At 63.1% G+C, this 459,029-nt stretch carries 408 protein-coding genes, 1 tRNA gene and 24 pseudogenes (1 of these 433 cut by a window edge); 236 read left to right on the top strand and 197 right to left on the bottom strand.

All coding sequences use genetic code 11. From position 1 onward, the window contains the following. Positions 1-1,431 carry the 5' portion of a phosphocholine-specific phospholipase C gene (locus OKW29_RS17160; protein ID WP_429291877.1) on the bottom strand. 726 nt of this gene lie to the left of the window's left edge, so the window shows 1,431 of its 2,157 coding nt (coding positions 1-1,431); it begins with the start codon at positions 1,429-1,431; the stop codon falls past the left edge of the window. Positions 1,432-1,530: 99 nt separating this feature from the next. Then, on the bottom strand, positions 1,531-1,881 hold the full coding sequence (locus OKW29_RS17155; RefSeq protein ID WP_429291876.1) for a hypothetical protein: 351 nt from the start codon (positions 1,879-1,881) through the stop codon (positions 1,531-1,533). A 200-nt stretch (positions 1,882-2,081) separates the two neighbouring features. Here OKW29_RS17155 and OKW29_RS17150 point away from each other — a divergent pair, with 200 nt between their 5' ends. The 4 genes from OKW29_RS17150 to OKW29_RS17135 all read left to right on the top strand — a co-directional run bounded on the left by OKW29_RS17150 (position 2,082) and on the right by OKW29_RS17135 (position 9,532). Further along, positions 2,082-4,052 (top strand): amylo-alpha-1,6-glucosidase, encoded by a 1,971-nt coding sequence (locus tag OKW29_RS17150; RefSeq protein ID WP_429291875.1) that lies wholly within the window; start codon positions 2,082-2,084, stop codon positions 4,050-4,052. A gap of 51 nt (positions 4,053-4,103) precedes the next feature. After that, the gene (locus tag OKW29_RS17145; RefSeq protein ID WP_429291874.1) at positions 4,104-6,914 is read left to right on the top strand and encodes an MGH1-like glycoside hydrolase domain-containing protein; all 2,811 of its coding nucleotides are present in this window, start codon (positions 4,104-4,106) and stop codon (positions 6,912-6,914) included. A gap of 110 nt (positions 6,915-7,024) precedes the next feature. Continuing rightward, on the top strand, positions 7,025-8,644 hold the full coding sequence (gene zwf / locus OKW29_RS17140; protein WP_429291873.1) for a glucose-6-phosphate dehydrogenase: 1,620 nt from the start codon (positions 7,025-7,027) through the stop codon (positions 8,642-8,644). A gap of 63 nt (positions 8,645-8,707) precedes the next feature. After that, positions 8,708-9,532, top strand: a complete 825-nt coding sequence (locus tag OKW29_RS17135) for an ROK family protein (protein WP_184057872.1) — start codon at positions 8,708-8,710, stop codon at positions 9,530-9,532. Between the two features lie 137 nt (positions 9,533-9,669). Here OKW29_RS17135 and OKW29_RS17130 read toward each other — a convergent pair whose 3' ends face one another. Next, on the bottom strand, positions 9,670-10,080 hold the full coding sequence (locus OKW29_RS17130; protein WP_429292522.1) for a type VI secretion system amidase immunity protein Tai4: 411 nt from the start codon (positions 10,078-10,080) through the stop codon (positions 9,670-9,672). Positions 10,081-10,420: 340 nt separating this feature from the next. Continuing rightward, a complete protein-coding gene (locus OKW29_RS17125; RefSeq protein WP_429291872.1) occupies positions 10,421-10,990 on the bottom strand; it encodes a hypothetical protein in 570 nt (189 codons plus the stop codon). A gap of 78 nt (positions 10,991-11,068) precedes the next feature. Here OKW29_RS17125 and OKW29_RS17120 point away from each other — a divergent pair, with 78 nt between their 5' ends. Then, a complete protein-coding gene (locus OKW29_RS17120; RefSeq protein WP_184070457.1) occupies positions 11,069-11,635 on the top strand; it encodes a YbhB/YbcL family Raf kinase inhibitor-like protein in 567 nt (188 codons plus the stop codon). Positions 11,636-11,682: 47 nt separating this feature from the next. On the opposite strand, the gene OKW29_RS17115 is transcribed toward OKW29_RS17120, so the two are convergent. After that, positions 11,683-12,678: an aldo/keto reductase gene (locus OKW29_RS17115; RefSeq protein WP_429291871.1), complete on the bottom strand. Its 996-nt coding sequence runs from the start codon at positions 12,676-12,678 to the stop codon at positions 11,683-11,685. A gap of 280 nt (positions 12,679-12,958) precedes the next feature. Between OKW29_RS17115 and OKW29_RS17110 the strand changes: the two genes are divergently transcribed. The 5 genes from OKW29_RS17110 (at position 12,959) to OKW29_RS17090 (ending at position 17,773) form a co-directional block, all read left to right on the top strand. After that, a complete protein-coding gene (locus OKW29_RS17110) occupies positions 12,959-15,139 on the top strand; it encodes a TonB-dependent receptor (RefSeq protein WP_429291870.1) in 2,181 nt (726 codons plus the stop codon). 80 nt (positions 15,140-15,219) lie between these two features. Then, positions 15,220-15,903: a Fe2+-dependent dioxygenase gene (locus OKW29_RS17105; protein ID WP_184030542.1), complete on the top strand. Its 684-nt coding sequence runs from the start codon at positions 15,220-15,222 to the stop codon at positions 15,901-15,903. Further along, on the top strand, positions 15,900-16,622 hold the full coding sequence (locus tag OKW29_RS17100) for a PepSY-associated TM helix domain-containing protein (protein ID WP_429291869.1): 723 nt from the start codon (positions 15,900-15,902) through the stop codon (positions 16,620-16,622). The genes OKW29_RS17105 and OKW29_RS17100 overlap by 4 nt, the downstream gene beginning before the upstream one ends. A 110-nt stretch (positions 16,623-16,732) precedes the next feature. After that, on the top strand, positions 16,733-17,422 hold the full coding sequence (locus OKW29_RS17095) for a nitroreductase (RefSeq protein ID WP_429291868.1): 690 nt from the start codon (positions 16,733-16,735) through the stop codon (positions 17,420-17,422). 36 nt (positions 17,423-17,458) lie between these two features. After that, positions 17,459-17,773, top strand: a complete 315-nt coding sequence (locus OKW29_RS17090) for a high-potential iron-sulfur protein (RefSeq protein ID WP_187616160.1) — start codon at positions 17,459-17,461, stop codon at positions 17,771-17,773. A gap of 28 nt (positions 17,774-17,801) precedes the next feature. Here the strand turns inward: OKW29_RS17090 and OKW29_RS17085 are convergent, their stop codons facing one another. After that, the gene (locus OKW29_RS17085; RefSeq protein WP_184005224.1) at positions 17,802-18,152 is read right to left on the bottom strand and encodes a DOPA 4,5-dioxygenase family protein; all 351 of its coding nucleotides are present in this window, start codon (positions 18,150-18,152) and stop codon (positions 17,802-17,804) included. A 30-nt stretch (positions 18,153-18,182) separates the two neighbouring features. Next, positions 18,183-18,686, bottom strand: a complete 504-nt coding sequence (locus OKW29_RS17080) for an N-acetyltransferase family protein (protein WP_429291867.1) — start codon at positions 18,684-18,686, stop codon at positions 18,183-18,185. Between the two features lie 292 nt (positions 18,687-18,978). Here OKW29_RS17080 and OKW29_RS17075 point away from each other — a divergent pair, with 292 nt between their 5' ends. The 6 genes from OKW29_RS17075 (at position 18,979) to OKW29_RS17050 (ending at position 23,310) form a co-directional block, all read left to right on the top strand. Then, positions 18,979-19,251 (top strand): DUF1488 domain-containing protein, encoded by a 273-nt coding sequence (locus OKW29_RS17075; protein ID WP_090807933.1) that lies wholly within the window; start codon positions 18,979-18,981, stop codon positions 19,249-19,251. An 884-nt stretch (positions 19,252-20,135) separates the two neighbouring features. Further along, entirely contained in the window at positions 20,136-20,609 is a 474-nt protein-coding gene (locus OKW29_RS17070) for a hypothetical protein (protein WP_429291866.1), read from the top strand. Continuing rightward, a complete protein-coding gene (locus tag OKW29_RS17065; RefSeq protein WP_429291865.1) occupies positions 20,606-20,731 on the top strand; it encodes a hypothetical protein in 126 nt (41 codons plus the stop codon). Before OKW29_RS17070 ends, OKW29_RS17065 begins: the two co-directional genes overlap by 4 nt. 280 nt (positions 20,732-21,011) lie before the next feature. Next, positions 21,012-21,365 (top strand): YciI family protein, encoded by a 354-nt coding sequence (locus OKW29_RS17060; RefSeq protein ID WP_187616156.1) that lies wholly within the window; start codon positions 21,012-21,014, stop codon positions 21,363-21,365. Between the two features lie 179 nt (positions 21,366-21,544). Beyond that, a complete protein-coding gene (locus tag OKW29_RS17055) occupies positions 21,545-21,958 on the top strand; it encodes a YciI family protein (RefSeq protein ID WP_429291864.1) in 414 nt (137 codons plus the stop codon). 77 nt (positions 21,959-22,035) lie between these two features. Then, entirely contained in the window at positions 22,036-23,310 is a 1,275-nt protein-coding gene (locus tag OKW29_RS17050; RefSeq protein ID WP_429291863.1) for an RNA polymerase sigma factor, read from the top strand. A gap of 39 nt (positions 23,311-23,349) precedes the next feature. Here OKW29_RS17050 and OKW29_RS17045 read toward each other — a convergent pair whose 3' ends face one another. From OKW29_RS17045 to OKW29_RS17015, 7 genes are all read right to left on the bottom strand, one after another. Beyond that, complete coding sequence (locus OKW29_RS17045; RefSeq protein ID WP_429291862.1) at positions 23,350-23,967, bottom strand: LysE family translocator; 618 nt, start codon at positions 23,965-23,967, stop codon at positions 23,350-23,352. A gap of 52 nt (positions 23,968-24,019) precedes the next feature. Beyond that, a complete protein-coding gene (locus tag OKW29_RS17040; protein WP_184030515.1) occupies positions 24,020-24,607 on the bottom strand; it encodes a DUF4337 domain-containing protein in 588 nt (195 codons plus the stop codon). Positions 24,608-24,731: 124 nt separating this feature from the next. Further along, entirely contained in the window at positions 24,732-25,700 is a 969-nt protein-coding gene (locus OKW29_RS17035; protein WP_429291861.1) for a quinone oxidoreductase family protein, read from the bottom strand. A gap of 140 nt (positions 25,701-25,840) precedes the next feature. After that, positions 25,841-28,909: an efflux RND transporter permease subunit gene (locus tag OKW29_RS17030; RefSeq protein WP_429291860.1), complete on the bottom strand. Its 3,069-nt coding sequence runs from the start codon at positions 28,907-28,909 to the stop codon at positions 25,841-25,843. A 16-nt stretch (positions 28,910-28,925) separates the two neighbouring features. After that, positions 28,926-30,077 (bottom strand): efflux RND transporter periplasmic adaptor subunit, encoded by a 1,152-nt coding sequence (locus OKW29_RS17025; protein ID WP_429291859.1) that lies wholly within the window; start codon positions 30,075-30,077, stop codon positions 28,926-28,928. 53 nt (positions 30,078-30,130) lie between these two features. Next, positions 30,131-31,702 (bottom strand): efflux transporter outer membrane subunit, encoded by a 1,572-nt coding sequence (locus OKW29_RS17020; protein WP_429291858.1) that lies wholly within the window; start codon positions 31,700-31,702, stop codon positions 30,131-30,133. A 312-nt stretch (positions 31,703-32,014) separates the two neighbouring features. Further along, positions 32,015-32,749: a GNAT family N-acetyltransferase gene (locus OKW29_RS17015; RefSeq protein ID WP_184030479.1), complete on the bottom strand. Its 735-nt coding sequence runs from the start codon at positions 32,747-32,749 to the stop codon at positions 32,015-32,017. 126 nt (positions 32,750-32,875) lie between these two features. Between OKW29_RS17015 and OKW29_RS17010 the strand changes: the two genes are divergently transcribed. From OKW29_RS17010 to OKW29_RS17000, 3 genes are all read left to right on the top strand, one after another. Then, positions 32,876-34,468 carry a PLP-dependent aminotransferase family protein gene (locus tag OKW29_RS17010; protein ID WP_429291857.1) on the top strand — a complete coding sequence of 531 codons (1,593 nt, stop codon included), beginning with the start codon at positions 32,876-32,878 and terminating at the stop codon, positions 34,466-34,468. Positions 34,469-34,663: 195 nt separating this feature from the next. Beyond that, a complete protein-coding gene (locus tag OKW29_RS17005) occupies positions 34,664-34,996 on the top strand; it encodes a hypothetical protein (protein ID WP_184070427.1) in 333 nt (110 codons plus the stop codon). A gap of 184 nt (positions 34,997-35,180) precedes the next feature. Continuing rightward, positions 35,181-35,762, top strand: a complete 582-nt coding sequence (locus OKW29_RS17000; RefSeq protein WP_018423901.1) for a flavin reductase family protein — start codon at positions 35,181-35,183, stop codon at positions 35,760-35,762. Between the two features lie 6 nt (positions 35,763-35,768). Here the strand turns inward: OKW29_RS17000 and OKW29_RS16995 are convergent, their stop codons facing one another. The 3 genes from OKW29_RS16995 to OKW29_RS16985 form a co-directional block, all read right to left on the bottom strand. Next, complete coding sequence (locus tag OKW29_RS16995; RefSeq protein WP_187616147.1) at positions 35,769-36,266, bottom strand: GNAT family N-acetyltransferase; 498 nt, start codon at positions 36,264-36,266, stop codon at positions 35,769-35,771. Between the two features lie 138 nt (positions 36,267-36,404). Further along, a complete protein-coding gene (locus OKW29_RS16990; RefSeq protein WP_429291856.1) occupies positions 36,405-38,087 on the bottom strand; it encodes a PQQ-binding-like beta-propeller repeat protein in 1,683 nt (560 codons plus the stop codon). Positions 38,088-38,384: 297 nt separating this feature from the next. Then, positions 38,385-38,768, bottom strand: coding sequence for a hypothetical protein (locus OKW29_RS16985; RefSeq protein ID WP_184070421.1), 384 nt, complete (start codon positions 38,766-38,768; stop codon positions 38,385-38,387). A 152-nt stretch (positions 38,769-38,920) separates the two neighbouring features. Between OKW29_RS16985 and OKW29_RS16980 the strand changes: the two genes are divergently transcribed. Together OKW29_RS16980 and OKW29_RS16975 are read left to right on the top strand one after the other, a co-directional pair. Then, the gene (locus tag OKW29_RS16980; protein ID WP_429291855.1) at positions 38,921-39,661 is read left to right on the top strand and encodes an AraC family transcriptional regulator; all 741 of its coding nucleotides are present in this window, start codon (positions 38,921-38,923) and stop codon (positions 39,659-39,661) included. Between the two features lie 314 nt (positions 39,662-39,975). Next, on the top strand, positions 39,976-41,340 hold the full coding sequence (locus OKW29_RS16975; protein ID WP_429291854.1) for an MFS transporter: 1,365 nt from the start codon (positions 39,976-39,978) through the stop codon (positions 41,338-41,340). 61 nt (positions 41,341-41,401) lie between these two features. Here OKW29_RS16975 and OKW29_RS16970 read toward each other — a convergent pair whose 3' ends face one another. Both OKW29_RS16970 and OKW29_RS16965 read right to left on the bottom strand, forming a co-directional pair. Further along, complete coding sequence (locus OKW29_RS16970; RefSeq protein ID WP_429291853.1) at positions 41,402-42,235, bottom strand: AraC family transcriptional regulator; 834 nt, start codon at positions 42,233-42,235, stop codon at positions 41,402-41,404. Between the two features lie 45 nt (positions 42,236-42,280). Next, a complete protein-coding gene (locus OKW29_RS16965) occupies positions 42,281-43,774 on the bottom strand; it encodes a DHA2 family efflux MFS transporter permease subunit (protein ID WP_429291852.1) in 1,494 nt (497 codons plus the stop codon). 121 nt (positions 43,775-43,895) lie between these two features. Here OKW29_RS16965 and OKW29_RS16960 point away from each other — a divergent pair, with 121 nt between their 5' ends. Then, positions 43,896-44,267 (top strand): DUF6402 family protein, encoded by a 372-nt coding sequence (locus OKW29_RS16960; RefSeq protein WP_429291851.1) that lies wholly within the window; start codon positions 43,896-43,898, stop codon positions 44,265-44,267. After that, the gene (locus OKW29_RS16955) at positions 44,264-44,641 is read left to right on the top strand and encodes a hypothetical protein (RefSeq protein ID WP_429291850.1); all 378 of its coding nucleotides are present in this window, start codon (positions 44,264-44,266) and stop codon (positions 44,639-44,641) included. Before OKW29_RS16960 ends, OKW29_RS16955 begins: the two co-directional genes overlap by 4 nt. 101 nt (positions 44,642-44,742) lie before the next feature. Here the strand turns inward: OKW29_RS16955 and OKW29_RS16950 are convergent, their stop codons facing one another. The 9 genes and pseudogenes from OKW29_RS16950 to OKW29_RS16910 form a co-directional block, all read right to left on the bottom strand. Next, positions 44,743-45,954: a dienelactone hydrolase family protein gene (locus OKW29_RS16950; protein WP_429291849.1), complete on the bottom strand. Its 1,212-nt coding sequence runs from the start codon at positions 45,952-45,954 to the stop codon at positions 44,743-44,745. 33 nt (positions 45,955-45,987) lie between these two features. Beyond that, positions 45,988-47,628 (bottom strand): AMP-binding protein, encoded by a 1,641-nt coding sequence (locus OKW29_RS16945; protein ID WP_429292521.1) that lies wholly within the window; start codon positions 47,626-47,628, stop codon positions 45,988-45,990. An 84-nt stretch (positions 47,629-47,712) separates the two neighbouring features. Next, a complete protein-coding gene (locus tag OKW29_RS16940; RefSeq protein WP_429291848.1) occupies positions 47,713-48,108 on the bottom strand; it encodes a RidA family protein in 396 nt (131 codons plus the stop codon). After that, positions 48,105-48,548 carry an acyl-CoA thioesterase gene (locus tag OKW29_RS16935; protein WP_429291847.1) on the bottom strand — a complete coding sequence of 148 codons (444 nt, stop codon included), beginning with the start codon at positions 48,546-48,548 and terminating at the stop codon, positions 48,105-48,107. The genes OKW29_RS16940 and OKW29_RS16935 overlap by 4 nt, the downstream gene beginning before the upstream one ends. Then, complete coding sequence (locus tag OKW29_RS16930) at positions 48,545-49,756, bottom strand: acyl-CoA dehydrogenase family protein (protein WP_429291846.1); 1,212 nt, start codon at positions 49,754-49,756, stop codon at positions 48,545-48,547. The genes OKW29_RS16935 and OKW29_RS16930 overlap by 4 nt, the downstream gene beginning before the upstream one ends. A gap of 1 nt (position 49,757) precedes the next feature. Further along, positions 49,758-50,609: an enoyl-CoA hydratase family protein gene (locus OKW29_RS16925; protein ID WP_429291845.1), complete on the bottom strand. Its 852-nt coding sequence runs from the start codon at positions 50,607-50,609 to the stop codon at positions 49,758-49,760. Positions 50,610-50,628: 19 nt separating this feature from the next. Further along, on the bottom strand, positions 50,629-51,189 hold the full coding sequence (locus OKW29_RS16920) for a MarR family winged helix-turn-helix transcriptional regulator (RefSeq protein WP_184030378.1): 561 nt from the start codon (positions 51,187-51,189) through the stop codon (positions 50,629-50,631). Next, the gene (locus OKW29_RS16915) at positions 51,186-51,959 is read right to left on the bottom strand and encodes an SDR family NAD(P)-dependent oxidoreductase (protein ID WP_429291844.1); all 774 of its coding nucleotides are present in this window, start codon (positions 51,957-51,959) and stop codon (positions 51,186-51,188) included. The genes OKW29_RS16920 and OKW29_RS16915 overlap by 4 nt, the downstream gene beginning before the upstream one ends. Next, positions 51,956-54,341, bottom strand: a pseudogene (locus OKW29_RS16910) (bifunctional salicylyl-CoA 5-hydroxylase/oxidoreductase). Before OKW29_RS16910 ends, OKW29_RS16915 begins: the two are co-directional and overlap by 4 nt. A 149-nt stretch (positions 54,342-54,490) precedes the next feature. Here OKW29_RS16910 and OKW29_RS16905 point away from each other — a divergent pair. From OKW29_RS16905 to OKW29_RS16895, 3 genes are all read left to right on the top strand, one after another. Continuing rightward, complete coding sequence (locus OKW29_RS16905) at positions 54,491-55,297, top strand: transposase (protein WP_429291843.1); 807 nt, start codon at positions 54,491-54,493, stop codon at positions 55,295-55,297. Between the two features lie 123 nt (positions 55,298-55,420). Beyond that, entirely contained in the window at positions 55,421-55,822 is a 402-nt protein-coding gene (locus OKW29_RS16900) for an IS3 family transposase (RefSeq protein WP_429291842.1), read from the top strand. Positions 55,823-55,944: 122 nt separating this feature from the next. Then, positions 55,945-56,217, top strand: coding sequence for an IS3 family transposase (locus tag OKW29_RS16895; protein WP_429291841.1), 273 nt, complete (start codon positions 55,945-55,947; stop codon positions 56,215-56,217). 199 nt (positions 56,218-56,416) lie between these two features. Here OKW29_RS16895 and OKW29_RS16890 read toward each other — a convergent pair whose 3' ends face one another. Next, the gene (locus OKW29_RS16890) at positions 56,417-57,397 is read right to left on the bottom strand and encodes a glycosyltransferase family 2 protein (RefSeq protein WP_429292520.1); all 981 of its coding nucleotides are present in this window, start codon (positions 57,395-57,397) and stop codon (positions 56,417-56,419) included. Between the two features lie 518 nt (positions 57,398-57,915). Further along, the gene (locus OKW29_RS16885) at positions 57,916-58,164 is read right to left on the bottom strand and encodes a hypothetical protein (protein ID WP_429291840.1); all 249 of its coding nucleotides are present in this window, start codon (positions 58,162-58,164) and stop codon (positions 57,916-57,918) included. A gap of 12 nt (positions 58,165-58,176) precedes the next feature. Between OKW29_RS16885 and OKW29_RS16880 the strand changes: the two genes are divergently transcribed. Beyond that, positions 58,177-60,060, top strand: a complete 1,884-nt coding sequence (locus tag OKW29_RS16880) for an FUSC family protein (RefSeq protein ID WP_429291839.1) — start codon at positions 58,177-58,179, stop codon at positions 60,058-60,060. 416 nt (positions 60,061-60,476) lie between these two features. Here OKW29_RS16880 and OKW29_RS16875 read toward each other — a convergent pair whose 3' ends face one another. Next, on the bottom strand, positions 60,477-60,776 hold the full coding sequence (locus tag OKW29_RS16875; protein WP_429291838.1) for a hypothetical protein: 300 nt from the start codon (positions 60,774-60,776) through the stop codon (positions 60,477-60,479). Positions 60,777-60,833: 57 nt separating this feature from the next. Further along, on the bottom strand, positions 60,834-61,430 hold the full coding sequence (locus OKW29_RS16870; RefSeq protein ID WP_429291837.1) for a DJ-1/PfpI family protein: 597 nt from the start codon (positions 61,428-61,430) through the stop codon (positions 60,834-60,836). Positions 61,431-61,520: 90 nt separating this feature from the next. Between OKW29_RS16870 and OKW29_RS16865 the strand changes: the two genes are divergently transcribed. Further along, the gene (locus OKW29_RS16865; protein WP_429291836.1) at positions 61,521-62,852 is read left to right on the top strand and encodes a PLP-dependent aminotransferase family protein; all 1,332 of its coding nucleotides are present in this window, start codon (positions 61,521-61,523) and stop codon (positions 62,850-62,852) included. A gap of 392 nt (positions 62,853-63,244) precedes the next feature. Continuing rightward, a complete protein-coding gene (locus OKW29_RS16860; protein ID WP_429291835.1) occupies positions 63,245-63,730 on the top strand; it encodes a hypothetical protein in 486 nt (161 codons plus the stop codon). 74 nt (positions 63,731-63,804) lie between these two features. Here the strand turns inward: OKW29_RS16860 and OKW29_RS16855 are convergent, their stop codons facing one another. The 6 genes from OKW29_RS16855 to OKW29_RS16830 form a co-directional block, all read right to left on the bottom strand. Next, a complete protein-coding gene (locus tag OKW29_RS16855) occupies positions 63,805-64,539 on the bottom strand; it encodes an immunity 52 family protein (RefSeq protein WP_187627237.1) in 735 nt (244 codons plus the stop codon). Between the two features lie 95 nt (positions 64,540-64,634). Continuing rightward, entirely contained in the window at positions 64,635-65,168 is a 534-nt protein-coding gene (locus OKW29_RS16850; RefSeq protein ID WP_429291834.1) for a Tox-REase-5 domain-containing protein, read from the bottom strand. Next, a complete protein-coding gene (locus OKW29_RS16845) occupies positions 65,168-65,455 on the bottom strand; it encodes a hypothetical protein (protein WP_429291833.1) in 288 nt (95 codons plus the stop codon). The genes OKW29_RS16850 and OKW29_RS16845 overlap by 1 nt, the downstream gene beginning before the upstream one ends. A 43-nt stretch (positions 65,456-65,498) precedes the next feature. Then, the gene (locus OKW29_RS16840) at positions 65,499-65,927 is read right to left on the bottom strand and encodes a DUF4123 domain-containing protein (protein WP_429292519.1); all 429 of its coding nucleotides are present in this window, start codon (positions 65,925-65,927) and stop codon (positions 65,499-65,501) included. Positions 65,928-66,003: 76 nt separating this feature from the next. Then, complete coding sequence (locus OKW29_RS16835) at positions 66,004-66,363, bottom strand: hypothetical protein (RefSeq protein ID WP_429291832.1); 360 nt, start codon at positions 66,361-66,363, stop codon at positions 66,004-66,006. Positions 66,364-66,435: 72 nt separating this feature from the next. Beyond that, entirely contained in the window at positions 66,436-67,458 is a 1,023-nt protein-coding gene (locus OKW29_RS16830) for an IS30 family transposase (RefSeq protein WP_429291831.1), read from the bottom strand. Between the two features lie 293 nt (positions 67,459-67,751). Here OKW29_RS16830 and OKW29_RS16825 point away from each other — a divergent pair. Beyond that, a pseudogene (locus OKW29_RS16825) lies at positions 67,752-68,117 on the top strand (alkene reductase); the annotation flags it as partial. Between the two features lie 586 nt (positions 68,118-68,703). On the opposite strand, the gene OKW29_RS16820 reads toward OKW29_RS16825, so the two are convergent. Continuing rightward, positions 68,704-70,014: an Nramp family divalent metal transporter gene (locus OKW29_RS16820; protein WP_429291830.1), complete on the bottom strand. Its 1,311-nt coding sequence runs from the start codon at positions 70,012-70,014 to the stop codon at positions 68,704-68,706. Positions 70,015-70,331: 317 nt separating this feature from the next. Here OKW29_RS16820 and OKW29_RS16815 point away from each other — a divergent pair, with 317 nt between their 5' ends. The 3 genes from OKW29_RS16815 to OKW29_RS16805 all read left to right on the top strand — a co-directional run bounded on the left by OKW29_RS16815 (position 70,332) and on the right by OKW29_RS16805 (position 74,253). Beyond that, positions 70,332-71,348 carry a YncE family protein gene (locus tag OKW29_RS16815; protein WP_429291829.1) on the top strand — a complete coding sequence of 339 codons (1,017 nt, stop codon included), beginning with the start codon at positions 70,332-70,334 and terminating at the stop codon, positions 71,346-71,348. A gap of 8 nt (positions 71,349-71,356) precedes the next feature. Further along, a complete protein-coding gene (locus OKW29_RS16810; protein ID WP_187616111.1) occupies positions 71,357-72,322 on the top strand; it encodes a sterol desaturase family protein in 966 nt (321 codons plus the stop codon). A 1,055-nt stretch (positions 72,323-73,377) separates the two neighbouring features. Next, the gene (locus OKW29_RS16805; RefSeq protein WP_429291828.1) at positions 73,378-74,253 is read left to right on the top strand and encodes an alpha/beta fold hydrolase; all 876 of its coding nucleotides are present in this window, start codon (positions 73,378-73,380) and stop codon (positions 74,251-74,253) included. 328 nt (positions 74,254-74,581) lie between these two features. Here the strand turns inward: OKW29_RS16805 and OKW29_RS16800 are convergent, their stop codons facing one another. Beyond that, positions 74,582-76,564 carry a phosphatase PAP2 family protein gene (locus OKW29_RS16800; RefSeq protein WP_429291827.1) on the bottom strand — a complete coding sequence of 661 codons (1,983 nt, stop codon included), beginning with the start codon at positions 76,562-76,564 and terminating at the stop codon, positions 74,582-74,584. 516 nt (positions 76,565-77,080) lie between these two features. Further along, a complete protein-coding gene (locus OKW29_RS16795) occupies positions 77,081-77,362 on the bottom strand; it encodes a DUF4148 domain-containing protein (RefSeq protein ID WP_187627232.1) in 282 nt (93 codons plus the stop codon). A gap of 915 nt (positions 77,363-78,277) precedes the next feature. Here OKW29_RS16795 and OKW29_RS16790 point away from each other — a divergent pair. Both OKW29_RS16790 and OKW29_RS16785 read left to right on the top strand, forming a co-directional pair. Continuing rightward, positions 78,278-78,934, top strand: a complete 657-nt coding sequence (locus OKW29_RS16790) for a peroxiredoxin (protein ID WP_429291826.1) — start codon at positions 78,278-78,280, stop codon at positions 78,932-78,934. A 57-nt stretch (positions 78,935-78,991) separates the two neighbouring features. Further along, on the top strand, positions 78,992-80,059 hold the full coding sequence (locus tag OKW29_RS16785) for a rhodanese-like domain-containing protein (protein ID WP_090807797.1): 1,068 nt from the start codon (positions 78,992-78,994) through the stop codon (positions 80,057-80,059). Between the two features lie 196 nt (positions 80,060-80,255). Here OKW29_RS16785 and OKW29_RS16780 read toward each other — a convergent pair. Then, a pseudogene (locus OKW29_RS16780) lies at positions 80,256-80,408 on the bottom strand (EamA/RhaT family transporter); the annotation flags it as partial. A gap of 420 nt (positions 80,409-80,828) precedes the next feature. Between OKW29_RS16780 and OKW29_RS16775 the strand changes: the two are divergent. Continuing rightward, entirely contained in the window at positions 80,829-81,446 is a 618-nt protein-coding gene (locus OKW29_RS16775) for a dihydrofolate reductase family protein (protein ID WP_429291825.1), read from the top strand. Positions 81,447-81,482: 36 nt separating this feature from the next. Here the strand turns inward: OKW29_RS16775 and OKW29_RS16770 are convergent, their stop codons facing one another. Next, entirely contained in the window at positions 81,483-82,427 is a 945-nt protein-coding gene (locus OKW29_RS16770; RefSeq protein WP_429291824.1) for a LysR family transcriptional regulator, read from the bottom strand. Between the two features lie 172 nt (positions 82,428-82,599). On the opposite strand from OKW29_RS16770, the gene OKW29_RS16765 reads away from it, so the two are divergent. Continuing rightward, positions 82,600-83,817 carry an FAD-dependent monooxygenase gene (locus tag OKW29_RS16765; protein ID WP_429291823.1) on the top strand — a complete coding sequence of 406 codons (1,218 nt, stop codon included), beginning with the start codon at positions 82,600-82,602 and terminating at the stop codon, positions 83,815-83,817. A gap of 708 nt (positions 83,818-84,525) precedes the next feature. Here OKW29_RS16765 and OKW29_RS16760 read toward each other — a convergent pair. Further along, on the bottom strand, positions 84,526-84,861 hold the full coding sequence (locus tag OKW29_RS16760; RefSeq protein ID WP_187616104.1) for a hypothetical protein: 336 nt from the start codon (positions 84,859-84,861) through the stop codon (positions 84,526-84,528). A 261-nt stretch (positions 84,862-85,122) separates the two neighbouring features. Here OKW29_RS16760 and OKW29_RS16755 point away from each other — a divergent pair, with 261 nt between their 5' ends. After that, positions 85,123-86,325 carry a TIGR03118 family protein gene (locus tag OKW29_RS16755; RefSeq protein ID WP_429291822.1) on the top strand — a complete coding sequence of 401 codons (1,203 nt, stop codon included), beginning with the start codon at positions 85,123-85,125 and terminating at the stop codon, positions 86,323-86,325. A 150-nt stretch (positions 86,326-86,475) separates the two neighbouring features. Here the strand turns inward: OKW29_RS16755 and OKW29_RS16750 are convergent. Continuing rightward, positions 86,476-86,562: pseudogene (locus OKW29_RS16750) on the bottom strand (VF_A0006 family four-cysteine protein); the annotation flags it as partial. A gap of 46 nt (positions 86,563-86,608) precedes the next feature. Further along, complete coding sequence (locus tag OKW29_RS16745; RefSeq protein WP_429291821.1) at positions 86,609-87,346, bottom strand: transporter substrate-binding domain-containing protein; 738 nt, start codon at positions 87,344-87,346, stop codon at positions 86,609-86,611. A 305-nt stretch (positions 87,347-87,651) separates the two neighbouring features. On the opposite strand from OKW29_RS16745, the gene OKW29_RS16740 reads away from it, so the two are divergent. From OKW29_RS16740 to OKW29_RS16725, 4 genes are all read left to right on the top strand, one after another. After that, a complete protein-coding gene (locus OKW29_RS16740; protein WP_429291820.1) occupies positions 87,652-88,233 on the top strand; it encodes an RNA polymerase sigma factor in 582 nt (193 codons plus the stop codon). A gap of 12 nt (positions 88,234-88,245) precedes the next feature. Next, on the top strand, positions 88,246-88,554 hold the full coding sequence (locus tag OKW29_RS16735) for a hypothetical protein (RefSeq protein WP_184070297.1): 309 nt from the start codon (positions 88,246-88,248) through the stop codon (positions 88,552-88,554). Between the two features lie 2 nt (positions 88,555-88,556). Then, on the top strand, positions 88,557-88,853 hold the full coding sequence (locus OKW29_RS16730) for a 4Fe-4S dicluster domain-containing protein (protein WP_184030156.1): 297 nt from the start codon (positions 88,557-88,559) through the stop codon (positions 88,851-88,853). 74 nt (positions 88,854-88,927) lie between these two features. Further along, entirely contained in the window at positions 88,928-89,644 is a 717-nt protein-coding gene (locus tag OKW29_RS16725) for an O-methyltransferase (RefSeq protein WP_429291819.1), read from the top strand. 249 nt (positions 89,645-89,893) lie between these two features. Here the strand turns inward: OKW29_RS16725 and OKW29_RS16720 are convergent, their stop codons facing one another. Next, the gene (locus OKW29_RS16720) at positions 89,894-90,505 is read right to left on the bottom strand and encodes a TetR family transcriptional regulator (RefSeq protein WP_429291818.1); all 612 of its coding nucleotides are present in this window, start codon (positions 90,503-90,505) and stop codon (positions 89,894-89,896) included. Between the two features lie 335 nt (positions 90,506-90,840). Here OKW29_RS16720 and OKW29_RS16715 point away from each other — a divergent pair, with 335 nt between their 5' ends. Next, on the top strand, positions 90,841-91,545 hold the full coding sequence (locus OKW29_RS16715) for an SDR family oxidoreductase (RefSeq protein ID WP_429291817.1): 705 nt from the start codon (positions 90,841-90,843) through the stop codon (positions 91,543-91,545). Positions 91,546-91,575: 30 nt separating this feature from the next. Beyond that, positions 91,576-91,710, top strand: a pseudogene (locus OKW29_RS16710) (alkene reductase); the annotation flags it as partial. Between the two features lie 257 nt (positions 91,711-91,967). Here the strand turns inward: OKW29_RS16710 and OKW29_RS16705 are convergent. Together OKW29_RS16705 and OKW29_RS16700 are read right to left on the bottom strand one after the other, a co-directional pair. After that, positions 91,968-92,312: a DoxX family protein gene (locus OKW29_RS16705; protein WP_260330441.1), complete on the bottom strand. Its 345-nt coding sequence runs from the start codon at positions 92,310-92,312 to the stop codon at positions 91,968-91,970. Positions 92,313-92,314: 2 nt separating this feature from the next. After that, positions 92,315-93,238, bottom strand: coding sequence for an NAD-dependent epimerase/dehydratase family protein (locus tag OKW29_RS16700; protein WP_429291816.1), 924 nt, complete (start codon positions 93,236-93,238; stop codon positions 92,315-92,317). A gap of 130 nt (positions 93,239-93,368) precedes the next feature. Between OKW29_RS16700 and OKW29_RS16695 the strand changes: the two genes are divergently transcribed. The 5 genes and pseudogenes from OKW29_RS16695 to OKW29_RS16675 form a co-directional block, all read left to right on the top strand. Beyond that, positions 93,369-93,974, top strand: a complete 606-nt coding sequence (locus OKW29_RS16695; protein ID WP_187611643.1) for a TetR/AcrR family transcriptional regulator — start codon at positions 93,369-93,371, stop codon at positions 93,972-93,974. Positions 93,975-94,100: 126 nt separating this feature from the next. Beyond that, on the top strand, positions 94,101-94,238 hold the full coding sequence (locus OKW29_RS16690; protein WP_184061502.1) for a hypothetical protein: 138 nt from the start codon (positions 94,101-94,103) through the stop codon (positions 94,236-94,238). A gap of 110 nt (positions 94,239-94,348) precedes the next feature. Next, positions 94,349-94,666: a hypothetical protein gene (locus OKW29_RS16685; RefSeq protein WP_090807765.1), complete on the top strand. Its 318-nt coding sequence runs from the start codon at positions 94,349-94,351 to the stop codon at positions 94,664-94,666. 69 nt (positions 94,667-94,735) lie between these two features. After that, positions 94,736-94,987: a DUF1488 domain-containing protein gene (locus tag OKW29_RS16680; protein ID WP_018425166.1), complete on the top strand. Its 252-nt coding sequence runs from the start codon at positions 94,736-94,738 to the stop codon at positions 94,985-94,987. Between the two features lie 66 nt (positions 94,988-95,053). Then, positions 95,054-95,134 (top strand): annotated as a pseudogene (locus OKW29_RS16675) (SDR family oxidoreductase); the annotation flags it as partial. 146 nt (positions 95,135-95,280) lie between these two features. On the opposite strand, the gene OKW29_RS16670 reads toward OKW29_RS16675, so the two are convergent. Both OKW29_RS16670 and OKW29_RS16665 read right to left on the bottom strand, forming a co-directional pair. Beyond that, complete coding sequence (locus OKW29_RS16670) at positions 95,281-96,195, bottom strand: diguanylate cyclase (protein ID WP_429291815.1); 915 nt, start codon at positions 96,193-96,195, stop codon at positions 95,281-95,283. Further along, the gene (locus OKW29_RS16665) at positions 96,161-97,117 is read right to left on the bottom strand and encodes a hypothetical protein (RefSeq protein ID WP_429291814.1); all 957 of its coding nucleotides are present in this window, start codon (positions 97,115-97,117) and stop codon (positions 96,161-96,163) included. The genes OKW29_RS16670 and OKW29_RS16665 overlap by 35 nt, the downstream gene beginning before the upstream one ends. Positions 97,118-97,219: 102 nt before the next feature. Here OKW29_RS16665 and OKW29_RS16660 point away from each other — a divergent pair, with 102 nt between their 5' ends. Together OKW29_RS16660 and OKW29_RS16655 are read left to right on the top strand one after the other, a co-directional pair. After that, positions 97,220-98,698, top strand: a complete 1,479-nt coding sequence (locus OKW29_RS16660) for a glycosyltransferase (protein ID WP_429291813.1) — start codon at positions 97,220-97,222, stop codon at positions 98,696-98,698. 111 nt (positions 98,699-98,809) lie between these two features. After that, the gene (locus OKW29_RS16655) at positions 98,810-99,694 is read left to right on the top strand and encodes a hypothetical protein (protein ID WP_429291812.1); all 885 of its coding nucleotides are present in this window, start codon (positions 98,810-98,812) and stop codon (positions 99,692-99,694) included. 217 nt (positions 99,695-99,911) lie between these two features. Here OKW29_RS16655 and OKW29_RS16650 read toward each other — a convergent pair whose 3' ends face one another. After that, the gene (locus tag OKW29_RS16650) at positions 99,912-101,705 is read right to left on the bottom strand and encodes a B12-binding domain-containing radical SAM protein (protein ID WP_429291811.1); all 1,794 of its coding nucleotides are present in this window, start codon (positions 101,703-101,705) and stop codon (positions 99,912-99,914) included. 173 nt (positions 101,706-101,878) lie between these two features. Between OKW29_RS16650 and OKW29_RS16645 the strand changes: the two are divergent. Beyond that, positions 101,879-102,202 (top strand): annotated as a pseudogene (locus OKW29_RS16645) (transposase); the annotation flags it as partial. 496 nt (positions 102,203-102,698) lie between these two features. Here OKW29_RS16645 and OKW29_RS16640 read toward each other — a convergent pair. Then, entirely contained in the window at positions 102,699-103,610 is a 912-nt protein-coding gene (locus OKW29_RS16640) for a CHAD domain-containing protein (RefSeq protein WP_429291810.1), read from the bottom strand. Positions 103,611-103,852: 242 nt separating this feature from the next. On the opposite strand from OKW29_RS16640, the gene OKW29_RS16635 reads away from it, so the two are divergent. Then, positions 103,853-104,221 (top strand): NUDIX hydrolase, encoded by a 369-nt coding sequence (locus OKW29_RS16635; RefSeq protein ID WP_184070277.1) that lies wholly within the window; start codon positions 103,853-103,855, stop codon positions 104,219-104,221. A 103-nt stretch (positions 104,222-104,324) separates the two neighbouring features. On the opposite strand, the gene OKW29_RS16630 is transcribed toward OKW29_RS16635, so the two are convergent. After that, the gene (locus OKW29_RS16630) at positions 104,325-105,566 is read right to left on the bottom strand and encodes a cystathionine gamma-synthase family protein (protein WP_184030122.1); all 1,242 of its coding nucleotides are present in this window, start codon (positions 105,564-105,566) and stop codon (positions 104,325-104,327) included. Positions 105,567-105,768: 202 nt separating this feature from the next. Between OKW29_RS16630 and OKW29_RS16625 the strand changes: the two genes are divergently transcribed. Beyond that, entirely contained in the window at positions 105,769-107,409 is a 1,641-nt protein-coding gene (locus OKW29_RS16625) for a DHA2 family efflux MFS transporter permease subunit (RefSeq protein WP_429291809.1), read from the top strand. A gap of 10 nt (positions 107,410-107,419) precedes the next feature. Here OKW29_RS16625 and OKW29_RS16620 read toward each other — a convergent pair whose 3' ends face one another. Both OKW29_RS16620 and OKW29_RS16615 read right to left on the bottom strand, forming a co-directional pair. Further along, positions 107,420-107,812: a hypothetical protein gene (locus tag OKW29_RS16620; protein WP_187627216.1), complete on the bottom strand. Its 393-nt coding sequence runs from the start codon at positions 107,810-107,812 to the stop codon at positions 107,420-107,422. Positions 107,813-107,905: 93 nt separating this feature from the next. Then, entirely contained in the window at positions 107,906-108,901 is a 996-nt protein-coding gene (locus OKW29_RS16615; RefSeq protein ID WP_429291808.1) for an aldo/keto reductase, read from the bottom strand. A gap of 233 nt (positions 108,902-109,134) precedes the next feature. On the opposite strand from OKW29_RS16615, the gene OKW29_RS16610 reads away from it, so the two are divergent. Beyond that, positions 109,135-109,767, top strand: a complete 633-nt coding sequence (locus OKW29_RS16610) for an isochorismatase family cysteine hydrolase (protein ID WP_429291807.1) — start codon at positions 109,135-109,137, stop codon at positions 109,765-109,767. A gap of 67 nt (positions 109,768-109,834) precedes the next feature. Here the strand turns inward: OKW29_RS16610 and OKW29_RS16605 are convergent, their stop codons facing one another. After that, positions 109,835-111,208 (bottom strand): cytochrome-c peroxidase, encoded by a 1,374-nt coding sequence (locus tag OKW29_RS16605; RefSeq protein WP_429291806.1) that lies wholly within the window; start codon positions 111,206-111,208, stop codon positions 109,835-109,837. Between the two features lie 66 nt (positions 111,209-111,274). Then, entirely contained in the window at positions 111,275-113,782 is a 2,508-nt protein-coding gene (locus tag OKW29_RS16600; RefSeq protein WP_429291805.1) for an alkaline phosphatase family protein, read from the bottom strand. Positions 113,783-114,131: 349 nt separating this feature from the next. Here OKW29_RS16600 and OKW29_RS16595 point away from each other — a divergent pair, with 349 nt between their 5' ends. From OKW29_RS16595 to OKW29_RS16565, 7 genes are all read left to right on the top strand, one after another. Continuing rightward, the gene (locus OKW29_RS16595; protein WP_425199374.1) at positions 114,132-114,644 is read left to right on the top strand and encodes a hypothetical protein; all 513 of its coding nucleotides are present in this window, start codon (positions 114,132-114,134) and stop codon (positions 114,642-114,644) included. A gap of 183 nt (positions 114,645-114,827) precedes the next feature. Continuing rightward, positions 114,828-115,673, top strand: coding sequence for a helix-turn-helix domain-containing protein (locus OKW29_RS16590; RefSeq protein ID WP_429291804.1), 846 nt, complete (start codon positions 114,828-114,830; stop codon positions 115,671-115,673). 44 nt (positions 115,674-115,717) lie between these two features. Then, positions 115,718-116,125, top strand: a complete 408-nt coding sequence (locus OKW29_RS16585; protein ID WP_429291803.1) for a DUF2000 family protein — start codon at positions 115,718-115,720, stop codon at positions 116,123-116,125. Between the two features lie 551 nt (positions 116,126-116,676). Continuing rightward, on the top strand, positions 116,677-118,068 hold the full coding sequence (locus OKW29_RS16580) for a class I SAM-dependent methyltransferase (protein WP_429291802.1): 1,392 nt from the start codon (positions 116,677-116,679) through the stop codon (positions 118,066-118,068). A gap of 22 nt (positions 118,069-118,090) precedes the next feature. Further along, on the top strand, positions 118,091-119,446 hold the full coding sequence (locus tag OKW29_RS16575; RefSeq protein ID WP_429291801.1) for a sensor histidine kinase: 1,356 nt from the start codon (positions 118,091-118,093) through the stop codon (positions 119,444-119,446). A gap of 8 nt (positions 119,447-119,454) precedes the next feature. Beyond that, positions 119,455-120,579, top strand: coding sequence for an ATP-binding protein (locus OKW29_RS16570; RefSeq protein WP_429291800.1), 1,125 nt, complete (start codon positions 119,455-119,457; stop codon positions 120,577-120,579). Continuing rightward, complete coding sequence (locus tag OKW29_RS16565; protein WP_429291799.1) at positions 120,579-121,586, top strand: response regulator; 1,008 nt, start codon at positions 120,579-120,581, stop codon at positions 121,584-121,586. Before OKW29_RS16570 ends, OKW29_RS16565 begins: the two co-directional genes overlap by 1 nt. Positions 121,587-121,774: 188 nt before the next feature. Here OKW29_RS16565 and OKW29_RS16560 read toward each other — a convergent pair whose 3' ends face one another. Then, positions 121,775-122,665, bottom strand: coding sequence for a 2OG-Fe(II) oxygenase (locus tag OKW29_RS16560; protein WP_429291798.1), 891 nt, complete (start codon positions 122,663-122,665; stop codon positions 121,775-121,777). 441 nt (positions 122,666-123,106) lie between these two features. Between OKW29_RS16560 and OKW29_RS16555 the strand changes: the two genes are divergently transcribed. The 6 genes from OKW29_RS16555 to OKW29_RS16530 are packed head-to-tail and all read left to right on the top strand — an operon-like array spanning position 123,107 to position 133,780. Continuing rightward, a complete protein-coding gene (locus tag OKW29_RS16555) occupies positions 123,107-124,453 on the top strand; it encodes an efflux RND transporter periplasmic adaptor subunit (RefSeq protein WP_429291797.1) in 1,347 nt (448 codons plus the stop codon). A 15-nt stretch (positions 124,454-124,468) separates the two neighbouring features. After that, entirely contained in the window at positions 124,469-127,624 is a 3,156-nt protein-coding gene (locus OKW29_RS16550) for an efflux RND transporter permease subunit (protein WP_429291796.1), read from the top strand. Further along, entirely contained in the window at positions 127,621-130,938 is a 3,318-nt protein-coding gene (locus tag OKW29_RS16545; RefSeq protein WP_429291795.1) for an efflux RND transporter permease subunit, read from the top strand. The genes OKW29_RS16550 and OKW29_RS16545 overlap by 4 nt, the downstream gene beginning before the upstream one ends. After that, entirely contained in the window at positions 130,935-132,563 is a 1,629-nt protein-coding gene (locus OKW29_RS16540) for an efflux transporter outer membrane subunit (RefSeq protein ID WP_429291794.1), read from the top strand. The genes OKW29_RS16545 and OKW29_RS16540 overlap by 4 nt, the downstream gene beginning before the upstream one ends. 9 nt (positions 132,564-132,572) lie before the next feature. Further along, on the top strand, positions 132,573-133,199 hold the full coding sequence (locus tag OKW29_RS16535) for a chromate transporter (RefSeq protein ID WP_429291793.1): 627 nt from the start codon (positions 132,573-132,575) through the stop codon (positions 133,197-133,199). Between the two features lie 44 nt (positions 133,200-133,243). After that, positions 133,244-133,780 (top strand): chromate transporter, encoded by a 537-nt coding sequence (locus OKW29_RS16530; protein WP_429291792.1) that lies wholly within the window; start codon positions 133,244-133,246, stop codon positions 133,778-133,780. 88 nt (positions 133,781-133,868) lie between these two features. On the opposite strand, the pseudogene OKW29_RS16525 reads toward OKW29_RS16530, so the two are convergent. From OKW29_RS16525 to OKW29_RS16500, 6 genes and pseudogenes are all read right to left on the bottom strand, one after another. Further along, positions 133,869-134,900: pseudogene (locus OKW29_RS16525) on the bottom strand (cyclic nucleotide-binding domain-containing protein); the annotation flags it as partial. Beyond that, positions 134,819-135,166 carry a glycosyltransferase family 2 protein gene (locus OKW29_RS16520; RefSeq protein ID WP_429292518.1) on the bottom strand — a complete coding sequence of 116 codons (348 nt, stop codon included), beginning with the start codon at positions 135,164-135,166 and terminating at the stop codon, positions 134,819-134,821. The gene OKW29_RS16520 and the pseudogene OKW29_RS16525, both read right to left, overlap by 82 nt. Before the next feature lie 163 nt (positions 135,167-135,329). Next, entirely contained in the window at positions 135,330-135,533 is a 204-nt protein-coding gene (locus tag OKW29_RS16515) for a hypothetical protein (protein ID WP_429291791.1), read from the bottom strand. 431 nt (positions 135,534-135,964) lie between these two features. Continuing rightward, positions 135,965-136,408 carry a hypothetical protein gene (locus tag OKW29_RS16510; protein WP_429291790.1) on the bottom strand — a complete coding sequence of 148 codons (444 nt, stop codon included), beginning with the start codon at positions 136,406-136,408 and terminating at the stop codon, positions 135,965-135,967. After that, complete coding sequence (locus OKW29_RS16505; protein WP_429291789.1) at positions 136,408-137,994, bottom strand: galactose oxidase-like domain-containing protein; 1,587 nt, start codon at positions 137,992-137,994, stop codon at positions 136,408-136,410. The genes OKW29_RS16510 and OKW29_RS16505 overlap by 1 nt, the downstream gene beginning before the upstream one ends. A 79-nt stretch (positions 137,995-138,073) precedes the next feature. Then, the gene (locus OKW29_RS16500) at positions 138,074-138,640 is read right to left on the bottom strand and encodes an SCO family protein (RefSeq protein ID WP_429291788.1); all 567 of its coding nucleotides are present in this window, start codon (positions 138,638-138,640) and stop codon (positions 138,074-138,076) included. Between the two features lie 522 nt (positions 138,641-139,162). On the opposite strand from OKW29_RS16500, the gene OKW29_RS16495 reads away from it, so the two are divergent. The 7 genes from OKW29_RS16495 to OKW29_RS16465 all read left to right on the top strand — a co-directional run bounded on the left by OKW29_RS16495 (position 139,163) and on the right by OKW29_RS16465 (position 147,519). Continuing rightward, the gene (locus OKW29_RS16495; RefSeq protein ID WP_184070244.1) at positions 139,163-140,560 is read left to right on the top strand and encodes a PLP-dependent aminotransferase family protein; all 1,398 of its coding nucleotides are present in this window, start codon (positions 139,163-139,165) and stop codon (positions 140,558-140,560) included. Between the two features lie 183 nt (positions 140,561-140,743). Then, positions 140,744-141,796 (top strand): hydroxyectoine utilization dehydratase EutB, encoded by a 1,053-nt coding sequence (gene eutB / locus OKW29_RS16490; RefSeq protein ID WP_429291787.1) that lies wholly within the window; start codon positions 140,744-140,746, stop codon positions 141,794-141,796. Then, on the top strand, positions 141,793-142,797 hold the full coding sequence (locus tag OKW29_RS16485; protein ID WP_429291786.1) for a cyclodeaminase: 1,005 nt from the start codon (positions 141,793-141,795) through the stop codon (positions 142,795-142,797). The genes eutB and OKW29_RS16485 overlap by 4 nt, the downstream gene beginning before the upstream one ends. 53 nt (positions 142,798-142,850) lie before the next feature. Next, positions 142,851-143,888, top strand: coding sequence for a N(2)-acetyl-L-2,4-diaminobutanoate deacetylase DoeB (doeB, locus tag OKW29_RS16480; protein WP_429291785.1), 1,038 nt, complete (start codon positions 142,851-142,853; stop codon positions 143,886-143,888). 7 nt (positions 143,889-143,895) lie between these two features. Next, a complete protein-coding gene (locus OKW29_RS16475) occupies positions 143,896-144,387 on the top strand; it encodes an Lrp/AsnC family transcriptional regulator (protein WP_429291784.1) in 492 nt (163 codons plus the stop codon). Between the two features lie 166 nt (positions 144,388-144,553). Next, positions 144,554-146,077: an NAD-dependent succinate-semialdehyde dehydrogenase gene (locus OKW29_RS16470; protein ID WP_429291783.1), complete on the top strand. Its 1,524-nt coding sequence runs from the start codon at positions 144,554-144,556 to the stop codon at positions 146,075-146,077. A gap of 44 nt (positions 146,078-146,121) precedes the next feature. Beyond that, positions 146,122-147,519, top strand: coding sequence for an aspartate aminotransferase family protein (locus tag OKW29_RS16465; RefSeq protein ID WP_429291782.1), 1,398 nt, complete (start codon positions 146,122-146,124; stop codon positions 147,517-147,519). Between the two features lie 60 nt (positions 147,520-147,579). On the opposite strand, the pseudogene OKW29_RS16460 reads toward OKW29_RS16465, so the two are convergent. From OKW29_RS16460 to doeA, 5 genes and pseudogenes are all read right to left on the bottom strand, one after another. Next, positions 147,580-147,799, bottom strand: a pseudogene (locus OKW29_RS16460) (hypothetical protein). Continuing rightward, entirely contained in the window at positions 147,800-148,045 is a 246-nt protein-coding gene (locus tag OKW29_RS16455) for a hypothetical protein (protein ID WP_429291781.1), read from the bottom strand. Next, positions 148,045-148,464 (bottom strand): hypothetical protein, encoded by a 420-nt coding sequence (locus OKW29_RS16450; protein ID WP_429292550.1) that lies wholly within the window; start codon positions 148,462-148,464, stop codon positions 148,045-148,047. Before OKW29_RS16450 ends, OKW29_RS16455 begins: the two co-directional genes overlap by 1 nt. Positions 148,465-148,719: 255 nt before the next feature. Further along, complete coding sequence (locus OKW29_RS16445) at positions 148,720-149,811, bottom strand: alcohol dehydrogenase family protein (RefSeq protein ID WP_429291780.1); 1,092 nt, start codon at positions 149,809-149,811, stop codon at positions 148,720-148,722. Between the two features lie 65 nt (positions 149,812-149,876). Then, complete coding sequence (gene doeA / locus OKW29_RS16440; RefSeq protein ID WP_429291779.1) at positions 149,877-151,097, bottom strand: ectoine hydrolase DoeA; 1,221 nt, start codon at positions 151,095-151,097, stop codon at positions 149,877-149,879. Positions 151,098-151,385: 288 nt separating this feature from the next. Here doeA and OKW29_RS16435 point away from each other — a divergent pair, with 288 nt between their 5' ends. Continuing rightward, complete coding sequence (locus OKW29_RS16435) at positions 151,386-151,973, top strand: ATP-binding cassette domain-containing protein (RefSeq protein WP_429291778.1); 588 nt, start codon at positions 151,386-151,388, stop codon at positions 151,971-151,973. Between the two features lie 209 nt (positions 151,974-152,182). Next, the gene (locus OKW29_RS16430) at positions 152,183-153,532 is read left to right on the top strand and encodes an MFS transporter (protein ID WP_429291777.1); all 1,350 of its coding nucleotides are present in this window, start codon (positions 152,183-152,185) and stop codon (positions 153,530-153,532) included. Positions 153,533-153,594: 62 nt separating this feature from the next. On the opposite strand, the gene OKW29_RS16425 is transcribed toward OKW29_RS16430, so the two are convergent. Then, positions 153,595-153,984: a YunG family protein gene (locus OKW29_RS16425; RefSeq protein ID WP_429291776.1), complete on the bottom strand. Its 390-nt coding sequence runs from the start codon at positions 153,982-153,984 to the stop codon at positions 153,595-153,597. Between the two features lie 267 nt (positions 153,985-154,251). Further along, positions 154,252-156,030, bottom strand: a complete 1,779-nt coding sequence (locus tag OKW29_RS16420) for an arabinofuranosidase catalytic domain-containing protein (RefSeq protein WP_429291775.1) — start codon at positions 156,028-156,030, stop codon at positions 154,252-154,254. Between the two features lie 22 nt (positions 156,031-156,052). On the opposite strand from OKW29_RS16420, the gene OKW29_RS16415 reads away from it, so the two are divergent. Beyond that, positions 156,053-156,313: a hypothetical protein gene (locus OKW29_RS16415; protein WP_429291774.1), complete on the top strand. Its 261-nt coding sequence runs from the start codon at positions 156,053-156,055 to the stop codon at positions 156,311-156,313. A 336-nt stretch (positions 156,314-156,649) separates the two neighbouring features. Here the strand turns inward: OKW29_RS16415 and OKW29_RS16410 are convergent, their stop codons facing one another. The 6 genes from OKW29_RS16410 to coxB form a co-directional block, all read right to left on the bottom strand. Beyond that, positions 156,650-157,348 (bottom strand): hypothetical protein, encoded by a 699-nt coding sequence (locus tag OKW29_RS16410; protein WP_429291773.1) that lies wholly within the window; start codon positions 157,346-157,348, stop codon positions 156,650-156,652. A gap of 20 nt (positions 157,349-157,368) precedes the next feature. Beyond that, positions 157,369-158,139, bottom strand: coding sequence for a tetratricopeptide repeat protein (locus OKW29_RS16405; RefSeq protein WP_429291772.1), 771 nt, complete (start codon positions 158,137-158,139; stop codon positions 157,369-157,371). 176 nt (positions 158,140-158,315) lie between these two features. Beyond that, on the bottom strand, positions 158,316-159,641 hold the full coding sequence (locus OKW29_RS16400; RefSeq protein WP_429291771.1) for a ferredoxin reductase family protein: 1,326 nt from the start codon (positions 159,639-159,641) through the stop codon (positions 158,316-158,318). Between the two features lie 51 nt (positions 159,642-159,692). Then, a complete protein-coding gene (locus tag OKW29_RS16395) occupies positions 159,693-160,028 on the bottom strand; it encodes a hypothetical protein (protein ID WP_429291770.1) in 336 nt (111 codons plus the stop codon). Further along, positions 160,025-162,562, bottom strand: coding sequence for a cytochrome c oxidase subunit I (gene ctaD, locus OKW29_RS16390; protein ID WP_429291769.1), 2,538 nt, complete (start codon positions 162,560-162,562; stop codon positions 160,025-160,027). Before ctaD ends, OKW29_RS16395 begins: the two co-directional genes overlap by 4 nt. Further along, on the bottom strand, positions 162,559-163,245 hold the full coding sequence (gene coxB / locus OKW29_RS16385; RefSeq protein WP_429291768.1) for a cytochrome c oxidase subunit II: 687 nt from the start codon (positions 163,243-163,245) through the stop codon (positions 162,559-162,561). The genes ctaD and coxB overlap by 4 nt, the downstream gene beginning before the upstream one ends. 51 nt (positions 163,246-163,296) lie before the next feature. Here coxB and OKW29_RS16380 point away from each other — a divergent pair, with 51 nt between their 5' ends. Further along, on the top strand, positions 163,297-163,809 hold the full coding sequence (locus tag OKW29_RS16380; protein ID WP_429291767.1) for a DUF2231 domain-containing protein: 513 nt from the start codon (positions 163,297-163,299) through the stop codon (positions 163,807-163,809). On the opposite strand, the gene OKW29_RS16375 is transcribed toward OKW29_RS16380, so the two are convergent. From OKW29_RS16375 to OKW29_RS16360, 4 genes are all read right to left on the bottom strand, one after another. After that, positions 163,773-164,285: a CopD family protein gene (locus OKW29_RS16375; RefSeq protein ID WP_429291766.1), complete on the bottom strand. Its 513-nt coding sequence runs from the start codon at positions 164,283-164,285 to the stop codon at positions 163,773-163,775. The two genes, OKW29_RS16380 and OKW29_RS16375, sit on opposite strands and share 37 nt — an antisense overlap. Beyond that, positions 164,282-165,007, bottom strand: coding sequence for a cytochrome c oxidase assembly protein (locus tag OKW29_RS16370; protein WP_026226403.1), 726 nt, complete (start codon positions 165,005-165,007; stop codon positions 164,282-164,284). Before OKW29_RS16370 ends, OKW29_RS16375 begins: the two co-directional genes overlap by 4 nt. A gap of 543 nt (positions 165,008-165,550) precedes the next feature. Next, positions 165,551-166,225, bottom strand: coding sequence for a glutathione transferase (gene yfcF / locus OKW29_RS16365; RefSeq protein WP_429291765.1), 675 nt, complete (start codon positions 166,223-166,225; stop codon positions 165,551-165,553). Between the two features lie 72 nt (positions 166,226-166,297). Then, positions 166,298-166,495 carry a hypothetical protein gene (locus tag OKW29_RS16360; protein WP_162634082.1) on the bottom strand — a complete coding sequence of 66 codons (198 nt, stop codon included), beginning with the start codon at positions 166,493-166,495 and terminating at the stop codon, positions 166,298-166,300. A gap of 265 nt (positions 166,496-166,760) precedes the next feature. Here OKW29_RS16360 and OKW29_RS16355 point away from each other — a divergent pair. Continuing rightward, a tRNA-Leu gene (locus tag OKW29_RS16355) sits at positions 166,761-166,845 on the top strand. A gap of 93 nt (positions 166,846-166,938) precedes the next feature. Here the strand turns inward: OKW29_RS16355 and OKW29_RS16350 are convergent. The 4 genes and pseudogenes from OKW29_RS16350 to OKW29_RS16335 form a co-directional block, all read right to left on the bottom strand. Further along, the gene (locus tag OKW29_RS16350; protein WP_429291764.1) at positions 166,939-167,958 is read right to left on the bottom strand and encodes a D-cysteine desulfhydrase family protein; all 1,020 of its coding nucleotides are present in this window, start codon (positions 167,956-167,958) and stop codon (positions 166,939-166,941) included. 78 nt (positions 167,959-168,036) lie between these two features. Beyond that, the gene (locus tag OKW29_RS16345) at positions 168,037-169,233 is read right to left on the bottom strand and encodes an aminotransferase class V-fold PLP-dependent enzyme (RefSeq protein WP_429291763.1); all 1,197 of its coding nucleotides are present in this window, start codon (positions 169,231-169,233) and stop codon (positions 168,037-168,039) included. A gap of 27 nt (positions 169,234-169,260) precedes the next feature. Further along, positions 169,261-169,518: pseudogene (locus OKW29_RS16340) on the bottom strand (RidA family protein); the annotation flags it as partial. Between the two features lie 15 nt (positions 169,519-169,533). Beyond that, positions 169,534-170,829: an L-fuconate dehydratase gene (locus tag OKW29_RS16335; RefSeq protein ID WP_429291762.1), complete on the bottom strand. Its 1,296-nt coding sequence runs from the start codon at positions 170,827-170,829 to the stop codon at positions 169,534-169,536. 192 nt (positions 170,830-171,021) lie between these two features. Here OKW29_RS16335 and OKW29_RS16330 point away from each other — a divergent pair, with 192 nt between their 5' ends. The 9 genes from OKW29_RS16330 to OKW29_RS16290 all read left to right on the top strand — a co-directional run bounded on the left by OKW29_RS16330 (position 171,022) and on the right by OKW29_RS16290 (position 181,149). After that, positions 171,022-171,783, top strand: a complete 762-nt coding sequence (locus tag OKW29_RS16330; RefSeq protein WP_429291761.1) for a GntR family transcriptional regulator — start codon at positions 171,022-171,024, stop codon at positions 171,781-171,783. A gap of 91 nt (positions 171,784-171,874) precedes the next feature. Further along, a complete protein-coding gene (locus OKW29_RS16325) occupies positions 171,875-173,392 on the top strand; it encodes a sugar ABC transporter ATP-binding protein (protein WP_429291760.1) in 1,518 nt (505 codons plus the stop codon). A gap of 13 nt (positions 173,393-173,405) precedes the next feature. Next, complete coding sequence (locus OKW29_RS16320) at positions 173,406-174,434, top strand: ABC transporter permease (protein WP_429291759.1); 1,029 nt, start codon at positions 173,406-173,408, stop codon at positions 174,432-174,434. Positions 174,435-174,553: 119 nt separating this feature from the next. Then, positions 174,554-175,495: an ABC transporter substrate-binding protein gene (locus tag OKW29_RS16315; protein ID WP_187616048.1), complete on the top strand. Its 942-nt coding sequence runs from the start codon at positions 174,554-174,556 to the stop codon at positions 175,493-175,495. A 331-nt stretch (positions 175,496-175,826) separates the two neighbouring features. Further along, positions 175,827-177,776: a putative bifunctional diguanylate cyclase/phosphodiesterase gene (locus tag OKW29_RS16310; RefSeq protein ID WP_429291758.1), complete on the top strand. Its 1,950-nt coding sequence runs from the start codon at positions 175,827-175,829 to the stop codon at positions 177,774-177,776. Between the two features lie 29 nt (positions 177,777-177,805). Beyond that, positions 177,806-178,228, top strand: a complete 423-nt coding sequence (locus OKW29_RS16305; protein ID WP_429291757.1) for a hypothetical protein — start codon at positions 177,806-177,808, stop codon at positions 178,226-178,228. Positions 178,229-178,343: 115 nt separating this feature from the next. Beyond that, a complete protein-coding gene (locus tag OKW29_RS16300) occupies positions 178,344-178,568 on the top strand; it encodes a hypothetical protein (RefSeq protein WP_429291756.1) in 225 nt (74 codons plus the stop codon). Positions 178,569-178,799: 231 nt separating this feature from the next. Next, a complete protein-coding gene (locus tag OKW29_RS16295; RefSeq protein ID WP_429291755.1) occupies positions 178,800-180,506 on the top strand; it encodes a fibronectin type III domain-containing protein in 1,707 nt (568 codons plus the stop codon). Positions 180,507-180,708: 202 nt separating this feature from the next. Beyond that, positions 180,709-181,149, top strand: a complete 441-nt coding sequence (locus OKW29_RS16290) for a hypothetical protein (RefSeq protein WP_090807646.1) — start codon at positions 180,709-180,711, stop codon at positions 181,147-181,149. Positions 181,150-181,215: 66 nt separating this feature from the next. Here OKW29_RS16290 and OKW29_RS16285 read toward each other — a convergent pair whose 3' ends face one another. Further along, positions 181,216-182,367 carry a peptidyl-alpha-hydroxyglycine alpha-amidating lyase family protein gene (locus OKW29_RS16285; RefSeq protein ID WP_429291754.1) on the bottom strand — a complete coding sequence of 384 codons (1,152 nt, stop codon included), beginning with the start codon at positions 182,365-182,367 and terminating at the stop codon, positions 181,216-181,218. 272 nt (positions 182,368-182,639) lie between these two features. Between OKW29_RS16285 and OKW29_RS16280 the strand changes: the two genes are divergently transcribed. Further along, a complete protein-coding gene (locus OKW29_RS16280; protein ID WP_018423759.1) occupies positions 182,640-182,933 on the top strand; it encodes a DUF1330 domain-containing protein in 294 nt (97 codons plus the stop codon). 47 nt (positions 182,934-182,980) lie between these two features. On the opposite strand, the gene OKW29_RS16275 is transcribed toward OKW29_RS16280, so the two are convergent. From OKW29_RS16275 to OKW29_RS16265, 3 genes are all read right to left on the bottom strand, one after another. Then, positions 182,981-183,832, bottom strand: a complete 852-nt coding sequence (locus OKW29_RS16275) for a carbohydrate ABC transporter permease (protein WP_184072773.1) — start codon at positions 183,830-183,832, stop codon at positions 182,981-182,983. Beyond that, positions 183,829-184,719 carry a carbohydrate ABC transporter permease gene (locus tag OKW29_RS16270; RefSeq protein ID WP_429291753.1) on the bottom strand — a complete coding sequence of 297 codons (891 nt, stop codon included), beginning with the start codon at positions 184,717-184,719 and terminating at the stop codon, positions 183,829-183,831. The genes OKW29_RS16275 and OKW29_RS16270 overlap by 4 nt, the downstream gene beginning before the upstream one ends. 174 nt (positions 184,720-184,893) lie before the next feature. Further along, positions 184,894-186,126: an ABC transporter substrate-binding protein gene (locus OKW29_RS16265; protein WP_187618668.1), complete on the bottom strand. Its 1,233-nt coding sequence runs from the start codon at positions 186,124-186,126 to the stop codon at positions 184,894-184,896. Between the two features lie 318 nt (positions 186,127-186,444). Here OKW29_RS16265 and OKW29_RS16260 point away from each other — a divergent pair, with 318 nt between their 5' ends. From OKW29_RS16260 to OKW29_RS16245, 4 genes are all read left to right on the top strand, one after another. Further along, entirely contained in the window at positions 186,445-187,242 is a 798-nt protein-coding gene (locus OKW29_RS16260) for an SDR family oxidoreductase (RefSeq protein WP_429291752.1), read from the top strand. Between the two features lie 78 nt (positions 187,243-187,320). Further along, on the top strand, positions 187,321-188,403 hold the full coding sequence (locus OKW29_RS16255) for an ABC transporter ATP-binding protein (protein WP_429291751.1): 1,083 nt from the start codon (positions 187,321-187,323) through the stop codon (positions 188,401-188,403). 94 nt (positions 188,404-188,497) lie between these two features. After that, the gene (locus OKW29_RS16250; protein WP_187618666.1) at positions 188,498-189,361 is read left to right on the top strand and encodes a MurR/RpiR family transcriptional regulator; all 864 of its coding nucleotides are present in this window, start codon (positions 188,498-188,500) and stop codon (positions 189,359-189,361) included. A gap of 78 nt (positions 189,362-189,439) precedes the next feature. Beyond that, complete coding sequence (locus tag OKW29_RS16245; RefSeq protein WP_429291750.1) at positions 189,440-190,675, top strand: YbfB/YjiJ family MFS transporter; 1,236 nt, start codon at positions 189,440-189,442, stop codon at positions 190,673-190,675. 23 nt (positions 190,676-190,698) lie between these two features. On the opposite strand, the gene OKW29_RS16240 is transcribed toward OKW29_RS16245, so the two are convergent. Continuing rightward, complete coding sequence (locus OKW29_RS16240; protein ID WP_429291749.1) at positions 190,699-191,073, bottom strand: GtrA family protein; 375 nt, start codon at positions 191,071-191,073, stop codon at positions 190,699-190,701. A 134-nt stretch (positions 191,074-191,207) separates the two neighbouring features. On the opposite strand from OKW29_RS16240, the pseudogene OKW29_RS16235 reads away from it, so the two are divergent. Further along, positions 191,208-191,504 (top strand): annotated as a pseudogene (locus OKW29_RS16235) (type II secretion system F family protein); the annotation flags it as partial. 144 nt (positions 191,505-191,648) lie between these two features. On the opposite strand, the gene OKW29_RS16230 reads toward OKW29_RS16235, so the two are convergent. From OKW29_RS16230 to OKW29_RS16205, 6 genes are all read right to left on the bottom strand, one after another. After that, entirely contained in the window at positions 191,649-192,293 is a 645-nt protein-coding gene (locus OKW29_RS16230; protein ID WP_187618656.1) for a trimeric intracellular cation channel family protein, read from the bottom strand. Further along, positions 192,290-193,558: a M20 family metallopeptidase gene (locus tag OKW29_RS16225; protein ID WP_429291748.1), complete on the bottom strand. Its 1,269-nt coding sequence runs from the start codon at positions 193,556-193,558 to the stop codon at positions 192,290-192,292. The genes OKW29_RS16230 and OKW29_RS16225 overlap by 4 nt, the downstream gene beginning before the upstream one ends. Positions 193,559-193,614: 56 nt before the next feature. Further along, complete coding sequence (locus tag OKW29_RS16220; protein ID WP_429291747.1) at positions 193,615-194,070, bottom strand: MarR family winged helix-turn-helix transcriptional regulator; 456 nt, start codon at positions 194,068-194,070, stop codon at positions 193,615-193,617. 108 nt (positions 194,071-194,178) lie between these two features. Continuing rightward, a complete protein-coding gene (locus OKW29_RS16215) occupies positions 194,179-195,510 on the bottom strand; it encodes an MFS transporter (RefSeq protein WP_429291746.1) in 1,332 nt (443 codons plus the stop codon). Between the two features lie 60 nt (positions 195,511-195,570). Beyond that, complete coding sequence (locus OKW29_RS16210) at positions 195,571-197,055, bottom strand: amidase (RefSeq protein WP_429291745.1); 1,485 nt, start codon at positions 197,053-197,055, stop codon at positions 195,571-195,573. 171 nt (positions 197,056-197,226) lie between these two features. Further along, positions 197,227-197,922 carry a GntR family transcriptional regulator gene (locus OKW29_RS16205; RefSeq protein WP_187610619.1) on the bottom strand — a complete coding sequence of 232 codons (696 nt, stop codon included), beginning with the start codon at positions 197,920-197,922 and terminating at the stop codon, positions 197,227-197,229. Positions 197,923-198,256: 334 nt separating this feature from the next. Between OKW29_RS16205 and OKW29_RS16200 the strand changes: the two genes are divergently transcribed. Beyond that, positions 198,257-199,813, top strand: a complete 1,557-nt coding sequence (locus OKW29_RS16200) for a hypothetical protein (RefSeq protein ID WP_187627153.1) — start codon at positions 198,257-198,259, stop codon at positions 199,811-199,813. A 213-nt stretch (positions 199,814-200,026) separates the two neighbouring features. On the opposite strand, the gene OKW29_RS16195 is transcribed toward OKW29_RS16200, so the two are convergent. From OKW29_RS16195 to OKW29_RS16185, 3 genes are read right to left on the bottom strand one after another with little or no spacing between them, the layout of a single operon-like run. After that, the gene (locus OKW29_RS16195; protein ID WP_187627152.1) at positions 200,027-200,305 is read right to left on the bottom strand and encodes a 2Fe-2S iron-sulfur cluster-binding protein; all 279 of its coding nucleotides are present in this window, start codon (positions 200,303-200,305) and stop codon (positions 200,027-200,029) included. 52 nt (positions 200,306-200,357) lie between these two features. After that, positions 200,358-200,678, bottom strand: coding sequence for a hypothetical protein (locus tag OKW29_RS16190; RefSeq protein WP_187610618.1), 321 nt, complete (start codon positions 200,676-200,678; stop codon positions 200,358-200,360). Beyond that, positions 200,675-200,983 carry a 2Fe-2S iron-sulfur cluster-binding protein gene (locus OKW29_RS16185; RefSeq protein WP_187627150.1) on the bottom strand — a complete coding sequence of 103 codons (309 nt, stop codon included), beginning with the start codon at positions 200,981-200,983 and terminating at the stop codon, positions 200,675-200,677. Before OKW29_RS16185 ends, OKW29_RS16190 begins: the two co-directional genes overlap by 4 nt. A 327-nt stretch (positions 200,984-201,310) precedes the next feature. On the opposite strand from OKW29_RS16185, the gene OKW29_RS16180 reads away from it, so the two are divergent. From OKW29_RS16180 to OKW29_RS16155, 6 genes are all read left to right on the top strand, one after another. Next, positions 201,311-202,042 (top strand): TenA family transcriptional regulator, encoded by a 732-nt coding sequence (locus tag OKW29_RS16180; protein ID WP_090807609.1) that lies wholly within the window; start codon positions 201,311-201,313, stop codon positions 202,040-202,042. 105 nt (positions 202,043-202,147) lie between these two features. Then, complete coding sequence (locus OKW29_RS16175; RefSeq protein WP_429291744.1) at positions 202,148-203,608, top strand: aldehyde dehydrogenase family protein; 1,461 nt, start codon at positions 202,148-202,150, stop codon at positions 203,606-203,608. Positions 203,609-203,664: 56 nt separating this feature from the next. Then, positions 203,665-204,144 (top strand): GlcG/HbpS family heme-binding protein, encoded by a 480-nt coding sequence (locus OKW29_RS16170; RefSeq protein WP_184061585.1) that lies wholly within the window; start codon positions 203,665-203,667, stop codon positions 204,142-204,144. A 66-nt stretch (positions 204,145-204,210) separates the two neighbouring features. Then, positions 204,211-205,227: a 2Fe-2S iron-sulfur cluster-binding protein gene (locus tag OKW29_RS16165; protein WP_429291743.1), complete on the top strand. Its 1,017-nt coding sequence runs from the start codon at positions 204,211-204,213 to the stop codon at positions 205,225-205,227. A 53-nt stretch (positions 205,228-205,280) separates the two neighbouring features. After that, positions 205,281-206,225, top strand: coding sequence for an ornithine cyclodeaminase family protein (locus OKW29_RS16160; RefSeq protein ID WP_429291742.1), 945 nt, complete (start codon positions 205,281-205,283; stop codon positions 206,223-206,225). 6 nt (positions 206,226-206,231) lie between these two features. After that, complete coding sequence (locus tag OKW29_RS16155) at positions 206,232-207,860, top strand: MFS transporter (RefSeq protein ID WP_262421377.1); 1,629 nt, start codon at positions 206,232-206,234, stop codon at positions 207,858-207,860. 13 nt (positions 207,861-207,873) lie between these two features. Here the strand turns inward: OKW29_RS16155 and OKW29_RS16150 are convergent, their stop codons facing one another. After that, positions 207,874-208,404 carry an N-acetyltransferase family protein gene (locus OKW29_RS16150; RefSeq protein WP_429291741.1) on the bottom strand — a complete coding sequence of 177 codons (531 nt, stop codon included), beginning with the start codon at positions 208,402-208,404 and terminating at the stop codon, positions 207,874-207,876. 340 nt (positions 208,405-208,744) lie between these two features. On the opposite strand from OKW29_RS16150, the gene OKW29_RS16145 reads away from it, so the two are divergent. Next, positions 208,745-210,985 (top strand): beta-glucosidase, encoded by a 2,241-nt coding sequence (locus OKW29_RS16145; RefSeq protein ID WP_429291740.1) that lies wholly within the window; start codon positions 208,745-208,747, stop codon positions 210,983-210,985. A gap of 60 nt (positions 210,986-211,045) precedes the next feature. Here the strand turns inward: OKW29_RS16145 and OKW29_RS16140 are convergent, their stop codons facing one another. Continuing rightward, positions 211,046-212,512, bottom strand: a complete 1,467-nt coding sequence (locus tag OKW29_RS16140; protein ID WP_429291739.1) for an amidohydrolase family protein — start codon at positions 212,510-212,512, stop codon at positions 211,046-211,048. Between the two features lie 511 nt (positions 212,513-213,023). On the opposite strand from OKW29_RS16140, the gene OKW29_RS16135 reads away from it, so the two are divergent. Further along, positions 213,024-213,890, top strand: coding sequence for a MipA/OmpV family protein (locus OKW29_RS16135; protein ID WP_429291738.1), 867 nt, complete (start codon positions 213,024-213,026; stop codon positions 213,888-213,890). An 84-nt stretch (positions 213,891-213,974) separates the two neighbouring features. Here the strand turns inward: OKW29_RS16135 and OKW29_RS16130 are convergent, their stop codons facing one another. From OKW29_RS16130 to OKW29_RS16120, 3 genes are all read right to left on the bottom strand, one after another. Further along, entirely contained in the window at positions 213,975-214,514 is a 540-nt protein-coding gene (locus OKW29_RS16130) for a thioredoxin family protein (RefSeq protein WP_184024470.1), read from the bottom strand. Position 214,515: 1 nt separating this feature from the next. Next, a complete protein-coding gene (locus OKW29_RS16125) occupies positions 214,516-215,232 on the bottom strand; it encodes a cytochrome c biogenesis CcdA family protein (protein WP_429291737.1) in 717 nt (238 codons plus the stop codon). A 179-nt stretch (positions 215,233-215,411) separates the two neighbouring features. Next, on the bottom strand, positions 215,412-216,383 hold the full coding sequence (locus OKW29_RS16120; RefSeq protein WP_429291736.1) for a LysR family transcriptional regulator: 972 nt from the start codon (positions 216,381-216,383) through the stop codon (positions 215,412-215,414). A gap of 303 nt (positions 216,384-216,686) precedes the next feature. On the opposite strand from OKW29_RS16120, the gene OKW29_RS16115 reads away from it, so the two are divergent. The 3 genes from OKW29_RS16115 to OKW29_RS16105 all read left to right on the top strand — a co-directional run bounded on the left by OKW29_RS16115 (position 216,687) and on the right by OKW29_RS16105 (position 219,331). Beyond that, a complete protein-coding gene (locus tag OKW29_RS16115) occupies positions 216,687-217,730 on the top strand; it encodes an alpha/beta fold hydrolase (RefSeq protein ID WP_429291735.1) in 1,044 nt (347 codons plus the stop codon). A gap of 376 nt (positions 217,731-218,106) precedes the next feature. Then, positions 218,107-218,454 carry a DUF4148 domain-containing protein gene (locus OKW29_RS16110; protein WP_429291734.1) on the top strand — a complete coding sequence of 116 codons (348 nt, stop codon included), beginning with the start codon at positions 218,107-218,109 and terminating at the stop codon, positions 218,452-218,454. 88 nt (positions 218,455-218,542) lie between these two features. After that, positions 218,543-219,331 carry an alpha/beta fold hydrolase gene (locus OKW29_RS16105; RefSeq protein WP_429291733.1) on the top strand — a complete coding sequence of 263 codons (789 nt, stop codon included), beginning with the start codon at positions 218,543-218,545 and terminating at the stop codon, positions 219,329-219,331. Positions 219,332-219,354: 23 nt separating this feature from the next. Here OKW29_RS16105 and OKW29_RS16100 read toward each other — a convergent pair. From OKW29_RS16100 to OKW29_RS16070, 7 genes and pseudogenes are all read right to left on the bottom strand, one after another. After that, positions 219,355-219,429, bottom strand: a pseudogene (locus OKW29_RS16100) (AsnC family transcriptional regulator); the annotation flags it as partial. Between the two features lie 655 nt (positions 219,430-220,084). Then, positions 220,085-220,177 (bottom strand): annotated as a pseudogene (locus tag OKW29_RS16095) (sugar dehydrogenase); the annotation flags it as partial. Positions 220,178-220,282: 105 nt separating this feature from the next. Next, a complete protein-coding gene (locus tag OKW29_RS16090; RefSeq protein WP_429291732.1) occupies positions 220,283-220,438 on the bottom strand; it encodes a DUF3309 family protein in 156 nt (51 codons plus the stop codon). A gap of 225 nt (positions 220,439-220,663) precedes the next feature. Next, positions 220,664-220,870 carry a hypothetical protein gene (locus OKW29_RS16085; protein ID WP_429291731.1) on the bottom strand — a complete coding sequence of 69 codons (207 nt, stop codon included), beginning with the start codon at positions 220,868-220,870 and terminating at the stop codon, positions 220,664-220,666. Between the two features lie 346 nt (positions 220,871-221,216). Continuing rightward, entirely contained in the window at positions 221,217-221,435 is a 219-nt protein-coding gene (locus OKW29_RS16080; protein WP_184005151.1) for a hypothetical protein, read from the bottom strand. A gap of 195 nt (positions 221,436-221,630) precedes the next feature. Next, positions 221,631-221,933 carry a hypothetical protein gene (locus OKW29_RS16075; RefSeq protein ID WP_184072834.1) on the bottom strand — a complete coding sequence of 101 codons (303 nt, stop codon included), beginning with the start codon at positions 221,931-221,933 and terminating at the stop codon, positions 221,631-221,633. A 91-nt stretch (positions 221,934-222,024) separates the two neighbouring features. After that, positions 222,025-222,291: a hypothetical protein gene (locus OKW29_RS16070; protein ID WP_429291730.1), complete on the bottom strand. Its 267-nt coding sequence runs from the start codon at positions 222,289-222,291 to the stop codon at positions 222,025-222,027. A gap of 424 nt (positions 222,292-222,715) precedes the next feature. Between OKW29_RS16070 and OKW29_RS16065 the strand changes: the two genes are divergently transcribed. Further along, positions 222,716-224,812, top strand: a complete 2,097-nt coding sequence (locus tag OKW29_RS16065) for a protein kinase domain-containing protein (protein ID WP_429291729.1) — start codon at positions 222,716-222,718, stop codon at positions 224,810-224,812. Positions 224,813-224,840: 28 nt separating this feature from the next. On the opposite strand, the gene OKW29_RS16060 is transcribed toward OKW29_RS16065, so the two are convergent. After that, positions 224,841-226,883, bottom strand: a complete 2,043-nt coding sequence (locus OKW29_RS16060; protein ID WP_429291728.1) for an SUMF1/EgtB/PvdO family nonheme iron enzyme — start codon at positions 226,881-226,883, stop codon at positions 224,841-224,843. Between the two features lie 312 nt (positions 226,884-227,195). Here OKW29_RS16060 and OKW29_RS16055 point away from each other — a divergent pair, with 312 nt between their 5' ends. From OKW29_RS16055 to OKW29_RS16015, 9 genes are all read left to right on the top strand, one after another. Next, positions 227,196-227,699: a DUF4399 domain-containing protein gene (locus OKW29_RS16055; RefSeq protein ID WP_429291727.1), complete on the top strand. Its 504-nt coding sequence runs from the start codon at positions 227,196-227,198 to the stop codon at positions 227,697-227,699. Positions 227,700-227,745: 46 nt separating this feature from the next. After that, entirely contained in the window at positions 227,746-228,183 is a 438-nt protein-coding gene (locus OKW29_RS16050; RefSeq protein WP_090807583.1) for a DUF4399 domain-containing protein, read from the top strand. Positions 228,184-228,435: 252 nt separating this feature from the next. Further along, positions 228,436-228,717 (top strand): hypothetical protein, encoded by a 282-nt coding sequence (locus OKW29_RS16045; RefSeq protein ID WP_429291726.1) that lies wholly within the window; start codon positions 228,436-228,438, stop codon positions 228,715-228,717. Positions 228,718-229,030: 313 nt separating this feature from the next. Further along, positions 229,031-230,443, top strand: a complete 1,413-nt coding sequence (locus OKW29_RS16040) for an efflux transporter outer membrane subunit (protein WP_184072878.1) — start codon at positions 229,031-229,033, stop codon at positions 230,441-230,443. 239 nt (positions 230,444-230,682) lie between these two features. Continuing rightward, the gene (locus tag OKW29_RS16035) at positions 230,683-233,295 is read left to right on the top strand and encodes an FHA domain-containing protein (protein WP_429291725.1); all 2,613 of its coding nucleotides are present in this window, start codon (positions 230,683-230,685) and stop codon (positions 233,293-233,295) included. Beyond that, positions 233,273-234,646, top strand: coding sequence for an HlyD family efflux transporter periplasmic adaptor subunit (locus tag OKW29_RS16030; protein WP_429291724.1), 1,374 nt, complete (start codon positions 233,273-233,275; stop codon positions 234,644-234,646). The genes OKW29_RS16035 and OKW29_RS16030 overlap by 23 nt, the downstream gene beginning before the upstream one ends. Positions 234,647-234,683: 37 nt before the next feature. Then, the gene (locus tag OKW29_RS16025) at positions 234,684-235,436 is read left to right on the top strand and encodes a peptidylprolyl isomerase (RefSeq protein ID WP_184024541.1); all 753 of its coding nucleotides are present in this window, start codon (positions 234,684-234,686) and stop codon (positions 235,434-235,436) included. Between the two features lie 39 nt (positions 235,437-235,475). Next, positions 235,476-238,544: a peptidase domain-containing ABC transporter gene (locus OKW29_RS16020; protein WP_429291723.1), complete on the top strand. Its 3,069-nt coding sequence runs from the start codon at positions 235,476-235,478 to the stop codon at positions 238,542-238,544. Further along, on the top strand, positions 238,541-239,896 hold the full coding sequence (locus OKW29_RS16015) for a sigma-54 interaction domain-containing protein (protein ID WP_429291722.1): 1,356 nt from the start codon (positions 238,541-238,543) through the stop codon (positions 239,894-239,896). The genes OKW29_RS16020 and OKW29_RS16015 overlap by 4 nt, the downstream gene beginning before the upstream one ends. Before the next feature lie 45 nt (positions 239,897-239,941). On the opposite strand, the gene OKW29_RS16010 is transcribed toward OKW29_RS16015, so the two are convergent. Together OKW29_RS16010 and OKW29_RS16005 are read right to left on the bottom strand one after the other, a co-directional pair. Then, positions 239,942-240,712 (bottom strand): PP2C family protein-serine/threonine phosphatase, encoded by a 771-nt coding sequence (locus OKW29_RS16010; RefSeq protein ID WP_429291721.1) that lies wholly within the window; start codon positions 240,710-240,712, stop codon positions 239,942-239,944. A gap of 5 nt (positions 240,713-240,717) precedes the next feature. Then, the gene (locus tag OKW29_RS16005) at positions 240,718-241,005 is read right to left on the bottom strand and encodes a hypothetical protein (RefSeq protein ID WP_090807566.1); all 288 of its coding nucleotides are present in this window, start codon (positions 241,003-241,005) and stop codon (positions 240,718-240,720) included. A 449-nt stretch (positions 241,006-241,454) separates the two neighbouring features. On the opposite strand from OKW29_RS16005, the gene OKW29_RS16000 reads away from it, so the two are divergent. Further along, positions 241,455-241,976, top strand: a complete 522-nt coding sequence (locus OKW29_RS16000) for a lecithin retinol acyltransferase family protein (RefSeq protein WP_184072861.1) — start codon at positions 241,455-241,457, stop codon at positions 241,974-241,976. A gap of 40 nt (positions 241,977-242,016) precedes the next feature. Continuing rightward, the gene (locus OKW29_RS15995; protein WP_184024559.1) at positions 242,017-242,268 is read left to right on the top strand and encodes a hypothetical protein; all 252 of its coding nucleotides are present in this window, start codon (positions 242,017-242,019) and stop codon (positions 242,266-242,268) included. A 4-nt stretch (positions 242,269-242,272) separates the two neighbouring features. Here the strand turns inward: OKW29_RS15995 and OKW29_RS15990 are convergent, their stop codons facing one another. Continuing rightward, complete coding sequence (locus tag OKW29_RS15990; protein ID WP_184024562.1) at positions 242,273-243,151, bottom strand: LysR family transcriptional regulator; 879 nt, start codon at positions 243,149-243,151, stop codon at positions 242,273-242,275. A gap of 340 nt (positions 243,152-243,491) precedes the next feature. On the opposite strand from OKW29_RS15990, the gene OKW29_RS15985 reads away from it, so the two are divergent. Then, on the top strand, positions 243,492-243,983 hold the full coding sequence (locus OKW29_RS15985; protein WP_429291720.1) for a DUF4126 domain-containing protein: 492 nt from the start codon (positions 243,492-243,494) through the stop codon (positions 243,981-243,983). Positions 243,984-244,048: 65 nt separating this feature from the next. Here OKW29_RS15985 and tehA read toward each other — a convergent pair whose 3' ends face one another. From tehA to OKW29_RS15970, 3 genes are all read right to left on the bottom strand, one after another. Then, positions 244,049-245,071 (bottom strand): dicarboxylate transporter/tellurite-resistance protein TehA, encoded by a 1,023-nt coding sequence (gene tehA, locus OKW29_RS15980; RefSeq protein WP_429291719.1) that lies wholly within the window; start codon positions 245,069-245,071, stop codon positions 244,049-244,051. A 180-nt stretch (positions 245,072-245,251) separates the two neighbouring features. Beyond that, positions 245,252-245,602 carry a response regulator gene (locus tag OKW29_RS15975; RefSeq protein ID WP_184072869.1) on the bottom strand — a complete coding sequence of 117 codons (351 nt, stop codon included), beginning with the start codon at positions 245,600-245,602 and terminating at the stop codon, positions 245,252-245,254. Between the two features lie 6 nt (positions 245,603-245,608). After that, a complete protein-coding gene (locus OKW29_RS15970; protein WP_429291718.1) occupies positions 245,609-247,144 on the bottom strand; it encodes an RAD55 family ATPase in 1,536 nt (511 codons plus the stop codon). Between the two features lie 519 nt (positions 247,145-247,663). Between OKW29_RS15970 and OKW29_RS15965 the strand changes: the two genes are divergently transcribed. Together OKW29_RS15965 and OKW29_RS15960 are read left to right on the top strand one after the other, a co-directional pair. Next, on the top strand, positions 247,664-248,710 hold the full coding sequence (locus OKW29_RS15965; protein WP_429291717.1) for a squalene/phytoene synthase family protein: 1,047 nt from the start codon (positions 247,664-247,666) through the stop codon (positions 248,708-248,710). 184 nt (positions 248,711-248,894) lie between these two features. Continuing rightward, positions 248,895-249,143, top strand: a complete 249-nt coding sequence (locus OKW29_RS15960) for a hypothetical protein (RefSeq protein WP_129961873.1) — start codon at positions 248,895-248,897, stop codon at positions 249,141-249,143. Positions 249,144-249,417: 274 nt separating this feature from the next. Here OKW29_RS15960 and OKW29_RS15955 read toward each other — a convergent pair whose 3' ends face one another. After that, positions 249,418-249,732 carry a DUF4148 domain-containing protein gene (locus tag OKW29_RS15955; RefSeq protein WP_429291716.1) on the bottom strand — a complete coding sequence of 105 codons (315 nt, stop codon included), beginning with the start codon at positions 249,730-249,732 and terminating at the stop codon, positions 249,418-249,420. 659 nt (positions 249,733-250,391) lie between these two features. Here OKW29_RS15955 and OKW29_RS15950 point away from each other — a divergent pair. From OKW29_RS15950 to OKW29_RS15940, 3 genes are all read left to right on the top strand, one after another. Continuing rightward, positions 250,392-251,627 (top strand): ABC transporter substrate-binding protein, encoded by a 1,236-nt coding sequence (locus tag OKW29_RS15950; protein ID WP_429292517.1) that lies wholly within the window; start codon positions 250,392-250,394, stop codon positions 251,625-251,627. Further along, entirely contained in the window at positions 251,624-254,572 is a 2,949-nt protein-coding gene (locus OKW29_RS15945; RefSeq protein WP_429291715.1) for a bifunctional diguanylate cyclase/phosphodiesterase, read from the top strand. The genes OKW29_RS15950 and OKW29_RS15945 overlap by 4 nt, the downstream gene beginning before the upstream one ends. A gap of 482 nt (positions 254,573-255,054) precedes the next feature. Then, positions 255,055-255,711, top strand: coding sequence for a 2OG-Fe(II) oxygenase (locus OKW29_RS15940; protein ID WP_429291714.1), 657 nt, complete (start codon positions 255,055-255,057; stop codon positions 255,709-255,711). A 243-nt stretch (positions 255,712-255,954) separates the two neighbouring features. On the opposite strand, the gene OKW29_RS15935 is transcribed toward OKW29_RS15940, so the two are convergent. Beyond that, complete coding sequence (locus tag OKW29_RS15935) at positions 255,955-256,599, bottom strand: hypothetical protein (protein WP_429291713.1); 645 nt, start codon at positions 256,597-256,599, stop codon at positions 255,955-255,957. Positions 256,600-257,358: 759 nt separating this feature from the next. Between OKW29_RS15935 and OKW29_RS15930 the strand changes: the two genes are divergently transcribed. Further along, positions 257,359-258,942 (top strand): DUF1254 domain-containing protein, encoded by a 1,584-nt coding sequence (locus OKW29_RS15930; protein WP_429291712.1) that lies wholly within the window; start codon positions 257,359-257,361, stop codon positions 258,940-258,942. 113 nt (positions 258,943-259,055) lie between these two features. Here the strand turns inward: OKW29_RS15930 and OKW29_RS15925 are convergent, their stop codons facing one another. After that, positions 259,056-260,084, bottom strand: coding sequence for a helix-turn-helix domain-containing protein (locus OKW29_RS15925; RefSeq protein WP_429291711.1), 1,029 nt, complete (start codon positions 260,082-260,084; stop codon positions 259,056-259,058). A 194-nt stretch (positions 260,085-260,278) separates the two neighbouring features. On the opposite strand from OKW29_RS15925, the gene OKW29_RS15920 reads away from it, so the two are divergent. The 4 genes from OKW29_RS15920 (at position 260,279) to OKW29_RS15905 (ending at position 264,650) form a co-directional block, all read left to right on the top strand. Next, complete coding sequence (locus tag OKW29_RS15920) at positions 260,279-260,752, top strand: 2,4'-dihydroxyacetophenone dioxygenase family protein (RefSeq protein WP_429291710.1); 474 nt, start codon at positions 260,279-260,281, stop codon at positions 260,750-260,752. An 81-nt stretch (positions 260,753-260,833) separates the two neighbouring features. After that, on the top strand, positions 260,834-261,673 hold the full coding sequence (locus OKW29_RS15915) for an SDR family NAD(P)-dependent oxidoreductase (RefSeq protein WP_429291709.1): 840 nt from the start codon (positions 260,834-260,836) through the stop codon (positions 261,671-261,673). Positions 261,674-261,786: 113 nt separating this feature from the next. Beyond that, positions 261,787-263,427 (top strand): 3-(methylthio)propionyl-CoA ligase, encoded by a 1,641-nt coding sequence (locus OKW29_RS15910; protein WP_429291708.1) that lies wholly within the window; start codon positions 261,787-261,789, stop codon positions 263,425-263,427. A 77-nt stretch (positions 263,428-263,504) separates the two neighbouring features. Further along, complete coding sequence (locus tag OKW29_RS15905) at positions 263,505-264,650, top strand: porin (protein WP_429291707.1); 1,146 nt, start codon at positions 263,505-263,507, stop codon at positions 264,648-264,650. 524 nt (positions 264,651-265,174) lie between these two features. On the opposite strand, the gene OKW29_RS15900 is transcribed toward OKW29_RS15905, so the two are convergent. From OKW29_RS15900 to OKW29_RS15870, 7 genes are all read right to left on the bottom strand, one after another. Beyond that, positions 265,175-266,719, bottom strand: a complete 1,545-nt coding sequence (locus OKW29_RS15900; RefSeq protein ID WP_429291706.1) for an alkaline phosphatase family protein — start codon at positions 266,717-266,719, stop codon at positions 265,175-265,177. A 151-nt stretch (positions 266,720-266,870) separates the two neighbouring features. After that, positions 266,871-267,563, bottom strand: a complete 693-nt coding sequence (locus tag OKW29_RS15895) for a hypothetical protein (protein WP_429292516.1) — start codon at positions 267,561-267,563, stop codon at positions 266,871-266,873. Further along, entirely contained in the window at positions 267,563-268,045 is a 483-nt protein-coding gene (locus OKW29_RS15890; protein WP_429291705.1) for a glycoside hydrolase family 108 protein, read from the bottom strand. The genes OKW29_RS15895 and OKW29_RS15890 overlap by 1 nt, the downstream gene beginning before the upstream one ends. 54 nt (positions 268,046-268,099) lie before the next feature. Then, positions 268,100-269,575 carry a tetratricopeptide repeat protein gene (locus tag OKW29_RS15885; protein ID WP_429291704.1) on the bottom strand — a complete coding sequence of 492 codons (1,476 nt, stop codon included), beginning with the start codon at positions 269,573-269,575 and terminating at the stop codon, positions 268,100-268,102. A gap of 285 nt (positions 269,576-269,860) precedes the next feature. Continuing rightward, positions 269,861-270,724 carry an ABC transporter permease gene (locus OKW29_RS15880; protein WP_184061632.1) on the bottom strand — a complete coding sequence of 288 codons (864 nt, stop codon included), beginning with the start codon at positions 270,722-270,724 and terminating at the stop codon, positions 269,861-269,863. Between the two features lie 16 nt (positions 270,725-270,740). After that, positions 270,741-271,535, bottom strand: coding sequence for an ABC transporter ATP-binding protein (locus tag OKW29_RS15875; protein WP_184024643.1), 795 nt, complete (start codon positions 271,533-271,535; stop codon positions 270,741-270,743). A gap of 39 nt (positions 271,536-271,574) precedes the next feature. Continuing rightward, the gene (locus OKW29_RS15870) at positions 271,575-272,594 is read right to left on the bottom strand and encodes an ABC transporter substrate-binding protein (RefSeq protein ID WP_184024646.1); all 1,020 of its coding nucleotides are present in this window, start codon (positions 272,592-272,594) and stop codon (positions 271,575-271,577) included. Between the two features lie 279 nt (positions 272,595-272,873). Here OKW29_RS15870 and OKW29_RS15865 point away from each other — a divergent pair, with 279 nt between their 5' ends. The 4 genes and pseudogenes from OKW29_RS15865 to OKW29_RS15850 form a co-directional block, all read left to right on the top strand. Next, positions 272,874-273,551, top strand: a complete 678-nt coding sequence (locus OKW29_RS15865; protein ID WP_018423692.1) for a response regulator — start codon at positions 272,874-272,876, stop codon at positions 273,549-273,551. Positions 273,552-273,553: 2 nt separating this feature from the next. Further along, positions 273,554-274,939, top strand: coding sequence for a sensor histidine kinase (locus OKW29_RS15860; RefSeq protein ID WP_187619659.1), 1,386 nt, complete (start codon positions 273,554-273,556; stop codon positions 274,937-274,939). Between the two features lie 127 nt (positions 274,940-275,066). Beyond that, positions 275,067-276,107, top strand: coding sequence for an ABC transporter substrate-binding protein (locus OKW29_RS15855; RefSeq protein WP_429291703.1), 1,041 nt, complete (start codon positions 275,067-275,069; stop codon positions 276,105-276,107). A 26-nt stretch (positions 276,108-276,133) separates the two neighbouring features. Beyond that, positions 276,134-276,250, top strand: a pseudogene (locus OKW29_RS15850) (sensor histidine kinase N-terminal domain-containing protein); the annotation flags it as partial. A gap of 14 nt (positions 276,251-276,264) precedes the next feature. On the opposite strand, the gene OKW29_RS15845 reads toward OKW29_RS15850, so the two are convergent. Beyond that, the gene (locus OKW29_RS15845) at positions 276,265-277,104 is read right to left on the bottom strand and encodes a DNA-binding transcriptional regulator (protein ID WP_429291702.1); all 840 of its coding nucleotides are present in this window, start codon (positions 277,102-277,104) and stop codon (positions 276,265-276,267) included. A gap of 220 nt (positions 277,105-277,324) precedes the next feature. Between OKW29_RS15845 and OKW29_RS15840 the strand changes: the two genes are divergently transcribed. The 10 genes from OKW29_RS15840 (at position 277,325) to OKW29_RS15795 (ending at position 288,806) form a co-directional block, all read left to right on the top strand. Beyond that, complete coding sequence (locus OKW29_RS15840; RefSeq protein WP_429291701.1) at positions 277,325-279,187, top strand: bifunctional 3-(3-hydroxy-phenyl)propionate/3-hydroxycinnamic acid hydroxylase; 1,863 nt, start codon at positions 277,325-277,327, stop codon at positions 279,185-279,187. A 1-nt stretch (position 279,188) separates the two neighbouring features. Beyond that, positions 279,189-280,139, top strand: a complete 951-nt coding sequence (locus OKW29_RS15835) for a 3-carboxyethylcatechol 2,3-dioxygenase (RefSeq protein ID WP_429291700.1) — start codon at positions 279,189-279,191, stop codon at positions 280,137-280,139. A gap of 18 nt (positions 280,140-280,157) precedes the next feature. Further along, positions 280,158-280,967: a 2-keto-4-pentenoate hydratase gene (locus OKW29_RS15830; RefSeq protein WP_429291699.1), complete on the top strand. Its 810-nt coding sequence runs from the start codon at positions 280,158-280,160 to the stop codon at positions 280,965-280,967. 35 nt (positions 280,968-281,002) lie between these two features. Next, on the top strand, positions 281,003-281,953 hold the full coding sequence (locus OKW29_RS15825) for an acetaldehyde dehydrogenase (acetylating) (protein ID WP_184046345.1): 951 nt from the start codon (positions 281,003-281,005) through the stop codon (positions 281,951-281,953). A 13-nt stretch (positions 281,954-281,966) separates the two neighbouring features. Next, complete coding sequence (gene dmpG, locus OKW29_RS15820) at positions 281,967-282,998, top strand: 4-hydroxy-2-oxovalerate aldolase (protein ID WP_429291698.1); 1,032 nt, start codon at positions 281,967-281,969, stop codon at positions 282,996-282,998. Between the two features lie 101 nt (positions 282,999-283,099). Further along, positions 283,100-284,362: a 3-(3-hydroxy-phenyl)propionate transporter MhpT gene (gene mhpT, locus OKW29_RS15815; protein ID WP_429291697.1), complete on the top strand. Its 1,263-nt coding sequence runs from the start codon at positions 283,100-283,102 to the stop codon at positions 284,360-284,362. Positions 284,363-284,443: 81 nt separating this feature from the next. Next, entirely contained in the window at positions 284,444-285,328 is an 885-nt protein-coding gene (locus tag OKW29_RS15810; protein ID WP_187610569.1) for an alpha/beta fold hydrolase, read from the top strand. 190 nt (positions 285,329-285,518) lie between these two features. Next, complete coding sequence (locus OKW29_RS15805) at positions 285,519-285,770, top strand: AbrB/MazE/SpoVT family DNA-binding domain-containing protein (protein ID WP_184073637.1); 252 nt, start codon at positions 285,519-285,521, stop codon at positions 285,768-285,770. Beyond that, positions 285,764-286,111, top strand: a complete 348-nt coding sequence (locus OKW29_RS15800; RefSeq protein WP_429291696.1) for a type II toxin-antitoxin system ChpB family toxin — start codon at positions 285,764-285,766, stop codon at positions 286,109-286,111. The genes OKW29_RS15805 and OKW29_RS15800 overlap by 7 nt, the downstream gene beginning before the upstream one ends. Positions 286,112-286,577: 466 nt before the next feature. Further along, entirely contained in the window at positions 286,578-288,806 is a 2,229-nt protein-coding gene (locus OKW29_RS15795; RefSeq protein ID WP_429291695.1) for an NADP-dependent isocitrate dehydrogenase, read from the top strand. A gap of 143 nt (positions 288,807-288,949) precedes the next feature. Here OKW29_RS15795 and OKW29_RS15790 read toward each other — a convergent pair whose 3' ends face one another. Together OKW29_RS15790 and OKW29_RS15785 are read right to left on the bottom strand one after the other, a co-directional pair. Next, on the bottom strand, positions 288,950-289,177 hold the full coding sequence (locus OKW29_RS15790; protein ID WP_013092475.1) for a hypothetical protein: 228 nt from the start codon (positions 289,175-289,177) through the stop codon (positions 288,950-288,952). Between the two features lie 361 nt (positions 289,178-289,538). Beyond that, a pseudogene (locus OKW29_RS15785) lies at positions 289,539-289,735 on the bottom strand (LysR family transcriptional regulator); the annotation flags it as partial. Here OKW29_RS15785 and OKW29_RS15780 point away from each other — a divergent pair. Beyond that, positions 289,723-290,262, top strand: a pseudogene (locus tag OKW29_RS15780) (acyclic terpene utilization AtuA family protein); the annotation flags it as partial. The pseudogenes OKW29_RS15785 and OKW29_RS15780 overlap by 13 nt on opposite strands. A 1-nt stretch (position 290,263) precedes the next feature. Then, the gene (locus tag OKW29_RS15775; RefSeq protein ID WP_184061648.1) at positions 290,264-290,569 is read left to right on the top strand and encodes an AtuA-related protein; all 306 of its coding nucleotides are present in this window, start codon (positions 290,264-290,266) and stop codon (positions 290,567-290,569) included. A gap of 55 nt (positions 290,570-290,624) precedes the next feature. On the opposite strand, the gene OKW29_RS15770 is transcribed toward OKW29_RS15775, so the two are convergent. Then, positions 290,625-291,335 carry a FadR/GntR family transcriptional regulator gene (locus OKW29_RS15770; RefSeq protein WP_184024710.1) on the bottom strand — a complete coding sequence of 237 codons (711 nt, stop codon included), beginning with the start codon at positions 291,333-291,335 and terminating at the stop codon, positions 290,625-290,627. A 391-nt stretch (positions 291,336-291,726) separates the two neighbouring features. Here OKW29_RS15770 and OKW29_RS15765 point away from each other — a divergent pair, with 391 nt between their 5' ends. After that, on the top strand, positions 291,727-293,058 hold the full coding sequence (locus OKW29_RS15765) for an MFS transporter (protein ID WP_429291694.1): 1,332 nt from the start codon (positions 291,727-291,729) through the stop codon (positions 293,056-293,058). Positions 293,059-293,188: 130 nt separating this feature from the next. Continuing rightward, positions 293,189-294,538, top strand: coding sequence for a glucarate dehydratase (gene gudD, locus OKW29_RS15760; protein ID WP_429291693.1), 1,350 nt, complete (start codon positions 293,189-293,191; stop codon positions 294,536-294,538). A gap of 136 nt (positions 294,539-294,674) precedes the next feature. On the opposite strand, the gene OKW29_RS15755 is transcribed toward gudD, so the two are convergent. Beyond that, positions 294,675-296,183: an MFS transporter gene (locus tag OKW29_RS15755; protein WP_429292515.1), complete on the bottom strand. Its 1,509-nt coding sequence runs from the start codon at positions 296,181-296,183 to the stop codon at positions 294,675-294,677. 373 nt (positions 296,184-296,556) lie between these two features. On the opposite strand from OKW29_RS15755, the gene OKW29_RS15750 reads away from it, so the two are divergent. The 3 genes from OKW29_RS15750 (at position 296,557) to OKW29_RS15740 (ending at position 300,207) form a co-directional block, all read left to right on the top strand. Continuing rightward, positions 296,557-297,729 carry a porin gene (locus OKW29_RS15750; protein WP_429292514.1) on the top strand — a complete coding sequence of 391 codons (1,173 nt, stop codon included), beginning with the start codon at positions 296,557-296,559 and terminating at the stop codon, positions 297,727-297,729. A 324-nt stretch (positions 297,730-298,053) separates the two neighbouring features. Next, complete coding sequence (locus OKW29_RS15745; RefSeq protein ID WP_429291692.1) at positions 298,054-298,761, top strand: dienelactone hydrolase family protein; 708 nt, start codon at positions 298,054-298,056, stop codon at positions 298,759-298,761. A gap of 303 nt (positions 298,762-299,064) precedes the next feature. Beyond that, entirely contained in the window at positions 299,065-300,207 is a 1,143-nt protein-coding gene (locus tag OKW29_RS15740; protein ID WP_429291691.1) for an AlbA family DNA-binding domain-containing protein, read from the top strand. Between the two features lie 17 nt (positions 300,208-300,224). On the opposite strand, the gene OKW29_RS15735 is transcribed toward OKW29_RS15740, so the two are convergent. Continuing rightward, positions 300,225-300,473 carry a hypothetical protein gene (locus OKW29_RS15735; RefSeq protein ID WP_429291690.1) on the bottom strand — a complete coding sequence of 83 codons (249 nt, stop codon included), beginning with the start codon at positions 300,471-300,473 and terminating at the stop codon, positions 300,225-300,227. A 555-nt stretch (positions 300,474-301,028) separates the two neighbouring features. On the opposite strand from OKW29_RS15735, the gene OKW29_RS15730 reads away from it, so the two are divergent. After that, positions 301,029-303,320, top strand: a complete 2,292-nt coding sequence (locus OKW29_RS15730) for a filamentous hemagglutinin N-terminal domain-containing protein (RefSeq protein WP_429292513.1) — start codon at positions 301,029-301,031, stop codon at positions 303,318-303,320. Between the two features lie 437 nt (positions 303,321-303,757). Here the strand turns inward: OKW29_RS15730 and OKW29_RS15725 are convergent, their stop codons facing one another. Together OKW29_RS15725 and OKW29_RS15720 are read right to left on the bottom strand one after the other, a co-directional pair. Then, on the bottom strand, positions 303,758-303,946 hold the full coding sequence (locus tag OKW29_RS15725) for a hypothetical protein (protein ID WP_429292549.1): 189 nt from the start codon (positions 303,944-303,946) through the stop codon (positions 303,758-303,760). 107 nt (positions 303,947-304,053) lie between these two features. Continuing rightward, on the bottom strand, positions 304,054-304,239 hold the full coding sequence (locus OKW29_RS15720; protein ID WP_429291689.1) for a hypothetical protein: 186 nt from the start codon (positions 304,237-304,239) through the stop codon (positions 304,054-304,056). Positions 304,240-304,672: 433 nt separating this feature from the next. Between OKW29_RS15720 and OKW29_RS15715 the strand changes: the two genes are divergently transcribed. Beyond that, complete coding sequence (locus OKW29_RS15715; RefSeq protein WP_429290576.1) at positions 304,673-305,938, top strand: IS256 family transposase; 1,266 nt, start codon at positions 304,673-304,675, stop codon at positions 305,936-305,938. Here the strand turns inward: OKW29_RS15715 and OKW29_RS15710 are convergent. From OKW29_RS15710 to OKW29_RS15675, 8 genes and pseudogenes are all read right to left on the bottom strand, one after another. Beyond that, positions 305,917-306,996: an AAA family ATPase gene (locus tag OKW29_RS15710; protein ID WP_429291688.1), complete on the bottom strand. Its 1,080-nt coding sequence runs from the start codon at positions 306,994-306,996 to the stop codon at positions 305,917-305,919. The genes OKW29_RS15715 and OKW29_RS15710 overlap by 22 nt on opposite strands. After that, positions 306,993-307,232 (bottom strand): hypothetical protein, encoded by a 240-nt coding sequence (locus tag OKW29_RS15705; RefSeq protein ID WP_429291687.1) that lies wholly within the window; start codon positions 307,230-307,232, stop codon positions 306,993-306,995. Before OKW29_RS15705 ends, OKW29_RS15710 begins: the two co-directional genes overlap by 4 nt. Further along, on the bottom strand, positions 307,232-307,420 hold the full coding sequence (locus OKW29_RS15700) for a hypothetical protein (RefSeq protein ID WP_429291686.1): 189 nt from the start codon (positions 307,418-307,420) through the stop codon (positions 307,232-307,234). Before OKW29_RS15700 ends, OKW29_RS15705 begins: the two co-directional genes overlap by 1 nt. A 14-nt stretch (positions 307,421-307,434) precedes the next feature. Next, positions 307,435-307,680 (bottom strand): helix-turn-helix transcriptional regulator, encoded by a 246-nt coding sequence (locus OKW29_RS15695; RefSeq protein ID WP_429291685.1) that lies wholly within the window; start codon positions 307,678-307,680, stop codon positions 307,435-307,437. 122 nt (positions 307,681-307,802) lie between these two features. After that, positions 307,803-308,285 (bottom strand): hypothetical protein, encoded by a 483-nt coding sequence (locus tag OKW29_RS15690; protein ID WP_429291684.1) that lies wholly within the window; start codon positions 308,283-308,285, stop codon positions 307,803-307,805. A gap of 214 nt (positions 308,286-308,499) precedes the next feature. After that, positions 308,500-308,937 (bottom strand): hypothetical protein, encoded by a 438-nt coding sequence (locus OKW29_RS15685; protein WP_429291683.1) that lies wholly within the window; start codon positions 308,935-308,937, stop codon positions 308,500-308,502. A gap of 80 nt (positions 308,938-309,017) precedes the next feature. After that, positions 309,018-310,238 carry a tyrosine-type recombinase/integrase gene (locus tag OKW29_RS15680; protein WP_429291682.1) on the bottom strand — a complete coding sequence of 407 codons (1,221 nt, stop codon included), beginning with the start codon at positions 310,236-310,238 and terminating at the stop codon, positions 309,018-309,020. Positions 310,239-310,532: 294 nt separating this feature from the next. Beyond that, positions 310,533-310,616 (bottom strand): annotated as a pseudogene (locus tag OKW29_RS15675) (oxidoreductase); the annotation flags it as partial. A gap of 136 nt (positions 310,617-310,752) precedes the next feature. Here OKW29_RS15675 and OKW29_RS15670 point away from each other — a divergent pair. Together OKW29_RS15670 and OKW29_RS15665 are read left to right on the top strand one after the other, a co-directional pair. After that, positions 310,753-311,733 carry a helix-turn-helix domain-containing protein gene (locus OKW29_RS15670; RefSeq protein ID WP_429292512.1) on the top strand — a complete coding sequence of 327 codons (981 nt, stop codon included), beginning with the start codon at positions 310,753-310,755 and terminating at the stop codon, positions 311,731-311,733. 4 nt (positions 311,734-311,737) lie between these two features. Then, positions 311,738-312,979: a Zn-dependent hydrolase gene (locus tag OKW29_RS15665; RefSeq protein ID WP_429291681.1), complete on the top strand. Its 1,242-nt coding sequence runs from the start codon at positions 311,738-311,740 to the stop codon at positions 312,977-312,979. Positions 312,980-312,987: 8 nt separating this feature from the next. Here OKW29_RS15665 and OKW29_RS15660 read toward each other — a convergent pair whose 3' ends face one another. Both OKW29_RS15660 and OKW29_RS15655 read right to left on the bottom strand, forming a co-directional pair. Next, positions 312,988-313,293, bottom strand: coding sequence for a panthothenate synthetase (locus tag OKW29_RS15660; RefSeq protein WP_429291680.1), 306 nt, complete (start codon positions 313,291-313,293; stop codon positions 312,988-312,990). Between the two features lie 134 nt (positions 313,294-313,427). Then, positions 313,428-314,051, bottom strand: coding sequence for a methylated-DNA--[protein]-cysteine S-methyltransferase (locus OKW29_RS15655; protein ID WP_429291679.1), 624 nt, complete (start codon positions 314,049-314,051; stop codon positions 313,428-313,430). A gap of 300 nt (positions 314,052-314,351) precedes the next feature. On the opposite strand from OKW29_RS15655, the gene OKW29_RS15650 reads away from it, so the two are divergent. From OKW29_RS15650 to OKW29_RS15630, 5 genes and pseudogenes are all read left to right on the top strand, one after another. After that, complete coding sequence (locus OKW29_RS15650) at positions 314,352-315,716, top strand: leucine-rich repeat-containing protein kinase family protein (protein WP_429291678.1); 1,365 nt, start codon at positions 314,352-314,354, stop codon at positions 315,714-315,716. Continuing rightward, complete coding sequence (locus OKW29_RS15645; protein ID WP_429291677.1) at positions 315,713-316,693, top strand: substrate-binding domain-containing protein; 981 nt, start codon at positions 315,713-315,715, stop codon at positions 316,691-316,693. Before OKW29_RS15650 ends, OKW29_RS15645 begins: the two co-directional genes overlap by 4 nt. A 105-nt stretch (positions 316,694-316,798) precedes the next feature. Beyond that, positions 316,799-317,443 carry a LysE family translocator gene (locus OKW29_RS15640; RefSeq protein WP_429291676.1) on the top strand — a complete coding sequence of 215 codons (645 nt, stop codon included), beginning with the start codon at positions 316,799-316,801 and terminating at the stop codon, positions 317,441-317,443. A 23-nt stretch (positions 317,444-317,466) separates the two neighbouring features. Continuing rightward, a complete protein-coding gene (locus OKW29_RS15635; protein ID WP_090807459.1) occupies positions 317,467-317,898 on the top strand; it encodes an NUDIX hydrolase in 432 nt (143 codons plus the stop codon). Between the two features lie 120 nt (positions 317,899-318,018). Beyond that, positions 318,019-318,115: pseudogene (locus OKW29_RS15630) on the top strand (ABC transporter substrate-binding protein); the annotation flags it as partial. A gap of 102 nt (positions 318,116-318,217) precedes the next feature. On the opposite strand, the gene OKW29_RS15625 reads toward OKW29_RS15630, so the two are convergent. Continuing rightward, positions 318,218-319,609, bottom strand: a complete 1,392-nt coding sequence (locus OKW29_RS15625; protein ID WP_429291675.1) for a short-chain fatty acid transporter — start codon at positions 319,607-319,609, stop codon at positions 318,218-318,220. 479 nt (positions 319,610-320,088) lie between these two features. Between OKW29_RS15625 and ilvD the strand changes: the two genes are divergently transcribed. Both ilvD and OKW29_RS15615 read left to right on the top strand, forming a co-directional pair. Beyond that, on the top strand, positions 320,089-321,951 hold the full coding sequence (ilvD, locus tag OKW29_RS15620; RefSeq protein ID WP_429291674.1) for a dihydroxy-acid dehydratase: 1,863 nt from the start codon (positions 320,089-320,091) through the stop codon (positions 321,949-321,951). A 770-nt stretch (positions 321,952-322,721) separates the two neighbouring features. After that, a complete protein-coding gene (locus OKW29_RS15615; protein ID WP_429291673.1) occupies positions 322,722-323,183 on the top strand; it encodes a CHRD domain-containing protein in 462 nt (153 codons plus the stop codon). Between the two features lie 44 nt (positions 323,184-323,227). Here OKW29_RS15615 and OKW29_RS15610 read toward each other — a convergent pair whose 3' ends face one another. After that, a complete protein-coding gene (locus OKW29_RS15610; protein ID WP_184073664.1) occupies positions 323,228-323,920 on the bottom strand; it encodes a cytochrome b/b6 domain-containing protein in 693 nt (230 codons plus the stop codon). A gap of 168 nt (positions 323,921-324,088) precedes the next feature. Next, entirely contained in the window at positions 324,089-325,264 is a 1,176-nt protein-coding gene (locus tag OKW29_RS15605) for a diguanylate cyclase domain-containing protein (protein ID WP_429291672.1), read from the bottom strand. Positions 325,265-325,614: 350 nt separating this feature from the next. On the opposite strand from OKW29_RS15605, the gene OKW29_RS15600 reads away from it, so the two are divergent. Next, entirely contained in the window at positions 325,615-327,999 is a 2,385-nt protein-coding gene (locus OKW29_RS15600) for a filamentous hemagglutinin N-terminal domain-containing protein (RefSeq protein ID WP_429291671.1), read from the top strand. A gap of 122 nt (positions 328,000-328,121) precedes the next feature. On the opposite strand, the gene OKW29_RS15595 is transcribed toward OKW29_RS15600, so the two are convergent. Continuing rightward, complete coding sequence (locus OKW29_RS15595) at positions 328,122-328,613, bottom strand: aminoacyl-tRNA deacylase (RefSeq protein ID WP_184073667.1); 492 nt, start codon at positions 328,611-328,613, stop codon at positions 328,122-328,124. A gap of 300 nt (positions 328,614-328,913) precedes the next feature. Here OKW29_RS15595 and OKW29_RS15590 point away from each other — a divergent pair, with 300 nt between their 5' ends. Then, positions 328,914-330,785, top strand: coding sequence for a beta-galactosidase (locus tag OKW29_RS15590; RefSeq protein ID WP_429291670.1), 1,872 nt, complete (start codon positions 328,914-328,916; stop codon positions 330,783-330,785). Between the two features lie 309 nt (positions 330,786-331,094). On the opposite strand, the gene OKW29_RS15585 is transcribed toward OKW29_RS15590, so the two are convergent. Both OKW29_RS15585 and OKW29_RS15580 read right to left on the bottom strand, forming a co-directional pair. Then, positions 331,095-333,059 (bottom strand): enterotoxin, encoded by a 1,965-nt coding sequence (locus OKW29_RS15585; protein WP_429291669.1) that lies wholly within the window; start codon positions 333,057-333,059, stop codon positions 331,095-331,097. Positions 333,060-333,114: 55 nt separating this feature from the next. Continuing rightward, positions 333,115-333,240 carry a hypothetical protein gene (locus OKW29_RS15580; protein ID WP_429291668.1) on the bottom strand — a complete coding sequence of 42 codons (126 nt, stop codon included), beginning with the start codon at positions 333,238-333,240 and terminating at the stop codon, positions 333,115-333,117. A gap of 186 nt (positions 333,241-333,426) precedes the next feature. Here OKW29_RS15580 and OKW29_RS15575 point away from each other — a divergent pair, with 186 nt between their 5' ends. The 3 genes and pseudogenes from OKW29_RS15575 to OKW29_RS15565 all read left to right on the top strand — a co-directional run bounded on the left by OKW29_RS15575 (position 333,427) and on the right by OKW29_RS15565 (position 335,794). Continuing rightward, positions 333,427-334,110 carry an ureidoglycolate lyase gene (locus OKW29_RS15575; RefSeq protein WP_429291667.1) on the top strand — a complete coding sequence of 228 codons (684 nt, stop codon included), beginning with the start codon at positions 333,427-333,429 and terminating at the stop codon, positions 334,108-334,110. A 226-nt stretch (positions 334,111-334,336) separates the two neighbouring features. Continuing rightward, positions 334,337-334,591, top strand: coding sequence for a hypothetical protein (locus OKW29_RS15570; protein WP_429291666.1), 255 nt, complete (start codon positions 334,337-334,339; stop codon positions 334,589-334,591). 205 nt (positions 334,592-334,796) lie between these two features. Continuing rightward, positions 334,797-335,794 (top strand): annotated as a pseudogene (locus OKW29_RS15565) (IS481 family transposase). Between the two features lie 329 nt (positions 335,795-336,123). Here OKW29_RS15565 and OKW29_RS15560 read toward each other — a convergent pair. The 4 genes and pseudogenes from OKW29_RS15560 to OKW29_RS15545 form a co-directional block, all read right to left on the bottom strand. Next, on the bottom strand, positions 336,124-338,256 hold the full coding sequence (locus OKW29_RS15560) for a filamentous hemagglutinin N-terminal domain-containing protein (RefSeq protein WP_429291665.1): 2,133 nt from the start codon (positions 338,254-338,256) through the stop codon (positions 336,124-336,126). Between the two features lie 444 nt (positions 338,257-338,700). Next, the gene (locus OKW29_RS15555; RefSeq protein WP_429291664.1) at positions 338,701-339,507 is read right to left on the bottom strand and encodes an FkbM family methyltransferase; all 807 of its coding nucleotides are present in this window, start codon (positions 339,505-339,507) and stop codon (positions 338,701-338,703) included. Between the two features lie 520 nt (positions 339,508-340,027). After that, positions 340,028-341,458, bottom strand: a pseudogene (locus tag OKW29_RS15550) (IS1182 family transposase). Positions 341,459-341,712: 254 nt separating this feature from the next. Continuing rightward, positions 341,713-342,678, bottom strand: a complete 966-nt coding sequence (locus OKW29_RS15545; protein ID WP_429291663.1) for a diguanylate cyclase domain-containing protein — start codon at positions 342,676-342,678, stop codon at positions 341,713-341,715. A 614-nt stretch (positions 342,679-343,292) separates the two neighbouring features. On the opposite strand from OKW29_RS15545, the gene OKW29_RS15540 reads away from it, so the two are divergent. The 4 genes from OKW29_RS15540 (at position 343,293) to OKW29_RS15525 (ending at position 349,848) form a co-directional block, all read left to right on the top strand. Beyond that, positions 343,293-345,629, top strand: coding sequence for a filamentous hemagglutinin N-terminal domain-containing protein (locus OKW29_RS15540; RefSeq protein WP_429292511.1), 2,337 nt, complete (start codon positions 343,293-343,295; stop codon positions 345,627-345,629). Positions 345,630-346,160: 531 nt separating this feature from the next. Then, the gene (locus OKW29_RS15535; RefSeq protein WP_184046427.1) at positions 346,161-346,703 is read left to right on the top strand and encodes a (2Fe-2S)-binding protein; all 543 of its coding nucleotides are present in this window, start codon (positions 346,161-346,163) and stop codon (positions 346,701-346,703) included. Beyond that, positions 346,700-347,710, top strand: coding sequence for an FAD binding domain-containing protein (locus OKW29_RS15530; protein WP_429291662.1), 1,011 nt, complete (start codon positions 346,700-346,702; stop codon positions 347,708-347,710). The genes OKW29_RS15535 and OKW29_RS15530 overlap by 4 nt, the downstream gene beginning before the upstream one ends. Further along, positions 347,707-349,848, top strand: coding sequence for a xanthine dehydrogenase family protein molybdopterin-binding subunit (locus OKW29_RS15525; RefSeq protein ID WP_429291661.1), 2,142 nt, complete (start codon positions 347,707-347,709; stop codon positions 349,846-349,848). The genes OKW29_RS15530 and OKW29_RS15525 overlap by 4 nt, the downstream gene beginning before the upstream one ends. 92 nt (positions 349,849-349,940) lie before the next feature. Here the strand turns inward: OKW29_RS15525 and OKW29_RS15520 are convergent, their stop codons facing one another. From OKW29_RS15520 to OKW29_RS15510, 3 genes are all read right to left on the bottom strand, one after another. Next, positions 349,941-351,254 carry an SUMF1/EgtB/PvdO family nonheme iron enzyme gene (locus tag OKW29_RS15520; protein WP_429291660.1) on the bottom strand — a complete coding sequence of 438 codons (1,314 nt, stop codon included), beginning with the start codon at positions 351,252-351,254 and terminating at the stop codon, positions 349,941-349,943. A gap of 118 nt (positions 351,255-351,372) precedes the next feature. Next, a complete protein-coding gene (locus OKW29_RS15515) occupies positions 351,373-352,140 on the bottom strand; it encodes a helix-turn-helix domain-containing protein (RefSeq protein ID WP_184024790.1) in 768 nt (255 codons plus the stop codon). Between the two features lie 221 nt (positions 352,141-352,361). Continuing rightward, positions 352,362-352,829, bottom strand: a complete 468-nt coding sequence (locus OKW29_RS15510) for a universal stress protein (protein ID WP_429291659.1) — start codon at positions 352,827-352,829, stop codon at positions 352,362-352,364. 281 nt (positions 352,830-353,110) lie between these two features. On the opposite strand from OKW29_RS15510, the gene OKW29_RS15505 reads away from it, so the two are divergent. After that, positions 353,111-353,800 (top strand): FadR/GntR family transcriptional regulator, encoded by a 690-nt coding sequence (locus OKW29_RS15505; RefSeq protein WP_184063300.1) that lies wholly within the window; start codon positions 353,111-353,113, stop codon positions 353,798-353,800. A gap of 55 nt (positions 353,801-353,855) precedes the next feature. Here the strand turns inward: OKW29_RS15505 and OKW29_RS15500 are convergent, their stop codons facing one another. Beyond that, positions 353,856-354,449 carry an acyl-homoserine-lactone synthase gene (locus OKW29_RS15500; protein ID WP_090807325.1) on the bottom strand — a complete coding sequence of 198 codons (594 nt, stop codon included), beginning with the start codon at positions 354,447-354,449 and terminating at the stop codon, positions 353,856-353,858. A 156-nt stretch (positions 354,450-354,605) separates the two neighbouring features. Here OKW29_RS15500 and OKW29_RS15495 point away from each other — a divergent pair, with 156 nt between their 5' ends. Then, positions 354,606-354,923 (top strand): hypothetical protein, encoded by a 318-nt coding sequence (locus tag OKW29_RS15495; protein ID WP_013092374.1) that lies wholly within the window; start codon positions 354,606-354,608, stop codon positions 354,921-354,923. Here OKW29_RS15495 and OKW29_RS15490 read toward each other — a convergent pair. After that, positions 354,907-355,611 (bottom strand): helix-turn-helix transcriptional regulator, encoded by a 705-nt coding sequence (locus OKW29_RS15490; RefSeq protein ID WP_429291658.1) that lies wholly within the window; start codon positions 355,609-355,611, stop codon positions 354,907-354,909. The two genes, OKW29_RS15495 and OKW29_RS15490, sit on opposite strands and share 17 nt — an antisense overlap. A gap of 578 nt (positions 355,612-356,189) precedes the next feature. Here OKW29_RS15490 and OKW29_RS15485 point away from each other — a divergent pair. The 7 genes from OKW29_RS15485 to araD all read left to right on the top strand — a co-directional run bounded on the left by OKW29_RS15485 (position 356,190) and on the right by araD (position 364,384). Further along, the gene (locus tag OKW29_RS15485; protein WP_429291657.1) at positions 356,190-357,179 is read left to right on the top strand and encodes a dihydrodipicolinate synthase family protein; all 990 of its coding nucleotides are present in this window, start codon (positions 356,190-356,192) and stop codon (positions 357,177-357,179) included. After that, a complete protein-coding gene (locus OKW29_RS15480; RefSeq protein ID WP_184063290.1) occupies positions 357,176-358,120 on the top strand; it encodes an SMP-30/gluconolactonase/LRE family protein in 945 nt (314 codons plus the stop codon). Before OKW29_RS15485 ends, OKW29_RS15480 begins: the two co-directional genes overlap by 4 nt. 248 nt (positions 358,121-358,368) lie before the next feature. Beyond that, complete coding sequence (locus OKW29_RS15475) at positions 358,369-359,541, top strand: extracellular solute-binding protein (protein ID WP_429291656.1); 1,173 nt, start codon at positions 358,369-358,371, stop codon at positions 359,539-359,541. 170 nt (positions 359,542-359,711) lie between these two features. Beyond that, complete coding sequence (locus OKW29_RS15470) at positions 359,712-360,791, top strand: ABC transporter ATP-binding protein (protein ID WP_184024807.1); 1,080 nt, start codon at positions 359,712-359,714, stop codon at positions 360,789-360,791. Further along, positions 360,788-361,675: an ABC transporter permease gene (locus OKW29_RS15465; protein ID WP_429291655.1), complete on the top strand. Its 888-nt coding sequence runs from the start codon at positions 360,788-360,790 to the stop codon at positions 361,673-361,675. The genes OKW29_RS15470 and OKW29_RS15465 overlap by 4 nt, the downstream gene beginning before the upstream one ends. Beyond that, complete coding sequence (locus tag OKW29_RS15460; RefSeq protein WP_429291654.1) at positions 361,675-362,616, top strand: ABC transporter permease; 942 nt, start codon at positions 361,675-361,677, stop codon at positions 362,614-362,616. Before OKW29_RS15465 ends, OKW29_RS15460 begins: the two co-directional genes overlap by 1 nt. 31 nt (positions 362,617-362,647) lie before the next feature. Next, positions 362,648-364,384, top strand: a complete 1,737-nt coding sequence (gene araD / locus OKW29_RS15455; RefSeq protein WP_429291653.1) for an L-arabinonate dehydratase — start codon at positions 362,648-362,650, stop codon at positions 364,382-364,384. 3 nt (positions 364,385-364,387) lie between these two features. Here araD and OKW29_RS15450 read toward each other — a convergent pair whose 3' ends face one another. Both OKW29_RS15450 and OKW29_RS15445 read right to left on the bottom strand, forming a co-directional pair. Further along, complete coding sequence (locus OKW29_RS15450) at positions 364,388-364,993, bottom strand: short chain dehydrogenase (protein ID WP_429291652.1); 606 nt, start codon at positions 364,991-364,993, stop codon at positions 364,388-364,390. A 143-nt stretch (positions 364,994-365,136) separates the two neighbouring features. Continuing rightward, positions 365,137-365,589 carry a DUF3005 domain-containing protein gene (locus OKW29_RS15445; RefSeq protein WP_184024819.1) on the bottom strand — a complete coding sequence of 151 codons (453 nt, stop codon included), beginning with the start codon at positions 365,587-365,589 and terminating at the stop codon, positions 365,137-365,139. A 329-nt stretch (positions 365,590-365,918) separates the two neighbouring features. On the opposite strand from OKW29_RS15445, the gene OKW29_RS15440 reads away from it, so the two are divergent. Together OKW29_RS15440 and epsC are read left to right on the top strand one after the other, a co-directional pair. Beyond that, positions 365,919-366,152, top strand: coding sequence for a hypothetical protein (locus OKW29_RS15440; RefSeq protein ID WP_013092363.1), 234 nt, complete (start codon positions 365,919-365,921; stop codon positions 366,150-366,152). Positions 366,153-366,299: 147 nt separating this feature from the next. Then, the gene (gene epsC, locus OKW29_RS15435) at positions 366,300-367,226 is read left to right on the top strand and encodes a serine O-acetyltransferase EpsC (RefSeq protein ID WP_090807303.1); all 927 of its coding nucleotides are present in this window, start codon (positions 366,300-366,302) and stop codon (positions 367,224-367,226) included. 50 nt (positions 367,227-367,276) lie between these two features. On the opposite strand, the gene OKW29_RS15430 is transcribed toward epsC, so the two are convergent. From OKW29_RS15430 to OKW29_RS15420, 3 genes and pseudogenes are all read right to left on the bottom strand, one after another. Then, complete coding sequence (locus tag OKW29_RS15430; RefSeq protein WP_429291651.1) at positions 367,277-367,789, bottom strand: metal-dependent hydrolase; 513 nt, start codon at positions 367,787-367,789, stop codon at positions 367,277-367,279. A gap of 149 nt (positions 367,790-367,938) precedes the next feature. Then, entirely contained in the window at positions 367,939-368,448 is a 510-nt protein-coding gene (locus OKW29_RS15425) for a hypothetical protein (protein WP_429291650.1), read from the bottom strand. Between the two features lie 165 nt (positions 368,449-368,613). Further along, positions 368,614-369,547 (bottom strand): annotated as a pseudogene (locus tag OKW29_RS15420) (porin). A gap of 594 nt (positions 369,548-370,141) precedes the next feature. Here OKW29_RS15420 and OKW29_RS15415 point away from each other — a divergent pair. Then, on the top strand, positions 370,142-370,663 hold the full coding sequence (locus OKW29_RS15415) for a hypothetical protein (protein ID WP_184024828.1): 522 nt from the start codon (positions 370,142-370,144) through the stop codon (positions 370,661-370,663). Between the two features lie 176 nt (positions 370,664-370,839). On the opposite strand, the gene OKW29_RS15410 is transcribed toward OKW29_RS15415, so the two are convergent. Then, positions 370,840-371,271 (bottom strand): hypothetical protein, encoded by a 432-nt coding sequence (locus OKW29_RS15410; protein ID WP_187631301.1) that lies wholly within the window; start codon positions 371,269-371,271, stop codon positions 370,840-370,842. A gap of 240 nt (positions 371,272-371,511) precedes the next feature. On the opposite strand from OKW29_RS15410, the gene OKW29_RS15405 reads away from it, so the two are divergent. From OKW29_RS15405 to ggt, 6 genes are all read left to right on the top strand, one after another. Beyond that, a complete protein-coding gene (locus tag OKW29_RS15405) occupies positions 371,512-372,213 on the top strand; it encodes a CDP-alcohol phosphatidyltransferase family protein (RefSeq protein ID WP_429291649.1) in 702 nt (233 codons plus the stop codon). Next, entirely contained in the window at positions 372,210-373,025 is an 816-nt protein-coding gene (locus tag OKW29_RS15400) for a HalD/BesD family halogenase (RefSeq protein WP_429291648.1), read from the top strand. The genes OKW29_RS15405 and OKW29_RS15400 overlap by 4 nt, the downstream gene beginning before the upstream one ends. Further along, positions 373,022-374,098, top strand: coding sequence for a lysylphosphatidylglycerol synthase domain-containing protein (locus OKW29_RS15395; RefSeq protein WP_429291647.1), 1,077 nt, complete (start codon positions 373,022-373,024; stop codon positions 374,096-374,098). Before OKW29_RS15400 ends, OKW29_RS15395 begins: the two co-directional genes overlap by 4 nt. 28 nt (positions 374,099-374,126) lie before the next feature. Continuing rightward, positions 374,127-374,891, top strand: coding sequence for an NTP transferase domain-containing protein (locus OKW29_RS15390; protein ID WP_429291646.1), 765 nt, complete (start codon positions 374,127-374,129; stop codon positions 374,889-374,891). 136 nt (positions 374,892-375,027) lie between these two features. Further along, positions 375,028-376,431 carry an MFS transporter gene (locus OKW29_RS15385; protein WP_187619625.1) on the top strand — a complete coding sequence of 468 codons (1,404 nt, stop codon included), beginning with the start codon at positions 375,028-375,030 and terminating at the stop codon, positions 376,429-376,431. 38 nt (positions 376,432-376,469) lie between these two features. Then, entirely contained in the window at positions 376,470-378,215 is a 1,746-nt protein-coding gene (ggt, locus tag OKW29_RS15380; protein WP_429291645.1) for a gamma-glutamyltransferase, read from the top strand. A 249-nt stretch (positions 378,216-378,464) separates the two neighbouring features. On the opposite strand, the gene OKW29_RS15375 is transcribed toward ggt, so the two are convergent. Both OKW29_RS15375 and OKW29_RS15370 read right to left on the bottom strand, forming a co-directional pair. Next, entirely contained in the window at positions 378,465-379,667 is a 1,203-nt protein-coding gene (locus OKW29_RS15375; protein WP_090807283.1) for a Fic family protein, read from the bottom strand. Positions 379,668-379,826: 159 nt separating this feature from the next. Then, the gene (locus OKW29_RS15370; RefSeq protein WP_429291644.1) at positions 379,827-380,876 is read right to left on the bottom strand and encodes a S1C family serine protease; all 1,050 of its coding nucleotides are present in this window, start codon (positions 380,874-380,876) and stop codon (positions 379,827-379,829) included. A 178-nt stretch (positions 380,877-381,054) separates the two neighbouring features. Here OKW29_RS15370 and OKW29_RS15365 point away from each other — a divergent pair, with 178 nt between their 5' ends. Then, positions 381,055-381,453 carry a VOC family protein gene (locus OKW29_RS15365; protein ID WP_429291643.1) on the top strand — a complete coding sequence of 133 codons (399 nt, stop codon included), beginning with the start codon at positions 381,055-381,057 and terminating at the stop codon, positions 381,451-381,453. Between the two features lie 162 nt (positions 381,454-381,615). Next, positions 381,616-382,542, top strand: a complete 927-nt coding sequence (gene ppk2, locus OKW29_RS15360; RefSeq protein ID WP_184024931.1) for a polyphosphate kinase 2 — start codon at positions 381,616-381,618, stop codon at positions 382,540-382,542. Between the two features lie 98 nt (positions 382,543-382,640). On the opposite strand, the gene OKW29_RS15355 is transcribed toward ppk2, so the two are convergent. Together OKW29_RS15355 and OKW29_RS15350 are read right to left on the bottom strand one after the other, a co-directional pair. After that, positions 382,641-384,227, bottom strand: a complete 1,587-nt coding sequence (locus OKW29_RS15355) for an inorganic phosphate transporter (protein ID WP_429291642.1) — start codon at positions 384,225-384,227, stop codon at positions 382,641-382,643. A gap of 228 nt (positions 384,228-384,455) precedes the next feature. Beyond that, a complete protein-coding gene (locus OKW29_RS15350; protein ID WP_429291641.1) occupies positions 384,456-385,049 on the bottom strand; it encodes a short chain dehydrogenase in 594 nt (197 codons plus the stop codon). Positions 385,050-385,271: 222 nt separating this feature from the next. Between OKW29_RS15350 and OKW29_RS15345 the strand changes: the two genes are divergently transcribed. Both OKW29_RS15345 and OKW29_RS15340 read left to right on the top strand, forming a co-directional pair. Beyond that, positions 385,272-386,117: a CHAD domain-containing protein gene (locus OKW29_RS15345; RefSeq protein ID WP_429291640.1), complete on the top strand. Its 846-nt coding sequence runs from the start codon at positions 385,272-385,274 to the stop codon at positions 386,115-386,117. Positions 386,118-386,220: 103 nt separating this feature from the next. Continuing rightward, complete coding sequence (locus OKW29_RS15340) at positions 386,221-387,816, top strand: diguanylate cyclase (RefSeq protein WP_429291639.1); 1,596 nt, start codon at positions 386,221-386,223, stop codon at positions 387,814-387,816. A 66-nt stretch (positions 387,817-387,882) separates the two neighbouring features. Here the strand turns inward: OKW29_RS15340 and OKW29_RS15335 are convergent, their stop codons facing one another. The 3 genes from OKW29_RS15335 to OKW29_RS15325 all read right to left on the bottom strand — a co-directional run bounded on the left by OKW29_RS15335 (position 387,883) and on the right by OKW29_RS15325 (position 390,918). After that, positions 387,883-388,995 carry a VTT domain-containing protein gene (locus OKW29_RS15335; RefSeq protein ID WP_429291638.1) on the bottom strand — a complete coding sequence of 371 codons (1,113 nt, stop codon included), beginning with the start codon at positions 388,993-388,995 and terminating at the stop codon, positions 387,883-387,885. Positions 388,996-389,213: 218 nt separating this feature from the next. Next, a complete protein-coding gene (gene folE, locus OKW29_RS15330) occupies positions 389,214-389,852 on the bottom strand; it encodes a GTP cyclohydrolase I FolE (RefSeq protein WP_184063236.1) in 639 nt (212 codons plus the stop codon). A gap of 136 nt (positions 389,853-389,988) precedes the next feature. Beyond that, a complete protein-coding gene (locus OKW29_RS15325; protein WP_184063233.1) occupies positions 389,989-390,918 on the bottom strand; it encodes a LysR family transcriptional regulator in 930 nt (309 codons plus the stop codon). Between the two features lie 419 nt (positions 390,919-391,337). Between OKW29_RS15325 and OKW29_RS15320 the strand changes: the two genes are divergently transcribed. The 5 genes from OKW29_RS15320 (at position 391,338) to pcaC (ending at position 395,577) form a co-directional block, all read left to right on the top strand. Then, on the top strand, positions 391,338-392,045 hold the full coding sequence (locus tag OKW29_RS15320) for a 3-oxoacid CoA-transferase subunit A (protein ID WP_062131411.1): 708 nt from the start codon (positions 391,338-391,340) through the stop codon (positions 392,043-392,045). Between the two features lie 13 nt (positions 392,046-392,058). Then, positions 392,059-392,718 carry a 3-oxoacid CoA-transferase subunit B gene (locus tag OKW29_RS15315; protein WP_429291637.1) on the top strand — a complete coding sequence of 220 codons (660 nt, stop codon included), beginning with the start codon at positions 392,059-392,061 and terminating at the stop codon, positions 392,716-392,718. Positions 392,719-393,002: 284 nt separating this feature from the next. After that, entirely contained in the window at positions 393,003-394,382 is a 1,380-nt protein-coding gene (locus tag OKW29_RS15310) for a 3-carboxy-cis,cis-muconate cycloisomerase (RefSeq protein ID WP_429291636.1), read from the top strand. A 5-nt stretch (positions 394,383-394,387) separates the two neighbouring features. Then, the gene (pcaD, locus tag OKW29_RS15305; RefSeq protein WP_090807263.1) at positions 394,388-395,179 is read left to right on the top strand and encodes a 3-oxoadipate enol-lactonase; all 792 of its coding nucleotides are present in this window, start codon (positions 394,388-394,390) and stop codon (positions 395,177-395,179) included. Beyond that, on the top strand, positions 395,176-395,577 hold the full coding sequence (pcaC, locus tag OKW29_RS15300) for a 4-carboxymuconolactone decarboxylase (protein WP_429291635.1): 402 nt from the start codon (positions 395,176-395,178) through the stop codon (positions 395,575-395,577). Before pcaD ends, pcaC begins: the two co-directional genes overlap by 4 nt. A 148-nt stretch (positions 395,578-395,725) precedes the next feature. Here pcaC and OKW29_RS15295 read toward each other — a convergent pair whose 3' ends face one another. The 4 genes from OKW29_RS15295 to OKW29_RS15280 all read right to left on the bottom strand — a co-directional run bounded on the left by OKW29_RS15295 (position 395,726) and on the right by OKW29_RS15280 (position 397,743). Next, on the bottom strand, positions 395,726-395,929 hold the full coding sequence (locus tag OKW29_RS15295) for a hypothetical protein (protein WP_008922557.1): 204 nt from the start codon (positions 395,927-395,929) through the stop codon (positions 395,726-395,728). A gap of 557 nt (positions 395,930-396,486) precedes the next feature. Continuing rightward, positions 396,487-396,879, bottom strand: a complete 393-nt coding sequence (locus tag OKW29_RS15290) for a hypothetical protein (RefSeq protein ID WP_429291634.1) — start codon at positions 396,877-396,879, stop codon at positions 396,487-396,489. A gap of 13 nt (positions 396,880-396,892) precedes the next feature. Continuing rightward, complete coding sequence (locus tag OKW29_RS15285) at positions 396,893-397,282, bottom strand: hypothetical protein (protein WP_429291633.1); 390 nt, start codon at positions 397,280-397,282, stop codon at positions 396,893-396,895. Then, complete coding sequence (locus OKW29_RS15280; RefSeq protein WP_429291632.1) at positions 397,279-397,743, bottom strand: tlde1 domain-containing protein; 465 nt, start codon at positions 397,741-397,743, stop codon at positions 397,279-397,281. Before OKW29_RS15280 ends, OKW29_RS15285 begins: the two co-directional genes overlap by 4 nt. A gap of 129 nt (positions 397,744-397,872) precedes the next feature. Here OKW29_RS15280 and OKW29_RS15275 point away from each other — a divergent pair, with 129 nt between their 5' ends. Next, positions 397,873-398,133, top strand: a complete 261-nt coding sequence (locus OKW29_RS15275) for a hypothetical protein (protein ID WP_429291631.1) — start codon at positions 397,873-397,875, stop codon at positions 398,131-398,133. On the opposite strand, the gene OKW29_RS15270 is transcribed toward OKW29_RS15275, so the two are convergent. Continuing rightward, positions 398,123-398,815 carry a TetR family transcriptional regulator gene (locus OKW29_RS15270; protein WP_429291630.1) on the bottom strand — a complete coding sequence of 231 codons (693 nt, stop codon included), beginning with the start codon at positions 398,813-398,815 and terminating at the stop codon, positions 398,123-398,125. The genes OKW29_RS15275 and OKW29_RS15270 overlap by 11 nt on opposite strands. Before the next feature lie 289 nt (positions 398,816-399,104). Between OKW29_RS15270 and OKW29_RS15265 the strand changes: the two genes are divergently transcribed. The 11 genes from OKW29_RS15265 to OKW29_RS15215 all read left to right on the top strand — a co-directional run bounded on the left by OKW29_RS15265 (position 399,105) and on the right by OKW29_RS15215 (position 413,228). Next, the gene (locus OKW29_RS15265; protein ID WP_429291629.1) at positions 399,105-400,694 is read left to right on the top strand and encodes a 6-hydroxynicotinate reductase; all 1,590 of its coding nucleotides are present in this window, start codon (positions 399,105-399,107) and stop codon (positions 400,692-400,694) included. Between the two features lie 24 nt (positions 400,695-400,718). Then, positions 400,719-401,657 carry a UPF0280 family protein gene (locus OKW29_RS15260; RefSeq protein ID WP_429291628.1) on the top strand — a complete coding sequence of 313 codons (939 nt, stop codon included), beginning with the start codon at positions 400,719-400,721 and terminating at the stop codon, positions 401,655-401,657. Next, complete coding sequence (locus OKW29_RS15255) at positions 401,633-402,223, top strand: amino acid synthesis family protein (RefSeq protein ID WP_429291627.1); 591 nt, start codon at positions 401,633-401,635, stop codon at positions 402,221-402,223. The genes OKW29_RS15260 and OKW29_RS15255 overlap by 25 nt, the downstream gene beginning before the upstream one ends. A 50-nt stretch (positions 402,224-402,273) precedes the next feature. After that, positions 402,274-402,858 carry an amino acid synthesis family protein gene (locus OKW29_RS15250; protein ID WP_184024981.1) on the top strand — a complete coding sequence of 195 codons (585 nt, stop codon included), beginning with the start codon at positions 402,274-402,276 and terminating at the stop codon, positions 402,856-402,858. A gap of 173 nt (positions 402,859-403,031) precedes the next feature. Then, positions 403,032-404,984: an ABC transporter permease gene (locus OKW29_RS15245; RefSeq protein WP_429291626.1), complete on the top strand. Its 1,953-nt coding sequence runs from the start codon at positions 403,032-403,034 to the stop codon at positions 404,982-404,984. Beyond that, on the top strand, positions 404,981-405,790 hold the full coding sequence (locus OKW29_RS15240; protein WP_429291625.1) for an ABC transporter ATP-binding protein: 810 nt from the start codon (positions 404,981-404,983) through the stop codon (positions 405,788-405,790). The genes OKW29_RS15245 and OKW29_RS15240 overlap by 4 nt, the downstream gene beginning before the upstream one ends. Further along, positions 405,787-406,500, top strand: coding sequence for an ABC transporter ATP-binding protein (locus OKW29_RS15235; protein WP_187618683.1), 714 nt, complete (start codon positions 405,787-405,789; stop codon positions 406,498-406,500). The genes OKW29_RS15240 and OKW29_RS15235 overlap by 4 nt, the downstream gene beginning before the upstream one ends. A gap of 34 nt (positions 406,501-406,534) precedes the next feature. Continuing rightward, positions 406,535-407,734, top strand: a complete 1,200-nt coding sequence (locus OKW29_RS15230) for an amidohydrolase family protein (protein WP_090807235.1) — start codon at positions 406,535-406,537, stop codon at positions 407,732-407,734. Between the two features lie 31 nt (positions 407,735-407,765). Beyond that, a complete protein-coding gene (locus OKW29_RS15225; RefSeq protein ID WP_090807233.1) occupies positions 407,766-408,272 on the top strand; it encodes a (2Fe-2S)-binding protein in 507 nt (168 codons plus the stop codon). Then, positions 408,269-411,916: a molybdopterin cofactor-binding domain-containing protein gene (locus tag OKW29_RS15220; RefSeq protein ID WP_429291624.1), complete on the top strand. Its 3,648-nt coding sequence runs from the start codon at positions 408,269-408,271 to the stop codon at positions 411,914-411,916. The genes OKW29_RS15225 and OKW29_RS15220 overlap by 4 nt, the downstream gene beginning before the upstream one ends. Positions 411,917-412,019: 103 nt before the next feature. Next, the gene (locus OKW29_RS15215; protein WP_090807229.1) at positions 412,020-413,228 is read left to right on the top strand and encodes an ABC transporter substrate-binding protein; all 1,209 of its coding nucleotides are present in this window, start codon (positions 412,020-412,022) and stop codon (positions 413,226-413,228) included. A gap of 128 nt (positions 413,229-413,356) precedes the next feature. Here the strand turns inward: OKW29_RS15215 and OKW29_RS15210 are convergent, their stop codons facing one another. Continuing rightward, positions 413,357-413,608, bottom strand: coding sequence for a hypothetical protein (locus OKW29_RS15210; RefSeq protein ID WP_018423554.1), 252 nt, complete (start codon positions 413,606-413,608; stop codon positions 413,357-413,359). Positions 413,609-413,803: 195 nt separating this feature from the next. Between OKW29_RS15210 and OKW29_RS15205 the strand changes: the two genes are divergently transcribed. Next, positions 413,804-414,328 (top strand): DUF6496 domain-containing protein, encoded by a 525-nt coding sequence (locus OKW29_RS15205; protein WP_429291623.1) that lies wholly within the window; start codon positions 413,804-413,806, stop codon positions 414,326-414,328. Between the two features lie 100 nt (positions 414,329-414,428). Here the strand turns inward: OKW29_RS15205 and OKW29_RS15200 are convergent, their stop codons facing one another. Next, a complete protein-coding gene (locus OKW29_RS15200) occupies positions 414,429-415,757 on the bottom strand; it encodes an aspartate aminotransferase family protein (protein WP_429291622.1) in 1,329 nt (442 codons plus the stop codon). A 185-nt stretch (positions 415,758-415,942) separates the two neighbouring features. On the opposite strand from OKW29_RS15200, the gene OKW29_RS15195 reads away from it, so the two are divergent. Next, positions 415,943-417,358, top strand: coding sequence for a PLP-dependent aminotransferase family protein (locus OKW29_RS15195; RefSeq protein ID WP_429291621.1), 1,416 nt, complete (start codon positions 415,943-415,945; stop codon positions 417,356-417,358). 23 nt (positions 417,359-417,381) lie between these two features. Here OKW29_RS15195 and OKW29_RS15190 read toward each other — a convergent pair whose 3' ends face one another. Continuing rightward, positions 417,382-418,005 (bottom strand): LysE family translocator, encoded by a 624-nt coding sequence (locus OKW29_RS15190; protein WP_429291620.1) that lies wholly within the window; start codon positions 418,003-418,005, stop codon positions 417,382-417,384. Positions 418,006-418,263: 258 nt separating this feature from the next. On the opposite strand from OKW29_RS15190, the gene OKW29_RS15185 reads away from it, so the two are divergent. Further along, entirely contained in the window at positions 418,264-419,166 is a 903-nt protein-coding gene (locus OKW29_RS15185) for a glutamate/aspartate ABC transporter substrate-binding protein (protein ID WP_184063185.1), read from the top strand. Positions 419,167-419,787: 621 nt separating this feature from the next. On the opposite strand, the pseudogene OKW29_RS15180 reads toward OKW29_RS15185, so the two are convergent. From OKW29_RS15180 to OKW29_RS15170, 3 genes and pseudogenes are all read right to left on the bottom strand, one after another. Then, positions 419,788-420,996: pseudogene (locus OKW29_RS15180) on the bottom strand (chloride channel protein); the annotation flags it as partial. Positions 420,997-420,998: 2 nt separating this feature from the next. Beyond that, entirely contained in the window at positions 420,999-421,415 is a 417-nt protein-coding gene (locus OKW29_RS15175) for a MarR family winged helix-turn-helix transcriptional regulator (protein ID WP_090807212.1), read from the bottom strand. A 117-nt stretch (positions 421,416-421,532) separates the two neighbouring features. Next, positions 421,533-422,276, bottom strand: a complete 744-nt coding sequence (locus tag OKW29_RS15170; RefSeq protein ID WP_429291619.1) for an HPP family protein — start codon at positions 422,274-422,276, stop codon at positions 421,533-421,535. A gap of 298 nt (positions 422,277-422,574) precedes the next feature. On the opposite strand from OKW29_RS15170, the gene OKW29_RS15165 reads away from it, so the two are divergent. From OKW29_RS15165 to OKW29_RS15155, 3 genes are all read left to right on the top strand, one after another. Next, positions 422,575-422,892 (top strand): DUF1840 domain-containing protein, encoded by a 318-nt coding sequence (locus tag OKW29_RS15165; RefSeq protein WP_018423542.1) that lies wholly within the window; start codon positions 422,575-422,577, stop codon positions 422,890-422,892. Between the two features lie 552 nt (positions 422,893-423,444). Continuing rightward, positions 423,445-423,942, top strand: a complete 498-nt coding sequence (locus tag OKW29_RS15160) for a universal stress protein (RefSeq protein ID WP_184025075.1) — start codon at positions 423,445-423,447, stop codon at positions 423,940-423,942. Between the two features lie 48 nt (positions 423,943-423,990). Continuing rightward, positions 423,991-424,134, top strand: coding sequence for a hypothetical protein (locus tag OKW29_RS15155; protein ID WP_184063176.1), 144 nt, complete (start codon positions 423,991-423,993; stop codon positions 424,132-424,134). Positions 424,135-424,260: 126 nt separating this feature from the next. Here the strand turns inward: OKW29_RS15155 and OKW29_RS15150 are convergent, their stop codons facing one another. Then, positions 424,261-426,474 (bottom strand): TonB-dependent receptor, encoded by a 2,214-nt coding sequence (locus tag OKW29_RS15150; RefSeq protein ID WP_429292510.1) that lies wholly within the window; start codon positions 426,472-426,474, stop codon positions 424,261-424,263. A gap of 314 nt (positions 426,475-426,788) precedes the next feature. On the opposite strand from OKW29_RS15150, the gene OKW29_RS15145 reads away from it, so the two are divergent. Continuing rightward, positions 426,789-427,220, top strand: coding sequence for a response regulator (locus OKW29_RS15145; protein ID WP_429291618.1), 432 nt, complete (start codon positions 426,789-426,791; stop codon positions 427,218-427,220). A gap of 111 nt (positions 427,221-427,331) precedes the next feature. Here OKW29_RS15145 and OKW29_RS15140 read toward each other — a convergent pair whose 3' ends face one another. Together OKW29_RS15140 and OKW29_RS15135 are read right to left on the bottom strand one after the other, a co-directional pair. After that, positions 427,332-428,123 carry a DUF4410 domain-containing protein gene (locus OKW29_RS15140; RefSeq protein WP_187618695.1) on the bottom strand — a complete coding sequence of 264 codons (792 nt, stop codon included), beginning with the start codon at positions 428,121-428,123 and terminating at the stop codon, positions 427,332-427,334. 585 nt (positions 428,124-428,708) lie between these two features. Beyond that, on the bottom strand, positions 428,709-429,161 hold the full coding sequence (locus OKW29_RS15135) for a hypothetical protein (RefSeq protein ID WP_429291617.1): 453 nt from the start codon (positions 429,159-429,161) through the stop codon (positions 428,709-428,711). A gap of 375 nt (positions 429,162-429,536) precedes the next feature. On the opposite strand from OKW29_RS15135, the gene OKW29_RS15130 reads away from it, so the two are divergent. From OKW29_RS15130 to OKW29_RS15120, 3 genes are all read left to right on the top strand, one after another. Beyond that, the gene (locus OKW29_RS15130; RefSeq protein ID WP_184025089.1) at positions 429,537-429,962 is read left to right on the top strand and encodes a phasin family protein; all 426 of its coding nucleotides are present in this window, start codon (positions 429,537-429,539) and stop codon (positions 429,960-429,962) included. A gap of 520 nt (positions 429,963-430,482) precedes the next feature. Continuing rightward, complete coding sequence (locus tag OKW29_RS15125; RefSeq protein ID WP_429292509.1) at positions 430,483-430,932, top strand: DUF2844 domain-containing protein; 450 nt, start codon at positions 430,483-430,485, stop codon at positions 430,930-430,932. Positions 430,933-430,943: 11 nt separating this feature from the next. Beyond that, positions 430,944-432,248: a DUF3443 domain-containing protein gene (locus tag OKW29_RS15120; RefSeq protein WP_429291616.1), complete on the top strand. Its 1,305-nt coding sequence runs from the start codon at positions 430,944-430,946 to the stop codon at positions 432,246-432,248. A gap of 118 nt (positions 432,249-432,366) precedes the next feature. On the opposite strand, the gene OKW29_RS15115 is transcribed toward OKW29_RS15120, so the two are convergent. Then, positions 432,367-433,467, bottom strand: coding sequence for a zinc-binding metallopeptidase family protein (locus tag OKW29_RS15115; protein ID WP_429291615.1), 1,101 nt, complete (start codon positions 433,465-433,467; stop codon positions 432,367-432,369). Positions 433,468-433,791: 324 nt separating this feature from the next. Here OKW29_RS15115 and OKW29_RS15110 point away from each other — a divergent pair, with 324 nt between their 5' ends. The 5 genes from OKW29_RS15110 (at position 433,792) to OKW29_RS15090 (ending at position 441,936) form a co-directional block, all read left to right on the top strand. After that, positions 433,792-437,277, top strand: coding sequence for a DUF2126 domain-containing protein (locus OKW29_RS15110; RefSeq protein ID WP_429291614.1), 3,486 nt, complete (start codon positions 433,792-433,794; stop codon positions 437,275-437,277). A 68-nt stretch (positions 437,278-437,345) separates the two neighbouring features. Further along, positions 437,346-439,937, top strand: a complete 2,592-nt coding sequence (locus OKW29_RS15105; protein ID WP_429291613.1) for a circularly permuted type 2 ATP-grasp protein — start codon at positions 437,346-437,348, stop codon at positions 439,935-439,937. Continuing rightward, the gene (locus OKW29_RS15100; protein WP_429291612.1) at positions 439,934-440,827 is read left to right on the top strand and encodes a transglutaminase family protein; all 894 of its coding nucleotides are present in this window, start codon (positions 439,934-439,936) and stop codon (positions 440,825-440,827) included. The genes OKW29_RS15105 and OKW29_RS15100 overlap by 4 nt, the downstream gene beginning before the upstream one ends. Before the next feature lie 25 nt (positions 440,828-440,852). Next, the gene (locus tag OKW29_RS15095; RefSeq protein ID WP_429291611.1) at positions 440,853-441,605 is read left to right on the top strand and encodes an AAA family ATPase; all 753 of its coding nucleotides are present in this window, start codon (positions 440,853-440,855) and stop codon (positions 441,603-441,605) included. An 82-nt stretch (positions 441,606-441,687) separates the two neighbouring features. Next, positions 441,688-441,936 carry a hypothetical protein gene (locus OKW29_RS15090; RefSeq protein ID WP_429291610.1) on the top strand — a complete coding sequence of 83 codons (249 nt, stop codon included), beginning with the start codon at positions 441,688-441,690 and terminating at the stop codon, positions 441,934-441,936. Positions 441,937-442,164: 228 nt separating this feature from the next. On the opposite strand, the pseudogene OKW29_RS15085 reads toward OKW29_RS15090, so the two are convergent. Next, positions 442,165-443,062: pseudogene (locus OKW29_RS15085) on the bottom strand (beta-ketoacyl-ACP synthase II); the annotation flags it as partial. Positions 443,063-443,216: 154 nt separating this feature from the next. Between OKW29_RS15085 and OKW29_RS15080 the strand changes: the two are divergent. After that, positions 443,217-443,402: a hypothetical protein gene (locus OKW29_RS15080; RefSeq protein WP_187618715.1), complete on the top strand. Its 186-nt coding sequence runs from the start codon at positions 443,217-443,219 to the stop codon at positions 443,400-443,402. Between the two features lie 181 nt (positions 443,403-443,583). Then, positions 443,584-444,051: a universal stress protein gene (locus OKW29_RS15075; protein ID WP_429291609.1), complete on the top strand. Its 468-nt coding sequence runs from the start codon at positions 443,584-443,586 to the stop codon at positions 444,049-444,051. Positions 444,052-444,166: 115 nt separating this feature from the next. Here OKW29_RS15075 and OKW29_RS15070 read toward each other — a convergent pair whose 3' ends face one another. Beyond that, positions 444,167-445,099 carry a LysR family transcriptional regulator gene (locus tag OKW29_RS15070; RefSeq protein WP_429291608.1) on the bottom strand — a complete coding sequence of 311 codons (933 nt, stop codon included), beginning with the start codon at positions 445,097-445,099 and terminating at the stop codon, positions 444,167-444,169. 87 nt (positions 445,100-445,186) lie between these two features. Between OKW29_RS15070 and OKW29_RS15065 the strand changes: the two genes are divergently transcribed. Beyond that, on the top strand, positions 445,187-445,720 hold the full coding sequence (locus OKW29_RS15065) for a hypothetical protein (RefSeq protein ID WP_184063142.1): 534 nt from the start codon (positions 445,187-445,189) through the stop codon (positions 445,718-445,720). A 273-nt stretch (positions 445,721-445,993) separates the two neighbouring features. Then, positions 445,994-446,806, top strand: a complete 813-nt coding sequence (locus OKW29_RS15060; RefSeq protein WP_429291607.1) for a DUF4377 domain-containing protein — start codon at positions 445,994-445,996, stop codon at positions 446,804-446,806. A gap of 58 nt (positions 446,807-446,864) precedes the next feature. Here the strand turns inward: OKW29_RS15060 and OKW29_RS15055 are convergent, their stop codons facing one another. Beyond that, positions 446,865-447,155 carry a hypothetical protein gene (locus tag OKW29_RS15055; RefSeq protein ID WP_184025141.1) on the bottom strand — a complete coding sequence of 97 codons (291 nt, stop codon included), beginning with the start codon at positions 447,153-447,155 and terminating at the stop codon, positions 446,865-446,867. Between the two features lie 110 nt (positions 447,156-447,265). Here OKW29_RS15055 and OKW29_RS15050 point away from each other — a divergent pair, with 110 nt between their 5' ends. Both OKW29_RS15050 and OKW29_RS15045 read left to right on the top strand, forming a co-directional pair. Further along, positions 447,266-448,231 (top strand): GlxA family transcriptional regulator, encoded by a 966-nt coding sequence (locus OKW29_RS15050; protein WP_429291606.1) that lies wholly within the window; start codon positions 447,266-447,268, stop codon positions 448,229-448,231. Positions 448,232-448,510: 279 nt separating this feature from the next. Then, positions 448,511-449,242: pseudogene (locus OKW29_RS15045) on the top strand (tannase/feruloyl esterase family alpha/beta hydrolase); the annotation flags it as partial. Between the two features lie 7 nt (positions 449,243-449,249). Here OKW29_RS15045 and OKW29_RS15040 read toward each other — a convergent pair. The 4 genes from OKW29_RS15040 to OKW29_RS15025 are packed head-to-tail and all read right to left on the bottom strand — an operon-like array spanning position 449,250 to position 453,374. Then, a complete protein-coding gene (locus tag OKW29_RS15040; protein ID WP_429291605.1) occupies positions 449,250-449,993 on the bottom strand; it encodes an energy transducer TonB in 744 nt (247 codons plus the stop codon). Beyond that, a complete protein-coding gene (locus tag OKW29_RS15035; protein WP_429291604.1) occupies positions 449,986-450,384 on the bottom strand; it encodes an ExbD/TolR family protein in 399 nt (132 codons plus the stop codon). Before OKW29_RS15035 ends, OKW29_RS15040 begins: the two co-directional genes overlap by 8 nt. Then, positions 450,384-451,007 (bottom strand): MotA/TolQ/ExbB proton channel family protein, encoded by a 624-nt coding sequence (locus OKW29_RS15030; protein WP_090807159.1) that lies wholly within the window; start codon positions 451,005-451,007, stop codon positions 450,384-450,386. The genes OKW29_RS15035 and OKW29_RS15030 overlap by 1 nt, the downstream gene beginning before the upstream one ends. A gap of 21 nt (positions 451,008-451,028) precedes the next feature. Then, entirely contained in the window at positions 451,029-453,374 is a 2,346-nt protein-coding gene (locus OKW29_RS15025; protein WP_429291603.1) for a TonB-dependent receptor, read from the bottom strand. Positions 453,375-453,791: 417 nt separating this feature from the next. Here OKW29_RS15025 and OKW29_RS15020 point away from each other — a divergent pair, with 417 nt between their 5' ends. From OKW29_RS15020 to OKW29_RS15000, 5 genes are all read left to right on the top strand, one after another. Continuing rightward, a complete protein-coding gene (locus tag OKW29_RS15020) occupies positions 453,792-454,214 on the top strand; it encodes a MarR family winged helix-turn-helix transcriptional regulator (protein WP_429291602.1) in 423 nt (140 codons plus the stop codon). Between the two features lie 83 nt (positions 454,215-454,297). Continuing rightward, a complete protein-coding gene (locus OKW29_RS15015) occupies positions 454,298-454,720 on the top strand; it encodes a MarR family winged helix-turn-helix transcriptional regulator (RefSeq protein WP_184025155.1) in 423 nt (140 codons plus the stop codon). 82 nt (positions 454,721-454,802) lie between these two features. After that, entirely contained in the window at positions 454,803-455,903 is a 1,101-nt protein-coding gene (locus tag OKW29_RS15010; RefSeq protein WP_429291601.1) for an HlyD family secretion protein, read from the top strand. Between the two features lie 7 nt (positions 455,904-455,910). After that, positions 455,911-457,482 (top strand): DHA2 family efflux MFS transporter permease subunit, encoded by a 1,572-nt coding sequence (locus OKW29_RS15005; RefSeq protein ID WP_184063134.1) that lies wholly within the window; start codon positions 455,911-455,913, stop codon positions 457,480-457,482. Between the two features lie 9 nt (positions 457,483-457,491). Continuing rightward, positions 457,492-458,913, top strand: a complete 1,422-nt coding sequence (locus tag OKW29_RS15000) for an efflux transporter outer membrane subunit (protein WP_184063515.1) — start codon at positions 457,492-457,494, stop codon at positions 458,911-458,913. Positions 458,914-459,029: the final 116 nt, after the last annotated feature.

Here is a 459,029-nt window from a genome sequence, read left to right as displayed (position 1 = left end):
GGCCATGCTGATGTAGTTGCTGGTGTCCGGCAGCGACGGCATCTTCGCATCCGGCGTGCGGAAGTCGAACGCGGTGGTCAGGTCGCCGCACACCGTGCGACGCCATGCCGTGATGTTCGGCTCATGCACGCCGAAGCGCGTTTCGATGAAGCGGATCACGGACGTGTGATCGAACACCTGCGAGCACACGAAGCCACCCTTGGTCCACGGCGACACGATCGTCATCGGCACGCGCGGGCCGAGGCCATACGGATAGCCGTCGGCGGTGTAGCTGCCGCCGCGCAGCGGATTGACGACATTGTGGATCTCGCCGTCGGTCGTCACCGTCGACTTGCCCTGGGTGGAGGTCGTCGGCGGTTGCGGCGGCACGAGGTGATCGAAGAAGCCGTCGTTCTCGTCGTACATGATGAAGAGCACGGTCTTGCTCCACACCTCGGGGTTCGACGTCAGCGCGTCGAGAATCTGCGACGTGTATTCGGCGCCGTACGCGGGCGTGTAGCTCGGATGCTCCGAGTACGCGGCCGGCGGGCACAGCCACGACACCTGCGGCAGCTGGTTCGCGAGCACGTCGGCTTTCAGGTCGTCGATCGTGCGCACGGTTTGCGCGCGCTCGTAGAGCGGCGAACCCGGCTGCGCGTTGATGAAGTTCGTGAAGTTCTGCAGGATGTTGGTGCCGTAGTTGCCGTTCAGCGGATCGGCGCCCGACGTGCCCTGCTGATAGATCTGCCACGAAATGCCCGCGGCCTGCAGACGCTCCGGGTACGTGGTCCACGACAGCAACTGATAGTTCGGCGGACCGTCGCCGTCGACCCAGTCGTTGTTGTCGAGCAGCGGGCCGCCCATCGTGCCGGTCGGGTCGACCATACCGGTCATCAGATACGCGCGGTTCGGGTGCGTCGGTCCCGGCAACGAGCAGAAGTACGCATCGCAGATCGTGAACGCGTCGGCGAGCGCGTAGTGGAACGGGATGTCGCTACGCAGGTGGTAGCCCATCGTCATGTCGGTCTTGTTGGCGGGCCACTGGTCGTAGCGGCCGCCGTCGATCGCATATTGGGTCTTGTACCACGAGTGATCGAGATCGCCGACGCATTGCGCGCTCGTCGTCGCGGTGTCCAGATGGAACGGCAGCACCGGCTTGGTCGGGTCTTCCTTCGACGGCTGATTCCACACCGGCAGGCCGCTCGGCAGCGGAATCGGGAAGCGGTCGTTATAGCCGCGCACGCCGCGCAGATGGCCGAAGTAGTGGTCGAACGAGCGGTTCTCCTGCATGAACACGACGATGTGCTCGACATCGCGAATCGTGCCCGTGCGCGAAAACGCGGGCACGGCGAGCGCGTTGCGGATCGACTCGGGCAATGCGGTCATCGCGGCGGCGGCGCCCGCGGATGAAGCCACGGTTTGCAGGAAACGGCGACGGCTAGTTGATGTCATCGAATATCACCTTCTGCGTAGGGGAAGAATGGCGCGCGTGAGCGTGCCTTGGGGTGTTTCGTGGTCGGTTACGCGTTGCTCTTGCTGATCAGTTGCGAACTAGTTGTTCGCGCTGTCGCCGGGCGCGTAGCGCATGACCGGCGCGACCTCTTGGCTGTCGGCCGCGAGACTGGCCTGCATGTTTTGCGTGATCGCGTCGGTGGTGGCTGCGCCACTTGCCGCCGCGTTGCTCGCCGTGTTGTTCGCCGTGTTGTCCACGAATGGCGCTGAGGCGTTGGGAGTCGCCACTGCCACTGCCGCCATTGCGGGGCGTTGCGCCGCGTCGTTCGGCGCAAGGCTCGTGGTCGTCGCGTTGCTCGTGGAAGACGAGTCGTCCGCGCCGCAACCGTTCAACGCTATCGTGGCAAGCGCCAGCAATGCGGCGCTCGCGATGCAACTGATTTTTCTCATGTCTGCATCCGGTTCGATGAAAGCGGGTGCAGTCTCCATTCCTTTCAAGAAATAATTGTGAAACGTTTGCGCCCGGCATAACTTTCGATAAATCGTCGGTTGATCGAAAGAAAATGGAAAGTATCGGGAAGGTCAATGTTCATGGCGCTGCCATCTGCGCTATGTTTGCTGCTTTATCGTTCGCGCATGGGCACGATTCAATGACTCGCATCGATTCACCCATCGACATCTCGCAACTCGAAGACGAATGGCTCGAAGCCGACGGCTTCGGCGGCTTTGCTTCGGGCACGCTGGGCATGTTGCGCACGCGCCGCTACCATGCGCTGCTGCTAGCCGCGACGCGCGCGCCGGGCGGGCGCCTGGTGCTCGTCAACGGCATCGAGGCGTGGGTCGAGGCGGGCGGCGAGCGCTTCGCGTTGACCATGCAACGCTATGGGCCTGACGTGATCTATCCGGATTTGCGCGGCCGCCTTGCCGGCTTCGACACCGCGCCGTGGCCGACGTGGCGCATTCAACTCGGTGCGCACGCGGCGATGATCGCCGACGTGTTCGTCAGCAAAGCGACGTGCGAAACGGTATTGCGCTGGCGGCTCGAAGGCGGCGAACTCGATGCGCCCGTGCTGAAGATCAGACCGCTGCTGTCGGGCCGTGACTATCATGCGCTGCATCACGAGAATCCGGCCTTCAACTTCGGCGCGCAAGTCAGCGCCGATCAATCTTGCGCGAGCTGGCAACCGTATGGCGGACTGCCGGTCGTGCGAGCGGCGACGAACGGCGCCTATACGCATGCGCCCGACTGGTATCGCAACTTCTGCTACGTGCGCGAGCAGGAACGCGGTCTCGATTGCAGCGAAGATCTCGCGACGCCCGGCGTGTTCAGCTTCGATCTCGCGCAGGGCGACGCGGTGATGATTCTGAGCGCGTCGAGCACGTCCGCCACCGAATGCGCGAACGACAAACCCCAAACCACCGCCCACGCCGCCCAACTCGCCCACACCGAACAACAACGCCGCGCCGCACTCGGCTCACGCCTGCAACGTTCGGCCGACGCCTACGTCGTCACGCGCAACGAAGGCCGCACGATCCTCGCGGGCTTTCCGTGGTTCACCGACTGGGGCCGCGACACGTTCATCGCGATGCGCGGCCTGCTGATCGAGTCGAACCGTCTCGACGATGCCGAAGCGATCCTGCTCGAATGGTCGGGCACGCTGTCCGAAGGCATGCTGCCGAACCGCTTCCCCGACTACGGCGACGCGCCCGAATACAACTCGGTCGACGCGTCGCTATGGTTCATCGTCGCGGTTCACGACTATCTGGCGACGCCGCATGCGGGCGCGCAAACGCGCGCGCATCTGCAGCAGGCCGCCGAAACGATCCTGACCGGCTACACGAACGGCACGCGCTTCAACATCGGCGTGTGCGCGGACGACGGCCTGCTGCGCGCCGGCATCCCCGGCGTGCAACTGACGTGGATGGACGCGAAAGTCGGCGACTGGGTCGTCACACCGCGCATCGGCAAGCCGGTCGAAGTGCAGGCGCTGTGGATCAACGCGCTGCGAATCGCGTCAGCATGGAACCCGCAGTGGCGGCAAGCTGCCGAGCTCGCGACGCTCGCGTTTCGCCGGCGCTTCGTCGATCCGGCCACCCAGGCGCTGTTCGATAACGTCGACGTCGATCATGTGCCGGGCACGGTCGACCGCTCGATCCGGCCGAATCAGATCTTCGCGGTCGGTGGCCTGCCGTTTCCGCTGCTCGAAGGCGCGGCGGCGCGCGCGGTGGTGGGTCAGGTCGAAGCGCAATTGCTGACGCCGCTCGGCCTGCGCACGCTCGCGCCGTCCGCTCCCGCCTATCGCGGCCGCTACGGCGGCGCGCCGCGCGAACGCGACGGCGCCTATCATCAGGGCACCGCGTGGTTGTGGCTGATCGGCCCGTTCGTCGAAGCGTGGCTGCGAGTGAATGGCGCGAGTGCCGATAATCTCGCGCGGGCGAGGGCGCGTTTTCTCGCCCCGCTGTACGCGCATCTCGATCACGCGGGCCTCGATCACCTGTCCGAGATCGCCGCCGGCGACGCGCCGCACGCGCCCGCCGGCACGCCGTTCCAGGCCTGGTCGCTAGGCGAATTGCTGCGCGTCGAAAGTCTGCTTGCCCGGTTCGAGGACAACGGCGCGTAAACCGCGCTACGATGTGGGTCCCACCGCCAGGCCTGTTGCAAGGACGTTTTCATGCCACCGCTGCGCGCTGCCAATCTGCTCGCCACGATCGAAGGTTCCCGACTGCATTCGCCCGAATGCGGCCACTGGCAGCGCTGGGGGCCGTATCTGAGCGAGCGCCAGTGGGGCACGGTGCGCGAGGACTACAGCGCGAACGGCACCGCCTGGGACTCATTTCCGCACGACCATGCGCGCAGCCGCGCCTACCGCTGGGGCGAAGACGGCATCGCCGGTTTCGGCGACGACCGGCTCAGCTGGTGCGTGTCGCTCGCGCTGTGGAACCGCAAGGACCCGATCATCAAGGAGCGCCTGTTCGGCCTGACGAACTCGCAGGGCAATCACGGCGAGGACGTCAAGGAGCTGTACTTCTATCTGGACGGCACGCCCACGCATTCCTACATGCGCATGCTGTACAAGTACCCGCATGCGGCCTACCCCTACCAGGACCTGATCGACGAAAACGCGCGCCGCGGCGGCGATATGCCAGAGTACGAAGTACTCGATACCGGCGTGTTCGACGATCAGCGCTATTTCGACGTCCAGATCGAATACGCGAAGCACACGCCCGACGACATCGTGATGCGCGTGACGATCGAAAATCGCGCGGACGAAGCGGCGTCGCTCGATGTGCTGCCGCAAATCTGGGCGCGCAACTCGTGGTCGTGGAAAGAGAACAAGGACAAGCCGAAGCTCGTCGCCGGTACCGGTCATGACGGCTCGGTGCGTCTGCTTGGCCATCACCATGTGCACGAACCGATCGTCGTGACCGCGTGGTCGAAGGACGCGCCGCAACTCGCGTGGCTGTTCTGCGAGAACGACACCAACGTGAAGCGGCTGTTCGGCATGGACGGCGCGGGCCCGTTCAAGGACGGCTTCAACGACTACCTCGTGCACGGCGACGCGAACGCGATCCGTCACGACGCGGGCACCCGGGCCGCCGCGCATGCGGCGCTCGAGTTCGGGCCGCACGGACGCGCGGTCGTGTATCTGCGCTGGCACCCGCAATCGGCGACCGATGAAGCGCCATTCGATGCCGACGTGTTGATCGCGCGCCGCCGCGCCGAAGCCGACGAATTCTATGGCGCATTGCAACACGAGATCACCGACCCCGATGCGCGTCTCGTGCAACGTCAGGCGCTCGCCGGCATGCTGTGGTCGAAGCAGTACTACCAGTACGACGTGCAGCGCTGGCTCGACGGCGATCCGCTGCAACCGAGCCCGCCCGCCGCGCGCAAGCACGGCCGCAACACCGACTGGCGGCATCTGTGCAACGCGGACATCGTGTCGATGCCGGACAAGTGGGAGTACCCGTGGTACGCGTCGTGGGACCTCGCGTTTCACGCGGCCGCGTTCGCGCTGATCGATCCGGCGTTCGCCAAGAAGCAGTTGCTGCTGCTCGTGAAGGACCGCTATCAGCACCCGAACGGCCAGTTGCCCGCTTACGAATGGGCATTGAGCGACGCGAACCCGCCGGTCCATGCATGGGCCGCGTGGCGCGTGTACGAGATTGACCGCGCGCTGACCGGCAAGGCGGACCGCGATTTTCTGGAGCTCGTGTTTCACAAGCTGCTGCTGAATTTCTCGTGGTGGGTGAATCGCAAGGACGCCGACGGCCACAATATTTTTCAGGGCGGTTTTCTCGGGCTCGACAACGTCGGCATCTTCGACCGCTCGTCGCCGCTGCCCACCGGCGGCCACATCGATCAGGCCGACGGCACCGCGTGGATGGCCGCGTATGCGCTCGACCTGATGCGTATCGCGCTCGAACTCGCCTACGCGAACCATGTGTTCGTCGATATTGGTGTGAAGTTCTTTGAGCACTTCCTGTATATCGCGGAGGCGGTCAGTTGCGACGACGGCTGCGACACGGGCCTGTGGGACAGCGAGGACGAATTCTTCTACGACAAGCTGCGCCTGCCCGACGGCAGCAACTTGCCGATGCGCGTTCGCTCGATCGTCGGACTAATACCGCTGTTCGCCGTGCACGTGCTCGAGGAGCGTCTGCACGGCGGCTTGCCGGGCTTGCGCGAGCGCCTCGTGTGGTTTCTCGAGCATCGGCCCGATCTCGCGAAGCTGGTGTCGCGCTGGAACGAGCCCGGCAAGGGCAACGCGCTTTTGCTGTCGCTGCTGCGCGGGCATCGGATGAAGGCGTTGTTACGGCGTGCGCTCGACGAAAGTGAATTTCTTTCCGATCACGGCGTGCGGGCGTTGTCGCGTTGCCATCGCGATCATCCGTTCGTGTACCAGCACAACGGCAACAGCTTCTGCGTGAAGTATCTGCCGGCCGAATCCGATACCCGCGTGTTCGGCGGCAATTCGAACTGGCGCGGGCCGGTGTGGATGCCGGTCAACTATCTGCTGATCGAATCGCTGTACGAGTTTCATCGCTATTACGGCGATGATTTCCGCGTCGAGTATCCGACCGGGTCGGGCCAGAAGTTCTCGTTGAGCGAAATCGCCGACGAACTCGCGCGCCGCGCGACCACGCTATTCCTGAAGGACAAAAACGGCGAGCGGCCGGTGATGGGTGCGTATCCGCTGCTGCAGGCGGACCCGCGTTCGCAGGATCTGATCCTGTTCCATGAGTATTTTCATGGCGATAACGGTCGTGGCGTCGGGGCTTCGCATCAGACCGGCTGGACCGGGCTCGTCGCGTTGCTGTTGCAGCCGCGCGCGATGGCGGCATCGGGCAACGTGCCGCTGGCGGGGGAACCGGCGCCGGCGCCCGCGCCGATTCCGGTGCCGGCGGCTTCTGCATCCGCGGTAACGCCGGCGGTGGCGAAAGAACCGGTACCGTCGCTCGCGGCCACGACAACGAAGTAAGCACGCCGCGCGCTCACGCGCGAACGCGATTGAACTGTGCGGCAGCGCCCGTGGTCTTTCATGTATCGCCGCGTTCGTTCTACCGGCTTACCGAGGTCCAAGTGAATCCCATGTCGACCACACCGAACCCTTCCGCTTCTCCCGATCAACCCAACGCAACGCCCGCGCTGAGCTGCAAGCTCAGCGCGGACCGGTACGACGCCCTGTCGTCGCCGGCCGGCAAGAAGCCCGCGCCGCCGTGCACGCTCGTGATCTTCGGCGCGGGCGGCGATCTGACCAAACGTCTGTTGATGCCGGCGCTCTACAACCTCGCGGTCGATGGCCTGCTCGACGACAGCATGAAGATCATCGGCGTCAATCACGGCGAGCGCGAAACGCGCGAATGGTGCGACGAACTGCATACCTCGCTGCAGAAGTTCGCCGCCGACAAGGCCAGCACCTTTCACGCCGGCAAGCTCGACGACAACGCGTGGAACTGGGTCGCGCAGCGCCTCGAATACATGGCGGGCGAGTTCGAATCCGACGATACGTTCGCGAAGCTGAAGCAGAAGCTCGATCAGTCGAAAGGCGGTAACGCGATCTTCTACCTCGCGGTCGGCGCGCGTTTTTTCAAACCGATCACCGACCGGCTCGGCAAAGCCGGCCTGCTGAAGGAAGGCGACGGCGCGAACGGCGGCTTTCGGCGTCTCGTGATCGAGAAGCCGTTCGGCACCGATCTCGCATCGGCGCGCGATCTGAACGCGCACATCCTGTCGTATGCGCGGGAGTCGCAGGTGTACCGCATCGATCATTTTCTCGGCAAGGACACCGTGCAGAGCATGCTCGCAGTGCGCTTCGCGAATGCGATGTTCGAGCCGATCTGGCGGCGCGAGTACATCGATTGCGTGCAGATCACGGCGGCGGAAACGATCGGCGTCGAGGGGCGCGGCAGGTTCTACGAGCAGACCGGCGCGTTTCGCGACATGGTGCCGAACCACCTGTTCCAGCTGCTCGGCATCGTCGCGATGGAGCCGCCGAATTCGTTCGACGCCGAAGCCGTGCGAAACAGGAAGGCCGAACTGTTCGACGCAATCCAGCCGCTGACGTCCGCCGACGTCGTCTTCGGCCAGTACGAAAAAGGGCCAGCCGGCGTGGGCTATCGCGAGGAGCCCGACGTCGCGCCCGGCAGCACGACGGAAACCTACGCGGCGGCGCGCGTGTTCGTCGAGAACTGGCGCTGGGCCGGCGTGCCGTTCTATCTGCGTACCGGCAAGCGGCTCGCGGTGCGCCGCACCGAGGTTTCGGTGCAGCTGAAGCCGGTGCCGTTCCGCCTGTTCCGCGATACGCCGGTCAACGCATTGACGCCGAACGTGTTGACCATTCGCATCGATCCCGAGCACGGCTCGAGCTTCGATTTCAACGTGAAGGTGCCGGGGCCGGTGATGCAGGTCGGTCCGGTACAGTCGTCGTTCAACTATGGCGACTTCTTTGCGGAAAGCGCGAACGTCGGCTACGAGACGCTGCTGTACGACTGCATGTTTGGCGACGCGACGTTGTTTCAGCGCGCCGACAGCATCGAGACGAGCTGGTGCGCGGTCGACGACGTGCTGCATCCGAGGAGTGGCGGCGCGGTTGCCGTGCGCGGCTATGCGGCCGGCAGCGACGGGCCGGCCGAAGCCGACGCGCTGCTCGCGCGCGACGGCCACGCGTGGCGCCCGTTGCAGCAGAAAGCGCCCGGTGGCAAGTCGTAGCGGCACCTTTGAACCAACCCGCAGACCCGCATCACAACCGCCTCAATACAATCGGGAGACATCGTGGCAACACGCAACAAGAACGCAGTGAAACGGAATGCGCCAACAAGCGGCAGCGAGCACATCCTCGCGATCGACGTCGGCGGCACCGGCCTGAAGGCCGCGATCATCGACGCCGACGGGCAGATGAAAACCGAGCGCGTGCGCGTTGCGACGCCGCATCCGTGCACGCCGGATCAACTGGTGGACGCGCTCGCGCAACTCGTGGCTCCGCTCATCGAGCAGGTGCGGCCCGTCCGTATCTCGATCGGGTTTCCGGGTGTCGTGCGCAACAACCGCATTCTGACCGCGCCGCACTTCGGCATCGAAGGATGGCACGACATTGCGCTCGCGGATTCGCTCGCGCAGCGCCTGGGCGGACTGCCGGTGCGGATGATCAACGACGCCGAAATGCAAGGTTTCGCGGCGATCGAAGGCCACGGCCTCGAGTTCGTGCTGACGCTCGGCACGGGCGCCGGCACCGCGATGTTTCGCGATGGCGAACTGATGCCGCATCTGGAGCTCGCGCATCATCCGGTCAGCAAGAAGGGCGTGGCGTACGACGAATACATCGGCGAGGCCGCGCGCGAGCAGATCGGCAACAAGCGTTGGAGCCGGCGTGTCGAGAAGGTGATCGGCATTCTCGAGTCACTGGTCAATTACGACAAGCTGTGGATCGGCGGCGGCAACGCGGCGCGCATCAAGTTTTCGCTGCCGGCGAACGTGGCGACCGTATCGAACGACGCGGGGATCGAGGGCGGCGCGAAATTGTGGCATCCGCTTTCGGTGCGCGAGACGCGACAGTATCCGGAGGCGACGCAGAAGACGGGGCGGTTCAAGCCGAAGTGAGACGGTGGATTGCCGCTGCCATCACGTATCCAGCGCCGCGGCTCCACGTCCAAGGGTTCATATCAACCCATCAACGATTGCCAAGGCGATCCGTGTCCGAGCACTGGTCAGCGCTTCGACGCTGGACGTGCTCATAACTACTTCGGCTTTGCTGGCAACGGATTATCTTGCCTGTAAGTGCGCCTGGGGTTAATGACCAAACGCTTGACCTGTGCGTCCAATTCCTTACTGTGATACAGGTCCAGACACTTCAGGAAATCGAAACGGACACCTTCAGTTTCCGATTCAACCAGCGGGTTTTGATAATTTCGCGCCAAATAATTGTCCACCAAGGTTTTGATCGCGTCTGGAGCCTTCTCCAAGTCAAAGTAAGTCCAGTCTCGCAATGCACTGACGCTGCTTCCCGCATCAATAGCAGCATCTTTGTCGTTCCTGTAGGCGTTCGCTATACAAGTAGCCAGAACCATGTCTTTGTAATTCTGTGCATAAGTACGTGCTCCAGCTTGTGGAGTCGCACGTTGATCGCCTTTTGCATAGCAAACAGACATGCCGAAGATGAGTGCAAAACCAGTTAGGATGCCAACCCCGACCTTCTTCACGGCAAACTCCAGAAGTTCGCGCGGTCAGTGCGATACTTCGCCTCAGGTTCGTTGAAATAGTAGTGGTCGTAACAGTAGTATTCGCGCAATCCAGTTGTCCATTCTGATCAAGTAAAGTTTGATACACCTCTCGCCGTAGATGCCCATCCGTCAACGTTCAAGTGGTTCACACGCAAGCGAGTGAACCGAGTCTTGTGCCGAAATCTATTGTCGTCGCATATCTGTGGCTGCCGCAAACTCGGAGGCAGTGCACGGGGTGACGGTCTCGTTCACTGCTTCCGCGGTTTGTCTAACGCCCGACGTTTGTCGTACTCGCGCGCAAGGTAAATGTTTTGCCGTCGAACGCGTAGTAGTAGGTTCCGTGCTCGGCGCTTTCATTGCGGCTTCCATGAGCGATCAGTAAGCAACTGTCTGCGTGATAGGCAAGCGGCTCCGTGATGTCCAGCGGCCAATCGGAAACCGTGAACGGCAGCGAAGTGACGCGGCCCGAGTTCGTATCGATTGCCGCCGCCATCACGCATCCAGCACCGCATCCCCACGTAGCGAGAACGTAGTGGCCCGCGAAGTTAATCGGCTCCTTTGCGGCTTCACGAAGAATGCTGCGGTAATGACGTGCCGTCGCGTCCGTGAATATCATGCGTGGCATCGCAGCGTGCCTGGACTCGACAGTGGCGTGACAATCCTCAAACCTGAGGACCGATTCCGCAAGGGCCAAACCGGATACTGCGCCGAACATTAATGTGGCAATAAGCCAGGACGAAAGACGCATCGTTTCAATACTAGTGGTGTTGTTGCCAGAATCCTCTGGCCATATTGTTTGATTCGCGTAGCCCCATGCGCAATATGCCGCCTCTTCCATCTCAAAACAACATTCTCGTTATAGTTGCTCTCTGAACTGCAAAGCTCTCAACGGCACGTCCAACCCCCGAGACTCCCAATGACTCGCATCCACCTGAACCTCGCGCGGCGCCTGCTCTCCGTCGGCGCGTGCGCGCTGCTCGCTTACGCGAGCGCGCATGCGTATGCGGCACAGGCCTTCGCGGTGTCGTCGCCGGGACTGGCCGATGGCGGCACGCTCAACGCAAGCCACGCGGCGAGCGCGAACAATTGCGGCGGCGGCAACGTGTCGCCGGCGCTGCAATGGCATAACGCGCCGGCCGGCACGAAAAGTTTCGCGGTGACTATCTTCGACCCCGACGGCGCGAAAGGCCTCGGCATCGTGCACTGGATCGTCTATGGCATCGCGCCTACCACGACCGGACTCGCCGAAGGCGAAGCCGCGCCGGCGGGCAGCGTCGCCGGCACGAATCGCACCGGCGGCCCCGGCTATTACGGCCCGTGTCCGCCCGTCGGCGAGGTACCGCATCACTACGTGGCGCAGGTCTATGCGCTCGATCTGCCGCCCGACGCATTGCCGGCCGGCTTGACGCGCGACGCGTTCCACGCCGCGATCAAGGATCACGTGCTCGCCGCGACGAGCACCGTGCTGCGCTATGGACGATGAAGACGCGCGGCCGAACGCCGGGCCGCGCCTGATCTGCCGGCGGGCGCCTAGCGCGCCGCGTCCCCCCAGCGATACTGCACGCTCGCTTCATCGAGCTGGGTTTTGATCGCGGCGTCGAGCGTGAACCCGGCCGCCGCGAGCGTATCGCTCAACTGCTCCGCGCGGCTCGCACCAATGATCGCCGACGTAATCAGCGGATTCGCGAGCACCCACGCAAGCGACACCTTCGTCAGCGATTCGCCGGTCGGCGCGACGATCGCCTTCGGCCTTTCGATCGTGTCGAACTCGCGCTCATGCCAGTAGCGCTCCTGATACATCGCGCCAGCCTTGCCGACGCTTTCTGTGAAGCGCCCTTCGGCGGGCGTCGCGTCGAGCCGGTGCTTGCCACTCAGCAGTCCGCCCGCGAGCGGGTTATACGGCATCACGGCCAGCTGCTCCTCGGCGGCCAGCGGCAGCAGCTCGCGCTCGATCTGGCGAAACAGCAGGTTGTAGCGCGGCTGGACCGACACGAAGCGCGCGACGCGGAGCACGTCCGCGCGCCCCAGTGCGCGCGCGAGCCGGTAGGCGAGAAAGTTCGATACGCCGATATAGCGCGCCTTGCCCGAGCGCACGATCGCATCGAGCGCTTCGAGCGTCTCGTCGAGCGGGGTCTTCGCGTCGTCGGAATGGAGCTGGTACAGGTCGACGTAGTCGGTGCCGAGGCGCTGCAATGACGCGTCGATCGCATCGAGCAGGTGCTTGCGCGACGCGCCCTGGTCCCACGCGGCGGGCCCCATCTTGCCGACCGCCTTGGTCGCGACGATGAAGCGCTCGCGTTTGCCCTTCAGCCAGCGTCCGACGATTTCCTCGGTGCGTCCGGCCAGATTTTCGTCGCCGCCGAGCGGATAGACGTTCGCGGTATCGATGAAATTGACACCGGCGTCCGCGGCCGTGTCGAGGATGCGGTGCGATGCGGCTTCTTCGGTTTGCAGCCCGAAGGTCATGGTGCCGAGACACAGGCGAGAAACGGTCAGGCCGGTGCGGCCGAATTGGCGATATTGCATAAAGTCGACTCCAGAGGGAAGGAAAGCGCTGCCGAAGCGATGAAACTACATCATTGTTGTAAAAAGGATAAACCGAGTCGCGATTCGATGTGCCTGACGCACGCCGGGATTGCTGACTTCCAGCAGATATGAAATGATAGCGATTCTCATTTAAACATAGCCAGCCATCCCGTCATCTCCATCTCTCACAACGGAGAGCGGCAGCCAGCCATTTGCGGCTTTGTCATGAATTCGACGTCAGTGATGCGAATTTGACAAACGCATTTCTGACGGGATTTCCATGCTCAATCACACGCCGCTCGCGACAGCGCTAGCGCTCGCTTTGGCCATTCCTTTGGCGACCCCGGCGCTCGCGCAAAGCGCGCCGCAGAACGCACAAACCAACGCCCGGAACGACACACCCGCCGCCGCGCAGACGCTGCCGACCATCGGCGTGCAGGCTCAGGCCGTTCAGCAGGACTTCCAGGCCGACCGTGCGACCGTCGGCGCGAAGACGCCGACCGCGCTGCGTGACATTCCGCAGACCGTCACCGTGATCAATCGCGACCTGCTCGCCTCACAGGGCGCGACGTCGTTTGCGGACGCGCTGCGCAACGCGCCCGGCGTGACGATCGGCGCGGCCGAAGGCGGCCAGATCGGCAACAACATCAATCTGCGCGGCTTCACCGCGCAGAACGACATCTATCTGGACGGCTTTCGGGACCGCAATCAGTACTACCGCGACACGTTCAATCTTGAATCGCTCGAGGTGCTGTACGGTCCGTCGTCGATGCTGTTCGGCCGCGGCTCGACCGGCGGCGTGATCAACCAGGTCAGCAAGAAGGCGAACCTGACGGACTCGGCGGAAGTCTCCGGCATGATCGGCACCGACGACCGCTACCGCTCCACCGTCGACGTGAACCACAAGCTCACCGACACCTCGGCGATCCGCCTCAATGCATTCGGCCAGAGCCTCGGTTCGACGCGCGACGTGATGAAGAACAAGGACTTCGGCGTCGCGCCGGAACTGCGCTTCGGCATCGGCACGCCGACCGAGATCACGCTGTCGGCGCTGATCCAACGCAACCACGACATGCCCGACTACGGCATCCAGGCGCTGAACGGCCGCCCGTCGCCGGTACCGAAGAACACGTTCTACGGTTTGACCAGCGACCGCACGATCCAGGACGTGCAGATCTTTACTGCGGCGATCAAGCACAAGTTCTCCGAGGACCTGACGCTGACGAACCAGACGCAGATCTCGCACTCCACGACCGACGCGCGCGAAACCGCGCCGCAAGCGGTGCTGACCGGACCGCTGTCGTCCAGCACAGCGTTGACCAACGGCAACTTCACGACGCTGTCGCCGTCGCAACTGTTCATCAAGCTGCAGAGTCATGACCGCGTGATCCAGAATCATGCGATCTACAACGACACGATGCTCGAATACAAATTCGACACCGGACCGATCAGGCACGACCTGATCGCCGGTGTCGAAGTGGGCCACGACAGCTACACGAACCAGGCGTACACGCGCAACAACCTGCCGATCGTGCCGATGCTCAATCCGCCGATCATGGGCACGCCGTCGAACGTGACGACGACGGTCGGCAACTACGCCGATTCGAGCGCAAACGAAATTGCCGCTTACCTGAACGACACGATTACGCTGACGCCGCACTGGAAGCTGATCGGCGGTGTGCGCTGGGATCGTTTCTCGGCGGGAATCCACAATACGATCAGCGCGCCGGCTTATGCGAGCCAGACCAACTACTTCACGAGCGTGCGCGCCGGCGTCATCTATCAGCCGACCGACTGGCAGTCGTACTACGTGTCGTACGGCACGTCGTTCAACCCGTCGCTCGAAAACCTGACGGTCACGAACCTCACTCAGAACCTCGCGCCGGAATCGACGAAGTCGTATGAAATCGGCGGCAAGTGGGATCTGTTCGGCGGCAACATGTCGGTGACCTCGGCGTTGTTCCGCGAGGAAAAGGACAACGCGCGCACGCAGGTGTCACCGACCGAGTACCAGCTGGCCGGCAACATTCGCGTCGACGGCTTCCAGGCGGGCGTGACGGGACACATCACCGACAAGTGGCAGATTTTCGGCGGCTACACGTACATGGACGCGACGATCCTGAAAGCGGCCGACGGCACGCAGGGCCACACGCCGGCCAACACGCCGCGCAACACGCTGACGTTCTGGACCACGTACGCGATCACCCCGCACTGGGAAATCGGCGGCGGTCCGATCTACATGTCGCCACGTTATGCGTCGAATACGAACTACGTGAAGGTGCCGGGCTACACGCGTTGGGACGCGACCGCGGCCTATCACGCGAAGAAGTACGACGTGCGCCTGAACCTGCTGAACCTCACCAACAAGTACTACTACGACGCGTTGATTCCGTCGGACGGCGGACGTTCGGTGCCGGGCATCGGCCGCACGCTGCTCGCGACGTTCAACTACCGCTTTTGATACGCGCTTTTGATACGCACTGAGCGCATGCGCACGGCTTGCCGCTTCTGCAAACGGCAAGCCCACGCGAAGGACACACTATGTTGCTGCACATTCCGAAGGTACTGGACGCCGGGCAGTTGCGCTTCATGCGCGAGCGGCTCGATCGAGCCGGCGACGCGTGGGTCGATGGCCGCGCGACCGCGGGCTATCAGGGCGCGCCGGTCAAGCGCAATCAGCAGATCGCCGAGCACTCGACGCTCGCGCGCGAACTCGGCGATGTGATTCTCGCGGCGATCGAACGCAATCCGCTGTTCATCAGCGCGGTGCTGCCCAACCAGGTCTATCCGCCGCTCTTCAACCGCTACGAGGGCGGCATGCAGTTCGGCAGCCACGTCGATGGCGCGGTGCGCGTGCTGCCGAACGGCGTGAAGCTGCGCACCGACGTGTCGGTGACGTTGTTTCTCAGCGCGCCCGACGAATACGACGGCGGCGAACTCGTGATCGAGGACACCTACGGCGTGCAGCAGGTGAAACTGCCGGCCGGCGACATGATCGTCTATCCGGCGACGAGTCTGCACCAGGTGACGCCAGTCACGCGCGGCGCGCGGGTGGCGAGCTTCTTCTGGGTGCAGAGCCTCGTGCGCAGCGACACGCATCGCGCGCTGCTGTTCGACATGGACACCGCGATTCAACGGCTCAATGCCACCCATGCCGACGAAGCTGCGCGACGCAGCCTCGTCGGTTGTTATCACAATCTGCTGCGCACCTGGAGTGAAACGTGAGCGTCTCGGACACCCTCGACATTCAACCGCCCGCGGCCGGCGAACATGGCGCGCAGGAGCCGCGTCGGCTCGATGACCATGAACTGAAATCGCGCCAGCAGCGCTCGCGTCGCGCGACCTTCATCAAGTGGCTGCGCAAGGTGCATGGGTGGGTTGGACTGTGGGGCGCCGCGCTCGGTCTGCTGTTCGGCACGACGGGCTTCCTTCTGAATCATCGCGGCGGCCCGCTGCGCGTCTCGACCGGCGAGCCGCAGGTCTCGGTGATGCAGGTGCCGCTGCCGCAACCGGCGCCGCAAACGCCGCGCGAGCTCGCGAAGTGGCTCAAGCAGGAGCTGAAGATCGCCGGCAATCCGGGGCGCGTGCAGAAGGAAACCGAGCATCCGGTGGCGTGGGGCGATCGCAGCGTCGTGCAGCCCGAGCACTGGCAACTGAGTTTCGCGTCGCCGAAGGAAAACACGTCGGCCGAATACTGGGTTGGCAACCACACCGTGACGATCAAGCGCAGCGCAAACACCTTTCTCGCGATGCTGACGAACCTGCACAAGGGCGTGGGCTTGAGCGTCGGTTGGGTGCTGCTGATCGATACGCTCGCGGGCAGCCTGATCCTGCTGTCGTTGACGGGCGTGCTGTTGTGGACCGAGTTGAACAAGCGCAAGACGGTGGGGCTCGCGCTCGTGGTCGGATCGATTGCGGCGGCGGTGGTGTTGGGGACGATGTAAGGGCGCAGCGCAACGCTTCGGGCGACGCCTGCGCGCTGGCGGGCAGGCTTTGAGCGCTCCGCGCTAGAATCGTCGCAGACCTACTCCGCAGGCTCTGCCGCCATCCGCCGATGACCTCTTCCGCGAACCCCGTCGACACCGCGCTGACCACGCGGCGCTCGGTGCGCGCCTTTCTGCCGACACCGGTGCAGCGCGCCGACATCGAAGCGATTCTCGAAGCCGCCAGCCACGCACCGTCGGGCACCAACACGCAGCCGTGGAAGGTGTACGTGCTGACGGGCGAATCGCTCGCGCGTCTGTCGCGCGATCTGCTCGCGGCCTACGACGATCCGCAGCGTGACGAGCTGTACCAGGAGGAGTACGCGTACTATCCGCGCCAGTGGCAGTCGCCGTTCATCGACCGGCGTCGCAAGATCGGCTGGGACATGTATAGCCTGCTCGGCATCGAGAAGGGCGACAAGGCGCGCATGCACGAACAGCACTCGCGCAACTTCCGTTTCTTCGACGCACCGGTCGGCCTGCTGTTCACGATCGATCGCAGCCTCGAGCGCGGCAGCTGGCTCGACTACGGCATGTTCCTGCAGGCGATCATGACGGCCGCGCGCGGGCGCGGCCTCGACACCTGTCCGCAGGCCGCGTTCATGCAGTTTCATCGACTGATTGCCGGACATCTCGGCCTGCCCGAAAACGAGCAATTTGTGTGCGGCATGTCGCTCGGTTTCGGCGACCCCAACGCGCCGGTCAATGCGCTGCGCCCCGAGCGCGAACCGGTCGAGCGCTTCGTGCGCTTTCTCGATTGAACGCATCCCTCAGTCCCCAGCCAGAGGCAAACGAAAATGAAAACATCGCGGCGCCATTTCCTGTTGGTCAGCGCGGGCGTCGGCTCGTCGCTCGCGCTGTCTCGGCTCGCGTTCGCCGCGACCGTTCCCAATGCGCTCAGCGAGAGCGATCCGCAGGCGCAGGCGGTCGGCTATACCGAAGATGCGTCGAAGGTCGACAAGGCCAGATTTCCGAACTTCGCGGCCGGGCAATCGTGCGCGAACTGCTCGCTGTTCCAGGGCAAGGCATCGGACGCATACGGCGGCTGCACGCTGTTCGGCACTAAACAGGTCGCGTCGCGCGGCTGGTGCAGCGCGTATACGAATATGTGAGCGCGCCGCCGTAGCGTTCGCCGCGGTGCTATAGCAGCGCCTTCAGCACGAGTTCGTGCGAGTGCCCGATCCACACGGCAGCGTCGCGATGATCGCGCAGCGCGTCGCCGGTGTTCGGATGCAGAAAGACATCGAGGGCGCCGTGATTGAGCGTGAGCCAGCCGACCACGTCGGCGAACTGCGTGTGCGCGAAGGCGAGCTGATACGACCACATCGGATGCGGCCCGACCGGCCGTTCGTGGAAGCGCCCGATCTGCAGTTTGTCGCCCCAATGCGCGTCGATCTGCTCGCGAAACGCCCAGGCGGCATCGCGGCTCGCCGGGTCGAAGTAGATGTGCGCGTGCCAGCTTTGTATCGCTGAAGCATCGCGAAAAGTCATATCAGAGTTCATTGCCAGGCTCGTTCCGTATCAGTCTTTATCCGACATTCGTTCTGCTTCACTTTCCGCCGGCGCGCGCGCTGCAAGGCGCATGTGAAACTGTGTCTGATCCTCGCCGACGATCTCGAAGCCAAGACGATCGTACAGCCGTTTGGCGGGATTGCCCTTGAGCACCTGCAAGCTGACCGGCAACGCTTCGGCCGCGGCGGCGCGCAGGATCGTGCGCAGCGCTTGCTCGCCGATGCCGCGACCCTGTAGCGCCGGCGCGATCTGCAACTGCACGACGAACCATTCGACGTCGTTGCGATGCGCCTTCAACAAGCCCGCGGGCGCGCCGTCGATGCAGACCACCTGCGCCGCGTCGTAGAGATGCAGCAGGCGCGCGCGATGGGCGTCGTCGTCGGTCGGCTCGCCGGCGCGCGCCAGGTGTTCGGTCATCGTCGTCTTGCGCAGTTCGAGCAGGAAGGCTTCGTCGTCGGGTTGCGCGGGGCGCAAGGTCAACCCGGATCGTCGGTCGGGCAGTTGGGCGGACATGTCGGGAAGGTGGTGGCGCGCGATGATCGTGCGAAGCGCGAGTAAGAATTGTCGTCGATTGTCGCGCCGGCTGCGCCTTTTTACCACGCGGCTAGGTTGCAGTCTTCTCACTTTGCGATGCAGGGCGAACGCTCGATGCGGCGAGGCGCCGCCTGCTGCGTTGTGTGGCATGCGCTTTGCTCAAGGTTGATTCGTTTTTCGCGGGCACGGTCGTCGACCCATCGCGGCCGCGCTTATCCGGGGACATTCGCGTTATGCGGCGAACGTCGTAATCAACGTTGCGAGGTGGGCTATGACGATGATCGAGGTGGTACCCAGCGTCTCGGCAGATGGACGCGCGGTGATTTTCCAGCTTTCGTCGCAGGGACGAGACCTTGAATGCGCGGTCACGCGCGAGGCGCTCGAGCAGCACTTCTGGCTGCAACGCGGCGCGGGTGAGGCGCGCGTTCTGAAGACGTTCGCGGATGGGCGCAAACGTATTACGGCGATCGCCGAACGAAAAATGCTCGCGCGTCCCGGTGAGAAGGTCTTGCTGACGATCGACGATTTCTCCACACGCGGTTGACTTGCGTGGCGTGGCGCGGGTCATCGCTCGAAGCTGCACACGCGATGACGCCGGCGCGACAGCACCGGCTCCGCTCGGCCTGAATGCGGCCGGCTTCGCATTTCGCGTTTTTCTCTCAGGCTTTCGCAGCACCGTTTCGGTGCAATCGCTGATTTCACATCGAGCGCTCCGTGGGGCCGCTGTTACATCGATTCGCCAAATTAACCCACCAAAGCGCTTCGGTTCGCTGAATTGCTTTCCCGCGTGCGCGCATACACTCTTTTCCATGGAGCGAGGAATCACCGACCTCCATCGATGCGATCTTCCCCTCGTGTCGGATTTGAACCGTACCGTTGAGAGTAGTCTGCAGTTCGCAGTTTGCAGTGCGTATCTGGCAGTTTGCAGTCCGCAGTTGACGCAATACAAGCGCGCAATGCCTCGAGCACGAGCGCGAAGCAATAGGGGTAGCGGCCAGAAGTAGCAGATAGCGAGGACCGGCCCACATGCAGTCGCAATTGAAGTGGTAGTTTGAATCGGCAGTTTGAAGCTTCCTGTCGAGCGGTAGAAATTGCCGGTGCAGTACACGTAAGCAATAGCTTTGCAGGTTAGGTGGTTATAGGTTGGCAGGCATCCACGCGCCTGCTCGGCCGTTCCATCCTGTCAGCCCTGTTCCTCGCGGAACAGGGCTTTTTTTCGTCGCAACGAAGCGGGCTTCTTGTTTCTGGCGGCTTCGAACCGATATGCGCACATTGCGTTCTTCGATACGTTCGAAGAACGGGCGCGTCGCATGGCGTGCGCATGGGGTGAACTGTTGGGCGCGAAATACGTCGGACGTTTGAGCGCGGCGTTTGCCGCCGTCGCGTGCCGAAGTCCGGGCGCGCTGCCGAAAGAAGGAGGTTGAATCGATGTCCAGCAAGTCGCGAGTTCACAAGCCCGGCCGCACGGCCATGTCCCCGTTGTTGCGTTCTCTGACCCAGAGCCGCACCGCGCACGCGCCGGTCACGCAGACCATGCTGCTGCAGGCCTACGCCGCGCTCGATGCATTCCGCCGCGGCCACGGCGCGCGCATTCTGTACACGACGCTGAGCCGGCATTTGCTGGTGTCGCAGGAACTTGTGCATGCCGGACGGGGCGCCGACGCGCGCGCCGACATCGAAAGCGCGCATGCGGCGATGGTGCGGCTCGATGTGCGCGAGCGCCAGACTGGCCGCTGGTCGCTCGAAGACGACGACTACGCAAGTCTGTGCGCGGCGCTAGCGATTTTCGACGGACAGTTGTCGGCGGCGTCGCTGAGCGAGCTGGCGAGCGCGGAAGCGAAAATGATCGAAGGTTTGATGCGTTCCGCGCGACTGCGGGCGCTGGCGGAAGCGGCGGTTTGAGCGGCACGCATCTGGCGGCGCGCATTTCGAAAGCGTCGCGGCTCACCGGCGATGAGTTCAATGCGCTATCGGCGAGCCCGAGCGAGTGGCTGCCCGCTGCGCTGCGTTCGTCGAACGGCTGATACGACCGTTTCAGCGCGGACGTAAATGGATTACGGACACATTGAAAGCGGCTTCGACGTGTCGCGCGAGGCCGGCTGATGCGCGTGGCGCGGGCTTGTTACGAGTGTCCGTAGAAGTCCCGCCGGGCGCGTTTGCCGCTGCGATTCCCGCTTGCTAGACTGGCTGCGCCTGCTTGCCGCCTACCTGCTTGCGTACCTCCTGCATACCGCCGAGGCCAGGCGTCGCTGGCGTCGTTGCGATGCCGACTCGCGCATACAACCGAGCCCTATCGGAGACATCATGTCCTACATGCTGCTGATCGTCGAACCCACGGACCAACGCGAGGAGCGCGCCGAAGCCGCGGGCCGCGACCTCTACGACCAGATGGTGCGTTTCTCCGAGAACCTGAAAGCGCGCGGCAAGCTGCTCGCGGTCGAGTCACTGACTTCGCAGAAGGACGCCGTGCGCGTGCAGGTCCGCCATGGCGAATCGAAGCTCGTCGACGGGCCGTTCGCCGAGGCGAAGGAGATGATCGGCGGCTTCTTTCTGTTGAACTGCGACAGCCGTGAAGAGGCCGTGGCGATCGCGCAAACCTGCCCGGCGGCGTCGTGGTGCACGGTCGAGGTGCGCAAGCTCGGACCGTGCTTCATCTAGGCACGCGTGACTCCTACTTCACCAGCTTCGGTGTTTTCCCTGGGATGTCGGGACCGCCGCGCGTGTCGATCGGACCGTGCATCGCGCGTCGTGTGAGTAAGGGGCGAGCCGGCGTGGCCCCGCCAGGCGATTCACAAGAATCCACTCACGACCAACCACTAACAACAAGGAGCAACGACATGCGATTCATGATCATCGTCAAAGCCACGGCCGCGAGCGAAGCCGGCGAGATGCCCGAACCGTCGCTGATCGCCGCCATGGGCGCCTACCACGAAGAACTCGCGAAGGCCGGCGTGCTGCTCGACGCGACGGGCCTGCAGCCGAGCTCGAAAGGCTGGCGCGTGCGCTATAGCGGCGGCAAACGGAGCATCGTGGACGGGCCGTTCGTGGAGACCAAGGAGCTGATCGCGGGCTACACGTTGATCCAGGTGCGCTCGCGCGACGAGGCGATGGAATGGGCGCGGCGTTTTCCGGCGCCGTTCGGTGAGCACGCCGATGGCGAAATCGAAGTGCGGCAGCTGTTCGAACTCGACGACTTCGAGCCGGGGCCGGAAGTCGAGCGCTTGCACAAGCTCGAAGAAGCTCGCCGCTGATTTGATGGACTACGTCTGGGAGCCCGCGTACATGGTCCTGAACGCGCAACCGCCGACAGCAGGTGAAGGCTGACGCCGTGACGATACAGGCCACCCATCGTGCGATCGACGCTGTCTGGCGGATCGAATCCGCGAAGGTCATCGCTCACGTCGCGCGGATCGTGCGCGACGTGGGACTCGCCGAGGAACTCGCGCAGGACGCGCTGGTGGCCGCGCTCGAGCATTGGCCGGACGCGGGCGTGCCCGACAACCCCGGAGCGTGGCTGATGACGGCCGCGAAGAACCGCGCGCTCGATCGCCTGCGCCAGGAAGCGCTGCATGCGCGCAAGCGCGAGGAGCTCGGCCACGATCTCGACGCGATCGAAGCGCACGTGGTGCCCGATTTCGTCGACGCGCTAGACGCCGCGCGCGCCGACGACATCGGCGACGATCTGCTGCGGCTCATCTTCACCGCGTGCCATCCGCTGCTGTCGACCGATGCGCGCGTCGCGCTAACGCTGCGCCTGCTCGGCGGCCTCACCACCGACGAAATCGCGCGCGCGTTTCTCGTGCCGGAGCCGACCATCGCGCAGCGGATCGTGCGTGCGAAACGCACGCTGTCGGCGGCGCGCGTGCCGTTCGAGGTGCCGCAGGCGGACGCGCGCGCGGCGCGGCTCGCGTCGGTGCTGCAGGTGATCTACCTGATTTTCAACGAAGGTTATTCGGCCACGGCCGGCGACGACTGGATGCGCCCGACGCTATGCGAGGAGGCGTTGCGGCTTGGGCGCGTGTTGAGCGGACTCGCAGCCGACGAGAGCGAAGTCTACGGTCTCGTCGCGCTGATGGAGATTCAGGCGTCGCGTACGCACGCGCGCACCGACGCCCAGGGGCGTCCGGTACTGCTGCTCGATCAGGATCGCAGCCGCTGGGACCCGCTGCTGATTCGCCGCGGCCTCGCGGCGCTGGACAACGCGCATGCGCTCGGCGGCGAGAGCGGGCCGTATGCGTTGCAGGCGGCGCTCGCCGCGTGCCATGCGCGAGCGCGCCGCGCCGAGGACACCGACTGGGCGCAGATCGTCGCGCTCTACGATGCGTTGACGCAGGTCGCGCCGTCGCCGGTAGTGGAGTTGAATCGCGCGGTCGCGGTGGGGATGGCGTTCGGGCCGGCGGCCGGACTCGAGATCGTCGATGCGCTCGCCGCCGGTTCGGCGCTCGCGAATTATCACTGGCTGCCGAGCGTGCGCGGCGATCTGCTGGTCAAGCTTGGACGCGTCGATGAAGCCCGCGTGGAGTTCGAGCGCGCCGCGGCGATGACGCGCAATACGCGCGAGCGCGAGTTGTTGCTGGAGCGTGCGCGCGGGCTCGCGGATTGAGGCTGGCACATTGGTGCTCACGCACACGTCCGTGCCGCCTCAACGAATCAGCTGCCGCACCCCGAACGCAACGATCAAGCCGCCGCACACACGATCCACCCACATCTTGCCGCGCCGATAAGCCGACGCGATGCGCTGATGCGACAGCGCCAGCGCGACGAACCCATACCAGCTGCTCGCGACGACGAACACCATGCCGAGCATCGCGGCGAACGTGCCGGTACTCACATGCGCTGGCGCCGCCGACGAAAACACCGCGGCAAAAAACGCCATCGACTTCGGATTCGCGATGTTGGTCGCGAAGCCCTGCGCGAACGCCTGCCTGAAGCCGCCCGCCGGTGCCTTGACGAGCACCGCTTGGCGCGCCGCCGAGGCATTGAAGATCAGCCGCCCGCCGAACCACAGCAGGTAACACGCGCCCACGATCCTGACCACGAGCGCGAGCCACGGGAACGCGGCGAACACGATGCCGACGCCAAGAATCGCGCAGCTGGCCCAGAACAGATTGACGAGCACGATGCCGGCGACCATCGCGAGCGCTTCGATGCGCGTCGCCGAAGCCGCCTTGTGCGCGACCGCGACGAAGTTCGGGCCTGGACTCACCACGCCCGCGACATACACGGAAAACACGCCGACCACGGCGGACCCATCGATCACGACACGCTCCCGATTGCAAAGCTCTGGGTGAAAAGTAACGCGAGCATCCCGCTCATAGCCCGAAAAACGCCGCGCCCGCGGTCAAGACGCCCACTCCCGCGACGAGGTACGACAGATTGCGCAGCCAGTTCTTGCGCGTGAGCAGCGTGATCGCGCACAGCGCAATCGCGACCTGAATCAGCAGCGTCGCCTGAGCCCAGCGATGATGGCCGTGCAACAGCGTTTCGCTGCGCGTATCGGCGGCGACGACCTGTTTTTCGATCGCTTCTGCGTTCGCGCGGATCGGCTCCTTCTGCTGCTTGTATTTCTCGACGTCGGCGACGAACTTCGCGTGCGCGTCGCTATTGGGCGCCGACAGCGCCGCGCCGAGTTCCGCGAGGTTTTCCTTTTCGCCCTTCGCCTGGTAGTAGCTCCACTGGTTCGACGCTTCGGTCTTCTTGATCGCGGCTTCGTTCTTGAAGAACAGCGCGAGGTTTTCGGCGTTGCCGCTCTGGTACGCGCACAGCGCGCCGATCGTCGCGAGGATCGCGGTCATCACGGCCATGCGGCTCGCGAACGGATCGGCGTCGTGATGCGCGGCGTGGCCGGCGTGTTCGACGGCATGGTCGTGCGGACCGTGCACTTCATATTCTTCAGACATCAGATTCTCCGAGGCAATGCTTTTGTCGTTCTCGCCGGACGGGGCGGGCGCCCGGCGGCCTCAATCTTAGCGTGTCGCGGAGGCCCGGAGGCCGCAGCTTCAATGCACTGTGTCAGAGGGACGGTTATTGCATGCGAATCACGACGCGCCCGCGCGTGCCGGCGGCGACCGCCTCGTAGGCTTCGCGCGCGCGGGCGAGCGGGAATTCCTGCGCGATCGCCGGGCCGCTCAGCTTGCCGTTGTCGAAGCCCTCGACGAGCGCCGTCATCAGCGGCGCCGATTCCGCGACGCCGAGCTTCGCGCTGTCGACGCCGAGCAATTGCGTCTCGTTGTGATAGAAGTCGATCAGGTCGAACTCGACGCGGCGCTTGCCGGTCCCGCTGATTTCGAGCACGCGGCCGCGCCGCTTCGCGAGACTCAGCGCGGTCTCGAACGCGACACCGCCTACCGCGTCGTACACGACTTCCGCGCCCGCGCCGCCGGTCAGCTCGCGCACGCGTGCGGCCGCGTGTTCGTCGAACGCCACGTAGGCGTCGATCAGGCGGCCCGCGGGCGTGGCGGGATCGAGCGGCCGGCGGTCGACGGCGATCACGCGCGCGCCGCGTGCTTTCGCGATCTGCACGACCGCGCCACCGACACCGCCGCTCGCGCCAAGCACGGCAATGGTCTCGCCGGCCTGCAACTTTGCGTATTCGACGCTGCCGAGCCACGCGACCACGAAGTTCACGCCGATCGCCGCCGCCTCGACGTGGCTCAACGCCACGGGCTTGCGCGACAGCGCCGCGACCGGAATGCCGAGGTACTCGGCGTGCGTGCCGTCGCGCGTGAAGCCGATGTCGCCGCCGGTTCCCCACACCTCGGCGTCGAGCCACGCGGCCGGGCCGTCCACCACCACGCCGCTGAAGTCGCGCCCCGGCGTGCGCGGCAGCACCGTATGTTCGAAATGGCCGGACACGTTCTTCACGTCGCTCGGATTGACCGAGGCCGCCATGACCCGCACGACCGCATGCTCCGCGTCGGCCTGCGGCGTCGGCAGATCGACGTATTCGAGCACTTCGGGGTTGCCAAAAGATTTGAACTGAATCGCTTTCATCGTGCGTGGCTCCGGTTGGTCTTGCGCCGCGTTGCGCAGCGAATGCACCGTAGTCTAAGTGATGCGAGTAAAGGCATCAGGACGACGGCTTTCAGATTTCGGACAACAACCCGCGCGCCGGGTACGCGATCACCCAGGCTCTAACCCGCCTGACCCGCCTCGTCGGCCTTCGGCGCCTGAGCATGCCGCTGGTGTTCGGCGGCCAGAAACATGTACATCGCCGGCACGACGAACAACGTGAACAGCGTGCCGATCGACATCCCGGTGAAGATTACGAGCCCCATTGCGTTGCGGCCCGCCGCGCCCGCGCCCGACGCGATCACGAGCGGCACCACACCGAGCACCATCGCCGCGGTCGTCATCAGGATCGGGCGCAGCCGCACGCCCGCCGCTTCCTCGATCGCTTCGCGCTTCGCGCGGCCCGCGCGCTGCAGTTCGTTGGCGAACTGCACGATCAGAATGCCGTGCTTGCTGACGAGCCCCATCAGCGTGACGAGGCCGACCTGCGTGTAGATGTTCAGCGTCGTCAGGCCGATGTTGATGAAGATCAGCGCGCCGAACAGCGCCATCGGCACCGAGATCAGGATGACGATCGGATCACGGAAACTCTCGAATTGCGCCGCGAGCGCGAGGAACACGATGATCGTCGCGAGCAGCAGTGTGATGACGAAGCCGCCCGACTCCTGCACGAACTGGCGCGACTCTCCCGAGTAATCGGCCGAGTAGCCGGCCGGCGCGACCTGCGCGGTCGCCTTGCGCAGAAAGTCGAGCACCTGGCCTTGCGACACGCCCGGCACGATCACGCCGGAGATCGTCGCCGAGTTCAACTGCTGGAAGTGGTTGATCGATTCGGGCACGACGCTGTGCCGCAGATGCGTGATCGTCGACGCCGGAATCACGCTGCCGTCCGGCGTGCGCAGATAGTAGTCGAGCACCTGCGACGGATTGAGCCGGTCGATCTGCAACACCTGCGGAATCACCTTGTACGAGCGTCCCGCAATCGAGAAGTAGTTGACGTAGCCGCCGCCCAGCGCCGACCCGAGCGCCTGTCCGACGTCGCTTTGCGACAGCCCGAGCGAGGCCACCTTGTCGCGATCGACGACGAGCGTCACTTCCGGCTTGTCGATTTTCAGGTCGTTATCGACGAAGAAGAACATGCCGCTCGCGCGCGCTTTTTCCAGCACTGCTTGCGACACCTCGTTGAGGTTTTCGAACGGCTCGGTCGTGCTGATCACGAACTGCACCGGCAAGCCCTGCGCGCCCGGCAGCGGCGGAAACTGGAACGCCGCGACGCGCGCGCCCGCGATCTGATTCCACTTCTGCTGCAACTCCTGCTGCAGCACGGTCGCATTCTTGCCGCGCTGATCCCAGGTCTTGAACAGCACGCCGCCGATGCCCCGGTTGACAGTCGGGGAGCCCGTGAGCTGGAACATCTGCGAATATTCGGGCAGTGCCTTCGAAGCATCGAACACCTGGTCCGCGTAGGTCTGCATCTGCTGGATCGTCGCGTTGGGCGGCCCGATGATCTGCGAGAGCACGATGCCCTGGTCTTCCTGCGGCGCGAGTTCCGACTTCGAGGTCATGAACAGATACACCGTGCCGCACAGCAGTAGCGCGCCCATGATCACGAACACGGGCCAGGTGTCGATCGTCGCATGCAACAGGCGGCCGTAGCCGAGATGCACACGCTCGAACTGGCGGTCGACGAAACGCGCGAAGCGGCCCGACTCCTGCGCGGCACGGAAGAAGCGCGAGCACATCATCGGCGACAACGTGAGCGCGATTACGCCCGATACCGTCACCGCGCCCGCGAGCGTGAACGCGAATTCGGTGAAGAGCGCACCCGTCAGCCCACCCTGGAAGCCGATCGGCGCGTACACGGCGATCAGCACGACGGTCATCGCGACGATCGGGCCGCCCAGTTCGCGAGCGGCGATCAGCGCGGCGTCGAACGGTGTCCTGCCTTCGTGCTTCATGTGCCGATCGACGTTCTCGACGACGATGATCGCGTCGTCCACGACGAGCCCGATCGCGAGCACGAGTGCGAGCAACGTGAGCAGATTGATCGAATAGCCGAGCACCTGCATCACGAAGAACGTGCCGATCAGCGACAGCGGCATCGCGATCAACGGCACGATCACCGCGCGCAAGCTGCCGAGAAACAGGAAGATCACGACGGTCACGATCACGAGCGCTTCGACGAGCGTTTTGATCACTTCCCTGATCGCGGTGTTGACGAAGTCGGTCGCGTCATAAACGATGTCGCCCGTCATGCCGGTCGGAAACTGCTTCTGCAGATCTGGAAACACGGTTTTCACGCGCTTGGCCACATCGAGAATGTTCGCGTCCGGTGCGACCTTGATGCCGATGAACACCGACCGCTTGCCGCTGAACGCGACGTTGAAGTCGTAGCTGTCGGCGCCGAGCACGACGTTCGCGACATCCTCGAGGCGCACGATCGAGCCGTTCTTCTGCTTGACGACGAGCTGCTTGAAGTCGTCGACGGTATGCAGGTCCGTGCCCGCTTCCAGGTCGACGCTGACCATTTGCCCCTTCGTCGTGCCGAGCGTGGCGAGATAGTTGTTGTTGCCGAGCGCGGTGTACACGTCACTCGCGCTCACGCCGTGCGCGGCGAGCCGCGCCGAGTCGAGCCACGCGCGCATCGCGAACTGCCGGCCGCCGAGCACTTCGGCGGTCTGCACGCCCTGGATCGAATCGAGCTTGGGCTTGACCACGCGCAGCAGGTAATCGGTGACGTTGTTGCTTGGCAGCACGCTGCTGTAGAAGCCCATGTACATCGCGTCGGTGGTCTGCCCGGTCTGCACCGTCAGCACCGGCTGCTGCGCCTGCGGCGGCAACTGGTTGCGCACCGAGCCGATCTGCGTGTTGATCTCGGTCAGCGCGCGGTTCGCATCGTAGTTCAGACGCAGCGTCGCGATGATCGTCGACACGCCCGTGATGCTCGTCGACGACATGTAGTCGATGCCCTGTGCCTGCGCGATCGCCGCTTCGAGCGGCTGCGTGATGAAGCCGGCGATGGTGTCCGAGTTCGCGCCATAGTAGGCCGTCGTGATCGTGACGACCGCGTTCTCGGTCTGCGGGTACTGGCTGACCTTCAGCACCGCGAGCGCGCGCAACCCGAGCACGAGGATCAGCAGGCTCACGACCGAAGCGAGTACCGGCCGGCGAATGAAGATGTCAGTGAACATGATCGGGCGGCCTCGCTTATTGTTCCTGCGGCGTCGGATTCGGACTGTCCGACGGCTGCACGCGGTTGTCGATGATCAGCGGCGTGCCGTTCTTCAGCTTGATCTGGCCGCTCGTCACGACCTGCGTGCCGTCGTCGATGCCCTTGAGAATCGCCACCTGGTCGCCGCGCGTCGGCCCCGGCGTTACGAACACCTGCTGCGCGACGGGCAGCGTCTTGCCCTGCGCGTTGGGCTGCGTGCCGGGCTTCACGACGAACACGGTCGCGCCGTACGGGTTGTAGGTGATCGCCGTTTGCGGCAGGGTCAGGTAGCGCTGTTCGGCGCCCGAGTCGATCTTCACGTTCGCGTACATGCCGGGCAGCAGCTTGCGCTCGCGATTGTCGACGCTCGCCTCGATCTGCACGTTGCGCGTCGCGCTATCGACTTTCGGGCTCACCGACTGGATCTTGCCGGTGAAGGTTTTCCCGCTGTACGCGTTGGTGTCGACGCTGACGGTCGCGCCGATCGCGAGCTGGCCGAGCTGTTGTTGCGGTACCGAGAAGTCGGCGTAGATCGGATCGATGGCTTGCAGCGTGACGATCGCGTCGCCGGGATTCAGGTATTGCCCCGGATTGATCGTCGTGATGCCGAGGCGCCCCGCGAACGGCGCACGAATCGTCTTCTTGTCGACGAGCGCCTGCTGTTGCGCGACCTGCGCCTTCTTGCCCTTGAGGTCGGCCGCATCGGCGTCGAGCTGCGCCTTCGCGATCGCCTTGATGTCGTACTGCGCGCGGTCGCGCTCGTAGACCGTCTGCGCGAGTTGGGCCGCGGCCTGCAACGATTGCAGCAGCGCGACGTCGCTGTCGGCGTTGAGTCGCACGAGGATCTGTCCGGCTTTCGCTTCCTGCCCCGACACGAACGCGACCTCGCGCACGAGGCCGGCGACTTCGGTCGTCACGTCTACGCCGCGCACCGCGCGCAGGCTGCCGACCGCCGCGAGCTGCGGCTGCCACGACTGATAGTGGACCACCACCGCCGAGACCGTGGCGGGCGGCGCGGTGTTGGCCGCCATGAACTTCGCGAACATGTGCGCGCGGAGCAGGTTGAAGCCGACCAGCGCGGCGAGCAGCAGGCCGACGCTGATCAACATGATCACCATCCGCTTTGTCATCGGTTTTCTTTCGGCCATCGTGATGTCCTTGCTCGGCTTGGGGCGAGGGCTGGGGTTGCGTCAGGGCACGGTCAATGTGGCGTTGTGGCGGTTGCCGTCGTTGCCGATGGCGACGACGTGTTCGACGCGCTCGCCGACGCGGCGGCCGGCGCGGCCGCGGACTCGGGCGCGCCGGCATTCCACCAGCCGCCGCCGAGCGCCTGGAACAGCGCCGCCGTGTCGGCGTAACGCGCGGCCTGCGCCTGCGCGAGACTCACGACCGTTTGCTGATACTGGCGTTGCGCGTCGAGCAGCGCGAGGTAGCTGACACCGCCGACGTGATACTGTCCGCGCGTCAGTTCGAGCGAATCGCTCGCGGCGCGCGACGCGTCGGTCTGCGCCTTGAGGCCGGTTGCGTCGTGTTCGAGCGCGCGCAGCGTGTCCGCAACGTTCTGGAACGCGAGCAGCACCGTCTCGCGGTATTGCGCGCCGGCCTGCTCGTAGGCGGCCTCGGCCGCGCGCTTCTGCGCGCTCAGCTGGCCGCCGTGAAAGACCGGTTGCAGCAAGCCCGCGCCGATGCTCCAGAGCGTGCTGCCGGCCCTGAGCACCTGCGCGGGCGTCAACGCTTCGGCGCCGTAGCTCGCCGACAGCGTGATCTGCGGATACATCGCCGCGGTCGCGACGCCGACCTGCGCGCTCGCCTGATGCAGCGTGGCGTCGGCGGCAAGGATGTCGGGGCGCTGGTGCACCAGCGACGACGGCAGGCTCACGGGCAGCGTGTCGGGCAGCGAGAACATGTCGAGCGTGAAGCCGGGCACCGAGGTATCGCTCGGCAGCTTGCCGGCGAGTACCGCAAGCTGATGGCGCGCCTGATCGAGCTGCTGTTGCAGCGGCGGCAGCGTCGCGCGGGTCTGCGCGAGCAGCGTTTCCTGCGCGAGCACGGCCGTGCGGCTCACGCCGCCGAGTGAGAATTGCTGGTCGAGCACGTTCAGCTGCTGCTCTTCCTCGGTAGCGATCCGCTCGGTCGCGTCGATCTGCGCGCGCACCGACGCTTCCTTGACCGCTGCGGTCACGATGTTGGCCGATATCGTGAGATAGGCGGCCTGCAGCTGGAAGCGCTGATAGTCGATCTGCGCATGCAGCGCTTCGAGTTCGCGCCGCGCGCCGCCGAACACGTCCAGCTTGTACGAGACGTTGACCGACGCGTTGTAGAGATTGAATTCCTCGACGAGGCCGGGCTCGCCGAACGCGATGCCGTTGATCTTTTCGCGCGTGGCACTCAGTTGCGCGTCGACGCTCGGCAGCAAGGTGCCGCCGGCTTGCGCGATGTAATTCTCGCGAGCCTGTCGCAACGCCGCCTGCGCGGCGGCCATGTTCGGACTGTTGGCGATCGCCTCGCGGATCAGTGCGTCGAGCGGCTCGCAATGAAACAGCGTCCACCACGCGGCGGGAATGTCCTGGGCCGGCGCGAAACGCTGCGGCAGGCCTGCGGGGCCGGGCGCGGAGGCGGTCTGGTCGGGCAGCGGCGTGGTGGTGAAGGTGTCGGTGGCCGGCGCGGGCGGCGCGTGGTAGTCGGGGCCGACCATGCAGCCGGCCAGCGCGACGCAGCTGCACAGCGCAACGTAGAGGCGCCGCCAGACAATACGCTGACTCACGTCGATCATCGATCTACCTTGTATCGCCAGTGGCGGGTGGACCGGACGAAGATGTTCAGGTCACCCGAACGTTCCTGGAGTTGTCTTGCCGACGCTGGAATTTACCATGCACGGCGCGAACCGCGCTTGGCCTCGCATTCGCTGGCCGACGAGGGTGGATACGAGATCACGTAGGAGGGCGGTGATGGCAGGCGGTGCTACCGCTGTCTGCCACGCCCGGAGCGGCATTCACGACAATTTCACGGATTCGGGCACGCGGTTGGCTCGGCATCGCGCTTGGCGAACTGGTCGAGCTGTTGCCTGGTTATCGATCGTCTGGTTTTACCGGGCCTCGTCCGCCGCTCGGCGCTGCGCGATCAGATCGGCGAGCCGCTCGACCTGCTGCCCTTGCGCATCGAAATTGCCCGCGTCGAGCCACCGCTCATAGCAAGAGCGCAATGCCGGCCACTCGCTGTCGATGATCGAAAACCACGCCGTGTCGCGATTGCGCTCGCGATAGACGATCGCCTGCCGGAAGATCCCCTCGAACGTAAATCCATAGCGCAACGCGGCCTTGCGCGACGGCTCGTTGAGCGAATCGCATTTCCATTCGAAGCGCCGATAACCGAGCTTGTCGAACACTTCGCCTAGCAGCAGGTACATCGCATCGGTCGCGATGCGCGTGCGCTTGAGCCGCGGCGAATACGTGACGTGGCCGACTTCGATCACGCCGTTGGCCGGATCGATCCGCATCAGCGAGAGCGTGCCGACCGGCTTGCCCGTCGCCAGGTCGATGACCGCGTAGTGCAGCGGATCTTTCGATGCCGCCATCTGCGTCAGACGCTCACGATAGGCCGCGAGACTGTCGAACGGGCCGACCGCCAGATAGGTCCAGTCGCGGCCGTCGGTGGCCGAGCCGTACGCATCGAAGAGGTCGGCCGCGTGGCGCTCGACGTCGACCGCTTCGAGCCGGCAATAGCGGCCGCCCAGCGGCTCGCGGCCCGGCGGCTGCGCGCCGTGCCAGCCGGGCAGGGGCGCGCCGATTGGCTGGCCGTAGGCGTTACGTGTGGGTTCCATGTCTGTTCTCCTGTCGATGAATGGGCGATGCCGGAGGATGCCGATGCGTGTCGATGCAGGAACGATACGGCAAACGTGGTATGTTCAAAAGATCCACGAGGTGCTTATTCGATAGGTCCAGCCACCATGATCGAAATCATCGGACCGCTCGTCCATGCGGACGACGCGTTCGCCGCGAGCGGCGCCAGCGGGGCCAAGCGGCCCGCGCCGCTGCAAAAGCAGCTGATCGAACGTCTGCAGCAGGCGATTCTCGCCGGTCGTCTGCCGGCCGGGTCGCTGCTGCCGTCGTCGCGGCTGCTCGCCGCCGAGATGGGCGTGTCGCGCAACACGGTCGTGATCGCTTACGAGCATCTCGCCGCGGTCGGCTACGTGATCGCCGATCGCCAGGGCACGCGCGTGAGCCCGCTGTCGAGCCCCGCCGCGCGCGGCGAGCGGGCGGCGGCGTCGGCGGCGCCGGAGGTCGTATACGCGGCGCGCGTCGAGCAGTTCGCGGCGTCGCACAATCACGCCGACAACGCGTACGCGCTGACCCCCGGCACGCCCGCGCTGGACCGTTTCCCGCTTGCCGCGTGGCGGCGCGCGCTCGAACGTGCGATGGAGCGCGCATTACCACGCGCGCTCGGCTACGGCATGCCGGCCGGCGAGCCCGCGCTGCGCGACGCGATCGCCGCGCATCTGCGGATGGCGCGCGGCGTGCGCTGCGATGGCTCGCAGGTCGTGATCACCGAGGGCGCGCAGGAGGCGCTGAACCTGTGCGTGCGACTGCTGACCAATCCCGGCGATATCGCATGGATCGAGGACCCCGGCTATCGCGGCGCGAAGGCCGCTTTCAACGCGGGCGACTTGCGCACGCTGCCGATTCCCGTCGACGCCGAAGGCATGGCCGTGCCGGCCGACGCGTGGCACACGCATCCGCCGAAACTGATCTACACGTCTCCCGCGCATCAGTATCCGACCGGCGCGGTGCTGTCGGTGGCGCGGCGGCTTGCGCTGATTGCCGAGGCGCGGCGCTGCGGCGCGTGGCTGATCGAGGACGATTACGACGGCGAGGTGCGTCACACCGGCGAGCCGATCGCGAGCATGCAGGGCCTCGTCGACGAGGCGCCCGTGCTGTACGTCGGCTCGTTCAGCAAGACGATGTTTCCGGCGCTGCGCATCGGCTTCGTCGTGCTGCCTCGCGCGATCGCCGCGCACGCCGCTGTTGCGCTGCAAGAGATGCTGCGCGGCGGGCATCGGCTGGAGCAGCTGGCGCTCGCGCATTTCATCGAAAGCGGCGAATTCGGGCGGCATCTCGGGCGGATGCGGCGGCTGTACCGCGAGCGGCAGCAGGCGCTGCGCGACGCGCTGGCCGGGCATTTTCCGGCGGCGAAGATTCTTGGCGGCGATTGCGGCATGCATCTGACGCTGCGGCTGCCGGCATCGCTCGACGATCGCGCGCTCACTGCGCGGGCGCAGGCGTTGGGGTTGAGTCCGCGCGCGCTGTCGGGGTTTTCGATCGGGGCGTCGGAGCAGACGAACGGGCTCGTGATCGGGTATGGCAATACGGAGGCGGAGCGCTTGGGGCCCGCGGTGAAAGCGCTGGCGGAGATGGTGCGGGAGATGCAGGGCGAGGCGCGACCGGCTGCGAAGCGCGCGGCAAAACGGGGCGGAAAAACCGTCGTCCGGCCCCGCAAAAAAACCGCCCCGCCACGCCGTACGCCCGCCACTCCGGGCATGTAAGTTTTACGTTTGTCCGCCTGGCCCATGTCGCGCTATCGTGTCGTATGCGCGGCGACTTCGCAGTTCCGATGTGCTGGTTTGCCCGCATGTGCCGCGGTTGCCCGTCCCGTCGCGCGGCGGGTGTGGCGCCAGCGATGGGCACGAACAATGCGTTCAGTGTGGTTATCGATGACGATCTATCCGACCGGAGAAGACATGAAGGAAATCGAACCGACCCCGTGGTTTGACCTTGCCATCCATACGCCCGTACGCGAAGGCTGGTACGAAGTGCAGTTGGCGAGCGGGGACACGGCGTTTGCGAAATTTGGCGACGGCGTGTGGACCGAAAAGCCGTTGCTCGTATTCACGCACTGGCGCGGCCTGTCCGCCGATCCCTCGAAAGCCGCGGACGGCGCGGCCGAGTCGGTCGGCGCCGAAGCCACCGCGGCGCAAGGCGTGCGCGCCGCCTGGAACGCGTTCTTCCCGGGACTCGGCGACGAGCAGCACAAGCCGCTCAATGCGGTGCCGAACGGCAAGGTGCCACATTGAGGGTCCCTTGAAATTCGCTTGAAGTTCGGTCGGGCGACGGCTTGTGGGCCGCCGCCCGGCAGTTCGATTCGGCCGCCATCCGCGCGTGGTTCGAATCGCTCTCGTATCGCTCGGCCCTACGCCGCACCGCATTTCTCCCGCCCCGCTACAATCAGCGTCATCCTTTCGACGCCATCACGATGCCATGAACGCCACCCGAGAAACCGTGGAATTGTCGCGCGCGACTCAACTGCTCAATCACGGACCCGTCACGCTGATCACGAGCGCACACGATGGTCGATCGAACGTGATGGCCGCGTCATGGGCGATGCCGCTCGACTTCAATCCGCCGAAGGTGGTGGTGGTCGTGGATAGCCGCACACTGACGCGTCGCCTGATCGAAGCGAGCGGCGTGTTCGGGCTGCAGTTGCCGAGCCGCGGTTTCGCCGCGCAAACGCTCGCGGTCGGCACGCACGCGGGCGTCGAACTCGACAAGTTCTCCGCGTTCGATCTCGAGACCTTCCGCGCGCAAAAAATCGACGTGCCGATGCTGGCCGGCTGCATCACCTGGATGGAATGCAAGGTGATTCCGGACGACAGCCAACGGCACGATCTGATCATCGGCGAGGTGGTCGCCGCGTATGCGGATAGCCGCGTGTATTCGCGCAACCGCTGGCATTTCGGCGACGATCCCGACCTGCGCACATGCCATTACGTGGCCGGCGGTACCTTCTTCGCGACGGGCGATGCATTCGAGGTGGCGCCCGTCGCGGCCTCCGCGCAGTGACCGGGCTTAGGTGCTCCGTTCGGTTTCGCCTTCGGCGAATGCTTTGAGCGCGTCGCCGGCGAGACGATAACGTACCCATTCGCTTTGCGGATTCGCGCCGATCGACTTGTAGAAGCCGATGGCCGGCTCGTTCCAGTCGAGCACGCTCCATTCGAATCGACCGCAGCCCGTTTCGCAGGCGATTTGCGCGAGATGGCGCAGCATCTGTTTGCCAGCGCCGCTGCCACGCGATGCGGGCGATACGTACAGGTCTTCCAGATAAAGCCCCTGTTTGCCGAGCCACGTCGAATACGAAAAGAAGTACACGCAAAAACCGACTGGCTCGCCGTTCATTTCGCAGATCAGCGCTTTCGCGGGCGCGCCCTCGGCAAACAGGCTCTTCTCGATGTCTTCGACGCCGGCGACGACTTCGTGCTCGGCTTTTTCGTAGATCGCGAGTTCGGTGATGAAGCGCAGGATCAGGGGGGCGTCGGAAGCGGTGGCGGGGCGGATGTGGATCGTCAAGGTCTAGTGCTCGGTGAGTTCGGTGATGACTGCCGGCCGGCGGGCGGTACGCGCCAAATGCGCCGGCTTCGGAACAGACTCACATCGTAGCAAAGAGCCAAAGGCCCCGCCGCGAACGGACCGGGCCTCGGGCGATTCCTACAGACCGAAGGCGAACAATTTCAGCGGCCCCGGTCCACTCGTCGAGCCAGAGCCCCAGAACACCACGCCGTCCGCAATGGCCGGCCCGGCATTGCATGCACCCCCGCTATTGAATGACCACAGGACTTTTCCGTTGGAAGAATCGAGCGCGTACATCGTGCCATTCGTGTAGTCGAGATTGCATCCGAAGACCACGCCATTGGCGACACTGACGGCTGCCTCCGCGCGGCTTGCGAGCGGGTCCGGCGTGGTCCACGTCACTGCGCCGGAATTCGCATTGAGCGACGCCCAACCGCCAGACGTGGTGGTGCCACCGCCGTTCGCCAATTGCCATACGCCTGGTGTCGTTCCCGCTCCGGTCATTCCGCTATTCGATACCGCAACATAAATGAACTGGCCATCGTTGGCCGATCCCCACTGAAGACCGCCTGTGAGTCCACCAGGGGCGACCTGCGTGGACCAACGCAGAGCGCCTGTGTCTTCATCGAAGGCCCAGAACATCCCGCTCTTCTGCCCCGCGCCGACCAGTCTGCCAGCATTGCCGTTGCCACCGAAGAGCATCGGTCCTTGCGCGAAGTCCCAGTCCGGACCTTTCGGATTGGGACAGTTGGCGTTCGGCGGAAGGGTGAAGACGCCTGGGACGTTGAGGCCGCAGCCGACATTCCACGTGTCGTACGGCAGACCACGCGCGGACCATTTGACTGCGCCCGTGGTCATGTCCAGCGCAAGGATCGAATCGAAGTGATCGTTCGGATCGATGCACGAGGTCGGCGTGCCGCCACTGTTCATGCAGTCGAGTACGGCCTGAGGCACTTCCCAGTTGTTGCCGGAACCCATGAACACCGTATTGCGATCGACGTCGACGGCGCCCGTGCTACCCCAGACGGAGCCGCCGAAATAACCCTTCGGTATCGTGTATGTCTGCCATTTGATTGCGCCGGTCGCGACATCAAGTGCGACGACGCTGCCGCGGAAACTCCACTGCCAGGCAGGCGGAGGGACATAGGCGGCCATCAGTTCTTCGTTCGATGTGGTTCCTACGAAAGCCGTGCCGTTCGCGATGACGGCAGACTGCGTGACCATTGAATAAGTGGTTGAATCGACTTGCGTGTGCCAAAGCCGCAGGCCAGTGTTCTTGTCGACGGCAAAGACCTGGGCCGGTTGCGGACTCGACAGTTTGCCGCTTTGATTGCCGAGTATCAGGACGTTTCCGGAGATGGCGGGCGTTGCGCGCGCGTAGTCGTTGGGGATGTTCGTATAGGACGATACAAGGTTCTTCCAGATCAGCTTGCCGGTCTTCCTGTCGACCTTGTACAGATAGCCCGCGGAATCCGGGAAATAGGCATAGCGGTCATCGAGGGCAGGGGTCGCCGTCACGTTTCCGCTTGTGTCGGCTGCCCAGAGTTTGTGAAGGGAACCTGCTGTCTTCGGACTAATCACCGATTCATTCGCCTGATTTCGGGAGTTCATCAAGCCGTTACCCGAAGTCGTCCAATCGGTCGCATAGGCAATGCTGCTCGTTGTTAAACCAAATAGCAGCGCCCACGCTGAACACAACGTGTCAGTTCTCATGTCGTCTCCTCCGGAATTATTTGGAAAAGCTGCGTTTGCGTTTTGCGAAGCAGGAATACGGATAGTTAGAAGACCAAGTAAACAATTTATAGCGGTGGGGTGGGGCAATCGAAAATATAGTGAACGTCCGATCAGGGCGCATTGGCGGAATGTGCGAAATCGCACAGAGCACGTCATGTCAGGCACAGTGCTTCATCGCTGCTTTCTACATTGCGAAGTTATTTCGAGGAATTCATGCTATTTGCATGAAACGAGTTCGCGCTATGGTTGTGAATCGAATTAATAAGGCGCGATTCGACGAGGAGAGAATCTCATTTCCGGTCTTTAAGCCCGACCGCAATTCGCGTAGTCACCAATGAGCGCGCGCTCGGACCGGAAGAGAGACCGAAACGGCACTGCCGCGCTTCAACCCTCCGGCAACACCGACTTACCGCGCCGCTTTTTCGGCTTAGGCTCGACACCCACTCGGGGGTCCCGCTCCAGCACGAGTGCCGTCAACTGCTCGACAGTGTCTTCAAACGCAGGATCCTCCTGCGGCACGTAAAGCCATTTCCCAAGCACCGGGTGAGGCTGCAACGCAGGCATATCGGTAATCAGAGCAGCATGGCGTTCCCGCGACGTACAGACGAGCAGCCCATTCCACGGCTTATCGCGATCGGCGGCAACCAGGCACAACAGCCCATCGATATACGCAGCGTCGCTACCAAACATCCGCCGACGCATATACGTCGGATCGCGTTCGAACGCGTCGAAGATCCACAGGAGCGAATTGCTGATCGAAGAGGGCATCGGCGGACAATCTCAGGAAGCGCGGATGAACGAAGATAAGTTTACGTAAATTCTCCAGGCTCGGCAGCGAGCCAATTGAAGATCGAGCAAGTCCGGCTAGGTAAGATGTGTCCAACCTCGGCGACCATATCGAAACTCGTACGATCCAGACCATGTTAGCTCACACAGACGCCGCCGGTGCCTACGTGCCCGTCGCACGCTACGTGCAGCTGATGCGCTTGCGTCGCGCGGGCCGCCGCCTCGCGTCGCAGGCGGCGTGCCCGGTTCTCGATGCCGCGCTCGACGCCGGCTTCGACAGTCCCGAAGCCTTCAGCCGTGCGTTCAAGCGTGCGTTCGGCATGGCGCCGAGCGCGTTTCGACGACATCCAACATGGCAATTCTGGAGTGCGAGTTTTGTTGTTCCCTATGTTTCGAGGAAACTGACCATGCAAGTGAAAATCGTCGATTTTGCGGAAACCCGCGTTGCCGCGCTCGAACATTGTGGTTCGCCCGGACTCGTCAACGAGAGTGCGCGCAAGTTCATCGATTTGCGTATTCAAAGCGGACAATCACCGGTGGCGTCTAGCCGGACCTTCGGCGTCCCGCACGGCAATCCAGACACGGTGCCAGCGGATGAATTCCGTTTCGATATCTGCGGAGAGATCGACGAGCCGGTCGCGCCGAATCTCTATGGCGTGCGCGAGCTCGTGATGCAGGGTGGACGGTGCGCGGTGGTTCGGCACACGGGATCGACCGACCACATCGGCGAGACGATCTACCCGGTCTATCGCGACTGGTTGCCTTCGAGTGGGGAAGAGTTGCGGGACCATCCGCTGTTTTTCCACTACCTGAGCGTCTATCCTGAGACGCCGCTGGATCAGTGGCAGACGGATATCTACATTCCGTTGGTGTGATTGGGATGGGTGTGATGAGCATGTGAGATGCCTGCTAGTGCGGAGCAAGTTGCTCCATCGGTATCAATTGCATTGAGCGAGCATTGCCGATTCCTAATTCGGCAAAAAATGCAATTTCGAAATGTCTCTCTGAATAAAGCCCCCGGTCTCTGCGAATAGTGGTTCGGAGCCGGTTTTTATCGACCCGGCCGCCCAGCCATCACAGTAGCCGCAAAGCCGGTTTTCGCTGCACGTACCTCGCGTCCTCACTGGAACCACGCAATACCTCAAATGTCCAAAAAAGATGTCACCCGTCCATTTTGGGGAGATATCAAATGGCTGCCACGCAATCAGGGGCGTTGCCCCTCTCGGATGAGGAGGCTCGGCGCCAGTTGCGCCGCGCTGTCATCGCCAGCACGATTGGTACCACAATCGAATGGTATGACTTCTTCCTGTACAGCATTGTTACGGGTCTTGTATTCGCGAAACTGTTCTTTCCTGAATCGGACCCGCTCGTCGGCACACTGCAAGCTTTTCTGATTTACGCTGTCGGCTTTATCGCGCGGCCGGTGGGCGCGGCGATTTTCGGCCACTATGGAGATCGCATCGGACGTAAAGCCACGTTAATCGTGACGCTGTTGCTGATGGGACTCGCGACGTTTGCCGTGGGCTTTGTTCCAACCTATGCGACGATCGGTATCTGGGGGGCAATCCTGCTCACGGCGCTGCGCTTCATTCAAGGTGTGGGCGTTGGAGGCGAGTGGGGCGGTTCGGTGTTGATGTCGATGGAGTGGGCACGTACCAACAAGCATCGCGGTTTCATCGCGTCCTGGCCGCAGTTTGGCGTGCCGGCGGGATTGTTCGTCGCGAATCTGGTGGTGCTTGCCGTCAGCCAGATCTCCGGCAGCGCATTTCTCACCTGGGGCTGGCGGGTGCCGTTTTTCCTCAGTATCGTGCTGGTCGCGATCGGCCTTTATATCCGCTTGAGTATCCTCGAGACGCCTATCTTCGCGAAGCTGCTCGCTGAGCGCAGGATCGAAAAGGCGCCGATGCGTGAAGTATTGCGCCGGCAGCCGAAAGACATTCTTCTGTCGGCTCTTGCGCGTTTGGCGGAACAGGCGCCGTTCTATATTTTTACGGCCTTTATATTCACCTATGGTGTGATGAGTCTGGGCGTCACACGCGATCTGCTGCTCACGGCAGTGCTGGCCGCTTCGGTGCTGGAATTCTTCACGATTCCGCTGTTTGGCCATGTGTCTGATCTGATCGGACGTCGACGCATGTATGTGATCGGTGCCGCTGCTGTCGGGCTATTCGGCTTCCTGTACTTTTTCATGGTTGGAACCCATAACCCGATATGGATCTTCGCGGCCATCGTACTTTCGCTGGTGCCGCATGCGATGATGTATGGTCCCCAAGCCGCGTTGATCGCCGAATCGTTCACGGGGCGCTTGCGCTACAGCGGTGCGTCGATGGGCTATCAGTTGGCTTCCGTCATCGCTGGCGGTCCGGCACCGTTGATTGCGACGGCGCTTTATGCTTACTTCCATTCGGGATTTGCGGTGGCGTGGTATGTCTTCGCGTGCGCGGTGATTAGCGTGGCCGCCGCCATGCGATTGAGCGATTACACGAATAAGGACATTTCGCGGGAATACGACGACGTGCATGCATTGCATGACAGCAGACATGCCACTCCGTGAACGATCGGGCGGATGGCCGGCCACAACGGCCATCCGCTACGGCCATCCGCCGAATCGACCATCAACTTTTCAGCGGCAACCAGACTTCGACTCCACCCATCCCCGTCACCGGGTCGAACTGCTCGCCATACCGTTCGAAATGCGGTGCATCGGCAGGCACGTGCCCTGACGCGGGCAACCACTGATTCCAGATCGTATTCATCGTGCGACGAATGCCTGAGATGTGTTCGCGATGAGCGAACACCGCATACCGTTGCGCGGCGATGCGCACACGACTCAACTCTGGCGGCAATGCGGAAAAATCGCTGACTTCGACGCCGCACATGTAGTCGAAGTTACCCAGTTCATCGGCGTTATAGCCAACGCCATAAGCCACCTTGCCGACCTGTCCCGGCACCCTGCCGTACCAGGCGCCAAAGCGCTGCCATTGGGATGGGATCGCCTTGCTGCTGTCGCACGTATAGCGCTCGCTCAGTCCAGCGACGAGAAACGCTCGCGCGTCTTCGAAGCGCGGTGGGTCCAGATGGGTGAGAAGGGTTTCGTCCATTTTGATCGGCTCCACGATGGTCAGGTTGTCGAGATGGCCCCGCGCGCGCAGCGCGTCGGGCGTGAGCCCGAACTGTTCGCGAAACGCGCGCGTGAATGCTTCGTGAGAGCCGTAGCCGGCGTCGAGAGCGACCGCGAGGATGTCGGGCGCACCATCGGCCAGACGTCGTGCGGCCTCGCTCAAACGCCGTGCGCGAACGTAGCGCATCACCGGCATCCCGGTGGCCGCTTCGAACGCGCGCGCGAGGTGAAAGCGCGATACGCAGCCACCGCGGGCGATGTCGTCGAGCGTCAACTCGCCGGCGAAGTGGCTTTCGATATACCAGAGCGCTTTTCCAACCGGGTTCATCTCGGCTCTCATGTCAGCATGAAGCCAGCATAGTCAGCGGCGAACTCACGCATTTGATCGCGCTTGCGGTTTTGCGGTCGCGGCGGAGGGCCGAGACGATTCCGCCGCGTCACCATGCACGCCCGCGGCGCCACCCGCCTGCCCCGGCCTCAGCAACAGCCCACCCAGCACGCCGGCCGCCGCCGCAAAAACCGCCCCAAACAGAAACGCGACGTGATACCCGCTGTTCAGCGCAGCCGCCGCACTCGACGACGCCTGCATCGCCTCGCTACGCGCGGCGGCAAGACTCGCGAGCACCGCAAGCCCGAGCGCCCCGCCCATCATGAATGATGTATTGACGATGCCCGACGCGAGGCCCGAATCGGCGGGATCGACGTCGCTCATCGCGGCGAGCAGCAGCGGATTGAACGCGATGCCCGCGCCAAAGCCGAGCAGCAACATGCCGGGCAACACGTCGGGTACGAAGCTGCCGTCGACGGGCGCACGCGCGAACAGCGCAAGCCCGCATGCCGCGATCAGCAGGCCGGCCGCGAGCGGACGACGCAGCCCGAAGCGCATCACCACGCGCGCCGACAATCCCAGCGAAAAGAGTCCCATGATCAGGTTCGCGGGCAGAAACGCGAGCCCCACCTGCAATGGCCGATAGCCGAGCACGCGCTGCAGATACAGCGCCGAAATAAAGAACCACGCGAACATCGCCGCCGCCCACAACACGCCGACCAGGTTCGCGGTCGCGACATTGCGCAAACGCAGCAGAGCGAGCGGCATCAACGGGTGTTCGATTCTCGCCTCGATTGCGAGGAACACGGCAAGCAGCGCGAGCGCGACGAACAGCAGGCCGAGCGTTTGCGCCGAAGTCCAGCCCGCTTCGTTGCCGTTGACGATCGCATAGACCGCCAGCATCAGCGATGCGGTCACGCTGAGCGCCCCGGCCACGTCGAGCCGTTCGCCGTGCGCGTGGCCGCGCGCGGCGGGCAGTAGCGCGAGGCACAGCGCGTACACCGCAATGCCGATCGGCAGATTGACCAGGAAGATCCAGTGCCAGCTCAGCAGGTTGGTGAGCAGTCCGCCGAGCAGCACGCCGATGCTGCCGCCGCCCGCGCAGACAAAGCCATACACGCCCATCGCCTTCGCGCGTTCGCCGGCTTCGGTGAACAGATTCATGATCAGCGACAACGATACCGCCGAGACGATCGCACCGCCCAGGCCCTGCACGGCGCGCGCGGCGACCAGCAGCACCTGCGAATTCGCGAGGCCGCAGGCGAGCGAAGCGAGCGTGAAGAGCGTAATGCCGCTGAGAAACAGCTTGCGGTGTCCGTACAGATCGCCAAGCCGTCCGCCGAGCAGCAGGCAGCCGCCGAACGTCAGCATGTAGGCGTTGACGACCCACACGAGCGAAGTTTCGCTAAAGCCGAGATCGGCTGCGATGGACGGCAGCGCGACGTTCACGATGGTCGTGTCGAGCACGATCATCAGTACGCCGAGGCAGAGCACGATTAGCGCGAGCCAGCGTTGCTTGCCGTGGAGGGAATGGGTCATGCGGACGCCCCTTTACGCGGATTCGGTCGATCACCGACGATGGGTTTTCGAGTCTAGCACTCGCGCATTTAGCGTCCAACTACGAAATCCTGGGCGGCGGCGTTGCGCGAAGCCGCGCGCGGTGGCGGCTTCGAGCGGGAAGGAAGGCAATACCAGGGTTGCAGAAATCTCAGGTATCTACGTTTATATTAAGGATAGTTACGACTTCACCGACAAGCCTGGCGAGGCGTCGCAATATCTTGGCCATTGGAGCAAAAACGGGGTGATCGTTCTGGCGTACAACGGCGCGATGTCATATCTGAACGAACCGCGATTGTATTTTTCCTATCCCGTTGCACTGGGGAACCCGAAGGTCAGGGGCAACGTGTACTACCCGGTTCACAATAAGGACTTTAGAGAGTGGGCAATAAAACACCAGCGAGGAGGTGACTTCGTGATCTATTCGGATCGAAAGCCTGTTCGAATCGACCCACCGATCAAGGTGTATTTATGAAACCGGGGCGATCGATCGGATGGGGCGCTGTAGTCCTCACAGTCGCGTTTGCCGTGCTTCTCGTCGCGACGCACACCGATCACAGGAATGCGAGCGAATGCATCAAAAGCACGTCAAAAAACGGCCGCTACACTGCAGAGCGATGCCTGCTCCAATGGAGAGGCGGCAACGACTCGGCTTATCTCGGTCAGGTCTACGACGCCGCGTCAGGCAAACTGCTAGTGCGCAGAACCTTCAGCACACCGGTTCCTGAATTGATTTGGGTGGACGACGAAGGCGTTTCATTTTCCCGCGGCGGCGACGACGCATCGTTTATAAAGCTGCCGCCGTCATTCTATGACCGCATGATCGTCAGATTTTCGTCGATTGGATGATGAGTTTTTGGGTCTTGCACGCCGCGATTAATACGCGCTGCCGGCGCGAGTCATTCGGATGATGCACAGCGACGGCAGCACCACTTCCTTAAACCTTTGACTTACCCCCCCATCAACCCATTCGACGGCAACGTCTCATCGAGCAACTTCCTCGCACTTTCAATCCCCGCCACCGGCAAGCCCTCCGGATCGAGCAGCCCAACCTGCACGAGCACCGAAGCCTGATCCCAATAGATATGCTCGTTATAAAGCTTGTCACCGCGGAAGCACACGACGGCGAGCATCGGCACCTCGAAGTACTTGCCGGTCGGCGCGACGCCCGGCAGCAGCCAGTCGATTTCGCAGCTATGCGTGCAGCTGAAAATGAATTCATCGACGACGCGATCCGAGCCGATCGTGCGCGAAATCGGAATCAGCTTCGTGTCGGGCGGATTCGAGTTGACGAAATGATGCGTGTAAAAGCGCTTCAGATTGTCATGCCCGACGCCGCCCGTCATCGTCGGCACGTGATTGACGTAGGGCTCGGCGACCATCGTCGGCATCACCGCGTCGACGTCGTGCGTCGCGAACTCGTGATAGCAGTGCGCTTCCCACAGCGCGTTCAGATCGTAGACCGGACCGAGTACCTTGCGCAGCAGCGCGAGCGTGCGCGAGTACGCCATCATCGCGGCGGCCTTGTCGTACTGTTTGCGCTGCGGCGCGGCGAACGCGTGATCGCAGCCGGGGTACACGTATTGCTCGATTTGCGGTCGCGTGCGCAGCGCGGCGCTGATGCGCTCGCGCGTTTCGGGTGGGCAGTGCGCGTCGTTTTCAGGGAAGTGGAACACCATCGGGCAGTTGATTGCCGATACTTCGTCGAGATGCGCTTCGAGGCCCACGCCGTAATAGCTGACCGCGCAATCGACGTCGGTGCGCGTCGCGCTCAGAAACGCGAGCTTGCCGCCGAGGCAGTAGCCGACCACGCCCACCTTGCCGGCCTGCTCGGGCAGTTCGCGCAACGCGGCGACGGTGGCGGCGATGTCCTTGACCGCGACTTCTGCGTCGAACTGACCCAGATAGCCGAGCGCCTCTTTCATGTCGGCGTCGCCGTAGCCAAGCGCAATGCTCGGCTTGATGCGCCAGAACAGATCGGGCACGAGCACGACGTAGCCTTCTTCGGCGTAGCGATCGGCGGTCGCTTTCATCGTGTCGTTGACGCCGAAGATTTCCTGCAGCAGCACGAGCCCTGGGCCCGAGCCTTGCGCGGGCCGCGCGACGTATGCGTTGAAACGGCCGCCATCGTGGGCGACGACTTCGATGAAAGAGCCGGCCATGCAGTCTGCCTCCAGTCTCACGAAAGATAGGGGTTACGTCATCATGCGCAACTCGAAACGTTTGAGCTTGCCGGTTTCGGTGCGCGGCAGCGCGCCGACGAACGTGATGACGCGGGGATATTTATACGGCGCGACGTTATTCTTAACGAAATCCTGCAGCTGCGCGACCAGTTTATCGTCGGCGGTGTAGCCCGGGTTCACCACGACGAAGGCTCGCACGATTTGCCCACGCGTTTCGTCGGGCACGCCGATCACGCCGCATTCGGCCACCGCCTCGTGCTGCATCAGCACGCTTTCCACCTCAGGACCGGAGATGTTGTAGCCGGCCGACACGATCATGTCGTCGGCGCGCGCCTGGTAGAACACGTAGCCGTCCGCGTCGAGATAGACCGAATCGCCCGGCAGGTTCCAGCCGTCGCGCACGAAGCGCGACTGCCGTTCGTCGGCCAGATAGCGGCAGCCGGTGGGGCCGCGCACCGCGAGTTTGCCGATCGTGCCGGGCGGCACGGGTCGCATGTCGTCGTCGACGGCTTGCACGACGTAGCCCGGCACCGCGCGGCCGATCGCGTTCGGCCGGATCTCCGCGCCTTGCGACGAAACGAAGATGTGGATCAGCTCGGTGCCGCCGATACCGTCGATCATGTCGATGCCGGTCGCCTCGCGCCACAGGCGCCGCGTCGAATCGGGCAGCGCCTCGCCGGCCGACACGGTCTTCTGCAGCGACGAAAGGTCATGTTGCGCGACGAGCGGCACCATCTGCCGATAGAACGTCGGCGCGGTGAAGATCACGGTCGCATGAAATCGTTCGACCACCTCGAGCAAGGTCTGCGGCGTCAACTTTTCGACCAACACCGTCGAGGCACCGACGCGCAGCGGAAAGCACAGCAGCCCGCCGAGCCCGAACGTGAACGCGAGCGGCGGTGTGCCGCAGAAGATGTCGTTCGCGCAAGGCTTCAGCACATGACGCGGGAACAGGTCGCACATCGCGATCATGTCGCGATGGAAATGCATGCAGCCTTTCGGCGCACCGGTCGTGCCGCTCGTGAACGCGATCAGGCAGATGTCGTCCGCGGCGGTGTCGCTGGCGGTGAAGTATTCGGGCTTGTTGACGGCGAGCGTGTCGAGCGAATCGGCTGAGTCGTCGTGAAAGCGGCGGGTCTGTTTCAGCACCGCGCAGTAGAACTCGTCCCGCGGATTCGTGCAGCGCTCGAGTTCCGCGCTCAGGCGCGCGTCGCAAAGCGCGGCGCTGACCTGCGCCTTCTCGATGATCTGCTTGAGCTCCTTCGCGCGCAGCAGCGGCATGGTCGGCACGACGACGAGCCCGGCCTTCAGCGCCGCGAGTGTGGCGACGGCCATCTGCAATGTGTTCGGCCCGCGCAGCAGCACGCGGTTGCCGGGGCGCAAGCCCATTTCATCGACGAGCACATGCGCGCTGCGGTTGACCCGCGCGAGCAGTTCGCCGTACGTGGTGGCTTGCGGCTTGCCGTCCACGTCGGACCAGATCGCCGGCCGGTCGCGATGCCCCGCCTCGATGGTCCGCTCCAGCAGTTCGGTCGCGCAGTTCAGCCTCGGCGGATAGGCGACGTCCGGATTGTCGAGCAGTAAGACGGGCCATTGATCCTGCGGCGGAAGATTGTCGCGCGCGAAAGTATCGACGTGTGCTGACGGTTCCATCATGGTCTCCCGAGGCGTTGAGCCGGAAAATGCGCTTCGTTCGGTGTGAAGGGCTTGCCTGTGCGTTCGGTACCTGTACGACGTTCAGTGCGCAATCACCGCGGTGGCTTCGATCTCGACCTTCGCGCGGTCTTCCATCAGCGCGACGACCTGCACCGCGCTCATCGCGATGTCGTAGTCGCCGATCAGCTCGCGAAACGCGCGGCCGATGTCCTTCAGCGATGCGAGATACTCGCGCTTGTCGGTCACGTACCACGTGAGGCGCACGAGGTGTTCGGGCTTGCCGCCCGCTTCGCGCAGCACGGCGAGCAGATTCTTCAGCGCCTGCTCGGACTGCTGCGCGAAGTCATCGGACTGGAACTGCGCCTGTTCGTCCCAGCCGATCTGGCCGGCGATGAACACCTGCGTGCCGCTCGCGGCGACGCCGTTCGCATAGCCGCGCGGCTTGACCCAGCCGGCGGGAAGGAGAGCCTGTTTCATGAGCGATGCGCCTCGATGGAGGGGGCCGATGGAGCGTACGCCGCGAGCGCGCTCGCGACGTCGCCGGGAATATCGATGGATTTGCCGCTGTCGAACGATATGAACACGAGCACCTGTGTAGAGCGGAAACGCGTCTCGCCGTTGCAATGGCCGTGAATCTCGATGCCGATCGAACTGCGGCCGATGGTTCGGACCTTGAGCGTGAGCAGGATCGTTTCGCCCATCTGGCTCGGCCGCGAGAACTCGCAGTCGAGCTTGACGATCGGCAGGCCGATGCGGCGCCGCACGATCATGTGCGCGTAGTCGATGCGCAAGCCCTCGATGAACCAGTCTTCGACGAGCACGTTGGTCATCACGAGGTACTGCGGAAAGAACACGATGCCCGCGGGATCGCAGTGCGAAAAGCGGATGCGTATGGGCCGCTCGAACGAAGTGCTCATTGCGCATTCCCGTTCGCGGCGGCATGCGCCTTCAACAGATCGCGGCCGACGATCAGCTGCTGCACCTCGGTCGCGCCTTCGTAGATGCGCAGCGCGCGGATCTCGCGGTACAGCATCTCGACCGCGCTGCCGCTTTGCACACCCATGCCGCCGTAAAGCTGCACTGCCGCGTCGATCACCTGCTGCGCGCCTTCGCTCGCGTGCCACTTCGCCATCGCGGCTTCGCGCGTGACGCTTTCGCCCTGGTCGCGCAGCCACGCGGCGCGATAGACGAGCAGCGCGCTGCTGTCGATTGTCAACGCCATCTGCGCGAGTTTCGCCTGGGTCAACTGGAAGTCGCCGAGCGTCTGGCCGAACATCTTGCGCGACGCCGCGCGCGCGAGGCCCTCGGCCATCGCATGACGGGCAAAGCCAAGCGATGCGGCCGCCACCGAGGTGCGGAAAATATCGAGCGTGCGCATGGCGATCTTGAAACCTTCACCTGGCGCACCTAGCATCTGGCTCTTCGGCACGCGCGCGTTCGTGAAGCGCAGGCGCGCGAGCGGATGCGGCGCGATGACGTCGATGCGCTCGGCGATATCGAGGCCCGGCGTCTGCGCATCCACGATGAACGCGCTGATGCCGCGCGCGCCCGGCGCTTCGCCAGTGCGCGCGAACACCACGTAGAAGTCCGCGATGCCGCCGTTCGAAATCCACGTCTTTTCGCCGTCGAGCACGTAGTGCTCACCCTCTTCGCGAGCCGCGAGCGCCATCGCGGCGACGTCCGAGCCCGCTTGTGGCTCCGACAGCGCGAACGCGGCGATCGCCGTGCCGCTCGCGACGCGCGGCAGATAACGCGATTTCTGCTCATGCGTGCCCGCGAGCGAGATCGCGCCCGAGCCGAGGCCTTGCATCGCCAGGGCGAAATCGGCGAGGCCCGAATAGCGCGCGAGCGTTTCGCGCAGCAGGCATACGGCGCGCGTGTCGATCGAGTCGCCGTGGCCGCCATAGGCGATGCCGCCGACGCCGTAGTTCAGCCAGCCGGCGTGACCGAGTTCGCGCACCAGCAGACGGCAGGTCGCATCGGTGTCGCCATGCTCGTCATGCGTGAGATGCGCGCGGCACCATGCGTCGATGCCTGCCGCGAGTTCGCGATGACGCGGTTCGAAAAACGGCCACGCGAGCGGGCTGTGCAAATCGATCGGGCTGTTCTGATGGTCGGCGCTCAACTCAGTCTCCTTCGAACACCGGACGCGTCTTCGCCGCGAACGCGTTGTATGCGCGCTCGAAATCGCGCGTGCCCATGCAGATCGCCTGCGCCTGCGCTTCGGATTCGATCGCTTCGTCGATGCTCATACTCCATTCCTGGTGCAGCATCTTCTTCGTCATGCCGTGCGCGAAGCTCGGGCCGGCCGCGAGATCGGCGGCGAGCTTCTGTGTTTCTTCGATGAGCGCGGCCGGGTCGCACAGGCGGTTGTAGAAGCCCCAGGCGTGAGCTTCGTCGCCGCTTGCCGAGCGGCCGGTGAACAGCAGTTCGGCGGCGCGTCCCTGGCCGATGATGCGCGGCAGCATCGCGCACGCGCCCATGTCGCAGCCAGCGAGGCCGACGCGCGTAAACAGGAACGCGAGCTTGCTGCGCGCGGTGCCGAGGCGCAGATCGGAAGCCATCGCGAGGATCGCGCCGGCGCCCGCGCAGACGCCGTCGACGGCTGCGATGATCGGCTGCGGGCAATGGCGCATTGCCTTGACGAGGTCGCCGGTCATGCGCGTGAACAGCAACAACTCGGGCATCGGCAGATCGATCAGCGGCGCGATGATGTCGTGCACGTCGCCGCCCGAGCAGAAGTTTTCGCCCGCGCCGTGCAGCACGACGGCTTTCACGTCGGTCGCGTACGCGAGATCGCGGAACAGGTCGCGCAGCTCCGCATACGATTCGAAGGTCAGCGGGTTCTTGCGCTCGGGACGGTTCAGCGTGATCGTCGCGACCTTGTCGCTCACCGACCAGCCGAAATGCTTCGCCTCGTGGCCTGCCAGGGTCAGGCGGTTGCCGGACAACAGTGCATCGGCGTTGGATCGTGTCATGTGTTCCTCCAGTGCGAAGTCAGCCTCTCAGGCTGTCGAGCAGATGTTGCTTGAGCTTGCCGAGGTCCTGATGCGTCTTCATCTTTTCGTCGAGGCTCAGGCCGCCGAACAGTTCGACGACCCATTGCTCGTGCGCGACGGCCATTTTGTCGAACGCCTTGCGGCCAGCGGGCGTCAGGCACACGCTGATCGAGCGGCGGTCGTTTGGATCGGTGTCGCGCGTGACGAGCCCTTCTTTTTCGAGCTGATCGGTGATGCCAGTGACGTTGCCGCCCGTCACCATCAAACGGCGCGATAGCTCGGTCATCTTCAGGCCATCGGGATGTCGTTCGAGCTGCGCCATCAGATCGAATCGCGGCAGCGTGGTGTCGAATTCGGTGCGCAGACGTTTGCGCAATTCGGCCTGGACGAGGTTGGTGGTGGTCAGCATGCGCAGCCACAAACGCAGGCCCATGTGGCTGTCCGCTCCGGTGCTCATTTCGAGGTCCACGACGTTCTCCGCGGGTTGAGCCACGCCTTTGCGCGACAGCTTCGCATCCGATGCCGCCGCCGACTTTTTTGCTTGGGTTGATTTGCTCACATCACTTCTCCACCCGAAATGGAAATGGATTGCCCCGTGATCGCATCCGAGCCGGGGCGGCACAGCCACAACACCGCGTTCGCGACCTGCTCCGGATTCACGAAGCGGCGCTGCGGATTCGAGCGCAGCAGCGTTTCGCGCGCCTGTGCTTCGGTGCGCGAGGTCTTGCTCGTGATCTGTTCGAGCGAGGCATGCAGCAGCTCGGTTTCGGTGTAGCCGGGGCACACTGCATTGACCGTGATGCCGCGCGTCGCGGTTTCGAGCGCGAGCGAGCGCGTGAGACCGATCACGCCGTGCTTCGCGGCGCAATACGCGGCGACGTACGCATAGCCGATCTGCCCCGCGGTGCTCGCGACGTTGACGATGCGGCCATAGCCACGCTCGAGCATGCCGGGCAGGACGGCGCGCGTGCCGAGAAACACGCCAGTCAGATTCACGTCGAGCATGCGTTGCCACAGCGCGATATCGGTGAGCGTGAACGGCGCGGCCTGCGCCTGGCCCGCGTTGTTCACGAGGATATCGACGGCGCCCGCCTGCTCGAATGCGCGCGCCACCGAATCTTCTTGCGTGACGTCCACGCTGATACACGCGACGTCGCCGAGCGCCGCGCATTGCTCTCGCTGCGTGTCGAGGCGTTGCGCGTTGCGGCCCATCAGCGTGACGCGCGCGCCGGCGCGCAGCAGCGCCTGCGCGATGGCCGCGCCGATGCCGCTGCCGCCGCCGGTGACGACCGCGTGTTGTCCGGCGAGAGGAGTGTCTGAGGTGTTCACACGATTCCTTCGGCGCGTTGCGCGCGTTGTTGCGCCGTGAGCCCGGCGTTGGCGATGGCCTGCGCACGCTCGCGTTCGAGGTTGCGTTCGAGCTGCATTTTCGCGGCGGTATAGGGTTTCGGCCACGCGACGTCGAGATAGCCGATCTTTGCCGCTTCGTTCAACGTCCACGACGGATTCGCGAGATGCGGACGCGCGATCGCGCACAGATCGGCGCGACCCGCCGCGATGATGCTGTTCACGTGGTCGGCTTCCGAAATCGCGCCGACCGCGATCGTCGCGATGCCGGCTTCGTTGCGCACGCGATCGGCGAACGGCGTCTGGAACATGCGGCCAAACACGGGCTTTTCTTCCTTGCTGACCTGGCCCGACGACACGTCGATCATATCCGCGCCGGCCGCCTTGAACGCTTGCGCGATCTTCACGGCGTCGTCGGGCGTGTTGCCGCCATCGACCCAGTCGTGCGCCGAAATCCGCACCGAGATCGGCTTGTCTTGCGGCCACACCGCGCGGATCGCGCTGAATACCTGCAGCGGATAACGCAGACGGTTTTCGAGCGGACCGCCATATGTGTCGGTACGGTGATTCGTGAGCGGCGACAGGAAGCTCGACAGGAAATAGCCATGCGCGCAGTGCAGTTCGAGCCAGTCGAAACCCGCTTCGATCGACATGCGCGTCGCCTCGACGAACTGCTGTTCGATGGCGCGCAGCTCGTCATGCGTGGCTTGGCGCGAATGCTGGCTGATGCCGCGCAGATACTGCTGCGGCGACGCCCGAAACGAGTGGCCAGTTGCCATCGTCGAGCGGCTGATCGATGCCTTCCCACGCGACGCGCGTCGAACCTTTCGCGCCCGAGTGGCCGAGCTGGATGCCGATCTTCGCATCCGATTGCAGATGGACCAGATCGACGATGCGTTTCCACGCGACCAGATGCTCGGGCGCGTACATGCCCGGGCATCCGGGCGTGATACGCGCTTCGGGCGACACGCAGGTCATCTCGGTCATCACGAGCGCGGCGCCGCCCATCGCGCGCGCGCCGAGATGCATCAGGTGATAGTCGCCGGCCACGCCGTTTACCGCCGAGTACTGCGCCATCGGCGACACCATCACGCGATTTTTCAGCTTGACGCCGCGCACCTTCAAGGGGGTGAACATCGGCGGAATCGAATGCCTGTCAGCGGCGCGCTCGACACCCGCGCGCTTCGCGAGCCAGTCCTCGAAATCGGACAGATACTGCGCATCGCGCTCGCGCAGGTTCTCGTGCGAGATGCGCTGCGAGCGCGTGAGCAACGAATACGCGAACTGTTCTGGCTCGAACGACGTATAACGATCGACGTGCTCGAACCATTCGGTCGAATTGCGCGCGGCGTTCTGGATGCGCAGCACGTCGACGCTGCGTACTTCGGTGTAGTGCCTTAATGCGGCGGCCAGATCGTCCAGGTGCGAACCCGGGTGCGCGCTGATGCTGTTCGCGAGTTCGATCGCGTCTTCGAGCGCGAGCTTGGTGCCCGAGCCGATCGAGAAGTGCGCGGTGTGCGCGGCGTCGCCCATCAGCACGATCGGCGTTCGTGTGCCGTTTGCGTTACTGCGCCAATGCACCCATTCCTTGTTGACGACGCGCGGAAAACGGATCCATTGCGACGAGCCGCGCAGATGCGCCGCGTTCGACATCAGCGCGTTGCCGTCGAGGTACTTCGCGAACAGCTTCTCGCAGAACGCGATGCTGTCTTCCTTGCTCATTTCGTCGAGACCGGCGGCGCGCCACACGCGTTCCGGTGTTTCGACGATGAACGTCGAGGTTTGATCGTCGAAGCGGTAGGCGTGTGCCTGGAACCAGCCGAATTCGGTTTGCTCGAACGCGAACGTGAACGCGTCGAACAGCTTCTTCGTACCGAGCCACACGAAGCGGCAGTCGCGCACGTCGATGTCCGGCTGGTAGGTGTCCGCGTATTTCTGGCGCACGAGGCTGTTCAGGCCGTCGCTCGCGATGATGAGGTCCGCGTCGTACGCGCTGTCGTCCACGACCTGGGTTTCGAACACGAGCTTCACGCCGAGTTCTTCGCAGCGCGCTTGCAGGATATTCAGCAGACGTTTGCGACCGATGCCGCAAAAACCGTGGCCCGATGAGCGCACGCTGCGGCCGCGAAAGTGAATCTCGATGTCGTCCCAGTGATTGAACGCGTCGAGAATCGCCTCGGCGCTCGGGGCGTCGGCGGCGCGCAGATTGCCGAGCGTCTGGTCGGAGAACACGACGCCCCAGCCGAAGGTGTCGTAGGGGCGGTTGCGCTCGATTACCATGACTTCATGGCCGGGATTGCGTTGTTTCATCAACAGACCGAAGTACAAACCGGCCGGACCGCCGCCGATACAGACTATGCGCATGCTGGTTCCCCAAAATGAACTCTGCGGTGAGATTAATTTAGGTTTTGATAGTTTAGATGTCAAGTAAATTTCGGGGGCGGGTATCGAGTCGTGTTCTGTTGAATGTACAGTTGCATCACGTCGTTGAGGACATCACAGGCGTCACCGGCATGAAGATCATCCGGGCAATCGTCGCTGGTGAGCGCGATACCGATGTCCTCGCACGGCATCGCGACATGCGCTGCAAGGCCTCCATCGAGACAATCCGGGAAGCACTGGACGGTCATTACCAGCCTGAACACGTGTTCGAGCTCACCCAGGCCGTGGCGCTGTACGACTTCTACCAGACCCAGGTGACGCAATGCGATCAGCGGATAGAAGTCGCGCTCAAGCAGTTGCAGGCTGGCATCGAACCCGTCGCCGCGCCAGTGCCGGCAGCGCGACATCGAGGCAAGCAGTCAAACGACTTCTCATTTGACGTGCGTGCTGCACTGTACGGGATGCTCGGTGTCGACCTGACGCAGATTCACGGCCTGGGACCCTACGTGGCACTCAAGCTCATTGCCGAATGCGGCAACGACATGTCCCGCTGGTCGAGCGTGAAGCACTTCACGTCATGGCTGTGCCTCGCACCTGGCAACAAGATCTCGGGCGGCAAGATCCTGTCTTCGAAAACGCGCCGCTCCTCCAGCAAGGCCGCTGCCGCGCTGAGACTCGCCGCCGTCACGGTCGGCAAGACCGACACAGCTCTGGGCGGATTCTATCGACGCCTGTCAGCCCGTATCGGCAACGCGAAGGCCGTCACCGCCACCGCACGCAAGATCGCGGCGCTGTTCTACAACACGCTGCGCTACGGCATGGAATATGTCGGTCCAGGCGCAGCCTACTATGAGGAACGTTACCGGCAGCGGGTCCTGAACAACCTGACGCGACGGGCCGAGTCCCTGGGCTATGTCCTTCAGGCCAAAGCGACCTGACTCAGAGGAGTTTCTCAGGAAAGCAACGGCCGTCTTTGCCCGGGAACTGAAGTGATTTACCGCGTGGTAACTCACTTGCAACAGGAGGCCGTTTCGGTCAGTCACGCCTGCCGGCTTTTGCAGGTGAGCCGCTCTGGCTACTATGCGCATCGGAGCACCGCGCCGAGCACAAAGAGGTTGCAGGAACAGACGCATGTCAAGGTAGCATTCGCCGCGAGCGGCGCGAGCTATGGTAGCCGCCGCGTGATGCATGCACTGCGGGAGCAAGGGCTACGAATCGGTCGTTACCGGGTGCGTACGCTGATGCGCGAAGCGGGCCTGCGCACGAGCTGGAAGCGCAAGTTCATCTCGACGACCGACAGCAGACATACGCTACCTTTGCCAGAGAACATGCTCGACAGACAGTTTGACGTGGTCGAGCCCAATCGTGCATGGGTTTCGGACATCACATATACCCGCACGGCGCAGGGCTGGCTCTATCTGGCAGTCGTGCTGGACTTGCGCTCGCGCAAGGTGGTGGGCTAATCAATGGCACCCACCATGCCGGCTGGACTGGTCATGTCGGCATTGACGATGGCGCTGCAGCAGCGTCGGCCAGCGACGGGACTGGTTCTGCATTCGGACAGGGGCAGCCAGGGCGCAAGCGATTGAAGCAGCATCACGTGATTTGCAGCATGAGTCGCAAGGGAAATTGTCGGGACGATTCGGTGCTGGAAAGATTCTTCCTGAGCCTCAAAATGGAGCGTGTTTGGCAGCGTCAGTACGCCAACCTTGATGAGGCTCGGCGCGATATCAACGAGTACATCGTCGCTTTCTACAATCCGGTGCGCTTGCACTCCACGCTGGGCTATCTGTCGCCCGCCGCCTACGAGGCGAGACCGACAGCGAAAGAAACTATCTGCCTGTCCGAAATTAGTTGACCACTACGCAGGACTTATTGCGCCCACTCAACAGCGATGAATATGCAAAATTTTAGGCGACACAGTTAACTGCAAGTTCCCAGTACTCTCGGCGTGCCTATTGGGGGAAACAAGAGTACGTTCGGTTCGATCACGCGATCTCGTGCACCTCCAACGCGCTCGGCGCTAAATGATGGGCCGGATGGCGCATTCTGCCGTGTCAGCGGCGGTTGAAGCGTCTTACGACGCAATAAAAGATCCACGGATGGATCTTGAGCATGGTCATGACGATGGAAAGCTTCAGATGCCGATCTGCAAACATACCGAGCAGGTGCTTCACGCGCAGCTTCTCCGATACACTTTGCAGAATGGGGCTCGCGAGGTGGTAGGTCGGCGCGGTGATCGCGGTCTGAAACGCGATCGCGCGGAATGCCCAGCTGTATTTGAGCCGGAAGAAGAGCCGCTTGTAGTCGGTAATCGGGAGGGATGCGGTACTTTTTTCCACGCGGTCTATGATGGCAAAAAGGTCGACGACCTGCGGGTTGAAGCGTCTCGAAATTCCTGATTCACGGACCATGTATGAATAGAGCTTGTCCGGAATGAGGCGCACCACTTTCGAGTTGGCGAGGGTTTGCACCGACACGCAAACGTCTTCGAAGATGAGACCGCACGGATGCTCGGCTGCGACGAAGATGGAGCGGCGCACAAGCTTGTTCCAGCAAAAGGCTGGCAGCTTGAGTTCGAGAATTTTCTGGACGGCTTCCACGCCAGTGATGATGCCGTCGCCGGAATCGATTGGAGCGAATGCGGTGCCATCGGGACTGATGCGCTCGGCGGCGAAAATGACGACATCGGCGTCGTGCTGGTCGGCTTCGCGCAGCACGGTGCGAACGAGATCGCGATGGACATGGTCGTCACTGTCAACGCAGAGCACGTAGTCGCCGCGCGCTTCCGATGCGGCAATTTTTCGCGTTTCAGCGAGCCCTTTGTTGTCGATGTTTCTGACGAGCTTCCAGGGAATGCGATCCTGTTGCGCGAGAACCCGGGCGGCGATTTCGCCGGAGCGATCGGGGCTGCTGTCGTCGACGGCGATGATTTCGAAATCGGTGCAGGATTGTGACAGCAGCGAGTCGAGACAGTCCTCGATATAGTCCTCTACCTTGTAGACAGGCAGCAGAACGCTGATTCTCGGTGCGGACATAGACAATGCTCCTAGAGGCAAACGAGGCTGAACTAACGTTCTATATTGCAAAACCCTTGTTTCGCGAAGAAATTAACTAATCACGAATGATGTTGTGGGAGCAAACCGGGCCGACCTGAAGTGCCGGCCGTCTGGGTCTACCAGGATCGCCAGGAACTGAAATAAGCAGACAATTGTAAAACGGGCCTATGCCGTCGCGGGGCAATCACAGGACAAAGTCCACCCGCATGCGGCCAGGAAACGAGGTAGCCTAAAAAGATTTGTATATGCTTCGCTGTATCAATATTATAGGAGCCGGCACAAATTGGTGAGGCATTGGCGCATTCCACCACTTTGGTAGTGGATCAGGCACGTATGTCAAATAGGAATCTTTTTTAGTGAAAACCGTTTTGCCATGATTAGACGAATATGCCAACAGATATCTATTCAAACCGGTGTGAGAGCGACGTGTCGTCAATTTAGCCGGATAACCTGCGCCCCGCTTTTCCCGGCCGATCAAGTCGCCCGCAATGTTCAAGTCAAATCGTCTTAGGAGAAAAAATATCTGTGTCCGCCCAGATTTCATCCGTTTTGGTAAACATTATGAACCGGAAATAATCTGTGAAATGCGCCATTGAAGGAACGCCATTAACGGGAAAAGCGCTCAGCGAGTCGGCATGACAATAATAGGAAAGCTCGTATCCCTGGTAAGCCGTCGGACCTTGCGGGCTGAAGGTCATGTCTTCGCCATAACGCCCGAGCGCATCGGGATTGCGGAAGGGATACACGCTGCGCTTGCGATGGCGCCGATGCTCTGTGCCGCGGCGATTTTCGGTCGTTCGGATATCGCTTTCGGAGCCGTCGCGGCGTTCTGGAACTGTCTCTGCGATCCGCAAGGGTCCAGGTCACAGCGCCTGAAGGCGATGGCCATCTTCACGGCCATGGGCGTTGTCGTCATGCCGTTGGCGTCCTATGCCGCGCATTGGGGCTATGCCGTCAGCATTGTCACCCTGTTTGTCCTGGTCTTCCTTTGTGGACTGACACGGTCCTACAAGCCCTCGCTCGGGCCTATGCCGGCGCAGGCGGGGTTGATTGCCTCGCTCGCGGTCGTGATCGGAATTGCGTCGCCCGAGCCGCTTGCCGCTGCACTCGCTCACGGTGGCTATTTTCTGCTCGGGTCAGCCTGGACCATGCTGTTTTGCATCTTCCTCTGGCCCGTCCCGTTCCCACAGTCCGCGGGCTTCACGCTCGCGACGATCTTCGGCAGGCTCGAGGACATGGCTGGTTTTTTGGAGTCGCTGGATTCGCGGCCTGGAATGGATGTGCAGGGCTGGACCGAGTTCGATACCGTTTATCGCCGCGGGGTGCGCATGTCGATCGAGCGCGGCAGGGCATTGGCGGCGCATGATGTTCGCAACGGCCCTGATCTCGGGCCGGGTGTCGATGCCGCGGGCAGGGTGTTTTCCACGCTGATCGCAATCGGTCATGCCCGGCGCAACGCAGCGATTGGCGACGACGATGGATCGCGGCAGTTGCTCCAGGGCCTGCGACAGTTGCTGCAAAGCGTGGCCGCGCAGGCACAGCAAGAACTGCACATTCCCGATACGCTGATAGCGCAAGCACACGCATTGTTGCGGCAGACGGCTGAACGGACGAACCAAACGGCAAGCGCCGTTGCCTTTGCGGCAAGGGCCATCGCTCGGCTCGCGGACGGGCGACACGCGCTCGCAATGGACCCCGAGACGCCCGCGCCTGCCGCCGCTCGCGCGGTCAAGGTTGAAAGGCTGGTCTGGGACCATGCGCTGAGGGTGGCTGTCGCATCGGTGCTCGCTTTCATGATCGGCACATCGCTGAGTGTCACGTTTGCATACTGGGGCGTGATCGCTGCAATCGTCGTGACCCAACCGGTTTCTGCCAATACATGGTTGCGCGTGCTGGAGCGTGCATGCGGCAGCTTCATCGGCGGAACGATCGCCGCTGTTCTTCTGACGAGTCTGTCCGGTCCGGTTGCGGTGACATTGGCAATCTTGCCGCTTGCCGCGGTGACCGTCGCATTGAGGTTGGTGAACTACGGTCTGTTCGTTGTCTTCCTGACGCCGATGTTCATGCTGATGTCGGATTTCATCCATCCGGCGGAGGGACTGATTGTCGCTCGTCTTACCAATGAATTCGTCGGTGCCTGCGTAGGCGTGGCTGCGAGCTTTCTTCTCTGGCCGCAGAAGGAGAGTAACGCGCTGAATGCCGTGATCTCAGCCGCGATTTCGGCCAACATGGCATTCGCGTCCGCCGCGCTTCGGATGGCTGGAGGATCGACCGCCACCCTCGATCGCCTCCAACGCGAAGCCGGTCTGGCCAGCTCACGGCTTGAAGTTGCGAGAGAACGTATGCTCCTGGAGGGCCAGCGGCGATCTGCGCGGCTCGAACAACTGCGGAACCTGACCGTCGCGGTGCGGGTGGTTTGCGGCGCCGCCGCAGTGATCGAAGTCCTTCGGAGCGGGGAACCGGACGCACATGACCGGGAAAGGGCCAATCGCTACGATGAGATGACCGCCACACTGCTGGAAGCCCTGACGTCGAGGGAAGCGATGCAACTGAATCAGTCTTTTGAAACGCCGGCAGATGACCTCGAACAGGCGATCCAGCATCTCGTGACCGCATTTGATAGTTACGTGGGAACCGTATAAGAACGCCAGCGAGCCCCTGTTTGACCGCGGCCTTGCGTCGGGGAATTTCTGCGTTTTCGTGACCGTATTCTTTCAAGCGAAATGACGGCAAGTCCGCGCTCGTTAGCATAGTCGCAAGAGCAGATGCTCACAGTTCCACGTGACAATTGACGACCGTGCACTGCAATTGAAAACGATCTATACACCAGCGTCGACCGGCCGGTATTGGCCGGAGCCCCTTACCGCGCGAGCGGTTTCGTTCGTCGACCCGTTTCTGTCGCTCGGTGACGATCGCCATGAAGGGGAACGACGCTAACACTCCGTTCGTTTTGGCCCCGACATAAGCCGCAAAAAGCGTCACACCGACCACGAGCCCTGCGACGAGCAACAAAGAAACAGGCCGGTATGCGGCAGCGCACTCCATTGCAGAACGGCCGCTACGACAGAAAATATCGCGAGGCCCCCGCGAGAGCCGTCGGCCATCCCAAGATCGCCAGCCTGCAATAGGCAATGCAAAAGGCCGCCTGCGCAGCCGTGGCGACAAGCGAGCCGCCCGTAGCCTGCGCGGCAAAGGCGGGTCCATGCTCCAGTGCGGGAAACACTGAGATCGGCCCCGACGTGAGCGGCATTCCCACCAGCAAACCGCCGATCGCATCACCCCAGCGACGACCGGCAAGGCTTGCAGTCAATAGCAACAGCGGCGTAACGAGGAGCTTGAAAACAAGAACGATGACCACAGACTGGACTCCAGCAATGTCGGCTTTGAAGGACGTGCGAAGCGCCTCTGTTTTGCGTCAGATGAATGGCGCGATGTTCGCCATCGCCCGCGTCACGTAGATCTCCCTCTCGCCTACTGGGGCGACATGCTGCATCGCGGCGCGCGCAGCCTCGACGCCCTCCAGACGCGCGATCACCCACACGGCCAGATACTGCGACGCCAGGCACCCGCCTGCCGTCGCGACATTCCCCTTCGCCACGAACGGCTGATTGAGCACCGGCACGCCCGCCTCTTCGACCCACGGTTTGGTAGTCAGATCCGTGCAGGCCGGAACGCCATCCAGCAGGCCCAGTTTCGCGAGTATCAGCGTGCCCGAGCATTGCGCGCCCAGCAGTTGGCGCGTCAGATCGAGCCGCAACTGCGACATCAGCGCGGCATCGGCGGCCACTCCACGTGTCTGTATTCCACTGCCGACCAGCACCGCGTCGGCCTCGCAAGCGTCCTTCAGCGACGCTTGCGCCTCCAGGACCACTCCGTTCATCGAACGGATCTTCGCCGCTGGGCTGGCAATTGATACCTGCCAGCCCGGCTTTCTGACCCGGTTAAGGATATTCAGCGCGATTAGCGAGTCGAGTTCGTTGAAGCCTTCAAAGGTCAGAATGGTGATGTGCATGACGTCCTCGGGCAGATGGAGAGGTTGTGCAAGATCATGGTAGGGCCGATAATCAATACAATCAAATCATTGTCATGGATACATTGAGCCATGCTTGGGGCGCGTTACAAGCAATTGGTTGACCGCTTTGCGGCTGACATCCGCGACGGCCGCCTTTCCCCCGGGGCGCGTCTGCCCACGCACCGCGAACTGGCTGCTCGCGAGGGCCTGGCGCTGGTCACCGCGACGCGTGTCTATGCCGAGCTTCATACGATGGGTCTGGTGAGCGGCGAAGCTGGCCGTGGCACATTCGTCAAGGAACCACTCCCTCGCGGCCAAGGCGTTGACTTGCACGCCTGGAGCGCCATCACGATCGACCTGAGCTTCAACTATCCCTCTGCACCGGGTCAGACAGACCTTCTTCGGGCAGCGCTGCGCCAGCTCGCGGCGGCCGGCGACCTCGAGTCGCTGCTTCGATACCAGCCGCACGGTGGCCGCGAGCACGAGCGCGCTACTGCGGCACGCCACCTGGCGAACCGAGGTCTGGCAGCAACAGCCGGAACGACGTTGCTCGTGAGCGGCGCGCAACACGGACTGACGACGGCCGCTATGGCGCTGCTCGAACCCGGCGACGTAGTTGCCGTGGACGCGCTGACTTACCCGGGATTCAAGCTGGCCGCCGAGGCCGTTCGACTGGAACTCGTGCCGATCCCAGCCGCGGGGCGCGGCCCCGATCTGGACGCGTTGACGGCCCTATGCAAGCGACGACGCGTACGCGCCGTCTATGCAATGCCGACGCTGCACAACCCTCTTGGCTGGGTAATGAGCGTGCGGCGGCGCCGCGAGCTTGTCAGTATCGCTCGACAGCATGGACTGATCCTCATCGAGGACGGGGCCTACGCATACCTCGCAGAAGATGCTCCGCCGCCGTTGGCATCGATTGCTCCGGAGACGACGATCTATGTCTCGAGCTTGTCGAAGAGTGTCGCGACAGGTCTGCGCGTCGGTTTCGTCTGCGCACCACGCGAATGGATTCCCAGGCTTGAACGGGTAATCCGGGCCACGACGTGGAACACTCCCGCAACCATGACGGCAATCGCCTGCAACTGGATAAACGACGGCACGGTGGCCCGGCTCGAAGACGAGAAGCGGCGGGATGCGAAGACGCGCCAAATCCTTGCCGCCGAAGCGCTCGGCAAGCTTAAGACGATGAGCCATCCAGCGTCGTACTTCATCTGGATGCCCCTGACGCAGGAAGTCCGCGCCGACGCGATTGCGATGGCGCTGATGCGTGAGCGCATTTCAGTGTCGACGGCCCTGCCGTTCGCGACATCGACGCATGTACCTCACGCCATCCGCCTCGCGATTGGGTCCGTCGATCTGGCCACGCTGCGCCGGTCGCTGGAAACAGTGGCCCGGGTTATTACCGAACAGAGCTACTGACCGGCAAGCGCGAGGGCGCGGTCTGTCCACCAGGATTGTCCGGCCAGGACCTGTCGTCTCACTACGACGTACTTTCTGTTGCGATGCAATCGTAGAACACGCCGCGACATACCCTTTCCCGACGACATCGCACGAAACGACCCTGGACACGGAATGCGTCGCTTTCGAGTTGCCAGCACAAGCATAAGACCGCTTCGTTCCTGCACAAACCGGTGCAAAACGGAAGGGGGAAATGTGCTGACTGGTGCGCAGCGCCCGCGCACGTCCGCAGCCACCCTGGATGGATAGCATCGCGTTGTAAAGCGTCGAGGTCCCATCCCCGGACTGCGACGTGTGTGGTAGTGCCCGCACCTTCGTGTGCGGGTTTTTTTCTGCCTTTTGGAGGTAGGGAAATGAGGCTGGGTGCAAATGTCTCCAGTGTGTCTGAGTACCTCGGATGGACGCGAACCGAGTTCACGTATCGTTTCGCGCCCGCCACGTTCGACCATAACAACAGGAAGCGCTGCTACGACAATCTTCGTTCGCTCGAAGTGCGAAAGCAGCATTCGTCAGAATTGCTTGCGTGGATGGAACCCGTGCTGAGAATCAGCGCCGCCGTGTTGCAGACCGACGATCTGACCCAACTCACGCATGATGCGATGTCATCGTTGCGTGCCCGGTATGTCGGCCCGCCGATGGATGCGCTTACGGTGCTGGTGAACCGGTGCTGTGATGGTGTCGAGCCGACGCCTGATGAATACCGGGCCGCTATGGAACAGGCGGATAAAGCCGGCAACCGCGAAGAGGTGTTGCAGTTGCTGGAGAAAATCGCAACAGAACGGCGCAAGTGGCATCGTGGTGGATCGCCCCTGAGGCTCAATCGCTGGAATCAGGCGTAACGGCAAAAGGCCCGCGCAGTAGCGGGCCTCTTCGCAGGAAAAGGCCCCGCCGAAGCGGGGATAGCGAGCCGAACTCAGAGATCAACGAAACGCGGCAACAGGTCCTGATCGGCGAGGCGGATTTCGATATCGTTAGCCGCCTTGACGTGCTCCCGGTTGTTCACATCAAAGACTTCATCCGTCACGCTGACGATGATCGTGCCTTGCTGCCTGCCATCGCGCATGACAGGGATTAAGTCGCGCGCTTCCGGCACCTGGGCCGGCGCGAGAGCGTGCGGTAGGTAGAGCATCCAGCTTACGCCTAAGCGGTCATCAAAGACCTGTTGATCCTGATAAGCGCGCGGCCCGAACGTCACATACAGCGAGCGATAAAGCTCAGCCACTTTGGCTACAACTTCGGCCACGGATTTGTAATTGCCTAGCCGCGAAAGACCATTCGCTTTCTCATCCAGAGACAATTCGATGTTATTGGAAATAACTCCCGTGTCGATCATTAAGGACATGATGGCGGTCGCGCCGTCAGTTTGTCTTCCGTTCCATATGCCTATGACTTTCGGTCGATCAATTTTTTTCCCATGTCCATACTCTGCCTTCAAAACATCTATAGCAGCCTTCGACGCTGCTCCATTGGCGAAGACCTCATATTGAAGTGCATCTTGTTGCGTGTCTCCTGCGAGATACCAGTTCCCACCCAAGGTTTCGTCCTTGGTTGCAATAAAGTCGACAATGGCTTTAATGCGTTGAAGATGAAATTCGAATGCGCCTTTTGGTGCGGCAGCTTGATCCCGATGTTGTTCAAGTAAATTCACGATAATCACTCACGGTTGATGGACCGAAGGCACGCCAAACTGGCGAAGTGTGTTCATCATGTAAGCTCGCGTTTGCGGTGTCTCAAAGTACCACATTAATCTGCTCGGCGGATTGCGCGAACAGCTTCTCCTTGAATTGCTATTTGCTCCTGCATTTTTGTGAATCCTTTAAACGGAAATTTCAATTCCATATTTTCTTTGAAAAATTGATCGTAATTTCCCTTGGCTTCCTGCAAGAGACATTGGGAATGCTGAAACCCATCAAAGTCTATGTCAAGCCAGTCCCATTCCATATTCCAGCCTTCGGCGGTCTCACGGCCTTTTCCGTCCGTTGCTATCGCATACTCGAAGCCGGTAATGCGCGCCTGGTATCGTCGCGGCTCAGGGTTCATGCTGTGGTTCTTTCGCACCAGTGCGCCTTTCTCCGGGGGGCACTTGCACGGTCTTTCGCGTTCGCGGCTCCGGTCACGCGGCAGTTCGTCCCATCCGCCGTCTGCACCCGCACCAGTGCCGCTGCTGCCTGCGGGACCAGCAGACGGTGCGGCGGTGGGGACCGGAACAGGCATAGGCATTGCATGCGCCATTGCGTTTGCTGCGCGTGCGAGCGTCGCCGGGAATGGAATACCCATCACCGTTTCTCCTTCATTTCCTGTTGCCTTTTACCCGTTGCCTGCATCAACATTTCGAATCGCTGTTCAGCCGGAACGCCTGATTTGTACAGCCATGCTATGACCGCCGGAATGCTGTAAAACTCCGGCGTCGTTGCTTCCACATACAGGAAATCGACTATCGGCACGTCATGCGTGAAGCGGAGCAACTTTGTTCGCGCGAAGGCCGCATTAAGCCGGTCGCGCAAAGTCGGATCATTGGCCAGCGCGGGATAATCGCGCACGATATGACCACGGATAAAGTCCACATAGTTACGGTCTTCATAGGCTTTCAGAAGCGCCCATTGCCCTTCAGTAAATTCCGTTGTCGTTGATGGTGAGCCGTTGTCGTTCGTTGAGGTAGTGCCACGCGTCGGCAGCCCTGAAAAGCTCGCGCTCGCTCTTGCCGTGGCATACCGCAGTGAGCGCATGCAACACCCTGGGGTCCCAGAAGCGCAGCAGGGCGGCTCGTCCTTTCGGTATGCCGGTATTCAGGTACGGGCGCAGCTTTGCGGCCTGCCTCTCCAGGCTTTCCGAGGTAATCAGCCAGATCACGCCAGGGCGGGCCTGTTCGAGTTCGCCCAGGTCCGCAAGATGGTCGCGCGCCGTCTTCGGATCAACCAGCCACGGCCCCGCGTGTGCGAGTGCCATGTCGTTCGTGCCCGCGAACAGCGAAACCGTCATGTGGTCTTCGGGCGTGAGTTGCTGGCCGGTATGCTGCTCGTACTGGATTCCGTCCACTAGCGCCAGCACGCGGCCGCTGTAGTGCCGTTCCCCAACTACTGTCGAAGCTGTTCATTGACAGAGGCGGGAATCATCAGCGCTCCAGGGTCATCGCGCCTTGCCCGGCAGCATGAATCATGCATTCGAGACAGATGGACGACTGCGGAAGCACCGGCCAGGGCGTTGCGCCGTAGCGCGATAACGGGCCTTTTTTCTGCACGGTATTAGGGGAGCGTCCGCGACAATCGCACGCCCACGCGTAACCCAGGGCTTCGGCCATCTCGTAACCGGTTGCATACGACTTCAGCGTGTCGAACGGAAACCATTCGCCGGTTTCGGCATTCAGCGCCATTGCCGACGGCATTGGCGGGAAGTTCGAGTAGACTGAATAAGTGATACGGCAAAGCCCGCACTCTTCCTTGTCCCCGGTTTCATCCAGTTTCTGTTGTTCCATCTGACCTCCGCTGTTTTCCAGACACATCCGACGAATTAACCATGGCGGTTTCAAGGGTGAAGCGCAACGGGGTTAATGAAACGCAGGCGGAGGCAGTGAAGCGGCTTCGAGCATGCGTGCGAAGACCTCCAGAGGCGAGTGAAATGCGTGCGTAGCACGTGGCCTGCTATTCATGCTGTCAGCGATGGCGTCAAGTTCATCCTGGCTGCACACGGACAGATCCGTACCTTTGGGCAGGTACTGACGCAGCAACCCGTTGGTGTTCTCGCAGGTGCCGCGTTGCCACGGACTGTGCGGGTCGCAGAAGTACACGCGCACGCCGGTGGCGGCAGTGAGTTCGGTATGTCGCGCCATTTCCTTGCCCTGATCGTAGGTCAGGCTCTGGCGCATCGGAGCGGCGATGGAGTTCAGTTTGGCGCTGAAGCCAGCCAGCGCGGAGGCGGCAGTGGCGTCGTTCATCTTCGCCAGCAGCACAAGCCGGCTGGAACGCTCGACCAGCACGCCCACGGCGGAGCGGTTGCCCGCGCCCTTGATGAAGTCGCCCTCCCAATGTCCGGGCATGACGCGATCGTCGACTTCAGGAGGACGCACATGGATGCTCAGCATGCCGGCCAGCTGGCCGCGCCTGTCGTTGCCGCGACTGCGCGGCATACGCGTATTGTGGGTCTGGCGCAGACACGCGATGAGCTGGCGACGCAGCTCGCCGCGCGGCCGCGCGTAGATCGCGTTGTAGATCGTCTCGTGCGAGACATGCATGCTCGGGTCATCAGGCCACATGCGTTTCAGGGTACCGGAGATCTGCTGTGGCGACCACTTCCAATCCAGCAGGCTGAGCACAATGCGCCACAGCGCGCCTTGCGGGTCCAGTTTGTGCGACGGGCGAGCCGCCGCCCGACGGCTCGAACTGATGGCCTGCGCGTGAACCGAAGCGTAGCCACGCACAGCACAGGTATTGCGTGCCAGCTCGCGGCTTACACTCGACGCCGAGCGGCGGAGCGTTCGGGCCATGGCCCGAACGCTCAACCCCTGCTGTTTCATGCTGGCAATAGTGAGACGTTCTTCAGGCTGCAACTGCTGATATGTTCGCGAATTCATGTGCGCACCTTAGCAGGTCCAAGGTGTTGCACTTCACAATTGAGGCCGCCCATCTAAAACGCGACACGGTCAACGACTTTATATTGAGATAAAACTGTTTTGACAGATATTCACAATTGCTATGCCTATCTCATTTTCAGGTGCATTTTTCCAGTGTCACCGTCCAACAAAAAAAGCGGCATTGAGCCGCTTTTTTTCCGTAAGTGATCGACGCCGGTTAGGGAAACACTGATTTATTTGGTGCGACCGTCATCGCAGATGTGGTCGAGGGCGTTGTAGAAGAAATTCACGGCGGTGACGTGAAGTCGATGGGCGATTCGGACCCTGCGGCCACCTTCGGCTATGTCGCAGGCGAGCTCGGCAAACGCCGCATTGCCTTCATCTGCGCGCGTGAAGCGCTGGGAGATGACCGGCTCGGACCCGCACTGAAGGCAGCATTCGGTGGCATCTATATCGCCAACGAAAAGATGACCAAGCACACCGCCGAACGTTTGCTTGCGGTCGGCGACGCCGACGCGGTTGCTTTCGGGCAGATGTTCATCGCCAACCCGGACCTGCCGCGCCGACTTAGATTGGACGCATCGCTCAATGAGCCGCGGCCCGAGATGTTCTATCACCCAGGGGCAGAAGGGTACACGGATTACCCGGCGCTTGCCTGACCGTACAAATAGCCACCCCCGGGCCTCGCACCGGCGAGGCTTTCTTTGGGACGATCAGCCCAGACAACGGAGAAGCCCGCCAGGTCGACGTACGCTTGCACCAGGAGATGCCGCTTCGGACCTCATCCGCATAGCCAGCCAGGTGCCCATGGGTCAACGCCGTTCTTACCGTATGTTTCACAACTCAAGGCGAACATGGAAGCAGCGATCGTCCCTAGGGTCTGTTTACATATGGAACGCACCCCAGTTCTGAATTTCATTCCAGGGGAATGCCCGCTATCGGCCGCATGGCGGCGTAGTGCGTCGCTCACGTGGCGCGGCCACGCAGCGCTCCTTACTCCTTGCCCTGCGCCCCGAAGGAAGTCCCCTTGGGGGACGGCCGATAGCGGGCATTCGCACGTGCGTTCCATATGTAAACAGACCCTAGGCATGCACCGGCATCGCAGACGAAAGCGAACGAATCGACAAGCCGTTTTGGGAGCCGGAGCTCTGGTCCCCCAGCGGTCAGTCGATGGCTAGCGAACAAACTTCGCCGTCCATCGCACCGGGAGCGCGGCCCATCCCGAAAGAGTCCGGGTGGGCTGCATCAGCTTGCAGGCATGCCCGGAATGCTGACGCCGAACGACTGAAGCAATAGCACCGCATTCAGCGCGAGGATGACAACCGTCGCGGCAATCGCCGCAATGTCCGTTAGCCGTCTATTGACGAACTCGCCCATGATGTCTTTGCGGCGGGTGAAGAGCACCAGCGCCACCATTGGGATCGGCAACGCAAATGAAAGAACGACCTGACTGATCACCAGCGCCTGGGTGGCATTCACGCCGAGGCCGACCACCACGAACGCCGGCACCATGGTCACCAGACGTCGCACCCAGACGGGAATCCGGAAACCGACGAAGCCCTGCATGATCATCTGGCCAGCCATGGTGCCGACAACGGAGCTGGAGATACCCGAGCTGATGAGCGAAATCAGGAAAACCGCCGCCGCGCCCGCACCGAGCAACGGCGTGAGCGTATGGTAAGCAGTTTCGATTTCCGCGACGTCGCGGTGGCCGGCATGGAATGCCGCGCTGGCCATGATTACCATGGCCATGTTGACGAGACCTGCGAAGAAAAGCGCAACGATGACTTCCCGGTTCGAAAAACGCAGCAGTGCGCGGTGCTCGCTCGCGTTGCTCGCCGGAGTCCGGTCCTGAGTCAGCCCGGAATGGAGATAGATCGCATGTGGCATCACGGTGGCGCCCACGATACCGACCGAAACGGTCAGCGCTTCCCGGTTCGGCATTGAGGGCAAGATCGAGTGCAATCCGGCCTGTCCCCATGCGACGGGCGCAATGAACAATTCCACCAGGTAACACAGACCGATCACAGCAACGAGCGCGCCGATGATGATCTCCATTGGCCGGTAGCCGCTTTTTTCAAACACCAGGATGCCGTATGTCACCACGGCGGTCACCGCCATGCCGGCCATCAACGGCATTTTGAGCAGCAACGCGAGGCCGATTGCGCCACCGAGGAATTCGGCCAGGTCGGTTGCCATCGCAGCCACTTCGCTGACACACCACATGACGAAGACGGCCTTGCGCGGCAGTTGCTCGCGACACATTTCCGCCAGATTACGGCCCGTCACGATGCCGAGTTTGGCAGAGAGCGCTTGGAACAGCATGGCGATCAGGTTGGCCATCAGTACCACCCACAGCAGCGTGTACCCAAACTGGGAACCGGCCTGGATGTTGGTCGCGAAATTGCCAGGGTCCATGTAGGCGATCGAGGCAATCACTGCGGGTCCGGCGAACAGCAGCGCAGAGCGCAAGCCGCGTCGTTTGCCGGCCAGCACATCGCGAATCGCAACAGTCGTGCGATCTGTGAGCGTATTTTTGCCGGCGGTGCTGTTCATGGACACTTCCCGACTTCTCTGGACGAACGTGGCACTGCTATTACTCCAGGTTCTTTAGCGCGTGATGGCAATATACAACGGCCAAGCTCCGCGGATGATCGGGGCGGGTGCTGCGCAAAGCGCGCCCGGGGCCGCGGGAAGCTCGGTCAAATACGGCGAAATCGCATGCGCATCGTCAGCTTCGCCCGAAATTTGTTAGGCTACTGACAGGAAGCGGTTGAGTATCGCTTCATATCAGCGCCATTCGCAATTCGTCCTTGCGTGACGGTGAATCCATCCAGCAGAATGAGTGGTTAATTCTCTCATGCATGCCCTCCATGAAGCTTTCACGTCGCGAAGTACTTGGCCGTAGTCTGGCCATTCCCCTGAGTCTCGGCCTGTCGCCTTTCCTCGCCCTTCGTTCAGGTATCGCCAGCGCGGCGCCCCCCAATCTCGCTATCGTAATGAATTCCGGCGAAGCCAGCGTTTCGGTCATCGACATGGCGTCGCACAAGATCGTCCGGACCTTGCCGACGTTGCGCGAACCCAGTCACTGGGCGCTTTCGCGCGACAGAAGCAAGCTCTATATTGCCGACGCCAGCGGCAATGCACTGTTCATTGTCGACCCGCACACCGGTTTGGCGCTTGGCCATAAGGTGATCGCCGATCCGTACCAGCTTGGCTTCACGCCGGATTTCCGCTACCTCGTCGTCAATGCACTGCGGCTCAACTATGTCGACATCTACCGCCCCGACGACCTGACGCTCGTCAAGCGCTTCTCGCCCGGCGGCATGCCGAGCCACCTCGACTTCTCGCCGGACTCGCGCTGGAGCTTCAATTCGATGCAGGAGTCCGGCACGCTCGTTTCATTCGACCTGACGAACCTGACGATCCGCTGGAAGTCGAACGTCGGATCGACCCCCGCCGGCGTGCTCTGGCACAACGGCAAGGTACTGGTCTGCGTGATGGGCAGCGACCATGTGGCGGAAGTCGATCCAGTGACGGGTAAGGTGCTGCGGCGGGTGAAAACCGGCGTCGGCCCGCACAATGTCTTTCTTACGCCCGACGGCGCGACGCTCTACGTGAGCAACCGGATCGGCGGCTCGCTGGTGGCGCTCGATCCAACCACCCTCGAGCTTCGCCGTACCTATCCGTTCCACGCTGCGGGGCCAGATGATATTGCTGTTGGCCCCGACGGCAAGCTATGGGTGACGCTGCGTTTCCGGGAGCAGGTCGCCGTACTCGATCCAGCCAGCGGTAACTACGAGACCATTGATGTCGGACGCTCGCCGCACGGCATCTTCCTCACCACCGAAATGAGCCGCCCAGGTCTCGTTACCGCCGAAACGCTCTAACGCCCATCATGCTGATATTTCTCGACAGATTCTTCAATATGCTGGCCGGTGAAATCGACCAGTATCTCGTTCTGCCGTTGCTGTATCACTTCGGCTGGATGCAATGGGAAGAGCTTTCCTTCGACTGGGCGCTGATCTGCGTCTATGGCCTCTTCGCGGTTATCGTCACGTATGCGGTCTGCTGGCCGCTCGAAGCACTCTTTCCGATCGAACGCTGGGATGACCGCAAAGCCGTCGTAACCGACGCGTTCTATACGATCCTCAACCGCGTCGGGGTGTTGCCTGTCGTCAGTTTCCTGCTGTTCTACCAGGTGCAGGTGTGGGTGAACGGCTTCGTGGTCGATCACGGCTACATACCGCCAACGCTTGAGACGTTGATACCGCCGCTTCTCGGACATCCGGTCATTACCTTCATCGCGTACGCGCTGATTCTGGACTGTGCCGATTACTGGCGTCACCGCCTGTCGCACTCATACCGTAGCTGGTACGCACTGCATGCGTTGCATCATGCGCAGCGACAGATGAGTTTCTGGTCGGACGACCGCAACCATCTGCTTGACGACCTGGTCGCCGCAATCTGGTTCGGCATCGTCGGCCTCGCGATCGGTATTCCGCCGCTGCAGTTTCCGCTGCTGTTTCTGTTCATGCGCTTCATCGAAAGCCTGAGCCACGCCAATATCAAGCTTTCGTTCGGTTGGCTCGGGGACCGGTTGATCGTCTCGCCACGCTTTCACCGGTTGCATCATGGCCTGCGCGCGGCCGGCCGCAATTCGTGTAACTACGGCGCCGTCTTCCCGATCTGGGACATCGTGTTTGGTACAGCGGACTTCTCCGCCGAGTACCCGCCTACAGGCGACCGGCGCGCACCGGAATCGATGGCCACGGGCGGCTACATCGCACAGCAACTGGGCGGCTTGCAGTTTTTCCTTGAACAGTGGCGGCAACCGGCAAAGGCTCGCCGCAGTTCCTCCTGAGAACATCCCTGCATTGCGCCAATGCCCAAACGGGCCGGTTCATGTGCGCCTGGATTTGATCCGGACCGGCTGGTGCAAAGACCCTGTCAGCAGACCGTAAAGCATCTGCTCTGTGCCTTTGAACCTGAGGTGCGATAATTGCAGTTGCCGGTTTCAGAATGCCCGGATACCGGCATCTATCCGCTCTATCCAGCTATCCTCAGTTCAAAGAGTTCGAAGTGGTAAAGACTGTCAAGCAAAGATCAGGGCAAATACACGTCGGGATACGGCCTGCGCTCCGGCAACATAGGGGGCTGTCTCTCCCCGACGCGACGCGCCCGTCAAGGCGCCCATGGAGTGAATGATGTTGCGCAGAACCAGTTCCTGGTTTGTGCGTTACACGCCCCGCGCGCGCGTTCGCACGCTCGCGCGTAAAGCGATCGGGCTGGCAATCTTTGTCAGCGGTTCCGCAGTGATTGTCGTGTATCTGCTACGACGCGTCTCCGAAGGCTAAACGTCAAAGACAGGCGTGGCGCATTTGATTTCCAGGCAGTCCCGCGATGCAAACGTCGGGCGTGTGGAGCTACAGAGCAACGCCCTCGCGGCTGGCAGCCCGACGCTTCGACTTCCTTTCCCTGGTGTTCAGGCGCGATCACCGGAGGCACAAGGCAGCCGTAGTGTTAGAACGGGCAGCGCAGGTGACGCAGTGACGTACCTGCTAAATCTGGTTGGCGATGACAGTTACGGTATGGCCGTGAGTGCCGCAATCTCGATGACAACGTCTGTCACTTGAATGGCCGCGTTCGCGGAGTCAGCGGTCGCTCGGGTAATGCCGTTAGACGTCTCAAACTAGCCGACACCCGTCCGACGCGATCGGCCGCGCCCGGACCCGTTTCTGCCACTGCGGTAAGTTTCCCATGATGGACACCTCCTGTTCCAAAGGATAGGTGTCCACGAAAGCGGGTCAACTCCACAGCACGAAAAACGCATCCATACATGGCCGGAGACCGGCCTCTAATTGAACTGGTCATCAATATCTACTGCGTGATTCGTATGAAGGTCAAATTGGAAAGGCAATGACGAAGACGATTCGCTGCCAATGGGACAGTGGAGAGATCGCGCTGGACGTGGATGAGGCCGGTAGCGGCGCTTCGGTCGTCCTCCTGCCGGCCCTGAGTACGATTTCCACGCGCCTGGAGATGCGCCCGCTGCTCGACTTGCTCGCGCCTCAGTTTCACGTGACGACGGTTGATTGGCCGGGGTTCGGCGATCAGGCGCGGCCAAAGGAAGAATGGTCGCCGGAGCTTCTCTCGGAGTTTCTTAACTGGTTTCTAAGCGACATCGTGGCACCACCGCACGCCATTGTGGCGGCCGGACATGCAGCCACCTATGCGCTTTACCAGGCCGTCTCGCGCTCAGATACGGTTGATCGCCTGGTCCTCATCGCACCGACGTGGCGCGGCCCGTTGCCGACGATGATGGGTGGCCAGCGGGCCTGGTTCTCCCGTGTGCGCTCTGCCATTGATCACCCCCTCGCTGGCCCGCTTCTCTACCGGCTCAACGTCAGCCGCCATGTCATCACCATGATGGCGAGAGAACACGTTTACAGCGATCCTGACTGGCTTGGCGGCGATCGTCTCGCGGCCAAACTCGCCGTCACCCGTGCACCCGGAGCCCGGCACAGTTCGGTACGCTTTGTGACCGGTGCGCTAGACCGGGTCGCCAACCGTGCGGCGTTCCTTGATCTTGCGCGCCGAGCCAACATTCCGATCCTCGTGATCTACGGCGATCAGACGCCGCCGAAATCGCGTGTCGAAATGGAGGCGTTAGGACAATTGCCAAATGTTCAGGTTGAATGGGTCATGAAGGGCAAGCTCGCGATTCACGAAGAGTTTCCAGAAATCGTCTCCATTGCCATCAGGCGGTTTTTGACGAAGGAATCGCCGCTTTAGACGATCAACGACACAGACGGTCATAGCCAGACGCTCTGGAATGCTTCCTCTATCAAGTGTCACGCACAGGACGATGCCTGGAACTCCATCGCGCTGCACACATCGCCAGGCATCCCGGAGCGCGTGTCGCCGCTCGCGAAAGTACTTGCAGCCGCAAGTGTGCACGGATCTCTTCGCAGCGCATTTCGAAACCCGCAGGGATGGGGAGCGCGCTGTCGAGCGCGGTGCGCACCTCATGGATGACGCGCATCGCGATCCGGCCGGGCATCAATCATCCGCATTACAGACAGCGGGTTATCCGGGCGACGCATAGCCAAATATGGCCGGACTACGAATCGATGTGCACCGACACGCCGGTCGACGAGTAGACCGGCGTCGCCTTGTGGCCGTCGACCGTGATCGTCGTGAACTGCTTCGTCGCCCCGTTGCCATCGATCAGATCGATGGTGTCGCCGACCTTGGGCGCATAGCCGCTCACGAACTTCACGTGTAGCGTGCCGCCGGCGATGGTCAGCTGATTACCAACGTGCAGTTGGCCGGCGCCTTTACCGTCAATGTCGAGTTCGAGTGTCGTGCCGGCGAGCTGCGTGTACTTGCCGACGATGGACACGGGCGACGCCGCTGCGATGGTGATGCCACCCGCACCCACATACACGTCGCCCGTGCCGAACGCATTCGGAGAATCGGCCTCGAGCACGCCGCCGCTTACCTGGGAGCCGCCCGACCAGGTGTTGTTGCCGCCGAGCTTCAATGTTCCGCTACCCTGCAGCGTCAACTTCCCTGCGCCGGCAATGTCGTTGCGCCACAAATCCGACGCGTTGAATCCGCCCTGGGACGCATCCATCGAAACGATGACGCTGCCATGGAACGCACCATATCCGTCCCCGGCTGCAAACATGTTGAGGCGGCCCCATCCTTCCGCATCGTCCATGACCGGATAGCCGGAAGGAAGCTCGGTCGTTTTGAGCACCACGCGGCGCTGCTCAGCGCTCAGATACGGAAAGCGCGTCTCCAGTAACACCTCCGCACCCTTCGGCACAACGGGAGGCGCATTGGTCGATTCGATCGGAGCAAAGCCGAACGTCATACGGCGAGTGAAGTCCGCTTTGTTCGTCGCGTAGTCGGCGAAGCGGTCCGTCGCTGCCGTGCCGGAGTGGGCGAAAGCGGCGAAGCTCGTCGAAGTGGTATTCGTCGACTGCATCAGGGCCGCGTGCGCCTGGCTAAATGCGGCGCTCTTCAACGTGGCGTTGCTCGGATCGGAAAGATTCGCAGCAGTCGCCGCAAGTGCAAACATTCGACCAGCAATGACGTCGAGCGGCGAGTGCATACCGGCGAAAATGCGGTTTTCGCCAAGTTCGAGGCCGCGGCTCGCCATCTCCTGGAACCGCTCCGGCAGCACGTAGGCCATCGTCATCGCGTCGCGCATGGCCTCCGCCTCGTGACCGCTGATAAATCCGCCATCGGTCGAAGGCGTGGTGCTCTCGGCAGGCACCAGAGTCGGATCTACCACGACACTCGTGCTCCAGCGGTATGGCCGCGCGTATTTGTAGAAGCGCTTGGCCGGCTCGGTGGACGCGTTGTTGCCCATGATGTTGAGCAGGTCGACAACCTGGCCGAAACTGGTGTTGCCGCCACTGCTGCCGACGCCGATGTTGTTGCCGTTGTCGTTGTACAGAACGGTCGTCGCATCCGCCGGAATCGACGTGATGGTCGTTACCTGCTGCGCCGCCGCGCGCCACGCATTGGTGAGCGGTCCCATGCCATCGGTCACGCTATAACCTTTGCCGCGCCGGTCGTCGTAGTAGGCTGCGTCGGCCTGTGCCGGAGTTCGGTTGGTCGTCTCGGCGACCACGAATTGAATGTTTGCGGCATGGACGGCACTGTTCACGACAGCCCCACCCGGCGTACCGTCATTGGGTAGTCCTGTCCACGTGGACTGCACGACAGCCGGAAAGGAACCATTGGCGGGCGCGGAGACACCCGCATCGACGATCTCGGTCAACGGTTGCCAGATGTCGAGGAATCGCGAGACGACACGCACGCCCGCATTCGTGGCGAGCGTCGCATATCGCGCATCGCCGCGCTGGTTAGTCGCAATCGTGTCGACGAACGCGGGTACGTCGGGGATTGCGGCGTTGTCGACAAAACCGGGGTCGGCTGGGGGCGCCGGGATCGAGGCCGTCGCCGTCGTCGACGAAGTGTTCGAGGCGCTCGGCGTAGAAGAATCATTGCTACCACCGCACGCGGCTAGTACCGCCACGCTTGCGAGCACCGTGAGGCGCAGCGGGAGAGGGACGCGAAAATGTGGCATCACGAGACTTTCTTGTGGTTGTTGGTGGCGTCGGATTGTGCGGGTGAATTATTACGGCATTGTTGCGACTGATTACGCGGTATCGGATATCGTGGCGCGATTCGCAGGTATCCCGGAAGACCTGGTGGTGGAAGCTGCACATGCGTCGCAGACGTGTGAACGCAGAACTCCTTAGTATTTGATTGCGGCTCATCCACATTCGCGAAGCATGCGAAAGGTTTCATTCCGCGAGGTATTGGTGCAATGTCGATTCGGAACGGCAACCACAGGGCGATCCTTTAACGGACAACCGTTTCGCGTGAGCCTAAAACCACCCCTTTACCGTCGCCACTCGCCAGACGACAAACATGACGAGGCCCACCGACGCGGCGGTCAACAGAATGAAGTCAATCGAGCGCACTAGCTTTTTCATATCGACGTTGGATCGGACGCGCGACGTCCGCATGAGAACCGGAAGTTAGGCGTGTGGAAGTACCGAAACGCGCTCGTATGGAATGTCGAACGCTCACCAGCACTTCAGTGATGCGAGAAAAGCGCGTTATCTGAGGGCGTTGCGAAGGAAAGGCGATGTCCGGATTGCGAATTCACTACCGGCCCTGAACCGTAGTCGTTATTCGCGTGTGCCTGCCGCGGGCTGCTCTCGTCCGGATAGTGCACTTTCGACTGATGGAGCGTGCCGTTCTGTTCGGCCTGTATGACGTTCGCTTCCACCTCGGAGCGAGTGAGGGGCTGCGCCGACGAGAGCGCTGGAATGGCGATTGTGGTTGCAAGGATCGCATGAGCGATAAGTGCTTTCATAAGTTGGCTCCTTGGTGAATAGGCAAATTTCGATGGATCGAATGGACCACGCTAACTGCATGGAAAGCGAGTCGTTCTTCACGCTGAGGTGGACCGCAAACAGATAGCGTTCGACGGGGTGCCCGGTATTCAGTGCGTGGATATGACGGTACGCCCTGCAACCTTAAAAGCCGCTTATCCCGTTCCCGAAAAATGCGCGGCGTCCGCGAGCCATGTTCCGACCGTTTATCGATAAAGGCGATTTGGCAGTCTCTTTGACGAACCGGGTTCGCCTGACTCGCCAGGCGCTGCGGACTGACCCGCCGCAATCGCGAATATCCGCACTGCGCCGTCAAACCGGGCCATCATGGCGAGCATTCAGCAGATGTGTTTCGAGCGGACGGAGGCTGCGTTTGTTGCAAGCGCTTCAGTACCGCACGCTCCGACGCGCCTCGCGCTTGCTCGCATGGCGTGGACGACGAGACGGCCATGCCGGGCACCACGCATTAGCGCCCGGCATTGGACGACCGAACGGTCTGATCAAATCAGGGTCGGTAAATCTGTGCGCTATCGAACACACGCCGGCGAGTCGAATGCCCATGATTTACCGGTAAACGTCATTCCCCTAAGCCGTTTCGAAGTGGCCAGCCGGACTGACTTCGATGGGTGTCAGCATGGCTTGTGCGTAACGCGCTATATTTGAAACCTCACTGCGCGATGCGGCAATGCTCGTATTCGCCCGACAGGCGACGATCTCGAGCTTCTTCTGCACGGCGACGCCCTACTTGCCGCGCGTGTATGCGCCGCGAAAGCTTCGTCTATCGTTGTGAGCGTTGGTGATTTTCAATCCCCGAGATTAACCGGGCTCGTGTTGGACCGTTGCAGACAGGCCTGGCTCGGGTCTTCCGCTTAACCACGACTTCACAGGACGGCAATATGTCACTTCGTATCAATGACACCGCGCCCAACTTCAGCGCGCGGACCACGCAGGGCACCATCGATTTCCACGACTGGATCGGCGACCAATGGGCGGTCCTGTTCTCTCATCCGAAAGACTTCACGCCGGTTTGCACGACTGAACTGGGCTACATGGCGAAGATCGAGCCGGAGTTCACCAGGCGCAACGCGAAGGTGATCGGGTTGTCGGTCGATCCGGTCGAAGACCACGAAAAATGGGCCGCGGACATCGAGGAAACGCAGGGCGCCGCCGTCAAATACCCGATGATCGGCGACACCGACCTCGCGATCGCCAAGCTGTACAACATGCTGCCGGCCGACGCGGGCGATACCAGCGAGGGCCGCACCGCCGCGACCAACGCGACCGTGCGCTCGGTTTTCATCATCGGTCCCGACAAGAAGATCAAGCTGACGCTGACCTACCCGATGAGCACCGGCCGCAACTTCGACGAAATCCTGCGCGTGCTCGATTCGATCCAACTGACCGCCAAACACAAGGTCGCGACGCCGGTCAACTGGAAGCAGGGCGAAGACGTGATCATCACGTCCGCGGTCAGCAACGAAGAGGCGCAGCAGATTTTCCCTGGTTTCAAGACCATCAAACCGTATCTGCGCACCACCAGGCAACCGGGTTGACAGATGTGGCACGGCGGCCGCGTGCGGCCGCCTCGCCGACCTTCCTGAGGGATACAGATGATTTTTCGTCAGCTGTTCGATCCTGCTTCGTCGACCTACACGTACTTACTCGGCGACAGCGGCGAGGCAGTGCTCATCGACCCCGTCTACGAGCAGGTGCCGCGCGATCAGGCGCTGCTGCGCGAGCTGGGCCTATGGCTGCTCACGACGCTCGATACCCACGTGCACGCTGATCACGTAACCGGCGCATGGCGCATGCGTTTGCGTTGCGGCAGCGAGATCGGGCTTGCCGGGGTCGTCGAGGCGAAAGGCGTCACGCGAGCGCTCGCGCATGGCGATCGGATCGACTTCGGCACGCGTCATCTGACCGTGCGCGCGACGCCTGGCCATACGAACGGCTGCCTGACCTACGTGCTCGACGATCTGAGCATGGCCTTTACCGGCGACAGCCTGCTGATTCGCGGCTGTGGCCGCACCGATTTCCAGCAGGGCAGTCCGCAGCAGTTGTTCGCGTCCGTGCGCGAGCAGATCCTGTCACTGCCGGACGACTGCCTCCTCTATCCCGCGCACGATTATCGCGGCATCACGGTGACGAGCGTGACCGAGGAGCGGCGCTTCAATCCGCGTCTGGGCGGCGACGTCGACGTCGGCGATTTCGCCGGGTACATGAACAACCTGAATTTGCCGCATCCGAAGCAGATGGCGGTCGCGGTGCCCGCAAACATGCGTTGCGGGCAGCCGGAAGGCGGCGCCGAAGTTGCGACCGAAACGCCGGATTGGGCACCGTTGACGCTGCGCTTTAGCGGCGTGTGGGAAATCGAGCCGATGGCGCTGCTCGAGCATGGCGCCGCGTTTCAGATCGTCGATGTGCGCGAGGCGCCCGAGTTCATCGATCGTTTGGGTCATCTGCCGGGCGCGAAGCTGGTGCCGCTGTCGCAATTGACAGGGCGGCTCGATGAACTGGAGCGCGAGCGGCCGGTGGTCGCGGTGTGCCGGTCCGGCGTGCGCTCGGCGCAGGCAAGCGTGCTGCTGACGAAGGCGGGGTTCGGCAAGGTGGCGAATCTTGCCGGTGGGATGCTGCGGTGGAGGACGGAGGGGTTGCCGGTTGCGTCGGATAGTGTTTGAGGGGGAATCGGCGCTTCGGAACCCCCACAAGCTCAGCCTTGGCCTTGGCGACAGCCTCGACCTTGCCCCAAAGCCGCGCCAGCCTTCGAATAGCCAGCGCTCCGTTGCGCCGGCCGCGTGACCAGCCAGATCCCCCGCATACGAGCACCAGGAAATTGAAAACGGTAACTTTGCCAACGTCGTTATATTTCAGCAGAAGACTCCACAAGGTGAAGGCCACTGCGGACAGCAAAGCGAGATAGGCCAGCAATGCCATCGATCCCAGCGTGAACGCGTGCAACGAACCACCGGTCGCATAGCCCGCCGCAAGAAGAGCGGCGCCGCCAAACCCGAGTTGATAACCCGTCATGACCATGACGTCCATGCTGTGCGAAATGTGCTTTCCGGGCGGTTTCAAGGGTGAAGCGCAACGGGGTTAATGAAACGCAGGCGGATGCGGCTGCTTCGCGTCTTGCCACGCGTCGCACGGGCACACCAAATACGGCCGCTGAGACCCATCGGCCATCGAACGAAATGCCACGGGCGACCGGACGTTACGCCGGCTGCTATGTCCGCATCACTGTGTCGGGCGATCTTCCGACCATGCGCTGGCGAGTGGTGCGCACCTTCACACCTGCGGCGCAGGCACCCGTGGGTCCAGTCATTGTGCGCCGACCGCGCGATGCTCGCTCGCGCGGCTTCACCCGGTGCGGACGCCGATTGTCGATCCGCACGCGACTCGTTCGTCGTACAGATGGAACCGATCAGGTTCATCGCCCAGAAGCACATCATGCGCAAGCACATCGTTTCCATGTTCCTCAGTCTGGATGGCGTCGCTCAATCCCCCGGCGCGCCCGAGGAGGATGCCAGTGGTGATTTTCGTTTGGGTGGGTGGATCGTCCCTTACGCCGACGAAGCGGTCGGCGCAAGTGTGCATCATCTGCTCGCGCAGCCGTTCGAGTTGCTGCCAGGGCGTTGCACGTACGACATATTCGCGTCTTATTGGCCATATGTACCGGCCGATTCACGCAACCGCGACATGGCCGACCAGTTCAATCAGGTCCGCAAGCACGTGGCCACGCATCGATCCGATACGCTCGGTTGGCACAACAGTCATGCGCTGAAGGGCGACCTTGCCGACGCGATACGCGCGCTGAAACTTCAGGACGGTGCCGATCTATTGACGTTCGGCAGCGGCGACATGGTGCGCCAACTGCTGGCGGCGGGCCTCGTGGATGAACTCCAACTCCTGATTTATCCCGTCATCCTCGGGCACGGCAAACGCCTGTTCGGCAACGACGCGCAAACGTCCGCCTTCACGCTGGCACACGCGACGAGCACCCCCGGCGGCGTGCTGATCACGCGCTACACCCGCAACGGCGAAGTCCGAACCGGAACGTTCGAGTAAGCGCGAAGCTTCCGATCGACGCTTACAAACGAAGGCCTATTTCTTCCTCACGTCCCGCGCTCGCCTGCCACGCGCCACGGTATCGGCGAACAGGTCGATCACGACCTCGCGCAGCCAGCGATTGCCTTCATCCTGATGGACGCGCTCGTGCCACAACAAATGGATCGGCGCGGCGGGCAGCGTCATCGGCAGCGCGCGCAGGCTGAGCGAGAACGGCGTGGCCAACTCCAGAGCGAGGCGCTCGGGCACCGTGGCGATCAGGTCGGTACGTTGCAGGATGTAGCCGACGCTCATGAAGTGCGGTACCGTCAGTCGCACCTGACGCCGCACGCCGCGCCGTTTCAGCCACTCGTCCACTTGACCGTGGCCGGTGCCGGCCGACACCACCACCAGATGCTCGGCTTCGCGCCACGCGGAAAGCGTGAGCGGCGCGTCTTCGAGTGGGTGAGCGCGCCTGAACAGACAGACGTAGCGCTGATCGAACAGACGCCGCTGATAGAAACCACCCTTCAACTGCGGCAACAGACCGATCGCCAGGTCGACCCGGCCGTCGGCCATTTCGTGGCTCAGATTGACGCTCGTATTGCGCACCGTATTCATCGCGATGCCTGGCGCGACGCGCGACAATCGTTCCAGCAATGCGGGCAAAAACACGACTTCGCCGATGTCGGTCATACCGATCGTCATCGTACGGATCTCGCGCAGCGGATCGAAGCCCGTCACCGGATTGAGCGCGGCGTGCAAGGTGGCGAGCGCCTGCGAGACCGGTTCCGCGAGACGCAGCGCGAACGGGGTAGGCACCACGCCACCCGGCGCCCGCACGAACAGCGGATCACCGAGCAGGCGGCGCAGCTTCGCGAGCGCATTGCTGACGCCCGGCTGGCTCATGTTCATTTGCTCGGCGACGCTCGCCACGCGCCGCTCCTGCATCAGCCGCTGGAACAGCAGCAGCAGGTTGAGATCGAGATCGCTCAGTTCCATGGTCTCGCATGACCTAAGGTCATTCATTTCAGTGATGAAGTAGATTCATTTCATCTTATTGAGCAATGATCGTCTAGTGCTGAAAATACCAACACGGTATCCGCATGCGACGCGCCGGGCGCGCGTTCCAGAGTGGCCCGAATCGATAAACCCGCATATCGGAGACACAATCATGAACCGGATGGATCTGAGCATCGCGATCGTCGGCGCCGGCATCGGCGGCCTTACGCTGGCGCTCGCACTACGCGAACATGGCATCGATGCGCAACTCTACGAGCAGACCGATGAGTTGCGCGAAGTGGGCGCGGCCGTCGCACTGTCGGCCAACGCGACGCGCTTTTACGAGCGCATGGGGCTACGCTCCGCGTTCGAAAACGTGTGCGCCGAAGTACCCGGGCTCATTTATCGTGATGGCCGCAGCGGCAGCGTCATTGGACATCATCGCGGCATGCCCAGCTATCGCGAGCAGTTCGGTGGCTCCTACTGGGGCGTTCATCGCGCCGATCTGCAGGCGGTGCTGTCGAAGGCGGTTGGTCTCGAGCACATCGAGCTCAGCCATCGCCTGGTCGATCTCGTGCAGCATCCCGATCGCGTGAGTCTCGCGTTCGACAACGGTCGGCGCATCGATGCCGATCTCGTGATCGGCGCCGACGGCGCACGCTCGATTACGCGACGCTGGATGCTCGGCTACGACGACGTGCTGTATTCCGGTTGCTCGGGCTTTCGTGGCATCGTGCCGGCCGAGCGCATGGACCTGTTGCCCGATCCGGAGACGATCCAGTTCTGGGTCGGGCCCAGCGGCCATCTGCTGCATTATCCGATCGGCGACAAGGGCGATCAGAACTTCCTGCTGGTCGAGCGTCATCCGTCGCCGTGGCCGTCGCGCGACTGGGTCATGCCGTCGACCGAAGGCGAGCAGCTGCGCCTGTTCAAGGACTGGCATCCGGCCGTCGTGCAGATGATCACGGCCGTGCAGATCAGTCAGCGCTGGGGCCTGTTTCACCGTCCGCCGCTTGGCCGCTGGAGCAAGGGCCGCGTGACGCTGATCGGCGATGCCGCGCATGCGCTCGTGCCGCATCACGGCCAGGGCGCCAACCAGTCGATCGAGGATGCCGTGGTGCTGGCCGCGCAACTCGCCAAGGCGGGCCCGGGTAAGTGGCGGGAAGCGCAGGAAGCCTACGAGCGTCTGCGCCGGGGCCGCACGCGCAAGGTGCAGTACGCGTCGATCAGCACCGCGGACGTGTTGCATCTGCCGGACGGCCCCGCCGCGCAGGAACGCAACGCGCGGCTAGGGGCGCGCGACAGTATGCTGCATCACCTCGACTGGATTCACGATTTCGATGCGCTTGCGCAAGAGCCGAGCGCGCGACAAGGCGGCACGTGGCTTTGAGCCTCTCCATGAGGCTTCAATAGGGAGGCGGTGGGCCGCATGCTCATGCCAGGCGCCTCTCTCCAGCCACTACGCGTCACATGCAACCCATTGACCGAGTGGCGCGTCACTCTGATCACGTTACCTATATTGCCGCTCGTCTACTTTCTTGGCGCATACCTTCCTGAATTGCGCGGTCGTCCGCTGGCAATCGCCTACGCGTTCTGGGAGCCGTTTGTCGCGCGGGGAACGATTTTATTTCTCACAAGCAATTTCCAGCGACGCTTCGACAGACTCGTTAGCGCGTGGCAGCCGCTGTCGCGACGTGCCTACACGATCTACGTTATCCCTCCGCCCGTTCTGGTTGCCGTCGCGTTGGCGTGGAGAAACGTACCCGCAGCTCCTCTGCTGAGGTTCGCGGTCAGGGTAGCGTCGCTTGCGCGTTGTGCTATCTGCTTGCTGGACTTTTGCTTCGATTGCCCAAACTGGCATCGATATTGTGAAAAATGGGTTCGCGTGTGACGGCCATGCGTTGCCTGGAAACCCGGCGCGTAATTCCCGATGGAGAAATGTCGAATAGCGACAGCATGGAACCGCGTAGATCGGTCGTATTAGCTAGCGCCTGATATCCGGGAAACTGCGCGCCGGTGGCAATTGCACCTATGTCGCTGCGATCGCAGCCCTTTGTGCTTGCGCTGATTCACGGCTGACGGTCATTTCTACCAGCTGTCAATGGCCGGTAGCGGCTGGCGACACCACGCTCGGGGTCGCCAGCGTATTGTTGCTCTTGGGAGCGGCGGTGGTGTCAGACGTCGAGCTGCTATTGCTGCTCGGCAGGCCCGAGTTCGGTGCCTTGGCGCCCATGCCGCTGTCCGAGTTGGTGGTGCCTGGCATGCCGTAGCCGCCCGTCGTTGCGCCGTTCATCTGGTTCGACGGACTAGCCGTGCTGCCGGCTGTACCGGTCGAACCGCTGCCACTCTGACCTCCGGCCGCCTGCGCATAAGCGCCGCCCGACAGCGAGAGTGCGGCGACGGCCGCGACTAGTGTGATGGTTGCCTTGCTCATGATCCGCCCTTCCTTAATTGGACTGGAAGATAGACGCAGACGGTTCCCGCCCGCGCTACAGCAATGTCGCAAACAGCGTGCCGCGTGCTTTTGTAGGCAGCGAAGCGATCGGCGGCGCACGAAGTGGCGGTCGTGGGGCGACTCCAGCCATTGGATCGCACGAGATCTGCCGCGAAATAAGCCCCTCTCCGCCGGAATAAACCCCGCGCCGTTCTCGTTCATTGACCGTTAAGTCCTTTGGGCAGAACAAGGAGTGCGGTCATGAAGTCTCTACTCGCTCTATTCGGCGTCGTTGCATGCAGCGCGGCCGTCGCGACTCTGATGTCATGCGGCGGCGGTGGCGGTGGCGGTGGCGGTGGCGGCGGTGGCGCGAGTTCGAGCAGCGCGAGCCCATCCGTCCAGTCGTCATTCGCAGCGACGGCCCTCGTATCCGATGGCGCGGTGCCCGCAGCACACACCGACGCTAATCTGAAAAACCCTTGGGGCGTCGCCTTCAATCCCAAAGGTTTCGTCTGGGTCGCGGACAACGGCACCAACGTCGCGACGCTCTATGACGGCAATGGCATGCCGCAATCGCTGGTCGTCACGATACCCGACGGCAAGAACGGCTCCGCATCGCCCACGGGCATCGTTTTCAATGGAACACAAAGCTTCCCCGTTACGGAAAACGGCAAGTCTGGAGTCGCTGCGTTCATCTTCACGGGCGAAGGCGGCACCATCACCGCGTGGGCGCCCGCCGTAGGGCCGACCAATGCGTTCGTCATGTACGACGACGGTACGGGCGGCGCCGTCTACAAGGGTCTCGCGCTCGCCGCGATGAACAACGGCAACTTCCTTTACGCGACGGACTTCCATAACAACAAGATCGACGTCTTCGATACCTCGTTCACGAAGGTCGCGATGCCCGGCGCCTTCACGGACCCGGCGATTCCAGCCGGCTTCGCGCCGTTCGGCATTCAGGCGATCGGCTCGAATCTGTTCGTCACCTACGCGATGCAAGACGCAGCCAAACACGACGATGTCCCGGGCGCGGGGCTCGGCATGGTCGATGTGTACGACACCGCGGGCAACCTGAAGCAACGCTTCGCGACAGGCGGTCCGTTGAACGCGCCGTGGGGCATTGCGCAAGCGCCCGGTAACTTCGGCTCGATAAGCGGCGCAATTCTGATCGGCAATTTCGGCGATGGCATGATCAGTGCGTTCAACGCGTCGAGCGGTCAGTCGATGGGACAGATCAGTGGACCGAACGGCAGTCCGATCGTCGAGCAGGGCGTGTGGGGCATCGCGTTCGGCAACGATCTCAGCAATCAGCCTTCCAGCACGCTCTTCTTCGCGGCGGGGCCGAATGACGAAGCCAATGGCGTCTACGGAAGAATCGATCTGAATACGACGTCGAGCTCAGGTACGAACACGGGTACGAACACCGGCACAAGCGCGGGCGGCGGGATGAGCATTGGAATGTAGCGCTAAGCGCGCAATTGAGAAGCGCCGCTCTCGATGCGAGAACGGCGGTATTGCTTATGCGGGGCGATGTGTGCTTGAGCAGTGCGTGTGATGATCATCACATCCACGCGTGGTTGAGTACCAGCGATGTCAGGTCCTGACTGCCCTGACTCACATCTGATTCTGACGCCGGCATGCCCGCAATATCTGCTGAACTGCAAATGCCCCTCGCACGCATTGCACATTCTGCAGCGGGCAATCGTAGCATTTTGCGGTTCGGTGCAGCACGTGGCCCACGCCCGTCTTATACTCGACCCGCGAGAGCGGGACCGATCTCGTTGTTTGTCAGGCCGAATTCCGCCATGCGAGCACGATGATCTGGCGAGCCCAGATATGAACGAAGGGCTGTGTTTACCGCCTGGATCAGATCGCTGTTACTTCTATTGAACGAGAATGCCCCGAGCGGAGGCTTCTGCTGCTTGCCCTTCGTTCCCGGTTCGTGCTCGATAGCCTCGAGCATTGAGCCTCCGATCCGGTTCGCAATGATCCGATTCCCCAAGGCCGTGCTCGCATACGCATCGACGGCGCCAGAGAGAACCGCTTCGACAGCGTCGGCCTGATGCTCGAAGACGACTATTTGGTCCTCGCTTACGCCAGACGCTTTCGCTGAGTCGTGCTGCACCTGTCCGGCTATGATGCCAAGGCGCGCATCAGCGCGTTTGGCAAGCGACACGTAGCTGTCGAGCGCTTTCGGGTTTCCAGTCCGAACCAGAAAACCGTCTGCGATCCCCCATACCGGGACGCTGAACGCGACCATATTGGTGCGTTCGCGTGTGACGAACAGCGGAACGTTCATATCCCACCTGCCTGCTTCAACGCCAGGCAGGAGTTCACTAAACGACGTCAGATGATGCTCGATCCGGGCTACGCCGACCGCCCGAAGAACCGCGTCGGCCAGATCGATGTCAGCGCCCGTGGCGGTACCATCTGCTTCCGTCCAACCGAACGGGGGTTCTTCGATGTACGCAATCGTTACCTTCATCGCTGTGTCTCGCCAATTGGGAACGGCCATCAAATGCCGGGCCGAATGTTGACGATTCTACTTACATGCGCGGTTGTCGTTGCGGCGGCTCTCTCTGAAACGAACGCGGTTATGCCTGGATCGGGTGTCGGTCTTATGGACGTTGGTTGGATTGCGCGGCATCGCTACGGAAACGCACCCACGTCTTCCGGTCAATCAATGGTCACAACCCTGTCACGCACTGCCTCAAGCGAACCGGCAGTTGCTCAAGGAAAGATTTTTCGCGCTCACCACAATATTCGCGCTCCTGAAACGTCTTCAGGCGCATGGAACCGCCACCCACCTCGCACCCGATGACCGACCGAGACAGCGACATCACCGCGACCGTGGTGCGTGAGCGCACGAGGCTCGTCAATTTTATCCGGCGTCGAATACGCGACCCGGATGATGCCGAGGACATCCTGCAGGATGTGTTCCACGAATTCGTGCAGGCTTACCGGCTTCCCGCTCCGATCGAACAGGCGAGCGCGTGGCTATTTCGTGCGGCGCGCAATCGCATCATCGATCGTTTTCGCAAGAAGAAGGAGCAACCGCTGACCGATCTGTCGGAGGCCGAGGACGACGCCAGCGGTGAGTATCGCCTCGACCTCACGTTACCGGCGCACGATGCAGGCCCCGAAGCGCTTTACGCTCGCGCTGTATTGCTCAAGGCCTTGCAGGATGCGCTCGACGAGTTGCCGCCGAATCAACGTGAGGTATTTATCGCGCACGAGCTGGAGGGGCGGCCCTTCAAAGACATGGCGGCGGAAAGCGGCGTCGCGCTCAATACGCTGCTCGCGCGCAAACGCTACGCGGTCTTGCATTTGCGCGCCCGACTGCAGGCCATTTATGACGAACTGGATATATAGAGGAGTCGAGGGATGAAGTTTCGAATCAGATGTGTGGGCAAAGCGCTGCTGGTGGTGGTCGCCATAGCCGTGCTCGGATGGGTGGTCATGACGCTATGGAATTGGGTGATTCCGGCGCTATTCGTTGGCGCCCGTGCGATCGACTTCGCGCATGCGTTGGGCTTGCTGGTTTTGAGCCGCATCCTGTTTGGCGGATTCCGCGGACACGGCGGCTGGCGCGAACGGCGTCACTGGCGCAAATGGGAAGCGATGACGCCCGAAGAACGGGAGCATTTCCAGACGGCATGGCGATCGGGCCGCGACCGGCGCGCGGGAGATTGAACATGCGCGAGAAATCAACGTACGACTGCAAACAGAAGCCGGGCGTGATTGCGCCAGTCGTCGACCTGAAACGTTGCGAAGGCAAGGGCGATTGCCTGGAGGTCTGCCCTGAGAATGTGTTTGAGATCCGGCGCATCGATGACGTCGATTATCTCAGCCTCGATTTGATGCACCGCCTCAAGCTACGCGTGCATGGAATGAAAGTCGCCTACACACCGAACGCGTACGCCTGCCGGTCGTGCGGTCTTTGTGTGACGGCGTGCCCTGAACGCGCGATCAAGCTCGCCAGAACGGCATAGCGTTACGCGTTTTAAGAACAGCGCAGGCCGCCTGGCGCAGTGGTCAGTATTATCGATCTCCTCAAGGAGCGCACATGGCTTCATCAACCACGGATCTTCTGCGACAGCTTCACGAACAGAGCCAGACAGAAGTGATAGCCCGCGCACAGGCGCAATTTCAGGGATCGAGCGAGGAGTTTCTGACTCTCGCGGAGGAATACGAAACGCTCGTACCTCGACTCCGTGGACGGTTTCTCGAAACGCTCGGGCTATCGAGCGAAGATTTCGAATCCTCGCAAGGCACTCCTCTATCGTTAGCCGTGTCAGCGGAAACGGGACGGTTCTTACGCAACATGGTGCTTTCGCACAGACCAGCTCGAATCCTCGAGCTCGGCAGTTCCTGCGGCGTGTCCACGCTGTATTTCGCCGAGGCCCTTCGCACGTTAGGCAGTGGGACGGTTGTAGCGACTGAACTCGATGCTGTTAAGTGCGCACAACTTCGGGCCCACGTCAGAACGGCGGGCGTAGACGCTTATGTTGACCTGCGGGAGGGCGACGTCTTCCAGACCGTTTCCGAACTGGACGGCACTTTCGACATGGTGTTTATCGACGTCTGGGCCAACACCTATCTGAATCTGTTCAAGCAGATTGAGCGCCTGCTACGCCCGGGATCTATCGTTCTCGCCGACAACATGTACACCGCCGAGGACGCCGTTCGGCCATACAAGCACTACCTCGACGGCGATCCGCGCTTTTCGACCACGACGCTGGACTTTGAATCAGGGGTCGAATTTACAGTCGTCGTGTCATAGGCTGACGAAGAGTGGACGCCGTCCAGAATCCGGTTCATGTGCCATTCAATCTGGAAGGTTCGGCGATGCGATGTCTTGTCGACCATCCGGGGCGGATGCGCTAAATGTCATAGCAACTCCTCGTTAAGTCCGGACAGCACGATGGCGGAATGGCCTGCGCTGCGCCTGTGGACAGACTGCGCGCAAGTCGTGCTGCCCCCGCCGACCTACGCATTCCCACGCAGGGCCCCCGGGGCCGCAGGCGGCGTATCAGCCATCCGACCTGCTGCGGCGCCCGCTGTCCGGCGTGACCGGGTCGTCGAGCGCGTCGACGAGCGTGCGCCGCCCCGCGTCGAGGAGTTCGTCCGCGAAGGCCGGATCGGCGCCTGCGATCGCACGCGACAGCACGAGCGCCCCGACCATCTGACTGAACGCTGCAATCGCATCGCGACGGGTTTGTTCCGTCGTCGCGCCTTCCGTGGCGATCATGGCTGCAAGCCGGTCGAGATATGCGGCGAGGCCGCGCGCGTAGGACGCACGCGCCGCGTCGGTCATCCGCGGAGCGTCGCCAGCGAAGCCGGACAGCGGGCACCCTGCTTCGACGTTGTCGCGGTGCGAGGCGGACAGGTAGCGTGCCGCCTGCTTCCCCAGGCTGCCGCCGTTTGGCGAATCCGCGTAGTCTTGCATCGCCTTTTCCATGACCGCGCTGACCAGCGCATCCTTCGACTTGAAGTGGTTGTAGAAGCCGCCCTGGCTAAAACCGGCTTCCTTCATCAACTCCGTCAGCCCCACGGCATCGACTCCGCGTACCCGGAACAGCCGCTCGGCGGCCGCGACAATCGCGCTGCGGTTCTCGGCGGCCTGCTGTCGTGACACCCCCATCGATTTCTCCCTTATACAAGCGATCGCGTCGATTAAAAAACACAATGTCGATCATCATTGACATGCCGTAATTACGTCGACACAATGCGCCGTAAGACGATGGTGATCGACATTGTCACGAGTGTAGCCGACTTTCGCGCACAACGCGAAGCAACGCCGGCGTGGCACGGATGGCAGTCCAAGTTCATCGCGGTTCTTTGATGCCGGCGGGCGGTGGACGTTGGCGCCGTTCGGCGGCGCAACGGTTCGGTACGCAAGGGCGGGTTTGTTTTCTCCGGATTTCACGCGCGCTGCGAACCGGCGCCCATGCGATTCATCATGCGAAAGGATGAGATATGAAGATCGAAGGTGCTGTTGTTTTCGTGACGGGTGCGAACCGCGGGCTTGGCCTCGAGTTCGCGAAGCAGGCGCTCGAAAGAGGAGCGCGCAAGGTCTATGCGGGCGCGCGCGAGCCGGCCAGCGTAACGCTGCCGGGCGTCGTGCCCGTGAAGCTTGACGTGACCGATCCGGCGGCCGTGGCCGCTGCCGCCGACGCGGCGGGCGACGTCACGCTTCTGATCAACAACGCGGGCATCGCGCGGCTCGGCAGTCTGACGGACGACGGCGCACTCGACGCGTTACGCGATCACTTCGACACCAACGTGTTCGGGATGCTGTCGATGTCGCAGGCGTTCGCGGGCCACCTTGCCGGCAACGGCGGCGGCGCGATCCTGAACGTTCTGTCTGTTGCGAGCTGGATAAACCGGCCGATTCTCGCGGCTTATGGCGTGTCGAAGTCGGCCGCGTGGGCGGTGACCAACGGCCTGCGTCACTCGCTGCGCGAGCAGCACACGCAGGTGGTCGGGCTGCATGCCGGTTTTATCGATACGGATCTGACGCGCGGGCTGGAAGTGCCGAAGGCGACGCCGGCCGACGTCGTGCGTCAGGCATACGACGCGATCGAGGCAGGGGCGGAGGAAGTGTCCACCGACGAGTTCACGCGGCAGGTGAAGGCCGGGTTGTCGGCAGGCGTCTATCTCGACGCTCCGGCGCCGCACTGAAGGCGCCGGAGCGCCCGCTCGTCGCGCGCGGGCATCTGGACGGAAAAGCAGGTCGCGGGCTGGAAGGAGGTGACCTCTGCGGTTCACGCAGCCGGCGGTCTGATCGTCTCCCAGCTCTGGCACGTCGGGCGAGTCTCCGATCCCATCTTCCACGCCGGGGATATGCGCCACGAATGGCCGGTAGTGGCCGCGCGCTGCCCCATGCATGAGGGACCGTTTCCCGTGGCACGTAAAGCGGCGATCTGCGGCAGGCGACCCGGAGCGCCCAGCCATCGCTACAAAAAGCGGACGCATGACGCACGTGATCAAACTGGAGTTGCTCCAATGCAGCTATCCGTATGCGTATTTCAAGTACCTGCAGCACGGATTGCCCGCACGGCCTGTTAGCGTCCCAGGCTCACTCGCCTGGTGGCAAGGAAGCCTCAACCGCGGACCGCCACAGTTACCACAATGAGAGCCGAGAAGATCAACGCCGGGGCGAGATGCCGGAACGGTTCCCGATTTCGTAGCAACGTGAAGAGCGCACCGATCATGATCGCACCGGCCAGCGTTAGGCCTAAGACTCTGGTTTGTCGTCCAGCAAGAAGTGCCGCACTCAACAACTCGAGAGCGCCACAGAGCCACTGAAACCATGCCGGATAACCCCAGCGCGCGAAGTCGCGCTTCACCGCGCCGGGTCTTGCGAGATTGACCACCCCAGCAACCGCGAACAGAACCGCTACGATCGTCGCGAGGATCGATTCTAAAGACGCACTGTTCCACGCCATCGTCATGCTCCTTTGATTTGCTGAAAGTGTTTTTGTGCAGAGAGGTCCGCAATCAGGCCGGGGCCATGGGGCTCCCACGCGAAAACTCGGCGGGCATGCTGGCCGCTTACTGTCTGGTCGAGCGCCAGTGCGTCAGCGAACAGTCCAAGCGATTTGCGAGCATCGTCGAGCGACCAGAGTTCGACGCGATCGGCGCCGACCGAGGCGCGAATCGCTTCACCCATTTCGGCAACGGCAACGGCATCTTCCGCGACCACGTTGAAGATCTGTCCCGTGACCCGACCGTCCCCGCTTGCCGCCTGCTCCACCGCGCTCAGGTAAGCCGTGGCGAGATCGTCGACATGAACGGCAGGCCAGTGATCGCGACCATCGCCGACGACCCTCACACTGCCGGTCTGACGGACCATCCCGGCAAGCATGCCGAAGACGCCACCGCCGTAGCCGTGCACCATCCCCGGCCTCAGAATCACTGCGGCAATCGAGCGGCTCGCCGCTAGCGCCCGCACATGTTGCTCCACTGCGGGCCGCCAGGCGATGAGTGGTGTCGGGTTCAGCGCCGAAGCTTCAGTCGCGGGCTCCCCCTCCGTATTGCCGTAGACCCAGGTGCCCGACGTATAGACAAACGCCGCGCCCGGCTGCAAATGCGAAAGCATCGCTACAGCCGCAGCCTCATCAACGGCACCGGCGGAAGCATCATTGGTCGACGCCATGTGCACCACGCCCTCGGCGGCCCCGGCGGTCGCAGCGAAAGTCTGTGGCTCACGCAGGTCGCCGGAATGCAGTCTCACGCCGAGATCTGCCAGCGCGTTGGCAGCAGCCGACCTGTCCTGGCGCACCAGCGCCGTCACCTGATGGCCGCGGCTGATCGCCTTGCGCGCGACCGCTTGCCCGATGTAGCCAGTACCACCTGTCATGAACAGTTCCATAGCGCTCTCCTCGATGATTGCCTGCGAAGTTGATAAGTCACACGAACGAGACTTGCCGGTCTCGTTTTGACAAATCTAAACGAGACTGACCAGTCTTGTCAACTACTCGGCGATCTGTTATTTATCTGGGATGAACACACCCTCTCTCCCCGACCTGAGCCCGCTGCAACGCCGTAAGCGGTCCGCCATCCTCGAAGGCGCGAGAACCGTTTTTTTAAGCCAAGGTTTCGGCCTGGCAACAATGGACGATGTCGCCGCGGCCGCTGGCGTCGGCAAACAGACGGTCTACCGCCACTTCAAGTCGAAGGAGGCGCTCTTCGTTGGTCTGGTGAGCTCGATGTGCGCTCAGGTGGGTGGACTTCTTGCCGGGGCTCAGGACGAGCAATCCGATGGATCACCCGAAGTCGAGTTGCACGAGTTGGGGTGGTTGGTGGCACGAAGCCTTATCGTGCCGGATTACCTGCGGCTTTACCGGGCCATCGTCGCTGAGGCCGAGCGTCTTCCGGAACTCGGCCAAGTGTTTTACGAAAATGGCGCAAAGGTCGTGCGTGCCTTCGCGGCAAAAATTCTGCGAAAGCGATTTGACGAATCGACTGCTGTATTGCGGGCAGCGACATTCGTTCAGTTGGTGCTAGGCGACGCGTATCTGGAACTGTCAATTGGCTACACGGTGCCCGATGTTGAAGCGCGCTTTGCGCTGCAGATTGACGAGGCGGTGTCGGCTGCACTTCGCTAAAATGGGCCAACCCTGTCAGTTTTCCGCGTAGCGACACTCCACATCAGTTCATTTTGACGCCGCAACCAGACTAAGCGCGTATGCTGGGAATACCACCTTGTCACGCAACGTACCAGGAGCAACACCATGGCCAAGAGTCAATTGCGCAGCACTCGCGAAGCGAAAAAGCCCAAGCAACCCGCGAAGCCGTCAGTGCCGGCGAAGCCGTTCAGCACGGTTCGTTCGCGGGTTGCGAACGAAGGTGTCGCCAAGAAGAAGACGTAAATCGGTTGGCCGCGGACACGCGGCACAGCGATCCCATGCAACTTGTAACGTTCACCGCAGTAAATTGATATCTCCACATTGAAGGCGCAAACCGCTTCGGGAGGCGCATCATGATCCATCACCACTCGGACCCCACTTTTCGTGGGCTTCCGCTCACGGCCGAGCAAGACTCGGAAATTCGTCACTACCTGAACAGGAAGGCCAAGCTGGGCAAGCCATGGAATACTCCCGAGCTGCGCGGGATGCTTGAGGACATGCTGCTGCCACCAAGTACCGAAGACGACAGCGAGAGCGATATCCCGGGCGACGCGTCGAGCGCCGCTGAGCGCGCAGCCGCGTTCGTCGATCAGGACATGGAACCAATCGAGGCGTATGAGGAATTGCATGCCGCGATGGAAGCCGAAAGCATGAAAGGCGATCCGCACTAGCGGGAGCGCGCCGCGCAGGTAGTGAGCGTGCAACCCGGTCCATCTGAGGCGTAGAACGAAGGACGACACATGGCACTCAGTTTTTCCAACCCCAGCCGCAGCTATGATGGGATCAGGCATGGCGTGTGGTTCTGGGGATACGACAAAGCACGCGAGATTACCTTCTTTGTGGAAGACCGCGTACTGAAGCATTTCGACTCCGCCCTCGGTACTGACGAAGCCGAGGTGCTGGCCTCCTTCGACCGGAATCGCAATGAGATCCTGAAGGTCGCCATGACCCTCTATGCCGAGGGGCCGCAGACTCTCTACACGCTGCACTAAAGAAGCCTGGGCAGGCCGCGAGCGACACACCCGCCGCATCGGGCGCGCAGGCATCCGCCGAGGATCATCACGAAATCCGCTGCGCTCGAGGCCGCATCGGCGCGCGTTCGCGTCAATGCCGTCGCGCCCGGTCCCACCGACACCGGCGACGATCGTCGAGTCGATCTGCGGAGACCCACTGCTGCCGGTCGAGCCGTACGAGGTTCAACGGCAGGTATCAAGGGTTGAGCCGTCGCAGGTTACAACGTACGGAGACAACGTCAGTTTAAGAGCGAATCCGTGGTCTCTGACTATCATGCCGGGGCCTCAGACACATAGATTTGAACGCGGTTTCGACCTTCGGCCTTGGCACTGTATAAGGCGGCATCGGCGCGCTTCTGCGTCAGCACCAGATCGGCTTCGCCCTCCCTGTAGGCCGCGATACCGATACTTACGGTCTGTGAGATTGTCTGACCGGCTTCGAGCAGGATCGGTGTGTTCTGGACAGTGATACGGATGCGCTCGGCGACTGCCTGAGCCTGTTCCAATGGGGAATCCAGTAAGATCGCGGCGAACTCTTCTCCGCCAAGCCGCGCGGCAAGATCAGTCTCGCGCAATACCCCTTCGAATAGCCGCGCTACCACCTGCAGAACCCGATCTCCAGCGGCATGGCCGTAGCTGTCGTTCACCCGCTTGAAAAAGTCCAGATCGAGTGCGAGAACCGTCAGATGACAGCTTTGTTGCCGGGCATGCGCGACAGCTTTTTGCGCAGCCTTCTCGAAAAACCGGCGGTTCGCGAGTCCGGTCAGCACGTCGAAGTCGGCCTCAGTTCGCAATTGCTTGAGCAATTGGTGCTGATGGGTGACATCGACGAGGGTGACCAACAGCGTCCCGGATGCGGTTTCTCTCGCAACACTCTCAAGCTGGGTGCAACGCAGGAGCATGTGCCGCGTTCCGTCACGCGCAAGCATGGGAACGCCCTCATCCATAGGGGTCGTGCACATCTCCGGCCAGTTCGCTGCATCGACAAGGAGTCTGGGAAACGGTTGTCCTGCACCGGCTACTGCGCCGAATTCAGCAAGCAGCGCTTCATTCGCAAGAAGGATCTTTTGTGTGTCAAGGTCCACTACGGCGACCGGCGTCGGCATGTGCTGGACGATGGTCGACACTGTGCCCGCAAACCTCTGGACCCGCTCATGCAGTTGGCGCTCGCGGTTGATAAGCCACATGCCACCCGCCAGCATTATGAGCATGACGGCAGTCGCGCCCCACGTTGATGTAAAGGCTCGTCCAGAGGCTCGCGCGGTAATCGGTCATCCTATAGCCGACAACCAGCGTCCAGTAATCGGGTGTCAGTCCTGTCGCGATCTTGCGGGTCGATACCAGGCGGTCGATGCCGACCCGCGAATGCACATATTCCGTTGTGGCCGTCGGTCCGGCTCGCGCCGTACCTTCATCTGCCACAAACTGCCCAACCGAAACCATTGGGGACTGTCGAGCCCTCACGACAACGCGATTTTCGTGATCCCGTAAAAGCACAGCGGTGCCGGGCGCCAGGTTCACGCCATCGAGCAGAAGTTGTTGGAAGGTGACGACCATGATGATGATCGCATCGAGTTCGGCGTTTCGATTCTGGTGTCCCTTCGCGACCACCAGCGCGCCACGCTCTCCCCAGCCGACGGGGACGAGAAACGCCGCTGACGGGTTAGCACGAACCCGCGCTAAAAACGGGCCCACTCGTGGCACAGCGTTGATGATTCCGGGACTGGAACCGGCGAGCAGGTGCCCATCTGACGCATCGAACACGCCGACTAGCACGCGCCTCAGGGGATTCCCGAAAACGTCGGTCAGGCTAACCAGTGCGGCGTCCGTAAGCGTGCCCGTCTCGAGTAGATTCCCCATTGCGGTCGTCATCGCATTCACGTCACGAAACTGGTCCGCAATACGTCCGGCGATCAGGTCAGTCTGCACATCCAGCCGCTGTGCCGCCAGTGCGTCGCTTGCACGAAAGTCATGCCATGACTGCCACGCGTTCATCACGATATCGAACGCCACCAGCAGTGCCAGGACAGGTAACGCCCGCCGAAGCCATGACTTGTCCGTGACATGGTCGACCGACCAGTGAATTGCCGTGCTAAGTGAACGCTTCATGATTCTCACCCTTCGGCGCGAATCCCATCGTACATAGTAGGACGTCCGGACTTACAGGAGAAGGATTGAAGTCGGTCGCACGCCTTTCGCAATCGATGCCGCGTGACCTATCCTATGAGGAAAGAATTCGGAGTTCCGGGCCATGCGATTGAAAAGTCACCTGTCCGATTTCCCGCTTCTGCTGAGCATGCGTGCGCCAGTCCAGTACAGCCAGTGGAACTAACGGCGGGGCCAACCGTGAAAACTCCCGCACACTCCACGTCCGCCAAAGAGCAATCAAGGTGGTATTTGCCGGTACGAATCAAATTCGCGCTGTCGCTCATTCTCGCGACGATGTGGAGTGTGCTCTCTTTCTATTTGGGTCAGCGCTGGCTGGCAGACATGAGTCACCTCTTTGGCACAGCTTGGGCATACCTGATTCTTTTCGGCATTGCGATTTTGCCCGGTTTCATGAATGCCTTCCTGCTCTCGAGTCTGCTGATGGATCGCCGGCCGGTGTTGCGCGAAGCGAATGAACCGCTACCCGGCATCAGCATGCTCGTCGCAGCGTACAACGAGGAGGCCAGTATCGCGCAAACGATCGAAAGTATCGCGCAGCAGGCATATCCTGGCGAGCTGCAGGTGATTGTGGTCAATGACGGCTCCTCTGACGGCACGGCTGCCGAGCTCGATCGCTTGCCCTATCCGTGGCTCGAAGTTATCCACCTTCCCAGCAATATCGGCAAGGCGGGCGCGCTCAACGAGGGCTTGAAGCAGGTGCGTCACAAGCTGACGATAACGGTGGACGGCGACTCCTACCTGTATCGCCATGCGCTGGAGAACCTCACGCGCCGCTACTTGAGCGATCCGCCGAATACGAAGGCCGTTGCGGGCGCCGTGCTGGTGCGCAATTCGCGGACCAATCTGGTCACGCAGATCCAGGAGTGGGACTACTTCCATGGCATCGCTGCCATCAAGCGGGTGCAGAGTCTCTATCAGGGGACGCTGGTCGCGCAGGGGGCTTTCTCCGTTTACGACACTGAAGTGCTACGTCACGTCGGTGGCTGGCCTCACTCGGTCGGCGAGGACATCGTGCTTACATGGGCGATCCTGAAAGCGGGGTATCGCGTTGGCTTTGCCGAAAACGCCTGCTTGTTCACCAATGCGCCAACCACGATGCGGCAGTTCATCCGTCAGCGTCAGCGGTGGTCACGCGGACTGATCGAGGCGTTCAAGGAACATTGGCAGATGCTGTTCGAGCTGCGCATGACGACGGTGTTCATCTGGTGGAATCTGTTGTTCCCGTACATGGATGTGGTCTACACGCTCGCTTTTGTACCAGGCATGGTGCTGGCGCTGTTTGGCATCTACTGGATCGCGGGGCCGATGACACTGCTCGTTCTCCCAATGGCGCTCATCATCAACGGAATCATGTACCGCATCCAGTCCGGCATGTTCGCCGAGCAGGACCTGAAAGTGCGCCGAAACTGGCTCGGCTTCATCTGCTATAGCCTGTTCTACGGGCTGGTTCTGCAGCCCGCCTGCGTGGTCGGGTATGTGCAGGAGTTCGTGATGCGCACCAAGCGCTGGGGCACGAAATAACCTGAACACGAAAAAAAGAGGAATTTCTTGATGCATGTACCTCGCTGCGCGGACGGCCTCGCGCTCCGGCACGTTCTCGCTATCGCCGGCTCACTCGCGCTCAGCGCGCCCGTGCCCGCGCACGCCCAATCTCATGACGGGCCAGGTAAGTATGGCGCACCGATTGGGGATGTCTTCTACAGCAACGACAGCGACCACTTCGAGGAAGAGCGCGGAAACCTCGGCTATCTGTTCGCCAACGGATGGGGGCTGGGCGCGAGCATCACGCATTACAGCGCGCCCGGTTGGTCAGCCACGGGGAGCGGTGCATATGGTCTGTACTACCAGCATGATGCAAAGCAGACAGTGGATGGGCGGCTTGGCGTGATGGACACAGATGGTCACACGACAGTGACGGGTACATTGGACTACATGCGGCACATCACTGCCGACACAGGGCTGGGCGTGAGCGCGGGGCGGGACGTCGTCGACTCGATACCTGGAATCGAGAAAGGCCTGACCTACAACAGCCTGCTGCTCGTGTTCGATCATCAGTTCACGTCGCGGTTTAACGTCGGAGTCGCGGCTGGTGCGCTGCGGTTCTCAGATGACAATACGCGTCCCATCTTACGCACACGATGGAACTATGAGGTTGCGGCGAACAGCGGGCTTAACGCATACATCAAGACTCGGACCTATTACAACAGCAATCCCGACCAGGGCAACTACTTCTCTCCGCGCTGGCTGAATGAGGCTTCGGGCGGTATCTCGTGGCGGACCGCGATCGGCGACAAGGTCGTCTTTTTCGTGAACGCTGACGCCGGGCGCCAGAATCTCCCGGACGCAGCAAGCAACATCTGGAGTGTACGTGGCGGCCTGCAGAACCACCGCAGCCGGACCGTGCAGTGGCAAGTCGCCGTCGAAACGACCAACAACCGCGCGTCCGGCTTCGCGGTCGGCGGCTCGTCGTATCGCTACACAAGCGTCACGGGCCGCTTGCTGATTCCACTCAACTGAGCGTGCGCAGCGCTGCGGCAAAGCTTGGCCTGACCAGAGGGAGCCAGACCGTAAGCGCGGGCTGGCCTGCAAGCGCTCACCCGCCGCTAACGTGTCGATTATCGACCGGTTGAATCCGCCGATTCAACCAGTCGTTCGTGCTGTTACCGCGACAAGACTGATCTTCTGTTTCGTGTCGCATGTGTACTAGGAAAACTGGATGACATTGTCAACGATATCACGCTGCAGACGGGCCCGATGACCGGATGGCAATACGCCGGTGGTGGACAGCCAGCGCTGCCTCGCCGCCGCTCGTGGAGTGAAAGAGTCCAAGCTGCTCGAACTCCTCTTCCTGCAGCGGCGTGATGGCGATATCCGTGTAGGCGTAACGTTCCGGTGCCTTCACGACTTCCCTGAGGATAGCCTCTGTCCTGAGGTAGAAGCGCAGATATTTTGTCGCCTTGACAGCGGTCTCACTCCAGTAGCGCGGATAGAAGCGAAGCGGCGATTCGAGCGGTAGCCGCCCACGGCGGTCACGGCGGTGTTTCATCCGCAGGGCTCCCCCTTCGAGCGGATGCACACCCTCGTGTTCGATCATCAGTCTGAACCAGGCGATTGTGCGCATGATCGTCTTCGGTCGGCCGTTCGGGATCTGCGCTGCCCGCTTGACGATCGTGCGAATGTGCTCGTACGAGTAGAACGCGCTCCAGGCGCACCGATACGCTTCTTCCCATTCAGCGTCCGACATTTTCGGGTGGTGCGTGACCCGGTGGTTGGTGTCGTATTTGTTGATGTCCGGGTCCATCCATTCACCGTTCCTTATCATCGTCTGATGATCCTCGGAGCCCGGAAGTGGGGTGAGCATGAAGAATTCGAGAATGTCGATTGGCAATTCACGCTTGATGATCTCGATGTCGCGCAGGATCGATTCTTTCGTGTCCGCCGGGAATCCGATGATATAGCCAGCGTAGGTAATCGCGCCGTGGGCGCGCCACTTCTGCAGCATGGCGCGGTATTCGGTGATCTTGTTCTGCCGCTTCTTGGCCGCGATCAGATTCTCCGGATTGATATTCTCAAGCCCGATGAACACGCGACGCACACCCGCGCGCGTTGCCTTCTCGATGAAGTCTGGAATCTTGTGACAGAGCGTGTCGACCTGGATCGTGAAGCCGCAGTGAATGCCTTCCTTTTCCCGAAGTTCGATGACGCGGTCGAGAAGGATCTCCCAGTCGTGGTTGCGAGCGAAATTATCATCCGTGACGAAGAACCGGTCGATGCCCTGCGTTGCGTTCTCGCGGATGATCTTCTCGAGATCGTCGGGGGTGCGAAAGCGACTCTTGTGCCCCTGCACGTTGATGATGGTACAAAACGAGCACTGATACGGGCAACCACGACCGAGGTCAACCGAGGTATAGGTACCTGCCGTGCGTTCGATATGCTTGCGCGGCAAGAAGGGCTGGGGAGCACCTTCGAGCGAGGGTAACGTGTCCATGAAATTATACAAGGGCTTCATTGCACCATTCCACGCGTCGAGAAGGACTTCATCAAGACGCCGTTCCTCGGCCTCCCCAGCGAAGAGCGCCACACCCATTGCTTGTGCTTCCTTAAGTTCAGCGGGCATCTCGGGCAGCATGGAGATGCAGCCAGAAACGTGGAAGCCACCGATCGCAACCGGCAAGCCTGCGGCACGGAACTGGCGGGCGAGGTCGAGTGCGCGCGGGTACTGGTTCGACTGCACACCGACCAGACCAATCATCGATCTCCCGCCTTTTGCATTCAGGTCACGAATGATGCGCTCTGGCCGCACCCGCTGGTTGGTTTCGTCCCATGTTTCGATCTCAAAATGGACGCCAGGGCCCAGCAGCTTTCGCTTTCGCGCGTCATCAGCGAGCGCATACATACAGGCGAGTGTATTGGAAGGCATGACCGAGCGGAGCCACTGGATCGGGTAGCCGTCGTCGTCGTAATGGGTCGGCTTGATGAGGACGAGAGAGAATCGGAAACTGTCAGAAATCGAGTAGATCGTGTCCATGGTCTGCTCTGTAGCCCTGTCTGGAAGTCACAAAACCGTGAAGGTCGTCCGTCTTCAGAAAATCGGAGATGGATCGTGAACTGGCAAGCAGTACAACAACCCGCATCCTACCCGCCTGGCCCCCTGCTGTGTTTACAATGCAGCAGGCGCCAAGTTTCGAGGATTGGGATCCTGTTGGGGCCGACAAGAACTATGACACGGCGGGCTTCGTGGCGAGTTGCCGCGCCAATCGTGTGACGCCGCATGTGGCGCAAAACGACGGCCGCGGAGGTGGCTCAGCGATTGACGGTCGCACGACACGCTGGGCCGGCTACGCCATCAGCCAGCGCAAGCGCAAATGCATCGAGCAGGTCTTCGGCTGGAGCAAGACGGTAGGCCGGATTCGTCAGGCGATGTATCGTGGCCGCGAGCGGGTCGAGCAGTGGTTCCTCCTGACGCAGGCGGCCTACAACCTGACACCACCGACGCCGACCTTGCCGCGCCCGACCTTGAAATGAGGCACACAGGGGCGCAGCCTCTTCCTGGAGCCGGCCGTCAACGTAACGTGCTCCGCAGGGTAGCGGGTTGTCCTGTGCGGCGCGGCCTGATAGGCGGGATGGCCCGGATCGATGCGCTTGTTAGCTGCCATAACTGGAACCTCCTCAGAGGATTCTATGCCGAAGCGGCACGGCGGTTATGCCGCATTCCTGAATATGTGCTGTAGTCAAACCTGCGACCAGGCGGTCAACAAACCGGGCGTGCGCTTGGCGATCGGCCCACCTTACGGCGACATGTTCGATGGCGTTCCTCGGCCAGTAGGTTCGGGCTTCTATCCCTGGTAGCATGAACGCCACCTGGATTGTTGAGGGACAAAGGTCCGCTATCTGATTGGACCTGACGTTGGAGTGTCCGCCTGAGCGCACTGGTGAACGCCCGCTCCTGGCCGAGCGCAGCCGTTTACCAACCGCGCAACAACCCGGTGATACTTCGGCATCCATTCAGTCAGCGCCCGCCTCAGTTAGAGATGCCTCGGACCCGCCGCGATGCCGCCCGCATCCGTTGGGACTTCTGCTTTCCCAACCATTGCAGCGATTCCCGCACGACCTCGGGCGGAACCTCATTGAATGACGCGCTGCGAATCAGCGCCTCGCTTGCGGCAATGTCGTTGAACTGCCCCAGCTTGGTCTGCACGGATGTCAATTCCTTGATGGTGCGACCGTGTCCGCCTTTGATAACGGGTTGAAAAAACTCCAGCAGGTACCTCAGTTTTTTGCCTGCCTTTCGAACGTCGTGAAGATCCTCCTCGTGGGTGTCCTCGCTGCGTGCAGCGCGTCTGCTTCGCTTTTGAAGTGCACGCCGTGCTAGACGGACACGCTTCTCGGCGAACGCCTGAATGGGTAGATTGTCGCAACGCGACAGCAGTGTGGTTTGCGCGCGAAGCAGGACATCGTTCAGAAACGCCTCGACATCGTCGCTTTTGATCATCGTCTGGCTATGCACCACCGCCTGCGCGCGCATCTCGCGCGCCGCGGCCACCAGCGGTTCGATCGAGGCGCCGGACTCCTGGGCGGCTCTCAGCAGATCGCCTGCTATGTCCCAGTCACGGGTTCCGCCTGCCACGGCCGCAAGACGCTTGAATTCTTCGGTGGCTTGCGCGGTCGATTCCTCTCCGAGGTATGGAGAGTACGCCCAGTACAAAGCCCGAAGCTTTCTGAAAGCCACGCGAAGCTGATGAAACCCTTCTGCATCGCTCTGCGTGGATAGCTCTCTTGCCCTTTGCACGGCTTCGGCCACCACTGGCGCCGCCAGCGACGAGAAGGTACTGGCGACGGAACTCGTTTTTGAAAGTGATGAACCGGCCGTCCGGCGGTTGACTTTGAAGAGAGTGTTTGGCCGTGGCAAGGACCAGTCACCATCCATATTCATTGCAGCCTCGAGTCGAATAGAAAATCCATTTGCCGAGACCTTACCATAGCGACCCTCTAGCGCCGAGATTGTGACGCGGTGATGACATGCTTTAAGCTGCCGCGCGTCCGCTGTCCTCGCTTCGAAACATTACCGGCTTCTGCTGTTCTGTATTAGGATGCTCAACTATGTCTGGCAACGCCCGATACGCCGCCGTGTGGTGCGCGTCTTGAGAGTATCTGGGGCATAAGTGGGAGTTCGGTTTGAAAAAACGCGCCACCGTGATCTGTCGCAGAGGTAAGCGAATCCTTCTGGTCGCACGTAGTCAAGCAAAGTGGGCTTTACCGGGCGGGATCCTCAAGCGTGGAGAACATCGCACGGACGCCGCACTTCGGGAACTCAAGGAAGAAACTCAACTATCCGGCAAGTCGGCCAAGCATCTCTTCGACTTCCGTGGCAAGCAGAAGCACCATCACGTGTTTTCCTGCGAAATCCCGAATCGGGCCAAAGCTCGCCCGAGTAACGAAATAGCCAGGTGTCGCTGGGTTCACATGGACGAGATCCGTCGCCTCATGACCAGCGGGCCGACGACCGATATCGTGAAGCTCATGTATCAGCGGCGCAGGAAGTAGCCCAGACCTTCAACTGATACCCCGGCGTCCGATTGCACTGCCAGGAACTAAACAAGCGAGGCCGGCGCACCAGCCTCGCTCAGAATTTCGAAAGCCCGAAAAACTACGCCGCGAACTTGAGCGCCTGTGCGAAATCCGCAATCAGGTCGTCGATATCCTCGATGCCCGCGGACAGCCGCAGCATGCCGTCGGAAATGCCCATCGCCTTGCGCGTTTCCGGCCCGGCTTCGAAAAAGATCGTCGGCGCGACGGGAATGATCAGCGTGCGCGTGTCGCCGAGACCGGTCGCCTTGACCGGCAGCTTGAGCGCGTTGACGACTTCGACCATGCGATCCACGTTGAGTAATTCGAACGACAACAGCCAGGATGCGCCCTTGAACAGCGTCTGTGCGATCTCGTATTGCGGATGGCTCTTCAGGCCAGGATAGAACACGTTGCCGATCGCTTCGTGCCCTTCGAGAAACTGCGCGAGCGCGAGCGCATTGTCGCTGCTTTGCTTCACGCGCAAGGCGAGCGTTTCCGCGCCCATCGCGATCGAGTGCGCCTGCTCGGACGACAATGCCGCGCCCATGTCTCGCAGGCCTTTCTTGCGGATCTGCAGCAGCCCCTGATCCTTCGCCGCCGAACGCCGATAGTCGTCGGCGATGTTCGGATACGCGCTCCAGTCGAACAGACCCGTATCCGTCACCGCGCCGCCGAGGGCCGCGCCATGACCCGCGATAGTCTTCGTCAGCGAGTTGATGACGAGGCTCGCGCCGACCGCCTTTGGCTTGAACAATGCGGGCGAGGTAATCGTGTTATCGACGAAGTACACGATGCCGCGCTCACGGCACACGTCACCGATACCTTGCAGGTCGGGAATCTGCGTGCCCGGATTCGCGATGGTTTCGACGAACACCATGCGCGTATTCGGCCGGATTGCGTTTTTCACGTCGTCGACGTTGCACGCGTCGACGGTCGTGACTTCGATGCCGAGCGCCCGCAACGTGCCGAACAGACTGTTGGTGTTGCCGAACACGTAGCGGCTCGATACGAGATGATCGCCCGCGCGTAGCAGCGTGAGGAACGTCGCGGTGATGCCGGCCATGCCTGTGCTGAAGCAGATGGTGCCGACGCCTTCTTCGAGGCTGGTGATCTTGCGCTCGAGCGCGGCGGTGGTGGGCGTGCCCTGCCGTGCGTAATTGAAGCCGCCTTTCTTCGTGCCCTGGAACACGCCGATCAGGTCCTCGACGCGCTCGAAACCATATTGCACGGACGTATGAACTGGCTGACGCAAGGCACCGTGCTCGGTGCCCGCAATTCTGTCGCCGTGAACGATGCCAGTGGTGAAACCTTGCTTGTCCATTCCTTCTCCGCTTTTATAGATCGATTGCTTCCAACCGATTATCGCCTGTAACCGCTCGCCGGCGAAGTCCTTGGCGTCCCGTCCGGCGGCGCGGGACACCCCGTATGGGCAAAACCCGCTCCGCGATGTTGCGCTGCGGGGTTGGCTAGCCTCGGTGGCACGAACAGGCTCTAAGTCTTCATCGACCAGCACGGGAGCGAACGTGGCCGACCCTGATCATCCTGCTAGCAAACCGAAGACGGCGCACATCATCGCCGCGCAGGCGAGCCCGTGCGACGAGCTCGTCATCCGCACGCAGCCCATCACGACCGGCCGCCCGTGCCAGCGCAAGCGCCTCGCGCTGGCCGCGACGATCGGTGGTTCGAGCATGGCGTTCATCGATGGCTCCGTCGTCAACGTCGCGCTGCCGGCCATTCAGAGCGAACTCGGCGCGAGCGTCGCGGCGATGCAGTGGGTCGTCAACGCGTATCTGCTGTTTCTCGGCTCCCTCGTGCTGGTCGGCGGATCGATGGGCGACAAGCTCGGCCGGCGCACGGTGTTCATCGCGGGCGTCGCGCTTTTCACGCTGGCGTCGGCCGCTTGCGGGTTGGCACCGAATGCGTTTGCGCTGGTCGCCGCGCGCGCGGTTCAAGGCATCGGCGCGTCACTGCTGGTACCCAGCAGTCTTGCGATCATCGGCGCGGTGTTCGACGACGCAGCGCGCGGACGGGCAATCGGCACCTGGGCGGGCGTCGGCGCGATCACGTCGGCCGTGGGGCCGGTGGCGGGCGGCTGGCTCGTCGACGCGTGGTCGTGGCGCGCGATCTTCTTCCTGAACGTCCCGCTCGCGGCGCTGACGATCGCGCTCGCCATATCGGCCGTGCCTAACAGCCACGGGGCCGATGCACCTGGACAGCTCGACTGGCCCGGCGCACTGAGCGCAGCCACGGGGCTCGCCGCGCTGACGTTCGGCCTGACCGAAGCATCGGCGCGTGGCTTCGCGCATCCGCTCGTATTCTGTGCGATTGGCGCCGGCGTGCTGATGCTCGCCGCATTCGTGACCATTGAGGCGCGCAGCCCCAACCCGATGATGCCGCTCGACCTGTTTCGCTCGCGCGACTTCGCCGGCGCCAACCTCGTCACACTGCTGCTTTACTTCGGCCTTGGCGGCACGTTCTTCTTCCTGCCGTTCACGTTGATCCGCGCGCATGGCTACACCGCGACCGAAGCGGGGGCGGCGCTGTTGCCGGTGCCTTTCATCATCGGTTTGCTATCGCGCTTCACTGGCGGTCTGACTAGCCGCTTCGGTTCGCGCGCGCTGCTGACCGTTGGCCCGGGCGTCGCCGGAGTCGGGTTCACGTTGCTGGCGCTGCCGTTCGTGCGCGGCAGCTATTGGGCTGAATTCTTCCCTGCGCTCGTCGTGCTCGGGCTCGGCATGACGATCACCGTCGCGCCGCTTACCACGACCGTGATGGGCGCGGTGCCGAGCGAGCGCACAGGCGTGGCGTCCGGCATCAATAACGCCGTTGCGCGCGTGGCGGGCCTGCTGGCGATTGCGGTGCTCGGCATCGTATTCGTGTGGTCGCACCACGCGGCGCTATCGGCGCGCCTCGACGAACTGCATGTGCCGCAAGATACGCGCCAGATTGGGCAATTGCTGGCGCCGGTCGAGCAAGCGGGAGGGGCGGCGGGCGACTTGCATACGCCGCGCGAGACATCCGTGGCGCGCGCGCAAGCCGATGCGATGACCGACGCGCTGCGGGCCGTCGCGCTCGTCTGCGCCGCGTGTGCGTTCGCCGGAGCGGGGCTTGCGATGGCCACCATCCAGCCGCTGCAACGGCCGGCGGTGGCGCGCCCGGAGTGAGAAACGAAACTCAGTGGTGAACAGGCCGCACCGGGGACCCCGTCGGCCGGATCACCGCGGCCGCTCGCGCCTCGATTCTTGCCGCCGACGAAGTCGGTTGATGTGGCGCGCTGTCGTACCCGTTCATTTGTTCATCGATGATGAAATCCGCGACTCTCATCGCGTCCATCGAGTTGCCGTCCACGTCGTTCCACTCGCGAATCGCGCGATTGACCTTGGTTAGCGCGGTGACAGCAAGCAGTATGGCGTCGGTCTCGGTGATCTTGCCTTCGAGATCATCTACGAGGTAGTCCGCAACACGTAGAGCCGCGCCGATCAGATTGCTGTCGTCGCTCAAGTCCGTCAGTACCGCATGAACCACTGCGAGGCAAGCATCTTTGCGTGCAAGTGCGATGTCTGTCATGAGGTTCTCCAGAGTCCAGGTGCAAACACAATTTATTCCGAGTGCTCCCTGCATGTCGAATGCGCCCACCTCGAAGCCGCCACCGCGTTGCCTTTACCAGCGCTGGTGGACGTGCGGCGCGATATGGCGCTGATACACATCCCGGACCCGTTGCATTATCTCGTCGGACAGCGGCGCGAGGTTCGCGGCCGAGACGTTCGACGCCGCCTGGGCCGCGTTTTTGCTGCCCGGGATGATGACGGAGACGGCATCCTCCATCAGGATCCAGCGCAGAGCCAGCTGCGCCATGGAGGCGTTCACGGGTACCAGGCCGCGCAGTTCGTCGACCGCTTGCAACGCGACGTCGTAGGGCACGCCGGAGAACGTTTCGCCGACGTCGAACGCCTCGCCATGCCGATTGAATGCACGATGGTCGTCTGATGCAAAAGTCGAATCCGCGGACATCTTGCCCGTGAGCATGCCGCTGGCCAGAGGCACTCGCGCGATGACCGCAACGTCTTTCTTTTGCGCTTGCCTGAAGAACAGATCGGATGGACGCTGACGGAACATGTTGTAGATGATCTGCACCGAAGCCACGTTCGGATATTCGATCGCCTTCAGCGCTTCTTCCACCTTTTCGACCGACACGCCGTAGTAGCGGATCTTGCCGGCGGCGACGAAGTCGTCCATTGCGTCGAACACCTCGGGACGGTAGTAAACCTCCGTCGGCGGGCAATGCAGCTGGACCAGGTCGAGCGTGTCGACGCCGAGACTCGAGCGACTCCGGTCGATGAAAGCTTCGAGCTCGTGCTTGTTCAGATAGCCGCTGGTCACATGCGGGTCGAGTCGGCGCCCGAGCTTGGTGGCGACAATCGGACGTTCGCCGCCTCGTTGCCGCAGCACGTCGCGGATGATCCGTTCGGAGCGACCATCACCGTAGACATCGGCCGTGTCGATGAACGTGACACCGTTATCGAGCGCGGCATTTAGCGCGGCCTTGGCGTCATCTTCCGCAACACTGCCCCACGAGCCGCCGATCGCCCATGCCCCAAAACCGATTTCCGACACATTCCAGCCGGTACGACCAAATTTTCTCGTCGAAAGCGTCATTTGGATGCTCATCCTCTGTTTTTTTGCGAAGTTGCGTCGCAGGCGGTTCATGACCCTTGCGGGAGCGCCGGCGACCTTTGTACATAGTGTAGCAAGCGGGCAGGGCCGTTGAAGTGGGGTATGCGGCCGGGCGGAATCGATGATCGCCCGCGCGAAGCGATGAAGTATGATTTCCACGGCATCGAAGCGGCTGCTCCGACAACAGGACGTGGAACCCGGATAGAGGTGGCGTAATGACAACCAACGCAGGTTCTGACGGCATCGCGAACGACGGGCTCGGCATCACGCGCACGAGTGCACGGATTCCGGCCATCGCACCATCGCGAACCGCGCTTGTCGTCATGCACTACCAGACCGACATTCTCGGACTCTTTCCGTCGGTGGCGCCCGCCTTGCTCGCCAATACGCGCAGCTTATGCGACGCGGCCCGGGCCAAAGGCGTCAGCGTCTATTTCGCCAACCTCAGGTTCAGTCCGGGCTATCCGGAAGTCAGCCCGTTGAACAGGAATGGGCAGGGAATCAAAAGTCTTGGCCTCTTCCTCGCAGACCGGACCGCGCCAGAGTTGGGCCAGCAGGCCAACGAACCGCTCGTCATCGCGCATCGTGCGAGCGTGTTCTTCGGCACCGATCTGGAGGCGAAGCTTTCGGAGCAAGGTATCGATTCGCTGATCATGGTCGGCATCGCGTCGACCGGAGTCGTGCTGTCCTCGGTCGCGTACGCCAGCGACGCGGACTTCCGCCTGTATACGGTGAAGGATTGCTGTTACGACCCGGACCAGGTGGTCCACGAGCGTCTGTTTTCTACCGCATTCGATTCACGCACAACGGTGCTGTCACTGGCGGATGCGTTACTGCTGCTCGCGTAGACCAATATCGCCAGCTCGACTACGTCTTTCCCCGGCGTTCCGTTGGTTTCGCTACGAACAAACCCCGCTATCGCACCAGCGCTTTCGGGCCGCCCGGCGTGACCGAATAACCGTCGTTCAACGTCTGCAGGAATGCGATGACGTCGCGAATCTCGGCCTCGTTCAGCGCGGGCTTGCCGCCGAGCTTCCGATCCATCGGCGCATCCGCGAAGTCGACGTTGTTGCGATAGCGGCGCGGCAGATCGTCGAATTTGTCGACCTTGCCGTTGGCCCCCTTCGGATACCACTTCGCCGGATTGGTATCGCGCTCGACATAGAAGCGCATCACGTCCTCAAGCTTATGAAAGCGGCCGTTGTGGAAAAACACCGAGCGCGTCGCAACGTTGCGCAGCGTCGGTGACTTGAACATGCCGCAGAAGCCGGTTTCCTTCGCCAGATCAGAGCGATAGGGGCCGCACAGCCCAAGGTCGAAATACGTCGGATCGCGATTGGCCGGAATGTCCGGGTTACGCGGCACCCCGAGCGCGATGAACGAAAAGTCGGCGAATTGCGCCGGCCGTCCGCCGGGCCCAGGCGCGTCCAGATGGCATTTTGCGCAATTGCCCTTGTCGGGGTTGTTGAACAGCGCGTAGCCGCGCAGTTCCTGCGCCGTGAAGTCCGCATTGCCCGACATCGCCGCATCGAACTTGCTCGTGTACGGATGGAAGCTCACGTCTTCGGTCTGAAACGCTTCGAGTGCTTCGCCGATGTGCGCGAATGCCTTGTCCGTCTGCGAGAAGACCTGGGCGCCGAGGACCTTTCTGAAGGTGTCGGCATAAGCGCTGCGCTGCAGCTTCGCGACGACTTCGGCCGCGCTGCGGTTGGCCATCTCGTTCGGATTGAGTAGCGGCATCGACGCCTGATCGTGCAACGATGCGGCGGCGCCGTCGCGCATGAAGCCGCCCGTCGGTCCTTCGTCCTCGGTATCTTCCGAGGCGGGCGTATAGAAGTGCCGGCTGAACAACGGCGTGAAGCTCAGATAGCGCAGCGACGGCACCGAGCGCGTACCCGGCTGGCGCATGTCGGCGCCGCCCAGTTGCACGGCAAGGCCGTTCGGTGGACCGTAGGCGCGCTCGGGACTATGGCAGCTCGCGCATGACATCTTTCCCGAGGCCGATAGCGACGCGTCGAAGAATATCTGTTTGCCAAGTTCGGCCCGCTGGCTCAACGCGGCAGGGCTCGCGGGGTAGCGAACCCATCTTTGCACCGAGACTTTGGCGGCCGCCTTGGGCACCGCTTCCGATGCCGCGGCAAAGCCGCCCGCGGCGGCCGTCAGTCCATTGCTCGACGGCGCTTGTGCCGTGGCTGAAAAGCTCGCACCCAGCGTGAAGGCGGCGAAGGCGGCAATCGTTGCAGCGCCCAATCCACTCGCCACTTTGAAGCAATCTCGAATCATCTGCATGCGTGCGTCGTTTCAACGGAAGACGGTGGAGCGAAGGCCCCACCGTTTTTTCGATGCTCTCGTCGATCAGAAATTGAACATCGCCATCAGGTCGCCGATCGAAGTCGTGTTGATCGGCAGATACGGGCTTTGCGTCGAGGTGACCGGATTCGGCAGACGGTCGCGGCTACGCGTCGACAGCGGCTGCAGGCGCCAGTTGCGTTCGATGAATTTGAGCACCGACGCATGATCGTAGTACGTGTGGTCGACCATCCCCTTGCGGGCATACGGCGACACCACGAGCATCGGAATGCGCGGACCGTCGCCGAAGAAATCGAGGTTCTGGATCGCGCCGGTGTCGAAGTGGCCGCCGCCTTCGTCGGTGGTGATCAGGATTGCCGTATGCGCCCACAGCGTCGGATTGGCCTGAACGTTGGCGATCACGGTCTTCAGGAACGCCTCATAGGTGGCCGGTGCCGAATAGCCGGGGTGACCGCTGTCGAGGTTCTTCGGCACGACGAACGACACCGCGGGCAGCGTGCTGTTCTTGATGTCGTTGGCGAACGTCGTCAGATCGGTCAGGTTCGCCTTCAGCGCGGGCGTGCCCATCACCTTGCTCGACGCGACCAGCGGGTCGCCGATGACGTTGTACTGCGCCGACTGTGCAAGCGCCGCCGCCTGCGCCGCCGGCAACCCGTCCGCGAGTTCCAGCAGCTGGGTTTCAGCTGCAAGGTCGCTGGTGGTGCGCCCGCCCGTATACCACTTCCACGACACGCCCTTGGCAGCCAGCGCCTCGGCGATGGTGGGCACGGTCTGCGGCGGGTAGTTGTAGTTGTTCGGACCGATCGGCTGGACGTTGCCGTTCAGGTCATAACCGGGGTTGTAGTTGTTGACGAGATAGTACTTGCCCGCGTCGCAATTGCTTGCGACCTTCTTCGCGGCGAGGAAATTGAGAATGGCTGACACGCCGGCCTGGCTCGCATCGGAACAGTTCACGTAGGAGCCGCCTTCGTAGCCGTCCTGCGTGTAGAAGTTCGCCGTGTGCGCCATCGGGTCAGGATTTTCGATCTGGTTGGCCGGCGGCGTTGCGACGGTGCCGGCCGTGTTGAAGTACGGCTCGTCGGCCGTCGCGATCGAGAAGAAGTTCGCGCCGGTGCCGCCCATGATCGACTGGTGATAGTTGTCGCTGACCGCGTAGGTTTGCGCGAGTGACTGGAAATACGGCGCATCGCCGATCGACATGTTCATGAAGCCCATCAGTTCGCCGCCCTGCGACGGATTCTGCGGCGTGATGCCGGTCGTATCGCCACCCTGGCCGACCGTGGTGGCCACCCACGTGAACATGTCGTGCTTGCTGTTGTCGCCGCCGGTTTGCTGCCACATCTGGAAGAAGCGATGGACCGGGTCGCCGGTCATCGCGTAGAGCGTCAGCAAGGGCGCGACGGCCGTGACCTGCTGCGCGTACGGTACGTACCTGGTGATCTGGAACGGGCCGTTAGGCAGCGTGGCCGGGAAGCGCGTGTCGGCCGTGCCGCCGCCGGTCGTGAAGGTCTGGAGGTTTTCGATGCCGATCTGTTCCGGCTGCGGCAGAGTCGCGTACGCCGCGCCGCGCGTCGGGTTGATCGTGTAGGCCGTTTGCGTCGTGCCCTGGTTCTGGGCGGCCTGCGCGAAGTTCGGACCCGGCGTGCCGTCCGCGTTGATGATGCCTTCCGACAGCAGGTTCTTGACCGTCTGGCCGTCCGGCGCGACGTAGCCGCCGAACAGGCCGTCGAAAGTCTGGTTCTCGCCGACCACGACGATGACGTGCTGAATCGGCGTCGTGGTCGCGCTGTTGCTCAACGCGAGCGCCGAGCTCACGGCGGCGACCGGCATCGCGCCGGAGACCGCGCCGGTGGGCGGGATCGAAACCTGCGCGCGGCTGGCGTCGACACCGGCGGCGACCGTGCCGGCGTGCACCGTGAAGCGCGCGATATCGAACAGGTTATCGAGCGGGTTACTCGCATTCGCCTGATAAGGCGTGCCGATCGGGTCCGCGACGGTATTGACCGGCACGTTGAACGCGCTGAACAGTGGCTGCAACGCGCCCGCGACGGCCGCGTCGGCCTGGGCGATGCTGCTCGCGGAGATCTTCGCCGACGCGATCTGCGCGCTGGTCGGCGCGCCATTGGGCACGATCCCCAGCACGCGCTGCGTGAGCAGCGACGTCAGCGGATTCAGATTGGCGACCACGGACACGGCCGCACCCGACGACGCGGGCGCGGGATCGATGACCGCGGACAGGGTGGCCGGCGTGCCGTCCGCATCGTTGAATGGCGCGGTCAGAACGAACGGCGCCTTGCCCGTCATCGACACGGTGAACTTGCCGGTCGCGTCGGTGAGGCTCGACTGCGTGCTCTTCCCGTCGCTGTCCGTCACCGTGACGGTGACGCCGACGATGGGCGCGCCGGCGGCGGCGATGCCCGTCGCGGTGACGCTGGTGCTGGTATTCGCGCTGGCACTCGAGCCGGTGGCGGGCGAGCTGACATTGTCGGGGCCGCAAGCGGCGAGCGAAAGCATGACTCCCAAACCGGCGAGTGTCGAGGCGCTTCTTTTCATGGTCGTTGGGTCGTGGGGGTTGTCGGTCGTCGTTTTTTTCTGTGCCGCAAGACTCAAGACCGCTCGACGTCGCGGGCCTGGATGGCGCCGCGATCTTCCCAACGCCATATGACAAGGCAGTGATGACGTCCCGCGGCTCGATCGACGGTTCTCTCTAATTTGCTACGACGGCGCGGTCGATATGGCTCGACCGACGACGCCCTGCTTGTGCAAGTGGGCCGACTTCCTGCATGCGAGCATGATTCACGCCTCGTGCATGCCGTATTCGGCGATCACGATGAGTTACTCGCCACATCGGCATATGATTTGCTGGCTGATACTGGAAGAGAAACCAACCGGATGACAAAACGTGGCGTCGAAAACAACGGGCATCGCCCCGCTCCAGATGTTCGAAAGCGTCGTCATCCGGTTGTACGACGGCGGCGTCCTGTCGCCGGCCGTGCTCGAACGTGTGATCGGCGCCTTCGCGCAAGCGGATGTCGACTGGCATGACACGGTGGAGGGCCGCTCCGTCGACGGTCGTTCACTGCACGAAATCGTCGCGCTGACGATGCTGCCGGGACAACCTGTCCGGTCGGCATCGGCATCGTTCATGACTGTGATCGAACACATCGCGGGCGTCGCGCCGGATACGGACGAGAAAGCAGCGCAGCCAAAAACCGCGCGACGCAAAAAAACCGCGCCGCCGGTGGATGAAACGGACGCGGAGTCGGAGTCCGAATCGCAAGAACTGCTTGCGCAATTGTCGGGCGACGGACGATCCAGCAAGCGCCGCCGCGCGACCGAACAGGATCGGCCGGCGGGTTCGCGCGGCTATAACCCGTTCGTCAACGCACGGCCGCCGCGTTCGAAAAAGCCGTGACGCCGGTTGCCTTCGTCGACAGGAACGGTCGTTGGCAACGTCGTTCTGGTCGGCGACGAGCGGGGTGAGTTGCACTGACATCGTGAGGACGTCTCGCCGACGGGGGCGTTGGCCCGACCCGGTTCCCCCGCTGCCGTACACTGTCCGCTGGCCGCATCGCCCGCTGCCCGCCAGCTCCAACCCATGCCCACTTCACTCAGTCCCGCCAACTGGCTAATCGCCCGCCGCGATGCCGAAACCGGCATCGAGAGCCTGCGCGCGCATTTCGGCGGCCACGCCTACGATCCGCACGATCACGACGACATGTTGATCGGCTATACGGAGCAGGGCGTGCAACGCTTCCAGTGTCATCGGTCGTTGCACACGAGCGTGCCGGGCCGCGCGATCCTGATCGAGCCCGGCGCGCTGCACGACGGTCACGCGCCAGAGGCGGCCGGCTTCACTTACGCGATGCTGTATCTGCCGCAAGCCTGGGTCGAGCGCGCGGCGCGGCGGCTCGATCTGCCGGGACTGGCCGGCGTCGAGGCGGCGTTCGGCCATACGCTGGTCGACGACCGTGCGCTCATCGATGCGATCGGCCGGGCCTTCGCCGCGATCTACGGCAACGAGGGCCGGCTCGCGCGCGACCAGACGCTCGATCGTCTGCTGCTGCAACTCGGCGCCCAGCTGCGCGATGCGCCGCTGACCGGCGACCCCGCCGCGTCACCTGCGATCACGCGGGTGCGCGATCTGTTGCACGAACACATGGACGGCAATCTGGGGCTCGACGAACTCGCCGAAGTTGCCGGCATCGACCGGTTCAGGTTGACGCGTCTGTTTCAGCGCGCGTTCGGCACCTCGCCGCACGCGTATCTGGTGCGCTTGCGCCTGCGCGCCGCGCGGCGCCTGCTCGCGACCGGCCGCACGCCCGCGCAGGTCGCCGCCGAAGTCGGCTTCGCGGATCAGAGCCATCTCGGCCGCTGGTTTCGTCGGGCGTACCGCATGACGCCGGCGGCGTACCGGCAGATGTGCACAAACGTTCCAGACTGATCGCGCGGCATCGTCGATCATGAGCGGCTCAACGAGGAGTCATCATGTTCGATACCAAAGTGGCGCTGATCGTGCGCAGCGATCTCGCGGTCTGGCAGAAGCTCAATGTGGTCGCGTTTCTCGCGACCGGTGTCGCGGCCGCGGCGCCCGATGCGCTGGGCGAGCCCTACGAGGATGCCGCCGGGCACCGCTACGGCCGGATGCTCGGCCAGCCGATGATGGTGTTCGCCGCCGACCGGTTCGGTCTGCAGGGCGCGCATCGGCAGGCGCTGTCGCGCGAGCTCGGAATCGTGCCGTATGTGCACGCGGTGTTTTCGACGGGGCATGACGCGGCGAATCGCGCAGTCTTTCGCGCCGAGGACGCGGCGAATCTCGATCTCGTCGGTCTCGCACTGCACGGACCGAAGAAAGCCGTCGATAAGGCCGTGAAAGGTTTGGCCTTGCACGAATGAGTCAACGAGTGCGCGAGCCGCTCGATTGTCGACGGTACTCGCGCCGAACTCTAAAAGAAAAACGTTTGCCGCGCCGGACGCGAATTGCGTTAAAACAAAAAAGGCTTATTCGGCGAATGCACGGGGCATATCCAAAGGGCATAGATCAGAAAGGCACAAGTAACGCACCCCCTCAATAGCGGATCGTGCCGCCATCGTGGCAATGCGATTGCAAGTCGTTGTCGAGAAACGAATTGTCGGCGATTGCACCCGCGCGCTCGCCAACTCGTTTCAAATGGTTCTTTGCAAAAACGGCTTTCTACAGCACGGACATGCTCGCAAGAAATCCTTGCATATACGTTTCCTCCTGAATTTGACCTCAGTCAGAATTGAACGTGTTGATGTTACACTGCAAGCCGCTGGAGCCATTCTGGCAAAGGGCTTTGGTGTTTCCAGCTCAAAGTGGTTTGAAACGCGTCCACGACTTGTCGCCGGTGTCGTGCGTGCGGCAGCCATTCACTGGACTTCTCCAACACCCTGCTGCGTTCCCGGATTCCTCAGGTACTAATACCGTGTACTCTCAAACGCAAATCGACCCGGTGATCAGCTTCCGCAACTCGCAGCGCGAGCACGTGCGTGGGACGATCATTAACCTCCAGAGAAAGTCTTTGGTCATGGAGGTCTATAACCCCTATTCCATCGTGCAGGTCAGCGAGGTGTTAAGCGAGCTGAGCGTGCGCATGGGCACCAAGAATGCCTATCTCGGCAAGGCGGTGGTGGTGAGTCTGGTGAACACCGGTCTGACCGCGGTGGTTTCGCTGGCACTCATCGACGAATGGCGCGAGCTTAGCGTTCTGCCCAATGAAGCGAAGTCGGTCGGCCGGGAAGCAGAACTCTTTATCAGCGACTGGGACGCCCGCTTCAATATCCGGCGCGACTATCAGATCGTCGTGAACGAGATGCGCGCATTCCTGTCGGAAGTGTCGCGCTGGGTCGAGCAGGTCGACCTGACCGAGAGCTTGCCGAAGACCGAAGAAGGCAGGCTGCGCGAGGACCTGTTCTACGAGCTCGCCACGCCGATCATGCTCAAGATCAAGTTCTTCCTCGACCGCCTGGAGGAAGAGGCCGAGCGCGTCGACGCCGAGACCGCACCCGTGCATCGCACGTATGCGCAAGCGGCACTGCATCCGTTGCTGCTGCGCGCGCCATTCGTCTACCGCACGTTCACCAAGCCGCTCGGCTATGCCGGCGACTACGAGATGGTCAACCAGATCCTCAGCGATCCGCAGCAGGGACCGACCACATACTTCCAGATCGTCAATACCGCGTTCCTGCACGCGGCGGTCGCGACTGCGCACCGCAACCGCATCACGCTGCTGATCGACTTTCTGACGCGTCAGGCCGAAGCGGCGCGCGCTGCCGGCAGGCCGTTCCGCATCCTCAACGTCGGTTGCGGGCCCGCTTTCGAGATCCAGCGCTTCGTGCGCGAATATCCGCATCCGGAGCTGCTGTCGTTCGAGCTGGTCGACTTCAGCGAGGAAACGCTGGCGTTTACGAAGGACGCGATCGAAAGCTCGGCGAATGCCGCGGGCCATAAAGCCTCGGTGCACATGGTGCATCAGTCGGTGCACGATCTGCTCAAGCGTAAAATTTCAACGGACCCCTCCGCGCGCGAATTCGACGCGGTGTACTGCGCGGGTCTGTTCGACTATCTGTCGGACAAGGTCTGCGCGCGTCTCCTCAGTTACTTCGCCGCTCGCACGCGAGCTGGCGGCCAGTTGCTGGTCACCAACGTCCATTCGGCGAATCCGGAGAAGTACGGGATGGAGCATCTGCTCGAGTGGTATCTGATTTATCGGAACGAAAGCGGCATGAGCTCGCTGCTTCCCGCCAACTCCAATGACCAGAAGCTCTACGTCGACAAGACCGGGGTGAATGTGTTCGCGGAAGCCACGATCCTCTGAAACCGTGTCGACATCCCTGTTCATGACTACCAGTCCCCTGCAGAGCGGCTATCAAACCGAGCTGGCCGACTTTCGCGTCACGTTCAGCCGGGGCGGCGCGTGCACAGCGATTGCGCTCGTGCTGCTCGGCGTGGGGCTGGATTACGCGCAGTATCCGCAGTATCAGACGTCGTTCGCGCTCGCGCGCCTGCTCGTGTCGTTGATGATCGGCGGTATCATCGCCTTGCTCGATACCAGCATGGGGCGGCGGCTTACTCCATGGCTGACGCTGTCCTGGCTGCTGCTGCCGCAGGCGATGATTTCATGGATGATCTGGCGCACCGATGGTGTTCTGTCGCCCTACTACATGGGCCTGAATCTGGCCATCTTTGCGTCCGGCATTGCGTTGCCATTCGGTCTGTGGCAAAACCTCGTGTTCGGCGTGCTGTCCTGCTTTCTGTATCTGCTGGCCTGCCTGTTGCCTCCGCATCACGGCGTGCCGCTCGGCACGATGACCGTCAATGTTCTGCTCCTTCTGTTCGCCGCTGCCGCAAGTGCCGTCTACACGTTTTTCAACGAACGCGTGCGCTTCATGCTGTTTCGACTGAAGGCCGAGGTGTCCGAGAAAAACGCGGAGGTCTCCGCGAAGAACGCCGAACTCGAAGTGATCAATCGGCAGTTGCTCGACATCAAGGGCCAACTACTGCAGCAGGAAAAAATGGCGGCGATCGGTACGCTCGCGGCCGGCCTGCTGCATGAAGTGAACAATCCGGTGAACTTCTGTCTGATGGCAATCGAGGTTGCGCTGGAAGAGCCGATCGCGAAGAAGGAGCCGACGCTGCAGGAATGTCTGGTCGATGCGCGGCAGGGCATGCAGCGGATCCAGCACATCGTGTCGGACCTGAAGACGTTCGCGTATCGCAAGCCCGGCGCCGAGGCGGAGCTGGGCACGCCGTTCCTGTTCGAAAAGGCGCTCGATTCGGCGATCCGGCTCGTCGGCCATGAATTGCGCGGCGTCACCGTCACGCGCGAGCTGCCCGCGGATACGCTGGTGCAGGGCGACGAGGCGGCCATCATCGGCGTGCTGATCAACCTGCTGTCGAATGCGGTGCTGGCGATGCGCAAGGCGGGCACGCCCGCGCCGGCGATTCATGTCAACGTCAGATGGACCGAAGACCGCCTGCATGTGACGGTAAAAGACAATGGGCCGGGCATCGCGCCGGAGCATATCGCGCGCGTGTTCGAGCCATTTTTTACCACCCGCGAAGTGGGACAGGGCCTGGGCCTCGGGCTGTCGATCAGCTATGCGGTGATCGAGCGTCATGGCGGCCTGCTGTTTGCTGAGAGCGAGCAGGGAAGTTGGGCGTCGTTCAGTTTCGATCTGTCGCCCGCACCCTGAGAAACACCATGAATGACATCCGACAGACACAGCCCACTCTTCTCTACGTCGATGACGAAGAGTTGGCCTGCAAATACTTCGCGCGCACCGTAGGTGCCGATTACGAGGTCCTGCTCGCGACGAGCAGCGACGAGGCGATCGCTATCCTCGAGCAGGACAACGCCCGCATCGCGGTGCTGGTCACGGACTTCCGCATGCCGGGGCGTGACGGTGGCGACCTGCTGCGCCAGGTGGCGCTGGAATATCCGCACATCGTGCGGATTCTGGTCACGGCTTATGCAGACGTCGAGATGTTATTGCAGACGGTCAACACGGGCGAGGTGTTCCGCATCCTCGAAAAGCCGCTGAAGCCGGCGGCAGTGCGCGATACGCTGCAACTGGCGTTTGATCGTTACCACGAACGCGCGATGCAGAATCAGCGCCTGATCGCCATCGACGAAACCCTGGCGTTCATCGCGCACGAACTGAACACGCCGCTCGCGGCGATCGCGTTGAACGCGCACAGCATCGAAGACCGCATCGACGCGGAGCGCGATGCGGAAGGGGAAATTCTCGGCGCCGCGCAATCGATGCGCGAGAGCGCGCAGTACTGCATGGCGGTGGTGTCGTCCTTCTGGCGCTCGGTCCACAACGGGCGGCGCCGGCAACTGGAGGGCGACGAGGCGCGCATCGAGAGTACCGCGCATGGGCTGATCTCGGCGTTGCTCGATACGTATCCGTTTACGACCGCGCAGCGCTCGTGGGTGCAGGTCGACGTCGACAGCGACTTTGCCGTGCTCACGCAACCGAATTGCGTGGCGCTCGTGCTGTCGTCGCTGTTGTCCAACGCGTTGCGCGCGCTCGCGGATGTGCCGTCGCCGTCGGTGCGCTTTACCGTGACAACGGAACCCCACCCGAGCATCGGCATCTGCGACAACGGGCCGGGAATTCCGCCCGAAATCAAAGACCGCCTGTTGACGGACCCAATTACAACGCACGCGAAATCCGGGGGGAACGGCTTGGGCCTGATTCTATGCAACCGTGTCATGCAGTCCTGTGGCGGCGGACTCAGGATCGAGTCCACGTCGGAGGGAGGCACCACCGTAGTGCTGGATTTCCCCCATATCAAAGGTCAAACGCACAGGAGTTGTTGATGAACGAAGCAAAAGCCACAGAGGAGTTGGCGCCGGCGATCATCTTCGTCGATGACGAAGCTACCGCCGTAAAGTACTTCCAGCGTGCCATCGGAAGCCTGGCGCCGGTCCTGACTGGCGGCTCGGTGGAAGAGGGCAAGGCGCTGCTCGACGAGCACGGCGACAGGGTGGGGGTGCTGGTCTCCGACCAGCGTATGCCGGGCGAGTTCGGCAACGAGCTGCTGCGCTATGCGAGCGAGCGCTTTCCGCATGTCGTGCGGATTCTGACCACCGCGTATTCGGAAATCGATCAGACCGTCGCGGCCGTCAACCTCGGTCATATCCATCGCTACATCAAGAAGCCTTGGGACATCACGGCGCTGCGCATGGAGCTGAAGCAGGCGCTCGAGCTGGCCGAGCTGCGCAAGGAGCGCGACACGCTGGTGCGCGAGAAGCTGGGCGTGCTGCAAAAGCAGGTGGTCGCCACTCGCATCGGTCTGGTGCGTTCGCTGTCGGCCACGCTGATCGGGCCCGAGCGCTTTCAGCCGGTCGAGACGTATCTCGCCGCAGCGGTACTCGCCGACGTGCCGAACTCCGAGCCGGACTGGCTGCTGCAGGACTACTCCGATCTGATCGCGGCCGAGAGTGCCCGCAGCGGCGCGTTCGGTCATACGGTGGCCGCGCACCTCGCCACGCTGCGTAACCGTCACGGCAGCGCGAGCGTGACTGCGAGCGACGCGCTGACGGCGCTGGCCGGGGTATTTTCCGAGGCAGGCATCAATGTGCGCCGCGAAGGCGATGGTCTCGTGTGCGACCAGCCGGCCACACTCGCGGAGTTTCTCGCGGAGCCGGGCAACAACTCGGTGTCGAGCGGGCACGCGGTATGGCTGGCGAGCCTTCTGTGGCTCGACGGCAATGACGTTGCACTGCAGCCGGCACGAGAAGGCGATGCGGTCGCGTTCCGGCCGGCGCAGCGCGGTAGCGAGTTCGCCGCCGATCGCCTCGCCACGTGGATCGAGCAGTTCTGAGTGCCTTGCTTCGAGGGCGCGGCGTCTGACGCGCCACTATTCGCACTGGCTTCGCGCTGCAACCCGCCTCGGCTAGCAGCGCGAAGCTGACAACGGCTCGCGCGAGTCGTTCGAATGTTTTTCCACGCGCGCGGACAGACAGCACGCTCTTTTCACCTCGACAAGCGTTGCCTGTCAGGCCTGACTTCTCAAGCCTGAACGCGCGGCGCGAAGCGCCGCGTCCGAATCCACTTGGTAGCCACCCACTTGTCGCCCGTGCGCAGCGGCGTGCTCGCGTGCAGCGAGCTCGGATCGCACAGCCCGTAGCGGTTGCCGTATTCGAAGTAGAGCGCGTGCCCGCGCTGCGGCGCGACCGACCAGCCAATCTGCGGAAACACCGTCTCACCGCCTCCTTCGACATCTTTCAGATACATCAGCAGCGTGCCCATGCGCTGGCCGCTGCGCGCGATCGACTCGCGATTCGTTTCGTTGCTCGTCATCAGATAGTCGACGTGTGGTGTTGACTCCGCGCCTTCCTCATAGTGCAGCATTTGCATGCCTTCGCCGTTCTCGACCGGGGTTGCCGTGAGTTCCGCGATGCGCGCCTCGATGCGCGAGATCAACGGCGTCTCGCCCAAACGGAAAAACATCCCGTGACTGCTGCGATGACCGGCGATCACATCGCGGCCGGTCACTGGATCGACGACGGCCGACCGGTCGAGCCGCGGCTGTGCGAGCGCGATCAGCTGCTCGCATTCATCGGCACTCAGGAAATTGGCGATGTGCACGGCGGCCGGTCGTTGCAGCCGCGACAGCACGCGCACCTTGCGCTCGCCGAGTTGGATCAGCGGAGCGTCGGGCACGCGCAGCGGCTCGGGCTGGTAGCTGAGCGGCGCGCTGCCGACTTCGAGCTTGTCGCCGGGCAGCGCCATACCGTACAGGAACGCCGATGCGACCGCATCGACCATCGCCGACGCGAGCTCGGCCGCGTTGTCGCGGCTCACCAGTTCGTTGACGATCGCTTGGGGCGCGACGCCGCGTGAAAGGTTGGCGGCGATCCAGTCGCGGACTTCGGCTGGGAAATTGACGGTGATGGACATCGGGGCGAGGTTGTGGGGTGTCGTGACAGTCGCGGCGCGCGCGACGCTGGCTCGCGATCGTAGCGGACGATTGTGACGACTCTGGACGCACGGCCCGGTTGTCAGTTGGCTGTCGTCTGTTACCGCATATTGCGATGTCCCGCCGGGCCCATAACTCTGCCCATGCGGGTGTCCGCCCCCACGTGCCGCCCGATCGATGCCCCGGACTCTTCCACCGGCCAACATGTTGCACCCCTGTAACTCAAGGCCGGCGCAAGCCGGTTACATTCACGCATGCCCGTATTCAAGCCCTCGCCCCACTTCCTTACGTTTTCATAACAACACGTCCGGAGGCGTTCGACTGATGACAACGCGCGTGAACCATGGCACTTTTGCGCAGTCCCGTCAGCGGACGAGCTTCCAACCGAGTATCAACACCAATATCCGTTCCCGGAGATCAACATGAGCGAAACCGTGTCCCCGCCGCCAAAGCGCTCCCGACGCGGGCTCATCATCTTCGCGGTTGTCGTGCTCATGCTGGTCGCGCTCGTCGTGGTTCATCTGATAACGCGCAAGAAGCCGGTGCGCGAGAACGCGGCGATCGTCGTCACCGTCGCGCAGGCGACGCTCGGTTCGATGCCGGTCACACTGAGCGAGCTCGGCACCGTCACGCCGATCGCAACCGTGACCGTGCTGCCGCAGCTGAGCGGCTATCTGACCGAAGTCGGCTATCACGAAGGCCAGGAGGTGCAAAAAGGCCAGTTCCTCGCGCAGATCGATCCGCGCCAGTATCAGATCAGCAAGCAGCAGGCGGAAGCGACGCTCGCGAAAGACCGCGCGTCGCTCGCGCAGGCGCGCGCCGATCTCGAGCGCTATACGCAGTTGAACGAACGCAAGTCGATCGCGCAGCAAACCTTCGCGGATCAGCAATTCCTCGTGCAGCAGGACGAAGCGGCGGTGAAGGTCGACCTCGCCAACATCGCCCAATTCGATCTCGACCTCGTCTATTGCCGCATCACCGCGCCGATCGCGGGCAAGGTCGGCTTGCGGCTCGTCGATCCGGGCAACTACGTGACCGCGTCGTCGTCGACGGGCATCGTCGTCATCACGACCGAGAAGCCGACCACGGTGCAGTTCACGGTGCCGCAGGATTCGCTCGCGTCGATCGTGCAGCGTCTGGCCACCGGCGCGAAGCTGCCGGTCACCGCGTATTCGAGCGATAACTCGCGCGAGATCGCGACCGGCACGCTGTACGCGGTCAGCAACCAGATGGCCACCGCGACCGGCACCGTCACCTTGCGCGCGAGCTTCGCGAACGAGGACGAAACGCTGTTCCCGAACGAGTTCGTCAACGTGAAGCTGCTCGTCGACACGATGCAGAACGCGGTGCTCGTGCCGACCGCCGCGGTACAGTCCGGCGCGCCGGGCGACTTCGTCTATCTGGTCAATCCGGACAGCACGGTGTCCGTGCACAAGGTCAAGCTCGGACCGGGCGACGGCAAGAACACGGTGATCGTGTCGGGACTCGCGGCCGGCAACCAGGTCGTGACGGACGGCATGGATCGTCTGAACGACGGCGCGAAGATCCAGCCGGCGCATCCGAAGTCCGCCGCCGCGGCGAGCGGCGCGTCCGCGACCGGCACGTCCGCGACCGGCACGTCCGCAACCGGCACGTCCGCAACCGGCACGTCCGCAACCGGCACGTCCGCAACCGGCCCGAAAGCGCCCGCCGCCGCGTCCGAAGCCGCGCCGGCGTCGAGCGCGGCGGCATCGCCTGCGCCGGCCGCGTCCGAAGCCGCCTCGTCGTAACGGACCCCCGCGCCGATGAACATTTCCCGCCTGTTCATTCTTCGCCCGGTCGCGACGCTGCTGCTGATGATCGCGCTCGTGCTCGTCGGTCTGATCGCGATGCGCGTGCTGCCGGTGTCGTCGCTGCCGAACGTCGACTATCCGACGATTCAGGTGCAGACCTTTTATCCGGGCGCGAGCCCGACGGTGATGGCGACCACCGTGACCGCGCCGCTCGAGGTGCAGCTCGGCGAGATTCCGGGCCTGCAGCAGATGACCTCGTACAGTTCGGACGGGGCGTCGGTGATCACGCTGCAGTTCGATCTGTCGCTGAACCTCGACATCGCCGAGCAGAACGTGCAGCAGGCGATCAACGCAGCGAACAGCTATCTGCCGTCTGGCTTGCCGGCGCCGCCGACCTACGCAAAGGTCAATCCCGCCGACCAGCCCATTCTGACGCTCGCGGTCACCTCGAAGTCGATGTCGCTGACGCAACTGGAGGACGTCGCGAACAACCGCCTCGGCACGAAGATCTCGGAAGTGGCGGGCGTCGGCGTCGTGACGACGAGCGGCGGCAACGTGCCCGCGATCCGCGTCGAAGCCGACCCGCACAAGCTCGCCGCCTACGGTCTGAACATCGACGATCTGCGCACGCTGCTGAGCTATGTGAACGTGAGCCAGCCGAAGGGCAATTTCGACGGCCCCGATCTCGACTACACGATCAACGGCAATGATCAGATCACCGATCCGAAAGACTACCTCGACACCGTAATCGCCTACCAGAACGGCTCGCCCGTATTCATGCGCGACGTCGCGCGCGTGAGCCAGGCCGCCCAGGACGTCGAGCGCGGCGCCTGGTACAACGGCTCGCCCGCGATCGTGCTGAACGTGCAGCGCCAGCCGGGCGCGAACGTGATCCAGACGGTCAACCAGATCATGAAGGAGCTGCCGCAGCTCGAATCGACGCTGCCGGCCGGCATGAAAGTGACCGTGGTGTCGGACAGCACCGGCGTGATCCGCGCGTCGGTCGCGGACGCCGCGTTCGAACTGATTCTCGCGATCGTGCTGGTGGTCGCGGTGATCTTCGTGTTCCTGCGCAACGTGCCCGCCACGCTGATTCCGAGCATCTCGGTGCCGGTCTCGCTGATCGGCACGCTCGCGGTGATGTACCAGCTCAACTACTCGATCGACAACCTGTCGCTGATGGCGTTGATCATCGCGACCGGCTTCGTGGTCGACGACTCGATCGTGATGATCGAGAACATCGTGCGCTATCTGGAAGAGGGCATGTCGCCGCTCGAAGCCGCCCTCGAAGGCGCGGGGCAGATCGGCTTCACGATTCTGTCGCTGACTATTTCGCTGATCGCGGTGCTGATTCCGCTGTTGTTCATGGGCGGCGTGATCGGGCGGCTGTTCAGCGAGTTCGCGGTGACGCTCGCGGTCACGATCGTGATTTCGGCGGTCGTGTCGCTGACGGTGGTGCCGATGCTGTGCGCGCGGATGCTGCGCGCGCAGGCCGAGCGCCATCCGAGCCGCTTCGAGCGCATCAGCGAGGGCCTGTTCGACAAGACGCTCGCCGCCTACGAGCGCGGCCTGCGCTGGGTGCTCGATCATCAGACGCTGACGCTGATGGTCGCGATCGCCACCGTGGTGCTGACCGGCATCCTGTATGTGGTGATTCCGAAGGGACTGTTTCCGGTGCAGGACGTCGGCGTGATCCAGGGCATCAGCGTCGCCGACAACTCGGTGTCGTACGCGGCGATGGTGCAGCGCCAGAGCGCGCTCGCCGAGGCGGTCCTGAAGGACCCGGACGTGGTCTCGCTGACGTCGTACGTGGGCATCGACGGCACCAATGCGACGCTGAACAACGGCCGCTTCCTGATCAATCTGCGCGAGCGCGACAAGCGTTCGGACACCGCCCAGGAAATCGCGCGCCGGCTCGCGCAGGAAGTCGCGCACGTGCCCGGCGTGAAGCTGTTCATGCAGCCCGAGCAGGACCTGACGCTCGACACGACCGTGTCGCCGAACCAGTACAGCTTCGTGTTGCGCGGACCGAGCCAGCAGGCGTTCCAGAAGTACGTGCCGGAACTCGTCGCGCGCCTGAAGCAGATTCCGTCGCTGTCGGACGTGCAGAGCGATCTCAATAGCGACGGCCTGAGCGTGAACGTCGAAGTGAACCGGCAACTGGCCGCGCGCTTCGGCATCACGCCCGCGACGATCGACAACGCGTTGTACGATGCGCTCGGCCAGCGCATCGTGTCGACTATCTTCGAGCAGTCGGCCCAGTACCGCGTAATTCTGGTCGCGAAGCCGGAAACGATGCCGACCGTGCAGTCGATCGGCAATCTGTATCTGCCGAGCCAGACCAGCAGCACGGGTCAGGTGCCGCTTTCCGGCATTGCGAAGATCCAGATCGCGAAGGCGCCGCTCGTGATCAGCCATCTCGCGCAGTTTCCGTCGGTGACGGTGTCGTTCAATCTCGCGAAGGGCGCATCGTTGAGCACCGCGGTCAAGGAGATTCACCAGGCCGAGCAGTCGATCGACCTGCCGCCGTCGATCACGTCGTCGCTGCAAGGCGCGACCGCGGCGTTCGAGGATTCGCTCTCCAGCGAGGTCTATCTGCTGATCGCGGCGCTCGTTGCCGTGTATATCGTGCTCGGCGTGCTGTACGAGAGCTTCATCCATCCGGTCACGATCCTGTCGACGCTGCCGTCGGCCGGTATCGGCGCGCTGCTCTCGCTGATGCTCGCGGGTATGGATCTCGACGTGATCGGCATCATCGGCATCGTGCTCCTGATCGGCATCGTCAAGAAGAACGCGATCATGATGGTCGACTTCGCGCTCGATGCCGAACGCAATCATGGCAAGGCGCCGCGCGATGCGATCTTCGAAGCGTCGCTGCTGCGTTTCCGGCCGATCCTGATGACGACGTTCGCCGCGATGCTCGGCGCACTGCCGATGCTGCTCGGCACCGGCACCGGTTCGGAACTGCGCCGGCCGCTCGGTCTCGCGATCATCGGCGGTCTGACGCTGAGCCAGGTGCTGACGCTGTTCACGACGCCGGTGATCTATCTGTTCTTCGACCGTATGGCCACGCGCGTGAACCGCTGGCGCGCCGAGCGCGCCAGGCGCAACGGCGGCGACGAGCCGGGCGGGCGTCCGCCGGAAGGCGGCGCGGAGGGCACGCGGTGAACATCCCGGCGATCTTCATCCGGCGGCCGGTCGCGACGACGCTGCTCGCGATCGCGATCCTGATCTCCGGCACGCTCGCGTATTTCCGCATGCCGGTCGCGCCGCTGCCGAACATCGCGTTTCCGGTGATCGTCGTGCAGGCCAACATGGCCGGCGCGAGCCCGAACATCATGGCGTCGACGGTGGCCGAGCCGCTCGAGCGGCGGCTCGCGACGATCGCCGACGTCGCGGAGCTGACCTCGATCAGCTATGTCGGCTCGTCGTTGATCATCGTCGAGTTCGGCCTGAAGCGCGACATCAACGGCGCCGCGCGCGACGTCGAGGCGGCGATCCAGGCCGCGCGCGCCGATCTGCCCACCACCTTGCGCAGCAATCCGAGCTACCGCCAGTACAACCCGGCCGACGCGCCGATCATGGTGCTGTCGCTGACCTCGGACACGCTGACCAAAGCGCAGCTCTACGACTCCGCCGATTCGGTGATCCAGCAGCAACTGTCGCAGGTGCAGGGCGTCGGCCAGATCACGCTCGGCGGCGGCGCGTTGCCGAGCGTGCGCGTCGAGTTGCAGCCGGGCAAGCTCAATAGCTACGGGATCGGCATGGAAGACGTGCGCGCGGCGATCAGCGCGGCCAATGCCGACAGCGCGAAGGGGCATATCGACGTCGGCGATCAGCGCTACGTGGTCACGTCGAACGATCAGATCACGCACGCGGCGCCGTATCGCGATCTGGTGGTCGCGTATCGCGACGGTGCGCCGGTGCTGTTGCGCGAGGTCGCCCAGGTGCGCGACTCGAACGAAAACATCCGCAACGCGGGGCTCTTCAACGGCAAGTCGGCGATTCTCGTGATCGTCTATCCGATGCCGGGCAGCAATGTGGTCAGCACGGTGCAGCAGATACGCAACGTGCTGCCGGCGATCGAAGCGACGTTGCCGAGCAGTGTGCATGTCGATGTCGCGATCGATCGCTCGCAGTCGGTCACCTCGTCGGTCAGCGATACAGAGCGCACGCTGTTCATCGCGATGCTGCTGGTGGTCGGCGTCGTGTTCATCTTTCTGCAGTCGCCGCGCGCGACGCTCATACCGGCGGTCGCGTTGCCGCTGTCGATCGTCGGCACCTTCGGGCCGATGTATCTGCTCGGCTATAGCATCGACAATCTGTCGCTGATGGCGCTGACCATCGGCACCGGCTTCGTCGTCGACGACGCGGTCGTCGTGCTCGAAAACGTCGTGCGGTACATGGAGCAGGGGTTGGGTCCGAAAGAGGCCGCGCTGAAGGGCGCGGGCGAAGTCGGCTTTACGGTGATCTCGATGAGCCTGTCGCTGATCGCGGTGTTTCTGCCGATCATCCTGTTTCCGGGCATCGTCGGACTGATGTTCCATGAGTTCGCGATCACGCTGTCGATCGCGATCCTGATTTCGCTGGTGATCTCGTTGACGGTCACGCCCGCGATGTGCGCGTACGTGCTGAGCCGCGACAACGCAGGTCATTCGAAAGCGCGTTGGGCACAGTGGATCGAGCGGCAGTTCGATCGCTTCAAGGGCGTCTACGCACGCACGCTGACGGCCGTGCTCGATCATTCGCTGCTGGTGATCCTGCTGCTGTTCGCGCTGCTGGTCGGCAACGTGTTCATGCTGAAGCTGGTGCCGGCCACCTTCTTCCCCGAGCAGGACACCGGCATCGTGATTGGGCAGATCATCGCCGACCAGAGCATTTCGTTCACGGCGATGCAGAAGAAGCTCGCGCAGTTGCAGTCGATCGTGCAAAGGGATCCGGCGGTGCAGTCCGTCGCGGGCTTTACCGGCGGGCGCGCGCTCAACACCGCCAACGTGTTCATCGAGCTGAAGCCGCTGTCGCAGCGGCACGCAACGGCCACCCAGGTCGTCAACCGGCTGCGGCCGAAGCTCGACGAAGTGTCGGGCGCGCGGCTCTTTCTGCAGGCGCAGCAGGATTTGCGCATCGGCGGGCGGCAATCGGCGGCCGAGTACCAGTACACGCTGACGAGCGACGATTCCGCCGCGCTGTTTGCGTGGACGCCGAAGCTTGTCGCCGCGTTGTCGAAGGAGCGCGGGCGGCTGCTCGACGTGAACTCCGACTTGCAGCAGAACGGCCTGCAGACCTACCTGACGATCAATCGCGCGACCGCCGCGCGCTACGGTTTTGCGCCGAATCAGATCGACAACGTGCTGTACGACGCGTTCGGCCAGCGCACCGTGTCGACGATCTACAACCCGCTGAACCAGTACTTCGTCGTGATGGAGGTCGCGCCTGAGTACTGGCAGTATCCAGAGACGCTGAACCGGATCTATCTGAGCACGTCCGCCGGCAATCCGACCGGCACGGCCGCGACACGGATGCCGCGCGGCACGGTGTCGGCGACGACGACTACCGCGACCACGACCGGCCCGTCGTCGAACACGAACTCGCGCAACTCGGACGCGCAGTCGAACGCGACCAACAACAGCATCGCCAACAGCAAGGGCGGCAGTTCGACCGGTAGCGCGGACAGCACGGCTGCCGAAACGATGGTGCCGCTGTCGGTGCTGACCTCGTATAGGAACAGCCATACGTCGACGCAGGTGAACCACCAGAGCGGGCTCGTCGCCGCGACGATCTCGTTCAACCTGCCGGCCGGCGGGTCGCTGAGCCAGGCGGGCGAGGCGATCAACGAAACGATCCGCGAGATCGGCATGCCCGCGAGCATCCACGGCTCGTTCGCAGGCGCGGCGGCGGCCTATTCGCAGTCGATGGGCGTGGTGCCGCTGCTGATTCTCGCGGCGCTCGGCGTCGTCTACATCGTGCTCGGCGTGCTGTACGAGAGCTCGATCCACCCCCTGACGATTCTGTCGACGCTGCCATCCGCGGGCATCGGCGCGACGCTCGCGCTGCTGATCTTCGGCACGCCGTTTTCGGTGATCGCGATGATCGGCATCATCCTGCTGATCGGTATCGTCAAGAAGAACGGCATCATGATGGTCGACGTCGCGATCCAGTTGCAGCGCCAGCAACAGATGCCCGCGCGCGACGCAATCCACGCGGCCGCGCTGATCCGTCTGCGGCCGATCATGATGACGACGTTCGCGGCCGTGCTCGGCGCGGTGCCGCTCGCGGTCGGCATGGGCCAGGGCGGCTCGCTGCGCCAGCCGCTCGGTATCACGGTGATGGGCGGGCTGATCCTGAGCCAGATGTTTACGCTCTATACGACGCCGGTGATTTATCTGTATCTCGACCGTCTGCGTGCACGGCTCGTCAGATGGTCCGCGGGGCTGCGCTGGAACCGCGACGCGAAGCCGGGACAAGCGGATACGAAGGCATGACGATGAAGATTGCGACTGAACGAATGACAGGATCTCGCGCCGGGCTGCCGAGCATCGCGACGCTCGCCGTCGCGCTGCTGGCGCTATTCAACGCCGGCTGCATGGTCGGCCCGGACTATCACCGGCCGCAGGTCAGCGTGCCCGCCACGTACTCGGAACTGCCGGGCTGGACCCAGGCCGAGCCGAACGCGACCGGCCCGAAGGGCACATGGTGGAGCGCGTTCAACGATCCGTTGATCGACGAACTCGAACCGCTCGTCGCGGTGTCGAACCAGACCGTGCGCGTGGACTACGCGAACTACCAGCAAGCGCTCGCCGAAGTGCGCGCCGCGCACGCGGCCCTGTTTCCGACCATCGGCGCTACCGGTTCGGCGACGCGCGAACGCGCGAGCAGTGGTTCGGTCAGTGCATCGGGAAGCTTCGTCAATGGTGCGACGGCGCGCATCGTCAATTCGGGCTCGCTGGAAGGCAACGTGAGCTGGGCGCCGGACCTGTGGGGCCAGGTGCGCCGCACCGTCGAGGAAAACGCCGCGAGCGCGCAGTCGAGCGAAGCGACGCTCGCGAATGCGACGCTCTCCGAGCAGGTCGCGCTCGCGACCGCGATCATCGAGCTGCGCACCAGCGACGCGAACATCGACCTGTTGCAGCAAACGGTCGTCGCGTATCAGCACTATCTCGACGTCGTCACCGAGCAGGATCGCGCGGGCACGATTCCGCCGAGCGACGTGATCACCGCGCGCAGCCAGTTGAATACCGCGAAGTCCGATCTGATCGCGCTCGGCGTCGCGCGCGCGCAGAACGCGCATGCGATCGCGGTGCTGGTCGGCAAGAACCCGGAAGAGCTGTCGATCACGCATAGCACCGCGATGCCGGCGCTGCCGTCGGCGCCGGTCGGCGTGCCGTCGACGCTGCTCGAACGCCGCCCCGACATCGCCGCCGCCGAGCGCAAGATGGCCGCGCAGAATGCGGCGATCGGCGTCGAGGTGGCCGCGTATTACCCGGACATCTCGCTGTCGGCCGTGGCCGGATTCACGCAGTCGCCGCTGTCCGGTCTGCTGAAGGCCGCGAACTACGTGTGGTCGCTCGGTGGCAGCGCGACCGAGACGCTGTTCGACGGCGGCCTGCGCAGCGCGGATGTCGACGCGGCGAAGGCGGCCTACGACGCGGCCGTTGCCAACTATCGCGGCACGGTGCTGGGCGCGTTCCAGAACGTCGAGGACGATCTGTCCGGCCTGCGCATTCTCGCCGAGCAGGCGCTCGTGCTCGAAACCGCGGTGCGCGACGCGGACCGTGGCGCGGAGATCGCGTTCAACGAATACCAGGCGGGCACCGTCGATTACACGACGGTCGCGATTGCGCAAGCGACGCAATTGACGACGCGGCAGACCGCGCTGAACGTGCAGGAATCGCGCTTGCTGCACGCGGCGTCGTTGTTTGGCGATCTGGGCGGCGGGTGGTCGACCGATGAGCTGCATGATCCGCGGCATCCGGCGGCGGCTTCATCCACGGCACCTTCTTCGGCTTCCTCGCCTTCGGCTGCGTCTGCTTCATCGGCTACGTCATCGGCGACGTCTGCGGCTATCATGCCGGGCGCGCGGCAAGTGCGGCACGATCAAAACGACTAAGGACGAGCATTGGCCAAAGGCATCCACGGGCAAGACGTCAGCGACCCGGTATCGACACCCGAAGACAACGCGCCACACCACGCACCGCCGCCGCGCGAAGTGACCTCGCTCGGCCTCTTTCTGATCTTCGCCCGCATCGGTCTGACGAGTTTCGGCGGCGGACTGAGCGGCTGGTTCATGCGCGAGTTCGTGCACGACCGCCACTGGATGAGCGAAGACGAATTTCTCAACGGCCTCGCGTTGTCGCAGGCGCTGCCCGGTGTCAACGTGAAGAATCTGGCGATCTGGATCGGCTACCGGCTGCTCGGCTGGCGCGGCGCTGTTGCGGGATTCTGCGGCATCATTTTTCCGGCGGCCGTCGTGATCATTCTGCTCGGCGCGTTCTTCTCGGCGATCGCATCGTTTCCGCTCACGCATATCGCGCTCGCTGGCGCCGCGGCCGGCGCGATCGGGCTGTCGCTGTCGATGGCGATCACCGCCGCACGCCGGCTGCCGCGTCGCGTGTTTCCGTATCTGGTGCTGCTCGCGACGTTCGCGGCTGCGGCGGTGTTTCGCGTATCGCTGGTGTGGACCGTGCTGATCGCCGGCGCGTTGAGCGTCGGCTATGAATACGTGCGCGAGGCGCGCCAGCCCTGATCGGCTTTTATCGCCGCTAGTCAAACTTCACAAAAGCTTCTGCCGTGTTCAGAACTCTTATCGCCCTGTTTTCGGTGTTCGCGCCGCTGTCGATCGTCACCGTCGGTGGCGGGCAGGGGATCATCCCCGAAGTGCAGCGCCAGGTCGTCGACGTGCATCACTGGATGACCCATGCGCAATTTCTCAGCGACTTCGCGATCGCGCGGCTCGCGCCCGGTCCTGGCTCGCTGCTCGCGACGCTGATTGGCTATCAGGTCGGCGGACTCGGTGGCGCGCTCGTCGCGACCGTCGCGCTATTTGGGCCGACTGCGTTTCTGATGTATGGCGTCGTGCACGTATGGAACCGGCACGAAGGCGCGCGCTGGCTGAATGCGTTGCAGGCCGGGTTGCGGCCGGTGGCTGCCGGGTTGATTCTCGCGGCCGTCTATGTGCTGATCAAGGAGCTCGAAGGTGGCTGGGTCGCGTGGCTTACCGCGGCGGTTGCGACCGTGCTCGTGATGGGGACGCGTATCAATGCGTTGGTGCTGATCGCGGGCGGGGCGATTGTGTTTTTGCTGGTGCATTTTGCGGGGTTGTTATAGGGCGCGGGGCGGGCGGTCTTATCGTGGCGGTACGTCGTCGGTACGCAGAGTGAGTAAGGTACGGAAGCGGCCACGACGCGCAAACCGCTTACAACGCCGCACGCAGTGCCTCGTCGACGACGGCAAGTCGAGCCGCGATGATCTTGACGAGAAACCGATGAAACTGTTGCGCGGCCGCCGGATCCTGTTGTTCGAGTCCTATGAGAGCGGTCGTCGACAAGCGGCGAACCCGCGTCGGCGTCTCGGCGATCACGTCCGCAATGCGCTGTTGCAGCGTGTAGACCGCCATTTCACCGACAACCGTCCCCGGGCCGAACGAGCGCAGCCGGACCGAGCGTCCATCGTCGAGCGGAAACGAGACCTCGACACGTACGCGCTCGATGAAATACAACCCGTCAGCCTGCTCACCGCGAAGAAAGAGCACCTGTCCCGCGAGCAGGTCATGCACTTCCAGGCATGCCAGCAGCGTGCTCAACGCGCTGGCCGTGAAGTGCGGCGCGAGCATCGCGTGAAAGTCGTAGCCGTGTCCTGTCGCACGCGAGTTCACCGTGAGCAACTGGTCTTCGACCCATTCCAGACCCGCGTCGAGCGAGTCGAACTCATGAATCCGGAGATTGAGGGTCCCGGTCTTCGTGAGCAGGTCGCGCGAGCGCGGCGGCAGCGCGGTCGGCACCAGGTCCGCGTTCTTCGCCGCGCATAGCTGCCTTAGCTTGACGAAGCTGATCGAAACCGACGCATCCATGCCCTGAGTCGATGCGAAATCGAGCACGACGAAACGGACCGGCACCGGATGGCTCTCGGCGAGTCGCCCACGCAGGCTGTGCAGAATCGAATTGGCCGTGCCAAAGAACAGGAACCCCTGCAGGCACATGCCGCAGATCTGCGCACCGAGTTCGCGCAAAGACTGGCTCTCGTCGATGCTGCGCTCCACATTGGACGTCCGTGTGCGCAAATCGAATTCCATCCGTATGCAACTGACCCGGCCGTAGAGCAGCTTGAACGTCACACACGCCGCGACGACGCCTACCGCAACGCCGACTACCACGCCGTAGGCGACGATCGTGCCGAGGCTGGCAGGCACGAGCAGGTACTCGTACCAACTGAGCTTCGCATACGCGCCCACCCGCCCCGCGCTTCCGATGCGGCGATTTTTCGCGTTTCAGCGAGCCCTTTATTGTCGGTGTTTCTGATCAACTTCCACGGAATGCGATCCTGCTGTGCGAGAAGGCGGGCGGCGATTTCACCTGAGCGATCGGGGCTGCTGTCGTCGACGGCGATGATTTCGAAATCGGTGAAGGATTGTGAGAGCAGGGAGTCGAGACAGTGCTCGATATAGTCCTCGACCTTGTAGATCGGCAGCAGAACGCTGATTCTCGGTGCGGACATGGACAAGCTCCTGGAAGTTTGAGTTTCACAGGGCAAAACGATGCCCGTCATTCTAATCGTCAGTTTGCTCTGACGAATCGGCTCGGTGATCTCCAACTGGACCGGTCGTTGGGTCTTCTGCTGCGTGACCATTGCCCGGGAGCCGACGTAGTTACGCCCAACCTCAATCTTCGTCACTATCGTTGTCGTGAAGACCGTAACGACGTTTGTCCCGCCAATCCCAGCGGTGATGACCGGGGAGCCCGGTGATCTTGCGGATCCTGAAACCATCGGCGACATACAGGGCTCCGTCACGCCCGAACACGAGCCCCGTTGGATTCGACAGCATGGCCTGAACGGCGAGACCGCCGTCACCGGAATAGCCCATCGCACCGGTCCCAGCGATAGTCCCAATGATGCCGGTCAGACAGCCTGAAACAGCCACGCACGAATGGGACATTTCATCACACACCTCTGGACCTATCCTGATGCAAGTAGTCGACGGGACGATCCGTCAACGCACATTGCGGGCGATCAGACGGAAGACAGAGTTGGAATATAGTCCTTGTCGCGAAGTCATTCAGAGCATTGACCTGAAGCGCTGAAGATCTGTCGCGTTTATTTGAGGTATGCGTCATCCAGTTCAATAAGCTCTTCGGACCGCAAAATGCCCACGATGTCTGTCAGATTCGTGGCTGGTGGGCCAATTTGACTTCGCAAGCGGTATCTCGGACACCTCAGGGGGCTGTGACCGAGCGACGTGAGTACAGGCTCTCTCTCTCATCAATTCATCGGGATCACATGTCAAGCGGAGAAGCCCTATGGGGCCGTGACGAAGCTCCAAAGCGCAGCGCATTCTGTATCGCTAAACGTGTATTGCGGCATCGCCTTTTTCAGGACGATTCCGGTCGGATCAACGCCGACATTCAAGGCCCGGCAGAACGAGCTCAGATCGTAACGGCTCGGCGGGCCGCCGCGTCGGCGTGTATCGCTGAGCAGATACTCGCTTGTCAACGGGGGACCAAAAGACGCTGCGTTGTCCGCGTGACCATGGCAATTGATACACCGGATAGCATTGTCAGGCAGCATGCGGTCGTCATCGCGTAAGTGCGCCGCCAGCGCGTGCTGCCCGCTAAAAATATCACGTCCCAACTCCATGGATTGCGATGAATCCGCGCCATTTGCCGCGGGTGTGACAGCAACCAAAAATACGGCCGCCGTCACGCATAGTGTGAAGGCGGCCCGATTCAAGGCGCGTGTCATCAGTGGATTCGAATAGTGGTTGAGACGCTCGGTACCCCGTTCGCGTCGATAGCGAATAACATGTAATAGCCGGGCACCGCGACTCCAGAATCACCCGGAATTTGCAACACATACTGGTCTGCGCTCTTCGAATGGTCTGCGCTGTTCGCGCTAAAGCTTAACGGAACGCGTCGCTGCTCGTTGTTGAGCGAATGGGTTGCCGACGATAGACGCATCAGCGCGAAGGCGCTAATCGCCCTGTCGGTGCTCACAGAGATCGATGAGCCGAGACTTGCGTTCGCGGGCGCCGACAGAATCGTGGGGCGTGAAGCTGGTTTACCGTCCGCATTGAGAAGATACGGTGGCGTCAGTATCTCGACGTCCGGGTGGTTGGTCGAACATCCGCCGCACAGCCCCCCACCACCGCTTAAAACGCGCCCGTCCGGCAGAAGCAGCGCGATACTGTGATAAGTGCGCGGGATCTTCTGGGCCGCAAGCGGCGTGAAACTTTCAGTCGCGGGGCTCCAGATCTCTGGCGTCAGAACCGCGTTGTCGTCAGAAAAAGGCTGGGCATAGGTTTGACCGCCAACCACGACGACTTCGCCGTCCGGTAATGCAACGCTGTTGGCAAACGCGCGCTGATAGTTCATTGGAGCTATCGTGCGCGTGTTCGCCGCTCTGCTGCTGATATCTATCAATGTCGCGTTCGACGTCGCGTAGTCGTTTTCGTAGTCAGGCGCACCACCGACCGCGAGGATTTTACGGACGTCATACATGACCGCGTTGCCGGTCATCGCGTCATTGTCAGCTCCTCGATTTCCCGACGCCGATATGCTGCCGGTGCCCGCGGTGCTAATCCACTGCATGGCTCGACTCGGTCCAGCGTGGAAAACCATGCCGTTGGAATCCGCGAACAACCACATATGATTGTCCGCACGATATATTCCTGCCGCATCGTCTGTTACGTCAGGGTCGCCCCAGTTGGCAGTTACCGCGGTATTCTTTCGCCAGCCCGATTTACTCCACGTTTCGCCGCTCTTGCCTCCTAGCCCACCGTTCCATGAGCCCCCCAATGCAAACACATCACCATTGCTCAATGTCACGCTGCCTTGATAGGCTCGGGGAATGTTCATCGGTTTCTGGGATGTCCAGTGTCCTGAGTCGGGGTTAAAAGCACTGACCTTGGCGCTACTCGATCCACCCGTCACCAGGATATCACCGTCGGGAAGATTGGCGATTCCAGGACAAAACATGTCGTGGCCGATATTGCTGACTAACACCTGCGTGCTCGTTTCCGCCACCGGATCGAAGATCGCGGTATAGGTGCCCCCGTTGTTCTCGTGCTTGTTCAAATTCACTTCGCCGCCCGTAAAATCCAGCGGACTATCAGCCGACCAGACCAGCACCTTTCCATTCGGCAGATTAGCCGCTGCCACCGGCACTAGTGGCAAAGAAATCGGGGCAGTCCACTGCGACGGCGGCGCGGTCTGCGCTGCTACATCCTCGCACGTCGCAATCAACATCGACCCGAGGACTATCAGGGCCAACGTTTTTTTGTCCGTTACTGACGACTTTGGATAACTTGCTGGAAACAGATTTCCTTTCATCGCGACGCCCCCTTTTCCGGGTTACATGTATTGCTGGTGTGATCGGCAACTTTGGTCAGGCAAATCACTTCGAACGTATTCAAACTCCCAGTACACCGAGAACATCACAAACTTCTTCGACTCGTGGAAGATCAGCGCTGCGCCAGCGCAACAACGCGTCGTGATCGAAGCAATAGACCTGGGTCGAATGATCGGCGACATTGCGTGGCAGCGATGCGCGCCCCGCCAACTCAGTTCGTGTTCGGTCGACGTCATCTGGCGCCAGCGTGACCGCATTCCATCGCGGACCGGCATTGAAACGCAGGAGCCATTCGTGCAACGCGGACGGTACATCGCCAAATGGGTCGATTCCAATCGAGAGCAAGCGGATGGGATAGCGTGTACGGGCTTGCAGCATCCGGTCTTGAACGGCGCTGAATAGCGCTCCCTGTAGGGGGCAAACCGAACTGCAACCCGTGTAAATCGTCTGCACCGCAGTGATGCCTTCACGCAACAACGCTTCGAGCGTTCGGGTCGTGCCAGTCTGGTCGACTACCGGAACATCGGTGAGGCGAACCGGCGGTCTGACCGGCCCCATGTTTCCATGCTGAGCATGAAGTTTCGCCGATACCGCCGCCGCCACGGCTAGAGCGGTTGCGTGCAACATCTCCCGGCGCGTCCACGCGGTCATGTCACCACCCTTGCAGTGCCGTCCTGATGTATCGAAACGCCAGGCATTGCAACGGACCCATGCGCGACGCCGATCGGAACAAAATGCCGTTGCGGGCACTCGACAAGAAAAAGAGTGCAGCTTTTCATTCCGAGTGCGACACGACTCGCTGGCCTTCTCATCGCAACCTCGCGTCTTGCCCATACCTAAACGATAGTGAGGCTTTCTTTCATATTGGCTTCGAAGATGGAGCTTGGCGAATATTCGCGAATGGCGAATGCTCAGGAAATGTAAGTAGGCGTGTTGCGAACGCTGTCTCGACGGTAAGCATGTCAGGCGGGATCGAGTCCGCTCAACGCGGGATGCGGGGAATGACTTCGAAGCACTCCTATCAGCGGAATTTTCCGCAAATTGCTCTAGGACAATATTTTTCCGCCCCGTTTTGGCCTCACTATGGAGATCGAGCAAGACGACGCGACTCCATATGGAGCCAGCACCCGCCACAACGGAGGAGCAGCGGTGATCGAGCAATGGCGCGAGGCCGTGCGCGCGGTGCACGGCGTGGAATCGAAATACAAGCGGCTGGTCAAGGCGATTGCCGGCGACATCGAGAACACGTCGCTGCCGCCGGGCGCGCGCCTGCCGCCGCAACGCGACGTCGCCGCCGAACTCGCGATCAGCGTACAGACCGTGACCAACGCGTACAAGGAACTGGAGCGGCAAGGCCTGATCCGCTGCGAGGTCGGGCGCGGCAGCTTCGTCGCGGCTCGCGTCACCGAAACGATGTCGAGCTACATGCTCGATACGGCCGAGCGTTCGGTGGTCGACTTTTCGATCGCGCGCATCATTCACACGTCCGAGCATGACGCAATGTGGCGCAAGGTCTGCGCGACGCTGTCGACGCTCGACGATCAGCCGTGGATTCGCGCGTTCCGGCCGATCGCGGGCTTCGAGCATCATCGCCAGGCGGGTATTGCATGGCTCGCGTCGCTCGGCATGCCGGCTTCGGCCGATACGCTGCTCGTCACGAACGGGGCCGCCCACGGCATTTTTCTCGCGCTCGCTTCGCTGGTGGGGCCGGGCGACACCGTGCTGTGCGAAAGCCTGACGGATCACGGCGTGATAGGTTCGGCCAACGTGCTCGGCTTCACGCTGAAGGGCCTCGAGATCGATGAGTACGGCATTCACCCCGAGCATTTCGAGGAGATGTGCGACAGCGAGCGCATCTCGGCGCTCGTCTGCACACCGACGCTGAACAATCCGACCGTTGCGTTGATGCCCGATTCGCGGCGTCGCGCGATTGCGAAAATCGCCGAACGCTATGGCGTATACGTGATCGAGGACGACGTGTACGGGCCGTTGCCGGCCAAACATTCCACGCCCATTTCGAGCCTGATTCCGGATCTTTCGTTCTACTGCACGAGTTTTACGAAGTCGGTGATGGCCGGCTTGCGCATCGGTTATATGACGACGCCGCGCCGGCTCGCGCTGCGCGCCGAGAGCGTGCTGCGCGTGAGCAGTTGGATGGCGACGCCGCCGATGGCCGAGATCGCCACGCGCTGGATCGTCGACGGCACGGCCGCGCGGCTCGTCGAAATTCAGCGCGAGCGGCTCGGGCGGCGTCAGTCGCAATTGCAGCAGACGCTCGGTAAATATGTCCTGGGCGCGCATCCGCAGGCGCTATCGGCGTGGCTGCGGGTGCCCGATCACTGGCGCACCGATCGGCTGGTGCGCGAACTGCGCAACCGCGACATCGCAGTCACGTCGCCCGATCCGTTTCTCGTGCGCGACGCCGACCGGCCCAACGCGGTGCGGGTTTGCGTCGGCGCCGAGGTCAGCGAAGACGCCTATAAAGCCGCGCTCGAAACGATGCGCGACGTGTTCGAGCAGTACCCGCAGGTGCACGATTTCACCTGATCGCGCCGGTGCGCGAATTGCGTAACGCGCTGACCGAAATGAACTAGGACAATAAAAATTCTTTTTTAGAACACTAGACTGGGCTGCATGGAAAGCGATGCGGTCGCGAGTCACTGCGGTTATCTGCGATAGCCGTGCCCGCATCGAATAGCGAATCGACCTCTTTGATGCAGGGCCTGGTGCATGTCCGTTCCATCGTTAGCCGTTCCATTGTCAGCCAGTCTTTCGTTAGCCGACATTTACCGCGCGCGCAGCCGTATCGACGCTCGCGTATGCCGTACGCCGCTCGTCGAATCGCCGAGCCTGTCGGCGCACGCGGGCACGCCGGTTTATCTGAAGCTCGAAACCATGCAGCCGACCGGCAGCTTCAAGCTGCGCGGCGCGACCAACGCGCTCGCGCAGTTGGCCGAGCAGGGCTGCACTCGCGTGGTGACCGCATCGACCGGTAATCATGGCCGCGCGCTCGCGCATGCGGCGCGCGCGCTCGGTATGGACGCGACCGTGTGTCTGTCGCGCCTCGTGCCCGCCAACAAGGTCGACGCGGTACGGGCGCTCGGCGCGCACGTGCGCATTACCGGCCAAAGTCAGGACGAGGCCGAGCACGAAGCATTGCGGCTCGCGCGCGAAGAAGGCTATGCGTACGTGCCGCCATTCGACGATCCGCGCGTGATCGCCGGACAGGGGACGATCGGGCTCGAAATCGTCGAGGCCTTGCCCGATGTCGCGAACATCGTGGTGCCGTTGTCGGGCGGCGGGCTGTTTGCCGGCATCGCGCTCGCGGCGAAAAGCACCAATCCCACGATTGGCTTGACAGGCGTCACGATGGCGCGCGGCGCCGCGATGCATGCGAGTCTCGCGGTCGGACGGCCGGTGCTGATCGAGGAAGTCGACACGCTCGCCGATTCGCTCGGCGGTGGCATCGGACTCGAAAACCGCTATACGTATGCGCTGACGCGCGATCTGATCGACGAGACCGTGCTGCTCGACGAGGCGTCGATCGCGCGCGGCATCGCGCATGCGTATCGGCAGGAACGGCTCGTCGTCGAAGGCGCGGCGGCGGTGGGGATTGCCGCGGTGCTCGATCACGCGCTGCCCGCTGAACGCATCGCGCGCGGGCCGCTCGTGCTCGTCGTGACGGGCGCGAACATCGATATGAATCTGCATCGGCGGATCATACACATCGGCAACGAAACCTCGCAAGCCGCGCCGTCACCGAACTCACACGCCCCATCATGACCTCGATCACGCTCCTTGGCGAAGCCGAGCTTCGCAATCTCGTGCCGCTCGATCTCGCGGCCATCGATCAGATCGAAGCCGCCTTTGTCGCGCTCGCGACCGAGGCGGTCGCGATGCCGCCGATCCTGCGGCTCGATCTGCCCGCGCATAACGGCGAAGTCGACGTGAAGACCGCGTGGCTGCCACGCCTCGACAGCTTCGCGATCAAGGTCAGTCCAGGCTTCTTCGACAACCCGTCGCTCGGTCTGCCGAGCCTGAATGGTCTGATGCTGGTGTTGTCGGCGAAGACCGGGCTGACCGAAGCGGTGCTGCTCGACAACGGCTATCTGACCGCGATACGCACGGCGGCCGCCGGCGCGGTCGCGGCGCGCTGGCTCGCGAAAGCGCACACGCCGCAGGTCGCGGTGATCGGCGCGGGCGAGCAGGCGCGTCTGCAACTGCGGGCCTTGATGCTGGTGCGCCGCGTCGAACACGTACGCGTCTGGGCGCGCGACGCGGCGAGCGCGCTGCGTTTCTCCGCGGAAGTGAACGACACGCCCGGCGTGCGATGCGATGTCGCGACCAGCGTTCATGACGCGCTCGCCGAAGCGGACGTCGCGATTACCACCACGCCGAGCCGCACGCCGCTGATCGAAGCCGCCGATCTGCATCCGGGCCTGCACATCACTGCGATGGGTTCGGACGCCGAGCACAAGAACGAAATCGCGCCGGCCGCGCTGGCGGCGGCGCGCTACGTATGCGACCGCGCGCAGCAAACGCGCGTGCTCGGCGAACTGCATCACGCGCTCGCCGCGGGCACGATGCGTGACGATGCGGCGATCGTCGAATTGGGCCAGGTGATCGCGAAACAGGCCGCGGGCCGCACGAGCGACGCCGACGTGACGATCTGCGATCTGACCGGAACCGGCGCGCAGGACACCGCTATCGCCGCGCTCGCATTGCAGCGCGCGCGTGCCGCGAAGGCGGGAACGACATTTGGCAACGACGCGCCGCCTAGATGACGCGCGATGAACGGCAATAGGCCGCGCAAGCGGCTCAAGAAGGAGTAGCACAGATGCGGGCATCCCCGATTCAACCGACGGTCGATTTCAACGCCGACGGCGAACAGCATGGTTTCCTGAAGCTGCCTCATTCGCACGACGTCTCCGCATGGGGCGCGGAGATGATCCCCATCACCGTGATCAGCAACGGCGAGGGACCGACCGCGCTGCTAACGGGCGGCAATCACGGTGATGAATACGAAGGGCCGATTGCGCTGTCGAAGCTCGCCGCCACATTGAAGGCGAGTGATGTACGCGGGCGAGTGATCATCGTGCCGTTCATGAATTTTCCGGCGTTTCGCGCGGGCACGCGCACGTCGCCGATCGATCACGGCAATCTGAATCGCAGCTTTCCGGGCAAGCCGGACGGCACCGTGACCGAGAAGATCGCCGATTATTTTCAGCGCTATCTGCTGCCGCTCGCCGACTATGTGCTCGATCTGCACGCGGGTGGCCGCACGCTCGACTTCGTGCCGTTCGCCGCGATTCACGTGCTGCCCGACGCGACACAGCAGGCGCGCTGCGAGGCAGCGATGCGCGCATTCGGCGCGCCGTACTCGATGCGGATGCTCGAACTCGACAGCGTCGGCCTTTACGACACGGCCGTCGAGGAAGCGGGCAAGGTGTTCGTGTCGACCGAACTCGGGGGCGGTGGCACGGCGACCGTGCAGAGCGTCGCGATTACGGAGCGTGGTGTGCGCGGCTTTCTACAGCATGCTGGAATCATCAGGCAAGACGAAGCAATGGGTCACTCGAGGGCGAGCGCGCCGCGCACGACGACGCTGCTCGATATGCCCGACGGCACCTGCTACACGACGAGCGAGCACGACGGCCTGCTCGAACTGTGCAAGGACCTCGGCGACATGGTCGACGGCGGCGAGGTGATCGCGCGGATTTACGACGCGAAGCGCACCGGCGCCGCGCCGATCGAATATCGCGCGCGACGCGGCGGCATGCTGGCCGCGCGGCATTTTCCGGGGCTCGTGCGGATCGGCGACACGGTTGCGGTGGTCGCCGACGTGCTCGAACGAGGCATACCGGTAACGGTCTGAACGCGCGATGAGATTCGACCGCTACGATCTCGCGATTTTGCGCATTCTCGCACGCGATGGACGCATCACGAAGTCGCGCCTCGCCGAAGAAATCAATCTGTCGATTTCGCCGGCATGGGAGCGCGTGAAGCGCCTCGAAGAAGAGGGCGTGATTCGCGGGTATCGCGCGGATATCGATTGGGTGCGCGCGTTCAAGGGCAGCCGCGTGGTGGTCGAGGTCACGCTCGCGCGTCATACCGCGCCGGACATGCGGCGCTTCGAGGAGCGCATCGCGGCCGCGCCCGAAGTCGTGCAATGCCTCGCGACGGGTGGCGGTGTCGACTATGTGATGCACGTGCTGTCGCGCGATATCGACCACTATCAGCGCTTCATCGATACGTTGCTGACCGACGAATTGGGCATCGAAAAGTACTTCACCTATATCGTCACGAAGGTGGTGAAAAGCGGGGCCGAAGGCTTGCCCGAATGGGCGGAACAATCGATTGGCGAGAACGGCTGAGTGGCGCGCTACTTGCGGTCGACGTACGACGAAAAGCCCCACCCGAAAAAACGATAACCATGTGGCGAATTGCAGAAAGAACGTAGCCTTCGAGAAGCGACAACAAAAAAAACCGCAGTGCCGCCGGACCTACAGTGATAGCAGACATCGCACACAGGAGGTCGTCATGTTGCTGGGTCATCCGGTCTTATTCAAATCGCTGTGCTACGTGGATGGACGCTGGGTTCATAGCGCGAGCGCCGCGAGCGTCGCGGTGCAGAATCCCGCGAATCAGGAAGTGCTCGGCCATGTGCCGATGCTCGACGCGGCGCAGATCACCGCCGCGGTCGATGCCGCGCAGCGCGCGTTCGACACGTGGCGCTGGGTGCCGGTCGCCAAACGTTCGGCGCTGCTGCTGCGCTGGCATGAACTGATTCTGCGTCATCAGCAGGATCTCGCCGCGATTCTGTCGCTCGAACAGGGCAAGCCGCTTGCTGAAGCGCGCGGCGAAATTGCGTATGGCGCGAGCTTCGTCGAATGGTTCGCGCATGAGGTGCGGCGCCTGAATGGGCGCACGATTCCGACGCATATCGATGGCGCTCATCTGGGCACGATCATCGAGCCGGTCGGCGTGGCCGCGCTGATCACGCCGTGGAATTTTCCGTGCGCGATGCTCACCCGCAAGGCCGCCGCCGCGCTCGCCGCCGGTTGCACGGTGGTCGCGAAGCCCGCACACGAGACGCCGTTCTCCGCGCTCGCGCTCGCGCAACTCGCCGAAGAAGCGGGCTTTCCGGCCGGCGTGTTCAACGTCGTGCTCGGCGAGCCGCAAATGGCGATGGAAACGCTGGTTTCAGATAGCCGCGTGCGCTCGGTCAGCTTCACCGGCTCGACGCGTGTCGGCGCGCTAGTGATGCAAACGGCCGCACGGGCAGGCATCAAGAAGACCGCGCTCGAACTGGGCGGCAACGCGCCTTTCATCGTGACCGAAGATGCGGACCTCGAACACGCCGTGAGCGTCTCGGTCGCGGCGAAGTTCCAGACCTCGGGCCAGGACTGCTGCGCGGCGAACCGGATCTTCGTCGCGCGTTCGTTGTATGAAGCGTTCGTCGCGCGATATAGCGATGCCGTGAAGGCGTTGAAAGTGGGCGGCGCATTCGACCCGAACGTGGACGTCGGCCCGCTGATGCACCAGGCCGCGTTCGACACGACCGTGCAGCGCGTCGCCGACGCGCGTGAGAAGGGTGCGCGCGTCACGGTAGGCGGCGCGGCGCACGAGCGCGGCGGCTGGTTCTTCGAGCCGACCGTGGTCGCCGATGCGGCGCCCGGCATGCGCATTTACGACGAAGAAAATTTCGCGCCGATCTCGGCGGTCACGCCGTTCGATTCGCTCGACGAAGTGGTCGAACGCGCGAACGACACTGAGTATGGACTCGCCGCCTACGTGTGCGCGAGAGATCTGAACACCGTGTTTCAACTGATCCGCCGACTCGACTTCGCGATGGTGTCCATCAACGGCGCGAAGTTCACCGGCGCACCGATTCCGTTCGGCGGCATCAAGTCGTCGGGGCTTGGACGCGAAGGCGGCGTCGAAGGCTTCGAGCCGTTCGTCGAGACACGTTATTTCTGCCTTGGCCAGCTTGGCTTGCCGGTCAGCGACAGCGCCCCCGCTCGTGCCCCTGCACATGCGATGGCGACGGACGCAACGGCCTGAACCTACCGATTCATTCATCCAGACATCACACGAAGGAGCGACCCATGACTCAATTCGATCAACTGCTGAGCGCCGATCGCGCGCATTTCATGCATCCGTCGACGCACGCGCACGATCACGCGAGCGGCGCGCTGCCGGGCCGGATCGTGACCGGCGCGAAAGGCATCCGTATCGAAGACCATCAAGGCAAGTCTTTTATCGATGCATTTGCCGGTCTTTACTGCGTGAACATCGGCTATGGCCGAACCGAAGTGGCCGAGGCGATTTACGAGCAGGCGAAGAAGCTCGCGTATTACCACACGTATGTCGGCCACTCGACCGATACGATCATCGAGCTGTCGTCGCGCATCATCGACTGGTCGCCGCAGGGCATGAAGAAGGTGTACTACGGCATGTCCGGTTCGGACGCGAACGAAACGCAGATCAAGCTCGTCTGGTACTACAACAATGTGAAGGGCCGCCCGAACAAGAAGAAGATCATTTCGCGCGAGCGCGGCTATCACGGCTCGGGCATCGTCACCGGCAGTCTCACGGGATTGCCGAGCTTCCACCAGTTCTTCGATCTGCCGATCGAGCGCGTCAAGCATACCGTGTGTCCGCACTGGTATCGTCGCGCGCCGGCCGGTATGAATGAAACGCAGTTCGTCGCGTACTGCGTCGACGAACTCGAAAAACTGATCGCGCGCGAAGGCGCCGACACGATCGCGGCCTTCATCGGCGAACCGGTGATGGGCACGGGCGGCATCGTACCGCCGCCGGCCGGTTACTGGCCCGCGATCCAGCAGGTGCTGAAGAAGCACGACATCCTGTTGATCTGCGACGAAGTGGTGTGCGGTTTCGGCCGGCTCGGCTCGAAGATGGGTGCGCAGCACTACGGCATTCAACCCGATCTGATCACTGTCGCGAAGGGTTTGACGAGTGCTTACGCGCCGCTGTCCGGCGTGATCGTCAGCGAAGGCGTATGGGACGTGATCGATAAGGCATCGCAGGAATCGGGTGCGTTGGGGCATGGCTGGACCTATTCGGGTCATCCGATCTGCGCGGCGGCGGCGCTCGCGAACCTCGATATTCTCGAACGCGAGAACCTCACGCAGAATGCGGCGCAAACCGGCGCTTATCTGCTGGAGCAATTGCATGCGGCGTTCGACTCGCATCCGCTCGTCGGCGAAGTGCGCGGCGTGGGCATGCTGGCCGCGCTGGAGTTCATGGCCTACAAGGATGTCCGCACGCCGTTCGATGCGGCGCTGAAGGTCGGGCCGCGTGTGTCGGCTGCCGCGATGCAGCGTGGACTGATCGCGCGGGCGATGCCGCACGGCGACATTCTCGGCTTTGCGCCGCCGCTGGTGACGTCGCGCGGCGACGTGGACGAGATCGTGAAGCTGACGCGCGAGGCGGTGGATGAGGTGGCGTCGCAGGTGTTTGCGCCGGCTGCTTCGCTTTGATGAAATGAGGTGAACGAGAGCCCCGGCCGCTGCGATGCGGTTCATGGTCGGGGCTTTCATTTACTTCGTGCGGTAGTGCCGCCATAGCTTCATGATGGCCACATAGGCAAGCGCTGCCACGATCAATTCAATAGTCACCCACACTACGAAATATAGAATCCGAAGCACGCCACCATGCGAGCGCCTCGCTTTCCGTCCACGGACAGGTGTATGGGTGGACATAATGGATCGACAGAACGAAAAGGCCGAAAAATAGCGCGACCTGAGATCGCAAGAACAGCTACTTTGGCGCTGAAAGATTCAGTCGCGCGGCCAGATCCGGATGCGCTTCGCCTAGACATCGAAGTGCCAGCGCTCCAAGCTTGCGGGCCGATTCGTCATCCAATGGAGTTTCCGGTGCTTCAGGAATATCGAGGAACATCGCCCGATCCAAGGTTGATTGAATAGCACGACGCGACACGTTGCTCATTTTGAGCGTATTCGTGTCGTCGTCGTAGATAAAGACGATAGCAAGGTCTCGGACCATCAATAGCCTCTGCACTGGTTGTATGTTTCAAAAGCACGTTGCTCGCACGCAAAGCGAGTTCTCAAATCGCCCCCGTATGTTTTTGACAGCATCTTGCACGCGATCATATTGCGCTCATATTCCATCTCGCACTCGATCTCTTGTCGTTCGCTCACACCGCGTGCACCAAGGATCGTCACATCTCCGCCTGTCGAAGTGTCAGAATACTCGAACGGCTGGGCATTGCCCAGATTCTGCGGCACGCGCGGGCTGCTGCCATATTGCGAGCGTGCCATGCTAGCGTCGTCCGCTTGTTGCGCGCGCCCGCGACAATCGCACGCCCATGCGTAACCTAGGGCTTTGGCCATTGCGTAACCGGTCGAATACGACCGAAGCCTATCCTGCGGAAACCATTCGCCGGTTTCGACGTTCAGTGCCATTGCGGATGGCATTGGCGGAGTTGACGATAAGCATTGTCCAACGGCAAATGAACCTGAGGCCCACAGGGTTCGTATCGACGATTCGCCGATAGGCGGCGAGTCCGTCACAGGAGGCGATTATCGACGGATGATCGTCGATTTGAACGAAACCACGATCCGCACCCGACTTGGAAAATTCTGATTGCCACGGCCGAAAAAAAGCCCGCCTTGCTGGGCGGGCTCGCATATTCCTATTGCGCCGAGAGTTACCGAAAGCTAATGCGCGGCTTCGCCGCCATAATGCCGATCCGGAATCACAACGATATTCCCCACAAAGCGCTTCTCCATAAACCGCGTCTGCGCGTCATGAAACTTCGACAGCGGATAAGTCGCCGCGAGAACCGGGCGGATCGTCCCGTTCTGAATATAGTCGAGCACGCGTTTGAACGCACCGCGCGTGCCCTGCGACGATCCATTCAACTGCAACTGCTTCAGATACATCGTGCGCAGATCGAGCTGCACGACCGGCCCCGCGATCGCGCCCGCGGTCGTATATCGTCCCTCAGGCCGCAACACGTTCAACAGCTTGCCGAACAGTGCCCCGCCGACAAGATCGGCGACTACATCGACGGCCCGCCCCTCGGTCATCCGTTCGACGTCCCCGACGAAATCGCCGCTGTCGCGCAGCATCACCCCTTGCGCACCGAGCGCTAGCACGGCTTCTTCCTTGCCCTTGCTGACCACCGCATACGGAATCGCGCCGCGCGCGCGGCATAGCTGGATGATGGCCGAGCCGACACCGCCGGACGCGCCGGTAATCAGCACCGTTTCGCCGCGCTTGACGGCCGCGCGCTCGATCATCTGCTCGCCGGTGTGATAAGCGCACCAGAACGTGGCGAGTTCGGCGTCGGAATAGGTGCAGTCGACCCGATGCGCGTTTTCCGCGGGCACGGCCGTGTATTCGGCGTAGCCGCCGTCGCGGCCGTGGCCGATGTAGTCGATATCGGCGAGGCTGTCGTCGTCGCGGTTGTAGATCGACGCGTCGACGATCACGCGCTCGCCGATACGCGCGTCGCTGACGCCGCGACTCACCGCGACCACGCGTCCGACGATATCCGCGCCCTGAATGTGCGGAAACGTCAGCGTCGAGCGGCCGCGTCGCCACGTCGACACCGCTTGCGGATCGTCGTCGGTGCCGTAGGCGCCCTGGCGTACCCACACGTCGGTATTGTTGAGACCGCATGCGGTGACGTCGATCAGTACCTCGCCAGCCGCGCACGAGGGCACCGGCACGTCGTCGCGATAGACGAGTTTGTCGAGGCCGCCGTGCGCGGTCAGCACGACGGCCTTCATCGTTTTCGGAAGCATGTTTCCCCTTTCGTTGAAACGGGCGTCGTGCTTCGCGAGTTCACGCGGGCACGACGCCCGCGCGATCAAGGTTTGACGAACAGCTTGCGTGGCGTCCTGCAAAAGGGCTCGACGCCGGTCCGCGTAATCAGAATGCTCTCGGTGATTTCGAGGCCCCAGTCGTCGAGCCACAGGCCCGGCATGAAGTGAAACGTCATGCCGGGTTCGAGGACGGTCTTGTCCCCAGGGCGCAGGCTCATCGTGCGCTCGCCCCAGTCCGGCGGATAGCTCGCGCCGATCGGATAGCCGCAGCGGCTGTTCTTCTCGATGCCGTATTTATGCAGCACCGCGAAAAATGCATTGGCGATGTCCTCGCAGGTATTGCCCGGTTTCGCGGCGGCGAGCCCGGCTTCGATCCCTTCGACCACCGCGCGTTCGCCTTCGATGAAATGCTTCGGCGGCTTGCCGAGGTAGACGGTGCGCGACTGCGGGCAGTGATAACGCTTGAAGCAGCCGGCAATTTCGAAGAACGTGCCGGCGTCCTTCGCGAACGGCGTGTCGTCCCAGGTCAAATGCGGGGCGGCCGCGTCGGCGCCGGTCGGCAGCAGCGGCACGATCGCCGGATAGTCGCCGCCATAACCGTCGATGCCGGTAATGCCTGCCGAGTAGATCTCCGCGACGAGGTCATTCTTGCGCATGCCCGGCTCGATTCGCTCGACGATGTGCGCGTGCATCTTCTCGACGATGCGCGCGGCCACGCGCATGTACTCGATCTCGCGCGGCGATTTGACCGCGCGTTGCCAGTTGACGAGGCCGGTTGCGTCCTGCCACTTCGCATCGGCCAAATGCGCGACGAGCGAGCGATAAGCGGCGGCGCTGAAATAGTAGTTGTCCATTTCGACGCCGATCTTCGCGTTGGCCCAGCCGCGCGCCGCGATCACGTCGCGCGCGAGGTAGTCCATCGGATGACGCGCAGTGGATTGCACGAAATGATCCGGATAGCCGACGATCTGATCGTGCTGCATGAAGACGGTGCGCTTGGCACCATTCGCGTCCTGACCGCGGCCGAACCAGACCGGCTCGCCATCCAGCGCAAGCAGCACGCACTGATGCACGTAAAACGACCAGCCGTCATAGCCGGTGAGCCAGGCCATATTGGTCGGGTCCGACACGATCAATAGTTCGATGCCGGCCGCTTGCATGGCCTTGCGCGTCTTGGCAAGACGCGCGGCGTACTCGTCGCGTTCGAACGGCAGGCGCACGACGGGCGCCGCGATTCGCGATTCGTGTTGCGTCGTATCTGACATCTTCCCCTCTCTCTGAGCGTGACGTCGTCGCGGAAAGTGGCGCCCGGTGCAAGTGAACGGGGCGTCCACGGGTATCTCTCGCCGCAGTCTAATGCCGCGAAAAAACACCGCTGAATGTGCTAGTTCAATGTTCGTGACGTTATCGACGGACGGTGGATGTTTGTTGCAGTGCACGCTGCGCCGCCCTTGTCCGCGCGTAAAAAGAATTGTTCTAGAGCAATCTGGATCGCAAATATGGCTGCGTATTCTGGTTCGCACCACACGTACGACGAACGGGATCGAATCGATATGAACACCGCGCGAGTCACCGATCTGTTGAACGCTTCAGGCATCGCCCCGGCAAGTCTTTCCTCCGAGGAGCGCGCGGTCGCCCCCGCAAGCACACCGGCGCGCCGAGACGAAAGCCCGGCGAGCAAGCCATTGATCCGGCTCGACCGGATCACGAAACGATATGGCGCGCTGACCGTGCTCGACGAACTGTCGCTCGACGTGATGCCCGGCGAGAAACTCGCGCTAATCGGTCCGTCGGGATCAGGCAAGACGACGATCCTGCGCATCCTGATGACGCTGGAGACGATCGATGGCGGCCATATCGAAGTGGACGGCGAACAGTTGTTCCATATGCCGCGCGGCGGCCAGATGGTGCCCGCGAACGAACGGCATCTGCAGAAGATGCGCGAGAAGATCGGCATGGTGTTTCAGCACTTCAATCTGTTTCCGCACAAGAGCGTGCTCGACAACGTGACGCTCGCGCCGATGCTGACGAAGGGCGAGAGCCGTGAATCGGCCGAGAGGCGCGCGCTCGACCTTTGCGGCGAGAACGAGGCGAGGCCACAGCAGGGTCATTTGATGACGCTGCCGTTGCTGACGCGCTGAGAGCGCTGCGCGACGCCAATCATGTTGTTTTTCCCGAACGCGCGCGACGCGTCGCCGACGCACGCGTACGGATTACCGCATCCGTTGCAGGCTTTATGGAAAACCCCGATGCCTGCATCGTCCTAGAACATCGTTGCAGGCGCGGGTCGCCGGTATCGTGGATTCGGGCGACATTGCCTGTGTCGCATAGAGACACCCCAGGAGAAGACATGCACTACGTACATTCATGGAACGCGCAGAGCGCGCAACCGCAGGCGCGCAGCTTGCTGCGACGCGCAATCGCGGCGTCGGCACTCGGAAACGCGACCGAGTGGTTCGACTACGGTATTTACGCCTACGGCCTGAGCTATATTTCGGCCGCGTTGTTTCCCGGCAGCACCGCGCAGGCCACGTTGTTCGCGCTCGCGACGTTCGCCATTTCGTTTCTCGTGCGTCCGCTAGGAGGATTGTTCTGGGGGCCGCTCGGCGATCGCCTCGGCCGCAAGCACGTACTCGCGTTGACGATCATCCTGATGTCGGTCGCAACGCTGCTGGTCGGACTCGTGCCGACTTACGCGAGCATCGGCTGGTGGGCACCGGTTATCCTCGTCGTTCTGCGGATGATCCAGGGCTTTTCGACGGGCGGCGAATATGGCGGCGCGGCGACTTTCATGGCCGAATACGCGCCGGACAATAAGCGCGGCTTTTGTGGCAGCTTCCTCGAATTCGCGACGCTGTCGGGCTTCTCGCTCGGTGCGTTTCTGATGCTCGGTTGCTCCGTCGTGCTCGGCAACACGGCAATGCATGCGTGGGGATGGCGTCTGCCGTTTCTGATTGCAGCGCCGCTCGGCCTGATCGGTTTCTATCTGCGCTCCAGGCTCGAAGACACGCCGGTCTTTCGCGAGCTCGAACAAACGATGCACAAGGAGCAGCATAGCTGCGTCACGCTGAAGGCATTGCTGCGCGACTATTGGAAACCGCTGATCCAACTCGGTGGACTCGTGGTTGCTTTGAATGTCGTCAACTACGTGCTGCTCGCCTATATGCCGACTTTCATGCAGAAGCAGCTCGGCATGAGCGACAACATGTCCCTGCTCGTGCCGCTGATCGGCATGCTCGCGATGATGGTGTTTCTGCCGTTCGCGGGCACGTTCTCGGATCGCGTGGGACGCAAGAACGTCTGGTGGTTTTCGCTGATTGGCCTGTTCGTCGCGGCGATTCCGATGTTCCTGCTGATGAAGCTCGGCGTGGTGGGCGCGTTCATCGGCTTTGCGGTGCTCGGGCTGTTGTACGTGCCGCAACTGGCCAGCATCTCGGCGATGTTCCCCGCGATGTTTCCGACCCAGGTCCGTTACGCGGGGATGGCGATTGCGTATAACGTGTCGACGTCGATTTTCGGCGGCACGGCGCCGATGGCGAACGAATGGCTGGTCGCGCATACGGGCAATGCGCTGGTGCCCGCTTATTACATGATGGCCGCGTGCGTCGTGGGGGCGATTGCGTTGATCTACGTGCCTGAAACGCGCGGGTGTTCGTTGCGCGGGCAAGGCATTCCGGGGAAGCAGGAAGTGATCGGTTGAAGTGACATGGCGTGGCCAACCGCGTATCGATGCAGTTCGGCCACGCGCGTTTGATTGAGCGTCTATTTCAGCTGGCTTTGCGCGAGCCTCGACTTCAGCAGTTCGTATTTCTCCCGCGACGTATCCGCGAATGCCGCCTCACGACTCGAACGCGTATCGTCGAATGGAATCGGCTCGGCAAACTGGCTGACCGTCAGATCCCATCTGCTGCCGTCGATCAGGTTGTAGAAGTGCGTGCCCCCCGACGTACGTGTCGTCAGAATCTCGCCACCGAAATAGTCTTGCATGATCAGAGACGTCACGCTGCAATGATTCTGCGCGGGATTCGTCGACGACCACGCGTGCGTGGGGCTCGACGTATCGCCGGCCCATACGCGTGCAAGCACGCGGTATAGATCGATGGGCGTCGCAAAGGGCTTCGATACGGCAGGCGTCTGTGCTTCCTGTGTCATGGCGGCAATCCTTCGTTCGATGAGCGGATAAGGTCGTGGAAAACAAAAAGCCCCGTCGTTGCCGGCGGGGCTTTCTGGCGCATGTCGCTGCGAATGATGTCTAGCGGCGTATGCGTATGCGAGTCCCCACAGGCACTCCCACGCGGGCATGCGCATGATGATGCTTTGCAGTCGGGCGGTACTTGAGGGCTTGCATAGTGAGCGAGTGTGCCTTCGATCGCGCGACGCGTCAACGAATCATCGATAACTGCGTCGCGCTGACCGTGCTTACGACTTCGCGCCGCTCAGGATCGCGAGGCTCGGGCAGTAGTGCGTCGCGCTCAGATACGCGGCCTGCTGCGAGCGCACGCCTGCGCTGCTCGACGTCGGCGGATCGATGAATACCTGCGCGTTGTTCGATCCCGCCGGTGCCGTCAGCGTCATCGTCACTTTCCACCAGTTGCCGGATTTCACCGCGCTTAGCGCCGTCGCTTGCCCCGCGCCCCACGTGCCGCGCACGATCGCGCCGGTGTTGGTGTTCAGCACCCAGCCGAACTCGGTGCCGCTCGGGTCGTCGGTCTGGATCGAGCCGCCGGGGAACACCGTCGCGTTGGTGGTGGCGAGCACGTAGTCGGTGAACGTGTACGACTGGCCGCCCTGCACGCGGATCACTTCGTGAATGTTCGACACGGCCGAACCGTTCGTGCTCGTGACCGTCGCGGCGCCGCGATCGACGCCGGAGATGTCGGTGGCGGGCACAGCGGTGCCGCCGCTCGACTGGAACCACGCATCCGGCGTCGCGAGGCTGAGCGGCGAATTGATCAGGTTGTTCGCATAGCATGCCGACGCGGTCGCGTTGGTCGGCGGCCCGTAGAAGCTCGCGATGCTCGCCTGGATCGCGTTGTCGGTCGTATCGGACGTCGCCTTCGTGATGATCGCGCCTTCGAAAAACTGAATCGGCGCGGCGCTGCCGTCGCCGCCTTCGCCGAGCGACAGACCGCCTTGCCATTGGCCATTGAATGCGTGACCGGCGTCGTTGCCGAAGATCAGCGCTTCAGGTGGCGCCTGATCGTACAGCGACGTCAACACGCTTTGCGAGGCGGAGCCGCCTTTGACCGCGAACAGATTCGACGCGGTGACCGGCGAGTACTTCGACAGCACCGTCACGAACTTCTCCTTCGCCGGCTGCTGCGGACCATACAGATAGACGCCGGCTTCGGCATCGACGCCCGGCCAGTTGGTATCGAGCGCATTGCACACCGGGTCCTTCACGTTGGACGGCTGGATCGAGTCGCCGTCGCAATAGCCGAACACGGCCGCGTTGCCGTTCGAGAACGCGAGCGCGAACATTTCGCCTTCCACTTCGCCGTGAGAATAGGTGCTCGGATTCGCGCTGTTCTCCATGTTGCCGTAGGTGCCGCAGCAGGTCGACGACTGGCTGTAGTGCGCGCCGGCCACCATGTACTCGGCGATTTCGCTATCGCCGATCGACTGGTTCACCGTGCCGAAACGTTTGCGATAGGCCTGGCCGGCCAAGGTGCCGAGAGCAGGAATCTGCACGCCGTTCGTCGTAACGAGAGCGAGTTTGGCCGGCGTACCGGTAAGCGCGGGCAAGTCGTTGCCGATCGTCAGTTGCTGCGTCGGCGCCTGCGCGGTCAAGGCGGTCGGCGGTTGCGCCAACTGAACGGTCAAGGCGCCGGAGGTGCCAGGCAGCGTGATGGTCGCGAAGCCGTTGAGGACCGGTACGGTGGTCGTTTTGCTGCCGTTCTGTACGGTGAGCGATTCCGTGCCGTCCTGGTTCAGCGTCAGCGTCGCGGGGACATTGCCGAACGCGCCGTTTTTCAGCGGCGCGACCAGATCGATCTGATCGTAGATGTAGGTGACCGAGCAGGTGGTGTTGTTACAGAAGGATTGCGTGCTCTGCACATTCGCCGAGCCGACCAGCGAGCGGTCGCCGCCCTTCAGCGTGCTGTTGGTGTACGGATAGACGTCGAGGGTCGTGTTGTCGGACGCGCGTTGAATCTGGAACAGCGGGCCCGTGTAGTTCTTCGTCAGCAGTCGGGTCACGCTGTGCGCGGCGGAGCAGGGCGTGTTGGCCGTGGCGGCGGCGTCGCAGGGCAGTGGAATAGCCGTCGTCGCGTTGTTGTCCGCCGATGCATTCGAATTCGATTGCGATGCATTGCTGATCGGCGCCGGGTTCGAGGTGGCCGCGTTCGCCACCGGCGATGTCGACGCGCCGCTATTGTCGCCATTGCATGCGGCGAGTCCGACGGCCATCGCCAGCCAGACCGCCACTAATCCCATTCTTCTGGACATCATGACCCCTCCTGTTGAACCGCTGATCGGTTGAAAACACTTAGTTGATCTAGATAAAGAATCGAGACAGCCCGTAGGCCGGCGCCGAACGTCCGGCAGGTAATAATATTAGTCAATAATATTGATTTGACGGCATGGGGTAATCCCCCATACGAGCTGGATGAAAATGAAAGAATCCGGACTGCATGCGGCATACGTATTCCGCATAGGCTAGAGTCTTTATTGAATTATTACTAATATTTTGTGCAGCGCGGCATGCTGCATGCCGGTCTGCGCGAGGGTGTGAAGCGAAGGGATAGAAATGAACGTGGCGCGCGTCGAATCAGGCGTTCGACCGCGGATGGCTTGCGCCGATGTGCTTCAACGCAATTCAACCGCCGGACAGAACCGTGTCCTCGACTTCGTAGCGCTCATTGCCAACTGAAATCAGATTGATGCCGGCATGCTTGCGCGTCAGCGTGTCGCCGGGCATCGGCCGATCGCTCGCGGACGCGGCCGTGCCCATCACGCGACCGTCGACGCCAAAGAAAATCGCCCGCGTCGTGCCGTCGGGCCAGTAGACCACGACCGTAGTCGATCGATCGCCGTGATGCACGACGCCGAACTTGCACATCGTTTTGGTCTGTCCGTTGCCGCGCTCGCACGGCAACGTGCCGCTCGCGCTGATAGGCGATTCCTTCACGGGCCCGTGGCCGTTCTGCGAGCCGGCCTGAGCGCTTTCAGTCGAAATCGAAATCAGCGTCACGCCTTCCGCTTCGCCGACCACGCGCGCGTGCCGCTGATGCCCGACGATCGCGCGCACGGCGGCGCCGTCGCGCGAGCCCGGACAGCCGACCAGTATCGCCATATGGTCGAGATAGTTCACGGTCGCGGCCGACTCGCCGAGCCGCCGGCATGCATCGCCCGAGTGCGGATAGCCATCGCCGAGCACGACGAACGACGCGGGCCATTCGAACGGTTTCTCCATGCCAGCGGCCTGCGCGGAAGTCGAAGCGCCGGCGGCACCGAAAGCCATCGCCGCAATCGCCGCGTACGGCGCCGAAGCAAAAGACCGGGTCGTGCGTCGCATCGAAGTTCTCCTCGGCTTGCTCACGTTCGAGCCGCGCCGGCCGCCAACGCGGCCTGCGCCCGTTGCAGCCACTCGCGATTGTGCTCGCGCGCGTGGCGCGGCCAATGTTTGGCGTCCTGCACGATTTCCGCATAGAGCGCGCCGGCGCGGCGGCGGTCCGCATCTTCCGGTTGCGCGGCGAGCCAGTCGGCGAACAGGCAGCGCGGCGCGACGTCGGTCGCGCAGGTCAGCGCCTGTTCGAATGCCGCGCGTGCGCCCGGCGCATGCCGCGCGGCCAGCGTGCGCGCGTACAGCAGCGCCGGCTCGCCCTGGTTGCGTGCCCGCGGATTGACCGAGAACAGATCCGCCAACGTCGCATCCGCGGCCGTGTAGTCGCCGAGCGCGAACTGCGAGCGCGCGAGACCGAGCAGCAGCGCAGGATCGTTTGCAAATGGGCCGTTCGCCGCGGTCTGGAAATGTTCGAGCGCTTCGCGCGGATTGCCGGCCGCGAGCAAGGCCTCGCCGAGCCGCATCCGATGCTGCACGGTCGGCGCGCGGTCGAAATCGGCGCGCGCTTCACGCAGCGCGCGATTCGGATCGACGAATTGCGTGATCGCCTGCGTGGCCACCCGCGCGCCGCGCGAGTGGCGCAGATCCGGCAGATAGATCGCGAAGAAGTACACGACACTGCCGAGCAGCGGAAAAGCAAACAGAATGAATAGCCAGTAGATGCCCTGGTTATTGCGCATCGCGTGGACGGCGAAAAAGATCGCGATGAAAACGTGAAGACCAATTCCAAAAAAGTAGGGCATATCGATTCAACCTTCGAGCATGAGGAAAAGCGCGCCGCGAGCCCGTCTTTGGCGTAACCGGGCCCTAATGCAGCGAACCGACCCGCAGATACGCGAATAGAAGCGACAACGCCACGACGATCACGCCGGTGGCAACGACGAGACGGTTGGCCAACAGTCGGCGCATCGCAAGTCTCCTAGACGAAACTGTAGCGTTCGGAATGGTAGCGGATGCGCGGCACTTTCATTTCGCCGAGCGCCGTTTCGATCGCATCCATCATGGAGTCCGGGCCGCAGATGAAATACTCGTGATCGGCGAACTCGGGCGGTAGATGTCGCCGGAACATCGCGGCGTCGATGCGCCCGACTTCCCCGCTCCAGCCTTCGGGCGGGTCCGACAGCACATAGACGATGCGCAGATCGAGCCGCGCTTTCAGCGCATCGAGCTCCTCGCGGAAAGTCAGCGAGTCCCAAGTCTTGCCGCTGTACAGTAGCACGAGCGGACGTTGGTCGCCGCGATCGGCGAGCGTGCGGATCATGCTCATCATCGGCGTGATGCCGATACCGCCCGCGATCAGCACGTGCATGTCGGTCGGATGCCCGATCGTGAACGCGCCATACGGTCCGTCCAGATACACACGCCGACCTGTTTCGATCGTCTTCACCTGGCTCGTGAAATCGCCGAGATTGCGGATCGTCATCTCGACGCGGCCGTTCGCGGCCTCGGCGCTCGACGAGAACGAAAAAGGATGTCCGGTGATCCTGAACGGGCTGCCCCACACGTTGAGCCAGCCGAACTGGCCGGGCTTGAAGCGAAAGCCAGCGTGGCCGTCGGGCTGCATCACGAGCGTCGTCGTGTCGCCGCGTTCGGCGCGCACTTCCGCGATCCGGTACGGACGCCTGATCATGAAGAGCGGCTTGAACAGACGCACGTACAGCAGCAGCGCTACCCAGAATGCTGTCATGCAGATCCACAGCGTGCGCTTGAACGGATCGGTCAGATAGAAGCCCCAGCCGATCATATGTAGCACGCCGCCGAAGATCGCGACGAGCGCGAGCCCGATATGCGACAGATGCCACAGCTCGTAACGAATCTTCAATTGCTTGCGCCATAACGCGGTGATCACCAGCACGATCACCGAGCCGATCGACAGGAACGCGAACCACGCACCCCACGGTACCTCGAGCAGCGAGTCGGGCATCGCGACCTTGTCCGAGCGGATCGCGAACAGGATCAGCGGATGCACGACGACCAGGCTGACCGCGAGCAGCGACACGCGTCGATGGAAATGATAGATAACGTCCTCGCCCCACGGCTCGGTCACGTGACGAAAGCGCGCGGTGAGGCCGAATTGCAGGCCCATCATCGCGAGTCCGGAATAGCCGAGCGCCACCGAGAATTCGGTGCCGAAGTTGCGCGCGGGCGGGAGCGTGCCGGTCAGCAGCGCAAACAGCGGCGCGAGAATGAACAGTAGATAGATGATCGACCAGACGGCCTTGTGCACGAGATCTCGAGACTGCATCGGTGCTTCTCCATGCCGGGTGCGGTGGTCCCGCTCGCGCTCAGTCCGCGTTCAGACGCAGGTGGTGAGCAGCAGCGCGGGCCCGAACGTGATGACGGTCGCGACCAGCGCCGCGATCAGGGTCCAGACGACGACGGTATGCATGAACGAGCTGATGCGTTCGGGACCAGGGTCGCGGGTCGCGGCGCGATAGCGCCATAGCCAGCCGATCGCGATCAGATGCAGCAGCAGAATGATCGCGAGACTCGCGCGCAGCGGGCCGGTGCGCCACGCGAACGCGCAGCCGATCGCGTGCAGCGCATACAGGATCACGAACGCGAGACACCAGATCGTGAAGCCGACGGCGAGCCACCACAGCCGCCGCGGCGAAAGCGGACGCGCATTCATGGTCTGGCTCCCAGCACGGCGACGAGGCTCGGCAGCGCGAGCACGAGTCCAAGCGCGATGATGCCCGTCGCCAGCGTGTAATCGACCCACAGGCGGGTGAGACGCAGATCGGTCAGGCGTCGCGCGGAAACGAAGCCCGCGCCGACGCGCAGCACGTTGCTGATGAGGAACAACAACCCGACGCCCGCGTGAACTGCGATGTACGTGAGCAGCGCCGCGGCCGTCGCGCCGAGCGCATGCTCGCGCGGATTCGGTGTCACGCCGTTGATCAGCATCATGCAGGCGATGAGTGCGACGATCAGCGCGATCGCGCTCAGCCCGATCGTGCCGTGCGGTTTACGCTCGGCGGCGGCCGCGCGCAACGAGCCACGCGTGGCGGCTGCGGCCACCGCGAGCGCGACGGCCGCGACAAGCGCGAGCACGCGGTTTGGATGCGGCGTCACGGCTGCCGGCCAGTTCGGCGCGGCAATCCACAAATAGAACGTGCCGAAGATCAGCGAGGTGAACAGTGTGCCGTTCGCGACCAGCGCGCAGATCATCGAAAGCCATGACGGCGCACCGGCGACCTCGGTATGCGGCGGCACGCTGACGCCTCGGCCGACCGGCAGCGCGCCGTAATCGCGTGCGTGCCCGGCGCTCTGGCCCGCGTAGATGAAGAGGCCAAACGTCACGAATGCGAATGCGACCGACAGCAGATAGAACCTGAACAGCATCGCGAGCACCGCCGCGGCGGTCACGAGCGCGGTGACGAGCGGCAGATACGTCGAGTTCGGCAGCACGATCAGCTGTTCGGGCTCGCCCGATGTCATATGCACGCCTAGCGTCTCCTGCCAGCCGTTGCGCGTGAAACCGAGGTAACCCTCGCCGCGCGCCAGAGAGGTCGCTAGCTGGCCTGGGGGCACCTTTTCGGTTTCGGCGTCCATGTGCGGGATCGACGCGAACGCGTACGGCACGGGCGGAATCGGCATCGCCCATTCGAGCGTGGTCGAGTCCCACGGATTGCGTCGCACGCGCTGGCCGAAACGCAGCTGCGCGATGATGTCGATCACGACGAGCGCGAAGCCGATCGTCATCACGAAGCTACCCACCGACGATAGCAGATTGAGCCAGTTCCAGCCTTCGTCGCCGCTATAGGTGAAGACGCGCCGCGGCATACCTAGCAGGCCGGTCAGGTGCATCAGGAAGAACGTCATGTTGAAGCCGATGAACACGAGCCAGAACGCCGGCACCGAAAGGTTATGCACGGCGGTGCGCCCGGTCAGCAGCGGCAACCAGTAATAGAACGCCGCGAGCATCGGAAACGCGAGCGCGCCGGCCACCACGTAGTGCATGTGCGCGACGACGAAGTAGGTGTCGTGCGCCTGCCAGTCGAACGGCACGATCGCGAGCATCACGCCGGTCAGCCCGCCGCACGTGAACACGAAGAAGAAGCCGAAGATGTACAGCATCGGCACGTCCCAGCGCGGGCGGCCGTGCGACAGCGTGGCGAGCCACGCGAAGAACTGGATCGCGGTGGGCACCGCGACGATCGCCGAGCCCGCCGAGAAGAACGCGAGCGCCAGATGTGGGATGCCCACCGTAAACATGTGATGCACCCAGATGCCGAAGCTCAGGAACGCGAGCGCGATGATCGCGACGACGATCGTGCGATAGCCGACGAGCTTGCGGCGCGCGAACACGGGGATCATCGTCGACAGCACGCCGGCCATCGGCAGGAAGATGATGTACACGTCCGGGTGGCCGAACAGCCAGAACAGATGCTGCCACAGCAGCGGATCGCCGCCGCGCGTCGGATCGAAGAACGGCAGGTTGAACGCGCGCTCCACCTCGAGCAGCATCGAGGCGAGAATCAGCGGCGGAAACGCGACGATCATCATCATCGCGGTGACGAGGATGTACCACGCGAAGATCGGCATGCGATCCAGCGACATGCCCGGCGCGCGCATCTTCAGGATCGACACGACGATTTCCATCGCGAGCGACAGCGCCGAAATCTCGACGAACGTGACGCCGAGCAGCCACACGTCGGCGTTCAGTCCGGGCGTGTACACGTTGGAGCTGAGCGGCGTGTACATGAACCAGCCGCCGTCGGGCGCGCTGTGCAGAATCAGCGACACCGTCAGGATCGTGCCGCCGAACAGATAGCACCAGTAGCCGTAAGCGGTCAGGCGCGGAAACGCGAAGTCGCGCGCGCCGAGAAACTTCGGCGTCAGATAGACCGCGAAGCTCTCCACCATCGGGATCGCGAACAGGAACAGCATCATCGATCCATGCATCGTGAAGACCTGGTTATAGGTCTCCACATCCATGAAGGCCGCATGCGGCGTCGCGAGCTGCACGCGCGTGAGCATGCCGAGAATCCCGGCGATCGCGAAGAACACGAACGACGTGATCATCATGCGCAAGCCGAGCACCGTATGGTTGACCGCGGCGAGCCTCTGCACGCCTGGCCCGGTGGCCCAGATCGCGGCAAGCTGGCGATGCAGCCGCAGCGCGTTGATGCCCTGTGATGGCGGCTCGACGGGCACACTCATTTCTTCACCTCCCCGTTGGCGGCGGCGTTTTTGACAGCAGCCGGAAAATCTTCCGGACGATCGACGATCACGGTGAAGTGCATCCCCGCGTGACCGATGCCGCAAAACTGGTTGCATTGTCCGGCGTACTGGCCGGGCTGATCGGCCTGGATACGCAGCAGGTTGTGGTGGCCAGGGACCGCGTCGATCTTGCCCGCGAAGCGCGGAATCCAGAATGCGTGCAAGACGTCCATGCTGGTCACGACGATGTCGACCGGCGTGCCCGCGGGCAGGTGCAGCACGTTCCCGGTTTCGACGTTGCCGAGTTCCGGATAGCGGAAGGTCCAGCGCCATTGCTGCGCGATCGCCTCGATGCGCGCGGGCGCATGCGCGCGCAGCGGCAGCAGCAATTCGCCCGCGTACAGCGCGTAGCAGATCAACGGGATCAGGATCACTGCTGGCAGCACGAGACCGCCGAGCACGATCCAGCGCGCGGGCGACACGTGCGAGCCCCAGCCGGGCCGGAAGACCGTCATCAGAAACAGCACGAGCACCATCGCGAACAGGATCGCCGCGCCCGCCAGCATCACCCACCACAGCCCGGCGATCGATGCGGCGGCCGGACCCGATGGCTCGAGCGTCGAGAGCGGCCCGGTGCAGCCGGACAACGCGGCGAGCGATCCGGCTTGGACGGCCAGGCGCAAGCAGCTATGATGGTTTGCACCACCAGGCATCCGATGCGAGGACACACCATCATGGCAAACAAAGGCAATACTGGAAACGAGACGCGAAGCGAAGTGATGCTCGAGCTGTTGCGGCTCGACAAGGGGTCGGTGGTGGCGCTCGTCGGTCATCCGATTCACGTGATGATGGTGCATTTCCCGATCGCGTTCGTCGTCGCGACGTTGGGCGTCGACGTAATCTACTGGTGGACGGGCGACCCGTTCTGGATTCGCGCCGGCTTGTGGGCCGCCGGCTTCGCGTTCTGGAGCGGCGTGGCTGCGAGCGTGGTCGGTACCGCCGAGCTGCTGCTGGTGCGCGGTATCCGCCTGAAGGAAGCGAGCTGGTCGCATGCGGTCGCCGCGATGACGCTCGTCGCGCTCGCGGGTGCGAACTGGGGCGTGCGCCTTTATTACCCCGATGAGATCCTGCCGCATGGGCTCGTGCTGTCGGTGCTCAGCTCGGTGATGACGGGCTTCGCCGGCTGGCATGGGGGCAAGCTCGTGTTCGATCATGGCGTCGGAATTCTCGTTTCGCCGAAGGAGTGATGCAGCCAGCGGCCAAGTCCGCCGGGCTCGAACAGATGCGGGGCCAGCAGGTTCGAGTCGATGTGAGGCTTGGCCAGCACGATCCAGATGATCGCGACGATCACGATCAGATAAGCGATGGTCAGCGCGATCGCCGAGGCACGGCTGAACCCGCCGTCGGGCAGATACAGATCGTGCAGTACGAGACCGGCCAGCACATGCAGCATCGCCATGATGCCGACGAACACCATCTTCGCGGTGAACCATTCGACGAAGGTGGCCTGCAGAAAAATCAGCGCGGTGCCGCTCGCAATCGCGACGAAAGCGGCGGGCGAGGTCAACTCCACGAACACGAGACGCGTGATGCGGTGCAGCCGGTCGAGTTCGGTGCCCGCCGCGAGCCCGCGGCGCTGCCAGAACAGATACGGCAGCACGATCAAACCGCCCGACCAGACGGCGATCGCGGCCAGATGAATGAACTTCAGCAGGGTCGTCACAGCGCGGGCTCTCTGACGCGCAGGCTTGACCAGACGAGCGAAAGTCCTGCCGCGAGATAAGGGATCATCGCCAGTACCCACATCAACAGTCCGGCGAGTTGCTGGTCGGCGAGCGGGGTGAGCCCCCACGCGGCGGTGGTCGCGAAGTGCGCGACGTAGAGCGGCACCGGCGCGAACACGATCAACGCGCCGAGCAATCCCATGTGGCCGATCGTCGCGACGAGCGCCATCAGCGCGGGGCCGGTCGGCAGCGACGGCGAGAAGATGCTGCGCCACATGAGCCATGCACTGCCAAGCAAAGTAATCTGCATCAGCCAGTAGCCGGGTACCGTCGCGAGTCCCCACGCATAAGGCCCAGGCGCATGCCACAGCCAGATGATCACCGCATGAGCGGCGACCACCGGCACGAGGGGCGGATGCGCGAGGCGCGGCAGCGGAAACGCGAGGGCGAGCAATGGAGCTACTGCAGCGATCAAAATGACGTGATGAGTGACGCGTGCGGAGAACAATGCCGAGGATAACGCGCAGAGCGGCGACACGAACACGAGGGCCATCAGTGCGACGGCGCCCCATCCCGCCCGTGCGTTCGCCGAGCGGTTGCTGGCCACGAACCATGCGAGCGCCGCGAGCGCGACGAGCAATGGCGGATCCGTGTTCCAGCGCAGCCACAAGCTTTCAGGGACAGCCGCGGGACCACAGTAGGCGACAGGAAAATATGGCATGGGCGATGTCTTCAACGAGTCCAGGTGCTTCTTTAATACACGCAAGCAAACGCGTGACAGATAACGCCTTCGAATTGTCGGGACGGCTCACGATCCAACTGATCGCTCGTGTACTCTAGCGCAAATAAACTGTTTAGGGACGGCTATCTGAATCCTGTAAGTTTTTGCGTGACAGAATGTTTTCAATTTGTCACTCGAGGCGTTTGCCGGCGGAATAAAAGCCGGTGTAATGGCGGCGGTAAGATTGCAATGGTGCGGCGCAATACTTCAGGCTGACCTGCCCGGCGTACTATGATGAAATCATGTGACGGAGGCCCGCCATGTTTCATGATCCCATCCGAATTCCCGCAATGATCGAATTGACATTGCTTGTGATCGTGCTGATCGTTGTCAGCATCATACGCGCGAGGCAGCAAAGGGAGCGGGCGCGGAATCGCGCCATGGCGGAGCAGCGAAGCTCTGATAAAACGCGAATGTAATATTCGCGTTTACTGCATCTTTTAATACTTCCGTATTCAGCTATTTTGCTGGTCTTTGTTACTTCTATCGATGGCTTTTCGGCGTGGCGGCAGCCACGCCGGTCGACTTTATAGCGGTACGCTCCAGTTGGACCCACTGCTGCACGCTGGCGCGCTGCCATTGTTGCGTGGCGTACTCCTTGAGCTTGTGCGGAACGGGATCGCCATTCAGCACGAGGCGATTGAGCATCAATGCGAGGTCCGTATCGGCGATGCACCACTCGCCGAACAGATTTGGCGAATTGGCCGGGAGCAATGCATCGGCGGCGGCGAAGAGTTTTTGTGCCGCTTCTTGTGCGCTGGCCGAAAGCGGGCCGCCGCGCGATCCGCAGAAAATGACTTCGGTGGAGCGCTCCTGGCGAACCGGCAGCAGATCGCTGCGCAGCCAGGCCTGCAGCTGGCGCGCTCGCGCGCGCAGACGCCGATCTTGAGGATAGACCGGGGTGTCCGGGAAAGTCTCTTCGAGGTACTCGGTGATCGCCGACGACTCGGATAACGCAAAGTCTTCGTGTATCAGGGTCGGCACGCGCCGCGTCAATGAGCGGGCCGCATAGTCGGTGGCGTGATTCGCCTTGTTCGCGAGATCGACGGTCGAAAGGTCGAACGGCAAGCGCTTCTCGCGAAGCGTCACGAAGACGGACATCGCGTAGGGGCTAGCGAATTGGGCGTCGGTGCAGAGGTGGAAGGGCGGGTGTGCCACAGGGGTCCGTTTTCGTTAGTCATCGATGACGAGCTTCGAATACTAGCTGCTCGTCGCGCGCCATGCAGCCTTTCACCAGTGCGGATTGGCCATCTCGCAGGCGAGCAGGCAGCCTAACGCCGACACGGTGCCGACCGCGCCGAGACCAAATCCTACGGCAAGGTTCTCCGCCGTCGTTGCGCAACCCTGCAGCAGCGTTATCGACGTCAGCAGCGACGCGAGAAAAAGACGATACCGAAGTCGCGAAGAAGATGTGCGTCGTGGTGACATGATATGTTCGGCGTGAAGGGCGCTCTTTCAGCGCATCAGCGTACGAGCATAGCGGCCCATCATTTGTCGCATTCACCCGAGTAGCGGGCGACAAGCGTCAGACCTTACGAGCTCTTGCGAGGCGCCGGGCCGCGCTCGAAGCGGTCGCCGGGCAGCGATACGGGGAGAACGCCTCGTCGGTTTTTCGACCGGTATTGCAACTGCAGAACAAAATCACGCGAGGGGCTTCAAAAAAATAATCAGGCTGATACAATGGCGCCCCTCTGCCCAGGTGGCGAAATTGGTAGACGCACTATCTTGAGGGGGTAGCGCCGAAAGGCGTGTGGGTTCAAATCCCGCCCTGGGCACCATTTCGAATCGTCGATTCGAATCTTCAAGCGCTTCGCGCTTTCTTCAGACAACGGCGGCCGTATCAGACCATCGCGTTGTCTCCGCTTCTGCGCTCAGAACTCGTTCCGATAGGCAAATAGCCCCGGAAGACCGCCGCTCATCACGAATAGAATCTTCTGTCCGGCACTGTACTTCCCGTTGCTCACGTTTTCCACAAGACCCGCAAATGCTTTGCCGCTATACACGGGATCGAGCAACAGACCTTCCGTCGATGCCATCAGCCGAACAGCCGCGCGCATGTTATCGGTTGGAATGCCATAGCCGGGTCCGAGCTGCGCTTCGTCGATCGAGATGGCGTCATCACTCACGCTTAGGCCTGGATCGATCAGCCGGACCGTCTGATTCGCCTTATCCAAAGTAACCGTGCGCGCGTGGCCAGCATTCCCATACACCGTGAATGCGGCAACACGCGACGGATCCAGGCCCAGTGCAACAAAACCCGCGACCAGCCCCGCATGCATGCCGCCGCTTCCATTCGGCACCACGACGCGATCGAAGGCCACGTTTTGCGCTTGCGATTGCGCGACGATTTCAGCTGCGCAGTCCGCGTAGCCGAGACAACCGACCGGGCTCGAACCGCCCAACGGACACACATAGACGTTACGGCCCCGCGCTCGCAACTCGTTCGCGCGTTCCTCCGCGAATTGCAATGCGTTGGCCGTGCCGGGAAGATCATGCACGCGCGCATCGAATAGCGCATCGAGCAGCACGTTGCCGTTCTCCATGTAGTCGTGGTCGAAACGTGGCACGGTTCTCGTCAGCACCAGCTCGCATCGAAGTCCGACGCGAGCCGCCGCGGCCGCCGTGAGGCGCGCATGATTCGATTGCCGCGCGCCGACGGTAACGATGGTGTCCGCGCCGCGCGCGAGCGCTTCGCCAATCAGGAATTCGAGCTTGCGCAGCTTGTTGCCGCCGCCACCTAGTCCCGTCAGATCTTCTCTTTTGACGTAGATGTCCGCCCCGCCGAGGCGAGCGCTCAGACGCGCAAGGTGCTGAATTGGCGTCGGGCCTTCGAGAAGCGCACGGCGCGGAAACTTTGATAAATCGAGGCGGTGCGATGAGGCGGAGTTCATGGTCGTGTGCGGGCGATTGAGTTGAAAGAGCCGTTTCCATTCATTTGACTGACGCAAAGTTCTCTTTGACTCGAGTGCTCAATGCGTCAACGTCCGTATCCCGGCCAGTAATTTATCAACTTCGGCGTCGGTGGTCAGATAGCTGACCGATGCGCGCGCGATCTGCGTCAGCCCTCTGCTTGTCATATCGAACGGCGTGTACGCGACGCCATTCGAGCCGATCGTGATGCCCTGTGCCGCCAACGCGCGTCGCACCGACATGGCATCGAGTCCGGCGACGTTGAACGACACCAGACCGGATCGTTCGACACCCTGGTCGAGCACCCGCACGCCCTTCATCGCGGCCAACCGCTCGCGCAATGTTTGCGCGGTCCGATCGATCTGCGCGCGGATGTTGTCGATGCCGATTTCCAGCGCTTCGTCCAATGCATTCGCCAATCCGCAATGCAGTGCAAGCGACGCTTCCGACGATTCGAAACGCACGGCATCGTCGCGCAGTACAGGGTCGCCATTGGCGTCGAGCGGCGCGGAGTACGTGTCGACGAAGGCCGGCGTCAAGCGGGGCAGAAAATCCCGCCGGACGTATAGCAGCCCGGTGCCCCGCGGTCCACGCAGTGCCTTGCGGCCCGCGCCGGCCAGCACATCGCAGCCGACTTCGACGACGTCGATCGGAAGCTGTCCGACGGCCTGCGCCGCATCGATGAAATACGGAATGCCGTGACGGCGTGCTACCCGCCCAATCGCGGCGGCCGGATTGATCAGTCCGCCATTGGCCGGCAGCCACGTCAGCGCAATCAGTCGGACCCGGTCGTCGAGCATCGCTTCGAGCGCGCGAGGATCGACCCTGCCGCTCTCATCGGAAGGAATCGTCTCTATCGATGCGCCCGCGCGCTGCGCCAGAAGACGCATCGTCGCGAGATTGCCGCCCCATTCGTGCCGCGCAACGAGGATGCGTTGCCCCTCGCGCCACGGACCCAATGCCGCGAAAGCAGCGCCCCAGCCCGGCGAGTTGCCAGTCGTCAACGCGATCTCGGCGGGCCGAGCGTTCAGCAGTCGCGCGGCGAGCGTGCGCGCCCGTTCGGTCTGTTCGCGGGCAGCCGCGCCCGCTTCCATGGGTCCCATCGAGGCTTCGCGCAACAGATGCGCGTGAATCGCTTCGAGCGTGGCGGCCGACGGCAGCGACGCGCCCGCATGATTGAAGTGCGTGGTACTGCGCACACCGGGTGTGCGGGCACGTATAGCGTCGATGACAGCGGGCGACAGCGGAGAAGACATTGGCGGCTCCGAGTGTATGAGTTGAATTCAGACGTTCTTCAAGGCGACAACCGCTTCGACTTCGACGGCGACCCCTGCCGGCAGCGACGCAACACCCACCGCGCTGCGCGCGTGACGGCCGGCGTCACCGAAGATCTGCACGATCACGTCCGACGCGCCATTGGCAACCGTGCTTTGAGCACTGAATGCCGGCGTGCTCGCGATGAACACGTTCAGGCGCACGATGCGTGCCACGCGCTCGAGCCGGTCGCCCGTCGCCGCGACGATCTGCGCGACGACACCAACCCTTACCCTCCAGCATCATTCCTGCCACGCTTCTCCTTCCGGATACCAGTACCTGTCCAGCGTCCCTTCCAGCATCTCGATGCTATACCCGGCCCTTTGCGGCGGCATATAGTGCCCGTTGCGGATCACCACGGGATCCACGAAATGCTCGTGCAAATGATCGACGTATTCGAGCACGCGATTCTCGAGCGACGCCGACACGCAGATATAGTCGAACAGCGAAATATGCTGCACGTACTCGCACAAGCCGACACCACCCGCATGCGGGCACACCGGCACACCGAACTTCGCGGCCATCAGCAGTACGGCGATCACTTCGTTGAGTCCGCCGAGCCGGCAACTGTCGATCTGGCAGAAGTCGATGGCTTGCGCCTGCAGCAGTTGCTTGAACATCACGCGATTGTGGCAATGCTCGCCGGTTGCGACGCCAATCGAACCGAGCCGCCGGCGAATCGCCGCATGACCGAGGATGTCGTCGGGACTCGTGGGCTCCTCGATCCACCACGGGTCGAACTCGGCGAGACGGCGCATGTTCGCGATCGCCTCATCGACGTCCCACACCTGGTTCGCGTCCATCATCAGCTTCCGGTTCGCGCCGATCTCTTCGCGCAGAATGCGCGCGCGCCGTACGTCTTCCTCCAGATCGCCGCCGACCTTCTGCTTGAAATGCGTCCATCCCTGCGCGACGCCTTCGCGCGCGAGACGGCGAATCTTGTCGTCGTCGTAACCGAGCCAGCCCGCCGATGTCGTATAGGCCGGATAGCCGTGCGCGAGCATTTCCTTTTCACGCTCGCCCTTGGTCTTCGCATGACGATGCAGCATCGCGAGCGCTTCGTGCGGCGTGATTGCATCAGTCACGTAGCGAAAGTCGAGGCAGCGCACGAGTTCTTCCGGGCTCATGTCGACCAGCAGCTTCCAGACCGGCTTGCCGACGGATTTCGCCCACAGGTCCCACACCGCGTTGACGACCGCCGCGGTGGCAAGATGAATCGCACCTTTGTCCGGGCCGATCCAGCGCAGTTGGCTATCCGAAGTAAATGCGCGCCAGAAAGCGCCCATATTCGCGGCGATATCTTCGAGCTTCTTGCCGACGATCAACGGCGTGAGTGCATTCACGGCAGTCACGCAAATTTCATTGCCGCGGCCAATCGTGAACGTGAGGCCGTGGCCGGTGAGATTCGGCGTGTCGGTTTCGAGCGTGACGTAAGTGGCGGAGTAGTCTGGCGCGGCATTCATCGCGTCGGAGCCGTCCAGCGAACGTGAGGTGGGGAACCGGATGTCCCGAACGGACAGCCTTGTGATCGTTGTCATGTGCGCACCCTCCGGGGCTGTGGCTATCGACTTGTCGTCTGCGGACGCAGACGGATCGGTTTCGTGCGCACGTTCTCTGTGTGCGCCGGTCCTGCTGCGCGTACGGGTAAGCCCGCAGTTGCCAGATACCAGGCATCCCTAGGTATTTCCAGGCATTTGTACGCGTTGACAACACGGCATTCACTTTCTAGCATGCTAGCATGTCTTCTCGAAATCAAGGCCTTCGTGAATTCCTCGACCGAACTTGAGAATGCCGCCGGGGACCCGTATGTCGCACTGCAAAAAGTCGGCGGCGGCGAGCGCGGCAGCTTGACCGACGCGGTCGAGGCGGCGTTGCGGGAAGCGATCGTTACGTTGGCGTTGGAACCCGGCATGATGATCGACAAGATGGCCGTGTGCGAACGCATGGGCGTGTCGCGCTTTCCGGTGTCATCCGCGTTGGCGAGGCTTGCGCATGCGGGTCTCGTCGAGGTTTTGCCGCAACGCGGCACGCGCGTCAAACCGATCGCGCTCGACGACATCCGCCAGCATCTGTTCATCCGCAGCGCACTGGAAGTCGAGACGGTGCGTGGGGTCGCGCTGATGCACGACACGGCGACGCTCGACGCATTGGCACGCAATCTCGATCAGCAGCGCAGTCTGGCTGGAAGTGGCGAACGTCTGGCGTTTCACGCGCTCGATCTGGCTTTCCATGAAATCCTGCTCGACGCGGTGAAGCTGCCGCGCGTGAAGGAGATCGTCGCGGTGTCGCGCAATGCGCTGGACCGCGCGAGACAATTGCTCGCGAGTCCAGAACGGCTCACGTATACGCTGGAAGAGCACGAAAGGATCTTCAAGGCCCTTTGCGCCGGCGACGGCGATGCGGCCGCGAAAGCGATGCACGATCATCTCGACCAGGTCGTCGCCGAATTGCACCGGTCCGCAAAAGAGCGGCCCGACCTGTTCGCGCCTTGAATGAAAGCTGGAATGAAAGCCGTTGTTCAAGCCGTAAAAAGCTCCACCGTAAAAACGTTGGTGATATAGGCAGCCGTCGACAGACCAGCACATGAACCCACTCATTTCCGTCAACAATCTTTGCAAGAGCTTTCCGGGCGTAAGAGCGCTTCATGACGTCCGGTTCGAACTCATGGCCGGCGAGGTCCATGCGCTGATGGGCGAGAACGGCGCGGGCAAGTCGACGCTGATGAAAATTCTCGCTGGCGTCTATACGCGCGATTCCGGCGAAATTCTCTTCGACGGCAAGCCGGTCGATTTTCAAGGTCCACGCGACGCGCAAGCTGTCGGCATCGGCATCATTCATCAGGAACTGCAACTGATGAATCATCTGAGCATCGCGCAGAACATCTTTATCGGCCGTGAGCCGCGCAAGGGTCTGGGTCTGTTCCTCGATGAAGACAAACTGAATGCACAGGCAAACGAGATCCTCGCCCGCATGCACGTGAAACTCGATCCGCGCACGATGGTCGGCACGCTGACCGTCGCGAGTCAGCAGATGGTCGAGATCGCGAAAGCACTGTCTTTCGATTCGCGCGTGCTGATCATGGACGAACCCACGTCCGCGCTCAACGATGCCGAGATCGCCGAGCTGTTCCGGATCATCCGGCAATTAAGAGAGCGCGGCGTCGGCGTCGTCTATATCTCGCACAAGATGGACGAGTTGAAGCAGATCACCGATCGCGTGACCGTGATGCGTGACGGCGAGTATGTGGCCACCGTGCCGACCGAGGGCACCGGCGTCGAGACGATTATCGGCATGATGGTCGGACGCACGCTGGGCGACGTGACGCCGGTCGAGAGCGCGCCGGTGAAAGGCGAACTCGCGCTCGAAGTGAGAAATCTCGTCGCAGGTCCGCTCGTGCGCGACGTCAGTTTCGAATTGCGCAAGGGCGAAATACTCGGTTTCGCAGGCTTGATGGGCGCTGGCCGCACGGAGGTCGCGCGCGCGGTGTTCGGCGCCGATCCGGTCGAATCGGGCGAGATACTCGTGAAAGGCGTGAAGGCGTCGATCAAGAGGCCCAGTGATGCGGTCAAGCGCGGCATCGGCTACCTGTCCGAAGATCGCAAGCGCTTCGGTCTCGCTACGGGAATGGATGTCGAATCGAACATCGTGATGGCCGATCTCGGCAAGTTCCTGTCAATCAATATGTTTCTGCGCCGCGGGCAGATTCGCAAAAGAGCGCAGCACTTCATCAAGCTGCTTGCGATTCGCACGCCTTCGGCGACGCAGCAGGTGCGGCTCCTGTCGGGCGGCAATCAACAGAAGATCGTGATCGCGAAATGGCTCGAGCGCGATTGCGACGTACTGTTCTTCGATGAACCGACGCGCGGCATCGACGTCGGCGCGAAAAGCGAAATCTACAAGCTGCTGCGCTCGCTGGCGGCGCAAGGCAAGGCGATCGTGATGATCTCCTCCGAGCTGCCGGAAGTTCTGCGCATGAGCGACCGCATCGTCGTGATGTGCGAAGGCCGCATTACCGGCGAGCTGTCCGCCAGCGAAGCGACGCAGGAGCGCATCATGCATCTCGCGACGCTGCGCGAACCCCTGAAAACGGTACAAGCCTGAAGAGGTCTACGACATGACATTGCGAACGGATACCGCGGCGCTGGACAACGAAAGGCGCACTTCCGGGCTGAAAGCGCGAATTTTCGCGCCGACCGCCGTGCAAAAGATGCTCGCGTTCGCGAGCCTCATCCTGCTGCTGGTGTTCTTCAGTTTCGCGTCGCCGGCCTTCATGCAGATGGACAACATCCTCGGCATTTTTCAGGCGACAGCTGTGAACGGCGTGCTGGCGATCGCCGCCACGTTCGTGATCATTACGGGCGGCATCGATCTATCGGTCGGTACGTTGATGACATTTACCGCCGTGATTTGCGGAGTGTTTCTCACGTACTGGCATCTGCCGATGTGGATGGGCGTGCTCGCAGCACTCGCGACGGGCGCGGTATGCGGCACGGTATCGGGCACGCTGACCGCCAAAATGAAGATCCCGCCATTCATCGCGACGCTCGGCATGATGATGCTGCTCAAAGGTCTTTCACTCGTCGTGTCGGCGGACAAGCCGATCTATTTCACCGATACCGAGAACTTCTACCGTATTTCCCAGGATTCGCTGATCGGCTATTTCCTGCCGAGCGTGCCGATTCCGAATGCGGTACTGATCCTGTTCGTTCTCGCGATCGTCAGTTCCATTACGCTCAATCGCACCGCGCTCGGCCGCTATACGTTCGCACTCGGCAGCAATGAAGAAGCGGTGCGGCTCTCGGGCGTCAATGTCGATCGCTGGAAGATCGCGATTTACGGCGTGGGCGGCGCTATCTGCGGCATCGCGGGTCTGCTGATCGCGTCGCGGCTCAATTCGGCGCAGCCGGCGCTCGGTCAAGGCTACGAGCTCGATGCGATCGCGGCGGTCGTGATCGGCGGCACGTCGTTGAGCGGCGGTTCGGGAACGATACTCGGCACTATCATCGGCGCTTTCATCATGAGCGTGCTGACCAACGGACTGCGCATCATGTCGGTCGCGCAGGAGTGGCAGATCGTCGTGACCGGTTTGATCATCATTCTGGCGGTGTATGCGGACATCCTGCGGCGCAGCCGGAGAAGTTGACGCAGGAGCAAGGAAGCAGCAAATAAGCAGGGAACGCAGGAGCACGAGAGAGAGGGCACGTGAAGGCTCCCTCGAAAGCTCGATAGCGGCTTGATAGCCCAACCATTGGAGGAGGCCCCATGTTGAAGAGAAGACTGATCGGTATCGTGGTCGGTGTCGGTGCGCTCGTCGGCGGAAGTAGTCTCGCGTATGCGGACGAGCCGTATATTCCGCTTATTTCGAAAGGCTTCCAGCATCAGTTCTGGCAAGCCGTCAAATCGGGCGCCGAGCAGTCCGCGAAAGCGAACAACGTCAGGATCACGTTCGAGGGACCGGAAACGGAAGCGATGGTCGATAAGCAGATCGACATGCTGTCGGCCGCGCTCGCGAAGAAGCCGCAGGCGCTCGGCATCGCGGCGCTCGACAGTAAGGCGGCCATCCCCTTGCTCAAGCGCGCCCAGAACGACAAGATTCCGGTGATTGCATTCGACTCTGGCGTCGACAGCGATATTCCGTTGACGACCTGCTCGACGGACAACGTCGCCGCCGCCGCGCTCGCCGCCGACAAGATGGCCGCGCTGATCGGCAATTCCGGCGAAGTCGGCGTGATCGTGCACGACCAGACGAGCCGCACCGGTGTCGATCGCCGCGACGGTTTCGTCAATCAGATCAAGTCGAAGCATCCGAACATCAAGATCGTGTCCGTGCAATACGGCGCCGGCGATCACCTGAAGTCCGCGGAAATCGCCAAGACCATGATCCAGGCGAATCCGAACCTGAAGGGTATCTTCGGTGCAAACGAAGGTTCGGCGGAAGGCGCGGCGATCGGCGTCAAGGAGTCGGGCAAGAAACTCGTGCTGATCGGCTTCGACTCCGGCAAGGAGCAGAAGGAGAACATCATGTCGGGCTTGATGGCCGGCGCGATTACGCAGAATCCGGTCGGTATCGGCAAATGCACGGTCGACTCGGCGGTCAAGGCGCTGCACGGCGAGAAGCTGCCGAAGAAGATCGACACCGGTTTCTACTGGTACGACAAGACCAACATTAACGATCCGAAGATCGCAGCCGTGCTGTACGACTAAGCGAGGCCGGCGATCGCGACTCGGGAAGCCGAGGCTGCGACAATCATCAAAGAGGGAGAGCCACGATCTTCCTCTTTTTTTATTGCCGTTCCGCAACTTCGGAATCGCGCTATATCGAGCGGTCCGTTGCGCGGCAACAACATGTAATCCAAACGCTCGTACTCCATCGAGCAAGTCGGGATTCGCGCTCATGCAGGGTTTTTGATCCACGGCTGCCGGTCATTTCGCGCCGTTGCATGCATTAATCTGATACTTTATGTTTATGTAATCGCTGCACGAGCCGTCCATTCGCATGCCGATTCGGACCCACCCACCGTCGAATGCGCAGGTCATGGCTTTTACCGAACCAAGGTCTCCATTTTTCAAGTGGGTCGTGTCCTCGGCCCAGAACCTGAGTCCGGACAACCGGCAGATCCTGCTTGCCAACCTGTTCACGCGAACCGCATCGATCGTTTTCGCGTCGATTTGCGAAATCAGCGTTTGCGCAACCGCGTATTATCTTTATCCGATTCCTCTATATGCCGCGTGGGGTATCGCGGTCGTCGCATTGCTGATCGCGCGGCTCACGCTGATCTGGTTATGCCGCACGCGGGCCGCCCTTGGGCTGCCCACGCCGACTTCCGCGTTTATTTTCGCGAGTCTGTTGTGGAGCGCGTTGTTCGGGTTTGGCACATTCCTGTGCAATATCAGCGGAAGTCCCACGCTTTTTCTGCTTGGAAACGTCTGTGCGGTCGGTGTGATCGGCGGATTGTCCGGACGCAATGCGGGCACGCCGCGGCTTGCGTTATTGCAGATCGTTTTTATTCTCGGCTTTCTGAGTGTCGGCGCGGCGATGTCGCCGGGCAATGGCAAGCTCGTGCTGCTATTTCAGGCTCCGTTTTGCGCGGCCGGCTTCTTCACGGTCGCGCTGCGCAGTAATCGCGACACCGTTGCGTTGCTGCTCGCGCGGGAAAACAGTCATCGCCTCGCGCGCCAGGATAGCCTGACCGGTTTGCCGAATCGCGCGCGTATCAACGAGTTGCTGATCGAACGCACCGGCGAGAGTTCGACGCGGCAGGGCGAGGCGTTCGCGGTGCTGCTGATCGACCTCGACGGCTTCAAGGCGATCAACGACAGTCTCGGTCATGCCGCCGGCGACCAGATTCTGCAGGAAGCGGCCTCCCGTTTGCGCGATCTGCTGCCGAGCGGCGACCACGTTGGCCGCCTGGCGGGCGACGAGTTCGTCGCGATTTCGGACGACGCCGGGCAGCTTCGCGACGTGCGCGTGCTGGCCGATCGCATCGTCAGAACGCTGGCGCGGCCGTTCGTGTTGAGCGAAGCGCTCGTGCATATCGGGGCGAGCGTCGGCATCGCGCTCTATCCCGAACATGCGAAAACGGGTCCGCAATTGCTGATCTGCGCGGACCGCGCGTTGTACGGCGTCAAGCGCAGTGGCAAAAGCGCGTTCGCGATTTTCGATGCCGAGAAGCACGTATCGGACGAAAGCCTGAGCCTGCTGCGCAGCGACCTCGAAGGCGCGCTGAAGTCGTTCAATGGTTTGCGCATGGAGTATCAGCCGATCATCGATCTGCATACCGGCGCGGTAGCGGGCCGCGAGGCGCTGATTCGCTGGGCCCATCCGACGCGCGGCGAGTTGTCGCCGTCCGCGTTCATTCCGACCGCCGAGCGCACCGGCCTGATCCTCGCATTGGGTGAATGGGTGCTGCTGCAATCGTGCATGGCGGCGTCGGCGTGGCGCGACAAGGTGATCGTCGCGGTCAATGTATCGCCGGTGCAATTGCGCGAGGAATCGTTCGCATCGACGGTGACGGCAATACTTCGGAAAACGAGGCTGCCGCCGACGCGGCTCAATCTCGAGGTCACGGAAACGGCACTGCTGAACGACGACGAAGTGACTCGCCGCAATATCACCAGATTGCGCGCATTGGGTATCGGGCTGGCGCTCGACGACTTCGGCACCGGCTTTTCGACGATGTCCACGCTCGTGCGCTTCTCGTTCGACAAGCTGAAGATCGACAGTTCGTTCGTCCGCGAGTCCGTGCATCGGCGCGAATCGGCGGCCGTGGTGCGCGGCATCGTCGCGCTGGCGCGCGAGATCGGCATGCCGACCACGGCCGAGGGCATCGAAACCCAGGAGCAGCTCAATTTCGTGCGCGTATGCGGTTGCACGCATGCGCAGGGTTATCTGCTCGGCAAGCCGATGTGCAACGAAGAAATCGAGCAGTGCGAAGCGCTGCTCGACGCGCGTGTCGCCGACAAGGCCGCGCCTGCGGACTTTTGATATCCGTTACCGATGCGATCGAGGTCGTGATGTCGTCTCCCTTGCAATTTCAACTGCGAATCACCGCGTCGATGGAACTCGCCAACTCGCTGCGCGCGGACCCTTCGTGCGCCGCGCATCCAGCGCTACGTGCCATTTTGCAAACGCATCACGCAACGCTCAAATGCCAGTTCGATGCATTCGCCGACTACGTGATCGAAGCGGAGAGAATGGGCATCGAGAACTACCCGCTTTATCAATGGACACGGCAAACCATCGAGAACCCGGAGAAGAAAGCGAAGTACCTGCAGTCGTTCACGCTCCATGTGAATGGCGACGAAGTGTATGACAAGGACGTCGCCGATGCCCTCGAGGCCGGCTTGTCGAAGCTGATCGACGCGAACGGTATTCTTCGCGTGTCACGGTACGACACGAATCCCGGAAACAATCCGCAGCCGCCCGCGCGCGTGTGAGGCAGCCGTTTAAATTTCACTCCGAAAGCTTCATCGTTAAGCGATGTAACATTTGACGACATGCCATAAAGTTCGTGAGACGATGCAGCTTCACTTATTTTTGTGGGAGTGCGATATGGGACTTCTGGACGAAGTGGGCAAGATTGCCGGTGCGGTTGCCGCCGTTGAAGCCGCGGAGAAAGTCGATCCCGAAGCGGGTCTGCTGACCAAAGGCGTGGCCGCTATCGCCGGTTTCGAAGGCGCTGGAAAGCTGGAAGCGCTGGTGGAAAAGAAAGAAGAAGAGAAGCAGGACGACGCCGACAACGCTCAAGCCGCGGACGATACAAGCTCCCAGACCTGAACGGACGTCAAGCGGATTGCCGGTTGCATGCGCGCGATCGAATCACGCGCTGCACCGGCAATCTGTTTTTATAAACCTTTCGATATCGAACCCTCCTTCCGCTATTCGCCCGATGTTTCATCGGGCTGTCATCGCCGTCCGGCTACGATCGTCCGTCACTTTCCGTCCGCGCTCGCCCCGCGGGGCGTTGTTTTGCGCTGGCATTCTTCCACCTGAACAACCATACCGGACATGTCGAACAGAAAAATCGTCAAGACAACGCCTGCCGATGAGCACGGCGCATCGATCGTCTCGCGTCGCGGCTTTCTGAAGTTCGCCGGCGCATCGAGTCTCGCGACGGCGGCGGGCGCGCTCGCATCGACCGCGCGCGGCGCCAATAGCGGCACACCCGATGGCACGCCCGAACAGATCCATCTGACCTGGGGCAGCGACCCGACGAGCGAAATTACCGTGTCGTGGTCGTCGCTCGCGCCCGCGGTCAATCCGCAGGTGCGCATAAGCGGCGCCAATAACGGGGACCACGCGAAACATACGGTGCACGCGGTGCAAAGCACTTACACCGACGGCATCAACGGCGAGGTCGTATTCAACTATCACGCGCGCGTGCGCGAGCTGAAGGCCGACACGAGCTATCAGTACGAAGTGACGGCCGATAACGACGGCAATGCAGCGCAACCCTTCACCGCGAGTTTTCGTACCGCGCCGCGCGGCCGCGCGCCGTTTCGCTGGACGAGCTACGGCGATCTCGCGACGCCGAATACGAAATGGGTGCTGTCGTCGCCGCAAAGCCGCTTCGCGGTGGCGGCCGTCGAGCGCTTTCAGCCGCTCTTCCATCTGCTCAACGGTGACCTCTGCTATGCGAATCTGAATCCGACGCAGCAGCCCGAGGTGTGGCGCGACTTCGGCAACAACGCGCAGACGTCGGCGTCGAACCGGCCGTGGATGCCGTGTCCCGGCAATCACGAGCTCGAATTCAACAACGGCGAGCAGGGCCTTGCGTCGTATCTGTCGCGCTACGTGCTGCCCGATAATCACACGCGTTTTCCGGGCCGCTGGTACAGCTTCCGCGTCGGCTCGGTGCTGTTCATTTCGCTCGATGCGGACGACGTCGTCTATCAGGATGCCGCCGCTTTCGTCGCCGGGCCCGCGCCGCTGACGCCGGTCGCGAGTACCGGCAATCCGCCGATTCCGGCGGGCACGTCGCTGTACGTGCGCGGCTATAGCAATGGCGAGCAGACACGCTGGCTCGAAAAAGTGCTGCAGCATGCGTCGCACGATAACGACGTGGACTGGATCATCGTGCAGATGCATCAGGACGCACTCAGCTCGTCGAAGACTGGCAACGGTTCCGACAAGGGCATTCGCGAAGCGTGGCTGCCGCTGTTCGATCGCTATGGCGTGGACCTCGTGCTGTGCGGTCACGATCACGACTACGAGCGCAGCTATCCGGTGCGCGGTTGCAATCACAACAAGGGCACCGACATCGCGACGGGGCACCCGGTCGATACGTTGCAGCCCAAGCCGATCATGTCGGCGGTATCGGCGGGTGCATCGACGTTCGATACGAGCCACGGCACGATCCACCTGATTCTCGGCGGCGGCGGCACGAGCGCGCCGCTCGACGTGTATGGCGTCGATGCTGGCACAGGCCTGCCGCAGGCGCGCATCTTCACGAAGCCGAATCGCCCGGTGCCGTCGACGACCGCGGGCACGTTCGTGCGCGCGAGCGCCGACGCGGTCGAAGACGCAATCTGGTCCGCCCAACGCGATACCGGCACCGGCTACGGCATCGCGGTGTTCGACTACGATCCGGGGCAGCCCGGCGGCGACACCACGATCACGATGAACTACTACCATGCGCCGGGCGCGGATCAGACGCCGACACCGGAATACGATCTGTTCGAGACGATCGAATTGAAGAAGAAGCGGCGCGGGTAGAAGGATAGATTTGATTCACTGATCGGCATTCAATTTTCAGGGGCCGCTCATCACGAGCGGCCCTTGTTTTTTCACGGTCACCGCAAAAACAACGCCCCATTCATTTTGTTACACGTCTTACCGCCACGTACTGTCGAGGTTACAAAGCCCTTTCCGAAGCCCCGCTATACTCGGCGCCGTCTCACTAAAACAAAGACCCGATATGTCGAAGAAAATCATCCAGATGGTTGCCGTGGCTGCATTGAGCGCCGCCGCGTCGTTGCCGGCACTCGCCGGTGATATGAACAACATGCTCGGCGGCGCGCTCGGTGGCGTCGCTGGCGCGGCAGTCGGCGGCGCGGTGGGCGGCAGCACCGGCGCGGTGATCGGCGGCGCGGTGGGCGGCGGGGCGGGCGGCGCGGTCACGTCGAATCGTCGCGAACGTACCGGCGCGATCATTGGCGGCGCGCTCGGTGGCGGGGCGGGCACCGCGGCCGGCAACGCGATGGGCGGCCGCACCGGCGGCCTGGTCGGCGCCGCGCTCGGCGGCGGCGCGGGTTCGGCGCTCGGCGGCAACATCTCGCGCTCGAACTCGTATGCCAACGACTACTCCCGCGGCCACCAATCGGGCAAGCACCATCACAAGCATCGTCGTTACGACTGAGACGGCTTGACATCGACAGGGCCGGTCCGCGTCCGCATCACGGACGAATGCGGCGGCCCTCGTCCATCACGCATGCAGAACCAGTTTCTGAATACGCCAGTTCAGCAACTCGGCAACGAATAATACGTTTTCCGAAGGACACGCCATCTCGTGAATCCAGCCGAACTGCTTCGGCTGTTTGCCCGCTTTGCCTAGTACGCCGAGCACTTTGCCGTCGAGCGTCATCTTGTAGATGCGGCCCGGAAACGCGTCGGCGCTATAGAGCACCTGATTCGGTCCCGGCGAGATGCAGATCGCCCAGGGCGAGCCCGGCGCGAACGTGCCCGCGGCGAGGTCCGCTTCGCTCGGCATGTTGCCGATCGCGGGGCGCGCGTCCGGCGGCACCGGTACGTCGATCGTGAACTGGCGCAGGAACGTGCCCTCGGTATCGAACACCTGGATGCGCCGGTTGCTGCGATCGGCCACATAAACGTGGTCGTGCGCATCGACCGCGATGCTATGCGGCGTATGGAACTGCCCCGGTCCCGTGCCGCGATCGCCCCATGACTTCAGCCAGTTGCCGTCGCGATCGACCTTCGCGACGCGCGAGTTGATGTATCCGTCGCTGATATAGGTGTTGCCCGCCTTGTCCCACGCGACGTCGGTCACCTGGCGAAAGCGTCCGGGTTCGGAGGGCAGCGGCGGATTCGGATGCTTGAGCGGCGCGGTCTCCTCGTCCGATGCTTCCTGCTTGCGGCCGAACACCATCGCGACGCGTCCTTCCGGCGTGAACTTGATCACCATGTCCGAGCCCTTGTCGGTGACCCAGATGTTGTCGTGCCGGTCCACCTTCACCGTGTGCGCAAACGACCACGCATACAGGTTGTGGCCGATCTCGCGCACGAAGCGTCCATCGGGCGCGAACTCGAGCAATTGCGCGGCGGCCGCGCGATATGCGGGGCCGGTGGTGTTGCCGCGCGACAGCACGAAGATATGGCCATGCGAATTGAGCGCGATGCCCGAGCATTCGCCGAAGTACCTGTCGTTCGGCAAACGTACGGGGTTGGCAATCGAGTCATAAGCAATCGTGGGCACGGCCGGTGTGTCCGCGGCGAACGCGGACGGCATGGCGAGTCCGGCGGCGCTACCCGCAAGCAGGCTCATGAAAGTCCGTCGGCTCATCGCCCGGTGGTCGGGACCGCCGCAGCATGCACAAAACGACTCGTATCGCTCGCTCATTCGTTGTCTCCTTTGGTCCATCGCTTGAAGTGTGCAAAGGCAAGCCTAGTGCACAAAACGTTTAATGGCTAAATCGTTTTGGCGATGCTGAAAGAGACACTTCCCGTTATGCGCGATCACGTGCTGGTGGTGGCAGATGCTGTCCAGGTCGCGGCGCGCGGCGGCGCGGTACCGCTCGGCGTCGCGAGCCAGCCCGCTTTGCTACTATGTAAGACCGCGACTGCTTAGGTCCGCTTTAGTCCCGCGTTGGTCCATCACACAAGGAGATTCGAATGAGCAAAGGTTATTGGGTGTCGTCGTACCGCAAGACGAACGATCCGCAGAAACTGGCCGCGTACGCGCAACTGGCCCCGGCCGCGGTGGCGGCGGCGGGCGGCAAGTTCCTCGTGCGAGGCGTGGCGGACGAGGCGCGCGAGCAGGGCCTCAAGGAGCGCACGGTCGTAATCGAGTTCCCGACGTACGAGGCGGCCGTCGCCGCTTACGAAAGCGAGGAGTACAAGAAGGCGCTGGCCGCATTGGGCGATGGCGTCGAACGCGATCTGCGCATCGTGCGCGGCACCGACTGACGCACGACCCGCAAGCGAACACTGCGCGGCACGCGCCGCGCAGTCACTCACTTCACCGCGCCGAGCGCGAGCCCCTTCACCATATAACGCTGCAACCACGCAAACACGATCGAAACCGGCAACGTCGCGCACAAGGTCGCGGCCATCACCAGATGCCATTCGACCACGTACTTGCCCGCGACCATATCGGTCACCTGCACGGTCAGCGTCTTGTTTTCCGGCGAGCGGATCAGCGTATAGACGATCGCGAACTCGTTCCACGCATTGATGAACGTGAAGATGGCGGTCACGACGATCGCCGGCACCGCGAGCGGCAGAAACACCTTGAACACCGCGCGCGCGCGGCTGCAGCCTTCGAGCCACGCGGATTCCTCGAGATCCTGCGGCACGGTCTGAAAGTACGACGACAGCATCCACACCGCGAACGCGATATTGAACGCCGCGTACGACACGATCACGCCGATCCTCGAATCGACCAGGTTGCCGTCGCCCCACGGAATCATCGCCGCGAGCCGGAACAGGCCGACCACCAGCAGGATCGGCGACAGCATCTGCGTGACGAGCAGGAACTGCCGGTACAGGCCGCGTCCGCGAAACGGGAAGCGCGCGAGCGCGTAAGCGGCGGGCAGGCTCACCGCGAGTGCGAGCGCGGTGGACAGGAAACTGATGATCGTGCTGTTGCGCAGCGCGACGCCGAAGTTGGCCGCGTCCCACATGTCGATGAAATTGCGCCACTGCCACTGCACCGGCAGCCAGCGCGCCGGATAGACGAAGATCTCCGAGGCCGGTTTGACCGCGGTGAAGAACATCACCGCGAACGGAAACAGGATGACGATCACGAGCGGCGTCAGCGCGATCCAGCACCACAGCGAGCGTTTCGTTTTCGCGCTCAGACTCATGATGGCACTCCTTCTTTCGCGCGTTGCAGACGCAGATAAGCGATCGAGAACACGAACAGCATCACGAGCATGATCAGCGAAACGGCGGCCGCTTCGCCGGGACGTCCGAGCCGGAAGCCGAGTTCGTACAGGTAGGTGACGAGGATGTGCGTGCTGTTGTCGGGGCCGCCTTGCGTCATCACCCAGATGATCGGAAACGAGTTGAACACGTAGATCACGTTCAGCAGGATCGCCATGTTGATGAACGGGCGCAGCAGCGGCATCGTCAATTGACGGAACTGCTGCCAGGCGCTCGCGCCGTCGATGCGCGCGGCTTCGTAGATATCGCCTGGGACCGAAGACAGGCCGCCAAGAAAAATCGTCACCGTGAACGGAATCGACACCAGAATGCCGACCGCGATTTCGACGGGGAACGCGAGCTCGGGCGTCGCGAGCCAGTGAATCGGGCCGCCGATCAAGCCGAGCCGCTGCAGCGTGACATTGACCATGCCGTAGTCGTCGTTGAAGGCCCAGCGCCAGACGACGGCGGTCATCGTCAAAGAGACGGACCACGGCAGCATCACGATCGTGCGCGCCACGCCGCGACCGTGAAAATCCTGGTTCAGAATCAGTGCGACAGGTACCGAGATCAGCACCGTGCCGCCCACCACGCACACGGTCCAGATGATCGTGCGGCGTACCGAAGCGAGAAACACCGGGTCCTCAAACACGTTGATGAAGTTCTGCGCGCCGGTGAAGTCGCGGATCGCGCCGAAGCGCGATACCTCATGCAGCGATTGCCACACGATGTTGAAAATCGGATAGCTGATGATGAACAGCGCGAGCACGAGGCTCGGCGCAATCAGCAACCAGGGCGCCTGCGCGCGCGAAGAAACGAAACGGCTCATGCGTGCTCGATCGTAAGAGGCGCCCGCTCTCTGGCGGCGGGCACGACGGAATGGGCCGGAGGGTGCATCGTGCTGCATAGGCTCGAATGTGGGAGTGGCGCGGCGCAACGCGCGGCGCTTGAGCTACGGCGCCGCGCGTCCCCTGTTCGTCTCGTTACTGTCAAAAGCCGCGTATCAGTGACCGAGCGACTTGTTCGCCTGCGCAGCGGCCGCATTCAACGCTTCCGCCGGTTGCGCCTTGTTCAGGTAGATCGCCTGCATCGCGTCGGTCACGGCCTTCGCGGTGTCTTCCCAGCCGGTCACGGTCGGCGCGAAGTGAGCGGTGGGCAGCAACGCAATGAATGCCTTGACGTCCGGATCGTTGAAAGCCGGGTCGGTCGCTTCGGCCTTCGTGGTCGGGAGGAAGCCTTCGGTCGTCGTGAACTCGACACGCGGTTCCTTCGTGAACAGATAGTCGAGGAACTTCCACGCGGTCTTCTTCACCTTCGAGTTCTTGAACATCACGATCGAGTCGGTGACCGCGTAGGTGGCGTGCGTCGTGCCCATCGGCAGCGGATCGATGCCGTACTTCAGGTTCGGCGCTTCCTTCTTGATCTGCTTGGCGAGGAACGGCGCGGAGATCACCATCGCGACGCGGCCCTGCTTGAACAGGTTCTGCACGTCTTCGCGGCTATAGCCGGTGACGCCCGGTTGCGTGAGGCCCTGGTCGATCATCTGCTTGTACATCGTCGCGGCCTTCACGCCCGCCGGCGAATTGAACGCGGCCTTGCCGTCCTTGCCGACCACGTCGCCGCCCATCGTCCACAGCGCGTAGTAAAAGTAGACGTCGGTTTCGATTTCCTTGCCTTGCAGACCGAAGCCGGCGATGCCTTGCGCCTTCAGCTTCTTCGATGCATCGATCACGTCATTCCAGGTCTTCGGGCCGTCGGGGTAGCCGACCTTCGCGAGCAGATCCTTGTTGTAGTACAGCGCGCGCGCGGAAGCGGCGATCGGCAGGCCGTAGGTCTTGCCGTTGATCTGGCCAGGCGCGAGGAACGGACCGATGAAGCGGGCCTTGAAGTTCGCGTCCATATAACCGTCGAGCGGCTCGGCGACGTCGTCCTTCACGAAGTCGAGCAGCCAGCGCGTGCCGACGATCGCGAGGTCCGCGTTGGCGCCGCCGGAGATGTCCGTTTGCAGCTTCTGTTGCAGCGTGTCCCAGTTCACGTCTTCGATCTTGATGGTCGTGCCGGGATTGGCCTTCTCGAAGTTGCGGGCCATTTTCTCGAAGTACGGCGCGGTCGCGTCGCTGTAGTGAGCGACCGTCACGCGGACCGTCTCGGCATGGGCCGAGACGGCGATACCTGCAAACGCGAGCGCCACGGCGACTTTGCCTAGCGCGAGGGAAGCACGGGCATGCAACGACATTTTTCTCTCTCCTGGGGGTGGTTTGCTGCCGTCGCCGGCCGCCTTGGGTAAATTGTTTGAAAAAATCCTACATGACGCAAAATAGCTTGTCACGTAGGGTCTGCGATATTTTTTCTCGGGCTGTTTTGTGCCTAAGATACTGTAAAGCATGGGGTATTCTGCACTGCGCGACGGGATTGGAAACCCACTCTTCGGGATGACAGCAGTCGTCGCGAGCCGGATATGTAGGAAATTTACAGCGTTGCGCGTAGCGCGAGCCGGGTGGCGGACGGCGCCGGCAAGACGGCCGAAACGGCCAGGCCAACGAGCGAGGAACACATGGATCGTGTCGTATTGGTAACGGGCGCATGCGGCGGTATCGGCAGCGTGTTATGCGAGCGCTTCGTCGAGGCGGGTGACACCGTGCTCGCGCTCGACATCGACGCGACCGCGCTCCAATCGTTGAGCGCGCGACTCGGCGCGCAACGGGGCGCGCAACAGGGCGCGGACCAGGTCGTGCCGGTCGCGGTCGATCTCGGCGACGCCGCTGCGGTGCAGCACGTGGTGGCCGCGGCGGTCGCGCAGCGTGGACCGGTTGACGTGCTGGTCGCGAACGCGGGCGCGGCGCTCGGCGCGTCGCTCGCGACCACCGACGCCGCAAGCTGGCAGCGCGACATCCATCTGAATCTGAACGGCACGTATCACACGGTGGAGGCGGTGCGCGCGTCGATGATCGAACGGCAGCGCGGCGCGCTCGTGCTGATCGGCTCGGTGAACGGTCTCGCCGCGCTCGGTCATCCGGCATATAGCGCCGCGAAGGCCGGCCTGATCAGCTATACGAAGGCGCTCGCGATCGAGCTGGGCCGCTTTGGCATTCGCGCGAACATCGTGTGTCCGGGCACCGTGAAGACGCAGGCGTGGCAGGCGCGTGTCGACAAGAATCCGCAGGTGTTCGAGGAACTGAAGAAGTGGTACCCGTTGCGCGACTTCGCGACGCCCGACGACATCGCCGATGCGGTGCTGTTCCTCGCATCGCCGCAAGCGCGCGTGATCACCGGCGTCGCGTTGCCGGTCGACGGCGGCTTGATGGCGGGCAACCGCCTGATGGCGCAGGAGCTGACGCTCGAGTCGTTCTGAGCCGCGCGCGGCGCGTGCACTACGATACCGGCAATACAACATCGGCAATACAACACACAGCAAGACAATGAGGACAGCATGGCAGCAGTGCAACTGAGCGGCATCTTCAAACGCTATGGCGACACCCAGGTCGTGCACGGCATCGATCTCGACATCGACGACGGCGAGTTCGTCGTGCTGGTCGGTCCGTCGGGCTGCGGCAAGAGCACGCTGATGCGGATGGTGGCCGGGCTCGAGGAAATCAGCGGCGGGGATCTGATGATCGGCGGCACGCGCGCGAATACGCTCGCGCCGCAGCAGCGCAACATCTCGATGGTGTTCCAGAGCTACGCGCTGTATCCGCATCTGTCGGTGTATGAAAACATCGCGTTCGGTCCGAGAATCCGCAAGGAATCCTCGGAGAAATACAAGCCGCGCATCGATGCGGCCGCGAAGATGCTGAACCTCAGTGACTATCTGGACCGCTTGCCGCGCGCACTGTCGGGCGGTCAGCGGCAACGCGTGGCGATGGGCCGCGCGGTGGTGCGCGAGCCGTCGCTGTTCCTGTTCGACGAACCGCTGTCGAATCTCGACGCAAAGCTGCGCGTGCAGATGCGCACCGAAATCAAGGCCCTGCATCAGCGCTTGAAGAACACCGTGATCTACGTCACCCACGATCAGATCGAAGCGATGACGATGGCCGATCGCATCGTCGTGATGAACGCGGGACGTATCGAGCAGATCGGCCGTCCGCTCGAACTCTATGACCGGCCGGCGAATCTGTTCGTCGCGAGCTTCCTCGGCTCGCCGTCGATGAATTTCGCCGAGGGCGTGATCGTCAATCGCACGCAGGGTGCGGGCCTCGCGTTGAAGCTCGCGGACGGCAGCGAGGTCGCGCTCGAACGCACGCCTGCGTCGGCCGTGGTCGGTGCGAAGGCCACGCTCGGCGTGCGGCCCGAGCACGTCGAGATCACGACGCAGATACCGGATGCCGCGCTCGACGTCGAAGTGATCGAGCCAACTGGCGCCGAAACGCACCTGTACGGGAAAATAGGCGGCGCTTCGTGGTGCGTGACCACGCGCGAGCGCTCGAAGATCGAGCCCGGTCAGCGTGTCGCGCTGCGTCTGCCGGCCGAACACATCCATCTGTTCGATACGGAGAGTGGACGCAGGCTGGTCTGAACCGCGTGCGGCTTGAACTTTGATCAGGCCGATTGGAGCCGAACAAGCTGCGAGCGACGCGGATCCATATGAAACAGCCCCTAAGGAACACCGGGTGTCCGCACCGAACTTGATTCCCCACATCCGCAACGCACTCGCGAGTCTGCGGCCCGCCGAGCGCAAGGTCGCCGACATGGTGCTCGCCGACGTCGACTTCGCGATGCGCGCGAGCATCACCGAACTCGCGCAGCGCGCCGACGTGTCCGAGCCTTCCGTCACGCGTTTTTGCCGCGCGATCGGTGCGCACGGTCTGCGCGACTTCAAGATGCAGCTCGCGCAGAGCGTCGCGGGCGGCCTGCCGTATGCATCGACCGCGGTCGCGCGCGACGACGACGTGCAGACCTTGATGGACAAGGTCGGCGAAGCGGCGATCGACGGCATCACGCATGCGCGCGGCGCGCTCGATCCTGCCGTGGTCGAAAGCGCGATCGCGGCGCTTTCGAGCGCCCGGCGCGTGTTTTTCTTCGGCGTGGGCTCAGGCTCGGGGCTCGTCGCGCAGGACGCGGCGCTGCGTTTTTTGCGCATCGACATCGCGGCGGCCGCGTTTACCGATGGTCATTTGCAGCGTCTATACGCGGGTCTGATGGAGCCGGGCGACGTCGCGTTTGCGATCTCGCATTCGGGGCGCAGCGTCGAAGTGAATGAAAGCATCCAGATCGCGAAGGAGCGCGGCGCGACGACGATCGCGCTGACCAACGTCGGCTCGCGACTCGCATGGCTCGTCGATATTCCGCTGCTGCTGCGCGTGGCGAGCCCGATCGATCCGAACACGCCGGGCGTGTCGCGGCTCGTGCATCTGTGCATCATGGACGCGCTCGCGATCGGCGTCGCGCTGAAGGCCGGGCCCGAGACGCTGGAAAAGATGCGCCACGCAAAGGCGCGGCTCGCGCCGCATGAGCCGGAAGGGGCGGGCGGGTAAGGCGCGCACATTCCGCGACTTTCGTCGTCGCTCCAGGTAGAATCGGCTCGCAGCGTTCCCGTTTACGTCCGTCCGCCCATGTCCTCCCGTTCCGCCGACACCGCATCGCACGCCCCATCAACGACCACCGCCGAACGTGTGCCGACCCTGCTGCTGGCCGCCGCGCTATCGCTCGGCAGCGCGACAGCGCTCGGCTTCGCGCGCTTCGCGTACGCGCTGCTGTTGCCGTCGATGAAACTCGACCTCGGCTGGAGCTTCGCGCAGGCTGGCGCGATGAACACCGCCAACGCGCTCGGCTATCTGCTCGGCGCGCTCGTGTTTCCGCGCCTCGCGCGCCGCTGGTCGGCCGGCGCGCTGTTCGCGGCCGGTTGCGTGCTGACCGCGCTGCTGATGGCCGGCAGCGGCCTCACCGCCAGCACGGATGCGCTGCTGACGCTGCGCGTGATCACCGGTGCGAGCAGCGCGGCGATCTTCATCGGCGGCGGCGTGCTTGCGGCGCGGCTCGCGTCGGCGCGACCGCGCGACGCGGGACTCGTGCTCGGTCTGTATTACGGCGGTACCGGCTGGGGGATCGTCGCGTCGTCGGTGCTGGTGCCGGTGACGATCCTTGATGCCGCCCACGGCTGGCAATTCGCGTGGTTCGCGCTCGCGGCGGCCTGCGCGCTGTTCGCCGCGGTCGCGATCGGCGCGTCGCGCAGAATCGAGCGCGCGTACTCGAGCGCGTCGGCTGCGGCGCATGCAGTCGGCGCCACCCCCGCCCCGGGCTGGCCGCACTTCGCGGCCGCGCTCGCGGGCTACGGACTGTTCGGCGTCGGCTATATCGGCTATATGACGTTCATCGTCGCGCTGCTGCGCAACGCCGGCATGAGCGCGGCGGTCGTCACCGGTTTCTATCTACTGCTCGGCGCGGCGACCGTGGTGTCGGCGCGGATCTGGTCGACGCTGCTCGATCGCATGCGCGGGGGCCAGGCGCTCGCCCTGCTCAACGCGCTGCTGGCGATCGCGACGCTGCTGCCCGCGCTCTTCACGCAGCCGTGGGTCGCGTTCGTTTCGGGCGCGCTGTTCGGCGCGACGTTCCTGTCGGCGGTCGCGTCGACGACCGCGTTCGTGCGCCACAATCTCCCCGCGAGCCACTGGGCGAAGGGCATCAGCGCCTTCACGATCGTGTTCGCGTTCGGGCAGATCGTCGGGCCGGTCGTGATCGGCTGGGTGTCGGATGGCGCCGGGCTCGCGCGCGGGCTCGTGTATTCGGCGCTGCTGCTGGCGGCCGGCGCGGTACTCGCGGCGTGTCAGAAGGCGTTGCGCGCGACGTGAGTCGCCTTGTGCGTGCTTCGTATTCAGCGATACGTCCAGCACCGATGCGCGACGAACGTGAGCGGCGGCACCACGCACACGACTAGCGCGATACCGAGCGCGGGCGGCCCGCCCGCACGCTGCGTAAGGTGCGATACGAGCGCGGTCGACGTCAGGCCGCCCAGCGACACGACCACGAACCGCCCAGCGTTCATCAACGCAGGCAGCGCAGAAAAACTCCAGAACGTGTTCAACAGATAAGAGGCCGCCGTCGCCCAGGTGAACGCGATCGCGTTGGCCCACGGCGGCGACATGCCGGCGTCCGCGATCAGCGTCAGCGCAATGCATACATGCAGGCCGGTCGCAATGACGCCGCTCGCGCCAAAGCGCATCAGCCTGACCCGTTCGACCAGCATCATCGCGACGCTCCCTTGCGCTTGCGCAGGATCGCGAACAGCGATACGCCATAAGGCAGCGGCGCATGCGCGAGCCAGTGGCGCTCGGCGCTGAAGACGCGGTACAGCGCCGCGTTGAGCAGCCACGGCGGGATCGCGTCGCCGAGCCGATGAGCGGCGAGTTCCGCATCGTGTTCGACGAGATCAGCTACGGCGTGTCGATCAGCGAGGCGCTGACGAATCTCGCGACGCGCGTGCCGATTCGCGATCTGCGTTACTTCGTGATCGCCGTCGTGATCCAGCGCGAGACGGGCGGCAATCTCGCCGAAGTGCTCGACGGCATCACCGCGCTGATCCGCGACCGCTTCAAGCTATTCGACAAGGTTCGCGTGCTCGCCGCCGAAGACAAGATGTCCGCGTGGGTGCTCGGCCTGCTGCCGTTCGGCTGCCGAGCATGGCGGGTGGCACATGACCACGCACTTCGTCGCGAGCGGATCGACATGCGGAATGAACGGAGAGAGCCGGTGGAACCCACGAGACAACGTGGCGCAGCGGCGGTGCTGAGTCCGCAAACCGCGAGCTGAAGCGCGCAGGACCTGTTATGGATTGTCGCGCGTCTCGGCCGTGCGTCTGCCCTGGAAGACCGGCAGCCGCCAGCCGTAGCGCAGCGACGCGAGCCGCACCAACACGCAAGCCAACGTCGCGAACCACGGCGTCCACCAGTCCGTCCAGCCCGCGTACGAAAAACCGACCTGCACCGCCGCGCCGAACAGCGCGGCCGACGCATAGATTTCGCGCTCGAGAATCGCGGGTACGCGCGAGAGCACGACGTCGCGCATCACTCCGCCGCCCACCGCGCTGACGACGCCGAGCAGAATCGCGAGTTCGGCATTGTGGCCGTACGTGAGCGCTTTCTGCGCGCCCGACACCGCGAACAGACCGAGCCCGATCGCGTCGAAGAACAGCACCGGCTGACGCAGCCGGCGCACCTGCGGATACGCGAGAATCGTCACCGCCGACGCGGCGAGCGCGGTGGCCAGATAGCGCCAGTTCGACAGCCCGGCCGGTGGGATCGCGCCGATGCACACGTCGCGCACGATGCCGCCGCCGCACGCGACCATGAAGGCGATCACGACGATGCCGAACAGGTCGAGCCGTCGTTGACGCGCGGCGACCGCGCCGCTGATCGCGAACACGAAGGTGCCGATCAGATCGAGAATGGTATAGACGGCGTGTGAATTCACTGAGTAGTTTCGTGTTGGTCGAGCCACGCACCGGCCGCGCACAACATGGCTTCGAGACCCGTGCGCAGGGTCGGGTCGAGTACCGGTGCGAACTTCGGGGAGTGATTGCTCGGAATCTCGTTGAGTTTTTTCGCGGCGAGCGCTTTGCGGAACACCTCGGGGTCCGTGCCGCCGACGAACCAGAACGAGTACGGCACGTTCCATTCGCGGCCGAACACGCTGAAGTCTTCGCTCGCGGCGGCCGGCGGCGATTCGTACGCGCGCTCGCCGAACTGCGCCTCGAACGCGCTGCGCACACGCTCGGTGGTCGCGGCGTCGTTGATCGTCAGCGGATAGCTCGATAGCGTCGTGAATTCGGGTTCGCGCGGCGCGTTCGACGCCGCGCACTCGGCGCAGCAGATGCGGCGGATCGCGCCGAGCATGTACTCGCGCACGTCTTCGTCGTAGGTGCGCATGTTGAGCTTCAGCGTCGCATCGTCGGGGATGATGTTTTCTTTCGTGCCGGCCTGCAGAGAGCCGATGGTCAGCACGGCGCTGTCGCTCGGCGCGATTTCGCGCGACACGATGGTTTGCAGACGCAAGGTCGTCGAGGCCGCCATGATGACCGGATCAATCGACGTCTGCGGTTGCGAGCCGTGCGCGCCGCGGCCGAACAGCTTCACCTTGATGCTGTCACCGGCCGACAGGATCGTGCCGCTGCGATAGCCGACCGTGCCCGCCGCGCCGACCATGACGTGCTGGCCGAGAATCACGTCGGGCTTCGGGAAGCGCGTGGTCATGCCGTCGTCGAGCATGCTGCGTGCGCCGCGGCCGACTTCCTCGCCGGGCTGGAACACGGCCATCAGCGTGCCGTGCCATGCGTCGCGATGCGCGGCCATCAAACGCGCGACGCCGAGCAGCCACGTGACGTGCATATCGTGACCGCATGAATGCGCGACGCCGACTTCGATGCCGTCTTCGTCTTTGGTCCTGACCGTGCTTGCGTAGGGCAGACCGGTCGCTTCGGCCATCGGCAGCGCGTCCATGTCGGCGCGCAGCATCACGGTGGGACCGTCGCCGTTGCGCAGCAGCGCGACGACGCCTGTCACGCCGACGTTGCGCGTCACGTCGTAACCCAGCTTTTCCACGTAGTCGGCGACGATGCCCGCTGTGCGCACCTCCTGCATCGACAGCTCGGGGTGCGCGTGCAGATCTTTGTAGATCACTTCGAGTTCAGGCAGCAACGCGTCGATCGCGGTCGCCATCGTTTCGATCAGCTTCGACATGGAGGGCTCCTTGTTAGCGTGAGCGCAAGGGAAAGCGGCGCAATGCGGATCGTCCGTCAGGATCTCGCAGGCGGCGCGCTTGCGGACTCGCTTTCGAGCAGGCTGTGCGAAAGCTTGCGGAGCAGACGCTCGAGCGTCTTGCGCTCGTTCTCGCTGAGCGCCTTCGCGAGCTCGACTTCGAGTTCGGTGCCGACCGTTTCGGATGCCTGCGCAACTTCGAGGCCTTGCGCCGTGGCGCGCAACGCGATGCTACGGCGGTCAGACGCATGCATGCCGCGCGCGATCAGTCCGCGCGTTTCAAGCTCGGCGAGGACCTTGGAAAGCAGCGTCTTTTCGATCAGCGCGCGTTGCGAAACGGACTTGGGGGTGATGTCGGGCTCCGCGCAGACGAGGCGCAGCACGCGCAGCGCACGCACGTCGAGATCCCAGCGCTCGCGGTAGACCAGGTTCGCGCGGTTGATCAGCAACGTGCTGGTCAGATCGAGCCTGAAAGTCAGGAAGTCCGAATACAAGAATTTGCTCCGCTGTCCGCGTCATACGCAGTGCAGGCATTATAGGCAAGTAGTTGAAATTTTCAAATACTTGCGCGGACGCCGCCCTGGTGCGAGACAGGGGAAGTGTTAGCGAGCGTCGCGCCCGGAGCCGGATTGGGCCACGCGGGCGGCGACAGCCATCGGTTCGATCGAAGCGCTTGAATCGGTCTGCTCGCCGCCGAGCGAATCGAGGCTGATGCCGTTGGTCTCGGGCAGAATCCACGCGGTGACGATCACGCACAGATAACCGACGCCCGCGACCAGCGGAATCGCGGAGTCGAGCGCCATATGACCGGTGCTGAGCCAGCCCACGCCAAGCGGGAACAGCGAGCCGATGACGCGCCCCAAGTTGTAGGCCACGCCGTAGCCGGTCGCGCGGATTTCGTTCGGGTAGCTCTCCGAGATCGTCGCGGCGATGCCCGAGAACGTTCCCTGCATCAGCACGCCGAGCAGGAAGCCGAGCACGAGCATCGCGCCGTTCGACGCGGGAATCGCCATATAGGCGAGCGCCATGGAAAACGCGCCCGCCGCGAACACGATATACGTGAGGCGTCGGCCGATGCGGTCCGACGAATACGCACCGAGCACGTAGCCCACGAACGAGCCGAGGATCATGATCGCGAGATAGGTGCTCGTGCCGAAGATCGACAGGCCGCGTTCGAGCTTCAGATAGGTCGGCATCCACGTCGCGATCGCATAGTAGCTGCCGAGCATGCCGCCCGACAGCAGACTGCACAGGATCGTCTTGCCGGCGAGCGGCCGCGCGCAGACACGGCGTAGTCCTTCCAACGCGGCGGGCGAGTGCTGTCTTCCGAGCGCGCGCGAGAACGCTTCGGGCTCCTTTAGATCGCGCCGAAGATACACAACCAGCAGCGCCGGCACGATGCCGATAAAAAAGCAGCCGCGCCACGCCCACTCCGCCGGCAGCCACGAAAACAGCACGCTATAGACGATCGCCGCGGCGGCCCAGCCAAACGAATAACTGCTCGCCGCGAAGCCGGAGAATTTGCCGCGATGCGCGGGATTCCTGATGATCTCGGTCACGAGCACCATGCATAGCGACGATTCGCCACCGAAGCCGAGCCCCTGCAGCATGCGAAACAGCGCGAGCTGTAGTGGCGAGTTGGCGAAACCGCACGCGAAACATGCGAGCGCGAATAGCACGATGGTCCAGCGCAGAATGCGCACGCGCCCGAAGCGGTCGGCGAGCAGGCCCGCGCCGATCGCACCGACGAGCGACGCGATCAGCGTGTAGGTGACGATGCTGCCCGCGACGGCCTTGTTCATGTGCCAGGTCGCGGCGAGCACGGGGATCAGGAACGAGTAGATCATGAAGTCGTACACATCGACGGCATGACCCATGAACGCGCCCGCAAAGGCTTTCTTCTCGTTCTTCGACAGCGATTCGAACCAGACCATGATGGAGGACTCCGGGCGAGGATGAGGTGGCGGCTGGCGCCTCGAGAATGCGAGTGGGTGTTATAGCGGTGGCGCGACGAACGACAGTCCCGCCTGCTCGAGCAGCGCGGCCACCCGCAGCGAACGCAGGTCGTGATAGAGCGGCCCGACGATCTGCACGCCGATCGGCAGGCCGTCCGCGGTCGTGCCGGCGCGGGCCACCGTCGATGGCAGGCCGCACAGACCCGAGTGGCCGGCCCAGAACAGCTGGGTCGTCATCGGCTGTGGGCGGCCGTTGACGTCGAGCGTGCGCTGCCACGGCGCCCCGGTTTCGTCGAGCGTGAAGGCGGCGGTCGCGGCGGCGGGGCACAGCAGCACGTCGATCGTGCCGAACAGCTCGCGCCATGCTTCGCAAAACGCGTCGCGCTGCTTTTGCAGTAGCAGCCAGTCGCGGTGACGCAACGCGGTGCCCGCGTATTGCAAGGCGGCGTACGACGACGCGTCGGCGGCCACGGCGGCGCTTGCTGTGAGCGCGGCGGCGAAGGCGTCGTCGTCGAGATAGTGCGAGGTCGACGCGCGCAGCAGCAGCACGTAGGCGCGCATCAGTTGCGCGGCGTCGAGCGCGGGGCGCGCGTCCCAAACCACCGTCGCACCGGCGTTTTCGAGCTGCCGGCCAAGACGCGTGAGGCACGCCTCTACCGGGCCGTCGACGTCGGCGAGCGGATGATTGGCCAGTACGCCGAAGCGGAATTCCCGCAGGTCCGTGCGCTCGCAGGGTGGCAGTGCGAGCCTCAGCGCGCTCGCGGCTTCGCCGGCCGGACCAGCGATCGCGCCGAGCACGAGTTCGAGGTCGCGCGCCGAGCGCGCGAGCGGACCCGCGACGTTGATGTCGGGCTGCGCCATGCCGCCGCCGATGCCATGGCCTTTCAGCGACACGATGCCATGCGTGGTCTTGTGCGAGAAAACGCCGCAGAAATGCGCGGGGTTGCGGATCGATGAGCCGACATCCGAGCCGACGTCGAAGAATGACATGCCCGCGCAGACGGCCGCCGCGCTGCCACCCGACGAACCGCCCGGCGTGCGGGACGGATCGCGCGGATTGCGGGTCGTGCCGTAGAGGTCGTTATAGCTTTGCCAGTCGCGCAGATAGATCGGCACGTTGGTCTTGCCGAGCAGCACCGCGCCCGCGTCGAGCAGGCGTTGCACGACGTCCGCATTGGCACTCGCGATGTTCTCGCGATGCGCGGGGTCGCCAAGGGTCGTCGGCCAGCCGCGGACGTCGAAAGATTCCTTGATCGTAAACGGAATGCCGTGCAAGGGGCCGCGCAGTCGCCCCGCGCGCCGTTCCTCGTCGCGTGCTTCGGCGGTGGCGTAGGCGGCGTCGAAATCGGATATGACGACCGCGTTCAGCAGGCCGTTGTCGGCCTCGAATGCGGCTTCGCACGCGGCGACGAGCGAGGCGGCGTCGATCTCGCCGGCGCGCATGTCGTGCGCGGCCTGCTGGACAGTGGCGTAACGGTAGCGCTCCGCCTGACTGGCGGCGGGTGGGGAGGAGCTTGGTGTCATGAAAGGCCTGGAGAGGGCGATTGATGATCGGTATGTTGTATACCGTCTATCGCCAAATTCAGCCTGTCAAGTGGCTTGCAGCGTAGTCGACGAAATTATCGGGTGGCGTAAGGCGAGCGCGGTGGCGTGTGCCGCGCTTCGCTTCCTATGCCGCGCGTTTCAAAGGCCGTTTCAACGCGCATTGTTCGCCAGATAGTGCTGGGCGGCGCGCATCACATGCCGCTCGGCGAGCAGCGCCGACAGCGTCGCATCGCCCGACTGCACCGCGCGCAGGATCGCGGCGTGTTCGTCCCAGGTCTGGCGGACTTCCGCATCGCTCGCGTTCGTGAACAGCATGCGCGTGCGGTCGCGCAACGAGCGCATCAGGTCGCTCAGAATCGTATTGGCCCCGGCCGCGTAGAGCAGGTCGTGAAAACGCGCGTTGAGTTCGAGCAGGCCGGCCGTCTCGCCGGCGTCGACTTTTGCCTTGCCTTCGGCGAGCACCTGTTCGATCTGGCCGACCAACTCGGGCGTTCGATGTTCGGCGGCGAGCCGGGCGTTGAGTCCCTCGAGCGTCGCGCGGATCTGGATCATTTCGCGTGCCGCCGACGGCTGCAGCGACGCGACCACCGCGCCGTGCCGCGGCCGCACTTCGACGAGGCCTTCCGAGGCGAGCGCGCGCAGCGCTTCGCGTACCGGCACGCGCGAGACGTCGAGCTCCTGGGCGATGCGTCCTTCGACCAGCCGCTCGCCGGGCGCGTACGTGCCCGAGACAATTGCTTCGCGCAGCCGCGCGGTGACGAGATGCGACAGCTGCTGATGCATGATCGGCGCGCTCGATTGCCCCTGTGCGCCGCTTGCCGCGGTCGTGTCCGCTTCGGTCTTCATAAGGATCTCCAACCTGTGTTGCTGATGGCGTGTGATGCAAGCGATTTTACCTCAGTGCACGTCGCGAATACTGTAGACCTTATACGGACATATCCGCCTCGGCCTTGTCTGGCGGGGCATTGAAGCACGCGCCCCGCTTCCTCGTAACTACCGGGAACGGCGGGATTTCTGCTGCCGCTCGATTCTTCTGCTTTGAAATGCCCCGACGAATGCGGGTAAACCTCAAGCAAACAGCCGTTGATCCTGTTTTATTTAGTACATAGTATACCAAGCGATCATCTCAAATCAGCCGCATTCCACCCACGCTCGCAGGTCCGCGCAGTCAGGAGAAGCAATGGAATCTCACGTCGTTCTAACGTCGGCGCACTGGGTTTATCTGTGTGGTGTCGTCTCTATCATCGCGACGCTGGTGTTTCGCGCCAATGTCGTCGCGCCCGCGATTCTCGCGACCTTCGCCACCGTCTTCGCGTTTTCCGGCCAGGTGTCGACCGCGATCGAAGCGGTGTTCTTCGCGCCGCTTACGGCGGCGCGCGAGCTGTTCAATATCTTCCTCGTGATTTCGCTGATGACCGCGTTGCTCAACGCGCTGAAACGGATCAACGCGGATGTGCGCATGGTCCAGCCGTTTCGCGCGGTCATGGTCAACGGGCACGTTGGCTTCTTCGTGCTCGGCTTCGTGAGCTACGTGTTGTCGCTGTTCTTCTGGCCGACGCCGGCCGTGCCGTTGATCGCCGGCATTCTGCTGCCGGCCGCGATTTACGCGGGCGTGCCGCCGCTTGGCGCGGCGTTGTGCATCGGCATCGCGGGACTCGGCACGGCCTTGTCGTCGGATTACGTGATGAAGGTCGCGCCGGGCATCAGCGCGAAAGCGGCCGCGGTCGCGATGCCGGACGTTGCCGACAAGGCGCTGCTGCTGTCGCTGATCACGGGCGGCATCGCGTTCCTGATCGCCTATCTGCGTATCCGCAAGCAGATCCAGGCGCCCGATGCGCGCCATCTCGAACGCTGGGAAGCGACCCAGGTCACGGCGAATGCCGTTGTCACGCCCGCGGCCGGCACGAGTCGCGCGCGCATCCGGCGCGGCAAACCGCAGCATGCGTCGGTCGGCGACGGCGGCCAGGTCAGCGGCGCGAGCGGCTCGCGGGCGTTGTTGTTGTCGTCGCGCGACCTGTTGACGCCGTGGCAGGAGCGCTGGTCCCGCTGCTTCGCGATCGTGATCCCCGTCGCCTTTCTCGCGATCGTCGTCTACATGGTATTGCCGCATCTGATCCCCGGCTTCAAGGGCGCGAGCGGTGCAGCGGCCGCGGCGCTCGTCGGCGGCGTCTCCGCGTTGCTGATGGTGGCGGTAGCCGCTGCGCGCGACTATCGCGCGATGTGCCGCAGCACGGCCGAGCACGTCACCGAGGGCTTAGTGTTTTCGTTTCGCGCGATGAGCTCGGTGCTGCCGATTGCGGGCTTCTTCTTCATCGGCGTGGCCGGCACCGCGGCGCCGATCCTCGGCTTGCCCGCCGGTACCCATGCCCCCGGCCTGCTTGCCGATCTCGTGAAAGCGGGCGAGGTCTACATTCCGCACAACGTGTTCTTCGTCTCGTACGGCATTCTGCTGGCCGGCATGGTGACGGGCATCGACGGCTCGGGCTTCGCCGGTTTGCCGTTGACCGGCGCGCTGGCGGGCGCGCTCGGCCGCACGGTGGGCTTCGACGTGTCGACGCTCGCGGCGATCGGCCAGATGGGTTCGGTGTGGACCGGCAAGACGCTGACCGCATGGTCGGCGCTCGCGGCGGTGGCGAGCTTCGCGCGTGTGCCGGTGTTGCAGGCGGTGCGCTATCTGTTGCTGCCGGTGGTGTCCGGCCTGGTGGTGTCGACGTTGGTGGCGATTCTGATCTGGTGATGGGGGGGCGGGACGCGCGTGTCGTCCGCGCGGTTTTTGCCGGGCCTTGCGCGTTGGTTTGCCGATGCGCAAGGCCTTGGCGGTTTGATCGTCGGCGCGCTTTGCCCGCGAGTTGCGGCCTACGTTTTACGCCTCGCAACGACAAGCAAAAACGCCGGCGTCAGTGCATCGAAGCCGGCGTCCCAGTTTGACTCACTACGTTGTGTTGCTAACTCACCATGACACGCTGACATTGCCATTGACGAAAGTCTGACAGGCCATCCGATAGCCAGCTTTGATTTCGTCTTCGCTCAGATGGCGTTTTTCCTTGTCCTTCACGTTATCGGTATGTTCGATGCCGTGTTCGACCTTGCATTTGCAGGTGCCGCACAAGCCGCCGCCGCATTTGAACGGAATGCCGCCTTTTTCGCGCAGCGAGACGCGCAGCAGATTGCTGTTGGGCGGCGCGCTGACCGACTTGCTGTCGTTGCTGAGGAAAGTGATCTGGATCATTCGGAGGCTTACGTATTGGGTTCGCAGAGGAGGGGATGAAACGGCGCGGCAACTAGCGCGGGGTCAGTTGCGCGGCGCCGTTGCCGTGGCCCGCGAGCTGCCGCAGCGACTCGAGCGCGGCTTCAGGCGTCGCGAATTTTTCGAGGAACCTGGTGGGAACGAGATTGACCGCCGACGGTGTGGCTTCGTCGATCACCCTGATCTTCGTCTCTTTCATGAGCGCGGCGATGACGAACGTGGCGATATGCCGGCCGCCGTAGAGGTAGTCGAAGGTGGCGAGCGGCACGATGCCTTCGGTCGCCTCGGTGCGGTACTGGCCGGGCTTGCTCGTCAGGATCACGTGCGTGCCGGCCGCCACGGAGCGCGTATTCATGCTGCCTGCTCCAGATCGTCCTGCGCGAGTTCGATGTCGTGCTCGATCCATAGTTGGCACGCGAGGCGATAACCCTGCGCAAGCCGCTCGCCGAGCTGTTTTTTTTCCTTCCAGTTGGGCTCGGGCAGATACTGCGCGCCGGACATCACGCGGCACGCGCACTTCGAGCACTTGCCCATGCCGCATTCGTAGCGCAGATGCGGAAACGGGAATTGCTTGATGCCGGCGCGCACGACGAGGTTGGTGTTCTCCTTGACCTCGCCCTGATGGGTCGCGCCATTTTTGTGAAATACCACTGTTGGCATAACGCTCTCCGTGATTCACTCGGATCTAGTGTAGCTGAATAAAAGGATATAGTATACCGTCTACTGCCGGATGGTCCTCGGCTAGGGCCGAAGACAGCGGCAGTTGGCGTGCGTATAGGTCCATTTTTCCTAGGTTTTCCGTGGTCAGGCCGCAATGAAACGGCACGTAGACGGAGCGCTCTTCCCTCGAACGGTTTGCGCAATTCAGCTATTTCGGTATACAGTATTCAACTAAGGCGCTACACTAGCTCAACTGTTCCTTCCGTGCCCGACGGCATTCGGGCTTTCGACAACGCCAACCTTTTACCTACCTGTCAGGAGCTTGAAATGGCTGAATTGATGAACCGTGATGACTTCCGCGCCGCGCTCGAGGACGCCATCAAAGGCAAGAGTGCGAACAAGGCGCCGTTCAGCATCGCATGGGCGAGCGGCAAGCTGAGCCGCGCGCATCTCGCGCGCTGGGCCGAGAACCACTATCACTACGTGGGCCCGTTCGCCGACTATCTGGCTTACATCTATGCGCGCACGCCGGACCGCTTCACCGAGGCTAAGGACTTTCTGCTCGCCAACATGTACGAAGAGGAAATCGGCGGTGACCGTCATACCGATCTGCTGATCCGTTTCGCCGAAGCGTGTGGCACGACGCGCGAGCGCGTGATAGATCCCGACAACATGTCGCCGACCACGCGAGGCCTGCAGGCATGGTGTTATTCGGTGGCGATGCGCGAGGACCCGATCGTCGCGGTCGCGGCGCTCGTCGTGGGTCTGGAATCGCAGGTGCCGTCGATCTATCGCAAGCAGACGCCGACGCTGCGCGACAAATACCAGTTCACCGACGAGGAAGTGGAGTTCTTCGATCTGCACATCGTGTCGGACGAGATTCATGGCGAGCGCGGCTATCAGATCGTGCTCGAACATGCCGACACGCCCGAGTTGCAGCAACGCTGCCTGAAGATCTGCGAGATCGGCGCGCAGATGCGTCTGCTTTATACGACCGCGCTCTATTACGACTACGTCGAGCAGGACCTGGCGCTGCCCGAACTCGAACTCGCGAGTTGAACCCGCGGCGGCGCGCGCAACGCGGCGCCGTCTTCCGTTGGCATCGCCGCGAGCCAGCCGGCCGGCATGGCGCCGGCCATTGCGGCAACAGCACAGGTATCCGTCATGAGCAATCCGGCAACACCAGAGTTCAAGAATCTCATCGCGGGCGAGTGGACCGCCAGCGTGAGCGGCGGCACGTTCGACAACGTGAATCCCGCCGATACGCGCGACATCGTCGGCCGCTTCCAGGCGTCTTCGGCCGAGGACGCGCGCGCCGCGCTGGCCGCGGCGGCTGGCGCGTTCGCCGCGTGGCGGCGCACGCCGGTCGCGCAGCGCGCGGCCGTTCTCAATCGCGCGGCGGCGTGGCTCGAACAGCATGCGGACGGATTCGCGAACGAACTCACGCGCGAAGAAGGCAAGCCGCTCGCGCAGAGCAGGGACGAAATTCTGCGCTCGGCGCAGGTGCTGCGTTTCTATGCGGTGGAAGGTCAGTCGTATTCCGGCGAGACGTTCCCTAGCGACGATCCCGACATGACCGTCCACACCCAGCGCGAACCCCTCGGCGTCGTCGCCGTGATTACACCGTGGAATTTTCCGATCTCGATCCCGGCGCGCAAGATCGCGCCGGCGCTGATCGCCGGCAATACGGTGATCTTCAAACCGTCGTCGGATGCGCCGCTGATCGGCTACCGGCTCGCCGAAGCATTCGCGCAGGCGGGCATTCCATCGGGTGTACTGAATTTCATCACGGGACGCGCGTCGGAAATCGGCTCCGTCATTACCGCGTCGCCGGTCGTCAGGGCCGTGTCGTTCACCGGTTCGACCGCCGCTGGCGAACAGATTCATCGCTCCCTACCGCTGACCACGCGCACGCAGATGGAACTCGGCGGCAAGAACCCGCTGATCGTGATGGACGACGCGGATCTCGACCGCGCCGTCGACCTGACGATCAAGGGCGGCTTCTCGCTGACGGGCCAGGCCTGCACCGGCACGAGCCGCGTGCTGGTGATGCAGAGCGTGCGCGATGCGTTCAGCGAGAAACTGCTCGCTAAAGTGAAGACGCTCAAGATCGGCAGCGGCCTCACGCCCGGCATGGACATCGGTCCGCTCGCGACCCGGACGCAGCTCGACACCGTGCTCGACTACGTGGCCTCCGGCAAGGCACAGGCCACGCATCTGTACGGCGGCGAGCGCCTGAGCGGTCCCGATTACGAGCACGGCTATTACGTCACGCCGGCGATCTTCACCGACGTGACGCAGGACATGCGTATCTGCCGCGAAGAAATCTTTGGGCCGGTGATCGCGATCGTCACCGTGACCAGCTACGAGGACGCGATCGCGAAGGCGAACGACACCGAGTATGGGCTCTCCGCCGCGATCGTCACGTCGAATCCACGCCACATGCATCGCTTCGCGGACGACATCGAGGCGGGCACCGTGAAGATCAACCGCACGACGACGGGCAACGCGATCAACGCGCCGTTCGGGGGGCTCAAGCGTTCGAGCACGTCGACGTTTCGCGAATCGGGGCGTGGCGGTCTCGAGTTCTATACGCAGATCAAGACGGTCTATCGCGGCATCTGAGCGCGGCGAGATCAGCTTTCCGAATCAATGAATCAATCAACAATGAGGGGGTTGCAATGAAACAGATATTTCGCCTGGAACTGGCCGAAGCGCGCGAAATGATCCGCGCGGCCATCGGCCGGGCGCAGCAGATCGACGTGCTCGAATCGGTCTGCATCGTCGACGAGGGCGGCTATCCGCTCGCGCTCGAACGGATGGACGGCGCGCGCATCACTGGGCCGCAGATTGCGTGGAACAAGGCGTTCACGGCAGCCGGCCACAAGCGCTCGACGCATCTGTTCACCCAGCGGCCCAACGGTCCCGCGTTGCCGGGCAACGAAGCGTTCGGCATTCAATGGAGCTTCGAGGGTAAGTTCGCGGCATTCGTCGGCGGCTTTCCTGTTGTCGTCGATGGCCAGGTGGTGGGTGGTGTGGGCCTGAGCGGCGGCAACGGCGAGCAGGACACGCAGTGCGGCCTCGCCGCTTTGCAGGGGCTGCACGATCTGCTCGCGGCGCAGGGGCATAGCGTGCTCGTGGAAGCCGACATCAAGAAATGACGCCACGGGCCGCCTGTGCATGCCGGCGGTCCTGTCGTTCGCATCGCATCGTCATGAGGTGGCGTCATGTCATACCGGATTCAGGTGCTCGAAACAGGAGCGTGCTTCAGCGCCGAGCGCGACGAATCGCTGCTCGCCGCCGCGCTACGCGCGGACGTGCCGCTTGCGCACGATTGTCAGTTCGGCGGTTGCGGCACGTGCCGCGTGAAAGTGCACGAGGGCACGCTCGACTACGAGGAGTTTCCGCTCGGACTCACCGAGGAGGAGGCGCAGGCGGGATTTGCGCTCGCGTGTCAGGCGCGGCCGCGCAGCGACATTGTGATCGGCGCGGGCCACGCCGGTGCGCCGACATCGGAGCCGGCGCGTCATACGGTGCGCGTGGAGGCGGTACGCTTGCTGGCGCACGACGTCACGCACCTCACGCTCGCGCTTCCAGAGGATGCCGAAATGATTTACCGGCCCGGTCAGTACATGAACGTGATGCTCGAAGACGGTAGTCATCGCAGCTTCTCGATGGCATCCGCCGCGCGCGCGGGGGGCCTCGTCGACTTTCATGTGCGGAAGATCGCGGGCGGCCGGTTCACCGATCGTGTGGTGGCGCAGCTCAAACCGGGCGACCGCCTCGACGTGGAGCTGCCGCTCGGCGGATTCCGACTGCACGAAGAGGACTATCGTCCGTTGCTGATGGTCGCGACCGGCACCGGCCTGGCGCCGGTGAAAGCGATGCTCGAATCGCTGATGGACGATCCCAATTGCCCGCCCGTCACGCTGTACTGGGGCGCGAGAACGGCCGACGGCCTGTATCTGCATGACGAAATCGGCCGCTGGGCGGAGCGTCTCTACGAGTTCCGCTATGTGCCGGTGTTGTCGCGCGCGGACACAGCATGGAGCGGGCGGCGCGGCTATGTGCAGCATGCGGTGTGCGAGGACCATGCGGACCTGTCGGAGCACGCGGTCTATCTGTGCGGCTCGCCCGCGATGATCGCAGAGGCGAAGGCCGCCTTCATCGCGAAGGGCGCGAGCGTCGATCATCTGTACTCGGACAGCTTTACGTTCCAGCACGCCGCAGCGGCGCTCGTGTAGCGCGCGGCACGAGCGCCATCCAGTCATCAGATTCGCACAAGGAAGCATTCTCCATGATTCATCTGAACGACGCGCAGATCGATGCGCTCGTGGGTTTCGACGAAGCGATCCCGACGCTCGAGCAGGCGTTTCGCGCACTGTCGCGGGGACGCGCGGCGGTGCAGCGGCGCGTGCGCACCGAAGCGGGCGGCGTGAAGCTATCGACGCTCGGCGCCGTGTTGCCCGAAGCTGGCGTGACCGGCGCGAAGGTGTACACGACGATCAACGGCCGCTTCTCGTTCTCGATCGTGCTGTTTTCGACCGACGACGGCCGCCCGCTCGCCACGCTCGACGCGAACGCGCTCACGCGAATCCGCACGGCCGCGACCACGGTGCTCGCGGTGCGAGCGCTCGCGCGCGAAGATGCGCGCGCCGTCGCGATTTTCGGCACCGGCGTGCAGGGGCACGCGCATGCGCAGGCGCTCGCCGCGCATACCGGTTTGCAGTCGTTCAGAATCGTCGGCCTCGATAACGTGGAGCAGGTCGTCGACGAACTCAACGCGCGTCACCGTGCGCGCGGCGTGAAGGCCACCGCAGGCGAAGCCGCCGAGGCGGTGCGTGATGCCGACGTGATCGTCACCGCGACGCGCGCGACCGGTGCGCTGTTCGATGGCGCGACGCTTGCGCCCGGTGCGATGGTCGCGGCCATCGGGTCGAGCCTGCCCTACACGCGCGAGCTCGACGACACGACGCTCGCGCGCGCGTCGCGCATCGTGGTTGAACTGCATGAACAGGCAAGGGAAGAGGCCGGCGACCTGGTGCAGGCCGCGCCCGGCACGTTCGACTGGCGCAACGTAGTCGAACTCGGCGACGTGCTGGAAGGGCGCGCCAGCGGACGCGTGCGGTCCGAGGACATCGTCGTCTACAAGGCGGTCGGCATCGGCTTGCAGGACGTTGCGCTCGCCGGGCTCGCGTGGCGCAAGCATGTCGCTCGCGAAGCGGCCGCACAGCGCGCCTGAACGCCGATGAGCAACGGCACGCCACCCGGCGCCATACCGCACGGGACATCGCCGCCCAACACGGCCCGCTCGTTCCGTCAGTCGCTCTTTGCGATGCTTGGCTTGTCGAGCGTCGTGATGATGGTCGCGATCGATCAGACCGTGGTCGGCACCGCGTTGCCTACCATCGTCGCCGAGCTGAAGGGTTTTAATCTCTATGCGTGGGTCGCGACTGCGTATCTGCTCGCCTCGGTCATCACGGTGCCGATCTTCGGGCGGCTCGGTGACTGGTTCGGACGCAAGCCGTTGATCGTGATTGCGATCGTCGTGTTCACGGCCGCGTCGGTGCTGTGCGGTGCCGCGCACAGCATGCAGGCGCTGGTGCTGTTTCGCGCGTTGCAAGGGATCGGTGGCGGCATGCTGGTGGGCACCTGCTTCGCGTCGATTCCCGATCTGTTTCCCGATCCCGTCGTGCGTCTGCGCTGGCAGGTGCTGTTTTCGAGCGCGTTCGGCGTCGCGAATGCGGTAGGGCCTTCGCTGGGCGGCTTTCTGAGCGAGCACTACGGCTGGCGCTCCGCGTTTCTCGTCAACCTTCCGGTCGGCGTGCTCAGTCTTTATCTGACTGCCCGACATCTACCGAACATTCGCCATCAACTGCGCGGCAAGCTGAACCCGGACTGGCGCGGCGCATTGTTGATCGCAGCCGGACTCGGTGCGTTGCAACTGCTCGTCGAATCGCTCGCGCAGCAGACGCTGAAGGTCTCGACGATCGCGTTCGGCGTGGTGGCATTGAGCGCGGGCGCGCTGCTCGTGCGCGAGGAACTGCGCGCGGCCGATCCGATTCTGCCGCCGGCGTTGCTGCGCGAGCGGGCCATCATCGCGTTGCTCGCGTTGTCGATGCTGATGGGCTTGGCGATGTTCGCGCTGCTGTTCTATGTGCCGTTGCTGCTGCAAGGCGGCATGGGTCTCAACGCGGATCGCGCCGGCGTGATGGTGACGCCGCTCGTGCTATGCATCACCGTCGGCACGATCGCGAATACGCGCGTCGTCACGCGTCTGCGTAAGCCCAACTTGCTGCTGTACGTCGGCTTCGCGTTGCTGGGCGTGGCGTGTTGGGGCGTCGCGGCCGAACGCATGGAGACCGGTCATGCGTTGATGGCCGCATTGACTGCGGGCGGCGTAGGGATCGGTCTCGTGATGCCGAATCTGACCGTGTTTGCGCAGCAGGTGGCGGGCAAGCGTCAGCTTGGCATTGCGACCGCTATGATCCAGTCGGCGCGGATGGTGGGCGGCATGATTGGAACGGCCGTGGTCGGCACAATCGTGCACGTGCTGTATCGCCAACGCGTGGCCGATGTTTTGCAAGGGCACGGTATCGATACGGACGCGCCGTGGGTTGCGCCCGCCGCGCACAGCCCGCAAGTACTGCTGACGTCTCGCGACGTCGCGACCTTCATTCGCGATGCCCACGCCGCAGGGTTCGACGGCGACGCGCTGATCGCCGCGGCGCGCGTCGCGCTCGTGCAAGCCATCGACCACGCGTTGCTCGCGGTGAGCGCGGCAATGGTGCTCGCATGCCTCGCCGTGTCGCTCGTGCCGCTGATTCGCGTGCAGCGATTGGGACGCGAGGTCGCGTCAGTCGCAGTAAGCGAATGAGCGCTGGTGCGGGTCAAAGTTGCTTGCAATAGAACGTCGTCGCGCACAAGGCCCCGTCGGGCATCAGCGCGTAATTCGGCACGCTGCCGACGCGTTGCCATCCGGCGCGCTGATAAAGCCGTTCGGCATCGCCACCGGTTACGGTGTCGAGCACGAGAACCGATTTCTTCTCTTTCCGCGCGATGCGATCGAGTTCGCTCATCAGAGCGTGCGCGACGCCGCGCCGGCGTGCTTTTCTGTGCACGAGCATCTTCGCTACGTCGGCGCGATGTGGCTGATTTTCGGGTTGCGCGGTAATCAGCTGCACGGTGCCCACGATATCGCCGCTGTGATCTTCGGCGATCAGCAATACGCGCTCGCCACGCGCGACGCTCTCCACGACGTTGCGCCAGAACGCGAGCGCCGTGTTACGCGAGATCGGCGGCATGAAGCTGACCGATGCTCCGCCTTCCACGCAGTCGATCAGCACGTCGGCGAGCGCTTCGACACAGGCCGAAGCTTCGTTCGCGCCCACGCGCCGTATGGTCACACTTTTTGTTGTCAATGCGCAAATGCCCACTCACCAATTTGAATAAAAACCCGCCCAAAATTGCCGACTCTTTATTCGCTTTGATTCGCTAACTTTCAATTAGCCTGTGTCGGAAAAGCCTTACGCCCCATTACGCATAAAATTACACGTATTGGTATAAATACCGATGCTGTAGTCAGACTACATTCCTACATTACTCACCACGAAGAGTCGCTACAGCCCATCCAGTTGCGCCGATTCTTCTTCCCACAGGCAAACGTTTGCAGTCATCGCTGCATGCCTGTTTTCGCGTCCGTTTTCCATCCCCCCGACGCGCTCCGTTGCCCCAGAAAAGCACAATTTCGGAGAGACACCTATGCAGAAGAAACTATGGCCGGCCGTCGCGATTGCGGCGGCCGTGAGCGCCGCTGCGCACGCCGCTGCGCCCGCCGCTGCGCACGCGGACATCCCCACTCCTGGTCTCGACTTCGCGCCCATGTCGACGGTGCTGAACGCGTTCGCGTCGGCCGCGGCGCATCGGCGCGCGGAAACGCTCGTCAACAAGATGACGATCGACGAAAAGCTGCAGTTCATTCACTCGCAGTACGCGATGTCCGCCGTGCCGGGCGGCGGCGCGGGCTACATTCAGGGCGTGCCGCGTCTCGGCATTCCCGACCTGAACATGGTCGACTCGGCCACGGGTTCGGGCAGCACCAACCAGCCATCGACGACCTTCCCGGCGACGCTCGCGGTAGCGGCGAGCTGGGACCGCGCGCTGTCGTGGAACTTCGGCAAGCAGATCGCGATCCAGTTGCGTCAGCAGGGCTTCGGCATGGGGCTCGGCGGTGGCACCAACCTCGCGCGTGAGCCACGCGGTGGCCGGCTCTTCGAGTATCTCGGCGAAGATCCGGTGCTTGCCGGCGAGATGCTCGCCGAGCGCACCGACGGCACGCAAAGCCAGAAGGTCATCGCGACGATCAAGCACTACATGGGCAACGAGCAGGAACATAACCGCGGCGGGGGCAATAGCCAGATCGACGAGCGCACGATGCGCGAGCTCTATCTGCTGCCGTTCGAAATCGCCGCGCGCCGCGCGCAGCCCGGCAGCGTGATGTGCAGCTACAACGAGGTCAACGGCATCCAGGCCTGCGAGAACCCGCACATTCTCAACGACGTGCTGAAGAACGACTGGCACTTCGAAGGTCAGGTGCAGTCGGACTGGGGCGCGACGCATAGCACGGCACCGGCGATCAATGCCGGTCTCGACGAGGAGGAAGACGTCGGTTCGACCGTCTATCTGACGCCCACGCTGGTCAAACAGGCGATCGCGAACGGCTCGGTGTCGACCGCGCGCCTCGACGACATGGTCGAGCGCAAGCTGTATGTGATGATCCGCACGGGCGTGATGGACGATCCGCCGAAGGGTGGCGCGACCATCGACTTCTCGGCCGCGAGAGCCTTCACGCAGTCGGTCGAAGAGCAGTCGATGGTACTGCTGAAGAACGCCAGCAATCAGCTGCCGCTCGCCGCTGGTTCGCTGTCGCGTATCGCGGTGATCGGCGGCCATGCCGACGCGGCGGTGCTGACGGGCGGCGGTTCAGGCAACACCCGCGATCCGGTGACGGGCGCGTTCGCCGGTTGCGGCGGCTTGACGTTCGGCACGGAGACGGGCTGCAGCTGGTGGACCAACCCGTGGCTGAAGCTGAACACGCCGATCGTGTCGGCGATCAAGGCGCTCGCGCCGCAGGCCACCGTGACCTTCGCCGGCAACAGCGATCAGCAGTCGCCGTTTGCCGCCTACACGCAGCAGCAGATCACCCAGGCGGCCACGCTGGCGGCCAACTCCGACGTCGCGATCGTCGTGGTCGCGCAGCCGGCCGGTGAGGATATCGGCGATCTGCCGAGCCTGGGCCTCGCGAATCCGACCAACCAGGATGCACTCGTCGAAGCAGTTGCGGCGGCCAATCCGCACACGATCGTCGTCGTCGAAAGCGGCAACCCGGTGCTGATGCCGTGGAAGGATAGCGTGTCGGCGATTGTCGAAGCATGGTATCCGGGCGAAGGCGGCGGCAATGCGATTGCGAACGTGCTGTTCGGCAAGGTCAATCCTTCCGGCAAGCTGCCCGTCACGTTCCCGGTGCGCGACCAGGATACGCCGACGTGGGGCACGAATGGCGCGTTTGCGGCGAACCCGGTGTACGCCGAGAAGCTCGATATGGGCTATCGCTGGTACGACTCGCAGAACATCACGCCGATGTTCGAGTTCGGCTATGGCCTGTCGTACACGCACTTCGCATACTCGGGTCTGTCGGTTCAGCATCTGCCGGGCGGCCTGATCGACGTGTCGTTCAACGTGCGTAACGATGGTCGCGTCGCCGGTGCGGAAGTGCCGCAGGTGTACCTCGGCGTGCCGTATCAGGGTGAACCGCCGCGGCGTCTCGTCGGCTGGGACAAGGTGGGTCTGAACCCGGGCGAATCGCGTCGTGTGCACGTTGTCGTGACGCAGCGCATGCAGAGCGTGTGGGATACGACGAGCAACCGTTGGCTCTATGTGCCGGGCAGCTCGGTGTACGTCGGCGCATCGTCGCGCGACATCCGTCTGCAGGGGCACGGCTAAATAGTGTGACGGTGTAGCGAATGCGGGCGCGCCAGGTTGCGCGCCCGCCTGTATTGTTGTTTACGCTTTCAGCGTGTTCTTGTAGAACTTTCCATCCTTCATCACGATGCGCAGGTTCTGCTCCGGGTTCGCGATCAGGTCGAGATTCTCGAGCGGATTGCCGTCGACGAGCAGCAGATCGGCGTACGCACCTTCCTCGAGTACACCGAGCTTGCGCGGGTACGGATTGCGGTGCCCGGACAGCGCGAGTAGCTGGCCATTGGTGCCCGTTGCGATGCCCAATGCTTCGGCTGCGCTATACCACGCCTTCATATGCGTGAGCATCGTGCCTTGCCGTGCGGCCACGGCCTGCGAAAAGATCAGGTCCGTGCCGAACGCGACCTTGATGCCATGCTTGCGCGCGAGCTTGAAAACCCTGTCGGTGCCCGCGATCACCTGAAGAAATTTTTCGCGGATCGCTGGGGCGAGCGGACCCGCGTCGTCTTCGTTGACGAACGGCTGCGTGCTCAACCACGTGCCGTTCTTCGCCATCAACGCCGCAGTCCTGTCGTCCATCAGATGACCGTGCTCGATGCACTGCACGCCTGCCGCAACGGAGCGCTGAACCGCTTCGGACGTGTACGCATGCGAGAGGATATAGGTGCCCCAGTCGGCCGCTGTTTCGACGGCCGCGCGCAACTGCTTTTCGGTAAACGTGAGCATGTCGAGCGGGCTGCGCGGCGTCGATACCCCACCGGCTCCGACCAGCTTGATCTGCGTCGCGCCCTGAATGAACTGCTCGCGCACCCGCAAGCGGACTTCGTCTTCGCTGTCGGCGATCGCGAAGCCACCGTCCCGTTCCAGTTGGGTGACCTGGTTGCCGGCGCGCGGCAGATCGCTCAGCGCACGAAAATCGCCGTGACCCCCGGTGGTCGTGATCATCGCGCCGGACGGATAGATTCGCGGCCCGGAAATCATGCCGCTATCGATTGCCTGCTTCAGCGCGAATGACGGGCCGCCCGCGTCGCGTATCGTTGTGAAGCCGCGCAGTAGCGTACGTTCGGCTTCAGCGCTTGCCGCAAGATGGACGAATGCAATGTCGGATTGAAGGATGACCTGAATCGGCACTGCCGCGAGCAGCGCGTGCCAGTGCATGTCGATCATGCCGGGCATCATCACCTTGCCACCGCAATCGACGAGCGTTTTGCCGTCGATCGAAGCCGGTTGACCCCGACCCAACTGGCTGATGCTGTCACCCTCGACAACCATATAGAGGCCGTCACGCAACGTCGACGATCTGCCGTCGAACAAGCGGAAGTTCGTGAACAGCACCGGCTTGTCCGGCGGTGCTGGCGGTTGGGTGGTTTGAGCATTGCCAAGACCGGGCAGAACCAGGCTCAGCATCGAAGCGGCGAGACCGGTGACGAAGCCGCGCCGCGACAGATCGGCACTGATACGGCGGTTGGCATACTGCGCTTGAGACTTGTCACAAAGACATGAAAACGACGGACCGACTCTTTTATCGCCGATGTACTTTCCTGAAGGCATAGCTCACCCGTAACGTAGATCACCGTGCATCGAAAGCCGCCATCTGACTACATTTCACACTTGGCGACGCGAAAGTCAAGCCCGCACAGATTATCGCCTACGAACGAGGATGGCAAATTCCGCGTCGCTTGATACAAGCATTGAAATCGCATCTATTTCTCGATTACGCGGTTGCAGCATGTAATTAGAAAAATATGCTTGCGACGGGTGAAAAGAACGGGCTATGCTCACGCCACGTATTCTGTATGTGAATCCCCCGAAATAAGGCACGATTCCCTACCCTGCTTGGGGGGGAGAGATGTGCCAAACAAACGTCCCAATAAAGCGGATGCATCGGCTATTACAAAAGTATTTTCTATCATCGCGATTATCGAGCGAGGCGATCGGTCATTCTTTTAACGCCGCTGCAATTAGAAACTCAACTATTTCACAATTTCGCCGCCACTCCATGAATGCCGGGATCGGAAAAATCGCATTCAGTCTTTTCTAATTTTTTCACGGAGAAACAGAAATGATCGATGTGTCAAAGCCGCGTATGCTCAAGGTGCTGGCGGGGGCTGGCTTGTCGCTGTTTGCCGTCACGGCGATGGCCGACGATACGCTCGGTCTGTCGGAAAGCCTGTTCTCCATCGGCGCGCCGGAAGTGACGCAGGCGCCTGGCGCGAGCGCGAGCCCGTGGCGCTTTGCGGTTGGCGCAGGGGTCGTGAACATGCCGAAATTTCCGGGCGCGAGTGGCACGAAATGGGAGGTGGTGCCGTCGGTGAGCGTGAATTACGACCGCTTCTTTATCGGCGCGAATCCAGACGCGGGCTCGGTGCTATCGCTGGGCGCATATCTGTATCGTGATAGTAACTGGCGCGTCGGCGCGGCGTTGACCTACGATTTCATCGAACCGCGCAGCGAGTCCGACGACTCGCGGCTGCACGGACTCGGCGACGTCAAACGCACCGCGCACGCGGAGCTGTTCGGTGTTTATACGTGGGATTTCGTCACGGCACGCGCGAGCGTTTTGACCGATATTGCCGGCAACGATCGCGGCACCGTCGCGACTTTCGATCTGTTGGGACGCTATCAACCCATTGCGCAACTGACGCTCAGCGCAGGCCCGGGCCTGACGTGGGGAAGCGACAAGTACAACGAAACCTATTTTGGCGTGAATTCCGAGCAGAGCGCGCGCTCGGGATTGCCGACCTACTCGGCCAGCTCCGGTTTGAACCAGTTGCGCTTCTCAGTCAACGGGGTTTACCGGATCGCAACGCGTTGGAACGTCGGCGCGAGCGTGTCGTTCGCGTGGCTGCGCGGCGACGCGACCGACAGCCCCATCACCGAAAAGACGAGTCAGATTACGTACGGCCTTTTCGCCAATTACCTCTTTTAGTCGTCCGCCAAAAACGAAGGCCCGCTGCACCCGATCGCGTGGGTGCAGCGGGCTTTCCCGTTCTACGAGTCAGCAAGCGCTTCGTCAATTCTTCTGCGCGAGCAGCGCCTGAATCCTGGCTTCGGTCTGCGCATAGGCGCCTTCTCCAAAGTGCGTGTAGACGATATGACCTTGCTTGTCGATCAGATAGAACGCGGGCCAGTACTGATTGTTATAGGCATTCCAGGTCGCGTACTGGTTGTCCTGCGCAACCGGATAGCTGATACCGAACCGTTTCAGCGCGGTCTTCACGTTGCCGGTGTCGCGTTCGAACGGATATTCCGGCGTATGCACGCCGATCACCGTGAGCCCCTGATCCTTGTACTTCTGGTTCCAGCTTTTTACGTAAGGCAGCGTGTTGGCGCAATTGATGCAGCTATAGGTCCAGAAGTCGACGAGTACCACTTTGCCGCGCAATTGCTGCAATTTGAGCGGCTCGCTATTGAGCCATTGCGTGATGCCTGTGAGCTCGGGTGCGGGCGAGCCGCTTTCCTGCGGCGCGGCGATGGCGACCGTACTCGTCGCGATCAACGCGCAGGCGGCAAACGCGGTGGACAGTGCGAAGGTTTTCAAGCGGGTAGTCATGTCAAAGTCCTTTGAGTGAGGGGAAAAGACCGGCGAGCCGCCCGTACAGCAGCACGTCGTACTGCAAATAGATGGCGAGGGCGGTCAGCATCACCAGTACGCCGAATACCTGTTGCAGGCGCTCCGCGTGACGTGAGACCACACGTACATGACGCGTCACGTAATGGCCGCCGTAGATGATCGCGAGCATCGGAATCGCCGCGCCGATCGCATACAGCGTGAGCAGCAGAGCCGACCAACCGAGATCCTGAGCCTTCACGACGAGCACCAGAATCGACGCGAGCACGGGGCCGGCGCAGGGCGTCCATACCGCGCCGAGCGACATGCCGAGCACGAAGCCGCCCGCGTTGCCGCTGCCAGGTTGCGTACCTGGCGCAATGGCCGCGCCGATGCGCTCGAGCGGCCCTTGCAGTTGCGCGACGAGCCAGTCGTAAGGGCGCGGCCAGATACGCAGAAGCCCGGACAGTGCGAGCAACGCAATGCCGGTATTGCGCAGTACCTGTTGCGCGACGTGCACGGTGCTCGACACCGCGCCCAATAGCAGCGCGAAAGACGCGAAAGTCAGAATGAAGCCGGCGACGATAAACAGTGGCCGCGTGCGGCTCGGTCGTTCGACGGAAGTGCCGAGCAGGATCGGCATCACCGGCAGCACGCAGGGAGAGGCAATCGTCAGCAGCCCGGCGAGCAGGGCGAGCGGAGTTTCGAGAGTACTGTGCATGATGGGCGTTCCGTTGGCTGGGATGGCCGTATTGGAACGCCCGCACGTATCTGGTTTATGTCGGGATCAGGCGCGCTTGCAATGTAGTGTGTCTGCGTATGGCGCGGATACATTGCGACACAAATCGGTTGAGGAACCGATGCGCGCGGGGGGCGAGGCGGCGGTAGCCGAACGCTGGCTCAGCGCGCCCTGCGCTTACGCACCGCGGTTCCGGTCGCGGCTGCGACGCTATTTGCGCTGGACGTGGAGAACATCGGCATACGCTCCTCGATCCAGCGCAGCAATTCGAGAGGTCCCGGTGCGAGCGGCCGGCCGGTCTTGACGAGCACACGCGCCTGCGCGCGGGAAAACAGCGGATGCGCGATCGGTATCGTCGTCAATTCGCCGCTCGCGATTTCGCGGTAGGCAGCGAATTCGCCGATCAGCGTCATGAAGTTGTCGACCGTGACGAAGCGCTTCAATGCGCTCAGTGAGTTGGTGGTCAGCGTCGCGGGAATCGACACGTTTTCGGCGAGTTCCGTCATCTTGACGACATGACCGATCCCAAAGGTGGGTGGCATCAACGCGAGCGGCCACGCGCGCAGGTCGTCGAGCGTCGCGGGTCGCTTGCGCTTCGCGAGCGGATGGTCGCTTCTTAGCAACAACACGACCGGCTGCGGCGAACTCGCGCGATGCTCGAGGCGCGCATGAGGCGGCGGATTGTACGCAAGCCCGATATGCGCACGACTTTCGGCGACTTCTTCCTGGATCGCGTCGACCGCGAGCATATCGAGGCCGATTTCGAGTTCTGGATATTGGACGCAGAATGGCGCGAGCACATCGTCGACCAGCGTATCGACGAAGCCTTCGCTGACCGCGAGCCGGATCTGCCCTCGCTGCAGGCCTTTCAACGCATGCAATTGATCTTCGAGCTTCTCCTGCTGCGAACGGTAGCCGCGCCAGAATTCGAGCAGATGCGTGGCCGCTTCGGTCGGCCTGACTCCGCGCGGCTGCCGCTCGAACAGCACCGCGCCGAGTTCGTCCTCGAGCAGCTTGATCTGCCGCGTGATCACGGAGGGCGACGTATTGATGCTTTCGGCGGCGCCGCGGATGGTGCCGTGCGTCAGCACCTCGTTGAAGTAGCGAAGGCGTTGCTGGTTGATCTCGCGCATGTGATTTGTCGATTGCAATTAATGTGTTGCCTACAAGGCAACGATATGTGAACTTAGTTGCTCTTGCTGATGAAGGCTTGCGCTGTCACTATCTATCTCAAGCGTTGCGACAGCGGTAAGCCAGTGATTCAGTCGTCAAGCATCTCCGGTTTCAGATTCGCTCTACCCGTCTCGTTCGATTCGTTTCAGATTGCCATTGAAGTCCGCTCCGCCTGCACGGCGCTCGCATGCGGCTGTGTGATATCGCGCGCGAGCGGACCCGATCAATTCCGTATCAAAGCCTTTGCTTGAAGGAGAACAACCATGTCGGATCAGATCAATAGTCGCCGCCGCCGCTTTCTCGGAACGGCGGTTGCCGGTATCAGCCTGCTCGAATTGGGACTGAGCGGGCTCGCGCATGCGCAATCGGCCGACGCGGCCGGCAATGCGAAAGCGGGCGCGCGCGTGGCGTCGTTCGAGAACATTCGCTCGATCAATGCGGGCACGCTGAACGTCAGCTACGCGGAAGCGGGCCCGCAGAACGGACCGGTGGTCGTTCTGCTGCATGGCTGGCCTTACGACATCTACAGCTTCGCCGAAGTGACGCCATTGCTGACGGCGGCCGGTTATCGCGTGATCGTGCCTTACCTGCGCGGCTACGGCGGCACGCGTTTTCTGTCGGCGGATACGCCGCGCAACGGTCAACAGGCGGTGGTCGCGGTCGACATCATCAACCTGATGGACGCGCTGAAAATCGACAAGGCCGTGCTCGGCGGCTTCGACTGGGGCGCGCGCACGGTGAACATCGTCGCCGCGCTGTGGCCGCAACGCGTGAAGGCGATGGTGTCGGTGAGCGGCTATCTGATCGGCAGCCAGGACGCGAACCGCGCGCCGTTGCCGCCGAAGGCCGAGCTCGCGTGGTGGTATCAGTTCTATTTCGCCACGGAGCGCGGCCGCGCGGGCTATGAAGCGAACCGTCATGACTTCAACAAGCTGATCTGGCATACCGCCTCGCCGAAATGGAATTTCGACGACGCCACGTTCGAGCGCTCCGCCGAATCGTTCAATAACCCGGACCATGTTGCCGTGGTGATTCACAACTATCGCTGGCGTCTGGGACTCGCGCAGGGCGAACCGCAATACGACGAACTCGAAAAGCGCCTCGCCTCCGGACCGACGATCGCGGTGCCGACCATCACACTCGAAGGCGATGCGAACGGCGCCGCGCATCCCGAGCCCGCAGCATACGCGAAGAAGTTTACCGGCAAGTATCAGCACCGCAATATCAGCGGCGGCATCGGCCATAACCTGCCGCAGGAAGCGCCGAAAGCCTTTGCGGATGCGATTCTCGACGTCACCCGCCTTTGATGGAGCCGGCGCGCGCCGGCTTCTTCTGAACGGAACCCCAGCAGTCGAACGTACGGCTGCTGGGGTTTTTTCATGAGCGGGCCATTTGCAACACACCTGCAAATCGCACGACGCATGCGACGCCGGCCCTGCTCGGCATGTTCGGAAGTGGGTCTTTGTATCGCAATGTATCAACGGCATACGCAGACAAACACGCTTGCAGAAATGGGGGGTGACGAAAACATTGCAGATACGTTGGAGCGTTCTAATGTCTTCACGCAAGGTTGATTCACAACGTTGCGTGTGAATCAGGCGGGACGTCACAGTGTATCTGCGTCGATGGCTTCGCGTCCCGCTCAATCCTTATCCCTGATGGTTCGATACCCGGAGAAGACTCATGAAACTCGTTCAATCGCTGATCGTCGCCGCACTCGTCGCCGTTCCCGTCGTTTCGTTCGCGCAATCGCAGCCGCAACAAGCACTCACACGTGCCGAAGTCCGCGCGCAATTGGTCCAGTTGGAAAAGGCCGGCTACAACCCGGCCAGCGACAACACGCAATACCCGCAGAACATCGAAGCGGCCGAGGCGCGCATCAGCGCGGGCCATGACGCGGCCGCCTACGGTGGCGTCGCGAACGGCAGTTCCGCTTCGGGCTCGCACGTGCCGATGAAGCATGCGGCGGCGGATCGCGTGTACGACGGCTCCCACATCGTCGGCCTCGGTTCCATCTACGCGCATTCGTGATCGATGCAAATGAGCAGGCCGTCCGCGTGCATCGGCTCACGTCGACGCGCGGACTCCTTGTTTAACTCAACCTGTCGAGACAAAAACGATGACCACGCTGCTGAAAAAAATTCTGGGTTCCGTTCTGTTGCTGGGCGGACTGTTCGCGTTGCAGGCCACGGAGTCCGCGCAGGCGGCGCCGTCCGATGACCTGAAGGGCAAGAACGTCGTTCTCGTACACGGCGCTTTCGCTGACGGGTCCAGCTGGGACAAAGTGATCCCATTGCTCGAAGCGCGCGGCCTGCACGTGGTGGCCGTGCAGAATCCGCTGAGCTCGCTCGCCGACGACGTGGCGGCAACCCGGCGCGTGATCGCGCAGCAGAACGGGCCTGTGATTCTGGTCGGCCATTCATGGGGCGGCGTGGTGGTCAGCGAGGCCGGCAACGACGACAAGGTGAAGAGCCTCGTGTACGTCGCGGCATTTGCGCCGGACAACAGTCAGTCCATTGCCGACATCACGAAGGACCAACCCGCGCCAGTCTGGGCGAGCGAATTGCGCAAGGACTCGGCGGGTTATCTGACGCTATCGACCCAGGCGGTGCTGGACGACTTCGCGCAGGATCTGCCGCTGCCGCAAAAGCGCCTGATCGCGGCGACCCAGCAGCCTTGGGCCGCTGGCTGTATCGACGACAAGGTGACGAACGCCGCGTGGCATGGCAAGCCGTCGTACTTCGTGGTGTCGGGCCGCGACCGCATGATCGATCCGTCCTTGCAACTGGAGATGGCGAAACACATCGACGCGAAGATCACGCGCGTCGCCACGAGCCACGTCGCGATGCTGAGCCAGCCGCAGGCCGTGGCCGACGCGATCATCGCCGCCTCGCGGGCCGCGCACTGAAGCGCGCGCAGTCTCGTCAATCGGATTGCGATTGACGGAATGCTCTTCATGCAGTGCAGCGCGAACATCGAGCGGCTATGGCGAATGCCTGCGATCTTGTTTTTGCTGATCGAGCAATGCGACATAGCCGCGGATATACCCTTCGTTTTCGAGGCTTCAGACAATGGAGATACGGCACGTTCGCGGCTTCACCGGTTCTGTCCCATCAGTACCTCGTCGAATGAAGCGCCTTGGTCGGCCAATCATCAGTACCTTTTGCTGGGCAGTACTTTTGCGCTGATATTCGCGTTGGGCGTGGCATCGGCGGCAATCTTCCCGCACCGTCTGCGTACGGTTCTACAGCGGCCGACGCGGCTGCGCATCGTGAACCGTCTGATGGGGAGCTTGCTGGTAGGGATGGGCACGCTGATGGCGGCGGTACGCTGACCATGAAACGATCCGCATACCGCCGCCGCGGGAACAACGTCATCCTTATCGTCTGTACCGCGCGATATCAATGGAAAATGAGGTACAGGATGATCAGTACGATCACTGGAACGCCGAGCAGCCAGCCAAGTAGGTAAGGCATGATGTCATCTCCTTTCGTATTGAAGTTCGAATACGCAGGAGTTTCAGCAGGCAGCGTGCCTGGCTCGAAGATGTCGATCTATTCGAGCAATCGAACGACGGCAACCCCGATGGTCCGCGTATCGGGCTTTAGCCATTGTTCGAAAAGCCGAGCGTCATGTCGGCGAATATTCCGTCCTTCTGTAGCCCGGCATTCGCGACCACGATATCGATGCCATAGCCGATTCCCGAACTTGCGCCGGCAATAAGCGCGACCTGATTGGCCAGTAACTTTTCCATCGAGTGCTTCGGCAACGACGAAAAAGCGAAGCCGCCACCTATCGGCACGCGACATCGCGCGGATAGACGGCGGCCCGCCTCATGTTCCAGTCCACTACGCGTGGTCTATATCACACCGGCAACCAGCAGAACGATCACCACGATCAGTACGATGCCGAGTCCACCGGTCGGACCATAGCCCCACGATCGGCTGTGTGGCCACGCTGGAAATGCGCCGATCAGCAGCAGAATCAGCACGATTAGAAGAAGGGTTCCTAGCATGTTATGACCTCCGCCTGGTTGAGAGACCTGCTTTATCTACGTTGGCCACAAGGCCGCAGGGTAATCCCTAGGGAGCAAACCTTGTGCCCAAGGTCGATCCTTTAATCAGATCACCGGGACGGCGCGCGGCGCGTGCGGAGATTCTCGAGCCAATTGAAACGGCACCCCTCGCGCTCAAAACCTGAGCAGGGTGCCGTTTTTCCAATTGCGGACACGTCGCGCGTCCTATAGATAGGTTCCGCTGATGCGGCCTTCGAAGATCGCGGTGTTGATGTCCCACTCGTCGACGGTACCCGTGCCGCCACCGTCCACCTTGACGACTACCGAGCGGCCGCCGCGCAGCGTCTTCATCTGTTCGGCGCTCAGCGTTTTCTCGTCGGATGGCTCGCCCGCGCCGGGCGGCAGGTCTTTGATGATCACAGTGGCTTTCATGGCATTTCTCCTTGACGTGGAAAGGCGAGCACAGTGCGGCGCCCGCATCGATTTCTGCAAGGCCTATGCCAATGTGAGGGAACGTGCGCCGCAACATGGAGCGGGGGCCGCGATGCGAAGCCTGGCAAGGATCCGCGCGATAGCCGCGTTGAATCGCACTGAACCCGATCGCGATTGCGCGTCGATGTGTTTGCGCGGGTCCCACGAGTCACGAGCGAATGGTTGGGGCGCAGCGCAGCGTCGCGCGTGGCGAACTCAGGCGTCCAACACTCAATCGCAAGCGCAAACAGAAACGGCACGCGCCGTATGCGCGTGCCGTGATGGTGAAACGCCCCGGCGAGGAATGCTAGCGGCGCTGGCGTCTACGCGGCGAGGCTGCTTCCGCGATACGCAGATGCGCGGCCGGAAAGCCCGGCGGGTACTCGACGACTCGCATCGCGGCCGGCACCAGCGGCGCGGCGAGACTCGAGCGCGCGCCGACACGGGCGCCGCCGACGATCGCGGCCATCGCCTCGCGGTCCAGTTCGACGCTTTCGGTCAGATCCTTGATGCTCAGCTTGGCCATGATGGCTCCAGAAAGACGCTCCGGCGGCCAGACCCGTTCGGGTGCCGGCCGCCGTGCTCGGAATGTGTTCGGCGTGTCATTCGTTGTATTGAGGTCTCAACGCACTATCAGTATAGGAAATCCATTCGCGGCGCGGATGGCCGTGGTGTTGCCGCGGCAGTGAAGGAACCCCCAGTCCCCCGCTGCTGCCCCGGCTTACACGGCGGAGTAATTGGCGCCCGACAGGATAGGGTCGACTTTCAGCTTCAGCGGCAGCACGACGCCTGGGCCGATCGAACCGATGTCATTGAGCGCTGCGACGTTGACGATTTGCTGCTGATCCAGTTTCTGAGTGACGTTGACGTTGACGTTGACGTTGGCGATGCCGGCAAGGCTGCCGAGACCACCAAGGCCCGAGGGCATGGGCACGTTGCTGCCGGTGCCGCCGGCGATCCCGGACATGGCCCGGCGGTCGAGTTCGCGCGTGCCGGACAGATCGCGAATCATGAGGGATGACATGGCGTTTCTCCAAAGACGTACGGAAAGCGGACATGAATGGCTCGCGGCGAAGCGGCCCGCGGCTGCGGGCGCCTCGCCGCACCACGCACTATTAGTGGTTGCTGTTGCTCGAATCGATATACGGCGAGAAGTCCGACGTGATGCCGCTGGCGAGCGCAACATCGTTGCCGTTGGCGTTCTGGAAGTTCAGTTCGTTACTGATCAGTTGCGTGGTGGTGGTGTTCTTGACGCTGGTCGGCGCATAGACCGGGGCGAAGCTGTAGTACTTGCTCGGGCCGAAGCCGCCGCGTACGGCTTGCATGGCTTTGCTGTCGAGTTGTTCGGTGACGGACAGGTCTTTGATCATCAGCGTTTTCATGGTGAGTCTCCTGAAAGAAGTTTTCGCAGTGTTGCGAGTGGTTTCGAGCAATTCGTTTGCTCGGACATCACTAACGCACAGGCTGTGCCAGTATTAATCAAGGATCCTGAGGAAATCGGCCAAGCCCTGTCGTATAAGGGTTTTGTGCGTGGAGGGACCACCGTGCCGGTCAGCTCGAAACACGCTGACGCGCTCGGAGCGGTGGCCGCCGTCCGACATCGCTGCGGACCCTGTTGGATGGCGCACGACATTGCGCGAGCCAGCACGCGGCGCGGCGCGCGGCTCATGCCTGGTTTGCGAAAGCGCGGACCGGGAGCTAGTATCGAAACGGCACATGTAACTGGATACGACAGGTTTTCTATCGACCCGCGTGGCGTCGGTCGCATGCGACACGGTCCAGCGGCAACGGTGGTGCTTCGCACAAATGGCTAGCCTTGCGCGTGTGATTCTCGACTTCCAGAGCGGCGAGCTGTCGCGTGACGAGTTCGTCGCGCAGCTCGACAGCGCGTTGGTGACCGAGCAACTCGGTCCGACGCGGCTGCTGGAGATGCTGTACGCCGCGCATCATCGGTCGCCGTTGCCCGACGATCTCTACCAGGAAGTGCGGCGGCGCATCGAGCTACTGCGCGTGTCGAACGTCGCGGCGGGTGGCGAGGAAACCGGCATCCAGACCACGGTCGATCTACCGTCGCTGCGTTCGTCGAGCGCTGGGAGTGCGGGCGCCGCGAGTACTGCCGGCAGCGCCGCGCACGAGACCATCAAAGGCATCGGCGATACGCTGAACAACCGCTTCGTGCTCGAGGAGTGCCTCGGCGTGGGCGGCATGGGCACCGTGTACAAGGCGCTCGATCTGCGCAAGCTCGAAGCGTCGGATCGCAAGCCCTATCTCGCGATCAAGGTGCTGAACGTCCAGTTTCGCGGCAATCCGAATTCGCTGGTCGCGCTGCAGCGCGAGGCGCGCAAGGCGCAGGTACTCGCGCATCGCAACATCATCACCGTCTACGACTTCGACCGCGACGGGCCGATCGTCTATCTGACGATGGAGTACCTGAGCGGCAAACCCTTGAGCCAGCTGCTGCGCACGCCGGGCTATCAGGGCATGCCGGTGCGGGCCGCGCTGCCGATCGTGCGCGGCATGTGCGCGGCGCTCGCGTACGCGCACGAGCGCGGCTTCGTCCATTGCGATTTCAAACCCGCGAACGTGTTTTTGACCACGAATGCCGAAGTGAAAGTGATCGACTTCGGCATCGCGCGCGTATTCCAGCGGCCTGAAGAGGAGAGCGACGCGACGGTGTTCGATCCCGGCAGTCTGGGCGCGTTGACGCCGGCCTATGCGAGCCCGGAGATGATCGAGCATCGCGAGCCGGACCCGCGCGACGATATCTACGCGCTTGGCTGCATCACGTACGAGCTGCTGACGGGACATCATCCGTTCGATCGCCTGTCGGCCACGCAGGCGCGCAATGCCGATTTCAAGCCGCAGCGTCCGGCGAATCTCGATGCGCGACAGTGGCGCGCGTTGCGTGCCGCGTTGTCGTTCGATCGCAATACGCGGATACCGAGCGTCGTGCGCTTTATCGCCGAGTTCGACAATGAAGCGCGCGCGGAGAAGTCCGGGACGCTCGCGTGGGTCGGGCTCGCTGGCCTCGCCGTCGTGTGCGCGGTCACCGTGGGCGTGTTCGCTTTTCGCTCGGGGTCCAGCCGGCAGCACGCCGCACAAACCGAGGCGGCGCGATCGCAGGGCGATCAGGTCGATCGGGCGGCTGGGGCGTCCGCTGTCGCGCCTGCAACGAATGTCGCGCAGACAACGCCTCCTCCGGCACCCGCGCCGAAGCCCGCGTTGATGCTCGCCGCGATCACGCCCACGCTTGCCCAGGTGCCCTGTTCGGCTTTATCGGGCGCGGTGCAGGACCACGCACTGACGGTACGCGGTTTCCTGTCGCAGCGATACGGTGCCGCGCATCTGAAGGAGACATTGGCGGCGCTGCCTGGCGTCGATACGGTTTCGCTAGACGTGCGGCCGCTCGCCGACGATAAATGCGACTTCGTCAAAACGCTCGCGCCGTTTCTGGTGCGCAACTGGCAGGCGGGGCGCGTGGCGTCGCTGCAGATGCGTCCGCCAAGCGGTTTTCTGACCGAGAACGACTCGCTGGTGGTGGACCTGAAAGCGCCGCCGTTCGATTCCTTTGCAACCGTCGACTACTACCAGCTAGACGGCCACGTCGTGCACATGGTGCCCAGTCGTCTGTGGCCGGACAATCAGATGCAGGCGAACGGTGGTCCGTACACGATCGGCAGCAATGCGGGCGATTGGACCGTATCGAAGCCGTTCGGCTCGGAAATGGTGGTGCTGGTGGTGACGCCGGTGCCGCTGTTCGACAAGCTGCGCCCGGAAAGCGAAGCGCGCGCCGATTATCTGCGCGCGCTCGAGACCCGGCTCAAGCAGATTGGCGGTCAATACGGGCAGGATCGCCTGTTGGCGGACTTCGCCCCGATTACGACCAAACCCGCGACGCGATGATCCGTCAGGGAGCCAATCGACACGGCTTTTAGTGCAGATCCTTGACGACGCGAAAACCGTTCTGCGATTGGCGCACGCCCGCGCTGTATTTGAAGCGCGTCGCGCTGAGCATGTAGTCGCCGCCTTCGCGCCATGAGCCGCCGCGAATCGCGCGCATCTCGCAGCCGGGCGAGTCCCACGCGTGGCCATCGACGGGCGCGCCCTGATAGGTGTTGTGCCAGCAGTCGGCGGTCCACTCCCAGACGCCGCCGTTCATGTCGTACAGACCCAGCGGATTCGCGGCGAACGTGCCGACGTTTTCCGGGCCTTCCTTGTGCCACGGGTCGCCGCAGTCCTTGCAATTGGCGTTGCCCTTGCGCATCTGCTCGCCCCACCAGTACGCGGTCGTGGTGCCGGCGCGGTCCGCGTATTCCCATTCGGCTTCGGTCGGCAGACGGTACGGTTTGCCGGTCGTTTTGGAGAGCCACTTGACGTACTGCTGCGCGTCGTCCCAACTGAGATCACGCGCGGGTGCGGTCTTGATGCTATTGCTCTGCGGCGTCAGCTTCTGGCAGGCGCCGGCGGCGACGCACGCATTCCATTGCTCGACCGTCACGGGGAATTTACCGATCGCGAAGGGCGCGCCAATGCTCACGTGATGCACGGGCTTTTCCGACGGATCGTCGGTATTGCTGCCCATTGCGAACGAGCCGGCGGGTACCGCGACCATGACCGGACAGGCCGCGCAGTCGCGGATTTCACCGGCCGTCGGTGGATGGGCGACGGTCTTTTCGGCGAATGGCGCCGCGGCGGCCGTGGCGGGCGGCGTTGGCGATGGCGCGGCAGCGGGGCGCGGCGGTGGCGGCGGCGCGGCTGCGCTGGCTTGCGTCGCGGGATGCGTGACGTGGGCAGGCGGTGTGGGTGGCGCGACGTGACCGCTCTGCGTCGCGGGCGCGGCTGGCGGTGCAGCCGGCGCGGCGCTCACCGCGGGAGCCGATGCCGCCGCGCGCAATCGATCGATACGTGCATGCGCGAGCGTGGCGAAGCGGCCATTCGGATAGGCCTTCAGATAAGCCTCGTAATCGGCTGGGTAGTTGCTGTCCTTGATCGAATCCCAGAACGTGATTTCGTATTGTTCGCCGCTTTCCTTGGGCATGATGCCGCGACTGCGCGGCGTGATGGCGCGACGCTCTGACGTATTCGACGACTCGATAGCGCCTTCGCCACTTGTGGGAATGGATGAACGCGCGACAGAGAGCCACGGTTGTTGCGTTCCGCGTGTAGCGACGCGTACTTCGGCGCCGACCTGTCGGAACAGCGCGGCGAGCGATCGAGACGATGCGTCGGCGTCGTTGAGCGCTTGCAGCAAGGCATCGGTATAGACGCCATGGCGCGGACCGTCCGCCGCGAAACCGCCCGGTGCGGTTGCATAGGCAATCACGGTGTTGGCAGCGATCCTCGGTTTATCGATCGCAACCGCGGCGGGGGCAAATGGATTGTCGAGGCACGTATCGAGAATCACGAGATTGAGCCGGCCAGCACGGGCGGATTGCATCGCATGCAAAACGGTATTCAGATCGACGCCGTTATTCAGTAGCGACACCGGCGCGCGGATGGCGGCTCGCGCATCGAGTCCCGCCGGCAAAAGCAGCGTTTGTGCGCCTACCTGCATGCCGTGTCCGGCGAAATAGAACACTCCGATATCGCCTGTTCGCAATCGTCGTTGAAATTCGTCGATGGCCGCGCGCATTTGCGGCGGCGTAGCATTCGTGCGCGTGATGACTTCGAAGCCACGCGCACGGAGCGCAGCGCCGATCGATTCGGCGTCGCGCGGCGCGTTGGCGCGGATCGGGTTAGTGGCGTCACCGTACTCGCCATTTCCGATCACGAGCGCGACACGCCGCGAATGCGTGTCGTCGCGTGACGAAGCAAAGGGTGAAGGGAGCAAAGCGGTGTCCGCTGGCCGCGCCGGATGACTCGCTACCCAAGCCGGGCTCGGCTCGATGCTTTCACGTTGCGTCGCGGCAGCGGCACCGTCCCACTGCGCCTGGATTGCCCCAACCATGCACACCAGCAGGAATCGTCGCCACATCTTTATATCCCGTTTGTACCGGACAGAGTTCAGGCATTCGTGCACCAGGCTCGCGCTGCCCGCGCTCTTTATTAACGATAGCACGCGCTTTGCGTCACAACTGTCCGGGAGTCCTTAACGCGTCATACGGTTAACGAGCATTGCGTATCTTTTTGGCAAGATACGTCCTAAGCTGATTCACAAAGTCACGTCACACGGTCGTTTTAACTAGGTGGCTGCCTGCCGGATTCAACCCGCGACGTGCCGCTCGAACACCCGGAAGGTCATCGATAGCCGGGCCCCAGCCATGACTCCTGTTCGGGAGAGTGCGCTATGCGAAGAACCCGTGTTTCCTTTCTTTCCGGCAGTCGTGATCCGGCGCAAGCGCGTCGCGGCGGATTACGCGCGGCGGTGTGCGCGACGCTCGTCGCGGTCTGCCTTGGTATCGGCACTGGCGGCGTTGCGCGCGCCGAGCAGACGCCGTCTCCGCCGGGGGCCGAGGAGTACATCATCTGGCCGTCGGATGGCGCGGTGATTCACGGCGGAAAGTTGTGGGTGCGCATGGGGCTGCGCAATATGGGCGTGTGTCCGAAGGGCGTCGCGTTTCCGAATACCGGCCACCATCATCTTCTGATCGACACGGATTTGCCCGCGCTCGATCAGGAGATTCCATCGGATCGCCAGCACCTGCATTTCGGCGCGGGCGAAACCGACGCGCGCATCGAGTTGCCGCCCGGCAAGCACACGCTGCAGCTGATTCTCGGCGACCATAATCACGTGCCGCACGTACCGCCCGTGTATTCGAAGAAGATCACCATCACCGTGCTAAAAAACTAACGCGGTCCGTTCGTTCGAACTGGTCAAGCCGGAACGGAGAGTCCTGATGAAGAAGATCATTGCGGCCGCGGCATTCGTCGCAGCGGCGCTGACGGTATCGACCGCGCCGCAGGGCGCGTGGGCAGCGACGCCGTCGCCGCCCGGCGCCTACGCGTATATCGGCTATCCGAACGATGGCCAGGTGGTGCCCGCCAATAAACCGTTTCGCGTGTGGTTCGGTCTGCGTTTCATGGGGGTCGCGCCGAAAGGCGTGAAGTACCCGAACACCGGCCACCATCATCTTCTGATCGATACCGATCTGCCGCCGATGGATCAGGAGATACCCTCGGATCGCCATCATCTGCATTTCGGCGCGGGCGAAACGGAAACGATGATTTCATTGCCGCCAGGCAAGCATACGCTGCAGCTGTTGATGGGCGACGACATGCATATGCCGCACAACCCGCCGGTGTATTCGAAGAAGATCACGGTGATCGCGCGCTGACTGTCATCGAGCAGCCAACAATGTCGCGCGCGCTGTTGGCTGCGATCCACCATTCACTGGTCTCGCTTCCCCGCTCGTCAGCGTCGGGACAGCGGGTGCGATCTTCCAGACCTTTGCTACAAGGCGTTCAGGACGCGAATGACGAAAGCAAGGCACTCCTGGCATAGCCCATGCATCAGTAGCGCCCGAGCAGACCAGTTGCTCGAACCCCGACGCTCGATGATGCGCTTTCCCATTCCCAGGAGATTTGCCATGAACACGCTGATGATCAAGGACCTGTCCAACACCGAACAACTCGACAGCAAGGCGATGAGCGCCGTGCGCGGTGGCAACGGCTACTACCGCCCAATGCCGTCGTACCTCAGCTACGCGCCCGTCTTTGCGCCGAGCAGCATCAAGAACGTCTCCACGACGCAGATGATCAACACGGAAATGAACATCCAGAGCGCGAACGGCAACGACTCGGCGCTGGTCAGCGGTACGACCACCTACATCCAACCGACCATTTACTCGAGCAACGTCAACAACGGGTAGTGAGCGGCGCACACGCGGCCCGGGCGGCCGCGTGTGCGTGCCCCAACAGGCGCATCGCTCAAAAAGACCGCTAATCCAATCGTCCTTTCCACGCATCCTTCGCGTATCCGCCGCTCCCCGCATCGACTTTTCCGCCGCTTCATTGCCGAAGCCGCGCGGAAGCGGCTCGGGCTGAAAAACCGGGCATCTCGCGCGAAACAGGCGGGTGCAACTGGAGACCACCGTGTCAGCATTGCCGGAATCATCGTTCGATTCGTCGTGTGATTCGCTGGACCTTCAGCGGGTTCCTGCTGAAGCCAGGACGCCTCGCCGCATGGCCCGTGTACTGCGCGGGATCTGCGCGGCAACGATGTGCGCTTTGGCAGTGAGCGCGTGCGTCGACGTCAGCATGCCGGCTTATCAACGCCCGGACACGCCGGCCAAGACATCGTGGTCGGATCGCAATGGCGCGCCGGTATCGGCCGCGGAGACGATCGAGCGCGACTGGTGGAAGGGCTTCCAGGACCCGTACCTCGATACGCTGATCGACAAGGCGATCGACGGCAACTTCGATATCAGGGTGCTGGCCGCGCGTATCGAAGTCGCGCACACGCAGATCAGCGAGACAGGCGCGGCCGCATTGCCGACGGTGGACCTCGGTGCCGGCGCCGACTATACGAAGACGACTGGCCAGCCTTTGACGAAGACGTACAACCTCGCGCTGCAGGTGAACTGGGACATCGACATCTGGGGCAAGGTCGAAAAAGGCGTGCAGGCGCAAAAGGCCGAATTCCACGCGAGCGAGGCGGATTGGCGCGCGGGGTATCTCGAACTCGTCGCGAATGTGGCCAGTACCTATTTCCAGATCCTGCAATTCGACGACCAGATCGCACAGCAGCAAAAGACCATCGCCACGAACAAGCAAATCCTGACGATCTACGAAGGCCAGGCGCGCAATGGGCTCGTGCCGCAAACTCAGGTGTTGCGCCAGCAGGCGGAGATCAACCGGCTCACCAACGATCTCTATGATCTGCGCCGATCGCGGGCGGTCTCCGACAACGCGCTATGCACGTTGCTCGGCGTGCCGGCCGGCGAATTCCATGTGCCGCAGGGCCATTTACAGGAGCGCGTGAAATTGCCGGGCGTGCCCGATGGTTTGCCCGCGCAATTGCTGTCGCGCCGCCCCGACGTGGTGGCGGCCGAATTCAGGGTGCTCGAGGCCTATGACCTCGTCGGTCAGTCGAAGCTCGCGCAATTGCCGAGCATCGGCCTCACCGCGCAAGGCGGCACGGCAAGTTACGCGCTTAACCAGCTGCTGAAGTCGTTCACGTTCGGCCTGATGCCGAGCATCAATTTTCCGCTGTTCGATCCGGGCGTGCGCGCACATGTGAAGGTGACCGAGGCGCAATCGAAAGTCGCCGAGCAGCAATATCGCGTGGCCGTGATGGGCGCATTCGAGGAAGTGGAGAACGCGCTCGTCAATCTGAGTGCCCATAAGGCGCAGCACGCGGAATTGCTGCAGCAGGTGTCGCGCCTGCAGATCGTCGCTGATCAGATCCAGTCGCAACTGCGCCTTGGCGTCGTGTCGCAACTCGAAGTATTCGAAGACGAGCGGACCTTGCTGGAGGCGCAACAGGCGTTGCTGGAAAACCACCAATTGATTCTGTCCGACACGGTAACGCTTTATAAGGCGCTCGGCGGCGGATGGCCAGGTGTCGACGTGCAAGCGCAGGTCAAAGAGAAGTAACGAAACATTGAGCTAATCCACGAGTTGGCGTACCGCGCGGGTATTTCGTCGGCTGACGGCTTATCCGCGGTCTTCTCATCCGGCGATATCCAAATTGACACTCTCGATGCGTGACTTACAATCCTTTAGGGGTCAGCGTTTGCGTGGCTCTTCACGACAATATCGTTGCGCCGTTGTTCTTCGTCCAGTTCGCCCCGCGTTCCCGCCGCGGCAGGTAAACGCTTAGCGATCCAGATAAAATGGCCACCGGCGAAGCTCCGATTGCTGAAATGCGCGTGACAGTGGACGCTGCCTTCGACGTGGTGTTGTCACCGGTTGCCTGCGCGCAGCGCCCCGCGCTCGACGCCATTCGCATCGTCGACAACCTGTTCGCCATCGGCCGCAGCGAAGCGCCGTTCAGCGACTATCCCGCACCATGGACCGCCGCTCTCTCGCGCCGACATGCGCGCGTTTTCATCGAGCATGGCGCGATTTATGTTGCCGATCTCGGCAGCAAGAACGGCACGACGGTCAACGGCATCGCGGTGCGACAAACCCCCGCGCGTGTACGCGCCGGCGATGAACTCTGCTTTGGCGGTGAACTGCGCTATCGCGTCGGCATCGAGCCGCGCGCGCGCGTCGTCACCGGTGGAAGCGCTTCTCCCCTCATTCATCTATTGCTGGTGCCGCAGCGCGATGACCTGGGTCTGCAGCCGGTCGACGTGCTGGCTTTTCCATTTCTGGTCAGTAAAACGGACGAGGTTTTCTCGCGCTACAAAGACCGTTATCCGCACCAGGTCAATTACATTTCCCGGCGCCATGCGCACCTGTTTCTGAAGGGCGGCGAGCTCTATGTCGAGGATCTCGGCAGCACCAACGGCACGTTCGTGAATGGACAGCGGATCGGCGAATCGGCGCTTGCACTAGCGGAGGGCGACGTCGTTGCATTTGGCGGCGACCACTTCGTCTACAGGGTGTCGCTACAGAACTCCGCCGACGTCGAACCCACCGTGACCCAGCTCTCTCTTCAGCCCGCTGTCGACAGTGCCGCCGATGCCGACAAGACGACCTTCGTCGGCGCTGCGCATTCGTTTCTCGACATCTTTTGCGTCGATCCGGCGCTGCAACGCGAAGACGAAGTGAATGACGCGGCGCAGCCGGGCTCCGCGCGCGCGAAGCGTGACGGAGTAGGGACGGCAAATGGCGCGCAGGGCGCCAAAGGTGCGCAGGCGGGGCATCCCGCCGATACGAGAGACGGCGCGAACGAAAGAAGCGGCAAAGCTAAAAGCGCGGCAAGAGGTAAGCCGCGTCGCTGGAAGATGGTCGCCGGCGAACTCCACAAGGCGTTAGCGGACGGCGAGCGCACCAATGTGCGGCGCGCGGCGGCATGGGGCGCAGCGGGTATCGCGATCGTGGTTGCGCTTGGCGTGGGCCTTTATCTGCACGGTTCATCGGAACGGGAGTTGAAGAGCCTGCTCGCGAGCGGTGATTACTCGAGCGCCCTCACGATGGCGCGCGGCTATCTGGCCACGCATCCGGCGGACACGAAAATCAGCTCGCTCGCGAGCGAGGCGTTGTTGAAAGCGAACTTGCCGGGCTGGATCGAAGCCGTGCAAGAAGCGCAGTTCGACCAGGCCGACACGCTGCTGAAGAACATGAGGGCGTTGAGCGGAAATGACGCCGATGCCGCGTCGCTGGTCGGCGAATTGCAATGGGTCGGCGATCTCGAACGCTTCGTCGCGGCGCGTGGCGGCGTCGACGCGCCGATCCGCATGTATACGGACGAAGCGACGATCAACGGTCTGCTGCACCGCTGGGACGACGACGCGGCGAGTCACCAGCGCGCGCTCGATCGGATTGCGAGTTACGTGCCGGTCTTCGCGGAGCCTTACGCACACACGCTCAGCCATCTGCGCAAGCTCGAAAGCGACGATTCGGTGTACGTCGCCGCGATCGATCGGCTCAATGGCGTAATTCATACCGAACTTTCGCGCGACAAACCCGAGGCGCTGCCGCCGGTACTCGACGATTACGCGCAGCGTTATCCTCGGCTCGCGGGGCTCGATAGAATGCGCGACGATTTGCGCCAATACACCGGGTTGCTGAATGCCGCGTTGAGCCGTCAATTGACGTCGTTGCTGGCGATGATGAAAACGGTGCGCTTCAGCACGCCGCCTTTTCAGGCGCAATTCCAGCAGCTTGCGTCTACACGCTTGCCGTCGCCGGATATCGTTCAACGGCAGGACGCAGTCGATGCCGCGTGGCAGCGCGGCGACGCGCAGCAGGCGCTGAACGATTTGCAGTCGATGCCGGCGAGCCCGTGGTCCGATGTGCTCGCGGCCGAAGCGACGCACAAGAAGGCGTTGTCCGATCAATACAACGATCTGCGGAAAACGCGTGACGGGAAAGATTACGACCAGCGTCTGCTGTCGTTCTACGCGAGCCTCGATCCGCGGACCGACGCATGGTTCGTGCAGGCGATCCAGAAAGACGTGGCCGCATTGCATGACAAGGCACTCGCGCATGCGCAAGATCTGCTGGTGCGCGCGCAAAGCCTGTGGAAAGAGTACCGCGCGAACGGCCCGATCGGCGGCACGCAGCGGCTCGAAGCCGGCATCTCGCCGGGCTTTCGCAACGAGGCGCGTCTGCTGAGCGAGGCGCAGACGGCGGCACGCCAGGGCATGCGCATCTATACGCAGTTGAAGGCCGATCATCCCGCCGACTTCGATCGCCTGCTCGCGGATATCGAAGCCGAAGCGAGTTTGCAGCGCCGCTCGTTGACCGAGTTGCGCATGGTGCTGGACCCTGGGCTGCTGAAAGCGAAGCTCGCGTTGATTGGAGGCGATCAGAGTGAAACGCGATCCTCACCCTAGACCGTTGTCGGAGGCGCTCGAAGATCATAGCGTCGAAGGCATTGCGATTCTGACGTCCGAGCCGGTGCGGATTGCGCGCGCGCTGATCTGGGCGATGGTCGCGCTCGTCGTGTCGGGTTTGCTGTGGTCGTTCGTCGGCCGCGCGGATGTGATCGTCAGTGCGCCCGGCACGTTGTCGCCGGAATCGGAAGTGCGGCGCATCTATACGCCGATCGACGGCGAACTCGCGGATCTGTATATCGCCGAGGGGCAGCCGGTGTCGAAAGGCGACGTGCTCGCGCGGCTCAATGCGCGCGGCGCAATCGAGGCAGCGAGCAACGCGTTACAGGCACAAGTGAAGCTCGAAGACGCCGAACGCGAATGGAAGCAGTTCCCGGAGAAGAAGGCGTTGATGGAACGCAAGGCCGCGTCGTTGAAGGCGCAACTCGAAGTCGAGGAGCGCTTGCACGAGAATCGCGTTTCAGAAGGCACGACGAAGCTTGCCGAAGGGCAGAAGGCCGAACTCGACGAAGCGCGCAGCTCGCTCGACAACGCGCGCCGCACGCGCGAAGCGGCGAATCAGGAACTCGATCGCTATTCGCGGCTGTTCGCGCAGCCGGGCGGCGGTGGCATTGCCGAATTACAGGTCGAGCAGAAACGCACGGCCGCGCTCGAAGCGGATAACGCTTACCGTGTCGCGCAGTCGAAGCTGGCCGAGCTCGACTTTCGTCTGAGCCATGAATACGCGCAGGCCAATGCGCAACTGGCGACGAGCGGCCAGCAAAGCACCGATCTGCAGCTGCAATACGATCAGGCGGTGCGCGACATCACCGATGCGGAAGACAAACTGCGCGTGCAACTGCAAAGCGCGCGCCTCGAAGCCGATGCCGCCGCGCGGGTGCGTTTCGAGAACATCGATAAAGACAATTTTCTGCTGATTCTCGCGCCGGTTTCAGGCGTGATCACCGACGTCACGTCGACGCAGCGCGGCGACAAGATTCAGGCGAATGCACCGCTCGGCGGCATTGCGCCAAAAGACGCGCGGCCCGTGCTGAAGATCGAAATCTCCGAACACGACCGCGCCTTTCTGCACGTGGGCCTGCCTGTCAAATTGAAGTTCAACGCGTTTCCTTACCAGCGCTACGGGTTGATCAGCGGCACGCTCGCATATATCTCGCCGGCCACGAAGCCATCTGCGCAGGACAAGCAACCGGTCTACGAAGGCCGTGTCACGCTGGACAAGGACTACTACCAGGTGGCCGGCACGCGTTATCCGCTGCGTTACGGCATGACCGCCAATGCGGAAATCGTCGTGCGCGAGCGGCGCCTGATCGACCTCGGTCTCGATCCGTTCAGAGAGGTGGCGGGTTGAGCGCGCGAATCAAACATCCACGAAAGGAGCCGAGCAAATGACCGCGATAGTGCGTATCGATGACGAAGTCGTGGACGTGGACGAGTTCATTCGTCTTCTGAAACTGACCGGCCAGTTCGAGAGCCTGGTCGAGCAGATCGTGCGCGACAAGCTTACCGTCCATGCGGCGAAGAAGCAGGGCGTCGCCGTCAGCGCCGACGAAATCCAGCAGCGCGCGGACCAGTTTCGCCGCGTGCGCGGGCTGCATCGCGCGGCGGACATGAATCATTATCTCGACGCGCTGCACGTGAGCCTCGACGAATTCGAGGCGTTCATTACCGACGGGCTTTATCAGGAGAAGATGCTCGACGACATCGGTAACGACGCGGCGATCCATGATTACTTCGCGCTGAATTCACCGAAGTTCGACGCGATCGAAGTCAGCCATATCGTGCTCGATAGCGAAGGCAAGGCGAAGGAAATGATCTCGTACCTGCACGACGACCCCGACGCCTTCGGCGAGATGGCGCGCGAGCATTCGATTGCCGATACGCGCGAGTCGGGCGGCGTGATCGGCAAGGTACTGCGCGGTTCGCTGAAGCCCGATATCGAGGCGAAGATCTTCAATGCGGCGGTCGGCGATCTGCTTGGGCCGTTTCCGTCGGCCGACCGTTCGTGTTTCGAGATCTTCGCGGTCACGGCCAAATATCCGGCCACGCTCGATGCCGACGTGGCCACCGAAATCCGCCGTTTGCTGCGCGAGAGCTGGCTCATTGCCCGCGCCCAGGAACACGTGATCGAAGCGCGCTAGTGCCCGACTAGCGCCCGATAAAGCGAGGCTCACCGATACATGGACGCCCTCCAGACCGCGCCATCCGCGCCTTCCACCGCCGAATTTCTCGCTTCGGTGGAGATCCTGTCGCCGTTCTCGCGCGACGAAATCGAGCGGCTTGCCGAGTACGCGCAGGCAAGGTTCTATTCGTTTGGCGAAACGGTGTGCTCGGCCGGTGAAGTGGCCGAAGGTCTCTACGTGATCCGCTCGGGCACGGTACGAATCTTCACCGAGGAGCACGGCAAGGAATCCAGCATGGGCGTGCGCAAGTCGGGCGAGATCTTTGCCGACATTGCGATGTTGCGCTCATACGTTCACGAAGCGTCGGTACGTTCGTCGGGCAAGACCGAAGTGCTGTTCATTCCGCGCAGCGCGATCGAACCGGTGATGGCGGGCAACGCCGCCGCGTTGGCGTTCGTCGCCAGCTATGTGGCAATCAATTCGGCCGGGGGCTTCGTCGCGCAATTGTTCGATCTGCGCGGCAAGCTGAACAAGGCGGAACTCGAAGAGTACGTGCGCAGCGTCGGCGCAAAACGGGTCGCTGCCGGCAAGGAGATTCTGAAACAGGACGGCCGCGACGACAGGCGGCTTTATGTGGTGCGGCAAGGCCAGGTGCGCATCGTGCGGCAGGAGGAGGGCCACGACTATACGCTCGCGACGCTCGGCAAAGGGGAGATATTCGGCGAGAAGGCGTGCCTGATGCGCCAGGAACAGATGGCATCGGTCGTTGCAACCACCGACACGCGGCTGCTGGTCATCCCCGAGCGCACCGTTCATTTCATTCTCGAGCGCAATCCGAAACTGCGAGAAGTGCTCGACGAGCGCATCCGCTATGGCGACCGCGAATTACAGCGGCAAAAGCGGCTCGAACAGCGGCGCAAGCTGCCGTTGATGCTCGACCTGCAGAGCAAGCCGGAACTCGGCGAGAAGATCATCCGGCGTTTCGCGCTCGTCGAGCAGGCCGAGGAGATGGATTGCGGCGCCGCGTGTCTCGCGATGATCTGCCGCCATTACGGCATTCCGATGACGCTCGGCAAATTGCGCGAACTCGCGAACGTGACGACGCAGGGTGCGACGCTCGACAGCCTCGCGCGCGCGGGCGAGTCGCTCGGCTTCACGACGCGCGGCGTGCAATGCACGTTCGATTCGCTGCGCGGCTTCGATCTGCCGTTCATCGTGCATTGGGAGGGCTATCACTATGTGGTCGTGTACGGGCTGTCGAAAGACTATGTCTGGGTGGCGGACCCGGCACTCGGTTTCAGAAAGCTGAGCGTCGAAGATTTCGAACGCGGGTGGAGCGGCACCTGCCTATTGTTTACCGGCGGATCGCAACTGCTGCAGATGTCGGCCGAGCGCTCGCCGTGGATTCGCTTTGTCGGCTATCTGAAGCCGTACCGCAAGATACTCGGCTATCTGTTTCTGGCGACCTTCGTGATTCAGGTGCTCGGCGTGATTCCACCGCTGATCATTCAGAACATTCTGGACGGCGTGATCGTGCATCAGAACGTCAGTCTGCTGCATATGCTGATCGGCGGGCTCATCATCTCCAATGTCTTCACGCAGTTGATGTCGACGATTCGCGCGTATCTGGCGAACTTCATGGTTCGCAACATGGACTTCGCGATGATGTCGCAGTTCTTCAAGCATACGTTGTCGCTGCCGTTCTCGTTCTTCGCGAAGCGCAAGACCGGCGATATCTTCGCGCGCTTTCAGGAAAACCAGACGATCCGCGCGTTCCTGACCGAATCCACCGTGACGACCGCGCTGAATCTGCTGATGATCTTCATCTACTTCACGATCATGTTCGTGTACAACGTGAAGATGACGCTGGTGTTGATCGCGTTCGTGATTCCGATCATGGGACTCACGGTGATCGCGACGCCGAAGATCAAGGGCTACGCCCGCGAGGTGTTCACGGCGTCGACCGAGGCTAAGTCGTTCCTGATGGAAGCTCTGGCCGGCGTCGAGACCGTCAAGGGCATGGGCATCGAGCGGCCGGTACGGTTGCGCTGGGAGAAGAAATACGCAAAGGCGCTCGAATTGCAGTATCGCGCTCACGCATTCAATATTCTGGTCGGCTTTGGCAGTCAATTGCTGAATGCGGCAACGACGATTGCGATTCTTTGGGTCGGCGCGAATCTGGTACTCGCGCGTGAATTGACGATCGGTCAGCTGATCGCGTTCAATGCATTCATGGGCAGCGTATTGAGTCCGCTGATGGGTCTCGTCGGCTTGTGGAGCATGCTCAACGATGCGGGTGTCGCTATGGAACGGCTTGGCGATGTGCTCGATATCGAGCCCGAACAGAAGCCGCAGGATTTGCCCTCGCGCGTGATGCTGCCGGAGCTGCAAGGCGAAATCAGCCTGCAAGGCGTGTACTTCCGCTATGGCGAAGAGGATTCCGCTTATGTGCTGGAGAACATCAGCTTCGATATCAAGCCGGGTGAACTGGTCGCGATCGTCGGGCGCAGCGGATCGGGCAAAACCACGCTCGCGAAGCTGCTGGTTGGCTTCTATCAGCCGAGCGAAGGGAAAATGACGATCGACGGCTATGACTCCGGCGTGATCGACAAGACTTATTTCCGCGCGCAAATCGGCTACGTGATGCAAAGCAATCTGCTGTTCTCGGGCACGATCGCCGAGAACATCGCAAGCGGCGACGACGCGCCGGAGCGCCGCCGCATCGAGGAAGTCGCGAAAATGGCCGACGCGCATGGCTTCATCAGCAAGATGCCGCTCGGTTATGAGCAGATCGTCGGCGAGCGCGGCATCGGTTTGTCGGGCGGTCAAATCCAGCGGCTTTGCATTGCGCGTGCGTTGTATCACGATCCGCGTCTGCTCGTGTTCGACGAGGCGACGTCGGCGCTCGACTCGCAATCGGAAAGCAATATTCTCGGCAATATGCACGACATCCTGAAGGGCCGCACGGCGGTGATCATCGCGCATCGGCTCAGCACGATCATGCGCGCGGACAAGATTCTCGTGCTGTATGAAGGGGCGATCGTCGAACAGGGCCGTCACGAGGAGCTGATCCAGCGCGGCGGCATGTACTATCAGCTCGTGCAGAAACAGTTGAGCGCATCATGATGAAGATACTCGACCAGATTGAAGAGGCGAGTCCCGCGATATCGTACGCGGGACTGATCGAGCGGATCGAGATCCTGCGCTCCACGTTGCGCTGGTCGTCGCGGCTCGAACGCGCCGATATCGACAAGCTGCTGAGGCAGGCCACGTCGTTGCGCGACGAAGTGATGCAGCTTTCGCACAAGGAGCGCTTCGTGCAGGCGGCCACCGCGGGCGAGCCGCAGACGAGCGCGGAGCAATCGCGCGGTGCGCGCCGCAAGGCACTACTCGAACGCAGCTTCATTTTCGAGGGCACGTTCGGCGACAACCCGCGTTTGCTCGAATCGCTCGAAATCGCGGAAAAAGCGGCGCCAACCGATTTGCCGGTGTTGATCGATGGAGAAAGCGGCACCGGCAAGGAGCTGATGGCGAAAGTGATTCACGCGAACGGCTCGCGTGCGGACAAGCCGTTCATTTCGGTGAACTGCGGCGCGATTCCGGACAATCTGCTCGAATCCGAACTATTCGGGCATCGCAAGGGCGCATTCACCGGCGCGTCGAACGACCGCAAGGGCAAATTCGAAAGCGCGCATACGGGTACGATCTTTCTCGACGAAATCGGCGAGTTGCCGCTCGCGGGCCAGGTCAAGCTGCTGCGTGTGCTCGAGGCGCACGAGATTCAACGCGTCGGCTCCGACGAAACGATCGCGGTCGATACGCGCATCGTCGCGGCGACCAATCGCAATCTGCGCAAGCTCAGCGAGGAAGGCCGGTTTCGCGAGGATCTGTTCTACCGGCTCAGCGTGATTCACGTGACGTTGCCGCCGCTGCGCGAACGGCGCGACGAAATTCCGTTGCTGATTGCGTGGTTCGGCGACGAAGCGGCGGGCACGCTGAAACGCCGGCCAGTCAGGTTGACTCCGCGTTTGCGGGACTTTCTATTGAGCTACGCGTATCCGGGCAACATCCGCGAATTGCGCAACGTGATGTACCGCATCTCATGTCTGGCTGCAGACATGGCCGACGTCGAGCATTTGCCGCTCGATATGCGACCCGCCGCACCCGGTTCGGCGGCGGCGCAGGCGGAGGGCGGACAGGCGAGCGGCGAGCAGCCGATCAGCGTCGCGAATCTGATGTCGTTGAGCGACGCGAAGCGGGCGGCCAGCGACGACGCCGAGAAAGCGTTCCTCGAACGCGGACTGCGTGAAGTCAGCGGAACCGTCGCCGAACTGGCGCGACGCATCGATATGAATCGCTCGCACTTGCAGATGCTGCTGAAAAAGCACGGCCTGCACTCGAAGGATTTCCGCAATCGCAATGCGCCGTCCACGAAGAACGGCGCGAATGAGCGCGACGAGGAAGACGACGCAGGCTGAGTGAAGGACCACTGAACGCTCGGTGAAACGCGCGCCTGAAGATCATCAAGGCGCCGGGTTCAGCAAGGTCTTGTCCGCCGCATTCGGGTCCTGCGCTTCGACGACCACTGCGGTGATGTTGTCGCGCCCGCCGCGCGCGAGCGCGAGGTCGACGAGTTCGCAACATGCGTTTTCGCGCTCCGCCGTGGTCAGCACGTCGGCGATCTCGTCGTCGCTCAGTTCGTTGCTGAGACCGTCGCTGCACAACAGGAACACGTCGCCGTCGGCGACTTCGATCGCGTCGTCGTCGAGTTCGAGCGAATCCGTTGCCCCGACCGCGCGCGTGATCATGTGCTGCGCGGGATGATGGCGCGCCTCTTCGTCGGTGATGACGCCGAGCGAGCGCAGCTCCTCGACCTGGCTGTGATCGCGCGTCAGTTGCCGCAATTGCCCCGCGCGGTACAGGTAGATGCGGCTGTCGCCGGCCCACACGTAGCCGCAGAAGCGATCGCATGCAAGCAGCACGACCACGGTGCTGCCGATGCGCTGCACCTGGCGGCGCGCGGCTTCGTCGCGCAATTGACGGTTCGCGGTTTGCAGACGCGCGCGTACATCGGCGATCAGCATTCTGAGGCCGTGCGGCGCGGCCAGTTGAGTCAACGCGTCGATCACGGTGCGGCTGGCAACGTCGCCGACCGCGTGACCGCCCATCCCATCGGCGACAGCCCAGCGTCCCGCTTCGGGCTCGTCGAGGCAGGCATCTTCGTTGATTTCGCGGACCCGTCCCGGGTCGGAACGCGCGGACGACGTCCAGCGAAATTGGCTCTCGCATGTCACAACGGCTACACCATATCGTTTCGGTTGCGTGCGTCCGGAGACACGGTGAGGTTTGCGTTCGCGCCGGTGTTGCGTACGTCGACCGACTGGAACTGGTTGATCATCTGGTTAGCATAGAAGTTGTTGGAGACCTCGTACAGATTGACCACCGGCCCAATGCTCGGCGTTTGCGGCACGTACGGCTGAATCCAGCCATAGATCCATGGCGCGCCGCCGCCACCGCGAATCGCCGCCATCGCTTTGCGATCGAGCGCGAGGTTCAGCGAGAGGTCGTTCAATTTGATGCAGGACATGTCGTTCTCCGGTTGGCCGCGTGCGCAATGCGCGCGGCTGAATGGACTCTGCACCAGATGGTGCAAAGGCCATGCCAATCGGGGGCGGATTCGACGCGAAGCCCGCGGCGCATTGACTGGCGCGGCTTGCGCGGCCTTACCACGAACGCGGTCGACGCGATCGGTCGGCTCGCGGCCAACAAGCCCACATTCGAACAGGTGTGAGACCCAACACATTCAGCGGGGTCCCACGGGTTCTCCATTCAGATGAAATCAACCCGCGACACGGCTCGCAAATGAGCGTCGCACACCAACAGATCAGCGCGATTTCTGTTGGTCCCGTCCTGACATCTTCCTCTTCAGAAAACCGCTCGATCGGCCGTCAACCCTGTAAACAGGGGTTTTCCGGCGCCTGGCCCGGATGATGCAAAAGCTGTCGCAACAGTGTTGGAATGCGAACGAGGCCAGCCATGAACACCCAAACGCTCGATACACGCGACGACGACCCGCAATCCGCAGCCGCTTGCGACACCGCGTCATCGACGATCGATCTGCCGATCGGCGCGCATCTGGTCACGCAACGCAACGGCTACGAACATCACGGCATCTATGTCGGCAATGGCCGCGTCGTGCACTACTCGGGCTTTGCGGCCTCCGCGCATCCCGGACCGGTCGAGGAAGTCGAACTCGCGCGCTTCGCCGCCGGCCATTCGCTGTCGGTTCGCGCGACGCCGAGCGCGATCTACGTCGGCGCCGATGCGGTGCGCCGCGCGCGCTCCCGCCTCGGCGAAAACCGCTATCGCCTGCTGACCAACAACTGCGAACACTTCTGCGCGTGGTGTCTGCTCGGCGAAAGCCGCAGCGAACAGGTGCATTGCTGCTTGCGCCATCCGGGCACGGGGATGCGCGCACTGCTGTGCCTCGTGAAGGCGTTTGTCGAGAGCGGGGCGAGGAACGAACACCGCGTGGCGCAACTCGCGCAACTCGCGTGAACGCAGCGCGTCAGGAACGGGACGATTCGAGGAGAACATCATGGTTGCCGCAGAAAAAAGCTTGCACTGGGCCGTCGACAAATGGCTCGCACCCACGCCGTCGATGCCCGCGCGCGTGGTGCGGTTCTGCCATCGCGCGTCGCAACAGCAACGCTATGTATGTGTGCAGGCGTTGAAGCCGGAAGGATTGCTGTCGATTTTCTTCTTCCGCCACGGCGACGGTTCGTGGAATGTGTTCCCGCCGCAAGCCGAGCGGCCCGCGATGAACGGGTATTGCCGCACGGCCGCGTAGGACTTCATGCGTGACCCGCCGTGGCCGCTTCCTTGGCGAGCCACTGACTGAACAGCAACATCGCCGGCGTCATCGGCTTGCCCTTCAGGCAGGTCAGCCAGTAACTGCCCGCCTTGACCTCGACGTCGAACGGGCGCACCAGACGCCCGGTATTGATCTCCCGTTCGAACATCAACGCAGGCACGAGCGCGATGCCCGCGCCCTGTATCGCCGCTTCCACCATCAACCGCGACGAATCGAACACCGGTCCGCGCACCGGCCGCGGCGCGATGCCCGCGGCCGCGAACCAGTTCATCCAGTCGTCCATGCGGTACGAGCGCAGCAGCGTTTCGTTGGCGAGATCGTCGGGCCGTGCGAGGCGCGCGGCGATCTCGGGCGTGCAGAGCAGCGCGAGCGGCGCGTCGAGCAGTTTGGTGGCGAGCGAGCCGGGCCACGTGCCGTCGCCGAAACGGATCGCGAAATCGAGGCCCTCGGTCGCGAGGTCGACGAGGTTGTTATTGGTCAGCAGCCGCAGCTCGACGAACGGATGCGCGTCGCGAAACGACTTCAGGCGCGGCATCAGCCAGCCGACCGCGAACGTGCCGACCACACCGACCGTCAGCACCTCGTGAAAATGCCCGCCGTCGAACTGCTTGAGCACTGCCTCGATACGATCGAACGCGTCGGACAGCACGGGGCGCAGCGCGAGCCCTTCGTCGGTCATCGCGAGGCCGCGCGGCAAACGCTTGAATAGCGCGGTGCCGAGCCGCTCCTCCAGCGAGCGCACCTGCTGGCTGACCGCGGCTTGGGTCACGTTCAGCTCTTGCGCCGCGCGCGTGAAGCTCAGATGCCGCGCGGACGATTCGAACGCGCGCAGCGCGTTCAGCGGAAGATACGGTCTCATGGTGCAGATACAAGATTTTCTTGTGAGTGGGCTAACTTATCACCATCGGCCCACTTCGCCGACTCCCTGTCTGTTATTCGCCAGTCGAATTGTGCGACACTAGGGCCACATCGACGGGGGCCATCGCATGCGCGGCGCCGCGCCAGACGCGCGGTGGCGAGTCGGCAATGAAGAGCCGGCAATTGTGAGCAACGGTGAACGGCCGCCACGGATTGCCTCGATGTAGGTGGTGAGAAGTTGACTGTCCAGATGGAATGCTCGACATGTTCTGCCGACGTTCGTCCAGGTAAGCCGTCGGCTCGTGCAACCTTGCATCATTGCCCTCGATCGGGAGTCCGCTATGTCCGTGTATGTTCTGGCCTTGCTGATTGGCGTCGTCGCCGGCCTTCGCTCGATGATCGCCCCCACCGCCGTCAGCTGGGCCGCGCGTCTGGGATGGCTGCCGCTGCAAGGCACGTCGCTTGCCTTCCTCGGCTTCGCGGCCACGCCGTATATCTTCACCGTGCTGGCGGTCATCGAACTGATCACGGATCAATTGCCCGAAACGCCGAGCCGCAAGGTGCCGCTGCAGTTCGGCGCGCGAATCGTGCTCGGTGCGCTGAGCGGCGCGGCGATTAGCGGCGCGCATGGCGGCCTGGCGGGCGGCATGATCGTCGGGGTGGTAGGCGCGGTGGTCGGCGCGGTAGGCGCGGTGATCGGCACGCTCGGCGGCGCGAAGGTGCGCAGTTCGCTCGCCAGCATGTTCGGGCGCGATGCGCCCGCAGCGTTGATCGAGGACATGGTCGCGATCGTCGCGGCTGCGTTGATCGTCGTGTCGTTGCACGGGTTCTGACACAAACGCGACAACGCGGCGGGACGCTTTGCGCGTCGCCACCGCGTTCGGTCGCTGCCCGCAGCTTATCGAACCCGGGCGATCCGCGCGGCCGTCGTGACTTGCGTGACCGGCGCCGCCGCCGTCGAACTCGCCGCCACGGGCGGCATCAGCTTGCCTTGCACGAGCAGCTGAAGCGTCTTCACGACCAGAATCGCGATGATCGCGTTCGCCACCACGAACAGAACCGGTGCCGCGAATTCGATCGGACCCGTCGCGCCGCGTTCGACGAGACGCAGGGCCATCGTCGGCAACGCCGCTACGCCGAAGCTGAACGCCCAGTAGCCGGGCACGAATGCCTGTTGGCGGATCCACGGCAGCAAACGCAGCAGCATCAGCGCCTGATAGAGACCGTAGCCGAGCAACGCGTAGGCGAACAGATCGGGCGTGCCGCTGGTGAGGCTCAAATACGCGACACCACCGACGACTGGCGGCGCGAGTTGCACGCCGAGGGTCGGGCGCAGCGCTTCGGGCAGCGGTTCATGCACGGCGGCGCGATGCAGGATCATCGATTCGAGCGCGAGCCACGCCAGCATGCCGCCGCCGAAAAACAGCTCGCCCAGTTGATGGAAGCCGAATGCGGCCGAGCTCGCCGCCGCGACGAAGCCCGCTCCGACCGTCGGCAGATAGATCGCCGGCGTGGTCAGTTCGGGCTTGCGGCCGCCTTGCCACAGCTTGCCCTGTAGATAGACGCCGAGCCCAAGTTGCGCGATCGCCGCGATGCCGTACAGCGTCAGCGCGAGGGTATGCGCGTACGGCTGCAGCAGTTGCGCGGCAAGCAGCGTCGAGATCGGCGCGAGCGCGACGAACGAAGACTGCACCGGATGGTCCAGTTCGGCGCGTGCGTCGGCGGTCCGTGCGAACCACTTGTGCGCGTAGGCGGACAGAATGATGACCCAGACGGCGAGCGCCGCGATCGTCACCACGCTGCCGGCGACGGCCGGCAAGTGCCACAGGCGGATTGCGACGCGCCACAGGTTGGCCAGCGCCAACGAGCCCACCGCGATGCCCAGGAAGCTAGCGGGAACCGCACCACGATTGCTGTTCATGACGACCTCCGAAAGTTGCGTCGCGCTGCGGGTTGCTGGCCATGCGCGATCGATGGCCTACTGTAAAAGGCCACGGAGAATCGCAGAACGCTGCAAACGCTCGACAAATGGCGCGAGCGTCTCAAGCTGTGTTTTAGCGGGGGAAAGGGGCAGAGAAGACGGGGGAAGGAAGGGCGACCGTCAACCGCCCATGCGCACCAGCATTGCCAGCAGCCGATCGAACGAAAGCGGCTTGCGCGCGTAGGCAATATGCGGATTCGGCTGCACCGGAATGTCCGATGCGGCACTGCACAGGATGATCGGAATGTCGCGCAGCTCTGGGTCCTCATACAGCGCCGCGCACAACTGGAGGCCCGACATGACCGGCATCATGCAATCGGACACGACGATACCGGGCCGGCTCGAGCGGACCAGTTCGAGCGCGACGGCGCCGTTCGACGCCGTCCGTACCGCATAGCCGTGTCGTTCCAGCAGCAGCCGCCACACCGTGAGGATGTCGAACTCGTCGTCCACCACCAGAATGGTTTTCATGAGCGGCTAGGTTTTTCGCCGCGATTGCAGCGTAACCGACAGGCCCGGCGTCGATTGGATGCCCGCGGCGCCGGGCGAGCCGTCGATCACGTCGAGTCCTTGCGACGAAATCGACAGTTCGCGCAGTGACGTGTCGTGCGCGCTTTCGCGTTGCTTCACCACCGAAATCACGCGCCGCAGTCCGCCTTCGGTCTCGGCGTAGCGCAGCAGCACGAGGTTTTCGGTCAGCGCCGACACGCGCACGGCCCTCGCGTGACCCGGATCGCTGTAGAGCGGCAGCTCCTCCGTGACGAGCGTCGTGATGGCCGCTTCGCGCAACTGATGCAGCAGTGCGTTCAGGAACAGGCCGAAGCGCTCGGTACGCAACGCCGAATCGCGAAAGCCCTCGACGCCGTCGATCACGATGCGCGTCGCGCCGGTCTGCTTGACGGTGGCGAGCGCTTTCGACGCGATTTCATCGACCGCGAGTTCGATCGCCGGCTGCCAAAGCACCATCAGACGACCGTCCTGCCACGCATCGGCAAGCGCGATCGACACCGCTTCGGCCTTGCCGATGAGTCTCTGCGGACCCTCGTAGAAGCCGAGATACACGCAACGCTCGCCGCGTGCGAGACCGGCCGCGAGGAACTGCAGGCACAGCAGCGTCTTGCCGACGCCCGACGGGCCGATCAGCGTGGTCGTCGAGCCTTGCGCGAAGCCGCCGCCGAGCAGGTTGTCCAGATGCGGCAAGCCGAAGCCGAGCCGGGCTTTCAGATCGACGGGGCCCGCTTGCTTCGCGCATTGCGCTTCGAGGCGCGGGAACATCAGCAGGCCGCTGCCGGCGATGCGGAAGAAGTGCTTGCCCATCAGATGATCGCGCGCGCGCATCTTGTGCACTTCGATTTCGCGCGCGCGCCGCATGCCGTCGTGATAGCGGTTCAGCTCGATCAGACCGTCCACCAGCGTGTGCTCGGGATGCGACTCGTTGCCCGACAGCGGCGCGAGCAGCAGTGTCGTGCAGTCCATCGCGGCGACCAGCGCGTTCAGCTCGTGGATGAACTTCGACAGCGACAGCTCGGTTTCGCTGAATTCGCGCGCGCTGCGAAAGCCGTCGATGATCATCAGGCTCGGCCGGTAGTCGTAGATGCTCGACGCGATCAGCTTCAGGAAACCGTCGAGTCCGTCCTGCATCAGCTCGTGATAGCCGGACACGAACAGCATCTGCTGCGCGACCGCGGCTTCGTCGAAAAAGCTCAGGCCTTTCAGGTGACCGAGCAGCTTGTCGTGCGATTCGGCGATCAGCGTCATGTACAGCACTTTCTCGCCTTGCCGCACCCGATGAAAACCGATCTGGCTCGACAGGATCGTCTTGCCGGCGCCGGCCATCCCCTCCAGTAGATAGACGCCACCGCTCACCAGACCGCCGCCGAGGATCTCGTCGAAACCGGGCACGCCGGTTTCGACATTGCGTCGCGCCGCGTCAGGCCGGGCCGCGTCAGGCCGGGCCGCGTTAGGCCGCGCCGCGTCGGACGGGCGAGACGTGTTGGATGCGTCGGTAGTCATTGTCGATGTGTCGTTCAAAGTGCAAGCGACGGCCTGGTCGTAACCGTCCTGTGCTCAACCCCGTTGTGGCAGCAATCCCCATTCCCGATCGCGAGCGACAGTGTCCCGCGGCGTGAAATGCGGGGAGTCTATCCGGCAACGCGTGCCTGGCGAACGGCGTGTGCTCGACAGGGCGGCGTGAGAGGGCGAAAAGGCCGGCGGCGAGGAGCCCGGTGCATGCGGTATGAGTGGGGAGTGAAGTGCGGTGGCCGGTCGAATTTGCAAACCGATGCAATGAAACGGAAAGGCGAGCGCTTCGCTCATACGGCGCCGCAGGCTGCGCTCGAGGCTGCCGATCAGATAGGTCAGGTGCAGGTTCGAACGGCGGCTGCGAACGACGGCTGCGAGCGGCGCCGGCTTCGGCGGACGGCTTCTGATGCTGGTTCATGGTGTACCGGGTGACGCGCCTCGCCGTATACAATTCGGCAGCGCCTGATCCCAGCGGGCTTTCACCCGCCTATTTGCCAACCGATCCAACCCATGCCGAATCCGACCCGGGCCTTTCTTCTCGGCCCGCTCCTGAAAGGCGTTTCACGCTCCTTCTATCTGACGCTGCGCGTGCTGCCCATCGGCATGCGCGATCCGATCGGCCTTGCATATCTGCTCGCGCGCGCGGCCGATACGATTGCGGACACCTCGCTGATCGCGCCGGGCCAACGCCTCGAATTGCTGCTCGCGTTGCGCGCTCAGGTCAATGGCGTGGCCGTCGACAGCGCGCCGTTCCAGCGCATCGCCGCGGAAGTCGCGGGTCAGCAGGCGCAGTCGGATGAAAAGCTGCTGCTCGAATCGTTGAGCCCCGCGCTCGACGTGCTCGCGCAACTGAGCGAGTCCGACCGCCACGCGGTGCGCGCGATCGTCACGACGCTGACCGAGGGCATGGAATTCGATCTGCGCACGTTCCCCGACGAACGCTCCGGCCAGATCGCGGCGCTGCGCGAATACGATGAACTCGATCGCTATACGTATCTGGTCGCGGGCTGCGTCGGCGAGTTCTGGACCACGATGACTTACGCGCACATGCCGGGCACGCTGAAAGAACAGCCCGACACGATGAAGCAGCGTGGCGTGCGTTTCGGCAAGGCATTGCAAATGACCAACGTGCTGCGCGATTGCGGAAAGGACTTGCGCATCGGCCGCTGCTATTTGCCGCAGAGCATGCTCGAGCGCCACGGTCTGAGCGCGCGCGATCTGCTGCAACCGGCCAATTCGATGCGCGCGCGGCCGCTGCTCGTCGAACTGCTGAGCAAGACGCTCGATCATTTCCGCGCGGCGCTCGACTATACGCTCGCGATTCCGGTGAGCGCGGTGCGCTTGCGGCTCGCCTGCCTGTGGCCGATCCTCATCGGCCTCGACACCTTACTGCTGCTCGCGGATAACGACGCGTGGCTCGATCCGGCGAAAGTGTCGAAGGTGACGCGCCATGACGTGTATCGGATCATCGCGTCATCGCTGCTGCTGGTGCCGTCGAATGCGCTGGTGCGCCATGCGATCAATAGCCGCATCGCGCGGATCGAAACTCGGCTGTAGGCGTAAACGCCTACGGTTGCGCGCACAGTCACGCGCATCGAATAAAACTGAATCGCTTCAATGCACTACGAATCGCCCGCAGCAGCCGCGATTTATTCTGGATCATTGAATCTTCAACAATCGGGAAAGCCCCAGGCCACTGCATTCGCGCTTCACGTTAGTCTCTTCGAAAAGGAGACGACCCATGCGACAAGCGTTCAATATTGCGTTGGTGCTTTTGCTTGGCTATCTGATGGCGGATCGGGCGTTGATGCGTGCGCAGGCGGGCGAGGTCGGCACGATTACGTGTCACCAGGGCGCGGCGCTCGTCAAATCGGATGCGTTGAAAAAGGGCTTTGGTGACGCTGGCGCGAGCGCGCAGAGCGAGAGCTTCCTGTCGAGTTGCCTCGTGACCGGGCGCGGCCAGGTCGGCAATCTGATCGCACGCGACTGAGCGCGGGCAACTGAGAATTCATCGCGGCGCACGCAGAGCGTCGCGAAAAAGCGCCCAGACCGTGAAGGCCTGGGCGAAGTCATCGGGAGCCCGATGACGGAGGTAACCACATACGAACTGGCCCGCGCTCGGAGATACCCGAGTCGCGGGCCAGTTCATTTGAATCGGAGTGCGCGTCGCAAGGACGCGCTATTTGGAAGTGCTCGCGGTTCGTTTCGCCGTACGGCTTCGTGGCCACACAGCTGCGCTTGACGAACCGCCTGCCACCTACCGCTTACTGACCGAAGTAGACCGACTTCGGGCCACTCGTCGGAGCCGCATGGCTCGTTTGCGACGTACCGCTCACCACGCCACCGAAGCCGGTAGCGGCTTGACCGACGCCGTTTTGCGCGTCGACGCGGGCTTGCGCAGCCTGGATGTCAGCCGGGTAGTGCGGGTCGGCGTGACCAGGTTGATAGCCTGCCTTTTCCAGTTGGATCAGCTCGGCGCGCACTTGAGCGCGGGTCGCGGGCTGGTTGGCTTGCGCGAACGCGGCGACCGGAGCGGCGACAGCGACGGCGATGACAACGGCTTGAATCAGCGATTTCATGATACTTACCTCCAGTTCAGAGTTTTATCTTGCTGCGAACTTGCTTGTTCGTAGTCAGTGATTGCATTGTAATTTGGCGAACTTGACAGAGTAAGTCGTGAGATAGGTAATGTTTGTTGCGAAAATTGATATAAAGCGACGGAACCTTTAGGGTTAACGCGTAGACGCATGTCCAGTGCCACAGGAAATGAAAACTATGCGAGGTCGGTGACGTCTGAGCCGCTCCCCTCGTATCGGCGACTTCCCGTCATGCCGGCGAGATTCGGGCTCCCTTTAGTTAAAGTATCTGCGTCTGTTGCCGATATGCCGTGTGAGTGCCGACCCGTCAAGAGCTCCAGGCAGCCCTGTTTTATAAACATTCAGGTGCCGATCGATAGGCGTCGTCGATGACAAAAGATCGGCCGGCAGCGAGAAGGATTTGTGATGAAATGCGCAGCGGCATGCCGGGCTTCGTCACAACTTACCGCTGCAGGGACGCCGCCATGGTTACGCAAGTGATTCGACCGCGATGAAAGTTTCACCGGTTTGCCATCGAATGCGCCCATAGCCTCTGCCGAGGGCCGCCCAATCCATGCCGAACCTGAAAAAGTGAACCCCACGTGCGACAAACTGAGTTCCGCTCCTTGCTGTCGGTCTTGGCCTGTTTCATTCTTTTCTCGTTGTGCGGTTGCCATCAGCGAGACCACGATTCTTCGAGCACGAGCGGGCCGGCCAGTACCACCATCACCGCCTTGGTCTGGGCTCCTGACTGGCCGGAAGAAATGCTTCAGATTGCTGCCGAATTCAGCAAGCTGAATCCGGACATACACGTGGATGTGCAGTTCATGATTGGCAATTCGGTGGAAGAAAATATCAAGCCGCGGATCGCCTCCGGCAACTTGCCCGATCTGGTGAGCATCAATCCGAATGCCTACGCGGCCGACCTGGCCGATCAAGGGCTCCTCGCCGACGTTAGCAAGACATCCGCCTGGCACAACATGCTCGATCCTCTCAAAAAGGACTGGACCAGTCGCCAATCCAGGCACTTTGGAATAGCGGGGGGAATGGCTACGACTTTGATCTATTACAACCAGGACATGTTTGCGAAGGCGGGGATCAGGGAGCTGCCGACCAATTTCAACGAATTCCTGGCGGTTTGCGAACAGCTCAAACGTGCGGGCTATACGCCAATAATGTGGAACGGCGGCTTCCCAAATATGCTCGGCAACGGCCCCTTCAGTTCAGGCTTTGCTAACAATGTGGTTGCGCGCGAGCCAGACTGGAAGGACAAAATCAGCGATGGCACGCTGGATTTGAACACCCCCCAGGTAGCGGATATTTTCGCCAGGATCAGGCTGATGCCGGAACGGGGTTTCGTACAGGAATCGTTCATGACAACAGGCTACGATGATGGCATACGGCTATTCAAGGAGGGCAAAGTCGCGATGGCTTTTCACGGTAGCTGGGCAGCCGGTCTGTTGCTGCACGGCAATCCCTTTGAAGTTGGCGTGCTCATCCCGCCTTGGAACGCGCCAGGCGAGCAGGTGGTGCCCGTGATCGGCAGCGAAACCGGGTTTGCGGTGTCGGAAACGCCCAACAAGGCCGCGGCAATGCGTTTTCTCGAGTTTGTCGCTGGGCAGGGGTTTTCCATCCTCCAGACTAAGCGCCAGAACATTTCCCCATTCAAGCAGTTCCCGGGGACGGTGGTGAGCGATCAGAAGATTGTTGACTACACAAACATGGTCAGTCGCTATGCTGTGACCGGCAGCCCGTACTATTCGTTTCTACCCTCCAATTCCATCGAGCGCTTGCATCGATTGATACAGGATGTGCTGTTCAGGAAAATCACGCCAATGCAGGCTGCAAAACTCCTGGACGAGTCTGTTAAGAATGAAGCGAAGATGCACTACAAATGAGCCCACTGATCGCCTGGCTGCGAAGCGCATTCGCCTACTTCTCGTTGGATCTGCTGCGCCGGGTCGAAATTCGCTACCGGCTGATAACCGCGTTTATCCTGCTTTCGCTGATACCGATACTTGTCTCCAGCTACATATCGTATGTGGAGTCAACAGCAGAGTTCAAGCACAAAGCGGAGATATTTTCCAAAGAGGTAGTCAAACAGGTATCCAAAAACATCTCGTTACGGATGGAGCAGATCGAGACGGAGAGCAGCCTTCTGGTGCTCTCCGATCAGGTTCAAGACGCGCTGACCCGCATCGCACACGGCAATGAAAAGGAGCAGAGCGAAGCTCGCCAGGATCTGACGCGACTTCTCCTGGAGCACTACGGCGCGGTTGATTTCATCAACCAGAAATATTTTCTCGACAAGGACAACCGGATCACGGACACCCAGGCGTTCGCGCAATTGACGCGGAGTGTGGTGCATCTGGTCCAGCAGGCTCCCGATCGAAATGGCCGGCCTTACTGGGGCAGCTATGACAACGGGGCCGGTCAGCAAGATCTCGGGATGGTGCGCGCCATCATCGGCAAGAGCGACAATCGGCAGATCGGTAATCTGGTTCTAGTGATTCGCCCCGAGTATTTCTCATCGATTTTCAATGACGTCGCCGTGGGCAGTGGAACGGAGATCTATGTACTTGACGCCAGCAGCGACAAGCTGATTGTTCGTGCCGACGGCTCTTCAATGAGCACCGACGGAAAGGCTGAACCGGGTCTGCTCGAAAGAATCACAAACGCCGATCCGCACGGCGAGCCAAATGGCTTCGTCGACTTCCATGGCAAGAATGGCGACCGATATCTCGCTGCATACACGGGTATCGCCGGCACAAAATGGTATGTGGTCAGTACGATCCCGGAGAAGAAGTTGACGGCGGAGGCACAGTCCGTACGCGATCAGATCATACTGGTGGGCATTTCGGGGTTTCTGCTTTCGATCTTCCTCGCCAACTTCATTTCACACAGCATCTCTGTACCGCTCAAAGATCTGGTGCGAAGGATGGACGACACCGGTAGCGATGCAGGCGCAGAGGCGGAGGCATCGGTGGACCCGCGCAGTGAGATTGGCGTAAAGGATGAATTGGGCAGATTGGCGCACAGGTTCGAACGAATGAGTGCGGCGATCGGGCAGAAGATCCAGAAGATCAACGAGATCAACGCTTCCCTGGAGCAGACGGTCATCGAGCGAACGGCCGAGCTCGTCGCCAAAGAGCAGGAGTCGCGCACGTTGATCGAGAATTCACCTGACACGATCACGCGCTACGACCGGGAGCTGCGCCGCACCTACGCCAATCCGGCTTTCTGTGTCTCGGCGGCCCGCAGCCTTCGCGAATCGCTCGGCAAACGGCCCTCAGAGATACCGGGCGGTGCTAACGCGCTGGCTTACGAGAAGAAGATCAGCGAAACCATTACAACCGGGAAAAGTCGCCAATTCGAACTGAGATGGCTCAGTAAGGACGGACAGGAACAGTGCAGCCATATCAGGCTCACTCCAGAGATCGACGCGTCGGGCGAGGTGAACTCCGTGTTGGCGGTCGGTCGTGATTTGTCGGACCGGATGGCATTCGAGGCAACGATATGGAAACAGGCTAATTACGATGCGCTGACCCATCTCCCGAACCGCCAGATGTTTCATGTCCGTCTCGAGCATGAAGCCGGCGTGTCCCATCGCTCCGGGCGGCCGATGGCCTTGATGCTGATCGATCTCGACCGCTTCAAGGAGGTCAACGACTCGCTCGGACACGATATGGGCGACATCCTGCTGATCGAGGCCGCGAGGCGCATTACCTCGTGTGTGCGTGAATTCGACACGGTCGCTCGACTTGGCGGTGACGAGTTCACGGTGATTCTGCCCGAGTTGGACGACACCGGGAGCATCGAACAGATCGCGAAGACGATCATCGCCACGCTGGCCCAACCCTTCAAGCTTGGTCCGGACGAGGCGTTCATTTCTGCGAGTGTCGGAGTCACGCTTTACCCTGACGACGGGACAGAACTGGATGTTCTCTTCAAGAATGCCGACCAGGCCATGTACGCGGCCAAAGCCGCGGGGCGCAACCGTTTCCACTACTTTACGCCCGAGTTGCAAGTGGCGGCAGAAAAGCGCCGGCGTCTCACGAGCGATCTACGTACCGCCCTGCAAGCCGAACAGTTCCGTGTTTATTACCAGCCTATCGTCAATCTGGCGACTGGCGAAATTTATAAAGCTGAAGCGCTAATTCGCTGGCTGCACCCGGTGCGCGGCACGATCAGTCCATTGGATTTCATCGCATTGGCCGAAGACACGGGGCTCATCGTTCCGATCGGCGATTGGGTGTTCAAACAGGCCGTGCGCCAGGCGCGTCAATGGCGCCGACGATTCCATCCATCGTTTCAGATCAGTGTCAACATTTCGCCGGTGCAGATTCGCCAGGACAATCTGGTGTGTATCCAATGGTCGGAATACCTCATTCGGCAAGGCATGCCTAGACAGAGCGTGGCAATTGAAATAACCGAAGGGCTGTTACTGGACGCCGAATTGAACGAGAAGTTGCTGAGTTTCCGCGAGGCAGGAATCGGGATTTCGATCGACGACTTCGGGACCGGTTACTCGTCCTTAGCCTATCTGAAGCGCTTCGACATCGATTATCTCAAGATCGACCGTTCATTCGTACAGAACCTCGGTTTCGACGGCGGCAATCAGGCGCTCTGCGAAGCAATGGTCATGCTCGCTCACAAGTTGGGATTGCAGGTTATTGCCGAGGGGGTCGAGACGACGGTTCAACGTGATTTTCTCGCCGCCGTGGGTTGTGACTTTGCGCAAGGCTTTTTGTATTCGGAGCCGGTTCCGTCTGATCAATTTGAGGAGCGGGTGTGGCCGACAGCCAGGGAGGCGGCTCACCAGGAGGTGCGCGACGAATCGTGAGCTATCGCCGAACGAGTGTATTCCAGGTATCGAGAAACGAGCCCCGGTCACGGTAGTCTCGAACGGTCGAGAACAGTTCGACCTCAGTCCTCCGAGTTTTCGGGAGCAGCCATTGGACAGGCTGCGATCGGACGGGGCGCCAACGGCCGCAAAGGCCGGCGGATTCAACCGGTCGATGCAATAGTTCGATCGAATCGTTCAGCCGGTGTTTCGTAATCCAGGGTCTTTCGTGGTCGCTCGTTCAGCCTTCGTCCCACTCGTGTAGACTGCGCGGTTGTCCCAACAGATCGACCACCTCGACCCTGCTCTTCCTCCTGGGTCCGGCGTGTGTCAATGCCCGCGTTCGACGCGCCCCCGACAACGCTTGATGGTTTTGACCAGCTGGTAGCAGACCCGAGCGAGTACTCGATCGAGCCGCCAGCGGAAGAACAAATAAAACGGATACATTTCTGGAACACCCCCTGATTGAAGCGGAAATCGAATTGCTGGTTGATTGCCTGATCGGCGACGCCGCGCCGGACGAGGCAATCGATGTCGCGTCGAATTCCCGATCCAGCGAATTCGACATCGCGACACGCGCGCTCGCCGTCGACGGCTGGTGTGTCGTGTCGAACTTTTTGTCGCCGAGCCAGACGCAGGCCTTATCGACCGAATGCATGGCCATGCACGACGCGCAGTTGCTGACACCAGCCCGTGTGGGGGCCAATCGCGCTGCCACACTTTTGCGCGGCGATAGCACGCACTGGTTCCAACCCGACGCGCTGAGCAAGCGGCAGCAGGCGTTCGCCGATCGCATCGACGCGCTACGGAACGCGCTCAACCGCGACCTGTTTCTCGGTCTGGTCGATAGCGAATCACACTACGCGGTATATCCGCCAGGTGCCGGATACGCACGCCACCTCGACTGCCTGCGTAACAGCGACAGCCGCGTGATTTCCGCTGTGTTCTACCTCAACGAAGCGTGGCAGGACGCCGAGGGCGGCGCACTGCGGCTATACTTTGCCGATCAGTCTTATCACGACGTCTTTCCGCGCGCCGGAACGCTGCTCTTGTTTCTCTCGGCGGAGTTTGAACACGAGGTGCTGCCCGCCACGCGCGACCGCATGAGCATTGCATGCTGGATGAGGCAGCGGGTGTAAGCCGAACCGCGTGCGCATCTGTGGTTAACGTCCAGGATCGCGCCCTTTCGGATCAGCTTGACAATCAATTGCCGGATTTCGTTAGTGTCCAGTTCGGCATGGTGCCGATGGCGTACGCGCGAAGCCAACGCCGAGTCACGACAATGTGGCCGAGCTCGGAAGCCCAATCAAGCCGTGAGCCCTCATTGCGCCCCCGTCACCCAGGGTGCAGCAGACGCGGGAACAGAGTCCCCAAAAAATAGCTCAGTGTTGGAGATTTTCCTCGCAATCTTCCCAGTACCGAAGCGGGTCGCGATGTTGTGGATAGTGTAAGTTGAGCCACTCTGACAACCTGGCCCAATCGGGATGGTTGGTACCAGTTTGAGCCGACCAGATCGACGACCTCTCAAGTACTTGACCGTTCACGCGATCACGGACGAGCAAGCTGCCCAGTCCGCTTGAACTGTCCGTCTGTGACTCAACCAGATACCGCGGCAGAATCCTGAGCTCAGCATCCTCGGCCCACCCGTATAAGGCGCGGACCACGCCGGATGGATCTCGCAACTCTATGGGTCCGCTTTCCGGTCGAACGGCTGTCCAACCTTCAGGAAACTCAGTGACAACCTCGTTTTTACCTTCCCTTACCCACTTCGCGCGCCATGCTTTCGCCATCGACTCGCGCATGCGAGATACCGACTCGTAGGCAGCAGGCAACTCGATCGCCATCGGAAGAGTAATGAGGTTGTCTTTCCAGAGTTTGGCTTCGTCGTCGACGCGCTCGACCTCGTCGAACACCCCTGCATCGAATGGGTTCTCTGGCCGGCTCGATACTTTCACGTTCCCATTAGGCAGACCCTCGAAAAGGCGCTCGGCATCATGGCGGGTAAATTTCGTCTTTCCTTTCTTCATTGGGCTCTCTGCAACAAGGTTGTCGCTAACGCGTAGGTTATAACGACCGAAATCGGGCGCCACTTCCTCTCACGCGCGTTTGAAGATGCTCACGATCCTATTCTGCGCTATTCGCATGTTACCGGCTTGCGCGGCGGCAATGGCGCGGCTTATGCCGCCGCTCCTGCCGCCGGACATCAGACGGGTCGATCCTCGCACAGGATCAGAGGATGAGCGGACGGGCGTCTATCGACTTCTCGCGAAGTCTCCTTCTACCACAGCGGTTATCGAATGGAAGGAGGTGGCAGAATCTGGGCAACTGAACTGCCGTACACGACCCTGAAGAGACAATCGACCTCCGACTGCCCGCCTTTCGCTCAGAGGTGTACAGCGGACATTCAGAATATTAGCTCTGGGAGGTGTCCGTCGGCTGCTGCGGCCGACTGGCGTCTTCGCAGCGCTGCGGAAAACTTCTGCTCCATCAACGGGCTTTATCGCCGCCGGAGTCCATTGACCGATCAGCGCCCACATCTTCCGCGCTCATCGGCAACGCAGGTGATCGAGCTTACTAAGCGTGATTCGGACTGTCATGCGTGCTCGAACCCGTAAGACGGGTAACACGATGAAAGTGGCTGCCCAGTTGTCCGAAAATGACAAACGGTTGTCCGGATCTGACCAAGCCACGACCGTCAGCACCGCGTCATCATGCAATGCGCTGGCAGGCGTGCTGACGCGTCCGGTGCAGCAGAGCGACATCTAGGCCGTCCGGGAAGTCCTCGTTTGACGCGCTCCGAAAACGTGTTGCCCGGCGATGATCGTCGGGCGGCTTTCAACTTCTTCGTTACGCTGGGTATTAGAACGATGACTAGTCGACTTAAACTGCGAATTGCGGTGCCGATTGCCTTTGTTGCTTTCGTCGGAATCGTAAGTCTTATAAATTTGCCCTATTGGCTGGCGTTCAAAAACGGGGTGCAAGCTTATCTATACGCGTATCCATTGATCACAATGGACATGACGAAGCGCGTAATGACCGCGCCCGCCCCGATGACCGAGGGTGACGTACAACGCAAACCCGGAGCTGGCCCGGCTAATCAGTTCAGTCATGTCAAGGCATTTCCCGACCATACATTCAAAGACGTTGTCGCTCCCAATGCCGATACGCTGTACAGCATCGCCTGGCTTGATCTGCAGGCGGAGCCAATGGTGCTCAGCATGCCGGACATGCACGATCGATGGGTGCTGATGGAGGTCCTGGACGCCTGGACAAACGCGTTCGCGTCCCTAGGCACCCGCCAATATGGTGCTGAGGCGAAGCAGTACCTGATCTCCGGGCCAGGTTGGAACGGAGCCGTACCAGATGGGATGATCCAGATAAAGTCACCCACTGCCATGAACTGGATCATTGGCCGCACCTATACGCGCGGCCCGGCCGATTTTGCTGCGGTACACCAGGTTCAGGCCCAATACCATTTGGTCCCGCTTTCGAGGTTTCTGCAGCATCAGGAAAATGATGCCGCGACGCCTCGCACTGATCTGTCGATCGATACCCAAACACCCGTTGTGACGCAGGTCGCTCGCCTGAATGCACAGGAATACTTTTCGCGCATGTCCATGCTGATGGGAGACAATCCGCCAAGTCCGGCGGACGCGGCTATGGTGGAGAAACTTCGCCATCTCGGCATTGAACCGGGTAAGCCGCTCGTCTGGAAGCGGATGGACCCGACGACACGTCGTGCTCTCGAAGATTCGGTCTGGTTTGTGCGGGCGTTGTTCGACGCGAGATCGCCGGGAACCCAAGGTCTGACAGATATCAATCCAGTAGAACGTGCGTTGTTCAGAGCGACGACATCGGCAATGGACAAAGTCCTGCTCAATGTCCGCAATGGCTGGCGGATTCCGCTGAACCTGGGGCAATACGAGACACGCTATCCTCTACGGGCCATTGTGAGCCTTGTTGGGTTGGGAGCGAACGGGCCGAAGGATGCGGTCTATCCCATGACCGCGATTGACGCAAAGGGGAATCCGCTAACCGGAGAAATCCGGTACGTTCTGCATTTCGACCGCGACAGGCTACCGCCCGCGAAGGCATTCTGGTCGCTCACGATGTATGACGACAAAATGTTCTTTGTCGATAACTCCATCAGACGGTATGCAATTGGCGATCGCGACGCCTTGCACTTCAATCCCGATGGTTCGCTCGATCTATGGCTTCAACATTCGCGGCCCAGCGACGAAAAAGTGTCGAACTGGCTCCCGGCCCCCCCAGGTCGATTCAAACTCATGCTGCGCCTATACGACCCCAAGGCGGAGGTTCTTGACGGGAAATGGGTTCCCCCGTCCGTTCAGCAGCTGACAAACGGGTAATTTCCGCTGCGGTAGAACAGTGAGTGAACCTCTCGCCGCAGCTGTCAGGACGTGCCGCGCAGCACGACGCCGTGGATGTGGCGTGCGCGGCACCGCGCCCGGTATCTAAGTGATCATTGGGATCGATGCGATTCAGCGTAACCGGTGGGACTGATGCCCTTGTAACGGCGGAACCCCCGGCTGAAATTGGCGATGTCCGTAAAGCCAAGGCGGAAAGCGATTTGTGAAACAGTCAATTCGCCGGCCTCCAGAAGTTCGCATGCACGCTCAAAACGAACACGCTGCGAAACATCGCGAAAACTTAAGCCCTCCCGACTGAGGTAGCGGCTGATCGTACGCGACGTGATATTTAGCGAGCGTGCCACATCCTCAAGCGTGAGTTGCAGATTCTCACTCTCGCGCACCATCATCGTGACGAACTCGCCCCACTCGCCTCGCCGGGGCGATCTGCGAGACAGTGCTTCACACTGGGCCTCTGCCTGTCGTACGACGCGCTCGTCCGCCATGGGTAGCGGCTTGTCCAGCATATCGGTCGAGATTCTGACGGTCACGCCGGGTACCCGCGATTCGCCGAAGTGAAAGCGCGCCGGTCCGTTCCCATGATAACGGTGGGCATGAGGCGGTGCCTCCATCGAGAGATAAATGTCGTAGCCTTCGTTGTCCGTTCCCAGCAGCATCTGGGCTTGCACATGGAACGACATCGCTAGCGCTTCGAGGAAAAACTGCAGCGTGCGGTTGTGCATCACCGCGGAGGGCGTAAATGCGATTTCTGCGTATTTTCCGCGCCGCTCATAGCGCATCGTGAAAATCGGAACGATCAGGTGATAAAAGCGCACCGCGAGCCGCAGAATCTGGTCGACGTTTCGGCTGCTGAGCAGCGCGTAGCCAAGCGGGCCGTGTGAATTGAGGCGAACCTGTCGTCCCAGTTCGTAGCCCAGATCATTACGCCCGGTTATCCGGGATGCGACGTCAATGAGGGCTTCAAGCTCGGGGATCGTGAGCGTGCCCTCCGGGTCCTCGAGACCCTGCACATTGATGTTCGCGTTCGCGAGCAAGCGCTCGTAGTCGGGAGTGTGTGCACGCAGAATCTCTCCAATCACCGCGTAGTAGCGACTGGGAACACGGTCCGCAGTGATGCCCACAATTGGTCTCCGTATCTGGTCTGGTTGCCAAATATTTCGCCTGTCTGAAAGTGACAAGCAGGTGTCTCATTCTGACCAAGCCAGCGATGCTATTCAAGCTCGATCATGTCGTTACGCAAGCACAGCGGGGCACATCGTACGAACAAAGGTGTTCTGCGTGATAGCGCTGATAACCCTGATCTGGAGACTCAAGCATGTTTTATGAAAAAGTGGCCACCGAGTGCATTGATGATGCGTCAATTCCGTGGGTCCCGTTCACGCCGTACTCGACTGATGTCCTCGTGAAGTACTTCAAGCTCGACCCGACACGCGGCGAAACAATCACGCTCCTGAAGGCACCCGCTGGCGCACAGATGCCGAAGCACCATCACACCGGCACGGTCATCGTCTACACGATAAAGGGTCGCTGGAAATATGCCGAGCATGACTGGGTCGCGGGTCCTGGCAGCATCGTTTTCGAAACGGCCGGCTCCAGTCACACGCCGCTGGCATTGCCCGGCGATGACGAGATCATCGCGCTGAACATCGTCCAGGGCGATCTCCTCTACCTGAACGACAACGATCAGGTGATCGCGAAGGAAAACTGGAAGACCGGTATGGAGCGCTATCTCGCGTACTGCGAGGCAAACCGCCTGATCCCCAAGGACCTGACGGCATTCGGTGGTTGACCGCACGCTGGTCGGCGCGCCGCAAATCCTTACGGCCGCCTGCCGACCGGCCGCTCAAGTTCGCTAGTTCATGAGATGCATATGAAAATCAGTATTTTGCGGGGTAAGCGGGTCCTTGTTACGGGTGCGGCGGCGGGCATTGGCTATGCGACCGCGCTGGCGTTCGCGCGGCGAGGCGCAAATCTCGTCATCGCCGATATTGATGAGCGGCGGCTGGACGAGGCGCGCAAGGCGATCGACGAGCTGGGCGTTCACTGCTTTGCCAGGATAGCCGACGTTTCGAACCAGGCCAGCATGCAGGCCTTCGCCGATGCCGTCCACGATCAGGTGGGCGCCGTAGACGTCCTTGTCAACAACGCAGGCATCGGCTATCTGGGGCCGTTTATCGGCAGCCCGCTCGAATCATGGAACCGCACCTTTGGCGTCAACGTGATGGGGGTGGTGCACGGCTGCCACTACTTCCTGCCAAGGATGATCGCGGCGGGTGGTTGTAGGCGGATCGTCAACGTCGCCTCGCTGGCGGCGATTGCGCCGGCACCGAACATGAGCGCGTATGCGGCGACAAAATCCGCCGTTCTGGGATTCTCGGACGTGCTGACGATGGAACTGAAAATCGCCGGAACTTCAGTTGGTGTGACCACCGTGTGCCCGGGGGTTATCAACACCGATATCACCAGTTCGCGTGCCAACGTCGCAGACGCAATCAGCGACTCGCAGTTGACCACGCTTCAGGCCTACTACCGGAAGAACGGGGCAAGTGCCGATCTCGTCGCCGATGCGATCGTCAATGCCGTGATGGTCGGAGAGGCGATCGTGCTGGTCGGGCCATTCGCGCGCCTCATGTACAACGCGAAGCGGCTGTCACGCCGTCTGGTCGAAAAGCTGATGCTCGCCGAGGCAAAAAAGCTCGGCTATTCGTAACACTCGCAATCGGAGGACTCCGCTAACCGGGCGCCGCAAGGACGCACGTCGATGGCCTCGTCCTCGGAGCGCGGTGTCGCCTGCGACTCTGCTTTAGGGAATGGACTGCCGAAATGAACGGCTTGATGCTGCAAAAGCAGTTGCTGATTTCGTCACTGATCGTGCATGCGGATCGCCATCACGGCGATACCGAAATCGTGTCGCGCCGGGTGGAGGGTGACATCCATCGTTATACGTTCCACGATTGTCACCGCCGTGCGCGCCAGGTGGCCAATGCGCTCACCCGCCTGGGTGTCAATGCGTCTGATCGAATCGGCACGCTGGCGTGGAACGGCTATCGACACCTGGAACTGTACTACGGCATATCCGGGATGGGCGCGGTGATGCATACGATCAATCCGCGCCTGCACGCGGACCAGATCGCCTATATCGTTGATCACGCGGAAGACCAGTACCTGTTCTTCGATCTGACCTTCCTGCCGCTGGTCAAGGCCATTGCCGGCAGCTGCAAGTCGGTCAAGGCATTCATCGCGATGACCGACCTCGCGCACTTGCCGCGGGATACTGGCATTGCCAACCTGCTGTGTTATGAAGATTTGCTCGATCGGAGTTCCACCACTTACGCGTGGCCGAGCTTCGACGAGGATACCGCCTGTACGTTGTGCTACACATCGGGGACCACCGGGAATCCGAAGGGCGTGCTGTACTCGCATCGCTCATCGGTGCTGCACACCTATGCAGCTGCGCTGCCGGATGCCCTGAACTGCTCGGCGCGCGACGTGATCCTGCCGGTGGTGCCGATGTTCCATGTCAACGCGTGGGGCCTTCCCTATATCGCATGCATGGTCGGGGCCAAGCTGGTTTTCCCCGGCCCCGGGCTGGACGGCAACTCGCTGTACGAGTTGATGGAGGCTGAGCAGGTCACCTTCGCGGCCGGCGTGCCCACAGTATGGCAAGGCCTGTTGACGCATCTGGAACGAGGCGGCCTGACATTCTCGACCCTGAAGCGCACCGTTGTTGGCGGCGCAGCCTGCCCGCCCGCGATGCATCGCAAGTTCCAGGATGGGTACAGCGTAGAGGTGTTGCACGCGTGGGGCATGACCGAACTGAGTCCGCTCGGGACGGTCGGCGCACTGAAGCGCAAACACCTGGCGATGCACCCGGAAGACCGCTGCGCCGTGCAATCCAAACAGGGTCGCGCCGTGTTTGGCGTCGATATGAAGATTGTCGGCGCGAACGGCCAGGAACTGCCGTGGGACGGCGTGAGCTCGGGTGATCTGCTGGTGCGCGGCCCATGGGTGGTGCGCAACTACTTCCGCAATGAAGGCGGGAACCCTCTTCAAATCGACGCTGAAACTCACGGCTGGTTCCCGACCGGCGATGTCGCGACCATTGACGCCGACGGCTTCATGCAGATCACTGATCGCAGCAAGGACGTGATCAAGTCCGGCGGCGAATGGATCAGCTCGATCGAAATCGAGAACCTCGCAGTCGCGCACCCCGCGATCGCGAGTGCGGCCTGCATTGCGGCAAAGCATCCGAAGTGGGATGAGCGGCCACTGCTGCTCGCTGTGAAGCAGCCCAATGCCCAGGTGACGGCAGAGGATTTGCTCGCGTTCTTCGACGGAAAAATCGCCAAATGGTGGACACCGGACGCTGTTGTGTTTGTCGATGCGGTGCCGCTTGGCGCCACCGGCAAGGTGTTGAAGAACCAGCTGCGCGAAGCGTTTCAGGACTATCTGTTGCCCTCATGAGGGGCAGGCTGTCTTTTTTGTGTTGAGCATGGATGCAGCTCGTTACGGGTTTTCAAAGCAATAAAACTGGAGACGCAATGAAAGTGAAATGGGCAGCGGCGGCCGCGGTGGCTGCAATGGGAAGCACGGCATACGCACAATCGTCGGTGACGCTGTACGGCGTCGTCGATTCGGGGCTGTTATATCAAAGCACCGCGGCGGCCTCGTTCAGTCCGGCGGCGAAGAACCTCGGAGCGGTCTATCGCTTCAAGGATGGCGGTGTCTACTCGAGCATCTGGGGCATGAAGGGTAGCGAGGACATTGGCGGTGGCTACCACGTCAACTTCAAGCTGCAAGGGGCGTTCGACAGCGGTACCGGCAAGCCCGGCCTCGCCGATACGGCCGGCGCGACCGCGATCTTCAACCAGGTGGCGACGGTCGGCGTGTCAGGCCCGTTCGGCTCGGTCAATGCGGGCCGGCAGATCGTGCCGATGGCCTACGCGATGGCGGAAACAGACGTTCGCTCGGCGCAGTATTTCGGCAGCATCCTGACCGCGTGGATCGGCATGAACACCGCGGCAGGCTGGCCGGGCACCAGCACCAACGGGCCGATCGGTGCGCTGTACGACAGCAATGCGATCGTCTACGAGTCACCAAAATTCTACGGCGTGTCGGGCTTGCTCGAATACGCGCCGGGCGGTGTGGCGGGCAGCTTCCAGGGCGGCACGCGCGAATCTGCGGTGCTGAAGTACTCGAACTACGGCCTCAATTTGTCAGCCGTGTATTACGTTGGTCACGACACCAACCCTGGCGCGACGACGGTTGCCACCGGACTTCTTAACAACCGCTACTGGTATTTGGGTGCGAAATATACGACGCTCAACGGCATCTCGATGTCCGCATCGTATAGCAACGGTGCGAACCCCGCGACGAAGAATGCCGCGAATCCGTTCGGTGGCACCAGCCTCGACCTGTATTCGGGTGGTCTGGGCTATCAGGTCTCGTCGGCCGTGAAGCTCACGAGCGGCGTGTATTACCTGAGGGACCGCAACAACTCGAAGAACAAGTCGCTGGTGGTCGCGGGCGGCGCCGAATACAGTCTGTCCAAGACCTCGCTGGTTTATAGCCAGGTCGGTTGGGTGAACAACCATGGTGATATGACCCAGACGATCACCTACGGTCAGCCGGTGGCGCCTGGCATGGGCACAGTGGCGGTCATGGTGGGCCTGCGTCACGCGTTCTGATTGTTCCGGAAAGCGACCAGCGCAACTGTTGCACGCGACACCCGCCGCCTATTCGCTAAAACGCTCGGCTCGTTTTTCACACAAGTGTGGGCTATGAGACTGCCACCTCGGACATGGCGCGCAAAACGATGCAGTGCCTTATAGACTGTACGCTACCAAAAGAGCCTCAGCGGTGGGTTCGGCCGTGGTGGCAGCGCCATGCGAATCCCAGCAGATGTCGCCTTTATGGCGAACTCCGGACGCTCGGAGGCGCAGATCTAGCGATCCTCCAACGGCGGCTAGTGGCCGTTGTCCGCGCGATGGCGCTTGTCGCCGGGAAAATAGCCGGCGGCGCTGCGCTGCGGCGGTCCCGAACCGAAATTCCCGGTTTCTGTGGCACGATTCACCGTCCGCTTCACTGATACCGTCACTGCCAACCGGCCACTGCGTCAAGACGATTGAAATAGTCGAAGAAATCCAAGGTCCGCGATTTCACGAACTCTGGCATCCGGCAACGTTCCGCACTACCACCGCTTTGCGGCGTGCTATTTCTCCGAGACCGGATTGACGGACGAGGCCGTTTCTTCCGCATCGTCTCGCGCGATGCCCGGCGTCGCCTCACGGACCGATTGCCGCAAGCGCGTGAACGCCTGGCTCGTGCGTGCATCGCGTTGGTCGCGTGCGTCGTAGAAGTCCTTGCTGAGCCACTGGCCGAGACTCATCATCAGCGAGCCCAACGCGCTCTTGAAGCGCACCCATGCGTTGCCGGTGCGCGCCAGTTGCGCGGCCGCCTCGACCGCCTCGGCGGCGAGCCGGTCCAGTTCCGCGTGCAGATAGTCGGCGAAATGATGCAGGCCATGCTGATTGCCATTCGACGATTTGCGCTCCAGTTCGACGTGCTGCGCAATCAGCGATTGATTGGGCACGCGAATAAACGGCGGCGTATCGGTGCGCGCGCCGCCGCCACGGCGAATCGCCACACCGAGGTTCGCGGACGCCTCGGTGCGCTTGCCGAGCGGTGGCATTTGCCACTTGTCGCACAGGTACTTCAGCAGGCTGCAATGATCGAATCGTTCGTTGCACACGCCGGCTTCGCACCACGGTGACACCAGGATGGCGGGAACACGCACGCCGAGTCGTTTGAAATCGAAGCTCGCGGTGTGGTCGTCGGGCGCGAGCGCGTCGGCCGGCGGCGATACGTGGTCGTAGAAACCGCCGTGCTCATCGTAGAGGACCACCAGTAACGTGCGCTCCCACAGCGCCTGATTCGAGCGCAGCGCATTGTAGGTATCCGCGATCAGCTTCTCTGCCTTCATGATGTTGTGCGGCGGATGATCGTCGTTCTGCGCTTCGCCGAAGTACTTCGGCTCGACCAGTACGAATTGCGGAAACTGACTGGCGGGTCCCGCTGCGTCCTCGAAGAATTTATCGAAAGAGCGGTAATTCGCGAGGTTTTCCGCGCGTCGCTGGTTCTTCAGCAGCAACGAGGCGGGGAAGTCGTAGAAATAGACGCTCCACGTTTTGCGCGCGGCGTTCAGCCGATCGAAAATCGTGTCCTGATCCTGCTCGGTGTACCAGCGCGGATTGAGCCCGTCGAGTCCCGAAGGCATTCCGATCTCGCCTTTCGACGTACCCGTCAGCGCGAAAAAACGGTTGGGCCACGTCGGCCCCGGCAATGACGAGAACCACCGGTCGCACACGGTGAATTGCGAACCGAGCGTGTGCAGCGCGGGCAGAAAGCCGAGCGGGTAATAGCCCATCACGTCTTGCCGCGCGGCGAGGCTGCTCTTCGGGTAGTCCTTCACGAACGTACGCACGAAACCGCTGTTGTCGGCGGCGATCTGTTCCATCACGGCCTTGTGCTCGTGATTCGGATCGTGCTTCATCTGCCGCTCGCGCGTTTCACGCGGATAGAAGGTGTGGCCTTGACCGTCGGCGTTCGATTTGCCGGCCGCGTTGCGCACGCCGTCCAGTTTGTCGTGCACGGCGTCGAGGCAGCCGAGCATCTGGTCGAACGAGTGATTCTCCATCAACAGTAGCACGACGTGTTCGATCGGATCGTTCTGCGCGTTCTGCTCGACGTCACTCATCTTCTATCGCTCCACTCGGGACGGGATGGACTTCGCGTTGCCAACTTAGCGCAAAACGCGCGCTGGCGAAAGAGCCCTGCTTTGAGGCGGACATGCACGCGACGGTCAATGTACTTCGTCGCGTGCATGATTCGCTTAGCGTAGCTTCGACTCAACTGCCGCCCGAGAAGATCGGACCTTGTCCGCCCGGCGCGAACGATGGGAAGTGGTCGCCGGACGGCGCGGCCGCCGCCGGTGCGTGCGCTCCCGACTGCGACGCCGGTTCGCGCAACGTCAACGCGCTATCGGCCGTGATCGGCACGCTCGGCTTCGCGAGCAGTTCGGTCTTGCGCATCGAGCCGACCGACGTGCCGAAGTAATAGCCGATGATGCTGATCCACGCGGTTCCCAACGCGCCGACGATCACGTTGACGAGATCCTTGTTGGTACCCGGCAAAGGCTGGAACGCCATCAGCAGCAAAATGCCGAAGAAGCCGGTGGTGACGGCCATGGCGAGCACCTTCGGGACCCAGTCGCGATTGGCGACACCCATCGCACGTGCATTCGCGGTGTCGCTCGCGGCGATGCGGGCCATGTCGGCGTCGTGCGCGAGGCTCGACTGCGCGGCCGTCACCATCAACTGCTGCAATTGCAGCGAATTCGCGCTTTCGGCCTGGCGGAGTTTTTCGAGTGCGCCGGGGTCGTTCAACGCGGGTTCCACGAAGGCCGGGTCGCTCGGCGTGCCGAGCGCGTGCGAGATGATCGCGGCGGCAGCGGTCACGCCGAGGCCGACCGGACCACCCACGAGCCCGGCGAGAAGCGGGGCGGTGCTATTGATATTCTTCGCAACTTTAGACCAGTCCATCATGCTGCTCCCAGGAGAAGATTGGCTGCCATGCGTTCGGTCCAGCCGCGGCTGAAATTCGGCCACGAATGCAGGTTCCGCAGGTACCGCAGACGATACGCGGCGAAGCGCATCACGAACTTCATCGGATCGGCGTTCTTGACCGCATCGAGCGTGTCGGGGCCGAACTTGCCGTCTTCCGTGGCGCCGGACGCTTTCTGCATCCACAGCACGACGAGGCCGCCGTTGTAGTTCGCATCGAAAATCTGGAAAGCCACGCGCGGATCGAGTTCGTCGAGATGCAACGGGTCCCAGTACCTGCGCTTGGCGATCTGATGGGCGGTATCGAGCGGCAGGTCTTTCATTGCGCCGTTATAGCCCTCACTGCGCGCGACGCGCGCTGTCACACCCCACATCGTTTCGCCGCCTGGATCGGCCGGATTGAAGCTGTACCCGCCTTCGTTTCCGATCAAGGCTTTGAATGCATCTTCGAAGCTGTCCATCGAACTGTCTCCTGTTCGGCTGTGTTGCCAACTCAAATGGCGAATGCGCGCGGCTCAGGCCGCTCGCATCGCCCGTCCTACGGCGTCGCGTACCGTATCGAGCGATGCCCGAAGCGGGTACGACGTCATGGGATTCGAAACGGGCGTGACGCGCAGGTCAGGCCTCGATGTCCGGGTGTCGGCTTCGTCGGGCGATGCGTCCGTCGAGAGCGCCAGCTCGCGTTCGCGCGCCGACAACGTGCCGGCGTCGAGCTGCAATGCCTGTGCATACTTGCGCGCGGCCTCGCGCAGCGCGCCTTTGTGTTCCAGCGCGTGGCCCCATTCCACATAGGACGGCGCGAGATCGGGACGCAACGCGACGGCGTGCGACAGCTTGTCGATTGCTTCGTCGTCGTGGCCGGTTTTGACGAGCGCCTCGGCCCAGTCGTGCAGCGTGTCGACGGAGTCGGGGTTCATCTTGGCAGCCTGCCTGAATGCTTCGAGTGCTTCGCGATCGTGCTTGTTCGAATGCAACAGCACGTCGCCGAGCAGTCGCAGGTTTTCAGCGGTACGCGACTTTTCCTTCGCGCCGGCCCGCAGTTCCTTTAGCGCATCGTCGATGCGGTTCTGCTGTTCGAGCGCAATGCCGAGACCCGCGCGCAGCACCGCCGAGTGCTTGTATTGGGTCAATGCTTCACGGATCTGCTGCTCGGCCTCTGTGGAGCGCTGCTGACTGTCGAGCAACCACGCCTTGCCCGCCACTGCCCATTGGGCTTGCTCGGATGAGGGCAACGCGAGGACTTCGTCATAGATCCCGACGATCTCGCGATAGTCGCATTGCGCGAGCGAGCATTTGGTCTTTTGCACCTGCGTGAACAGATGACTGGCGAGGATGTTAGGTTCGGCGAGGCGCATCGCCGTGACTGCGATGTCGTGCACGAGCTTTTCGAGGTCGCGCCCTTCGAACGGCACCGTGCTTTCGCGGCCGTTGAACGGTCCGTGTTCTATCTGCACGTGCGCGACGTATGAATCCGCGCTGCTATTCGTCTTCGTGATGCCGATGTGCACGGCGACATCGTCGCGTTGGAGCACGCCCTTGATGAAGCGCACCGTCGTCGCATACGACATTTCCTGACCCGGAATCTGGATGTCCTGCTGCGCGTCGTTGCTGGTCATCGTGTCGTGCGGAATCGATTCGGCATCCTGGCCGATTTCCTTCATCGCCGACATGATCCGCTCGGCGAGAAAGTTCGCCGTATAGCCGCGCTCGGTCAGCGTTTGCGGTGTCTCCACCGGCGGTACCAGCAATTGACGCGTGAGCACGCCGCGCACGACGAGGCAGATGGAACCGATCGTCAGTAGGATGAACAACCAGGGCAAGACATACGGCCAGAGGCGTTTCGGTCCGCGGCCGATCACACCGGCGGTGTGCAAGCCGAACAGCACGAATCCGCTCGAATGATGACGATCGCGGCGATTCGCGGTGTTGGCGCGCATGAACGGGCCGCCGTACCCGTTGGTTGACCGGCGTTGACTCTGTGCACTCGACATGACTCACCTCGCTTCGATCCGCGATCGATGTTGGCAATCGCCTGACTTGCGCGGTGGGTATGCATCGAACGTGCCATAGCGCATGGAACGGACTGGCAGCCGGATGTTGGCTTCTGGCGGGGGATTGAAAGAGAAAAGTGTTGCGAGGTGGCCAACGTATTGCGAAAAACAGTTTGCTGGCGGGAGACAGGATGTGCGTTAGCAAATAAAAATGCCGCTCAGTCCAGAAGACTGAGCGGCATCGGTGAAGCGAACTACTGTTTGTGGACTCTGCGCTGCCGTGGCTTAAACAGAACTCGGCCGCCACTTCAACAATCGACTCTCCACCGCGGTCAGCAGGTAGTCGGCGGCAAGCGCGACCACCGCCAGCACGATCATCGCCGCGAACACGCCGGCCGCATTGAACGCGCCCTGGGCGGTGGAGATCAGCAAACCGATGCCCTGCTTCGAGCCGAGAAACTCGCCGACCACCGCGCCGACCAGCGCGAAGCCGAAGCTCACGTGCAGGCTCGCGAGAATCCAGCTGAGCGCCGACGGAATCACGACCGAGGTCGTCACCTGACGGCGCGACGCGCCGAGAATCTGCGCATTCGCGATCATGTAGCGATCCGCTTCGCGCACGCCCTGGAACGCGTTGGCGAACACGACGAAAAACACCATCACGACCGCGAGCGCGACTTTCGACGCCATGCCGAGCCCGAGCGCGATCACGAACACCGAGCCGAGCACGACGCGCGGGATCGAGTTGGCGATCTTGATGTAGAGGCTGAACACGTCGGAGAGCAGCTTGTTGCGGCCGAGCACGATGCCGCAGAAGATGCCCCCGATCGAACCGATGATGAAGCCGAGCCCCGTTTCCTCGAGCGTGACCCACACCTGCGTGAGCAGCGGCCCTTGCGAGGTACCGTTCACGAACCAGTCGACGATCTGAGCGAAGATCTCGGTCGGCATCGAGAAGAAGAAAGGGTCGATCCACTTCAGGCGCGCGGACAGTTCCCAGCCGCCGAGCACGACCACGAGCAGGAGAATGCGCAGCGAAATCACCAGAACCTGGCGCTGGCGGATCTTCTTCTGCGCAATACGCTCGACGTGAGCGAGCGACGCGGCGTCGATGCCCGAGGGCATCATCTGTTGAGAGGGTGTAGACATGTTTGCCGTTCCTTGATTAACCGATCTGCACTTCTTCGCGCAGGTCATGCCAGATATCGCGCGAAATTTCGATGAAGCGTGAGTCGTAGCGGATCTCCGATGTGACGCGCGGTCGCGGCAGATCGATTTCGTAGACTTTCTTCAGCGTGGCGGGGCGGGCAGTCAGCACGAACACGCGGTCGGCGAGCGCAATCGCTTCTTCGAGGTCGTGCGTGACGAACACGACCGAGCCGGCGCCGCCCCACAATTGCAGCAACTCGTCCTGCATCAATGTGCGCGTCTGCATGTCGAGCGCCGAGAACGGCTCGTCCATCAGCAGGATTTCCGGCTTGTTGATGAAGGTCTGCGCAAGCGCGACGCGCTTGCGCATGCCGCCGGACAATTGATGCGGATAGTGCTTGCCGAACTTGTCGAGGCCCACGCGGCGCAGCCATTCGTTCGCTTCGTCGTAAGCGGCCGATTTCGAGCGGCCGCGATACAGCGGACCCGCCGCGACGTTGTCGAGCACCGAGCGCCACGGAAACACCGCATCGGCCTGAAACACGAAACCGATGCGCGGATCGATGCCGTCCACCGGCGCGCCCATCACGCGCACTTCGCCGGTGGTCGGCTTCAGCAAGCCGGTGATCATGCTGAGCGTGGTGGACTTGCCGCAGCCGGTCGGGCCGACCACCGCGACGAATTCGCCGCGTGCCACCGACATGCTGAAGTCGCGCAGCGCGATCGTGGCCTTGCCGTCCGGGGAAATGAAACGGCACGACACGTTGCGCATTTCGATCGCTGGCGTCTCGCGTGACATAGGTTGATTCATCGGCGGGTGCCTCGCAGTTCTGTGAATATGAAGGAAGCGTTACTTCGACGCGGTCTTGACCGGCGCCGACACGTAGTCGTTGGTGTAGGTCTTGGCGAGATCGATATGCTTGCCCTTCACCGACGGATTGAATGCGGACAGCACCTTCAGCACCGTATCCGGGCCGTCGGCGGGCATCTTGCCGTCCTTCGTGAACATCGGCAGCGACGCCTTCAGCGCGTTCACGTACAGGTCCTTGTTGTTGCCGTAGTAGTCCTTCGGCATCTGCGCGGCGATGTCCTCGGCGCTATGCGTCGCGATGTAGTTCAGCGTCTTCACGAACGCATGCGAGAGCTTCGCGGCCTCGTCCTTGTGCGCTTCGGCCCACGCGCGCTGCACGTAGAAGCTCGAAGCGGGGTAGGTGCCGCCGAGCGCGGCGCGCGTGCCGTCCACGTTGCGCATGTCGACCAGCACCTTCGCGTCGCCGGTCTTGAGCAGTTGCGAGACGGTCGGCTCGGTGGTCATGCCGGCGTCGATGCGGCCTTGCTTGACGGCGGCGATGAAGCTGTTGTCCGCGCCGACCGGCAACATCGTGTATTGCGTCGACGGCACGCCCGCGCGCTGCGCGAGGTACTGCGTGAGGAAGCTGGTCGACGAACCGAGGCCGGTCACGCCGAGCGTCTTGCCTTTGACGTCGGCCATGCTCTTCAGCGAATCGGCCGCCTTCGTCGAGACCATTTCTACTTCGCCCGGCACCTGGCCGAAGACGACGAGCGCCTGCACTTCCTTGCCCTTGCTCTGCAGGTCGATCGTATGATCGTAGAAGCCGACCACGCCTTGCACCGCACCCGCGAGAAGTTCGTTCTCCGCATCGACACCGGCCGGCTGCGACAGGATCTCGACGTCGAGGCCTTCGTCCTTGAAGTAACCGAGCTGCTCGGTGAGCTTGGCCGGCAGATAGATGATCTTGGTGGCGCCGCCGACCATGATCGTGATCTTCTCGGCGTGAGCGGCGGCCGATGCGGCGGCAAGGGCGAACGCAACTCCTGATACAGCGGCAATCTGGCGCAAGGTACGCATGAAGCAGTCTCCTTAGGTGGGTCGCCGCGAGCGTGGTGCGCGGCGCTTTTCTGGGTCAATGGGGGCGATTATAGAAACGCGAAACCTTCTGGCAGCTTTCGGGGTTTGGCGCAAACCATGGGTGTTAACCCGAAAATGCGCCGAAAATGCGCCGAAATTGCGCGCGGATCGGCACTGCGCTCGCGGCGGGCACTGGACGTATGCGGCAAACCACACGGTATGCGCGCAGCCCCCTTGTTTTAATGCACAATCGACGACCTGACTTTTGCCGTTGCCGCCATGAAGCTGCTGCTGATCGAAGACAACCCCACGCTTGCGCACTGGCTCGCGAAAATGCTGGAGCAGGAAGCCTTCGCGCTCGACGCCGTGCAGGACGGCGATGAAGCCGACCGCCTGCTGCGCACCAATCACTACGACGTGATCCTGCTCGACCTGAACCTGCCGAAGCTGTCGGGCAAGAACGTGCTGCGCCGGCTGCGTCAGCGTGGCGACGCGACGCCGGTGCTGATCCTCACCGCGAGCGGCTCGATCGACGAGAAGGTGGAGCTGCTCGGCGCCGGCGCCGACGACTATCTGGTGAAGCCGTTCGAAGTGCGCGAGCTGATCGCGCGCATCAAGGTGGCGATTCGGCGGCAGTCGCCGTCGAAAGCGGGCGAGGTGGTGTGCGGCGATCTGTCGTTCGACATCGACACGCGCCAGTTCACGCTGAAGGGCGCGCCGCTGAATGTGACGCCGCGCGAGCGTTCGGTGCTCGAAGCGCTGATCTTGCGCCTCGGCAAGACGGTGACGAAGCCGGCGCTCGTCGATGCGATCTTCACGCTCGCCGACGAGCCGAGCGAGGATGCGGTCGAGATCTACATTTCGCGTCTGCGCAAGAAGCTCGATGGCAGCTCGGCCGCGATCGTCACGCTGCGCGGGCTCGGCTATCTGCTGCGCAAGCGGGAAGACGACCAGTAACGATGGCCAATAGCCTACGCATACGCCTGCTGTGGTGGCTGCTCGTACCGCTCGCGCTTTATGTGTTCGTGACCGGCAAGACCGAGTACGACAACGCGCGGCACACCGCGAATCTGGTGCAGGACAATCAGCTGGTCGCGTCGGCGCGGATGATCGCGGGCGAGGTCGAATGGAGCGACGGCTTTCTGCGTGTCGATGTGCCGCCCGCCGCGCTCGAGATCTTCGCATCGCCATATCGCGACCAGGTGTTCTATAGCGTGCGTGTCGACGATGGGCGGCTGCTCGCGGGTACGCCTGATTTCCCGCCGCGTCCGCTGCGGGCGCCCGACGTGCCGGATTCGTACTACACGCAGTTGCACGGCCAGCAGGTGCGCGCTGTCGACATCGTGCGGCTCATGTACGACAACGGCGCGACGCGTCCCGTGCGCGTGACGGTCGGCAAGACCGTGCGCTCGCGCGATGCGATGACGCAACAGCTGTGGCGGCCGCAACTCGTGCGCCAGCTCGAAATGATCGCGCTGGCGGTGGCGCTCGTTTGCATCGGGCTCACGTTCGAGTTGCGGCCGTTGATGAAGGTGAAAGACGAGGTGGCCGACCGCGATCCGATGCAGCTCGAACCGATTCGCGTCGAGCGTCTGCATACGGAACTGCGGCCCATCGTCGATGCGATCAATCAGTGCATCGCGCGGCTCGGCGTGCAGGTGGCGGCGCAGCGGCGCTTTATCGCCGACGCCGCGCATCAGTTGCGCACGCCGCTCACGCTGCTCGGCACGCAACTGCAATTCGCGCGGCAGCAGGAAGGCCTCAATCCCGCGCTCGACGAAGCGCTTGCCGCGATGCATCGAAGCAACCGTTCGATGGTCGGGCTCACCAACAAGCTGCTTTTGCTCGCGCAGGCCGAGGCCGCCGACAACTCGCAGCTCGCAATGGAACGCGTCGATCTGGTGCCGCTCGCGATGGAGGTCGTCGAAGATCTCGGCCTGCTCGCGCAGGCACGTGAAATCGATCTGGGCGCGGAATTGCACGGCGCGGCGCCGGTGCTCGGACATCGCGGCTTGTTGCAGGCACTGATCGCGAATCTCGCCGAGAACGCGATTCGCTATACGGGCAGCGGTGGTCACGTGACGGTCGCCGTGAACGCTGATACCGCGGCCAATGCGGTGACGGTCAGCGTGACCGACAACGGCCCCGGCATTCCGGCCGAATCGCGCAGCCGCGTGTTCGAGCCGTTCTTTCGTGCGTCGACGGATACCGAGGGCACGGGCCTCGGTCTTGCGATCGTGCGCGAAATCGCGGACGCCCATCACGGCGAGATCACGCTGAAGGCGGGCGAGGGCGGCAAGGGTGTGCATATCGCCGTGACATTTCCGCGCGCAACGCCGAAGTGATCGGGATAAACCCGAGGTTCGCGCAACATGCACAGCCGTGAAAAGCATCGGGAAGGGTTTGCACCTTCAAAATCACGGGCAGGCGACCCGCGCGGCGCCCAGACACAAGATAACGGAGACACCCCCAATGAAGCTTTCCTTGACGCGTTTCTCGCGCGCGGCCTATGCCGCCGTCGCGGCGTCGCTCGCGCTGTGCGCGCTCGCGAGACTTGCGACGTCTGCGCAAGCCGCCGCGCCGGAGAAACTCGCGATCATGGTGGGCGGTACCAACAAGCTCATCTATCTGCCGGCGCGTCTTGCCGAACGGCTCGGCTATTTCAAGGCCGAAGGGCTCGACGTCGAACTGCTGTCGCAGCCGACTGGAATAGACGGCGAAAACGAAATGCTCGCGGGCGCGGTGCAGGGCGTGGTCGGCTTCTACGATCACACGATCGATCTGCAGACACGCGGCAAGGAAGTGAAGACGATCGTCGTGTTCGGCCAGGTGCCCGGCGAAGTGCAACTGGTCGCGGCGAAATCGGCCGATTCGATCCGGAGCATGGCCGACGTGCGCGGAAAAACACTCGGCGTGACGGGGCTCGGTTCCTCGACGAGTTTTCTCACGCAGTACCTCGCACAGCGCGCGGGCGTGCGGTCCACGCAATACACGCTGCTGCCGGTCGGCGCGGACAGCAGTTTCATTGCGGCGATGCGGCAAGGACGCATTCACGCGGGTATGACGACCGAGCCGACCGTCACTCAACTATTGAAAGCGGGCGACGCCAAAGTACTCGTCGACATGCGCAATGTCGATGGCACGCGCGCCGCGCTCGGCGGCATGTATCCGGCGTCGAGCCTCTACGTGCAAAGCACGTGGCTTGACGCGCATGCCGACGTAGCCGCGAAACTCGCGCGCGCATTCGTCAAGACGCTGCGCTATATGCACACCCACAGCGCGGAACAAATCGCCGCGCAGATGCCAAAAGAAGACATCGGCAACGACAGGGCGCTGTATATCAGCGCATTGCAGGCCTCGCTGCCGATGTACACCGTCGACGGCAAGATGCCAGCCGACGGTCCGCAGACGGTGCTGAAGGTACTGTCGAGCTTCAATCCGGCGGTGAAGGGGCGGCATATCGATCTGTCGCGCACGTTTACCAATCAGTTCGTCGATGACGTGAAGCCTTGAAAGCGGGCTGACCGCGTGGGTCGCTCCTGGTTCAGGACAATGCGCTGCTGTCGTCGATGCGGATCATCGGCGAGGATATCGACTGGGACAACGGCTCCGTGACGATCCAGATTCCACCGGCCGCGCTCGAACTGTTCGAATCGCTGCGAATGCCACCTCACGACTTGCGCTCGCGTCCCGCACGCGTCTTGCCCGCTTCGCTCCTCGCGCGGGTCTGCGCCGCGAGTTCCTCGACCATCTCCCGCGCGGCCGTCTGCAACTCGGGCACATAGCGCCGCTTCGCTTCCGCGAGCGACACCGCGCGCGACAGAAACACTACGTTCAAACTCGCGAGCACGCGTTCCTCGAACACGATCGCGACGGCAACCGCGCCGATCTTCCCCTGATCCGCCCAGTCGCCGTGATTCGAGCCAAACCCATCCGCGCGCACGCGTCGCACGAGGCTGCGAATCAACGCGTCGTTCGACGCGAGCGCCTTCTGTTCCTCGCCGCCCGCGCCCGCGCGCAGCAGATCGAGAATGTCCTCGCGCTCCTCGTCGGGGCACATCGCGAAGTACGCGCGACCCGCCGCGGTCAGCAGGATCGGTAAACGGCGGCCGACCATCGCGCGATGAAACGATAGCGGACTGAAGCGGTGCGTGGTCTCACGGACGATCATCGCGTCGCCGTCGGGCGTGGTCAGATCGGACGGCCACGCGACGCGTTGCAGCAGACGCCCCATCACCGGCGGCGCGATCGTCGCGATGCGTTCGTCGTCGGTGAAGCCTTCGCTCAGCGCGCGCACCTTCAGCGTGAGCCGGAAGCTGTCGTCCGACGCGCTGCGCCGCACGAAGCCTTCCTCCATCAACGTTTCGAGCAGCCGCCGCGCGGTGGTGCGATGCAGGCCGGTCAGCTCGCTGATCTGCTGGCTCGTCGCGCGGCCGCTGTCCATCGAGTTGAGCGCCTGCAGCACCTGCAAGCCGCGCGACAGACCTCGCACATTCGTGTATTTCGTCACTTGAAACCTCAATCAAATCAACTATGTGCATTCTATGCACAATTTCCAGATTTTGTTGAGCGGGCAGGTGGCCGGTCCTAGACTGCCAACAAATCAACGATTTCATGGAGACGCAAGCTGTTGCCCGCAGGCGATTTTTCGCCATGGCGACAGCCGGTTCCCGCCGCCGCGCTCCGTGAATATCTCGACCCGGTCACGCTGGTCGACATACGGAGACAACATGCCCCAACCGCTCGACCCGGTGGCCGCGCAAGGCCACAGTGGACCCGTCACCACCGACGTCGCGATCATCGGCGCCGGCCCGGTCGGTTTGATGATCGCCAACTATCTCGGCCTGCAGGGCGTTCGCGTCGTGCTGATCGAAAAGCTCGACGGGATCATCGACTATCCGCGCGCAATCGGCCTCGATGACGAAGCGCTGCGCGTGTTTCAGTCCGTCGGCCTCGCCGATGCATTGCTGCCGCACACAACCCCCGATCACTGGATGCGCTTCGTCACGAGCAACGGTCATTGCTTCGCATCGATCGAGCCGCGCACCGACGAATTCGGCTGGTCGCGCCGCAACGCGTTCATTCAGCCGCTGGCCGATCGCGTGTTGTACGACGGCCTGCAACGCTTCCCGCATGTCGAGGTGCTGTTCGGCCACACGGTCGACTCGTTCACGCAGGACGGCAGCGGCGTCACGATCGAAGCGGAACACGCGCAGAGCGGCCGCCGCACGATCCGCGCGTCGTACGTGGTCGGTGCGGACGGCGGCAACAGCTTCGTGCGCCGCACCCTCGACGTGCCGTTCGAGGGCCGCACGAAACCGAATCAGTGGATCGTCGTCGACGTGCGCAATGACCCGATCGGCTCGCCGCACGTGTACATGCATTGCGATCCGCGGCGCCCGTATGTGTCGGCCGCGCTGCCGCACGGGATTCGCCGCTTCGAATTCATGGTGATGCCCGGCGAGACCGAGGAAGAGCTGTCGAAGCCGGAGAACATGGCCGCGCTGATCCGCAAGGTCGTCGCCGAGCCGGAGCAGGTCGACTACATCCGCAAGCGCGTCTATACGCACAACGCGCGCCTCGCGAGCAGCTTCCGCGTGAAGCGCGTGCTGCTCGCCGGCGACGCCGCGCACATCATGCCGGTGTGGCAGGGCCAGGGCTACAACAGCGGTATTCGCGACGCGAGCAACCTCGGCTGGAAACTCGCGATGGTGGTCAAGGGCGTCGCCGGCGATGCGCTGCTCGATAGCTACACCGCCGAGCGCCGTTCGCATGCGCGCTCGATGATCCACCTCTCTGAGGTCGCGGGCGACATCTTCGCGCCGACGAGCCGCTTCGGCATCAAGTTTCGCGATGCGTTCGTGCGTACGTTCAACTGGTTCCCGGCGGTCAAGCGCTACTTCGTCGAAATGCGTTTCAAGCCGATGCCACGCTATGAACGCGGCGTCGTATTGCTGGCGCGCACGCCGCGCAAGCGTGGTTGGCTCGCGCGCGCGCTCGAACGCGCGGGGCATTCGGCGCCGGGCCGCCTGCTCGGTCTGATGAGCGAGAAGCGCGAGTCGCGGCTCGGCCGTCTCGTGTATGGACGCGACCCGCATTGTCATTCGCCGGTCGGCCGCATGTTCATTCAACCGCGCGTGCGCACGGAGAGCGGCGAGGTCGTGCGACTCGACGATGTGCTCGGCAACCGCTTCGCGATCGTCGGCTGGGGCGCGGAACCGACCTTCGGTTTGTCGGAGCCGGCGCGTGCGATCTGGCAGCGGCTCGGCGGCTGCTTCGTGGTCGCGAAGCCGGACACGCAGCTGTCTTTCCATGACGACGTGCCAGAAGACGTCATCGCGATCGGCGATGTGAACACGCGGCTGAAGGACTGGTTCACGCGAGTGCCGGAATCGGTCGTGCTGTTGCGTCCCGATCGTTTCGTCGCGGGCATGGGCTCGCCGCAGCAGGTGTCGCAACTCGTCGTCGAACTCGCGCAGCAGCTGCATCTCGACGCGGCGGGGCGGGCCGACGTGGCCGGTTCTCGCAACGAAGCAGCGTTCGCGCCCGATGCCGTCGCCACTTTTGCCACCGCAGCAACCGCCGGAGCCTGATATGCCGATGCTGCTCGAATGCCTATCGCACACGCCGTTGCATGGCTTTTACGATCCTGCGCCCGAAGTCGTCGCGGAAGTCGAGCGCGTGCATGCGGCAGCGCGTGCGCGCGTCGTCGAGTTCGATCCCGAACTGGTCGTCGTGTTCGCGCCCGATCATTACAACGGTTTCTTCTATGACGTGATGCCGCCGTTTTGCATCGGCGCATCGGCGAGCGCGATCGGCGACTTCAAGAGCCTCGCCGGTCCGCTGGAGGTGCCCGCCGATACCGCGCTCGACCTTGCCGAAGCGGTGCTCGCGAGCGACGTCGACGTCGCCGTCTCGTACCGCATGCAGGTCGATCACGGTTGCGCGCAAGCGCTGGAGATTCTGACGGGCGGCCTCGATCGATATCCGGTCGTGCCGGTATTCATCAATGCGGTGGCCGCGCCGATGGCTTCATGCCGCCGAGCGCGTCTGCTCGGCGATGCGTTGGGTCGAGCGCTCGCACGCTCGAAGCAACGCGTGCTCGTGATCGGCTCGGGCGGCATCTCGCACGAGCCGCCGGTGCCGGAACTCGCGGGCGCGAGCGAGGAAGTCGCCGAGCGTCTGATTGCGGGCCGCAATCCGTCGGCCGAATCGCGTGCGGCGCGTGAGGCGCGCACGATCGCGGCGGCGCGCGCGTTCGCCGCGGGCGACAGCCGTCTGCATCCGCTCAATCCGGAATGGGATCGCGCGTTCCTGAAGCTGCTCGAAGACGGCGAACTCACCGCGCTCGACGGTTTGACCAACCGCGCGATCACGCGCGAGGCCGGCAAGTCCGCGCACGAAATCCGCACGTGGATCGCCGCGTTCGGCGCACTGAACGCGAGCGGCCCGTATCGCGCGTCGCTCGATTACTACCGTCCGATCCCCGAATGGATCGCGGGCTTTGGCGCGATGCACGCGCGACCCGTGACGGCCCACGTCTAACCGAATCAGGAACCCGCTATGACTACTCAAAGCAATATAGACGCGCTCGCGCTGCGCCTGCGCGAATCGGAACGTACGCGCGCGACCATCGCGCCGTTGCGCGACGACCCGCGTTTCGTCGACCTGTCGAACCCGGCCGACGCCGAGGAGCTCGCGTACGCGGTGCAGCAGGCCAACGTGGCCGCGCGCATCGCGGCGGGCGAGCGCGTCGTCGGCCGCAAGATCGGACTCACGTCGCCGGCGGTGCAGCGTCAACTCGGTGTCGACCAGCCTGACTTCGGCGCGCTGTTCGCATCGATGGCGTATGGCGACGGCCAGTCGATTCCTCTCGAGCAGTTGATCCAGCCGAAGGTCGAGGCGGAGATCGCGCTCGTGCTCGAACACGATCTGCTGCACGAGCGCCACACGTACGCCGATCTGATGCGCGCAATCGCGTATGCGGTCGCGGCGATCGAAGTGGTGGACAGCCGCATCGAAGGCTGGAACATCCGTTTCGTCGATACGATCGCGGACAACGCGTCGAGCGCGCGCTTCGTGCTCGGCAGCCGCCCGGTCCTGCTGCGCGATATCGATCTCGCGGCCTGCGCGATGACGCTATCGAAGGATGCGGAAGTCCTGTCGCGCGGCAATGGCGCCGCGTGTCTCGGCAATCCGCTGAATGCCGCCGCCTGGCTCGCGGATCGCATGGTCCAGCTCGGCACGCCGCTGCGTGCCGGCGACGTGCTGATGACGGGCGCTTTGGGCCCGATGGTCGCCGTCAAGGAGCCGGGCACCTACTGCGCGCAGATCGAAGGTCTCGGCAGCGTCCGCGCGACTTTTTCCGCATAACGCATGCACTCGCAAGCACTCGATTGGGAACTCATATGGCAAGCGAAAAACTCAAGGCCGCGATCATCGGCTCCGGCAATATCGGCACCGATTTGATGATCAAGATCCTGCGTCACGGCAAGCATCTCGAAGTCGCGGCGATGGTCGGCATCGATCCGAACTCCGACGGCCTCGCGCGCGCCGCGCGGCTTGGCGTCGCGACCACGCATGATGGTGTCGAAGGTCTGACTCGTCTGCCCGTATTCAACGACATCGACTTCGTGTTCGACGCGACCTCGGCCGGCGCTCACGTCAAGAACGATGCGCTGTTGCGAAAGCTGAAGCCTTCGATTCGCGTGATCGATCTGACGCCGGCGGCGATCGGCCCGTACTGTGTGCCGGTGGTAAATCTCGACACGCATCTCGACGCGCCGAACGTGAACATGGTCACGTGCGGCGGACAGGCGACCATTCCGATGGTCGCGGCCGTGTCGCGCGTCGCGAAGGTGCATTACGCGGAGATCGTCGCGTCGATCAGCAGCAAGTCAGCGGGCCCAGGCACGCGCGCGAACATCGATGAATTCACCGAGACCACGTCGAAGGCGATCGAAGTGGTCGGCGGCGCCGCGAAGGGCAAGGCGATCATCGTACTCAACCCGGCCGAGCCGCCGGTGATGATGCGCGACACGGTCTATACGCTGTCGGAGCTGGCCGACCTCGACAAGGTCGAGCAGTCGATCGAGCAGATGGCCGCCGCGGTGCAGGCGTACGTGCCGGGCTATCGCCTGAAGCAGAAGGTGCAGTTCGACGAAATCAGCGCGAGCGCGCCGCTGAACATTCCGGGCCTCGGCAAGTTCAGCGGTCTGAAGACCTCGGTCTTCATCGAGGTGGAAGGCGCCGCGCACTATCTGCCTGCGTATGCGGGCAATCTCGACATCATGACTTCGGCCGCGCTCGCGACCGCGGAGCGCATGGCGCAGGCGCTCGTGCAGGCATCAGAGGCTTAAGGAGACTTCCCGCATGGACAAGAAACTGTATATCTCCGACGTGACGCTGCGCGACGGCAGCCACGCCATTCGTCACCAGTACTCGATCCTGAACGTGCAGGACATCGCACGCGCATTGGACCGCGCAAAGGTGGACAGCATCGAGGTAGCCCACGGTGATGGCCTGCAAGGTTCGAGCTTCAACTACGGCTTCGGCGCGCATAGCGACCTCGAATGGATTGAAGCAGTCGCCGACGTCGTCGAGCACGCTCAGATCGCGACCCTGCTGCTGCCTGGCATCGGCACGATCCACGACCTGAAGGCCGCCTACAACGCGGGCGCTCGCGTGGTGCGCGTCGCCACGCATTGCACGGAAGCGGACATCTCGAAGCAACACATCGAATACGCGCGCGAACTCGGCATGGACACCGTCGGCTTCCTGATGATGAGCCACATGACTACGCCGGAGAACCTCGCCATCGAAGCGAAGAAGATGGAGAGCTACGGCGCGACCTGCATCTATGTGGTCGACTCGGGCGGCGCGCTGACGATGAACGACGTGCGCGACCGCTTCCGCGCGGTGAAGGCGGTGCTGAAACCCGAAACGCAGACGGGCATGCACGCGCACCACAACCTGTCGCTGGGCGTGGCCAACTCGATGGTCGCGGTCGAAGAGGGCTGCGACCGTATCGATGCATCGCTCGCGGGCATGGGCGCCGGCGCGGGCAACGCGCCGCTCGAGGTGTTCGTCGCGGCGGCCGAGCGCATGGGCTGGAATCACGGCACCGACCTCTACACGCTGATGGACGCCGCCGACGACATCGTGCGTCCGCTGCAGGACCGGCCGGTGCGCGTCGATCGCGAAACGCTCGCGCTCGGCTATGCGGGGGTGTATTCGAGCTTCCTGCGCCACTCGGAAGTGGCCGCGAAGAAATACGGCCTGAAGACCGTGGACATTCTGGTCGAGCTGGGCAAACGCCGCATGGTCGGCGGCCAGGAAGACATGATCGTCGACGTCGCACTGGATCTGAAGCGCGCGCACGCAACCGACGCAGTGGCTTCATGACCCGGACGCTGCGCGACGGCGCCGCATGCCGCGCGCGCAGCGTTCATTTCATCCAGCAAGGTCGCCGCAAGAGCGACGCTGACTCAACATTGGAGACATTTATGCGGCAGTCTACGCAAGCAACGCAAACAACACAGTCGACGAAACCTCTTGCCGGCGGCGCGCTAACGATCGGGCTCTGCCTGATCGTCGCGCTGCTCGAAGGCGTGGACCTGCAATCGACCGGCCTCGCGGCACCGCGCATGGCGCGCGAATTTCATCTCGCGGTCGCGCAGATGGGTTGGGCGTTCAGCATCGGCGCGTTCGGGCTGCTGCCAGGAGCCGCGATCGGCGGACGTCTCGCCGACCGGCTCGGGCGCAAGCGCGTGCTGATGTGGTCGGTTGGGCTATTCGGCATCTTCTCGCTCGCGACCGCGCAGGTGTGGGACCTGAACAGCCTGCTCGCCGCGCGCTTTCTGACCGGCCTCGGTCTTGGCGCAGCGATGCCGAATCTGATCGCGCTGTGCTCGGAAGCGGCGCCGCCCCATCAGCGCAACACCGCGGTCGGCGCCATGTATTGCGGCATGCCGTTCGGCGCGGCGCTCGCGGCGGTGGTCGGCATCATCAGCCCGGGCGACGCGGGCTGGCGGCATATCTTCTACGTCGGCGGCTTCGGGCCGTTGCTGGTGCTGCCGCTGCTTGCGCTGTTCCTTCGTGAGTCGGCGCAGTTCGTCGCGGCGCGTGCAACCAAAGGCGCGCGACGCGATGCGTCGGCTAGCGTGACGCACGCGCTGTGGCAGGAAGGGCGCGCGGGCACGACGATCGCGTTGTGGATCAGCTATCTCGGCACGCTGATCGTGCTGTATTTCCTGATCAACTGGCTGCCGTCGCTCGTCTTGACGCGCGGTCTGACGCGCGTGCAGTCCGGTGTCGTACAGATGATGTTCAACATCGGCGGCGGCATCGGCGCGATCGTGATCGCCGGCATGATGGACCGGATGGGGCGGCGCCGCACGGTCGCGGGCATGTATATCGGCATCGTCGTTGCGCTTGGCGCGTTGCTGAGCGCGAATGGCGGCACGTCGATGGCGTGGGGCGGTCTGCTCGCGGGGCTGTTCCTGGTCGGCGGCCAGTCGGTGTTGTATGCGCTGGCAAGCAGCCTGTACCCGACCGAAGTGCGTGGCACCGGCGTCGGCGCGGCCGTGGCGGTGGGCAGTCTCGGCTCGATCCTCGGACCGTTGATCGCGGGGCAACTGCTCGCGATCGGTCAGGGTGCGAGCGTGCTGCTCGGCGCGAGCATTCCGCTGATCGCGGTCGCCGCGATTGGCGCGTGGCTCGTCGTGAATCGCTCGACACTTCGTTATACCCCGGTGGCCGCGCAATAGCTTTACAGCCCGAAATACCGCGCGGGTCCGCCGTCAACGGCGACTCGCGGTCACTTAATCCGTGAAACAAAGGAATTCGACATGAGCAACACCAACACGCAAGCAGCGGCGATCACCGAGGAAGCGACCAGCCGATTCGTCCGCATCACCGAAGACGGCCGCGAGATGCAGCTCCACTACAACGACGTGGGGCAGGGTGCGAAAACGGTCGTGATGCTGCACGGCTCGGGACCGGGCGCGACCGGCTGGGCCAACTTCAATCGGAACGTCGAGCCGCTCGTCGCGGCGGGCTATCGCGTGATCCTGATGGACTGCCTCGGTTGGGGCAAGAGCGACCCGATCGTCTGCAAGGGCTCGCGCTCGGAACTGAACGCGCGCTGCCTGAAGGCGCTGCTCGATGCGCTCGATATCGAACGCGCGCATATCATCGGCAACTCGATGGGTGGGCATAGCGCGGTTGCGTTCGCGCTCGCCGAGCCGCAACGCGTCGGCAAGCTCGTGCTGATGGGCGGCGGCACCGGCGGCCCGAGCCAGTTCGTGCCGATGCCGACCGAAGGCATCAAGCTGCTGCAAGGGCTGTACCGCAACCCGACCATCGAGAACCTGCAGCGCATGATGAGCGTCTTCGTGTTCGACACGAAGGCGTTGACCGAAGACCTGATGCAAGCGCGCCTCGCGAACATGCTGGCGCGCCGCGATCACCTCGAGAACTTCGTCGCGAGCCTCGCCGCGAATCCGAAGCAGTTCAACGACTACGGGCCGCGCCTTGGCGAAGTAACCGCGCCGACGCTCGTGATCTGGGGTCGCGACGACCGTTTCGTGCCGATGGACATCGGCCTGCGGCTCGTTGCCGGGATGCCGAACGCCGATCTGCATGTGTTCGGCCGCTGCGGGCATTGGGCGCAGTGGGAGCATGCGGACAAGTTCAACCGGATGGTGGGGGAGTTCCTGGGACGCGGGCATTAAGCAGGGTTGTCGTTGTGGGCGACTGGTGCGTCGTTGCGGCGGCGGGCTGGTGGCCTCGTTTAGGTTTGGGTTCTTTTCTTCGCCGACTAATAGGCGATTTCAAGATCCGGATGTAGAGTCAATGTAGATACGGGCGACTTGCTGTTTTCGCTGTGAGTATCTACAATGGATATACATTTGGAGCTGGGATATGGAACTCAAGATTCAGAAGTGGGGCAACAGCGCTGCAGTACGGTTGCCGGCCGTGTTGTTGGAGCAAATTCATGCGTCGGTGGGCAGTTCGCTGAACGCGGACGTGCGCCCCGAGGGGGTGTTGCTTACGCCTGCGCGTCGCAAGTATTCACTGGATGAACTCGTCGCGCAGTGCGATCCGAAGGCGCCACCGCCAGCCGATCTCGACGTCTGGAGTGAAGTCAAGCCGGCGGGGCGCGAAGCATGGTAAGGCGCATCAAGTTTGAGCGCGGCGATATCGTGCGCGTGAGCCTGAATCCGACGCTTGGCATGGAGCAGCAAGGCGATTTCCGTCCCGCGCTGGTTTTGTCGCCTGCCGCATTCAATGCTCTTGGGGTCGCGCTCGTTGCGCCGATCACGCAGGGGGAGTTCGCTCGATACGCTGGGTTCGCGGTACCGCTCTCGGGTTCGGGAACAGAGATTCAGGGGGTGGCTCTGGTGAATATGGTGCGCACTCTGGACCTCGAGGCCCGCGGCGCACGCAAAGTCGAGCGCGCTCCGGCCGAGGTAGTCGAGGACGCGCTCGCCCGCCTTCAAACGATTCTGGAATGACGGGAAAGACGATACGAACTAAACCAGCCCGCGGCGAGCGACCCCATCACTCCGCCGCCGGCATCCGGGTCACACTCTTCGGCACCCGCCCATCACTACCCGCGGCGTCGTCCGCTGGAGGACAGCAGTCACGGCTCGGTGGCGGCATTTGCGGCTCGTCAATGCGACCAATTCGCATTCATCCAAAAATAATATTCCGCAAGTCATCTATAAGATATCTGTCTTAAGACCGGGGTGATCGGCCGCAAACCCTTGCCAGTCAGGGATCGACCCCTTTGGGTAGGGTCTCGCGACCTGTTTGTCTGGTCACATTTAGTGGAAAACGCGCATATACTCTCGGTCGTATCGCAAAACGAAGGTCGCGGGGTTGCGTCGTGCCGAACTGACGCCGTCGCCGTCGCGTCACGATTTGCGCTGGCTTCGACTGCCAACGCTCTGTCTATCACTTCCTAGCAAAGCATTAATCATGTCCACACCGCCGAAGATCATCTACACCCTGACCGACGAAGCGCCCGCACTGGCGACGTACTCGCTGCTGCCGATCGTCAAGGCGTTCACGCGCTCGTCCGACGTGCTCGTCGAAACGCGTGACATCTCGCTCGCCGGCCGGATCATTGCCGCATTTCCGGACTACCTGAGCGCGGAGCAGAAGGCTTCCGACGATCTGGCGGAGCTCGGTGGACTCACCATGCGCCCGGAAGCGAACATCATCAAGCTGCCGAACATCAGCGCGTCGGTGCCGCAGTTGAAGGCAGCGATCGCCGAGCTGCGCGACCAGGGCTATAAGCTGCCGTCGTACCCGGACGTCGCGGCGACCGACGCCGAGAAAGACGTCAAGGCCCGCTACGACAAGATCAAGGGCAGCGCGGTGAACCCGGTGCTGCGCGAAGGCAATTCGGACCGCCGCGCGCCGTTGTCGGTGAAGAACTACGCGCGCAAGCATCCGCACAAGATGGGCGCATGGAGCGCGGACTCGAAGTCGCACGTCTCGCACATGAGCGATGGCGATTTCTACGGCAGCGAGAAGTCGGCGCTGGTCGCGCAGGCCGGTAGCGTGAAGATCGAACTGGCCGCCGCCGACGGCACGATCACGGTCCTGAAGGCGAAGACGCCGGTGCAGGCAGGCGAAATCATCGACGCGTCGGTGCTGAGCAAGAACGCGCTGCGCAGCTTCATCGAAGCGCAGATCGCCGAGGCGAAGGCGAACGGCGTGCTGTTCTCGGTGCACCTGAAGGCCACGATGATGAAGGTCTCGGACCCGATCATCTTCGGTCACGTGGTGTCGGTGTTCTACAAGGACGTGCTCGCGAAGCATGCGCAAGCACTGGCCAAGGTCGGCTTCAACCCGAACAACGGTATCGGCGACCTGTACGCGCGTCTGAAGGATCTGCCGGTTGAAACGGCCGCGGCGATCGAAGCCGACATCGAGGCGCAGTACGAACAGCGTCCGCCGCTCGCGATGGTCAACTCGGACAAGGGCATCACGAGCCTGCACGTGCCGAGCGACGTGATCGTCGACGCATCGATGCCGGCGATGATCCGCGAGTCGGGCAAGATGTGGGGCGCCGATGGCGCGCTGCACGACGCGAAGGCGGTGATTCCGGACCGTTGCTACGCCGGTGTGTACCAGGCGGTGATCGAAGACTGCAAGAAGCACGGTGCGTTCGACCCGGTCACGATGGGCACGGTGCCGAACGTCGGGCTGATGGCACAAGCCGCCGAAGAATACGGTTCACACGACAAGACGTTCCAGATCCCGGCGAACGGCGTGGTCCGCGTCGCCGACGAAGCCGGCGCGGTGCTGCTCGAGCAGCCGGTGGCACAGGGCGACATCTTCCGTATGTGCCAGACCAAGGACGCGCCGGTCCGCGACTGGGTCAAACTCGCGGTGAACCGCGCCCGCGCTTCCAACACGCCGGCCGTATTCTGGCTCGACGCGGCGCGCGCGCACGATGCCCAGATCATCAGGAAGGTCGAGCAGTACCTGAAGGATCACGACACGAACGGTCTCGACATCCGCGTGATGACGCCGGTCGAAGCGACGAAGTTCTCGGTCGAGCGCATCCGCGCCGGCAAGGACACGATCTCGGTCACCGGCAACGTGCTGCGCGACTACCTGACCGACCTGTTCCCGATCATGGAACTGGGCACCAGCGCGAAGATGCTGTCGATCGTTCCGCTGATGGCCGGCGGCGGCATGTTCGAAACCGGCGCGGGCGGTTCGGCGCCGAAGCACGTGCAGCAGCTGGTCGAGGAAGGCTTCCTGCGCTGGGATTCGCTCGGTGAATTCCTCGCGCTGGCGGCATCGCTCGAGCATCTGGGCACCGCGTATCACAACCCGAAGGCGCAGATTCTTGCGAAGACGCTCGATCAGGCGACTGGCAAGTTCCTCGACAACGACAAGTCGCCGGCGCGCAAGGTCGGCGGCATCGACAATCGCGGCAGCCACTTCTACCTCGCGATGTACTGGGCCGAAGCGCTGGCCGCGCAAACCGACGATGCCGCGCTGCAGGCGCAGTTCGCGGGCGTCGCGCAGGCGATGGCCGACAACGAGCCGAAGATCGTCGCGGAACTCGGCGCGGCGCAGGGCAAGCCGGTGGATATCGGCGGCTACTACCGTCCGAACGTCGAGCTGACTAGCCAGGCGATGCGCCCGAGCGCGACGCTGAACGCAATCGTCGATTCGGTGGCTTGAGCTCGCGCGGGCGACTGATGCGGTAAGCACGCAGCACACCGCGGACAAAGCCGCAAGCAGGACCGCAAATACGACAATGGCGCCTTCGGGCGCCATTGTCGTTTCTACTGTCACTGCTACGTCGCCGTCGGTCATGCCCGTCCTTATACGTGAACGATTTCCCAGTCGGCGAGCTTCTCCGGAATTTCGAGCGTCGACGTGTCGAGCTCCGACAGATGCTCGCAGCTCAGACCGCGCGCGAGGTCGTCGGCGGCCTGTTGCGGGCTCGAGAATTCTCCGAGCGTTTCGTTGCCGTAGGTGGCTTCCCAGCCGTCCTGACCCGGCAGAATGTAGAACGCTCCCTGCGTCGAACCAAAGCGAAAGCCTTTCATTTTTAGTCTCCCAGTTGCCAATAAAAAAAGCCGCGATTCGTGACGGCTTCTGCGCAATCTGCGGGATTTGGGTGGCCGTGTCGTGAGGCCCCTCGAATCCGACTGCGTGAAGCGCGTGCTCTTGTGAAAGAGTCTACGTCAGCGAATCGGCGGGCAATTGGGCGTCGAGCCGGTCTTTATATTAAAAATATTCGTGTAAAAACAAAGGTTTGTGAGATCCGTTTTGCGATGTGCAACGCCGCCGGGCATCGTGAAATGGCCGCTTTGTGCCCCGCAACATGATTTTTTACGACGCGCGGCATCGTTTCGTATCGTGAAAATTAGGGGCTGCACGCGACGTGCAAAACGACGCTGTGCGGCCCTATGACGCGCCGAGCCGTTCGATCAGCATCGCGACGAAGGTCTCGGTCACCGGCGGCAAGGTTCGGCCGCGCTTTTTGATCAGCGCGGTGCGCCGCGTGAACACGGCTTCGTCGATCGGTCGCGCGACTAGCTCGGGCTCCGCGCGCTCATCATGTAGGTCGGTTCGCAGGCGATGCGCGGCTCACATTGCGCATCGTTATCTGCAGCCCGACGTGGTCGCCGATTTCTCGCAGGTGCGCGTCGAGCAGGAAGCCGTGGACCGTGTGCGCGTCACCGGCGGTGGCGGCACGGAGCGCACCGCGACGTTGAAAGTGTCGGTTGCGTATTTCGACGGCTATATCGGCGAGGGGCAGATTTCGTACGGCGGACCCGGCGCGCTTGCGCGGGCGCGGCTCGCGCTCGATATCGTGCGCGAGCGTCTCGCGCTGACCGGCGTGCAGACGCGCGAGTTGCGCTTCGATCTGATCGGCGTGAACGCACTGCATGGTGACGCGGTGGCGGCCGGTCATGGCGAGCCGTACGAAGTGCGCGCCCGGGTGGCGGGACGCACGGCGTCGCTCGCGCAGGCGCTGCGCATCGGCAACGAGGTCGAGACGCTGTACACGAACGGACCGGCGGGCGGCGGCGGCGTGACGAAGGCGGCGCGCGAGGTGGTCGCGGTGCAGTCGGTGCTGCTGCCGCGCGAGTATGCGACGCCGGCTTTCTCGCTGATGGAGGCTTGAGATGAAACTACGAGAACTGGCCCACTCGCGCACCGGCGACAAGGGCAATACGCTCAATATCTCGGTGATCTGCTACGACGCGCTGCATTACGAGCGGTTGCGCGATGTGCTGACGCCCGAGCGCGTCAAGACGCATCTGCGCGATGTGGTGCGCGGCGAGGTGGTGCGCCATGAGTTGCCGGGCCTTGCCGCATTCAACTTCGTGCTCGGCGACGCGCTCGGCGGCGGCGTTACGCGTTCGCTCGCGCTCGACGCGCATGGCAAATCGCTGAGCTCGGCGTTAATGGATCTCGACGTGGGGCAGTGAGGGCATTGCCGGCGGCGTGTCGTGTTGCGGGGCGGCCGCTCAGCCCCGCATGTGATCACACGCCAGCCTTCGTCAGGTCATGCGCGCGGCGCAGTCGCTCGCGGCTGTTGCTCAGATGCATGCGCATCGCGGCGCGCGCGTCGTCGGCATCCTGACGCTCGATCGCGCGATAGATCATCAGATGTTCGCCGAGCACGCTGCGCAACACCTCGATATGGTCTAGCTCCGCGATCTCGGCCGAACCGAGCCGGGTGCGCGGGCTGACCGAGCGGCCGAGCTGGCTCAGCACGTCGAAGAAATAGCGGTTGCCGCTCGCGCGCGCGATCTGCAAATGGAACTCGATGTCGTGTGCGAGCGTGTCGGTGCTGCCGCGCTCGAGCTCCGACTCGAATCGATCGAGCGCAGTGCGGATCTGCTTCAGGTTCTGCTCGGTGCGCCGCGATGCCGCGAGCGCGGCCGCGGCCGCTTCGACGTCGATCCGGAACTCGATGATCGCCATCACGTCGAGCATGCTGGTGAGATCGGCGGCGGGAAGCTGCATCGGCTTTTCGGCGGCGGGCGCGAGCACGAACGTGCCAATGCCATGGCGCGTCTCGACGATCCTCTCTGCCTGCAGACGCGAAATCGCCTCGCGGACCACGGAGCGGCTCACGGACAGCTGCTTCATCATCGCGACTTCCGTGGGGATGCGGTCGCCTGGCCTCAGCGCCCCGCGGCGAATCTCATCGGAAAGGGTGGCCACCACCTTTTCAGTTAGGCTGCTCATTTTTGTGGCTGGTTGACTGATCCTGCAAAGTATCGCACAGGACTGTACTCGATTCTGCCGGGTTCGGCGGCATCGGCGCGGTGGGGGCGGGGATGAGGCGGACATTTGCGCAAACGCATGGGCTGCTGACGACAGTCTGCCAATTGTAGACATCGGACGTCTTATTTCGAGGCGAATTCCGGGTGGGTCAACAGGGCCCTGACCTTTGAATCTGCCGCTATTTCAGGCCGGTCGGCTTGGAGCCTCAGGGTAAACACCCCGCTGGATTTGACAAAAGTAACGCGGTAGACTGTCGTCAGACAACATATCGGGCGTAGAGCAGGGGTCTTGTACCCACCGGGTGCGCCGCGCTGCGTTCCACCAGGCCTCGGGGCCGACAGGGAGACACAACTTGACATCAGTTCTGACCACCATGCTCGACCCGCTGGAATCGGCGGTCGCGAAGGTGAAGCGCAACGTGTTGCCGCTTTTCCTGATCATGTTCATCGCGAACTATATCGACCGCGTGAACATCGGCTTCGTCAACGCGCACATGAAGGCCGATCTCGGCATCGGCGCGGCCGCCTACGGGCTCGGCAGCGGGCTGTTCTTCATCGGCTACGCGCTGTTCGAAGTGCCGTCGAACGTGCTGATGCAGAAGTTCGGCGCGCGCGCCTGGCTCACGCGCATCATGGGCACGTGGGGGCTGGTGGCGGGCGCAATGGCGTTCGTCTGGAACGACACGTCGTTTTACGTGCTGCGGTTCCTGCTCGGCGTCGCCGAGGCGGGCTTCTTTCCCGGCGTCGTCTTTTACTTCACGCAGTGGCTGCCGCAAAAGGAACGCGGCAAGGCGATGGCGATCTTTCTGTCGGGCTCGGCGCTCGCGTCGGTGCTGTCCGGTCCCATCACCGGCTCGCTGCTGTCGATTCGCGGCCTCGGCCTGCAAGGCTGGCAGTGGATGTTCCTGATCGAAGGCGCGTTCTCGATCGCGCTGTGCGTCGTCAGCTGGTTGCTGTTGAAGTCGCACATCCGCGACGCGCATTGGCTCACGGCCGAAGAACAGCGTGTGCTCGAACAATCGATCGCGGCCGAACAGGGCGAGCGCGAAGCGCAAGGCGGCGCGCATCTGCCGACGGTGAAGCTGCTGAAGGACCCGCAAATCGCGCTGTTCTGCTTCCTGTACTTCGCGATCCAGCTGACCATCTACGCGGCCACTTTCTGGCTGCCGACCATCATCCGCAAGATGGGCGGCCTTTCCGACTTCGAGGTCGGCATGTTCAACGCGATTCCGTGGCTGATCTCGATGGTCGCGATGTACGGCTTCGCGGTCGTATCGGCGAAATGGCGACATCAGCAGGGCTGGCTCGCGGTCGCGCTCGTCATCGCGGCGGTCGGTCTGTTCGCGTCGACGTCGGGCAACCCGGTGTTCTCGTTCGTCGCGATCTGCTTCTCGGCGATCGGCTTCAAGGCGGCGTCGTCGCTGTTCTGGCCGATTCCGCAGGGCTACCTCGATGCGCGCGTCGCCGCCGGCGTGCTCGCGCTGATCAACTCGCTCGGCAACCTCGGCGGCTTCTTCGCGCCGGCCACCTTCGGCTATCTGCAGCAACACACGGGCTCGATCACGGGCGGGTTGTACGGTCTCGGCGTCGCGTCGCTGCTCGCGGCGGCGGCCGGCTTCCTGACGCGCAACAAGCCCGGCAATCGCGAGCCGTTGCCCGATTCGTTGCGCGGCAACGCGCATTGACTACACTGACGGCTCGCATGCGGCCGTCGATTTTTCTGTATTCGAGTTCTCATCCGGTCCGGTCGAACACGCACGCAGCGCGCGGCGGCTTCCACCGGCCGGCCTACTTCATCACACAGGTGCTTTTCCCATGTCCACCAAACCTACCGAATCGAACGCCACGCCGGTCGTCACCGAACTGCGCGTCGTGCCCGTCGCTGGTCGCGACAGCATGCTGATGAATCTGAGCGGCGCGCATGGTCCGTTCTTCACGCGCAACATCGTGATTCTGCGCGACAGCGCGGGCCATACCGGCGTCGGCGAAGTGCCGGGCGGCGAGAACATCCGCAAGACGATCGACGACGCGCGGCCGTTCGTGGTCGGTCAGTCGATCGGCAATCTGCAGGCGATCCTGAACAAGGTGCGTACGCAGTTCGCCGATCGCGACGCTGGGGGGCGTGGCCTGCAGACCTTCGACCTGCGCACGACGATTCACGCGGTGACCGCGCTCGAAGCCGCGCTGCTCGACCTGCTCGGGCAGCATCTCGGCGTGCCGGTCGCGGCACTGCTCGGCGAAGGCCAGCAGCGCGACGAAGTGGAAATGCTCGGCTACCTGTTCTATATCGGCGATCGCAACAAGACCGATCTGCCGTACGCGAACAACGCCGGCGCGCGTGACGACTGGGAGCGCGTGCGCACCGAGAAAGCGCTGACGCCGGAGACGGTCGTGCGTCTTGCCGAGGCCGCGAAGGCGCGCTATGGCTTCAACGACTTCAAGCTGAAGGGCGGCGTGCTGCCAGGGGACGCCGAGATCGAAGCGGTCACGGCTCTCGCCGAGCGCTTCCCCGAAGCGCGCGTGACGCTCGACCCGAACGGCGCATGGTCGCTCGCGGAAGCGGTGCGCCTGTGCCGTGACAAGCACGATGTTCTCGCCTACGCGGAAGATCCATGCGGCGCGGAGAACGGCTATTCGGGCCGCGAAGTGATGGCCGAGTTCCGTCGCGCAACCGGCCTGCCGACGGCGACCAACATGATCGCGACCGACTGGCGTCAGATGGGTCACGCCATCCAGCTGCAATCCGTCGATATTCCGCTCGCCGATCCGCATTTCTGGACCATGCAGGGCTCGGTGCGCGTCGCGCAGATGTGCAACGACTGGGGCCTCACGTGGGGTTCGCATTCGAACAACCACTTCGACATTTCGCTCGCGATGTTCACGCACGTCGCGGCTGCGGCGCCGGGCAAGATCACCGCGATCGATACGCACTGGATCTGGCAGGATGGTCAGTTCCTGACGCAAGATCCGCTGCAGATCGTCGGCGGTAAGGTCAAGGTGCCGCAGAAGCCGGGGCTCGGCATCGAACTCGATATGGATGCGCTCGAGAAGGCGCACGCGATGTATCAGCAGCACGGCCTCGGCGCGCGCGACGACGGCGTTGCCATGCAATATCTGATTCCGAACTGGAAGTTCGACAACAAGCGGCCGTGTCTCGTGCGTTAAGGACGATTTAACTCAATCAAAAAGCCTGGCGGGCTGCACGAAAGATGCGGTTCACCAGGCTTTTTTGTTTCCTTTTGCATTGCACGGTGCGAGCTAGCCGCACCGCGGATATCGGCGGCCATCATCGGGCCACTTGTCAGCTCTTGCGAAACACCACATGCGAAATCCGCTGCACCAGCAGCGCGGCCGCGAGCGATGCCACCGCCGTCAGCCACACACCGATATGAATCGACTGCACGAGCGCGTCGCGTGCGCTATCGATCAGCGCGAGCGTATCGAGTCCCGACTTCTTCATATCCGCAATCAGCTGTGTGCGCGACGCGTCGTCGATCAGGATGCGCAGATCGACGAAACGCGGCCGCCATTGCGATGAGGCCGGCTCTCCGAGCACGCTCATCGTGCGCGTGACGACGTTGCGATAGTGATGCTGCACGACAGTCGCGACGATGCTGGTGCCGAGCATGCCGCCGACCATGCGCGTCGATTGCAATAGCGCGGTCGTGATGCCGAAGCGCTCGCGTCCGGCGATCTCCTGGCCGAACACGTTCAGGTTGTTCAGGATGAAGCCGAGGCCGATGCCGACCGCGCCCATCGGCAGCACGATGCGCCAGTGCGGCGTGTCCGGATTGGCGAACGCGAGCGCGATCGACGCGAATATCAGCAGCCCGAAACCGATCGTCAGAATGCGCGTGGGCTTCTTCATGTGAATCACGATGCGCGTGTTTAGCACACTGCCGAGCGCGATGCACGCGGCGATCGGCGTCGCGAGCAGGCCGGCCTGCTGCGGCGAAAGACCGAAGCCGCCTTGCAGCAGCAAAGGCGCGAAGAAGATCAGCGAGAACATCACGAACCCGGACAGCATGCCGAGCGTGAATAGCGTGACGAGCTGCGCGTCCTTGAACAGATCGAGCGGAATGATCGGATGCGTGGCGCGCTTTTCGCACGTGAAGAGTGCGATCGCGCCGGCGATCACGCACGCGCCGAGCACGAGATTGCCCACGGTGAGGCCGTGCTTCGGCACCGCTTCGATAAACGCCTGCAAGCCGCCGAGCACGCCCGCGACGAGCCCCGCGCCGAGCCAGTCGATCTTTACTTCGCCGTCATGCGGCCGCCGGAAATTCGGCAGATGCATCCAGATGAAATAGAGCGCCGCCGCGCCAACCGGCAGATTGACGAGAAACGTCGAGCGCCAGCCGAGGTGCTCGCTCATCCAGCCGCCGAGCGACGGGCCGGCCGCCGTACCGATGCCGTAGGCCGCGGCCAGCACGACCTGCCAGCGCACGCGGGTGCGCGGGTCGGGGAACAGATCGGGAATCGACGCGAACGCGGTGCCGACCATCATGCCGCCGCCAACGCCTTGCAGTCCGCGCGCGATCGCGAGAAACAGCATGCTGTTGGCGAGGCCGCACAACACGGACGCGACCGTGAACGTGATCACCGCGGCGATCACGAAGCGCTTGCGGCCGAAGTAGTCGCCGAGCCGCCCGAACACCGGCACCGTGACGACCGAGGCGAGCAGGTACGCGCTTGCGATCCACGCAAAATATTCGAAGCCGTGCAGCTCGGCGACGATCGACGGCAGCGCGGTGCTGACGACGGTCTGGTCGAGCGCGACCAGCATGTTGACGAGGCCGATGCCGAGCATCGCGTAAAGCGCGTGGCGAAACGGCAGGGCGGGGGCGGCGGCGGCGGCGGAACTGGCGGGGGCGGTGGAATTCACGGATCGGGCAGAAGGCGGTTCGGGGTGGACGCTGCACGGCGGATCGCGGTCAGGCTGCCGGCGATTGTACGCAAGTTGTCTGACGTCTTGAGGATTATATGGGTTTTCCCTGGTCAAAAGCATTCGTCGCGTGAAAAACCACACGGCGCGGGAAAAAAGGTGGTGCCCCGGGCACGGCGTCGCACACGGGCCGCGGCGACTCCTGCATCGCCGTCCTCAAGTCGCGGACGCTGGCGCGCGCTTGCATCGTTGGGATGTGCGCGAGCGTACTGGACGGCCCGCACGGGTACGCCCGAACGTGGTAAGTTCGCTCGCGGTATATCCGATCGATGTGTTCGAGGAGGAACTCATCCTGCGTCACGCCATGGCTTGCCTGCTGAACACAGTCCGCGAAGCCTTGACGATCAGCGTCGGCGTGAGAGCGGCTTGGGGAGGTGGCGCGCTTCTGCTCTATGCGCACGGCGCAGCCGCCGTCACCGACATCGATACCGGCACCGGCGCCGCCTCAGGAATCAACACCGGCTTCGTCTCGCTGTATGGCGTGATCGATACGAGCGTCGAAATCACCGACCCCGGTTCGGGCTGGGTCGCGCGCATGGACTCCGGCGCGTATCGCGGTTCGCGGGTCGGGCTGCATGGCGCGGAGCCGCTCGGGGGCGGCAACGCGATCGTGTTCACGCTCGAAAACGGCTTCAGCTCGACCGACGGCAGCTTGCAGGTGCCCGGCTCGATCTTCAATCGTCAGGCATGGATCGGCGCGAGCGGCAGCTGGGGCGAACTGCGCGTCGGCCGTCAGTATTCGCCGATCTATATCCCGTTCAAGGGCGATCTCGACGCGTTCGGCGCCGGCACGATCGCCTCGGGGCTCAACAATCTGTCGAAGATCACGCCGTATGCGAACAACGCGGTTGCGTATCTGTCGCCGCGCATCGCCGGCCTCAGTGCGACGCTGATGATGGCGATGCGCGATCCGTCCGAGAGCGACGGCAACGGCATCGACGGTTATTACGTGAGCGCGTCGTATCGGCTCGACCACCTGCATCTGCTGTACGCGCGCCAGCAGACGCACGGTGCCGGCGCGCTGCGCGCGAACCTCGGCGGCGCGAACTACGCCTTCGGCAAGCTGCGCGTGTGGCTGTCCTTTTTCAACGGTGATGGCGGCACACCGGTCTATCACGGCGCGGGCGGCTCGCTGTCGGCGCAGTACAGTTTTTCGACCAATGCGCGTGCCTCGCTCGGCTATGCGCACGTGCGCGACTACACGACGCCTGGCGGCAGCGCGGACCAGTTCAGCGCGGCATTCGAATACAGCATGTCGCCGACGCTGTTGCTGTATTTCAGCGCCGCCTATCTCGCGAATCACGACGACTCGCGCTTCACGCTGCGCGGCGTCAACGTGACCGGGCTGCCCGTTGCCTATCCGGGCGCGCCGGTCGCCGGCGTCCAATTCGGTGTGATAGAGCGGTTCTAGCGCGCATCGCAATACGTCAAGCTTTCAGTCGAATCATTCACCCATTGGATAAAAGCGCTTGAATGCGTGCGCGAAATCACATGTCGCGCGGGCCTGATTTCTGCGTTGCGTTTTACGCCAGCTTTCAACACGAAACGGCTGAGGGCGTGGTTCGCGTCGACGAATCAATTAACGAATTTTTGCTTATGCTGATCCTCATATCGTTCGATTCACATAACGCGCAGATTCCGCGTGATCACGCTTGCGCGTTGGCACGATTCCGATTGAACAGAAAACGGGGTAGCGGCGCTATGCTAGCGGTTTCGTCTACTCGAGGAGCGACCGATGACCCAACACGCAGGTTCGATGATCACGTTCAACCGTCCCGACGGCAAGCAGCTACAGGGCTATCTCGCGAAGCCTGAAAAAATCGCGGGTGCGCCCGCGGTCGTCGTGATCCAGGAATGGTGGGGCTTGAACGACCAGATTCGCGGCGTCGCCGATCGCCTCGCGAAAGCCGGCTACTTCGCGCTGGTGCCCGATCTGTATCGCGGCAAGTCGACGGTCGAAGAGGATGAGGCGCACCACTTGATGAGCGGCCTCGATTTCGGCGATGCCGCAACGCAGGACGTGCGCGGCGCGGTCCAGTATCTGCAGCAGCACGCGGCGAAGGTTGGCTTGACCGGCTATTGCATGGGCGGCGCGCTGACGTTCCTCGCGCTGTGCAACGTGCCTGAAGTGGCGGCTGGCGTCGTCTGGTATGGCTTCCCGCCGCTCGACTATATCGACGCGTCGAAGATCACGGTTCCGGTGATGGGCCACTGGGGTCTGCAGGACGAGTTCTTCGCCGCCGACACCGTCGACGCGCTCGAAAAGAAACTCACCGACGCGAAAGTCGACGTCGAGTTTCATCGCTATCTGGCGCGTCACGCGTTCGCGAACGAAACGGCGGTCGGGTCGGGCCGCATCGCGAGGACGCAATACGACCCGGTCTGGGCGCAACAGGCGTGGGATCGTACGTTGACGTTCTTTGGCCGCACGCTGTGGAAATGAGTTGGTGAACGGCGGAAGCGGGTGGTTCGTCCGCAGAGGGCGCCCGTCAGGCAAGGCTTTCCGGGCGCTGTTGATTGCCTACCCACGGCGCTACCCACACGATCGTGCCGCAGATTGTCACGCGCCTGCCGCGTCTGCGCAATTGATGGGCCAGCCGGGACACTGAACGTAGCAGCCACACAGGCCTCTTTGCGATGTGCCGCAAGAGGTCTTCGTCGGTCACAAGGTTGTCCCTCGCGGGGTGAGCCTCGTACCATTGAGTTTTTCTTGAGCGCAACGCAACTAACTTCCGGAGTAGTTACGATGTTGAACAAAACCGATCTGCGGGACGTGACGTTCTCGGACCTGCAGGCGCTGAAAGACAACCAGGTCGAAGAGTCTCACACGCTTGACTACAAGCGTGATTTCCCAAACGATCCGCAGGCGCGCGTGAAGCTAGCCGAGGATGTCGTCGCGTTCGCGAACACGCGTGGAGGTGACCTGATACTTGGCGCTGACGAAGAGGGTGGCGTTATCTCGCAGTTCTTCCCCTTTGCGCTTGCCGATACTGACGCGGCACTGCGTTCGCTGCAATCGGCACTGGTAGATCTAATTGAGCCAAAGGTGCCGGGCGTTCACCTGCAAGCCGTTCAAGCACCCGAGGGAGGGTACGCCGTCGTCATACGCGTACCTGCTAGCTTTCAGACCCCGCACCGCGTGCGCAAAACGGGCGGTTTTTATACTCGGACATCGACTGGCATTGATCCCATGGATATCACCACTTTGCGCAGCGCATTCCTTCGGAGCGCGACCGCCGCAGAGCAAGCTGCAAGTTTCAGGGCTGACCGCGTGCAGCATTTGCGAATCCGACCGTTGCCGGCGCCGTTGCTGCCCGGGACGATTGCGGTGCTCCATGTTGTGCCGTTGAGCGCGATGCTAAGCCCCGCCTCATTCGGGATGGATGAACTTCGCGCCATCGCACAGAACACGCGGCCACCAATCTCGGACGGCTGGGGGCCGCGCGTAAATCTCGACGGGGTTATGAGCTATTGCGGAGGCAAAGAAACCCTCTCATATACACAATTCTTCAGAAACGGAATAATCGAAAGCGTGATGCCAGTGGAGGCGCCTGGCGATCCGGTAGCATGGGTAAACGAGTTCGAACATGTCCTAGTCGACGGCCACCATGCTGCGCTGGTCGTCGCGTGGGAGAGTTTGGGACTCGATGGCGGAGCGTTTTTGATGCTGTCGTTTGCTGAGATCGGTGGGAAATTGCTTGAGAATCCCGGTGGACGAACTGCCTTTACCTCCGGCACCGCCGCGAAGGTGCCGGAATACTATGGAAACTTACTGCTTCCGGAGTTGTATTGCGAGTCCTTCCGGTCGTCGAAGGCGGACATCTATGGGCCGTTGTTCGATATGGTGTGGAATGCAGCTGGGCGCACGCAAGGTCCACGTCGTAGATAAGCACCCGTGAGACGGCTTTACCAGACCAGCCTCGCTTCCCTCACACGCTGTGCCGTCAGCGCCTCGCCGCAGAATCTCGTGTGCACCTCAAGGATCGCAGCGCCGTAACTGTGGGAAGGCTCGCTGCCTTTCTCCCACGATTGGACGGTCGAGCGGCTCGTCAGCATGATGTTCGTCAGGCGATAACCCGACACGCCCGCCGCTCTCAGGTCGGCGAGCACGTCGAGCCAATGGACGCGCACGACGAGGACGAAGACGTCTGCCATTACCTTCCCTCAGATGTAAAAGTCGAGACTCGATATGACAGTCACAGTCAGATCAGGTCCCAAGCGTTTTCGATGCAAGGGACAGCAACCGGACCCTATCCGGCCGTTGGATCCCGCACTAGCTTAACGGCATCTTTCGAGGGTTGAACGGCCATTCCTGCCGCCGCGGCGACCGACACACATCCCCGCTTGAAGCGGTACCAGCAAGCACCGGGTGCATGCCCAAATACCGGTTGGTCTTTCGAAACGCGCTGCTACCATTAGGCTGTGTTGTGCGGTATGGCGGCTTTCGCGCCTTGCCTGGTCGCAACAATCTGCGTTCCGCGACAACGACTTTCCACGAACCACGTTTCGGGAGGGATCATGTCGCGTCATTCATCCAGACTGGCGATCCAGTCGCCCCTAACCCCGCGCAATGGGCTGTCCTTTTCGCTGGCGTATGCCGGCGCGGCACTCATCGCGCCTCGGTCGCGGCCTTCCGCGTGGAACCGTCTTCTGCGCCCGCTGCCGCTTGCGCTATGGGTGCCGCTCGCGCTCGCCGCGTGGTGCGTGCCGATGGCCCGCGCGGCCGGACCACTGCCGCAGCGCGGCGCCTTCGTCCGGGGCCAGGGCGCGATGACGAGCGGCACCACTTCGCTAACGATCGACCAGACCTCGTCCCGCGGCGTGATTGACTGGCACAGCTTCTCGATCGGCAACGGCAACACCGTCGCCTTCAACAACGGCTCGGGCGCGACGCTGAACCGTGTAACGGGCGGCGATCCGTCATCGATTCTCGGCAAGCTCACCGCCACCGGCAGCCTCTACCTGATCAATCCGCAAGGCATCGTCGTGGGGCCCTCGGGCGTTGTCAGCACGGGCGGACGTTTCGTCGCGTCCACCCTGGGTATCTGCAACGACGCCTTCATCAACGGCAGTGATGCACTGACGCTGTCGGGCAAGTCGGACGCGAGCGTGATCAACCTCGGCAGGATCAGCTCCAGCGGTGGCGATGTGTTCCTGATCGCGCGTCAGGCAGTCGTCAACGCGGGCACGGTAAAAGCGCCCAGCGGCACGGTGGAACTGGCGGCTGGCGAGACGGTGCTGTTGCAGGACTCGGCCAGCAGCAGGCAGGTGTTCGTGCAGGCAGGCAGTCACGGCACCGTCGTCAACGAGGGGCGCATCAAGGCCGCGCAGGTCAGTCTTCAGGCTGCCGATGGCAACGTCTATGCGCTCGCAGGCAGCGGCACCCGGATCCGCGCGACGGGCACGGCCACCCGGGATGGCCACGTCTGGCTTGTCGCGGACAGCGGCCGTGTCACGCAGCGTGGCCCAATTGCAGCGGTGAATGCGGATGGCAGTGGCGGCACTGTCGACACGCAGGCCGAGGGATTGTCGTTCGGTAGGGGGGCGGAAGTTCGCGCAGGCCAATGGAACATATCGACGCCTGTTTTCACTATCGATCGCGCCGCTGCAGGCGCGCTTCGACGCAGTCTCGACGCGGGCACCTCAGTCGGCGTCATGACCACGGGCGTCAACGGCGCGACCGGTGATCTGGATATCGCATCGAACCTGAACTGGCACGGTGCCGCATCGCTCACGCTCGCGGCGTACCACAATCTGTCGGTCACGAAGGGCACGACGATCGCGAACGACGGAGCGGGCAATCTGACCTTGCGCGCGGACGCGTCCGGCATCGACAACGGCGGCAGCGTCATCAACGGCGGCACGGTCGACTGGTCGAAGAGTACCGGCATCGTCAGCGCGCTCTACGATATGACCGGCAGCTACAGCGCTGGAAACATCCTTCCAAGCACAGCATGGACCGCGCCACAAGACAGCGGTCTCGTCGCCCAGGTCACAGGCTATAAGCTCGTCAACTCGCTCGCCGATCTGGAAAAAGTCTCGCTGGATCTCGCTGGCATCTATGCACTCGGTAAGGACATCGACGTCAGCCCGCCGCCCGGCACACTCAATACGCCCATCGGCAGTTTCCCGTCGAGTCCCTTTACCGGTCAGTTCGACGGCATGGGGCACACGATTTCCAACCTTACAATTGTTGTGGATTCGTCGTTTGGGATCGTTCCGGGTGTAGGGTTGTTCGCCTCGATCGGGACGCCGGGTGTCGTGCGCAACCTGAGCGTGCAAGGAAATATCAGCAGCCCGGCGAACGGTGGCGACTATGGAGTTCTGGCAGGGGTCAACACCGGCACCATTGCCGCGGTGCATACCAGCGGCAGAGTGGTAGGTCCGGCACCGGTACCTCTGGGAGGCAACGACGCTGGAGGCCTCGTCGGTTTCTCCGGCGGCACCGTAACGCGTTCTTCCAGCAGTGCAGACGTCGTATTCGGAGCTATTTATATAGGTGGCCTGGTCGGATACAACGTCGGAGTCATCCGGCAGTCGTTTGCATCGGGAAACGTCGAGGGAGAAGGTGCAGTAGGCGGACTGGTTGGCGCCAATGTAAAGACGATCACGCAGTCCTACGCGACCGGCACAGTCAGTAGGCCCACTCAGTCTTTGATGGTGGGAGCACTGGTTGGGTACAATGAGAGCGCGATTGAACAGTCGTTCGCGACCGGCAGGGTGGAAGCGCCGGGAGGTGGGGCGGGCATCGCCGGCGCCAATTATGGGCCAGCAGTGAACATCACCAGTGACGTCTTTTGGGACAGGCAGACGACCGGCGCCACGGTCGCAGTGCTCGCTGTAGGCGGCGGTGCACAAGCGGGCAGCGCTCAAGGTCTGACCACTGCGCAGATGAGCATGCCGTCCAGCTTCGGCCCAACGTACGATTTCAGCCCGCATGGGATCTGGGCTATGCCGCCGGGAGGAACGCACCCTGTGTTGCGCTGGCAGCTAGCGCCCTGAACCTGACCGAGGCGCACTCATTCCGACACGTTGCTTTACAGTGAAATGGAAAAGACGTCGGGGAAAATGTCCATTGCCTGGGCGGAGCCGGATCGCGTTCGTCGAGGCATATGAAGACGTTCGGTCGCAGAGTGTGGGTACAGGGTCAGGTAGAGGCGTCATGCTCCTCGCCAGTCGTTGCAGGACAAGGGGCAGAGGCGGAGAGACGCTCCGCCTGCGTTCATTTCGTCGACTCCCAGATCAACCGGAGCACCCGGCAGCGGCACTGCGCAGGACAAACTTCGTCGACTCAGGCAACCGCACACCGGAGCGCTCAAGCTCGGCCACGATGTCCCGTACGATCACATTGCCGTCCGCCTTAAACCCGTGCTGAGCACACCGACTGGCCATGCTCTCAACGATTTCCCGCTCGCCGTACGTGCCGCTGCCGCGTGTGATCATTTGTTTGCCCCAGTGCGCATGACGCGCCACAGTTCGCGCCGCTGTGACTCCGCCGCGGCATCGCCATGCTTCGCCCGTACCGTTTCCACCAGCGAGACAGCAGGACCGTAGTCGCCGCGCTGCCCCGCATGCACTGCTCGCAGGAAGCGGCGCCATGCCTCCAACCGCTGTTCCTTCAGGCCCATCGCTCTCCCCTCACGCGCGCACGCGCGGAACGACTCAAATCGCGCTGGCAATTGCCCCTTTCGTGCCGCGCTCCGTCATAACCTGAGGCCGTCATAACCCGCTCCCGTCACGCGATGTTCAGGGTGTTGTCTTCTGCCCAGTGGAAGACCTCGCCCCACACAGGTTCCCAGCCTTCTTCGCCAGGGGTATAGCTGCCGTCGTGCTCGATGCGCACCATGACGAACGCATCGTCCGGCACACCCTTCAATGCGCGCCGCAGATCGGCCACGCGGAAAAGTTTCGTTGCGCTCATTTCATCCTCAGTGGCTAATCGCAGGCACAGACACAGGGGGGACACACTGGACACCTCTCTGGTAGAGAGGTGTGTCCGCTGTGTCCTGTGTCCCGGAGACACAATTTGTGTTGTGTCCACAGTGTGTCTGCTGTGTCCACAGGCATCATTTCACCCATAGCCAGTCGCCCGACTTGGCGTATATGCCACTGGCGAGCATTCCCTCAATCGCCCGTCTGGCGAGGGTTTTCCGCCTTTTCACCTCGCACGTCAGAGCATCCGCACCCGCTTCGATCGCATCCTCGACCGAGACACAGGGACGACCGACCGGGCTGTGAGCTAAGCTCGAATCTGGTGTATGGGGGATTTGAGGCGGGAGATTGAAGACGGTGGAGGTTTCAGCTGAGAATCTGATTGTCGAAGTCGGAAACCAGCAAACAACAAACCATCCACCATGAGCAAGTTTACGGAAAAAGAAGTCGTCGGTCTATCGGAAGTCGGTCTGGGCTTGGACGATCTGGTGCGCCAGGGCGCGCGGGAGGTGATCCAGCAGGCAATCGAAGCAGAGCTGTCGGCGCTGCTGGAGCGGTTCGAGAACGTTAAAACCCTGCACGGACAGCGTGCCGTGGTGCGCAATGGCTATCTGCCGGAGCGCGAGGTGCTGACGGCGGCCGGCCCCATTGCGGTGAAGGTGCCGAAGGTTCGCGATCGATCAGGATCAGGTGTGAAGTTCAATTCATCGATTGTGCCGCCGTATGTGAGGAAGTCGCCGCGCGTGAGTGCCGCGCTGCCGTGGCTGTATCTGAAGGGCATTTCGACGGGCGACATGAGCGAAGCGCTGGGCGTGCTGCTGGGCGAGGACGCCAAGGGGTTGTCGGCGAACGTGGTAAGTCGCCTGAAGGCGCAATGGGGCGATGAGCACGCCAGCTGGAGCCGGCGTGATCTGTCGAACTCGCGCTACGTGTACTGGTGGGTCGACGGCATTCATACCGGCCTGCGGAGTGAGAGCTCGGACGGCCAGTGCCTGCTGGTGATCATCGGCGTGAGGCCGGATGGGCGCAAGGAGCGTGTGGCAATCGGCGACGGGTATCGGGAGTCGAAGGCGTCCTGGCAGGAGCTGCTGCTCGATCTGAAATCGCGAGGCTTGCAGGGTGGTCCGCTGCTGGCCGTCGGTGATGGCGCAATGGGCTTCTGGGCCGCACTGGAGGAAGTGTTTCCTGCAACGCGCGGCCAGCGCTGCTGGTTTCACAAGATGGGCAACGTGCTCAACGCGCTGCCGAAGTCGCAACAGGGGCGCGCGAAGGCCGACCTGCAGGCGATCTGGATGGCGGCGACGCGCGCCGACGCGTACGCCGCGTTCGATCGTTTCGTGACGGTCTACGCCGCGAAATATCCGAAGGCGACCGAAACGCTGAAGAAGGACCGGGAGAGCCTGCTGGCGTTTTACGACTTCCCCGCCGAGCACTGGCAGCATTTGCGCACGACGAATGCGATTGAGTCGACATTCGCGACCGTGCGCCACCGGACGACTCGCACCCGCAACTGCGTGTCGCGACCAACCTTCCTCGGTCTGGCATTCAAGCTGATCGAGGAAGCCGAGAAAACCTGGCGCCGTATCAACGGCCCTGAGCAGATCAAGCTGTTGCTGGAGGGCATTGCCTTCAGGGACGGCGAACCGGTGCAAGGCGATCAACCGGTTCAGCAGAAACTCGCCGCCTGAAGTCGAACGCTATCAGCTGCCCATACACCACTCTTGACGTTAGCTCCCGGGCTGTGTCCTTTGCCGAAATCTGTGGACACAATTAGCCTCTGTTTGACGGCCTCATAAACGAGCTTTTGTGTGTCTCCGCGCGGGTACCTTGGCGCCTCGCGTTGTTCGTATTCCTCGGACTGCAGCGCGAGACTGGTCACCGGATCGCCGTCCTCGTCGACCACGCCGAGATCGATCACGCGAGAGGTGAACGCCATCGGCTCCGGGTGCGCCGCGTCCTTCATCTTCAGACACGTCAGCCGGATCACGCCGTCATCGCCGCGGGTGAGTTGGTATTCGGCATCGACGCCTGCCTTAAGAGCCGTAGAGCCCCGGCCGCGGTTCTTGTCGGTGATGCCGCTGTGATGGATGACGAGCACGCAGGCGTTAAAGCGGTGCTTCAGTGCGCCGTCGATCGCATTGATGAACTGGGACATATCGGCCGTGCTGTTCTCGTCGCCGCCCATATTCCGCGCGAGCGTGTCAATGACGATCAGCGCGGGCATCACGCCGGCAGCATCTGCCATCTGTCCGATGGTCGTCGCCACTGAATCGGCCTCGTCGAGCGACATGAGTTGCGCCGAGCGGTCGCTGAGGAAAATCGGAGCGTCTGACAGATTCACGTCATGGTGTACTCCCCACGCATGGAAGCGCTTGCGGATGTTGTTCATGCCTTCGCCCGCGATGTAGAACACGGCTCCCTGCTTCACGCGCTTGCCGTGCCAGGGCGTGCCAGTGCCAACCGAACACGTCATGTCGATCGCCATGAAGGATTTCCCGACTTCGGGATCGCCGAACATTTCGACGAGGCTGTTGGCCTCAGGCACCGGCTTTATCAGCCAGCTCGTCGCCTCGATGCCCGTCATCTCGCCGATGCGTGTGAAGCCGAGTTGCCGCACTGGAGTGCTCTCCGACGGCGCCGCCGGCACATTGACGTACGCGTTCCCGGCTTTGGTTTCTTCCTTGCGCTGCTCGACGCGCATGGCATAAGCGGCAAGCTCCGCAATCTGTTTCGGTGTGGCGTTCAAGCGGCCTCCTGAAACAAGCCGCGCATGGCGCGCGAGCTGACGAAGCCGAACAGGTACCACTTGCGTGACAGGTCAGCGCGGTCGACCTCGTGGCCGTGGGACTCCAGCCAACGCGCCCAGTCCTCGAGGTCCAGTCCGGCCTTATGCGAAACCAGACCGACGCGTATCCGCGTTTCGTAGTCACCGTCTGGAGTTGAGCGCAGCGCCTTGAGCGCCTGCTCGCGAGTCGCGATCATCAGGCCTCCCGCCTACCGCGTTCGAGCTGCTTCTGGATCGCACGGCAGAAGCCAACGCGTGCCGAATCCGTTTCAAGCCGGGCCAAGGTCAGATAGATCTCGTTGGGCACCGCGATGTCGGTGGCAATGTTCGCCAGCACCGCGGCAGCTGCATGCTCGCCTGCAACGTATTGGAGGGGATCGCTCACGGTCGGTCGCTCCGTTACGCAGCGACGGCCGTACCGCGCGATTGCTCGATGCAGCGCTCAATGTACTGATCGAGTTCGTGCGCGAGCCATACGGTCGTGTTCGGGCCGACCTTTACCGGCTTGGGGAATGCTGGATTAGACCGTGCCTGAAGCCAGACCCAAGGGACGGACTTGCCGAACTTTTCCGCTACCTTCTTTACGCTGAGACCCTGGTAGCTGACTGGCGAGGGTGCGGATGCGATGGCGGGACTGACGGACATGTAACGCTCCTAGCGTTGTTAAACCGCAGATAGCGCGGTTCATGTCCATCAATCTAAAGTGGAGGGGGGTGAAAGACACTCCCGTTTATTCGAATATTCAGGAGTTTTTGAGGGTGAGACAGCTACTCTTCGTAGTACCAATTCTTGACCTGATCCGCGGTCAACTCTTTCTCTTTCCACCTGAAGCGGGCAGCCTCCAAGATCTCGGCTACGCGTGCGCAAGCGGTGACGCCCTTGGCGTCGGCAATGGCCAGGTTCTCAGTCCTGTTCACCGCGTCGACTAGATCCTGGATGAGTCTGAGGTATGCAGTTGGCCGCGGCGGCTGACCTCGCCCCCTCTTTGGAGGATCCATCGAAAGCGCGCGATCAAATGCATACCCAAGCCACTCGTGTCGGCCTCGTTCCGGGAAGTCGCGCACGATGTGCTTGACCGCATTGCCCAGCGCTTCGAGCCCATTCGGCAGGAGGCCCTCCCCATAGGCAGAGATAAGCACGTCCAGGACGGCGGTGTACTTTCCGAGCTGCTCTTTGCGCGCGGCGTCCTCGGCAAGCTGCTCGGGCGTTAGCCGCGCCTCGCCAATAAGGCTGGTGAATGTCATCGTCATTGCGCACCCTTCACGCAACCCTTCGAATGGAAGCTCACGCCGGGCCGGCGAAGGGTGTCCGGCTTTCGACCCGTCGGTCTAGGCGTGAGCGTGAACGATTATGTACCTGCACAGCGGAGAAGTCGCGCGGCGGATAAGTACTCCGCATCCGTCCTTTGTCCTGCAAGGGATTGCGGGGCGCGTTGAGCTGCTACCCCGCTGCTACCCGCACGCATCAGTCGTAGCGAACCGGCAGATTGTTTTCACGGGCGATCTCGTTGACGATCTCCCGCGTGGCCTGCTCCAGAATGCGCTTTTCTCGGATATTGACAGCGGTGTAGAGCTTGACCAACGTCTGCTTCATCTCCGCGATGTCCCTGAGTTCATCTCCGTACAGTCCGCGTTCGGCCGCTACACGCGCCTCATGCTCGGCCTTCAGTTCACGGACCTTGTCGTAGTCGTAGTGCGGTATGGTGGAGTAGGCGAGAGGCTTAACCCCGTGCTCATCTGCCCATTTGCGCAGCACCCAATATTCACTGCCCCTCTGCCCGCGCACGCGGTTGAGCATAGGAATGCCGCGCGGGGTCGGTCCGCGGCGCGGTGCATTCAGCACGGGCGGTCGGTTAAAGGCCGCGTGCGTCAGGATCTGTGCGTTAAGATCAGGGTCAGCCATGATTCACCTCGGTCTCGTTAAGGTGGGTTGTGGTCAGGCGGTCAATGGTGCTCCAACACCGTGGCCGCCGCTTCTTCAATCTATGCCACGCGCGCCGAGCCGATCGGCACCACGTCGCCCGGCGTGCGCACTTTGCTGCAGTACGTCGCCCAGTCAGCCATCAGCAGACGACGCTTTTCCAGCAGGGTGCCGCGCGCATAGGCGGCCTCGGCCTTGTCCTTCAGCTTGTGCGCCATCGCGTGCTCGATAACCTCGCGCGGGTACGCGGTCGTCTCGCCGGCCCAGTCGCGGAACGTCGAGCGGAAACCATGCACGGTCAGATCGGCGTGACCCATGCTGCGCAGCAGGGCCCACATGGCACCAGTGGAAATTACTGTCGCGCGAGCGCCCGGAAAGAGATGATCGTTTCCGGCGATCTGCGGCAATGCCTTCAGCAACGCGATTGCGTCGTCCGACAGCGGCACGGTGTGTTCAACGCGCCCCTTCATGCGCCCGGCCGGCACCTTCCAGACCTTCGCCTCGAAGTCGATCTCGTTGCGCATCGCGCCGCGCACTTCGTCCGCACGCGCAGCCGTCAGGATTGCGAACTCAAGCGCGCGCGCCACGAAACCGTCCTGATTGCGAAGCTCGACCATGAAGGCGCCGACTTCCTCATACCGCAATGCTTCGTGATGCTCGGCCTCGCGCTTCGGTTTGCCAAGGATCGGCTCCAGCGTTTTCCAGTCGGCAGGGTTGTCGCCGCTGCAATAGTCGTGCGCCTTGGCGTAGGTCATGACGGCTTCGATGCGGCCACGCAAACGGCTTGCCGTCACGTGCTTCGTGCGCCAGATCGGCTCAAGGATCGAGACGATGTCGTGCTTCGTGATGCTACCGACCGACCTGTCGCCGATGGCCGGATAGGCATAGGTCTGTAGCGTCGACTCCCATTGTGCGATCGCCTTTGCGTTCGTCAACTCGTGCGTCTTCTTTTCGATGACGGCGGCGGCGCACTCCCTGAACGTCTTCGAGTGCGACGCAGCAAGCCGGTTTGCTGAGCGCTCCGCGTCCCTCGCCTGGATCGGGTCGATGCCGTCAAAGACCAGCTTGCGGCATTTGCGGGCTCTCTCGCGCACCTCGTCGAGTGAGAAGGTGCTGACCTTGCCCATGCCCATCTCGCGCGACTTGCCGCCGAGCTTGTAGCGGAATGTCCACGACTTCGTGCCGCTCGGTGAGACCTGCAGATACAGGCCGCCACCGTCCGGGTAGTTGCCCGGCTTTTTCGTCTTGCTCACGAAGAGCGGTGTCAGCAGTTCCGTTGCCATGACTTAACCCCTGTCTTAACCCATGTTCTACCCACCGGATTAGTTATATTCGATTAAACAGGGTTAGTCAAGGCGATACATTAAAGCCTTATCCCGCTTGGCCTTGCGCCGATAGCGTCAGATTGCGCTAACCGGGGTTATACATGAATAACTCGGACGGTTCGTCCGCTTCTTGAGAGTGCCCGCGGTCGTGGCGCTTTCTTGATACGGCCGCGCTGTTTTGCAGCACGGCCGTTTTCTTATGCGGCCCGTTCCGGGTTTACGCGGCGCGCTTCGTTGCTCGCGAACGGCAGCTCACAGCTTCGAAGCGCCATCGACATGCAGCGTCTCGACGGTGATCCAGCGCGCGGCGTCCGAAGCCAGGAAGGCCGTCGCGCCGGCATCGACGCGCTCGCAACAGGCCCATGACGTTTTCGCCGACCACGGCTATCATGCAGGCGCACACGACAAAACCGGCGGGGACACCTTGACGACCGATCAGGCAGCCAACCGCACCGCAACCGCGGCCGCAGCAATGCCAGCGGCTTTCGACTACACCCACTTCGACACCTTCGGCACTGTGCCGCGCGAGCAGCTGCCTGTGTGGCGCGAGCGCGTCGGCCATTTTCTCGATGTGCCGATTTCGCGCCGGCAACTCGCCGACGGCTTTCGCGGCACCATCGATACCTATCGCGCCGGCGGCATGGCCTTTACGGGTTGCCGCACCGATCCGGTCGCGCAATCGCGGTCGATCGCGCGCATTTCGACCGACAACGTGCGCCAGATCGTGTTTCATATAGCCGTCGAAGGGACCTTCGAAACGACCACGGGCCTCTATCCGAAGCGCGTCGCGCTGCAAACGCGGCCGGGCATTCTCGCGCTCGACATGAACCAGCCGATGCGGATGACGCGCGGCCCGTGCCGTCTGCTCGCGCTGTTCCTGCCGCGCGCCATCAACGATCCGGTGCTGCCGGAGGCGGAGTCCATACATGGCCGCGTAATCGAATATCAGACGCCGCTGGCGCGGCTGATTCCCGCGCATCTGTCCGAACTGTGCCGCACGTTGCCCACGATGGACGCGTCCGCGGCTCAGGAAGCGCTCCACACCTGCGCGCTGTTGATGGCGGCGGCGTTCGGCAAGGAAACAGGCTTGACCGGCAGTGCGCGGGCGGTGGCACGCACCGCGATGTTCACGGCAGCGCGCCGCTATATCGACGCAAATCTCGGCCAACCTGATCTGACGGTCGACAGCGTGCTGGCCATGTCGCAGCTGTCGCGGCCCACGCTGTATCGATTGTTCGAGCCGGAGGGTGGGCTTCACGCGTATATCCGCAACCGGCGCCTGCGCGAAGCGGCCGATGAACTGCATCGCCACCCGCGCAGGCCGGTGATCGAGGTCGCGTACGGCTGGGGCTTCAATAGCGCGTCGGATTTCAATCGCGCGTTCAAGCGTGCCTACGATATGTCGCCGGGTGATTTTCGCGCGGCGGCATCCGCAATCAATGCATGGAGATGACAACGTGGTGAAGATCGATCCTGACCGGCTGATGGCCGACCTCAAACGGCTGCGCGGTTTCGGCGCGACCGGTCCCGGCGTGGTCCGGCTCGCGCTGTCGCCGGTCGATCTGGCGGCACGCGAATGGCTGGTCGGCAGGATGAATGAGGCGGGGCTCGACGCGCGCATCGACGGCGTCGGCACCGTGTTCGGACGCTCGCGCAATAGCGGTCCCGCGCTCGTGATCGGCTCGCATACCGACACGCAGCCGACCGGCGGCTGGCTCGATGGCGCAATGGGCGTGATGTACGGGCTCGAAATCGCCCGCGCGCTAGCGGAGCATGACGCGACGCGGCACCTCGCCGTCGACGTCGCGTCGTGGATCGACGAGGAGGGCACGTTCTCGGGCCTGCTCGGCAGCCGCAGCTTCGTCGGCGAGGTGCTCGACGACTCGATTCGCGGCGCGACGAACCGGCAGGGCGAACGCCTCGCCGACGTACTCGAGGCCGCTGGACTGGCGGGCCGGCCGCGTGCGCGTTTCGAGGCAGGGCGCCAGGTCGCGTATCTGGAGCCGCATATCGAGCAGGGCGGACGTCTCGAAGCGATCGGCAAAGCGATCGGCGTCGTCACGACGATCGTCGGGCTGCGCGAATCGAGGCTGCGCTTCACGGGTCAGCGCAATCACGCGGGCACGACGCCAATGGCGATTCGCCGCGACGCGGGCGCGGCGCTCGTCGCGTTCATCGCGCGGATGAACGACGCGTTCGGGCAGCTGGCGGACGCGGATACCGTCTGGACCGTGGGCCGCATCGATCTCGATCCGGGCTCGATGAGCGTCGTGCCCGGCGCGGCCGACATGTACCTGCAATTCCGCGATGCGAACCCGGCACGGCTTCAGGCCATGGAACGCGCGCTCGCGGAACTGGTGCGCGACTTCAACGCGCACGACGCGGTGAGCGTCGAATTGCAGACGCTCGACGAGCCGATCGAACCCGTCAGCATGGACGCCACGCTCGCGGAGCACATCGCGCGAGCCGCCGAAGCACTCGCGCCGGGCCAGTGGCTGCGCATGCCGAGCGGCGCCGCGCACGACGCGCAGGTGATCGCGCGTTGCATGCCGGCCTGCATGATGTTCGTGCCGAGCATCGGCGGCGTGAGTCACGACTTTATCGAGGACACGGCCGAGGAGCATATCGTGCTCGGCTGCCAGGTCGCGGCGACGGCCGCGGCTTCGATGCTGCTGCAGCTATCGGCTGGGCATTCCTGAGGGCCGCGCTACTTCCACTTGTCGCCGAGCGCGTCGAGCCCGGCTTTCATCAGATCCTCGGGCAGCATCGCGATGCGCAGCTCGCAGTCGGCGTCGAGCGTCAGGAACCACGGTTCGGCAAGCGCGGGGATCGCCGATGCATCGGCGACCTCGACGACCGCCACCGCGCCGCGTTTGCCCTGCTGCTCGGTGAAGTAGATGGCTTCTGGTTTCATGTCCTCGAGGATCTTTCTCATCAGGTCGCCGATTTGGCCTTCGCGCACGAGTGTGCTGAACGGTTCGTTCGGTATTTGTATGTTGAGAAGCATGCGCATGTCATCCTCCTGTTCGATACCCCAAAGGGCATCTTAAGGATAGGTGTTGCATGCGCGGGCGATGGTGCTGATCGCGGACGAAGCATCGGCGATTACGGCCGGTGGGTGGCGCATCGTGCCGGGTGTGCGCTGCTTTAGCTACCGAACAGCGAACCCTGCGTTCCCCGGCTCGGCTGACGATGCGCCGGTTTCGCGGGCGCATCGTCCTTGACCGGTTGCGCCGCGTTTCCCTTCGGCGCCAGCCGATGCGCGTCATCCGCCGCTGCTTCGAGCGAGGTCTGCCCCGCCTCCAGCGAAAGCAGTAGCATCTTGTTGGCGAGGCCGCCGGCGAATCCCGTCAGCTCGCCCGACGCGCCAATCACGCGATGACACGGCGCGACGATCGAAATCGGATTCCGGCCGTTTGCCGCGCCCACCGCGCGCACCGCATTGAGGTTGCCGATCTGCTGCGCGATCTCCGAGTAGCTGCGGGTCTGGCCGAACGGAATGGTCAGCAGCGCCCGCCAGACCTGCTTCTGGAACTCGGTGCCGTGAAAGTCGAGCGGCAGATCGAAGGCCTGGCGCGTGCCCGCGAAGTACTCGTGCAATTGCCGCTCGGTTTCGACGAGCACCGCGAGTTCGTTCGCTTCACTCATTTCGCCGAGTCGCACGCGGTTCGGCTTGTCGTGCTCCCACAGAATCGCGGCAAGGCATTCGCCTTTCGCCACGAGCTTCAACTGACCGACCGGCGAATCGATCAACTTGTATGCGTACGTCACTTTCTCAGGCTCCTGACAGGGTGGCGGCGCAAGGACTTGCGAGGTGGCGGCGTTCGACGACCGGACGCGCAAAACTGTATGAAGGCTGCGCCGTTATCCGATAGTGTGTCGCTTGCGTGGCCCGAACGCGCTCCAGATATTGCTGTCTCATTCGCATTCGACATGGCCGCGACGACCGTGACCCCTAGCGACGCTCGCATCACTGTACCGCAGAGAACCCCAGATGACCTTCGACTCAGTAAAATCGACAGCTTCGGTACGACGCGCTGCGGGCGCTACCCGATCTTCTTTCCCACGACTGTGACCACGACTTTAGAACAACTGCGGGCCGGGCGACTGGCGGGTGCGCGCGAACTCAAACTCGCGTGCGGCTTGAGCGAATTTCCGCGCGAGATTTTCGATCTCGCCGATACGCTCGAAGTGCTCGACCTGTCGAACAACGCATTGACGACGCTGCCGGACGATCTTCCGCGTCTGCGCAAACTGCGCATCCTGTTCGCGTCCAACAACCCGTTCACCGAATTGCCCGGCGTGCTCGGCGAATGCGCGCAACTGAGCATGATCGGCTTCAAGTCGAATCGCATCCGCGAGGTGCCGGCGCGCGCGCTGCCGCCGCTGCTGCGTTGGCTGATTCTGACCGACAACGATCTCGAACGCTTGCCCGCGGAGCTCGGCCGCTGCACGCAACTGCAGAAGCTGATGCTTGCCGGCAACCGGCTGCGCGCGCTGCCCGAGGAGTTGCTCGCATGCACGCGGCTCGAACTGCTGAGGGTCGCGGCGAATCGTTTCGATGCATTGCCGCGTTGGTTGCTGCGTCTGCCGCGGCTTGCGTGGCTCGCGTACGCGGGCAATCCGTTCAACGCGGCGCTCGAACAGGCGGCGCTCATCGACACACCGATCAGCGGCATTCGTTGGGATGCGTTGCGGCTCGAACGGCCGTTGGGCGAGGGCGCATCGGGCGTCATCTATCGCGCGGCGCTGCACGCGGACAACGAGCCCGCGCCGCGTGCGGTCGCCGTCAAGCTGTTCAAGGGCGCGGTGACGAGCGACGGTTTGCCCGACTGCGAGATGGCTGCTTGCATTCGCGGCGGCGAACATCCGAACCTGATCCCCGTGCTCGGCAAGATGATCGGGCATCCGTCGGATACGCATGGCCTCGTGATGGGATTGATCGATATGCGCTTCGCCAATCTCGCCGGCCCGCCGAGCCTCGCATCGTGTACGCGTGACATCTATCGCGACGACGCGCGCTTCGACCTTGCGACGATGCTCGGTATCGCGAGCGGCATCGCGAAGGTCGCGAGTCATCTGCATCGGGGCGGCGTGATGCACGGCGATCTGTACGCGCACAATATCCTGCACGGCGAAGCGGGGCGCGCGCTGCTCGGCGATTTCGGGGCGGCGTCGTTTTTTGACACCGGCGATCGCGAGCTCGCTATCGCGTTGCAGCGGCTCGAAGTGAGGGCGTACGGCTGTCTGCTCGAAGAACTGCTCGAGCGTTGCGACGTACCCGGTGGACTCGACGCGCAACTCGCCGCCTTGAAGACGCGTTGTCTGAGCGAAGATATCGACAGCCGGCCGCTCTTCGACGAAATTGCCGCCAGCGTCGCGTCGTGCGACCGGCACCTCCGCAACCGGCACCTCCGCGAAGGAGTCAAGCCATGACGCAGAACATGCGCCGCCGCGTGCTGCTCGCGGGCGCGCTGGCCGCAATCGGTCTCACTGGCGTCGCGCTGTTCGCGGACGATGCCGGCGCCGAAGTGCTGCCCGGCACGAAGCCGAAGATCGCGCTCGTACTCAAATCGATGTCTGACCCGTTCACGGTCGCGATGGTCGACGCTGCGCGCAATTACCAGGACCACTTCTCGTCGCAATTCAGCCTGACGATTCGCGGCACGGCCAAACAGACCGACACCGCCGCGCAAATCCGCATGGTCGACGAGGCGATCAAGGCGAAGGTGAACGCGATCGTGATCGCGCCGACCGACTCGAAGGCGCTGATCCCGGTGATCGCGCGCGCGATCAAGGCCGGCATCATCACGATCACGATCGACAACCCGCTCGACGATGCGGCGCAAGCGGCCGCCGGCATCTCGGTGCCGTTCGTCGGGCCGAACAATCGCAACGGCGCGAAGCAGGTCGGCCAATATCTGGCCGCGCGGCTGAAGCCCGGCGATCAGGTTGGCATCATCGAAGGCGTTTCGGCGAGCAGCAATGCGCAGCAGCGCACGGCCGGCAGCCGCGATGCGATGGATGCCGCGAGCGTGCAGGTCGTCGCGGTCGAGTCGGGTGACTGGGAGTACGGCAAGGCCCGCGACGTGGCCGCGAAAATGCTGGCCGAGCACCCGCAGCTGCGCGCGCTGTTATGCGGCAACGACAACATGGCGATGGGCGCGGTCGACGCGGTTCGCGACGCGGGTCGCGGCGGCGGCGTCTATGTCACCGGCTACGACGCGATCGATGCGATCAAGCCGCTACTCGCCGACGGCCGCGTGCTCGCGACGATGAACCAGTTCGCCGGCCGCCAGACCGTGTTCGGCATCGACTTCGCGTTGAAGGCGGTGACCGAGCGGCGCAAGCAGCGCGAGTTGTCGAAGGTGATCGAGACGCCGCTGCAACTGGTGACGGCCTCGATACGTTGAAGCGGCGTAGCGATTAGCGCGCAGCGACGGCGGCAGCGATTTTTTCCGTGGCATGATGATGTCCAGTGTATTGGCATTCAACCACAACGAACCGCTGGGCCTGCCATGTCCTTCCATACCTGGTTGCTTTTCGCCGGTGCCTATCTGCTCACCACCATTTCGCCGGGACCGAACGTTCTGCTCGTGATCCGCAATTCGGTCCGCTATGGAAACCGCGGCGCGGCGGCGAGCGTCGCCGGTAATCTGCTCGCGCAAGGCGTCGTCGTCGCGCTCGTGGCGCTAGGTGTCGGCGCGGTTTTGACGACGCTGCCGCCGCTCTTCGTCGCGATGAAAGTGCTCGGCGCGGGTTATTTGGTGTATCTCGGCATCAGGCAACTGCGCGGCGGCAACAAAGAGGCATCGCGGGCCGCGCAGCCGGCGGGCGTCGCGTCGTCCGCTGATACGTTCGAGCGCAAGAAGGTATTCCGCGAAGCCTTGCTCGTGTCCGGCAGCAATCCGAAGACGATGATCTTTCTATCGGCGTTCATGCCGCAATTTATCGACCACGAGCGCGGCCTGTCGGAGCAGTTCATCGTGATGTATCTGACGATCGCGGTCACCGTCGCGCTCGTGCACACCATTTATTCGCTCGGCGTGCGCGGTATTGCTACGCGCGTCGGAGCCAGCCGTTGGGTCGCGGCCCTCAAACGCGGTAGCGGGCTCGTCTTCGTCGCGCTCGGCATCAAGCTGCTGACCGCGCAACGCGGCTAGTCCGTCATGATGCCGGCAAGAAAATGAGCCGAATGCAAAGCATCGTCGATGTGAACGTGCTGTTCCTGAATGGGCAGGGCGAGTGCCTTTTCATCCAGCGCGCGAATACCGGTTTCAGGGACGGCCAGTACGCGTTGATTGCCGGCCATCTCGAACCGGGCGAATCGATCGAGGCATGCGCGATTCGAGAATCGAAAGAAGAAGCGGGTGTGACGATCGCGCCCGGCGCGCTCGAATTCAAACTCGTGATGCGGCGCGATTCGGACACGAACCGCATCAGCTTCTTTCTCGTGTGCCGTTCATGGCAGGGCGAACTGGCGAACATGGAGCCGCACAAGTGCTCGGGCTTCGTGTGGGCGAAGCCCGACCATCCACCGGCACCGGTCGTCGACTACGTGGCGGCCGCTCTCGCGCATATCCGCGACGGTGTGATGCTGGCCGATTTCAAGCCGTGATTCGCAGAGTTCCTGCTTATCTCGTCACTTTTGCTGACGATGTCCTGAACGAATCAAACCCGCAAAATCCCGCTGAATCGAGCGACGAAACGACCGCCAATTGACGCGGCTCCAATCGCGACGTTCGACGCGAAGGGCGACCTTCAGCACGGCGTGATCTCGCTGTACGACTACAAGGACGGCAAAAAAGACGCTGCTGGACGTCGTCAAGATGTAACAGCGAGCGGTACGTCGCAAAAGCACAAAGGGCCGATCAAGCATTGCTTCATCGGCCCTTTGTTTTGACGGTAGCGAGATCGTTCGACTCAGGTCATTGTGGTTACGGCACGAGCCACAACGCCAGCGCGTAAATCACCAGCGACACCGCGAACGTCACCGCCGTATAGCCCATGACGCGCTGAATCCGGATACCCGCGATCGCGACGATCGGCACGGCCCAGAACGGCTGCAGCATGTTCGATACATTCTCGGCCATCGCGACGCCCATTGCGGTGCGCGGCACCGACGCATGCAGGCTGAGCGCCGCGGGCAGCACGAACGGACCCTGCACCGCCCAGTGGCCACCGGCGCTCGGCACCAGCAGCGTGATGATCAGCGAGCTCAGATAGCTCCACAGCGGCAGCGTGACCGGTGACGCGATCGTCACGAACGCTTTCGCGATCATCGACGCGAGACCCGTGCCCTTCATGATGCCCATGATCCCGCCGTACATCGGATATTGCAGCAGCATCGAGCCGGTCTGACGCGCGGCGCGGCGAATCGAATTCGCGTACGCGATCGGCGTGCGTTGCAGCGCGAGACCGATCATCAGGAAGATCAGGATCGTGTTGTTGATGTCGAGATCGAATCCTTCCTTGTGCCACGTCAGCGCCAGATAGCCGATGCCGAGCGCGAGCATCAGCAGTGTGCCGAGCATCGACTGTTCGAGGCGCGCCGCGAGCGATGTCTCGCTGCTCGCGCGGGCATGCGGGTCGTCGCTCGGCGCGTCGGCGGCCGCTTCGCCGCTCTGACGAAACGCGACGACGTTCTCCGCCTTCGGATGCATCTTGATGAAGATCGCGGTCATCACGACGACGACCAGCACGGTCGGAATGAACACGAACGGCGCGAAGATGGTTTCGCTGAGCGGCACCACGTGGCCGGTCGCTTTCTCGACGAGATTCAGCGCATTGCCGTGCGATGCCTGTGATAGCGCGATCGAACTTGACAGCCCGCTGTTGCAGATCGACCAGGCCGAATAGCTGCCCGCGACGAGCCATGCGAAGTCGACGTCGACGCGCCGCGCGATTTCCCGCGACAGCAACGCGCCGACGATGAGCCCGAGCCCCCAATTGAGCCACGCGGCAACCGCGACGACCGGAAACACGAGCAGCGCGGCACGCGTCGGCGAGTTCGCATGCGACGCGAGCGCGCGAAGACCGCGTTGCACGATCGGCGCTTCCGCGATCGCGTAGCCGGTCGCGAGGATCAGGATCATCTGCAGCGCGAAGCCGAGAATGCCGAACGTGCCGGTGTACCAGGAATCGAGCAGCGTCGGCAGTGTGCCGGTCGGTGCGATCAGCATCGCCAGCACGGCGACGAAGAACGTCAGGCAGATCGACAGGACGAACGGGTCGGGCATGACCTGCTCGAAAACATAAACCAGCCCTTCGACGATGCCGCGCGAAGCGGCCGGTCGGCCGGCGGCGTGAGGGGGAGTGTCTCGCTTCATGTGTGTGACTCTGTGTAGTGCCCGGCCCTGTGCTGGGCGGAGGGGCGGGTACGGCGCGCCGGCGCGGGTGCTGGCGCGTATTGGCGGCAAACTTGCCTTACCTGATCTTGATCACAGCGGACAGATTGGCGCGAATCCAGGAGGGCGGGCCCAGGCTTGGGCGCGCCTGGCCTCGAACCCGGTGTTGCGCTCGAAAAGACCTCTGTTTCCGTTTCGATGTTCTTATGGTGAACACAGTTTCGTTAAACGAACGCTACATTATTCGCGGTGGGAGCGGGCAATGTCAAGAAAAGGTGAAATCGGCTGAGCGGTCGCGGCAGCGTTTAATACTTTTCCCGACCTAATTACGCAGAAAAAATATATTGGACGTCTTACTGGCGTTCTTGCACTATTCGTTCCCAGCGCAAAGTCCGCGCTGCGATCCCCACGCCCGCGCGGGCGCTCATCAAAACCGATAACAGCAATACCTGAGGATACAGATGCCTAACTATCGCTCACGCACTTCGACTCATGGCCGCAACATGGCCGGCGCCCGCGCGCTGTGGCGCGCCACCGGCATGAAGGACGACGATTTCGGCAAGCCAATCATCGCGGTCGTGAACTCGTTCACGCAGTTCGTGCCGGGCCACGTGCATCTGCGCGACCTGGGCGCGCTGGTCGCGAAGCAGATCGAAGCGGCCGGCGGCGTGGCGAAGGAATTCAACACGATCGCCGTCGACGACGGCATCGCGATGGGCCACGGCGGCATGCTGTATTCGCTGCCGTCGCGCGAACTGATCGCGGACTCAGTCGAGTACATGGTCAACGCGCACTGCGCGGACGCGATGGTCTGCATCTCGAACTGCGACAAGATCACTCCGGGCATGCTGATGGCCGCGATGCGCCTGAACATTCCGGTCGTGTTCGTGTCGGGCGGTCCGATGGAAGCGGGCAAGGTCAAGTCGCCGACCGACGGCCAGGTGATCGCGAAGATCGACCTGATCGACGCGATGATCAAGGCCGCCGATCCGAAGATCAGCGACGCCGAAGTCGCCGAAGTCGAGCGCAGCGCGTGCCCGACCTGCGGTTCGTGCTCGGGCATGTTCACCGCGAACTCGATGAACTGCCTGACCGAGGCGATCGGCCTCGCGTTGCCGGGCAACGGCACCATCGTCGCGACGCACGCATGGCGCAAGGGCCTGTTCGAGCAGGCGGGCAGCCTCGTCGTCGATCTGTGCCGCCGCTACTATCAGGAAGAGGACGCCTCGGTCCTGCCGCGCAGCATCGCCACCAAGCAGGCGTTCGAAAACGCGATGACGCTCGACGTCGCGATGGGCGGCTCGACCAACACCGTGCTGCACCTGCTGGCCGCCGCGCAGGAAGCGGGCGTCGATTTCACGATGTCGGACATCGACCGTATCTCGCGCAAGGTGCCGTGCCTGTGCAAGGCCGCGCCCATGACCGACAAGTACCACATCGAGGACGTGCATCGCGCGGGCGGCATCATCGGTATTCTCGGTGAGCTCGCGCGCGCGGAGCTGCTCGATCTGTCGTGCGGCAACGTGCATAGCGGCACCCTCGGCAACGCGATCGCGAAGTGGGACATCGCCGGCGACGCTGGCGAGGAAGCGCAGAGATTTTTCCGCGCGGCGCCGGGCGGCATTCCGACCACGGTCGCCTTCAGCCAGGAAGCGACCTACGCGACGCTCGATACGGACCGCAAGAGCGGCTGTATCCGCAGCAAGGAAAACGCGTACTCGAAGGACGGCGGCCTCGCGGTGCTGTACGGCAATCTCGCGGAGAAGGGCTGTATCGTGAAGACCGCGGGTGTCGACGAATCGCAGTGGCTGTTCTCGGGTCGCGCGCGCGTGTTCGAAAGCCAGGACGACGCGGTCGACGCGATTCTCGGTGACAAGGTCGTGCCCGGCGACGTCGTGGTGATCCGCTATGAAGGTCCGAAGGGCGGTCCGGGCATGCAGGAAATGCTGTACCCGACTTCGTATCTGAAGTCGAAGGGCCTCGGCAAGAGCTGTGCGCTGTTTACCGATGGCCGTTTCTCGGGCGGCTCGTCGGGCCTCGTGATCGGCCATGCGTCGCCGGAAGCGGCGGAAGGCGGCACGATCGGTCTGGTCGAAGACGGCGACGTGATCGAGATCGACATTCCGCAGCGCAAGATGCATCTCGCGGTGTCGAACGAAGAGCTCGCACGCCGTCGCGCGGCGATGGAAGCGCGCGGCGACGACGCATGGCAGCCGACCAATCGCGAGCGTGTCGTGTCGCAGGCATTGCAGGCGTACGCGGCGCTCGCGACCTCGGCCGATCGCGGCGCGGTGCGCGATATTTCGCAATTGAAGCGCAAATAAAGCGCCAATAAAGCGCGGACTGGCGCGGATCGGCGCGGCAGCCCTTTTCGCGGCGACGCGACTGGGGCTCCAATAGAGACCGGTATGCGGGCGACTGCATGCCGGTTTTTTTTTTGCGGTGGCAGTGCGAATGGACGATCGATCAGGCGTCTCCTGCGCAGCCCTGCGCGGAGCCTTTCCCAAGCCGGAAAACTGGAAACGATGTCATAGGCACGCTGCGACGACCCCGCCAGCATCACGCAGTTTCTGCCGTTGGCTTTCGCGGCATAGAGCGCTATATCGGCTCTCCCCATCACCGAGGCAACGGTGTCGCCGTCACCGAATTCGTCGACGCTAGAGCTGAGTGTGCATGCGACGTCGCCGGCCGGAGCGCGCGCAGCAGACGCCGCGACGAGTGCGCGCAACATGGCAGCGTAACAATGGGTGTGATCCATGAAGGCTCCTCGCGCAACACCAGGTCGCGCCAGTTACATCCGCTGCCTCCGCACAAAGCGCATATCGTACCGGAAGAATTTTTCGCGCCAGATCAAATTTCAACGATTTTCGCCCGACGATTTCCTTTCGAATCGCTGGACAGACTCATCTGGCGTCGACGTAACGGGGCGCTCGCCAGGCATAGCCGGATTTCGGCCTCATGCAACCTTCGCGTTACGGCCTGCTTGCGTCTATGCTTGACTCACTTGTTTGGCTGCCAACAACGCCGACGAGGTCTTCTGCAGTCTTCAATAATCGCCCGCTCACCAAGGGCAAACCCAACAGGAGAAAACCAGATGTCACGATCCATCACGCGGCGCGCTTTCATGGTGTTCGGTGGTTTGGCCTTGGCGGGTACGCTGAGCTTGGCGCAAGCGGCGCCTGTCTCGTTTGAGGTGCCTTTGACGGGCGCCCAACAGGTTCCGCCGGTGCAGACGCCTGGCAGCGGCAGCGCAAAGCTCACGTACGACCCCAGCACGCGGGTCGTCACCTGGAACATCAGCTTCAGCGGATTGACGAGTCCGACCACGATGGCGCATTTCCACGGACCCGCCCCGGCCGGTAAAAACGCTGGCGTAAAGGTCTGGCTGTCGCAGAAGGGCACCACGGAGGTGACGAGCCCGATCACCGGTCAGGCCACGCTATCTCCGGACGAAGCCAAGATGTTCGAAGCCGGTGACATGTACATCAACGTTCACACGAAGAACAATCCGGATGGCGAGATTCGCGGCCAGGTGAAGCCGCCGAAGGGCAGCTGATGCAGGCACGGTAGCCGCGCCCGGAGAGCGGGTTTGCGGCAGGCTCACAGATAAGCCGCGAGCAGCATCACCACGGCAACGCCGACGCCGAATGGCAGCAGCGCCAGCAGCGCTGGCGCCTGCCGCGGGGCGTCCACGGACGAGGGCAGCAGTTTGTAGCCGGTCAGCATCGGGCGCAGCAGGTTGTGTCCCTTCGCTACCGCGTAGAGGGCGATCACGAGCACGTGCAGCACCACCGCGGCGAGCAGCACGTACCAGACAAGGCCGTGCAACGCCGAGATTGCGTTGGCGAGCCACGCGGGCACCAGTTCGCTAAACGGCCCTTCGTCGGCGATGTCGTTGTTGACGTAGAGCCCGCTCAGCGTCTCGGTCAGCAGCAAGACGAGCAGAAATAGAACCATCCAGCCGCCAGCCGCATTGTGACCGACCTGCACATCGGGCTCGCGATGAAACAGGCGGCGCAAATGACGAAGCGCGGCAGCGGGTGATGCCACGAAACTGCGAAAGCGGGCGGTCTCACTGCCAAAGCAGCCCCATAGCAGCCGGAAAATAACAAGGGCGAGCAGCGTCTCGCCGACGCGCACGTGCCAGTCGATCCAGTTCAGCTTCAATGTGACATACGCGGCCGTGACCAGCACGACCACCAGCCAGTGAAACAACCGCACCGGCGCGTCCCAGACAAGGACAGGGCGGGTTACGGGCTGGGTCGGCCGTGTGTCGGGTTCGTGAGCATCCATGTGTCGTACCTGCGTGCGCAATCGCGCTCGGACGAAAATCCGCGTGGCTCCTCGGCCACGCGGAAAATCGACGGAGCCGTGCTGGCAAACGAATTCAGTGTTTCGAGCGGGAACGGAAACTTCCCCACACTCTATCTGGCGGGAGCTTGAATCCGATTGCCTCGAAGATCAACTGGCGGCGGCGAGCGCGGTCGTTGGCGTCTGTTCAAGCCGATTGCCGCCCAGCGACTTGGCTCGATACAACGCCTGGTCGGCGGCTGAGAGCAGGTCGGTGAGGGAAGCCGTTTCGCGACTTGACTCGGCGAGTCCAATGCTGACGGTGGCGCGAATCCGGTCGCCGTCGGCGCCATGGGACATTGCGGCGAACCGGCTGAGAACGTTCTCGCCTAGCTTTTTTGCGCGGTCGCTGTCGTAGCCCGGCAGCAGGGCGGCAAATTCTTCGCCGCCGATGCGTGCCAGAATCGCGTCCGTACCCGTCACGGCTCGAACCGTTTCCGCGAATGACCTCAAAACCTCGTCGCCGGTCTTGTGCCCAAAGTGGTCGTTGATTCTCTTGAAGTGATCGAGGTCGAACGCAAGAAGTGTGACGGGTAGTCGATTTATGCCGCGGTCGCTGATAACCCGCTCCCCCTCTTCGAAAAACAACTTTCGATTCCCGAGGCGAGTCAGGTAATCCGTGCGGGACTCCTGCAAAAGCTCACCATGAATTTCTTCCCGGGTCAGCCGGAGCAAGGTCATCGGCAAAATGACCGAGTAGAGAACTCCTTCGTACATCGTGATTTCGCTGGAGACAGCCAGCACGCGCGGCCCGAAGATCGGCACCAGCCATGGCAGCACGAAAGCCCGGGCGACGTAAAACAGCGCGTGGATGGCCGTTACCGCCACGGCGACGCGCCGGGATTGAACCGCCGGCATGCCGTCGCCTCGCAGCAGTTCGAGCGACGTCATGGCGGAAGCCAGCGCGATCGGGATGGCGCTGACGTACATCCAGACGGCAGCCTGCCAACGCACGCCAGCCACGGCCCACGTGAGCCCCATCAGCAGAAGCAACCCGATCGAGCTCGCGAGATATCGTCGGCCGTTGAACATTGCCACACCGTCCAGGACGAGCAGATAGCTGGTCAGAATCACGAGATTACTCACTGCGGGGCCAGTTGCACCGAGCAGTTGAACCCGAAATGTAGCAGCCGCGCAACCGATTCCGAGGGTCGCATATCCGGCCGCCAGCATTCGTAATTCCTTGCCGCGCTTGGGATGGGACAGGTGTTCCCAATACATCATGGCGGAACTGGCAAACAAGGTTCCGATCACAAGAAGGTAAAGCGTGGCTAGATCGACTTTCATCGCTGACTTCAGAGCGCGTCCCCGCTGCAACGGGGAAAAGGTTAGAGACTACATACGTGATAACGGCAAACGCCGCGCATCCTTGCGAAATGATATCGGAATGGGTCGTGGGGAGACGCGAAGCCGGGCGGGTGGGCCTACGGTCGACCGAAAAACTACACAGTGAACGCGGAAATTTCGCCGGTTGGCATCTTCTGCGCAACGCGCCATGTCGGCGCAAAGCCAATACAAATCGTCGCGAAAGGTTGAGTTCATCGCGAGGCGCAGCAGCGCCAAATTGCTATTCTTCATAGACATAGACCGGCTCTTCAAGCGCACTCCCATGCGTGCCCGCGCGGAAAGGGGGATGTATGACGCGTCCCGCACTATCGTTGCTTTTCCTGTGCATTTCCGTTGCCGGTCTGTCTGCGACGCACCTTGCGTGCGCAGCAGGCGTTCTTCCGCAGGGCGGCCAATACGTTGCCGGGGCCGGCACCATCTCGAGCCATGGCAATGCGCTGCTGGTCACGCAGCCGGGTTCGACGCGCGGCGTGATCGATTGGAACAGCTTCTCTGTCGGAGCCCACAACCGCGTGACGTTCGACAACGGCTCCGGCGCGACCTTGAATAGGGTCACGGGCGGCTCGCCGTCGGCAATCCTCGGCAGGCTCAGCGCAACGGGCAGCGTGTATGTGATCAATCCGCAGGGCATAGTCGTGGGCCCCTCGGGCGTCGTGACAACGGGTGGACGTTTCGTCGCGTCTACGCTCGATGTCTGCAACTGTGCTTTCATCAAAGGCGACGCACTCACGCTGTCGGGCGAGTCAAATGCGAGCGTGATCAACCTCGGCAAAATCAGTTCGAGCGGCGCCGATGTCTTCCTGATCGCGCGAGGCGCGGTCGTCAATGCGGGCACGATCAAAGCGCCAGGCGGCACGGCCGAACTGGCCGTAGGCGAACAGGTGCTGTTACAGGACTCGGCCAGCAGCAAACAGGTTTTCGTGCAGACGGGGAGCGTTGGTACGGTCGTCAACAGTGGACGCATCGCAGCCGCGCAGATCAGCCTGCAGGCCGCCGATGGCAACGTGTTTGCGCTCGCCGGCGGTGGCACGCGCATTCGGGCGACGGGCACGGCGAACCGCGACGGACATGTGTGGCTCGTCGCCGACAGCGGCCGTGTCGAGCAGTTGGGCACGATCACCGCCAGCAACGCGGACGGCAGCGGCGGGACAGTCGATACTGGCGCGGCGCAACTGGCGTTCGGCGCAAAGACAGCCGTTCATGCGGGCGAATGGAATCTTTCGACGCCCGCATTCACGATCGATAATTCCGCTGCTCGCGCATTGCGCCGCAGCCTGAATTCGGGCACTTCTGTCGATGTCGCCACGACAGGCGCGATGGGCGCGACGGGCGATCTGGACGTCGCATCGAGCCTGCGCTGGTCTGGTCCCGCTTCGCTGACGCTCGCCGCGTACCGCGACGTGTCGGTGGCGAGCGGCGCGGCGATTGCGAACAAAGGCGCGGGCAATCTGAGCTTGCGCGCCGACGCAACCGGAAGCGACAACGGCGGCAGCGTCGTGAATCACGGCACGCTCGACTGGTCGAAAAGCACCGGCGCGCTGAGCGCTTTCTATGACATGAACGGCACATACATTGCCGGTACCCAACTGAGCAACCCGGCGTGGACGCCCCCCGCGTTCAGCGGCCTGGTGACGCAGATCACCGCGTACAAGCTGGTGAACTCGCTGACCGATCTGTCGAATGTCGCCAACGACCTCACCGGTAACTACGCGCTCGGCAAGAATATCGATGCGAGCGCGACGAGCAACACCGCCTTCGTTCCAATCGGCAGCGTCGACACACCATTCACGGGGCAGTTCGACGGACAAGGCAATACGATCAGTTCGCTAACGGTCGCGCAGTTGGCGCCTTCCCAGTTCGTACGATTGATGGGTATGTTCGGCGTGATCGGCGCCCAGGGCGTCGTGCGCAACGTCGACATTTCGGGCACGGCGAGCACGGCTCCCAACCAGATGGCCAGCGTCTACATGGGCTTGCTGGCCGGCATGAACAACGGCACGGTCCTGCGGGTGAATACGTCCGGCACGGTTCTTAGCGGTGGACCTGGCGCATTCGCTTTGCTCGACTTTTCGATAGCCGGCGGGCTCGTGGGCGCTAACGCCGGCTCGATCCAGCGTTCTTCGAGCAGCGCCGCCGTGACCGCGGGAAATGTGCTCGGTGGTCTGGTGGGCGCGACTAGCGGCCTGATCAACCAGTCGTTCGCCACGGGTCCGGTCGTTTCGCTGAGTTATATCAATGAGGGCGGCGGCGGCCTTGTCGGCGACAACAGCGGCACGATCAACCAGTCTTATGCAACCGGCTCGACAACGCTTCTGGGCTATTGCCGAGGCGCTGCCGGTACGCCATGCGGCGGCGCCGGCCTCGTCGTCATAAACTCGGGAACGATCACCCAGTCATTCGCAACTGGTCTCGTGACTCAGCCGTCCTATCAGCCGATCGGCATCGCGCGCGCCAATACCGGCACGATCGGGAACGATGTGTACTGGAACACCGACACCACGACCGCCACAGTCGGCGTCGTGTACGGCACGCCGATTCCCGCGGCGAACGGGCTGACCACCGCGCAGATGAGCACACCGGCATCATTCGTGGGTTATGACTTCAGTCCGACGGGGGTGTGGGCGATGCCTGCCGGCGCGACGCATCCGGTGCTGCGCTGGCAGCTGGCGCAATGACGCGTGACTAATCAAGCGGAAGTTGGAAAAAAATTCTAGCTTCCGCTGATTAGTTACCCCCTGACAAATGAAGCAAAAGGCGGTCAAATTATCGCGGCCAGCGCACGAGCTGGCCAGTTGGGTCAGGCCCGCCCGCTCAACCCTCGCATCCGCCGGGCGAAATGGGCGCGCTCCGCATCGTCCATCAGCATGAGGAACTGATCCGCTTCCATATGAATCAGTTCTTCGTGATCGCCCGCCTCGAAGTAGACGTCTGGCTGGCCTGCCAGGCTGGATTCCAGGTAGGTTTTCATGCCATACGCCATACAAATTGGCGGCAGCGCACCCACATCGCAGTCCTTGAATAATTCGCGCAGTTCGACTTCCGTGGCCAGGGCGAGCCGGCGCCCTGTCTTGTTCCAGAGTTCGGAGAGCTGCACGGCGTAAGTTGACGGCAGCACGGCGGCCACGTAGCCGTGTTCGTCTTCGAGGAGCACGGTCTTGGCGAGGCGGTCGCCCGGAATGTGCGCCGCAGCAGCCGTTTCGATACTCGAGTGGCTGTATGGGTGACGCACGACTTCGTAGCGGGAACCCTTGCTGCGCAGGCAGTCCTGCAAGGTTGGCGACATCGACATGGCACACCTCCTGTCGAATACCTGAAAAGGAATGAACAATTGCGATCTTTTCAGAATAGTTCACGCACCGGCAATACGCACGCCAGCTGAACGATTCCATCGAGCGATCGCATCCACCGGTTGAATCCGCCGTTCCTCAGCTGACGTTGGTCGGCCGGTCCGGCGAACGACACCTTTGGTCCGTGCGAGGCATGGCGCCGCCGCGGACCGAAAAAGTTCGCAAGCTGTTGATCGTTAAGGAACTGCGTTCTACCGTTCTCGCAGGTGCAGCCGATTTACGAGTAGCCTGCATTCGTCAACTTGACAACGCCCATCGTGAACCTCGAACGCAGCCATACCTTCTCCTTTAGCCCCGACGGCGAACATTTCCTGCTCGACGGCCTGCCGTTCCAGATTCGCAGCGGCGAGATGCATCCAGCCCGCATCCCGCGCGAGTACTGGCGACACCGGATCCGCATGGCAAGGGCGATGGGGATGAACTGCATCGCGTTGTACATCATGTGGAATTACCACGAGACGCATAGAGGCGTGTTCGACTTCCGCAGCGGGAATCGCGATATCGAGGCCTTCATCCGCCTGTGCCAAGCCGAGCAGATGTGGGTGCTGTTGCGCCCCGGGCCTTACGTGTGCGCAGAGTGGGATCTGGGCGGCCTCCCATCCTGGCTGTTGCGCGATCCGGACATCCAGTTGCGGACCGACTCGGCCACCGATCCTCGGTACATGGCGGCGGTGGCTCGCTATATCGACGAACTGGTTCCGCGTATCAAGCCATTGATGAGCGAGCACGGCGGACCGATCCTGATGATCCAGATCGAGAACGAATTCGGTTCGTATGCGAGCAATCCGGCTTACCTCGAAGAGCTCAGGCAGCTTTGGCTAGCAGGAGGCATAACCGGGCCGTTCTACACCGAAGACGGTCTCCCGCAACTCGAACGCAATCGCACCACGGTAACGGGCGGCGCGATCGCGCTGAGCAACGGCGACGCAGCGCAGATCGCAACCGTGCGCCGCGAATTCCCCTCGGTGCCCGCGATGGCTGGCGAGGTGTACCCAGGGTGGCTCACGCATTGGGGCGAAGCGGGGTTCGCGGGCGTGGACTACGACCTCTCCAGTACCTTGGCCACGTTCATGGAGGCGCGGCTGTCGTTCAACCTGTATGTCATTCACGGTGGCACGAGCTTTGGCTTTTTTGCCGGCGCGAACGTGGACGCTTCAGGCAACTATCAGCCCGACATCACGAGCTACGACTACTGCGCGCCGATCAGCGAGCAAGGCATGGCGACGCCGAAGTACATGAAGTATCGAGACCTTATCGCCAGCTATCTGCCCGAACCCTTGCCAGCCATACCCGAGGTCATCGCCACGCTTGACTGCGCAGGCGCTGAGGCCTTGATGCCAACGCTCTACGCCTCGATATGGGACAACCTGCCCGCGGCACTGCCACGCGAGCATGGCGTCGAGCCGCAGTCGTTTGAACGCTACGGTCAGGCGTTTGGCTTCGTGCTGTATCGCAAGTCTTTGCCGGAGCACGCGCGCGGTGTGCTGGATATCAGCGCCGTTCACGACTACGCAACGGTTTTCCTTGGTGAACGGTACGCGGGCGGCGTATCGAGAGCGCAACTGCCGCAGAAGTACGCGCAGTCGCTCCACATGATGCATCGCGCGCCGCTTGCCCTGCCTTCGGCGCGGCACAACCACGGGTCGAACCCGGACGGCCAGGCAGCGCTGGAGATACTCGTCGAGGCCATGGGGCGCGTCAACTTCGGACCCGCGATCGTTGACCGTAAAGGTCTGCTCGAGCCGGTCACGATGAAACACGTCGACGGCTCGCTCGCGTTGCTCGAGGAATGGGACATCTACCTGCTGCCGATGGATGAAACGTTTATCGCCAACCTCAACGAAGACTGCACGAACCCACGAAAACCCGGTCTCTTTTATAAGGCGAACGTGCTGCTGACTGAAGTCGGCGACACCTGGCTCGATATGAGCCACTGGACCAAGGGTATCGTCTGGGTCAATGGCCACAATCTCGGACGCTACTGGAACATCGGCCCGCAAAGGCGCCTGTATTGTCCCGCGCTGTGGCTCGTGCAAGGTAACAACGAGGTGCTGGTCTTCGACCTCCATCAGATCGAGGCAAAGCCGATTCAACTGGCCGACAGGTTGTACTAGGGCCTGTTCACGCTAATAACGGGCTTGCGCTGGCCGCCAGAAGGGCCGAGCGCAAGAATTGCGACGCAACGAATACTCGACGTATTCGCAGGGAGCATGACGCGGCGATCGGCCCTTCTGGCGGCCAGCCCCTGGAAGGCTTTTTTTAAACAGGGGAACGTGCCTTTCCGCCCGTATTGCGGCGTCGGTCGTCGCTTGTTTGGCTCGGCCAAACGGCGCTCCTCTCTCCTTGCACTACGCGCGCAAAGGCACGTTCGCAAGCCCGTTATTAGCGTGAACAGGCCCTAGCGCCTACGCCTCGTCCCCCCTTCACCGCTTCGCGGCGGCAACCGGCAGCAGTTCGAGCGTGAGCACTTCGAACGGCGCCAGTTGCACTGCTTGCGACAGATCAGCGTCCAGTCGAGCAGGAATACCGGAATCCCCCGCACGCCCAAGGCTGCGCGATTTGAATCGTGCCGCCGCGTTATCCGGCAGTTCCAGTTGGCGCCGCAGGTCGAGTGTGAAGCGTTGCGTGCGACTGTGAGGATTGCGCAGCGTCACGATCGCCTTGTGCGGCGCCCACGCTGCCCAACCGTAGGCCGCCTGTTCGTCCGGCGCTCCGCCGATCCAATGACTGTCGCGAAGTATGTCGCCGTTTTCGCGCGCCCATTGGGCGGCGCGCGCAAGCACATCCCAGTCGTGCTCGCCCAGCAGCGCCGGCGTAATGTAGAGCTCCTGCAATTGCGTGCCGGTCCCGAAGAACGACCACACTTCGTTGGAGAATGCGTCGCCCGCCGACGCATTGAGGCGTGGATTGCACTGCGTGTAGAGGATGCCGTGCAGCATCAGCGAATTGAGTGGAAAGAGCGGACTGCGCTCCACGACGTTGTGATACGTCTGCGTGTCGCGGTATGTGATCCAGCGCTCGCGGTTCGTGCCGCTGCCCGCCAGGCCATCGTCGCTGCCGCCGCGCCAGATGGAGTCGACGTGGCGCAGCCAGAACGGCGACGGATGCGTACCTGTGGTGAGATTAATGAAAATTTCGGGCTTGGCCGCGCGGATGTCCTCGATCAGTTGAATCGCCGCGTCCCAATCGCTGTCGAACAGGCTGCCGGGGAACACCCTGTCGGCATTGCCTGTGCCGTCGAACTTGAAATGGTTGACGCCGCCCTTGTCGAGCAAGTCCATCACGACTTCATGAAAGCGCCGGTAATACGTCGGCCCCGATAATGCGAGACCGTTGTCGATGACCTCATAACCAGCGGCACGTCCTCGCGTCACGCGTTCCTGTTTCGGCATACCGTAGCCGCCCCACGGGGAAAGCCATATGCCGGGAGCGGCGCCGAATCGCGCGGCAGCGTCGCGCAGCGGAACGAAGCCATGTGGAAATGCCTTGCTGAATTGCCAGCCGCCGCCAAGGTCGTCCCAGCCATCGTCGAACAGAAGCGAATCGATCTGCACCCCGCGCGCTGTGTGCAACTCGTGGCCGATTGTTGCGATGCGCTCGAGCGCCTGCTCCTGCGTGTACGGCGTGAGGTAGCCGATGTCGCCCCAACTGTTGTAGTGCAGAAACGGGCGATACGGGCGAGCCCGTTCCCGCTCCAGATAGATGCCGAAGTCGCGCCGAACCTGGCCGTCGCTGGCTACACCTGCCACAGCGGAGTAGACCAGCGTCCTGTTTTTCTCCAGCGGCAACGCGCGATGCAGCATGAAGCTGAGGCTGTCGCCCTTCACCTGACTTGTCGCCAGCGGGTGCTCGAAGCCCAGATAGAAGTTGCCCGCAATGACCGGCGTGCCCTTGCGCTCACTACTGGCCCTGGCGCCTGGAGCGCGCGTCTTCAGCAATGACACGGCAGCGATCGCTTCGTCCTGAAGAAGCGCCGTAATCGCCAGCTGGACGCGCAGATATCGTGACCCTTCGCGCTGCTCCACGCTCCATTGCACCTTTAGGCGTCCATGTGTATCTACCAGGGAGACGCTCGCGCGTCGCCCTACGATTCGTTCGCCCAAGCGGGACGCATGCGGGTTGGGTTCGAGCGCAGCGTCGCTCACGGGCGCAACGACCCTCAGCTCGGCCAGGCCCATGGTGGTTCCGTCAGCGAGCGTGAGCGTGAGCGGCGCGACGATGCGCAACGTGCGTTTGCGCTCGCAATCGATCAGTGAGAAACCGGCGAGACGTTCGTCCTCGTTCGTCCAGCGCAATGCAATCGCGTCGTTGCCGAACGAGGAGATATGGCCCGTCGTCTGGAGCACGGGCATGCCAGTTTGCGTAGGCGAAGCATGGTTGGCGCGCATGGAGAAACCTGTCTCGGGCCAGAGGAAGAGATTTTCGCCGCCCCCGCGAATGGCGTCAGATAACGAACTGCGCCGCGGTGGAGGGCGCGAACAGTTCGTCGATAGTCATTATCCGTTCGGAAAGCCCCTGCGTATGGTGGTAGCGCAAGAACGCGTTGAGCACCGCTTCGTTGCCGGGCACACCGTAGCGCTCGCCCGAGGCGGCTCCGGAGCGGCGACTCTCAAATCCGCCAACGCGTACTTACGACCCACTGCCGCCGTCAGGTCCGGCGTTGTGCCAGTGGCCGTTTCCACGTGGACAAGCGGCGGTCAAACACCTTGTTCGACCATCGGCGGTCGGTACGTTCTACTCCTGTAGACTGCCACAATGACCCAAGAAATCGATTACCTCAATCCCAGCCTTCCTTCTGGCCTTCGGCGCGTGTCAATGCCCGTGGTCGATGCGACCCCCACAACGCTTGATGGATTCGGCAGGCTTGTAGCAGACCCGAGCGAGTGTTCGATCGAGATTGTGCAGTGGCCGGCAGTGGGTGCAAGGCCCGTTGACCCTGGAACCGGTGATGAGGCAGGCACGACCGAAGGCACATTTGTGAGCGAATGGCGCGGGGACATTCTGTACGGTCGAAACGAGGCTGTGGACGGCAACTACATCCTTGCGTACGCAGTGGAGCCTGAAGCAGCCCGTGACGACAACACCAATGTACCGGAGCGCATGTTGCTTTGGCACGCGAACTACCACCCAGACGGTGGACAACTGTTCTTTCCTCTCGACCATCGCCCGTTCTACGTTCCCTTGGCGCTGCCCGGGGACGACATAGCGCCAGAGAAGTTCGTGTGCTTTCGCTTTGATGGACAGCAGGGCCTCTACATCCATCCAAACATCTGGCATGAAGGTGTGTTCACTGTCGAAGGAACCCAGCGGTTCTTTGACAAGCAGGGCGCCGTCCACGCGCGCGTCTCTGTCGACTTTGCCCGCGAGTTTGGTTGTCTCCTCGAGGCACCGATTGCCCGCGACGCCCAACCCCTTCGAGGCGGCGGCCTACAGCGGTAGCGCGAAGGGAACACCCGCTCCCGACCCGAAGTGGTTGGCCATCGCATAACGGGCGCCAGCGTCCCCATCTAAAGTGCAGCAGTCATTCGCCTGCATACTTTGTGGACGGGTCGGTCAGCCAGTGCGATCAGTGGGAATTACGCAAACGTCGCGCTCCTGGACAATAAATGTGTTTACTGTCTGGGCACGCAAGAATGTGGCCGGTAATCTCGTCAAGGAATCCACGATGGCCGTCATTGAAAGAGAGCGGATACTCAGGCCCGCGACACGCAATCCCAAATCGGCATACCGCGTGGAGTTGCCCAACTTGGCCCCCGACGATAGTCTTCGCCTGACTATTCGTGATCTGCATGGCAATCTCGTCCAGATCCGCGAGTTTTCAGCCCGTGAGCTTGACGGGTCCAAGTCACTCTATTTCCGGGCAAAGCAAGATGGTGGAACGTGGAAGATTAGCGGACAACTCTTTAGCGACCCAAGCTAATCCTCATTGAGTGTTACGGATTCCGTCGGTCGAGCGTCCGCATACGCACCCAAGCAGTGTCGGAACTTAGCCGACCGACATGCGCACGGCGCGTCGACTCGATGGCGATCCACGTGCGAACGGCATAAAGTGTGTGATTCGCAGACATCGTTTCAACTAAAACGAGCCGATCGACCGCGAGATTGCGACTCGATTACGTTGGGTGATGATGTATCACGAGACCGGCAACGCCGGTCTCGTATGCGCGCGCTGTGGCATCTCGAGACCGACACTTCGCAATTGGTTACGACGCTACCTTGATGCTGGAGAAGAGGGTCTTCGATCTCAAAGTCGCCGCCCTCTCAACAATCCCAACCGGAAAGTCACTAAAGCTGATCGAGCGACGATTCTCCGGCTGCGTGCCGAGCGCAAGGGAGCGCGGCGGATCCAGAATGAGTTGCGGCTCCACGAGCAAAGAGAACTGTCCCTCGCGACCATTCACAAGGTTCTGAAAGAAGCGTCCGTGCAACCGTTAGTGCGGCCCAGGCGGCCGGCACATCCCAAACGCTATAGCCGCCCGGTTCCGGGGGATCGGGTCCAGATGGACACAATGAAGATCGCGCGAGGCGTCTACCAATACACGGCCATCGACGACTGCTCGCGCTTTCGCGTACTGGCTGTCTACCCGTGCAGAAACGCCCGTCATACGCTGCTTTTTCTTGATCGTCTCATCGAGGAGATGCCATTCCCGATCCAGCGTATCCAGACTGATCGAGGCGGCGAGTTCTTCGCCGAATCGGTGCAACGGCGTCTGATGAGCGAATGCATCAAATTTCGACCGATTCCGCCACGCTCGCCACACCTCAATGGCAAGGTCGAGCGTTCACAGCTGACTGACCTGAACGAGTTCTGGTCCCACCATGTCCCGACCGAGGACGAGATTGACCAGCGACTTGAAGAGTGGCAGTTCGACTACAACTGGCGCCGTCCGCACGGCTCACTCGGTGGCAAGACGCCCGTTGACCGCATCGCAGAAGTCGGCGAAATCACGCCTCTCTCGGAGCAAGTGCAAAACGCATACGACGAGCGGAAGGAACGAATCCGGCATCGCGAATGGCGTGTGGACAAGACACTTGCAGAGCATCACCGGCGCGTGCTGGAACCCGCGTCTCCTACCGGAGCCACGGTTCCAGCACGCTAAGAAAATGGCCACCACGAAAGTGAAACGATGTCTGTGAATCGCACACATAAAGCGACCCTTCTCGGCCGCTCGCGCTTTCGCCGACCGAATGGCGGTTTGCGGAGTACCTCGGTCGTCCAATTGATCGGTGTCAGGCGGATAGTTGGCGGGATCTGCTTCGCCAACGAACGTTCGCGATTCCCAGCCATGCGTACGGGTAGCAAGACGGCTTTCGGTCGTACGCTCTGCGTGAATCGGTGCATGTCATCCGGAAGGAAGAACGACCACGGCAAGGCGAAACTCGCGAAAAACTCGTCTGCCGCGTCGCGAGACGCGTCTGACGCTCATGCAAGCGTCGGTGCGGTGGTATGGCTCACTGCCCGGTGACTTGCCAGGTCAGGACGGGGTGCGTGGCCCCGGGCGGCATCGTCCAGGCGCCACTCGGACCGAAGTCCCAGCCGACAAAACTCGCCGGGGCGCTCATCTGGGCCGTAGTGCGCCCGTTCGAGGCTGGCAGGTTGCCGCCACTCGACGACTGTCCCGTTGTCTGTACGTTCCAATACACATCGCTTCCAAGGTGACCACTGCAAAGGTCAGCCGAGCAGATGCCGCCCGCGTATGGCGACGACGAGATCACGGGGCCGGACGCAAAGGACTGGTTAATGGTTCCCACGTTGAGCAACACTAGTCCTCCTGCTCTGCCCTGCGGTCCGGAGGAAACTGAGCCGGTTGCATATGATTCGGTGATCGTCCCCTCGTTGGCAAGGACCAACCCGGCGACACCGGGGACACCCGCGATGTCACTGTCGCCCGCGACGCTCACGCTGCTACCCGAGCGCTCAATCAGCCCGCGATTGTCTGCGGCAAGCCCCGCGAACATGTAGCCGGCGCCGGGGAACGGCTGGCTGATGGACCCAGACGTGAACACATTCGCAATCGTTCCATAATTGCCGCGGGCCAATACGCCTGCTCCGAATATCGCGCCTGCAGCGGTATTCGAATTGTCGGAAGTCACGGTGACATCCCGCAAAACACCTCTGGCACCAATGTCGTTAAAGACTTCGAACTCGCTCGGCGATATGTTCGAGACTGTATGCCACATGCCATCGAACTGCCCCGTAAACTGCGTTACCGAGACGTGACCGAGCGTGGCGAACGGAAAATTGCTCGCATCGATGTCTTTGCCGAGCGCGTAGTTGCCCGCAAGGTCGTTCTCGATGTTCTGTAGGTCCGTGACCGAATTGACGAGTTGATAGCCGGTTATCTGCGTCACGAGCCCGCTATAAAGCGGCGCTCTCCAGGCCGCATTGCCGACGAGCGTGCCGGGGCTATGACTGCCGTTCATGTCGTAGAGCGCGCCGACGATGCCCGTGCTCGCCGACCAGTCGACGGTGCCGTTGTTGACGACGCTGCCGCCGTTGTCGATGCCCGATGCGTCGGCGCCCAAGGTCAGATTGCCCGCGCCGGTGTTCGCGATCGTCGTGCCCGCAGTCACGGAGACGTTGTGGTACGCGCCAAGTGTGAGCGAAGCCGGACCTTGCCAGTTCAGGTTCGAAGCAACGCCCAGGTCGCCGGTTGCGCCGTTCGCGCCGGTCGTGGTGACATCGACCGAAGTGCCCGCGTTCAGGCTCTTCTGCAACGCGAGCGCGGCTGCATCGTCGATGGTGAAAGCGGGCGTCGAGAGATTCCATCGCCCTGCATAGACGGCTGCATGTTTGCCGAACGCCAGCTGCGCCGCTTGCGTGTCGACCGTCCCGCCGCTGCTATCCGCATTGGTTGCGGAAATCTTGCCTGACTGCTCGACGCGGCCGCCGTCAGCGACGAGCCAGACGTGGCCATCGCGATTGGCCGTGCCCGTGGCGCGGATGTGCGTGCCGCCGCCCGCGAGCGCGTAGACATTCCCGTCCGCGGCTTGCAGACTGGCCTGCGCGGCCTCTATCCGGCCCTTGTTGACGACGCTGCCCGCACTGCCGGTCTGCACGAATACCTGTCTGCTCCCAGACGAGTCCTGCAACAGGACGTTTGCACCCGCGGCCAGTTCCACTGTGCCATTGGGCGCAGCCACCGTGCCCGCGTTGACGACGGCGCCGCGCGCGATCAGGAACACATCGCCGCCGCTGGAGCTGATCTTCCCGAGGTTGATCACGCTCGTGTCATGGTCGCCCCAGAGCGTGAGTGCGCCTCCGCCTTGCATGAACGCGTCGTTGCAGAGGTCGAGGGTTGACGCGACGAACCGACCGCCCGTGCTGATCACGCCCGAGCGGCCCACGACGATGCCTTGCGGATTGACCACATACAGGCTTCCCGTTGCACTGAGGCTGCCGAGAATCGCAGACGGCGAGCCGCCCGTCACGCGGTTCACCGTCGCGCCCGAGCCGTTGTCGAACGTCACGCTGTTGTTCCTGCCGATCGAGAAGCTCTTCCATTCGATCACGCCGCGTGTCGAGCCCGGTTGCGAGATCGCGAGGCCGTTCCCCTGGGTCGCTATAGCGCCCGTGCCGGCCACGTAGTGGCCGCCTTGTGGTAACAGACCCGCTCCATACGCCGCGTCCGTGTCGTCGTGTGGCAGGACTTATGCTGCGCCTACGAAATCCGACGTCAAACGGCTCAAGGACGCGACTGTGATTTTTCAGTTGGTTTGTGACACGAGCTGTGGACAGCAGATCGCGATAGACAATACCGGCGTCCGTGTCCAAAGGCCAAGAACCGGTTGCAATGCGGAGCCGACGTCTGAACGTCCGTCCAACGGGAGGGGCGAATGACGCTTGATGACCGACCGCTGCCCGACGTGGAAGGCCGTGGTCGACCCACCTCGGCTGTTCGACACTCGGGAGGCCGGACGTCTCTTGATGAAGTACAACGGCCGGTCGCTCGTGGCCCTCGCCGGCACGTGATCGAGCCGCCATAGGACATTCGAAGCGGCAGACAACCTTGAGTTCTGTATTTAATCCTAGGTCAGCGCAATCGAATTCGATATCGAGACCGCGTTCTCGCCCACCTGCACGAAATCGCGCTTCATCTCGACGTGCCATTGCAGGAAGTTGCGGCTGTTCGATTCGCCGGGAAACAACCAGTCGTGCAGCTCGATCATGATGACCGGGAACATGTTCAGCGCATCGCAATGGCGCGAAAACAGGTCCGACTCCGCGCCTTCGATATCGATCTTGAGAATGAACGGCGTCACGCCCGATGCGGGCATCACGTCTTCGAGGGTCAGCGCGTCGACGGCATAACCTTTCCCGATGGGCCGGTCAGCCGTGCGGAAGGCCCATTCGCCGCCGCCCGGATCGTTGAGATAGAGCGTGCCGCGCCTTGCCGCAATCGCGGCGTTCAGCGGCGTGATCAAGGGAAAAGTCTCCGCGTTCTTCTTGAGCACCGCGAAATTCGAAACATCCGGCTCGATTGCGACGATCTTCGCCTTCGGATACGTGAGCGCGTACCACACCGCGGCGGCGCCGATGTTGGCCCCGGCATCGACGATCAGCGGATTCTCGCAAGCCTCGTAGAACGCCGCGATCTCCTTCGCGCGGATCAGATGATCCGTGGCGTACTCACGGAGAAAAAAGATCTGTCTGCAAACCGAGCGATCCGCCGGGCAAGGCCGATATTCGAAGCGCCTGTTGCCCGGGAGCACGAGACCGTGTGTGCCGTATCGGACGGTCCCCCACGCATCGGTCGGTCCCGGGGAAGGCCGAAGCAGGCGCAGGAGCCCTGGCGGCATCATGTCTTTAACGACATACTTGATGAGATCTTGCATGCGCGTCCTCGAAAGAAGGTTGGAAGCACGTTCGCAGGCATCCGGCCTATTTTCGTCTGTTCAAAGGGAGCCCGTCTGGAATCCAGTATCCCCCTAATTTTTTTGACGTTCAACCCTTGGTCCGGTGCCGGCGGTAAAGGCTTTCATCAGGTGATATTCATCGGTGCGAGTCTCGACATCACGGCGCGCATCCAATCAATTTTTGCATTTCGCCTGAGAGCGTGGGCTAGCTAGGCCGCTCGGGACCGCGGCCGATGGCGATTGTACGAAATCAGATCGATGGCTACTCAATGTTAGCCGCGGATCGCAAACGTCCGCTGCCAGAAGAGCACACGACATTGGAATGTCCACGCGAAAGCGAAGGCGAATGACCCTTGATGGCCCAGAGCGTGTCAAAATGCGTAGACACCGGAAATTAACGAAACCTGTCTTGCCGCAGGTCGCGACTTTTCGATTGCGGCGACCGGGCGTCAAATCAAAGCCGAAAGTATCGCGACCGCGCAGCACCTTCCAACGGGCGTCACGCCCGCATCGCCGTCATCACCGCTTCTGAACCGAGTAGCTTGATCACTCGCTTCATGTTGTACGCCAGCACGTGCAAGCTCATTTCCGTGCTCACACGTTCGATGGTCCGCGTCAGGAAATGAGTGGCGCCCATCCATGCCTTGATCGTCCCGAACGGATGCTCGACAGTCTGTCGCCGGATGCGCATCATCTCAGGGGCGTGATCAAGTCGCGCCTGCATCTCGTCAAGAACAGCTTCGTGTTCCCAGCGTGCCACGCGACGTTGAGGGCCTGGCGTGCAGTCCCCTTTTAGCGAGCATTGCTGGCAATTCGAACTCCAGTACTTGCTGATCTTCAGACCGCGCTCAACAGTTGAAAATCGCCAGATGAGCCGATCGCCTGCCGGGCACCGATATTCGTTCGTTTGTGCGTCGTAAATGAAGTCATCCTTGCCGAAGCGACCATTAGCCGTTGCGCTCGATGTCACCGACTTCGGAATGAACACGCTTATTCCGGCCTCATGGCATGCAAGTATCTCCTCGCTCTTGTAGTAGCCCCGATCCGCAACTGCAGTGAGCTTGTCGACGGCCATCTCTGTGCGGGCAAGCTTCGCCATCGACGTCAACTGATCACGATCGAGGCCATCATTGGTAACGACATGCGCGACAATCAAATGGTGCTTCGTGTCAACCGCAGTCTGGACGTTGTAGCCGACGACCCCCGTTCCTCGTGTCTTCATCGAACGGGTATCTGGATCCGTGAGCGATACCTGTTTGTCGGGTGCTGCGTTGAGTTGGACCTCGATCTCCTTGAGGCCTCGCATCTGTTCCTTCAAGGCCGCAATCTTGTCTTGCAATCGCTCTGTCCTGACCTTTGCGATGGCAGGCTCCTGACGATCCGCTGTGTCCATCGCATCGAGATAGCGAGCGATACTTGACTCGATGTCGCGCATGCGTCGTTCAAGCTTCGCGCTCGTGAAGTTACGGTCACGGTGGTTCACCGCCTTGAACTTGCTGCGGTCAATCGCAACGATCGCTTCGGCGAAGAGGTCCAGACGCTGGCACAGCACCACGAACTGACGGCAGACGCTACGGATCGCTTTGCCGTTGTCCTTGCGGAACCGCGCAATGGTCTTGAAGTCCGGTGCCAGGCGGCCCGTGAGCCACATGAGTTCGACGTTGCGCTGGGCCTCGCGTTCAAGGCGACGGCTCGATTGGACCCGGTTCAGGTAACCGTAGATATAGATCTTGAGCATCACCTCGGGGTGATACGACGGCCGACCTGTCAACGCTGGTTCGACGCCTTCAAACCCAAGCTAATGAAGATCAAGCTCATCTATAAAGACATCAACTACGCGCACGGGATTTGTGTCCGTCACGTAGTCATCGAGCGCTTCAGGGAGGAGAAAGCTTTGCGTACGATTGCCGCCTTGAACGAACCGTTTCATCTTGCTCATCCCTCGCTATCGGATGGCAAATTTTAGCGCTCCAAAAAGCGTTTTGACACAATCTGGGCCGCACCCGGCCGGATGGCGACCGTCTCAGTTCGCCCCACTCCGGGCCAAACTCCAGCCGCGAAATGAAACTACCTTCCGCAGCGAGACGACGCGCACATGCTCCCAGATACGAGCGGCCGCGGCCCTGCACCTGCATCAAATGCGCTCGCCAACACGAGCAGGGCACCGCCGGGAACCCTATCCGCTTACGCGCCGGCACCCGTCTCATCGAAGAATGAGGTTTTGTCCGTCCCGTTCGCTTTGGCGCGATACATCGCGCTATCGGCCTGGCGCATCAGGGCGTGTACATCAAGACGTCCGTCCGCGCTATTGGCACCGAGCATGCGCACGCCAATGCTGGCCGATACGGCGACGGGATGACCGCCGATCTCTCGAAGCCCATGAAGGATGTCGTGAATACCGTCGGCAATCGCGCGCGCGCCGGCGTCGCCATGCACGTGGCGGGCGAGCACCGCGAACTCGTCGCCTCCCAGGCGGGCAACCGTATCGCCGCGGCGAATGCGTGTCTGCAGACCGTTGGCGAAGCACTGCAACAGTTCATCACCCACCGCATGCCCATAAGCGTCATTGACGTACTTGAAGCCGTCGAGATCGATGAACAGCAAGACAGACTGTCCTTTATCGTCGTCTCGCGCCGCAGTCGCTTTAGCGATCGCCTGCTCGAGGCGAGTGCGGTTGCTGAGTCCTGTCAGAGGGTCCGTCGCAGCCTGCCGTTCGAGCCGATGCACGAGGGCCATCAAGTACACGGAAGTCGCCGCGATGCTGAGCATGACGCCCAATCCCATCGCGAGGTTTTCTCTCCACCACGGCTCGACGTGCATCAAAATCACGACGCCTGCAAGCGCAACTGCACATGAAAATAGCAACGGCCGCTTGCCGTGGCGGCAACCGGCACCCACAAGGAACCAGAACACGACCCAGAGCAAGGGCAGCGCCACGCGCCCGCCGAGCGCCAGGGCAGTCATGACAAGCGCCTGGTCTGCAATGGTGGTGACCGTCAATCGAAGGCGCGGCCGAACTGTCGCGGCGGTCGCGGCTATGTATGTCACCACGCCGAATACAACGTATGCGAAAACCACGCCCAGAGTGTCATACGCGGCGGCCGTGCGTTGGAGCGCGGCGACGGCGATATAGCCGATCAACACGACCATGCCCAAGCATATCCGGAGGAGCGCCTGCTCCTTCTCAGGTTGTCCGCGAAAGACACCTAGAAACGTTTGCTCATGCCAACGCTGCGCGCCCGGCCGCTCCATGCCGTGTACCCCGTCAATATTGTCTTTTGCAGAGCGGGCATTCTATCGCTTTTGCCGGCGACCAATGCTTCTTGCCGCTCTCTCCGTCCGCTTCCGAGGGTTGAACGGCCATTCCTGCCGCCGCGGCGACCGACACACATCCCCGCCTGAAGCGAAATCAGCAAGCACCGGGTGCATGCCCAAGTACCGGTTGGTCTTTCGAAACGCGCTGCTACCATTAGGCTGTGTTGTGCGGTATGGCGGCCTTCGCGCCTTGCCTGGTCGCAACAACCTGCGTTCCGCGACAACGACTTTCCACGAACCATGTTTCGGGAGGGTTCATGTTGCGTCATTCATCCAGACTGGCGATCCAGTCGCCCCCAACCCCACGCAATGGGCTGTGCTTTACGCTGGCGTATGCCGGCGCGGCACTCATCGCGCCTCGGTCGCGGCCTTCCGCGTGGAAGCGTGTTCTGCGCCCGCTGCCGCTTGCGCTATGGGTGCCGCTCGCGCTCACCGCGTGGTGCGTGTCGATGGCCCACGCGGCCGGACCGCTGCCGCAGGGCGGCGCCTTCGTCCGGGGCCAGGGCGCGATGACGAGCGGCACCACTTCGCTAAGGATCGACCAGTCCTCGTCCCGCGGCGTGATCGACTGGCACAGCTTCTCGATCGGCAACGGCAACACCGTCGCCTTCAACAACGGGTCGGGCGCAACACTGAACCGTGTCACGGGCGGCGATCCGTCATCGATTCTCGGCAAGCTCACCGCCACCGGCAGCCTCTACCTGATCAATCCGCAAGGCATCGTCGTGGGGCCCTCGGGCGTTGTCAGCACGGGCGGACGTTTCCTCGCGTCCACCCTGGATATCTGCAACGACGCCTTCATCAACGGCGGCGATGCACTGACGCTGTCGGGCAAGTCGGACGCGAGCGTGATCAACCTCGGCAGGATCAGCTCCAGCGGCGGCGATGTGTTCCTGATCGCGCGTCAGGCAGTCGTCAACGCGGGCACGGTAAAAGCGCCCAGCGGCACGGTGGAACTGGCGGCTGGCGAGACGGTGCTGTTGCAGGACTCGGCCAACAGCAGGCAGGTGTTCGTGCAGGCAGGCAGTCACGGCACCGTCGTCAACGAGGGGCGCATCAAGGCCGCGCAGGTCAGTCTTCAGGCTGCCGATGGCAACGTCTATGCGCTCGCAGGCAGCGGCACCCGGATCCGCGCGACGGGCACGGCCACCCGGGATGGCCACGTCTGGCTGATCGCGGACAGCGGCCTCGTCAGGCAGCAAGGCAAGATCGCGGCAACGAATGCCGACGGCAGCGGCGGAACGGTCGACACGCAGGCGGCGCAGCTGGCGTTCGGCAGGCACGCAGCCGTTCACGCCGGGCAGTGGAATCTTTCAACGCCTGCTTTCACGATCGATGATGCTACGGCACGGACGTTGCAGCGCAGTCTGAGCGCGGGCACCTCGGTCGATGTCACGACCACCGGTGGCAACGGCGCAACGGGCGAACTGGGCATCGCTTCGAGCCTGCGCTGGCAGGGCCCGGCTTCGCTCACGCTAGAGGCATATCGCAATGTCTCAGTCACGAGCGGCACGACGATCACAAACGACGGCGCGGGCAATCTGACCTTGCGCGCCGACACTACGGGCGTCGACAACGGTGGCAGCGTCTCCAACCTTGGCACCGTGGACTGGTCGAAGAGCACCGGCATCGTGAGCCTTCTCTACGACATGAACGGCCGCTACAGCCCCGGCACGCTGCTCGGCAACGCTTCGTGGACCGCCCCGGTCTACAGCGGGCTGGTCACCCAAATCACCGGCTATAAGCTCGTCAATTCGCTGACCGATCTGCAGAACATATCGCTCGACCTCGCCGGCAACTACGCGCTCGGCAAGGATATCGACGCAAGTGCGACGAATGTCGCTTCCAATCCCTCCGGCGGCGTCGAGTTCGTCTCGCTGGGCAGCGCAGCGACCCCGTTCACGGGACAGTTCGATGGCATGGGACACGTCATCGCCCAGTTCAGTCAGGATGAGTTTCACCTGCCGTCAGGGGCCCGGTCGAGCGGCCTGTTCGGCGAGATCGGGACTGCTGGCGTGGTACGCAACGTCGGCATGACGAATAGCCGGCTCACGGCCTTCCAGGACGCTGACTTCAACGATCCCATTACCATCACCTACGGGATCCTGGCGGGCCGCAACCTGGGCTTGATCACCTACGCGTACACGACCGGCAGCCGCTCCGCCCCCCACTATGGCAACGTTCCGATCGGCGGCCTGGTGGGCATGAACGACGGTCTTATCGAGCGCTCGTGGAGCAGCGCTTCCGTGGGCGACGCGGGCGAGGCAGGCGGGCTCGTCGGTATCAACGTCGGACGGATCGTTCAGTCGTTCGCAACCGGCATTGTCAGCACCGACATATTCGGCGTGCCGGGCGGCCTCGTCGGCGTGAACAGCGGTACGGTGTCGCAATCCTATGCAACGGGCTCCTCGTATGGCGAGCTGAGCGCGGGCGGCCTCGTGGTTAGCAATACCGGCGTGATCGAGCAGTCGTTCGCGACGGGGCTGGTTCAAGGCTATTGCTGCATCCCGCCGGGCAACCCCAGCAGTTTCGGCGGCATCGCAGCGTATAACCAGCCGGCCGCCAACGGGACGATCGCAACGAACGTCTACTGGGACAAACAGACGACGAACCAACCCGTCAGCGCCGGGACCGGCGACCAGTTGCCCGCGTCGAACGGCCTCACCACTGCTCAGATGAGCAACCCGGCCAGCTTCGACGCATCGTGGGACTTCAGCCCGACCGGCGTGTGGGTCATGCCGGCCGGCGCGACCCATCCGATCCTGCGCTGGCAACTGGCCCAGTAGGCGCTGCTGAGAACCCGCGGCCTGCACGAGCAGGGCTCCGCCGCGTCACCTGCCCACACGCGCCGCGGCACACTCACAGCCATGTGAATGAGGGCAGACGTCGAATAACCTTTAGCGCGTGCAGCCAACCGACGTCAGGCACAGGTCGTTGCAAACCGGCCAGTTCTCGACGGAGAAGGATCGTTAAATTCGGTGCCCGCATTGGTCGAATGCTGTTTTTTTGAGGATACTGCGCCGACACTTTTTATCTGGATCGTGCGGACCGCCATCACCTACATCGACTGCATTTCGCTGGCGCCTGGGGCCTGGGACCTGGGGCCTCAATCAGCATCAGGTCGAAATCGGCTCACCTAATCCTGGCCCGCTTGCAAGTGTCGAGCGAGTGCATGCGCGCAGCTCGCCGTTGCAGTTCGAGCCGGATCGATTCTTTGGGAGACGGTGCGGAAGCAGGAGGGATATCGTCCCTTGATATCAACTCCATATGGTCTATATACAAGCAGAGTGATTGTTGAAACCGGCAAGGAATTGGGAATGGACGACGCTACTTTCGGGGAGCAATTAGCTCCAAATGGAGACGCCGGGCTGCCTTGGTCAAGCAGCATCACGGTGGCGATGCGTGTGAACGGCCAGCCGCGGGCCGCTACGGTGAACCCGCGCGTCACGCTGCTGGACTGGTTGCGCGAAGACTCGGGTCTCAGCGGCGCCAAGAAGGGCTGTAATGAAGGCGCATGCGGCACCTGCACCGTGCTGGTCGACGGCAAGCGGATGAACAGCTGTCTGACGCTCGTCGTGCAATGTGACGGCTGCGAGGTCACGACTGTCGAAGGTCTGGCCGCCTCCGACGGGACGCTGCATCCGGTACAGCAGGCATTTATCGAGCACGATGCCTTTCAGTGTGGCTATTGCACGCCCGGGCAAATCGTCTCCGCGGTCGCCTGCATCGCTGAAGGGCACGCGACCGATGAGGCGAGCGTTCGCGAATGGATGAGCGGCAATCTGTGCCGCTGCTCTTGCTATCCGCAGATCGCGGCGGCCGTGCTCGATGCCGCCGGCGCGGCCGGGCACGAACGATGAAAAACTTCGAATACGCGCGTGGCGCAACCGCGCAACAGGTAGTCGCGTCGTTGGCGGCGGGCAACGTGGCGATCATCGCGGGCGGTACGGAGCTGCTCAACTGGATGCGGCTCGGCATCGCAGCGCCCGATCGCGTCATCGATGTCGGTGGACTCACAGGTCTCGTTCGTATTGTGCGCGAGCGTGACGATCTGGTGATCGGCGCGCTGACGGACCTGAACGTGATCGGTGAAGACGCGCTCGTCGGCGCCCACGCGAGCGCGCTGGCTCAAGCCTGTCTGCTCGCCGCCTCGGCGCAGGTGCGCAACCGCGCGACGCTCGGCGGCAATGTGATGCAAAAGACGCGATGCGCTTATTTTCGTTCGGAAGCGCCGTTGCCATGGGGCTGCAACAAGCGCAATCCCGGGTCGGGCTGCCCCGCGCGCAATGGCATCAACGAACGGCATGCAATTTTTGGCTGGACCGATGCATGCGTCGCGGTTCAACCGTCCGATCCGGCTGTGGCACTGGCTTGTCTGGATGCGACAGCTGAGGTCATCGGGCCGAACGGCGGTCGAATGATCAAGATGACGGAGTTCCACCTGACGCAGCAGGAAGCGGCCGGCATGGGCGGCGATGCCGCCCGGCTCGAGACGAGACTGGCTGCCGACGAAGTGATCGTCTCCTTTCACATACCCATCCGCGCGGACGCACGATCGGCCTACGTAAAAGTCCGCGAGCGCGCCAGCTACGAATATGCGCTGGTCTCGGCAGCCGCATCCGTGGAGCTCGATCGGGATCGCATTGTGTCGGCGCGCATTGCACTTGGCTCGGTGGCGCAACGTCCGTGGCGCCTTCCAGCCGCGGAGGTGTCGCTGGCCGGGCAGGCGCCGACCAAGGAAGTGGTCACGCCGATTGTCGACGCGGCAATGAGCGACGCCCGGCCGCTCGCTCACAATGGCTACAAGGTGACGATGGCGCGCAATGCCGCGGTGCGTGCGTTACTGACGGCAGCAGGGCGATCATGAGCATCGGCACGGCGGTCTCCCGCGTGGAAGGCCAGGCGAAGGTCACGGGACAGGCGAAATTCGCGGCTGACAACACGCCGCCCGGCACGCTTCATGCGGCGTTGGTCGGCGCGCCCGTTGCGTCGGGCCGGCTGATCGACGTGGATGCCACCGCGGCACTTACCTTACCGGGTGTGGTGCGGGTGCTTACCGCGCACGATATGCCGCGATTCGGTGCGGTTCAGCCGCCAGCGGCGGTGCTCGCGCTGCCGTTGCAAAACGACGCGATTCGGTACGAAGGCGAGCCGGTCGCAATCGTGCTTGCGGAATCCATCGAGGCGGCGGAAGCCGGCCGCGATGCCGTGCTTGTCCGTTGCGAGCGCGACGACCCCATCCTTCCCGGCGCCGCGACGCCCGAGCCGCCGCCCGAGCCACGCATGCTCGGCGACGATCTGGAGATGGGCGACGTCGATGCGATTTTCGGAACTGCACACGCAAGCGTGGCGGCGACGTATATTCAAGCCGCGCGTCACCACAATGCGATGGAGACATCGGGCACCGTTGCGCGATTCGAGCACGGCAAGCTCACGCTGTGGGATGCGGTTCAGGCGAGCGAGAATGTGCCGCTTGTCGTAGCCGCGGCACTCGGCATGAGGCCGGACGACATTCACGTGATCGCACCGCACACGGGCGGCGGGTTCGGCTCGAAGGGATATGTGTGGCCGCACCAGATTCTTGCCGCCGCCGCGGCACGCGTCGCGGGGCGGCCCGTGAAGCTTCATCTGCGGCGTCACGACCAGTTCGTCTGCGTCGGCTATCAGCCGTGGGTGAAACAGGACATCAAGCTTGCGGCAACGGCAGACGGCCGGCTCAGCGCCATCGATCACGAAATCGTCAATTCGAGCGCGATTGCGGACACGCATCTGGAGCCCGCAAGCGAAGCAAGCAAGACGCTTTATGCGTCGCCCGCCATTCGCACCAAGCAGTGGCTGGAGCGGCGCAACATCAACGTGCCCACGCCAATGCGCGCGCCGGTGGAAGGTCCGGGGCTATGGGCGCTCGAAAGCGCGATGGACGAACTCGCCGTGGCGCTGAAGATCGACCCGCTCGATCTACGACTGGCGAACTACGCCGAGGTCGATCCGCATACGAACAAGCCCTGGTCGTCAAAAAAGCTTCGCGAGGCGTATGAGGAAGGCGCGCGGCTTTATGGCTGGCGCACGCGCGGCGAGACGCCACGACGAGACGGAGCGTGGCGCATCGGACATGGGATGGCGACGAGCTCAATGGGCAATTTCCGCTTTCCCGGCGGGGCGCGCGTGCGCCTGAGGTCCGACGGCACGGCGCTGATCGAGGCGAACACGCACGATATCGGCACCGGCACGCAGACGGTCTTTTGCCAGATCGCGGCCGAAGAGCTGGGCTTGCCGATCGAGAACGTGTCGATTGTGTGGGGCGATACCAACCTTCACCCGGCGAGTCCCGTCTATGGATCGAGCGCCACGGGCAGCACGGGAAGCGCGATCGCACTGGCTTGCCGGGAAATCAACGCGAAGCTCGATGCGCTCGGCGGGAAAGACGTTCGCGCGAGCCTGCGGCGGGCTAATCTACCGGAGATGGTCGCGGACGGTGCGTTCACGCTTCCGGGTGGCGCCAGCTTCAGCGCGGACGGCGACGGTACGCCATACGCGATGCGGACGTGGGGTGCGATCTTTGTCGAAGTAGGCGTCGATCCCGAGCTTGGCCTCGTGCGCTTGCGCCGGGCGGTGGGTGCCTATTCCGCGGGCCGGATTATCAATCCGAAAACGGCGCGAAGCCAGATGACGGGCGCGATCATCTGGGGTTGGGGCAAGGCGACGATGGAACAAAGCGTGCAGGAGCCCAATACCGGTGGCTGGCTCGCGAAGAATCTGTCGAACGTGGCGGTCCCGGTGAATGCGGACATTCCGCTCGATATCAAGATCCACTTCGTCAGTGAGTATGATCCGCATGCAAGTGCGATCGGTACCCGCGGCATCGGAGAACTCGGCGCGACCGGCGTGGATGCCGCAGTGGCCGCAGCCGTCTACGACGCCATTGGCTTGCGTGTGCGCGACCTGCCCATTTTGCCGGGCAAGATACTGGCAGGCCTTTCGGGTCAGCACGCCGCTGCGGGATAGCAATGCGGCTCGGTCGTGAGTTGAGTGCTCAGGACGGACGGCACCGCAGTTTTGCGCGGATATTTTCAGTTAAGCGAAAGATGATCATCGAGTCATTTTTTGCTTAACTTGTCACAACCCCGCACACACCGAAACCCCGCATACACATACTGGTAATGCGGCTGAAACCAGTTGCGAAATTCCGGCCGCAGCATGCACAGCGCGGTACGCGCCGAGCCGCCCTTCAGCACGTAGTGCTGCCCATCGAAGAAGTTGGCCGAATAGCCGGGATAGAACGGAAACGCTTCGAAGCCCGGCAGCGCTTCGAAAAGCGTCGAGGTCCATTCCCAGCCGTTGCCGAACTGACCTTCCGCGCCGAACGTGCTGACGTTGTCCGGATGCGCGTCGACGGGCCGTGGATCCCAACTGCGGAAATCGAAGTTCCCCCATGCCGCTTGCGGCGCACCGTGCGCCGCGCGTTGCCATTGCGCCTCGGTCGGCAGGGTTTTGCCGGCCCAGCGCGCGTAGGCGCTCGCTTCGGCGTGGCTCACGTAGACGGGCCAGTCGAGCGGCAAGGGCACGTCGTCGAACATCGTGCGCAGCGTCCATGCGGGGCGACCGTCTTGCGCCGTGCGTTGCGACCAGCCAGCGGGATGCTCGATGCGCTCCGCTTCCTTCCATGCCCAGTCCTTCGGCGACCACCACTTCGGCTCGCGATAACCGCCGTCTTCGATGAACTCGAGGAACGCACCGTTCGTGACCATGTATCGATCGATCTCGAACGCGGGCACGTCCACGCTCATTTCGCCGAACTCATTATCCCAGCCGAAGCGGCCGGCCTCGCGCGGCATGCCGAGCACGGCCGTGCCGGCCGGCACGCTGACCATCGACGACAACGCGTCGCGCTGCTCATCGCTCGTCACCACCGGCTCGCGCAACGCGGTGTTCTTCTGCGCGAGAGGCAACTGATGGAGCATGTACGCGAGCGTTTCCGCATGCATCAACCGATGCTCGATCGCGACGTTCAGCAGCTGCACGGCCGCCTCGTCGTGCGCCGGGCTGCCGAGTTCGTCGAGCGCGGTGTCGATCTGCCGGCGCGCGCGCGTCGCATACTCGCGCACGGCGGCGAGCGACGGCCAATCGCCGGGTTGATCGGTGGGAAAGCCGCCGTCTACCGGATCGATGCCGAAGGCGAACAACTGGTCGAGTTCCGGCGCGAAAGCCGGCAGATCGAACAGACGCTGGTCGAGCAGATTGCGATCGAACGCTTCGAGATGGCCGATGTAGAACACGACGCGGTGACGTTCGCGGATCGGCCGTTCATAGAGGTGGTCGGGTTTGACGATCGCAAACAGGTCGTCGGTGACTTGACGCGCGTCGAGCAGGCGCTGCACGAGCGGACGATGCGGGACAGGGTCGCGATTCATTGGGGCCGGGTCTCCATGCAACACGGTTGCCGTGGGGGGGGGGACGGTCTGAAAACTCTACCCGCTCGCAGGCGGCGTGCCAAGACTAACAGCGCGACCGTCCAGGCCACTCTGGCCGCTAGATCTGCCGCAAGCCTTCGAGATCGACGATGTGAATGTGCTTGCCCCGCGTGTCGATCAGGCCGCGTTTTTGAAATCTTGACAGGGTACGGCTGACCGTTTCGAGCGTCATGCCGAGGTAGCTGCCCATGTCCTCGCGCGTCATTCGCAGATTGAATTCCGACCACGAGTAGCCGCGCTGCGCATTGCGCTGTGACACGTCCAGCAGGAAGGCGGCGACGCGTTCGTCGGCGGACAGCGAGCCGAGCACCATCATCTGCGCGGCTTCGCTGACGATCTGCGCGCCCAGTAGCTTGTGCATGCGCTCCTGGATCGAACTGATTTCGCGACACAGCAGCTTCAGCGCGCTATAGGGAACGATGCACACCGTGCTGTCTTCCAGCGCGACGGCGCTGCACGCATGGAGGTCCGCGCTGATGCCGTCGAGCCCGAGCGGCTCGCCGGCCAGACGCAGCCCGGTGACCTGCTCGCGGCCGTCGCGGTGGACCATCACAGTCTTCATCGAGCCGGAGCGCACCGCGTAGATATTGTCGAAGCGGTCGCCGCTGCGATACAGCGCTTCGCCGCGCGGCACCGAGCGCGCCGAACAGATCAGCGTTTCGAGCTTCGGCAGTTCCTCCGCCGACAGCCCCTGCGGCATGCAGATCTCACGCATCGAACAGCTGGAGCAGCGCGCGGCGGTACGTGCGGCTGCGCGTGCCGCCACGGCCTCGCGGTTGCCGGCGGAGCGGGTCGAGGAACGGGTCACAGCAGTAGGATTGAGCATGTTCGATTATTGGTAGTGGTGAAATTGTCCCACCCGCTATGACCCGCAACTGGCGGCAAAGTGACACGTTCGCTGCTCGGCAGTCCGAGCAACGGCGGTGCTCTGACGAAGGTGAGAAGGTGAGCCGCCGCGGCCTATATCGACGTCGCCCGTCGACGGGTAGCGTGGCTCGATTCCGGCAAGGCAGGGCGTGGCGTGCCGCCCTGCGCCTGATGAAAGAGTCAGGCGGGTTCCTTGTCGGTGCCCGCGGCGGACGGTACCAGCAGAACCGGAAGAGTGGCCTGGCGCACGCAGCGTTCAGCGACGCTGCCGAGAATCAGCCGCTGAAAGCCACGCCGGCCGTGCGTGCCCATCACGAGCAGGTCGGCGTTGAATTCGGCGGCGGCCTGCAGCACGATCTCGGCGACATCGCCGAGCGACGAAGCCTCGGAGACCGCCGGGTTGCCCTTCACACCTTGCTCGGCCATCACTTTCGAAAACTCGGCACGCAGCTCCTGGCCTTCCTCGATCAGGCGGTTGCGCAGGATCGACGGGTCGTAGCCGGGCGCCTCGAAGTACATCGGCGTGTTTTCGACGACATAAAATGGCCGCAACACCGCGCCATTCGATTTGGCGAGATCGAGCGCCGCTTCGAACGCACGGCGCGAGGTATTGCTGCCGTCGACCGCTACAAGGATGCGTGTGTACATATCGGCTCCGCGTCAAAAATGCGTCTGCCACATTGCTAGCCGCGGCAGGTTTATTGATCTTTTATACCAATGAAGCTTAGATGATTGCCGGAAAAGATGCACCGGACCAGGATGTAAATCAAACATTTGCCAAATATTCCGGCGCGGCGCGGACAAAATGGCGGGCGCGGCGGCGTGCGCGAAGCGGCCTGGCATGCTTGCAACCCGTAAAGCTTTGCTGAAGCCGAAACAGGGTTGGCCTTACAATCAAGCCATATTCAGACAAGCTGGCCAGTCCGCTGATGAACGATCGAAAAACCAAGGGCTTACCCGAGCAGATCTACGGCGACATTCTCAACCGCATCCTCGAAGGCGAGTACAAGGAAGGCGAGCGATTGCCGACCGAGCACGCGCTGGCGGAGCGTTTCGCCACGTCCCGACCGACCGTGCGCGAAGCGCTCGCGCGATTGCGGGCCGACGGCATCATCTCGACGCGGCACGGCTCTGGCACGACCGTCGCGCGGCGCCCCGATCCGGACGTACGCCGCTTCGCGCCGCTCGAAACGCTGTCCGATATCCGCCGCTGCTATGAGTTTCGCATCGTGACCGAGGCGGGCGCGGCCGCGCAGGCAGCGCTGAAGGCCGACGCCGACGACATCGCCGCGATCCAGCACGCGTGGGACGAGCTCGAGCGCATCATCGAGGCGCAGGGGATCGGCGCGAAGGATGACTTCCTGTTTCATCAGGCGGTCGCGCGCGCGTCGAAGAATCCGTTTTTCATCACGGTGATGTCGTTCATCGAGGAACAGATTCTGTTCAGCATGAACCTGTCGCGCAATCTGTCGCTCGTCAAGACGGTGGAGCGGCAGCGGCTGGTGCAGGCCGAACACATGGCGGTGCTCGACGCAATCCGCCGCAAGGACGCGGCGGGCGCGGGGGCCGCAATGCGCGCGCATCTCGAGAACGCGCTGGAGCGGATGTTCGGTTCCTGAGTCCGCGCGTGGGTGAAGGCGTCGCGACTTTTGTCAGGCCGCGCTTCGGCGCGGCTCAAGCAGCGACGGCGACCGGCCCGAACAGCGAGGTCAGCGTTTTCGCGCTCACCGCGACGTCGAGCGCGACGGCCCGCTCGATGCCAATCTGCAGCGGCGGCCCGAGCCGGCTGATGTCGAGGCCGGCACGGCGCAGCATGCGCTCAATCGGCGTGGTGGTCACCGTGACGTAATGCGTGATGCCCATGCGCTGCGCGAAGCGCATCACTTCCTGAATTGCGCGGATTGTCATATCCGTGAAACCAAACGACTGTTCCTCACCGCCGGTTTCGATCGCCCAGCGGCTCAGTTCCCAGATATGTCGCCCGACCGGCGCGGCCGCGCCATGCAGTAGCTGCGGGAAGGTGTCTTTCAGCATGTTCGGACCTTCGGTCGGCATCAGGCGCCAACAGCCGCGCAACCGTTCGTCTTCGCCCTGAATCAGCATGTAGTACGGCCCGAGCGCGTCGTAGCCGTCTATCTCCATTCCCGCGATGGTCGGAATTTCCCAGCCGAGCCGGCCGTGAAAGACACGGGCGCGCAAGCGGTACATCTCGTTGATCAGTTCGTTGTCGAATTCCTGCCGGAGTCCAATTCGGATCGTGGTTTGCATGACGTTCTCCTGTACGCGTTGGGGGGCTGCCAGATACGCAGGAAAACTTATGCATTCTGAATCTTTGCGCCACCTACCTACCTGGATAGGTGTGGATGCTTATCGGGTATATCAGAATTCAGACTCGTCTCCGCCCCCAACCTACAAGGGTCCAAAATGGAACTCCTCGACAATCACTGGCAACCGCAAACCCACCTCCAGGCGCGTCCTTCGGAGGTCTCTTCGGCAGTGGATCGGGTTCTGATCATTGCCTATCGGAAGAAGAAAAAAGAGAGCCAGCGCCGTTTCTGGGCTCGCTTCGGCGTCACGCAATCGCGCGGCAGCCGCTTCGAGTCGGGCGCGGAGATCCCGGCGCCGGTGTCGATCCTGCTGGGTCTGTACTTCATGAAGACCGTGTCGGACGCCGATCTGGGTCGCGCCGAGCGTGTGATGTACAGCCGCGACGCGGCCGCGCTGCTCAACCCGGGTCAATAAGCCCAAGCTGCGCCGCGATCACGGCTGCCGCACGCCGCGAATTCACGCCGAATTTCGCCCTGATGTTTTTCATATGGAAGTTCACCACCGCTTCCGAGCAACTCAGGATGTGAGATATCTCCCACGTGGATTTGCCGCGTGCGGTCCATTTCAGACATTCTCGCTCGCGCGGCGTGAGCTTCGGCATCAAGGTCTGCGCATGTGAATTCAGATGCTGTTTGCTGGTGTCGATCACCAGGTCGCGCAACAGCACGAGGTTCGGCAACGCGGCGTTCACATGGCGTCTGAACCCGTCTGACGGCTTGTCGTCATTGACGAAGCACATCATGCCGGCTTCCTGATTCGGCCCATGAATTGGCAGCGTCACGCCCGCGCCGAGGCCGTACGAGCGAGCTTCCTCATACAGGGATTGCTGCGCCGGGCTGGCGAAAATCTCAGGCGTCCAGACCAGCGGCGATGAGCGTGACAGGCAGTGTGCGACCGTCGGATCGATATGCACCATGCCTTGCTCGTCGTACGTCTGGCGCCATGCCGGTGCGTAAGTGCTGCGCAGGTAAGCGTCCTCGAGACGCATGGTTGGCCGCGGCAGCATCGCGACCAGAATCTTGTCGAAGCCCCACGTTTCGGCAAAGCCCGTAATCACGCCGAACCATTCCGCCTCGTCGGCGGCGTCCAGTAGCGGTGCCATCTGCTCGATAAAGTGTAGCGACAATTTTTGGGCTCTCTCAGGCTCGCAAACATCCCGTTCGCGGTTATTGGCAGACAAACTTCGGTCCGCTCTTTTGGTCCGCATAATCTATCACTAAAAACTCGAACGCAATGCGCCGGTGCTCCGCGGGGTAAACGATAGCCGCCACGTGATAGCAACGCCGGCGTCGCCTATTATTATGCTGATTGAAATAAATCTTTAACCCGGCCGGGCTTCTCGGGTGCGCGGCGCGGCTAATCGGCATCCGGCGACAGATTTTAATATGTTTCGTTGACAGCATTATTTCGTCGCGCTTTAAAATAAATCGCATTTACTCGATTATCCGGGAAAGCGGGTTATTGCTCGCCGTGTCCTTGTTGCCCAAAAAAAAGCCTGCGCCGATTCCGCTGGCTGCGGGCCCGCTTCATTGTTATACAAAAGGAAATTTCGTGATCGGCTCCCGCGCAATTCGCCGCCGACGGCATGCTGGGCGATCGTCACGCGCAGGTTGTTTGACAACATTGCGATGCCGATGCTACCGTGAAACCTCCGCCTAGCGCGTTTCCGCGTCAACCATCATGAACGAATCACCGCTTAGCGACGGCGAGTTCGCCGCGTCGGTCATGGCCGTGCCGCCGCTCGCGCGCCGGGCCGACTACACGCTCGACCCTGCCCAGAATCTCGCGCTGATCCGCCATATCGAAGCGGGCGGCGTACGCACGCTGCTGTATGGCGGCAATGCGAACCTCTATCACGTCGCGGTCAGCGAATACCGCGAGCTGCTGGACCTGCTCGCCGAGGCCGCGGGTCCCGGGACACGGGTGATTCCGGCGCTGGGTCCCGACTACGGCAAGATGCTCGATCAGGCGCGCATCCTTGCGCAGACGCGTTACCGCACGGCGATGGTGCTGCCGCTCGGCGGCTTCACGACGCCCGAGGGCGTCGAGACGGGCCTCACGCGGATCGCCGACATGGCCGGCATGCCGCTCACGCTGTATATCAAGAGCGAAAACTACGTCGCTGTCGATACGCTCGCGCGGCTCGTCGAGCGTGGGACGCTGAGCGCGGTCAAGTATGCGATCCCGCGCGACAACCCCGCTGACGATCCGTATCTGCGCCGGCTGTTGCAACGCGTGCCGGCCGCGAAGATCGTATCGGGCATGGGCGAGCGGCCGGCGCTCGTGCATCTGCGCGAGTTCGGGCTCGCAGCGTGGACGACCGGAAGCGGCTGTATCGCGCCGAGCATGGTGATGGCGCTGCTGCGCGCGGTGCAAAGCGGCCGGAGCGCCGATAGCGCTGGTAGCGCCGATCACGACACCGCCCAACGTCTGCACGATGCGTTCATGCCGCTCGAAACGCTGCGCAACGACATCTCACTGATCCGCGTGCTGCACGATGCAATCACGTTCACGGGCCTCGCCGACATGGGGCCGCTGCAGCCGCTGCTCAGTTCGACACCGCGCGAGCATCATGCGAAGATCGCGCAGACCGCGCGCACGCTGCTCGCTCTCGAGCGCGAGTTCGCGCCCACCCAATCGAACCGCTCCGACACGCAGACAACCCCATGACCGATCACAGCCGACGCTATCCCGATCCCTCCATCCGTGTGTTCGATCCGCGCTTCAAGTCGTTGATCATCGCGTCGGCGTCGGTCGAATGCTTGCATCAGGGCACGCGCTGGTCGGAGGGGCCGGTGTGGTTCGGCGATGGCCGCTATCTGCTGTGGAGCGACATTCCGAACGACCGCATCCTGCGCTGGGACGAAACGACGGGCGCGGTCAGCACGTTCCGTCAATCGTCGAACAATGCGAACGGCCATACGCGCGATCGCGAAGGGCGTCTCGTCAGTTGCGAGCACCTGACGCGGCGTGTGACGCGCACCGAGTACGACGGCTCGATCACCGTGCTCGCCGATCGCTATCAGGGCAAGCGCTTCAATTCGCCGAACGACGTGGTCGTCAAATCGGACGGCTCGATCTGGTTTACCGACCCGACCTTCGGCATCGAAGGTTTCTATGAGGGCGAGCAGCAGCAGTCCGAGCTGAAGGCGTGCGTGTATCGGATCGACGGCCAGTCGGGCGAGGTGTCGATGGTCATCGACGACGTGCTCGCCCCGAACGGTCTCGCGTTCTCGCCGGACGAATCGCTGTTGTACGTGGTCCAATCGCGCGGCGAGCCGCGCAAGATCCGCGTATTCGATGTCGAGGCCAATGGCAAAGGCACGACGCTGTCGAACAACCGCGTGCTGATCGACGCGGGGCCGGGCACCCCGGACGGTTTTCGTGTCGACACGCATGGCAACTTGTGGTGCGGGTGGGGCATGGGCACCGACGAGCTCGACGGCGTGCGCGTGTTCAGCCCGCAAGGCGAGCCGCTCGGCCACATCGCATTGCCAGAGCGTTGCGCGAACGTTTGCTTCGGCGGACGGCATCGCAACCGTCTGTTCATGGCGGCGAGCCACGGGTTGTATTCGCTGTTCGTCAATACGCAGGGCGTGCGCGGAGGTTGAGCAGTTGTCCGCTAACCAGACAACATGTATTGCTACCGCGGCGAGGACTCGGGTTTGCCCTTAACCCGCGGTGCCGGGCATTGAACGACAAGGATTTCAGGTTAAACGAGCCATTTTCTCGCCCGACTCACACTCTCGACTATTTGCTTGACATCGGCTGTTGCGCTTCGCTATGTTCCCTTGGTAGAAAGACACCGCCCGCAACGCATCGACCAGCGGGCTTCCATACCAAGAAGCGAGGAGACGCAATGACTGTTTCGCACAGGTTGTCGTTCAAGCTGGTATCCGTCTGTATCGCCGCGAGCGCGGCGTTCACCCTTGCCGCCGCGCACGCGGCCGATCCGGTCACGATCAATATCGTCGACGTGGCCGGCGATCTTCAACTCACGCAGAAGGGCTTCGAGGCGTTCAAGGCGAAGAATCCGAATCTCGTCGCGAACATCACGTTCACGAACGCGCCTGCGCCGCAATTGCCCGGCAAGATCAAGGCGATGCAGGCCGCGGGCCGCTCCGACATCGACCTCGTTTTGACCGGCACCGACGCGCTCGCGGCCGGCATCGAACAGAACCTGTGGATCAAGCTGCTGCCCGACAACGCGGCGCAGTTCCCCGGCGTGCTCGACAAGTACGCGCCGGGCCCGCGCAAGATGCAGGATCTCGCGCAAGGCTACGGGCTCGAGGTCGCGTATATGCCAGCTGGTCCGCTGCTCGAATACAACCCGGCCAAGGTCAGCGATCCGCCGAAGACACCCGAGCAACTGCTGCAATGGTGCAAGGCCCACCCCGACAAGCTGATCTACGCGCGGCCGGCCAATTCCGGTCCTGGCCGCACGTTCCTGATGGGCTTGCCCTACGTGCTCGGCGACAAGGACCCGCAGGACCCCGTGCACGGCTGGGACAAGACGTGGGCGTTCCTGAAGCAGTTGAACGACTGCATACCGTACTATCCGGGCGGTACCTCGGCGGTGATGAAGGAACTGGGCGAAGGCACGCGCGACATGACCGTGACCGTGACCGGCTGGGACATCAATCCGCGCGTGCTCGGCATCGTGCCGGCCGAATTCCGCGTACAGCCGTTCGACAACATGACGTGGGTCAACGACGCGCACTACATGGTGGTCCCGAAGGGCGTGCCGAAGGAAAAGCTCGACGTGCTGTACAAGATGATGAACTTCATGCTGGAGCCCGCGCAGCAGGCGCTGACCTACGACGACGGCTACTTCTATCCTGGCCCCGCGATCAAGGGCGTCTCCGTCGAGCAGGCGCCCGCGCATAGCCAGGAGGTGCTGCAAAAGTATGGCCGGCCCGAATACGCGAAGTTGTTGGCCGATCGTCCGCATGCTTTGCCGCTGAATGCAGCAGCGATGGTCGCCGCCTTCAGGAAGTGGGATAGCGACATCGGCGCGCAGAAGACCCGTTAGGCCTTCTCCATTGCGACGGAAAACGAGGCGAAACGCAGCGCGGCGTGAGGTACCGCGGCGCTGCATGTTTTCAGCGATCACGCGCCTCGGCTTAACTGCCTGATGCGCCGCGCCCACCGCACGCGCGGCACTCGCTACATCCGTCGCCTCACGCGGACCAGGAAACCGCCATGAAGCATCACTTTGAGCAGTTGCGGCTCGATTCGGTGAGCCGCAGTTTCACCAACGCGCAAGGCCACGCGATCGCCGCGCTGCAGGGTCTCGATCTGACGATCCGGCGCGGCGAGTTCATCGCGCTGCTGGGGCCGTCGGGTTGTGGCAAATCGACGGCGCTGAACTGCATCGCCGGGTTGCAGCCGCTCACCGGCGGCGGCATCTGGCTCGACGAGCGGCGCATCGACGTGCTGCCGCCGGAAAAGCGCGGCTTCGGCATGGTGTTCCAGAACTACGCGCTGTTCCCGCATATGAGCGTGCTGGAGAACGTCGGCTTCGGGCTGAAAATGCGCGGCGTCGGCAGAAGCGAGATCGCGCGCCGCGCACGCGAGGCCTTGAAACTGGTGCAACTGACCGGGCATGAGCACAAGCTGCCCGGCCAATTGTCCGGTGGCCAGCAGCAGCGTGTCGCGATCGCGCGTGCGATCGTGATCGAGCCGCCGCTGATCCTGATGGACGAGCCGCTGTCGAATCTCGATACGAAGCTGCGCATCGAAATGCGCGCGGAAATTCGCCGCATCCATACGCAGCTCGAACGCGCGACGCTGTACGTGACGCATGATCAGGACGAAGCGCTGTCGATGGCCGATCGCATCGTCGTGATGAGGGAGGGCGTCGTGCAGCAGGTCGCGAGGCCGAAGGAGGTCTATACGCGGCCGCGCAATCTGCATGTCGCGCGCTTCATGGGTTATCGCAATGTCGCCGAGTTCACGCTGGAGGGCATGCAAGGCGATGGCGTCGTGGTCAGTGCTAACGGCGTGCGGCTCATCGGCACGCCGATGGCCGGGTTCGACGGCAAACGCGTGAGTGTCGCGCTGCGCCCCGAAGACATGGAGCGCGCCGAGCCCGGCGCCGACAACGCGTTCGAGGCGCTGATCGACGCGGTCGAGTACGGCGGCCACGATTCGCTGCTGCGCGTGAAGACCGCGTTCGGCGACGTGTGGGCGCGCGTGACCGGTGAATGCGCGGAGGGCGAGCGCATCACGCTGCGCGTGCGGCCGTCGTGCGTGCTCGTCTACGACGCCGAGGCCGCATGAACACGCCGACGCTTGTCCCCCCGCTTACGTCCCGCGCGCCGCGCGATGCCAAGGCCTGGCTCGTCGCGCCCGCGCTGCTCTTTATCGTCGCGCTGTTCATCTATCCGTTCGCGTATGGTCTCGCGCTGTCGTTCCGGCCGATGAACGGCGGCGGCGTGTGGACCAACTATCTGACGTTCTTCACCGACACGTCGATGTGGCCGACGATTCTCGTTACGCTGAAGCTGTCGGTGCCGGCCACGCTGATCAACGTCGGCGTGTCGGTGCCAGTCGCGTTCGCGCTGCGCCGCTACTCGCGGTATCAGAAGATCGTCACGACGCTGTTGGTGATCCCGGTGACGCTCGGCACCGTGCTGATCGCCGACGGCATGCTCACGTACTTCGGTCCGCACGGCTGGCTGCCGCAGGCGTTGCAGGCGCTGCATCTGTACACCCAAGAGGTGCGGCTCACGCACAACTTCACGGGCGTGTTGCTGTCGCTGATCGTGTCGGGCTTTCCGTTCGCGTTTCTGCTGACGCTGTCGTACGTGACCGGCATCGACCCGACGCTCGCAAGCGCGGCCGCGACGCTCGGCGCGAGTCCGTGGCAGCAGTTTCGCCGCATCTATCTGCCGCTGCTCGTGCCGGGGCTCACGATGGCCGCGTGTCTGTCGTTCGTGCAGGCGTTCTCGGTGTTTCCGTCGGCGGTGCTGCTCGGCGCGCCCGCGGGTCCGACGCGCGTGATGTCGATTGCCGCGGCCGAAGCCGCGTTCGAGAGCTACGACTATTCGCTCGCATCGGCGATCGCGATGGTGATGGGCTTCGTGCAACTGCTGGTGGTCGCCGCGCTGCTCGGCGCGCGCCGCTGGTTCTATCGTGGTCCAGTAACGGGAGGCAAAGGCTGATGACGACCGATCGTCGCGCGACGCAGCCCGACTGGTCCGCGTCCACCTCCGCTTCCGCGGCGCCTCAGCCGGGGGACGGCGCCCGCGAGCCAGCGCAACATGCGCGTCAGCGCGCGAATCTGCCGGGCCGCATCTGGCAGGTGCTGGTGTGGGCCGTGATGGCGTTCTTCCTGATCAACGTCGTGCTGCTGATTGCGACCGTCGCGGTGAATTCGATCGCGACGCGCTGGTTCGGCACCGCGTTGCCGCAAGGCTTCACGTTGCACTGGTATGCGCAGGCGTGGAGCGACTTCCAACTCGCGAGCGTGCTGTGGGTGACCGTGCAGGTGGTCGGCGCGGTCGTGCTGCTGTCGGTGCTGCTGGGCGTGCCGGCTGCGTATGCGCTCGCGCGCGCGCAATTCCGCGGCAAGCGCCTTGCGATGCTGATCTTTCTGCTGCCGTTGATGGTGCCGCCCGTCACCTACGGCATTCCGATGGCGACCGCGATGTACAAGGTCGGACTCGCCGGGACGCTATGGGGCGTGATTCTTGCGAATCTCGTACCGGCGCTGCCGTTCGTGATTCTGGTGATGACGCCGTTCATCGAGCAGATCGATCCGAATCTCGAAGCGGCCGCGCGCATTTTCGGCGCGAACACGTTCCGCTATTTCCGTTACGTGCTGCTGCCGCTGCTCGTGCCGGGCATGCTGGCGGCGGGGCTGCTCGTGCTGGTGCGCACGATCGGCATGTTCGAGCTGACGTTTTTTACGGCCGGTCCGGCCACGCAAACGCTGGTGGTCGCGTTGTACTACGCTGTGTTTTCGACCGGCGTGCGCGCGCCGCAATCGATCGATGCGATGGCGATGATCTATATGGCGATCACGTTGGTCTGGGTGCTGATCGCACTACAATTCGTGAGCCCGACGCAGATCGTGTCCCGCGTGAAAGAACAGAGGCGCTGACGCATGGTCGGCGCCAATCGTGGAGTAGACGTTGACGAATAGAAAGACCCCCGAGGAATTGCGTAGTCATCGCTGGTACGGCGCGAATGATTTGCGTTCGTTCGGCCACCGCTCGCGCACCGCGCAGATGGGCTACAACCGCGACGAATACGCGGGCAAGCCGGTCATCGCGATTCTGAACACGTGGAGCGAGATCAATCCGTGCCACACGCATTTCAAGCAGCGCGTCGAGGAAGTGAAACGCGGCATCTGGCAGGCCGGCGGCTTTCCGATCGAGCTGCCTGTGCAGACGCTGTCCGAGCCGTTCCAGAAGCCCACCACGATGCTGTACCGCAATTTCCTCGCAATGGAAGCCGAGGAGATGCTGCGCTCGTATCCCGCCGACGGCGTCGTGTTGATGGGCGGCTGCGACAAGACCACGCCCGCTTTGTTGATGGGCGCGATCTCGATGGATCTGCCCGCCATCTTTCTGCCTGCCGGCCCGATGCTGCGCGGCAACTGGAACGGCGTGACGCTCGGCTCGGGGTCCGACTCGTGGCGCTACTGGGCCGAACTGCGCGCGGGCACGCTGACGCCGGACGACTGGCAGGGCGTCGAGGGTGGCATCGCGCGCTCGCCCGGTCACTGCATGACGATGGGCACCGCATCGACGATGACGAGCGCGGCCGAAGCGCTGGGCTTCACGCTGCCCGGCTTCGCGTCGATTCCCGCGCCCGATTCGCGGCATGCGCAGATGGCCGCGAAAACCGGCATGCGTATCGTCGAGATGGTGTGGGAGGATCTGAAGCCGTCGGACCTGATCACGGCGGCATCGGTCGATAACGCGGTGACGACTTGTGTCGCGCTGTCCGGGTCGACCAATTCGGTCGTGCATATGATCGCGCTTGCACGGCGCGCGGGCATCGAGTTGACGCTCGACCGCTTCGACGAGATCGCGCGCCGCACGCCCGTGCTCGCGAACATCAGACCGACCGGCGCCTATCTGATGGAGGACTTTTTCTACGCGGGCGGTTTGCGCGGGCTGCTCGCGGAACTGGGCGAACTGATCGACGGCTCGCAGAAAACCGTGAACGGCCGCACGCTCGGCGAGAACCTTGCCGGCGCGCGCATTTTCAACGACGACGTGATCCGCCGCCGCACGAATCCGCTACTGCGCGACAGCAGCCTCGCGGTGCTGCGCGGCAATCTCGCGCCCGACGGCGCCGTGATCAAGCCGGGCGCGGCCGAGCCGCATCTGCTCGTGCATACGGGCCGTGCGGTCGTGTTCAGCGACTACGACGACATGGCCGCGCGCATCGACGACGACGCACTCGACATCGACGAAAGCTGCGTGCTCGTGCTGCAGCACGCGGGGCCGGTCGGCGCGGGCATGCCCGAATGGGGTCAACTGCCGATTCCGCGCAAGCTGCTGCAAAAAGGCGTGCGCGACATGGTGCGCATCTCTGACGCGCGGATGAGCGGCACGAGCTATGGCGCGTGCGTGCTGCACGCGGCGCCCGAGGCATTCGTCGGTGGGCCGCTGGCGTTGGTGCGAAGCGGCGATCTGATCGAGCTCGATGTGCCGCGCCGCAGGCTGAATCTGCTGGTATCGGACGAAGAACTCGCGCGCCGCAAGGCCTCGTGGGTCAAACCCGCTGCGCGCTTCGAGCGCGGCTATGGCGCCCTGCATCAGGCGCACGTGTTGCAGGCGGATCAAGGCTGCGATTTCGACTTCCTGCAGCGCGGCGGCGTGAGTCCCGATAGCTCGGGCGAGCCGGAGATTCACTGAGGTTCAATACCCCACGCGATACACGCGCCCCGTCTGCGCCCCTTCCACACTGCGCAGATAAGCAAGCGCCGCGCGTTGCGCGCTGACGGGCTCGAAGCCGCGAAAGAACGGCGCGTAAGCTTCCATCGACTCGGTCAGCACGGTCGGACTCACCACGTTGATGCGCAGCCCGCGCGGCAGTTCGATCGCGGCGCCGCGCACGAAGCCCTCGAGCGCGAGATTGACGGTCGTCGCGCTCGCTCCCTGCGGGATCGGCTCGTCGCCCAGAATGCCGCTCGTCAGCGTGAACGATCCGCCGTCGTTCACATACGGCAGCGCCGCGAATACGACGTTGATCTGGCCCATCAGCTTGTCGCGCAGCCCGACCCAGAACTGCTCGATGCTCATCTGCTCCAGCGGACCGAAATGCACCTTGCCGGTCGCGGTAACGACGCCGTCCACCTTGCCGATGTCGCGAAACAGCCGCTCGACGCTCGCCGGTTCCGTGCTATCGACCTGATATTGCCCGCGCGTCGCGCCCACCTCGATCACTTCGTGACGCGCCTTCAGCTCCGCGCGGATCGCCTGGCCCAGCGTGCCCGTGGCACCGATGACGACGATTCTTTTCATCCGCAACTCCGTTAAACGAACCCACGTTAAACCAAGCAAAGCACGCACCAGAATAAAACAGTGCGTGCTGCGTGATTGCCTGATAAATCGGAATAAACCCGGTAATTCAAACGCGCGCGTATAAAGGGATGATACGCGCGCGCCTATTTCACCCGATGTAATTCGATTACGCGCGCAGGCCGCAAATGATTGAGCGCATAGTGAATGCGGCCACGATCGTGGCGCTGTCCGACCGGACGCGGGTCGTCGTACTGATGGTCGGCCGAGTAGACGTCGAGCGGCTCGGCCATGCCCTTGTCGATCACCGAGTAGCCCGGCTCGAGCGCGAGCAGCAGGTGGTTGCCGCCGACCCTGCTGTCGAAGCCGGCCATGCCATCGAGCGACTCGGGCACGCTGTTGTCGAGCGTCGCATTGCTGGTCGTGACCGCATCGGGCGAGATCGCGCCGTGGCCCGCCAGACGGGCCGCTTCGCGGTTCTTGCCGTCGGTGTCGACCGTGCTGTCGTGCGTGCGGTCGTTGTGCAGGTCCGTGCTTCGTGGGTCCTTCGGGTCCGGTTTCGTACCGGCGTTTTCGGGTTTGCTGATCGCGCTGTTCATCGTGCATTCTCCTGAAGCGGACATTCGAAGAAAAGAGCAAAAGCCGTTCCGACTGACACGGCGCCGCGGTGCGCGAGAGTCGCGATGCGTTATCCGCCATCCTTCGATGCGAGTGGCGTTGCCTCGCGATTGAATGGCGATGACGTCCGCGATTCATTTCGTTTTTTTTAATGGACGCGTATTTTCTACAGAGTATGATCTTACTCCTGCGACCGACGCGCGGATAAATTGGCAGCATGCTCCGGCTGTTCCAGCATGGTCGGAAAAACTAACAAACAAATGGCCGCGCGACTGAGAAAATGTTACGGGGCTTCAGGGGCGGGTGACTCATGCACTTCGATGCTGCATTCACACATCGCGGCTATCTTTTGAATTGCGAACCGGCGCGCTCGGGCGACGGCTCCTGGCAACCGTATGTGGTGATCTCGCGCTCGAGCGACGGCGAACTGGTCGCTAACCGTTTCTTCCCCACGGAACTGCGCTTCTCCGACGAAGCCGCTGCCATCGCGCACGCGCGCGATTGGGCAGTGCGCTGGATCGACGCGAGTAGTCTGACTATCTGAAGTCAGGGAACGATGCGTGCGTGCCAGCGCACGTCGACGCAATGAATCCGAGCCGACCCGCGCGCTGCCGGGCGGGCACCGTTAAAACGCGGTAATCTCTGCTCGATAACCACTTCGAACCGTGCACGCCGCACGGCGCCGTCCCTTATGCCCAACGAGCCTTCCCATAACTGGGGCCTTGAACAGATCGTCGCCGACCTGCGCGCCTCGCGCGAGCAATTGCATCGCACGCGGCATCCACTCGGCATTCGCGAATTGCCATCGCGCGAAGCGGTGGTCAATATCGTGGCCGGTCTGCGCGCCGCGATGTTTCCGACGCATTACGGCGCGCCCGATCTAACCGACGAAACGGTCGACTACTACGTCGGCCACACGCTCGAAAGCACGTTGCGGCTGCTCGCCGAACAGATTCGCCGCGCGCTGCGCTTCCTGCCCGAGTTCGGCGAGACGCCGGACGCCGAGTTGCGGGAGCGCGCGTTCGCGGTGGCGCGCGAGTTCGCGACGCAGCTGGCGGGCATACGCGCGCTGCTCGTCAGCGACATCCAGGCTGCGTACACCGGCGACCCGGCCGCGCAGCACATCACCGAAATCCTGCTGTGCTATCCGGGCGTGTGGGCGATGACGCATCATCGGCTCGCGCATGCGCTGCATCGGCTCGGCGTGCCGCTGCTGGCGCGCTTCATCAACGAGATCGCGCACTCGGCGACCGGCATCGACATTCACCCGGGCGCGACGATCGGGCCGAGCTTCTTCATCGATCACGGCACCGGCGTGGTGATCGGCGAGACAGCGATCATCGGCGAGCGCGTGCGCGTGTACCAGGCGGTCACGCTCGGCGCGAAGAGCTTCGCGGCCGATGAGGACGGCACGCTGATCAAGGGCAACGCCCGGCATCCGATCGTCGAGGACGATGTCGTGATCTACGCGGGCGCGACGATTCTCGGACGCGTGACGATCGGGCGCGGGTCGGTGATCGGCGGCAACGTGTGGCTCACGCATAGCGTGCCGCCGGGCAGCAGCGTATCGCAAGGCAAGGTCCGCGAAGGAGAGCGCACCGACAACGGACGGCAATGATGCACGGCTAGCCGCCGCGCCAGCACGCCGGGCCGATTGCATCGCTGCGCCTAGCCGATCGGCCAATGGCGCAACCACGGCAACGCATGCATGCCATGCAGCCACACATGCTCGCCGATAAGCCACGCGGCCGCCCAGGACGCCGCGACGACGATCAGATCGCAGTGCCCGCTATTCCATAGATTCAACGAATGTCGCCCGGCGATCCACGGCACGCCGAGCGGATTCGGCCAGTCGGCGAGCAGATGCATCAGGCCGCCGCACGCGAAGCCGAACGCGGGCGCCGCGTAGATCGAATGTCCGAGCATGTGATACGACACCGCGAGCAGCGCGAGCCAGCCGATGCCCCAATGCGTCAACGTGCGATGCGTGATCCACAGCCGCCGCGCGCGCGACCACCATGCGACTTCGAGCCAGTCCGGCGCGGTGCTGCCGGCCACGCCGGCGATGAAGCTCAGCAGCACGCCAGCATGAAACGGACCGCCGCCGCTGCGCGCGACGATCGCCGCCGCGATGATGCCGGCTGCGAAACCGGTCGCATGATGCGCTTTGCTGGATGCCATCGAAACTCGCGGCACACGTGCCGCGCGAAAAACAAAGGGCGGCTATGTTCGCAGATGGGCGCGTAAAAAAATAGCCGATGCGCGAGATAAAAATTCGCGCACCGGCCTTCCGTGCATGACGCGCACGGCGTTCAAGCGCGCCGCGCCGCTCAGGTCGCGCAGCGCGCGATATCGAAGCGCATCTCCTCTTCGGGCGGATCGTCGGGCGCATTGGCCGGATGCACGACCTTGATGACCGTGTTGCCGTTGAGCGGGGTCAGCGTGACGAAGTACGAGTTGTGCGAATCGGCACCGACCGCAAGTTCGGTCGCCGCGCCGGCGTGCGAGGTGCGCACGCGCGGCAGACGTTCTTCGAGGCAGGCGGCGATGGACGCAGGCGTGCGTGACGACGACACGTACACGAGCGGTGCGGACGCATCGCGCGCGGGGCCGCCCGATGAACCGCAAGCGGCGAGGGTGGCGGTGAGGGCGACAGCTGGGGCAAGCAGGAGAAGTCTTTTCATGATCCGATCGTCGGCATTCCCGGTCATGCATGGGAAGGTGAGGCGCGGGCGAAGCGCGATGCGCTGACGTACAGCGCGATGCTTCGCGACGAAGCTGCCGTGCAGGCGGCGCGGTTTCGCGGCGTCGCACGGCGGCCGGGGCAGTATACCGAGCATGTGTCGACGTCGTCACTAGCGCGGCCATGCGTTTATTGGTCTGACGGCAAACCGTAAGGCCCATGAAAATACCCGAACGTGATCGTGTCGCGTGGCTTCGACCGCGCCACGCGGGGATAGCCGCGCGGCGCAATGCCTGCATGAAAAGCGTGGTGAGAAGCGCCGTCAGAAGCGATGCCGCAGACCGACTGCCGCGGCGACCTGGTTGCCGGTCGACGACGGCGCCAGCGTATTGATCGCCGCGACGTTCGCGCCGAACTCGCCGAGTTCGCCCGATGCATGCTGGTACACGCCTTCGAGGTACACGTCGGTGCGCTTGCTCAGTGAGTCATCGCCCTGCAGCGACACGGTGTGCCAGTTCGGATCGCCCGAGCCGGTCGAACCACTCATCTTGCCGCCGGTGAACGTGTATGACGCGGCGACGCGCAATGCCGGCGTCAGCGCATAACGGCCGTTCACTTCGTAGTTGTCCAGATGCAGGTTGGCGCCCGCGATGCCCGGCAGCGTCGCGCCGCCGACGTTCACGCCGGTGATGCCGTCAAGTTGCGTGTGCGTGTAGACGAAGCCCGCGGTAGCCGGCCCGTACGAATAGTTGATGCCTGCGCCGAACGTGCGTTGCAGACCGGCCGCGATCGCCGCGGTGCCGTCGTCTTGCGACACGGCGCCGTTCAGGTTGGAGCTGCCCGAGTTGTTCAACTGCAGATAAGCGGCGGCGAAGCTCAACGGACCGTTGTCGTACGAAGCGCCCGCGCTCCATGCGCGATTGTTCGCGAACTGGCCGGCCGCGTTGCTGAAACCGTACAGGCCGCCGAACTTCAGGCCCGCGTAGTTCGCGCTCGAGTACATGACGGCGTTCTTGATCGAGAAGGTGCTAGCCAGGTTGTCGTTATCAAACGGGTGGGCCGCTAGATTGTTTCGCATGCAGACCGCCGCCGAGGTCCTCGCTGCCGCAAAGACCAAAGTAGGTGTTCGACAGCGAGCCGCTGCCCTGCTGCCAGTTGCTGTGACCGAACTGGTTGTTCGAGTAGACGAGGCCCGCGTCGAGCGAGCCGTACAATGTGACGCTGCTTTGCGCGTGGGCGGCGAATCGGCATTCCAGCGAAAGTTGCTGCTTGCGCCCCGTTGACTGTCGATTCGCAGCGAAGTGTAATTGCCGCTATGCGGATATTTAATTGCGCGCCTTACAACGGTTTATTTTCGAATCCGGGATTATGTGAATTAATCGCGTAAGTGCAGGTCCGCAAAAGGAAATTGTTTTTAACGATGAATGGCGGGACGCGCTGTCAAGTCACGGGCTGTTGTCGGGCGGTAACGGCTCAAGGCCTCGCGGTGAGCACGAGGGGAAAGCGGACGAGGCCGTTTGCGCTGATTCCCACGGTTTTGCGCAATGCAGTCTTTCGAAGAAAGCTTTAAATCGAGGGTGGATGCCACTTATAATTTTGATAGACCCCTCGACCAAAGGGTGTCTTTTTCATTTTTACACGCGGCTTTCGGGCCGCGTTTTTTTATCTGACATTTAAAGCGGATTTATAAATCGTCGCGTAGGTAAATATAACTTTTTGCGCGTTGAGCGGCGGCGCCGTTTCGAACGCGCCTTGTCCGTTCGTCAGAGCGAGCCGGGCCAAGCGGCTGGGCAGGTAGAATCGCGGGTTCGAAATCTGTTTGTGCGCCCCGCGAAGTGAGTGAACCTGTGATGACCGACACGCCCTTTCCCTCGACCGACACGAATGCCGAGTTCCTCGGACCGGACGACAGCGTGCATGAAGAACGTCTGTGGCGCGACAACGGCTGGACCGCGCGCATCATCAAGAACGAAGACGACGAAGGCTGGGCCGTCGAAATGATTAAGGACGGCGAGGCGGAGCCTGCGCTCGTCGGACCGTGGACGATGGGCCGCAACAAGAAGGATCCGAAGCCGCTCGACGTATCGGCGTTCAACACGCTCGTGAAAACCGCGGCGGAAGTGCTGCGTCGTCACGAGCAGCAGCTGCGCGCGCAACTGCACAAGACGGTGCGCGTGCCGAGCGCGGACGGCAACGACGAACTCGACATCACGCTCGACATCGTCCCCGACGAAGACGAGCCGTACGCACTGTTGAGCGCGCTCGATATTTTCGGCGAGCAGATCGCGCAAGTGCAGGTTGCGCCGACGTTCAAGCTCAGCAAGGCGAGCGCCGCGGCGTGGGTGGCAAACGAGTTTCGTCGGCCGGGGTAAGTGGCGGTTGTAGGCGCGGTTGCGTCGTGATCGGATCCGCTGGTCGCTGACACTGCCGGCGATCATGGTGCAGTTGGCAGAGCGGCGCTGCTATTTCCATGGCCACTCGAACTGGCTCGTGGTCGAAGATATCGACGATCGTGGCGAAACGGTCGAATACGACGTCTCGCCAAACCCTAGCTGCGCTTGCAGAAAATCGCCGTGATGAGCGGCGCGACGTGATGCACGATCGCCGTGCTGCCGGCGTTTTCAAGCGCGCTTTTAACATTGTCGTCGCTGCCGAACACGACCGCGCCATACGCGGACTGGGCGACCGGTTCGCCGTCGCCGACCCGGAACATCGGGTCGTCCTTTTCGAAGCCCACCACCGCGAATACGCGGAAACCGAACGCGGTCAGATGCGCATCGGGCATCGGCGAGAACGCGTTGATCGAGTTGCTTTCGACGTGACTTGGCTTCGGTTTGATCAGCTGCTGCTGCATCAGATCGGCAATGAACTGGTGGCCGCTCTCATTGCATGTCAGCGGCGCGTCGAGCTCCACGGCGAACGAGGAAAGGGGCAGCGCGGCGGCGGCGGCAAACAGCAGAGGGACAAGGAGACGGTTCATGAGCGTAGGCGGGCGTCAACAGTCGATGTCGTGGATTAGCAACCACTGCGCCATCCCCCGGAGGGCACGGGCGGTGCTGCACATCGAACAGATTCCGCGTGACTGGCACAACTGGATTCGCACTGTACAGCGATTCGGTGAATTCCGCTTTGTGACGGACACACGAACGGCATTTGCAAATTGCAGAGAAACGTATGACATAACAGCAAGCTTTCAGAATCCCGTATATATTTCCGCCTTATGACTTCGCAACCCCGACCTCCAATCAACGTTCCGCCGCCACGTACGTGGGACGCCCGGCTCGCCCGCCGGCTCGTGACACCGCTAGTCGACACCTGGGTCACCCCGAACCATTTGACCACGCTGCGCCTGCTGATCGGCGTCGCAGGCGCGCTGTGCCTTGCGCACGGGGGATTCGCGTGGGCCAATGCGGGCGCACTGCTGATCGTCCTGTCGAATTTCGTCGATCACACGGACGGCGAACTCGCGCGAGTGGGCGGCAAGTCGAGCCGCATCGGTCATTTATACGACCTCGCCTGTGATGCGCTCGTGACCGTGATGCTGTTCGTCGGCATGGGTATCGGTGTCGGCGGCGCGCAGATCGACGCTTTGAAGCTCGCGCCCGGCGTGCTCGGCGCGGTGGCTGGCGTCGCGGTCGCCCTGATCTTCTTTTTGCGCATGCGGATCGAGGAAATGGTCGGCAAGGCCGGCACGAAGCAGGCGTCGATGGGGGGCTTCGAAACCGAGGACGTGCTGTACCTGCTGCCCATCGTCACGCTGACGAATGTCGTCGCGCCGTTCGTGGTGGTCGCGTCGATCGGCGCGCCGCTGTTCGCCGTATGGGTGGTGATCGACTACTGGCGCGTCGCGCGCCGTAGCGCTCGCCGGACGGCCAAGGCCGCCAGCGCGTCTGAATCCCGTCAACAGTGGGCCAGCAAATGAATCTGCACGCCGAAGACGACGTGATCGCGCCCGTGTCGTCAGGCACGCCCGTGGCGGCGCTCACGCCCGCGCCCGATGCCGACCGCGCGGTCGCGAGCCGTACCCGCACGTTCGACAACGCGCGTCTGCGTAAAGACTTCGCCGCGCAGGACGCGTTTCTGTATCTGGACGATTTCCTCGCGCCGGAAGTGACCGCGCAGCTGGTACACAGCGCGCGCGCGCTGCTCGACGAAGTGAACCGCAACTATCTGCCGGGTCACAAGCAGGGCGGCAGTGTCAGCCGCCATACGATCGACCGTCTCGCGCCGTTCATCGCCGAGCTGTATCGCTCGAAGGAGTTGATCGGCTGGCTCGAGCAGCTGAGCGGCGACCAGTTGCAGGTGTCGCCCGCCGACGATCCGCATGCCTACGCGCTCTACTACTACACGCGCCCCGGCGACCATATCGGCTGGCACTACGATACTTCGTATTACGACGGACGCCGCTACACGCTGCTGCTCGGCGTGATCGACGAATCGTCGTGCCGGCTCGACTACGAACTGCATACGCGCAACCCGGAGGTGCCGGACCAGCCGGGCTCGGTGCAGATTCCGCCGGGCGGCCTCGTGTTTTTCGATGGCGACAAGCTGCGTCATCGCATCACGCCGGCCGGGCCGAACGAGATGCGTGTGTCGCTGACGTTCGAATACGTCACCGATCCCAACATGCGGCCGTGGCGCCGCTTCGTTTCCAACATGAAGGACGCGATCGCGTACTTCGGTTTCCGCCAGGTGTTCCGTCAGATGGCCTCGCGCGGCAAGGACGCCGCGTGAGTCGGGCGGCCCTGCTTCTGCTGTCGATCGGCTCGGCGCTGTTCGTCGGCCTGCTCGCCTGGCAGGGCTTCGGCTCGGTGGCGTCGACCTTGCTCGCAGCCGGCTGGGGGCTCGCGGTCGTCGCCGCGTTCCACGTGGTGCCGCTCGTGCTCGATGCGGCTGCGATCGCCGTGCTGTTCAAGCGCGACCACCCTTCGCGTGACGGTGCGCATGAAGGTCCGGCAAGCGGTGCAACCAGCGGCGCGACGAGCGCTGCGCGAGCCGAACCCTCGCTGCGCGATGCGTTGTCCGCGCGCTGGATCGGCGAGTCGGTGAATAGCCTGCTGCCCGCTGGGCAGATCGGCGGCCCGGTGGTGATGGTGCGTCAACTGTCGCAGCGCGGCATGCTGCTGCGCGACGCGGCCGCCGCGATCACCGTCAGCACGACCTGGCAGGCGCTCGCGCAAATCGTGTTCGCGCTCGGTGGCCTCGCGATGTTCGGCGCGTACGCCGCGCACGGCACGCTGCACGACCTGCGCACCGCAACGCTGATTGCGACCGGCGTGCTCGGCGCGCTGATCGCCGCGTTCTACTTCGCGCAGCGGCGCGGTCTGTTCGGCCGGCTGCTGGGCGTGGTGTCGAAGGTGTTCGGCAAGCGCGACTGGTCGTCGCTGATGTCGCGCGCGGAAGCCGTCGATGCCGCCGTGCAGTCGCTGTACCGCGAGCGCGGCCGCGTGGCGGCGAGCTTTGCGCTGAGCCTCGTGGGATGGGTCGTCGGCACGGCCGAGGTATGGCTCGCGCTGCGTTTTCTCGGTCATCCGGTCGGCTGGATCGACGCGCTGCTGCTGGAAAGCATCGGCCAGGCGATTCGCGGCGCGGCCTTCATGATTCCGGGCTCGCTCGGCGTGCAGGAGGGCGGCTATCTGCTGCTCGCGCCGCTGGTGGGTTTGCCGCCCGACGCGGCGCTGGCGTTGTCGCTCGCCAAGCGTGCGCGTGAACTCCTGCTGGGCCTGCCGGGCCTGCTGGTATTGCACTTCAGCGAACGAAGCTGGCAACGGCGGCGCGCTCCACGGCGCGTGCCGGTTGCCGATTGACCTCCGTACTTTTTTCAAAGGACCGCGCATGCGCGCAATCATTCTCGCAGCGGGCCTCGGCCTGCGTCTCCAGCAGCCGCCGCAAGCCCAGTTTCCGAAATGCCTGTTGCAGTTCGACGGCATGAGCCTGCTCGAACGGCATCTGCAGATGCTCAAAACCGCTGGCGTGACCGACGTCGTGCTGGCGCTCGGTTTCCAGCCGGAATCCGTGCAGGCGGAACTCGCGCGCATCGACTGGCCGCACGGGGTCGAGACCGTGCTCAATCCGCGCTTCGATCTTGGCAGCGTGCTGACCGTGCATACCGTTGCCGACGCGTTGACGCGCGGCGGCGACGTGCTGCTGATGGACGCCGACGTGCTGTACGACGAGCGCATCCTGAGCGCGCTGGTGGCGGGCGAGTCGGTGAACCGTCTGCTGATCGACCGCGATTTCGAAGCGGGCGACGAGCCCGTCAAGCTGTGCCTGAAGGACGGCGTGCCGGTCGAGTTGCGCAAGCAGCTCGCGGTCAATCTGGAGTACGACACGATCGGCGAGTCGGTCGGCTTTTTCCGCTTCCGCGAGGAAACCGCGCGACGCTTCACGCAGATCGTCGCGGGCTATATCGACAGCGGCCGCGCGAACATGCCGCACGAAGAGGCGGTGCGTGACCTGCTGCTCGAGCGCAGCCAGGTGTTCGACACGGCCGAGGTGAGCGGCGCGCCGTGGATCGAAATCGACTTTCCGAACGACGTCGCGCGCGCCGCCAACGAGATTCTGCCGCAGTTGCTGCCGCTCGTCAGCGCATCGCGCTGAGGCGTCCGTGCCGCGCGCGAAGATGCACGGCAGCGCGCGATGGCACCCGGCAAAACCTCGCGCGACAACATTTGTTGTCGCCGCGATGCCATAATCGACGCTTTCCATTGATGGCTGGCCGCCCGTCGCCATGACAATGCTGCTCGCTTTAGGCGCTTTCATCGTTCCGCTGATCGTCGCGTGCGCGATGTTCATGGAAAACGTGGACGGCACGGTCATCGTGACGTCGCTGCCGGTTCTGGCACGCGACCTCGGTCATGATCCGATCACGCTGAAGCTTGCGGTCACCGCGTATGTGATCGGCCTTGGCGTCTTTATCCCGATCTGCGGCTGGGTCGCCGACCGCTTCGGTTCGCGCACCGTGTTCCGCACCGCGATCGGCATCTTCATGGCGGGCTCGCTGCTGTGCGCGGCCTCCACTTCGCTCGTTACCTTCGTGCTCGCGCGCTTCGTGCAGGGCATCGGCGGCGCGCTGATGGTGCCGGTGGGCCGCATCATCATCTTCCGGTCGCTGCCGAAGTCGGAGTTCATTCGCGCGATGAACTATCTGACGGTGCCGGCGTTGCTCGGTCCGGTGGTCGGGCCGCCGCTCGGCGGCTTTATCACCACCTATCTGCACTGGCGTCTGATCTTCGTGATCAACGTGCCGATCGGCCTGCTCGGCATCTGGCTCACCAACAAGTACATCGCCAATACGCGCGAGCCGCATCCGGGCCGGCTCGACTGGCTCGGCTTCGTGCTGTCGGCTAGCGGGGCTTCGCTGTTCATGCTCGGGCTCTCGCTGGTCGGCGGCGAACTGGTGTCGACGGGACAATCGGTCGGCATGTGCGTGACCGGCATCGTGTTGCTGCTGCTTTATGTGCTGTACGCGAGCCGCGTCGCGCTGCCGGTGCTCGATCTGCGTTTGCTGCGCATTCCAAGTTTTCATGCAAGCGTGATCGGCGGTTCGCTGTTTCGGATCGGTCTTGGCGCCGTGCCGTTCCTGTTGCCGCTCGCGTTGCAGGAAGGGCTCGGCATGACCGCGTTCAGAGCCGGCGCGATCACGTGCGCATCCGCGTTCGGTTCGATTTTCATGAAGACGGTGGCGTCGCGCATTCTCGAACGCTTCGGCTTTCGTACCGTGCTGATGGTCAACGCCGCGTGCGCGGGTCTCGCGATCGCCGTGTACGGGTTGTTCTTTCCCGGCACGCCGCATTGGGTGATCTGGTGCATCGTGCTGGTGGGCGGCTTCTTTCCTTCTCTGCAATTCACGTCGCTCAATACGCTGGCCTATGCGGATATTCCGGGCAGCGACGTCGGCCGCGCGACGAGTGTCGCGAGCGTCATCCAGCAGATGTCGCTCGGCCTCGGCGTGACGATCTCGGGCATCGTGCTGCAGATTTCGCATCGTGTGCAAGGGCATCCGAACATCGTGTTCTCCGATTTCTGGCCGGCGTTTCTCGTCGTCGGTCTGTTCTCGTGCCTGTCGATTCCGATTACGCGGCGGCTGCCGCGAGACGCGGGCGATGAGATCTCGCGCGGCCGTCGCGGGCGCGCGTAAGCCATCATGCGGATGTCGTCGTCGTCGATGAGGAGGTCATGAACTTGTTTCGCAACGTCAAAGCTTCAACCAGTGCTTCGATCAGCGGTCTTGCCCTGATCGCAATCCTCTGCGTTTCAACCGGGTTTCTCGAGGCGGCGCCTGCTGTCGCGAAAGCGCCCGCGAAGACGCAACCCGCCGTGCTTGCCGGTTCGGCGATTGCGGTGCCGGACTCATACAGCGCCGATGCCGCAGAGCAGATCTTCAACGAAGGCGGCAATGCGGTCGATGCGGCCGCCGCGATCGCCTTCACCCTCGCGGTCACGTTCCCGGATGCGGGCAACATCGGCGGGGGCGGGTTCATGACGCTGTACGTCGACAACAAGCCGTATTTCCTCGACTATCGCGAGCGCGCGCCGCTCGCCGCGACGAAGAACATGTATCTCGACGACAAGGGCGAGATCATCAAAGGCATGAGCCTGGTCGGCTATCGCGCGGTGGGCGTGCCAGGCACCGTCGACGGCATGTGGCAAGCGCAGCGCCGTTTCGGCAAGCTGAAATGGCAGCAGGTGCTCGCGCCGGCTATTCACTATGCGCGCGACGGCTTCGTGGTCGCCCCGCAACTGCAGAAGCTGCGCGACGATGCGGCGAAGAACTTCGCGGGCAAGACCAATTTCGACACCTACTTCGGCAATCTGAAGCAGGGCGTCACCTTCAGGCAGCCTGACCTTGCCGCGGTCCTGCAGCGTATTTCCGATCAGGGCGCGAAAGATTTCTACACGGGCAAGACTGCCGATCTGATCGCCGCTTCGATGCGCGGCCACGGCCTGATCACGAAGGCCGATCTCGCGCAGTACAAGGCCGTGTGGCGCGAGCCGGTGCAGGCGAACTGGAACGGCTACCGCGTGATCACCGCGCCGCCGCCGAGTTCGGGCGGCGTCGGGCTCGTGCAACTGCTGAAGATGAAGGCCGATATCGCGCCCGAGTTCAAGGACGTGCCGCTCAATTCCGTGCAATACGTGCATCTGATCGCGGAGCTCGAGAAGCGCGTGTTCGCGGACCGCGCGCAGTATCTCGGCGACCCGGATTTCTACAAGGTGCCGGTCGCGCAACTGATCGACGATCCGTATCTGGCCAAGCGCGCGGCCGAGGTCGATCCGAATATGCCGTCGGACACGAAGAGCATTCAGCCGGGGCTCGGGACCTCGATGCCGGAGAAGGCGGAGACCACGCATTTTTCGGTGGTCGACAAATGGGGCAACGCGGTGTCGAACACGTACACGCTGAACGGCGCGTTCGGCTCGGGCGTCGTGGTGGATCGGGCAGGCATCGCGCTGAACGACGAGATGGACGACTTCTCCGCGAAGCCGGGCGCCGCCAACATGTTCGATGTGGTCGGCAGCGACGTGAATGCGATCGAGCCGAAGAAGCGCCCGTTGTCGTCGATGGCGCCGACGATTCTGACGAAGGACGGCAAGGTCGCGCTCGTGATCGGCACGCCGGGCGGATCGCGGATCTTCACGACGATCTTCCAGGTGATCAACGACATCTACGACTTCGACATGCCGTTGCCGGATGCGCTCGCCGCGATGCGTTTCCATCACCAGCTATTGCCGCCGAATACGATCTATTCGGAGCCGTACAAGCCGATCGAGGGCGAACTCGCACAGCAGCTCGAGGCGAAGGGCTACAAGCTGGAAGGGCAGGAATTCACCGGCGATGTTCAGGTGATCAGGATCGATGGGGACGAGCCGGAGGCGGCGGCCGATCCGCGCGGGCGAGGGGTGACGCGGGTGGTTCGGTAGGGAGGAGAGCCGGTTGCAGCCATTCTCTTCGACGATAAGCCTAGGGTCTGTTTACATATGGAACGCACCCCAGTTCTGAATTCCATTCCAGGGGAATGCCCGCGATCGGCCGCATGGCGGCGTCGTGCGTCGCTCACGTGGCGCGGCCACGCAGCGCTCCTTACTCCTTGCCCTGCGCCCCGAAGGAAGTCCCCTTGGGGGACGGCCGATAGCGGGCATTCGCACGTGCGTTCCATATGTAAACAGACCCTAGTCCTGATCGACTTCGGGCCATAGTCTCGGGAATAGAAATCGAAGACTTTTCAATGGGAGTCCGAACGAGAGATTGCCGCGATGGGAAGGCGAGTCGAGCAGTCCAATATCAAGTAGAGAGCGCGTAATCCGGCGAGCCAGAACATCAGTAACGCCAAGTATCTGATTGAATTCGGCGCGGCTGACTGCACGCCGCGTCGCCACAAACTCCATCGCCAGTGCCGAGGCCTCCGGTTTGATCACCGATTTTTCGGAGCCGATCATCCACGGATTCGAATCGAGGTAACGCAATAGATCGAGCAGGCGATCTGCAATGCCATCGAACTCGGTCATGCGAACCATAAAGCTTACCTGGTCCAGGCAGCAATCGAGAAAGAACCGCGCGAAACGCACCAGGCCTTCCTGGGATAGATTGCCTCGGCCATCGAGGTCATTGCGGCGCGTCTGGTCAGCTTCGCTCAATCTTGCGTAGTACAGCTCATGTTCGCGTGCGAGACCGCGAAGCGGAGACCATAGGCCATGCGTCAAGTCGGCCGATCGTAAAGCGAGATGTGAATGCAGACGTGCAACCCGGCCATTGCCGTCTGCGAACGGGTGAGTCCACGCCAACCGATGATGCGAGCAGGCGATGCCGATCAACTGATGGTCCTTGATCCGTAGGCGCGCATATCGCTTGGCCCATGCATCGAGCAATGGCGCGATCATTTCAGGTTCTGGCGCGAGATGCCGGCCCACGGTGACGTCCGATTTGCGAAGTTCGCCCGGCACGATTGGTTCGCCCTCGCTGGTAAATCTCTCAGCGACCGGCAAATAGGAAAAAAATCGCTCATGAATGGCCGTAAGTCGTGCGGGCTCGAACAGGGCGGGCGTCGCAAGCAAATCCCACTCTTCTTCGAGCGAGGATTCCGTTGCAATATGCGCCATCGCAAGGCGCTGCTTTTTGCGCTCGGCGACGTCAGCTGAATAGTCGCGCTTGAGAGCGGCCTCGATCCTGGCGGGCGTGGTGTGCTGGCCTTCGATCTTATTTGTGTAGTACGAATTCATCGCACGCAATTGCGGGACGAGCGCCGCGGCAAATGGTGTCCCGCTTACGGCAAGGAGCTTTTGCGATGAGTCGACGAGTTCGGTCGTGCGCTCGATCAGCGGATCCAATACACGGTCCTCAGGAAACAAGGGTTCGAACGATACGACGGTCGTCATGGCGGATTGTAGGGTTTAATGTAGAGTTGGATGTTGTTTATTATATCGTTCAATGAATTGATTTATAAGGATTTTAGTTATTTCTTGTAGAGTCTAATGTAGGGTTTGCGGTAGAATGGCGCCTGACTGTCCACCCCGCAGTCCCCCGGCAATCCCCCATCACCCTGCCTGCTCCACCGGCGTCACCGTCAACTCCACCCGCTGCGCGCCGCGCAACACCGTCACGTTGACCGGCTTGTCGATACGCGAAGCATCGAGCGTGCGTTGCAGTGCATCCACATCCTGCACCGGCCGCGCGTCGATCGCGACGATCGTGTCGTCGGTGCGCAAGCCGCCGAGCGCGGCCGGACTGCCTTTGACGATCTCCATCACACGCACGCCGCTTTGCGTGCCGAGCCCGAAGTAGCGCTGCACGCGCCGCGACAGCGGCGTCGTCGTGCCGGCCACGCCGATATACGCGCGTCGCACGCGACCGTGCGCGAAGATCTGCATGATGACCCACTTCGCGGTATCGATCGCGGTCGCAAAACAGATGGCCTGTGCGCCAGGAATGATCGCGGTATTCACGCCGATCACCTGACCCGCCGAATTGATCAGCGGTCCGCCCGAGTTGCCCGGATTCAATGCCGCGTCGGTCTGGATCACGTCGTAGATCATGCGGCCGGAGTTCGAGCGCAGCGACCGGCCGAGCGCCGAAACGACGCCGGTCGTCACGGTCTGTTGCAACCCGAGCGGATTGCCGACCGCAATGGCGATCTGCCCGACGCGCAGCTTCGATGATTCGCCGAGTTCGACATGCGGCAGCGGTTCCGGCGAACCGATGCGCAGCACCGCGAGATCGCTGCCGGGATCGTCGCCGACCAGATCGGCGTCGAACTTCGCGCCGTCGGCCAGCGTCACCTGGATATGCGTCGCGCCATGCACGACGTGGCTATTGGTCAGCAGGTAGCCGTCGGGCGTGAACAGGAAGCCCGAGCCGGTGCCGCCGCGCGCGCCGCGCCCATGCGCGGACGCGTCGCCGGGCAGCCGGCGTTCGACGGCGATAAACGCGACCGCCTGCTGCACGCGCTCCAGTGCACCGATCACGGTGCGGGAGTAGGCGTCGAGCAGCGCGTCGTCGTCGTGGGTCAAAAGGTCGGTGGATTGGGGCCCGGGGGCGTCGGATGCGGCGCTCGACAGGTCATCGATGAAGCGTGGGCGGCTTCCCATAACGATGCTCCGGATAGACGGGCTCCGAGATGCGGGGCGCTGCGCGAGTTTTCAAGTGCATCCCGGGGGGCGTCGGCGGCGTCCCGGCCCCGCCGCCAGACCGGTGGCCACTGCCCGTGAGACACTTTCCCGGGCGGGCCGTCGCTCGCCGCTCGCTCGCGCCACGGAGACCCTGTTCATGTCCGCATCTAACGCTTCAGCGCCGCAATCCCCGCAGCCGGGTCCACGCATCGAGTCGCTCTGTGCGATCACGCTCGCCACCAGCGACATGCAGCGCGCCGTCGGGTTCTACGAAGCGCTCGGCTTCCCGCTCAAGTTCGGCGGTCCGCGCGAGGCCTTCACGTCGTTCGCGTTCGGCAGTTCGTATTTGAACCTGATCGCCGATGCGCGCGCGCCGGTCAACTGGTGGGGGCGCGTGATCATCTACGTGTCGGACGTCGACGCGTTCCATGCCAGGGCGGTGGCGGCAGGCTTGCAGCCGACGTTCGCGCCGTTGGATGCGCCGTGGGGCGAGCGCTATTTTCATATCACCGATCCGGACGGCCACGAACTGAGCTTCGCGCGGCCGCTGCCCTAGCAGCGGAAGTCGGGGCAAAACTCGCTATCATGGGGTTATCACGCATGTGCAGCGGCCGCCCACGCGGTAACACGGCTGACACCTCGCGCTTCGATAATCGAACGCGACCGCGTCGCGCTGGCCGCCGCGCGCCATCCCATTCCTGTTGCGAGGAGAGCAGCAATGAAAGAGCCGGACCCGAGACCCGATATCGAACTGATGGCGGAGCGGCAACGCCGTTTCGAGGAAGACCTCATCGATGCCTACGACGAAGAACTCGAAATGGAGGTCGACGACCGCATCATCGACGGCCCGGCCGGCCTTACGCCCGAGCATCGCGAGGCGCGCAAGCAGTACTTCCGCGAACTGTTCCGGCTGCAGGGAGAACTGGTCAAGCTGCAGGACTGGATCGTCGCGACCGGGCACCGGCTCGTCGTGATCTTCGAGGGGCGCGACGCGGCCGGCAAGGGCGGCGCGATCAAGCGCATCACGCAGCGCCTCAATCCGCGCGTGTGCCGCGTGGCCGCATTGCCCGCGCCGAACAATCGCGAGCGCACGCAATGGTATTTCCAGCGCTATGTATCGCATCTGCCGGCGGGCGGCGAGATGGTGCTATTCGATCGCAGCTGGTACAACCGCGCGGGCGTCGAGCGCGTGATGAACTTCTGCACCGACGAGGAATACGAAGAGTTTTTCCGCTCGGTGCCGGAGTTCGAAAAGATGCTGGCGCGCAGCGGCGTGCAGATCCTCAAGTACTGGTTTTCGATCACCGACGAAGAGCAGGAAATCCGCTTCCAGAACCGCATTCACGATCCGCTCAAGCAGTGGAAGCTGAGTCCGATGGATCTGGAAAGCCGGCGCCGCTGGGAAGCCTATACGCTGGCGAAGGAGGTGATGCTGCAGCGCTCGCATATCCCCGAGGCGCCGTGGTGGGTCGTGCAGGCCGTCGACAAGAAACGCGCGCGCCTGAACTGCATTCAGCATCTGCTGAGCCAGGTGCCGTATCACGAGATCGAGCATCCGCAGATCGACTTGCCGTCGCGTGTCTATCACGAAGACTATAGCCGTCAGCCGGTGCCTCAGTCGATGATCGTGCCCGAGGTGTATTAAAAGCGGATCGTATGAAATAGCTGGCCAACGAAAAAGCGCGGTACGTATATCAGCGTACCGCGCTTTTCTTCTTGCTTCGCCCCGCCAGATCGGCGAACTCAGAACACCGAACGGAACACCCAGAACAGTCCGCCCGCGAGCGCGATCGACGCGGGCAACGTCAGCACCCATGCGAGGATCAGACTGCGCACCGTGGTCCATTGCAGACCCGAGCCGTTGGCCGCCATCGTGCCGGCCACGCCGGAAGAGAGCACATGGGTCGTCGACACCGGCAGACCGTAGACGTCGGCGGCACCGATCGTGACCATCGCGACGAGTTCAGCCGACGCGCCCTGGCCGTACGTCAGATGCTGTTTGCCGATCTTCTCGCCCACCGTAACGACGATGCGCTTCCAGCCGACCATCGTGCCGAGACCCAGCGCGATCGCGACTGCCACCTTGACCCACGGCGGAATGAACTTGGTCGCGTGGTCGATCTGCGTTCTGAAGTTGGCGATGACCTTCGCGTCTTCGGGCGAGAACTGCGGCTGATTGGCCTTCTGCATCAGACGGATCGCCTCGGAGGTGACATACATGTTGTTGCGCACGTTATCGACGATGCCTTGCGGCACCGCGGCCATCGAGCCCGACTCGCCGACCTGGCGACCGATCTGCTCGGTCAGCTGCTGCAGCGCCGGCAGCGTGGCGGGCGTCAGCTGACGGGTGCGCACGAAGGCCTCGACGTCGGCGCGCGGATCCGCGGAAGGCACCGCGCCCTGCGTGTAGCGCGACAGCGTCGCCGCGGTTTGATGCGCGACCGCGACGAAGTTCTGCGTTTGCGCCGGCGTGACCGCCTTGTTCAGCGCGTAGGCGGTGGGCACGGTACCGATCAGGATCAGCATGATCAGCCCCATGCCTTTCTGGCCGTCGTTTGAGCCATGCGCGAACGACACGCCCGTGCAGGTCAGAATCAGCAGGCAGCGAATCCAGAACGGCGGCGGCTCCTTGCCCTTCGGCTCGGCATACAGCGCGGGCACGCGCACGACGGCCTTCAGGATCAGCAGCAGCAGGCCCGCAAGCAGAAAGCCCACGATCGGCGAAAACAGCAGCGACTTGCCGACGCCGAGCGCCTGATTCCAGTCCACGCCACTGGTGCCGTTCGCACCATGCAGCATCTGATTCATCAGACCTACGCCGATGATCGAGCCGATCAGCGTGTGCGAACTCGAAGACGGCAGGCCCAAAGACCACGTGCCCAGATTCCAGATGATCGCGGCGATCAGCAGCGCGAATACCATCGCGAAGCCGGCGGCGCTGCCAACCTGCAGAATCAACTCGACGGGCAGCAGTTGCAGCACGCCGAAGGCGACCGCCCCGCTCGACGTCAGCACGCCCAGAAAATTCCACGCGCCGGACCAGACGACCGCGATATTCGGCGTCAGCGCGTGGGTATAGATGACGGTGGCGACCGCGTTGGCCGTATCGTGAAAGCCATTGACGAACTCGAAGCCGAGCGCGATCAGCAGCGCGACACCGAGCAGCAGATACGGCAGTACCGAGCTTTCGCGTACCGGCTGCAGATCGTCTATCAGATGAACGCCGCAGTACACGACGCCCGCGATGAGCAGGGCAACGAAAATAACCAGGCCCGCGTTACGGCCTTTGCCGCTGGCGGCGCCTGGTTGCGGATACGAAAGTTCCGGCATGACGTGAGCCCCAAAAAGTGTTCGCAGAGTTTTTGATGCTGCTTTCGCTGTGTGTCGCAAGGATGACAACTACGTGTCGGCATTGGGGTGCGGGAAAGGCAGACGCGGCGCGGCCTATGCTACGCCGCTCACGCCGGTAAATACTACGCAGGCTGGCGGACGGGAATAGTAAGATGTCCGAACCGGACTTGATGAATAACACGAGCGGCGAGCGGGCTTCGGTCGCGCTTACGATGCGCTGACTACTTCGCCGCTTGCGCTGCCACCGAGCGTGCGTTTATAAGCTTGCGCGACGATTTCCGCCGGTACCCCTTGCGATGGATCGCGGCCCATCGATTCGAGCGTTTCGGCGACCCACCCCGGGCTCACCACATTGACGCGGGCCTTGCCCCGCAACTCGAGCGCGGCCGAGCGCGCGAACGCTTCGACACCCGCATTGACGATGCTGACCGCGGCGCTGCCTTCCATCGGCTGTTGCGCAAGCACGCCGCTCGTCAGTGTGAACGAGCCGCCTTGCGACACATGGTCCACGCCGCAGCGCACCAGATTGACCTGCCCCATCAGTTTGTTGGCAAGACTAAAAGAAAAGTCTTCGTCGCCAAGCGCCGCGAGCGGCGCGAATTTCGCGGAGCCGGCCGCGCAGATGATCGCGTCGAAGCTGCCGGCTTGCGCATACATCGCTTCGATGCTGCGTTTGTCCGACAGGTCGACGCGCAGTGCCGAACCTTTGCGGCTCGCGCCGACCACGTCATGCTCCGTGGCGAGCAGCCTCACGATGTGCGAACCGAGCAGGCCGGTCGCACCGACAACGAGTATTCGCATACATCCTCCTAAGGTCTGTTTGCGGCATTTGCCGCACTGCACACTGCATCGTCGCCGGAGCACTCGCCGAACCGTGCAACGCGCGATCCTATCGGTCGAGGATAGACGCTGCCGGCGCGGCGCGCCAGCGCGTGAGGGAAGAGCCGGCTGATACGCGCCGCGATCCTCCTGAGCATCATTTTTGCTACGCTGGAAGTGAGGTCATGTTTCCCGGGAGCGTCGATGAAGCAAGACAGCGAGACAGTCAACGAGCCGGTAGAGGACGAACCGGCACAGCGTGCCTTCACTTCCTATGCCGCGCCGCTCGTCGATGAGGCAATCCGGCTCGCCAACGGGGTGCACGGCGACGCGTCACCCGAGGCGCTGCACAAACTGCGCGTTTCACTGCGGCGTTTGCGTTCGTTATGGTGGGCTTTCGCACCGCTGCTCGACAAGGGCGAAAATTCCCGGCAACGCGCGGTCTACAAGTTTCTCGCCACCGCGGCGGGTAAAACGCGCGATTGGGACATCCTGATCGCGTTGCTCAAGCAGCAAGACAGCGGCGCGCAAGCATTGATGCCGAAGCTCGAGCAGGCGCGCCGCGACACGCTGGCGACCAGCCGCGAGACGTTGTTGAACGCCGACGTCAAACACCTGCTGCGCGATGCGTTGGCCACCACTTCCGCGCAACTGCATGCCACGCACGATTCGGCTATTGCGCTGCGCAAATTTGCCGCTCGACGCATAGGGGCGTCGGAGCGCTCATCGAAAAAGCGCATCAAACGCGCGCGCCATGCGAAACGCTCGAATTACGCAGCCTTTCACGATGTCAGAAAAGCGGGCAAGAAACTGCGCTATCTGTTCGAGTTTTTCGGGCCGGTGCTTAAAACCAGCCATAAGCGCACGCTCAAGCGCCTGAAAAAAATCCAGAAGCGCTTCGGCGTGCTCAACGATACCGTCGCCAGCGAAACGCTGTTGCGCGACAATGCCGCGTCGCTTGCCGACGCGGACCACATCGAAGCCGCGTTGGGTTGGCTCGACAGGAAACGCAAACGCCGCTTGCGCGCGGCGTCGGAGCTACTGGGCTGAGAGAGCGCGTTCGGTCCTCGCTAGCGCGGAGGATCCGCAGCCCAAAATGCACGGCGCACCGCGCTGCGGCCCGAAAGAATAGTCCGCGAAGGAGGCGAGGAGCGTGGCACCGCATGGGCTTTCGCTGCGTCATCGGGTGCGCCTGACGTTGCGCGCCGTTCGAGCCGGGATGACCCGCTATGTTGGCAACCGCCCGTGGGTGGCCGGCGTCGCCGGCACGCTCGTCGCGTTGGCGATGTCGATCCTGACGGCGGTGGAGGTCGGCGAAGGCCGCCGCGAAATGCTCGATCATGCGCGCCAGACGTCGCAAAACCTCGTGTCGATCATTTCCGCCGATCTCGCGCGCAACGTCGAAATTTATAGTCTGTCGCTGCAATCGATGGTGGATGCCGCGGGCGATCCGCTCACCTGGACGCTGCCGGTCCCGGTGCGCCAGGCGATGCTGTTCGATCGCGCGACCACCGCCGCGTTTCTCGGCGGCGCGTATATAGTCGGCGCCGACGGTGAAGTGGCCGCCGCGCAGTACGCCGACGCCAACACCACCGTCCATCTCGACGATCGCGAATACTTTCAGGTGCATCAGCGCAATCCGGCGGCGGGCCTGTATTTCTCGCATCCGTTCATGTCGCGGCTGCGTGGCGGCAAGCTGTCGATCGCGCTGACGCGGCGCATCGACGATGCGCAAGGCCGCTTCGCCGGCATCGCGCTGCTCGCGATCCGCATCGAGTATTTCCAGCACCTGCTGGACCGGATCGACACCGGCGAGCACGGCTCGGTTTTCATCGTGATGGCGGACGGCACGCTGCTCGCGCGCAAGCCGTTCGACGCGCGCGCTATCGGCACCAGCGTCGCCAAGTCACCGACCTTCGCACCGATGACGGTGCACGACTCCGGCAGCTACGTATCGGTCTCGCGGGTCGACGGTGTGCGTCGCATCTTCACCTACACGCACGTACCGGGCACGCCGCTGATCGTGGCGATCGCGCCCGCTGTCGATGACGTGCTCGCGCCGTGGCAGCGTCGCAGCCACGTGGCCGCTGCGCTGACCATCTCGTTCGGCTCGGTGTTCGTGCTCGTGTCGTGGCTGCTCGCGTTCGCGCTGCGCGACAAACAGCGCGCGCAGGCCGCGCTGCTGCGTCTTGCCGCGACCGATCCGCTGACCGGGCTCCGCAATCGCCGCGTGCTCGACAAGCGGCTCGACGACGAATGGAAGCGGGCGCGACGCGACAACAAGCCGTTGTCGGTGCTGTTCATCGATATCGATCACTTCAAGCGTTTCAACGATACCTACGGCCATGAGAGCGGCGACGAGGTATTGGTCGCGGTGGCTGATTGCATCGCGTCCGTGGCGCGGCGCTCGGCCGATCTGGTCGCGCGCTACGGCGGCGAAGAGTTCGCGGTGGTGCTGCCGGATACGACCGCGCAGGGCGCGTTCGCGGTCGCGGAGCAGATTCGTCGCAAGGTGGAAAACCAGGTCATCGTGCGCGGACACGATGCGCCGCAGGCGGTGACGGTGAGCGTCGGCTGCGCAACGGCGCTGCCGAGCGCCACGGATGTCGCGAACGGACTCGAACTGATGGCGGCCGCTGATGGACAGTTGTATGTGGCGAAGAACGAAGGGCGCAATCGCACCCGGTCGGCGCAGTGGGACGAGTATTCGGCGGCGCAGGGGGTCTCGCGCACGGGGGCGGCGCCATAACGCCAGGTGTTCGTTCGCGTGAGCGTGAGCGCCTTCCCGGCCCAGATTGTCGCGACGCAGCGCAATTCAGGCGCGCTCCGCACTGCGCGGCGCGAAGCCGCGCAACGTCACCGCCGCTGGTGTTTCGTCCAGCAACGCCGAGCGCGGCCGATCGGCGGCCGCACCATCCGCGTGAGCCAGCAAGCCCACCGGGAAGCCACGCCGCTGCCATGCATCGAGCCCGCCGCGCAGTGCGCGAATCCGCGTGTAGCCATTGCTGCGCATATGTTGCGAGACTTCGAGCGCGGTCGCGCTGTCCGGGCAGATGCAATAGATGACCAGGTCGTGCGTGCGCAGCGCGCCGTCGATCTGTTCAGGCGAATGCGGATCGAGCGCGCGCGCGTAGGGAATCTGGCGTCGCAGATCGAGCAGCGCAGCGCCGGGCCGCGCATCGAGCACGCGGGACGGCGCCATGCGGCGCAGGCGGCCGGAGCGCCGCCAGCGCCACGGCATGCTCGACGCGGCGGCACTCGCCGATGAGGCCTGCGTCGGCGCGGCCAGCATCGGCGCGGCTTGGGCCGACGTGGCTCGCGTGAACCGGCGCCGTTCGTAATATCGCAGATACAGCCGGTAGAGCAGATAGACGAGCGCCACCGCAAGAAGAATGTCGGCGATCGTGCCGCCGCGCTGCTCGACGAACGCGCGCAGCATATGCACCTCGCGTTCCACGGCCGCGCCGCCGAGCAGCCAGAACGTCGCCCACGCGATCACGCTCGCCAGATCCCATAGTGCGTAGATGCGGATGTCGACGGCGGTCGTACCCATCAGCGGCGGCGTGATCAGGCCGAGGCCGGGCACGAACTTCGAAACCGACACGAGCGTCACGCCATAGCGTTCGAATAGCGCGCGCGCGGTTTCCAGCCTCGTATCGACGGCGGGCGACAAGCGGCCGAGCCACGCGAGCAGTTTGCGTCCATACAGCCGGCCCGCTGTGAACCAGGTGCCGTCGCCGATCAATGCGCCCAGCACCGCCGCGCCGAGGGTCGGCCAGAACGCCAGGGTGCCCGCGGCGATCGCCGAGCCCGCGAACAGCAGCATCGGCACGGCCGGAATCGGTACGCCGAGGCGCGTCAGCAGGACGTTGACGAACACGATAGCGCTGCCCCAGGTTGAAACCGCCGACAACGGAAACTCGACCAATTGAGGCGCTCCTGTTGCTGCTGTTGGGCTGCCATGCGTGGACGGCCGGTATCGACCATCGGCCTCAATCGTCAATACGCAACTAACTGTCAACCCCGCGTGCCCACCGCAAGGTGGCCGGCATGCTTGAAGAGAGTGCGCGCGGGCGCGCACGCTGGATTCGCAGGGGCGGGGGCTGCATCGTCAACGAACCACAAGCGGCCCCCGGATCCACCTCATCAGGCATTCGGCATCGCCACCACGCCCGGATTCCCGACGATCGCCAGAAACTCCCGCCGTGTCGACGGATCGGTGCGGAACGTGCCGAGCATGCGCGACGTGACCATCGTGACGCCCGCCTTGTGCACGCCACGCGTCGACATGCACTGATGCGCGGCTTCGAGAATCACGCCCACGCCGGCCGGCTGCAGCACGTCGTTCAGCGTATCGGCGATCTGCACCGTCATCTTTTCCTGGATCTGCAGCCGTTTCGCGAACGCATCGACGAGGCGCGCGAGCTTCGAAATGCCGACCACGCGATGGTTCGGCAGATACGCGACGTGCGCGCGTCCGATGATCGGCACCATATGGTGCTCGCAGTAGCTTTCGAAGCGGATATCCTTCAGCACGATCATTTCGTCGTAGCCGTCCACTTCGGAGAAGGTACGCGCGAGGATGTCGCGCGGATCGACCTGGTAGCCGACGAAAAACTCGTCGTAAGCGCGCGTCACGCGTGCCGGCGTGTCGATCAGGCCTTCGCGCTGCGGATCGTCGCCGGCCCAGCGCAGCAGCACGCGCACGGCTGCCTCGGCTTCTTCGCGGCTCGGGCGCTCGGTGGCTGCTACGGGTTTGGTCTTCTTTGCCTTGCTGCTGGTCATGCGTCGCTCTCCTGGATCGCGCGTCGACGCTGCGCGGCGCGCGGGGTCAGTAACTGAGGTCATTGTTCCATGTTTTGCGCTGAAGGTGCCGATGCCCCTTTCGCGGCAGGGGCAGTCGCGGGCGTGCTGCGCACGGCTACTTCGGCCATTCGTCCATCGCATCGTTGAACAGCTCGGCGACCACGCCGCGCAGCCAGCTGCCGCGCGGATCGTTATGAAACTTGCGATGCCAGTGCTGCCGCAGGTCGAAGCGCGGCAGCGGCAGCGGCGGCTCGACGAGCATGATCGACGCATGCTCCGACACGTACGCGAAGCCGATCGCGTGCGGCACGGTCGCGAGCAGATCGGTGCGCGCGAGGATGAAAGGCAGGCTCATGAAGTGCGGCGTTTCGAGCACCGCGCGTCGCTTGATGCGCTTCTTTTCGAGGTACTGCTCGAGCACTTCCTGGCTGCGTCCCTCGGCGCGCACGACCGCATGCCCGGACGCCACGTATTGCTCGAGCGTGAGCGGCCCCTTCGACAGCGGATGTCCGCTGCGCATCAGGCAGATGAAGCGGTGCGTGAAGAGCCGCTGCTGAAAGAAGTTATTGCCCGCCAGGTCCGGAAAATAGCCGACGGCGAGATCGACATCGCCCGATTCGAGCCCGCGTTCCACTTGCGACGGCGACAGCGTGACCGAGCGCAGATTCGCGGACGGCGCGCGCTCGGCGAACAGCTGCAAAAGACGCGGCAGAAACACGATTTCGCCGACGTCGGACAGCGCGATCGAAAACGTGTGCGTGCTCGTCGCCGGATCGAAATCCTGCACGTCGAGCATGCCTTTCTCGATGCGCAGCAACGCGTCGCGCGCGGCGGGCAGGATCGCGAGCGCGCGCGGTGTCGGCTCCATGCCTTTCGATGTGCGCACGAACAGCGGATCGTCGAAGTATTCGCGCAGGCGGCCAAGCGCGGTGCTCACGCGCGGCTGGCTCACACCGAGCTGCTCGGCGGCGCGGCTCACGTTGCGCGTGTCTTCCATCGCGACCAGATAGGGGATCAGGTTCAGATCCAGATGTGTCTCGGACATGCTTGTTATGGCTCGCGGGGCGGGCGGCGCAAGGGAATGATTATGCCGTATCGCTATAGAGCCTAGTTGAAAAATCGCCCGTAAGCATAATGGGATTTTGCGCGGCCGGCATTTTCGCGCGCAGGGCGAGCGCTGGACGAGGGCATCCCGGACCTTCGCCGCCGCGCGCGGCGACCTATGATGAAGGGGGTTTCCCTGCCTTGACAACCCGCCCACAGGACAACCATAATCGCCGAAGCGTTCGCTAAACGAATCACTGTTCACACAACGAACAATTCAGCGGCGAAGCAATCGAAGGCGCCAGCCCGCTCTCCCCCTCGCGAGCCGTCGCCAGCATGCCCGGAGACTGTTTCCGCGCGAGCCTTGCCGGTTACGGCTGTCAGCCCAGCGGCACGTAGCGCCCCCAAAGGAAATTCGACATGATCAACAAGATTTTCGAGACACTTCAATCGGCGGTCGCCGATGTCCACGACGGCGCGACCGTCATGATCGGCGGCTTCGGCACGGCCGGCATGCCGTCCGAGTTGATCGACGCGCTGATCGAGCAGGGCGCGCGCAACCTCACCATCGTCAACAACAACGCAGGTAACGGCGATATCGGCCTCGCGGCGCTGCTGAAGGCCAAGCGCGTGCGCAAGATCATCTGCTCGTTCCCGCGCCAGACCGACTCGTATGTGTTCGACGCGCTCTATCGCGCCGGCGAAATCGAACTCGAACTCGTGCCGCAAGGCAACCTCGCCGAGCGCATCCGCGCCGCGGGGGCGGGCATCGGCGGCTTCTTCACGCCGACCGCGTACGGCACCAAGCTCGCCGAAGGCAAGGAAACCCGTCTGATCGACGGCCGTCACTACGTTCTCGAAGCGCCGCTGCACGCGGACTTCGCGCTGATCAAGGCGTACAAGGGCGATCGCTGGGGCAACCTGATCTATCGCAAGACCGCGCGTAACTTCGGACCGATCATGGCGAGCGCCGCGAAGACCGCGATCGTGCAGGTGTCGGAAGTGGTGCCGCTCGGCGGCCTCGATCCGGAAGAAATCGTCACGCCCGGCATTTTCGTGCAACGCGTGATCGCGGTGCCGCAAGCGGCGCATGCCCCCACGCCCAATCCTCACGACGCTGCTGCCTGACCCGGAGACCGACATGAAGAAACTGACTCGCGATGAAATGGCCAGGCGCGTTGCCCAGGACATCCCTGAAGGCGCTTACGTGAACCTCGGCATCGGCGTGCCGACGCTGGTGGCGAACCACCTCGCCGCAGACAAGGAAATCTTCTTGCACAGCGAAAACGGTCTGCTCGGCATGGGCCCGGCACCGGCGAAGGGCCAGGAAGACGACGAACTGATCAACGCCGGCAAGCAGCACGTCACGCTGCTGACGGGCGGCGCCTACTTCCATCACGCGGATTCGTTCGCGATGATGCGGGGCGGCCATCTGGACTTCTGCGTGCTCGGCGCGTTCCAGGTGTCGGCGAAGGGCGATCTCGCGAACTGGCACACCGGCGCACCCGACGCGATTCCGGCGGTCGGCGGCGCGATGGACCTCGCGATCGGCGCGAAGCAGGTCTACGTGATGATGGAGCATCTGACCAAGCAGGGCGAGAGCAAGATCACCGCCGAGTGCTCGTACCCGGTCACCGGTATCGGTTGCGTGACCCGTATCTATACGGACCTCGCAATGATCGACGTCACGAAGGAAGGCCTCGTCGTGCGCGAGATTTTCACGGACATCGGCTTCGACGAACTGCTGAAGCTGACCGGTGTGCCGATGACCGACGGCACGCAGGCCGCGCGCGCGGCCTGATGGTTGGCTGAGGCGTCGCGGCGGCGGTCTGCTTTGCGGCCGCGTCGATGGCGTCTCGTCCGAAAGCGGCATTGCGCGAACGGGCCAGCGCTGACGGGGCGAACTCCTCGTCAGCGCTGGCCTGGCAACTTCAGCGACGGGCTGACCGCGTTTGGCGCACAATACGCAGCACATACCGCGGCATACGCACGGCACGAGCGCTTGCTCCGCCACGGCGTCTGCTTCGAACCGCCGCGCGCCGTGCCGCTTCTTCGCTTCCGATTCCCTCAAACATCGTCGTCACCATGCTCGACTCCAGCGCCCGTCTGACTGGCCTTCTTTGCGGCACACAGCCGATGAACGACATCTGGGCGCCGCGTGCCACGCTGCAGCGGATGCTCGACGTCGAAGCCGCGCTCGCGCGTGCCTCTGCCGCGCACAAAGTCATTCCCGAATCCGCCGTCCCCGCGATCGAAGCGGCCTGCCAGGCCGACCAGCTCGACGCCGACGCGCTCGCACGCGACGCCGCGCTCGGCGGCAATCTCGCGATTCCGCTCGTCAAGCAACTGACTGCACGCGTCAAAGCCGCCGATGCCGAAGCTGGCAAATACGTGCATTGGGGCGCGACGAGCCAGGACATCATCGACACCGCGACGGTACTGCAACTGCGCGACACTTTCGACCTGCTCGACGGCGGCCTGCAAGCCACCTGCGACGCGGTCGCGAAACTCGCGGCCACCCATCGCGCGACACCGATGATCGGCCGCACGTGGCTGCAACAGGCGCTGCCGATCACGCTGGGTCTGAAGTTCGCGCAATGGCTCGACGCGCTGTTGCGTCATCGCGAGCGGCTCGATGCGTTGCGCGAACGTGTGCTGGTGCTGCAATTCGGCGGCGCGGCCGGCACCCTCGCGAGTCTGCGCGAGGCGGCGCCGCAGGTCACGCAGTCGCTCGCCAAGGAACTCGGCCTCGCGGTACCGACCTTGCCGTGGCACACGCAACGCGATCGCATCGCCGAGACGGCGTCGCTGTTCGGCATGCTGATCGGCACCCTCGGCAAGATCGCGCGCGACGTGTCGCTGCAGATGCAAACCGAAATCGACGAACTCGCCGAACCGGCCGCGGCCGGCAAGGGCGGATCGTCGACGATGCCGCACAAACGCAACCCGGTCGGTTGCGCGGCGGTACTGACGGCCGCGACGCGCGCGCCCGGCCTCGTGGCGACCGTGTTCGCCGGCATGGTGCAGGAGCACGAACGCGCGCTTGGCGGCTGGCAGGCCGAATGGGACGCGCTGCCGGATCTCGCGCGCCTCGCGGGCGGCGCGCTCGCGAACATCGAACAGATCGCGTCCGGCCTGAGCGTGAACGTACCGCGCCTCGCCGCGAATCTCGACGTCACGCACGGCCTGATCCTCGGCGAAGCGGTGATGCTCGCGCTCGGCGATTCCATCGGCCGGCTCGACGCGCATCATCTGGTCGAGCGCGCATCGAAGGCGGCGATCCGCGACGGCAAGACGCTGTATGACGTGCTCGCCGCCGACGCGGCCGTCACCGAACATCTTTCGCTCGAGCGCCTGAAGCAGCTGCTCGATCCCGCTCAATACGTCGGCCAGGCGCACGCATATGTCGACGCCGCGCTGACGCTTCACACCACGCGCGCGCAGCGCGCCCATTCCAAGGAGTAACCGGCATGCCCTACGCCGCAGTCAACGGCACCGAGCTTCACTATCGTATCGACGGCGATCGTCACGGCCACGCGCCGTGGCTCGTGCTGTCGAATTCGCTCGGCTGCGATATGTCCATGTGGACGCCGCAGGTCGCGGCGTTGTCGAAGCACTTCCGCGTGCTGCGCTACGACACGCGCGGTCACGGTCATTCGGAAGCGCCGAAGGGTCCGTACACGATCGAGCAGCTGAGCGGCGACGTGCTCGGCCTGATGGATACGCTGAAGATCGCGCGCGCGAATTTCTGCGGCATATCGATGGGCGGCCTGACCGGCGTCGCACTCGCCGCGCGTCACGGCGACCGCTTCGAGCGCGTCGTGCTGTGCAACACGGCCGCGCGCATCGGCTCGCCGGAAGTGTGGGTGCCGCGTGCCGCGAAGGCGCGCAGCGAAGGCATGTTCGCGCTCGCCGACGCGGTGCTGCCGCGCTGGTTCACGGCAGACTTCATCGAGCGCGAGCCGGTCGTGCTGGCGATGATCCGCGACGTGTTCGTGCATACCGACAAGGAAGGCTACGCATCGAACTGCGACGCAATCGACGCGGCCGACCTGCGGCCCGAAACGCCGGGCATCAAACTGCCGACGCTCGTGATCAGCGGCACGCACGATCTGGCCGCCACGGCCGCGCAAGGCCGCGAACTTGCGCAGTCGATTCCGGGCGCGCGCTACGTCGAACTCAATGCCTCGCATATCTCCAACATCGAAAAGGCCGGTGAGTTCACGAAGACCGTACTCGACTTCCTGACGGAGGCAAAATGAACGACGAAGACCGTTACGAAGCCGGTATGGAGGTGCGTCGCGCGGTGCTGGGCAACGCGCACGTCGACCGTTCGCTCGCGAACCGCACCGAGCTGACCGAGGAGTTCCAGAACCTGATCACGCGTTACGCATGGGGCGAGATCTGGACGCGTGAAGGTCTGCCGCGTCATACGCGCAGCCTGCTGACGATCGCGATGATGGTGGCGTTGAATCGCAGCGAAGAACTCGCGCTGCACCTGCGTGCCGCCAAAAACAACGGCGTGACGCGCGAGCAGATCAAGGAAGTGCTGCTGCAGACCGCGATCTACTGCGGCGTGCCGGGGGCCAACTCCGCATTCCATCTGGCCGACAAGCTGTTTCGCGAGGATGATGCGGCGGCCGCGGCGGCGAAGTCGTAAAGACTGAGCACACGTAACTGGCCCTGCGCATCGCGCAGCGCGGCGATAAAGGCCGGGTGTCGAGCAGCGCATTGAGGTACTGGCGGTAGGAAGGGTTGCGGTAGCGGCCGGCCATTTCAGTTCGTCCATTCCGACCGGCCGCGACAGGTCAGGACTGTCTTGCGTTCAATGCAGGCCAGCGGGCCAGGGCAATGAACCACAGCAGAATGACGTTCACCACCGGAATGAAGGCGAGCAGCGACCAGGCGCCCGCATATCCCGCCTTCTTCAGGATCAGCCATAGCGGGATAATCTCCGCGATGACGACAACAAGAACAAACACCAGCCAGTGCCATATTGAAAGAGCGCCCACGCATACCTCCATTTTTTAAAGTTGACGGGCAGAGCTGAGTATAACGACGCACGGCTGACTCCTTTTTCAATATTTCCGGCTGCCATCGATGCCGCACACCCGCTGCGCTTTACGCGCGTAGTCCTGCAACGCGGTCAGTTTCCGTATGGTCGCATCCCCGTCGCTGGTGATACCGAGAAGATCGTCAGCAGCCGCTGCGTCAAGTCCGGCTGTACTGGCTCCATCTGCTCCAACCATCCGTTCGCATCCGACCGTGCGGGAGGCGGCCAGACACTTCCGCGCCACGCAGCTGGCCGTACTCGACGCGTGCGAAGACTGGGAGGGCGATGGTTACATGCGGCCCGCAACGGGCTTTCGCGCCGGAAGCGGTATCGGATCGATTGCCCGCCTTGGCGACTATCTCGTGGAAGCCTACAGATAGACCCGAACCAGACGTACAGGCCGCGCGGGCAAGGGGTGTAATGATTGAAACAGAGCGAGGCAGGGGCCTTATGACGCGCCGCTCGCAGGCAAAAAAAGACCCGCGCGATGCGGGTCCGGGTCTGAACTGGCGCGGTTCACTCGATATGCCTGTACCGAGTGTCCCCGCCGCCACGCTGCAACTGTTTCGAAACGATAAGAAACTGCTCGTCACTAATCGTACACTCCAGTTCGCCTATCTCGTACACAGCAACCAGCTTGATCTTATTTCCGTTTCGCTCCTCAAAGGTAATCTGATAGACCCCGCGCCACATTGGTTCGCCATCCTCATATTTACCGATCTTCTCGGACGCCAGTCGCACGGCCCTTGTTTTCGTAGCATCGAAATCCAGGGAGAGGATGTCAGTTTTTCTTAGCGCCATCTGGGCCACATAGGCCGGAAACCGGTCGCCGCATGGCGGGTATGGTCCGGGTTCCGCCAGGCATAGCGCGGGAAGGGATAGCAGCAGGACTCCAAAAGCGTGTTTCATGGATTCAAAGACCTCACTCTATCTGCTTGAACATTCTGTCAGCCTCGACTCTTGACAGCAAATGCTTCGAAACGACAAAAACCTCTACGGCACTCATTGAGCATTCAAATTCGCCAGCGTCGTTCACAGCAATCACCTTGACCTTGTTTCCGTTTTTTTCGTGAAAGGTGATGTGATAGACCTCACGCCACAACTGTTCGCCATCCTCATCTTTTCCTATTTTCTCGGACGCCAGTTGCACGGCTTGGGTTTTCGTATAGTCGATATTGCCAAGCATGCCAGCCTTTTTTAGTCTCCCCTCGGCTATGTTGGTCGGCCACCTGTCGCATTGGGGTTCTGGTTTAGATTCCGCGAGGCATAACGCGGGAAGGGATAGCAGCAGGACTACAAGAGTGCGCTTCATGGATGTACCACCCTAAGTATTCTGTCGCCACTGTTCCAGATTTGCTTGCGGTATGGCAAGTGCAGAACGATACATCCATTTGATGCGTTGCCGGGGTCAGTCTTGCTGTCGCCGTGGATCATGAAGCCGTCGCGCCCGCCCAAACTCGTTCCCGCAACAGGGTTGAGCCGCATCGAGAACGGTCCAGTTTTAGGGTGCGGAAACGGTGCCGTAATTTCATACAGACCGACGGGGATCGGTCCCAGGTCGCGGACATACTGGCTACCGTGTTTATTTTTGTGTACGCCCTTGCCTGCATATCCGTCATCGGTAATGAATTTGTCATCGTGATACAGCTCGCCGCTCGCATGTTTGTAAATCCACACCTTTGTTTTTTTCCTCATTGGTTGTACGAACCAACGATTACACCAGAGCATCTGGCTGCACACAATTTTTAAGATATACGTCAGTTTGATCTGCATCCGCGTATCGAGCCGACAGAGGCAAGTGCAATTGATCGCGAAAGATCACGGCGAATATGAGTATGGGGCCGATTCGTGGGGAAAACAGAACCACGCCGCAACGATTGCCGGAGCAACACAATGTAAAGAATGCGAATCAAAGCAACAAAAAAGAACGCGAAGAATGCAGCCGCAACGAACGTTCAAAACGCAGATGTGCAAAAGCCGGACGTTAAGAACGTCGGCGCAGTGAAGCCTCAAGCCACGAAAACCGCAGCAAACGAAAGCCGCAAAACGAAAACGCCTGTTACCGTTGTGAAGGAATGCGCGCCGTTCAGGATTGGTATCGAAGGAATCCGCACGGCATTCATTCGCGAATTCGGCGGGCGCCGATATTCTTTTATGCGGTAGTCGTCGCTACGACGCTCACCGGCGCCTGCACGCACACCGCGCGCAACACCGTCTCCTTGATCACCTCGCGCCAATGCGCGAGCGCCGCCTCGTCCATCAGCGGCTCGCCGAGAAACGCGCCGAGCGTGTACTGATTGGCGTTATAGAAATAGCCGAGCGACGCGATCATCAGATATACGTCGCGCGCCGCGATATCGGCGCGAAACACGTCCTGCGCGCGGCCCGCCTCCAATAGCCTCTGCACGACCGAAATCGCGTAGCCCGAAATCTCCTTGAGCTTCTGCGATTTTTTCGCATGCTTGCCCTGGTGCAGATTTTCGCTCGACAGCAGCGTCACGAACTCCGGGTGATCGAGGTAGTACTGCCAGACGAACTCGACCATCTGTTCGAGGCCATGCACCGGATCGCGCAGATCGAGATCGAGTTTGCTTTCCGCTTCGTTGAACTGCGTGTAGATCGTCTCCAACACTTCGATGAACAGCTGCTCCTTGCTGCCGAAGTAGTAATAGATCATCCGGTCGTGCGAACGCGCGGCCTTCGAAATACTTTCGATGCGGCCGCTTGCATAACCCTGCTTCGCGAACACCCTGATGGCCGCCTTCAGGATCTTGGCGCGCGTGTCCTGCGCCTGTTTCGCGCGGATACCGATGGCACCCGGCTTGCGGGCGGCGGTGGGGCTCATGACGGTCTCGGATCTCTTTGTCAGCGTAGTTTTGAACGGCGGGCGCACAGACTCAGCACGCCGATGCCGCATTGCACCATGATCCCGTTTGACGGAAAACACGTTGCACAGTCGATTTTGATCGAGTAGATTTCAATCGAGTTTGGTGTAGAAGATACTACATGAACGGTGAGTGACCGCAACATGAAAATGGGCGGCCCACGCGGAAATGCCCTGAAACCGGGACGATTCGCGCACCACGCAGCACCGCCAGCCATGTCGCGCCTGTGATGTCGTAGGGAACCCCACGATGACAGAACATACGAAGGTCGATTTCGGTGCAGAGAGTGTCGATCGCGATACCGCGTCGACGCCGGGGCCGACCGTGCTCGCAAAGTCGGCGCCGCGCAGCGAGCGCATGGCCTCGAACAAGATCGAATGCAATGCGTGTCCGGTGCTGTGCCAGATCTCGGAAGGGCGCACCGGCGCGTGCGACCGTTATGCGAATGCGGATGGGCGATTGATTCGCGTCGATCCAGTGGTGTTTCTGTCGCGTGCGAACGATGCCGACGCCGATCCGACAAATGCGGCGATCGAATTCGGCACAGCCCCCGCCGCGGACCCAGGCACCACCGAACCCGCGCTGTTCGTCACCGGCGTCGGTGCCTCCTCGACCTATCCCGACTACAAGCCCGCGCCGTTCATCGTCGCGTCGAAGCTCGACGACGTCGACATGGTCACCGTCGTCACCGAAGGCATCTTCAGCTATTGCAGCTTCAAGGTGAAGATCGACACCGACCGCTTTCTCGGCCCCGAACAGGCCAACGTGCGCTGTGACGGCGAGATCGTCGGTCACGTGAGCACGGCCGAATACGGCTCGCAGATGCTGAGCCTCGGCGGCGTCCATCATCTGACGGGCGGCAGCAAGAAAGAAGGCCGCGTGACCTGCGACATGATGCTCGCGCTCGGCAACAAGGAGGCGGTCGAGCTTGGTATCGACGGCGGCGCGAGTCTCGTGATTCGCGCCGGCGTCGCGCCGATCGTCGACGGTGTCGAGGAGCAGCGCATGCGGGTCGGCTGCGGCTCCGCGACGATCGGTATCTTCGCGAAGCAATGGTTCGGCCATGTCGATGAGGTGGTGGTCGTCGACGATCACATTACGGGCGTACTGACCGAGCACCAGGCGGGCCGCTGCCTCGGCATGACGCGCTCGGGACTCAAGATACGCGGCCGCAAATCGACGCCGGGCCGCTATTTCCAGGTTGCCAATCCTGGCACCGGTTGGGGGGGCACCGACATTCAGGACCCGCTCGCGATCGTCGAAGGATTCGATCCGTCGGTTGCGAAGCCGGGCATGCGCGTGCTGATGGTCTCGACGACCGGCGAACACGCGCAATGGTACGAACTCGACGCACAGCTCGTGCCGCGCATCGCGCCGATGCCCGACGCGGTGCGCCGCACGGTCGAGCGGATCGGCGAGAACTGCGAGCCGTCGCTCGCGACGGTGCTGTTTCTCGGCGGCGCGGGCGGCAGTCTGCGCGCCGGCGCGACCGAGAATCCGGTGCTGCTCACGCGCGCGATCAAGCGCAAGCTCGTCAACGTCACGTGCGGCGGCGCGCCGGCTTATGTGTGGCCGGGCGGCGGCATCACCGTGATGGTCGATGTGACGCGCATGCCGGACCGCTCGTTCGGCACGGTGCCGACACCGGCGCTCGTCGCGCCGATCGAATTCACGATGACGTACGACACGTACCGCGATCTCGGCGGCCACGTCGAGGCGGTGCGCTCGTTGCAGAGCGTGCTCGCGAGCGGGCCGACGCATACGGAAGGCGCGCCGCTCGCGCGGCGGACGCTGGCTCGCGATCCGGACAATCCGTGGCCGCCTGCAATGCCCGGTTAAGCACCCTGACCAAAAAATCACACGATGACCCCCACCCGAACCCGCCTCGACGAACACCGCTGGCATTGGCAGCACGGGCCGATCGACCTGATCCTCGGCGCCGACGGCGAGCCCGACGCGGTGCGTGCCGCATATGACGCATGCTGGGAGCGCTTCAGTCCTGTGCTGGAAGAGCTGGTCCGCGAATTGAACGTGCTTCGGCAACCAGTGCAGGCTGTGGCGGCACGACATGATTGCCCGCTTCGAGGGCCGGTCGCGACGCGTATGTGGCATGCGTGTCATCCGCATCGTTCGAGCTTCATCACGCCGATGGCCGCAGTCGCGGGCAGCGTCGCCGACGAACTGATCGCCGCGTTCGCGCGCGACGGCATCGCGCGTGCGTTCATCAACAACGGCGGCGACATCGCGCTGCACCTCGCGGCGGGGCAGACGTATCGCGTGGGCGTGTTGGCGGACCTCGCGCAAATCTCGGGCACGCGTTTCGCGCACGACCCCGCGCTCGACGCGCATCTGACGCTCGACGCTCGGCAGCCGATTCGCGGCGTCGCGACGAGCGGCTGGCGCGGCCGCAGCTTCAGTCTCGGCATCGCCGACAGCGTGACCGTGCTCGCGCGCGATGCCGCGAGCGCCGACGCCGCCGCGACGATGATCGCGAACGGGGTCGATCTCGACCATGCGGGAATCGTGCGGCGTCCGGCGTCGTCGCTGAAGGACGATAGCGATCTCGGCGATCTGCTGGTGACCGTCGACGTGCCGCGTCTGCCGCAGCCGCTGATCGATTTCGCGCTCGCGCGCGGCGTCGATGTCGCGAAGCGGTTGCGCGGCCAGGGTTTGATCGAAGGCGCCGCGCTGTTCCTGCAAGGACGAGCGCGGGTCACCGGCATCGACGATTCACGCGCGTTGTCCACCACGCGCGCTTCACTGACAACGGAGGCTCCGTGTTCGAAATACGCCGCGTGCTGACGCACGTCGAAGACATCTTCCACGAGTTCGGCCCCGCGCCCGCGCAGCCGCTCAGACGAGGCGCGATCGCCGCGGTGATGACGAATCCGTTCGCGGGCCGCTACGAGCCGAAAATCGAACACGCGATGGAAGCGCTGAAGCCGATCGGCTTCGAGATGGCGCAACGGCTGCTGACGGCGATGGCGGTGCCGCATGCGTCGATCGAAAGCTATGGGAAGGGCGCGATCGTCGGCGCGCGCGGGGAACTCGAGCACGGCGCGCTATGGCATGTGCCCGGCGGCTACGCGATGCGCGAGCTGCTCGAAAAGCACGGCGTGCCGACCCACGCGATCGTACCGTCGACGAAGAAGGTCGGCGCGCCGTCCACGGCGCTCGACGTGCCGCTCACGCATGTCAACGCGAGCTACGTGCGCAGCCACTTCGATGCGATCGAAGTACGCGTGCCCGGCGCGCCCGCCGCCGACGAGATCGTCTACATCCTCGTGATGAGCACGGGGCAGCGCGTGCATGCGCGGGTGGGCGGCCTCGCGAAAGAGGCGATCGTCGGCCAGGATGGCTTGCGCTGAAGCGGCGCGCGGCAACCATACAGCAAGGCAACGAAACTCGGAGAGCGCAAATGGCAATCAGGCTTCGCAAGCTGGTCGTGCAGGTCGACGAAACACGCATCGAAATGGGCCAGACCGTCGAGCCGCCCGCGCGCCGCGCGGTCGCGATCGCGGTGATCGATAATCCGTATGCGGGCCGCTATGAGGCGAAGCTCGACGCGCTGATCGAAGCTGGCGAGGAACTCGGCGCGCTGCTCGGCAAGCGCTGCGTCGAGGCGTTGGGCATCGCGCCCGGGGAGGCGCAAAGCTACGGCAAGGCGGCGATCGTCGGCGAGGCGGGCGAGCTCGAACATGCGGCCGCGATCCTGCATCCGAAGCTCGGCGCGCCGCTGCGCGCGGCGGTCGAAAAGGGCGCGGCGCTGGTGCCGTCGGCGAAGAAGATCGGCACGCTCGGCACCGCGATCGACGTGCCGCTCGGCCACAAGGACGCCGCCTACGTGCGCAGCCATTTCGACGCGATCGAGGCGCGCGTGGCCGATGCGCCGCGCGCGAACGAAATCGTCGTGGCGGTCGCGGTGACCGCGTCGGGCCGGCCGCTGCCGCGCATCGGCGGCTTGCAGGCGAACGAGATCAAAGGCGAGGACGGCCTGCGCTGAGCGATCGTTTTTTTCAGCCGCCTGTTTGCCGTCGCTTGTTTTGCGGGTTGTTTCGCTGGTAGTGTCCTGCCGTTGACGCGGGCGCGCATGGTGCCGCCCGCGCCGCAACGTCCGCCGATCGGGCCGCTGCGCATGTTGCGCGCGCGCCGTTCGGCGAGCTGCCGAGGGTCGCGATGCTTTCGAATCTGCTGGTACAACTGGTCAATGGACTCGCCGACGCGTCGACGCTGTTTCTGGTCGCCGCCGGTTTGTCGTTGATCTTCGGCGTGACGCGCATCGTCAACTTTGCGCACGGCTCGTTCTATATGTTCGGCATTTACGTCGCGTATAGCATCGCGAGCCGCTTTGGCCACACGGCGGGCGGCTTCTGGCTGTCGGTGCTCGCCGCCGCGCTCGCGGTCGCGGTGTTGGGCGCGCTCGTCGAGATCGTCGTGTTGCGGCGGATCTATCAGGCGCCGGAGTTATTCCATCTGCTCGCCACGTTTGCGCTCGTGCTGATCTTTCGCGACGCCGCGCTATGGCTTTGGGGCCCGGAGGATCTGTTCGGCCCGCGCGCGCCGCATCTCGCGGGCGCGGTCGACTTTCTCGGCCATCCGCTGCCCACGTACGACATCGCGCTGATCGTGATCGGTCCGGTCGTCTTGCTGCTGCTGTGGTACGCGTTGACGCGCACGCGTTGGGGCACGCTCGTGCGCGCCGCGACGCAGGATCGCGAGATGCTCGGCGCGCTCGGCATCAATCAGGCGTGGCTGTTTACCGGCGTGTTCTTCGTCGGCGCGTTTCTCGCGGGACTCGGCGGCGCGCTGCAAGGGCCGCGCATGTCGGCGAACCTGTCGCTCGACCTCGAGACGATCGGCAATGCGTTCGTGGTCGTCGTGGTCGGTGGCATGGGTTCGATTCCGGGCGCATTCGTCGCGGCGTTGCTGATCGCCGAGATCAAGGCGCTGTGCATCGGTATCGGGCACGTGACGATCTTCGGCATCGGTTTATCGCTGAGCCGCTTCACGCTGGTGGCCGAATTCGTCGTGATGGCGGTCGTGCTGGTGGTGCGGCCTTGGGGTCTGCTCGGCCGCGCGAGCGCCGCGGTGCGCGCGATGGGTACGCCGGAAACGCCATTGCGTCCGGCGGGCAGGCGTCTGAAGAGGCTGGCCGCCTTCGTGTTGCTGGTGCTGGTTCTGGCACCGCTCGCGGCCAACGCGTTTCCGTATATGCCGGTGCTGCTGGTTGAAATCCTGATTGCGGTGCTGTTCGCGGCGAGTCTGCATTTCATCATGGGTCCGGGCGGCCTGCATTCGTTTGGCCATGCCGCGTACTTTGGACTTGGCGCTTACGGCGCGGCGCTGTTTCTCAAAGTGCTGAATCTGCCGATGGAAGCCGCGTTGCTGCTCGGGCCACTGCTCGCGGTGGTGGGCGCGCTCGTGTTCGGCTGGTTCTGCGTGCGCCTGTCCGGTGTCTATCTGGCGATGCTGACGCTCGCGTTCGCGCAGATCGTCTGGTCGGTCGTGTTCCAGTGGGACGACGTGACGGGCGGCAGCAACGGCATTCTCGGTCTATGGCCGTCGAACTGGCTGTCTTCGCCGGTCGCGTTCTACTACCTGACGCTCGCGTGCGCGGTGCTCGGCGTGTGGCTGCTGCGCCGCATGCTGTTCTCGCCGCTCGGCTATGCGATGCGCGCGTCGCGCGATTCCGCGCTACGCGCCGAGGCGATCGGCATCGACGTGAAGCGGGTTCAGTGGGCGTCGTTCGTGATCGCGGCGCTGTTCTGCGGACTCGCCGGATCGCTGTACGCGTTTTCGAAGGGCAACATCTCGCCCGAAGTGATCAGCGTGAGCCGCTCGGTCGATGGCCTCGTGATGGTGCTGCTCGGCGGCTTGCAGACGTTGAGCGGGCCGATCGTCGGCGCGGCCGTGTTTACGTGGCTGCAGGACACGGTCGCGCGACAGACCGACTACTGGCAGGCGCTGCTCGGCCTCGCGATCCTGCTGCTGGTGATCGCGTTTCCGCAGGGTATCGTCGGCTTCATTCGCGAGCGTTTCGGCGAGGCGAACGGCGATCAGGCCGACAAGACCAACGGCGGCGCCGCGTCGCCGTCGCAACGGGCCGCCGCGGTCAAGGAGGGGCTATGAGCCTGCTGCGCGTAAGCGGTCTGTCGAGATCGTTCGGAGGACTGAAGGCGGTCGATAACGTTTCGTTCGATCTCGAAGCGGGTCAACTGCTGGCGCTGCTCGGCCCCAACGGCGCGGGCAAATCGACTTGTTTCAACATGGTCAACGGCCAGTTGCAGCCGTCGTCGGGATCAATTCTGCTCGACGGTCATGAACTCGTCGGCATGCGGCCGCGCGATATCTGGCGGCGCGGCGTCGGCCGCACGTTCCAGATCGCCGCGACGTTCAACTCGATGACGGTGCTCGAAAACGTGCAAATGGCGCTGGTGTCGCGCGAGAAAAAGACCTTCGGCCTCTGGAAGCCAGCGGGCTCGCACCATGCCGACGAAGCGTTCACGCTGCTCGAACAGGTCGGCATGGGCGCGCACGCGAAGCGCGCGTGCGGCGTGCTCGCGTATGGCGACGTGAAGCGCGTCGAGCTTGCGATCGCGCTCGCGAACCGGCCAAAGCTGCTGTTGATGGACGAACCGACCGCCGGCATGGCGCCGAAGGAGCGCAACGAATTGATGGCGTTGACCAGGCGTCTGGTGACCGAACACAAGATCGGCGTGCTGTTCACCGAACACAGCATGGACGTCGTATTCGCGTACGCCGACCGGATGATCGTGCTCGCGCGCGGCAAGCTGATCGCCGAAGGCGACGCCGACACGATCCGCAACGACGCACGCGTGCAGGAGGTCTATTTCGGCACCGGCAAGACGTTCCGGCCGCACGCGCCACTGCAAGACGCGTCGGGCAGCGCGCGGGATCGTGGAGCATTGCAATGAGCGAACCGATGCTGAAAGTCTCCGGCCTCAATGCGTTCTACGGTCGCGCGCACATCCTGTTCGACGTCGGCCTCGAAGTCGGCCGCGGCGAGGTGGTCGCGCTGATGGGCCGCAACGGCGCCGGCAAATCGACGACGATGAAAGCGGTGATGGGACTGCTGCCGCGCCGCCACGGTGAAGTGACGTTTCGCGGCCAGAACATCAGCGCGCTCGCGCCGTACAAGATCGCGCGCATGGGCGTTGGTTTCGTGCCCGAGGACCGCCGCGTGTTCGCGGACCTGACGGTGATGGAAAACCTCGACACGGGCCGCCAGCCGCCGCGCGAAGGCGCGCCGCAATGGACGCCCGACAAGCTGTTCCACCTGTTTCCGAATCTCGGCGAAATGCCGAAGCGCCCCGGCGGCCAGATGAGCGGCGGCGAGCAGCAGATGCTGACCGTGTCGCGCACGCTAATGGGCAATCCGTATCTGGTGCTGCTCGACGAACCGTCCGAAGGCGTCGCGCCGGTGATCGTCGAGCAGATGGCGAACATGATTCTCGAACTGAAACGCGAAGGGCTATCCATTCTGTTATCCGAACAGAATCTGCACTTCGCCGAGCTGGTCAGCGACCGCGCGTATGTGCTCGAGAAAGGGCAGATCCGTTTCAGCGGGACGATCGGCGAACTCGCACGGAACGAAACAGTGAGGCGCGCTTATCTGAGCGTGTGAATTCATCGGGTAGTGTCGGCGAAAGGAGAGGCAGATGGCGGCAGAGACGTTGACAGGCTTGTCGGGCAAGGTCGCGGTAACGAACATCGGGCTGCTGCTGTCGGGCGATATCGATCAGCCGATTCTCGACGCGGACACGCTGGTGATCGACGACGGCGTGATCGTCGCGCTCGGCCGCGAGAAAGACTGCGATCTCGAAGGCGCGCGCACGACGGTCGACTGCAAGGGCACGACGGTCGCCCCGGGCCTGATCGACTCGCACGTGCATCCGGTGTTCGGCGACTGGACGCCGCGCCAGAATCAGCTCGGCTGGATCGAGTCGAATCTGAACGGCGGTGTGACGACGATGATCTCGGCCGGCGAAGTGCATTTGCCTGGCCGTCCGAAAGACGTGCTCGGCGTGAAGGCGCTCGCGATCACCGCGCAGCGCTCGTTCGACGGCATGCGCGCGGCCGGCGTCGGCGGCGGCGTCAAGGTGCTGGCGGGCGCGCCGGTGATCGAGAAGGGCATGGTCGAGCAGGACTTCAAGGAGCTGTCCGAAGCCGGTGTGAAGCTGCTCGGCGAAGTCGGCCTCGGCAGCGTGAAGGGCGGCGAGGAAGCGCAACAGATGGTCGCGTGGGCGCGCAAGTACGGTATCCAGAGCACGATTCACACGGGCGGTCCGTCGATTCCGGGCTCCGGCCTGATCGATCGGGACGTGGTGCTCGCCGCCGATGCCGATGTGATCGGCCACGTCAATGGCGGCCATACGTCGCTGTCGTACCGGCACGTGTGCGATCTGTGCGAGCAGTCGAGCCGCGCGCTCGAAATCGTCCACAACGGCAACGAGCGGATCGCGTTGCTGACCGCGCGCCATGCGATCGAACTGAAATGCCCGCACCGGATCATTCTCGGCACCGATAGCCCGGCCGGCTCCGGCGTGCAACCGCTCGGCATTCTGCGCATGATCGCGCTGATCTCGAGCCTCGCCGACGTCCCCGCCGAAATCGCGTTCTGCTTTGCGACCGGCAATACCGCACGGCAGCGCCACCTGCGCCAGGGGCTGATCGAGGTGGGCCGTCCCGCCGATCTCGTGTTCATGGACCGCGCGCAGCATACGGCCGCCGACACGCTGCTCGAAAGCGTGCAGCTCGGCGATATTCCGGGTGTGGGGATGGTGATGATCGATGGTCTGATCCGCTGCCGGCGCAGCCGCAATACGCCGCCCGCGACCGAAGTGCCGGTGGTGCTGTGAAAGCGCGGCACGACAGGGTGCTCGCATCATGATGAACCGCGCCGCGCAGCTCGTGCTGAAGGTGAACGGCGCAACGCATGTGGTCAGCGCGGCGGCGCAGACACCGCTGCTCTACTTGCTGCGCAACGATCTCGCGCTGAACGGGCCGAAGTTCGGTTGCGGTCTCGGCGAATGCGGCGCCTGCACCGTGCTGCTCGACGGCATGCCGACGCGCGCCTGCGTGACGACCGCCGAAGTCGCGCTGGGCCGCGAGATCACGACGCTCGAAGGGCTCGGCACGCGCACCGCGTTGCATCCGGTGCAGCAGGCGTTCATCGACGAACAGGCCGCGCAATGCGGCTACTGCCTGAACGGCATGATCATGACCGCGAAGGCGCTGCTCGATCGCGATCCGCATCCGAGCGTCGCGACGATCCAGCGCGAGTTGTCGCGCAATCTGTGTCGTTGCGGCACGCATGTCGAGATCGTGCGCGCGGTGCAGCGCGCGGCGCAATTGCTCGACGCGCAAACGGACGTGGACGACGGAGCGCGCGTATGACCGGGCCGGACTTCAGCGTCGATCGTCGTGGCGCGACGCCGTCGCGCAAGCAGTTGTACGACGCGCACAGCGTGCTGATCGTCGCGCGGCCGCCGCATGCACCGGTCAAGGCCGCGCGCGGCCAGCCGGGTTCGCGTTCTTCGCTCGTGCCGACCGAGGCGGATCTGTTTCTGGTCGTGCGAGACGATGGCAGCGTGGTCGCGTTCAACGGTCACGTGGACCTGGGCACCGGCATCGGCACCGCGCTCGCGCAGATCGTTGCGGAAGAACTCGATGTGCCGCTGACGCGTGTGTCGATCGTGCTCGGCCATACCGGCGAAACGCCGAACCAGGGACCGACGATCGCCAGCGCGACGATCCAGATTTCGGCGGTGCCGCTGCGGCAGGCGGCGGCGCAAGCGCGTCAGTATCTGGTCGCGCAAGCGGCCGCGCGCCTGAATGTAGAAGCGAACGATCTCGACGTGCAGGACAGCCGCGTGTTTCCACGCGATGGCGACCCGGCGCAGGGCATTCACTATGGCGAGCTGATCAAAGGCCAGCGTGTCGAACTGCTGCTGTCGGCCGATGCGCCGTTGAAACCGCCGCACACGTATCGCGTCGTCGGTAAAAGCGCGCCGCGTGTCGACATTCCCGCGAAGGCGACCGGTGAGCTGAGCTTCGTGCACGATGTGCGCGTGCCCGGCATGCTGCATGGACGCGTGGTGCGGCCGCCTTATGCGGGCGTCGCGCAGGGTGAGTTCATCGGGCATAGCCTGCTGGAAGTGAACGAAGCGGCGATTCGCAATTTGCCTGGCATCGTCAAGGTGGTCGTGATTCGCGATTTCGTCGGCGTCGTCGCCGAGCGTGAGGAGATTGCGCAACAGGCGGCGCAGCGGCTCGACGTGCGCTGGAAAACGGTCGATGGCCTGCCGCCGCTCGACACGAGCGAGCAGGTCGAAGCGGCGTTGCGCGCGAATCCGGCGACGCGGCGCGATCTGGTGATCGAAGGCGACGTGGATGCGGCGTTCGCGCAAGACCCGTCGCGCATGTTGGAACGCACTTACGTGTGGCCGTTCCAGATGCACGCATCGATCGGCCCGTCGTGCGCGGTCGCGGACTATCGCAACGGAGACGGCGACGACACGAAGCTGAAAATCTGGTCCGGCACGCAGAACCCGCATTCGCTGCGCGCCGACCTCGCGTTATTGCTGACACTCGACGAAGCGCGCATCGACATCGTGCGGATGGATGCGGCGGGCTGCTACGGACGAAATTGCGCTGACGACGTCGCCGCCGACGCCGCGCTGCTGTCGCGCGCGGTCGGCGCGCCGGTGCGCGTGCAGCTATCGCGCGAGGACGAACACGCGTGGGAACCGAAGGGCGCCGCGCAACTGATGGACGTACGCGGCGCGCTCACCGCCGAAGGCGAACTGGCCGCCTACGACTTTGCGACGCGCTATCCGTCGAACGACGCCCCCACGCTCGCGCTGCTGCTGACCGGCACGATTCCCGCGCAGCCGCAGGTGTTCGAGATGGGCGACCGCACGGCCGTGCCGCCGTACGACTATCGCAGCATGCGCATCGTCTGCGACGACACGCCGCCGATCGTGCGCGCCGCGTGGCTGCGCGGTGTGTCTGCGTTGCCGAACACGTTCGCGCACGAGTCGTTCATCGACGAACTGGCCGAGCAGGCCGGCGTCGATCCGGTCGAATTCCGCCTCAGGCATCTGACCGATCCGCGCGCGATCGACCTCGTCAAGGCGGTCGCGGCGAAAGCCGGGTGGGAACCGCGCGAACCTGCGTTCAGAACGCGCGGCGAGGACGACGAAGACGGCAACATCGCGCGCGGCCGCGGCATCGCGTACGCACGCTACGTGCACAGCAGATTCCCGGGGTTCGGCGCCGCATGGTCCGCGTGGGTCGCCGACGTCGAAGTCGATCGCAACAGCGGCGAACTGGCGGTCACGCGCGTCGTGGTCGGCCAGGACACCGGCACGATGGTCAATCCCGATGGCGTGCGTCACCAGATTCACGGCAACGTGATCCAGACGACGAGCCGCGCGCTGAAGGAGCAGGTCAGGTTCGGCGACAACGCGGTGACGAGCCAGGAGTGGGGCGCGTATCCGATCCTGACGTTCCGCGAAGTGCCGGTGATCGACGTCGTGATGATGCCGCGCCACGGCGAGCCGCCGATGGGCGCGGGCGAGTCGGCGTCGCTGCCCGGCGCGGCCGCCATCGCCAACGCGCTGTACGACGCGACGGGGGTGCGTTTCCGTCGCCCGCCGTTCACGCCGGAAAAGATCCGCGCCGCGCTCGCCGACGCGCAGGCGGAAGACGCGGCGGCGGCGCGCAGGAAAAAGCGCTGGCGGCGCGGCTTTTTCGGCTGGTTGGCCGCGGGCGCGGTCGGCTGGCTTGGCGCGCTGTCGTTCGCCTCGGTTTCCAGCGCGCCGCTTGCGCCGATCACGCCGCCGCTTGCAAGCGCGTTTGCGCCGGAACTGGTCGCGCGCGGCAAGCTGCTCGCGTCGCTCGGCAATTGCGCGATTTGCCATACCGCCCACAACGGCGTGCCGAACGCCGGCGGCAAGCCGCTCGCGACCCCGTTCGGCATCGTCTACAGCACCAACCTCACGCCCGACGGCCAGACCGGGATCGGCCACTGGTCGCTCGAAGCGTTCGTGCGCGCGATGCGGCACGGCATCAGCCGCGACGGTCATCGGCTGTATCCGGCGTTTCCGTACACGTCGTTCCAGAACATTTCCGATGACGATCTGCACGCGCTCTACGCGTATCTGATGTCGCAAACGCCGGTGCGCAGCCGGCCGCCCGAAACGAAGCTCGCGTTTCCTTTCAGCGTGCGTCCGCTGATGGCTGCATGGAACGGCCTGTTTCTCGGCCGCACCGCGTTTACCGCCAACCCCGCGCAGAGCGCGCAATGGAATCGCGGCGCGTATCTGGTGAATGGCCTTGGCCATTGCAGCGCGTGCCACACGCCGCGCAACGCGTTCGGCGCCGAGAAAACCGGCGCGGCGTTCATGGGCGGAGGCAGCGCCGAGGGCTGGGAAGCGCCCGCGCTGTCGGCGTTGTCGAATGCGCCGGTGCCGTGGAGCGAGGACGAACTGTTCCGCTATCTGCGCGACGGTCACGCGCCGTTGCACGGCGTCGCGGCCGGGCCGATGGCGCCGGTGATCGGCGATCTGGCGGCGCTGCCCGACAGCGATATCCGCGCGATGGCCGTCTATCTCGCGTCGCTCAATCCGCTGGAGCCGAACGCCGATCCGGCCGCAACCGCGCGCGAATACGAACAGGCCAGCGCGATGACGGGCGCGCCGGTCACGGCGGGTGCGCGGCTTTTCGACGGCGCGTGCGCCGCGTGCCATCACGCTGGCAGCGGACCTCAGTTGTTCGGCGCACATCCGTCGCTGGCGCTGAACACGAACCTGCACGGCGCGACGCCGGACAACCTGATTCGCGTGATTCTCGACGGCATCGGCTCGCCTGCGCGGCCCGAACTCGGTACGATGCCGGCTTACCGCGACAGTTTCAACGACGCCCAGGTCGCCGAGCTCGTGTCGTTCCTGCGCGCGCAGTTCGCGGGCGGCAAGCCGGCATGGCAGGACGTCGCCGCGAACGTGGCCAGAATCCGCGCGGAACCGCGCGAGCAATGAGCCGCCAGCCGTCGTCCGAAGGTGCGCAGGTCCACGCGCTTGCACGTCCTCACGTTCGCATGTCTGACTAAAACCACCATTCCTTCTGATAACGGAGAAACGCATGACCACGCGCGCAGGATGGATCTCTCGCCTCATGGTGTCGACCGTGTGCTCGTTTGCCGCGCTCGGCGCGAGCGCACAGCAGACCATCAAGATCGGTGAGATCAATAGCTACAAGGCGCAGCCTGCCTTTCTCGGGCCTTACAAGCAAGGCTGGAATCTCGCACTCGAGCAGGTGAACGCGGCGGGTGGCGTGCTCGGCAAGCAGCTCGAAGTTATTTCGCGCGACGACAACGGCAACCCCGGCGACACGATCCGCGTCGCCCAGGAGCTGATCGCGCGCGAGCAGGTGCAGGTGCTGTTCGGCGGCTTCCTGTCGAACACGGGCCTCGCGCTCGCCGACTTCGCGAAGCAGAAGAAGATCTTCTTCCTCGCGGCCGAACCGCTGACCGACAAGATCGTCTGGGCCGATGGCAACAAATACACGTACCGTCTGCGTCCTTCGACCTACATGCAGGTCGCGATGCTGGTGCCCGAGGCCGCGAAGCTGAAGAAGAAGCGCTGGGCGATCGTGTATCCGAACTACGAGTACGGACAATCGGCGGTGGCGACCTTCAAGAAGCTGCTGACGGCCGCGCAGCCGGACGTGCAGTTCGTCGTCGAACAGGCGACGCCGCTCGGCAACGTCGACGCGGGCGCCGTGACCCAGGCGATCGCCGACGCGAAGCCCGACGCGATCTTCAACGTGCTGTTCGGCGCCGACCTCGGCAAGTTCGTGCGCGAGGGCAATACGCGCGGGCTCTTCAAGGATCGCGCGGTGGTGTCGCTCCTGACCGGCGAGCCCGACTACCTCGATCCGCTCGGCGCCGAAGCGCCGACAGGCTGGATCGTGACCGGCTACCCGTGGTATTCGATCGATACGGCCGCGAACAAGCAGTTCGTCGACACGTATCAGGCGAAATATCACGACTATCCGCGGCTGGGCTCGGTGGTCGGCTATTCAGCGCTGATGTCGATCGCGGACGGCATCAAGAAGGCGGGTTCGACCGATCCGGACAAACTCGCCGCCGCGTTCAAGGGGCTCAACGTGCAGACGCCCTTCGGCCCGATCATGTACCGCGCGCAGGACAATCAGTCGACGATGGGCGCGTATGTCGGCGTGACCGGCGTGAAGGACGGCAAGGGTGTGATGACGTCGTACCGCTATGTGGATGGCGCGAGCGTGCAGCCATCGGACGCCGAGGTGAAGAAACTGCGCCCGGCGGATTGAGGACGTGGCGCGCGGCGGTCCGTCGTGACTGCCGCGCAATAGCCGCGCGAGTGTTGGTGAATGCACGTCCGCAGCGGCTTTTGCCACGAGCGGGCGGCTTTGAAAACGGCGGTTGCCGTCGGCGAAACCTACTCTTCCGCGTCGTGCTCCGTGACGAAGCGCTTCAGATAAGCGAGCACGGCCGCTTCCATCGCGCGATGATCGGCGGTGTTTTTCGAGCCCGCGTTTTCTTCATCGCCGAACAGTGTGGACGGCGCGTTGTGCACGTCCACTTCCTGCCCCTCGCGGAACACGCGAATTTCGTGGACGTCCTCGACGTACTCGGCGATCCAGTGCACGCCCTCGATATGTGTGCCAGCGCGAACCGTAACTATCTTCATGGCTGTCTCCATGCAAGGCGGTCGATTTGAGTTAGCGCTTCGGCGCTTACTCCCGTCCCCTGTCCACAACCATACGCCGTCCTGCCGACGCACGCGAGTCCCGCCGCGCAACCGCCGCCGGACCATGGCGCGGATGGGCGCTCCGGCACGCTCGTTGCTCAATGATAGAGACTCACCCACAACCGGAGAACCGTCATGCCAGAGCAGAAAACCTTGAAGCGTGCCGCGGCCGATAAACGCGCCGGCAAATCAGCGAGTACTCAAGCGGGAGAGTTCGTCAAGGAACAGGTGGACAAGGTCCGCGCCGGCAAGCACGGCGTGCGCTCGCCGAAGCAGGCGATCGCGATCGGGCTGTCCGAGGCGCGGCGCGCGGGCGTCGACCTAAAGCCGCCGAAGAAGGGCGCCACGAGCGAGGCGACCCGCAAGAAAGCGCAGAAGGACAGCGCGGCGGGCAAGCACGAAGGCGCCGCGAAGAAGAGTGCGAGCAAGGAGTCGAGCGCGAAACGCTCGCGTGTGTCGGAGAGCGTGCTCAAGCGCGAGAGCACGGCCGGGGCGTCGTCGGCGGCGATGTCGAAGCAGGCGAAGTCGGCGGCGGCCAAGCGGCCAGCCGCGAGCCGCTCGGCCGCAGCCAAAAAGGCCGCTGCGACGAAGGGCGCGGCTGGACGCTCCGCTGCCGCGAAAAAGGCCGCGCAAACGCGGGCCTCGCGCGCGCATCACTGAGCTTGCGGCTCGCAAAGCGGCAGCAATAAAAAAGAGCGGCGCACGCATGCGCGTGCCGCCGCTCTTTCGTCGTCGCCTGGTGGCGCGCTTGCGCGCCTTCTTACTGCACCGTCGCCAGCACCTCGCCAACGGTGCGGAAGAGCCGCGCGATCTGTTCTTCGTCGATGATCAGCGGCGGCGAGAACGCGAGGATGTCGCCGGTGAAACGGATCAGCACGCCTGCCTCGAAGCATTTGACGAACGCCTCGTAGGCACGCGCGCCCGGCGCTCCGTCGCGCGATTCGAGCTCGATGCCCGCGACGAGGCCGAGATTGCGCACGTCCTTCACGTGCTTCGCGCCGCGCAGCCCATGCGCGGCAGCTTCGAACGTCGGCGCGAGGCTGGCCGCGCGCTCGAACAACTGGTCACGGCGGTACAGATCGAGCGTCGCGATCGCGGCCGCGGCAGCCGCCGGATGCGCCGAGTACGTGTAGCCGTGGAACAGCTCGATCGCGCCCGCCGCGCCGCTGCCGACTATCGTGTCGTGGATCGTGCGGCTCGCCGCGACCGCGCCCATCGGAATCGACGCGTTGTTGATCGCCTTCGCCAGCGTGATCAGGTCCGGCGTGACGCCGAAGTGTTCGCTCGCGGTCGCCTTGCCGAGGCGGCCAAAGCCCGTGATCACCTCGTCGAAGATCAGCAGGATGCCGTGCTTCGTGCAGATCTCGCGCAGCTTCTGCAGATAGCCTTGCGGCGGAACCAGCACGCCGGTCGAGCCGGCCACCGGTTCGACGATCACCGCGGCGATCGTCGAAGCGTCGTGCAGCGCGACGATGCGCTCCAGCTCCTCGGCCAGATGCGCGCCCCATGCGGGCTGGCCCTTCGAGAACGCATTGTGTTCGAGGTTGTGCGTGTGCGGCAGATGATCGACCGCCGGCAACAGCGCCCCCGAAAACGTCTTGCGATTCGGCGCGATACCGCCGACCGAAATCCCGCCGAAACCGACGCCGTGATAGCCGCGCTCACGGCCGATCAGACGCGTGCGCTGGCCTTCGCCGCGCGCGCGATGGTAGGCGAGCGCGATTTTCAGCGCGGTGTCGACCGATTCGGAGCCCGAGTTCGTGAAGAAGATGCGATCGAGCCCTTCCGGCATCAGCTCGGCAACCTTCTTCGCCGCTTCGAACGCGAGCGGGTGGCCCATCTGGAAGGTCGGCGCGAAGTCGAGCGTCGACAGCTGCTGCGTGATCGCGGCGATGATTTCATCGCGGCCATGGCCGGCGTTCACGCACCACAGCCCGGCGCAACCGTCGAGAATCTCGCGCCCGTCGGTGCTTCGGTAGTACATGCCCTTCGCCGATTCCAGCAGGCGCGGCGCGGCCTTGAACTGGCGGTTGGCGGTGAAGGGCATCCAGAAGGACGACAGATCGTCGATGACGGGGCGCGAAGTCATGGCATCTCCTCGAAGTGGCGCGGTTGGGGCTTTAAGCGTAGCCAAACTGTAGCCCTCGCGGTTTAATGGCGGCATAAACAGTTGACCAAGTGTGGTGTCAACTGTGCTGGTGGATTCGCGCGAACTGTTCCGGTAGGCGGGCGGTCCGCGGTCCGTCTTTTTGCCCCTCGTTTTTCGCCCGAAACATGATCGAACTGGACCTTCAACGCGACCGGCGCGCGGCGCCGACGCTCGTCGAACAGGTCGTGCAGAGCTTCGCGCGCGCGATCGACTCGCAATCGCTGCGCGCCGGCGCACTGCTGCCGTCGGTGCGGCAGCTTGCCCAAAGCCACGCGCTGAGCACCTTCACCGTGACCGAGGCGTACAACCGGCTGGTGTCGATGGGCCTCGTGGTCGCGCGGCGCGGCTCCGGCTATCGGGTGGCGGCGCGCTCGCCGTCCACGCGCGCGGCCGTCGCCGACTGGACGCCGCCGAGCCTGACCGCGACGTGGCTGCTGTCCGACGTGTTCGCCGATCACTCGGTGCCGATCAAGGCGGGCTGCGGCTGGCTGCCGAGCGAATGGACCAACGAGAGCGGCCTGCAGCACTCGCTGCGCGCGCTGAGCCGGGTGCCGGCCGCGCGGCTCGGCGACTATGGCCATCCGTACGGCTTCGCGCCGCTGCGCGAGCGCATCGCCGAACAACTCGACCGGCGCGGGCTGCCCGTCGACGTCGCGAACGTGCTGCTCACGCAGGGCGCGACGCAGGGGCTCGATCTGATCGTACGCACGCTGCTGCGCGCGGGCGATGCGGTGATCGTCGAAGATCCCGGCTACTGCAATCTGCTGCAGATCCTGAAGCTCGCCGGGCTGGTCGTGCATGGCGTGCCGCGCACGCCGGCCGGCGTCGATACGGACGTTCTCGCAACGCTGGTCGCGCGGCACAAGCCGAAGGCGATCTTCGTCAACAGCACGCTCCAGAATCCGACCGGCGCGACCTTCGGCATGTCGGCCGCGTTCCGCTTGCTGCAGATCGCCGAGCGCGAGCGCATCTGGGTGATCGAGGACGACGTGAGCCGCGAACTCGCGCCGGCCGGCGCGCCGCTACTGGCGGCGATGGAAGGCTTGCAGCGCGTGTTGCACGTCGGCGGCTTTTCGAAGACGGTGACGCCGTCGCTGCGCTGCGGCTATGTGGTGGCCGAGCAGGCGGTGCTGCGCGAACTCGCGCGCACGAAGATGGCGGTGGGGCTGACGTCGTCGGAAACGATCGAGCGGATCGTCGACAAGGTGCTGGTGGAAGGGCGTTACGCGCGCCACGTCGAGACGGTCAACGAACGGCTGAAGCTCGCGCACGTGGCACTCGAAGAACGGCTGGACGCGCTCGGGCTCGAGGTGTTTCACCGGCCGCGCGCGGGGCTCTTCATGCTGGCGCGTCTGCCGATCGAAGCGGAGCGCGCCGCCGAGGTCGCGACCGCCGCGCTCGCGCACGGCATCTGGCTCGCACCGGGCTCCTACTTCCGTCCCGACGACGCGCCGAGCGCGTGGTTCCGCTTCAACGCGCCGTATTCGAGCGACGACGCGTTGTGGCGCTTCATCGAGCGGGTCGGGCAGGGGGCGTGGTAGACGCGGCGGCGCGCGTCGAAAGCTCAGCCGCCGTGCCCGATCAGCTTCAGCGCGATCGGATACAGCGACGCGACGAGCAGCAGCGCCATCGCGATGTTGAAGACGCGCAGCCGCTTCGGGTTCGACAGCACCTCGCGCATCGCGGTGCCGAAACCGGCCCACACGCAGATGCACGGAAAGCCGATCACATAGAACACCGCAGCCATCGCGACGGCGTTCATGCCGAAGCTGTTGCTCAGATGAATCGTCGTCGCGGCGGTCAGCACCATCATCCACGCCTTCGGATTGACCCACTGAAACGCGATCGCCTCGTGAAAGCGCATCGGGCGACGCTCGCCGTTCCTGAGCTTCAGTTCGCCCGACGTGCCGATTTTCCACGCCAGATACAGCAGATAAGCGACGCTGACGACTTCGAGTACCGTGTACAGCACGGGGAAATGCGCGAACGCCTCGCCGAGGCCGATGCCGACCGACAACATCAACAGCACCACGCCGACGCTGATGCCGGACAGATGGGGCAGCGTGCGGCGAAAACCGAAATTGACGCCCGACGCGAGCAGCATCGTGTTGTTCGGACCGGGCGTGATCGAGGTGACGAGCGCGAACAGGATGCCGGCGGGCAGCGCGCTGAGAGTGACGAAAGACATGGGGGCTCCGGTGTCGCCAACAGAAAACGATGAGGCTCATTCTAGCGACAGGGGCCGGTACAGTACCTGTACGGTTTTGAAAATGATGTCCGGTACGGATCGATGATGACTTGATTGGCCGGAAAGCGTCGCCACGCGGCGTTTCAACACTTGGTAGTTAACATATGTTGCATTTATTTTTTTAATGGCAACATATGTAGACGGCTGGCGAAGCAGCCCGCCATCCATCAGGAACCTGCTGCACGATTGGAGATACCCATGAAAGTGATGAATTGGTCCACTGTTGCCATGCTCGTGGCGGCAACGTTGGCGAGTCCGGGCGCGTTTGCGCAGGACGCGACGTCCACGCTCGCGAAGATCCAGCGAAGCGGCGTGATCGCGATTGGCCATCGCGAGACGTCGGTGCCGTTCTCGTACGTCGACGCGAACAACGAGGTGGTCGGCTTTTCGCAGGACCTGTGCAACAAGGTCATCGATGCGGTCAAGGCGAAAACGAAGCGTCCGGACCTCAAGGTGCGCTTCATCCCGGTCACCTCGCAGAATCGCATTCCGCTCGTGCAGAACGGCACGGTCGATCTCGAATGCGGCGTGACGACCAATCTCGTCGCGCGCCAAAGCCAGGTGGCGTTCGCCGACACGTTCTTCGTCGCGACGACGCGTCTTCTCACGCGCAAGGACTCGGGCATCAAGGACTTTCCGGATCTCGCGGGCAAGACGGTCGTGACGAATCAGGGCACGACGTCCGAGCGCATCCTGCGCAAGATGAACGAGGACAAGAAGATGAACATGCAGATCATCAGCGCGAAAGATTACGGCGAAGGGCGTCTCACGCTCGAAAGCGGCCGCGCCGTCGCGTACATGATGGATGACGTGTTGCTGGCCGGCACGCGCACGCTGACCGCGAAGCCGTCGGACTGGATCATCACCGGCACGCCGCAATCGTCGGAAGCGTATGGCTTCATGTTGCGACGCGACGATCCGGAGTTCAGAAAGCTCGTCGACGACACGCTCGAACAGGTGATGAAAGGACCGGAAATCCACACGATGTACGACCGATGGTTCATCAAGCCGGTGCCGCCGAAAAACATCAGCTTCGACTTTCCGATGAGCGATTCGCTGAAGCAGCTGTACGCGCAGCCGAACGACAAGGCGCTCGAATAACGGCTTTGGCCGCGATTGCGCGTAGGAATGGTTTCTAGTGGCAGTCTTTTGCTCTTTCCTCTATACCTGGCTATAGGCGGCGCGTTTCGGTTGAACGTCGCCTATAGCGGGAACGGAGGTGCAAAGTGAACAGGCCGATGGAATCTTCGCGGCGCGGACGGATTTTCCCCAGTGGAATTCTTCGTGCTGCGCTGGCGTTGGCAAGCGGCGTATTCATGGTGTCCGCAAACGCCGACGCACAAATGCGCGCGATTACGATCATATCGGGCACCTATGGCGAGAATTGCGGCGCACCGCGCGGCAACCTGACTCGTGAGCTCGAGCGTCATTGCAACGGACGGGAAACTTGCGATTACGCGCTGCCCGGCCTGCACAAAGGTGGCACGACGATGGCATGCCCACGCGACTTCCACGCCGAATGGCATTGCGGCCACGCGGACTTCCACACTGCGGCGCTGGGTCCCGGCGCGAAATCGGGCGACACGCTCGTGCTGGGTTGCGTCGAGTCGCGTGGCGCGGGCAAATAGCTCCATGCGCGAATAAAAAGGCCGAGACCCTAACGGGGGCTCGGCCTTTGATTTTTGCGGCGGTCTTTTTAGCTGGCTTTACGAACCGGCGCGAACCGGCGCGAACCGGCGCGAAGCGCCGCTTGCTGAGCGACGGCCCGATACGACGGAACCGTTCCCGTTTGTGTTCTTCTTCGAAGTGCGCGAGCGACGGCTTGACCAGATCGCTGCGCGACACGATCCCCACCAGACGCATGCTGTTGCGATCGGCGACCACCGGCAGGCGTTCGAACCCTAGCACGGCGAGCCGCGTCGCCACCAGCCGGCAGGTTTCGGATGACAAAGCAAACGCGGTGTTGTGTTGCGCGAACACGTCGGCGAGCGTCATCGCGCGCTTGCGTTCCGTGTCCTCGGCGCAGAAGCGTTCGAGCAACATGCGGTCGGCCACGCCGATCACCGCGCCGTCGCGCACCACCGGATACGCGCGGCGCAGCTGGTTCGCGCCGAACAGCGTCTGCAGCGTTGCGCCGACCGTCGTGGCGGCATCGACCGATTCGACCGAGGCGGTCATCACTTCGTCGACATAGTGGCGCTCGAGCGGATCGACGCCGTACTCGCGATAGATGTGATAGCCGCGTCGCGCGATTTTCTCGGTCATGATCGAGCGCCGCATCACGACCGTGGAGAAGCCGTGCGCGATCAGCGTTGCCGTCAGTAGCGGCAATAGCGCGTTGGCGTCGTGCGTGAGGTCGAACGCGAACACGATGGCCGTCAGCGGCGCGCCGAGCGTGGCACCAAGCGTCGCGGTCATGCCGGCCGCCGCGCCCGCCACGAGCAGCGTCTTGCGTTCCGCCGACGTGACCTTCACGCACTGCGCGATCAGCGAGCCGAGCGCGCCGCCGGTCATGATGATCGGGCCTTCCGCGCCGAACGGCCCGCCGCTGCCGATCACGATGTCCGACGACAACGGCTTGAGCACCGCCACTTTCGGCGACATCTTGCTCTTGCCGAACAGGATCGCCTCGATCGCCTCGGGAATGCCGTGGCCGCGAATCTTTTCGGAGCCGAAGCGCGCCATCAGTCCGACGATCAAACCACCGGTCACCGGCACGCCGATCACCCAAATGCCAAGCGTATTGGTGGCGGGCGAACGGTCGACGAACGACAGCGTGCCGAAGAAAAACAGATTGGTGAACAGGCGAATCAGGTTCAGCAGAACAAAGGCGGCAATCGTGCTGACGAAGCCGATGCCCGCGGCGAGCGCGAAGATGCCGGGCAGCCGTGCATTCGCCGCGAAGTCGCGTTTGTGGGAATCCATGCTCATGGTTAGTCGAGGTCGATCCGTGGAACCTGGAAGGAGCCTTCGAGCGATCTCAATTCGGCGCGATGCAGTTCCGCAAGCCGTTCGAGTACCCGTTCTCCCGCTCTTTCGAGGTGTACTTCAACCTGGCGGCGATCGGTCTCGCTGACCTGGCGGCGCACGAGATTCAGTGCCTCGCAGCGCGATACCAGCGCGACGACGCCGTGATGTTGCGCCTGCAGACGCTCCGCGAGTTCGCCGACGGTCGCCCAGTCGCGCTCCGGATAGCCCTTGATGTGCAGCAACAACAGGTATTGCAACGGCGTGATGCCCTCGCTTTGCGCGGCCTGCTCCGAGAAGCGCTCGAAGCGCCGCATCTGGTAGCGAAACTGCGACAACTGCTCGAAATCGCTCTTAACGAGCTTGCGAGTCCGTACTTTCATGGCAAATCCGCCAATGTGAAGAAAACCGAAAATATATCACGTGATGATGTATTTAAGCGAATTGCGGCCGTCGCAACGGCATCGCGCGGCAGGTCTCCTCGGTCTTTTAGTTGAAAATCAGGCCGCCTCGCGGGCTCGGGTGGCGGTTTGCCGATACAGGCCGGAGATCAGGTCCACCTGCATGATCATGCCGACCACGCGGCCCGCGCGATCGAGCACCGGGATGTGGTGATGGCCGAAGTTCGCGAACATCGGCACCAGTTCCGTGATCGGATCGGTGGCGGCGGCGCGCGTGCCCGGCGACACCGACACGACGTGGCGCAACATCACGTCTTCGCAGCGCAGTTCGTTGAAGCTGCGCGAGAACGCCTGAAGCTGCGTTTCGCGCAGCAGTGAATAGAGGTCGTTGGTGTCGATGTCGAGCAGTTCGTCACGGCGCCCGAGCACGGCTTTGACGTCTTCGCGCGTGAAGCCGACGCGCGCGGCTTCGTCGGCGGCCCGGCTCGGCGTCGCGCGGTCCTGGCGTCCCGCATGCGGATAACGGTGGCCGGTTGCCGCGTGATAGACGAGCGCCGCGAACAGCAGCGCGGCCGACTGGATCGCGATCGGTTCGAGCACGAAGCGGTAGCCGAGCGCATGAATGACCGGGGCGCCCAGCACCGCGGTCAACGCGACCGCGCCCGACGGCGCGACGAGCAGCGGAATATTTGCGACAGGGCCGAGCAGCAGATACATCAGACCGCCGGTGAACGCGATGCCGAGCAGCGCGCCGAGGCACGAACGCGCACGCTCGTGCCATTTCACGGTGACCGGTGCGGGGAGAAAGCTGGCAAGCCAGCCGAGAGCAGGAGAGCGGGACAAGATAGGAGCAGAAAGTAGTCGATGATGCCGGGCCCGACACTACCGGGGAAACCCTGGCAACGCGAATACAGTCTGGTCATGATTATATGTCAATATGATATAAAAGTTCTCCGCCCCCGCGCGGCGCGCGGAATCTGTCGCATCTCGCAGACAGTCGAGAACACAGCCGACGTGCTTCAGCATGGCCCTTAAATCACCCTCGGCGCGTTCTTTTTTGTCACGTCGTGATATAAAATGAGAGCAGACGGATTGAGAGGACTGGTTGGCCGTTGCCTGATAGACCGATAAAGGAGCCATCATGATGATCACGTTTCAATCGACGGCGTCGCCGGATGTCGTCATGCTCAGGGATCTCGCACAATATCTGCTTGGTCTGATCGGCAAGCGGCTCGGCGCGCGGGGCGTTATCAGCCACGACGAGCTGCCCCGCGCGATCGATCGGCTCGAAACCGCCATCACCGAAGACGCGGCCGCGGAAACGACCCTCGAAGCATTGCACTGCTCAACCAGTAATCAACGCGAGTCGCGCAACCGGCTGTCGCAGCGCGCGTGGCCGTTTCTGGACATGATGCGTGCGGCGCGCGACTCGGACGCGGACATCATCTGGGGGCTGTAGTTCGTCGAGGGAATCGCGATGAAACAACTTGCGTCGTGTCGACGTTTCGCAATCGTCCTTGTTTCGGTTTGCGCCGTTCCGCTTGCCTATGCGTTCTCACCCGCGCAGCAGACCGGCCGGTACCCGCAGCCGGTGTGCGGCTCTTGCACCGCATCGTGCGGCACGGGGGTGCGAAGCAGTGTGATCGGCGTGTATGGCGGCACCGTTGTCGACCAGTTGTCCAGCGGAGCGGTGGTGCTCGTGAGATGGCCGAACGGTTCGCCGCACGAGGCATGGACCGCTCGGTCGCATGGCTATGGTTTGCCCGTCGATCCCGCGGCAAACGCTGCTCATGTTTTCTTTCTGTGGCCTGAGTCGTAGCGCGGTGTTCCTGATCGCCGCGCCGAGCAACCGCTATTTCAGGGCAGGGATTCGGTGGCCGCCGAAACTGGCGAATAGTGCCTGTTTGACGGCGTTTCTGTAGGTATTTGCATGCATCGGTGTCGCGCGGTATATATCACGAACTCACATATAATTAATTGATCACGTGCCGCACGGCGCAAGGAGGTTCTCATGTCGAGCTTCAGGCGCATTCTTCTCTGCTACGACGGAACTCGCGAAGGACAACACGCGTTGAAGGACGGTGCCGCTCTCGCGCAAGACCTGAACGCTGAAGTGCACCTGCTTTCCGTGCTCAACAATACGGCGTGGATGCAGGGCGCGGACATCACGTCCACGGTGCCGATCGATTTCATCAACGAATCCGCCAAAACGCTGCTCGACGAGGGCCTGCAGAAGCTCGCCGCACGTGGAATTCGCGCGACCGGTCATCTCGCGATCGGCGAACCACTCGATGAAATTCCGTTTTTCGCTAACGATCTGAAGGCGGATCTGGTCGTCGTCGGTCATCGTCGCAGTCACGGACTTGCGCGATGGTGGGGTGGCCGGCACGACGGGCTACTGCTCGATCGCGTGACGTGCAGCGTGCTGGTCACGATGGGCGCGGCAACCGATGCGCCGGCCGCAGCCGCAGGCACGGGCGAGACCGCGCGGTCCGCCGAACATTCATGAGCGTTGTGTTGTGTGTTGAGTTGTGTTGCGTTGGCACGGAGGCACACCATGAAAGACGTCGACGAACAGTTCAATCATCCTCATCCTCAGCCCGTCAGGCACAGCGATAACGAAAAGAGCAAGCTGCCGCAGCGCGCCGCCGATGCGCAGCGGCCGAAGAAAAAACCCGAAGGCGAGCCGCCGGTCGAGTGACGAGGGGCGGCGCCACGCCCTTCAGTTCGCGCGGAAACACTAAAACGCTGCCAGCCCGAAAGCCTGGCAGCGTTTTAGTCACGCATGCAAACCGCTGGCACAGGCGACCGACGTCACGTCAGACAATCAGAAGTCAGTGCTGACCGACAACAGGAACGTACGCGGTGCGCCCTGGGTCAGGTACGTCGTCGCGCCGTAGGCCGACACGGCTGACCAGTACGCCTTGTTCGTCCTCACGTTCTGCACGGTGGCGCGCAACGTCGTCCTCTTGCCGTAGATGGACGTCTCGTAACGCGCCCCCAGGTCGAAGCGGTTCCACGACGGGATCGACAGCGTGTTGGCCGCGTTCGCTTCCTGCGCGCCGGTATGGATCCAGCGCGCGTTGACCGCGAGCCCCGGCACCATCGGAATGTCGTAATCGGCGCCCAGATTGAACAGGAAAGTCGGCACGCCCACCGGACGGTTGCCGTCGTAGGTTCCGCCTTGTGTGTTCTCGAGCGTCGCGTCCATCAGCGAAGCGCCGGCCAGCAGACGCAGGCCCTTGAGCGGCTCGCCGTGCACTTCGGCTTCGAGACCGCGATGGCGTTCGTTGCCGTTCAGGCCATAGATATGCGTGGCTGGGTCGGTGAACGCCGACGGCTGTTCGATCTGGAAAGCGGCAAACGACGCACCGAGCCTTTCGGTGTCGTACTTGATACCCACTTCCCACTGCTTCGTGCGGACCGGCGCCAGTTGTTGACCGTAGTTCAGCGTGCCCGTCGGCGCGATGCTGCCCGCTGCCAGCGCTTCGCTGCGGTTCGCGAAGATCGACACGTTCTGCGTCGGGCGCAGAACGAGGCCGAACAGCGGCGTCGTGATGCCGTCGCTGTAGTTGCCGCTGCCGATGCCCGTGTTGTCGTAGTTGGCCGTCGCGATCTGCTGGCGACGCGCGCCGACCGTGAACAGCACCCGGTCATGCAGGAAGCCGAGCGTATCGGACGCGGACACGCTGCGGATCACCGTGGTGGCCGTCATGCCCGGATCGGCCTGGTTGCCGCCTGACATCGTCGTGGCCGGGTAAGGCGTCTGCACCGTGTTGTAGAGCGAGACCGGGCCCATGAAGGCGTAGGTCCACGCGGAGTTCGTGTTCTCGCTCGTGATGGCGCCGCCCGCCGCAACCCTATGCGACACCGGGCCAGTGACGAAGCGGCCGCGCACGCCGACTTCGGCGGAGGTCGAATTCTGGTTGTACGGCACGCCGAGACGGGCACCGGTGACGCCGGTCGACGAATAGGTCGGCGAGTAATACTCACCTTGCTCGACCGTGCGGCGCACACCACCAGTCGCATAAGCGGTCCAGCCCGGCAGGAAGTCGTATTCGGCCTTCAGGATGCCGACGGTGTCTTCGAGGTTCGTGTACGACCAGTTCTGCGCGTAGTTGTACGTTGCCGGCGGCACGGCGGGAATCGCGTCGGTGAAGTAGACGACCGGGCGGCCGTCGCTGACGTGCTCGCGCTGATATAGGAAGTCGCCGGACAGACGCAGCTTGTCGCCGCGCCAGTCGAGCGCGACGGCCGTGGTGTTGTCGCGGCGGTGTTCGCCGTCGATGCTCGTCTCGCCGTCACGATTCGCCTGGTTCACGCGAATCCCGAACTGGCCTTCGCTGCCGAAGCGTCGGCCGACGTCCACGTGCGCGCCGAACTCGCCGGAGCCGCTGGTTGCGAGTGTCACGTTGGTGGTCGGCGTGTCCTCCGCTCGCTTCAGCTGCACGTTCACGCCGCCGCCGATCGCCGAGCCCGTCGGCGAAGCACCGTTCAGGAACGCGTTGGCGCCCTTGAACACGTCGACCCGCTCGACCGCCGCGGTCGAGACCAACTGGCGCGGCGTAACGCCGTACAGACCGTTGATCGAGATGTCGTCGGCATTGAGCTGGAAGCCGCGAATCACGAACACTTCCGAGAAGTTGCCGTAGCCGTACGCGGTTCGCACCGACGGGTCGTTTTCAACCACGTCGGCGAGCGTGCGCGCCTGCTGATCCTTGATCAGCTTGGCCGTGTAGGTCGTCATGCTGAACGGCATGTCGATGTTGCGCTGCTTGCCGAGCACACCGTAGTCGGCGCCGCGCGCGACCTGGCCGCCCGCGTATGTCGGCGACAGGTCGCCGGGCAACTCTTCGACGGCGGCCGCCTGAACCTTGATGGCGGGCAGCGTGCCGGCGGCGGCGGGGGCGGAGTCGGTGGATTGAGCGAACGCGCTGGCCGGGACACTGAAAGCGACGGCGATGGCGGCAAGGATGGTGGCGCGCTGCAGAGTGGCTTGAGCAGGCGTGGCCTGCGGGCGATTCCAGCGTGAAACGGAGATGAATTGGAAAGTAGGCGTGGTCGTCGATCTTCCGTCCCAGGGCGCTAGTTGGAATCCGGGCGGCATTTTTCCTGGTTGCACGCGCGGACGATGCCGTTTATGTAAGCAGTCCGAGCGCGGAACGAAAGGTTCGGCGGAAGTATAGTGCAAATAGGAATCATTCCTATTGTAGAAACGCAACGATTTACAGAAGTAATGGCAAGAGTGGATGTTTTCGATGACGTCGAGCCGCCGCGACGCGCCGGTTTGACGCCGCCGCAGCCGCGGTACAGCGCTTGCTACCCACCCAAAGGTTTACTCGCAGGCCGCCATACATGCCACGAAATCCGACTACCTGCCAGAGGTGGAGCGCCCGAGAGGTCCAGCTATTGCACGACGTGCCGCGCGTGCTCGTCATCGACGACAACGAGAACGCCGGCGAAGCGCTTGCCACCTGGCTTTCCTACGAGGGCGTCGAGGCGCGCGCCGCGACCGGCTGCACCGCGGCGCTGCACTGCGTGCGCAACTGGGTGCCCGACGTCGTCGTGCTCGACATCATGATGCCGGAGCGCGACGGCTACGAAACGGCGAGCGCGCTGCGCCGCTATCTGCCGACGCACAGCCTCGGCATCGTCGCGTTTACGTCGCTAGACGAGGACCACGTGAGGCAAACCGGCCGCGAGCGCCACAACTTCGACGGTTATTGCCAGAAGGGCACGGCGCCGGCCGCGCTGCTCGCACTGCTGCGAGGGTTGTGGCGCGGCTAGCGACGGGGCGCGCGTCGATAAAAAAACGCGGCGGCGTGGGCATCGCTCCACACCGCCGCGCTTTTCAACCGCGCTCTTTAGTCGGACCCGCAACCCGCCGCGCTCAACTGCTCAGCTCTTTCGCGCGGTCTGCATCCAGCCGGCTTGCACGCCGAACTGCGCGATCTGTTTCGCGACTGCATCGGCGAGGCGCTTTGCATCGTCCGACACGCCTGCGCGCTTCGTTTCTGTCACGCCGTGCAGGCCCGCGCCGGCCGCTGCCGCGGTCGCGACGGTGCCGGCCGCCGCGCCGACCCCGGCGGTTTCGACCATGCCGGGCATCTTGCCGCTGTCCGCGTTGGCCGTGAAGCTCTGCACGACACGGGGCGTGCCGCCCGCGGGCTGGTAGACGATCCGCACCGCGCTGCTCACCTCGCTCTTGCCCGCGCCCAAGCCGATCAGCGTGCGGCGGCGGCGATTGCCGGCGTCGATCGTCTCGAAGCTGCCCTGCACGAGCAGCACGTTCTGGCCGGCGGGCACCGGCGCGTCGGTGCGCACCGCGTGCAGACCCATCGCCTGCAGCTGATGCACGATCTCGTCGGCGACCTGCTCGCGCACCTGGGCGGCATCGGCAACCTGCTTCTGTGCGTCCGACGAGCCCGACATCTGCATCTTCAGTTTTTGCAGCATGCCGCCGTTGTCGAGCTTGACCTGCTGCGGATCGGCATCGAACGTGTAGACGTAGATCGTGTCCGGGTGCATCGTCGATTGCGTGCCTGCGTCAGCCGTCGCGGACGTGCTCGTCGCGCTCAGATTCGTGACGCTGGCGCCGGCGCAGCCGCTCAGCAGCGCGCCGCCGCACACGAGTGCCATGCAGGTGAAACGAGCGGCGTTCTTTTTGATGAAGTTCACTGAAGTCAACATGATGATCCTGTGGTCGGCACGCGGTGCCAGTCTGTTCGAGTCCATCGCCGATGATCGGGCAACCGGGGGATCGTCGATCATCGGCGAAGGGATTCGCACGTGAAGCCTTTCGATCTCATGCGTCTGTGATTCGTCACGCACCGGCAGCGAACGAAGTATGGGTGAGCGGCTCGCCGAACTCCATTCAACAATTATTTCGAGCGATGTCACGGCGAGACGAAGAAGAGCGCGCGGACGTCGAGCCGCCGATCAGCTCAAAGCGAGCTTGACGATGCAGCACAGGACGAAAACTAGCAGGGCGGCGGCAATGGCCATGTCCAGCGGATAGCGCATTCCTTCACCCTGCCCTGACGTTGCGGAGCTCCTATCGTAATCACCTGACGGAAGATGAAAAGCATCAGTGAAGCGCCAATGTGGGACAGGCAACGTAGTCCCGGAAAGCCGCGCGGGGCGGGGCGGCGGGAACGCTTCGACCCATCGGCGAGATGCGGCGATGGAGCGGTCGCTCGAACGCGCTCGCATGCTCCGGCGCAAAGAAAAAGCGCCACGTGGCGCGGCGCTTTATTCGCAATTCGCGATGAAAATTTATTGCGGTTGTGCCGCTGGCTGACCCGGCGGCGTGCCATGCGGCGCCTTGTTCGCCGCCACGAGATCTTCGGCGAGACTCGTGCGTAGCGTCGCGATCGCCTGCTCGGGATTGGCGGGCTTCAGCTGCTCGCGCGCGAGCGAGTCGTACACGTAGTGACGCAGCATCGGGTCCTGGGTCTTGTTCAGCACGTCGTGGTAGACGGCGACGATCTCGCCTTCATGACCGTTTAGCGCGTACAGACGGCGCAGTTGTTCGAGATCATTGATCACCGCGAAAGCTGGGCTCGGGTGACCCATCGTCGGACCATGCCCCGGCGGCCCGTCTCCGCGCGGGCCGCCGTCGTGCATAGCGGCGGGCGGAGACGGCGGCATGCCGTCGTCCGCGAGCGCGGCCGTCGCGATGATGCCAAGAACCGCGGCCACGGCCGCGCCGAAGAATCCGTTTCTCATGATGTCGCTCCCATCGAAAACAGCGCCGGCGCCACGATGGACCGGCTCCTCGCAACGATAGTCGACCCGCTGATTCGTCGGGTTACGAAAGCCATTCAGTAACTTTCCGAGCCTTTCGCGGCGCGCGGCCTAGCGGCGCGCGGCTCTGCGGCGCAGACCTCGAAGCGACGCACGTTACCGTGAACCGGTTTTCGCCAGGGTGAGTCCGCTGGCGCAACCCAGCCGGATAGCGCATGATTGCTCCGATGTGCCGTGCGACCCCAAAAGCACCTTGCTGTGGCGGCACGCGCGGCACACGCAGCCGCCGGCATCGGCGTCGCGCCTGGTGCGGGCGACGCAGAGGCGATGAGTCTTCAACCGCAAGGAGGATTTCGCATGGACCGACCCGATGCAGCCAATCCGTTTGGCGATCTAACCAAAATGCTGGAGCAGTTCAAGCTCCCCGGATTCGACGTGCCCGCCATCATGGAAGCGCGCCGAAAGGACATGGAAGCGCTGGTTCAGGCGAATCAGACAGCATTCCAGGGGATGCAGTCGCTCGCGCAGAAACAGGCCGACATGCTGCGCACCACGCTGGGCGAGCTACAGGCGCTGACTGTGCAGCTCACGGCGGCCGGCACCGCGCCGTCGAGCAAAACCGCGGAGCTGATCCAGCAGAGCCTGCACAAATCGCTCGCCGACATGCAACAGCTCGCACAAGCCGCGTATCAGACCCAGGCGGAGTCGTATGGCGTGATCGCGAAACGCGTCGAGGAGAACGTGCAGGAGTTGAAGTCGCTTCTTCAGCAACAGAAGAAGTAGCGCACGCCGCGAGTTCCGGACGATCTATGACGCGGAGGGCCGCCAGGCCCTCCGTTTTTTTTTGCCCGTCGGGATTTGTGTCGCAAGCGTCATGTAGTCAGAGGAATGCGGACTCCGCCCGCTCATTATTCGGCACACGCTTACATTGAAGAACAAACGTTGCTCACGTTCGCAACTTTTACGCGTGGCGGCCGCAATTTCCGCTGTCGGTCAGTTCTAAATGTCAGACGGAAACCGCATAAGCGTCAAAGCATTGACGCCAAAAGGCTTTGCCCACGCTGATCAAACTTGATCGATCGATTCAGGAACTCCGAACAGTTTCGATCGCGCCCCAAACGATTTCCGCGCGCCATTCCCCTGACTAAAGTTTCGCCTCGCCTTTCCGTAGACGCATTCACGCAGCCCAACCGGCGTGAAGGCAACCGGCTTTGCCGGTCAGGTGTGCGCCCCTAGTCTCGCGTTTGTGATCGGCTACATGCAGGTCGCGGCGTTTCACCTCGAAGGAAATCTCTTGAAACCGATGCTTCTCACCCGCATTGCCTGCGCAATGCTCGGGGCGAGCTGCGCGTTGCCGTTCGGCGCGCACGCGACGCTCGGCCAGAACGCCAGCACCGTCGACGGCGATCAGGCGCGCCTGCATGCGGTTGCTCGCGCGGCCAGCGCACAGGGCGCGTATTCGGTGCATGCGCTGACGCTGCCGTCCGGCACCCAGGTGCGCGAATACGTGGCGGCCAACGGCATCGTGTTCGGCGTTGCGTGGGATGGCCCGACGCTGCCCGATCTGAAGGCGATGCTCGGCGCGTCCTTCGATGCCTACGTCGCCGCCAGCGCGGCGCGGCGCGGCGCGCCGCTCGCGGTCTCGACCGGTGACCTCGTGGTGTTCTCGAGCGGCCATCTGCGCGCGTTCACCGGCTACGCCTATCTGCCGCAGGCGGTGCCCGCGGGCGTCGACGTCAGCGTTATTCAATAACGGAGCGAATCATGCGATCCAGGTCTTCGTGGATGACTCTGCTGGGCGCGGCGCCCATCGTGGTTCTGGCGCTGCTGTTGAGCGCGTGCGGCGGCGGCGGGGGCGGCAGCGCGAGCACCACGGCCAATTCGAGCACCTCCAGCAACTCGAACGGTTCGGGCAGCTCGACCAGCTCGTCGGGTTCGACCGTGACCAACACGTCGCCGTCGCCGCAGGTGCTGGCCGCCAACGCGGTGCGCGTGACGGTCGACTCGGGCGTCAGCAACGTGCCGAACATGCCGTTCGTCAGCATCACGATCTGCGCGCCCGGCACCAGCAACTGCCAGACGATCGATCACGTGCTCGTCGATACCGGCTCGTGGGGCGTGCGCGTGTTCGCGTCGCAATTGCCCGTGTCGATGAGCCTGCCGCAGCAGAAGGACGGCTCGGGCAACCTGGTTGCCGAATGCATGCAGTTCTTCGACGGCTACACGTGGGGCGCGGTGAAGCTCGCCGATGTGCAGATCGCCGGCGAAAAAGCCGCTGCGCTGCCGATCCAGGTGATCGATCCGGGTTACGCGTCGCTGCCGGGCGATTGCGCGGCCGTCGGCGCGGCGCGCAACACGCCGGCCGCCTTGCAGGCGAACGGCATTCTCGGCATCGGCGTGTTCAAGCACGACTGCGGCGCGAACTGCGTGCAGCAGGCGATCCCCGCGACCTACTATGGTTGCGGCGGCACCAGCTGCACGTCGATACCGCTCGCGCAGATGTACCAGGTCGCCAATCCGGTGCCGTACTTCGCGACCGACAACAACGGCTCGATGCTCAGTCTGCCGACCGTGTCGGGCGGCGCGCCATCGGTGTCGGGGCAACTCGTGTTCGGCATCGGCACGCAGAGCAACAATGCGCTCGGCGGGGCGCAGGTGGTCGGTGTGAGCCCGTCGAACGGCACGTTCACGACGCTGCAGAACGGCACCACGTATACGCGCAGCATTATGGACAGCGGCTCGACGGGACTCTTCTTTCAGACCACCTTGATGCCGGCCTGCGCGAGCCCGAACAGCGCTTATTACTGCCCGAGCTCGACGCAGCAGTTGAGCGCGATGATCGAAGGCGTGAATGGCACGACGAGCGCGGTGACGTTCAGCGTCGGCAATGCGATGTCGATCGCGCAGACTTATAGCGGCGACTCGGCATTGCCGCTGCTCGCGGGCCCGGCATTCGTCACGTCGACGGTGTTCGACTGGGGGCTGCCGTTCTTCTACGGTCGCAATGTCTATGCGGCGATCGAGCAGCAGTCGACGCCGGGTGGGACGGGGCCTTATGTGGCGTACTGAAGTGGCGTACTGAAGTCGCGTATTGAAGTGGCGAGCCGAGCGCGTGTAGCCGGTTGCTCGCGGCTCGATGATGAGCGTCATATGCGCCCGCTGCCGGCTGGTCCGGCGGCGGGCTTTTTTATGCGCTGGTTGGCTCGCGGTCGCCCCGCTTGTCGCGCTTGTCACCCGCTGCCGCGATCACGCGATGCACAAAGCGCAGCTTGTCGACCACCGGCGCGGCGAGCGTGAACGGATAGCCGTCGGGCATGCCGAGACTGCGATTCAGACTGTTCAGCGCATACGTGAGCGGAAACCAGCGCTTCATCAGATTGCCGAAGCTCGCGTCCTCGACCGGCGTGCGGTCGGTCAGCGTCGGCTCGCTCGGATCGTCGGGCAGCAGCGCGAGGCCGTACGACGTCGACGTGTCGAGCACGTCGACGATCAGCAGATAGTGCGCCCATGTCTCCGCCCAGTCTTCCCACGGATGCATCGTCGCGTAAGCGCTGATGTACGACGCCTGCCAGTCGGCCGGCGCGCCGTCGCGATAGTAGGCGTCCAGCGCTTCGCCGTAGTCGGCCTGCTCGTCGCCGAACAGCTTGCGAAACGGTTCGAGCCAGCGCGGCTCGGTTTCGATCAGGTGGCGGAAAAAGTAGTGGCCCGTCTCGTGGCGGAAGTGGCCGAGCAGCGTGCGGTACGGCTCGCCCATCGCGGTGCGCACTTTCTCGCGATGCGCGTCGTCGGCCTCGGCGATGTTCAGCGTGATCAGCCCGTTGTCGTGACCGGTCATCACGGGCTTGCCGGCGCCGCCATCGGCGAGAAACTCGAAGACGAGACCGCGCTCGGGGTCCGCGTCGCGCGATCGCACGTCGAGGCCAAGCTCGCCCAGCGTGTACAGCAGACGCCGCTTCGCGACTTCGAGCCGGTACCAGTAGAGCCGGTTTTCCGGTTCGCTCAGGTTCGGAATCGTGCTGGTCAACTGGCAGGCGTGGCACAGCGTGTCGGGCGAATCGGCCGGGATCATCCAGTTGCAGACGTTTTCGACCGCGTAGTTGTGGCATTGTCGGAACAGCGCGCCATTCGCCTCGGGATGCAGGCTGCGCCAGCGGCCGTCGCCGGCGTCCCCGAACGCGCTGATTTCCCGCAGTTCAGGCAGATAGCCGAGCAGCGACTCGCAGCGCTCGCAGCGGACGTTCTCGTAGAACACGAGGTGCGCGCAGCGATTGCAGTGGAAGGTTTTCATCGGGCGGGCCTCGTGATCGGTGCTATGTCGTTTGCGATGATGAGCCATGGTAAGCGCCATCATCAACGCGATAGCGGACGAAAGCCGGTCGCAATCTTCATGCCGCGATTGCAAGACGTCACCGCTTTAACGCACAGTAGGGTCATGATCGTGCATCGGCGCTGCGCCGCTTTGGTGCACGGTCCGAGGCGAGCCCGCGGCAGGGCGCGAGGTACGCAACGCAAACGCAGTTCAGACAAGATCAAACGATTCATACGGGTTTGTCCAGCAACGGCATAGAGCTTGCTTTTTTGGCGGGCTGTCCCCTTCGTCGAGGAGTCCGGAGTGTCCATACGCGTCGCGTTGCATCACGTTACTCATTACCGCTATGACAGGCTGGTCACGCTGTCACCCCAGGTCGTGCGGCTGCGGCCCGCGCCGCATTGTCGTACGCCGATCCTGTCGTACTCGATGCGCGTCGAACCCGCGAGGCACTTCATCAACTGGCAGCAGGACGCGTTCGCCAACTATCAGGCGCGGCTCGTGTTTCCCGAGCAGACCCGTGAGTTCAAGGTGAGCGTCGATCTGGTCGCCGAAATGGCCGTCTACAACCCGTTCGACTTCTTTCTCGAACCGTCGGCCGAGCAATTTCCATTCGACTACGCGCCGGAGCTGGCGGCCGAACTCGCGCCCTACTGCGTGAAGCGGCCGATGACGCCGCGCTTCGCCGAGTTCGTCGCGAGCATCGACCGCACGCCGGCCGGCACCGCGAACTTCCTGGTGGCGCTGAACCAGCGGCTGCAACGCGAGATCCGCTACCTGATCCGGATGGAGCCGGGCGTGCAGACGCCGGAGGAAACCTTGACCAATGCGGCGGGCTCGTGCCGCGATTCGGGCTGGCTACTCGTCGAGACGCTGCGGCAGCTGGGCTTCGCGGCGCGCTTCGTGTCGGGCTATCTGCTGCAGCTCGCGCCCGACGTCAGATCGATCGACGGCCCGAGCGGCACCGAGGTCGACTTCACCGACCTGCACGCGTGGTGCGAGGTCTACCTGCCAGGGGCGGGCTGGATCGGGCTCGATCCGACCTCGGGGCTGCTTGCGGGGGAAGGGCACATACCAGTCGCGTGCACGCCGGAGCCGGGCAGCGCGGCGCCGATCTCGGGTGCGGTCGACGAAAGCGAGGTCGAGTTCGGACACACGATGTCGATCGAACGCGTGCTCGAGTCGCCGCGCGTCACGAAGCCGTATAGCGAAGCCGCGTGGCACGACGTGCTGAAGATGGGCGCGCGGGTCGACTACGAACTCGCCGACATGGACGTGCGACTGACGATGGGCGGCGAGCCGACCTTCGTATCGGTGCGCGATCGCGACGCCGCCGAATGGAACACCGACGCGCTTGGACCCACCAAGCGCGGCTACGCGGTCGCGCTGATGGACCGGCTGCGCGAGCGCTACGGCGCGAACGGCTTCCTGCATATCGGCCAGGGCAAGTGGTATCCGGGCGAGCAGTTGCCGCGCTGGGCGATGTCGCTGTACTGGCGCGCCGACGGCGAGCCGTGCTGGCACAACCCGGCCCTGTTCGCCGACGAACGCGAGCCGGGCCGCTACACGGCCGCCGACGCGCAACGCTTCATCGCGCATCTGGCCGCGAAGCTGTCGCTCGACGCGGACTGCATCCAGCCCGGCTACGAAGACACCTGGTACTACCTGTGGCGCGAGCGTCGCCTGCCGGTGAACGTCGATCCGTTCGACGCGCGGCTCGACGACGAGCTCGAACGCGTGCGACTGCGGCGCGTGTTCGACGCCGGGCTCGCGAGCCCGGCGGGCTACGTGCTGCCGATCGGCCGCGAGCGCGGCGCGCCGGGCATCGCGCCGACGTGGATCACGGGCCGCTGGTTCTTCCGCGATGACCGCATGTATCTGATTCCCGGCGATTCGCCGATGGGCTACCGCCTGCCGCTCGAATCGCTGCCGTGGGTGTCGAAGACCGACTATCCGTATCAGCACGCGCACGATCCGTTCGCACCGCCGCAGCCGCTGCGCACGGCCGCGCAGTTGCGCGTGCAGTACGAAGGCGGGCGCGAGGGCCGGCAGATCGCCGAGGAACAGACCAGCGCGCGGCAGGCGGCCGCGCTGTCGCTGCCGGCGGCCGATCTGCTGAGCGGCATGCCGCACGGCGGCGTGCTTGCGTATGCGCCGCAGCGCCATGACGAATCGCTGCCCGCGCGTGGCGAATCGTCGAAGGACACGCTGCGTACCGCGCTGTGCGTCGAGGTGCGCGACCCGAAACGCGCGGCCGGCCCGGAAGCCGAAGCCGATTCGTTCGGCAGCGGCCGTACGCTGCTGCACGTATTCATGCCGCCGCTGACCGATCTCGACGACTATCTCGACCTGCTCGCCGCAGTCGAAGCGACGGCCGCGGAGCTGAAGATGCAGATCGTGCTCGAAGGCTATCCGCCGCCGCGCGATCCGCGTCTGAAAGTGCTGCAGGTGACACCGGACCCCGGCGTGATCGAAGTCAACATTCATCCGGCCGCGAACTGGGACGAGCTCGTCGATCACACCGAGTACCTTTATCAGTCGGCCGCGCACAGCTATCTGAGCAGCGAGAAGTTCATGCTCGACGGGCGCCACACTGGCACCGGCGGCGGCAATCACTTCGTGCTCGGCGGCGCGACGCCGGCCGACAGCCCGTTCCTGCGCCGGCCCGATCTGCTCGCGAGCCTGATCGCGTACTGGCACAACCATCCGTCGCTGTCGTATCTGTTCTCGGGGCTGTTCATCGGACCGACGAGCCAGGCACCGCGCGTCGACGAAGCGCGCAACGATCAGGTCTACGAACTCGAGATCGCGTTCTCCGAACTGCAACGCCAGGTCGATCTGCTCGGCGGCCGCGACAGCGGCAACCCGCCGCCGTGGATGATCGACCGCGCGCTGCGCAACATCCTGATCGACGTGACCGGCAACACGCACCGCGCCGAGTTCTGCATCGACAAGCTGTATTCGCCCGACGGCCCGACCGGCCGCCTCGGCCTGCTGGAGCTGCGCGGCTTCGAGATGCCGCCGCACGCGCGCATGAGTCTCGTGCAGCAACTGCTGCTGCGCGCACTGGTCGCGCGATTCTGGCGCATGCCGTACACGCAGCGGCTCACCCGCTGGGGCACCGAGTTGCACGATCGCTTCCTGCTCGGCACCTTCGTGAAGATGGATTTCGACGACGTGCTCGCCGAGCTCGGCGAAGCCGGCTTCGCCTTCGATAGCGCGTGGTTCGCGCCGCACTTCGAATTCCGCTTCCCGCTCGTCGGCGAGATGACGCTGAGCGGCATCGACCTGACGATCCGTAATGCGCTCGAACCATGGCACGTGATGGGCGAGGAGGGCGCCAGCGGCGGCACGGTGCGCTATGTCGATTCGTCGGTCGAGCGGCTCGAGGTGCGCGCGCTCGGGTTGAACGGCAATCGTCACGTGCTGAGCGTCAACGGCGTGCCGGTGCCTTTGCAGCCGACCGGCCGCGTCAGCGAGTACGTGGCCGGCGTGCGTTTTCGCGCGTGGTCGCAGCCCTCGGCGCTGCATCCGACAATCGGCGTACACGCGCCGCTCACGTTCGACCTCGTCGACACATGGAGCGGCCGCTCGCTCGGCGGATGCCAGTATCATGTCGCTCATCCGGGCGGGCGCAACTATCAGACCTTCCCGGTGAACGCCTACGAGGCGGAAAGCCGGCGACGCGCGCGCTTCTTCGCGTCGGGTCATACGCCCGGGCCGCTCGCCGTGGGCAGACCGCAGCGCAGCCGCGAGTTTCCGTTCACACTCGATCTGCGCCACAGTTGAAAAACTCGCATCACTGACAGCAAACGACCTTGGCCTTTCAATCGACTTTGCCCTTCGAAGCGTCCGCCATGCCGGCGGACGCTTCGTCCCTGTTGCGATTGCTGCCGGTTCATGACGGACATTGGGACGAGCTGCGCGACGCGTCGGGCGCGCTGCGCGAGCCGTGGCGGCAGTTCTTCGCACTGCTCGACGAAGACGGCGTGGCGCGGCTCGCGGACCATCACGCGTCGATCGCGCAGCAGATCCGCGACAACGACATCAGCTACAACGTCTACGCGGACAACGGCAAGTCACGGCCATGGGCGCTCGACCTCCTGCCGTTCCTGATCAGCGAGGCCGAGTGGGCGCACCTCGAGCGCGGCGTCGCGCAGCGCGCGCATCTGCTCAACGCGATCGTTGCCGACATCTACGGACCGCGGACGCTGCTCGAAGATGGCCGACTGCCGCCCGCGCTGGTATTCGGCCATCCGGGCTATCTGCGTTCGGTGAAGGGCTTTACGCCGCCCGGCGGTCAGTATCTGCAGGTCGTCGCGCTCGATCTCGCGCGTACGCCGGGCGGCGAGTGGAGCGTGATCGCGCATCGCACCGAGGCGCCGTCCGGTCTCGGCTACGCGCTCGAAAACCGCCTGATCGTGTCGACGCTCCTCGCGGAGCCGTTCCGCTCGCTGCGCGTGAGCCGGCTCGCGCCGCTCTATTCGCAACTGATCGCGACGCTCGTGCAGGCCGCGCAAGCGACGATGCGCAACGAGGAAAGCGCCGACGCGTCACCGCATATCGCGCTGCTCACGCCTGGGCCGTACAGCGAAACCTATTTCGAGCATGTGTTTCTGGCGCGCTATCTCGGCGTCACGCTGGTCGAAGGCAAGGATCTGACCGTGCGCGGCGACCGGCTCTATCTGAAGACCCTGGCCGGCCTCGAACGCGTGCACGTCGTGCTGCGCCGTCTCGACGACGCATTCTGCGACCCGATCGAACTGCGCGCCGATTCGACGATCGGCGTGCCGGGGCTGTTGCAGGTGATGCGCGCGGGCAATGTGATCGTGTCGAACGTGCCGGGCTCGGGGTTCGCCGAGTCGCCGGCGTTGCACGGTTTCATGCCGGGTATCGCCGAAGCGTTGCTCGGCGAAGAGCTGCTGCTGCCCGGCGTGCCGACCTGGTGGTGCGGCGAACGGGCCGCGCGCGAGCATGCGTTCGCGCATCTCGACGACGCGTTCATCGTGCCGACCTGGCCGCTCACGGGACGCGACACGCCGCCCGGCATCGAAGGGGGCAGGCAGCCGCTCGCGGCATGGCGCGAGCGCATCGACGCGTTGCCCGACGCGTTCACGATCCAGCAGGAGCAGCGCTTTTCCTGCACGCCGCGCTTCGAGGAGGGCACGATCGGCGGAAGGCCGTCGGTGCTGCGCGTCTATGCGATCGCCGACGTCAACGGCGGCTGGCACGTGATGCCGGGCGGTTTCACGCGCATGGCCGCGGAGCGTCAGACCACGGTATCGATGCAGCACGGCGGCAGCAGCGTCGATACCTGGGTGCTGTCGAGCCAGCCAAGCTCGACGTTCACGCTGCTGCCTTCGCCGATGCAGCCCGCCGATCTCACGCGCAAGCATCGCACGGTGTCGAGCCGCGCCGCGGAGAACCTGTTCTGGGCGGGCCGTTACGGCGAGCGGGCGGAAAACAACGTGCGTCTGCTGCGGCTGATTCTCGGCTCGCTCGAAGGCAACGACGCCGATTCGATGTTCGCGACGCTGGTCGAACTCGCGACATGGTGCGGCCTCGTGCAGTCGGGCGACCTGCCGTCGCCGCACGGGCTGCCGTCGCCGCAGACGTTCGAGCGCGCGCTCGTCGCGAATCTCGGCGAGAGCGCGGGCAGCGTCAGCATCAGCCAGAACCTCAATTGCCAGGCGCGCGCGAACGGCGAGGTGCGCGGGCGTTTGTCGAATGATCATTGGCGCATGATCCTCGCGGCGCGCAACGACTTTCAGGACGCGTTGCAGGTGTTGTCGCCAGCCGTGGGCGCGGGCAACGGCGGCGCGGGGGCCACGAGCAGCGGCAATGCGTTCGATCGCTACGACCGCGTGACGCTGGCGAATGCGCTCGAGCATCTGTCGGTGCAACTATCGGCGATCAGCGGCGCGCAAGGCGACCGCATGACGCGCGATGAGGCGTGGCGGCTACTGTTCGTCGGGCGTCATATCGAACGCGTCGCGACGATGGCCGCGTTCATGCGCGGCGTCGCCGTGAACGGCCAGCTCGCGACGCCGGCCGGCTTCGATCTGCTGCTGCAAATGTTCGACAGCACGCTCACGTATCGCTCGCTGTATCCGGGACGTTTCGAAGTACCGGCGCTGCTCGATCTGCTCGTGATCGAACCGCATAATCCGCGTGGCATTTATGGCGTGTACGAGCGCCTGCGCAACAAACTCGACGAGATCGCCATCGCGGCGGGCAGCGTGCGGCATCGGCCGTTCGCGGAGCTGCTGCCGCCCGTCGAATCGCTGCCGACGCTCGAATCGCTGTGCGAGGTCGACGAACAGGGCTCGTATGGCAAGCTGATTGCGCTGTGTGATCAGATCGGCGGCTTCGCCAACGCGGCCGCGCATGAGATCAGCGCGCGCTATTTCAGTCACGCGACCACGGTTGCCTCGCAGGTGTGGGCATGAAGAACGCGTCGACGGTGCTGTCTGTTTCGCATCGCACTGTTTACCATTACTCGACGTATGTCGAAACCGCGCAGCATCTGGCGACGATCCGGCCGCTCGCGTGTCCGTGGCAGCGAGTGATCTCACGCAGCGAGCGGATCGAGCCGCAGCCGTCGTATCAGCATAGCCGCATCGACGCGTTCGGCAACGACGTGCTGTACTTCGCGCTCGATACACCGCACGAGCGCCTGCAACTCGTCAGCGAAACCACGGTCGCGCTGACGCCGCGCTGGACCGACCTCGACGCCGAGGCGACCCCCGCCTGGGAAACGGTGGCCGAGGCGCTGCGGTTTCGCGTGGGCGGCGCGTTCCGTGCCGAGGCGGAGTACTGCTTCGCTTCGCCGAATATTGCGCTACGGCCGTCGCTGCGCGCGTATGCGTTGCCGAGCTTCACGCCCGGCCGGCCGCTCGTCGCGGGCGCGATCGATCTGATGCATCGGATTCACGAGGACTTCGCGTACAAGCCGTCGGCGACGCTGTTCGATACGCCGGCCGAACGCGCGTTTGAGCTGAAGAGCGGCGTGTGTCAGGACTTCGCGCAGGTGATGATCGGCTGTCTGCGCTCGCTTGGCTTGCCCGCCCGCTACGTCAGCGGCTATCTGCGCAACGATCCGCCGCCGGGACAGCCGCGGCTGATTGGCGCGGATGCTTCGCATGCTTGGGTATCGGTGCATTGTCCGGCTAGCGGCTGGATCGATCTCGATCCGACCAATGACGTGCTTGCCGATCTCGATCACGTAACGCTTGCGATCGGGCGCGATTACAGCGATGTGTCGTTACTGCGCGGGACGATTCTCGGCGGCGGCGCGCATCGGATGGAAGTGGGGGTGACGGTGTTGGGGTTAGAATGACGCGGCCCCTGTCAACGTGCCTGCGATGATTTCCACCCAGTACATCAGCCGGATTTCCCTTTTACGCGAGAAGGTCGACTCGTTCGACCGCTATCCGTTTTGTCTACCCGCCATCCGGGCGTTCGAGTCGCTGGTCCCGCATCCGAAGGTCACGATTCTGATCGGTGAAAACGGCTCGGGAAAATCGACGTTTCTTGAAGCGATCGCGGTGTCGATGGGATTCAATCCGGAGGGCGGCACAAAGAACTTCCACTTCGGAACGCGCCATTCGCATTCGAATCTGGCGGACTATCTGCGTATCGCAAAGGGTTTCAGGCGTCCTAAGGATGGCTTCTTTCTTCGCGCCGAAAGTTTTTTCAACGTCGCAACCGAGATCGAAAACCTCGATGCGGAGGTGGGACTCGGGCCGCCGGTCATCAATTCGTATGGCGGCCGCTCGCTGCATGAGCAGTCGCACGGGGAGTCGTTCCTGGCCCTGCTGATGAACCGGTTCGGCGGCAAAGGACTTTATCTGCTCGACGAACCCGAAGCCGCGTTGTCACCGCAACGGCAGCTTGCCGCGCTTGCCCGAATCCATGCTCTGGCGAGCGACGACTCGCAGTTTGTCATCGCGACGCACTCGCCGATCCTGATGGCTTATCCCGAGGCGGCGATCTATCACTTTCATGCGGACGGCGTGTCGCAAGTGGCCTACGAGGAAACGGAGCACTACCAGGTTATGCGCTCCTTTCTGATGAACCCGCGGCGCATGCTGGATACTTTGCTGGGCGGCGAGTAGCGGGTGTCCGCTACGTGCGGGCTATGGCGAATGCAACGTTCACTGCGATAATGTCGAAAACGTCGCCGGAGTTCACATCCTCATGAAGTCCCTTTGGTTCGCAGCAGCGCTGGTCTTTCTCACCGCCGGCTGCACTTCGACCTCGGCGCCGGCGGACAATCAGACGGCAGCCAATACGGACACCTACATGCTGCACACGCCCGACGGCGCGCCGCCCGCCGACTCCGCGTCGAGACCACCGCGACTCACCGTCGGCACCAGCTATTCCGACACGCAACTGATTCTGCCGTGGTTTCTCAACGACATCATCAACTTCGTCAACTATCGCTAGTCCGGTGCGCGGGGGCACTCGGGCGACGAGATCACCTTCGGGGTTCCTTCGCCCATCCTTACACTGAGAAATCCTTCAGGCACGCTTTGCGGGAACGGGCGCAGCACCCGATTTCATTTGGCGAACGTGGATGGACACGCGATACTTACAGGCCGTAGTACCCTTCGCTGACTCGGTCAATGGCGCCCGGGCCTGCGTTCGAGCTCTTTTTTCAGCTCACAGCCAGGATCAAAGTCGACGGAATACCAGGCTGGCATTGACGCCCCCAAAAACCAAAGCCATTGGAGATTGCATATTCCGTCGATATCTTGCGGGCCGATCCGCTGACAATGTCGATGCCTTCCGCTGCCGGATCAGGCCGTGTCAAGTTGAGTGTAGGAGGTGCAAGCTGGTCACGCAGCGCAAGCACGGTGAAGATTGCTTCCACGCCGCCCGCCGCCCCAAGCAGATGTCCTGTCGAGGACTTGGTGGCTGACACGGCGGGACCTCGACCTATTCCAAATATAGCCTTTATGGCAGCCAGCTCACTAATGTCGCCTACCGGCGTGGACGTCGCATGGGCGTTCAAATGCCCGATCAGTTTTGGTTCAAGGTTCGCCTGCTGGATCGCCAGTTCCATCGCTCGCCGTCCGCCGGCACCGTCTTCGGGCGGAGACATCATATGGTGTGCGTCGGCGCTCGTGCCATAACCGAGCACTTCCGCAATCGGAGCGGCGCCTCGCCGCAATGCGTGCTCCAGTTCTTCTATGACGAGCATGCCGGCACCTTCTCCCATGACAAAGCCATCTCGTCCAGCGTCGAACGGGCGGGATGCCTGTCTGGGATGGTCATTGAAGCCCGTGGACATGGTTCTTGCGGCGGCGAATGCCCCCAGGCTGACTCGATCGATGCAGGCCTGCGCTCCGCGACACACGGCAATATCGGCTTCGTCAGCACGAATCAGGCGTGCTGCGTCGCCAATGGCCTGTGCGCTGGCAGCACATGCAGTAACCGGTGCGCCCAGGGGACCACGAAAGCCGTGGCGGATGGATATTTGGCCCGCTGCCATATTGGCCAGGAAACTGGGAACCGTGAAAGGTGAACGCGGAATTTTTCCTCGGTGGGCCCGCTTGCGTGCGCCGCCAGCGGCAACAAAAGGTGCGCGGGGCGATCCTGTGGTTAGCGTGGCTAGAAACAGCGGGCGGGCGTGACAGTAGTGCTGGCGTGACAGCGCGTATGACTCAAATCGGCCAGGTGAACTATCATGGTAGAAGCTGTATTCATCAGCGCAGGAGCACATCATGACCTCCAATCCATCCGCTGAGCCGACCGGCACCTCTCTCGACCCCGCGCAAACTTCCGCCGGCAAGACTCGCCAGCCCGATCCGAAGGGCCTGAAAAATCCGGCCCCAGACGACCTTCCTAACGCCGACGCGGCAGAGCCCGAGCCTCACGAGCACCTCCCGTCCAGAAGCGACGACAACTGATTCAACACCGCCGGTGCCGACGTCGTCCGCATGACAATCCACGCGGCGGGTTCGCGAGTGGTTCGCGCATGCTTTCGCGCCGACGCCGTGAAGTCGGGGAGCGCTCGCGGTTCACGCAAATGGCTCGATGCATTTCGTCCAACAAAGTCACGGCCCAGTTTGAACCGCACAGGAGCAAATCATGCAGAACGTGCTGGTAGGTTATGACGGGTCGGCGTCCGCGCAATATGCCGTTGCTTTCGCGGTCGATCTCGCGAAGCGTTTCGACGCGCGCTTGCATGTGCTCGTCGTCGCGCGCACGCCGGACTGGGGTGCGATAGAAGTTGAGCGAAAAAATCTGATCGATCTGGAAGTGCGCCATGCCACCGCGATCCTCGACGACATCAAGGCGAAGCTCGCCGCTTCGATCGGGGCCGTGGAGTTCGATCTCGTGGTCGGCCCGCCGGCAAAGGAGATCGTGCTGTACGCGGAGCGGCATGATATCGACCATCTCGTGGTGGGGCATCGCGGACATACGCCGTTCGATCGCTGGCTGATCGGTTCGGTCGCCCGCCAGGTGCTCGCCTACGCGCCGTGCGCGGTCACCATCGTGCGCGATCCGGCGACGATGAAAAAATCGCGGCATGAGAGCGAAGCACCATCGGCATAAAATCCGCACCTGGCCAATCACGCGCATGCTGATCGTGGGTTACTGCTTCGGTGTCCGGTCCGAGCGACGGCTATGCGAAGACCTTTGAGCTTCCTCGACGACATCATCAACTTCGTCAACTGTCGCCAGGCATCGAGCGCGTCGCGCGGCTCTTGACATGATCGATGAACGCACGCAGCTTCGGCATGATCTGGCGGCGGCTCGGATAGTAGAGAAACACGCCCGGGACCATCGGCGCGTACGCCTTCAGAACGTGCAGCAGCTTTCCCGTTCGCAACCCCTCGGCGGCCATCGGCTCGGGTAGCTGGGCAAGGCCAACGCCTTCGATCGCCGCGCCCAGCACGCTCGGAAAATCGCTGGCGATGAAAGGACCGGAGACGGCGATCTCGATCGGCTGGCCGTTATCGTTGAACGACCACAACGCGAGCGCGCCGCTGGAGCGCCGCCAGCGAATGCATGCATGCTCGCGCAGATCGTCCATTTTCTCAGGGCGGCCGCGCGCCGCGAAATAGGCAGGACTTCCCACGACGACAAAACGGAACGGTGCCGTGAGCGGCACCGCGACCATGTCGGCGGCGACAAACTGGCCGAGCCGGATGCCGGCGTCGAAGCCTTCCGTCGCGAGATCGATCAGCTCCTTGCTGGCCGCTATTTCCACCTCGACCTCGGGATTGGCCTTGCAGAATGACGCGATCAGCGGCTCCAGCAGGATCGGCACGACTGCACGCGGCACGGAAAGACGCAACAGGCCGGACGGTCGCTCGCCGAGTCCGCGCGCCACCTCGCTGGCGGCGACGAGTTCCTCGAAGGCGGGCTTGGCCCGAGCGAGAAAGCGCTCGCCGGCTTCGGTCAAGCCGACGCTGCGCGTGGTGCGGATGAAGAGCGTCGCACCGAGGCGGGCTTCGAGCACACGCACCGCCTGACTGACGGCCGACGGCGTCACGCCCAGTTGCGCGGCGGCCCCGCGAAAACTGCGATGCTCGGCAACGCTGAGGAAGACTTCGACGCCGTCGAGCGCGCCCTGCCTGACTGTGAAGTTCTGCTTCATAGCCTGTCAACATTGTGAGGAATAGTCACCCGCGCGAGACGATGGTACACCTAACACCTGCGCGTCCACCTTTCGACAGGAGGCATCATGGCACCGCGGCTTCTCTTTCAGTTGCATCTCGTTCTGGGCTATGTCGCCTGGCTATTGTGCTTCGGCACCTACGTCTGGCCGAAGCTCAAGTCGATGGCTCCATTCGACGCGCAACGCGCGATCGCCACGTTGCACAGCTTCCGCTTCTTCGGGCTCGCCTTTCTGTTGCCTGGTGTCGTCAGTCCGCAACTGTCCGCGAGCTTCGCCGTGTTCGCCGCCTATGGGGATTTCGCCACGGGGGTGCTGGCGATGCTGGCGTTGCTGACGGCCCGGATACGTCCGCTTTTCTGGTCGTTCGTCGTCGCTTTCAATCTGGTTGGTATGGCCGACCTGATCATCGACTACTACCACGCAACCGCGGCCGATCTGCCCGCGCATGCAGGCGAGCTGGGCGCCTTGTACGCGATTCCGATCATCTATGTGCCGACGCTGGCGATCACTCATGTTGCCGCCTTCTATCTGATGTTGCGCCCTCGGCTGAAGCGGCGTCACGCCCGTCCTTCCGTCGGCCGTGACATTTCCCAGGCGTAGCCTGCCGCACTGGCCGCAGTTCGGCCACGTAACGAGGAATCCGATCAGCATCGAGCGACGTTTTTACGCCTTCCACCTGCGTTATGCTGTCGGTCGTCGAGTCGATGCTCGCGGCCTGAACTAAGCAGGTGCGCAAACCCGGCCTGATGCGGCCGGGTGGTACCCTTCACTGGCACTTCCGGCTTTCGTGCATGCGACCTGATTCTCGCGTCCCTTGGCCCGACGACGCGAGCAAACGCCCGGAACGACCACTGAACTCAGCGAGGTGCCGACGTGAAATACTGCATGCTATTTCTGCCGCTCGTTCTCGCCGCCTGCGCACAGGCACCGGAAGTGACAGCGCCGGCGCCATCGGCAACCACGGCCGCCGCCAACCCGGCGTCGCCGACCGGCACCGATCTGTTGACCCGATACCACTGGCAACTGAACAACGCGATCGATCGCAATGGCACGCACATCGATGCCCTGTTCGTCCGCCCAGACAGGCCAGTGCAGCTCGACTTCAGTCCGTACCGGATCACCGTCGTCAATAGCTGCAACAGCATGGGAGCGGGTTACACCGTCAGGAAAGGGTATTTGCAGATCGGCCCGATGGTCAGCACGATGATGGCCTGCCACGATGCCGCGCTTGCCGCACTCGACGATGCGATCTCGCAGCGTGTGCGCGGCAGCGTCAACGTGACCCTGCTCGCGCGGGACAACGCGCCGAGCCTGCAACTGGTCACCGATAGCGGCGACACGCTGAGCTTTAGCGGTGTGCCCACGGCCGAGACGCGCTACGGCGGCCCCGGTCAAATAGCGTTCCTTGAAGTGGCGGCGCAGTCCGTGCCGTGCAACCATCCGTTGATACCGAACGCGCAATGTCTGCTCGTGCGCGATCGCTTCTTCGACGAGCAGGGCCTGGCGACCGGCACGCCTGGTCCGTGGCACCCGTTGAATCAGGATATCGAAGGCTATACGCACACGCCGGGCATCCGTAACGTCGTGCGCGTGAAGCGTTTCACAGTCAGGAACCCGCCTGCCGATGCGCCGTCGGTCGCTTATGTGCTGGACCTGGTCGTCGAATCGGAGAAGGTCGGGCAGTAATGCTTCTTCAAACGGGCCGCCAGGCACATTGGCGGCACGGCTCCCCACCAGCGTGACTTCACCCCTTCTGAATCAGCCGCCCCAGCGGCGCGAGCGGTCCCACCGGCAGGTATTCATACTTCATCAGCCCGTCAGCCACGAGCGGCAAAGCGTTGAGTATTGCCTTGGCCTCGTCGACCGACCCGACGTTCATCAGGAAAATCGGTCCGGCCTTGTCGCGGAACCAGAACTGCTCGACCTTGCCGTCGAGATAAAGCTGGAGCGTGGCCGGCACCTCGTGGGGCATGTGCTGCTGGAGCTTGTCCGGGGTGAGGGTCGGTTGTGCGGTTGCGATGGCGAAAACTTTCATCAGTGACCTCCTGGGTCGACGTTGGTTGCGATGTACAACGGGGCTCACTGTAGCCCTCGGCCGGGAAAAGCTGTATCGTCGCAAATGACAACTTTAGGGTCATTTACGCCATGCGCATCGCCGTGCTCGCCTTGCAGGGGCTGTTTGACACCGGTCTCACCGTCATGCTCGACGCGTTCTCGCTCGCCAACCGGTTCGCGGCCGCGAAGATGGGCGGTCGGCCGCACTTCGAACTGTCGGTCGTCGGCGTGCGCAAGAAGGTTCGCTCAGGGCAGGGGCTGACCATCCCCGTGCAAGCGATCACCGCGGACCTGAAGCCGGACTGGGTGATCATTCCCGCGCTCAGTACCGGTACGCCGGAGCAGCTGGTACCCGCGCTCGAGCGGCCGGACGTGGGCGACGCCAGGGTGCAAATGCTGGCATGGCATGCACAGGGCACGTTGATCGCCGCGTCGTGCATCGGCACGTTCCTCGTCGCGGAAACCGGACTCCTCGATCATCGCGAAGCGACCACGACCTGGTGGCTGGGTCCATTGTTCCGGCAACGCTATCCGGCCGTGTTGCTCGACGAGTCGCGCATGCTGGTGCCATCGGACGTCGGTGTGACTGCGGGTGCGGCGATGGGGCATCTCGATCTCGCGCTGTGGTTGATCCGCCGCGCGAGCCCCGAGCTGGCTACGCTCGTGTCGCGCTACCTGCTCGCCGACCTGCGCTCATCCCAGGCGCCGTACATCATCCCGAACCATCTGGCTCAGGCCGATCCGCTGATTCAGCGTTTCGAGCGATGGGCGCGCGATCATCTGAAGGAAGGGTTCTCGCTGAAGCATGCTGCGGCCGCATTGGCGACGAGCGCGCGTACGCTGCAGCGTCGTTGCCAGGACGTGCTCGGCAAATCGCCATTGGCTTACTTTCAGGATCTGCGTGTCGAGTATGCGCAGTCGCTGCTGCATGGCAGCGGCCTCGGCATCGACGCGATTGCGGCCGAGGTCGGCTATGTCGACGGTGCCACGTTGCGCACGCTGTTGCGCCAACGGCTCGGCAAAGGCGTGCGCGATCTTCGTGCGGATCTGCGTTGAAGGCTATAGCGAGCGCGGCAGCGAAGCCGATTGCAAAGTCGACTCTTTCTTCTTTACTCGCCTGACACTTTTTGCCAGGCGGCCAGCACATTCAATCGTCGGTTGCGATCCGGAAAGCGCGTCGCCGTTGGTTGAGATCCTTTCGCGGAGACCTGCAATGCATGCCGTGGCCCGCCGGCGGCTCGCGGCACGCCGCTTGCTATGCACTGCATTGCCGTATACCTTCGCGCCTCACATCCCCCAGCGCAGACACGGCGTGCGAGATGAAGCCGACTCGTGCAGATCGCGGCGCTGAACGTGTACAACACGCCGATCACGTTCGGCTACACCCTCGCGAGCGGCGAGACGCAGTATCCGGGCTTCAACGTGTACGGCGCCGATCTCGGCATCGCGAATCCTTCGGCGTTGCAGCCGACAGTGACCACGCTCGCGCTCGGCATGTCACAGCCCGCATCGCCGATGCCCACGACCACGCCGTATCTGAGCGTGTTCTGGGACCAGTGGATCCGCTACTTCGTCACGCGCGACCCGAACTACAACTCGCTCGCCGTCGATCCGCAGAATCCGGGCAGTCTGCAGGCGCGCATCAGTCAACTGACGGGCCTGCAGGACGTCAACAAGACGGATCTGTCGGCCTTCAATGCGAAGGGCGGCAAGATCCTGATGGCGCACGGCATGGCCGACGCGCTCGTCAGCACGCGTTCGACCGAGCAGTACTATCAGCGTCTGCAAGCGACGATGGGCGTGTCCACCGTGGCGAAGTTCGTGCGCTTCTACGAGATTCCCGGCTATGGCCATGCGGTCAGCACCGTGTTCAACGCGTCGTGGGATTCGCTGACGACGCTCGAAAACTGGGTCGAAAACGGCGTGGTGCCGCCCGCGCAGATCGTCGCCGATACGGCGGGCGTGCCCGGACGCACACGGCCGCTGTGCCAATATCCGACCTTTCCGCGCTATAACGGCTCGGGCGACGTGAACGTCGCGGCGAACTTCACCTGCGCAAGCCAGTAGGCGCCGTTCAACTGACGTTGAAATGCACGCGGATGTTTTGCGTGCTTTCGACGGGCCGGCCATCGCGCAGCGCGGGAAAAAAGCGCCAGCGCCGCAACGTGTCGAGCAGCAGCTGATTGAGACGGGGGTTCGGCGTCGCGTGAATGAGCTCGACATCGACCGAGCCGTCGGCGTGGATCGTGAAGCGGGCTGTCGCGATCGTCTGATAGGCCTGCTCGCGCAAGTCGTCGGGCAGCGTCGGTAGCGGTTGCGAGATGGAGCGGGCGGCGGTGTTGGAGCTTGCCGAGGCGGCTGGAGCGGCGTCGCGCTGTGCGGACGATTGCTGCGATCCCGCGGCGGCCGTTTGTTCCGGCTGATCATCTTGCGACGGGCGTTGTGCCTGACTAGCAACCGGTACCGACGGCGCTGCGGCAGCGGGCGTCGTCAGCGTCTGCGGCCTGGTTGGCACAGGCGGCACCGCGCGATGCGCTGAGGTACGCGATTGCGTCTGCGCGTGCCGTGGCGCCTGTTCCGCTGGAACCGCAACCGGAGTTTGCGACGGACGGGATTCAGGCGGCGCAGGCTCGTCGAGCACGACCACGTGCATATCCAGTGGAGCAGGCGGTGGGGCTGGCTGACTCGACTTCAGCAACCCGGACGACAGCGCAGCCAGCACCAGAGGCCAGATACCCAGCGAGATCAGACAAGCGACGGCGGTACGCAGCGGTCCCACAACGTGCCCCCCGAACAGCTCGCGGCAAGCTTTAATCACGATGCACGGCGATCAGAAAGTGTTCGGCGCCCGCGCGTCGCGCCGCGAGCATGGCCTGCACGACCGCGCCGTGACCCGCGTGATCGTCGGCCGCGATGACGACGTTGCCGTCCGCGCGCAGCAGGCGCTTCACTTCAGGCTCGATCTGATCCGCGCGAACGACGTGGCGATTGACCGAGACCTCGTCGTTGCCGTTCACCGATATCGTCAGCGGCTCGCTCGTGCTGATCGGCTGCGCGCGTCCCAAAGGCAGATTGATCCGCACCGCGTCGAGACGTTGCATCGCCAGCGAGGCGAGCATGAAGGTCGCGAGCAGAAAGAACATCACGTCGATCATCGGAATGATTTCGATGCGGCCGCGCCGCGAGGCGCGCGAGCGTTTGAGTTTCATCAGCGCTCGCCTCGCGCCTCTTGTTGCAGGCGCAGCGCGCTGAGTCGCGCGTTGGCGAATAGTTCGAGTTCATCCATCAGACGCTCGAGCCGCCGTGAAAAATAGTTGAACGCGAACAGTGCGAAGACCGCGACGATGAGTCCGATCGCGGTCGCCACCAGCGACTGCGCCACCCCGCCCGTGACACCGCCCGGATCGACGAGCCCATTGCCGCCGAACAGCTGGAATGACTTCATCATCCCGACGATCGTGCCGAGCAAGCCGAGCAGCGGCGCCGCCGTGACGATCGTCTCCAGTAGCCACAGACCGCGGCCCATGTCGCGCTCGATCTGCGATGCGATCGATTGCGCCGACGCCTCGCGCAGCCACAGCGGCGAGTCGGATTCCGACAGCCACGGCGCGGCCATGCGCCGAAACGCGTGGTGCGGGGCGAGACGGTCGAGACGGTTGTCATCGGCTGACGACGTGGGTTGCAAAACACGCGCCGGTGCGCTTGCGAAGCGGGCAAACACATACGCCCGCTCGATGATGATGGTCAATGCGAGCACGCCGAGCACGCTGAGCGGATACATGATCCACCCGCCGGTGCGCATCGCCGCGATAAAGCCTGTCCATTCCTGCATGATGGTTCTCCCTGCCGTCGATCAGAAGTACTTGGTCACGCCCGCATAGACCGCGAAATGCGGACCGTACTGCGGCGCGCCGACGCCGATGCCCGAGCCGTCACGCAACTCGTACACGCGGTTGAATGCGTTGATCACCACCAGACGCGCGTCGAACTTGCCGATCATCGGCTCGTTGAAGTGCTGGATTACGCCGAGGTTGAACTGCGCATAGACGGGCAGGCGATCGGTGTTCGCAAAGCCGCTGCGCAGGCCGGAGCCGACGATTCCGTCGAACGTGAAGGTGGTTTGGTGGAAGTCGTATGCCGCGCCGAACGATGCGGTCACGCGCTGGTCGTGATCGAGGTACACCCAGTTGTTCGAGATGTACGCCAGTTCGTCCGCACCGAAATTGAACTGCGCGGAGTTGATGTTCTTGCCTTGCGCGCGGCTATACGCGAGGTTCAGATACGCGGAGAGATTGTCCTGTTTGTAGTTGGCGGTGAATTCGACGCCATACGTTCTGCCGTACTGGTAGTTGAACGGCGTGTAGATCAGCGCGGAGCCGAACTGTCCTTCGTCGAGCAGGTCGGTCGATTTCTTGTAGTACGCGTCGAGTCCGAGCGTGACGGCAGGGCCGAGTTTCTGCGTGATGCCGAGATCGAAATAGTGGCTGCGTTCCGGCTGTACAGGATCGTTCTGTGTTACCGAACTCTGATTCGTCGTGCCGTCGAACTTCGATATCGTCGAGCCGGACACGAGTTCGAACGGCGGCGGCGTGAAGTAGCGCGCGTAGCCGGCGTGCAGCGTCGTCGACGACGTGAGCGTGTAGACGAGGCCGACGCGTGGGCTCAACTGGCTCGCGCTCGTGTACTCGTCCATGCGGTCGTAACGCAAGCCATAGTTCAGCGTGAGCCGGTCGGTCAGCTTCCATTCGTCCTGCGCGTACAGGCTGTACAGATAGCCGGTCTTGCTGCTGCTGTCCTGGATGTTGAAGGGCACGTCGGAGAGCTGGTTGCCGTCCGCGTCGGCGGGGAACACAGACACGTTATTGTCGAATATCGCGTGTTCCTGCTGGAAGAAGACGCCCGTGCGAACCGTGTGACTGTCGTTGATGCGCCAGGTCGTATCGACCTGCACGCCGTTGGCTGTGTTGCTATGGAAGTCCTCCGATGCTACCCCGTTGAACATCAGGTCGCCGATCGGATCGGGATTGAACTTCGTGCGCGTATAGCGCGTAAAGAAGGCGACCTGGTAATCGAGCGCGCCGCCGTTGGTGCCTTGAAGCGCGAGCGCCGCGAAATTGTTCAGCTCCGATTGCGTTTCGTTCAGTTGCGACGAATCGAACGTGCTGTGGCCGTTGAGCGCGAAGTTCGGCGTGAGCCCCGGCGTGTTCGGAATCTCGAACTGGTTGCTGGTCGCGCCGAACAACAGACTCACACGCGTGAGCGGATTGATCAGATACGACAGATAGCCGAATGCATTGCCCTGGCGCGTGTGATCGTGAATCGCATTGGCGCTCGCCGTCGGATTCTCGATGCCGAGATTGTTCATGCCGAGCGAGCCGCTCAGGTAGTAGCTGAACGGTCCCTCGCTGCCGAACACGTCGGCACTCGTTTTGACGGTCTGATGGCTGCCGCCGAATACGTCGATCGAGCCGCCGCTGCCCATGTCGCCCGATTTGGTGCGGATGTCGACGATACCGGCCGTGCGGTAGCCGTACTGCGCGGGCAGGGCGCCCGTGAGCAGGTTCATTTGATCGATGATGCGCGTGTCGAGCGACTGGCCGAAGCCGCTGATCGGCTCCGGAATGATGATGCCGTTGATCCGGTATTGCAAATTGGCGTGCTCGCCGCGCACGTGCAGCTGGCCGTACGAGTCGTTGGCGACGCCGGGCGCTTGCAGCAGCACCTGATTGAGCGGCGTGTTCGCGCCCGCCGGCATCGTATCGATGTCCGCCTGCGTGAAGCGATAGACGCTGCTGCCCGTTTCGGGCAGCAAGCCGTTGCGGGCAGCGTTCAGACGTTGTGCGTTGACCTGCACGTCGAGTGTATCGCTCTTTTGCAGTTGTACGCTGACGCTCGCCGGGGCGCCGGACTGGGCGGTCGCGATGCTGCTGCCGCTTGCAAAACCGGCCGCGGTGACGACGACCGCATACGTGCCGGGCGCCACGCCGTCGATCGAGAAGTGCCCCGACGTGTCCGTGTTCGACGTGCCAATGGAGGCGCCGCTCGCGTCCTGTACCTCCACTTTCGCGTGAGCGACGGGTCGGCCCGCGGGATCGGAGACCGTGCCCGTCAATATGGCGTTGCTCGGCGCGCCCCATGCGTTCGAGACGGCGGTACAGAACACGATCGCCGCCTGTGCGGTCAGTGTGCGGTTTTTCATTGTTGTTGCTCGCGCTAAGGACGATGCGTTGATGAACAGAAGCGTTCGGCAAAAGCTCGCCCACCTCGCCCCTGGCCGGCAGGGGAAGGACAGGCGAACTGGAGGTTGACGACGCGCGATAGCAGGCCCGTCGATCAGGCCTACTTTTCGATGAGAACGGTAATGGCGATGACGGTCATAAGTGGTCGTTGAGCATGGACTGTCCGCTCATAGGTCGGACGGATTTTGTTGGACGTCGCAGTGGGCCCGTGTGAAAAACGGCAGGGCTGGAGCGCCAATTTTTGGTCATGTTATAACATAACAATTACAGCTGGCAAGTCGCAAGATGAAGGCCGCCGTAGCGCTACGGGTGAGGCATTTGCCCGTTGCCATTCGAAAAACTTGACACAGTGCATATGCACACATAAACTTCGCTCCATGAACCGTCCTCTCTCCTACGACGAATGCAACTGCTTCGCGCTGCGCCAGGCGGCGCGGCACGTCACGCAGATGTACGAGCGCCATCTCGGCAGCGTTGGGCTGACCGCTGCGCAGTTCACGATCCTCGCGAAGCTCGCGCGCACACCGAGCCTGCCTATGGCGGAGCTCGCGGACGCGATGGTGATGGAGCGCACCACGCTGGTCCGCGCGATGAAGCCCCTGCAGCGCGATGGCCTCGTGCTGGCCGAGGCGGCGGACCACGACAACCGCACGTTGCTGTTCAGCCTGACGGAAAAAGGCAAGACGACGTTCGATCAGGCCTCCGTCGCATGGCGCGCCGCGCAGGACGAATTCGAAAAGAAGTTCGGCCGCGCCCGCGCAAAGACGCTGCGTACCGAGCTGTTCAGCATCACCGGTTAGATCGTGCGTAGGAACCCGCTTCGGCGGGTTTTATGACGCCGCTTAATGTGCATATGCACTAACGAGCAAAGGAAGTGAAGCGAATGGAAGCGCTTTTCGACGACGACTGCTTTGCGATCCGCCAGGCCGCGCGTCACGTATCGCAGATCTACGACCGGCATCTGTCGAATGTGGGGCTGACCATCACGCAGTTTTCGCTGCTGGGGCGCCTGAAGCGCACCGGTCCGATGACGATGAAGCAGATCGCCGAGGCCATGCGCATGCAGCGCACCACGCTGGTCCGTACGATTCAACCGCTGCGACGCGACGGGCTGGTGTCGAGCGAGGCGATGGGCGCGGATGCGCGCGCGCTGCTGATCTCGCTGACCGCCGCGGGCGAAGAGCGGCAAGACGCAGGCCGCGCTCATTGGTATGCCGCCCAGGCCGAGTTCGAGCACCGCTTCGGCGAGGAGCGCGCGGCTGCACTGCGCACCGAGTTGTTTGCGATCACCCGGGATACGCTTTGACATAAACGCTGAAGATAGCGGAGGCCGGCGCACTGCGCCGTTTTTTTTCAATCTGAAGAGTGCATACGCACATATCGACACCATGTCCACAACTCCTTCGACCGTCGCGCCGCCAAGCGCGGTACAACCCGCCAGACAGGCTCGGCGTATCCCGTGGATGCTGCTCGCGATCCTCTCCGTTCTCGTCGTGTTGGCGCTTGCCACTTCGTACTGGTTCTTCGTCGGCCGCTTCGTCGAGAGCACCGACGATGCGTACGTCGGCGGCGACGTCACGGTGATGGCGCCGAAGGTCAACGGCTTCGTCACCGACGTGCTCGTGCACGACAACGAGTTCGTGCACGCCAACCAGGTGCTCGTGCGTCTAGATGCCCGCGACTACGACGCGCGCCTCGCCCAGGCCAGCGCTGAAGTGGAGAGCGCGCAGGCCGCCGTCACCGAACTCGAAGCGAAGAAATCACTGCAACTCGCGGCGATCAACGAGCAGGCCGCCGAGGTCCGCGCGTCGGGCGCCGAGCTCACACGCAGCGCCGCCGACCAGACGCGCTACCGCGAGCTCGTGAAAGACGACGCGGTGTCGAACCAGGTCGTCGAGAAGGCCGACGCCGATCTGGCCAAAGCGCGCGCGGCGGTCGATCGCAGCAGCGCGGCGCTGCTCGCGGCGCAACGCCAGATCGCGGTGCTCGACGCTCAGATCGGCGACGCGAAAGCGCGCATCGCGACCGCGCAGGCCGCGCAGCGCGTCGCCGCGTTGAACGTCGAGTACACGACGATCCGCTCGCCGATCGATGGCTATGTCGGCAATCGCACCGCTCGCGTTGGGCTGCTCGCCAACACGGGCGTGTCGCTGCTGACCGTCGTGCCGGCGAGCGGTTTATGGATCGACGCGAACTTCAAGGAAGATCAGCTGCGCAAAATGCATTCGGGCGACAGCGTCGACGTCGAACTCGATGCGTCGAGCACAACGCTGCACGGCGTGGTCGACAGTCTTGCACCGGCGACCGGTGCGACCTTCAGCGTCTTGCCCGCGGAAAACGCGACCGGCAACTTCACGAAGATCGTGCAGCGCGTGCCGGTGCGCGTGCGCCTCGACGTGCCGAAGGACATGCAGGGCGTGCTGCGTCCGGGCCTGTCCGCGACCGTGAAAGTGCACCTCGATGCGGGCCATCCGGCCGCGCAGGGATGAACCGATCATGACTCACGCTTTTGACAACCCCGCCGACCAGCCGACCCGCACCAAGGTCTTCGCATTCGCGCTGATGTGCCTCGGTTTTTTCATGGCGACGCTCGATATCCAGATCGTCGCATCGTCGCTGCGCGATATCGGCGGCGGACTGTCCGCCAGTCAGGATGAACTCTCCTGGGTGCAGACCTCGTATCTGATCGCGGAGATCATCGTGATTCCGATGTCGGGGTGGCTCACGCGCGTGTTCTCGACGCGCTGGGTCTTCACCTTCTCCGCGTTCGGCTTCACGGTCACCAGCATGCTGTGCGGTCTCGCGTGGGACATCAACTCGATGATCCTGTTTCGCGGTCTGCAAGGCGCGCTCGGTGCCGCAATGATCCCGACCGTGTTCACGACCGCGTTCGTGCTGTTTCCCGGCAAGCAGCGTTTGATCGCGTCGACGACGATCGGCGCGCTTGCGTCGCTTGCGCCGACGATCGGCCCGGTGATCGGCGGCTGGATCACGTCGCAATGGTCGTGGCACTGGCTGTTCTATCTGAACCTGGTACCGGGCGTCGCCGTCACGCTGTTGGTGCCGAAGTACGTGCATATCGACAAGGTCGATCTGTCCTTGCTGAAAAAGGGCGACTACTTCGGCATCCTGCTGATGTCGGGTTTTCTCGGTTGCCTCGAATACGTGCTCGAAGAGGGACCGCGCAAAAACTGGTTCGGCGACGACGTGATCGTTCTGTGCGCGTGGGTCGCGGCCATCTGCGGGTTTCTGTTCCTCGTGCATGCGTTCACCGCGAAGGAACCGATCGTCGATCTGCGCGCACTGGCGTTGCGCAATTTCGGTATCGGCAGTCTGCTGTCGTTCATTACCGGGATCGGAATCTTCTGCACCGTGTTTCTGACGCCGGTGTTTCTTGCGCGCGTGCGCGGCTTCGATTCGTTGCAGATTGGTCTCGCGTTGCTGTCCGTTGGCTGTTTTCAGTTGCTCGCGCTGGCTGCCTACTCGACGCTCGCGCGCTTCGTCGATATGCGCATGCTGATGGTGTTCGGACTCGCGCTGTTTGGCATCGGCTGCTATCTGTACGTGCCGTTGACGAACCAATGGGGCTGGCAGCAGTTGCTGATTCCGCAAGCGTTGCGCGGAATTGGCCAGCAATTCTGTATTCCGCCGATCGTGACGATGGCGCTGGGTGCGTTGCCGCCGTCGCGGCTGCGCTCCGCGAGCGGGCTGTTCAATCTGATGCGCAATCTCGGCGGTGCGATCGGCATCGCGGTCAGCAGCACGATGTTGAACGACCGTCTGAACCTGCACTACGAACGGCTCGACGAACATCTGAATGCGGGTCGTCCGGTCGTCGAATCGATCTTGCAGAAGCAGGCCGAGTATCTGTCGGCTGTTGGTGGTGATGTCTTGAACGCCGCGAGTGCGGGGCTCGCCGAATTGCACGCGGCATTGATGCGCGAAGCGCTGGTGCTCGCATTCTCGGACGCCTTTTTGGCGGTTGCGCTGTGCTTCGTGGTCGGCTTGCTGAGCGTGCTGTTTTCGCGCCCGTTCGGCAACACCGCGCCCCCGCCCGATGCTCATTAGGAGACCAACATGAAACGAATCGTGATGAAGTTACTGGCGAGCGCGGCGTTCCTGACGCTCGCGGCCTGCGCGGTGCAACCCGCGACGCACGCGGATTTGCCGCATACGGTGCAGACGCTCGCGCCGGCCGCGTGGAGCGTCGACGCGCCGCAAGACAGCGTGAACACCGATGCCTGGTGGGCGCAATTCGGCGACCCGGTGATGCATCAGCTGATCGAATCGGTGTTGACCGGCAACCTCGACGTGCAGGCCGCGGCCGAACGCGTGAAGCAGTCGCAGGACCTGGTGACGCAGAATCGCGCGGCGCTGCTGCCGGAGCTGAATGCGAACGCGGGCGCATCGACCGAGCGGCAGAACACGCCGCCGCCACTCGGCTACGTGCGCCAGGCCGGCTTCGGCCTCGCCGCGAGCTGGACGCCGGACGTGTTCGGCGGCGAACGTCTCGCGGTGCTCGCCTCGCAGGCGCAGGTGTCGGGTAGCGTTGCGGCGCTGAACCAGTTGCGGCTCGCGCTCGCCGCGAACACGGCGGCTGCGTATATCGATCTACGCTGGGCGCAGGCGCAATTGCAGATCCTCGACGACAACGAGCAGATTCGCAGCCGCGCGCTGAAGCTCACGCAGGAGCGTCTGCATTACGGCCTGTCGACGCAGCTCGACGTCGCCCGCGCGCAGAATCAGTTGCAGGACTTGCAGGCGCAGATTCCGCGCATGCAATCGGCGGTGCAGCATCAACTGAGTCTGATCGCCGTGTATTCGGGGCGTACGCCGGAAAGCCTCGATACGCTGCTGCTTTCCAACGCGCGCGAGATTCCGGTGCCTGCGCAAAGCGCGCCGCAGGTGTTGCCGTCCGACGCGTTGCTGCATCGACCCGACGTGCGCACCGCCTATGCGCTCGTCGAACAGCGTGCGGCGGAAGTGGGGGTATCGAAGGCGCAGCGCTATCCGCAGTTCAAGATCAACCTGACGAATGGGCTGCTCGCATCGTCGTACCTTGGCTTGCCGACGCTGACCGACAATCTGTTCAGCGCTGCGTTGAATGCGACGAGCCCGATCTTCAACGCCGGGCGCATCACGGCGAACATCGACGCGAGCGAGAGCCGCATGCGCGAATCGCAGCTCGGCTTGCAACAGACGATGTTGCAGGCGCTGAAGGAAGTCGAGGACAATCGCAGCGATCTCGTCAGCGGCGCGGTGCAGGTGCAGCGCCTGGCCGGTGCGCTCGATGCGTCGAATCACGCGCTGCGTTTGTCGACCGAGCTGTATAAGGGCGGTGCGTCGAGCTTCCTCGATGTGCTCGACGCGCAGGAAGCGTATCTGCGCGACTCGGAGTCGCTCAACCAGGCCCGTCGCGAGCACGCGCTTTCGGCGATCGCGCTGTACCGGTCGCTGGGGGGCGGGTGGGAGCAGGGGGAAACGGTGGCGGCGCAGTGACGGCAGCGACATGAAAGCGTATGGGAGGGTTGAAGTCCGATCAAGCGTTTCGCAATCGTGCCTCGCACGCACCATCTGGCCGACACCACCCGCCTGCTTGCAACACTCCCGGAACG

Origin of the sequence: Paraburkholderia sp. CI3, assembly GCF_050436505.1 — a bacterium.
GTDB lineage: Bacteria > Pseudomonadota > Gammaproteobacteria > Burkholderiales > Burkholderiaceae > Paraburkholderia > Paraburkholderia tuberum.
Note: the sequence above shows the minus strand (reverse complement) of the source record. Positions and strands in the feature narration are given on the sequence as shown.

Coding starts and splice junctions, on each gene's coding strand:
- OKW29_RS17155 (WP_429291876.1), bottom strand. CDS start 1,881: ATGAGAAAAATCAGTTGCATCGCGAGCGCCGCATTGCTGGCGCTTGCC.
- OKW29_RS17150 (WP_429291875.1), top strand. CDS start 2,082: ATGACTCGCATCGATTCACCCATCGACATCTCGCAACTCGAAGACGAA.
- OKW29_RS17145 (WP_429291874.1), top strand. CDS start 4,104: ATGCCACCGCTGCGCGCTGCCAATCTGCTCGCCACGATCGAAGGTTCC.
- zwf (WP_429291873.1), top strand. CDS start 7,025: ATGTCGACCACACCGAACCCTTCCGCTTCTCCCGATCAACCCAACGCA.
- OKW29_RS17130 (WP_429292522.1), bottom strand. CDS start 10,080: ATGTCTGTTTGCTATGCAAAAGGCGATCAACGTGCGACTCCACAAGCT.
- OKW29_RS17125 (WP_429291872.1), bottom strand. CDS start 10,990: ATGGAAGAGGCGGCATATTGCGCATGGGGCTACGCGAATCAAACAATA.
- OKW29_RS17120 (WP_184070457.1), top strand. CDS start 11,069: ATGACTCGCATCCACCTGAACCTCGCGCGGCGCCTGCTCTCCGTCGGC.
- OKW29_RS17115 (WP_429291871.1), bottom strand. CDS start 12,678: ATGCAATATCGCCAATTCGGCCGCACCGGCCTGACCGTTTCTCGCCTG.
- OKW29_RS17110 (WP_429291870.1), top strand. CDS start 12,959: ATGCTCAATCACACGCCGCTCGCGACAGCGCTAGCGCTCGCTTTGGCC.
- OKW29_RS17105 (WP_184030542.1), top strand. CDS start 15,220: ATGTTGCTGCACATTCCGAAGGTACTGGACGCCGGGCAGTTGCGCTTC.
- OKW29_RS17095 (WP_429291868.1), top strand. CDS start 16,733: ATGACCTCTTCCGCGAACCCCGTCGACACCGCGCTGACCACGCGGCGC.
- OKW29_RS17090 (WP_187616160.1), top strand. CDS start 17,459: ATGAAAACATCGCGGCGCCATTTCCTGTTGGTCAGCGCGGGCGTCGGC.
- OKW29_RS17085 (WP_184005224.1), bottom strand. CDS start 18,152: ATGACTTTTCGCGATGCTTCAGCGATACAAAGCTGGCACGCGCACATC.
- OKW29_RS17080 (WP_429291867.1), bottom strand. CDS start 18,686: ATGTCCGCCCAACTGCCCGACCGACGATCCGGGTTGACCTTGCGCCCC.
- OKW29_RS17075 (WP_090807933.1), top strand. CDS start 18,979: ATGACGATGATCGAGGTGGTACCCAGCGTCTCGGCAGATGGACGCGCG.
- OKW29_RS17070 (WP_429291866.1), top strand. CDS start 20,136: ATGTCCAGCAAGTCGCGAGTTCACAAGCCCGGCCGCACGGCCATGTCC.
- OKW29_RS17060 (WP_187616156.1), top strand. CDS start 21,012: ATGTCCTACATGCTGCTGATCGTCGAACCCACGGACCAACGCGAGGAG.
- OKW29_RS17055 (WP_429291864.1), top strand. CDS start 21,545: ATGCGATTCATGATCATCGTCAAAGCCACGGCCGCGAGCGAAGCCGGC.
- OKW29_RS17040 (WP_184030515.1), bottom strand. CDS start 24,607: ATGTCTGAAGAATATGAAGTGCACGGTCCGCACGACCATGCCGTCGAA.
- OKW29_RS17035 (WP_429291861.1), bottom strand. CDS start 25,700: ATGAAAGCGATTCAGTTCAAATCTTTTGGCAACCCCGAAGTGCTCGAA.
- OKW29_RS17030 (WP_429291860.1), bottom strand. CDS start 28,909: ATGTTCACTGACATCTTCATTCGCCGGCCGGTACTCGCTTCGGTCGTG.
- OKW29_RS17025 (WP_429291859.1), bottom strand. CDS start 30,077: ATGGCCGAAAGAAAACCGATGACAAAGCGGATGGTGATCATGTTGATC.
- OKW29_RS17020 (WP_429291858.1), bottom strand. CDS start 31,702: ATGATCGACGTGAGTCAGCGTATTGTCTGGCGGCGCCTCTACGTTGCG.
- OKW29_RS17015 (WP_184030479.1), bottom strand. CDS start 32,749: ATGGAACCCACACGTAACGCCTACGGCCAGCCAATCGGCGCGCCCCTG.
- OKW29_RS17010 (WP_429291857.1), top strand. CDS start 32,876: ATGATCGAAATCATCGGACCGCTCGTCCATGCGGACGACGCGTTCGCC.
- OKW29_RS17005 (WP_184070427.1), top strand. CDS start 34,664: ATGAAGGAAATCGAACCGACCCCGTGGTTTGACCTTGCCATCCATACG.
- OKW29_RS17000 (WP_018423901.1), top strand. CDS start 35,181: ATGAACGCCACCCGAGAAACCGTGGAATTGTCGCGCGCGACTCAACTG.
- OKW29_RS16985 (WP_184070421.1), bottom strand. CDS start 38,768: ATGCCCTCTTCGATCAGCAATTCGCTCCTGTGGATCTTCGACGCGTTC.
- OKW29_RS16980 (WP_429291855.1), top strand. CDS start 38,921: ATGTTAGCTCACACAGACGCCGCCGGTGCCTACGTGCCCGTCGCACGC.
- OKW29_RS16975 (WP_429291854.1), top strand. CDS start 39,976: ATGGCTGCCACGCAATCAGGGGCGTTGCCCCTCTCGGATGAGGAGGCT.
- OKW29_RS16970 (WP_429291853.1), bottom strand. CDS start 42,235: ATGAACCCGGTTGGAAAAGCGCTCTGGTATATCGAAAGCCACTTCGCC.
- OKW29_RS16965 (WP_429291852.1), bottom strand. CDS start 43,774: ATGACCCATTCCCTCCACGGCAAGCAACGCTGGCTCGCGCTAATCGTG.
- OKW29_RS16955 (WP_429291850.1), top strand. CDS start 44,264: ATGAAACCGGGGCGATCGATCGGATGGGGCGCTGTAGTCCTCACAGTC.
- OKW29_RS16950 (WP_429291849.1), bottom strand. CDS start 45,954: ATGGCCGGCTCTTTCATCGAAGTCGTCGCCCACGATGGCGGCCGTTTC.
- OKW29_RS16945 (WP_429292521.1), bottom strand. CDS start 47,628: ATGGAACCGTCAGCACACGTCGATACTTTCGCGCGCGACAATCTTCCG.
- OKW29_RS16940 (WP_429291848.1), bottom strand. CDS start 48,108: ATGAAACAGGCTCTCCTTCCCGCCGGCTGGGTCAAGCCGCGCGGCTAT.
- OKW29_RS16935 (WP_429291847.1), bottom strand. CDS start 48,548: ATGAGCACTTCGTTCGAGCGGCCCATACGCATCCGCTTTTCGCACTGC.
- OKW29_RS16925 (WP_429291845.1), bottom strand. CDS start 50,609: ATGACACGATCCAACGCCGATGCACTGTTGTCCGGCAACCGCCTGACC.
- OKW29_RS16905 (WP_429291843.1), top strand. CDS start 54,491: ATGAAGATCATCCGGGCAATCGTCGCTGGTGAGCGCGATACCGATGTC.
- OKW29_RS16890 (WP_429292520.1), bottom strand. CDS start 57,397: ATGTCCGCACCGAGAATCAGCGTTCTGCTGCCTGTCTACAAGGTAGAG.
- OKW29_RS16880 (WP_429291839.1), top strand. CDS start 58,177: ATGGCGCCGATGCTCTGTGCCGCGGCGATTTTCGGTCGTTCGGATATC.
- OKW29_RS16870 (WP_429291837.1), bottom strand. CDS start 61,430: ATGCACATCACCATTCTGACCTTTGAAGGCTTCAACGAACTCGACTCG.
- OKW29_RS16865 (WP_429291836.1), top strand. CDS start 61,521: ATGCTTGGGGCGCGTTACAAGCAATTGGTTGACCGCTTTGCGGCTGAC.
- OKW29_RS16860 (WP_429291835.1), top strand. CDS start 63,245: ATGAGGCTGGGTGCAAATGTCTCCAGTGTGTCTGAGTACCTCGGATGG.
- OKW29_RS16850 (WP_429291834.1), bottom strand. CDS start 65,168: ATGGGTATTCCATTCCCGGCGACGCTCGCACGCGCAGCAAACGCAATG.
- OKW29_RS16835 (WP_429291832.1), bottom strand. CDS start 66,363: ATGGAACAACAGAAACTGGATGAAACCGGGGACAAGGAAGAGTGCGGG.
- OKW29_RS16830 (WP_429291831.1), bottom strand. CDS start 67,458: ATGAATTCGCGAACATATCAGCAGTTGCAGCCTGAAGAACGTCTCACT.
- OKW29_RS16820 (WP_429291830.1), bottom strand. CDS start 70,014: ATGAACAGCACCGCCGGCAAAAATACGCTCACAGATCGCACGACTGTT.
- OKW29_RS16815 (WP_429291829.1), top strand. CDS start 70,332: ATGAAGCTTTCACGTCGCGAAGTACTTGGCCGTAGTCTGGCCATTCCC.
- OKW29_RS16810 (WP_187616111.1), top strand. CDS start 71,357: ATGCTGATATTTCTCGACAGATTCTTCAATATGCTGGCCGGTGAAATC.
- OKW29_RS16805 (WP_429291828.1), top strand. CDS start 73,378: ATGACGAAGACGATTCGCTGCCAATGGGACAGTGGAGAGATCGCGCTG.
- OKW29_RS16800 (WP_429291827.1), bottom strand. CDS start 76,564: ATGCCACATTTTCGCGTCCCTCTCCCGCTGCGCCTCACGGTGCTCGCA.
- OKW29_RS16795 (WP_187627232.1), bottom strand. CDS start 77,362: ATGAAAGCACTTATCGCTCATGCGATCCTTGCAACCACAATCGCCATT.
- OKW29_RS16790 (WP_429291826.1), top strand. CDS start 78,278: ATGTCACTTCGTATCAATGACACCGCGCCCAACTTCAGCGCGCGGACC.
- OKW29_RS16785 (WP_090807797.1), top strand. CDS start 78,992: ATGATTTTTCGTCAGCTGTTCGATCCTGCTTCGTCGACCTACACGTAC.
- OKW29_RS16775 (WP_429291825.1), top strand. CDS start 80,829: ATGCGCAAGCACATCGTTTCCATGTTCCTCAGTCTGGATGGCGTCGCT.
- OKW29_RS16770 (WP_429291824.1), bottom strand. CDS start 82,427: ATGGAACTGAGCGATCTCGATCTCAACCTGCTGCTGCTGTTCCAGCGG.
- OKW29_RS16765 (WP_429291823.1), top strand. CDS start 82,600: ATGAACCGGATGGATCTGAGCATCGCGATCGTCGGCGCCGGCATCGGC.
- OKW29_RS16760 (WP_187616104.1), bottom strand. CDS start 84,861: ATGAGCAAGGCAACCATCACACTAGTCGCGGCCGTCGCCGCACTCTCG.
- OKW29_RS16755 (WP_429291822.1), top strand. CDS start 85,123: ATGAAGTCTCTACTCGCTCTATTCGGCGTCGTTGCATGCAGCGCGGCC.
- OKW29_RS16745 (WP_429291821.1), bottom strand. CDS start 87,346: ATGAAGGTAACGATTGCGTACATCGAAGAACCCCCGTTCGGTTGGACG.
- OKW29_RS16740 (WP_429291820.1), top strand. CDS start 87,652: ATGGAACCGCCACCCACCTCGCACCCGATGACCGACCGAGACAGCGAC.
- OKW29_RS16735 (WP_184070297.1), top strand. CDS start 88,246: ATGAAGTTTCGAATCAGATGTGTGGGCAAAGCGCTGCTGGTGGTGGTC.
- OKW29_RS16730 (WP_184030156.1), top strand. CDS start 88,557: ATGCGCGAGAAATCAACGTACGACTGCAAACAGAAGCCGGGCGTGATT.
- OKW29_RS16725 (WP_429291819.1), top strand. CDS start 88,928: ATGGCTTCATCAACCACGGATCTTCTGCGACAGCTTCACGAACAGAGC.
- OKW29_RS16720 (WP_429291818.1), bottom strand. CDS start 90,505: ATGGGGGTGTCACGACAGCAGGCCGCCGAGAACCGCAGCGCGATTGTC.
- OKW29_RS16715 (WP_429291817.1), top strand. CDS start 90,841: ATGAAGATCGAAGGTGCTGTTGTTTTCGTGACGGGTGCGAACCGCGGG.
- OKW29_RS16705 (WP_260330441.1), bottom strand. CDS start 92,312: ATGGCGTGGAACAGTGCGTCTTTAGAATCGATCCTCGCGACGATCGTA.
- OKW29_RS16700 (WP_429291816.1), bottom strand. CDS start 93,238: ATGGAACTGTTCATGACAGGTGGTACTGGCTACATCGGGCAAGCGGTC.
- OKW29_RS16695 (WP_187611643.1), top strand. CDS start 93,369: ATGAACACACCCTCTCTCCCCGACCTGAGCCCGCTGCAACGCCGTAAG.
- OKW29_RS16690 (WP_184061502.1), top strand. CDS start 94,101: ATGGCCAAGAGTCAATTGCGCAGCACTCGCGAAGCGAAAAAGCCCAAG.
- OKW29_RS16685 (WP_090807765.1), top strand. CDS start 94,349: ATGATCCATCACCACTCGGACCCCACTTTTCGTGGGCTTCCGCTCACG.
- OKW29_RS16680 (WP_018425166.1), top strand. CDS start 94,736: ATGGCACTCAGTTTTTCCAACCCCAGCCGCAGCTATGATGGGATCAGG.
- OKW29_RS16670 (WP_429291815.1), bottom strand. CDS start 96,195: ATGTGGCTTATCAACCGCGAGCGCCAACTGCATGAGCGGGTCCAGAGG.
- OKW29_RS16665 (WP_429291814.1), bottom strand. CDS start 97,117: ATGAAGCGTTCACTTAGCACGGCAATTCACTGGTCGGTCGACCATGTC.
- OKW29_RS16650 (WP_429291811.1), bottom strand. CDS start 101,705: ATGGACACGATCTACTCGATTTCTGACAGTTTCCGATTCTCTCTCGTC.
- OKW29_RS16640 (WP_429291810.1), bottom strand. CDS start 103,610: ATGAATATGGATGGTGACTGGTCCTTGCCACGGCCAAACACTCTCTTC.
- OKW29_RS16630 (WP_184030122.1), bottom strand. CDS start 105,566: ATGGACAAGCAAGGTTTCACCACTGGCATCGTTCACGGCGACAGAATT.
- OKW29_RS16620 (WP_187627216.1), bottom strand. CDS start 107,812: ATGACAGACATCGCACTTGCACGCAAAGATGCTTGCCTCGCAGTGGTT.
- OKW29_RS16615 (WP_429291808.1), bottom strand. CDS start 108,901: ATGACGCTTTCGACGAGAAAATTTGGTCGTACCGGCTGGAATGTGTCG.
- OKW29_RS16610 (WP_429291807.1), top strand. CDS start 109,135: ATGACAACCAACGCAGGTTCTGACGGCATCGCGAACGACGGGCTCGGC.
- OKW29_RS16605 (WP_429291806.1), bottom strand. CDS start 111,208: ATGCAGATGATTCGAGATTGCTTCAAAGTGGCGAGTGGATTGGGCGCT.
- OKW29_RS16600 (WP_429291805.1), bottom strand. CDS start 113,782: ATGAAAAGAAGCGCCTCGACACTCGCCGGTTTGGGAGTCATGCTTTCG.
- OKW29_RS16590 (WP_429291804.1), top strand. CDS start 114,828: ATGCCCACTTCACTCAGTCCCGCCAACTGGCTAATCGCCCGCCGCGAT.
- OKW29_RS16585 (WP_429291803.1), top strand. CDS start 115,718: ATGTTCGATACCAAAGTGGCGCTGATCGTGCGCAGCGATCTCGCGGTC.
- OKW29_RS16575 (WP_429291801.1), top strand. CDS start 118,091: ATGACTACCAGTCCCCTGCAGAGCGGCTATCAAACCGAGCTGGCCGAC.
- OKW29_RS16570 (WP_429291800.1), top strand. CDS start 119,455: ATGAATGACATCCGACAGACACAGCCCACTCTTCTCTACGTCGATGAC.
- OKW29_RS16565 (WP_429291799.1), top strand. CDS start 120,579: ATGAACGAAGCAAAAGCCACAGAGGAGTTGGCGCCGGCGATCATCTTC.
- OKW29_RS16560 (WP_429291798.1), bottom strand. CDS start 122,665: ATGTCCATCACCGTCAATTTCCCAGCCGAAGTCCGCGACTGGATCGCC.
- OKW29_RS16555 (WP_429291797.1), top strand. CDS start 123,107: ATGAGCGAAACCGTGTCCCCGCCGCCAAAGCGCTCCCGACGCGGGCTC.
- OKW29_RS16550 (WP_429291796.1), top strand. CDS start 124,469: ATGAACATTTCCCGCCTGTTCATTCTTCGCCCGGTCGCGACGCTGCTG.
- OKW29_RS16540 (WP_429291794.1), top strand. CDS start 130,935: ATGACGATGAAGATTGCGACTGAACGAATGACAGGATCTCGCGCCGGG.
- OKW29_RS16520 (WP_429292518.1), bottom strand. CDS start 135,166: ATGTCCGCACCGAGAATCAGCGTTCTGCTGCCGATCTACAAGGTCGAG.
- OKW29_RS16515 (WP_429291791.1), bottom strand. CDS start 135,533: ATGGGCTATTCCGGTGACGGCGGTCTCGCCGTTCAGGCCATGCTGTCG.
- OKW29_RS16510 (WP_429291790.1), bottom strand. CDS start 136,408: ATGACACGCGCCTTGAATCGGGCCGCCTTCACACTATGCGTGACGGCG.
- OKW29_RS16505 (WP_429291789.1), bottom strand. CDS start 137,994: ATGAAAGGAAATCTGTTTCCAGCAAGTTATCCAAAGTCGTCAGTAACG.
- OKW29_RS16500 (WP_429291788.1), bottom strand. CDS start 138,640: ATGTTGCACGCAACCGCTCTAGCCGTGGCGGCGGCGGTATCGGCGAAA.
- eutB (WP_429291787.1), top strand. CDS start 140,744: ATGTCCGTTCCATCGTTAGCCGTTCCATTGTCAGCCAGTCTTTCGTTA.
- OKW29_RS16485 (WP_429291786.1), top strand. CDS start 141,793: ATGACCTCGATCACGCTCCTTGGCGAAGCCGAGCTTCGCAATCTCGTG.
- doeB (WP_429291785.1), top strand. CDS start 142,851: ATGCGGGCATCCCCGATTCAACCGACGGTCGATTTCAACGCCGACGGC.
- OKW29_RS16475 (WP_429291784.1), top strand. CDS start 143,896: ATGAGATTCGACCGCTACGATCTCGCGATTTTGCGCATTCTCGCACGC.
- OKW29_RS16470 (WP_429291783.1), top strand. CDS start 144,554: ATGTTGCTGGGTCATCCGGTCTTATTCAAATCGCTGTGCTACGTGGAT.
- OKW29_RS16465 (WP_429291782.1), top strand. CDS start 146,122: ATGACTCAATTCGATCAACTGCTGAGCGCCGATCGCGCGCATTTCATG.
- OKW29_RS16455 (WP_429291781.1), bottom strand. CDS start 148,045: ATGGTCCGAGACCTTGCTATCGTCTTTATCTACGACGACGACACGAAT.
- OKW29_RS16450 (WP_429292550.1), bottom strand. CDS start 148,464: ATGGCACTGAACGTCGAAACCGGCGAATGGTTTCCGCAGGATAGGCTT.
- OKW29_RS16445 (WP_429291780.1), bottom strand. CDS start 149,811: ATGCTTCCGAAAACGATGAAGGCCGTCGTGCTGACCGCGCACGGCGGC.
- doeA (WP_429291779.1), bottom strand. CDS start 151,097: ATGTCAGATACGACGCAACACGAATCGCGAATCGCGGCGCCCGTCGTG.
- OKW29_RS16435 (WP_429291778.1), top strand. CDS start 151,386: ATGAACACCGCGCGAGTCACCGATCTGTTGAACGCTTCAGGCATCGCC.
- OKW29_RS16430 (WP_429291777.1), top strand. CDS start 152,183: ATGCACTACGTACATTCATGGAACGCGCAGAGCGCGCAACCGCAGGCG.
- OKW29_RS16425 (WP_429291776.1), bottom strand. CDS start 153,984: ATGACACAGGAAGCACAGACGCCTGCCGTATCGAAGCCCTTTGCGACG.
- OKW29_RS16410 (WP_429291773.1), bottom strand. CDS start 157,348: ATGCGACGCACGACCCGGTCTTTTGCTTCGGCGCCGTACGCGGCGATT.
- OKW29_RS16405 (WP_429291772.1), bottom strand. CDS start 158,139: ATGCCCTACTTTTTTGGAATTGGTCTTCACGTTTTCATCGCGATCTTT.
- OKW29_RS16400 (WP_429291771.1), bottom strand. CDS start 159,641: ATGCAGTCTCGAGATCTCGTGCACAAGGCCGTCTGGTCGATCATCTAT.
- OKW29_RS16395 (WP_429291770.1), bottom strand. CDS start 160,028: ATGAATGCGCGTCCGCTTTCGCCGCGGCGGCTGTGGTGGCTCGCCGTC.
- ctaD (WP_429291769.1), bottom strand. CDS start 162,562: ATGAGTGTGCCCGTCGAGCCGCCATCACAGGGCATCAACGCGCTGCGG.
- OKW29_RS16380 (WP_429291767.1), top strand. CDS start 163,297: ATGGCAAACAAAGGCAATACTGGAAACGAGACGCGAAGCGAAGTGATG.
- OKW29_RS16370 (WP_026226403.1), bottom strand. CDS start 165,007: ATGCCATATTTTCCTGTCGCCTACTGTGGTCCCGCGGCTGTCCCTGAA.
- OKW29_RS16360 (WP_162634082.1), bottom strand. CDS start 166,495: ATGTCACCACGACGCACATCTTCTTCGCGACTTCGGTATCGTCTTTTT.
- OKW29_RS16350 (WP_429291764.1), bottom strand. CDS start 167,958: ATGAACTCCGCCTCATCGCACCGCCTCGATTTATCAAAGTTTCCGCGC.
- OKW29_RS16345 (WP_429291763.1), bottom strand. CDS start 169,233: ATGTCTTCTCCGCTGTCGCCCGCTGTCATCGACGCTATACGTGCCCGC.
- OKW29_RS16335 (WP_429291762.1), bottom strand. CDS start 170,829: ATGACAACGATCACAAGGCTGTCCGTTCGGGACATCCGGTTCCCCACC.
- OKW29_RS16330 (WP_429291761.1), top strand. CDS start 171,022: ATGCTAGCATGTCTTCTCGAAATCAAGGCCTTCGTGAATTCCTCGACC.
- OKW29_RS16325 (WP_429291760.1), top strand. CDS start 171,875: ATGAACCCACTCATTTCCGTCAACAATCTTTGCAAGAGCTTTCCGGGC.
- OKW29_RS16320 (WP_429291759.1), top strand. CDS start 173,406: ATGACATTGCGAACGGATACCGCGGCGCTGGACAACGAAAGGCGCACT.
- OKW29_RS16315 (WP_187616048.1), top strand. CDS start 174,554: ATGTTGAAGAGAAGACTGATCGGTATCGTGGTCGGTGTCGGTGCGCTC.
- OKW29_RS16310 (WP_429291758.1), top strand. CDS start 175,827: ATGGCTTTTACCGAACCAAGGTCTCCATTTTTCAAGTGGGTCGTGTCC.
- OKW29_RS16305 (WP_429291757.1), top strand. CDS start 177,806: ATGTCGTCTCCCTTGCAATTTCAACTGCGAATCACCGCGTCGATGGAA.
- OKW29_RS16300 (WP_429291756.1), top strand. CDS start 178,344: ATGGGACTTCTGGACGAAGTGGGCAAGATTGCCGGTGCGGTTGCCGCC.
- OKW29_RS16295 (WP_429291755.1), top strand. CDS start 178,800: ATGTCGAACAGAAAAATCGTCAAGACAACGCCTGCCGATGAGCACGGC.
- OKW29_RS16290 (WP_090807646.1), top strand. CDS start 180,709: ATGTCGAAGAAAATCATCCAGATGGTTGCCGTGGCTGCATTGAGCGCC.
- OKW29_RS16285 (WP_429291754.1), bottom strand. CDS start 182,367: ATGAGCGAGCGATACGAGTCGTTTTGTGCATGCTGCGGCGGTCCCGAC.
- OKW29_RS16280 (WP_018423759.1), top strand. CDS start 182,640: ATGAGCAAAGGTTATTGGGTGTCGTCGTACCGCAAGACGAACGATCCG.
- OKW29_RS16275 (WP_184072773.1), bottom strand. CDS start 183,832: ATGAGTCTGAGCGCGAAAACGAAACGCTCGCTGTGGTGCTGGATCGCG.
- OKW29_RS16270 (WP_429291753.1), bottom strand. CDS start 184,719: ATGAGCCGTTTCGTTTCTTCGCGCGCGCAGGCGCCCTGGTTGCTGATT.
- OKW29_RS16265 (WP_187618668.1), bottom strand. CDS start 186,126: ATGTCGTTGCATGCCCGTGCTTCCCTCGCGCTAGGCAAAGTCGCCGTG.
- OKW29_RS16260 (WP_429291752.1), top strand. CDS start 186,445: ATGGATCGTGTCGTATTGGTAACGGGCGCATGCGGCGGTATCGGCAGC.
- OKW29_RS16255 (WP_429291751.1), top strand. CDS start 187,321: ATGGCAGCAGTGCAACTGAGCGGCATCTTCAAACGCTATGGCGACACC.
- OKW29_RS16245 (WP_429291750.1), top strand. CDS start 189,440: ATGTCCTCCCGTTCCGCCGACACCGCATCGCACGCCCCATCAACGACC.
- OKW29_RS16240 (WP_429291749.1), bottom strand. CDS start 191,073: ATGATGCTGGTCGAACGGGTCAGGCTGATGCGCTTTGGCGCGAGCGGC.
- OKW29_RS16225 (WP_429291748.1), bottom strand. CDS start 193,558: ATGTCGAAGCTGATCGAAACGATGGCGACCGCGATCGACGCGTTGCTG.
- OKW29_RS16215 (WP_429291746.1), bottom strand. CDS start 195,510: ATGGTCTGGTTCGAATCGCTGTCGAAGAACGAGAAGAAAGCCTTTGCG.
- OKW29_RS16210 (WP_429291745.1), bottom strand. CDS start 197,055: ATGACACCAAGCTCCTCCCCACCCGCCGCCAGTCAGGCGGAGCGCTAC.
- OKW29_RS16205 (WP_187610619.1), bottom strand. CDS start 197,922: ATGAAGACCGAAGCGGACACGACCGCGGCAAGCGGCGCACAGGGGCAA.
- OKW29_RS16200 (WP_187627153.1), top strand. CDS start 198,257: ATGGAATCTCACGTCGTTCTAACGTCGGCGCACTGGGTTTATCTGTGT.
- OKW29_RS16195 (WP_187627152.1), bottom strand. CDS start 200,305: ATGATCCAGATCACTTTCCTCAGCAACGACAGCAAGTCGGTCAGCGCG.
- OKW29_RS16190 (WP_187610618.1), bottom strand. CDS start 200,678: ATGAATACGCGCTCCGTGGCGGCCGGCACGCACGTGATCCTGACGAGC.
- OKW29_RS16185 (WP_187627150.1), bottom strand. CDS start 200,983: ATGCCAACAGTGGTATTTCACAAAAATGGCGCGACCCATCAGGGCGAG.
- OKW29_RS16180 (WP_090807609.1), top strand. CDS start 201,311: ATGGCTGAATTGATGAACCGTGATGACTTCCGCGCCGCGCTCGAGGAC.
- OKW29_RS16175 (WP_429291744.1), top strand. CDS start 202,148: ATGAGCAATCCGGCAACACCAGAGTTCAAGAATCTCATCGCGGGCGAG.
- OKW29_RS16170 (WP_184061585.1), top strand. CDS start 203,665: ATGAAACAGATATTTCGCCTGGAACTGGCCGAAGCGCGCGAAATGATC.
- OKW29_RS16165 (WP_429291743.1), top strand. CDS start 204,211: ATGTCATACCGGATTCAGGTGCTCGAAACAGGAGCGTGCTTCAGCGCC.
- OKW29_RS16160 (WP_429291742.1), top strand. CDS start 205,281: ATGATTCATCTGAACGACGCGCAGATCGATGCGCTCGTGGGTTTCGAC.
- OKW29_RS16155 (WP_262421377.1), top strand. CDS start 206,232: ATGAGCAACGGCACGCCACCCGGCGCCATACCGCACGGGACATCGCCG.
- OKW29_RS16145 (WP_429291740.1), top strand. CDS start 208,745: ATGCAGAAGAAACTATGGCCGGCCGTCGCGATTGCGGCGGCCGTGAGC.
- OKW29_RS16140 (WP_429291739.1), bottom strand. CDS start 212,512: ATGCCTTCAGGAAAGTACATCGGCGATAAAAGAGTCGGTCCGTCGTTT.
- OKW29_RS16135 (WP_429291738.1), top strand. CDS start 213,024: ATGATCGATGTGTCAAAGCCGCGTATGCTCAAGGTGCTGGCGGGGGCT.
- OKW29_RS16130 (WP_184024470.1), bottom strand. CDS start 214,514: ATGACTACCCGCTTGAAAACCTTCGCACTGTCCACCGCGTTTGCCGCC.
- OKW29_RS16125 (WP_429291737.1), bottom strand. CDS start 215,232: ATGCACAGTACTCTCGAAACTCCGCTCGCCCTGCTCGCCGGGCTGCTG.
- OKW29_RS16120 (WP_429291736.1), bottom strand. CDS start 216,383: ATGCGCGAGATCAACCAGCAACGCCTTCGCTACTTCAACGAGGTGCTG.
- OKW29_RS16115 (WP_429291735.1), top strand. CDS start 216,687: ATGTCGGATCAGATCAATAGTCGCCGCCGCCGCTTTCTCGGAACGGCG.
- OKW29_RS16110 (WP_429291734.1), top strand. CDS start 218,107: ATGAAACTCGTTCAATCGCTGATCGTCGCCGCACTCGTCGCCGTTCCC.
- OKW29_RS16105 (WP_429291733.1), top strand. CDS start 218,543: ATGACCACGCTGCTGAAAAAAATTCTGGGTTCCGTTCTGTTGCTGGGC.
- OKW29_RS16090 (WP_429291732.1), bottom strand. CDS start 220,438: ATGCTAGGAACCCTTCTTCTAATCGTGCTGATTCTGCTGCTGATCGGC.
- OKW29_RS16085 (WP_429291731.1), bottom strand. CDS start 220,870: ATGAAAGCCACTGTGATCATCAAAGACCTGCCGCCCGGCGCGGGCGAG.
- OKW29_RS16080 (WP_184005151.1), bottom strand. CDS start 221,435: ATGGCCAAGCTGAGCATCAAGGATCTGACCGAAAGCGTCGAACTGGAC.
- OKW29_RS16075 (WP_184072834.1), bottom strand. CDS start 221,933: ATGTCATCCCTCATGATTCGCGATCTGTCCGGCACGCGCGAACTCGAC.
- OKW29_RS16070 (WP_429291730.1), bottom strand. CDS start 222,291: ATGAAAACGCTGATGATCAAAGACCTGTCCGTCACCGAACAACTCGAC.
- OKW29_RS16065 (WP_429291729.1), top strand. CDS start 222,716: ATGGCTAGCCTTGCGCGTGTGATTCTCGACTTCCAGAGCGGCGAGCTG.
- OKW29_RS16060 (WP_429291728.1), bottom strand. CDS start 226,883: ATGTGGCGACGATTCCTGCTGGTGTGCATGGTTGGGGCAATCCAGGCG.
- OKW29_RS16055 (WP_429291727.1), top strand. CDS start 227,196: ATGCGAAGAACCCGTGTTTCCTTTCTTTCCGGCAGTCGTGATCCGGCG.
- OKW29_RS16050 (WP_090807583.1), top strand. CDS start 227,746: ATGAAGAAGATCATTGCGGCCGCGGCATTCGTCGCAGCGGCGCTGACG.
- OKW29_RS16045 (WP_429291726.1), top strand. CDS start 228,436: ATGAACACGCTGATGATCAAGGACCTGTCCAACACCGAACAACTCGAC.
- OKW29_RS16040 (WP_184072878.1), top strand. CDS start 229,031: ATGGCCCGTGTACTGCGCGGGATCTGCGCGGCAACGATGTGCGCTTTG.
- OKW29_RS16035 (WP_429291725.1), top strand. CDS start 230,683: ATGGCCACCGGCGAAGCTCCGATTGCTGAAATGCGCGTGACAGTGGAC.
- OKW29_RS16025 (WP_184024541.1), top strand. CDS start 234,684: ATGACCGCGATAGTGCGTATCGATGACGAAGTCGTGGACGTGGACGAG.
- OKW29_RS16020 (WP_429291723.1), top strand. CDS start 235,476: ATGGACGCCCTCCAGACCGCGCCATCCGCGCCTTCCACCGCCGAATTT.
- OKW29_RS16015 (WP_429291722.1), top strand. CDS start 238,541: ATGATGAAGATACTCGACCAGATTGAAGAGGCGAGTCCCGCGATATCG.
- OKW29_RS16005 (WP_090807566.1), bottom strand. CDS start 241,005: ATGTCCTGCATCAAATTGAACGACCTCTCGCTGAACCTCGCGCTCGAT.
- OKW29_RS16000 (WP_184072861.1), top strand. CDS start 241,455: ATGAACACCCAAACGCTCGATACACGCGACGACGACCCGCAATCCGCA.
- OKW29_RS15995 (WP_184024559.1), top strand. CDS start 242,017: ATGGTTGCCGCAGAAAAAAGCTTGCACTGGGCCGTCGACAAATGGCTC.
- OKW29_RS15990 (WP_184024562.1), bottom strand. CDS start 243,151: ATGAGACCGTATCTTCCGCTGAACGCGCTGCGCGCGTTCGAATCGTCC.
- OKW29_RS15985 (WP_429291720.1), top strand. CDS start 243,492: ATGTCCGTGTATGTTCTGGCCTTGCTGATTGGCGTCGTCGCCGGCCTT.
- tehA (WP_429291719.1), bottom strand. CDS start 245,071: ATGAACAGCAATCGTGGTGCGGTTCCCGCTAGCTTCCTGGGCATCGCG.
- OKW29_RS15975 (WP_184072869.1), bottom strand. CDS start 245,602: ATGAAAACCATTCTGGTGGTGGACGACGAGTTCGACATCCTCACGGTG.
- OKW29_RS15970 (WP_429291718.1), bottom strand. CDS start 247,144: ATGACTACCGACGCATCCAACACGTCTCGCCCGTCCGACGCGGCGCGG.
- OKW29_RS15965 (WP_429291717.1), top strand. CDS start 247,664: ATGCCGAATCCGACCCGGGCCTTTCTTCTCGGCCCGCTCCTGAAAGGC.
- OKW29_RS15960 (WP_129961873.1), top strand. CDS start 248,895: ATGCGACAAGCGTTCAATATTGCGTTGGTGCTTTTGCTTGGCTATCTG.
- OKW29_RS15955 (WP_429291716.1), bottom strand. CDS start 249,732: ATGAAATCGCTGATTCAAGCCGTTGTCATCGCCGTCGCTGTCGCCGCT.
- OKW29_RS15945 (WP_429291715.1), top strand. CDS start 251,624: ATGAGCCCACTGATCGCCTGGCTGCGAAGCGCATTCGCCTACTTCTCG.
- OKW29_RS15935 (WP_429291713.1), bottom strand. CDS start 256,599: ATGAAGAAAGGAAAGACGAAATTTACCCGCCATGATGCCGAGCGCCTT.
- OKW29_RS15920 (WP_429291710.1), top strand. CDS start 260,279: ATGTTTTATGAAAAAGTGGCCACCGAGTGCATTGATGATGCGTCAATT.
- OKW29_RS15915 (WP_429291709.1), top strand. CDS start 260,834: ATGAAAATCAGTATTTTGCGGGGTAAGCGGGTCCTTGTTACGGGTGCG.
- OKW29_RS15910 (WP_429291708.1), top strand. CDS start 261,787: ATGAACGGCTTGATGCTGCAAAAGCAGTTGCTGATTTCGTCACTGATC.
- OKW29_RS15905 (WP_429291707.1), top strand. CDS start 263,505: ATGAAAGTGAAATGGGCAGCGGCGGCCGCGGTGGCTGCAATGGGAAGC.
- OKW29_RS15900 (WP_429291706.1), bottom strand. CDS start 266,719: ATGAGTGACGTCGAGCAGAACGCGCAGAACGATCCGATCGAACACGTC.
- OKW29_RS15895 (WP_429292516.1), bottom strand. CDS start 267,563: ATGGACTGGTCTAAAGTTGCGAAGAATATCAATAGCACCGCCCCGCTT.
- OKW29_RS15890 (WP_429291705.1), bottom strand. CDS start 268,045: ATGGACAGCTTCGAAGATGCATTCAAAGCCTTGATCGGAAACGAAGGC.
- OKW29_RS15885 (WP_429291704.1), bottom strand. CDS start 269,575: ATGTCGAGTGCACAGAGTCAACGCCGGTCAACCAACGGGTACGGCGGC.
- OKW29_RS15880 (WP_184061632.1), bottom strand. CDS start 270,724: ATGTCTACACCCTCTCAACAGATGATGCCCTCGGGCATCGACGCCGCG.
- OKW29_RS15875 (WP_184024643.1), bottom strand. CDS start 271,535: ATGAATCAACCTATGTCACGCGAGACGCCAGCGATCGAAATGCGCAAC.
- OKW29_RS15870 (WP_184024646.1), bottom strand. CDS start 272,594: ATGCGTACCTTGCGCCAGATTGCCGCTGTATCAGGAGTTGCGTTCGCC.
- OKW29_RS15865 (WP_018423692.1), top strand. CDS start 272,874: ATGAAGCTGCTGCTGATCGAAGACAACCCCACGCTTGCGCACTGGCTC.
- OKW29_RS15860 (WP_187619659.1), top strand. CDS start 273,554: ATGGCCAATAGCCTACGCATACGCCTGCTGTGGTGGCTGCTCGTACCG.
- OKW29_RS15855 (WP_429291703.1), top strand. CDS start 275,067: ATGAAGCTTTCCTTGACGCGTTTCTCGCGCGCGGCCTATGCCGCCGTC.
- OKW29_RS15840 (WP_429291701.1), top strand. CDS start 277,325: ATGCCCCAACCGCTCGACCCGGTGGCCGCGCAAGGCCACAGTGGACCC.
- OKW29_RS15835 (WP_429291700.1), top strand. CDS start 279,189: ATGCCGATGCTGCTCGAATGCCTATCGCACACGCCGTTGCATGGCTTT.
- OKW29_RS15830 (WP_429291699.1), top strand. CDS start 280,158: ATGACTACTCAAAGCAATATAGACGCGCTCGCGCTGCGCCTGCGCGAA.
- OKW29_RS15825 (WP_184046345.1), top strand. CDS start 281,003: ATGGCAAGCGAAAAACTCAAGGCCGCGATCATCGGCTCCGGCAATATC.
- dmpG (WP_429291698.1), top strand. CDS start 281,967: ATGGACAAGAAACTGTATATCTCCGACGTGACGCTGCGCGACGGCAGC.
- mhpT (WP_429291697.1), top strand. CDS start 283,100: ATGCGGCAGTCTACGCAAGCAACGCAAACAACACAGTCGACGAAACCT.
- OKW29_RS15810 (WP_187610569.1), top strand. CDS start 284,444: ATGAGCAACACCAACACGCAAGCAGCGGCGATCACCGAGGAAGCGACC.
- OKW29_RS15805 (WP_184073637.1), top strand. CDS start 285,519: ATGGAACTCAAGATTCAGAAGTGGGGCAACAGCGCTGCAGTACGGTTG.
- OKW29_RS15800 (WP_429291696.1), top strand. CDS start 285,764: ATGGTAAGGCGCATCAAGTTTGAGCGCGGCGATATCGTGCGCGTGAGC.
- OKW29_RS15795 (WP_429291695.1), top strand. CDS start 286,578: ATGTCCACACCGCCGAAGATCATCTACACCCTGACCGACGAAGCGCCC.
- OKW29_RS15790 (WP_013092475.1), bottom strand. CDS start 289,177: ATGAAAGGCTTTCGCTTTGGTTCGACGCAGGGAGCGTTCTACATTCTG.
- OKW29_RS15775 (WP_184061648.1), top strand. CDS start 290,264: ATGAAACTACGAGAACTGGCCCACTCGCGCACCGGCGACAAGGGCAAT.
- OKW29_RS15770 (WP_184024710.1), bottom strand. CDS start 291,335: ATGAGCAGCCTAACTGAAAAGGTGGTGGCCACCCTTTCCGATGAGATT.
- gudD (WP_429291693.1), top strand. CDS start 293,189: ATGTCCACCAAACCTACCGAATCGAACGCCACGCCGGTCGTCACCGAA.
- OKW29_RS15755 (WP_429292515.1), bottom strand. CDS start 296,183: ATGCTCGGCATCGGCCTCGTCAACATGCTGGTCGCGCTCGACCAGACC.
- OKW29_RS15745 (WP_429291692.1), top strand. CDS start 298,054: ATGACCCAACACGCAGGTTCGATGATCACGTTCAACCGTCCCGACGGC.
- OKW29_RS15740 (WP_429291691.1), top strand. CDS start 299,065: ATGTTGAACAAAACCGATCTGCGGGACGTGACGTTCTCGGACCTGCAG.
- OKW29_RS15735 (WP_429291690.1), bottom strand. CDS start 300,473: ATGGCAGACGTCTTCGTCCTCGTCGTGCGCGTCCATTGGCTCGACGTG.
- OKW29_RS15730 (WP_429292513.1), top strand. CDS start 301,029: ATGGCCCGCGCGGCCGGACCACTGCCGCAGCGCGGCGCCTTCGTCCGG.
- OKW29_RS15725 (WP_429292549.1), bottom strand. CDS start 303,946: ATGGGCCTGAAGGAACAGCGGTTGGAGGCATGGCGCCGCTTCCTGCGA.
- OKW29_RS15720 (WP_429291689.1), bottom strand. CDS start 304,239: ATGAGCGCAACGAAACTTTTCCGCGTGGCCGATCTGCGGCGCGCATTG.
- OKW29_RS15715 (WP_429290576.1), top strand. CDS start 304,673: ATGAGCAAGTTTACGGAAAAAGAAGTCGTCGGTCTATCGGAAGTCGGT.
- OKW29_RS15705 (WP_429291687.1), bottom strand. CDS start 307,232: ATGATCGCGACTCGCGAGCAGGCGCTCAAGGCGCTGCGCTCAACTCCA.
- OKW29_RS15695 (WP_429291685.1), bottom strand. CDS start 307,680: ATGTCCGTCAGTCCCGCCATCGCATCCGCACCCTCGCCAGTCAGCTAC.
- OKW29_RS15690 (WP_429291684.1), bottom strand. CDS start 308,285: ATGACGATGACATTCACCAGCCTTATTGGCGAGGCGCGGCTAACGCCC.
- OKW29_RS15685 (WP_429291683.1), bottom strand. CDS start 308,937: ATGGCTGACCCTGATCTTAACGCACAGATCCTGACGCACGCGGCCTTT.
- OKW29_RS15680 (WP_429291682.1), bottom strand. CDS start 310,238: ATGGCAACGGAACTGCTGACACCGCTCTTCGTGAGCAAGACGAAAAAG.
- OKW29_RS15670 (WP_429292512.1), top strand. CDS start 310,753: ATGCCAGCGGCTTTCGACTACACCCACTTCGACACCTTCGGCACTGTG.
- OKW29_RS15660 (WP_429291680.1), bottom strand. CDS start 313,293: ATGCGCATGCTTCTCAACATACAAATACCGAACGAACCGTTCAGCACA.
- OKW29_RS15645 (WP_429291677.1), top strand. CDS start 315,713: ATGACGCAGAACATGCGCCGCCGCGTGCTGCTCGCGGGCGCGCTGGCC.
- OKW29_RS15640 (WP_429291676.1), top strand. CDS start 316,799: ATGTCCTTCCATACCTGGTTGCTTTTCGCCGGTGCCTATCTGCTCACC.
- OKW29_RS15635 (WP_090807459.1), top strand. CDS start 317,467: ATGAGCCGAATGCAAAGCATCGTCGATGTGAACGTGCTGTTCCTGAAT.
- OKW29_RS15625 (WP_429291675.1), bottom strand. CDS start 319,609: ATGAAGCGAGACACTCCCCCTCACGCCGCCGGCCGACCGGCCGCTTCG.
- ilvD (WP_429291674.1), top strand. CDS start 320,089: ATGCCTAACTATCGCTCACGCACTTCGACTCATGGCCGCAACATGGCC.
- OKW29_RS15615 (WP_429291673.1), top strand. CDS start 322,722: ATGTCACGATCCATCACGCGGCGCGCTTTCATGGTGTTCGGTGGTTTG.
- OKW29_RS15610 (WP_184073664.1), bottom strand. CDS start 323,920: ATGGATGCTCACGAACCCGACACACGGCCGACCCAGCCCGTAACCCGC.
- OKW29_RS15605 (WP_429291672.1), bottom strand. CDS start 325,264: ATGAAAGTCGATCTAGCCACGCTTTACCTTCTTGTGATCGGAACCTTG.
- OKW29_RS15600 (WP_429291671.1), top strand. CDS start 325,615: ATGACGCGTCCCGCACTATCGTTGCTTTTCCTGTGCATTTCCGTTGCC.
- OKW29_RS15595 (WP_184073667.1), bottom strand. CDS start 328,613: ATGTCGATGTCGCCAACCTTGCAGGACTGCCTGCGCAGCAAGGGTTCC.
- OKW29_RS15585 (WP_429291669.1), bottom strand. CDS start 333,059: ATGCGCGCCAACCATGCTTCGCCTACGCAAACTGGCATGCCCGTGCTC.
- OKW29_RS15575 (WP_429291667.1), top strand. CDS start 333,427: ATGACCCAAGAAATCGATTACCTCAATCCCAGCCTTCCTTCTGGCCTT.
- OKW29_RS15570 (WP_429291666.1), top strand. CDS start 334,337: ATGGCCGTCATTGAAAGAGAGCGGATACTCAGGCCCGCGACACGCAAT.
- OKW29_RS15555 (WP_429291664.1), bottom strand. CDS start 339,507: ATGCAAGATCTCATCAAGTATGTCGTTAAAGACATGATGCCGCCAGGG.
- OKW29_RS15545 (WP_429291663.1), bottom strand. CDS start 342,678: ATGGTCGTGTTGATCGGCTATATCGCCGTCGCCGCGCTCCAACGCACG.
- OKW29_RS15540 (WP_429292511.1), top strand. CDS start 343,293: ATGGCCCACGCGGCCGGACCGCTGCCGCAGGGCGGCGCCTTCGTCCGG.
- OKW29_RS15535 (WP_184046427.1), top strand. CDS start 346,161: ATGGACGACGCTACTTTCGGGGAGCAATTAGCTCCAAATGGAGACGCC.
- OKW29_RS15530 (WP_429291662.1), top strand. CDS start 346,700: ATGAAAAACTTCGAATACGCGCGTGGCGCAACCGCGCAACAGGTAGTC.
- OKW29_RS15525 (WP_429291661.1), top strand. CDS start 347,707: ATGAGCATCGGCACGGCGGTCTCCCGCGTGGAAGGCCAGGCGAAGGTC.
- OKW29_RS15520 (WP_429291660.1), bottom strand. CDS start 351,254: ATGAATCGCGACCCTGTCCCGCATCGTCCGCTCGTGCAGCGCCTGCTC.
- OKW29_RS15515 (WP_184024790.1), bottom strand. CDS start 352,140: ATGCTCAATCCTACTGCTGTGACCCGTTCCTCGACCCGCTCCGCCGGC.
- OKW29_RS15510 (WP_429291659.1), bottom strand. CDS start 352,829: ATGTACACACGCATCCTTGTAGCGGTCGACGGCAGCAATACCTCGCGC.
- OKW29_RS15505 (WP_184063300.1), top strand. CDS start 353,111: ATGAACGATCGAAAAACCAAGGGCTTACCCGAGCAGATCTACGGCGAC.
- OKW29_RS15500 (WP_090807325.1), bottom strand. CDS start 354,449: ATGCAAACCACGATCCGAATTGGACTCCGGCAGGAATTCGACAACGAA.
- OKW29_RS15495 (WP_013092374.1), top strand. CDS start 354,606: ATGGAACTCCTCGACAATCACTGGCAACCGCAAACCCACCTCCAGGCG.
- OKW29_RS15490 (WP_429291658.1), bottom strand. CDS start 355,611: ATGGCACCGCTACTGGACGCCGCCGACGAGGCGGAATGGTTCGGCGTG.
- OKW29_RS15485 (WP_429291657.1), top strand. CDS start 356,190: ATGAACGAATCACCGCTTAGCGACGGCGAGTTCGCCGCGTCGGTCATG.
- OKW29_RS15480 (WP_184063290.1), top strand. CDS start 357,176: ATGACCGATCACAGCCGACGCTATCCCGATCCCTCCATCCGTGTGTTC.
- OKW29_RS15475 (WP_429291656.1), top strand. CDS start 358,369: ATGACTGTTTCGCACAGGTTGTCGTTCAAGCTGGTATCCGTCTGTATC.
- OKW29_RS15470 (WP_184024807.1), top strand. CDS start 359,712: ATGAAGCATCACTTTGAGCAGTTGCGGCTCGATTCGGTGAGCCGCAGT.
- OKW29_RS15465 (WP_429291655.1), top strand. CDS start 360,788: ATGAACACGCCGACGCTTGTCCCCCCGCTTACGTCCCGCGCGCCGCGC.
- OKW29_RS15460 (WP_429291654.1), top strand. CDS start 361,675: ATGACGACCGATCGTCGCGCGACGCAGCCCGACTGGTCCGCGTCCACC.
- OKW29_RS15450 (WP_429291652.1), bottom strand. CDS start 364,993: ATGAAAAGAATCGTCGTCATCGGTGCCACGGGCACGCTGGGCCAGGCG.
- OKW29_RS15445 (WP_184024819.1), bottom strand. CDS start 365,589: ATGAACAGCGCGATCAGCAAACCCGAAAACGCCGGTACGAAACCGGAC.
- OKW29_RS15440 (WP_013092363.1), top strand. CDS start 365,919: ATGCACTTCGATGCTGCATTCACACATCGCGGCTATCTTTTGAATTGC.
- epsC (WP_090807303.1), top strand. CDS start 366,300: ATGCCCAACGAGCCTTCCCATAACTGGGGCCTTGAACAGATCGTCGCC.
- OKW29_RS15430 (WP_429291651.1), bottom strand. CDS start 367,789: ATGGCATCCAGCAAAGCGCATCATGCGACCGGTTTCGCAGCCGGCATC.
- OKW29_RS15425 (WP_429291650.1), bottom strand. CDS start 368,448: ATGCTCGGTATACTGCCCCGGCCGCCGTGCGACGCCGCGAAACCGCGC.
- OKW29_RS15415 (WP_184024828.1), top strand. CDS start 370,142: ATGACCGACACGCCCTTTCCCTCGACCGACACGAATGCCGAGTTCCTC.
- OKW29_RS15410 (WP_187631301.1), bottom strand. CDS start 371,271: ATGAACCGTCTCCTTGTCCCTCTGCTGTTTGCCGCCGCCGCCGCGCTG.
- OKW29_RS15405 (WP_429291649.1), top strand. CDS start 371,512: ATGACTTCGCAACCCCGACCTCCAATCAACGTTCCGCCGCCACGTACG.
- OKW29_RS15400 (WP_429291648.1), top strand. CDS start 372,210: ATGAATCTGCACGCCGAAGACGACGTGATCGCGCCCGTGTCGTCAGGC.
- OKW29_RS15390 (WP_429291646.1), top strand. CDS start 374,127: ATGCGCGCAATCATTCTCGCAGCGGGCCTCGGCCTGCGTCTCCAGCAG.
- OKW29_RS15385 (WP_187619625.1), top strand. CDS start 375,028: ATGCTGCTCGCTTTAGGCGCTTTCATCGTTCCGCTGATCGTCGCGTGC.
- ggt (WP_429291645.1), top strand. CDS start 376,470: ATGAACTTGTTTCGCAACGTCAAAGCTTCAACCAGTGCTTCGATCAGC.
- OKW29_RS15375 (WP_090807283.1), bottom strand. CDS start 379,667: ATGACGACCGTCGTATCGTTCGAACCCTTGTTTCCTGAGGACCGTGTA.
- OKW29_RS15370 (WP_429291644.1), bottom strand. CDS start 380,876: ATGGGAAGCCGCCCACGCTTCATCGATGACCTGTCGAGCGCCGCATCC.
- OKW29_RS15365 (WP_429291643.1), top strand. CDS start 381,055: ATGTCCGCATCTAACGCTTCAGCGCCGCAATCCCCGCAGCCGGGTCCA.
- ppk2 (WP_184024931.1), top strand. CDS start 381,616: ATGAAAGAGCCGGACCCGAGACCCGATATCGAACTGATGGCGGAGCGG.
- OKW29_RS15355 (WP_429291642.1), bottom strand. CDS start 384,227: ATGCCGGAACTTTCGTATCCGCAACCAGGCGCCGCCAGCGGCAAAGGC.
- OKW29_RS15350 (WP_429291641.1), bottom strand. CDS start 385,049: ATGCGAATACTCGTTGTCGGTGCGACCGGCCTGCTCGGTTCGCACATC.
- OKW29_RS15345 (WP_429291640.1), top strand. CDS start 385,272: ATGAAGCAAGACAGCGAGACAGTCAACGAGCCGGTAGAGGACGAACCG.
- folE (WP_184063236.1), bottom strand. CDS start 389,852: ATGACCAGCAGCAAGGCAAAGAAGACCAAACCCGTAGCAGCCACCGAG.
- OKW29_RS15325 (WP_184063233.1), bottom strand. CDS start 390,918: ATGTCCGAGACACATCTGGATCTGAACCTGATCCCCTATCTGGTCGCG.
- OKW29_RS15320 (WP_062131411.1), top strand. CDS start 391,338: ATGATCAACAAGATTTTCGAGACACTTCAATCGGCGGTCGCCGATGTC.
- OKW29_RS15315 (WP_429291637.1), top strand. CDS start 392,059: ATGAAGAAACTGACTCGCGATGAAATGGCCAGGCGCGTTGCCCAGGAC.
- OKW29_RS15310 (WP_429291636.1), top strand. CDS start 393,003: ATGCTCGACTCCAGCGCCCGTCTGACTGGCCTTCTTTGCGGCACACAG.
- pcaD (WP_090807263.1), top strand. CDS start 394,388: ATGCCCTACGCCGCAGTCAACGGCACCGAGCTTCACTATCGTATCGAC.
- pcaC (WP_429291635.1), top strand. CDS start 395,176: ATGAACGACGAAGACCGTTACGAAGCCGGTATGGAGGTGCGTCGCGCG.
- OKW29_RS15290 (WP_429291634.1), bottom strand. CDS start 396,879: ATGAAACACGCTTTTGGAGTCCTGCTGCTATCCCTTCCCGCGCTATGC.
- OKW29_RS15285 (WP_429291633.1), bottom strand. CDS start 397,282: ATGAAGCGCACTCTTGTAGTCCTGCTGCTATCCCTTCCCGCGTTATGC.
- OKW29_RS15280 (WP_429291632.1), bottom strand. CDS start 397,743: ATGCAGATCAAACTGACGTATATCTTAAAAATTGTGTGCAGCCAGATG.
- OKW29_RS15275 (WP_429291631.1), top strand. CDS start 397,873: ATGCGAATCAAAGCAACAAAAAAGAACGCGAAGAATGCAGCCGCAACG.
- OKW29_RS15270 (WP_429291630.1), bottom strand. CDS start 398,815: ATGAGCCCCACCGCCGCCCGCAAGCCGGGTGCCATCGGTATCCGCGCG.
- OKW29_RS15265 (WP_429291629.1), top strand. CDS start 399,105: ATGACAGAACATACGAAGGTCGATTTCGGTGCAGAGAGTGTCGATCGC.
- OKW29_RS15260 (WP_429291628.1), top strand. CDS start 400,719: ATGACCCCCACCCGAACCCGCCTCGACGAACACCGCTGGCATTGGCAG.
- OKW29_RS15250 (WP_184024981.1), top strand. CDS start 402,274: ATGGCAATCAGGCTTCGCAAGCTGGTCGTGCAGGTCGACGAAACACGC.
- OKW29_RS15245 (WP_429291626.1), top strand. CDS start 403,032: ATGCTTTCGAATCTGCTGGTACAACTGGTCAATGGACTCGCCGACGCG.
- OKW29_RS15240 (WP_429291625.1), top strand. CDS start 404,981: ATGAGCCTGCTGCGCGTAAGCGGTCTGTCGAGATCGTTCGGAGGACTG.
- OKW29_RS15235 (WP_187618683.1), top strand. CDS start 405,787: ATGAGCGAACCGATGCTGAAAGTCTCCGGCCTCAATGCGTTCTACGGT.
- OKW29_RS15230 (WP_090807235.1), top strand. CDS start 406,535: ATGGCGGCAGAGACGTTGACAGGCTTGTCGGGCAAGGTCGCGGTAACG.
- OKW29_RS15225 (WP_090807233.1), top strand. CDS start 407,766: ATGAACCGCGCCGCGCAGCTCGTGCTGAAGGTGAACGGCGCAACGCAT.
- OKW29_RS15220 (WP_429291624.1), top strand. CDS start 408,269: ATGACCGGGCCGGACTTCAGCGTCGATCGTCGTGGCGCGACGCCGTCG.
- OKW29_RS15215 (WP_090807229.1), top strand. CDS start 412,020: ATGACCACGCGCGCAGGATGGATCTCTCGCCTCATGGTGTCGACCGTG.
- OKW29_RS15210 (WP_018423554.1), bottom strand. CDS start 413,608: ATGAAGATAGTTACGGTTCGCGCTGGCACACATATCGAGGGCGTGCAC.
- OKW29_RS15205 (WP_429291623.1), top strand. CDS start 413,804: ATGCCAGAGCAGAAAACCTTGAAGCGTGCCGCGGCCGATAAACGCGCC.
- OKW29_RS15200 (WP_429291622.1), bottom strand. CDS start 415,757: ATGACTTCGCGCCCCGTCATCGACGATCTGTCGTCCTTCTGGATGCCC.
- OKW29_RS15195 (WP_429291621.1), top strand. CDS start 415,943: ATGATCGAACTGGACCTTCAACGCGACCGGCGCGCGGCGCCGACGCTC.
- OKW29_RS15190 (WP_429291620.1), bottom strand. CDS start 418,005: ATGTCTTTCGTCACTCTCAGCGCGCTGCCCGCCGGCATCCTGTTCGCG.
- OKW29_RS15185 (WP_184063185.1), top strand. CDS start 418,264: ATGAAAGTGATGAATTGGTCCACTGTTGCCATGCTCGTGGCGGCAACG.
- OKW29_RS15175 (WP_090807212.1), bottom strand. CDS start 421,415: ATGAAAGTACGGACTCGCAAGCTCGTTAAGAGCGATTTCGAGCAGTTG.
- OKW29_RS15165 (WP_018423542.1), top strand. CDS start 422,575: ATGATGATCACGTTTCAATCGACGGCGTCGCCGGATGTCGTCATGCTC.
- OKW29_RS15160 (WP_184025075.1), top strand. CDS start 423,445: ATGTCGAGCTTCAGGCGCATTCTTCTCTGCTACGACGGAACTCGCGAA.
- OKW29_RS15155 (WP_184063176.1), top strand. CDS start 423,991: ATGAAAGACGTCGACGAACAGTTCAATCATCCTCATCCTCAGCCCGTC.
- OKW29_RS15145 (WP_429291618.1), top strand. CDS start 426,789: ATGCCACGAAATCCGACTACCTGCCAGAGGTGGAGCGCCCGAGAGGTC.
- OKW29_RS15140 (WP_187618695.1), bottom strand. CDS start 428,123: ATGTTGACTTCAGTGAACTTCATCAAAAAGAACGCCGCTCGTTTCACC.
- OKW29_RS15135 (WP_429291617.1), bottom strand. CDS start 429,161: ATGAGAAACGGATTCTTCGGCGCGGCCGTGGCCGCGGTTCTTGGCATC.
- OKW29_RS15130 (WP_184025089.1), top strand. CDS start 429,537: ATGGACCGACCCGATGCAGCCAATCCGTTTGGCGATCTAACCAAAATG.
- OKW29_RS15125 (WP_429292509.1), top strand. CDS start 430,483: ATGCTTCTCACCCGCATTGCCTGCGCAATGCTCGGGGCGAGCTGCGCG.
- OKW29_RS15120 (WP_429291616.1), top strand. CDS start 430,944: ATGCGATCCAGGTCTTCGTGGATGACTCTGCTGGGCGCGGCGCCCATC.
- OKW29_RS15115 (WP_429291615.1), bottom strand. CDS start 433,467: ATGAAAACCTTCCACTGCAATCGCTGCGCGCACCTCGTGTTCTACGAG.
- OKW29_RS15105 (WP_429291613.1), top strand. CDS start 437,346: ATGCCGGCGGACGCTTCGTCCCTGTTGCGATTGCTGCCGGTTCATGAC.
- OKW29_RS15100 (WP_429291612.1), top strand. CDS start 439,934: ATGAAGAACGCGTCGACGGTGCTGTCTGTTTCGCATCGCACTGTTTAC.
- OKW29_RS15095 (WP_429291611.1), top strand. CDS start 440,853: ATGATTTCCACCCAGTACATCAGCCGGATTTCCCTTTTACGCGAGAAG.
- OKW29_RS15090 (WP_429291610.1), top strand. CDS start 441,688: ATGAAGTCCCTTTGGTTCGCAGCAGCGCTGGTCTTTCTCACCGCCGGC.
- OKW29_RS15080 (WP_187618715.1), top strand. CDS start 443,217: ATGACCTCCAATCCATCCGCTGAGCCGACCGGCACCTCTCTCGACCCC.
- OKW29_RS15075 (WP_429291609.1), top strand. CDS start 443,584: ATGCAGAACGTGCTGGTAGGTTATGACGGGTCGGCGTCCGCGCAATAT.
- OKW29_RS15070 (WP_429291608.1), bottom strand. CDS start 445,099: ATGAAGCAGAACTTCACAGTCAGGCAGGGCGCGCTCGACGGCGTCGAA.
- OKW29_RS15065 (WP_184063142.1), top strand. CDS start 445,187: ATGGCACCGCGGCTTCTCTTTCAGTTGCATCTCGTTCTGGGCTATGTC.
- OKW29_RS15055 (WP_184025141.1), bottom strand. CDS start 447,155: ATGAAAGTTTTCGCCATCGCAACCGCACAACCGACCCTCACCCCGGAC.
- OKW29_RS15050 (WP_429291606.1), top strand. CDS start 447,266: ATGCGCATCGCCGTGCTCGCCTTGCAGGGGCTGTTTGACACCGGTCTC.
- OKW29_RS15035 (WP_429291604.1), bottom strand. CDS start 450,384: ATGAAACTCAAACGCTCGCGCGCCTCGCGGCGCGGCCGCATCGAAATC.
- OKW29_RS15030 (WP_090807159.1), bottom strand. CDS start 451,007: ATGCAGGAATGGACAGGCTTTATCGCGGCGATGCGCACCGGCGGGTGG.
- OKW29_RS15025 (WP_429291603.1), bottom strand. CDS start 453,374: ATGAAAAACCGCACACTGACCGCACAGGCGGCGATCGTGTTCTGTACC.
- OKW29_RS15020 (WP_429291602.1), top strand. CDS start 453,792: ATGAACCGTCCTCTCTCCTACGACGAATGCAACTGCTTCGCGCTGCGC.
- OKW29_RS15015 (WP_184025155.1), top strand. CDS start 454,298: ATGGAAGCGCTTTTCGACGACGACTGCTTTGCGATCCGCCAGGCCGCG.
- OKW29_RS15010 (WP_429291601.1), top strand. CDS start 454,803: ATGTCCACAACTCCTTCGACCGTCGCGCCGCCAAGCGCGGTACAACCC.
- OKW29_RS15005 (WP_184063134.1), top strand. CDS start 455,911: ATGACTCACGCTTTTGACAACCCCGCCGACCAGCCGACCCGCACCAAG.
- OKW29_RS15000 (WP_184063515.1), top strand. CDS start 457,492: ATGAAACGAATCGTGATGAAGTTACTGGCGAGCGCGGCGTTCCTGACG.